This window comes from Streptomyces sp. NBC_01669 (genome assembly GCF_026339735.1).
GTDB classification, from domain to species: Bacteria; Actinomycetota; Actinomycetes; order Streptomycetales; family Streptomycetaceae; genus Streptomyces; species Streptomyces yanii.
Map to the genome: position 1 here is coordinate 2,646,301 of NZ_JAPEQG010000001.1, position 461,373 is coordinate 3,107,673.

Annotated in this window: 383 protein-coding genes, 6 tRNA genes, 3 rRNA genes, 11 pseudogenes and 2 riboswitches (1 of these 405 only partly in view); of the genes and pseudogenes, 143 read left to right on the top strand and 260 right to left on the bottom strand. The window is 69.5% G+C overall.

Annotated elements, in window-relative coordinates; all coding sequences use genetic code 11:
- The first annotated feature begins 33 nt into the window (after positions 1 to 33).
- Positions 34 to 672 carry a hypothetical protein gene (locus OG972_RS11540; protein ID WP_266980738.1) on the top strand — a complete coding sequence of 213 codons (639 nt, stop codon included), beginning with the start codon at positions 34 to 36 and terminating at the stop codon, positions 670 to 672.
- Positions 673 to 738: 66 nt separating this feature from the next.
- Here OG972_RS11540 and OG972_RS11545 read toward each other — a convergent pair whose 3' ends face one another.
- The 3 genes from OG972_RS11545 to OG972_RS11555 all read right to left on the bottom strand — a co-directional run bounded on the left by OG972_RS11545 (position 739) and on the right by OG972_RS11555 (position 2,876).
- Positions 739 to 1,359, bottom strand: a complete 621-nt coding sequence (locus tag OG972_RS11545; RefSeq protein WP_266980740.1) for a hypothetical protein — start codon at positions 1,357 to 1,359, stop codon at positions 739 to 741.
- A 60-nt stretch (positions 1,360 to 1,419) separates the two neighbouring features.
- Entirely contained in the window at positions 1,420 to 2,130 is a 711-nt protein-coding gene (locus tag OG972_RS11550) for a ribonuclease HII (RefSeq protein ID WP_266980742.1), read from the bottom strand.
- Positions 2,131 to 2,249: 119 nt separating this feature from the next.
- The gene (locus OG972_RS11555; protein ID WP_266980744.1) at positions 2,250 to 2,876 is read right to left on the bottom strand and encodes a TetR/AcrR family transcriptional regulator; all 627 of its coding nucleotides are present in this window, start codon (positions 2,874 to 2,876) and stop codon (positions 2,250 to 2,252) included.
- Positions 2,877 to 3,063: 187 nt separating this feature from the next.
- Here OG972_RS11555 and OG972_RS11560 point away from each other — a divergent pair, with 187 nt between their 5' ends.
- Positions 3,064 to 4,617 (top strand): MFS transporter, encoded by a 1,554-nt coding sequence (locus OG972_RS11560; RefSeq protein ID WP_266980745.1) that lies wholly within the window; start codon positions 3,064 to 3,066, stop codon positions 4,615 to 4,617.
- A gap of 203 nt (positions 4,618 to 4,820) precedes the next feature.
- On the opposite strand, the gene OG972_RS11565 is transcribed toward OG972_RS11560, so the two are convergent.
- From OG972_RS11565 to OG972_RS11585, 5 genes are all read right to left on the bottom strand, one after another.
- Complete coding sequence (locus OG972_RS11565; protein ID WP_266980747.1) at positions 4,821 to 6,572, bottom strand: DUF4153 domain-containing protein; 1,752 nt, start codon at positions 6,570 to 6,572, stop codon at positions 4,821 to 4,823.
- 184 nt (positions 6,573 to 6,756) lie between these two features.
- A complete protein-coding gene (locus tag OG972_RS11570) occupies positions 6,757 to 7,668 on the bottom strand; it encodes an ADP-ribosylglycohydrolase family protein (RefSeq protein WP_266980749.1) in 912 nt (303 codons plus the stop codon).
- Positions 7,669 to 7,680: 12 nt separating this feature from the next.
- Positions 7,681 to 8,340, bottom strand: coding sequence for a histidine phosphatase family protein (locus OG972_RS11575; protein WP_266980751.1), 660 nt, complete (start codon positions 8,338 to 8,340; stop codon positions 7,681 to 7,683).
- A gap of 9 nt (positions 8,341 to 8,349) precedes the next feature.
- On the bottom strand, positions 8,350 to 8,535 hold the full coding sequence (locus tag OG972_RS11580) for a hypothetical protein (RefSeq protein WP_266980753.1): 186 nt from the start codon (positions 8,533 to 8,535) through the stop codon (positions 8,350 to 8,352).
- A 227-nt stretch (positions 8,536 to 8,762) separates the two neighbouring features.
- The gene (locus tag OG972_RS11585) at positions 8,763 to 9,368 is read right to left on the bottom strand and encodes a YdbC family protein (RefSeq protein WP_266980755.1); all 606 of its coding nucleotides are present in this window, start codon (positions 9,366 to 9,368) and stop codon (positions 8,763 to 8,765) included.
- A gap of 89 nt (positions 9,369 to 9,457) precedes the next feature.
- On the opposite strand from OG972_RS11585, the gene OG972_RS11590 reads away from it, so the two are divergent.
- Positions 9,458 to 10,414: a DUF1152 domain-containing protein gene (locus tag OG972_RS11590; protein ID WP_266990420.1), complete on the top strand. Its 957-nt coding sequence runs from the start codon at positions 9,458 to 9,460 to the stop codon at positions 10,412 to 10,414.
- A gap of 127 nt (positions 10,415 to 10,541) precedes the next feature.
- Positions 10,542 to 11,078 carry a TerD family protein gene (locus OG972_RS11595; RefSeq protein WP_266980757.1) on the top strand — a complete coding sequence of 179 codons (537 nt, stop codon included), beginning with the start codon at positions 10,542 to 10,544 and terminating at the stop codon, positions 11,076 to 11,078.
- A 98-nt stretch (positions 11,079 to 11,176) separates the two neighbouring features.
- Here the strand turns inward: OG972_RS11595 and OG972_RS11600 are convergent, their stop codons facing one another.
- Both OG972_RS11600 and nrdR read right to left on the bottom strand, forming a co-directional pair.
- Complete coding sequence (locus OG972_RS11600; protein WP_266980759.1) at positions 11,177 to 14,080, bottom strand: vitamin B12-dependent ribonucleotide reductase; 2,904 nt, start codon at positions 14,078 to 14,080, stop codon at positions 11,177 to 11,179.
- Positions 14,081 to 14,241: 161 nt separating this feature from the next.
- Positions 14,242 to 14,754 (bottom strand): transcriptional regulator NrdR, encoded by a 513-nt coding sequence (nrdR, locus tag OG972_RS11605; protein ID WP_266980761.1) that lies wholly within the window; start codon positions 14,752 to 14,754, stop codon positions 14,242 to 14,244.
- Positions 14,755 to 15,307: 553 nt separating this feature from the next.
- Between nrdR and lexA the strand changes: the two genes are divergently transcribed.
- Positions 15,308 to 16,102 carry a transcriptional repressor LexA gene (gene lexA / locus OG972_RS11610; protein ID WP_266980763.1) on the top strand — a complete coding sequence of 265 codons (795 nt, stop codon included), beginning with the start codon at positions 15,308 to 15,310 and terminating at the stop codon, positions 16,100 to 16,102.
- Between the two features lie 117 nt (positions 16,103 to 16,219).
- On the opposite strand, the gene OG972_RS11615 is transcribed toward lexA, so the two are convergent.
- From OG972_RS11615 to OG972_RS11635, 5 genes are all read right to left on the bottom strand, one after another.
- On the bottom strand, positions 16,220 to 18,190 hold the full coding sequence (locus OG972_RS11615; protein ID WP_266980765.1) for an ATP-dependent DNA helicase: 1,971 nt from the start codon (positions 18,188 to 18,190) through the stop codon (positions 16,220 to 16,222).
- A gap of 50 nt (positions 18,191 to 18,240) precedes the next feature.
- Positions 18,241 to 20,100, bottom strand: a complete 1,860-nt coding sequence (locus OG972_RS11620) for an IucA/IucC family siderophore biosynthesis protein (RefSeq protein ID WP_266980767.1) — start codon at positions 20,098 to 20,100, stop codon at positions 18,241 to 18,243.
- 60 nt (positions 20,101 to 20,160) lie between these two features.
- Complete coding sequence (locus OG972_RS11625; protein ID WP_266980769.1) at positions 20,161 to 20,907, bottom strand: GNAT family N-acetyltransferase; 747 nt, start codon at positions 20,905 to 20,907, stop codon at positions 20,161 to 20,163.
- Between the two features lie 61 nt (positions 20,908 to 20,968).
- The gene (locus tag OG972_RS11630; RefSeq protein ID WP_266980771.1) at positions 20,969 to 22,864 is read right to left on the bottom strand and encodes an IucA/IucC family siderophore biosynthesis protein; all 1,896 of its coding nucleotides are present in this window, start codon (positions 22,862 to 22,864) and stop codon (positions 20,969 to 20,971) included.
- A 29-nt stretch (positions 22,865 to 22,893) separates the two neighbouring features.
- Positions 22,894 to 24,285: a diaminobutyrate--2-oxoglutarate transaminase family protein gene (locus OG972_RS11635; RefSeq protein ID WP_266980773.1), complete on the bottom strand. Its 1,392-nt coding sequence runs from the start codon at positions 24,283 to 24,285 to the stop codon at positions 22,894 to 22,896.
- A 315-nt stretch (positions 24,286 to 24,600) separates the two neighbouring features.
- Here OG972_RS11635 and OG972_RS11640 point away from each other — a divergent pair, with 315 nt between their 5' ends.
- Both OG972_RS11640 and OG972_RS11645 read left to right on the top strand, forming a co-directional pair.
- Positions 24,601 to 25,824: a serine protease gene (locus OG972_RS11640; RefSeq protein WP_266980775.1), complete on the top strand. Its 1,224-nt coding sequence runs from the start codon at positions 24,601 to 24,603 to the stop codon at positions 25,822 to 25,824.
- 256 nt (positions 25,825 to 26,080) lie between these two features.
- The gene (locus OG972_RS11645; RefSeq protein WP_266980777.1) at positions 26,081 to 27,250 is read left to right on the top strand and encodes a serine protease; all 1,170 of its coding nucleotides are present in this window, start codon (positions 26,081 to 26,083) and stop codon (positions 27,248 to 27,250) included.
- A gap of 78 nt (positions 27,251 to 27,328) precedes the next feature.
- Here OG972_RS11645 and hflX read toward each other — a convergent pair whose 3' ends face one another.
- The 6 genes from hflX to miaA form a co-directional block, all read right to left on the bottom strand.
- A complete protein-coding gene (gene hflX / locus OG972_RS11650; protein ID WP_266980779.1) occupies positions 27,329 to 28,849 on the bottom strand; it encodes a GTPase HflX in 1,521 nt (506 codons plus the stop codon).
- Between the two features lie 146 nt (positions 28,850 to 28,995).
- Positions 28,996 to 30,450 (bottom strand): M1 family metallopeptidase, encoded by a 1,455-nt coding sequence (locus tag OG972_RS11655; RefSeq protein ID WP_266980781.1) that lies wholly within the window; start codon positions 30,448 to 30,450, stop codon positions 28,996 to 28,998.
- A 99-nt stretch (positions 30,451 to 30,549) separates the two neighbouring features.
- Complete coding sequence (locus OG972_RS11660) at positions 30,550 to 32,703, bottom strand: bifunctional (p)ppGpp synthetase/guanosine-3',5'-bis(diphosphate) 3'-pyrophosphohydrolase (protein WP_266980783.1); 2,154 nt, start codon at positions 32,701 to 32,703, stop codon at positions 30,550 to 30,552.
- Between the two features lie 142 nt (positions 32,704 to 32,845).
- Positions 32,846 to 33,718: a diaminopimelate epimerase gene (gene dapF / locus OG972_RS11665; RefSeq protein ID WP_266980784.1), complete on the bottom strand. Its 873-nt coding sequence runs from the start codon at positions 33,716 to 33,718 to the stop codon at positions 32,846 to 32,848.
- 104 nt (positions 33,719 to 33,822) lie between these two features.
- Positions 33,823 to 34,260 (bottom strand): hypothetical protein, encoded by a 438-nt coding sequence (locus OG972_RS11670; RefSeq protein WP_266980786.1) that lies wholly within the window; start codon positions 34,258 to 34,260, stop codon positions 33,823 to 33,825.
- 107 nt (positions 34,261 to 34,367) lie between these two features.
- Complete coding sequence (gene miaA, locus OG972_RS11675; RefSeq protein ID WP_266980788.1) at positions 34,368 to 35,306, bottom strand: tRNA (adenosine(37)-N6)-dimethylallyltransferase MiaA; 939 nt, start codon at positions 35,304 to 35,306, stop codon at positions 34,368 to 34,370.
- 234 nt (positions 35,307 to 35,540) lie between these two features.
- Between miaA and OG972_RS11680 the strand changes: the two genes are divergently transcribed.
- Both OG972_RS11680 and OG972_RS11685 read left to right on the top strand, forming a co-directional pair.
- Complete coding sequence (locus OG972_RS11680) at positions 35,541 to 35,783, top strand: hypothetical protein (protein WP_266980790.1); 243 nt, start codon at positions 35,541 to 35,543, stop codon at positions 35,781 to 35,783.
- Positions 35,784 to 35,806: 23 nt separating this feature from the next.
- Positions 35,807 to 36,046 carry an antitoxin gene (locus OG972_RS11685; RefSeq protein ID WP_266980792.1) on the top strand — a complete coding sequence of 80 codons (240 nt, stop codon included), beginning with the start codon at positions 35,807 to 35,809 and terminating at the stop codon, positions 36,044 to 36,046.
- A 118-nt stretch (positions 36,047 to 36,164) separates the two neighbouring features.
- Here the strand turns inward: OG972_RS11685 and OG972_RS11690 are convergent, their stop codons facing one another.
- The gene (locus tag OG972_RS11690; RefSeq protein WP_266980794.1) at positions 36,165 to 36,884 is read right to left on the bottom strand and encodes a class III extradiol dioxygenase subunit B-like domain-containing protein; all 720 of its coding nucleotides are present in this window, start codon (positions 36,882 to 36,884) and stop codon (positions 36,165 to 36,167) included.
- A 111-nt stretch (positions 36,885 to 36,995) separates the two neighbouring features.
- Positions 36,996 to 38,498: a tRNA (N6-isopentenyl adenosine(37)-C2)-methylthiotransferase MiaB gene (gene miaB, locus OG972_RS11695; RefSeq protein ID WP_266990422.1), complete on the bottom strand. Its 1,503-nt coding sequence runs from the start codon at positions 38,496 to 38,498 to the stop codon at positions 36,996 to 36,998.
- A 98-nt stretch (positions 38,499 to 38,596) separates the two neighbouring features.
- Between miaB and OG972_RS11700 the strand changes: the two genes are divergently transcribed.
- Positions 38,597 to 39,595: a TAXI family TRAP transporter solute-binding subunit gene (locus tag OG972_RS11700; RefSeq protein WP_266980796.1), complete on the top strand. Its 999-nt coding sequence runs from the start codon at positions 38,597 to 38,599 to the stop codon at positions 39,593 to 39,595.
- Between the two features lie 43 nt (positions 39,596 to 39,638).
- Here the strand turns inward: OG972_RS11700 and OG972_RS11705 are convergent, their stop codons facing one another.
- On the bottom strand, positions 39,639 to 41,033 hold the full coding sequence (locus OG972_RS11705; protein ID WP_266980798.1) for a HAMP domain-containing sensor histidine kinase: 1,395 nt from the start codon (positions 41,031 to 41,033) through the stop codon (positions 39,639 to 39,641).
- Positions 41,034 to 41,048: 15 nt separating this feature from the next.
- The gene (locus tag OG972_RS11710) at positions 41,049 to 41,741 is read right to left on the bottom strand and encodes a response regulator transcription factor (protein ID WP_266980800.1); all 693 of its coding nucleotides are present in this window, start codon (positions 41,739 to 41,741) and stop codon (positions 41,049 to 41,051) included.
- Positions 41,742 to 42,081: 340 nt separating this feature from the next.
- On the opposite strand from OG972_RS11710, the gene OG972_RS11715 reads away from it, so the two are divergent.
- The 8 genes from OG972_RS11715 to OG972_RS11745 all read left to right on the top strand — a co-directional run bounded on the left by OG972_RS11715 (position 42,082) and on the right by OG972_RS11745 (position 48,340).
- A complete protein-coding gene (locus tag OG972_RS11715) occupies positions 42,082 to 42,867 on the top strand; it encodes an amino acid ABC transporter ATP-binding protein (RefSeq protein ID WP_266980802.1) in 786 nt (261 codons plus the stop codon).
- Positions 42,868 to 42,918: 51 nt separating this feature from the next.
- Positions 42,919 to 43,761 (top strand): glutamate ABC transporter substrate-binding protein, encoded by an 843-nt coding sequence (locus OG972_RS11720; RefSeq protein WP_266980804.1) that lies wholly within the window; start codon positions 42,919 to 42,921, stop codon positions 43,759 to 43,761.
- A 75-nt stretch (positions 43,762 to 43,836) separates the two neighbouring features.
- Complete coding sequence (locus tag OG972_RS11725; protein WP_266980806.1) at positions 43,837 to 44,502, top strand: amino acid ABC transporter permease; 666 nt, start codon at positions 43,837 to 43,839, stop codon at positions 44,500 to 44,502.
- Positions 44,499 to 45,398: an amino acid ABC transporter permease gene (locus OG972_RS11730; protein ID WP_266980808.1), complete on the top strand. Its 900-nt coding sequence runs from the start codon at positions 44,499 to 44,501 to the stop codon at positions 45,396 to 45,398. Before OG972_RS11725 ends, OG972_RS11730 begins: the two co-directional genes overlap by 4 nt.
- A 176-nt stretch (positions 45,399 to 45,574) precedes the next feature.
- Positions 45,575 to 47,191, top strand: a complete 1,617-nt coding sequence (locus OG972_RS11735) for an FAD-dependent monooxygenase (protein ID WP_266980810.1) — start codon at positions 45,575 to 45,577, stop codon at positions 47,189 to 47,191.
- A 72-nt stretch (positions 47,192 to 47,263) separates the two neighbouring features.
- On the top strand, positions 47,264 to 47,311 hold the full coding sequence (locus OG972_RS49235; RefSeq protein ID WP_309506048.1) for a hypothetical protein: 48 nt from the start codon (positions 47,264 to 47,266) through the stop codon (positions 47,309 to 47,311).
- A 73-nt stretch (positions 47,312 to 47,384) separates the two neighbouring features.
- Positions 47,385 to 47,936: a cysteine dioxygenase gene (locus OG972_RS11740; protein WP_266980812.1), complete on the top strand. Its 552-nt coding sequence runs from the start codon at positions 47,385 to 47,387 to the stop codon at positions 47,934 to 47,936.
- Positions 47,937 to 47,980: 44 nt separating this feature from the next.
- Positions 47,981 to 48,340 carry a rhodanese-like domain-containing protein gene (locus tag OG972_RS11745; protein WP_266990424.1) on the top strand — a complete coding sequence of 120 codons (360 nt, stop codon included), beginning with the start codon at positions 47,981 to 47,983 and terminating at the stop codon, positions 48,338 to 48,340.
- A gap of 61 nt (positions 48,341 to 48,401) precedes the next feature.
- On the opposite strand, the gene OG972_RS11750 is transcribed toward OG972_RS11745, so the two are convergent.
- Entirely contained in the window at positions 48,402 to 50,963 is a 2,562-nt protein-coding gene (locus OG972_RS11750) for an FtsX-like permease family protein (RefSeq protein ID WP_266980814.1), read from the bottom strand.
- Entirely contained in the window at positions 50,960 to 51,571 is a 612-nt protein-coding gene (locus OG972_RS11755; RefSeq protein WP_266980816.1) for a helix-turn-helix transcriptional regulator, read from the bottom strand. Before OG972_RS11755 ends, OG972_RS11750 begins: the two co-directional genes overlap by 4 nt.
- 219 nt (positions 51,572 to 51,790) lie before the next feature.
- Here OG972_RS11755 and OG972_RS11760 point away from each other — a divergent pair, with 219 nt between their 5' ends.
- Positions 51,791 to 52,429 (top strand): hypothetical protein, encoded by a 639-nt coding sequence (locus OG972_RS11760; RefSeq protein WP_266980818.1) that lies wholly within the window; start codon positions 51,791 to 51,793, stop codon positions 52,427 to 52,429.
- Between the two features lie 145 nt (positions 52,430 to 52,574).
- Here the strand turns inward: OG972_RS11760 and recX are convergent, their stop codons facing one another.
- Both recX and recA read right to left on the bottom strand, forming a co-directional pair.
- Positions 52,575 to 53,297 (bottom strand): recombination regulator RecX, encoded by a 723-nt coding sequence (gene recX, locus OG972_RS11765; protein ID WP_266980819.1) that lies wholly within the window; start codon positions 53,295 to 53,297, stop codon positions 52,575 to 52,577.
- A gap of 3 nt (positions 53,298 to 53,300) precedes the next feature.
- Complete coding sequence (gene recA, locus OG972_RS11770; protein WP_266980821.1) at positions 53,301 to 54,431, bottom strand: recombinase RecA; 1,131 nt, start codon at positions 54,429 to 54,431, stop codon at positions 53,301 to 53,303.
- A gap of 291 nt (positions 54,432 to 54,722) precedes the next feature.
- On the opposite strand from recA, the gene OG972_RS11775 reads away from it, so the two are divergent.
- Positions 54,723 to 55,607, top strand: coding sequence for an SDR family oxidoreductase (locus OG972_RS11775; protein ID WP_266990426.1), 885 nt, complete (start codon positions 54,723 to 54,725; stop codon positions 55,605 to 55,607).
- A gap of 83 nt (positions 55,608 to 55,690) precedes the next feature.
- Here OG972_RS11775 and OG972_RS11780 read toward each other — a convergent pair whose 3' ends face one another.
- Together OG972_RS11780 and OG972_RS11785 are read right to left on the bottom strand one after the other, a co-directional pair.
- Positions 55,691 to 56,860 carry an AI-2E family transporter gene (locus OG972_RS11780; protein WP_266980823.1) on the bottom strand — a complete coding sequence of 390 codons (1,170 nt, stop codon included), beginning with the start codon at positions 56,858 to 56,860 and terminating at the stop codon, positions 55,691 to 55,693.
- 186 nt (positions 56,861 to 57,046) lie between these two features.
- On the bottom strand, positions 57,047 to 57,241 hold the full coding sequence (locus tag OG972_RS11785) for a DUF3046 domain-containing protein (RefSeq protein ID WP_266980825.1): 195 nt from the start codon (positions 57,239 to 57,241) through the stop codon (positions 57,047 to 57,049).
- Between the two features lie 79 nt (positions 57,242 to 57,320).
- On the opposite strand from OG972_RS11785, the gene OG972_RS11790 reads away from it, so the two are divergent.
- Entirely contained in the window at positions 57,321 to 58,235 is a 915-nt protein-coding gene (locus OG972_RS11790; protein WP_266980827.1) for a hypothetical protein, read from the top strand.
- A 477-nt stretch (positions 58,236 to 58,712) separates the two neighbouring features.
- On the opposite strand, the gene OG972_RS11795 is transcribed toward OG972_RS11790, so the two are convergent.
- From OG972_RS11795 to OG972_RS11805, 3 genes are all read right to left on the bottom strand, one after another.
- Positions 58,713 to 59,018, bottom strand: a complete 306-nt coding sequence (locus OG972_RS11795) for an AzlD domain-containing protein (protein ID WP_266980829.1) — start codon at positions 59,016 to 59,018, stop codon at positions 58,713 to 58,715.
- Complete coding sequence (locus OG972_RS11800; RefSeq protein ID WP_266990428.1) at positions 59,015 to 59,752, bottom strand: AzlC family ABC transporter permease; 738 nt, start codon at positions 59,750 to 59,752, stop codon at positions 59,015 to 59,017. Before OG972_RS11800 ends, OG972_RS11795 begins: the two co-directional genes overlap by 4 nt.
- Positions 59,753 to 59,822: 70 nt before the next feature.
- Positions 59,823 to 60,716, bottom strand: coding sequence for an AraC family transcriptional regulator (locus OG972_RS11805; protein WP_266980831.1), 894 nt, complete (start codon positions 60,714 to 60,716; stop codon positions 59,823 to 59,825).
- Positions 60,717 to 60,865: 149 nt separating this feature from the next.
- Here OG972_RS11805 and OG972_RS11810 point away from each other — a divergent pair, with 149 nt between their 5' ends.
- The 3 genes from OG972_RS11810 to OG972_RS11820 all read left to right on the top strand — a co-directional run bounded on the left by OG972_RS11810 (position 60,866) and on the right by OG972_RS11820 (position 67,210).
- The gene (locus OG972_RS11810; RefSeq protein WP_266980833.1) at positions 60,866 to 65,521 is read left to right on the top strand and encodes a DEAD/DEAH box helicase; all 4,656 of its coding nucleotides are present in this window, start codon (positions 60,866 to 60,868) and stop codon (positions 65,519 to 65,521) included.
- A gap of 87 nt (positions 65,522 to 65,608) precedes the next feature.
- Positions 65,609 to 66,409: a DNA-formamidopyrimidine glycosylase family protein gene (locus tag OG972_RS11815; RefSeq protein WP_266980835.1), complete on the top strand. Its 801-nt coding sequence runs from the start codon at positions 65,609 to 65,611 to the stop codon at positions 66,407 to 66,409.
- 36 nt (positions 66,410 to 66,445) lie between these two features.
- The gene (locus OG972_RS11820) at positions 66,446 to 67,210 is read left to right on the top strand and encodes an SDR family NAD(P)-dependent oxidoreductase (RefSeq protein ID WP_266980837.1); all 765 of its coding nucleotides are present in this window, start codon (positions 66,446 to 66,448) and stop codon (positions 67,208 to 67,210) included.
- Here the strand turns inward: OG972_RS11820 and OG972_RS11825 are convergent.
- The 9 genes from OG972_RS11825 to OG972_RS11865 form a co-directional block, all read right to left on the bottom strand.
- On the bottom strand, positions 67,158 to 67,472 hold the full coding sequence (locus OG972_RS11825; RefSeq protein WP_266980838.1) for a hypothetical protein: 315 nt from the start codon (positions 67,470 to 67,472) through the stop codon (positions 67,158 to 67,160). The genes OG972_RS11820 and OG972_RS11825 overlap by 53 nt on opposite strands.
- 624 nt (positions 67,473 to 68,096) lie before the next feature.
- Positions 68,097 to 68,480 (bottom strand): helix-turn-helix domain-containing protein, encoded by a 384-nt coding sequence (locus OG972_RS11830; RefSeq protein WP_018105285.1) that lies wholly within the window; start codon positions 68,478 to 68,480, stop codon positions 68,097 to 68,099.
- 109 nt (positions 68,481 to 68,589) lie between these two features.
- The gene (locus OG972_RS11835) at positions 68,590 to 69,099 is read right to left on the bottom strand and encodes a CinA family protein (RefSeq protein ID WP_266980839.1); all 510 of its coding nucleotides are present in this window, start codon (positions 69,097 to 69,099) and stop codon (positions 68,590 to 68,592) included.
- On the bottom strand, positions 69,096 to 69,800 hold the full coding sequence (pgsA, locus tag OG972_RS11840; protein WP_266980840.1) for a CDP-diacylglycerol--glycerol-3-phosphate 3-phosphatidyltransferase: 705 nt from the start codon (positions 69,798 to 69,800) through the stop codon (positions 69,096 to 69,098). The genes OG972_RS11835 and pgsA overlap by 4 nt, the downstream gene beginning before the upstream one ends.
- Complete coding sequence (gene rimO, locus OG972_RS11845) at positions 69,797 to 71,275, bottom strand: 30S ribosomal protein S12 methylthiotransferase RimO (RefSeq protein ID WP_266980842.1); 1,479 nt, start codon at positions 71,273 to 71,275, stop codon at positions 69,797 to 69,799. The genes pgsA and rimO overlap by 4 nt, the downstream gene beginning before the upstream one ends.
- Before the next feature lie 123 nt (positions 71,276 to 71,398).
- On the bottom strand, positions 71,399 to 72,196 hold the full coding sequence (locus OG972_RS11850; protein WP_266980844.1) for a helix-turn-helix domain-containing protein: 798 nt from the start codon (positions 72,194 to 72,196) through the stop codon (positions 71,399 to 71,401).
- A gap of 204 nt (positions 72,197 to 72,400) precedes the next feature.
- Positions 72,401 to 75,163: a DNA translocase FtsK gene (locus OG972_RS11855; protein WP_266980846.1), complete on the bottom strand. Its 2,763-nt coding sequence runs from the start codon at positions 75,161 to 75,163 to the stop codon at positions 72,401 to 72,403.
- Between the two features lie 168 nt (positions 75,164 to 75,331).
- The gene (locus OG972_RS11860) at positions 75,332 to 76,009 is read right to left on the bottom strand and encodes a two-component system response regulator (protein ID WP_266980848.1); all 678 of its coding nucleotides are present in this window, start codon (positions 76,007 to 76,009) and stop codon (positions 75,332 to 75,334) included.
- Positions 76,010 to 76,253: 244 nt separating this feature from the next.
- Positions 76,254 to 81,683: a HAMP domain-containing protein gene (locus OG972_RS11865; protein ID WP_266980851.1), complete on the bottom strand. Its 5,430-nt coding sequence runs from the start codon at positions 81,681 to 81,683 to the stop codon at positions 76,254 to 76,256.
- Positions 81,684 to 82,096: 413 nt separating this feature from the next.
- Between OG972_RS11865 and OG972_RS11870 the strand changes: the two genes are divergently transcribed.
- Both OG972_RS11870 and OG972_RS11875 read left to right on the top strand, forming a co-directional pair.
- A complete protein-coding gene (locus OG972_RS11870; protein ID WP_266980853.1) occupies positions 82,097 to 84,712 on the top strand; it encodes a SpoIIE family protein phosphatase in 2,616 nt (871 codons plus the stop codon).
- 41 nt (positions 84,713 to 84,753) lie between these two features.
- On the top strand, positions 84,754 to 85,659 hold the full coding sequence (locus OG972_RS11875) for an oxidoreductase (protein ID WP_266980854.1): 906 nt from the start codon (positions 84,754 to 84,756) through the stop codon (positions 85,657 to 85,659).
- A gap of 44 nt (positions 85,660 to 85,703) precedes the next feature.
- Here the strand turns inward: OG972_RS11875 and OG972_RS11880 are convergent.
- The 7 genes from OG972_RS11880 to thyX form a co-directional block, all read right to left on the bottom strand.
- Positions 85,704 to 85,776: transfer RNA gene (locus OG972_RS11880), tRNA-Thr, on the bottom strand.
- Positions 85,777 to 85,958: 182 nt separating this feature from the next.
- Positions 85,959 to 86,075 (bottom strand): 5S ribosomal RNA (gene rrf, locus OG972_RS11885).
- Between the two features lie 79 nt (positions 86,076 to 86,154).
- Positions 86,155 to 89,279: ribosomal RNA gene (locus OG972_RS11890) — 23S ribosomal RNA — on the bottom strand.
- Positions 89,280 to 89,578: 299 nt separating this feature from the next.
- A 16S ribosomal RNA gene (locus OG972_RS11895) occupies positions 89,579 to 91,104 on the bottom strand.
- The 16S, 23S and 5S rRNA genes sit together here with 1 tRNA gene alongside, the layout of an rRNA operon.
- A gap of 643 nt (positions 91,105 to 91,747) precedes the next feature.
- Positions 91,748 to 93,433, bottom strand: a complete 1,686-nt coding sequence (locus OG972_RS11900; RefSeq protein ID WP_266980855.1) for a ribonuclease J — start codon at positions 93,431 to 93,433, stop codon at positions 91,748 to 91,750.
- 127 nt (positions 93,434 to 93,560) lie between these two features.
- The gene (dapA, locus tag OG972_RS11905; RefSeq protein WP_266980856.1) at positions 93,561 to 94,460 is read right to left on the bottom strand and encodes a 4-hydroxy-tetrahydrodipicolinate synthase; all 900 of its coding nucleotides are present in this window, start codon (positions 94,458 to 94,460) and stop codon (positions 93,561 to 93,563) included.
- A 152-nt stretch (positions 94,461 to 94,612) separates the two neighbouring features.
- On the bottom strand, positions 94,613 to 95,350 hold the full coding sequence (thyX, locus tag OG972_RS11910; RefSeq protein WP_266980857.1) for an FAD-dependent thymidylate synthase: 738 nt from the start codon (positions 95,348 to 95,350) through the stop codon (positions 94,613 to 94,615).
- A 186-nt stretch (positions 95,351 to 95,536) separates the two neighbouring features.
- Here thyX and OG972_RS11915 point away from each other — a divergent pair, with 186 nt between their 5' ends.
- Positions 95,537 to 95,773 (top strand): hypothetical protein, encoded by a 237-nt coding sequence (locus tag OG972_RS11915; RefSeq protein ID WP_266980859.1) that lies wholly within the window; start codon positions 95,537 to 95,539, stop codon positions 95,771 to 95,773.
- A 93-nt stretch (positions 95,774 to 95,866) separates the two neighbouring features.
- A complete protein-coding gene (locus tag OG972_RS11920; protein WP_266980861.1) occupies positions 95,867 to 96,418 on the top strand; it encodes a hypothetical protein in 552 nt (183 codons plus the stop codon).
- Here OG972_RS11920 and OG972_RS11925 read toward each other — a convergent pair.
- The 7 genes and pseudogenes from OG972_RS11925 to eccD form a co-directional block, all read right to left on the bottom strand.
- A pseudogene (locus OG972_RS11925) lies at positions 96,321 to 96,929 on the bottom strand (leucine zipper domain-containing protein); the annotation flags it as partial. The gene OG972_RS11920 and the pseudogene OG972_RS11925 sit on opposite strands and share 98 nt — an antisense overlap.
- Before the next feature lie 61 nt (positions 96,930 to 96,990).
- Positions 96,991 to 97,482 carry a tetratricopeptide repeat protein gene (locus OG972_RS11930; protein WP_266980863.1) on the bottom strand — a complete coding sequence of 164 codons (492 nt, stop codon included), beginning with the start codon at positions 97,480 to 97,482 and terminating at the stop codon, positions 96,991 to 96,993.
- 14 nt (positions 97,483 to 97,496) lie between these two features.
- Positions 97,497 to 98,249, bottom strand: coding sequence for a 4-hydroxy-tetrahydrodipicolinate reductase (gene dapB, locus OG972_RS11935; RefSeq protein WP_266980865.1), 753 nt, complete (start codon positions 98,247 to 98,249; stop codon positions 97,497 to 97,499).
- A 24-nt stretch (positions 98,250 to 98,273) separates the two neighbouring features.
- Entirely contained in the window at positions 98,274 to 99,653 is a 1,380-nt protein-coding gene (locus OG972_RS11940) for a pitrilysin family protein (protein WP_266980867.1), read from the bottom strand.
- A complete protein-coding gene (locus OG972_RS11945) occupies positions 99,650 to 101,863 on the bottom strand; it encodes a polyribonucleotide nucleotidyltransferase (protein WP_266980869.1) in 2,214 nt (737 codons plus the stop codon). Before OG972_RS11945 ends, OG972_RS11940 begins: the two co-directional genes overlap by 4 nt.
- Positions 101,864 to 102,171: 308 nt before the next feature.
- Complete coding sequence (gene rpsO, locus OG972_RS11950; protein ID WP_266980871.1) at positions 102,172 to 102,462, bottom strand: 30S ribosomal protein S15; 291 nt, start codon at positions 102,460 to 102,462, stop codon at positions 102,172 to 102,174.
- A gap of 292 nt (positions 102,463 to 102,754) precedes the next feature.
- A complete protein-coding gene (gene eccD / locus OG972_RS11955; protein ID WP_266980873.1) occupies positions 102,755 to 104,230 on the bottom strand; it encodes a type VII secretion integral membrane protein EccD in 1,476 nt (491 codons plus the stop codon).
- A gap of 187 nt (positions 104,231 to 104,417) precedes the next feature.
- Here eccD and eccCa point away from each other — a divergent pair, with 187 nt between their 5' ends.
- On the top strand, positions 104,418 to 108,377 hold the full coding sequence (gene eccCa / locus OG972_RS11960) for a type VII secretion protein EccCa (RefSeq protein ID WP_266980875.1): 3,960 nt from the start codon (positions 104,418 to 104,420) through the stop codon (positions 108,375 to 108,377).
- A gap of 191 nt (positions 108,378 to 108,568) precedes the next feature.
- Positions 108,569 to 108,802: a DUF397 domain-containing protein gene (locus OG972_RS11965; protein ID WP_266980877.1), complete on the top strand. Its 234-nt coding sequence runs from the start codon at positions 108,569 to 108,571 to the stop codon at positions 108,800 to 108,802.
- Positions 108,803 to 108,870: 68 nt separating this feature from the next.
- On the opposite strand, the gene OG972_RS11970 is transcribed toward OG972_RS11965, so the two are convergent.
- From OG972_RS11970 to eccB, 4 genes are all read right to left on the bottom strand, one after another.
- Positions 108,871 to 109,179, bottom strand: a complete 309-nt coding sequence (locus OG972_RS11970) for a WXG100 family type VII secretion target (protein WP_266980879.1) — start codon at positions 109,177 to 109,179, stop codon at positions 108,871 to 108,873.
- Positions 109,180 to 109,242: 63 nt separating this feature from the next.
- Entirely contained in the window at positions 109,243 to 109,593 is a 351-nt protein-coding gene (locus OG972_RS11975; protein ID WP_266980881.1) for a hypothetical protein, read from the bottom strand.
- Positions 109,594 to 109,861: 268 nt separating this feature from the next.
- Entirely contained in the window at positions 109,862 to 111,085 is a 1,224-nt protein-coding gene (gene mycP, locus OG972_RS11980; RefSeq protein ID WP_266980883.1) for a type VII secretion-associated serine protease mycosin, read from the bottom strand.
- Positions 111,086 to 111,131: 46 nt separating this feature from the next.
- Positions 111,132 to 112,682: a type VII secretion protein EccB gene (gene eccB / locus OG972_RS11985; RefSeq protein ID WP_266980885.1), complete on the bottom strand. Its 1,551-nt coding sequence runs from the start codon at positions 112,680 to 112,682 to the stop codon at positions 111,132 to 111,134.
- A gap of 224 nt (positions 112,683 to 112,906) precedes the next feature.
- Between eccB and eccE the strand changes: the two genes are divergently transcribed.
- The 8 genes from eccE (at position 112,907) to OG972_RS12025 (ending at position 124,103) form a co-directional block, all read left to right on the top strand.
- Positions 112,907 to 114,271: a type VII secretion protein EccE gene (gene eccE / locus OG972_RS11990; RefSeq protein WP_266980887.1), complete on the top strand. Its 1,365-nt coding sequence runs from the start codon at positions 112,907 to 112,909 to the stop codon at positions 114,269 to 114,271.
- Entirely contained in the window at positions 114,271 to 114,993 is a 723-nt protein-coding gene (locus tag OG972_RS11995; protein WP_266980889.1) for a hypothetical protein, read from the top strand. The genes eccE and OG972_RS11995 overlap by 1 nt, the downstream gene beginning before the upstream one ends.
- A gap of 296 nt (positions 114,994 to 115,289) precedes the next feature.
- Complete coding sequence (locus OG972_RS12000) at positions 115,290 to 117,902, top strand: SCO5717 family growth-regulating ATPase (protein ID WP_266980891.1); 2,613 nt, start codon at positions 115,290 to 115,292, stop codon at positions 117,900 to 117,902.
- 197 nt (positions 117,903 to 118,099) lie between these two features.
- A complete protein-coding gene (locus OG972_RS12005; protein WP_266980892.1) occupies positions 118,100 to 119,977 on the top strand; it encodes an ABC transporter substrate-binding protein in 1,878 nt (625 codons plus the stop codon).
- Positions 119,978 to 120,071: 94 nt separating this feature from the next.
- Positions 120,072 to 121,154, top strand: a complete 1,083-nt coding sequence (locus tag OG972_RS12010) for an ABC transporter permease (RefSeq protein WP_266980893.1) — start codon at positions 120,072 to 120,074, stop codon at positions 121,152 to 121,154.
- The gene (locus OG972_RS12015) at positions 121,151 to 122,086 is read left to right on the top strand and encodes an ABC transporter permease (protein ID WP_266980894.1); all 936 of its coding nucleotides are present in this window, start codon (positions 121,151 to 121,153) and stop codon (positions 122,084 to 122,086) included. The genes OG972_RS12010 and OG972_RS12015 overlap by 4 nt, the downstream gene beginning before the upstream one ends.
- A complete protein-coding gene (locus OG972_RS12020; RefSeq protein ID WP_266980896.1) occupies positions 122,083 to 123,111 on the top strand; it encodes an ABC transporter ATP-binding protein in 1,029 nt (342 codons plus the stop codon). The genes OG972_RS12015 and OG972_RS12020 overlap by 4 nt, the downstream gene beginning before the upstream one ends.
- The gene (locus OG972_RS12025; protein ID WP_266980898.1) at positions 123,108 to 124,103 is read left to right on the top strand and encodes an ABC transporter ATP-binding protein; all 996 of its coding nucleotides are present in this window, start codon (positions 123,108 to 123,110) and stop codon (positions 124,101 to 124,103) included. The genes OG972_RS12020 and OG972_RS12025 overlap by 4 nt, the downstream gene beginning before the upstream one ends.
- 73 nt (positions 124,104 to 124,176) lie before the next feature.
- Here OG972_RS12025 and OG972_RS12030 read toward each other — a convergent pair whose 3' ends face one another.
- The 9 genes from OG972_RS12030 to rimP all read right to left on the bottom strand — a co-directional run bounded on the left by OG972_RS12030 (position 124,177) and on the right by rimP (position 136,231).
- Positions 124,177 to 125,130 (bottom strand): bifunctional riboflavin kinase/FAD synthetase, encoded by a 954-nt coding sequence (locus OG972_RS12030; protein WP_266980900.1) that lies wholly within the window; start codon positions 125,128 to 125,130, stop codon positions 124,177 to 124,179.
- A gap of 43 nt (positions 125,131 to 125,173) precedes the next feature.
- Positions 125,174 to 128,863: a serine protease gene (locus OG972_RS12035; RefSeq protein WP_266980902.1), complete on the bottom strand. Its 3,690-nt coding sequence runs from the start codon at positions 128,861 to 128,863 to the stop codon at positions 125,174 to 125,176.
- 210 nt (positions 128,864 to 129,073) lie between these two features.
- Complete coding sequence (gene truB / locus OG972_RS12040; RefSeq protein ID WP_266980904.1) at positions 129,074 to 129,973, bottom strand: tRNA pseudouridine(55) synthase TruB; 900 nt, start codon at positions 129,971 to 129,973, stop codon at positions 129,074 to 129,076.
- Complete coding sequence (gene rbfA / locus OG972_RS12045) at positions 129,970 to 130,434, bottom strand: 30S ribosome-binding factor RbfA (RefSeq protein WP_266980906.1); 465 nt, start codon at positions 130,432 to 130,434, stop codon at positions 129,970 to 129,972. The genes truB and rbfA overlap by 4 nt, the downstream gene beginning before the upstream one ends.
- Positions 130,435 to 130,536: 102 nt before the next feature.
- Complete coding sequence (locus tag OG972_RS12050) at positions 130,537 to 130,830, bottom strand: DUF503 domain-containing protein (RefSeq protein ID WP_030933278.1); 294 nt, start codon at positions 130,828 to 130,830, stop codon at positions 130,537 to 130,539.
- A 137-nt stretch (positions 130,831 to 130,967) separates the two neighbouring features.
- Positions 130,968 to 134,069: a translation initiation factor IF-2 gene (gene infB, locus OG972_RS12055; RefSeq protein WP_266980908.1), complete on the bottom strand. Its 3,102-nt coding sequence runs from the start codon at positions 134,067 to 134,069 to the stop codon at positions 130,968 to 130,970.
- Positions 134,070 to 134,218: 149 nt separating this feature from the next.
- Positions 134,219 to 134,497 carry a YlxR family protein gene (locus tag OG972_RS12060; protein WP_266980910.1) on the bottom strand — a complete coding sequence of 93 codons (279 nt, stop codon included), beginning with the start codon at positions 134,495 to 134,497 and terminating at the stop codon, positions 134,219 to 134,221.
- Between the two features lie 193 nt (positions 134,498 to 134,690).
- A complete protein-coding gene (nusA, locus tag OG972_RS12065; RefSeq protein WP_266980912.1) occupies positions 134,691 to 135,731 on the bottom strand; it encodes a transcription termination factor NusA in 1,041 nt (346 codons plus the stop codon).
- A gap of 2 nt (positions 135,732 to 135,733) precedes the next feature.
- On the bottom strand, positions 135,734 to 136,231 hold the full coding sequence (gene rimP, locus OG972_RS12070; RefSeq protein WP_266980914.1) for a ribosome maturation factor RimP: 498 nt from the start codon (positions 136,229 to 136,231) through the stop codon (positions 135,734 to 135,736).
- A 177-nt stretch (positions 136,232 to 136,408) separates the two neighbouring features.
- Between rimP and OG972_RS12075 the strand changes: the two genes are divergently transcribed.
- The 3 genes from OG972_RS12075 to OG972_RS12085 all read left to right on the top strand — a co-directional run bounded on the left by OG972_RS12075 (position 136,409) and on the right by OG972_RS12085 (position 138,481).
- The gene (locus tag OG972_RS12075; protein ID WP_266980916.1) at positions 136,409 to 137,023 is read left to right on the top strand and encodes a hypothetical protein; all 615 of its coding nucleotides are present in this window, start codon (positions 136,409 to 136,411) and stop codon (positions 137,021 to 137,023) included.
- The gene (locus OG972_RS12080; protein ID WP_266980917.1) at positions 137,020 to 137,457 is read left to right on the top strand and encodes a ferritin-like domain-containing protein; all 438 of its coding nucleotides are present in this window, start codon (positions 137,020 to 137,022) and stop codon (positions 137,455 to 137,457) included. The genes OG972_RS12075 and OG972_RS12080 overlap by 4 nt, the downstream gene beginning before the upstream one ends.
- 118 nt (positions 137,458 to 137,575) lie before the next feature.
- Entirely contained in the window at positions 137,576 to 138,481 is a 906-nt protein-coding gene (locus tag OG972_RS12085; RefSeq protein ID WP_266980919.1) for an aminoglycoside phosphotransferase family protein, read from the top strand.
- Positions 138,482 to 138,560: 79 nt separating this feature from the next.
- Here OG972_RS12085 and OG972_RS12090 read toward each other — a convergent pair whose 3' ends face one another.
- The 9 genes from OG972_RS12090 to OG972_RS12130 form a co-directional block, all read right to left on the bottom strand.
- The gene (locus OG972_RS12090; protein ID WP_266980921.1) at positions 138,561 to 140,261 is read right to left on the bottom strand and encodes a proline--tRNA ligase; all 1,701 of its coding nucleotides are present in this window, start codon (positions 140,259 to 140,261) and stop codon (positions 138,561 to 138,563) included.
- A gap of 73 nt (positions 140,262 to 140,334) precedes the next feature.
- Positions 140,335 to 140,910 (bottom strand): GNAT family N-acetyltransferase, encoded by a 576-nt coding sequence (locus OG972_RS12095; RefSeq protein WP_266980923.1) that lies wholly within the window; start codon positions 140,908 to 140,910, stop codon positions 140,335 to 140,337.
- A 137-nt stretch (positions 140,911 to 141,047) separates the two neighbouring features.
- On the bottom strand, positions 141,048 to 141,893 hold the full coding sequence (locus tag OG972_RS12100; RefSeq protein WP_266980925.1) for a GNAT family N-acetyltransferase: 846 nt from the start codon (positions 141,891 to 141,893) through the stop codon (positions 141,048 to 141,050).
- Between the two features lie 189 nt (positions 141,894 to 142,082).
- Positions 142,083 to 143,237 (bottom strand): flavodoxin-dependent (E)-4-hydroxy-3-methylbut-2-enyl-diphosphate synthase, encoded by a 1,155-nt coding sequence (gene ispG, locus OG972_RS12105; RefSeq protein WP_266990429.1) that lies wholly within the window; start codon positions 143,235 to 143,237, stop codon positions 142,083 to 142,085.
- A 320-nt stretch (positions 143,238 to 143,557) separates the two neighbouring features.
- Positions 143,558 to 144,868: an RIP metalloprotease gene (locus OG972_RS12110; protein ID WP_266980927.1), complete on the bottom strand. Its 1,311-nt coding sequence runs from the start codon at positions 144,866 to 144,868 to the stop codon at positions 143,558 to 143,560.
- Positions 144,865 to 146,127 carry a 1-deoxy-D-xylulose-5-phosphate reductoisomerase gene (gene dxr, locus OG972_RS12115; protein ID WP_266990431.1) on the bottom strand — a complete coding sequence of 421 codons (1,263 nt, stop codon included), beginning with the start codon at positions 146,125 to 146,127 and terminating at the stop codon, positions 144,865 to 144,867. The genes OG972_RS12110 and dxr overlap by 4 nt, the downstream gene beginning before the upstream one ends.
- Before the next feature lie 1,169 nt (positions 146,128 to 147,296).
- The gene (locus tag OG972_RS12120) at positions 147,297 to 148,034 is read right to left on the bottom strand and encodes a hypothetical protein (RefSeq protein ID WP_266980929.1); all 738 of its coding nucleotides are present in this window, start codon (positions 148,032 to 148,034) and stop codon (positions 147,297 to 147,299) included.
- 575 nt (positions 148,035 to 148,609) lie between these two features.
- Positions 148,610 to 149,857 carry a 3-phosphoshikimate 1-carboxyvinyltransferase gene (gene aroA, locus OG972_RS12125; protein WP_266980931.1) on the bottom strand — a complete coding sequence of 416 codons (1,248 nt, stop codon included), beginning with the start codon at positions 149,855 to 149,857 and terminating at the stop codon, positions 148,610 to 148,612.
- A 99-nt stretch (positions 149,858 to 149,956) separates the two neighbouring features.
- Positions 149,957 to 151,903, bottom strand: a complete 1,947-nt coding sequence (locus tag OG972_RS12130; RefSeq protein ID WP_266980933.1) for an acyl-CoA dehydrogenase family protein — start codon at positions 151,901 to 151,903, stop codon at positions 149,957 to 149,959.
- A gap of 394 nt (positions 151,904 to 152,297) precedes the next feature.
- On the opposite strand from OG972_RS12130, the gene OG972_RS12135 reads away from it, so the two are divergent.
- The gene (locus OG972_RS12135; RefSeq protein ID WP_266980935.1) at positions 152,298 to 152,498 is read left to right on the top strand and encodes a hypothetical protein; all 201 of its coding nucleotides are present in this window, start codon (positions 152,298 to 152,300) and stop codon (positions 152,496 to 152,498) included.
- Positions 152,499 to 152,513: 15 nt separating this feature from the next.
- Here the strand turns inward: OG972_RS12135 and OG972_RS12140 are convergent.
- From OG972_RS12140 to OG972_RS12150, 3 genes and pseudogenes are all read right to left on the bottom strand, one after another.
- Positions 152,514 to 152,838, bottom strand: a pseudogene (locus OG972_RS12140) (IS5/IS1182 family transposase); the annotation flags it as partial.
- A 13-nt stretch (positions 152,839 to 152,851) separates the two neighbouring features.
- Positions 152,852 to 153,766, bottom strand: coding sequence for a class I SAM-dependent methyltransferase (locus tag OG972_RS12145; protein WP_266980937.1), 915 nt, complete (start codon positions 153,764 to 153,766; stop codon positions 152,852 to 152,854).
- A gap of 486 nt (positions 153,767 to 154,252) precedes the next feature.
- The gene (locus OG972_RS12150; RefSeq protein WP_266980939.1) at positions 154,253 to 154,576 is read right to left on the bottom strand and encodes a hypothetical protein; all 324 of its coding nucleotides are present in this window, start codon (positions 154,574 to 154,576) and stop codon (positions 154,253 to 154,255) included.
- 259 nt (positions 154,577 to 154,835) lie between these two features.
- On the opposite strand from OG972_RS12150, the pseudogene OG972_RS12155 reads away from it, so the two are divergent.
- A pseudogene (locus OG972_RS12155) lies at positions 154,836 to 155,150 on the top strand (glycosyltransferase); the annotation flags it as partial.
- Between the two features lie 33 nt (positions 155,151 to 155,183).
- Here OG972_RS12155 and OG972_RS12160 read toward each other — a convergent pair.
- The gene (locus OG972_RS12160) at positions 155,184 to 155,474 is read right to left on the bottom strand and encodes a hypothetical protein (RefSeq protein ID WP_266980940.1); all 291 of its coding nucleotides are present in this window, start codon (positions 155,472 to 155,474) and stop codon (positions 155,184 to 155,186) included.
- 407 nt (positions 155,475 to 155,881) lie between these two features.
- On the opposite strand from OG972_RS12160, the gene OG972_RS12165 reads away from it, so the two are divergent.
- A complete protein-coding gene (locus OG972_RS12165) occupies positions 155,882 to 156,106 on the top strand; it encodes a hypothetical protein (RefSeq protein WP_266980942.1) in 225 nt (74 codons plus the stop codon).
- Positions 156,107 to 156,152: 46 nt separating this feature from the next.
- Positions 156,153 to 156,362 carry a hypothetical protein gene (locus OG972_RS12170; protein WP_266990433.1) on the top strand — a complete coding sequence of 70 codons (210 nt, stop codon included), beginning with the start codon at positions 156,153 to 156,155 and terminating at the stop codon, positions 156,360 to 156,362.
- A 168-nt stretch (positions 156,363 to 156,530) separates the two neighbouring features.
- On the opposite strand, the gene OG972_RS12175 is transcribed toward OG972_RS12170, so the two are convergent.
- The 3 genes from OG972_RS12175 to OG972_RS12185 form a co-directional block, all read right to left on the bottom strand.
- The gene (locus OG972_RS12175) at positions 156,531 to 157,976 is read right to left on the bottom strand and encodes an aldehyde dehydrogenase family protein (protein WP_266980944.1); all 1,446 of its coding nucleotides are present in this window, start codon (positions 157,974 to 157,976) and stop codon (positions 156,531 to 156,533) included.
- A gap of 194 nt (positions 157,977 to 158,170) precedes the next feature.
- The gene (locus tag OG972_RS12180; RefSeq protein ID WP_266980946.1) at positions 158,171 to 159,742 is read right to left on the bottom strand and encodes a PucR family transcriptional regulator; all 1,572 of its coding nucleotides are present in this window, start codon (positions 159,740 to 159,742) and stop codon (positions 158,171 to 158,173) included.
- Between the two features lie 174 nt (positions 159,743 to 159,916).
- On the bottom strand, positions 159,917 to 162,346 hold the full coding sequence (locus OG972_RS12185; RefSeq protein ID WP_266980948.1) for an ATP/GTP-binding protein: 2,430 nt from the start codon (positions 162,344 to 162,346) through the stop codon (positions 159,917 to 159,919).
- Positions 162,347 to 162,617: 271 nt separating this feature from the next.
- Between OG972_RS12185 and gabT the strand changes: the two genes are divergently transcribed.
- Both gabT and OG972_RS12195 read left to right on the top strand, forming a co-directional pair.
- Positions 162,618 to 163,958, top strand: coding sequence for a 4-aminobutyrate--2-oxoglutarate transaminase (gene gabT, locus OG972_RS12190; protein ID WP_266980950.1), 1,341 nt, complete (start codon positions 162,618 to 162,620; stop codon positions 163,956 to 163,958).
- A gap of 358 nt (positions 163,959 to 164,316) precedes the next feature.
- Entirely contained in the window at positions 164,317 to 164,907 is a 591-nt protein-coding gene (locus OG972_RS12195; protein WP_266980952.1) for a phosphatase PAP2 family protein, read from the top strand.
- Here OG972_RS12195 and OG972_RS12200 read toward each other — a convergent pair.
- The 8 genes and pseudogenes from OG972_RS12200 to OG972_RS12235 all read right to left on the bottom strand — a co-directional run bounded on the left by OG972_RS12200 (position 164,892) and on the right by OG972_RS12235 (position 174,611).
- Complete coding sequence (locus OG972_RS12200) at positions 164,892 to 166,721, bottom strand: chitinase (RefSeq protein WP_266980954.1); 1,830 nt, start codon at positions 166,719 to 166,721, stop codon at positions 164,892 to 164,894. The two genes, OG972_RS12195 and OG972_RS12200, sit on opposite strands and share 16 nt — an antisense overlap.
- Before the next feature lie 105 nt (positions 166,722 to 166,826).
- Positions 166,827 to 167,326, bottom strand: a pseudogene (locus OG972_RS12205) (hypothetical protein).
- Positions 167,327 to 167,425: 99 nt separating this feature from the next.
- Positions 167,426 to 168,841, bottom strand: a complete 1,416-nt coding sequence (locus OG972_RS12210) for an FAD-binding oxidoreductase (protein ID WP_266980956.1) — start codon at positions 168,839 to 168,841, stop codon at positions 167,426 to 167,428.
- 22 nt (positions 168,842 to 168,863) lie between these two features.
- Positions 168,864 to 169,667 (bottom strand): ABC transporter permease, encoded by an 804-nt coding sequence (locus OG972_RS12215; protein ID WP_266980958.1) that lies wholly within the window; start codon positions 169,665 to 169,667, stop codon positions 168,864 to 168,866.
- Positions 169,667 to 170,599 (bottom strand): ABC transporter permease, encoded by a 933-nt coding sequence (locus tag OG972_RS12220; protein ID WP_266980959.1) that lies wholly within the window; start codon positions 170,597 to 170,599, stop codon positions 169,667 to 169,669. The genes OG972_RS12215 and OG972_RS12220 overlap by 1 nt, the downstream gene beginning before the upstream one ends.
- Positions 170,596 to 171,747: an ABC transporter ATP-binding protein gene (locus OG972_RS12225; protein ID WP_266980961.1), complete on the bottom strand. Its 1,152-nt coding sequence runs from the start codon at positions 171,745 to 171,747 to the stop codon at positions 170,596 to 170,598. Before OG972_RS12225 ends, OG972_RS12220 begins: the two co-directional genes overlap by 4 nt.
- A 55-nt stretch (positions 171,748 to 171,802) precedes the next feature.
- Complete coding sequence (locus OG972_RS12230; RefSeq protein ID WP_266980963.1) at positions 171,803 to 173,053, bottom strand: PotD/PotF family extracellular solute-binding protein; 1,251 nt, start codon at positions 173,051 to 173,053, stop codon at positions 171,803 to 171,805.
- A 43-nt stretch (positions 173,054 to 173,096) separates the two neighbouring features.
- Positions 173,097 to 174,611: a gamma-aminobutyraldehyde dehydrogenase gene (locus tag OG972_RS12235; protein ID WP_266980965.1), complete on the bottom strand. Its 1,515-nt coding sequence runs from the start codon at positions 174,609 to 174,611 to the stop codon at positions 173,097 to 173,099.
- A 206-nt stretch (positions 174,612 to 174,817) separates the two neighbouring features.
- On the opposite strand from OG972_RS12235, the gene OG972_RS12240 reads away from it, so the two are divergent.
- Positions 174,818 to 175,378, top strand: a complete 561-nt coding sequence (locus OG972_RS12240; RefSeq protein WP_266980967.1) for an NADAR family protein — start codon at positions 174,818 to 174,820, stop codon at positions 175,376 to 175,378.
- 73 nt (positions 175,379 to 175,451) lie between these two features.
- On the opposite strand, the gene OG972_RS12245 is transcribed toward OG972_RS12240, so the two are convergent.
- Entirely contained in the window at positions 175,452 to 176,180 is a 729-nt protein-coding gene (locus tag OG972_RS12245) for a DUF4190 domain-containing protein (RefSeq protein WP_266980969.1), read from the bottom strand.
- Between the two features lie 115 nt (positions 176,181 to 176,295).
- On the opposite strand from OG972_RS12245, the gene OG972_RS12250 reads away from it, so the two are divergent.
- From OG972_RS12250 to OG972_RS12275, 6 genes are all read left to right on the top strand, one after another.
- Entirely contained in the window at positions 176,296 to 177,348 is a 1,053-nt protein-coding gene (locus tag OG972_RS12250) for an adenosine deaminase (RefSeq protein ID WP_323135865.1), read from the top strand.
- Between the two features lie 23 nt (positions 177,349 to 177,371).
- Complete coding sequence (locus tag OG972_RS12255) at positions 177,372 to 178,076, top strand: glycerophosphodiester phosphodiesterase (RefSeq protein ID WP_266980973.1); 705 nt, start codon at positions 177,372 to 177,374, stop codon at positions 178,074 to 178,076.
- A 61-nt stretch (positions 178,077 to 178,137) separates the two neighbouring features.
- Positions 178,138 to 178,944, top strand: a complete 807-nt coding sequence (locus tag OG972_RS12260; protein ID WP_266980975.1) for an SAM-dependent methyltransferase — start codon at positions 178,138 to 178,140, stop codon at positions 178,942 to 178,944.
- Between the two features lie 19 nt (positions 178,945 to 178,963).
- Positions 178,964 to 180,151, top strand: coding sequence for a sensor histidine kinase (locus OG972_RS12265; RefSeq protein ID WP_266980977.1), 1,188 nt, complete (start codon positions 178,964 to 178,966; stop codon positions 180,149 to 180,151).
- Positions 180,148 to 180,876, top strand: coding sequence for a response regulator transcription factor (locus tag OG972_RS12270; protein WP_266980979.1), 729 nt, complete (start codon positions 180,148 to 180,150; stop codon positions 180,874 to 180,876). The genes OG972_RS12265 and OG972_RS12270 overlap by 4 nt, the downstream gene beginning before the upstream one ends.
- 73 nt (positions 180,877 to 180,949) lie before the next feature.
- Positions 180,950 to 182,146 (top strand): serine hydrolase, encoded by a 1,197-nt coding sequence (locus tag OG972_RS12275; protein ID WP_266980981.1) that lies wholly within the window; start codon positions 180,950 to 180,952, stop codon positions 182,144 to 182,146.
- Between the two features lies 1 nt (position 182,147).
- Here the strand turns inward: OG972_RS12275 and OG972_RS12280 are convergent, their stop codons facing one another.
- The 3 genes from OG972_RS12280 to OG972_RS12290 all read right to left on the bottom strand — a co-directional run bounded on the left by OG972_RS12280 (position 182,148) and on the right by OG972_RS12290 (position 185,533).
- Positions 182,148 to 182,693, bottom strand: coding sequence for a hypothetical protein (locus OG972_RS12280; protein ID WP_266980983.1), 546 nt, complete (start codon positions 182,691 to 182,693; stop codon positions 182,148 to 182,150).
- 54 nt (positions 182,694 to 182,747) lie between these two features.
- Entirely contained in the window at positions 182,748 to 183,911 is a 1,164-nt protein-coding gene (locus OG972_RS12285; protein WP_266990435.1) for a PotD/PotF family extracellular solute-binding protein, read from the bottom strand.
- 182 nt (positions 183,912 to 184,093) lie between these two features.
- A complete protein-coding gene (locus OG972_RS12290) occupies positions 184,094 to 185,533 on the bottom strand; it encodes a gamma-aminobutyraldehyde dehydrogenase (protein WP_266980984.1) in 1,440 nt (479 codons plus the stop codon).
- Positions 185,534 to 185,696: 163 nt separating this feature from the next.
- Between OG972_RS12290 and OG972_RS12295 the strand changes: the two genes are divergently transcribed.
- The 4 genes from OG972_RS12295 (at position 185,697) to OG972_RS12310 (ending at position 189,750) form a co-directional block, all read left to right on the top strand.
- Positions 185,697 to 186,203 carry an Lrp/AsnC family transcriptional regulator gene (locus OG972_RS12295; RefSeq protein WP_266980985.1) on the top strand — a complete coding sequence of 169 codons (507 nt, stop codon included), beginning with the start codon at positions 185,697 to 185,699 and terminating at the stop codon, positions 186,201 to 186,203.
- Positions 186,188 to 187,567, top strand: coding sequence for an aspartate aminotransferase family protein (locus tag OG972_RS12300; RefSeq protein WP_266980987.1), 1,380 nt, complete (start codon positions 186,188 to 186,190; stop codon positions 187,565 to 187,567). Before OG972_RS12295 ends, OG972_RS12300 begins: the two co-directional genes overlap by 16 nt.
- Positions 187,568 to 187,846: 279 nt before the next feature.
- Entirely contained in the window at positions 187,847 to 188,584 is a 738-nt protein-coding gene (locus OG972_RS12305) for an ABC transporter ATP-binding protein (RefSeq protein ID WP_266980989.1), read from the top strand.
- On the top strand, positions 188,566 to 189,750 hold the full coding sequence (locus OG972_RS12310) for a hypothetical protein (RefSeq protein WP_266980990.1): 1,185 nt from the start codon (positions 188,566 to 188,568) through the stop codon (positions 189,748 to 189,750). The genes OG972_RS12305 and OG972_RS12310 overlap by 19 nt, the downstream gene beginning before the upstream one ends.
- A gap of 34 nt (positions 189,751 to 189,784) precedes the next feature.
- Here the strand turns inward: OG972_RS12310 and OG972_RS12315 are convergent, their stop codons facing one another.
- Complete coding sequence (locus OG972_RS12315; RefSeq protein ID WP_266980992.1) at positions 189,785 to 191,284, bottom strand: glycosyltransferase family 39 protein; 1,500 nt, start codon at positions 191,282 to 191,284, stop codon at positions 189,785 to 189,787.
- Positions 191,285 to 191,404: 120 nt separating this feature from the next.
- On the opposite strand from OG972_RS12315, the gene OG972_RS12320 reads away from it, so the two are divergent.
- Positions 191,405 to 192,523 (top strand): LOG family protein, encoded by a 1,119-nt coding sequence (locus OG972_RS12320; RefSeq protein ID WP_266980994.1) that lies wholly within the window; start codon positions 191,405 to 191,407, stop codon positions 192,521 to 192,523.
- 22 nt (positions 192,524 to 192,545) lie between these two features.
- On the opposite strand, the gene OG972_RS12325 is transcribed toward OG972_RS12320, so the two are convergent.
- The 6 genes from OG972_RS12325 to rlmN all read right to left on the bottom strand — a co-directional run bounded on the left by OG972_RS12325 (position 192,546) and on the right by rlmN (position 198,721).
- Positions 192,546 to 192,998 carry an SRPBCC domain-containing protein gene (locus OG972_RS12325; protein WP_266980996.1) on the bottom strand — a complete coding sequence of 151 codons (453 nt, stop codon included), beginning with the start codon at positions 192,996 to 192,998 and terminating at the stop codon, positions 192,546 to 192,548.
- Positions 192,991 to 193,353: a helix-turn-helix transcriptional regulator gene (locus OG972_RS12330; RefSeq protein WP_266980998.1), complete on the bottom strand. Its 363-nt coding sequence runs from the start codon at positions 193,351 to 193,353 to the stop codon at positions 192,991 to 192,993. Before OG972_RS12330 ends, OG972_RS12325 begins: the two co-directional genes overlap by 8 nt.
- A gap of 94 nt (positions 193,354 to 193,447) precedes the next feature.
- Positions 193,448 to 194,473 (bottom strand): ABC transporter ATP-binding protein, encoded by a 1,026-nt coding sequence (locus OG972_RS12335; protein WP_266981000.1) that lies wholly within the window; start codon positions 194,471 to 194,473, stop codon positions 193,448 to 193,450.
- A gap of 22 nt (positions 194,474 to 194,495) precedes the next feature.
- Positions 194,496 to 196,145 carry an iron ABC transporter permease gene (locus OG972_RS12340; protein WP_266990437.1) on the bottom strand — a complete coding sequence of 550 codons (1,650 nt, stop codon included), beginning with the start codon at positions 196,143 to 196,145 and terminating at the stop codon, positions 194,496 to 194,498.
- 116 nt (positions 196,146 to 196,261) lie between these two features.
- Positions 196,262 to 197,383, bottom strand: a complete 1,122-nt coding sequence (locus OG972_RS12345; protein ID WP_266981002.1) for a thiamine ABC transporter substrate binding subunit — start codon at positions 197,381 to 197,383, stop codon at positions 196,262 to 196,264.
- Positions 197,384 to 197,456: 73 nt separating this feature from the next.
- Positions 197,457 to 197,573, bottom strand: a riboswitch (TPP riboswitch).
- Between the two features lie 41 nt (positions 197,574 to 197,614).
- On the bottom strand, positions 197,615 to 198,721 hold the full coding sequence (gene rlmN / locus OG972_RS12350) for a 23S rRNA (adenine(2503)-C(2))-methyltransferase RlmN (RefSeq protein ID WP_266981004.1): 1,107 nt from the start codon (positions 198,719 to 198,721) through the stop codon (positions 197,615 to 197,617).
- A 463-nt stretch (positions 198,722 to 199,184) separates the two neighbouring features.
- Between rlmN and OG972_RS12355 the strand changes: the two genes are divergently transcribed.
- Complete coding sequence (locus OG972_RS12355; protein WP_266981006.1) at positions 199,185 to 199,427, top strand: hypothetical protein; 243 nt, start codon at positions 199,185 to 199,187, stop codon at positions 199,425 to 199,427.
- 217 nt (positions 199,428 to 199,644) lie between these two features.
- Here OG972_RS12355 and OG972_RS12360 read toward each other — a convergent pair whose 3' ends face one another.
- From OG972_RS12360 to rpsB, 6 genes are all read right to left on the bottom strand, one after another.
- Positions 199,645 to 200,922: a sodium:proton antiporter gene (locus OG972_RS12360; RefSeq protein ID WP_266981008.1), complete on the bottom strand. Its 1,278-nt coding sequence runs from the start codon at positions 200,920 to 200,922 to the stop codon at positions 199,645 to 199,647.
- Between the two features lie 520 nt (positions 200,923 to 201,442).
- Positions 201,443 to 202,528 carry a phosphatidate cytidylyltransferase gene (locus OG972_RS12365; RefSeq protein ID WP_266981010.1) on the bottom strand — a complete coding sequence of 362 codons (1,086 nt, stop codon included), beginning with the start codon at positions 202,526 to 202,528 and terminating at the stop codon, positions 201,443 to 201,445.
- Positions 202,528 to 203,085, bottom strand: a complete 558-nt coding sequence (frr, locus tag OG972_RS12370) for a ribosome recycling factor (protein WP_093899080.1) — start codon at positions 203,083 to 203,085, stop codon at positions 202,528 to 202,530. Before frr ends, OG972_RS12365 begins: the two co-directional genes overlap by 1 nt.
- A 181-nt stretch (positions 203,086 to 203,266) precedes the next feature.
- A complete protein-coding gene (gene pyrH / locus OG972_RS12375) occupies positions 203,267 to 204,043 on the bottom strand; it encodes a UMP kinase (RefSeq protein WP_266981013.1) in 777 nt (258 codons plus the stop codon).
- Between the two features lie 160 nt (positions 204,044 to 204,203).
- Complete coding sequence (tsf, locus tag OG972_RS12380; RefSeq protein ID WP_266981015.1) at positions 204,204 to 205,040, bottom strand: translation elongation factor Ts; 837 nt, start codon at positions 205,038 to 205,040, stop codon at positions 204,204 to 204,206.
- A 102-nt stretch (positions 205,041 to 205,142) separates the two neighbouring features.
- Entirely contained in the window at positions 205,143 to 206,084 is a 942-nt protein-coding gene (gene rpsB / locus OG972_RS12385) for a 30S ribosomal protein S2 (RefSeq protein ID WP_266981017.1), read from the bottom strand.
- A 404-nt stretch (positions 206,085 to 206,488) separates the two neighbouring features.
- Between rpsB and OG972_RS12390 the strand changes: the two are divergent.
- Positions 206,489 to 206,935, top strand: a pseudogene (locus tag OG972_RS12390) (murein hydrolase activator EnvC); the annotation flags it as partial.
- Positions 206,936 to 207,006: 71 nt separating this feature from the next.
- Here the strand turns inward: OG972_RS12390 and OG972_RS12395 are convergent.
- From OG972_RS12395 to proS, 18 genes are all read right to left on the bottom strand, one after another.
- Positions 207,007 to 207,564 (bottom strand): TetR/AcrR family transcriptional regulator, encoded by a 558-nt coding sequence (locus tag OG972_RS12395; RefSeq protein WP_266990439.1) that lies wholly within the window; start codon positions 207,562 to 207,564, stop codon positions 207,007 to 207,009.
- A 95-nt stretch (positions 207,565 to 207,659) separates the two neighbouring features.
- Positions 207,660 to 208,496, bottom strand: a complete 837-nt coding sequence (whiG, locus tag OG972_RS12400; RefSeq protein ID WP_266981018.1) for an RNA polymerase sigma factor WhiG — start codon at positions 208,494 to 208,496, stop codon at positions 207,660 to 207,662.
- Positions 208,497 to 208,737: 241 nt separating this feature from the next.
- Entirely contained in the window at positions 208,738 to 209,892 is a 1,155-nt protein-coding gene (dprA, locus tag OG972_RS12405) for a DNA-processing protein DprA (RefSeq protein WP_266990441.1), read from the bottom strand.
- 119 nt (positions 209,893 to 210,011) lie between these two features.
- On the bottom strand, positions 210,012 to 211,637 hold the full coding sequence (locus OG972_RS12410; protein WP_266981020.1) for a YifB family Mg chelatase-like AAA ATPase: 1,626 nt from the start codon (positions 211,635 to 211,637) through the stop codon (positions 210,012 to 210,014).
- A complete protein-coding gene (locus OG972_RS12415) occupies positions 211,637 to 211,996 on the bottom strand; it encodes a YraN family protein (protein ID WP_266981022.1) in 360 nt (119 codons plus the stop codon). The genes OG972_RS12410 and OG972_RS12415 overlap by 1 nt, the downstream gene beginning before the upstream one ends.
- A gap of 120 nt (positions 211,997 to 212,116) precedes the next feature.
- Positions 212,117 to 212,425 carry a DUF2469 domain-containing protein gene (locus OG972_RS12420; protein WP_005311352.1) on the bottom strand — a complete coding sequence of 103 codons (309 nt, stop codon included), beginning with the start codon at positions 212,423 to 212,425 and terminating at the stop codon, positions 212,117 to 212,119.
- Between the two features lie 64 nt (positions 212,426 to 212,489).
- Positions 212,490 to 212,978, bottom strand: a complete 489-nt coding sequence (locus OG972_RS12425; protein ID WP_266981024.1) for an NUDIX hydrolase — start codon at positions 212,976 to 212,978, stop codon at positions 212,490 to 212,492.
- On the bottom strand, positions 212,968 to 213,717 hold the full coding sequence (lepB, locus tag OG972_RS12430) for a signal peptidase I (protein WP_266981026.1): 750 nt from the start codon (positions 213,715 to 213,717) through the stop codon (positions 212,968 to 212,970). The genes OG972_RS12425 and lepB (OG972_RS12430) overlap by 11 nt, the downstream gene beginning before the upstream one ends.
- A gap of 51 nt (positions 213,718 to 213,768) precedes the next feature.
- Positions 213,769 to 214,662 carry a signal peptidase I gene (gene lepB, locus OG972_RS12435; RefSeq protein WP_266990443.1) on the bottom strand — a complete coding sequence of 298 codons (894 nt, stop codon included), beginning with the start codon at positions 214,660 to 214,662 and terminating at the stop codon, positions 213,769 to 213,771.
- Positions 214,568 to 215,638, bottom strand: coding sequence for a signal peptidase I (lepB, locus tag OG972_RS12440; RefSeq protein WP_266981027.1), 1,071 nt, complete (start codon positions 215,636 to 215,638; stop codon positions 214,568 to 214,570). The genes lepB (OG972_RS12435) and lepB (OG972_RS12440) overlap by 95 nt, the downstream gene beginning before the upstream one ends.
- Positions 215,631 to 216,398 carry a signal peptidase I gene (gene lepB, locus OG972_RS12445; protein WP_266981029.1) on the bottom strand — a complete coding sequence of 256 codons (768 nt, stop codon included), beginning with the start codon at positions 216,396 to 216,398 and terminating at the stop codon, positions 215,631 to 215,633. Before lepB (OG972_RS12445) ends, lepB (OG972_RS12440) begins: the two co-directional genes overlap by 8 nt.
- Before the next feature lie 45 nt (positions 216,399 to 216,443).
- Positions 216,444 to 216,794: a 50S ribosomal protein L19 gene (rplS, locus tag OG972_RS12450; RefSeq protein WP_266981031.1), complete on the bottom strand. Its 351-nt coding sequence runs from the start codon at positions 216,792 to 216,794 to the stop codon at positions 216,444 to 216,446.
- Positions 216,795 to 216,922: 128 nt separating this feature from the next.
- Positions 216,923 to 217,744 carry a tRNA (guanosine(37)-N1)-methyltransferase TrmD gene (gene trmD / locus OG972_RS12455; RefSeq protein WP_266981033.1) on the bottom strand — a complete coding sequence of 274 codons (822 nt, stop codon included), beginning with the start codon at positions 217,742 to 217,744 and terminating at the stop codon, positions 216,923 to 216,925.
- A complete protein-coding gene (gene rimM / locus OG972_RS12460) occupies positions 217,744 to 218,313 on the bottom strand; it encodes a ribosome maturation factor RimM (protein WP_266981035.1) in 570 nt (189 codons plus the stop codon). Before rimM ends, trmD begins: the two co-directional genes overlap by 1 nt.
- 79 nt (positions 218,314 to 218,392) lie before the next feature.
- Complete coding sequence (locus OG972_RS12465; RefSeq protein ID WP_005311361.1) at positions 218,393 to 218,632, bottom strand: RNA-binding protein; 240 nt, start codon at positions 218,630 to 218,632, stop codon at positions 218,393 to 218,395.
- A 2-nt stretch (positions 218,633 to 218,634) separates the two neighbouring features.
- Positions 218,635 to 219,078: a 30S ribosomal protein S16 gene (gene rpsP, locus OG972_RS12470; protein ID WP_266981037.1), complete on the bottom strand. Its 444-nt coding sequence runs from the start codon at positions 219,076 to 219,078 to the stop codon at positions 218,635 to 218,637.
- A gap of 157 nt (positions 219,079 to 219,235) precedes the next feature.
- Positions 219,236 to 219,829, bottom strand: a complete 594-nt coding sequence (locus tag OG972_RS12475) for a hypothetical protein (RefSeq protein ID WP_030928573.1) — start codon at positions 219,827 to 219,829, stop codon at positions 219,236 to 219,238.
- A 228-nt stretch (positions 219,830 to 220,057) separates the two neighbouring features.
- Positions 220,058 to 221,473 carry a proline--tRNA ligase gene (gene proS / locus OG972_RS12480; RefSeq protein WP_266981039.1) on the bottom strand — a complete coding sequence of 472 codons (1,416 nt, stop codon included), beginning with the start codon at positions 221,471 to 221,473 and terminating at the stop codon, positions 220,058 to 220,060.
- A gap of 228 nt (positions 221,474 to 221,701) precedes the next feature.
- Here proS and OG972_RS12485 point away from each other — a divergent pair, with 228 nt between their 5' ends.
- Positions 221,702 to 222,571, top strand: coding sequence for a methyltransferase domain-containing protein (locus OG972_RS12485; protein WP_266981041.1), 870 nt, complete (start codon positions 221,702 to 221,704; stop codon positions 222,569 to 222,571).
- A gap of 27 nt (positions 222,572 to 222,598) precedes the next feature.
- Here OG972_RS12485 and ftsH read toward each other — a convergent pair whose 3' ends face one another.
- From ftsH to OG972_RS12515, 6 genes are all read right to left on the bottom strand, one after another.
- On the bottom strand, positions 222,599 to 224,512 hold the full coding sequence (ftsH, locus tag OG972_RS12490; protein ID WP_266981043.1) for an ATP-dependent zinc metalloprotease FtsH: 1,914 nt from the start codon (positions 224,510 to 224,512) through the stop codon (positions 222,599 to 222,601).
- 191 nt (positions 224,513 to 224,703) lie between these two features.
- Complete coding sequence (gene ffh / locus OG972_RS12495; protein WP_266981045.1) at positions 224,704 to 226,254, bottom strand: signal recognition particle protein; 1,551 nt, start codon at positions 226,252 to 226,254, stop codon at positions 224,704 to 224,706.
- A gap of 132 nt (positions 226,255 to 226,386) precedes the next feature.
- The gene (locus tag OG972_RS12500) at positions 226,387 to 228,840 is read right to left on the bottom strand and encodes a [protein-PII] uridylyltransferase (protein WP_266981046.1); all 2,454 of its coding nucleotides are present in this window, start codon (positions 228,838 to 228,840) and stop codon (positions 226,387 to 226,389) included.
- 31 nt (positions 228,841 to 228,871) lie between these two features.
- A complete protein-coding gene (locus tag OG972_RS12505; RefSeq protein WP_069170469.1) occupies positions 228,872 to 229,210 on the bottom strand; it encodes a P-II family nitrogen regulator in 339 nt (112 codons plus the stop codon).
- The gene (locus tag OG972_RS12510; protein WP_266981048.1) at positions 229,207 to 230,562 is read right to left on the bottom strand and encodes an ammonium transporter; all 1,356 of its coding nucleotides are present in this window, start codon (positions 230,560 to 230,562) and stop codon (positions 229,207 to 229,209) included. Before OG972_RS12510 ends, OG972_RS12505 begins: the two co-directional genes overlap by 4 nt.
- Positions 230,563 to 230,918: 356 nt before the next feature.
- A complete protein-coding gene (locus tag OG972_RS12515) occupies positions 230,919 to 232,394 on the bottom strand; it encodes a hypothetical protein (RefSeq protein WP_266981050.1) in 1,476 nt (491 codons plus the stop codon).
- A gap of 413 nt (positions 232,395 to 232,807) precedes the next feature.
- On the opposite strand from OG972_RS12515, the gene OG972_RS12520 reads away from it, so the two are divergent.
- Positions 232,808 to 233,455 (top strand): bifunctional DNA primase/polymerase, encoded by a 648-nt coding sequence (locus tag OG972_RS12520; protein ID WP_266981052.1) that lies wholly within the window; start codon positions 232,808 to 232,810, stop codon positions 233,453 to 233,455.
- Positions 233,456 to 233,533: 78 nt separating this feature from the next.
- Here the strand turns inward: OG972_RS12520 and ftsY are convergent, their stop codons facing one another.
- The gene (ftsY, locus tag OG972_RS12525) at positions 233,534 to 234,745 is read right to left on the bottom strand and encodes a signal recognition particle-docking protein FtsY (RefSeq protein WP_266981054.1); all 1,212 of its coding nucleotides are present in this window, start codon (positions 234,743 to 234,745) and stop codon (positions 233,534 to 233,536) included.
- A gap of 109 nt (positions 234,746 to 234,854) precedes the next feature.
- Here ftsY and OG972_RS12530 point away from each other — a divergent pair, with 109 nt between their 5' ends.
- Together OG972_RS12530 and OG972_RS12535 are read left to right on the top strand one after the other, a co-directional pair.
- On the top strand, positions 234,855 to 236,246 hold the full coding sequence (locus tag OG972_RS12530; protein WP_266981057.1) for a cytosine permease: 1,392 nt from the start codon (positions 234,855 to 234,857) through the stop codon (positions 236,244 to 236,246).
- 58 nt (positions 236,247 to 236,304) lie between these two features.
- Positions 236,305 to 237,264, top strand: a complete 960-nt coding sequence (locus OG972_RS12535; protein WP_266981059.1) for an LLM class flavin-dependent oxidoreductase — start codon at positions 236,305 to 236,307, stop codon at positions 237,262 to 237,264.
- Between the two features lie 78 nt (positions 237,265 to 237,342).
- Here the strand turns inward: OG972_RS12535 and OG972_RS12540 are convergent, their stop codons facing one another.
- The 4 genes from OG972_RS12540 to OG972_RS12555 all read right to left on the bottom strand — a co-directional run bounded on the left by OG972_RS12540 (position 237,343) and on the right by OG972_RS12555 (position 244,064).
- Positions 237,343 to 238,761: a sugar porter family MFS transporter gene (locus OG972_RS12540; RefSeq protein ID WP_266981061.1), complete on the bottom strand. Its 1,419-nt coding sequence runs from the start codon at positions 238,759 to 238,761 to the stop codon at positions 237,343 to 237,345.
- 217 nt (positions 238,762 to 238,978) lie between these two features.
- Positions 238,979 to 242,824, bottom strand: a complete 3,846-nt coding sequence (locus OG972_RS12545; protein WP_266981063.1) for an AAA family ATPase — start codon at positions 242,822 to 242,824, stop codon at positions 238,979 to 238,981.
- A gap of 306 nt (positions 242,825 to 243,130) precedes the next feature.
- Complete coding sequence (locus OG972_RS12550) at positions 243,131 to 243,343, bottom strand: hypothetical protein (protein ID WP_018551753.1); 213 nt, start codon at positions 243,341 to 243,343, stop codon at positions 243,131 to 243,133.
- Positions 243,344 to 243,782: 439 nt separating this feature from the next.
- Positions 243,783 to 244,064, bottom strand: coding sequence for an acylphosphatase (locus tag OG972_RS12555; RefSeq protein WP_266981065.1), 282 nt, complete (start codon positions 244,062 to 244,064; stop codon positions 243,783 to 243,785).
- 148 nt (positions 244,065 to 244,212) lie between these two features.
- Here OG972_RS12555 and OG972_RS12560 point away from each other — a divergent pair, with 148 nt between their 5' ends.
- The 3 genes from OG972_RS12560 (at position 244,213) to OG972_RS12565 (ending at position 246,436) form a co-directional block, all read left to right on the top strand.
- Complete coding sequence (locus OG972_RS12560; protein WP_266981067.1) at positions 244,213 to 245,139, top strand: CAP domain-containing protein; 927 nt, start codon at positions 244,213 to 244,215, stop codon at positions 245,137 to 245,139.
- 254 nt (positions 245,140 to 245,393) lie between these two features.
- Complete coding sequence (locus OG972_RS49575) at positions 245,394 to 245,717, top strand: DUF6479 family protein (protein WP_353961643.1); 324 nt, start codon at positions 245,394 to 245,396, stop codon at positions 245,715 to 245,717.
- Positions 245,718 to 246,031: 314 nt separating this feature from the next.
- On the top strand, positions 246,032 to 246,436 hold the full coding sequence (locus tag OG972_RS12565; protein WP_266981069.1) for a helix-turn-helix domain-containing protein: 405 nt from the start codon (positions 246,032 to 246,034) through the stop codon (positions 246,434 to 246,436).
- On the opposite strand, the gene mutM is transcribed toward OG972_RS12565, so the two are convergent.
- The 8 genes from mutM to recG all read right to left on the bottom strand — a co-directional run bounded on the left by mutM (position 246,426) and on the right by recG (position 253,908).
- Positions 246,426 to 247,295: a bifunctional DNA-formamidopyrimidine glycosylase/DNA-(apurinic or apyrimidinic site) lyase gene (mutM, locus tag OG972_RS12570; RefSeq protein ID WP_266981071.1), complete on the bottom strand. Its 870-nt coding sequence runs from the start codon at positions 247,293 to 247,295 to the stop codon at positions 246,426 to 246,428. The two genes, OG972_RS12565 and mutM, sit on opposite strands and share 11 nt — an antisense overlap.
- Before the next feature lie 143 nt (positions 247,296 to 247,438).
- Entirely contained in the window at positions 247,439 to 248,263 is an 825-nt protein-coding gene (gene rnc / locus OG972_RS12575) for a ribonuclease III (protein ID WP_266981073.1), read from the bottom strand.
- Positions 248,264 to 248,282: 19 nt separating this feature from the next.
- Positions 248,283 to 248,456 carry a 50S ribosomal protein L32 gene (rpmF, locus tag OG972_RS12580; RefSeq protein ID WP_003965982.1) on the bottom strand — a complete coding sequence of 58 codons (174 nt, stop codon included), beginning with the start codon at positions 248,454 to 248,456 and terminating at the stop codon, positions 248,283 to 248,285.
- Positions 248,457 to 248,458: 2 nt separating this feature from the next.
- Positions 248,459 to 249,130 carry a DUF177 domain-containing protein gene (locus OG972_RS12585; RefSeq protein WP_266981075.1) on the bottom strand — a complete coding sequence of 224 codons (672 nt, stop codon included), beginning with the start codon at positions 249,128 to 249,130 and terminating at the stop codon, positions 248,459 to 248,461.
- A gap of 183 nt (positions 249,131 to 249,313) precedes the next feature.
- Positions 249,314 to 250,384, bottom strand: a complete 1,071-nt coding sequence (locus tag OG972_RS12590; RefSeq protein ID WP_266981077.1) for a cell division initiation protein — start codon at positions 250,382 to 250,384, stop codon at positions 249,314 to 249,316.
- Between the two features lie 98 nt (positions 250,385 to 250,482).
- Positions 250,483 to 250,962: a pantetheine-phosphate adenylyltransferase gene (gene coaD, locus OG972_RS12595; RefSeq protein ID WP_266990445.1), complete on the bottom strand. Its 480-nt coding sequence runs from the start codon at positions 250,960 to 250,962 to the stop codon at positions 250,483 to 250,485.
- A 26-nt stretch (positions 250,963 to 250,988) separates the two neighbouring features.
- Positions 250,989 to 251,573, bottom strand: a complete 585-nt coding sequence (rsmD, locus tag OG972_RS12600; protein ID WP_266981079.1) for a 16S rRNA (guanine(966)-N(2))-methyltransferase RsmD — start codon at positions 251,571 to 251,573, stop codon at positions 250,989 to 250,991.
- 115 nt (positions 251,574 to 251,688) lie between these two features.
- Complete coding sequence (gene recG / locus OG972_RS12605) at positions 251,689 to 253,908, bottom strand: ATP-dependent DNA helicase RecG (protein ID WP_266981081.1); 2,220 nt, start codon at positions 253,906 to 253,908, stop codon at positions 251,689 to 251,691.
- A gap of 146 nt (positions 253,909 to 254,054) precedes the next feature.
- Here recG and OG972_RS12610 point away from each other — a divergent pair.
- Positions 254,055 to 254,273 (top strand): annotated as a pseudogene (locus OG972_RS12610) (HSP90 family protein); the annotation flags it as partial.
- 11 nt (positions 254,274 to 254,284) lie between these two features.
- Here the strand turns inward: OG972_RS12610 and OG972_RS12615 are convergent.
- Complete coding sequence (locus OG972_RS12615) at positions 254,285 to 254,743, bottom strand: hypothetical protein (RefSeq protein ID WP_266991047.1); 459 nt, start codon at positions 254,741 to 254,743, stop codon at positions 254,285 to 254,287.
- A gap of 289 nt (positions 254,744 to 255,032) precedes the next feature.
- Between OG972_RS12615 and OG972_RS12620 the strand changes: the two genes are divergently transcribed.
- Positions 255,033 to 255,407, top strand: coding sequence for a hypothetical protein (locus OG972_RS12620; RefSeq protein ID WP_266981083.1), 375 nt, complete (start codon positions 255,033 to 255,035; stop codon positions 255,405 to 255,407).
- A gap of 38 nt (positions 255,408 to 255,445) precedes the next feature.
- Here the strand turns inward: OG972_RS12620 and OG972_RS12625 are convergent, their stop codons facing one another.
- Entirely contained in the window at positions 255,446 to 257,083 is a 1,638-nt protein-coding gene (locus tag OG972_RS12625) for a DAK2 domain-containing protein (protein WP_266981085.1), read from the bottom strand.
- Positions 257,084 to 257,341: 258 nt separating this feature from the next.
- Between OG972_RS12625 and rpmB the strand changes: the two genes are divergently transcribed.
- Positions 257,342 to 257,527: a 50S ribosomal protein L28 gene (gene rpmB / locus OG972_RS12630; RefSeq protein ID WP_030928661.1), complete on the top strand. Its 186-nt coding sequence runs from the start codon at positions 257,342 to 257,344 to the stop codon at positions 257,525 to 257,527.
- A gap of 112 nt (positions 257,528 to 257,639) precedes the next feature.
- On the opposite strand, the gene thiD is transcribed toward rpmB, so the two are convergent.
- Together thiD and OG972_RS12640 are read right to left on the bottom strand one after the other, a co-directional pair.
- A complete protein-coding gene (gene thiD, locus OG972_RS12635; protein ID WP_266981087.1) occupies positions 257,640 to 258,455 on the bottom strand; it encodes a bifunctional hydroxymethylpyrimidine kinase/phosphomethylpyrimidine kinase in 816 nt (271 codons plus the stop codon).
- A gap of 10 nt (positions 258,456 to 258,465) precedes the next feature.
- Positions 258,466 to 259,437: a thiamine-phosphate kinase gene (locus OG972_RS12640; RefSeq protein WP_266981089.1), complete on the bottom strand. Its 972-nt coding sequence runs from the start codon at positions 259,435 to 259,437 to the stop codon at positions 258,466 to 258,468.
- A 320-nt stretch (positions 259,438 to 259,757) separates the two neighbouring features.
- Between OG972_RS12640 and OG972_RS12645 the strand changes: the two genes are divergently transcribed.
- Together OG972_RS12645 and OG972_RS12650 are read left to right on the top strand one after the other, a co-directional pair.
- Positions 259,758 to 259,991, top strand: coding sequence for an Lrp/AsnC family transcriptional regulator (locus tag OG972_RS12645; RefSeq protein ID WP_064070330.1), 234 nt, complete (start codon positions 259,758 to 259,760; stop codon positions 259,989 to 259,991).
- Positions 259,992 to 260,011: 20 nt separating this feature from the next.
- Positions 260,012 to 260,500 (top strand): DUF3515 domain-containing protein, encoded by a 489-nt coding sequence (locus tag OG972_RS12650; protein ID WP_266981090.1) that lies wholly within the window; start codon positions 260,012 to 260,014, stop codon positions 260,498 to 260,500.
- Between the two features lie 7 nt (positions 260,501 to 260,507).
- Here the strand turns inward: OG972_RS12650 and OG972_RS12655 are convergent, their stop codons facing one another.
- Genes OG972_RS12655 through OG972_RS12665 form a run of 3 tightly spaced genes read right to left on the bottom strand, consistent with a single transcriptional unit; the run spans position 260,508 to position 263,485 of the window.
- The gene (locus OG972_RS12655) at positions 260,508 to 261,665 is read right to left on the bottom strand and encodes a D-alanine--D-alanine ligase family protein (protein WP_266981092.1); all 1,158 of its coding nucleotides are present in this window, start codon (positions 261,663 to 261,665) and stop codon (positions 260,508 to 260,510) included.
- A gap of 60 nt (positions 261,666 to 261,725) precedes the next feature.
- Positions 261,726 to 262,736, bottom strand: coding sequence for an NAD(P)H-dependent glycerol-3-phosphate dehydrogenase (locus OG972_RS12660; protein ID WP_266981094.1), 1,011 nt, complete (start codon positions 262,734 to 262,736; stop codon positions 261,726 to 261,728).
- Positions 262,733 to 263,485, bottom strand: a complete 753-nt coding sequence (locus tag OG972_RS12665; protein ID WP_266981095.1) for a 1-acyl-sn-glycerol-3-phosphate acyltransferase — start codon at positions 263,483 to 263,485, stop codon at positions 262,733 to 262,735. The genes OG972_RS12660 and OG972_RS12665 overlap by 4 nt, the downstream gene beginning before the upstream one ends.
- A gap of 163 nt (positions 263,486 to 263,648) precedes the next feature.
- Here OG972_RS12665 and cofC point away from each other — a divergent pair, with 163 nt between their 5' ends.
- Both cofC and OG972_RS12675 read left to right on the top strand, forming a co-directional pair.
- Positions 263,649 to 264,332, top strand: coding sequence for a 2-phospho-L-lactate guanylyltransferase (gene cofC, locus OG972_RS12670; protein ID WP_266981097.1), 684 nt, complete (start codon positions 263,649 to 263,651; stop codon positions 264,330 to 264,332).
- Positions 264,333 to 264,342: 10 nt separating this feature from the next.
- Positions 264,343 to 264,546: a hypothetical protein gene (locus tag OG972_RS12675; RefSeq protein WP_037689929.1), complete on the top strand. Its 204-nt coding sequence runs from the start codon at positions 264,343 to 264,345 to the stop codon at positions 264,544 to 264,546.
- Between the two features lie 111 nt (positions 264,547 to 264,657).
- On the opposite strand, the gene OG972_RS12680 is transcribed toward OG972_RS12675, so the two are convergent.
- From OG972_RS12680 to leuC, 4 genes are all read right to left on the bottom strand, one after another.
- The gene (locus tag OG972_RS12680; RefSeq protein ID WP_266981101.1) at positions 264,658 to 265,320 is read right to left on the bottom strand and encodes an HU family DNA-binding protein; all 663 of its coding nucleotides are present in this window, start codon (positions 265,318 to 265,320) and stop codon (positions 264,658 to 264,660) included.
- Between the two features lie 144 nt (positions 265,321 to 265,464).
- A complete protein-coding gene (locus OG972_RS12685; RefSeq protein WP_072487271.1) occupies positions 265,465 to 265,692 on the bottom strand; it encodes a hypothetical protein in 228 nt (75 codons plus the stop codon).
- Positions 265,693 to 265,796: 104 nt separating this feature from the next.
- The gene (leuD, locus tag OG972_RS12690) at positions 265,797 to 266,390 is read right to left on the bottom strand and encodes a 3-isopropylmalate dehydratase small subunit (RefSeq protein WP_266981103.1); all 594 of its coding nucleotides are present in this window, start codon (positions 266,388 to 266,390) and stop codon (positions 265,797 to 265,799) included.
- Positions 266,391 to 266,395: 5 nt separating this feature from the next.
- Entirely contained in the window at positions 266,396 to 267,820 is a 1,425-nt protein-coding gene (gene leuC / locus OG972_RS12695; RefSeq protein WP_266981105.1) for a 3-isopropylmalate dehydratase large subunit, read from the bottom strand.
- Between the two features lie 175 nt (positions 267,821 to 267,995).
- On the opposite strand from leuC, the gene ndgR reads away from it, so the two are divergent.
- Positions 267,996 to 268,712 carry an IclR family transcriptional regulator NdgR gene (gene ndgR, locus OG972_RS12700; RefSeq protein WP_030928691.1) on the top strand — a complete coding sequence of 239 codons (717 nt, stop codon included), beginning with the start codon at positions 267,996 to 267,998 and terminating at the stop codon, positions 268,710 to 268,712.
- Positions 268,713 to 268,830: 118 nt separating this feature from the next.
- Here ndgR and OG972_RS12705 read toward each other — a convergent pair whose 3' ends face one another.
- The gene (locus tag OG972_RS12705; RefSeq protein WP_266981109.1) at positions 268,831 to 269,337 is read right to left on the bottom strand and encodes a DUF4188 domain-containing protein; all 507 of its coding nucleotides are present in this window, start codon (positions 269,335 to 269,337) and stop codon (positions 268,831 to 268,833) included.
- Positions 269,338 to 269,428: 91 nt separating this feature from the next.
- On the opposite strand from OG972_RS12705, the gene OG972_RS12710 reads away from it, so the two are divergent.
- Positions 269,429 to 270,070, top strand: coding sequence for a MerR family transcriptional regulator (locus tag OG972_RS12710; RefSeq protein WP_266981111.1), 642 nt, complete (start codon positions 269,429 to 269,431; stop codon positions 270,068 to 270,070).
- An 86-nt stretch (positions 270,071 to 270,156) separates the two neighbouring features.
- On the opposite strand, the gene OG972_RS12715 is transcribed toward OG972_RS12710, so the two are convergent.
- From OG972_RS12715 to OG972_RS12740, 6 genes are all read right to left on the bottom strand, one after another.
- Positions 270,157 to 270,229: transfer RNA gene (locus OG972_RS12715), tRNA-Glu, on the bottom strand.
- 24 nt (positions 270,230 to 270,253) lie between these two features.
- Positions 270,254 to 270,325 (bottom strand) — tRNA-Gln (locus OG972_RS12720).
- Between the two features lie 12 nt (positions 270,326 to 270,337).
- A tRNA-Glu gene (locus OG972_RS12725) sits at positions 270,338 to 270,410 on the bottom strand.
- A 60-nt stretch (positions 270,411 to 270,470) separates the two neighbouring features.
- A tRNA-Glu gene (locus OG972_RS12730) sits at positions 270,471 to 270,543 on the bottom strand.
- 24 nt (positions 270,544 to 270,567) lie between these two features.
- A tRNA-Gln gene (locus OG972_RS12735) sits at positions 270,568 to 270,639 on the bottom strand.
- A gap of 87 nt (positions 270,640 to 270,726) precedes the next feature.
- Complete coding sequence (locus OG972_RS12740) at positions 270,727 to 271,446, bottom strand: HAD family hydrolase (RefSeq protein WP_266981113.1); 720 nt, start codon at positions 271,444 to 271,446, stop codon at positions 270,727 to 270,729.
- Between the two features lie 85 nt (positions 271,447 to 271,531).
- On the opposite strand from OG972_RS12740, the gene OG972_RS12745 reads away from it, so the two are divergent.
- Positions 271,532 to 272,032, top strand: a complete 501-nt coding sequence (locus OG972_RS12745; protein WP_266981115.1) for a tetratricopeptide repeat protein — start codon at positions 271,532 to 271,534, stop codon at positions 272,030 to 272,032.
- Between the two features lie 65 nt (positions 272,033 to 272,097).
- On the opposite strand, the gene gltX is transcribed toward OG972_RS12745, so the two are convergent.
- The 3 genes from gltX to OG972_RS12760 form a co-directional block, all read right to left on the bottom strand.
- Positions 272,098 to 273,609 (bottom strand): glutamate--tRNA ligase, encoded by a 1,512-nt coding sequence (gltX, locus tag OG972_RS12750; protein WP_266981117.1) that lies wholly within the window; start codon positions 273,607 to 273,609, stop codon positions 272,098 to 272,100.
- A complete protein-coding gene (locus OG972_RS12755) occupies positions 273,602 to 274,387 on the bottom strand; it encodes a fumarylacetoacetate hydrolase family protein (RefSeq protein ID WP_266981119.1) in 786 nt (261 codons plus the stop codon). Before OG972_RS12755 ends, gltX begins: the two co-directional genes overlap by 8 nt.
- Before the next feature lie 82 nt (positions 274,388 to 274,469).
- Entirely contained in the window at positions 274,470 to 274,667 is a 198-nt protein-coding gene (locus tag OG972_RS12760) for a hypothetical protein (RefSeq protein WP_266981120.1), read from the bottom strand.
- Between the two features lie 579 nt (positions 274,668 to 275,246).
- On the opposite strand from OG972_RS12760, the gene OG972_RS12765 reads away from it, so the two are divergent.
- The 8 genes from OG972_RS12765 (at position 275,247) to OG972_RS12800 (ending at position 285,793) form a co-directional block, all read left to right on the top strand.
- Positions 275,247 to 278,978 (top strand): sensor histidine kinase, encoded by a 3,732-nt coding sequence (locus tag OG972_RS12765; protein WP_266981121.1) that lies wholly within the window; start codon positions 275,247 to 275,249, stop codon positions 278,976 to 278,978.
- A 9-nt stretch (positions 278,979 to 278,987) separates the two neighbouring features.
- Positions 278,988 to 279,401 carry a roadblock/LC7 domain-containing protein gene (locus OG972_RS12770; RefSeq protein ID WP_024495006.1) on the top strand — a complete coding sequence of 138 codons (414 nt, stop codon included), beginning with the start codon at positions 278,988 to 278,990 and terminating at the stop codon, positions 279,399 to 279,401.
- Between the two features lie 133 nt (positions 279,402 to 279,534).
- Positions 279,535 to 279,942 (top strand): DUF742 domain-containing protein, encoded by a 408-nt coding sequence (locus tag OG972_RS12775; RefSeq protein ID WP_266981123.1) that lies wholly within the window; start codon positions 279,535 to 279,537, stop codon positions 279,940 to 279,942.
- A complete protein-coding gene (locus OG972_RS12780; RefSeq protein ID WP_072487286.1) occupies positions 279,923 to 280,504 on the top strand; it encodes an ATP/GTP-binding protein in 582 nt (193 codons plus the stop codon). The genes OG972_RS12775 and OG972_RS12780 overlap by 20 nt, the downstream gene beginning before the upstream one ends.
- A 359-nt stretch (positions 280,505 to 280,863) precedes the next feature.
- On the top strand, positions 280,864 to 284,070 hold the full coding sequence (locus OG972_RS12785) for a nitrate- and nitrite sensing domain-containing protein (RefSeq protein WP_266981125.1): 3,207 nt from the start codon (positions 280,864 to 280,866) through the stop codon (positions 284,068 to 284,070).
- Between the two features lie 10 nt (positions 284,071 to 284,080).
- A complete protein-coding gene (locus OG972_RS12790; protein WP_030980891.1) occupies positions 284,081 to 284,494 on the top strand; it encodes a roadblock/LC7 domain-containing protein in 414 nt (137 codons plus the stop codon).
- Positions 284,495 to 284,583: 89 nt separating this feature from the next.
- A complete protein-coding gene (locus OG972_RS12795; RefSeq protein ID WP_266981127.1) occupies positions 284,584 to 285,231 on the top strand; it encodes a DUF742 domain-containing protein in 648 nt (215 codons plus the stop codon).
- Entirely contained in the window at positions 285,212 to 285,793 is a 582-nt protein-coding gene (locus tag OG972_RS12800; RefSeq protein ID WP_014048542.1) for an ATP/GTP-binding protein, read from the top strand. Before OG972_RS12795 ends, OG972_RS12800 begins: the two co-directional genes overlap by 20 nt.
- Positions 285,794 to 285,955: 162 nt before the next feature.
- On the opposite strand, the gene OG972_RS12805 is transcribed toward OG972_RS12800, so the two are convergent.
- The 4 genes from OG972_RS12805 to OG972_RS12820 all read right to left on the bottom strand — a co-directional run bounded on the left by OG972_RS12805 (position 285,956) and on the right by OG972_RS12820 (position 294,485).
- The gene (locus tag OG972_RS12805; RefSeq protein WP_266981129.1) at positions 285,956 to 286,159 is read right to left on the bottom strand and encodes an acyl-CoA carboxylase subunit epsilon; all 204 of its coding nucleotides are present in this window, start codon (positions 286,157 to 286,159) and stop codon (positions 285,956 to 285,958) included.
- 63 nt (positions 286,160 to 286,222) lie between these two features.
- A complete protein-coding gene (locus OG972_RS12810) occupies positions 286,223 to 287,806 on the bottom strand; it encodes an acyl-CoA carboxylase subunit beta (RefSeq protein WP_266981131.1) in 1,584 nt (527 codons plus the stop codon).
- Positions 287,807 to 288,124: 318 nt separating this feature from the next.
- Positions 288,125 to 290,398: a polysaccharide lyase 8 family protein gene (locus OG972_RS12815; RefSeq protein WP_266990447.1), complete on the bottom strand. Its 2,274-nt coding sequence runs from the start codon at positions 290,396 to 290,398 to the stop codon at positions 288,125 to 288,127.
- A gap of 214 nt (positions 290,399 to 290,612) precedes the next feature.
- On the bottom strand, positions 290,613 to 294,485 hold the full coding sequence (locus OG972_RS12820; RefSeq protein ID WP_266981133.1) for an endo-alpha-N-acetylgalactosaminidase family protein: 3,873 nt from the start codon (positions 294,483 to 294,485) through the stop codon (positions 290,613 to 290,615).
- 348 nt (positions 294,486 to 294,833) lie between these two features.
- Here OG972_RS12820 and OG972_RS12825 point away from each other — a divergent pair, with 348 nt between their 5' ends.
- Positions 294,834 to 296,063: a glycoside hydrolase family 64 protein gene (locus OG972_RS12825; RefSeq protein ID WP_266981135.1), complete on the top strand. Its 1,230-nt coding sequence runs from the start codon at positions 294,834 to 294,836 to the stop codon at positions 296,061 to 296,063.
- Between the two features lie 66 nt (positions 296,064 to 296,129).
- On the opposite strand, the gene OG972_RS12830 is transcribed toward OG972_RS12825, so the two are convergent.
- Positions 296,130 to 296,654 (bottom strand): hypothetical protein, encoded by a 525-nt coding sequence (locus tag OG972_RS12830; protein WP_266981137.1) that lies wholly within the window; start codon positions 296,652 to 296,654, stop codon positions 296,130 to 296,132.
- Between the two features lie 224 nt (positions 296,655 to 296,878).
- Here OG972_RS12830 and OG972_RS12835 point away from each other — a divergent pair, with 224 nt between their 5' ends.
- The 4 genes from OG972_RS12835 (at position 296,879) to OG972_RS12850 (ending at position 300,487) form a co-directional block, all read left to right on the top strand.
- Positions 296,879 to 297,496, top strand: coding sequence for a YceI family protein (locus OG972_RS12835; protein WP_266981139.1), 618 nt, complete (start codon positions 296,879 to 296,881; stop codon positions 297,494 to 297,496).
- A 129-nt stretch (positions 297,497 to 297,625) separates the two neighbouring features.
- A complete protein-coding gene (locus OG972_RS12840) occupies positions 297,626 to 298,279 on the top strand; it encodes a class I SAM-dependent methyltransferase (protein ID WP_266981141.1) in 654 nt (217 codons plus the stop codon).
- 411 nt (positions 298,280 to 298,690) lie between these two features.
- A complete protein-coding gene (locus OG972_RS12845; RefSeq protein ID WP_266981143.1) occupies positions 298,691 to 300,052 on the top strand; it encodes an SGNH/GDSL hydrolase family protein in 1,362 nt (453 codons plus the stop codon).
- 261 nt (positions 300,053 to 300,313) lie between these two features.
- Positions 300,314 to 300,487, top strand: coding sequence for a hypothetical protein (locus tag OG972_RS12850; RefSeq protein ID WP_266981144.1), 174 nt, complete (start codon positions 300,314 to 300,316; stop codon positions 300,485 to 300,487).
- A 167-nt stretch (positions 300,488 to 300,654) separates the two neighbouring features.
- Here OG972_RS12850 and OG972_RS12855 read toward each other — a convergent pair whose 3' ends face one another.
- A complete protein-coding gene (locus OG972_RS12855) occupies positions 300,655 to 302,010 on the bottom strand; it encodes a hypothetical protein (RefSeq protein WP_266981145.1) in 1,356 nt (451 codons plus the stop codon).
- A 191-nt stretch (positions 302,011 to 302,201) separates the two neighbouring features.
- Positions 302,202 to 302,855 carry a TetR/AcrR family transcriptional regulator gene (locus OG972_RS12860; RefSeq protein ID WP_266981147.1) on the bottom strand — a complete coding sequence of 218 codons (654 nt, stop codon included), beginning with the start codon at positions 302,853 to 302,855 and terminating at the stop codon, positions 302,202 to 302,204.
- A gap of 165 nt (positions 302,856 to 303,020) precedes the next feature.
- Between OG972_RS12860 and OG972_RS12865 the strand changes: the two genes are divergently transcribed.
- Entirely contained in the window at positions 303,021 to 304,067 is a 1,047-nt protein-coding gene (locus OG972_RS12865) for a medium chain dehydrogenase/reductase family protein (RefSeq protein WP_266981149.1), read from the top strand.
- A gap of 57 nt (positions 304,068 to 304,124) precedes the next feature.
- Positions 304,125 to 304,646 (top strand): SRPBCC family protein, encoded by a 522-nt coding sequence (locus OG972_RS12870; RefSeq protein ID WP_266981150.1) that lies wholly within the window; start codon positions 304,125 to 304,127, stop codon positions 304,644 to 304,646.
- 111 nt (positions 304,647 to 304,757) lie between these two features.
- Here the strand turns inward: OG972_RS12870 and OG972_RS12875 are convergent, their stop codons facing one another.
- The 8 genes from OG972_RS12875 to OG972_RS12910 form a co-directional block, all read right to left on the bottom strand.
- Entirely contained in the window at positions 304,758 to 307,847 is a 3,090-nt protein-coding gene (locus OG972_RS12875) for a glycoside hydrolase family 3 N-terminal domain-containing protein (protein ID WP_266981151.1), read from the bottom strand.
- 48 nt (positions 307,848 to 307,895) lie between these two features.
- The gene (locus OG972_RS12880; RefSeq protein WP_266981152.1) at positions 307,896 to 309,314 is read right to left on the bottom strand and encodes a GH1 family beta-glucosidase; all 1,419 of its coding nucleotides are present in this window, start codon (positions 309,312 to 309,314) and stop codon (positions 307,896 to 307,898) included.
- 27 nt (positions 309,315 to 309,341) lie between these two features.
- Positions 309,342 to 310,355 carry an ABC transporter ATP-binding protein gene (locus OG972_RS12885; protein WP_266981153.1) on the bottom strand — a complete coding sequence of 338 codons (1,014 nt, stop codon included), beginning with the start codon at positions 310,353 to 310,355 and terminating at the stop codon, positions 309,342 to 309,344.
- Entirely contained in the window at positions 310,352 to 311,329 is a 978-nt protein-coding gene (locus tag OG972_RS12890; protein ID WP_266981155.1) for an ABC transporter permease, read from the bottom strand. Before OG972_RS12890 ends, OG972_RS12885 begins: the two co-directional genes overlap by 4 nt.
- 4 nt (positions 311,330 to 311,333) lie before the next feature.
- Positions 311,334 to 312,314, bottom strand: a complete 981-nt coding sequence (locus OG972_RS12895; RefSeq protein WP_266981156.1) for an ABC transporter permease — start codon at positions 312,312 to 312,314, stop codon at positions 311,334 to 311,336.
- Entirely contained in the window at positions 312,311 to 313,366 is a 1,056-nt protein-coding gene (locus tag OG972_RS12900; protein WP_266981158.1) for an ABC transporter ATP-binding protein, read from the bottom strand. The genes OG972_RS12895 and OG972_RS12900 overlap by 4 nt, the downstream gene beginning before the upstream one ends.
- A 20-nt stretch (positions 313,367 to 313,386) precedes the next feature.
- Complete coding sequence (locus tag OG972_RS12905) at positions 313,387 to 315,063, bottom strand: ABC transporter substrate-binding protein (RefSeq protein ID WP_266981160.1); 1,677 nt, start codon at positions 315,061 to 315,063, stop codon at positions 313,387 to 313,389.
- Between the two features lie 196 nt (positions 315,064 to 315,259).
- A complete protein-coding gene (locus tag OG972_RS12910; protein ID WP_266981162.1) occupies positions 315,260 to 316,234 on the bottom strand; it encodes a LacI family DNA-binding transcriptional regulator in 975 nt (324 codons plus the stop codon).
- Between the two features lie 552 nt (positions 316,235 to 316,786).
- Here OG972_RS12910 and OG972_RS12915 point away from each other — a divergent pair.
- The 3 genes and pseudogenes from OG972_RS12915 to OG972_RS12925 all read left to right on the top strand — a co-directional run.
- Positions 316,787 to 317,146 carry a transposase gene (locus OG972_RS12915; protein WP_266981164.1) on the top strand — a complete coding sequence of 120 codons (360 nt, stop codon included), beginning with the start codon at positions 316,787 to 316,789 and terminating at the stop codon, positions 317,144 to 317,146.
- Complete coding sequence (locus OG972_RS12920; protein ID WP_266981166.1) at positions 317,133 to 317,345, top strand: zinc ribbon domain-containing protein; 213 nt, start codon at positions 317,133 to 317,135, stop codon at positions 317,343 to 317,345. The genes OG972_RS12915 and OG972_RS12920 overlap by 14 nt, the downstream gene beginning before the upstream one ends.
- Positions 317,346 to 317,354: 9 nt before the next feature.
- Positions 317,355 to 317,492, top strand: a pseudogene (locus tag OG972_RS12925) (RICIN domain-containing protein); the annotation flags it as partial.
- A 99-nt stretch (positions 317,493 to 317,591) separates the two neighbouring features.
- On the opposite strand, the gene cimA reads toward OG972_RS12925, so the two are convergent.
- The 7 genes from cimA to ureA all read right to left on the bottom strand — a co-directional run bounded on the left by cimA (position 317,592) and on the right by ureA (position 325,603).
- Complete coding sequence (gene cimA / locus OG972_RS12930) at positions 317,592 to 319,199, bottom strand: citramalate synthase (RefSeq protein WP_266981168.1); 1,608 nt, start codon at positions 319,197 to 319,199, stop codon at positions 317,592 to 317,594.
- Between the two features lie 279 nt (positions 319,200 to 319,478).
- Complete coding sequence (locus OG972_RS12935; protein WP_266981170.1) at positions 319,479 to 320,813, bottom strand: MFS transporter; 1,335 nt, start codon at positions 320,811 to 320,813, stop codon at positions 319,479 to 319,481.
- A gap of 218 nt (positions 320,814 to 321,031) precedes the next feature.
- Entirely contained in the window at positions 321,032 to 321,631 is a 600-nt protein-coding gene (locus tag OG972_RS12940; protein WP_266981172.1) for a TetR/AcrR family transcriptional regulator, read from the bottom strand.
- Positions 321,628 to 322,170 carry a hypothetical protein gene (locus OG972_RS12945; RefSeq protein ID WP_266981174.1) on the bottom strand — a complete coding sequence of 181 codons (543 nt, stop codon included), beginning with the start codon at positions 322,168 to 322,170 and terminating at the stop codon, positions 321,628 to 321,630. Before OG972_RS12945 ends, OG972_RS12940 begins: the two co-directional genes overlap by 4 nt.
- Before the next feature lie 3 nt (positions 322,171 to 322,173).
- The gene (locus OG972_RS12950) at positions 322,174 to 323,193 is read right to left on the bottom strand and encodes an agmatine/peptidylarginine deiminase (protein WP_266981176.1); all 1,020 of its coding nucleotides are present in this window, start codon (positions 323,191 to 323,193) and stop codon (positions 322,174 to 322,176) included.
- Between the two features lie 44 nt (positions 323,194 to 323,237).
- A complete protein-coding gene (locus OG972_RS12955) occupies positions 323,238 to 324,920 on the bottom strand; it encodes an urease subunit alpha (protein ID WP_266981178.1) in 1,683 nt (560 codons plus the stop codon).
- Entirely contained in the window at positions 324,920 to 325,603 is a 684-nt protein-coding gene (gene ureA, locus OG972_RS12960; protein ID WP_266981180.1) for an urease subunit gamma, read from the bottom strand. Before ureA ends, OG972_RS12955 begins: the two co-directional genes overlap by 1 nt.
- Before the next feature lie 126 nt (positions 325,604 to 325,729).
- On the opposite strand from ureA, the gene OG972_RS12965 reads away from it, so the two are divergent.
- Complete coding sequence (locus OG972_RS12965) at positions 325,730 to 327,163, top strand: cytosine permease (protein ID WP_266981182.1); 1,434 nt, start codon at positions 325,730 to 325,732, stop codon at positions 327,161 to 327,163.
- 78 nt (positions 327,164 to 327,241) lie between these two features.
- Here the strand turns inward: OG972_RS12965 and OG972_RS12970 are convergent, their stop codons facing one another.
- A complete protein-coding gene (locus OG972_RS12970) occupies positions 327,242 to 328,330 on the bottom strand; it encodes a branched-chain amino acid aminotransferase (protein ID WP_266981184.1) in 1,089 nt (362 codons plus the stop codon).
- A 240-nt stretch (positions 328,331 to 328,570) separates the two neighbouring features.
- Positions 328,571 to 329,611: a 3-isopropylmalate dehydrogenase gene (locus OG972_RS12975; protein WP_266981186.1), complete on the bottom strand. Its 1,041-nt coding sequence runs from the start codon at positions 329,609 to 329,611 to the stop codon at positions 328,571 to 328,573.
- A 129-nt stretch (positions 329,612 to 329,740) separates the two neighbouring features.
- Here OG972_RS12975 and OG972_RS12980 point away from each other — a divergent pair, with 129 nt between their 5' ends.
- The gene (locus OG972_RS12980) at positions 329,741 to 331,303 is read left to right on the top strand and encodes a metallophosphoesterase family protein (protein ID WP_266981188.1); all 1,563 of its coding nucleotides are present in this window, start codon (positions 329,741 to 329,743) and stop codon (positions 331,301 to 331,303) included.
- A gap of 21 nt (positions 331,304 to 331,324) precedes the next feature.
- On the opposite strand, the gene OG972_RS12985 is transcribed toward OG972_RS12980, so the two are convergent.
- Together OG972_RS12985 and OG972_RS12990 are read right to left on the bottom strand one after the other, a co-directional pair.
- Complete coding sequence (locus OG972_RS12985) at positions 331,325 to 331,453, bottom strand: hypothetical protein (protein WP_093772350.1); 129 nt, start codon at positions 331,451 to 331,453, stop codon at positions 331,325 to 331,327.
- A 184-nt stretch (positions 331,454 to 331,637) separates the two neighbouring features.
- Positions 331,638 to 331,883, bottom strand: a pseudogene (locus OG972_RS12990) (hypothetical protein); the annotation flags it as partial.
- Between the two features lie 206 nt (positions 331,884 to 332,089).
- Between OG972_RS12990 and OG972_RS12995 the strand changes: the two are divergent.
- Entirely contained in the window at positions 332,090 to 332,479 is a 390-nt protein-coding gene (locus OG972_RS12995) for a phospholipase domain-containing protein (RefSeq protein WP_323135866.1), read from the top strand.
- A gap of 32 nt (positions 332,480 to 332,511) precedes the next feature.
- Here OG972_RS12995 and OG972_RS13000 read toward each other — a convergent pair whose 3' ends face one another.
- A complete protein-coding gene (locus tag OG972_RS13000; protein WP_266981192.1) occupies positions 332,512 to 333,354 on the bottom strand; it encodes a helix-turn-helix transcriptional regulator in 843 nt (280 codons plus the stop codon).
- Between the two features lie 128 nt (positions 333,355 to 333,482).
- Here OG972_RS13000 and OG972_RS13005 point away from each other — a divergent pair, with 128 nt between their 5' ends.
- A complete protein-coding gene (locus OG972_RS13005; protein WP_266990449.1) occupies positions 333,483 to 334,346 on the top strand; it encodes an NAD(P)-dependent oxidoreductase in 864 nt (287 codons plus the stop codon).
- A gap of 3 nt (positions 334,347 to 334,349) precedes the next feature.
- Here the strand turns inward: OG972_RS13005 and OG972_RS13010 are convergent, their stop codons facing one another.
- On the bottom strand, positions 334,350 to 334,895 hold the full coding sequence (locus OG972_RS13010) for a GNAT family N-acetyltransferase (protein ID WP_266981193.1): 546 nt from the start codon (positions 334,893 to 334,895) through the stop codon (positions 334,350 to 334,352).
- 207 nt (positions 334,896 to 335,102) lie between these two features.
- Between OG972_RS13010 and OG972_RS13015 the strand changes: the two genes are divergently transcribed.
- Entirely contained in the window at positions 335,103 to 336,818 is a 1,716-nt protein-coding gene (locus tag OG972_RS13015; protein WP_266981195.1) for a glycoside hydrolase family 97 protein, read from the top strand.
- A gap of 118 nt (positions 336,819 to 336,936) precedes the next feature.
- A complete protein-coding gene (locus OG972_RS13020; protein ID WP_266981196.1) occupies positions 336,937 to 337,407 on the top strand; it encodes a DUF1877 family protein in 471 nt (156 codons plus the stop codon).
- Between the two features lie 110 nt (positions 337,408 to 337,517).
- On the opposite strand, the gene pruA is transcribed toward OG972_RS13020, so the two are convergent.
- Positions 337,518 to 339,149 carry an L-glutamate gamma-semialdehyde dehydrogenase gene (pruA, locus tag OG972_RS13025; protein WP_266981198.1) on the bottom strand — a complete coding sequence of 544 codons (1,632 nt, stop codon included), beginning with the start codon at positions 339,147 to 339,149 and terminating at the stop codon, positions 337,518 to 337,520.
- Positions 339,150 to 339,200: 51 nt separating this feature from the next.
- A complete protein-coding gene (locus OG972_RS13030) occupies positions 339,201 to 340,127 on the bottom strand; it encodes a proline dehydrogenase family protein (protein ID WP_266981200.1) in 927 nt (308 codons plus the stop codon).
- Positions 340,128 to 340,310: 183 nt separating this feature from the next.
- On the opposite strand from OG972_RS13030, the gene OG972_RS13035 reads away from it, so the two are divergent.
- Positions 340,311 to 341,459, top strand: a complete 1,149-nt coding sequence (locus OG972_RS13035; RefSeq protein ID WP_266981202.1) for a CdaR family transcriptional regulator — start codon at positions 340,311 to 340,313, stop codon at positions 341,457 to 341,459.
- Positions 341,460 to 341,472: 13 nt separating this feature from the next.
- Here the strand turns inward: OG972_RS13035 and OG972_RS13040 are convergent, their stop codons facing one another.
- The gene (locus tag OG972_RS13040) at positions 341,473 to 341,955 is read right to left on the bottom strand and encodes a carboxymuconolactone decarboxylase family protein (protein WP_266981204.1); all 483 of its coding nucleotides are present in this window, start codon (positions 341,953 to 341,955) and stop codon (positions 341,473 to 341,475) included.
- Positions 341,956 to 342,002: 47 nt separating this feature from the next.
- On the opposite strand from OG972_RS13040, the gene OG972_RS13045 reads away from it, so the two are divergent.
- Positions 342,003 to 343,427, top strand: coding sequence for a PLP-dependent aminotransferase family protein (locus tag OG972_RS13045; RefSeq protein ID WP_266981206.1), 1,425 nt, complete (start codon positions 342,003 to 342,005; stop codon positions 343,425 to 343,427).
- 284 nt (positions 343,428 to 343,711) lie between these two features.
- Here the strand turns inward: OG972_RS13045 and serA are convergent, their stop codons facing one another.
- From serA to OG972_RS13075, 6 genes are all read right to left on the bottom strand, one after another.
- Positions 343,712 to 345,304, bottom strand: coding sequence for a phosphoglycerate dehydrogenase (gene serA / locus OG972_RS13050; RefSeq protein ID WP_266981208.1), 1,593 nt, complete (start codon positions 345,302 to 345,304; stop codon positions 343,712 to 343,714).
- A 270-nt stretch (positions 345,305 to 345,574) separates the two neighbouring features.
- Positions 345,575 to 346,576 carry a ketol-acid reductoisomerase gene (gene ilvC, locus OG972_RS13055; protein WP_266981210.1) on the bottom strand — a complete coding sequence of 334 codons (1,002 nt, stop codon included), beginning with the start codon at positions 346,574 to 346,576 and terminating at the stop codon, positions 345,575 to 345,577.
- A gap of 102 nt (positions 346,577 to 346,678) precedes the next feature.
- Positions 346,679 to 347,206 carry an acetolactate synthase small subunit gene (ilvN, locus tag OG972_RS13060; protein WP_266981212.1) on the bottom strand — a complete coding sequence of 176 codons (528 nt, stop codon included), beginning with the start codon at positions 347,204 to 347,206 and terminating at the stop codon, positions 346,679 to 346,681.
- Positions 347,207 to 347,228: 22 nt separating this feature from the next.
- Positions 347,229 to 349,085 (bottom strand): acetolactate synthase large subunit, encoded by a 1,857-nt coding sequence (locus tag OG972_RS13065; protein ID WP_266981214.1) that lies wholly within the window; start codon positions 349,083 to 349,085, stop codon positions 347,229 to 347,231.
- A 206-nt stretch (positions 349,086 to 349,291) separates the two neighbouring features.
- A complete protein-coding gene (locus tag OG972_RS13070; RefSeq protein ID WP_266981216.1) occupies positions 349,292 to 352,129 on the bottom strand; it encodes a bifunctional diguanylate cyclase/phosphodiesterase in 2,838 nt (945 codons plus the stop codon).
- Positions 352,130 to 352,414: 285 nt separating this feature from the next.
- Positions 352,415 to 353,365 carry a 2-hydroxyacid dehydrogenase gene (locus OG972_RS13075; protein ID WP_266981218.1) on the bottom strand — a complete coding sequence of 317 codons (951 nt, stop codon included), beginning with the start codon at positions 353,363 to 353,365 and terminating at the stop codon, positions 352,415 to 352,417.
- Positions 353,366 to 353,519: 154 nt separating this feature from the next.
- Here OG972_RS13075 and OG972_RS13080 point away from each other — a divergent pair, with 154 nt between their 5' ends.
- From OG972_RS13080 to istB, 5 genes are all read left to right on the top strand, one after another.
- Complete coding sequence (locus OG972_RS13080) at positions 353,520 to 354,476, top strand: aldo/keto reductase (RefSeq protein WP_266990451.1); 957 nt, start codon at positions 353,520 to 353,522, stop codon at positions 354,474 to 354,476.
- A 192-nt stretch (positions 354,477 to 354,668) separates the two neighbouring features.
- Positions 354,669 to 355,823, top strand: coding sequence for a sorbosone dehydrogenase family protein (locus tag OG972_RS13085; protein WP_266990453.1), 1,155 nt, complete (start codon positions 354,669 to 354,671; stop codon positions 355,821 to 355,823).
- Positions 355,824 to 355,853: 30 nt separating this feature from the next.
- Positions 355,854 to 356,105, top strand: a complete 252-nt coding sequence (locus tag OG972_RS13090) for a DUF6191 domain-containing protein (protein WP_266981219.1) — start codon at positions 355,854 to 355,856, stop codon at positions 356,103 to 356,105.
- 198 nt (positions 356,106 to 356,303) lie between these two features.
- Positions 356,304 to 357,569 (top strand): IS21 family transposase, encoded by a 1,266-nt coding sequence (gene istA, locus OG972_RS13095; RefSeq protein ID WP_266981220.1) that lies wholly within the window; start codon positions 356,304 to 356,306, stop codon positions 357,567 to 357,569.
- Positions 357,569 to 358,408, top strand: a complete 840-nt coding sequence (istB, locus tag OG972_RS13100) for an IS21-like element helper ATPase IstB (protein WP_266981221.1) — start codon at positions 357,569 to 357,571, stop codon at positions 358,406 to 358,408. The genes istA and istB overlap by 1 nt, the downstream gene beginning before the upstream one ends.
- A gap of 264 nt (positions 358,409 to 358,672) precedes the next feature.
- On the opposite strand, the gene OG972_RS13105 is transcribed toward istB, so the two are convergent.
- The 18 genes from OG972_RS13105 to OG972_RS13190 all read right to left on the bottom strand — a co-directional run bounded on the left by OG972_RS13105 (position 358,673) and on the right by OG972_RS13190 (position 381,549).
- Entirely contained in the window at positions 358,673 to 361,807 is a 3,135-nt protein-coding gene (locus tag OG972_RS13105) for a helix-turn-helix transcriptional regulator (RefSeq protein WP_266990455.1), read from the bottom strand.
- 58 nt (positions 361,808 to 361,865) lie between these two features.
- The gene (locus tag OG972_RS13110) at positions 361,866 to 362,039 is read right to left on the bottom strand and encodes a hypothetical protein (protein ID WP_266981222.1); all 174 of its coding nucleotides are present in this window, start codon (positions 362,037 to 362,039) and stop codon (positions 361,866 to 361,868) included.
- Between the two features lie 307 nt (positions 362,040 to 362,346).
- Positions 362,347 to 363,003 carry a hypothetical protein gene (locus OG972_RS13115; RefSeq protein ID WP_266981224.1) on the bottom strand — a complete coding sequence of 219 codons (657 nt, stop codon included), beginning with the start codon at positions 363,001 to 363,003 and terminating at the stop codon, positions 362,347 to 362,349.
- 99 nt (positions 363,004 to 363,102) lie between these two features.
- Positions 363,103 to 363,657 carry a GNAT family N-acetyltransferase gene (locus OG972_RS13120; RefSeq protein ID WP_266981225.1) on the bottom strand — a complete coding sequence of 185 codons (555 nt, stop codon included), beginning with the start codon at positions 363,655 to 363,657 and terminating at the stop codon, positions 363,103 to 363,105.
- A 21-nt stretch (positions 363,658 to 363,678) separates the two neighbouring features.
- Positions 363,679 to 365,898 carry an MMPL family transporter gene (locus tag OG972_RS13125; RefSeq protein ID WP_266981227.1) on the bottom strand — a complete coding sequence of 740 codons (2,220 nt, stop codon included), beginning with the start codon at positions 365,896 to 365,898 and terminating at the stop codon, positions 363,679 to 363,681.
- A 150-nt stretch (positions 365,899 to 366,048) separates the two neighbouring features.
- A complete protein-coding gene (locus OG972_RS13130) occupies positions 366,049 to 366,333 on the bottom strand; it encodes a hypothetical protein (RefSeq protein WP_266981229.1) in 285 nt (94 codons plus the stop codon).
- Between the two features lie 162 nt (positions 366,334 to 366,495).
- Positions 366,496 to 366,861 carry a hypothetical protein gene (locus OG972_RS13135; RefSeq protein ID WP_266981230.1) on the bottom strand — a complete coding sequence of 122 codons (366 nt, stop codon included), beginning with the start codon at positions 366,859 to 366,861 and terminating at the stop codon, positions 366,496 to 366,498.
- A 208-nt stretch (positions 366,862 to 367,069) separates the two neighbouring features.
- The gene (locus tag OG972_RS13140) at positions 367,070 to 369,181 is read right to left on the bottom strand and encodes a phosphocholine-specific phospholipase C (protein WP_266981232.1); all 2,112 of its coding nucleotides are present in this window, start codon (positions 369,179 to 369,181) and stop codon (positions 367,070 to 367,072) included.
- 141 nt (positions 369,182 to 369,322) lie between these two features.
- Entirely contained in the window at positions 369,323 to 370,582 is a 1,260-nt protein-coding gene (locus OG972_RS13145; protein ID WP_266990457.1) for an SLC13 family permease, read from the bottom strand.
- Positions 370,583 to 370,677: 95 nt separating this feature from the next.
- Positions 370,678 to 372,186, bottom strand: a complete 1,509-nt coding sequence (gene gatB, locus OG972_RS13150; protein WP_266981234.1) for an Asp-tRNA(Asn)/Glu-tRNA(Gln) amidotransferase subunit GatB — start codon at positions 372,184 to 372,186, stop codon at positions 370,678 to 370,680.
- A gap of 16 nt (positions 372,187 to 372,202) precedes the next feature.
- Positions 372,203 to 372,442, bottom strand: coding sequence for a hypothetical protein (locus OG972_RS13155; RefSeq protein WP_266981236.1), 240 nt, complete (start codon positions 372,440 to 372,442; stop codon positions 372,203 to 372,205).
- Positions 372,439 to 373,941: an Asp-tRNA(Asn)/Glu-tRNA(Gln) amidotransferase subunit GatA gene (gene gatA, locus OG972_RS13160; RefSeq protein ID WP_266981238.1), complete on the bottom strand. Its 1,503-nt coding sequence runs from the start codon at positions 373,939 to 373,941 to the stop codon at positions 372,439 to 372,441. The genes OG972_RS13155 and gatA overlap by 4 nt, the downstream gene beginning before the upstream one ends.
- A 5-nt stretch (positions 373,942 to 373,946) precedes the next feature.
- Entirely contained in the window at positions 373,947 to 374,243 is a 297-nt protein-coding gene (gene gatC / locus OG972_RS13165; RefSeq protein ID WP_015036350.1) for an Asp-tRNA(Asn)/Glu-tRNA(Gln) amidotransferase subunit GatC, read from the bottom strand.
- Positions 374,244 to 374,479: 236 nt separating this feature from the next.
- Entirely contained in the window at positions 374,480 to 376,561 is a 2,082-nt protein-coding gene (locus OG972_RS13170; RefSeq protein WP_266990459.1) for a bifunctional diguanylate cyclase/phosphodiesterase, read from the bottom strand.
- A 383-nt stretch (positions 376,562 to 376,944) separates the two neighbouring features.
- Entirely contained in the window at positions 376,945 to 379,140 is a 2,196-nt protein-coding gene (ligA, locus tag OG972_RS13175) for an NAD-dependent DNA ligase LigA (RefSeq protein WP_266981240.1), read from the bottom strand.
- Between the two features lie 29 nt (positions 379,141 to 379,169).
- On the bottom strand, positions 379,170 to 380,195 hold the full coding sequence (locus tag OG972_RS13180; protein ID WP_266981242.1) for a methionine synthase: 1,026 nt from the start codon (positions 380,193 to 380,195) through the stop codon (positions 379,170 to 379,172).
- A gap of 96 nt (positions 380,196 to 380,291) precedes the next feature.
- Entirely contained in the window at positions 380,292 to 380,981 is a 690-nt protein-coding gene (locus OG972_RS13185; RefSeq protein ID WP_266981243.1) for an SDR family oxidoreductase, read from the bottom strand.
- 28 nt (positions 380,982 to 381,009) lie between these two features.
- A complete protein-coding gene (locus OG972_RS13190; protein WP_266981244.1) occupies positions 381,010 to 381,549 on the bottom strand; it encodes a TIGR00730 family Rossman fold protein in 540 nt (179 codons plus the stop codon).
- Between the two features lie 77 nt (positions 381,550 to 381,626).
- Between OG972_RS13190 and OG972_RS13195 the strand changes: the two genes are divergently transcribed.
- Positions 381,627 to 381,962 carry a DUF427 domain-containing protein gene (locus OG972_RS13195; protein ID WP_266981246.1) on the top strand — a complete coding sequence of 112 codons (336 nt, stop codon included), beginning with the start codon at positions 381,627 to 381,629 and terminating at the stop codon, positions 381,960 to 381,962.
- A 94-nt stretch (positions 381,963 to 382,056) separates the two neighbouring features.
- Positions 382,057 to 382,485 carry an alpha/beta fold hydrolase gene (locus OG972_RS13200; RefSeq protein WP_266981248.1) on the top strand — a complete coding sequence of 143 codons (429 nt, stop codon included), beginning with the start codon at positions 382,057 to 382,059 and terminating at the stop codon, positions 382,483 to 382,485.
- Positions 382,486 to 382,600: 115 nt separating this feature from the next.
- On the opposite strand, the gene mnmA is transcribed toward OG972_RS13200, so the two are convergent.
- Positions 382,601 to 383,737 carry a tRNA 2-thiouridine(34) synthase MnmA gene (mnmA, locus tag OG972_RS13205; protein WP_266981250.1) on the bottom strand — a complete coding sequence of 379 codons (1,137 nt, stop codon included), beginning with the start codon at positions 383,735 to 383,737 and terminating at the stop codon, positions 382,601 to 382,603.
- Positions 383,738 to 383,798: 61 nt separating this feature from the next.
- Between mnmA and OG972_RS13210 the strand changes: the two genes are divergently transcribed.
- Complete coding sequence (locus OG972_RS13210; protein WP_266981252.1) at positions 383,799 to 384,515, top strand: N-acetylmuramoyl-L-alanine amidase; 717 nt, start codon at positions 383,799 to 383,801, stop codon at positions 384,513 to 384,515.
- Here the strand turns inward: OG972_RS13210 and OG972_RS13215 are convergent.
- From OG972_RS13215 to OG972_RS13225, 3 genes are all read right to left on the bottom strand, one after another.
- A complete protein-coding gene (locus OG972_RS13215) occupies positions 384,508 to 385,677 on the bottom strand; it encodes a cysteine desulfurase family protein (RefSeq protein ID WP_266981254.1) in 1,170 nt (389 codons plus the stop codon). The two genes, OG972_RS13210 and OG972_RS13215, sit on opposite strands and share 8 nt — an antisense overlap.
- A gap of 133 nt (positions 385,678 to 385,810) precedes the next feature.
- Positions 385,811 to 386,125, bottom strand: a complete 315-nt coding sequence (locus OG972_RS13220; protein ID WP_266981256.1) for a DUF4190 domain-containing protein — start codon at positions 386,123 to 386,125, stop codon at positions 385,811 to 385,813.
- Positions 386,126 to 386,187: 62 nt separating this feature from the next.
- The gene (locus tag OG972_RS13225; RefSeq protein ID WP_266981258.1) at positions 386,188 to 386,349 is read right to left on the bottom strand and encodes a hypothetical protein; all 162 of its coding nucleotides are present in this window, start codon (positions 386,347 to 386,349) and stop codon (positions 386,188 to 386,190) included.
- A 127-nt stretch (positions 386,350 to 386,476) separates the two neighbouring features.
- Between OG972_RS13225 and OG972_RS13230 the strand changes: the two genes are divergently transcribed.
- Positions 386,477 to 387,145 (top strand): TetR family transcriptional regulator, encoded by a 669-nt coding sequence (locus OG972_RS13230; protein WP_266981260.1) that lies wholly within the window; start codon positions 386,477 to 386,479, stop codon positions 387,143 to 387,145.
- A 49-nt stretch (positions 387,146 to 387,194) separates the two neighbouring features.
- Here OG972_RS13230 and OG972_RS13235 read toward each other — a convergent pair whose 3' ends face one another.
- The 8 genes from OG972_RS13235 to OG972_RS13270 all read right to left on the bottom strand — a co-directional run bounded on the left by OG972_RS13235 (position 387,195) and on the right by OG972_RS13270 (position 396,267).
- Positions 387,195 to 388,184: a YafY family protein gene (locus OG972_RS13235; RefSeq protein WP_266981262.1), complete on the bottom strand. Its 990-nt coding sequence runs from the start codon at positions 388,182 to 388,184 to the stop codon at positions 387,195 to 387,197.
- Between the two features lie 20 nt (positions 388,185 to 388,204).
- Positions 388,205 to 389,050 (bottom strand): thioesterase family protein, encoded by an 846-nt coding sequence (locus OG972_RS13240; RefSeq protein WP_266981264.1) that lies wholly within the window; start codon positions 389,048 to 389,050, stop codon positions 388,205 to 388,207.
- Positions 389,051 to 389,137: 87 nt separating this feature from the next.
- Positions 389,138 to 389,809 (bottom strand): trimeric intracellular cation channel family protein, encoded by a 672-nt coding sequence (locus OG972_RS13245; protein WP_266981266.1) that lies wholly within the window; start codon positions 389,807 to 389,809, stop codon positions 389,138 to 389,140.
- An 18-nt stretch (positions 389,810 to 389,827) separates the two neighbouring features.
- Positions 389,828 to 391,174: an ABC transporter ATP-binding protein gene (locus OG972_RS13250; protein WP_266981268.1), complete on the bottom strand. Its 1,347-nt coding sequence runs from the start codon at positions 391,172 to 391,174 to the stop codon at positions 389,828 to 389,830.
- The gene (locus OG972_RS13255; protein ID WP_266981270.1) at positions 391,171 to 392,280 is read right to left on the bottom strand and encodes an ABC transporter ATP-binding protein; all 1,110 of its coding nucleotides are present in this window, start codon (positions 392,278 to 392,280) and stop codon (positions 391,171 to 391,173) included. The genes OG972_RS13250 and OG972_RS13255 overlap by 4 nt, the downstream gene beginning before the upstream one ends.
- Positions 392,277 to 393,278 (bottom strand): ABC transporter permease, encoded by a 1,002-nt coding sequence (locus tag OG972_RS13260; RefSeq protein WP_266981272.1) that lies wholly within the window; start codon positions 393,276 to 393,278, stop codon positions 392,277 to 392,279. The genes OG972_RS13255 and OG972_RS13260 overlap by 4 nt, the downstream gene beginning before the upstream one ends.
- Before the next feature lie 127 nt (positions 393,279 to 393,405).
- Positions 393,406 to 395,169 carry an ABC transporter substrate-binding protein gene (locus tag OG972_RS13265; protein ID WP_266981274.1) on the bottom strand — a complete coding sequence of 588 codons (1,764 nt, stop codon included), beginning with the start codon at positions 395,167 to 395,169 and terminating at the stop codon, positions 393,406 to 393,408.
- 105 nt (positions 395,170 to 395,274) lie between these two features.
- The gene (locus OG972_RS13270) at positions 395,275 to 396,267 is read right to left on the bottom strand and encodes an ABC transporter permease (protein ID WP_266981276.1); all 993 of its coding nucleotides are present in this window, start codon (positions 396,265 to 396,267) and stop codon (positions 395,275 to 395,277) included.
- Positions 396,268 to 396,372: 105 nt separating this feature from the next.
- Between OG972_RS13270 and OG972_RS13275 the strand changes: the two genes are divergently transcribed.
- Complete coding sequence (locus OG972_RS13275) at positions 396,373 to 396,504, top strand: hypothetical protein (RefSeq protein WP_266981277.1); 132 nt, start codon at positions 396,373 to 396,375, stop codon at positions 396,502 to 396,504.
- A 155-nt stretch (positions 396,505 to 396,659) separates the two neighbouring features.
- Here OG972_RS13275 and OG972_RS13280 read toward each other — a convergent pair whose 3' ends face one another.
- From OG972_RS13280 to OG972_RS13290, 3 genes are all read right to left on the bottom strand, one after another.
- Positions 396,660 to 397,436, bottom strand: coding sequence for an enhanced serine sensitivity protein SseB C-terminal domain-containing protein (locus OG972_RS13280; RefSeq protein WP_266981279.1), 777 nt, complete (start codon positions 397,434 to 397,436; stop codon positions 396,660 to 396,662).
- A gap of 180 nt (positions 397,437 to 397,616) precedes the next feature.
- Positions 397,617 to 398,387 (bottom strand): enhanced serine sensitivity protein SseB, encoded by a 771-nt coding sequence (locus OG972_RS13285; protein WP_266981281.1) that lies wholly within the window; start codon positions 398,385 to 398,387, stop codon positions 397,617 to 397,619.
- A gap of 145 nt (positions 398,388 to 398,532) precedes the next feature.
- Positions 398,533 to 399,228: an AAA family ATPase gene (locus OG972_RS13290; protein ID WP_266981284.1), complete on the bottom strand. Its 696-nt coding sequence runs from the start codon at positions 399,226 to 399,228 to the stop codon at positions 398,533 to 398,535.
- A 158-nt stretch (positions 399,229 to 399,386) separates the two neighbouring features.
- Positions 399,387 to 399,484, top strand: a riboswitch (glycine riboswitch).
- A gap of 141 nt (positions 399,485 to 399,625) precedes the next feature.
- Between OG972_RS13290 and gcvT the strand changes: the two genes are divergently transcribed.
- The 5 genes from gcvT (at position 399,626) to OG972_RS13315 (ending at position 405,121) form a co-directional block, all read left to right on the top strand.
- Positions 399,626 to 400,741, top strand: coding sequence for a glycine cleavage system aminomethyltransferase GcvT (gcvT, locus tag OG972_RS13295; protein ID WP_266981286.1), 1,116 nt, complete (start codon positions 399,626 to 399,628; stop codon positions 400,739 to 400,741).
- Positions 400,742 to 400,810: 69 nt separating this feature from the next.
- On the top strand, positions 400,811 to 401,188 hold the full coding sequence (gene gcvH, locus OG972_RS13300; RefSeq protein ID WP_037690095.1) for a glycine cleavage system protein GcvH: 378 nt from the start codon (positions 400,811 to 400,813) through the stop codon (positions 401,186 to 401,188).
- 20 nt (positions 401,189 to 401,208) lie between these two features.
- Complete coding sequence (gene glyA, locus OG972_RS13305; protein WP_266981289.1) at positions 401,209 to 402,468, top strand: serine hydroxymethyltransferase; 1,260 nt, start codon at positions 401,209 to 401,211, stop codon at positions 402,466 to 402,468.
- 156 nt (positions 402,469 to 402,624) lie between these two features.
- Entirely contained in the window at positions 402,625 to 404,007 is a 1,383-nt protein-coding gene (locus tag OG972_RS13310; protein WP_266981291.1) for an L-serine ammonia-lyase, read from the top strand.
- An 847-nt stretch (positions 404,008 to 404,854) separates the two neighbouring features.
- Positions 404,855 to 405,121, top strand: coding sequence for a hypothetical protein (locus OG972_RS13315; RefSeq protein WP_266981293.1), 267 nt, complete (start codon positions 404,855 to 404,857; stop codon positions 405,119 to 405,121).
- 190 nt (positions 405,122 to 405,311) lie between these two features.
- Here OG972_RS13315 and OG972_RS13320 read toward each other — a convergent pair whose 3' ends face one another.
- Positions 405,312 to 405,794 carry a hypothetical protein gene (locus OG972_RS13320; RefSeq protein WP_266981295.1) on the bottom strand — a complete coding sequence of 161 codons (483 nt, stop codon included), beginning with the start codon at positions 405,792 to 405,794 and terminating at the stop codon, positions 405,312 to 405,314.
- 75 nt (positions 405,795 to 405,869) lie between these two features.
- Here OG972_RS13320 and OG972_RS13325 point away from each other — a divergent pair, with 75 nt between their 5' ends.
- The 3 genes from OG972_RS13325 (at position 405,870) to OG972_RS13335 (ending at position 408,968) form a co-directional block, all read left to right on the top strand.
- Positions 405,870 to 406,832 carry a YafY family protein gene (locus OG972_RS13325; protein ID WP_266981297.1) on the top strand — a complete coding sequence of 321 codons (963 nt, stop codon included), beginning with the start codon at positions 405,870 to 405,872 and terminating at the stop codon, positions 406,830 to 406,832.
- Between the two features lie 107 nt (positions 406,833 to 406,939).
- A complete protein-coding gene (locus OG972_RS13330) occupies positions 406,940 to 407,614 on the top strand; it encodes a DUF6445 family protein (RefSeq protein ID WP_266981299.1) in 675 nt (224 codons plus the stop codon).
- Between the two features lie 373 nt (positions 407,615 to 407,987).
- A complete protein-coding gene (locus OG972_RS13335) occupies positions 407,988 to 408,968 on the top strand; it encodes a terpene synthase family protein (protein WP_266981301.1) in 981 nt (326 codons plus the stop codon).
- 44 nt (positions 408,969 to 409,012) lie between these two features.
- Here OG972_RS13335 and OG972_RS13340 read toward each other — a convergent pair whose 3' ends face one another.
- A complete protein-coding gene (locus OG972_RS13340; protein WP_266981303.1) occupies positions 409,013 to 409,336 on the bottom strand; it encodes a CdaR family transcriptional regulator in 324 nt (107 codons plus the stop codon).
- Between OG972_RS13340 and OG972_RS13345 the strand changes: the two genes are divergently transcribed.
- Together OG972_RS13345 and OG972_RS13350 are read left to right on the top strand one after the other, a co-directional pair.
- A complete protein-coding gene (locus OG972_RS13345; protein WP_266981305.1) occupies positions 409,286 to 409,735 on the top strand; it encodes a hypothetical protein in 450 nt (149 codons plus the stop codon). The genes OG972_RS13340 and OG972_RS13345 overlap by 51 nt on opposite strands.
- Before the next feature lie 75 nt (positions 409,736 to 409,810).
- A complete protein-coding gene (locus OG972_RS13350; protein WP_266981307.1) occupies positions 409,811 to 411,298 on the top strand; it encodes a carboxylesterase/lipase family protein in 1,488 nt (495 codons plus the stop codon).
- Positions 411,299 to 411,513: 215 nt separating this feature from the next.
- Here OG972_RS13350 and OG972_RS13355 read toward each other — a convergent pair whose 3' ends face one another.
- Positions 411,514 to 411,729, bottom strand: coding sequence for an EF-hand domain-containing protein (locus OG972_RS13355; RefSeq protein WP_037690105.1), 216 nt, complete (start codon positions 411,727 to 411,729; stop codon positions 411,514 to 411,516).
- A gap of 143 nt (positions 411,730 to 411,872) precedes the next feature.
- Here OG972_RS13355 and OG972_RS13360 point away from each other — a divergent pair, with 143 nt between their 5' ends.
- Complete coding sequence (locus tag OG972_RS13360; RefSeq protein ID WP_266981309.1) at positions 411,873 to 412,511, top strand: GNAT family N-acetyltransferase; 639 nt, start codon at positions 411,873 to 411,875, stop codon at positions 412,509 to 412,511.
- Between the two features lie 20 nt (positions 412,512 to 412,531).
- Here OG972_RS13360 and OG972_RS13365 read toward each other — a convergent pair whose 3' ends face one another.
- The 5 genes from OG972_RS13365 to OG972_RS13385 all read right to left on the bottom strand — a co-directional run bounded on the left by OG972_RS13365 (position 412,532) and on the right by OG972_RS13385 (position 417,838).
- Positions 412,532 to 413,725, bottom strand: a complete 1,194-nt coding sequence (locus OG972_RS13365; protein WP_266981310.1) for a YncE family protein — start codon at positions 413,723 to 413,725, stop codon at positions 412,532 to 412,534.
- Positions 413,725 to 414,537, bottom strand: a complete 813-nt coding sequence (locus OG972_RS13370; protein ID WP_266981311.1) for a polysaccharide deacetylase family protein — start codon at positions 414,535 to 414,537, stop codon at positions 413,725 to 413,727. The genes OG972_RS13365 and OG972_RS13370 overlap by 1 nt, the downstream gene beginning before the upstream one ends.
- A gap of 425 nt (positions 414,538 to 414,962) precedes the next feature.
- Positions 414,963 to 415,478 (bottom strand): ATP-binding protein, encoded by a 516-nt coding sequence (locus tag OG972_RS13375; protein ID WP_266981312.1) that lies wholly within the window; start codon positions 415,476 to 415,478, stop codon positions 414,963 to 414,965.
- A 251-nt stretch (positions 415,479 to 415,729) separates the two neighbouring features.
- Positions 415,730 to 416,497: an enoyl-CoA hydratase/isomerase family protein gene (locus OG972_RS13380; RefSeq protein ID WP_266981313.1), complete on the bottom strand. Its 768-nt coding sequence runs from the start codon at positions 416,495 to 416,497 to the stop codon at positions 415,730 to 415,732.
- Positions 416,498 to 416,584: 87 nt separating this feature from the next.
- Positions 416,585 to 417,838 (bottom strand): Ig-like domain-containing protein, encoded by a 1,254-nt coding sequence (locus OG972_RS13385; RefSeq protein ID WP_266981314.1) that lies wholly within the window; start codon positions 417,836 to 417,838, stop codon positions 416,585 to 416,587.
- Positions 417,839 to 418,423: 585 nt separating this feature from the next.
- Between OG972_RS13385 and glgX the strand changes: the two genes are divergently transcribed.
- Positions 418,424 to 420,604 carry a glycogen debranching protein GlgX gene (gene glgX / locus OG972_RS13390; protein WP_266990461.1) on the top strand — a complete coding sequence of 727 codons (2,181 nt, stop codon included), beginning with the start codon at positions 418,424 to 418,426 and terminating at the stop codon, positions 420,602 to 420,604.
- Positions 420,605 to 420,628: 24 nt separating this feature from the next.
- Here glgX and OG972_RS13395 read toward each other — a convergent pair whose 3' ends face one another.
- The 4 genes from OG972_RS13395 to OG972_RS13410 are packed head-to-tail and all read right to left on the bottom strand — an operon-like array spanning position 420,629 to position 424,344.
- Positions 420,629 to 421,279 (bottom strand): response regulator transcription factor, encoded by a 651-nt coding sequence (locus OG972_RS13395; protein ID WP_266981315.1) that lies wholly within the window; start codon positions 421,277 to 421,279, stop codon positions 420,629 to 420,631.
- Positions 421,280 to 421,302: 23 nt separating this feature from the next.
- A complete protein-coding gene (locus OG972_RS13400) occupies positions 421,303 to 422,586 on the bottom strand; it encodes a sensor histidine kinase (RefSeq protein ID WP_266981316.1) in 1,284 nt (427 codons plus the stop codon).
- A 32-nt stretch (positions 422,587 to 422,618) separates the two neighbouring features.
- Positions 422,619 to 423,413, bottom strand: coding sequence for an ABC transporter permease (locus OG972_RS13405; RefSeq protein WP_266981317.1), 795 nt, complete (start codon positions 423,411 to 423,413; stop codon positions 422,619 to 422,621).
- Position 423,414: 1 nt separating this feature from the next.
- Positions 423,415 to 424,344, bottom strand: a complete 930-nt coding sequence (locus OG972_RS13410) for an ABC transporter ATP-binding protein (RefSeq protein ID WP_266981318.1) — start codon at positions 424,342 to 424,344, stop codon at positions 423,415 to 423,417.
- A 181-nt stretch (positions 424,345 to 424,525) separates the two neighbouring features.
- Here OG972_RS13410 and OG972_RS13415 point away from each other — a divergent pair, with 181 nt between their 5' ends.
- From OG972_RS13415 to OG972_RS13435, 5 genes are all read left to right on the top strand, one after another.
- Entirely contained in the window at positions 424,526 to 426,382 is a 1,857-nt protein-coding gene (locus OG972_RS13415) for an ABC transporter ATP-binding protein (protein ID WP_266981319.1), read from the top strand.
- Positions 426,379 to 428,382, top strand: coding sequence for an ABC transporter ATP-binding protein (locus tag OG972_RS13420; protein ID WP_266981320.1), 2,004 nt, complete (start codon positions 426,379 to 426,381; stop codon positions 428,380 to 428,382). The genes OG972_RS13415 and OG972_RS13420 overlap by 4 nt, the downstream gene beginning before the upstream one ends.
- 941 nt (positions 428,383 to 429,323) lie before the next feature.
- The gene (locus OG972_RS13425; RefSeq protein WP_266981321.1) at positions 429,324 to 431,351 is read left to right on the top strand and encodes a M4 family metallopeptidase; all 2,028 of its coding nucleotides are present in this window, start codon (positions 429,324 to 429,326) and stop codon (positions 431,349 to 431,351) included.
- A gap of 91 nt (positions 431,352 to 431,442) precedes the next feature.
- The gene (locus OG972_RS13430; RefSeq protein ID WP_266981322.1) at positions 431,443 to 432,123 is read left to right on the top strand and encodes a response regulator transcription factor; all 681 of its coding nucleotides are present in this window, start codon (positions 431,443 to 431,445) and stop codon (positions 432,121 to 432,123) included.
- 138 nt (positions 432,124 to 432,261) lie between these two features.
- Complete coding sequence (locus OG972_RS13435; protein WP_266981323.1) at positions 432,262 to 433,854, top strand: sensor histidine kinase; 1,593 nt, start codon at positions 432,262 to 432,264, stop codon at positions 433,852 to 433,854.
- Positions 433,855 to 433,864: 10 nt separating this feature from the next.
- Here OG972_RS13435 and OG972_RS13440 read toward each other — a convergent pair whose 3' ends face one another.
- Positions 433,865 to 435,097 (bottom strand): alginate lyase family protein, encoded by a 1,233-nt coding sequence (locus OG972_RS13440; RefSeq protein ID WP_266981324.1) that lies wholly within the window; start codon positions 435,095 to 435,097, stop codon positions 433,865 to 433,867.
- A gap of 198 nt (positions 435,098 to 435,295) precedes the next feature.
- Positions 435,296 to 437,899 (bottom strand): alpha-glucan family phosphorylase, encoded by a 2,604-nt coding sequence (gene glgP, locus OG972_RS13445; protein WP_266981325.1) that lies wholly within the window; start codon positions 437,897 to 437,899, stop codon positions 435,296 to 435,298.
- A gap of 925 nt (positions 437,900 to 438,824) precedes the next feature.
- Between glgP and OG972_RS13450 the strand changes: the two genes are divergently transcribed.
- The 4 genes from OG972_RS13450 to glgB all read left to right on the top strand — a co-directional run bounded on the left by OG972_RS13450 (position 438,825) and on the right by glgB (position 446,922).
- The gene (locus tag OG972_RS13450) at positions 438,825 to 440,894 is read left to right on the top strand and encodes an alpha-1,4-glucan--maltose-1-phosphate maltosyltransferase (RefSeq protein WP_266981326.1); all 2,070 of its coding nucleotides are present in this window, start codon (positions 438,825 to 438,827) and stop codon (positions 440,892 to 440,894) included.
- The gene (gene treS, locus OG972_RS13455; protein WP_266981327.1) at positions 440,891 to 442,597 is read left to right on the top strand and encodes a maltose alpha-D-glucosyltransferase; all 1,707 of its coding nucleotides are present in this window, start codon (positions 440,891 to 440,893) and stop codon (positions 442,595 to 442,597) included. The genes OG972_RS13450 and treS overlap by 4 nt, the downstream gene beginning before the upstream one ends.
- A gap of 322 nt (positions 442,598 to 442,919) precedes the next feature.
- A complete protein-coding gene (locus OG972_RS13460) occupies positions 442,920 to 444,323 on the top strand; it encodes a phosphotransferase (protein WP_266981328.1) in 1,404 nt (467 codons plus the stop codon).
- A gap of 100 nt (positions 444,324 to 444,423) precedes the next feature.
- On the top strand, positions 444,424 to 446,922 hold the full coding sequence (gene glgB, locus OG972_RS13465) for a 1,4-alpha-glucan branching enzyme (protein WP_266981330.1): 2,499 nt from the start codon (positions 444,424 to 444,426) through the stop codon (positions 446,920 to 446,922).
- On the opposite strand, the gene OG972_RS13470 is transcribed toward glgB, so the two are convergent.
- Positions 446,879 to 449,089 (bottom strand): UvrD-helicase domain-containing protein, encoded by a 2,211-nt coding sequence (locus OG972_RS13470; protein ID WP_266990463.1) that lies wholly within the window; start codon positions 449,087 to 449,089, stop codon positions 446,879 to 446,881. The genes glgB and OG972_RS13470 overlap by 44 nt on opposite strands.
- Positions 449,090 to 449,296: 207 nt before the next feature.
- Here OG972_RS13470 and OG972_RS13475 point away from each other — a divergent pair, with 207 nt between their 5' ends.
- A complete protein-coding gene (locus OG972_RS13475; RefSeq protein WP_266981332.1) occupies positions 449,297 to 450,172 on the top strand; it encodes an IS5 family transposase in 876 nt (291 codons plus the stop codon).
- An 18-nt stretch (positions 450,173 to 450,190) separates the two neighbouring features.
- Here the strand turns inward: OG972_RS13475 and OG972_RS49240 are convergent.
- From OG972_RS49240 to OG972_RS13495, 3 genes and pseudogenes are all read right to left on the bottom strand, one after another.
- A pseudogene (locus OG972_RS49240) lies at positions 450,191 to 450,669 on the bottom strand (VOC family protein).
- A gap of 52 nt (positions 450,670 to 450,721) precedes the next feature.
- Positions 450,722 to 450,901 carry a hypothetical protein gene (locus OG972_RS13490; protein ID WP_266991049.1) on the bottom strand — a complete coding sequence of 60 codons (180 nt, stop codon included), beginning with the start codon at positions 450,899 to 450,901 and terminating at the stop codon, positions 450,722 to 450,724.
- 64 nt (positions 450,902 to 450,965) lie between these two features.
- Positions 450,966 to 451,169, bottom strand: a pseudogene (locus OG972_RS13495) (NAD(P)-binding domain-containing protein); the annotation flags it as partial.
- Positions 451,170 to 451,446: 277 nt separating this feature from the next.
- Here OG972_RS13495 and OG972_RS13500 point away from each other — a divergent pair.
- The 3 genes from OG972_RS13500 to OG972_RS13510 all read left to right on the top strand — a co-directional run bounded on the left by OG972_RS13500 (position 451,447) and on the right by OG972_RS13510 (position 454,622).
- Positions 451,447 to 452,064, top strand: a complete 618-nt coding sequence (locus tag OG972_RS13500; protein WP_266981334.1) for a hypothetical protein — start codon at positions 451,447 to 451,449, stop codon at positions 452,062 to 452,064.
- Positions 452,037 to 453,596: a zinc ribbon domain-containing protein gene (locus OG972_RS13505; protein ID WP_266981336.1), complete on the top strand. Its 1,560-nt coding sequence runs from the start codon at positions 452,037 to 452,039 to the stop codon at positions 453,594 to 453,596. The genes OG972_RS13500 and OG972_RS13505 overlap by 28 nt, the downstream gene beginning before the upstream one ends.
- A 90-nt stretch (positions 453,597 to 453,686) precedes the next feature.
- Positions 453,687 to 454,622, top strand: a complete 936-nt coding sequence (locus OG972_RS13510; RefSeq protein WP_266981338.1) for a TIGR04222 domain-containing membrane protein — start codon at positions 453,687 to 453,689, stop codon at positions 454,620 to 454,622.
- Between the two features lie 10 nt (positions 454,623 to 454,632).
- Here the strand turns inward: OG972_RS13510 and OG972_RS13515 are convergent.
- The 3 genes and pseudogenes from OG972_RS13515 to OG972_RS13525 form a co-directional block, all read right to left on the bottom strand.
- Positions 454,633 to 454,848, bottom strand: a pseudogene (locus OG972_RS13515) (thioredoxin family protein); the annotation flags it as partial.
- 301 nt (positions 454,849 to 455,149) lie between these two features.
- Complete coding sequence (locus OG972_RS13520; protein ID WP_266981340.1) at positions 455,150 to 455,380, bottom strand: hypothetical protein; 231 nt, start codon at positions 455,378 to 455,380, stop codon at positions 455,150 to 455,152.
- 94 nt (positions 455,381 to 455,474) lie between these two features.
- Positions 455,475 to 456,707 carry a helix-turn-helix domain-containing protein gene (locus OG972_RS13525; RefSeq protein WP_266990467.1) on the bottom strand — a complete coding sequence of 411 codons (1,233 nt, stop codon included), beginning with the start codon at positions 456,705 to 456,707 and terminating at the stop codon, positions 455,475 to 455,477.
- 841 nt (positions 456,708 to 457,548) lie between these two features.
- On the opposite strand from OG972_RS13525, the gene OG972_RS13530 reads away from it, so the two are divergent.
- The 4 genes from OG972_RS13530 to OG972_RS13545 form a co-directional block, all read left to right on the top strand.
- The gene (locus OG972_RS13530) at positions 457,549 to 458,604 is read left to right on the top strand and encodes a MarR family transcriptional regulator (protein ID WP_266981341.1); all 1,056 of its coding nucleotides are present in this window, start codon (positions 457,549 to 457,551) and stop codon (positions 458,602 to 458,604) included.
- A gap of 187 nt (positions 458,605 to 458,791) precedes the next feature.
- Positions 458,792 to 459,145: a hypothetical protein gene (locus OG972_RS13535; RefSeq protein ID WP_266981343.1), complete on the top strand. Its 354-nt coding sequence runs from the start codon at positions 458,792 to 458,794 to the stop codon at positions 459,143 to 459,145.
- A gap of 193 nt (positions 459,146 to 459,338) precedes the next feature.
- A complete protein-coding gene (locus tag OG972_RS13540; RefSeq protein ID WP_266981345.1) occupies positions 459,339 to 461,123 on the top strand; it encodes an ABC transporter ATP-binding protein in 1,785 nt (594 codons plus the stop codon).
- Positions 461,120 to 461,373 carry the beginning of an ABC transporter ATP-binding protein gene (locus OG972_RS13545; protein WP_266981347.1) on the top strand. Its footprint extends 1,507 nt past the window's final position, so 254 of the gene's 1,761 nt are visible here — the first part of the coding sequence; the start codon lies at positions 461,120 to 461,122; its stop codon lies beyond the right edge, outside the window. Before OG972_RS13540 ends, OG972_RS13545 begins: the two co-directional genes overlap by 4 nt.

A 461,373-nucleotide genomic window follows, 5' to 3' on the forward strand; every position in this document is an offset into this window, starting at 1 on the left:
CCGCACCGTGGGCGCGTATGCGAAGGGAGGATCGTGACCTTCGGATTCGCTCCGTCCGCAGCCACTTCGATGTCGGCGTCCTCGGTGTCCGCCGACTCCGCCAACCGCCTTGCCAGAATGCTCGAACCGGCCGAGTGGGCCGCTGCGGGCATACCGTTGCTGCGCAGCCCGCGCGAGGTGGTCAGCGGCCTGCATACCCGGCACCGACCGACCCCGGAGACCGCTGTCGTCGCCGTACTCGACCATGAGGAACGCCTCACGGCCAGCGCCTCGTTCGCCCGTCGCTCCGTCTCCGCGGACGGCTGGGAGTTCCGGAACGCACTGCTGGCGCATTTGCGCCGGGTCATCCCGCACGATCTGCGCCGCCGCACACCCGTCCGCACTGCGGTACTGCTCTACTGCCGCGAGGGCGACGAGCGGTGGACGGAGGAGGACGGGGCGTGGATGTGGGGTCTGCGGGATGCCTGCACGCTGCACGGCCTGCGGTGCGGCGCGTACATCACGCTGACGCGTGGCGGGTGGCAGGTGCTGGGCGAGGGCCGGGGCGGCCGTCGGCCCAACTCCATATCGCCGCCCGCGGCTCTCGCCGACACGGTTGCCGAGCATGATCCGTTCCCGCTGCGCACCGGCGGCGGCGCGGCAGAGGCACTGCGACGCACCGCGGCCCGCTGACCCGGGTCGTGGGCCCGGCCGCCCTGTCGGGCAGCCGGGTCACCACGGCCGTGCGCGTCGTTCGGCTCAGACGCCGACGCCGAGTACGGCGTTGACCCGCTGCGGGTCACCGCAGACGACCAGTAGTGCTCCGGCACGCTCCCTCGCGAGAGGCAGCGCACGGGCGGTGGCGTCATCGACGCCACCGTTGACCGCGACGATCACCACGGGGCGGGCCTTCACCCGGTCCGCAGCCACGGCATCGGCGAAGAAGACGTCGTCGCCCGCATCGTGCTGGGCCCAGTAGGCGGCTTCTCCGAAGGAGAGTTCGTGCACCGCCCACGGGTGCTGCTCACCGGTGGTGAGCACCAGGATGTCGCCCGGTGCGCGTCCGGAGTCGAGCAGCAGATCGACAGCCTCGTCGGCGGCGTCGAGCGCACTGCCGGCCGAGGCCGGGATCAGCTGGAACTGCGGCGCGGAACGAGTCTTCGACCGGGCAGCCTGGGGCTGACCGGAGGTGGAGTGCGGGCGCTGCGCCGGGGGCGCGGGCCTCGCGGGGCCGGGACCCGGACGACCGGGGCGCGGCGTGGCCGCGGAACGCGGGCCGGGTACGGGACGGGGGGTCGGCGCGGTGCGGCCTGCGGCCGGATTGACGCGGGGACCCTGGGCGCTCTCGTGAATCTGAGGCTCCTCGGGGATGAGAGGCATGGGTGGTTGTCTATCAAACGCCGGCGCAGAGGGCGTCGGCGGGTGGGCACAAATGCGCGATCAGAAGTCGAAGCCGAGCTGGCCCCCGCTTTCCAGTGCAGCCGCCTCGGCGGAGATGCGGATCTTCTTCAGGTGCTGCCACCTGGGCAGCGCGTCGAGGTAGGACCACGAGAGGCGGTGCAGGGGCGTGGGCCCCAGCGCCTCCAGAGCGGCCCTGTGCACGGGGGACGGGTAGCCGGCGTTCGCATCAAACGCGAAGACGGCGTACTCCCCCGATTCCGCGCCCAGTTCGGCCATCATCGTGTCCCTGTGGACCTTCGCGATCACCGAGGCGGCCGCGACCGCGACGCAGGACTGGTCGCCCTTGATGACGGTTCGGACCGTCCAGGGCTTTCCCAGGTAGTCGTGTTTGCCGTCGAGGATCACCGCGTCGGGGCGCACGGGCAGCGCTTCGAGGGCGCGCACGGCGGCGAGGCGCAGCGCCGCGGTCATCCCGAGCTCGTCGATCTCCTGCGGCGAGGCGTCACCGAGGCCGTAGGCCGTGACCCAGGCCTGGAGCAGCGGCGCCAGCTCGGCGCGGCGCTTCGGGCTGATCAGCTTGGAGTCGGTGAGCCCCGCGGGGGGCTTGCGGAGGCCGGTGACAGCCGCGCACACGGTGACCGGTCCCGCCCACGCTCCGCGTCCGACCTCATCGACACCGGCGACGGTCTTGGCACCAGTGGTAGCGCGCAGTGAGCGCTCGACGGTGTGCGTGGGTGGTTCGTACGGCATGGCGCCAGTCAGCGTACGCCGACGCGGGCGCCACGAACACCCCCGGGGCGCCGGACCGTCGTCCGACCCGCGGCGTCGCTCCGACGGAACGCTCACGGTCCGGCTGCCACCGGTTGCACTCAGCTGCCGGAAGGCCGGAGCAGCGGCACCATGATCTGATCGATCAATTCGGCGATGTACGCATCCGGCCATTCGCTGCCGCACACCTTGCTGCGGTACATCATCATCGCGGGGATCACGTCCAGGGCCAGGTCGCTCGTCGCATCGGAGCGGACGTCACCCCGCTCGACACCCCGGCTCACAACCTTCCGAAAGAGCTCGGTGGAGGGCTGGATCACACCTTGGAAGATCACGGCCTGGAAGCGGCCGGAAGCGCTCGAATCGCACTCGTGAAGCACGGAAAGCAGGGCGGTTCCGGGCGTGGAGAGCATGGCGTCGCGCAGCCGTCGGCCCAACTCGTAGAGATCTTCGCGAATGCTGCCGCAGTCGGGCGCCTCACCGACCGGGGGCAGCGCCGCCCGCAGCGCCTCCGCCACCAGATCTTCCTTCGAGGGCCATCGCCGGTAGACCGCTGCTTTCCCCGTCTGGGCGCCGGCGGCGACACCCTCCATCGTCAGCCCGTTCCAGCCCACGGTGCTCAGCTGTTCCAGCGCGGCATCGAGAATCGCGCGTTCCAGTACGGGACCACGGCGGCGCAGCGACACCACCGACGGCCGAGCGGCGGCCGCCGAGTGCGAAGTATCCATCAGCTTCTCTCCATCGAGACGGGTGGGGACGTCGAAGCGGGACTGAGCAGATCCCGTCCCGGCGATGTGCGGGCGCATCCCGTCACCGGCACATTCAGTGAACGCTTGCGTTCACTGAAGGGGACTCACTACCGTTGACGAGACAGTGAACGCACTCGTTCACTAACTCACTTGTGGGGGATCCATAGTGACAACCTCTCAGTTAGAAGCACAGAGTCCGCCGGGCGCCGCCCGACAGCAGGGGCGACGGGGGATCGCCCTCACAGTCATCGCCGCATGTCAGCTGATGGTTGTGCTCGATGCCACGATCGTCAACATCGCGCTTCCACACATTCAGGACGCGCTCAGCTTCTCCACCACCGATCTGTCGTGGGTTCTCAGCGCATACACGCTCACCTTCGGCGGACTGCTCCTCCTCGGCGGCAGGGCGGGTGACATCCTCGGCCGCCGTCGGGTCTTCATCATCGGCATTCTGGTCTTCACCCTGGCCTCCCTGCTGGGCGGACTGGCACAGGAACCCTGGCAGTTGCTCGTGGCCCGGGCCCTCCAGGGTGTCGGCGGCGCCATCGCCTCGCCGACATCGCTGGCCCTGATCACCACCACGTTCCCCGAAGGACCCGAGCGGAACCGCGCCTTCGGGGTCTTTGCCGCAGTCTCGGCGGGCGGTGGCGCGATCGGCCTGCTGGCAGGTGGGATGCTCACCGAATGGCTCGACTGGCGTTGGGTCTTCTTCGTCAACGCACCGATCGGTGTGCTGATCGCGATGCTGGCACCGCTGTACATCAGCGAGTCCGAGAGGCACCCGGGCCGCTTCGACATCTCCGGGGCTCTGACGTCGACCCTTGGCATGGCCTCGCTGGTGTACGGATTCATCCGGGCCTCCGAGGAGGGCTGGCGGGACTCCTTCACCGTGGCATCCTTCGCCGCCGCGGTCGTACTGCTGGCCGCATTCGTCCTCATCGAAATGCGGGCGAAGGAACCGATCACGCCGCTGAAAATGTTCGCCGACCGCAACCGGTCGGGGACGTACCTCATCATGCTCAGCCTGGCCGCCGCCATGCTCGGCATGTTCTTCTTCATCGTGTTGTTCGTGCAGAACGTGCTGGGCTACAGCCCCGTCGAATCAGGGCTGGCCTTCCTCCCCGTGACGGTCGCGATCGCCATAGGGGCAGGGCTGTCGCAGCGGCTGTTGCCTGTCCTCGGCCCCAAGCCGTTCATGATCGCCGGATCGACGCTCACCGGGATCGGCCTGTTCTGGCAGACGCTGATCTCCCCCGACAGCTCGTACGTGAGCGGCGTATTGGGGCCGATGGTCCTGTTCGGCTTCGGCATGGGGCTGAACTTCGTCACTCTGACCCTGACCGCGGTATCCGGAGTCGCCCAGCACGAGGCGGGCGCGGCGTCCGGACTGCTCAATGCCAGCCAGCAGGTGGGCGGTTCGCTGGGCCTCTCGATTCTGGTCACCGTCTTCGGCACAGCGAGCCGCAACGAGGCGGAGAAGCAGATTCCGTCGTTCATGGCGCAGGCGACACCGGAGCAAAAGGCGACGTTCGCCAAGTCGCAGGAACTGCCTGCACCGTGGGGACATGAAGTGCTCACCCAGGGCATTTCGACTGCCTTCACGGCAGCGGTGGCGATGGCGGCCGTCGCCCTGCTGACTGCGGTGCTGGTGATCCGGGTGCGCAAGAGCGACTTGGACGCGCTGAGCGGCAAGGCCTCCGCAGGAGGACCTGGCGCATAACGCAGCACGACGCGTGTCGCCACAGGCGCCCGATCAGCAGGGCGTATCGGCGAGGAAGCGCCCGTCGGCGCAGGTGCAGGACGTACCGCGAAGGGTACGTCCTGCACCTGTCCGGATCGCCCGGTAGGACTCGGACCGGCCCCCGGCACAGTGCGTGCCACGCAATGCGGGATGAGTACGGGTCGGTCCGGGGCGGTCAGGGGTCAGTACGGGTCGTAGGAGTCGTCGCCCTCGTAACCGCTGCGCTCGCTGTCGCCCTCGCTCCCCGGCCCCCGGCAGTCCGTCACAAGGGCATTCGCGCTCCGCTTCTCCAGAATGTCGCGTGCCCGCGCCTCGCCCCAACTGGTGGCGTACCACGGTGCATCGGACGCACGGAGCGTGTGCTGGATCTCGTTGAGGGCGCAGGACCGCAGCGGTTCGGGAAGCCTGTCGAGAGCCGGTACGGCGTCGGCCGAGAGGCCCCGGAGGTAGTCGATGTCGATGGTGTGATGGCTGCGGTAACGCTGCACGTTCTGTTCCGCGATCAGCCCGTCGGGCGAGACCAGACCGAACGTGAGCACGGCGGCGGCGGCGCTCGCCGCCACGGCGCGCGGCAGCATACGGGCGCCGAACACACCCGCCGCCATGATCAGGATGAGCACCACACCCAGCCAGAGTTCCACCGCAGCCACGGATATGCGCAGCCGGGTCAGGCCGTAGGCATCGACGTACAGGTCCATGCGCCGCAGCGCAGAGGCGACCACCACGAGAGTGAGGAAGCAGAGCGCGCCGAGGACGGTCCGTACGAGCGTGCGGTCGCGCGAGTGCCCGCGCGGTGCCCAGCGCAGCGCGAGCGCGATGACCAGGAGGGTGAGCAGGGTCGCCCACAGCAGCTGCCAGAAGCCCTGGCGGGCGTATGCGGAGTAGCTGAGATCGGTCTCGGCCATCACCTTGTCGTACCCGCCGAGCAGCACGGTGAGCTGGATGGCGATGAAGACGGCGAAAAGCAGATTCAGCACGATGAGCGGCAGCGCCCACTCCAGGCGCCCGCGGGGCTTCCCGTCCCGCACGGTGATGTCGTCCCAGCGCACCGGGGCGGCGGCGGTGTATGCGGCGGTGAGCGCACCGACCAGACCAACCGCGAACAGGAAGAACCGCCACGGGGCATCGCCCAGCGATACGTCGGGAATCAGGTTGCCGAGCACATCGGCGAACGCGGCGTCCGCGCTGGCGAAGAGCGTTCCGAAGACGATGAGCAGGCCGATCGCCACCACAGTGGAACGGAACACGACACCCCACCGACCGCGGGAACCGGTCATACGGTCGCGAACACCACTCACTCCCCACCTCAGTCCCCCGGCCACGGAGGAGAAGAGGCCCACCGAACCGAGGAAAACGCCGAGCCAGCTACGGCTGCCATGCAGCGTCAGCGAGCCCAGCGCGACGGCCGACACAACGGCGAGGAAGGCGGGCCAGCCCGCGTCCCTGAGCGCCGGGACCGCGAGCAGAGCAAGGCCGCCGACCGCCCAGACTGCGGACCAGGACCGGAGCCGACGGCCCGCTGCCTGCGCGGCGAAGCAGGCCGCGAGTGCGGCGGGGACTGCCACGATCAGCAGGTTCGGGCCGAGTCCGTCACCGAGCAACAACGCGCTGAGGAGCCCGGTGGCGACAGCCGCCCAGAGCGTGGCGTTACGAATGGCGGCCGGGCGGGCCGGGCGCAGCCGCGACAGCGTACCGGCTGTCTGCCGACTGCTCTGCCATGGGTTGGGCTGCTGCGGTTGCCACCCTTGAGGCGCATACGCCGGGACCTTCGGCGCCTGCGGAACGGCGTCCCGGGACGCCGGCGCCTCGGACGGCTCCGGTCGCTCCGTCGGCTCCTCCGCCGGATCCGACTCCGCCGCGCGAGACGGTTCCGACGTACGCGGCGGCTCGGGCGCCTCCGGCTGGGCGGCTGATTCTGACGCGTGATCGGGCATGGGACCCCTCCCCACCGAGGTCCGCTCACACGACAGCTGAACAGTGTGAGCAACCCGGCATCTCATTCGGCACACGCCCGTCATGATGATCATCGCGGGCGGCGTGGCCGAAAGATTAGCCCCCTGCTACCGCTCGCAGGCGCCCGCGGCAGGGATGTGTCAGTACCGTGACAGTCGGCCCGTCTCAGCTGCGGCCAGGGTGGGGAAGCCAGTCCGGCAGCTCTTCCGCCTGCGCCGACCAGTCGGCCGGCGGTGCGCCCGCCTTGCCCGCCGCGACGACCCCACCGACGATCGCGCAGGTCGTGTCCACGTCCCCGCCCGCCTGAGCGGTCACCCAGAACGCCTTCTCGAAGTCGCCGAGGCTCCGCGCCGCAGACCAGAGAGCGAACGGCACCGTGTCATGTGCACTGGTACGGCGCCCGTTGCCCAGAACCGCGGCCACAGTCCCGGCATCGCTGTAGTCGAGCATGTCGCGGGCCCGGCGCAGCCCGGCACCCACCGCGCTGCGCGGTACGAGCGCGACCACGCCGTCAAGGAGATCCTCAGGGGTCGGTGGCCCCCCGGGCGCGGCTGCGAGCGAGGCGGCCGCCGCCACGGCCATCGCACCCACGACGGCCTCCCGGTGCTGATGCGTGGTGTACGAGGAGATCTCCGCCTGGTGCGTGGCCTGCTCGGGGTCGTCCGCGTACCAGGCGCCGAGGGGGGCGATGCGCATCGATGAACCGTTACCCCAGGAGCCCTGACCGTTGAAAAGCGCCGACGCCAACTCGCGCCAGTCGCCGCCCTCCCGGATCAGTCGGAGCATCCGGTTCACGGCGGGGCCGTATCCCCGGTCGAAGTCGTGATGGTCGGCGAAGGAGTGGGCGAGCGCGTCCTGGTCGATACGGTCGTGCCCGACAAGCACGGCCAGGACCGAACAGGCCATCTCCGTGTCATCGGTCCATTGCCAGGGTCCGGGCGGCAATGCGCGCTGTTTCAGGAGCGGATAGTTGACGGGCACAAAGAACTGGGATCCCAGGGCGTCTCCCACGGCCAGCCCGCGCAGGCTGGCCAGGGCGCGCTCGAAGCGTGTGGCGGTAGCGGAGTCAGCGGTCATCGCCCTTCCACTCTATCCGGTGATGCCGTAGGGCTCAGGGGTGCGCCACCGCTCGAACGGCCGGTCAAGTGTGTAGCGGCCGTCCTCGCCGAGTATCAGCGTCCGCTTGTCCCCGTTGCCGGGATTGGACAGTGACTCGAATTCGGCCACCGTCCAGTGGAACCAACGCATGCAGAACAACCGCATCGTCAGTCCATGGGTGACGAGCAGAACGTTGGGCGGATGGTCGGGGGCTTCGAAGCTCCGGTGCAGACTCTCCAGAAATGCTCCGACCCGGTCGTACACGTCGGCGCCGGACTCCCCCTGCGCGAAGCGGTAGAAGAAGTGCCCGTAGGCATCCCGGTAAGCCTTCTGCAGTCTTACGTCCTCGCGGTCCTGCCAGTTTCCCCAGTCCTGTTCACGCAGCCTTGGCTCCTCCCGCACCCGCACCCGCTCCAGGTCGAGGCCGAAGGACCTGAAGGTCTCGTGCGTGCGGCGGTAGGGCGAGACGTACACGCTGACCCGCTCCCGGCCGAAGAGTTCGCGCAGCTGTGCCCCGGTCTCCCTGGCCTGCCGCAAACCCGTCGCGGTGAGCCGCAATGCATGGTCGGGCTCGCGCTCGTACACCGTGTCATCGGCATTGCCCTCGGACTCGCCGTGCCGGACGAGGACAATGCGCTGCGGTCGTGCCATGTACAGACCCTAGATCGATTCCAGCTCATTTAGCTGTCCGGACCCCGTCCGATGTATGTCGCCGGTGAAACGGCGCCGCAGAGCCGGTCGGGAGACCACCAACGCCCCGGCCGGAGAGACAGGGCTCTTCTTCAGCTCCCGCACCGGCCCGAGCGCCACGTGGTTCACGGGCGCGTCGAGCAGCAGCAGATCCACGGGGGCCGGACCTGCGGACGGCCGAGCCCGAACCGCCTGCGCTGCCCACGGAGGGCGATCTGCCGGGTACCCGCAGGTCCTGGACGCGGAACAGCCCGTTGTCGGAGACATCGCCGACCGGCTCGCCGACGCAGCCCAGGCTGCCGCCCCGGCACGTCGTTCAGCACTCGCCGCACCGCGGCAGGACCCGGCTGATCACGAGCGGAACGGCCCCGGGTGCCGTCGGCTCAGACCGTCCAGGAGGGCTCGAGCTGCACGACGTCCCCCGCCAGAGCCGCCACATCGTCCTCGGTCTGCGCCCGGTGCGAAAGGCGTTCGAGGCTCCCCGGCCGGTACTTGCCCCGCTCAGCGCTCGAATTCCACATCGACAGCACGAGGAACTCGTGCCCCGGCGCTTCGCCGAACACGCCGCGCAGCATTCCGGGCGATCCGGCCATCGCCGGATTCCACACCCGCTGCTGCATCAGCGCGAAATGCTCCACACGGTCCTCGTGCACGGTGCTGTGTGCCACTCTGACCACGTCCGCATCAGTGAAATGTGGCTCGAAGCCGGTCTTCACGTCGAAGCGGCACTCGAACAGTTTGACCTGGATGTCGCTGTACGTTCCGGACTGCGCCGCAGCCAACTGGTCATGCGCACGCGCCATGAAGGAGTCGTAGAAGACCCGGTTCTCCCAGAACGCGAACACATGGGCAACCTCCGGTCGGCACCGGCTCCATCCGCCTCCCTGTCCCCTGAACCCCGGCTCACCGAGCAGCTCCGCCCACTTTCGCTGCCCACGCTCGAAGCCACGACGATCCATCACGGTGCAGCGAATCCACTTGACCAGCACCGCGCCATCGTACGGCGCCGAACGTGGCGCGGGTCACGCTCTGCCGGAGTGCACCCGAACCGGTCAACACGGACCGGAGAATGATCTCCATGACGGCCTTCCACGCCAACCCTCTGTTCGCGCGCCTCGAATCGGCCGAGCGCATCCTCGTAGCCGGGGCGGGTGGCGGCTTCGATATCTACGCGGGCCTGCCGGTGGCGCTCTCCCTGCTCCATCAGGGCAAGGACGTCCGGCTCGCCAATCTGTCGTTCAGCGCGCTCGAAGGGCTTCCCCTCGACGCCTGGCTGGCACCGGACGTCGCAGTCATCACCCCCGAAACGGCCCTCCATCAGGCGTACTTCCCGGAACGCACCCTCGCCCAGTGGCTCGATCTTCACCACTACCCGAGCACCGTGCACGCCTTCACCCGGGTGGGAGTGCAGCCACTGCGCGCCGCCTACCGGGCGCTGATCGAGCGGTACGACATCGATGCGGTCGTCCTCGTCGACGGCGGTACGGACATCCTGATGCGCGGCGACGAAACCGGGCTCGGCACCCCGGAGGAGGACCTGACCAGCGTCGCCGCACTCGCCGGAATCGACGTATCGGAGCGCCTGGTCGTCTCCGTCGGCTTCGGAATCGACGCGTACCACGGGGTGAGCCACGGACTCGTCCTGGAGAACATCGCCGCTCTCGAACGCGACGGTGCCTGTCTCGGCGCATTCTCCGTCTCCCGTACGACGCGCGAGGGCGCCCTCTTCGTCGACGCGGTGGCACACGCCCAGGAGCACACGCCCCAGCATCCGAGCATCGTCAACGGATCGATCGCCGCGGCGGTCCAGGGCGCTTTCGGGGAAGTCCAGTTCACGTCACGCACCCGTGGCAGTGAGCTGTTCATCAACCCGCTGATGACCCTCTGCTTCGCCTTCGAGCTGGAAGGGCTGGCGCGCCACTGTCTCTATCTCGGCCGCATCGAGAACACCCACCTGATGCGGCAGGTCAGCAGCGCGATCGAGCTCTTCCGCGAAGAGATCAGCCCGCGTCCACCGCGCCGCATCCCGCACTGAACGGGCCGGGAACAACAATGGCCCGATTCCGTCACCCGCGCCCAAGCCGGTTGGCTCCGGGGGCAGTTACGGACATGATCAGGTGGTACGACCGGTCCGACGGCCCAGCGGCAAGGAGGGAAGCCCGATGAGCACTCCCAACAAGGACATCGAAAAGGTCGAGGTCAGGCTCAAGTGGGACCCGAGTTCGCCGGGTGCGCCCGCTCACGACCTCGACATCATTGCGGCGACCTACCGGGCGGACGAACCGTCCGGCAGCCCCTCGTATCTCGTGCACTTCGACAGCCGCTCGCCGGACGGCACCATCACGCTGAACCGCGACAGCAGGACCGGCCAGGGTCTCGGTTTCGACGAGGTGATGACTCTGGAACTGGAACGGCTGTCGACCGCGTACACCCGGGTCGTGGTCGGAGTGGTCATTCAGCAGCGCGACGGCCGGAAGACGTTCGGCGACATAGCCAATACCGGCGTGCAGATTCGCGAGGGCTACACGAACCTGGCGGAGGACGACTTCTCCGGGGTCGCCACCGCCACCGCGGCGACCGTGGCCGAGTTCGTCCGGGACGGATCGGGCGTCTGGACGTTCCACGGAACGGTCCAGGGCTTCGACGGCGACCCCGGTTCGTACGCCGCGATCATGGGAAGCCACAAGCCGGGCATCTGACAGCTCGAGCCCCGGCAGGACGGACGCCGAGGGCGGTGGAGTCGAGAGACCGACTCCACCGCCCTGACCGGTGCTTCATGCCCCTACTGGGCTCTGGATCAGCTGCAGCCGCTGGTCGAGCCGCAGCCCTCGCAGATGTAGCAGGACCCGGCGCGCTGCATCTTCGTACCGCAGGAGAAGCAGAGCGGCGCGTCCGCGCTGATGCCCAGCTGCATCTCGACGAGTTCCGCCGAGGTGTGCGCCGTCCTCGGAGCGGGCATCTCCGCCTCCTGCGGAGCGGCCACCGCCTTCAGCGGCTCCGTCCGGAGCGGGGCGGACTGGGCAAGGCCCTCGACGTCCAGCTCGTCGTCCTCGAGAGACGGCTCGTACGAACCGGTGTCGAGGTGGCGCTGACGCTCCTCGGCCGAGTGGATGCCGAGTGCCGAGCGGGTCTCGAAGGGCAGGAAGTCCAGCGCCAGGCGGCGGAAGATGTAGTCGACGATCGACTGCGCCATCCGCACATCCGGGTCGTCCGTCATGCCGGCCGGCTCGAAGCGCATGTTGGTGAACTTCGAGACGTACGTCTCCAGCGGGACGCCGTACTGCAGACCGACCGAGACGGCGATGGAGAAGGCGTCCATCATGCCGGCGAGGGTGGAACCCTGCTTGGACATCTTCAGGAAGACCTCACCAAGACCGTCGTCCGGGTAGGAATTGGCGGTCATGTAGCCCTCGGCGCCGCCCACCGTGAAGGAGGTGGTGATGCCGGGACGGCCCTTGGGGAGACGCTTGCGGACCGGTCGGTACTCGACGACCTTCTCGACCGCGCTACGGATGGTCTCCTCGGCCTTGGCCGTGACCTCGGCCTTCTCCTTCTCCTTGGTCTTCGCGGAGAGGGGCTGGCCGACCTTGCAGTTGTCGCGGTAGATGGCGAGCGCCTTGACACCCATCTTCCACGCCTCGAAGTAGACCTCCTCGACGTCCTCGACAGTGGCCGTCTCCGGCAGGTTCACCGTCTTGGAGAGCGCGCCGGAGATCCACGGCTGGATGGCCGCCATCATGCGCACGTGACCCATCGCGGAGATGGAACGCTCGCCCATCGCGCAGTCGAAGACCTCGTAGTGCTCGGCCTTCAGACCGGGGGCGTCGATCACATTGCCGTGCTCGGCGATGTGGGCGACGATCGCCTCGATCTGCTCCTCCTGGTAGCCCAGGCGGCGCAGAGCCTGCGGAACGGTGCCGTTGACGATCTGCATCGAGCCGCCGCCGACCAGCTTCTTGAACTTGACCAGGGCCAGGTCGGGCTCGAGGCCGGTGGTGTCGCAGGACATCGCGAGACCGATGGTGCCGGTGGGCGCGATGACCGAGGCCTGCGCGTTGCGGAAACCGTTCTTCGCGCCGAGGCGGATGACGTCCTGCCAGGCCTCCGTGGCGGCGGCCCAGATCGGGTTGTCCAGGTCGTCCATGTGGACGGCCGCGGCGTTGGCGTCGGCGTGCTGCCTCATGACGCGCTGGTGCGGCTCGGCGTTGCGGGCGTAGCCGTCGTACGGGCCGACGACCGCAGCGAGCTCGGCGGAGCGCCTGTACGAGGTGCCGGTCATCAGCGAGGTGATGGCACCGGCGAGGGCGCGGCCGCCGTCGCTGTCGTACGCGTGGCCGGTCGCCATCAGCAGGGCGCCGAGGTTCGCGTAGCCGATACCCAGCTGACGGAAGGCGCGGGTGTTCTCGCCGATCTTCTGGGTCGGGAAGTCGGCGAAGCAGATGGAGATGTCCATCGCGGTGATGACGAGCTCGACGACCTTGGCGAAGCGCTCGGACTCGAAGGACTGGTGGCCCTTGCCGTCGTCCTTGAGGAACTTCATCAGGTTCAGCGAGGCCAGGTTGCACGACGTGTTGTCCAGGTGCATGTACTCGCTGCACGGGTTCGAGCCGTTGATCCGGCCGGACTCGGGGCAGGTGTGCCACTGGTTGATCGTGTCGTCGTACTGGATACCCGGGTCGGCGCAGGCCCAGGCGGCCTCAGCCATCTTGCGGAAGAGGGACTTGGCCTCGACCTCTTCGATGACGTCACCGGTCATCCGGGCGCGCAGCCCGAACTTCCCGCCGGACTCGACGGCCTTCATGAACTCGTCGTTCACGCGGACCGAGTTGTTGGCGTTCTGGTACTGGACGGACGTGATGTCGTCGCCGCCCAGGTCCATGTCGAAGCCCGCGTCGCGCAGGGCGCGGATCTTCTCCTCCTCCTTGACCTTGGTCTCGATGAAGTTTTCGATGTCGGGGTGGTCGACATCGAGAATGACCATCTTGGCCGCACGGCGGGTGGCGCCACCGGACTTGATCGTTCCGGCCGACGCGTCGGCGCCTCGCATGAAGGAGACGGGACCGGAGGCGTTGCCGCCGGAGGACAGCAGCTCCTTGGAGGAGCGGATGCGGGAGAGGTTCAGGCCGGCGCCGGAGCCGCCCTTGAAGATCATGCCCTCTTCCTTGTACCAGTCGAGGATCGACTCCATGGAGTCGTCGACGGCCAGGATGAAGCAGGCGGAGACCTGCTGCGGCTGGGGCGTGCCGACGTTGAACCAGACCGGCGAGTTGAAGCTGAAGATCTGGTGCAGGAGTGCGTACGCCAGCTCGTGCTCGAAGATCTCGGCGTCGGCCGGAGAGGCGAAGTAGTTGTAGTCCTCGCCCGCCTTCCGATACGTCTTCACGATCCGGTCGATCAGCTGTCGCAGACCGGTCTCGCGCTGCGGCGTGCCGACAGCACCGCGGAAGTACTTGCTGGTGACGATGTTGACCGCGTTCACCGACCAGAAGTCGGGGAACTCGACGCCACGCTGCTCGAAGTTGATCGAGCCGTCGCGCCAGTTGGTCATGACGACGTCACGACGCTCCCACGCCACCTCGTCGTACGGATGCACGCCGGGGGTGGTGTGGATGCGCTCGATACGCAGGCCCTGCTTCGTCGCAGTCGACTTGGATCCCTTGGCTCGGGAACCTCGTGCCGGGCCGCTCGCCGTCTCTGTCATGCCGCCTCCCATATGTGGGCAAAAACGCCCTGAAGTGCCCAGAACTTCCCGGGGCACAGTGTGTGTCTGATGCTTCGGATGCCGCGCACAGCGCCCGGAGCAGGTTCCTGCAGCCGCCCTGCCGCTGATCTCACAGCCCTGTGTCGATCAGCCGGTGTCGCTCAGTCGGCGGCGACGGCGGGAACGGGAACCTCAAGAGTCCCGCCGGTCCCGCATCCCTCCACGGGAGACCGTCGCTCGCGGAGTTCCACGATCGCGGCCTCGAAGTCTTCAAGTGTGTCGAACGCCCGGTACACGGACGCGAAGCGCAGGTACGCGACGAGGTCGAGTTCCTGCAAGGGGCCAAGAATGGCCAGACCCACGTCGTGAGTGGTCAGTTCGGCGCTTCCGGTGGCGCGCACCGCCTCCTCGACCCGCTGGCCGAGCTTGGCGAGAGCGTCCTCGGTGACCGGCCGCCCCTGGCACGCCTTGCGCACGCCGGAGATGACCTTGGTGCGGCTGAAGGGTTCGGTCACCCCGCTGCGCTTCACCACCATCAGCGAGCAGGTCTCCACCGTGGTGAAACGGCGGGAGCAGTCCGGGCACTGACGGCGCCGACGGATCGACGTACCGTCGTCGGTGGTGCGGCTGTCGACGACCCGGCTGTCGGGGTGCCTGCAGAAGGGGCAGTGCATGGCTCCGAACCCTCCTTCACGGCACGACTGAATAGCCTCTTCAGGCCCCGTTGGGGACCTTCGAAGCAGCCACAAGCATAGGCGATGGCCACGGCCGGATCGACCGGAGACCACAACTTCTGGGTAGCTGGAACAATCCAACCACTAGATCTTGGGTTTGGTTGCACATTTGGCCCTAGCGCGTGTCGCGCATCCCAGGCGGCCCGCAGGCAACGTGCGGCCGCCCACGAGGTTACGGGACACTCCCGGCCGCACGGATCGCGGGGCACCCGCCACCTGACCCGAACGGCCGCCGGAAGACCACCCCGCATGGCAGCGGCGCGGCCGCGAAGGCTACCGTCATGGTCCGAATTGCCGGTGGCGTCGGATCGCCGCAAAGCGGCCCGGGCCTGGGCCGGAACGCAGCTGGAAACCCGCCCGGACCCTGCTCATACACCCCGCGGTGAACAGGGCACAGACTTTTATTCGTTTTTCACTCGAACGTGTGTTTGGCGCAACCTTTCGAAAGCTACTACCGTTGTCCAGCTAGGGAGACCATTCGAGAGGGGCCGACGTGACCACCACCGCAGACAGTGCCACCATCACTGCCCAGGACCGCTCCCAGAGCCGACTCCAGCCGGTGCATGCCATGAATGACTCAGTCACGAACACGGAGGGGCCGGAGCCGGCACGACCGGCACGCTCGCTCCCCGGCCGACCTCCAGGCATCCGAGCGGACAGCTCGGGGCTCACGGACCGCCAACGGCGCGTGATCGAGGTCATCCGGGATTCCGTGCAACGCCGGGGATACCCGCCATCGATGCGGGAGATCGGTCAGGCGGTGGGCCTGTCCAGCACGTCCTCCGTCGCCCACCAGCTGATGGCCCTGGAGCGCAAGGGCTTCCTGCGCCGCGACCCGCACCGGCCCCGGGCGTACGAGGTCCGTGGTTCGGATCAGCCCAGTACGCAGCCGACCGATACGACCGGCAAGCCCGCGGCATCGTACGTACCGCTCGTCGGGCGGATCGCAGCCGGTGGCCCGATCCTTGCCGAGGAATCGGTCGAGGACGTCTTTCCGCTCCCCCGCCAGCTGGTCGGGGACGGCGAGCTGTTCGTTCTGAAGGTCGTCGGCGACTCGATGATCGAGGCGGCGATCTGTGACGGCGACTGGGTCACCGTCCGCCGTCAGCCCGTAGCGGAGAACGGCGACATCGTGGCGGCGATGCTGGATGGCGAGGCCACCGTCAAGCGCTTCAAGCGGGAGGATGGCCATGTCTGGCTGCTCCCGCACAACTCCGCGTACCAGCCGATCCCTGGCGACGAGGCAACCATCCTCGGCAAGGTCGTGGCGGTGCTACGGCGGGTGTGAAGAGACACCTGCACGGACAGGGCCCCGGGATCCGCTGCGCCGGTCCCGGGGCCCTGTCCGTGCAGCTGACGCCACCGACCGCTCAAGGATGAGCAGGAGCACGGGCAGGCTTACGGATCACCGCCCGTCGGCCTTGGCGGCAGCGTCGATGGCCGCGAGTGAGCGGCGGGCCTGGTTGCGGTCCGTCGTGTACCAGAAGTCGGGAAGCGAGGCCCGGAGATAGCTGCCGTACCGGGCATTGGCCAGCCTCGGGTCGAGCACCGCGACCACACCCTTGTCGCCTGTGGCTCTGACCAGACGACCGGCCCCCTGGGCCATCAGCAGTGCGGCATGGGTCGCCGCGACAGCCATGAACCCATTGCCCCCCGCCTCCTCGACGGCCTTCTGGCGCGCGCTCATCAGCGGGTCGTCGGGACGCGGGAACGGGATCCGGTCCATGATCACCAACTGGCAGCTCGCCCCCGGGACATCGACGCCCTGCCAGAGCGAGAGTGTGCCGAAGAGGCAGGTCTCGGGGTCGGCCGCGAAGTTCTTGATCAGCTCACCCAGCGTCTCCTCACCCTGCAGCAGGATCGGCTTGTCGAGCCGGCCACGCAGTTCCTCCGCGGCGGCCTGGGCTGCCCTCATGGAGGAGAAAAGCCCGAGCGTGCGCCCGCCGGCGGCCTCCACCAGTTCGGCGAGCTCGTCCAGCATGTCGGTGCGCGAACCCTCCCGGCCGGGCGTGGCCAGGTGCTTGGCGACGTACAGGATGCCCTGCTTCGGGTAGTCGAAGGGCGAGCCGACGTCGAGCCCCTTCCACTGCGGGAGGTCGTCGCCCGCGGTGCCCTCGGGGGCCAGGCCCAGGGACGCGCCCACACCGTTGAAGTCTCCGCCGAGCTTGAGCGTGGCGGAGGTGAGGACGACGGAGCGTTCCGCGAAGAGCTTCTCGCGCAGGAGGCCGGAGACGGAGAGCGGGGCAACGCGCACGGATGCGCCGAAGCGGTCATGGCGCTCATACCAGACGACGTCGTACTCGGACCCCTGGGTGATGCGCTCGGCGACGCCGTGGATCGTCTCCACGGAGGCCATTGCCTGCTTGCGGACGGCGTCCTCGTCCTGGACGGACTTGTCGCGGGTGGACCCCAGGGCCGTGATCACGGTGCGAGCAGCGTCGCGGAGCGCCATCAGCGCGTAGCCGAGGTCCTCCGGGATCTCTTCCAGACGGCCGGGGAGCGCCAGCTCCATCACCCGCTCGAAGCCCTCCGCCGCGGTCTGCAGGGCGTCGGCGGCCTTCTCGTTGACCAGCTTCGCCGCACGGCGCACGGCCCGGTTCACCTGCCCGGGGGTGAGTTCTCCGGTGGCCACTCCGGTGACGCGGGAAACCAGCTCATGGGCCTCGTCGACGATCAGCACTTCATGCTGCGGGAGCACCGGGGCCCCCTCGATCGCGTCGATGGCGAGGAGCGCATGGTTGGTGACGACGACATCGGCGAGCTTGGCGCGCTCGCGGGCCATCTCCGCGAAGCACTCCGCGCCGTACGCGCACTTGCTGGCGCCCAGGCACTCCCGGGAAGAGACGGAGACCTGCGCCCAGGCCCGGTCGGAGACACCGGGGGTGAGGTCGTCGCGGTCTCCGGTCTCGGTCTCGTCCGACCAGTCCCGCAGCCGCAGCAGATCCTGGCCGAGCTTGCTCGACGGCGCCGCGGCCTCGAACTGGTCGAAGAGTCCCTCTTCCTCCTCCTGCGGGACACCTTCGTGGAGCCGGTGCAGACAGAGATAGTTCGAGCGCCCCTTGAGCATCGCGAACTGCGGTCGACGGCGCAGCAGCGGATGCAGGGCGTCGACCGTACGCGGAAGGTCTCGCTCCACAAGCTGGCGCTGCAGCGCCAGGGTGGCCGTGGCGACCACGACGCGCTCCCCGTGCGCCAGCGCGGGCACCAGGTAACCGAGAGACTTGCCCGTGCCGGTACCGGCCTGGACCAGCAGATGGGAATTGTCGTCGACGGCCTCGGCAACGGCCTCGGCCATGGAGGCCTGACCAGGCCGCTCCGTACCGCCGACAGCGGTCACGGCGGCGTGCAGAAGCTCGGGGAGGGATGGCTTTGTCATAGCGTGACCAGCCTACGGTGCACCACTGACAACGGGGATCACTCCAGGACTCACACGGAGGGGTGGAGTGGGTTGGGAACCGTGCCGTGGACGGCGGCGTGGGGGCGCTCGGGCCGGTCGCGGTAGCCGTCGCGATACAGGCGGTTGCGGTTGAGACAGAGGCGTTCTATGCGCGGCGTCAGCATGTCGAACATCTCGAAGCGGTCCTTGAGCTCGGGAAAGCGGGCGTGGTGGCGCAGGATCTCAGCTCGGACGAGTGACCAGAATTCGTCCTCCGGAACAGCCAGCTGGTCCTCGCACAGCCTGGACAGGAATCGGAAGACACCGACGAAGAGCCCTGAGTGGATGAACTGGGTGAGGAAGCCGGGCTCCTCGGTGAGAAGGATGCTGCGTACGTCGTCCGGCATGGTCGCGTGCTCCGGCAGCGGCCGGGCGCTGATGTTCACGTCGTCGACGAAGTCCTTGATCGCCAGCCGTACGGGCACGTCCTGGCCGTCGAAGACCACGATGGCGTTCTCGCCGTGTGGGGAGAAGACCGTGCCGTACTGGTAGAGGAAGTGCAGCAGCGGCGGGAGCAGTGCGGCGAAGAGCCGGGTCAGCCAGACGGAGGGAGTCAGACCCGAGCGGGCGACGAGCTCGGCGGTGAAGGCGCGGCCGTGCGGATCCGTGTGGAGCAGCGACGCAAGGGTGCGGGCGCGCTCACCGGGCGCGAGCCGGGGGTGGAGCGGTTCTCGCCAGATCGCGCCGAGGATTTCCTTGAACTGGTACGGGGTCTCGGGGAGGTGGTCGTAGAGCGGGTGCTCGACCGTTACGGAGGCAACCTCTCCGAGCAGGATGACCCCACAGGTGTCACGCAGGAAGGGGTCGCGGTCGCGCAGGCCCTGCACCCAGGTGGTGACGGCGGGCGCAGCGAGGGTCCGCTCGGTCGGCAGACCCCGCCAGACCAGCGTGTTGAGGATCGACAGCGGCAGTTTGACGGTGTGCCGGTCGGGGTGTCCGAGGTTGGCGAAGGTACGGATGGACTGCTGTGGCAGCCGTAGGTCCTCGTCGGTGTGCAGCGGAACGATGTCGCCGTCGGCGATGGCCGGGGCGAACAGCGGAACGATCCATTCGTCCCACTGCCAGGGGTGCACGGGAAGAAAGAGGTAGGAGTCCGGGTCGAGGCCGCGGGCGCGGAGCCCGGCGGCGAATGACTCGCGGACCGGGGCGTCGAGTTCCTGCGCGTACAGCTGCTCGGGAGTGGCGAGGCGGGTCACACCTCGGTAGCCGGCGATCCGGGTGCTCACGGCGATCCACGGCAGCCTGACCGGTCTGCGGGCCTCGGGCGTGAAGCGGGAGGCGTCGGCGGCGGAGAATCCGAGGCGCCCCTTGTTGGCGACGAGCCACGGATGGCCGGTCTGGTGTCCCTCGAGCTCGGCGTAGTCGAGTTCGGCCAGCCGGACGGCGGTGAACGCGGTGTGGTCCAGCCGAGCGTCGGCGGCAAGTGTGGTGGTGATCTCGCGGATGAGGTGGCCGAGCGTGGCGCCGTCGAGTTCGAGGAGACGGTGGGCGCGGGCAAGGAACTGCAGCGGATCGCCGAACGGGATGGTCCCGGTGTTCTCGTCCTGACCGGTACCCGCGGGCGCGTTCCGGTCGGTGACGCGCATCGAGTCGGGGGCGACGTGCCAGCCGCCGTAGACGCCCCGGCCGGCACGGAAGTTCAGGGTTTCGCCGTCGTCCAGCCCAAGGGTGTAGGCGTCGCTCCCGGCGGCCCTGGGAACCGGCTCGATGACTTCCTCGTAGGCGAACTCTCCGAGCATTTTCGCGAGCAGGCGGGCGGCAGCCCGTTCCCAGACCGTCCGGTTCAGTTCTGGAGTGCTGAGCAGCGCGGGAGACTCCGCTGGTTCATGGCTCGCAGGATTGTTCGGCACGGGGACTCCTCGGGACGGAACCGATGGGCTTCGAGCGGTGTAAGTAATGCAACAGGTCGTTCACAGCTGGGCACGATGGGCTCGGTCGCGGACCATCAGGGCGGCTCGCTTGTCGGGGAGTTCGACTTCCGCGGAGAACCGGAAGCCGGCGCTCAGGAAGGCGGAGACGGAGGGGGTGTTGCGCAGGTCGGGTTCCGCCACGACGCGTGCGCAGAGAGGACGGTTGTCGAGTACGAGGTCGGAGACGGCCCGGAGCAGGGTGGTGCCGACGCCGCGCCCGCGATTGTTCACGCCGCCGATGAGGAGGTGGATTCCGGTGTCATGCGGTCGGACGGGATAGTGGCGCGCCAATGGGTCGAGGTCCGCACGATAGATCTCCCAGTAGCTCATGGGAATGCCGGAGAGCACGCCCAGACAGGGGACGCTGCGTCCGTCACCGTCGAGCTGCGGGCGTAGATGGGTGGCGGTGACGGCTTCGGCCCCTGCGAGTTCCCAGAAGGCGGCGACTGCGGGGTCGTTCATCCAACGACTGATCACGGACAGGTCGCGGTCCAGTCGCACGGGGACGAGTTGGAACACTCCAGCGGTCGTGGTGACCGGTCGCCATTCGGCCGGGTTGTCGAGCAGGTCGGAGGTGCCGGACAGGGCGGTGGCCAGTGGTGTTGCCGGTGTTGTTGCCGGTGTGTCTTCCCCGAACAGCGCGAGGAACTCGTCGGAGAGCTTCAGGTCCAGGGTGTCCTCCACGCCCGTACCCGCCCGTGAGGCGGGGCCGGTTCCTGCATCGGCGTGCGCATCGTCGGGAGGCACAGTGACGCTCTCCTCTCAGCGGTTCGGGCAGTTCAGTGGTTCAGGCGGTGGTCATGTTCCTTCAGGCATACAGGGGGTTGGCGATGGTGACATAGACGGACTGAGTGTCGACGGGGCCGACGAGTTCGTCGAGACCGTGCAGTCGGGTCAGCATGTTGGCCTTGCACCGCAGGTGCGGGTTCTGCAGCAGCTGCGCGGGAAGCGGGGAGCCGAGGCCGGTGACACCGCCGAGGAACCGGCGGAGGCCGGCGATGAGCACTCGTTCATCGGCGAGATGCTCGGCGCCGAAGGCTCCGATCAGACCGAAGATGTTGTTGATGCCCAGGTAGTAAGCGAAGCGCTCGTCGGTGACCGCATCGGAGACGAAGGTGTCGCTGACGGTTCCGATGCCGGGGAGCCTCTGCTCAAGTGCTGGGCGATGCGATTCGCGGAAATAGTAGCCCTGGTTGTCCCGATACCGGCCCCCGATGGGCCAGCCGGCGGCGTCGAGCAGCACCAGCGTGTTCTGCTGGTGGGCTTCCAGGGCGACGCCTGCTGTGGCATCGAGCCACAGCACGGGGCGCACGACCCGGTCGAGGTAGCGCAGGAACCACTCGGCGGCGACCGCTCCCTTGGTTCTGCCGGTGGAGGCAGCGAGGCGGAAGACGATGTCGGCGAGGCGCGATTGCATGCCTGGCCGGTCGGACCAGGGGCGCGGGGAAGTCAGCCCGGCGACGCACACCGCATCGTCGTGCGGGCCGAAGGGGTTGTGACGCAGCATGACATCGAGGCCGGGGACGGGTTCGCCACCCGGTGTGTCGACGGCGAGCCAGGCCGGGTCGCGAACGACGTCGAAGCCGGGGTGGACGGCATGCCACTGCGCAGCGAGTCCACTGCGGAGCAGCCGGTGGACCTCCACGCCCCGGTGAAGTTCCTTGCGGAGATTCTCACGACGAGAGTTGGTGATGCGTACGCCGAGGGAGAGCTTGAGCATGACGTCGGCGCCGGACCGATGGACGGTACGGACGGAGGAGGTGGGGTGCCAGGGCTCGCCGTGCGGTCCCAGGTCATGGAGAAGACCGGCTTCGAGCAAGGCCGCGACGTCAGGACGGCTGCCCAGTTCCCGTGCCTGCCAGGGGTGGAGCGGAATCGGTGCCGTGTTGGCGGGGACGTGCAGTCCGTCGGCGTGGGAGGCGACGAGGTCTTCGGCGGGGACGGGGCGGCCTCCGTCCGTCCAGGAGGAATCGGTGGCCAGCAAGGAGCGGTCCACAGCCATCCAGTGCAGCGGGAAGGATCCGTGCAACTCCGGTGAGTAGAGCCGGGATTCGGCCTCGGAGATGCCTTCGCGGCTCTTGGGGCTGGGGTGCAGGGGATGGCCCAGCAAAAGCGACTGCTCGGCGGTGAGGAAGAGGTCCGAGTCGGCGGGAGGCGCGGGTGCGCGGCGTCGCTCGGCGATGAAACCGGCTGTACGGCGTACGGAGTCGGCGACCCTGGCCACCATGTCGGCGCCTTCGTTGCGGTCCGCCTCGCGCCCCAGGAGGGCGGCAACGGTGACGGCATCGGCGGTCGGGGCCTCGTCGGGCGCGTGCTCCAGGTTCGGCGGGCCGAAGCGGTGCCATCCCGTGGCGGACCAATAGAGGGCGGGGACGAGCAGGGCGGTGCCGCTGGCGGGAAGCGGGATGCGGAGAGTGTTCCCGTCGGGTCGGGGCAGATCGTTCTCGCGGACCCAGCAGCGCAGCAGGTTCTCGACGCCTGATGCGTCTGCCGCCCGGAGCGGGTCCGGGTGGTCGAGAGGATCGGCCGTTCCTGCGCTGGCAGGGGGTGCCTGCGGAGTACACCGCTCGCCATGGAGGGCTGCCATCTGGCGCGGCACCGTCGTCTGCTCGACTGCCACTCGGCCGACGAGCACGGACTGGCCTCGTTGCTGGCCGACGGGGGCGCCGTCGGCCTCGGGCGCGGGCGCGGGGGTGGGGTTCACGGCGGTCTTTCTTGTGAGGGTGTCCGGGGTCAGTGGGTCGACCCGGTCGTGATTCGGCGATGCGGCGAGCGTTCAGCAGCTGCCAGGGCATCGGCGAGGCGGTCGACGACCGCCGTTGCCTGTTCGTCGGTGAGTGTGAGCGGAGGAAGTAGGCGTACAACGCTGGAGTGGCGTCCGCCGAGTTCGACGATGAGACCGCGCCGGAGGCATTCCTGCTGGACAGCGGCGGCGAGGACCGGATCGGACGGTGCCTCGGGGGCGCCTCCGGTACCGCAGGTGAGCGGGGCGGACTCGGGGTCGACGAGTTCGACCCCGATCATCAGCCCCCGTCCGCGGACGTCTCCGATGCACGGGTGGTCGGTGGCCAGCGTGCGGAGGCGGGCGAGCATACGGGCGCCGAGCGACGCGGCGTGCTCGGCGAGCCGGTTCTCGCGCACATAGGCGAGGGTGGCCGTGCCGGCGGCCATCGCTAGTTGGTTGCCGCGGAATGTGCCGGCGTGGGCGCCCGGTTGCCAGGTGTCCAGTTCGGAGCGGTAAATGATCACTGCAAGCGGGAGGGAACCACCGATGGCCTTCGAGAGCACCATCACATCAGGGGTGATCCCGCTGTGCTCAACTGCCCAGAAGGCGCCGGTCCGGCCGACGCCGGTCTGGACCTCGTCGGCGATCAGGGGGATGGATCGGGAGGCGGTGATCTCACGCATCCGGCGCATCCAGCCGTCGGGGGCGGGGTTCACGCCGCCCTCCCCCTGCACCGGTTCGAGGATCATTCCGGCCGGCGCGGGTACTCCGCCCTTGGGATCGTCCAGCAAGCTCTCGGTCCACCGGGCGGCGATGTCGGCACCGCGTTCGCCACCGATACCGAACGGGCACCGGTACTGCAGCGGGAAGGGGAGTCGGGTCACGCGGACGTCCTCGGCTCCGCCCGAGGCCGCAAGGGCTCCCGCCGTCATCCCGTGGTAGGCGCCGGTGAAGGCCAGGAGTCCGCTGCGCCCGGTCGCGGCACGGACCAGTTTGAAGGCCGCCTCGACGGCGTCCGTGCCGGCCGGTCCGCAGAACTGGATGCGGGCGTTGTCGGCGAACTGCCGTGGCAGTGTGGCGAACAGTTCCGTGGTGAAGGCGTCCTTGACCGGGGTCGCGAGGTCGAGGACATGGAGGGGCGCACCCGAGTCGATGACCTTCTTGATCGCTTCCAGAACCACAGGATGGTTGTGCCCGAGCGCCAGCGTGCCGGCTCCGGAGAGACAGTCGAGATAGCGCCGTCCGTCCGCACCTTCGATGGTCAGCCCGCGGGCCCGCACCGGCACGATCGGCAATGACCGCGCATAGGTGCGAGCGGCCGATTCGCGCAGCGACTGGCGGCGCAGGATTCCCTCGTGCACCGCGGGTGGTGCCACCGGAGCTGGTTCGGTCACGGCCACGGCTTCTGGTCCTCCCGCTGTCACAGTTGCGTTGCACGTCACTACGTTTCCGCAAGGACGGACTGCGGCGATGAACGCTGTCCGTAAGTCCCTCGTACGTACCAACGACGCCGGGCGCAGGGGATCACGGGTAATCGGAAGATCCTTGCGGAGACGGAACCGTGGACCTGCTGCGTACCGTCCCCACCGGCACCGGCATAGTGGGGGGCCGTGCCGACACTCCGGGCACCATCACCGGAGTGCATGGCGCGTTCGGAAGAGTGCCCAAATGCACTACAGAAGTGCTGAGTTACGAAGTCCCAGGGGGATCACCGCATGCGACCGATTCGACCAGTTCTCACCGCACGTCCGGGGAGGAGCGGACGTCGCACGCCCTCCTCCGTGCTCGCTGTGGCCGCGGTCACCGCCGTTCTCGCACTCACGGCCACTGCCTGCGGGCCGAGCGAGGACGGTGCGAATGCCGAGCCGAGCAACTCCGTCGGGCAGACCTCGGACGACAAGATCACTATTCCGGATGATCTGCGGGACCGGCTCAAGGAACACGGAGTCGACCTCGACAAGTGGAAGAACGGCGAGTGGAAGAACTGGGACAAGGACACGTGGCTGCGTGAGGCCAAGGACTTCATCAACCCGATCATCGAGGGGCTCTGGGACCCCGACCGTATGCGGGATGCCGACAAGGCGCCCGAGCAACCGGTCGACAACGACATCTCGGGTGACAAGGGTGTGACGGACCCGACGCCCGCGCCGGTCCAGGCCACGAATGTGCAGTCGCCGTACCACGGCAATGCCGCAGAGTCGGGGAAGCTCTTCTTCGACGGCCCCGAGGGTTCCATGGTCTGCTCCGCAACCGTGGTGAAGGACCCGGCCAATCCCGGAAAGTCCAACATGGTGTGGACCGCCGGACACTGCGTACACGCGGGCAAGAAGGGCGGCTGGTACCGCAACATCGCCTTCGTGCCGTCGTACAACAACAGCGGCCTGTCGCTCGCCGATCTGAAGAACGCACCCAAGGAGAAGATCGCTCCCTATGGCGTGTGGTGGGGGCAGTGGGCGCAGACCTCCGACCAGTGGATCGCCGACGGCGGCCCCACCGGTGGCCAGGGAGCCCCGTACGACTTCGCGGTCCTGCATGTGGCCCCGGAGAAGGGGGCGACGGGGAAGTCCCTTGAGGAGACGATCGGTTCGGCGCTGCCCGTCGAGTTCAACGCCCCGGCCGTGCCGAAGATCGACAACATGACGGCAACCGGATTCCCGGCCGCTCCGCCGTACGACGGCCAGAAGATGCTGCAGTGCAAGGACAAGCCGGGCCGCCTCTCGCTCACCGAGGCAGACCCGACGATGTACCGCATCGGGTGCTCCATGACCGGCGGCTCCTCCGGCGGTGGCTGGGTCGCGGCGGGCCAGGACGGCAAGCCCGCACTGGTGTCGAACACGTCCATCGGCCCGGTGACGGCCGGCTGGCTGGCAGGGCCGCGCCTCGGCAGGGAGGCCAAGGGCGTCTACGACGCGGTCAGCAAGAAGTATGCAGGACAGTAACGCGCACGAACTGTCACCGGCAGCCTTGCCGGTGACGGTTGTTCAGGGAACCCTCGGCGCGACAGCAGCCCGTCGGGGGCGCCTGGGGCCGGGCGGTGCCCGGCCCCAGGCGCCCCCTCATGCGCCGGTGCTCAGTGGCGGAAAGCATCCGCCGGACCGCCCATAGGGTGGGCCTGCATCTCGGGGTGGCCATCGGTCCAACCCCTAACATGACACGTTCATGGCATTTTCTGAGTGTTTCAGGGGGAAATTTTCCATGCGATCCATACGTCCACTGCTCGTCGCGACCGGCCTCGTCGCCGCTCTCGCGTTGACGGCCACTGCATGCGGGCCGAGCGAGGACAAGGCGGCCGACAAGCCCGCCGCCGAATCCCCCGGTGCCAACGGCACCGGCGGCGGCATATCCGCCGATCTGGCCAAGACGCTCAAGAAGCACGGCGTCGACCCGGAGAAGTGGAAGAACGGCGAGTGGAAGAACTGGGACAAGGACACGTGGCTGCGTGAGGCCAAGGACTTCGTCAACCCGGTGATCGACGGGCTGTGGAAGCCTGAGCGGATGAAGTCCGCCAAGGACCCGGCGAAGACGATGGCGGCCAGTGACTTCTCCGGCGACCAGGGCGTCACGGACCCGGAGCCCGCGCCGGTCAAGGCAGCGCCCGAGGACCTCCCGTACCACGAGCATGCCGCCCCGGTCGGCAAGGTGTTCTTCGACTCCCCCGAGGGGTCCATGGTCTGCTCGGGCACGGTCGTCAAGGACCCGAAGAACCCGGGCAGGTCCAACCTGGTGTGGACGGCCGGACACTGTGTTCACGCCGGTTCAAAGGGTGGCTGGTACCGCAACATCGTCTTCGTTCCCGCCTACAACGACAAGGGCAAGTCCGCCGCCGCGCTGGAGAACGCCCGGCCCGAGGAGATCGCCCCGTACGGCGCGTTCTGGGCCGACTGGGTCACGACCTCCGGTGAGTGGATCGCCAATGGCGGCCCCACAGGCGGCGAGGGCGCTCCGTACGACTACTCCGTGCTGCACGTGAAGCCGGAGAACGGCACCAAGTCGCTTGAGGAGACCGTGGGGAACGCCCTGCCGGTCAACTTCGACGCCCCCGAGATCTCGCAGATCAGCGCCATGGGTGCCTGGGGCTACCCCGCCGCCGCCCCGTACGACGGCCTGATCATGCACAAGTGCATCGACCGTCCCGGCCGGCTCTCCATCAGCCCCAGCACCCCGACGATGTATCGCATCGGCTGCACCATGACCGGCGGTTCCTCCGGTGGCGGCTGGTTCAGTGAGGGCTCCGACGGCAAGCTGGCGCTGGTCTCCAACACCTCCATCGGCCCGGCGACTGCGGGCTGGCTCGCAGGACCCCACCTGGGCCGGGGCGCGCAGGAGATCTTCACCATGATGAGCGACAAGTTCGCCGGCCGGTAGTCACGGTCCGGTGCACGCCCGAAGGCCCGCTCCCTCACGACGAGGGGGCGGGCCTTCGGTCCGTACTGTGTCGTGCTGTCAGTGCGCCACGGGCACGAACGGCGCAAGGTCCGCGGCCAGTTCCTCGTGCACCCGCGCCTTGAGGAGAGTGCCCTCCGAGGTGTGTTCCTCGGAGATCACTTCGCCGTCGGCGTGTGCCCGGGAGATGAGTCCGCCGTGCGTGTACGGGACGAGTGCCTCGATCTCGACCGACGGCCGGGGCAGTTCGGCATCGATGAGCGCGAGCAGCTCGTCGATGCCGGCCCCGGTCCGCGCCGAGACGGCGATGGCGTGCTTCTCGTTCCGCAGCAGACGCTGGAGCACCAGCGGGTCGGTCGCATCCGCCTTGTTGATCACCACGACCTCGGGCACGTCCAGCGCACCCACTTCGCGGATCACTTCGCGCACCGCGGCGAGCTGCTCCTCGGGTACCGGGTGCGAGCCGTCCACCACGTGCAGGATCAGGTCGGACTCGCCGACCTCCTCCATGGTGGAGCGGAACGCCTCGACGAGGTGGTGCGGAAGATGCCGAACGAACCCGACGGTGTCGGCCAGGGTGTAGAGCCGGCCGGTCGGCGTCTCGGCCCGGCGCACGGTCGGGTCGAGTGTGGCGAAGAGTGCGTTCTCCACCAGGACGCCCGCCCCGGTCAGCCGGTTGAGCAGCGACGACTTTCCTGCGTTGGTGTAACCGGCAATGGCGACCGAGGGCACCTTGTTGCGCTTGCGCTCCTGCCGCTTGATCTCGCGGCCGGTCTTCATCTCCGCGATCTCCCGGCGCATCTTCGCCATCTTCTCGCGGATCCGGCGCCGGTCCGTTTCGATCTTGGTCTCACCGGGACCACGGGTGGCCATGCCGCCACCGCCGCTGGAACCGCCGCCGCCCATCTGACGGGAGAGCGACTGCCCCCAACCGCGCAGGCGCGGCAGCATGTACTGCATCTGTGCCAGCGAGACCTGTGCCTTGCCCTCTCGGGACTTGGCGTGCTGGGCGAAGATGTCAAGGATCAGAGCGGTCCTGTCGACCACCTTGACCTTGACCACGTCCTCCAGATGGATCAGCTGGCCGGGGCTGAGCTCACCGTCGCAGACGACGGTGTCGGCTCCTGATTCGAGGACGATGTCACGCAGCTCCAGCGCCTTGCCCGAGCCGATGTAGGTGGCTGGGTCGGGCTTGTCGCGCCGCTGGAAGACGGCGTCCAGCACCTGAGCACCCGCCGTCTCGGCCAGCGCCGCCAGCTCCGCGAGGGAGTTCTCTGCGTCCTGCACGGTCCCCGAGGTCCAGACGCCGACGAGCACCACACGCTCCAGGCGCAGCTGCCGGTACTCGACCTCGGTGACGTCCTCAAGCTCTGTGGAGAGGCCCGCCACACGCCGTAGCGCCGCACGCTCGGAGCGGTCGAACTGCTCGCCGTCCCGCTCTCCGTCGATCTCGTGGCTCCAGGCGACGTCCTCTTCCATCAGGGCGTTGGCCCGAAGGCTTTCGGTGAGGCTCTCGGTGACGTTCTCCGTGGCACTCTGCGCATTCTGCGCGTCCTGGGGAAGGGAAGAAGAGGAGGTCATTGGATCCTTACGTCGATGGAAGTCCGTTACGTCAGTCACAACGCGTGACCTGTCCGGAAGATTCCCGCTCGGGAGAATCTCCCCGGTCCGGCTGCCGCGGCGACCCGTCGATAGTGGCACGGCCCGGACGGCCCCGTCACCCGGGTTTACCGGTGTCCGGCGGGCTGCGTGCTGTGCCAGTCCGGGTGCCCGGGCATCGGCGGGGTCTTCTCGCTGTACAACCAGCCCTCGAAGAATGCGGTCAGGTCGCGTCCCGCAGTCTCTGACGCCAGCCGGACGAAGTCCGCCGTGGTGGCGGTGGAGTCCCGGTGCTTCCTCACCCAGCGTCGTTCCAGCCGGCCGAACGCGCTCTTGCCGATCTCTTGTCGCAGCGCGTAGAGGACCAGCGCGCTGCCGTCGTACACCACGGGCCGGAAGAGGCTGATCTTCTGTCCCGGCGAGGGCGCGGAGGGACGGGCCGGCGGGCCTCCGACTGCGCGCCAGCTGTCGGACAGGGTGTAGGCGTCACGCATCCGGTCCGACAGCGACTTCTTGGCGTGCTCCTCCGCGTAGCGGGCCTCGTACCAGCTGGCATGTCCTTCGCTGAGCCAGAGATCGGACCAGGCCTGCGGGGAGACGCTGTCGCCGAACCAGTGGTGGGCCAGCTCGTGAACCATGAGCGAGTCGACGTACCACTGGGGATATGCCTTGTTGGTGAACAGGGTCCGTTCGAAGAGCGTGAGTGTCTGGGTCTCCAGCTCGAAACCGGTCTCCGTGTCGGCGACCAGCAGTCCGTACGTCTCGAAGGGGTAGCGGCCGACCTGGCGCTCCATCCACTCCAGCTGTCCGGGCGTCTTCTTGAGCCAGGGCTCCAGGCGGGCCGCGTCCGCGGCCGGCACCACATCACGAACCGGCAGCCCGTGCGGCCCCGTCCGCTTCCGGACGGTCGAGTGCCCGATGGAGACCTGGGCCAGTTCGGTGGCCATGGGGTGCTCGGTCCGATACGTCCAGGTGGTCGAGGCACCGTGCCGGACCGTGCCGGCGGGCAGACCGTTGGCCACCACCGTCAGGTCCTTGGGGGCGGTCACCCGGAAGGTGAAGTAGGCCTTGTCGGAGGGGTGGTCATTGCTGGGGAAGACCCGGTGCGCGGCGTCGGCCTGGTTGGCCATCGCCAGGCCGTCGGAGGTGCGCAGCCAGCCGCCACTGTCCTGGTCGCCGCTGGGGTCGCTGGTGTGCCGGACGGTGATCCGGAGCGGCACTCCGGCGGGCAGCGTGCCGAGGGGCTCGACGACAAGGTCCTCGCCCGTGACGGCGAAGTCGGCACGCAGGCCGTTGACCTTGACGGAACGGACGGTGCCGCGGGTGAAGTCGAGGTTGATCCGGTCCAGCGGCTCGGTGGTCCGCGCGTCGATCGTGGTGACGGCGTCCAGGGGTTTGCTGTTGTTGCCGTGGTAGGTGAATCCGATGTCGTACGAGAGGACGTCGTACCCCGGGTTGCCGAGGGTGGGGAAGAGTGAATCCCCGATGCCGAGCGGCATGGGTGAGGGCAGGGTGGCGGCAACGAGGGTGGCCGATGCGGTGGCCAGCAGGGCAGCCCGCAGGCGGCGGGGGATGAACGGCATGGACTACGGCTATCAGCGACCCGCGCGGGTACGGGCGCGGCACGCGCCGCGCCACTCGAACGAGGTCGCCGGGACAGCTGGGCGCCGCGGAGGACTGGTTCAGACGGCGGCGGCCGGGTGCTGGGCGCGGTTCACGTCGTACACCCCCGGTACGTCCCGCATCGCGCGCATCAGTGCGGGCAGTCCGGCTGCGTCCGGGAGCTGCAGGGTGTAGGTGTGCCGAACACGTTGTTCGCTGGGCGGTTCCACGGTGGCGGAGATGACCGCCGCACCCGCCGACGCGATGGCCTCGGTGAGATCGGCGAGCAGCCCTGGCCGGCCGAAGGACTCGGCGACCAGGGTGACCCGGCATTCCGCCGCGTCGCCCCAGCCCACCGTGACGGGCGTCCGGCCCCCTGCCTGCATCCGGGCCACCCCGGGACACTCTCGCCGGTGCACGGTGACGACGCCGCCGCGCACGGTGAATCCGGTGACGTCGTCGGGCGGTACGGGGGTGCAGCAGCCTGCGAGCCGTACGGTGGCGTCCGGCATGCCCACGACGACGGTCGCGGCGCGGCGTGCGGCCCGGTTGACTCCGGCGTCCGACAGGTCCGCCGGCTGCCGCTCGGGCCTGCGGCCCGCGGGCTGGCTGCCGTACGTCCCCTGGGCACCCTCCGGGTGGGCGTCGAGCCACCGGGTGATGGCGATGCGCGCGGCGGGCGTACGGGCGTGGTCGAGCCAGTCCGGTGAGGGACCGGAGGCGGCGTCCTCGGCGAGCAGCAGCTGCACGGTGTCCCCGTCGCTGAGCACGGTGGAGAGCGTGGCGAGCCGACCGTTGACCCGGGCCCCGATACAGCTGTGGGCCTCGTCGCCGTACTGCGCGTAGGCGGCGTCGACGCAACTGGCGCCGGCGGGGAGTCCGAGCGTGCCGCCATCGGTGCGGAAGACCGTGATCTCGCGGTCCTCGGCGAGGTCGGCGCGGAGGGTGGTCCAGAAGGTGTCCGGGTCGGGGGCGGACTGCTGCCAGGCGAGGAGCCGGGAGAGCCAGCCGGGCCGGGTCGGGTCGGCGCGCTCGCCGTCCGCGGGTTCGGCCTGCGGCAGCGCGGAGGTGCCGTCCGCGGTGTAGGGGTTGCCGAGGGCGATCACGCCCGCCTCGGCGACCTTGTGCATCCGATGGGTACGGATGAGGACCTCCGCGACCGCGCCCTCCGCGCCCACGACAGCCGTGTGCAGCGACTGGTACAGGTTGAATTTGGGAGCCGCGATGAAATCTTTGAACTCGGAGATCACGGGGGTGAAGCAGGTGTGGAGCTCGCCGAGGACGGCATAGCAGTCGGCGTCCTCGCCGACGAGCACGAGCAGCCGCCCGAAGTCGGTGCCGCGCAGCTCTCCGCGTTTGATCCTGACGCGGTGCACAGAGACGTAATGTCGGGGCCTGATGAGGACTTCTGCGGGGATGTCGGCGTCCCGCAGCACGGTTCTGACGTGCTCGGCGATGGCGGAGAGGGGGTCGCCGGTGGCGCCCGGAGAGCCGGATTCCGGTACCGGGGCCGCGGCGATCAGTGCCCGGGTGTGTGCGTACTCCTCGGGATGGAGGATCGCAAAGACAAGATCCTCCAGCTCGGTCTTGAGTGCCTGCACCCCGAGCCGTTCGGCGAGCGGGATCAGCACGTCGCGGGTGACCCTGGCGATCCTCGCCTGTTTCTCCGGGCGCATCACCCCGAGGGTGCGCATGTTGTGCAGCCGGTCGGCAAGCTTGATCGACATGACCCGGACGTCGTCCCCGGTGGCGACCAGCATCTTGCGGAACGTCTCGGGTTCGGCCGCCGCCCCGTAGTCGACCTTCTCCAGTTTGGTGACGCCGTCGACGAGGTAGCAGACCTCGTCGCCGAACTGTTCCCGGACCTGATCAAGGGTCACCTCGGTGTCCTCGACCGTGTCGTGGAGCAGCGAAGCGGTCAGTGTCGTGGTCTCGGCCCCGAGCTCGGCAAGGATCAGCGTGACCGCGAGCGGGTGCGTGATGTAGGGCTCGCCGCTCTTGCGCATCTGCCCCCGGTGGGAGGACTCTGCCAGGACGTAGGCCTTGTGGAGGATGCTGAGATCGGCGTCCGGGTAGTGGGCCCGGTGGGCCTCGGCGACGTGGCCGATCGCGTCGGGCAGCCGGTCACGGGAGACCGGTCCGAGCACGGCGACGCGGCCGAGTCTGCGGAGATCGATCCGGGGGCGGCCTCGTCTGCGGATGGGAGCACCTGGGTTGGTGGCCTCTGCGCTCATGGGGGCACCTCCGGCAAACGTCGACCGGCGGTGGGGAGGTGCGGACGCGCCTCCGGGCCGGTGCTTGATGCTACCGACCCCACCACGTGGCGGAGTCCGGCTCTCGCTCAGCGTGAACCGGATCACCCATTCGAGCGAAGCTCTAGCTGGTCACCGTTTCGAGCCAGGCCGGATCGATCTTGCCCTCGGCGACGATGACAGCGGCTCCCGTCATCTCGATCTCGCCGTCCGGCCGCTCGGTGATCACGAGGGTGCCGCCCGGCAGGTCGACGGTGTACGTGACCGGGGTACCGCTCTCGGCGGGGTCCGCGCCGTCCCTGCGGGCGGCGGCGACGGCCACGGCGCAGGCGCCGGTGCCACAGGAGCGGGTCTCGCCGGAACCGCGCTCGTGGACCCGCATCGCCACATGGCGCGGTCCGCGGTCCACGACGAACTCGATGTTGACACCGTCGGGGTAGACAGCGGCAGGGCTGAACGGCGGTACGGAGCGCAGCTCGCCCGCGTGTGCCAGGTCGTCGACGAAGGCCACCGCGTGCGGGTTGCCCATGTTCACGTTGCGCGCGTCCCAGCTGCGGCCGTCCACGGTGACCGTGACGCCGTCCTCGGGCAGCAGGGCGCGCCCCATGGAGACCGTGATGTCGCCGCCCTTGGCGAGGTGGACCTTCTTCACGCCGCCGCGGGTCGCGACCGCGAGGTCGCCCTCGTCGACCAGGTCGGCGCGCTGCAGATAGTGGGCGAAGACCCGCACGCCGTTGCCGCACATCTCGGCGATCGAGCCGTCGGCATTGCGGTAGTCCATGAACCACTCGGCGTCGCCCGCCATGGTCCGCGCCTCGGGGTGTGCGGCGGACCGGACGACGTGCAGCAGCCCGTCACCGCCGATACCGGCCCGCCGGTCGCAGAGCCGGGCGACGACGGATGCGGGCAGGTCGACGGCGTTGTCCGGGTCGGGAACGATCACGAAGTCGTTCTCGGTGCCATGGCCCTTGAGGAAGGCGATCTGCGAGGTGCTCACAGGGCAACTGTACGAGGCCGCGCCGACAGCGGACGAAGCCGGGCCGAACGGTGGACGGCCGCGGCGGGGGCCGGAAGACGGGCGGGCCGGGCGCGAGCCCGGACTCAGCGCAGTCGCGCCACGCGCCAGATGGCCAGCGCGACCAGTGCGCCGCACACGGCCATGTACAGGGCGATCACGCGCCAGTCGGGGCGCTCCCCCGAGCCCCGGGGCGGCAGGCCCGGCCAGGTGTGGCCGACACGGCGGGCGGCCATCATCCCCCAACCCGCCGCGCAGCAGCTGATCAGCAGACCGAGCATGGCGACGACGGCGCCCCCGTCGCCGAACTCGAAGGCGAGCGGGAAGGCGAACATCAGCGAACCGACCGCGGCAAGCATGACGATCGGAGCGAGCTGCCAGATCCTCAGACGGCGCGCGGGCCGCAGCTCGACCTCGACCTCGGGGGTCACCTGGGGCTCGTCGGGCCCGTCAGGGCTCAGGCGTCCCGCCTCGTGCTGCGCGTCCGGTGCGTCTTGTTCTGTGTCGCGAGGGCCGGCCTCCATCGCCACGCGCCCTCCCAACTCGGACTCCACTGGTCGATCGATGCTCGATGATGGCACGCTCCCGGTCGCCTTAATGACGGGCAGGGCTTCCCGATGCCATCACGTGATCAGGCTGTAACCGCTCGTTCGACCAACGCCAGCGCCTGGTGCGGGAGTTCCCCGCGGTGCTCCGCGGCGCCGCTCAGCCACTGAACGCGGGGGTCGCGGCGGAACCAGGAGTCCTGACGCCGCGCGAAGCGTTTGGTGGCGCGGACCGTCTCGGCGCGTGCCTCGCCCTCCGTGCACTCGTTGGCCAGTGCGGCAAGCACCTGCTGATAGCCGAGCGCACGGGAGGCGGTGCGCCCCTCACGCAGACCGCGGGCCTCCAGAGTCCGCACCTCGTCCACGAGCCCTGCCTCCCACATCCGGTCGACCCGGAGGGCGATGCGTTCGTCGAGTTCGGGGCGGGCCACGTCGACGCCGATCTGGACCGCGTCGTAGACCGCTTCGTGACCCGGGAGGTTGGCCGTGAAGGGCTTGCCGGTGATCTCGATGACTTCGAGGGCCCGGACGATGCGGCGGCCGTTGCTCGGCAGGATGGCGCGGCCCGCCTCGGGGTCTGCGGCGGCGAGCCTGCCGTGCAGTGCTCCTGAGCCGTGATCCGCCAGTTCCTGTTCCAGTCTGGCGCGCACGCCGGGGTCCGTGCCGGGGAATTCCAGTGCGTCGATCGCACCCTTCACGTACAGCCCGGAGCCGCCGACCAGAACCGGGGTCCGGCCCTCGGCGAGCAGCCGGTCGATCTCGGCGCGGGCCAGCCGCTGGTACTCGGCGACGCTGGCCGTCTCGGTCACGTCCCAGATGTCCAGCAGTCGGTGGGGTACGGATCCGCGCTCGGCGAGCGTCAGCTTCGCGGTGCCGATATCCATCCCCCGGTAGAGCTGCATGGAGTCGGCATTGACCACTTCGCCACCGAGCTGCTGGGCCAGAAATACCCCCAGATCGGACTTACCGGCTGCAGTGGGACCGACGACGGCGATGACCCGCGGTGCGGGAGATGGACTACTCACCGCCCCAGTCTCGCAAATCTCCAGACCTCTCCCCGAACGAGTTGCGTGACGGCACGAAGCCGGAGTCGTTTGCTGTTCCGAGGTTTCGCGCGCCGGTTCGGACCGGCCCCCGTCCGGCAGGCGGTCGGACGACCGAAGGCTCGACGAGGGCTGACGGACGAGAGCCCGAGTGGCGCAACGAGACGCTCCGGGCGGCGCGGAATTTCGATCGCACGAGTAAAATATGGAGCAAATATGGGCTTTTTTTCATGGTTCCGCCGTTCCTCCTCCGGAGCGGTCGAGGCGTCGGCCGAGGAAGTCGCCGCCCCGCCGACGGACGAGGCTTCCCAGGTCGCCGCGTCGGCCTCGTCCGGGGCGACGGTGGACGAGTCGGTGACGTCCACCGGGTCGGAGTCCTCCGAGGGCGTGGAGATCCCGAAGCAGCAGTCGGCCGACGAAGCGGCGGACAACGAGACCGGAAAGAACGCCCACACATAGTCCCCCAGCAGGGAAGGTGTCCGATGGGCTTCATGGACAGTCTGAAGGCCAAGCTGAGTCCGGCGAAGGACAAGGTCGGCGGCCTCGCGCAGCAGCACGGGGACAAGATCGACCATGGGATCGACAAGGCCGCACGGACGGTCGATCAAAAGACAAAAGGCAAGTACAGCGACAAGATCGAGTCCGGCTCGCAGAAGGCCAAGGATGCGATTGACCGTCTGTCCCACATGGGCGAGGGCGGTACGCCGCCACCGGCTTCCTGACCTCGGCACCTCGACCTGATCACGGTGGACGGCCGTGGAGCGGCATCGCTCCACGGCCGTCACGTGCGTGCGCCGCCCGAAACTCTCCGAACCGGTCCGAAACCAACAAGATCCGGTCTCAGGACCAGGTGGCGACCATGTATCCGACGCCGTACGGAGCGTCCTCGTAGAGCAGCCGCCCGCTCAGCCCGGCTCCTTCCGCCGCACCCGCCAGCACCTGCCACGGCGCCCGGCCCGCCACCTTCAGTTCATACGCCAGCGACTCGTCCAGCGCGCGCAGCACGGCGAGGTCCGCGGCGCCCAGGGCCCGTGACACCTCCGTGTCGAACGAGAGGGCGCGCTCGTCCAGATAGCCGGGGGCCTTGACTGTACGGCAGGCGCTGCCGTCGCCCATCACCAGCATGGCCACGCGGCGGGCCCTGGCCGCCAGCTCCCGTCCGGTGCTCGCGCAGAGCCCGGCTTCGAGCGTCTCCCCCACGCCGAGACCCTCGATCGGCGCGTCCGCCCACTTCGCACGGGCAAGGAGCCACGCGCCGACGGAGAGGGACGGCGGAAGCGGGCGCTCCGCCGTAGCCCCGGGGGCTCCCCCGAGCCCGAGCCGGACGTCGAGATCGACGCCGAAGCCTTTGAAGGAGCCCGGGGCCCCCTCGGGATGCGGCCCCCGGCCATCGGGATCCGCGGGCCCGATCACGATCAGCAGGTCGGGACGGGCCGCGGCGAGCACTCCAAGGGCGTCGATGCACGCGGTCCTCGCGGCTCGGAGCTCGGGCGCGGCTCCGGCGGCGACCTCGGGTACCAGCACGGGCGGACAGGGGCAGACAGCTGCGGCGACAAGCATGCTGGGCAGCGTACTGCGTCAGCCGATTCCGCCTGTTTCCCCGCCCCCTCCGGCCACGGGTCCACGACCCGGCCTACCGGCCGCGGGTCCGTGCCGCCTTCTCCTGCGAGGTCAGTCGCACCCGCAGCCGGGAGCCGCCGCGGGCGGCAGCGGCGCCGGGGCGCCGATGCCGGGCAGCCCCAGCATCACTCCGGCCGGCTTGGCGGCCTCGGCGACGGTGCGCCTCTCCCAGGCGTCCCCGGACCGGGTCCGCCTCACGCCGAGCGGCGCGCCCTCGGCGAGCAGGTGGTGCGGGGCGGCGTAGGTGATCTCGACCGTCACCACATCGCCGGGGCGCACGTCCTCCTCCGGCTTGGTGAAGTGGACCAGACGGTTGTCGGGAGCACGGCCGGAGAGACGGTGTGTGGCGCCGTCCTTACGGCCCTCGCCCTCAGCGACCATGATCTCCAGGGTGCGGCCGACCTGCTTCTTGTTCTCGTCCCAGGAGATCTCCTCCTGGAGGGCGGACAGGCGCATGTACCGCTCCTGGACGACCTCCTTCGGGATCTGCCCCTCCATGTCGGCAGCCGGAGTTCCGGGCCGCTTGGAGTACTGGAAGGTGAAGGCGTTGGCGAAGCGCGCCTGGCGGACCGCGTGCATGGTCTGCTCGAAGTCCTCCTCCGTCTCGCCGGGGAAGCCCACGATGATGTCGGTGGAGATGGCGGCGTCCGGCATCGCGGCGCGTACCTTCTCGATGATGCCGAGGAACCGCTCCTGCCGGTACGAGCGCCGCATCGCCTTCAGGATCGTGTCCGAACCCGACTGCATCGGCATGTGCAGCTGCGGCATGACGTTCGGTGTCTCGGCCATCGCCGCGATCACGTCGTCAGTGAAGTCGCGGGGGTGCGGCGAAGTGAAGCGCACCCGCTCCAGGCCCTCGATCTTCCCGCAGGCGCGCAGCAGCTTGGAGAAGGCCTCGCGGTCGCCGATGTCGGAGCCGTACGCGTTCACGTTCTGGCCGAGCAGGGTGATCTCGGAGACTCCCTCGGCGACCAGTGCCTCGATCTCGGCCAGGATGTCGCCGGTGCGACGGTCCTTCTCCTTGCCGCGCAGCGCCGGGACGATGCAGAAGGTGCAGGTGTTGTTGCAGCCGACGGAGATGGAGACCCACGCGGCGTAGGCGGACTCGCGGCGGGTCGGGAGGGTGGAGGGGAAGGCCTCCAGGGATTCGGCGATCTCGATCTGCGCCTCCTCCTGGATACGGGCGCGCTCCAGAAGCACCGGCAGCTTGCCGATGTTGTGCGTTCCGAAGACGACGTCGACCCATGGGGCCCGCTGGACAATCGTGTCGCGGTCCTTCTGCGCCAGACAGCCGCCGACCGCGATCTGCATCCCGGGCCGCTTCGTCTTCATCGGGGCAAGCCGGCCGAGATTGCCGTAGAGCTTGTTGTCCGCGTTCTCCCGCACCGCGCAGGTGTTGAAGACGACGACATCGGCGTCACCGTCGGCGCCCTCGGGCGCACGTACGTACCCCGCGCCCTCCAGCAGCCCCGACAGCCGCTCGGAGTCGTGGACGTTCATCTGGCACCCGTAGGTGCGCACCTCGTACGTTTTCAAACCCTCTACCTCGCTCATCTCGTCCACCAGGGTACGAGGTCGTACGGACACCCCGGGCCCCTCTTCCACAGGACCGGCCCTGGCCATCACGAGGAGTGAGCTGGCAGGATCGCGCCATGCTCCACGCACTGTCCCGTATCGGCCGCCGACGCACTCTTCAGGGGGGCGCCGCCGTTGCCGTCGTTCTCGGGCTGCTGCTGTGGTGGGTGCTGCCGCTCGGGGATCCGCCGCCGAGCGGATCGCTGACCTTCAGCACGGGGGTGCGCAGCGGGGTCTACCACCGCTACGGCGAGCGGCTCAGGGGAGCGCTCGCCAAAGACCTGCCCAGGGTCTCGATACGGCTGCAGACCAGCGAGGGCTCCCAGCAGAACATCGAGCGGGTGGCGACCGGGAAGGCCGACTTCACCATCGCCACGACCGATGCCCTCGCCACATATCTACGGGACGGCAAGGCAGGGGCCGACCGGCTGCGCGGCTGTGTCCGGCTGTACGACGACTACATCCAGCTGGTGGTGCCCCGGGACTCGGACGTGCAGACCGTCTCGGATCTCGCCGGCAAGCGGATCGGGGTGGGGCAGAAGGGTTCGGGCGTGCGGTTGGTCGCCGACCGGCTGATGACCGCCGCGGGTCTTGATCCGACGCACGGCATCACCCCGGTCCCGGCCGGGATCGACACGATGCCGACGCAGTTGCAGAACGGTCTTCTCGATGCCTTCTTCTGGTCCGGCGGGCTGCCGACCACCGCTGTGCAGGAGCTGTCGGACCGCTTCCCGATCAGGCTGGTGCCCCTGGAGGCATCGCTGATCAAGCGGCTGCGGGCCGGGGGCGACCCCACCCGCTACTACCGCTCGGCCGTGATGCCTGCCGACGCGTACCGCAGCGCCCAGCAGGGATCGGCCATCACGACGGTGGCCGTCGCCAACGTGCTGGTCACCACGGACCGCACGGATCCGGCGATGACCGAGGCGTTCACCCGGACGGTGATCGACAGCCGGGACCGCATCGGAAGCGAGGTACATGCGGCGCAGCTGGTGGATCTGCGGACGGCGATCTACACCGATCCGCTGGAGCTGCACGACGGGGCCAGACGCTACTACCGGTCGGTCAAGCCCTGACGCACTCCGTCGGGGTGCGCCGTCGCGGCACCCGGTACCGGAGTCAGTCGCTCGGACCGTTGCGCGGAACCGCCACCGTCACCCGCAGTCCGTGCGGCTCGTGCGGGGCGTAGGAGAGAGAGCCGCCGCCCGCGGCGAGCAGTGCGTGGGAGATGGAGAGCCCGAGACCGGACCCCTGCACGTTCTGGTGCTGGGCGCTGCGCCAGAAGCGGTCGCCGATCCGCTCCAGCTCCTCGTCGGTCAGCCCCGGGCCGCGGTCGGCGACGGCCACGGTGACGGTGTCGCGGCCGGCCGCGACGGTGACACGGACCTCTTCACCGGCGGGGGTGAACTTGCACGCGTTGTCGATGACGGCGTCGAGGGCGCTGGACAACGCGATGGGGTCCGCCCAGGCTGTCACGGCGGATGCCCCGTCGGCCGTCAGCCGTACACCGTTCTCCTCCGCGAACGGGCGCCAGGAAGCCACCCGTTCCGCGGTGAGCGCGCCGATGTCGGTGAGCTGGAGGTCGGCCGCGGCGTGCTCGGCCAGCGCAAGGTCCAGCAGGTCGTCCAGGACCTGCCCGAGGCGCTTTCCCTCCGTGCGGACGGAGGCGATCTCCTCGTTCCCCTCGGGAAGTTCGAGGGCGAGGAGCTCGATGCGCAGCAGCAGCGCGGCGAGGGGGTTGCGCAGTTGGTGCGAGGCGTCGGCGACGAAAGCGCGCTGCTGCTCCAGCACTTCCTCGACGTTGTCGGCCATCTCGTTGAACGAACGGGCCAGGCGTCTGAGTTCCGGTGGACCTCCCGATGCCACCACCCTGGACCGCATCCGACCACTGGCGATGTCGTGGGTCGCCGCGTCCAGGGTCTGGACGGGCAGGAGGACCCAGCCGGTGAGCCGGATCGCGGCGCCGACGGCCACCAGCATCGCGACCACCTCACCGGCCGCGATCAGCAGCCAGCCGCGCAGCGTGTGGGTGCGCATCTCACCGGTGGGCGAGTCGAGGACGACGACGGCGACCACATCGCCGTCCCGTACGACGGGCGAGGCGACGACGACCCGGCCGCGCTGCCAGGGCCAGACCTGCGGCGGATCATGACTGCGTCGCCCGAGGAGCGCCTCCCTGAACGCCTCGCGGCCCGCCCCCACGAAAGGGAGCCGCCAGTCGGCCGGTGCCTTCGCCATGGCGGTGTCGTCGCGGTAGAAGACGCCGGCCCGGATTCCGTACACCGAGTCGTACATCTCCAGCTCCGACTGGAGCACGCGGCGCCGTTCGTCGTTGCTGCCGATCGGTTCCGTGACGAACTGGGCCAGTGCGGCGAAGCGCGCCGTGTCGTCGATGCGATCGATCACCACGCTCTGCTGCTGGGCGGCGGCCACGCTCACGGCCAGCGGAAAGCCGAGCGCGAGCAGCACGGCCGCCATGAGGATGATGAGCAGGGGGAGGAGACGGGTACGCACCGGGGCCCTACGCCTTTACGCGGACGGGGCGACGAGCCGGTAGCCGACCCCGCGCACGGTCTCGATCAGTGCGGGCAGCCGCAGCTTGGAACGCAGGGACGCGACATGCACTTCGAGCGTGCGCCCCGTTCCCTCCCAACTCGTGCGCCACACCTCGCTGATGATCTGCTCCCGGCGGAACACCACACCGGGGCGCTGGGCGAGGAGCGCGAGCAGATCAAACTCCTTGCGGGTGAGCTGGACTTCGGCGCCGTCGACACTGACCCTGCGGGTCGGCAGCTCGATGTGGACATGACCGAGGCGCAGGGCGGCGACGGGCGTCTGCACCGTGTCCTCCCCGACCGACTTGCGCCTGCTGACGGCATGGATACGCGCGAGGAGTTCACCGGTGTCGTACGGCTTGACGACGTAGTCGTCCGCTCCGAGGTTGAGGCCGTGGATCCGCGACCGAACATCGGCCCGCGCGGTCACCATGATCACGGGGATGGAACAGCGCTTGCGGATCTTCCCGCAGACCTCGTAACCGTCCTGGTCGGGCAGTCCGAGGTCGAGGAGCACGACGCCGAAGGGCTCTGTGTCCGCCGGCAGCAGGGCCTTCAGGGCCTCCTCGCCGCTGCGTGCGTGCACAACCTGAATGCCGTGCCGGGCGAGCACCGCGGACAGGGCGGCCGCCACGTGGTTGTCGTCCTCGACGAGCAGCAGCCTCATGGCCCTCCTCTCTCTCCGCTTTCGCATCGTGGTGCAGGCTTCCCGCACTCCCCGGTGACTGTCCATCTTCCCGGTACTTCCCCGTACCGAGGTGTTTCACGTCATCACGTACCAGGGCATCCACTCCGATGACCGGTACGCCAGTCAAGAGCCCACCTATTACATCGGGGTTTCCGTTATGCACCCGGTACGCCCCCGGTACCTCTCCCGCCGTCCCGTTCACGCGGAGTGTCCGGTTGCCGCCGGATCGTTATGCTCAATTTCCGCTCAGATGTAATGACGGTGGTCGCACTGCGTCACTAAGGTCCTTCCCAACCGAGGAGGACGGAGCAAAAAGCCGATGAGCGGAGTTTCAGTGACCAAGGCCGCCGAGGATGCCGTACCCGCGGCGAACGACCTTGTCGTACTGAGCAACGTCAACAAGCACTTCGGCGCGCTGCATGTGCTCCAGGACATCGACCTGACCATCGCACGGGGCGAGGTCGTGGTTGTGATCGGACCTTCCGGGTCCGGAAAGTCCACGCTGTGCCGCACGATCAACCGCTTGGAGACGATCGACTCGGGCGCGATATCGATCGACGGCAAGCCGTTGCCCCAGGAGGGCAAGGAGCTGGCCAGGCTGCGTGCCGATGTCGGCATGGTCTTCCAGTCGTTCAATCTCTTCGCGCACAAGACGGTGCTCGAAAACGTGATGCTGGGGCAGCTCAAGGTCCGCAAAGCGGACAAGACGGCTGCCGAGGAGAAGGCGCGTTCGCTGCTCGACCGGGTGGGCGTGGCGACGCAGGCCGACAAGTACCCCTCGCAGCTCTCCGGAGGCCAGCAGCAACGTGTGGCCATCGCACGGGCGTTGGCGATGGACCCCAAGGTCATGCTCTTCGACGAGCCGACGTCCGCGCTCGACCCGGAGATGATCAATGAGGTGCTGGAAGTCATGCAGCAGCTCGCCCGGGACGGCATGACCATGGTCGTCGTCACCCACGAAATGGGCTTCGCGCGCTCGGCGGCGAACCGTGTCGTCTTCATGGCGGACGGGAAGATCGTCGAAGAGGCGGCGCCCGACCAGTTCTTCAGCAACCCGCGCAGTGACCGGGCCAAGGACTTCCTTTCGAAGATCCTGCACCACTGATTTCCGGATCAGCTGTTCACTCACATCACGTCAACTCTAGGGAAGTTCACCATGCAGCTTCGTAAGGTCACCGCCGCATCGGCCGCCGTGCTCGCGCTCGCCCTCACCGCCACCGCCTGTGGCTCCTCCGACGACAAGGGCGGCGACTCGGCCGGCGGCGGCAAGAAGATCAACATCGGCATCAAGATCGACCAGCCCGGTATCGGTCTGAAGACGCCCGACGGCAAGTACACCGGTTTCGACGTCGATGTCGCCACGTACATCGCCAAGGAACTCGGTTACGACGCCAAGGACATCACCTTCAAGGAGACGAAGAGCGCCGACCGCGAGACGGCGATCGAGCGCGGGGACGTCAAGTTCATCGCCGCCTCCTACTCGATCAACGACGAGCGTCTGCAGAAGGTCGACTTCGCCGGCCCGTACCTGCTGGCGCACCAGGACATCCTGGTCCGTGCCGACGACGACTCGTTCAAGTCCCCGGCCGACCTGAACAGCAAGAAGCTCTGCTCGGTCGCCGGCTCGACCTCGGCGCAGAACGTCCATGACAAGCTGGCTCCGAAGGCCCAGCTCCAGGAGTACGGTGGCTACTCGGAGTGCCTCACCGGTCTGGAGAGCAAGGCCGTCGACGCGCTGACCACGGACGACAGCATCCTGGCCGGCTTCGCCTCGCAGAAGGACTTCCAGGGGAAGTTCAAGCTGGCCGGCTTCCAGATGAGCAACGAGAACTACGGCATCGGCCTGAAGAAGGGCGACGCCGACCTCAAGAAGAAGATCAACGACGCGCTCACCCAGATGGTCTCGGACGGCTCCTGGGACAAGGCGGTGAAGGCCAACTTCGGTCCGGCGAACTACAAGAACGAGCCCGCCCCGAAGATCGGCAACATCGTCAAGTGAAGCAGGGCTGACGAGGCGCGCCGTCCGTGAACGGCGGCGCGCCATGCCCTCCTACACGCGGAAGCGCGGGAGATCGTGTTCGACTTTCTTGAAGGTTACGACCTGCTGGGGGCCTTCTGGGTGACGGTGCAACTCGCCGTCTACTCCGCCCTCGGCTCCCTCATATGGGGAACGCTGCTGGCCGGCATGAAGGTCAGCCCAGTCCCCCTGATGCGCGGTTTCGCCACCGCCTATGTGAACGTCATCCGGAACATCCCTCTGACCGTCATCATCGTCTTCTCGTCGCTGGGTCTCTTCCAGACGCTCAACATCCAGCTCGGGGCCAGCGACTTCACGGACATCAACTTCCGGCTCGCGGTGCTCGCGCTGGTCGTCTACACCTCCGCGTTCGTCTGTGAGGCGCTCCGGTCGGGCATCAACACCGTGCCCGTCGGCCAGGCGGAGGCGGCGCGCGCCCTCGGACTGAGCTTCACGCAGGTGCTGCGTCTGATCATCCTCCCGCAGGCCTTCCGCTCGGTCGTCAACCCGCTGGCCAATGTTCTGATCGCGCTCACGAAGAACACCACGGTCGCCGCCGCGATCGGCGTGGCCGAAGCCGCATACCTGATGAAGGGCATGATCGAGAAGGAGGCGCAGCTGATCCTGATCTCCGCCGTCTTCGCGTTCGGATTCATCTGTCTGACCCTCCCGACCGGCCTGATCCTCGGCTGGGTGAGCAAGAAGGTGGCGGTGAAGCGATGACTTCCGTCCTCTATGACGCCCAGGGGCCGCGCGCCAAGCAGCGCAACATCGTCTACACGGTCCTGTTCCTGCTCGTCGCCGCTGCCGTCGTGTGGTGGGTGTACGACGGCCTGGCTGCCAAGCACCAGCTCGACTGGATCAAGTGGAAGCCGTTCTTCACCAGCTCCCAGCCCTGGCAGACCTACATCTGGCCGGGTCTGCAGAACACCCTGAAGGCAGCGGCGTTCGCCCTGGTCATCGCGCTGCCGCTGGGTGCCCTGTTCGGTATCGGCCGGCTCTCGGACCACCGGTGGGTGCGGATGCCGGCCGGCGTGGTCGTGGAGTTCTTCCGCGCCATCCCGGTGCTGATCCTGATGATCACTGCGAACGCGGCGTACTCCGAGTACACGACCATCAGCAGCGACTCCCGCCCGATGTACGCCGTGGTCACGGGTCTGGTGCTGTACAACGCCTCGGTGCTCGCCGAGATCGTGCGGGCCGGGATCCAGTCCCTCCCCAACGGACAGACGGACGCGGCCAAGGCGATCGGTATGCGCAAGGGCCAGACCATGCTGTACGTGCTGCTGCCGCAGTCCGTGACGGCCATGCTGCCCGCGATCGTCAGCCAGATCGTCGTCATCGTGAAGGACACCGCCCTCGGCGGCGCGGTGCTGACCTTCCCCGAGCTTCTGGCATCGGTCCGTCCGATGAGCGCGAACTACGGTGCGAACACCATCGCGTGCTTCACGATCGTCGCTCTGATCTACATCGTGGTGAACTTCGCGCTCACCTCGTTCGCGGGCTGGCTGGAGGGTCGGCTGCGGCGCGGCAAGAAGAGCACGGGCGCCGCACCCGCCGGTGGTCTGGAGACCATCGGTGCGCCGGCGCTCATCATCGATGACGGACGCGCCGTCTGACGGTTCGTCGGCAATCTCTGCGCAGGGGCGCCGGTGCATGCACCGGCGCCCTTCGCCGTGCTCGGGTATCACTTGACGCAAGCACCGGCAGTGGGTTGCATACGTTCTGTGATCGCCGACCGAGCCCCCGCTTCCGCTTCCACTCCTCCGACCGCACGGGCCCAGGGAGTCGCGCCGTGGACCCGGTGATCGTCGTCGGCGCCGGGCCCGTCGGCCTGACGCTGTCGCTCGCCCTCGCCGCGCAGGGCGTTCCCTCCGTCGTCCTCGACGAGGATCCGGGGAGGGACGAGACCCGTCCCGCCCGGACGGTGGTGCTGCGCGAGGACACCGCGGCCCTGGTGGAGCGGCTCGGGTGCAAGACGCTCCGGCACGAGGGCGCCCATTGGACGGGCTGGCGCTCCATGCGCCGCAAGCAGCTGGTACGCGAACTGCGCCTCGGCGAGGACTCCCCGCACGGTGATCCGCTCCCGGCCCCGCTCCATCTGCCCCAGCACGCCCTGATGCGCGGACTGCGGGCCGCGGTCGCCGGGCAGGAGCTCGTACACATGGCGCCGCTCAGCCGGATCGACACCCTTGAGCAGGATCCGGCAGGGGTCACGGTGCACACCAGGGAACCCGATTCGACCTGGTGGCGCGGGAGTTACCTGGTCGGCTGCGACGGCGCCAGATCCACCGTCCGCAAGCTCCTGGACATCAGGTTCCCGGGGCGCACAGCGGTGGAGCGGCACGCCGTCGCCGCGCTGCGCACCGATCTGCCCTGGCCAGGCGAGGCCGTGCTGCACCGGCTGCCGCCGTGGCGCACCGGGGGCGCCGAGGTCACCGCGCGCCCGCTGCCGGACGGTGCGTGGCGGCTGGACTGGCTCCTCCCGCCACGCGGCGAGCTCGTCACCCCCGACGCCCTGATCACCCGGGTGCGGGACACTCTCGCGGGCTGGTGCGGCGGCGAGACCCCGCCGTACGAACTGCTGGACACGGGCGTGTACACGCTGCATCACCGGCTGGCCCGGCGCTGGCGGGTCCAGCGGGCGTTCCTTGCCGGGGACGCCGCCCATCTGCTCGGTGCACTCGGTACGCAGGGGCTCGACGAAGGGCTGCGGGACGCCGAGAACCTGGCCTGGAAGCTGGCGCAGGCCTGGCATCACGGAGCCTCCGACGTGCTGCTCGACAGCTACCAGGCGGAGCGCCGGGCCGCGGTCGCCTCCCGGCTGCGCGCGGCGGACCAGTCGCTGCCGATACTGCGCGGCGGCGGAGGACTGCGGACCATCGTCCCAGGGAGCGCACGGGGGCACGATTCACTGCTGGCCGACGGTCACCTGGGGTGCGGCCCACTGGGTGCGCCCCCCTCGTACTCGCACTCTCCCCTTGCGCCTGCGTACGTGGAGGCGCACACATCGGTGGCTACGCCCCCGGGCACGCCGGTCGACGATGTACGGGTGACGGCGCCCGACGGCACGACCGTACGGCTGCGCGAGCGGCTGGGGCGGGGCCGTCTGCTGGTCGTGCTGGTCGCTCCGGGGACCGGGGTGTGGGACCGGCGCCACTGGTTGACCGCGGGCGTGATGCCCCGGCTCGTCGAGACGGTCGACGCCCTGCCGATGAGGGGGGAGCTGCTGGTGACCGAGGCCTACCCGGGTGCCCCGGCCCATACCGTGCTGCTGATCAGGCCGGACGGGAATCTGGTGGCATCGTTCGGCGGGGTCCGGCCCGCGGAAATTTTCGAGGCGGCGGACGCGGTGCGCGGCGGTGCGCCACGTGCCTCCGTACGCTCCGACCGGACCGCGGACATCAATTGACCCCCACGGGCAGCACATGGTGTACTCCGAAATGTGACCGACACCGATGTGCACCTGTGGCGGAGGGTCCATATGGACCTCGTCCGCTATGCGGGCTGCGTGTGTCGCCCGTCCTGCTGAATCGCCTCTCCCTGCCGCGGCGCGCGCTCTGTCGCACGCCGGGCATCACTCGCGAACTCTCAGGACGGTCCCTGTGTCTGCCTCTCCCCCACCTTCTGTACGCACACCTTCTGCCGGCCCGGACTCCGCTGCCGGTCCCACGGCTGCGGAACTGCTCGACTTCGTCCGTCGTACGGCGGCGGACGCCGGTCTGATCGCCTCGCTCCCCCTCGATCCCGAGGGCCGTACCTGGATCCGGCTCGACGGACCCGGCGGCAGCGAGGCCTGGCTGATCGGCTGGCCGCCGCGCACCGGCACCGGCTGGCACGACCACGCCGACTCGATCGGCGCCTTCACCACCGCGGCCGGCACGCTCAGGGAGCATTCACTCGCGGCCAGGCTGCCCGCCACCGGCTGGAAAACCCTCGAACTGGCCGAGGGTGTCGACCGGCCCCGGCGGTTGACGGCCGGCCGGGGCAGGGCGTTCGGCCGGCACCATGTGCACGAGGTGCTGAACGAATCCGGCACCGAGCACGCGGTCTCGGTGCATGCGTACTATCCGCCGCTGCCGCAGATCAGGCGCTACAGCCGTACCGGTGCGCTACTCCGTCTCGAGCACATCGAACGCCCGGAGGACTGGCAGTGAGCGACGGGCGCAACAACGGTGCGGCGCGGGTGGGGATCGACGAAATGCTGGAGCGGGTCCGGGCCGGGTACGACCGCATCGGCCCGCACGAGGCGATCGCCGCCGCAGCGGACGGCGCCCTGCTGGTGGACATCCGCTACGCGGCGCTGCGCGAGCGGGACGGGCTGATTCCGGGGGCGCTGGTCGTCGAGCGCAATGAGCTGGAGTGGCGGCTCGACCCGCAGGGCAGCCATCGCGCGCCGGAGGCGGTCAGCCACGATCTGCAGGTGGTGGTGGTCTGCAACGAGGGGTACGCGTCGAGTCTCGCGGTCGCGTCCCTGAGGCAGCTGGGGCTGCACCGGGCGACGGATCTGATCGGCGGGTTCCAGGCCTGGCGGGCGGCGGGCCTACCGGTCGGCGCCTGACCGGTGGCGGGCCCGGCCGCGCTGCGCCCTGCGCTGTTCCGCCCGCCACCGGCCGGCGGTGTCACTGCCTGGACGTCGCCACCTCCACCGGGCTGACCTTGAGTGCCAGCCGGCCGGGCAGCGTCGAGGCGACGAGTGCCAGCAGTGCGGCTGCGCCCACCACCGTCGCGTACACCGACGGCAGGACGGTGGGCGCCGCACTGCCGGTCATGCCGATGCTGAAGGCGGTCAGCACGGCGAGGGCGATGCCGGTGCCGACGACGGCGGCGATCAGCAGAACCGACAGGGCTTCGATACGGAGCATCCGCAGAACCTGGCGTCGAGTGGCACCGGCCAGCCGGAGCATGGCGAACTCCCGGATCCGCTCGGACACCGACATGGCGAGCGTGTTGACGACCGCGATCGCGGTGAAGGCGAGGACCAGGCCCATGGCCAGATAGTTGACCTCTGCGTTCTGCTGCTGCCGGTCCGCCTGGAGCCGGTCGGCGGTGGCAGGGGCGAGCACGGCGATGCCTGGGAACTTCTGCAGTGCGGCGGCGAGCCGACTGCGGTCGCTGTCTCCGGCGACCAGGACCGTGGCGGCGAGGGGGTTGTCCATGTGACGGGCGACCAGATCGTGGGGCAGGGTCAGATCGCCGAAACCGAGGCCGCGGGTGTAGACCGCGGCGACGGTGAGGGTGGTGGGTGTGCCGTCGCCGAGGTGCACTTTCAGCTCGCTGCCGGCGTGCAGCCCCAGCTGTTCGGCGGCGAGTTCACTGATCGCGGCGGTGCCGGGACGGGCGGCGAAACCGGCGAGCGAGCCGCTGGTCACCTCGGGGTCCCAGGTGTGGGCGAGGCCGGCCTGGGTGACGCCCTGAGCCGTGAACTTCTCGAGGCCGACCCTGACCGTGGTCCGTACGACCTCGGTGACGGCCGTCACGCCCTGCGTCCTGCGCACGGTCTCGGCGGCGGCGGACGGGACTCCGGGCCCCTGGGAGGAGAGGACCCAAGTGGCACGGGTTCCTTCGCGGGCCTGGGCGCGGGCGGCGTCACCGAGGGTCGGCTGGACGAAGAGAACCGTGCAGGTCATCGCGATGAGAAGAGTGAGCGGGGTGACGACGGCGGCCATCCGGGTGGAGTTTCCACGGATGTTCGCGGTGGCCAGCGTGCCCCCGGAACCGGCAGGCCGGAGCGGACCCGCGAGCAGTGCCGCCGCCACCTTGACAAGAATCGGTCCGAGCAGCGAAACGGCCGTGGCCAGTACCACGACGGCCAGGAAGGTGACGGGGGTCGAGGCCGCCTCGGTGCGCAGGCTGCCGAGTACGGCGACGAGCGCTCCGCCGCCCGCGAGCAGCACCAGACCTGCGGCGATCCGGACCGCGGCCGGCCGCTCGCGCTCAACGGTGGACTCGGCCATGGCCTCGGCAGGGCGGATACGGGCGATCCTGCGACCGGAGATCCTGGCGGCTGCCCAGGCGCCGAGGAGGGTGACGGCGAGGGCGGCGAAGACCGGGAAGATGCCCGCGGTGCGTTCGAGCGACGGTGGGATCGCACCCATGTCGATGAATCGACTGTGGAGCCAGCCGGCGAGCGGCAGTCCGGCGAGCGAGCCCAGCACGCCGGCCACGGCCCCGACGACCAGCGCCTCACGCCCGAGAAGACGGCGGACCTGGCGCGGTGTGGCGGCGATGGCGCGCAGCAGGGCCAGTTCTCGGTGGCGCTGCTGGATGGAGAGCGCAAAGGTGCCGACGACCACGAGGATCGCGACGAGGAGTGAGGTACCACCCATCGCACCGCCCATGGAAACGAGCTTGATCCTGGCGCCCGCGGCATCCAGGAACTCGACGGGGCCGCGGTCGTCTCCTGTGGAGACCTGCGCGGTGGTGCCCCCGAGCGCCTGCTCCACCTGCCGCTTCAGCCGGTCGAGGTCCGTGCCCGGCGCGGGCACCACACCGAGGGCGGTGACCTGGCCGGGACGGGCGGAGAGGCGGGCGGCCTCGGCACCGGAGAAGAAGAGGGAGGTCTGCTGCCGGAGGTCGCCGCGGTGGGCCGGGGCCGCGACACCGCTGATGCGGTACGGGCGGGGAGCGCCGGTGGACTGCACGGTGAGCCGGTCTCCGGGCTTCAGGCCGGTCCGCTCGGCGAGACTCCGGTCGATCACCACGTCTTCTGCGGAGACGGGGGGACGGCCTGCGGTGAGAGCGAAGGGAGTGAGGGAGGCGGAGGCCCAGGAGTGTCCGTACGAGGGCGTGGAGGATGTGGCGGGCTTGCCGGTGGACCGGGCAACGGGCACGGCGAGGAAGGTGAGTTCGGGGACCACCTCGCGTACACCGTCCACGTTCCGGATCCGGTCCGCAGTGGCTGCGGGGAGCCAGGCGCGCTCAGCGACGGGTTTCGCCTTGTGCTTGACCTTCGTCTTCCCGTTGCCCTTGTGCTTGACGGTGGTCCGGTGGACATTCTGGTCGGCGGAGACGATGAGCGGAGCCGCGGCATAGCGCTCGGTCTCGATCCGTCCGCGCAGGCCGGTCTCCAGGAGCGTGCCGCAGGCGGTGACAAGGGCAGCGGCGCACATCAGAGCCAGCAGGGCGCCGAGGAACCCGCCCTTTCGGTCTCGGATCGTCTGCAGGGCGTAGCGCAGCATCATGATGCGTCCGTCTCTCTCGTGTGGTTGTCGGCCGCAAAGGGCGGGGCCGGGAAGGCGAGCAGCCGGGTGTGGACCGTGCGGGCGCCTGACGGAGTGTCGGCGTCGGACCGCTTGTAGCGGTTCATGAGCGCGATGTACTCCTCGAAGAACGCGCGGAGTTCGGGGAGCGTGAGCCGGATGGCGCCGCGCGAGTACGGGAACGCGTCGGCCCACTCGCCCCGTTCGCCGCTGTCGCGCTGAAGCTGCTCGAAGAGAGCGAGGTCGGCGGCGTATGCGTGGCGGTTCAGTTCGTCCATGGCGAGCCGCACCTCGGGGCTCTGGCGGGACCGGGGCGGGAAGCGTCGGTCGCCGGGAACGGCCCGCCACCACCTCGCCCGACGCCCGTCCGGCTCTTCGGCCGGGATGTCCTCCACGAAGCCGTACCTGGCCAGTTCACGCAGGTGGTAGCTGGTGGCCCCGGTGTTCAGCCCGAGGGCGCGGGCAAGGATCGCGGACGTCGCGGGGCCGTGCAGGGTGAGGTGCTGAAGGATCTGCTGCCGCCTCGGCTGTGCGAGCGCTCCGAGAGCGGCCAGCTCTGTGATGTCGGTGCCACCGGACTTCTCTGCCATGCGTCACACACTGCTCTGTGCACAGATACCTGGGCACTGGAGCGCGTCGGCGTCTTCGTACGGGGGTTTTCCCCCGGCAGTTGCTGTCCTGACTCCCCTCGGAACCGACCGGGATCCGACCCGACACGCACCCGAATGGCCCACCCCGGTGGAGCGCATTCACCACAAGGCAGACATTCAACTCATACAAGGGACCGATATGACGGAGATGCCACGCAGATGCCGACCGCCACTCTCACCCCCGACCAGCTCGACCATCAGGCCGCCCGCCTCCATGACACGGACGCCTGGCAGCAGATCGTCACGGGCTGGGACATCACCATCCCCGAACCGGTACGTTCCGCCTCAGCCGGCTCCATGCCGCACCCGGCGGACCGGCATCCGGCCGACTGGCGCGATCTGCTGTCCGTGCCCGTCGATCAGCTGATCGCCGACTCGGTCCGCTCCGTGCCCCCGGCCGCCCCGCGTGAGCGCCCCCTCCCCGGGCGCCTCGGCGCAATCCTCCCCGATCGGTTCCACAGCTGGCGCCGCATCGGGCAGCCCGAACTGCGGCCCTCCACCCATCTCGCCTACGCGCGGCAGATCCTGACCGAGTGGGGCTGGCAGAACACCCCGTACCGGCTGCGGAACGCCCGCGGCGCCCGGTGCGTCTGCGGCGCCCTTCTCACCGCACACCGCCTGGGCTACGGCTCCCTCGACACCGTGGACCGGGCCGGCGCCTGGATCGTCGCCGAGCTTCGCTCGCAGGGCTGGACCGACCTGATCGGCCCCTGGAACCGACACCCAGGCCGCACCGCGGCGGATGCTGTGGCCCTGCTCGACGCCACCATTCGCCGCGCCTCACATGCCGGACAGTGACCTCCGCGCCTCCCCCGACCCGCAACAACCTCAGCGTGCACACCGTCACCGTGCGTGCCCCCCGCGCGCAACGCCCGCGCCGTGTACATCCGTTGCGTGCACACCCCCTGTGCACACATCCCCGCACATACCGACAGGGACGCCGTCAGAACGGCTCGTCCAGGCCTTCCGTGTCCTCGCCCTCTGCTTCGAGTGCCTGGCGCACCACTCGCAGGGCCATCCCCTCCCCGTACCCCTTGCGCGCGAGCATGCCCGCAAGGCGGCGCAGCCGCTTGTCGCGGTCCAGTCCGCGAGTGGAGCGGAGTTTGCGCGCGACAAGCTCGCGGGCCGTCTCCTCCTCCTGCTCGGAGTCGAGCTGCCCGACGGCCTCGTCGATCACCGTCGAGTCCACCCCCTTGGTGCGCAGCTCCCGGACGAGAGCGCGGCGGGCCAGCCCCCGGCCGTGGTGCCGGGACTCCACCCAGGCGTCCGCGAACGCCGCGTCGTCGATCAGTCCGACGTCCTCGAAACGCGACAGCACCTCTTCGGCTGCCTCGTCCGGGATCTCCCGCTTACGCAACGCATCCGCAAGCTGCTTGCGGGTGCGCGGAGTCCCGGTGAGCAGCCGCAGACAGATGTTGCGCGCCTGCTCGACCGGGTCTCGCGGCTCCCCCTTCTCGGCCCTCGACGAGGAAGGGGAGCCGCTGATCCTGGAGCGGGAGCGGGCACGACGGCCCGCACCCTCGCCGAATCCGCCGCCCGAGCCGGTGCCGTAACCGGCCTCCGGTCCGTATGCGGACTCGGACGCGGAATCGTCCGTGCGCCCGGCGGCTCCTGGGCCGGGACCGGCGCCGACGGCGCTGTCCGGCCACTCCGTACGACGCGTCACGGTCTAGCTCTTGGCCGCCGCAGCCTTGGCCGGCTTGGCCTTGCCGGCCGGAGCGGGCACCGACTTCGCGCCGTCGGCCGGAGCCGCAGCGCCGCCCGCCGCGTCCGCACCGGGCTCGGCACTCAGAGCCGCTTCCGGCCTGATGCCGATGCCCAGCTTTTCGAGAATCTTCTTCTCGATCTCATTGGCGAGGTCGGGGTTGTCCTTGAGGAAGTTACGGGCGTTCTCCTTGCCCTGGCCGAGCTGGTCGCCCTCGTACGTGTACCAGGCGCCCGCCTTGCGCACGAAGCCGTGCTCCACGCCCATGTCGATCAGACCGCCCTCGCGGCTGATGCCCTGGCCGTAGAGGATGTCGAACTCGGCCTGCTTGAACGGCGGCGCGACCTTGTTCTTGACGACCTTGACGCGGGTGCGGTTACCGACCGCGTCGGTGCCGTCCTTCAGCGTCTCGATGCGGCGGATGTCGAGGCGCACCGATGCGTAGAACTTCAGCGCCCGGCCACCGGTCGTGGTCTCCGGGGAGCCGAACATCACACCGATCTTCTCGCGGAGCTGGTTGATGAAGATCGCGGTGGTCTTGGACTGGTTGAGCGCGCTGGTGATCTTGCGGAGCGCCTGGCTCATCAGACGGGCCTGCAGACCCACGTGCGAGTCACCCATCTCACCCTCGATCTCCGCGCGCGGCACGAGCGCCGCGACGGAGTCGATGACGATCAGGTCGAGAGCGCCCGAGCGGACCAGCATGTCCACGATCTCGAGCGCCTGCTCACCGTTGTCCGGCTGGGACAGGATGAGGTTGTCGATGTCGACGCCGAGCTTCTTCGCGTACTCGGGGTCGAGGGCGTGCTCCGCGTCGATGAAGGCCACCGAGCCGCCGAGCCGCTGCGCATTCGCCACCGCGTGCAGCGTCAGCGTCGTCTTGCCGGAGGACTCCGGCCCGTAGACCTCCACCACACGGCCGCGCGGCAGTCCGCCGACGCCGAGGGCGACGTCGAGTGCGGTCGACCCGGTGGGGATCACCTCGATGGGCTCGTTCGGCCGCTCACCGAGGCGCATCACCGCGCCCTTGCCGAATTGCCGTTCAATCTGTGCGAGTGCGGCGTCCAGCGCCTTCTCGCGGTCGGTTCCTGCCATGGGTTCCACCCGATTTGCTTGAGTCGATCGCTTCACGTCAAAGACGCTAACCCCTGCCACTGACAATGGGCCTCGACGTCCTCCCGGCCTGTGGACAACTCCACGGTCGGGCCCGGGAAAACCCGGCCGGAATCCCATGAGAATGGATGTTCGATTTCAGTGTCAAGCGCACCGCGCCGGACCGGCCCGCCCCCAGAGTAGCGCCTTAGCATCACGCATTTGGGGAGTCAAGGAGACGTGGTCGACCTCATGCTAGATTCCGGCCACATGGGGACATCACCGGCAGAAAGTGTGGCCCTGGTCGCCGGCGCCACGCGCGGTGCGGGCCGAGGCATCGCCGTTCAGCTGGGAGCGGTCGGAGCGACTGTCTACATGACGGGGCGGACGACCGGGACCCAACGGTCGGAGATGAACCGTCCGGAGACCGTCGAGGAGACCGCGGCTCTCGTGGACGAGGCGGGCGGCCACGGGATCCCGGTGCGGGTGGACCATCTCGTGCCCTCGGAGGTCTGCGCACTCGTGGCGCGCATCCGGCGGGACCACGGCTGCCTGCACGTTCTCGTGAACGACATCTGGGGAGCGGAGATCGAGTGGGGCAAATCGGTCTGGGAGTCCTCCCTGGACACCGGCCTGCACACCCTGCGCCTTGCCGTCGACACCCACGCCATCACCAGCCACTACGCGCTTCCGCTCCTCATCGAGCAACCAGGGGGTCTGGTCGTCGAGGTGACCGACGGAACCGGCGAGTACAACGCCGCCACCTACCGGGTCTCCTTCTTCTACGACCTGGCCAAGGCATCGGTGAACCGGATGGCGTTCGCCCTGGCGCACGAACTGAAGCCGCACGGTGCGACCGCCGTGTCACTCACGCCCGGCTGGCTGCGCTCCGAGGCCATGCTCGATGCCTACGGCGTCACCGAGGCGAACTGGCGCGACGCGATCGCCCGCGCGCCGCATTTCGCCATCTCCGAGAGTCCCGCATTCGTCGGCAGGGCCGTGGCCGCGCTCGCGCAGGACCCGGAGGTCGCACGCTGGAACGGACAGTCGTTGTCCAGCGGGCAGTTGGCGCAGGTCTACGGCTTCACCGACCTCGACGGCAGCCGCCCCGACGCCTGGAGGTACGTCCCCGAGGTCCAGGACGCGGGCCTGCCGGCCGACGTGACGGGCTATCGCTGAGCCCACCCGCGGACCGCACCCGAACGCCCCCGCACCGCACGCGCCACACAACCTGCCGGACCGCCTGCCGTCCGGTTGCCGATTCAGACCCGCGGACCCGGGACGTTCGGCCGCTCGGCATCCGCGTCACCGTCGTTCCCCGGAGCCTTGGTCGTCACGCGCCGCAGCCGTGAGAGCACCGACTCCCCGCGCCGCCACAGATGCCGGCCGTGCACCCGTGGGTCGTCCGTCACGTCGTAGCGCCTCACATAGGCACCGAGGAACGCCTGCAGCGTGGCGACGGCCGGGATCGCGATGAGCGCGCCCACGGCGCCCATCAGAGCCGTACCGGCGATGACCGAGCCGAAGGCGACCGCCGGATGGATGTCCACGGTCTTCGAGGTGAGCTTGGGCTGCAGCACATAGTTCTCGAACTGCTGGTAGATCACGACGAATCCGAGCACCCACAGGGCGTACCAGGGGTCGACGGTGAACGCGATCAGCATCGGCAGGGCGCCTGCCAGATACGTACCGATCGTGGGAATGAACTGCGAGACGAGACCGACCCAGACCGCGAGCGCCGGGGCGTACGGCACACCGAGGATCACCAGCAGGATGTAGTGCGCGATCCCGGAGATGAGCGCCATCAGTCCGCGCGAGTAGAGATAACCGCCGGTCTTGTCGACCGCGATCTCCCAGGCCCTCAGCACTTCGGCCTGCCGGGTGGGCGGCAGCACGGAGCACAGGGCGCGGCGCAGCCGGGGACCGTCGGCCGCGAAGTAGAACGAGAACAGGAAGATCGTCAGCAGCCGGAAGAGCCCGCCGAGCACGGTGGTCGAGACATCGAGCACACCGGTCGCGCTGTTCTGGACGTACTTCTGCAGCCAGTCGGAGTGCAGCAGGCTGTCCTGAACCTCGACCCGGGAGAGATCGGTGCGGAAATTCTGGTTGATCCAGTTGATCACCGAGTCGAGGTATTTGGGGAACTCATCGACCATGTCGACGATCTGGCCCGCGAGCATCGAGCCGAGCAGCACGACGAACCCGGCGCCGGCGACCAGCACCACGAGGAAGACCAGGAAGGTGGCCAGACCGCGGCGCATGCCGCGCGCCGACATCCGGCTCACCGCAGGCTCTATCGCGAGCGCCAGGAAGAAGGCGATCAGGATATTGATCAACAGCCCGATGAGCTGGTCGAACGCCCAACTGCCGAGCCGGAAGCAGGCGTAGAGCGCCAGGGCGAGAACCATGGCTCGCGGCAGCCACGCGGGCATTCGGGCCGACCCACTGCCGGAAGGCGGGGCCGTCGGTGGCGCGGCCGGCGGGACGGGCGGGGTCCGGGGCGGCTGGGTCTGGGCTGTCTCGTCTGTCGGTGCCACGCATCCAGTCTCGCCTACGGCTGTGGCAGCCGGCCGCCCACCCCGGGAACAGCCGAGGTCCGGCGATGGGCGGGCACGGCGTCAGCGTTTGTCGGCGGGAATGCCGACCGCCGTGCAGACACCGCGCCAGACGTCCTTCGCTTCCCAGCCGTCGGCCAGCGCCTGGTGCACCGTACGCCCGCCGAGCTCGGCCATCACATGATCGCGCGCAAAGGAGTCGGCGTACCCCGCACCGAAGTGGTCCGCCATCCGTTCCCAGAAAATCGTCAACCGCATGACTTCAGTATCCCGCCCCTGAGAGTGCAGCCGGGCCGCTACGCCTCGTCGAGAGCGCTTACCGGCCTACGGTCGGTCCATGGCCGGAACAGGAGCAAGCCCCCTCAAGCGTGCCGAGCAGTTCATCTGGCTCACGGCCCGCGTCCTCGAACAGCGGCGGTTCGCCCATCACTTCCTGGGCGGGAGCGCGGACTCGGTGGAGACCGCGCTCGCCGCATATCTCAATGAGGACGGCGGATACGGTCACGCACTCGAACCGGATCTGCGGGGCCCCGTCAGCCAGCCGCTGCACACGGCCCATGCGCTCAGTGTCCTGGACTCCATCGGGCGCTGCAGCGGCCTGCGGGTGGAGCGGATCTGCCGCTTCCTGACCGATGTGTCGGCCAAGGAGGGGGCGCTGCCCGCGCTCCTCCCCTCGCAGCGCGGCTATCCGGCCGCCCCGTTCATCCCGATCGTCGACGACCCTGCGGCCCAGTTGCTGGCCACCGGCCCCGTCGTCGGACTGCTGCACCGCAACGCGGTGTGGCACGCCTGGCTGTTCCGGGCCACGGACTTCTGCTGGGCAGCGGTCGACGCGCTGGAGAAGTCGCATCCGTACGAGATCGAAGCCGCGGTCGCCTTCCTCGACGGTGCTCCGGACCGGGCACGGGCGGAGGCCGCGGCGGACCGCCTCGGGCGGCTGGTACGGGAACAGCGGCTGGCCGTACTGGATCCGGAGCGGCGTGCGGAGTACCCGGTGGCGGCCGGCTACGCACCGGGCGAGCAGCATTTCCCGTACGACTACGCCCGCACTCCCGAATCGCTCGCCCGCAGCTGGTTCACCGACGAAGAGCTGGAACGCTCGCTCGACCATCTGGCGGCGGAGCAGCAGGCGGACGGCGGCTGGCCGGTGAACTGGCGGCAGTGGGCACCGGGCACCGCCCTGGAAGGCCGCCCCCTGGTGACGCTGAAGGCGCTGCTGACGCTGCGGGCCCACGGCCGCAGCGTCGGCTGAGACCGGGCGGCGCGGTCTCTTCCGACGCCGTCGTCATGCGGCGGACGCGCCGTCGGGCCCCGGGAGGTGGAGCCGTGCGACAGCAGGGCAGCGCCACAGTGGCTGCGGGGACCGGGGCGCGACGGACGGAATTCGAGGAGTACGTCGTCCGGGCAGCTCAGTCCGGACGGCAGCCCGCGCACCCGCGCCGCCCGCAGGATCTCCAGGGCCGTGCGGGACGCCTCCGGGGCCGCTGCCATGGCACGGCGGCACCCCTCGCCTCGACACCACAGGCCCGGGTCGGCCGAGCCCGGAGTGCTGCGGGGCGCCCCGGCCTTCGCCCATGTGGCGGCCGGCGTCCCCGCCGCTGGTCACGACCGGGTGGTCGATCGTGCACCGAGGCAGCGCCGACGACGGACGGAGCCAGGGGCTCGGCTCGGTGGGCCGAGCCCCTGGCACGTTGCCTGTCCGAGCACACTGTCTGCCCGGCCAGGTTGTCTATCCGAGCGCGCGCACCCCGGCCGTGACGACGACGGCAGCTCCCACGACCACCAGGAAGGGTGCGCGCAGTACCAGGGCGAGTGCGGCGGCAGCGAGCCCCGCACCCCGGGCGTCGAGCACCAGCTGCTGTCCGTTCCCGAAGGTCTGCTGCGCCGTGAGGGCCGCCAGGAGCGCCACCGGCAGGAGCGCGGCAAGACGCTGCACGAGCGGGCGTTCCAGTGCCCCTGCGGGGACCAGCAGTCCCAGCAGCTTCGCGAGGTAGCAGCCGACGGCGGTGAGAGCGATCGCTATCCATACGTTCATCGGGCGTCCTCCGCCGTGGTCGCGTCCTTGGCCGGTCTCTCACTGGCCGGTGCCTTCCTGCGTCCCATCAGGAAGAGGACGGCAGGTGCGGCGAGCGCGGCGAGCAGCACGGGTACACCCGCGGGCAGCATGGGCAGCGCCCCCAGGACAAGCAGGACGGCGAGAGCGGCCGTGATGCGTTCCGTGGTGCTCTTCAGCATCGGAGCGAGCAGGGCGAGGAAGACGGCGGGGCTTGCCGCGTCCAGCCCCCAGGCGTCGGTGTCGCCGAGCGCCTCGGCGCCCAGCGCCCCCAGCAGTGTGGTCAGGTTCCACAGCACGTACAGGGTGAGTCCGGTGACGGTGAAGCCGATCCGTGCGGCCCGCCGGGTGGGCTGCGGCAGCGTCACCGCGGTCGTCTCGTCGATGACCCAGTGGGCGGCGAGCGGTCGCACGGCGCGCGGGAGGGCGAGCAGCTGTGACAGCCGCAGACCGTAGAAGGCGTTGCGTACGCCGAGGAAGAAAGCACCGGCGGCGGCGGTGTACGGGTTTCCGCCTGCGGCAAGGGCGCCCACCAGCGCGAACTGCGAGGCGCCGGTGAACACGAGGAGGCTGAGCGCGCAGGTCTGGAGCAGGCTCAGGCCGGAGCCCGCCGAGGTGACACCGAAGGCGAAGCCGGAGAGGCCCACCGCGATACCGACGCCGAGCGCGTCGCGGATGACGGCCGCGTCCGGCTTCGCCTCGCCGACGGCGGGAATGCCGTCGGCGGTCTCGGATGTCTCGCCGAGTCTCTCTGAGGATGCTGTCTGTTCTGGCACGTCCGGAACGCTACGCGGACGAATCAGGACCGGTCTTGTACGTTTTTGCGCGTTCGCGCTGGTAGGCGCCGGGCGGCACCCCCACGATCCGGGTGAAATGACGGTTGAGGTGCGGCTGATCGGTGAAGCCGACCTCTGCCGCCGCGTCCGCCGGCGCGATGCCCGCATCGAGCATCCGCCGCGCACGCCGCACCCGGGCATCGGTGAGCCAGGTGTGCGGCGGCATCCCGTACTGCTTCTTGAACGCACGCAGCAGGGCGAAGGGGCTGGTGCCGAGCTCGGCGGCCAACGTCTCCAGTGTCGGCGGCCCGGCCATACGGCTCTCCAGCACCGCGCGCGCCCGCTCCGCGTCCCGGGCGCCCGCCGACCGGGGAGCACGGGCGGGCAGCACGCTGCCGTGGCGGCTGAGCAGCCGCGCGACCATGATCCGCAGCATGCTGTCGGCGGCGAGAGCATTGCCCTCCTCGGCCGCCCGGTGCACCTCGCCGATGAGCCGGGCCGCCTCCGGGTCCAGGACGCTGGTCTCGGCGAAGCCGACCGTGCCGCGCAGCCGCGTCGTATCGGCCGCGATGTCGTTGATCACCTGCGCGGACGGGTACAGCGTGGCGTACACCCAGCCTTCGGGGGCCCCGGCCCGGGCGGTGTGCGGCACCTCCGGATTGATCATGACGACGGTGCCGGGACCCGCGTGCACGGTGCCGCCGGGCAGCCCGACGTCCTCGATGCCCCGGGTGATGGTGCCGAAGACATAGCCCTCGTGGCTGTGGCGCGGGAAGGTGTGGCGGACGTACCGGGCGCGCAGAAGATCGAGGTCGGGCAGTTCCGCGTACTGCCAGTACCTCGCCCACTCCCCCGCAGCCGAAGCCGAATCCGGGGCCGTCCCCGCGACCGATGGTGCCGCCATACCCGGAATTCTCGCAGGTACCGGCCGTGGTCAGCGTCCGGTACCTGCCGTCCTCACCCTCCGGTACCGACCCTCGTCACCCTTTGGAACCGACCCTTGTCACCTCCGGCCTCAGTCCGTTGTCAGTGGTCGGGTGCACGATGGGGGACATGGTCGGCTCTGCTCTGGATGCGTTCTCCCCCGCCACCCGCAGCTGGTTCGCGGGTGCCTTCAGCGCGCCGACGTCCGCGCAGGAGGGCGCCTGGCGGGCGATCGGCGAGGGCTCGGACGTGCTGGTCGTCGCGCCCACCGGGTCGGGCAAGACGCTCGCCGCGTTTCTCGCCGCGCTGGACCGGCTGGCAGCCGTTCCGCCGCCCGCCGAGGCGATGAAGCGCTGCCGCGTGCTGTACGTGTCGCCGCTCAAGGCCCTCGCGGTCGATGTGGAGCGCAACCTCCGCTCGCCGCTGACCGGCATCCGCCAGGAATCGGTGCGCCTCGGCCTGCCCGAGCCCGACGTGCGGGTGGGCATCCGGTCGGGCGACACCCCGCCCGCCGAGCGCCGTTCCATGGCGACCCGCCCGCCGGACATCCTGATCACCACCCCCGAGTCGCTGTTCCTGATGCAGACGTCGTCGGCGCGCGAGGCCCTGTCGGGGATCGAGACGGTGATTCTGGACGAGGTGCACGCCGTCGCCGGTACGAAGCGGGGCGCCCATCTCGCTGTATCGCTGGAGCGTCTCGACGAGCTGCTGCCGCGTCCCGCGCGGCGGATCGGTCTGTCGGCGACGGTCCGTCCGGTCGACGAGGTGGCGCGGTTCCTCTCCCCGCAGCGCAAGGTGGAGATCGTCCAGCCGCCGTCCACCAAACAGTTCGATCTGTCGGTGGTCGTGCCGGTGGAGGATCTGGGCGAGCTCGGCGGTTCCCCCGCCACGGACCCGGACCAGGCGGGCCAGGCGGACAAGCCGTCGATCTGGCCGCATGTCGAGGAGCGGATCGCCGATCTCGTCCAGGCGCACCGCTCCACCATCGTCTTCGCCAACTCCCGCCGTCTCGCGGAGCGGTTGTGCAACCGGCTCAACGAGATCGCGTACGAGCGGGTCACCGGCGAGACGATGCCGGAGGCCCACTCCCCCGCCGAGATCATGGCCGAGTCCGGTGCGGCGAAAGGCGCCCCCGCGCTGCTCGCCCGTGCCCACCACGGTTCGGTCTCCAAGGAGCAGCGCGCCCAGGTCGAGGAGGACCTCAAGGCGGGCCGGCTGCCCGCCGTGGTCGCCACCTCCAGCCTGGAGCTGGGCATCGACATGGGCGCGGTCGATCTGGTGATCCAGGTGGAGTCGCCGCCTTCGGTCGCCTCCGGGCTGCAGCGGGTCGGCCGTGCCGGCCACCAGGTCGGAGCGGTCTCCACCGGAGTGGTGTTCCCGAAGTACCGGGGGGATCTGGTGCAGGCGGCGGTGGTCACCGAGCGGATGCGCACCGGCTCGATCGAGGCGCTCCGGATCCCGTCGAACCCGCTGGACGTGCTGGCCCAGCAGCTGGTCGCCATGGTCGCCCTGGACACCTGGCAGGTGGACGACCTGCTGGCCGTGACCCGCCGCGCGGCCCCCTTCGCCTCGCTCCCGGAGTCGGCTTTCACGGCCGTGCTGGACATGCTGGCGGGCCGATATCCGTCCGATGCCTTCGCCGAGCTGCGTCCGCGTGTGGTGTGGGACCGCGTCGCCGGTACGGTCACGGGCCGCCCCGGCGCCCAGCGGCTCGCCGTCACCTCCGGCGGCACGATCCCCGACCGCGGACTCTTCGGGGTCTTCCTCGCCGGGGCCGACCCCAAGAAGGGCGGCGGCCGGGTCGGCGAGCTGGACGAGGAGATGGTGTACGAGTCGCGGGTCGGCGATGTCTTCACCCTGGGCACCACGTCCTGGCGGATCGAGGACATCACCCGCGACCGGGTACTGGTGTCGCCCGCCCCGGGCGTTCCGGGACGGCTGCCGTTCTGGAAGGGCGACCAGCTGGGCCGCCCACTGGAGCTCGGCCGCGCACTGGGCGCTTTCCTCCGCGAGATCGGCGGGCTGTCGCCCGAGGACGCCAGGTCGCGGCTGCTCGCCGCCGGTCTCGACACCTGGGCCGCCGACAACGTCCTGTCGTACATCGACGAGCAGCGCGCCGCCTGCGGCCATGTCCCCGACGACCGGACCATCCTCGTCGAGCGCTTCCGCGACGAGCTGGGCGACTGGCGGGTCGTCGTGCACTCCCCCTTCGGCGCGCAGGTCCACGCCCCCTGGGCGCTGGCTCTGAGTGCGCGTCTCGCCGAGCGGTACGGCATGGATGCCCAGGTGATGCATGCCGACGACGGCATCGTGCTGCGGCTCCCCGACGCCGACATGATGGGCCTGGACCTCCTGGATTTCGATCCGTCCGAGGACCCGGTCCGGGAACCGGCTGCCCCGTTGGCCGTGGCATACGACAGCGACCAGCCGCCGGTCGGCGCCGCCGATGTCGCCTTCGACCAGGGCGAGATCAATCAGATCGTCACCGACCAGGTCGGCGGATCGGCCCTGTTCGCCTCCCGCTTCCGCGAGTGCGCGGCGCGCGCCCTGCTGCTGCCCCGTCGCAGCCCCGGCAAGCGCACCCCGCTCTGGCAGCAGCGCCAGCGTGCCGCCCAGCTCCTCCAGGTGGCCTCCGAGTTCGGCTCCTTCCCGATCGTTCTCGAAGCGGTCCGCGAATGCCTTCAGGACGTCTTCGACGTCCCCGGACTCGTGGAACTGATGGGCGACCTCGAAGCACGCCGCGTCCGCCTGGTCGAGGTGACCACCCAGGAGCCCTCGCCCTTCGCCCGCTCGCTCCTCTTCGGCTACGTCGCACAGTTCCTGTACGAGGGCGACTCGCCGCTGGCCGAGCGGCGGGCGGCCGCGCTCTCGCTGGACTCCCATCTCCTCGCCGAGCTTCTCGGCCAGGCGGAACTGCGCGAGCTGCTCGACGCCGACGTGCTGGGCGAGCTGCAGCAGGAGCTCCAGTGGCTCACCGAGGATCGCCGGATCAAGGACATCGAAGGCGTCGCCGATCTGCTGCGCGTCCTCGGCCCGCTCACCGAGGCCGAGTTGGCCGAGCGCGGCGCCGAGCAGCCCTGGGCCGCGGAGCTCGCCTCGGCCCGCCGGGCCATCCGGGTCCGGATCGGCGGAGCCGACCACTGGGCGGCGATCGAGGACGCCGGCCGACTGCGGGACGCGCTGGGCACAGCCCTCCCGGTCGGCGTCCCGGAGGCGTTCACCGAGCCGGTGAAGGACCCGCTCGGCGATCTCCTCGCCCGCTACGCCCGCACGCACGGCCCGTTCACCTCCACCCAGGCGGCTGCCCGCTTCGGTCTCGGCACCGCCGTCACGGACGGCGCGCTGCAGCGGCTTTCCGCCTCCGGCCGGATTGTGCAGGGCGAGTTCCACCCCGCCGGCATCGGCCAGGAGTGGTGTGACGCCACGGTGCTGCGCCGGCTCCGCCGCCGCTCGCTCGCCGCCCTGCGCCAGGAGCTGGAGCCGGTCCCGCCCGCCGCGCTCGCCGGCTTCCTTCCGCAGTGGCAGCATCTCGGGAACAACAGCCTGCGAGGAATCGACGGACTGGCCCGCGCCATCGAGCAGTTGCAGGGCGCTCCTGTCCCCGCGTCGGCGCTGGAGAAGCTGATCCTGCCGGGACGCATCACGGGATACACCCCCGCCCTGCTCGACGAACTCACCACCACCGGCGAGGTGATCTGGGCCGGTGCGGGTGCCCTACCCGGCAAGGACGGCTGGCTGTCCCTCTATCTCGCCGACAGCGCACCCCTGCTCCTCCCACCCTCGCACCCTCTCGAACTCAGCGCGCTGCACGAATCCGTCCTCACCGCACTGACCGGCGGATACGGGCTGTTCTTCCGGCAGATCGCCGATCAGGTACGCGCCACCACGCACCCGGACTGCACCGATCCGCAACTCGCCGACGCTCTCTGGGACCTGACCTGGTCCGGCCGGCTGACCAACGACACGCTGGCCCCGCTGCGCTCGCTCCTCGGCTCCGGACGCACGGCGGGATCGACGGCCCACCGCGCCAAGCGCAGCGTCCCGCGCGGCCGTTACGGCTCGCTCACCGCCACGGCCCGCCCCGCATCGCGCACCGGTCCGCCCACCGTCTCGGGCCGCTGGTCCCTGCTCCCCGGAACCGAGCCCGATCCCACGCACCGCGCCCACGCCCTGGCCCGCACCCTCCTCGACCGGCACGGTGTGGTGACCCGAGGCGCGGTCCAGGCCGAAGGCGTCGAGGGCGGCTTTGCCGCGACGTATCGCATCCTTGCCGCCTTCGAGGACAACGGGCAGGCCCGCCGCGGTTATGTCGTCGAGGGTCTGGGGGCGGCCCAGTTCGCGATGGACGGTGCGGTCGACCGGCTCCGTGCGGTCTCCACCGCCCGCGACCGTACGGAACCGGGCTCGGCGCCCCGCGCCCTGGTTCTCGCGGCCGCCGACCCGGCCAATGCGTACGGCGCGGCCCTGTCCTGGCCGGAACCGCCGGACGGCGCCGGACACAGACCGGGGCGCAAGGCAGGTGCCCTGGTCGTCCTGGTCGACGGCGAACTGACGCTGTACATGGAGCGCGGCGGCAAGACGCTGCTCGCTTGGCCGACCGACCCGGAGGCCCCCGCGCTCCGGGCGGCCGCCGAGGCGCTGGCCGGTGCGGCGCGCGCGGGGGCACTCGGCACGGTCACGGTGGAGCGCACCAACGGCGCCTCGTCCCTGACCTCGCCTCTGGGCCGCACGCTGGAGACGGCCGGATTCCACGCCACTCCAAGAGGCCTCCGACTGCGCGCGTGACCCCGCAGCACACCTCGGCCCGCACAGCCCCGCACGCACCCCCGATTCCCGCCCGCATGCCCACCCCGCACCGCGCATCATGGAGGTATGCCCGAAGGAGATACCGTCCTGCAGACCGCCGAGCGTCTGCACAGCGCGCTGGCCGGTCAGGCCCTGACCCACTCCGACCTGCGCGTCCCCCGCTTCGCCACCGCGGACCTCACGGGCCGGGCCGTCCTCGACGTCACCCCGCGCGGCAAGCATCTCCTCACCCGGATCGAGGGTGGCCTCACCCTGCACAGCCATCTGGGAATGGACGGCGCCTGGCGCCTCTACGCTCCGCGCGAGCGCTGGCGCGGCGGCCCGGGCCACCAGATCCGCGCGGTCCTCTCCACCGCCCACCACACCGCGGTCGGCTACCGGCTCCCCGTTCTCGAACTCCTCCGTACGGCCGACGAGGAGAAGGCGGTCGGCCACCTCGGGCCCGATCTGCTGGGACCCGGCTGGGACCCCGACACTGCCCTGCGCAACCTGCTGGCCGACCCCGGGCGCCCCCTCGGCGAAGCCCTCCTCGACCAGCGCAACCTGGCCGGCATCGGCAACATCTACAAGGCCGAGCTCTGCTTCCTCGCGCGTGCCACCCCCTGGCTCCCCGTCGGTGAGCTGCCCGCCTCCACCGCCGCCCGTCTGGTCACCACGGCCAAGCAGCTCCTCGAAGCCAACCGCAACCGCACGGTCCGCACGACCACCCGAGCACAGCCCAACGGCTACGGCCCCCGTGAGCGTCTCTGGGTCTACGGCAGGACACACCGCCCGTGTCTGCGCTGCGGCACCCCCATTCGCGCGACGGAACAGGACAACCGCCCCGCCTACTGGTGTCCCCGCTGCCAGTCAGGCCCCACACCCTAGTTGACGCATCGTCAGATCCAGTCGTACGGTCCGGACATGCCTGTCACCGCGTACGACCTCACCGGCCGATCCGCGTTCGTCACCGGAGCGGCCGGTGGCATCGGCCGAGCCTGCGCCGTCCTGCTCGCGGAGGCGGGAGCCACCGTCCACTGCGCGGACCTCGACGAGAAGGGCCTCCTGGAGACCCGGGAGATGATCACTGCCGCAGGTGGCGAAGCCCACACCCATCCCCTCGATGTCACCGACCGCAGTCGACTCAGGAGCGCGGTCGCCGCAGCGGGTGAGGTCGACATCCTGGCCGCCGTCGCCGGAATCATGCATACGAGCAGCGTTCTGGAGACGGCTGACGAGGACCTCGACCGCGTCATGGCCGTCAATTTCAAGGGGGTTCTGTACGCCTGCCAGGAGGTCGCCCGCAGCATGATCGGGCGCGGCGCACCCGGCTCGCTGATCACCATGGCCTCGGGCGCGGTCGACGCCTCAGGTCCGGGACTTCTCTGCTACAGCGCGGCCAAGGCAGCAGTCGTCCAGCTGACCAGGACCCTGGCGACCGAGCTGGGTCCTCAGGGCATCCGCGTCAATGCCGTCGCTCCCGGCTGGATCCGTACGCCGATGACCGCCCGCCACGACGCAGAGCAGCAGCACCGGGCCGAGGGCGCGATGGTACGGATATCCCCGCTCGGCCGGGTGGGTGAGCCCGAGGACGTCGCCCACACGGTCCTGCATCTCGCATCCGATGCTTCGGCCTTCATGACGGGTCAGATTCTCCGTCCGAACGGCGGCGTCGCCATGCCCTGGTAGTACGCCATGCCGTCTCGACACCGCGCACCCCGGCCACGCACCACGCGCCCGCGGCGGCACCGATCGTCTCCGCACGGGCCCTGATCGTTCCCGTGGACCGGGCGCTCGCGGCCACATGGACGGGCAGGAGGCTGAGCCCCCATCCGCCCGCCGTCACCGCGCCCTCGACCAGCCCGGCATGCTCCGGCTGAAGGACCAGCCGGAGCACGGCCCACCACCACACCCCGCCGAGAACGAGCGCGGGCACCCATCTCCGTACCATGGCTGCCTCCTCCGGCCGAACCTAGTCCGGCCCGATCGCCCAGCGGGAGGGCGCACCGGCGCAGTACCGGCGCGCATGTCCGGGGCGGACACCGTTACGCGCTCTCCGTCTGGCTCGTCCAGTCGTGTTGCCGCAGGTTCACGGCCCGAGCTGCGCATGGAACAGCACCCCGGAACCGATACCGCTGAGGCACTGCGCGATCTCGGTGACCGTGGTGTTCCTCTCTGCAGTCTCGCCCGGGACCACCGTAGCCGCATCCAGAACCTCCGGTACGGCCTCCGGGTCCCCAGGGTGAACGATCGGCCGGCCGCTCCGACTGCCCCGATGCACGCCGCACGTCATGCTGCGATCACGCACCGTCCACCTCTGTCGGCCGTACCGCGACTGCATCGGCCACGAAGCAGACCGCGTTCAAGCGAGGCTGCGCCCCGGTGCCGAAGAGCAGCTACTTCTACGAAGTGGATGAGCTGAAGCGGTGCTTCGGACGAAGGGCGTCCTGAGAACACACGCTTCGTTGACCGGCGCGCGAGCGAGTCCCTGGCGGCGGCGTCCGCACACACCAGAGCCCCGGCCACCCCCGTGAAGGGGCCGACCGGGGCTCTGGTTCACACCGGACCGCGCGGGTCAGGCGGCGACGACATCCACCGCTTCCGCGGGTGCCTTGATCGTCACCCTTCCCGTCGGCACACCTGCCACCGACGTCACGGAGACGGAATTGAGCATCGGGCGTACCGGCACTGGCACCGGATCGCTGGCTGCTGCCGACTCGGCCAGCTCAGCCAGCGACAGCTCATCGCTCACTTCACGCATGAGCTCGGACATCCGTACGTCAAGCGCGTCGCAAATGGCGGAGAGCAGCTCGGAGGATGCCTCCTTCTGCCCCCGCTCCACCTCGGAGAGATAGCCGAGCGAGACTCGGGCGGACGAGGAGACTTCGCGCAGAGTACGGCCTTGGCGCTGGCGCTGCCGACGCAGCACGTCACCAAGCAGGCGACGGAGCAGAATCATCGGTGGCTCCCTCCTCGGACCGCGTAGCCGCATCCTTCACGCCCCACCGTACCGCCTCGCGCTGCGGCCGTGCGGGGAGCGATGTCGTGTTCACTCAGGGCTGCAAACATCAATTCCCCCCGTTCTGTTCCGTATCCTGTGCGCTCGCATTGTCGTCGAGTTCTCCGGAGAGCAGTTCAAGCAGGCTCCGTACGCTCTCTCTACGGATGTCCGCCCGCTCACCGTTCAACCGCAGCGCGGCCACTTTCTCCGCGCCGCCCGGCCCCGCCACGGCGAGATAGACGGTTCCGACCGGCTTTCCGTCCTGCGCATCGGGTCCCGCGACGCCGGTGGTCGCCACTCCCCAGTCTGCACCGAGAATCCGTCGGACACCGATCGCCATCTGCCGGGCGACCTCGGGATCCACGGCACCGCGCGCTGCCAGCAGGGCCCCGTCCACGGCAAGCACATCCCGCTTCAGGGGCGTCGCGTACGCCGTCACGGACCCGCGGAAGGAGCGCGAGGCACCGGGTACGGAGGTGAGCTCCGCCGCAACCAGGCCGCCGGTCAGCGACTCGGCGACGGCGAGGGTCTCCCCTCGCCGCACGAGCTGCTGCAGCACCCGGGCCGCGGCAGTCACCGCTCGGCCTCCGCCGGGCCACGGACCCCGGACGCCTCGGCAGCCGCCGCTGCGGCCCGTTCGGCCGCCAGACCCTGGCGCCGCAGCACGACGGCCTGACGCACGTAGTCGAGTCCGGTGACGACCGTCAGCACGACGGCCACCGCCATCACCCAGAAGCGCAGTGTGGCGAGCGGGCCGGTCAGCGCCAGGACGTACATCCCGACGGCTGTCCCCTGTGCCAGCGTCTTCATCTTCCCGCCGCGACTGGCCGGGATCACCGCATGCCGGATCACCCAGAACCGCATCAGCGTGATGCCGATCTCGCGGAAGAGGATCACTCCGGTGACCCACCACGGCAGATCACCGAGGTACGACAGGCAGATCAGCGCGGCCCCCATGATCGCCTTGTCGGCGATCGGGTCGGCGATCTTCCCGAAGTCGGTGACCAGGTTGTACGTACGCGCCAGATGACCGTCGAAGAGGTCGGTGATCATGGCGATGGCGAACGCCGCCCAGGCGAAGGACCGCCAGGCGGGGTCGTAGCCGCCGTTGTGAAGCAGCAGCACGACGAAACCCGGTACCAGCAGCAGCCGCGCCATGGTGAGGAAATTGGCGATGTTCCACAGGCTGGCCTGGTTGACGGCCGCAGCGCCCAGCTTGCCGCCACGGACCGGCTTCGCGCCGGAACCGCCTGGCGCGGATGCCGGGACTCCCGTCATCTGGCTGCCTCCGAAAGCTCGGAACACTCAGCCACCAGGTCCACTCCTTCGGTGCCCACCACCTTTGCCTCGACCATACGGCCCGGCACCAGACCCTCGCGTGCGGTGAAGAGCACCTGGCCGTCCGTTTCGGGTGCCTGGTGCGCAGCACGCCCCACCGCGCGCGGCTCGTCCTCGGTGGGGTCGACGGACTCGACCAGCACCTGCAGGGACTCCCCGAGCCGCTCCTCGGCGCGCTGCGAGGTCAGCTCCTCGGCCAGCTGTGAGATGTGCGCGAGCCGCTCCGCGATGACGTCGGGGTCCAGCTTGTTGTCGTAACCGACGGCCTCGGTGCCCTCCTCGTCGGAATAACCGAAGACGCCGATCGCGTCGAGCCGCGCGCCTGTGAGGAAGCGTTCCAGCTCGGCGAGGTCCGCCTCGGTCTCCCCGGGGAAGCCCACGATGAAGTTCGACCGCGCACCGGCCTGCGGCGCCTTGCTCCGGATGGTCTCCAGGAGCTCCAGGAAGCGGTCGGTGTCACCGAAGCGGCGCATCGCCCGCAGCACACCGGGGGCGGAGTGCTGGAAGGAGAGGTCGAAGTACGGGGCGACCTTCGGCGTCGAGGTCAGTACGTCGATCAGACCGGGCCGCATTTCGGCGGGCTGCAGGTAGCTGACCCGGATCCGCTCGATCCCGTCGACGTCGGCGAGCTCAGGCAGCAGTGTCTCCAGCAGCCGGATGTCGCCGAGGTCCTTGCCGTACGAGGTGTTGTTCTCGGAGACCAGCATGACCTCCTTGACGCCCTGCTCGGCCAGCCAGCGGGTCTCCTGCAGCACGTCCGAGGGGCGCCGCGAGATGAAGGAACCGCGGAAGGACGGAATGGCGCAGAACGAGCAGCGGCGGTCGCAGCCGGAGGCGAGCTTCACCGAGGCGACCGGGCTGGTGCCCAGCCGGCGGCGCAGCGGGGCGCGCGGCCCGGAGACCGGAGCGACCCCGTCGGGGAGGTCCGCGGGGGCCGGGGCGGCTTCCTGCGCGTGTCCGGGCAGCGCGACGGCGGCGTCCTGCCGCTCGGCCGGGCTGATCGGCAGCAGCTTGCGCCGGTCACGCGGGGTGTGGGAAGCGTGGATGCCCCCGTTGAGGATGGTCTGGAGGCGGTCGGAGATATCGGCGTAGTCGTCGAATCCGAGGACTCCGTCGGCTTCCGGCAGGGCTTCGGCAAGGTCCTTGCCGTAGCGCTCGGCCATGCAGCCGACGGCGACCACGGCCTGGGTCCGGCCGTGGTCCTTCAGATCGTTGGCTTCGAGGAGTGCGTCGACGGAGTCCTTCTTGGCGGCCTCGACGAACCCACAGGTGTTGACGACGGCGACATCCGCGTCGGAGGCATCCTCGACGAGCTCCCAGCCGTCCGCTGCCAAGCGGCCTGCGAGCTCCTCCGAGTCCACCTCGTTACGGGCGCAGCCAAGAGTGACAAGGGCGACGGTACGGCGTTCGGGCATGGGCTCAAGACTACTTTGTCCTGGCACTGGCCCCGCCGAGCAGGGTTCCCCTGTGACAGCGAGTAACAACGGGTCGAGCGCCCGGCTGGACGGCCGGGCGCTCGTGTCACAACGTGCTGTCGGTCAGCCGACCTCGGGGTCGCCCTTCGTGTACGTGAGCCGTTCGACCTGACCCGGCTTGAACTTGTCCTCGACCTTCTTGCCGTTGACGAAGAGCTCGATCGAACCGGCGTCCCCGAGGACGAGGTCGACGCGCTCCTTGTCCTGGAAGGTCTTGGACTCGCCCTTCTGCAGCAGACCGTCGAAGAGCATCCGCCCGTTGTGGTCCTTGGCGGAGATCCAGCTCTTGCCCGCGGTGGCGCTGAGCTTGACCGTCACCTTGTCCCGCGGGGCCGCCGCGATGGCGCTGTCGGAGGGTACGGGCTTGGGGTCGGTGGTCTTCTTGGTGGGCTTGGGACTGGTCGTGTTGGGTGTCGAGCCCTCCGCGACCCGGGTGGTCGTACCGCCGTCGTCGCCACCCTTGAAGAAGGTGAAGCCGACGAAGCCGATGACGACGACGATCGCCGCGACCATGGCCGCGGTCCAGTTCGGCCGACGGGGATCGGAACGGATCCGTTCGGCTTCGAACAGCGGCGCCGCCGGTGTGGGCGCGGGACGGCCGCCGTGCTCGCCGTCGTACTGCGAAACCAGCGGTTCCGGATCGATGCCGACGGCACGCGCCAACGTACCGATATGGCCGCGGGCGTACACGTCGCCGCCGCAGCGGGTGAAGTCGTCCTCTTCGATCGCGTGCACGATGGGGATGCGCACCCGGGTGGACGAGCTGACCTCTTCGACCGTGAGACCTGCGGCGATTCGAGCCTGCTGGAGCACTCGACCGATCGAAGGCCGGTCGTCTTCGGGGGAGTTGCCGATGGACACGGGGGCGCCTTTCGAGCGTGAGCCACCTGCTGGGTGTTCAGTCTAGGGGTGGTACGAAAGGGTGGGGCAACCGGGAGGGAGGACTTTGTACGCCATCAGATTCGAACACTGTCCTATTCACCGGACCGCCCCGTGGAAGTACATTCTGCTGTCCCTCCAGTCAAATTGACGTACGACCCGACGAAACGGTTGCTCTTCCCACCCTTACGAAGCGGTTTCCCCGCGGATCTGGGCCAACACCCCGTCCAGCTCGTCCGGTTTCACCATGACGTCACGCGCTTTGGACCCCTCGCTCGGTCCGACGATGTTGCGCGACTCCATCAGGTCCATCAGCCGGCCTGCCTTGGCGAAGCCGACCCGCAGCTTGCGCTGGAGCATCGAGGTGGACCCGAACTGGGTGGAGACGACCAGTTCGGCTGCCTGACAGAGCAGATCGAGGTCGTCGCCGATGTCCTCGTCGATCTCCTTCTTCTTGGCGGAGCCGACCACCACGTCCTCGCGGAAGACCGGCGCCATCTGATCCTTGCAGTGCTGGACGATGGCCGCGACCTCGCCCTCGGTGACGAAGGCGCCCTGCATGCGGGTGGGCTTGTTGGCACCCATCGGTAGGAACAGTCCGTCACCCTTTCCGATGAGCTTCTCGGCGCCGGGTTGGTCCAGGATCACGCGGCTGTCCGCGAGCGACGAGGTCGCGAAGGCGAGCCGGGAGGGCACGTTCGCCTTGATCAGACCGGTGACGACGTCGACCGAGGGCCGCTGGGTCGCGAGCACCAGGTGGATACCGGCGGCGCGCGCCAGCTGGGTGATGCGGACGATGGCGTCCTCGACGTCACGTGGAGCGACCATCATCAGGTCGGCGAGCTCGTCGACGATCACCAGGAGATACGGGTACGGCGAGAGCTCGCGCTCGCTGCCTTCCGGCGGCTTGACCTTGCCGTTGCGCACGGCCTGGTTGAAGTCGTCGATGTGCCGGTAACCGAACGCGGCGAGGTCGTCGTACCGGAGGTCCATCTCCCGTACGACCCATTGCAGAGCCTCGGCGGCTCGCTTCGGGTTGGTGATGATCGGCGTGATCAGGTGCGGGATGCCCTCGTAGGCGGTCAGTTCGACGCGCTTGGGGTCGACCAGCACCATCCGCACGTCGTCCGGGGTCGCCCGCACCATGACCGACGTGATCAGGCAGTTGATGCAGGACGACTTGCCGGAACCGGTCGCACCGGCCACCAGCACGTGCGGCATCTTCGCGAGGTTGGCCATCACATAGCCGCCCTCGACGTCCTTGCCGAGCGCGACCAGCATCGGGTGGTCGTCCTCGGCCGCGTCCGCGAGGCGCAGCACATCGCCGAGGTTGACCATCTCCCGGTCGGTGTTGGGGATCTCGATGCCGACGGCGGACTTCCCCGGGATCGGCGAGATGATCCGGACGTCGGGGCTGGCGACGGCGTACGCGATGTTCTTGGCCAGCGCGGTGATCCGCTCGACCTTCACGGCCGGGCCGAGCTCCACCTCGTACCGCGTCACCGTCGGTCCGCGGGTGAAGCCGGTGACGGCGGCGTCGACCTTGAACTCGGTGAAGACGTTGGTCAGGGAGGCGACGATCGCGTCGTTGGCAGCACTCCGGGTCTTGCCCGGACCGCCGCGTTCCAGCAGATCGAGCGAGGGCAGCGCGTACGTGATGTCTCCGGAGAGCTGCAACTGCTCGGCGCGGGCCGGCAGAGGCTGGGACTGCGACGGATCGGGGGCGGGCTTCGTCAGATCGGGTACGCCGCCGGAGGTCACCGCGCCCTTCCCCGCCCCGGTGCCCGACTCGGCCTCACGGGCACCGGGCACCGGGGTTCCCGAGCGCTCGCGGTCACGCTCGACGGAGACGCCCTGGGTGAGGTCGGCGACGACCGCCGAGGGCGGCATGCCGTTGAGCACCGCGCCGTCGAGCGCCGCGGCCGCGGCCGCGGCGACATCCACCGCGTCCATGGTGCGGTTCATCGCGGGTTGCACGGACGGCCTGCGCGGCCTGCGGCGCTTGGAGAGTGCCTCGGCCTCCGCCTCCTCGGGGGCGTACACCTCGGGCGCCTCGGAACGGCGTACGGACGAGCGCCGCGAGCGGGCGGGAAGCGCCTCGCGCCACTGCTCGTCGTACCGCTCGTCGTCGCTCTCGCCCTCCGCCTCGGGGTCGTACACCGGGTCGACGATCCCCAGCTTGGAGCCGAGCAGCCGCAGCCGCTGCGGAATCGCGTTCACCGGGGTCGCGGTGACGACGAGCAGACCGAAGACAGTGAGAAGAAGGAGCAGCGGCACGGCGAGGACCTCGCCCATGGTGAAGACCAGCGGCTTGGAGGCGGCCCAGCCGATGAGTCCCCCGGCGTCCTGCATCGCCTCGGTGCCGTCCCCGCGGCCGGGCGAACCGCACGCGATGTGGACCTGCCCGAGCACGCCGATGACCAGGGCGGAGAGCCCGATGACGATGCGGCCGTTGGCCTCGGGCTTCTCGGGGTAGAGGATCAGCCGTACGGCGATGGCGCCGAGCAGTATGGGTACGAGCAGATCGAGGCGCCCGAAGGCACCGGTGACGAGCATCTCGACGAGGTCGCCGACGGGACCCCGCAGATTCGACCAGGTGCCCGCGGCCACGACCAGCGCGAGACCGAGCAGCAGCAGCGCGACGCCGTCCTTGCGATGTGCGGGATCGAGTCCCTTGGCACCGCGCCCTATACCGCGGAACATGGCACCGACGGCGTGGGCCGCACCGAGCCAGACGGCGCGCACCAGCCGGTACACACCCCCGGTGGGAGACGGTGCGGGCCTGGGCGCAGCCGCCTTCTTCGCCACCGCCTTCTTGGCCGGAGCCTTCTTCGCGGGTGCGGTCTTCTTCGCGGGCGCGGCTTTCTTCGCCGGGCCCCCGGTACGGCCGGAACGCTTCGCGGTGCCCGCCGTGCCCTGGGAACCCTTGCCGGACGTACGTGAGGCCATGGTGCCGAGGTTACCGGTGTTGGCCGCCGCGAACACGTGCCCCTCTTGGTTCACCCAACCGTGTCGCCCTGCAGAGGCCGGAAACTGACGTGCCCTCACCAGGGGCGGATCGAGCGGCCGTCCCCGAACCCGGTTCCCGGCCGGGGGCGGGTTCGGTGAGCGGCGGCGTTACGAGGGAAGCGCGGCCGTGCCGCTTCCGGTGCCGGGCTCCAGCGCATCGAGCGCGCGCCGCAGTCCGGTCAGTTTCCGTTCGAGATGGGCCGCGGTGGCCACCGCGGCGGCGTCCGCCGACTCGTCGTCGAGCTGCTTGGAGAGCGCCTCCGCCTGCTCCTCGACGGCCGCGAGGCGCGCCGAGAGCTCGGCCAGCAGTCCGGCGGGCTCCTTCTCCTGGTCGGCGCCGGGGTGGCCGCCACCCTCCAGCTGCAGTCGCAACAGCGCCGCCTGCTCACGCAACTGGCAGTTCTTCATGTACAGCTCGACGAAGACCGAGACCTTGGCGCGCAGCACCCAGGGATCGAACGGCTTCGAGATGTAGTCCACCGCGCCGGCCGCGTAACCCCGGAAGGTGTGATGCGGACCATGGTTGATCGCGGTGAGGAAGATGATCGGGATGTCCCGGGTCCGCTCCCGCCGCTTGATGTGCGCGGCGGTCTCGAAACCGTCCATGCCCGGCATCTGGACGTCCAGCAGAATGACCGCGAAATCGTCCGTGAGCAGCGCTTTGAGCGCTTCCTCCCCTGACGATGCCCGTACCAGCGTCTGATCGAGCGCAGAGAGGATGGCCTCCAGCGCCAGCAGATTCTCCGGCCGGTCATCGACCAGGAGGATCTTGGCCTTCTGCACCATGGCCCGTCCTCCTCGCCCCGGAATTGCACCGGGCGCCGCCCCAGGGGACGACTCCCTTGCGCCGTCCGTCCTTGTGCCGGTCATGGTAGCCGCACCCCGCCCGTCACCACACCCTGTCACCGCGATGTCACTGTGCACGTACCGGAAACGCGGTGGGAGACCAGAAGGTTCCCCGCCCACCGCGTTCTCACACCCCTTCGAGCACAGTCGATCAGGAACTTATCGGGATTCGCTCCAGAGGTGATCACTCTCCGCGCATCCACTGCTCCATAACGGAGAGCAGATGATCAGGATCGGCAGGCTTGGTGACATAGTCGGAAGCACCGGAGTCGATCGCCTTCTCCCGGTCGCCCTTCATGGCCTTAGCGGTCAGCGCGATGATGGGCAGCCCGGCGAACTGCGGCATCCTGCGGATCGCCGTCGTCGTCGCGTAGCCGTCCATCTCCGGCATCATGATGTCCATCAGCACGACCGTCACATCGTCGTGCTGTTCCAGGACTTCGATGCCCTCGCGCCCGTTCTCCGCATACAGCACCGAGAGCCCGTGCTGCTCCAGCACGCTGGTGAGCGCGAAGACGTTACGGATGTCGTCGTCGACGATGAGGACCTTCTCGCCGTTGAACCGGAAGACCCTGCGGACCTCGGGCTCCTCCTGGCCGGACTGGGTCAACAACTCCTGAGCCGGTGCGGCCGGCTCGGTGTGCCCGGCGCTCCTGGGCGGCAGCACGGTCCGCCGCTCCGCTCCGCCGAGCGCCTTGCGACGCCGCCGGAACAGCCCCGCGGAACCGGCCGCGTCGTGCAGCGCCGTCCCCGAACCCGCCTCCGGGACCAGGCCGTTCCCGGCCGCCGCACCGTGCGCCTCGATGGAACCGGGGCCGATCTGCGGGTAGCCCTGCGCCGGCAGCTCGCTGAGGTGCAGCGGCAGATACAGCGTGAAGGTCGAGCCGCGGCCCGGCTCGCTCGACGCATGGATCTCGCCACCCAGCAGCCGCGCGATCTCCCGGCTGATGGACAGCCCGAGCCCCGTACCGCCGTACTTGCGACTGGTCGTACCGTCCGCCTGCTTGAACGCCTCGAAGATCACCAACATCTTGCTGGACGCGATCCCGATCCCGGTGTCGGTGACCGAGAACGCGATCAGATCGGCGTCGGCGTCGCGCAGCGAACCCGCTTCCAGGAGCTGCTCGCGAATGGCGTTCGGCACATCCGCGCCGGCAGGCCGGATCACCAGCTCGACGGCGCCGCTGTCGGTGAACTTCACCGCGTTGGAAAGGAGGTTCCGCAGCACCTGGAGGAGCCGCTGCTCGTCCGTGTGCAGAGTGGCGGGAAGCTCCGGCGACACCCGTACGGAGAAGTCGAGCCCCTTCTCGGCGGTGAGCGGCCGGAAGGTCGCCTCCACGTAGTCGACCAGCTGGACCAGTGCGATCCGGGTCGGACTGACATCCATCTTGCCCGCCTCGACCTTCGACAGATCGAGGATGTCGTTGATCAGCTGCAGCAGGTCGGAACCTGCGCCGTGGATCGTCTCGGCGAACTCCACCTGCTTCGGGGAGAGATTTCCCTCGGCGTTGTCCGCGAGCAGCTTGGCGAGGATGAGCAGCGAGTTGAGCGGCGTGCGCAGCTCGTGCGACATGTTCGCCAGGAACTCGGACTTGTAGCGCATCGAGACCGCGAGCTGCTCGGCCCGCTCCTCCAGGACCTGCCGCGCCTCCTCGATCTCGGTGTTCTTCACCTCGATGTCGCGGTTCTGCTGGGCCAGCAGTTCGGCCTTCTCCTCCAGTTCGGCGTTGGATGCCTGGAGCGCCTTCTGCCGGTTCTCCAGCTCCTCCGAGCGGTCGCGCAGCTGCTCGGTCAGCTCCTGCGACTGCTCCAGGAGCTTCTCCGTCTTGGTGTTGACGCTGATCGTGTTGACGCTGGTCGCGATCATCTCGGCGAGCTGGTTGAGGAAGTCCCGCTGGATGTGGGTGAACGGCTGGAACGAGGCCAGTTCGATCACGCCGAGGACCTGCCCCTCGAAGAGCACCGGCAGCACGATCACATGCGCCGGCGGTGCCTCGCCCAGGCCCGAGGAGATCTTCAGATAGCCCGGCGGCACGTTGTCCACCTGGATCGTCCGCTTCTCCTCCGCCGCCGTGCCGATCAGCGTTTCGCCGGGCCGGAAGGACGTCGGCATCGAGCCGGCGGAGTAGCCGTAGCTGCCCCGCATGCGGAGTACGTACGTACCCTCCCGGTCCGCGTCCGCCACCACCGCATCGGTGTCACCGGTGGGCATGGCCAGGAAGAACGCCCCGTGCTGCGCCGAGACGACCGGGGTCAGCTCGCTCATGATCAGCGAGGCGACGTCGTCGAGATCACGGCGTCCCTGCATCAGACCGGAGATCCGGGCGAGGTTGCCCTTGAGCCAGTCCTGCTCCTTGTTGGTGGCCGTGGTGTCGCGCAGGTTGGCGATCATCGTGTTGATGTTGTCCTGCAGGGCCTGGATCTCACCGGCCGCGTCCACATCGATCTTGAGGTTGAGATCGCCACGGGTCACCGCGGTGGCGACAGCCGCGATGGCCCGCACCTGACGGGTCAGGTTCCCGGCCATCTCGTTGACGGACTCGGTGAGATCGCGCCAGGTTCCGTCGACGTCCCGGACCCGCGCCTGGCCGCCCAACTGACCCTCGGTGCCCACCTCACGGGCCACCCGGGTCACCTGCTCGGCGAAGGACGACAGCTGGTCCACCATCGTGTTGATGGTGTTCTTCAGCTCCTGGATCTCACCGCGCGCGTCGATGTCGATCTTCTTGGTCAGATCGCCCTTGGCGATGGCGGTGGTGACCGTGGCGATCTGGCGCACCTGACCGGTCAGGTTGGACGCCATCGAGTTCACCGACTCGGTGAGGTCCTTCCACGTGCCGGAGACGCCCGGCACCCGCGCCTGACCGCCCAGCTCGCCCTCGGTACCCACCTCGCGGGCGACTCGCGTCACCTCGTCGGCGAACGAGGACAGCGTCGTCACCATCGTGTTGACGGTGTCGGCGAGCTCGGCGACCTCGCCGCGCGCCTCGACGGTGACCTTCTTGGTCAGATCGCCGTTGGCGACCGCGGACGAGACCCGGGAGATGTTCCGCACCTGGCTGGTCAGGTTGTTGGCCATCAGGTTGACGTTGTCGCTGAGGTCCTTCCAGATGCCGGTCGCCCCGCGCACACGCGCCTGACCGCCCAGGATGCCCTCGGTACCCACCTCACGGGCGACTCGCGTCACCTCGTCGGCGAAGTTGAGCAGCTGGTCGACCATCGTGTTGACGGTCGTCACCAGTTCGAGGATCTCGCCCTTGGCGTCGACGGTGATCTTCTTGGAGAGATCGCCCTTGGCGACCGCGGTGGTGACCTCGGCGATGTTGCGGACCTGCAAGGTCAGGTTGTTCGCCATGCCGTTGACGGACTGGGTGAGGTCCTTCCACGTACCGGACACGCCCTGCACCTCGGCCTGGCCGCCCAGGATGCCTTCCGTACCCACCTCACGGGCGACCCGGGTCACCTGCTCGGCGAAGTTCGAGAGCTGGTCCACCATCGTGTTGAGGGTGTTCTTCAGCTCCAGGATCTCGCCGCGCGCGTCGACGTCGATCTTCTGCGACAGGTCACCGCGCGCCACCGCGGTGGCGACCTGTGCGATGTTACGGACCTGAGCGGTGAGGTTCCCCGCCATGCCGTTCACCGAGTCGGTCAGATCGCGCCACACCCCGGCCACGCCGGGGACCTGCGCCTGGCCGCCGAGCCGCCCGTCGGTGCCCACCTCGCGGGCCACCCGGGTCACCTGCTCGGCGAAGGCGGAGAGCTGGTCCACCATCGTGTTGATGGTGTTCTTCAGTTCGAGGATCTCGCCGCGGGCGTCCACGTCGATCTTCTGCGACAGATCGCCCCGGGCGACCGCCGTGGTCACCTGCGCGATCTGACGCACCTGGGAGGTCAGGTTCCCGGCCATGAAGTTGACGGAGTCGGTGAGCTCCTTCCAGGTACCGGAGACGCCGTCGACCCGCGCCTGACCGCCGAGGCGGCCCTCCGTGCCCACGTCCCGCGCCATCCGGGTCACCTGGTCGGCGAAGGACGACAGCTGCGCCACCATCGTGTTGACGGTGTTCTTCAGCTCCAGCATCTCGCCGGCCACATCCACGGTGACCTTCTGCGACAGATCACCGTTCGCGACCGCGGTCGTCACCTGCGCGATGTCCCGCACCTGACCCGTCAGGTTCCGGAACGCCGTGTTCACCGAGTCCGTGAGGTCCTTCCACGTACCCGCCGCACCCGGCACCTCGGCCTGACCGCCCAGCCGGCCCTCGACACCGACCTCCCGCGCGACCCGGGTTACTTCCGAACCGAAGGACTGGAGCTGGTCCACCATCGTGTTGACGGTGTTCTTCAGCTCCAGCATCTCGCCGGCCACATCCACGGTGACCTTCTGCGTCATGTCACCGCTGGCCACCGCCGTGGTCACCTGTGCGATGTCCCGCACCTGCGTCGTCAGGTTCCGGAAGACGGTGTTCACCGAGTCGGTGAGGTCCTTCCAGGTGCCCGCCGCACCCGGCACCTGCGCCTGACCGCCGAGCAGACCCTCGCCACCGACCTCGCTGGCCACCCGCGTCACTTCGTCCGCGAAGGTCCGCAGCGTCTCGGTCATCTGGTTGATCGTCTCGGCGAGCTGCGCCACCTCGCCGCGGGCGCTCACGGTGACCTTCTGCGACAGGTCGCCACTGGCGACCGCCGTCGTCACCTCGGCGATCCCACGCACCTGGGAGGTGAGGTTCCCGGCCATCGTGTTGACGGAGTCGGTGAGGTCCTTCCACACGCCGGCCACACCGGGCACCGTCGCCTGCCCGCCGAGCTCACCCTCCGTGCCCACCTCACGGGCGACCCGGGTCACCTCGGAGGAGAACGAGGACAGCTGGTCGACCATCGTGTTGACGGTGTTCTTCAGCTGCAGCATCTCGCCGGCCACATGGACGGTGACCTTCCGCGACAGATCGCCCTTGGCGACCGCCGTCGTCACCAGGGCGATGTCCCGCACCTGCGCGGTCAGCCGATACGCCATGGTGTTGACGGAGTCCGTGAGGTCCTTCCAGGAACCGGACATTCCTCGCACCTGGGCCTGTCCGCCCAGCTTGCCCTCGGTACCCACCTCGACCGCGACCCGCGTCACCTGCTCGGTGAATGCCGACAGCTGGTCGACCAGGTTGTTGACCGTACGGGCCACCTTCAGGAACTCGCCGCGCAGCGGTCGCACGGTCTCGTCGGCCGTGTGCGACCGGAGCTCCATCCGCTGTTCCAGATCACCGTCGGCCACCGCCGACAGCACCCGCCCGACCTCCGAGACCGGCCGCGCCAGGTCGTCGACCAGCTCGTTCGAGGCATCGATGGCCGCGGCCCAGGAGCCCTCGCAGGCCCCGGTCTCCAAGCGCTCGGTGAGTTTCCCCTCGCGCCCGACCACGCGACGTACCCGGGCCAGCTCGCCGGTGAGGTGGAGATTGCGGTCGGCGACCTCGTTGAAGACCGCCGAGATCTCCGCCATCGGCCCCTCGCCCGAGACGGTCAGACGCCTGCGGAAATTCCCGTCGCGCATCGCCACCAGGCCGGCCAGCAGTCTGTTGAGCGCCGCGGCGTCCACTTCGATGGTTCCATTGCGCTGTTTCTTCACGGACTGTCCGCCTTTTGTGCGCGTTTCTGATCCCCGCGCCGCCACGCCAGACTCCACCGTGTCCCTCCCGCAGGGGTTGACCGTATCGCTCGGGCCTTGCCTGGGATCTTGCCCAGTTCCACATTGGCTCACCGCCACAGTCCACCGTCGACGGGTGACCATGCGGACGTCAAATCGTTGAAAGCTACCAGGCCGGAACTGATCGAGGTGGAACCTCCAACGGTTGTCCCACATCCCTCCGTTGGGAAGACCACACTTGTCCGACCGGACATCGTTTCCTGGTCGCGCTTGCCCGAAGTCGGCCCTCGTGTACCCGATACCGAGAGCGAGCGTCTAGCCTGGCAAGCGAATCGAAGCGGCGAGAAACGGGCACAGGACTCGGGGAAGCGGCGAGACACCATATGGGGAGTGCTGTGATCACCGCGCGCGCGGCTGCCACCTTCGACCCGGTCGGGCGCTCCGTCGCGACCGCCCGCGCCTTTGTCCGTGACACCCTGCAGGGGTGGGGGTACACCGACATCGTCGACGACGCGGTCGTGCTCACCAGCGAGCTCGTGACCAATGCCGTGGTGCATGCGGGCACCGCCGCCGACGTGCTGTGCCTGCGTACGGAACTCGGTGTCCGGGTCGAGGTCTCCGATCACTACCCGGAGCGGGAGATCCCGCTCCAGAGCACCCGACTCGACTTCGGCAGCCCCGATCGTGAGGGTGGCCGCGGTCTGCTGCTCTGCGCGGCACTCGCTTCCCGGTGGGGTGTCGAGTACACCCCGGCGCACAAACAGGTCTGGTTCCAGCTCGACCTTCCCGAGCGCCCGGTGGGCATCCGTTCCGCGGGCCCCCTGCTCCCCATCGACCTCCTCCCGGTCGCGGACGAGCGCGTCCGGGTCGCCGTCGTACAGATCGATCACTCCGGTTCCATCGCCGGGTGGAACGACGACGCCGCGTTCCTCTTCGGGCACACCGCGGAACAGGTCACCGGCAAACAACTCACCGACTTCACCGCCTGGCCGCAGACCCCCGGCACCAGCACCGGAATCGCCGACGCGCTCCAGCTCTCCCGCTGGGAAGGCAGTTACGGCATCCGGGGCGCCGACGGCCGCACCATCCCCGTGTACGCCTCCCACCTCAGAGTCCGCGACACCCAGGGCGAACCGTCCACGGTCTGTCTTCTGGTCCGCGACCACGAACGTGCCGTGCTCCAGTCACCGGTGCGCGCCCCGGTCACCGACGCAGGCTCCGAGAGTCGTAAGACGGACCCCTTCGAGGTGTTCATCGGCTCCCCCGCCCCCGACGACCTCGACGGGCTGCTCCAGCGCACCGTCGAACGGGCCCGCGACATGCTCGACGCGGATTCGGCCTTCCTGCTGCTGGCCACCGATGACGAGACCGAGCTGGAGGTCCGGGCCACGACCGGCCTCCCGTCCGCCCGTCAGCGCTTCGCCCGCGTCCCCGTGGAAGCAGGCACGGGTCGGTACGGCTCCGCCCGGATGCCGGCCGTGCACGAAGACCTCACGGTCGTCCCCGGCGCCGTGCCGCTGCTCAGCGACACCGGTATGCGCTCCGTCGTGACCGTCCCGCTGAAGGTCGAAGGACGCCTCACGGGGTCGCTGGGCGTCGCGGCGGAATCGCCCGGCCGGTATACCAACGAGGAGGCCCTGCGCCTCCAGTTCGCCGCGGACCGTATCGCTCTCGCCGTCGAATCGGCCCGCCTCGGCGAACTGGAACGACTCCGCCGCGGTTCGCTGTCCTTCCTCGTCGAGGCGTCCGACCTCCTCGCCGGCACCCTCGACCGGGACCAGACCCTTGCCCTGATGGCCCAGATGACGGTCCCCACCCTGGCCACCTGGTGCGCCGTCTACACGATCGCCGACCAGTCCTCGGAGCCGTACCTCTCGTACGTGCTCCACGAGGACGAGGAGCTCATCGACGGTCTCAAGGCCCTGCTCTCCAAGATCTCCCCGCCGGACCCCGTGCCGACCCCTGGCGCCCGCGTCTGGGCCGCCCCCTCCGCGGCGGCCCACGAGGCGGCCCTGCGCGCCTCCATGCGCAGTCTCGGCCGCGACCAACCCGACGGCCTCGGCTCCGGCATGCGTACGACTCTGGCCACCGCGGCTGCGGTGGGTGGCGAGACAGTGGTCCTCCCCCTCGTCGCCCGCAACCGTGTCATCGGCATGCTCACGCTCGGCAAGCCGTCCGACGACCACTTTCGTCAAGAGATCCTCGAACTCGCCGAGGACCTGTCCCGCCGCGCCGCGCTCGCACTCGACAACGCCCGCCTCTACTCGGAACGCATGGCGATCAGCCAGTCCCTCCAGCGCAGCCTGCTGCCCCCGGGCCTGCCCGACGTGCCCAATGTCGAGATCGAGGTCATCTACCGGGCGGCGGGCGAGGGCAACGAGGTCGGTGGCGACTTCTACGACGTCTTCCCGATCCGCGACGGCGCCTACGGTTTCGCCATCGGCGACGTCTGCGGTACGGGCCCGGAGGCCGCGGCCGTCACAGGACTGGCGCGCCACGCCCTGCGCCTGCTCGCCCGCGAGGGCTTCGGCGGTCCCGCCGTCCTGGAGCGCCTCAACGCCGCGATCCTCGACGAGGGCTCCCGCAGCCGTTTCCTCACCCTGCTTTACGGGGAGTTGTGGCCGCAGGAGGACGGCAGCGCCCTGTTGAAAGTGGTGTGCGCCGGGCATCCCCTTCCCCTGCGCCTGCGCCAGGACGGCACGGTCGAGGCCGCGGCCGAACCGCAGCCGCTGCTGGGCGTCATCGAGGACCTCGAACTGTACGAACAGACCGTCACACTCGACCCGGGCGACGTCCTGCTGTGCGTGACAGATGGCGTCACGGAACGCCGCGAGGGCACCCGCATGCTCGGCGACGACGGTCTGGCCGATGTGCTCACAGGATGTACGGGCCTGACGGCCGGGGCGGTGGCGGGCCGTGTCCTGCGGGCCGTGGAACGCTTCGCCGCGGATCCCGCCTCCGACGACATGGCCATCCTGGCCATGCGTGTCCCTGAACCGCCTGCCGTCTGACTGCGCTTCATCTGTGAGTCGCCTCTGACAGACTCCGGATCATGACCTCAGAGACAATCACCGCGGATACCGCAGGCACGTGGCAGCTCGGCGACCTGACCGTCAACCGTCTCGGTTTCGGCGCAATGCGCCTGACCGGCAGCGCCGCCTTCGACCTCGGTACGCCGAGCAACCGTGAGCAGTCGATCGGGGTGCTCCGGCACGCGATGAAGCTCGGTGTGAACCACATCGACACCGCAGCCTTCTATTTCTCGTCGCTGCGCTCAGCCAACGAGCTGATCAACCGGGCACTTGCGCCGTATCCCAAGGACCTGGTCATCACCACCAAGGTCGGCCCGGTCCGGGACCCGTCGGGCGCATGGCGGCCCCACGCCCGGCCGGAGGAGTTGCGCGGTCAGGTGGAGGAGAACCTGCGCCAACTGGGCCGCGACCACCTCGATGTGGTCAACCTCCGTCTCATGGGCCAGGATTCGGTCTCCGAGCACTTCGGCGCCCTGGCCGAGCTCCGCGAGGCCGGCCTCATCCGCCACCTCGGTATCTCCAACATCAACAGCGAACACCTCGCCGAGGCACAGTCCGTGGCCCCGGTGGTCTGCGTGCAGAACCGCTACGGCCTCCAGTCCAGGTCCGCGGACGCCGACGCCATCCTGCGGCTGTGCGGAGAGCAGGGCATCGCGTTCGTGCCCTTCTTCGCCATCGCAGGCGAAGGCCGCGAGCAGGGGGCCAGTGCCGCCGACTGGAACGGCGACGAGGTGTTGCGCACCATTGCCCGCGCGCACAGCGCGACGGTCGCGCAGGTCCGCCTGGCCTGGACCCTGCAACAGGGCCCGCACGTACTGGCCATACCTGGGACCGGCAATCCGGACCATCTCGTGGAGAACGTGGCCGCGGCCGCACTGCGCCTTTCAGCAGACGAACTGGCTCGCCTCGATTCGCTCCATGGGTAAAGCGAAAGGCCCCCACCATCGGTGGGGGCCTTTCGCTTTGACTGAGCCCCAATACGGAATCGAACCGTAGACCTTCTCCTTACCATGGAGACGCTCTACCGACTGAGCTATTGGGGCCTGCTGCCCTGCGGCAACGAGATAAAGCATACCCCGAACTCCGGGAAATACATAACCACGCGCGGCAACGTCCGAGATACCAGCCACGCGAAGCATCGGGCACTACAGGGACGCCACGACGGCCGGCCCCGTGAACGCAGAAAAGCCCCGCACCAGAGGTGCGGGGCTTTCCCGGAATAATTGTTCGGCGGCGTCCTACTCTCCCACAGGGTCCCCCCTGCAGTACCATCGGCGCTGAAAGGCTTAGCTTCCGGGTTCGGAATGTAACCGGGCGTTTCCCTAACGCAATGACCACCGAAACACTATGAAATTAACCAACACCGGGCAACAACACGGCCGTTCGTTATTTCAGAACTAACACAGTGGACGCGAGCAACTGAGGACAAGCCCTCGGCCTATTAGTACCAGTCAGCTCCACCCGTTGCCGGGCTTCCACATCTGGCCTATCAACCCAGTCGTCTACTGGGAGCCTTAACCCCTCAAAGGGGTGGGAATACTCATCTCGAAGCAGGCTTCCCGCTTAGATGCTTTCAGCGGTTATCCTTTCCGAACGTAGCCAACCAGCCATGCCCTTGGCAGGACAACTGGCACACCAGAGGTTCGTCCGTCCCGGTCCTCTCGTACTAGGGACAGCCCTTCTCAATATTCCTACGCGCGCAGCGGATAGGGACCGAACTGTCTCACGACGTTCTAAACCCAGCTCGCGTACCGCTTTAATGGGCGAACAGCCCAACCCTTGGGACCGACTCCAGCCCCAGGATGCGACGAGCCGACATCGAGGTGCCAAACCATCCCGTCGATATGGACTCTTGGGGAAGATCAGCCTGTTATCCCCGGGGTACCTTTTATCCGTTGAGCGACAGCGCTTCCACAAGCCACTGCCGGATCACTAGTCCCGACTTTCGTCCCTGCTCGACCCGTCGGTCTCACAGTCAAGCTCCCTTGTGCACTTACACTCAACACCTGATTGCCAACCAGGCTGAGGGAACCTTTGGGCGCCTCCGTTACTCTTTAGGAGGCAACCGCCCCAGTTAAACTACCCATCAGACACTGTCCCTGATCCGGATCACGGACCCAGGTTAGACATCCAGCACGACCAGAGTGGTATTTCAACGGCGACTCCACAACCACTGGCGTGGCTGCTTCAAAGTCTCCCACCTATCCTACACAAGCCGAACCGAACACCAATATCAAACTGTAGTAAAGGTCCCGGGGTCTTTCCGTCCTGCTGCGCGAAACGAGCATCTTTACTCGTAGTGCAATTTCACCGGGCCTATGGTTGAGACAGTCGAGAAGTCGTTACGCCATTCGTGCAGGTCGGAACTTACCCGACAAGGAATTTCGCTACCTTAGGATGGTTATAGTTACCACCGCCGTTTACTGGCGCTTAAGTTCTCAGCTTCGCCGACCCGAAAGTCAGCTAACCGGTCCCCTTAACGTTCCAGCACCGGGCAGGCGTCAGTCCGTATACATCGCCTTACGGCTTCGCACGGACCTGTGTTTTTAGTAAACAGTCGCTTCTCGCTGGTCTCTGCGGCCACCCCCAGCTCACCGAGTAAATCGGATCACCAGTGATGGCCCCCCTTCTCCCGAAGTTACGGGGGCATTTTGCCGAGTTCCTTAACCATAGTTCACCCGAACGCCTCGGTATTCTCTACCTGACCACCTGAGTCGGTTTAGGGTACGGGCCGCCATGAAACTCGCTAGAGGCTTTTCTCGACAGCATAGGATCATCCACTTCACCACAATCGGCTCGGCATCAGGTCTCAGGCTCAATGTGTGACGGATTTGCCTATCACACGCCCTACACCCTTACCCCGGGACTACCACCGCCCGGGCTGGACTACCTTCCTGCGTCACCCCATCGCTTACCTAGTACAAGTCTGGTTCGTCGGCTCCACCACTACCCTCAACTCCGAAGAGATCGGGCCGGCTTCACGGACTTAGCATCGCCTGATTCAGTATTGGGCGTTTCAAAGCGGGTACCGGAATATCAACCGGTTGTCCATCGACTACGCCTGTCGGCCTCGCCTTAGGTCCCGACTTACCCTGGGCAGATCAGCTTGACCCAGGAACCCTTAGTCAATCGGCGCACACGTTTCTCACGTGTGTATCGCTACTCATGCCTGCATTCTCACTCGTGAACCGTCCACAACTCGCTTCCGCGGCTGCTTCACCCGGCACACGACGCTCCCCTACCCATCCCAGCAGGCGTTGGCCCTATATGCTGGAATGACACGACTTCGGCGGTACGCTTGAGCCCCGCTACATTGTCGGCGCGGAATCACTTGACCAGTGAGCTATTACGCACTCTTTCAAGGGTGGCTGCTTCTAAGCCAACCTCCTGGTTGTCTCTGCGACTCCACATCCTTTCCCACTTAGCGTACGCTTAGGGGCCTTAGTCGATGCTCTGGGCTGTTTCCCTCTCGACCATGGAGCTTATCCCCCACAGTCTCACTGCCGTGCTCTCACTTACCGGCATTCGGAGTTTGGCTAAGGTCAGTAACCCGGTAGGGCCCATCGCCTATCCAGTGCTCTACCTCCGGCAAGAAACACACGACGCTGCACCTAAATGCATTTCGGGGAGAACCAGCTATCACGGAGTTTGATTGGCCTTTCACCCCTAACCACAGGTCATCCCCCAGGTTTTCAACCCTGGTGGGTTCGGTCCTCCACGAAGTCTTACCTCCGCTTCAACCTGCCCATGGCTAGATCACTCCGCTTCGGGTCTTGAGCGTGCTACTGAATCGCCCTATTCGGACTCGCTTTCGCTACGGCTTCCCCACACGGGTTAACCTCGCAACACACCGCAAACTCGCAGGCTCATTCTTCAAAAGGCACGCAGTCACGACTGTTGCTCCGAAGAACAACAGCGACGCTCCCACGGCTTGTAGGCACACGGTTTCAGGTACTATTTCACTCCGCTCCCGCGGTACTTTTCACCATTCCCTCACGGTACTATCCGCTATCGGTCACCAGGGAATATTTAGGCTTAGCGGGTGGTCCCGCCAGATTCACACGGGATTTCTCGGGCCCCGTGCTACTTGGGTGTCTCTTAAACGAGCCGTCAATGTTTCAGCTACGGGGGTCTTACCCTCTACGCCGGACCTTTCGCATGTCCTTCGCCTACATCAACGGTTTCTGACTCGTCTCACAGCCGGCAGACCGTGAAAAAGAGATCCCACAACCCCGCATGCGCAACCCCTGCCGGGTATCACACGCATACGGTTTGGCCTCATCCAGTTTCGCTCGCCACTACTCCCGGAATCACGGTTGTTTTCTCTTCCTGAGGGTACTGAGATGTTTCACTTCCCCTCGTTCCCTCCACACTGCCTATGTGTTCAGCAGCGGGTGACAGCCCATGACGACTGCCGGGTTTCCCCATTCGGACACCCCCGGATCAAAGCTCGGTTGACAGCTCCCCGGGGCCTATCGTGGCCTCCCACGTCCTTCATCGGTTCCTGGTGCCAAGGCATCCACCGTGCGCCCTTAAAAACTTGGCCACAGATGCTCGCGTCCACTGTGCAGTTCTCAAACAACGACCAGCCACCCATCACCCCACCCGAAAAGGGCGAGTTCACTGGGGCCGGCAACTGAAGGCGACCACACGGCCGTACCCTCAGATACCCAACAACGTGCCCGACACAACCGATCCCTTCCCACGTTCCACGCCGAAGCAGTACTAGTGAAAAACAACCTGTCGTGCCGAATAGTCAACGTTCCACCCATGAGCTACCACCGTCGAACATTTGCCGACGTAGTGGCCTCTGACCAAGCAGGCTTGGTAAGAAGTGCTCCTTAGAAAGGAGGTGATCCAGCCGCACCTTCCGGTACGGCTACCTTGTTACGACTTCGTCCCAATCGCCAGTCCCACCTTCGACAGCTCCCTCCCACAAGGGGTTGGGCCACCGGCTTCGGGTGTTACCGACTTTCGTGACGTGACGGGCGGTGTGTACAAGGCCCGGGAACGTATTCACCGCAGCAATGCTGATCTGCGATTACTAGCAACTCCGACTTCATGGGGTCGAGTTGCAGACCCCAATCCGAACTGAGACCGGCTTTTTGAGATTCGCTCCGCCTCGCGGCATCGCAGCTCATTGTACCGGCCATTGTAGCACGTGTGCAGCCCAAGACATAAGGGGCATGATGACTTGACGTCGTCCCCACCTTCCTCCGAGTTGACCCCGGCAGTCTCCTGTGAGTCCCCATCACCCCGAAGGGCATGCTGGCAACACAGAACAAGGGTTGCGCTCGTTGCGGGACTTAACCCAACATCTCACGACACGAGCTGACGACAGCCATGCACCACCTGTATACCGACCACAAGGGGGGCACCATCTCTGATGCTTTCCGGTATATGTCAAGCCTTGGTAAGGTTCTTCGCGTTGCGTCGAATTAAGCCACATGCTCCGCTGCTTGTGCGGGCCCCCGTCAATTCCTTTGAGTTTTAGCCTTGCGGCCGTACTCCCCAGGCGGGGAACTTAATGCGTTAGCTGCGGCACCGACGACGTGGAATGTCGCCAACACCTAGTTCCCAACGTTTACGGCGTGGACTACCAGGGTATCTAATCCTGTTCGCTCCCCACGCTTTCGCTCCTCAGCGTCAGTAATGGCCCAGAGATCCGCCTTCGCCACCGGTGTTCCTCCTGATATCTGCGCATTTCACCGCTACACCAGGAATTCCGATCTCCCCTACCACACTCTAGCCTGCCCGTATCGACTGCAGACCCGGGGTTAAGCCCCGGGCTTTCACAACCGACGCAACAAGCCGCCTACGAGCTCTTTACGCCCAATAATTCCGGACAACGCTTGCGCCCTACGTATTACCGCGGCTGCTGGCACGTAGTTAGCCGGCGCTTCTTCTGCAGGTACCGTCACTTTCGCTTCTTCCCTGCTGAAAGAGGTTTACAACCCGAAGGCCGTCATCCCTCACGCGGCGTCGCTGCATCAGGCTTTCGCCCATTGTGCAATATTCCCCACTGCTGCCTCCCGTAGGAGTCTGGGCCGTGTCTCAGTCCCAGTGTGGCCGGTCGCCCTCTCAGGCCGGCTACCCGTCGTCGCCTTGGTAGGCCATCACCCCACCAACAAGCTGATAGGCCGCGGGCTCATCCTTCACCGCCGGAGCTTTTAACCCCGTCCCATGCGGGACAGAGTGTTATCCGGTATTAGACCCCGTTTCCAGGGCTTGTCCCAGAGTGAAGGGCAGATTGCCCACGTGTTACTCACCCGTTCGCCACTAATCCACCCCGAAGGGCTTCATCGTTCGACTTGCATGTGTTAAGCACGCCGCCAGCGTTCGTCCTGAGCCAGGATCAAACTCTCCGTGAATGTTCTCCCGTGATCGGGATGACACACGAGAGCGGAACGACCGGTCGGAATAGGACCGATCGTTCACAGCGTCCTCGCTGTGTAATTGCCTACCGGAACCGTGAGGCCCGGCAGGACTTTCAAAGGAACCTCGAACCTGCCGAAGCAGGCCGGGGTATCAACATATCTGGCGTTGACTTTTGGCACGCTGTTGAGTTCTCAAGGAACGGACGCTTCCTTTGTACTCACCCTCTCGGGCTTTCCTCCGGGCTTTCCCTTCGGCCTTGCGTTTCCGACTCTATCAGACTCTTTCGTGTCCGATTCCCGGTCGAAGCGGGCCCTCTGCGGAGCAGAAGATTTGTCACTGCGCTTTCCAGTTCTTCGCTTTCGCGTTTCCCTTTCCGGCGGTTCCAACCTTACCAGACTCTTTTTCGTTTCCGTTTCCGGTCCGAATTTGATTCCGGTGGCCTTTGGAGTGGCCTTTGCCTTTCGGCGGATCCGACTTTATCAGAAGTTCTGAGTCGGAAATTCCGACCCGCTCGGGGCGGCCTCTGCGCACCAGTGCGCGAGCTGCTTCCCGGTCAGGCGGAGCCGTAAACGTACTGGAGCGGGGCGCCCGATGCAAATCGGGGGCCCCGCTCCGGAGTTCGCGCCTGTCGGAGGGTCAGACCTCGACGACCACGGGGAGGATCATCGGGCGCCGACGGTAAGTGTCGGAGACCCACTTGCCGACCGTGCGGCGGACGAGCTGCTGCAGCTGGTGCGGCTCCATCACTCCGTCCTGGGCGGACTTGTTGATCGCTTCCTCGATCTTCGGTACGACGGCGCTGAACGCCGCGTCGTCGATACCGGAACCCCTGGCGTGGATGTCGGGGCCGCCCGTGATCTTGCCGGAAGAGCTGTCGACCACGATGAAGACCGAAATGATGCCTTCGTCGCCGAGGATGCGACGGTCCTTGAGGGAGGTCTCGGTGACGTCTCCGACCGAGAGGCCGTCGACGTACACGTAACCCGCCTGAACCTTGCCGACGATCTTGGCCTTGCCGTCGACGAGGTCGACCACGACACCGTCCTCGGCGATGACGATGTGGTCCTTGGGAACACCGGTAAGGGCGCCCAGTTCGGCGTTGGCCCGCAGGTGGCGCCATTCGCCGTGCACCGGCATCAGGTTCTTCGGCTTGCAGATGTTGTAGAAGTACAGCAGCTCGCCGGCCGAGGCGTGGCCCGAGACATGGACCTTGGCGTTGCCCTTGTGGACGACGTGGGCGCCCCAGCGGGTCAGGCCGTTGATCACGCGGTAGACCGCGTTCTCATTGCCCGGGATCAGGGACGACGCCAGGATCACCGTGTCGCCCTGGACGATCCGGATCTGGTGGTCGCGGTTGGCCATCCGGGACAGTGCGGCCATCGGCTCGCCCTGCGAGCCCGTGCAGACCAGCACGACCTCGTCGTCCGGCAGGTCGTCGAGGGTCTTGACGTCGACGACCAGGCCCGCGGGAACCTTCAGATAACCGAGGTCGCGGGCGATGCCCATGTTGCGGACCATCGAACGGCCGACGAAGGCGACCCGGCGGCCGTACTCGTGTGCCGCGTCCAGGATCTGCTGAATGCGGTGCACGTGGCTGGCGAAGCTCGCCACGATGATGCGCTTCTGGGCGTTCGCGAAGACCGTGCGCAGGACGTTGGAGATGTCCCGCTCGGGCGGTACGAAGCCGGGCACCTCTGCATTCGTCGAGTCGGAGAGGAGGAGGTCGATGCCTTCCTCGCTCAGCCGGGCGAAGGCGTGCAGGTCGGTGAGCCGGCCGTCCAGCGGGAGCTGGTCCATCTTGAAGTCACCGGTCGCGACGGCCATGCCCGCGGGGGTGCGGATGGCGACCGCGAGGGCATCCGGGATGGAGTGGTTGACCGCGATGAACTCGCAGTCGAAGACGCCGATGCGCTCGCGCTGGCCTTCTGCCACCTCAAGGGTGTACGGACGGATCCGGTGCTCCTGAAGTTTCGCCTCGATCAGTGCGAGGGTCAGCTTGGAACCGATGAGCGGGATGTCCGGCTTCAGGCGCAGCAGATACGGGACGCCACCGATGTGGTCCTCGTGGCCGTGCGTGAGGACGATGCCCTCGACGTCGTCGAGGCGGTCCCGGATCGTGGAGAAGTCGGGCAGGATCAGGTCGATTCCGGGCTGCTCCTCCTCGGGGAAGAGCACTCCGCAGTCGACGATGAGCAGGCGGCCGCCGTACTCGAATACCGTCATGTTGCGGCCGATTTCGCCGAGGCCGCCGAGCGGGGTGACGCGGAGGCCACCCTTCGGGAGCTTCGGCGGGGTGCCGAGTTCGGGATGCGGATGACTCAAAAGACTCTCCTTACCACGCACGCCACGTACCGCTGAGGCACGTGGCGTGCATGTCATTCGTGCACTTGCTGTTCTCTGACGTCGCTCTTGTGAGTGTTCTTCGCTTATTCAGTTGTGAAGTCTGTGGTTACAGCTGTACCCCACCGGCGGCGAGGTCGATCTTGAGCTGGGCCGCTTCCTGTGCGGTGAGTTCCACCAGAGGGAGGCGCAGCGGTCCTGCGGGCAGGCCCTGGAGCGCCAGAGCGGCCTTGGTGGTGATCACGCCCTGGGTGCGGAACATGCCGGTGAAGACCGGCAGGAGCTTCTGGTGGATCTCGGTGGCCTTCTGGACGTCGCCGCCGAGGTACGCCTCGATGAGGGCGCGCAGGTCGGGGGTGACGACATGGCCGACGACGGAGACGAAGCCGACTGCGCCGACCGAGAGCAGCGGGAGGTTCAGCATGTCGTCGCCTGAGTACCAGGCGAGGCCGGACCGGGCGATGGCCCAGCTTGCGCGGCCGAGGTCACCCTTGGCGTCCTTGTTGGCGACGATTCGCGGGTGCTCGGCGAGCCGTACCAGTGTCTCTGTGTCGATCGGCACACCGCTGCGACCGGGAATGTCGTAAAGCATCACCGGGAGACCGGTGGAGTCCGTGATCGCCGTGAAGTGGCGGAAGATGCCTTCCTGCGGCGGCTTGTTGTAGTACGGCGTGACCGCGAGAAGACCGTGCGCGCCGGAGCGCTCGGCCGTGCGGGCGAGCTCGATGCTGTGGCGGGTGTCGTTGGTACCGATGCCGGCGACGACATGGGCCCGGTCCCCTACAGCTTCCAGGACCGCCCGTACGAGCTGGTCTTTCTCCGCGTCACTGGTGGTCGGGGACTCGCCGGTGGTGCCGTTGATGATCAGGCCGTCATTGCCTGCGTCCACCAGGTGGGCGGCGAGCCGCTGGGCGCCGTCGAGGTCGAGTGCGCCGTCCGCCGTGAAGGGCGTGACCATGGCGGTGAGGACCCGCCCGAAGGGAGTCTGCGGAGTGGAGATCGGAGCCATGGGTAACACGCTACTCGCTGCTCAGCGCCCGGTGGTCCCTCGGGGGGACAAGGGAGAGGAGCCCGGCACTGCCTGCTCGGGGGTTCAAGCAGTGCCGGGTCCGTTTGATCAGCCTAGATGAACTTCACGAAACGTCGCAATATGGACACCGCCTACGGGGCTACGCGTCCATTCTTGTTGAAGGCTGCATGGGTGAGCGGCATGAGCCGAGCCCAGTGCTCCTCCATCTGTTCGCCGACCATTTCGATCTCACGCTGCGGGAAGGACGGGACCTTCGCCAGCTCGTGCTGGGTGCGCAGACCGAGGAAGTGCATCAGCGAGCGCGCGTTGCACGTGGCATACATCGACGAGAACAGGCCGACCGGGAGCACGGCCCGGGCGACCTCGCGCGCGACGCCGGCGGCGAGCATCTCCTGGTACGCCTCGTACGCCTGGCGGTACGAGTCCTCCATCACGCGGCCGGTGAGCTCCTGCTGGGCCGCGGTGCCCTCGACGAACTCGTACTTGCCGGGGCGGCCCTGCTGGACGAGCTTGCGGGCCTCACCGGGAACGTAGAAGACCGGCTCCAGCTCCCTGTAGCGGCCCGATTCCTCGTTGTACGACCAGCCGACGCGGTGGCGCATGAACTCGCGGAACACGAAGATCGGTGCGCTGATGAAGAACGTCATCGAGTTGTGCTCGAACGGGGATCCGTGACGGTCCCGCATCAGGAAGTTGATGAGCCCTTTCGAGCGCTCCGGGTCCTTCGTGACCTCTTCGAGGGACTGCTCTCCGGCCGTGGAGACACGGGCCGCGAACAGGACGTCGGAGTCGGCCGCGGAGTGCTTCACCAGCTCGACGGTCACATCGCTGCGGAAGCTGGGCTTTGCGGGCTCGGGGGTCTCGGTCACCGGCGGGGTCCTTCCAATTGCGTCGCTCGGGCGGCGCCCACTCTACGGGCCGCCACTGACAACGAGCCTCACAAGGTCCGTCCGAGGATTTCTTCGGCGAATTCGGCGATTCGGGGCACCGAACGGGCCCGCCGTGCGTCTGACTCAATAGCACCACCTGTATCAGAGTTCAAGGAGAGCTTCCTCATGTTCCGCCGGCGTGAAGCCGTCCCGTTCGCTTTCGTGGCCAAGGCCGACCGATTCCGCAGCAATGTCGCCCCGCCGCCCCGGGAGCGGGCCACCGTCTCCCAGCTGGCGGCCCGCTCCCTCGTGGGGCTGACCGTGATCGCCGGTCTTGCCGGATCGCTGCTCCTCGGCCTTCCGGCCCTCGCCCCGCAGCAGACTCCGTCGCACAGCCAGCAGACCGAGGCCGCCCACCGCTGACTCGTACGGACCCCTGGGGTGGTAGGGGCGGGGGCCTGCTCGGTAGCCTCACCGGGCACAGCAATCGAGCGTGCTTGTGAGTGAGGATCAGTCGTGCCCCTGCCCTTTCTGACGGCCGACCGCGCGTTTGACGCGAGCGCTGAGGACATTGCGCTGCCGTTCGACGACCACGACAGCTGGCGGCGCCCCTACCGCCCCGGGCCGTGGCGGGTCGCGGCGGCGGCCACCCTGTTGTTGCTCGCCTCGTTCGTGCTCATCGCGGGCATGATCATCGCGTTTGCCGGGGCGTTGCCCGGGGCTTCCCTATGTGTCGGGCTCGCCCTTGTGATGATCTTCTGCGCCCTGCGACTGCTGCGGGTGGGTGCCTGGGTGAGCCGGCACGGGGTTCGGCGGGTGGGCTTCTTCGTGACGACGACCGTGCCGTGGGACCGGGCCGCCACGGTCCGTACGGTGCAGCAGCCGGTGAGGTGGCTCGGCTTCCCCCGCACCGTGCAGGGTCAGGCCCTGATCGTCGTACGGAAGGGTGGCGAGGCCGTGCCGCCGCTGCTCACCGACTGCAATGCGGACTTCCTCGGGCGTCGCGAGGCGTTCGACCGGGCCGCCGACACGATCGAGGCATGGGCGGACGAGTACCGGCGCGGCTAACGACCTGGTGCACGACCGCCCGGAGCCCGCTCGCTATCGTGCACCAGGTCGTAAGGGCTGTCCCGTCATCCCTGACGGGCGCACGACGACAGCTACGGCACCTCGCCGCGTTGTCGGAACGTCCGCATACATCCCGTGCGCGGACGCCCCTCCGCCCTGCGATGCACCGCATCCATCGCCGCGCGCCGTTCCGCCAGGGACCACGGGACAACCCTGAGGGCCTTCGTTTGAAGTAGCGGCAGATCACGGTGCCGGTGCGCCGGTCCGTGCAGGCGAGCCGGTGCGGTCCGTGCCGACGAGGACGCGGTGTGCACCGGCCTGCCGATGCGGACCGGGCCGATCTTGCGGCCGGCCCGCAGTTCGCACACGCGTGCCTCGACCGCGGCGGGAGTGCGGTGCGGGCCGAACGAGGCCGGCTGGACCGGTCGGCCGGACCCGCTCCGCCCTCGGCGACGAACCTGCGTACCCACATGTGAGCCGTCGTGCACGAGACACCCGCCTCGGCCGCGACATCGACTTGGTGTACGGCGTCCGGTTCTGTCCTCGGACGCCGTACGGGCTCGAACGTCTCCTCAGTCGCCGGGCGGGACCGAGGTGGCGGACGAGCCCGGTGCGCCCGTCGGCGTCAGGCTCATGTGCAGGGCGATGGCGCGCTGCATGGCCTTGCGGGCGCGCGGGGTGTCCCGGGCGTCCTGGTAGGCGACGGCGAGGCGGAACCAGCACCGCCAGTCGTCCGGGGAGTCCTCGGTCTCCTCACGGCGCCGTGCGAACACCGCGTCGGCCGAGTCGCGGTCGATACGGCCTCCCGGGGTGCGGACCAGTTCGTCGACCGGCAGGCCGCCCTCGGATTCGAGTTCGGCGGCGAGGGCGTTGGCCCTGCGGACGAACTGGGTGTTCTTCCAGAGGAACCAGATACCGATCACCGGCAGGATCAGCACCGCGACCCCGAAGGTGACCGTGATCAGCGTGCCGTGCTCGATGAGCAGCAGGCCACGGCTGCCGACCAGGACGAAGTAGAAGACCAGGACGGCAGCGGTGACGAGATAAGTGATCTTTGCGCGCATGGCGGTGGGCTCAGTCAGTTCAGGTCGAGGAAGTGTTCCAGGCCGAAGGTAAGGCCCGGAGTGGTCGCCACGCGGCGCGCGCCGAGCAGGATGCCCGGCATGAAGCTGCTGTGGTGCAGGGAGTCGTGGCGGATGGTGAGGGTCTCCCCCTCGCCGCCGAGCAGCACTTCCTGGTGAGCCAGGAGTCCGCGGAGCCGGATCGCGTGGACCGGGACCCCGTCCACGTCCGCGCCGCGGGCGCCGTCGAGCGCCGTGGCAGTGGCGTCCGGCTGCGGGGCGCAACCGGCCTTCCGCCGGGCCTCGGCGATCAGCTGGGCGGTGCGGGTGGCGGTGCCGGACGGAGCGTCGACCTTGTTGGGGTGATGCAGTTCGATGACCTCGACGGACTCGAAGTAGCGGGCTGCCTGCTCGGCGAACTTCATGGTGAGGACCGCGCCGATGGAGAAGTTCGGCGCGATGAGCACACCGGTCTCCGGGGAGGTGGAGAGCCAGGTGTTCAGCTGCGCGAGCCGCTCGTCGGTCCAGCCGGTGGTGCCGACGACCGCGTGGATGCCGTGCCGGATACAGAAGTCGAGGTTCTCCATCACCGACCCGGGTGTGGTGAGTTCAACCACGACCTGGGCGTCGTTCTCGGTGAGGGTCTCCAGCTTGTCGCCTCGGCCGAGAGCGGCCACCAGTTCCATGTCGTCGGCGGCCTCGACGGCTCGTACGGCTGCCGATCCGATGCGGCCCTTGGCGCCGAGAACGGCCACGCGCAGCTTGCTCATTACTCTGCTTCCTTACGGGTGGGGTTAGGAGACCGCTTCGTCGAGGCGGCCGGCCTGCTTGTCCTTCAGCGGACCGATGACGGAGAGCGACGGTCGTTGTCCGAGGACTTCGCCGGCCACCGCCCGGACGTCATCGGGGGTGACCTGCGCCATCCGGGACAGCAGGTCGTCGACCGACAGTTGCTCGCCCCAGCACAGCTCGCTCTTGCCGATACGGTTCATCAGCGCACCGGTGTCCTCCAGGCCGAGGACGGTGGATCCGGAGAGCTGGCCGATGGCGCGGCCGATCTCCTCGTCGCTCAGTCCGTCGGACGCTACCCGGTCGAGCTCGTCACGGCAGATCTTCAGGACATCGTGGACCTGGCTGGGCCGGCAGCCCGCGTACACGCCGAAGAGTCCGCAGTCGGCGAAGCCCGAGGTGTACGAATACACGCTGTAGGCGAGGCCGCGCTTCTCCCGTACCTCCTGGAAGAGGCGGGAGCTCATGCCGCCGCCGAGTGCGGTGTTGAGTACCCCTAGTGCCCAGCGGCGCTCGTCGGTGCGGGCCAGACCGGGCATGCCGAGGACGACGTGGGCCTGCTCGGTCTTCCGGTTCAGCACCTCGACCCGGCCTGCGGTACGCAGGGTGCGGGAGCCCTCGCGCGGTGCGACCGGGACGGCGTCGGTGCGGGTCAGCGCGCCGGCCCGCTCGAAGGCCCGGCGGACCTGGCGGACGACCGTGGCGTGGTCGACATTGCCCGCCGCGGCGACGACCAGGTGGGTCGGGTCGTAGTGCTTCTTGTAGAAGCGGGCGATCTGGCCGCGGCTGAGCGCGTTGATCGTGTCGACGGTGCCAAGGACCGGGCGGCCGAGGGGGGTGTCGCCGAGCATCGTGTGCGCGAACAGGTCGTGCACGCAGTCGCCCGGGTCGTCCTCGGTCATCGCGATCTCTTCGAGGATGACGCCGCGCTCGGCGTCGACATCCTCGGGGGCGATCAGCGAGCCGGTGAGCATGTCGCAGACGACATCGATGGCCAACGGCAGGTCGGTGTCGAGGACCCGCGCGTAATAGCAGGTGTACTCCTTCGCCGTGAAGGCGTTCATCTCGCCGCCGACCGCGTCGATCGCGGACGATATGTCGAGGGCACTGCGCCGGTCCGTGCCCTTGAACAGAAGGTGCTCGAGGTAGTGCGTCGCGCCGTTCAGCGTGGGTGTCTCGTCGCGTGATCCGACGTTGGCCCAGATCCCGAAGGTGGCGGAGCGTACGGAGGGCAGGGTCTCGGTGACGATCCGCAGACCGCCGGGGAGGACCGTGCGGCGGACGGTGCCGACGCCGTTGCTGCCCTTGAGAAGCGTTTGGGTACGGGCGACGGCCCGCGCCTCGAAGGAGGCGCGGGCCGTCGTCACGGAACTACGGGACGTCACTTGGCGGCGTCGTCCTTCTTCTCGTCCTCTTCGCCCTCGATCACGGGGATGAGGGAGAGCTTGCCGCGGGAGTCGATCTCGGCGATCTCGACCTGGACCTTGGCTCCGACCGCGACCACGTCCTCGACGTTCTCCACACGCTTGCCACCGGCGAGCTTGCGGATCTGCGAGATGTGCAGCAGGCCGTCCTTGCCCGGCATGAGGGAGACGAAGGCACCGAAGGTGGTGGTCTTGACGACCGTACCCAGGTAACGCTCGCCGACCTCCGGCATGGTCGGGTTGGCGATCGCGTTGATCGTGGCGCGGGCGGCCTCGGCCTGCGAGCCCTGCTGGGCACCGATGTAGATGGTGCCGTCGTCCTCGATCGTGATATCGGCGCCGGTGTCCTCCTGGATCTGGTTGATCATCTTGCCCTTGGGGCCGATGACCTCACCGATCTTGTCCACCGGGATCTTGACCGTGATGATCCGCGGGGCGTTCGGGGACATCTCGTCCGGGACGTCGATGGCCTCGTTCATCACATCGAGGATGTGGAGGCGGGCGTCACGGGCCTGCTTCAGCGCGGCGGCCAGGACCGAGGCGGGGATGCCGTCGAGCTTGGTGTCGAGCTGGAGCGCGGTGACGAACTGCTTCGTACCGGCGACCTTGAAGTCCATGTCACCGAACGCGTCCTCGGCACCGAGGATGTCGGTCAGGGCGACGTAGTGGGTCTTGCCGTCGATCTCCTGGGAGATCAGCCCCATGGCGATACCGGCGACGGCGGCCTTGAGCGGCACACCTGCGTTCAGCAGCGACATGGTGGAGGCGCAGACCGAGCCCATGGACGTCGAGCCGTTGGAGCCCAGCGCCTCGGAGACCTGACGGATCGCGTAGGGGAACTCCTCGCGCGACGGCAGCACCGGCACGATGGCGCGCTCGGCGAGCGCACCGTGGCCGATCTCGCGGCGCTTGGGCGAGCCCACGCGGCCGGTCTCACCGACGGAGTACGGCGGGAAGTTGTAGTTGTGCATGTAGCGCTTGCGGGTCACCGGGGAGAGGGTGTCCAGCTGCTGCTCCATGCGGAGCATGTTGAGGGTGGTGACGCCCAGGATCTGGGTCTCGCCACGCTCGAACAGCGCCGAGCCGTGCACGCGCGGGATGGCCTCGACCTCGGCGGCGAGCGTACGGATGTCCGTGACGCCACGGCCGTCGATGCGGACCTTGTCCTTGATGACGCGCTCGCGGACCAGCTTCTTGGTCAGCGCGCGGTAGGCACCGGAGATCTCCTTCTCGCGGCCCTCGAACTGCGGGAGCAGCTTCTCGCCGGCGATCTCCTTGATGCGGTCCAGCTCCGCCTCGCGCTCCTGCTTGCCGGCGATGGTGAGCGCCTTGGCGAGCTCGGTGCTGACGGCGGCGGTGAGCGCCTCCAGGACGTCGTCCTGGTAGTCGAGGAAGACCGGGAAGTCGCCGGTGGGCTTGGCAGCCTTGGCGGCGAGGTCCGACTGGGCCTTGCACAGGACCTTGATGAACGGCTTCGCGGCCTCGAGACCGGCGGCGACGATCTCTTCGGTCGGGGCCTCGGCGCCGTCCTTGACGAGCTGGATGGTCTTCTCGGTGGCCTCGGCCTCGACCATCATGATCGCGACGTCGCCGTCCTCGAGGACGCGACCGGCGACGACCATGTCGAAGACGGCGTCCTCGAGCTCGGTGTGCGTCGGGAAGGCGACCCACTGGCCCTTGATCAGGGCGACGCGGGTGCCACCGATCGGGCCGGAGAAGGGCAGGCCCGCCAGCTGCGTGGAGCAGGAGGCGGCGTTGATCGCGACCACGTCGTACAGGTGGTCGGGGTTGAGCGCCATGATCGTCTCGACGATCTGGATCTCGTTGCGCAGGCCCTTCTTGAAGGAGGGGCGCAGCGGCCGGTCGATCAGGCGGCAGGTGAGGATGGCGTCCTCGGAGGGGCGGCCCTCGCGGCGGAAGAAGGAGCCGGGGATCTTGCCGGCGGCGTACTGCCGCTCCTCGACATCGACCGTGAGGGGGAAGAAGTCCAGCTGGTCCTTGGGCTTCTTGGACGCGGTGGTGGCCGACAGCACCATGGTGTCGTCGTCCAGGTACGCAACGGCGGAGCCGGCGGCCTGCTTGGCCAGGCGGCCCGTCTCGAAGCGGATGGTGCGGGTGCCGAAGGTTCCGTTGTCGATAACGGCCTCGGCGTAGTGGGTCTCGTTCTCCACTAGCGTTTTCTCCGATACATATCGTCTTCTCGCCCCCACGCCCGTGTGGCGGGGGACGGTGCGGAGAAGCCCTCCATCGGCGGGCCGGTCTTCGATCGAAGCACCCGGGTTGCAGTGTCCGGGGGCCACTACCGAGGACCGGCGGCGGGGAGGCCGCTTCTCACTCGTCTTTAGGACGTTCTGGGACCAGGTTACTGAGAATCGGCTCAGCTTGGCATTCCGGTCGTCCGGGCGAGCCGGACACGTCCCGTGCATACAGCAAAGGGAGCGGCTCCCTCAGTCGTGGGAACCGCTCCCTTCACGGCGTCTTACTTGGCGCCGCCGGCCGCACCGCGGCGGATGCCGAGGCGGTCGACCAGGGCACGGAAGCGCTGAATGTCCTTCTTGGCCAGGTACTGCAGGAGGCGGCGACGCTGACCGACCAGGATCAGCAGACCACGACGGGAGTGGTGGTCGTGCTTGTGGACCTTGAGGTGCTCCGTCAGGTCCGAGATCCGGCGGGAGAGCATGGCCACCTGGACCTCGGGGGAACCGGTGTCACCCTCCTTGGTGGCGAACTCGGACATGATCTGCTTCTTCGTAGCGGCGTCGAGCGACACGCGGTACTCCTCTTTGATGTTCGATGCGCCCGCGAGTGCCCCTGGTCTTGATCTCAGGGGGTCTTCCGTTACTCGGGGGCGAAGGTCCGATGAGCGCAGCCCTCAGGATGATCCGGGGGCGCGTACACAAACGGCCGTCACACAGCGTACCAGGTCGGCGGAGCCGGGTTGCCCGGGGGTTCGGTGCCCCTGGAGGCGCCCCGGCGCACGGTGTCCTCGGTCTCGGGACGGGCATGATCCAGTGCCCCTCCTGGCAAGCCTTGCCCCCGGGCAAACATGGCCGGTCACGGCACTAGCTGGTCAGGGCCCTGGCTCTGGCGAAGATGTCCAGTACGGCCAGGCAGAGCGGGACCAGGGAGAGGAGAAGGGCGCCCTCCGTGAGGTCGAGGAGGCGGCCCCAGAACGGGGAGAGTCCCTTGCGCGGAATGATCAGGCCGATCGCGGTGAGCAAGGTGGCGCCTGCGGCCACAGCGGCGGAGAGCCAGATCGTACGGATGTCCAGGGAGCCGCGGTCGCCGTAGCGGGCCAGCTCGTACAGCAGGTCGGCCGACGGGTTCAGGCAGAGGCCGAGGACCAGCAGGGCGATCGCGCCGATGCCCGCCACCAGAACGCAGGCCACCTGTGACGTGTAGCGGAAGAGGCGGGCACGCAGCAGCATCGCGAGGCCGGTGGCGAGAGCGAGGAACTGCCCCCAGATGTTGTCGGAGAAGCCGAGGACGGCAGCGGACCCGACGACGACCGCGGCGCAGCCGCCGACCAGGCCGAGCAGCATCTCGTGACCCCGGCGGGCCTGGGCCGCGATGCGGTCGGCGTCGACGGGGGCGCCCTCGGGGACGGTGTTCGGGTCGGCGAAGGTGTCGTCGTATCCGGCGGGAGCGGTGCGCGGCGACGCATAGCCGATGGGCAGCCGGGCGAAGCGGGCGGAGAGACCGGGCAGGAAGGCGACGAGTCCGAGGGCGACCGGGGCGCAGACCGCGGCGGTCCCGGTGGCGGAGGACTCGGTGAGGATCGCGACGAAGGTGGCGAGGGTGCCGACGGCGGCGAGGAAGGTCGTCGCGACGAACGGGGCATCGCCGCTGGGAGTGAGGGCGACGAGGACGACCGAGGCGATGAGCACGGCGACGCAGCCGAGCAGGAACTGGAGACGGCCGGGGCCCTGGCCGGCGTCCGGGCCGATGATGCCGGAGCCCGCGATGAGCACGAGGGGCAGGGCACCGAGACCGAGGGCGACTGCGGTGGCGCGGTCCGCGTAGACCCGGGCGCGTACACCCGCGTACGCGGTCAGCAGCAGTCCGGCACAGCCCGCGATGATGCCGGGCAGGCTGTGCATGTCGTGCCGGAGGGGGTCGGCGAACCAGAGGACGAAACCCATCAGCACGAGGAGCAGGACGCCGCCCACCAGACCGGCACCGCGCAGCAGTTCGTCGCTCCACAGGTGCCGGTCGCGGGTGACGGCCGAGGCGACGGCGTCCGAGACGTCGTCGAAGACGGCGGGGGGCAACGACTGTGCGAACGGGCGAAGGCTGAGGAGTTCGCCGTCGAGCACCTGCTGGGCGGCGAGGGTGCGCGCGCCGTCGAGGACGGTCCCGTCGCGGCGTACGAGGTGGTAGCCGGCCGGGGTACCGACCGGCTGGGTCTGACCGGTGAGCCGGAGGATCTCCGGGTAGACGTCGGCGACGGCGATGTCCACCGGAAGAGCGACATCGATACGGCTGTCGGGCGCCACGACAGTGACGCGGCAGAAGCCCGTCGCTGCAGTCGTACTCACGTGTCTGGTCCCCCCTGATTCGCGGTTGCGCACAGTGCGCGCGCCACCCTACCGGGAGGGAGGAAGGTCATCGGCAAGTAGGATCGCCGTCGCGCGGAGGGACGTCCGCGCGCAGAGCCAGCCACGGGGGGTCCGGAGCCGGTCCGATCGGCCTTCCGCCCGTCCGTTCCGAGGGATTGGTGTTCCGGTGAGCCAGATCGTCGTGAAGCGAGCTCCGCGGTCACTGCCGCCGGAACTACCCATGGACGAATTGACGTTGGAGGCCCCTCCCGAGCTGCCGCGCGGTCAGCAGGAGGGCATGCTGATGCAGATCCTGCCGGTGCTCGGCATGGGGTCGTCGGTGGTCTTCTTCTTCTCTCCGCAGGCCCCTCCGTTCATGCGGATCATGGGCGTTCTGATGCTTGTCTCGACCGTCGCAATGGTGGTCGCGCAGCTGGTCCGGTACCGCCGCGGTACGCAGGGGCAAATGGCAGATGTGCGGCGCGACTACCTCAAATACCTGGCGCAGACGCGGCGTACAGTACGTCGGACCGCGCGCGCCCAGCGTGACGTACAGCTGTATCTGCAGCCCGCCCCCGAGCAGTTGTGGTCGGTGGTCGCCGAGGGCAGCCGGGTGTGGGAACGACGGGTCGGGGACAAGGACTTCGGGCAGGTGCGGGTCGGCCTCGGGGCGCAGCAGCTGTCGACTCCGCTGGTCGCTCCGGACACGGCTCCAGTGGATGAGCTGGAACCGATGTGCGCCGGGGCGATGCAGCAGTTCCTCGCGGTGCACGGGTCGTTGGACGGGCTGCCGATGGCCGTGTCGATGCGGGCGTTTTACCACGTGACAGTCTCCGGTCAACCCGAGGCGGCGCAGTCGGCGGCGCGCGCGATGGTCGCGCAGCTGGTGACGCTGCACTCCCCCGAGGACCTGCTGGTCGCCGTGGTGGCGGCGCCGGGTGCGGTGGCGCGCTGGGACTGGACGAAGTGGCTTCCGCATGTCCAGGTGCCGGGGCAGATCGACGGGGCCGGCACGAAGCGGCTGTTCAGCGATGATCTGAACGAGTTGGAACAGCTGTTGGCAAGCAGGCTGGAGGGGCGGCCGCGGTTCGGCCGGGAGAGCCAGCCGCTGCTGGACCAGCCGCACGTCGTGGTGGTGCTCGACGGTGGAATGGTGCCACCGGACTCGCTGTTCGCTGCGGCCGAGGGGCTGCAGGGCGTGACGATCGTCGAGCTGGTGTCCGCCGAGCTCGACGAGCCGCGCGGCGGTCTTTCCGTGGTGGTGCGGCCCGGGCTGCTGCGCCTGGAGTCGGGGGCGGGTCTGGCGTACGAGGGTGTGCCGGACGGGATGTCGCTCCCGGCGGCGGAGGCGCTGGCCCGGCAGCTGGCACCCCTGTGGATGGGCGGGGGCGACGACGACGAACCGCTGCTCGCCAACCTGGACTTCACGGATCTGCTGAACCTCGGCGACGCGGGGTCGGTCGATGTGGCACGCACCTGGCGGCCTCGGTCGGTCTCGGAGCGGCTGCGGGTACCGATCGGGGTCGGCGAGGACGGTCAGCCGGTGATGCTGGACCTGAAGGAGGCCGCACAGGAGGGCATGGGTCCGCACGGGCTGTGTGTCGGGGCGACGGGGTCCGGCAAGTCGGAGCTGCTGCGGACACTGGTGCTGGGGCTCGCGGTCACGCACTCCTCGGAGACACTCAACTTCGTGCTGGCGGACTTCAAGGGCGGTGCGACGTTCGCCGGGATGTCGCACATGCCGCACGTGGCGGCGGTCATCACCAACCTGGCGGACGATCTGACACTCGTGGACCGCATGGGTGACGCGATCCGCGGTGAGCTGCAGCGCCGGCAGGAACTGCTGCGCTCGGCCGGCAACTACGCCAACATCCATGACTACGAGAAGGCGCGCGCGGCGGGAGCGGCTCTGGAGCCGCTGGCCTCTCTGGTCCTGGTCATCGACGAGTTCAGCGAACTGCTGACCGCCAAGCCGGACTTCATCGACATGTTCATCCAGATCGGCCGCATCGGCCGGTCGCTGGGTGTGCATCTGCTGCTCGCCTCGCAGCGTCTGGAGGAGGGCAAGCTGCGCGGGCTCGACACCTACCTCTCCTACCGGGTCGGTCTGCGAACCTTCTCGGCCGCCGAGTCCCGTACGGCGCTGGGGGTACCTGACGCGTATCACCTGCCGTCGGTGCCGGGCTCCGGCTATCTCAAGTTCGGTACGGACGAGATGACCCGGTTCAAGGCGGCGTATGTGTCGGGGACGTACCGCACAGGTGGTCCCGACCTGTCGGTGGGGACGCTGCCGATCGAGCGGCGGCCCGCGGTGTTCAGCGCGCTGCCGGTGCCGGTCGTGTACGCGGCGCCGGATCCGGCGCATGTGGTGGCCGCGCGGACGAGGGCGGAGGACGACGCGCTCGCGGACACGGTGCTCGATGTGATCGTGCGGCGTCTTGAGGGTCAGGGGGTGCCCGCCCATCAGGTGTGGCTGCCGCCGCTGGACCGGGCGCCGACGCTGGATCAGCTGCTGCCGGGGCTCGCGCCGACCGCGGAGCGAGGATTCACCTCGACGGAGTACACGCGTCCTGGCGGGCTGACCGTTCCGCTCGGGCTGATCGACAAGCCCTTCGAGCAGCGGCGCGAGGTGCTGTACCGGGACTTCTCGGGAGCGGCGGGCCACATGATGGTCGTCGGCGGTCCGCAGTCCGGCAAGTCGACGCTGGTGCGCACGCTGATCTCGTCGTTCGCGCTCACCCACACCCCGCAGGAAGTGCAGTTCTACGGGCTCGACTTCGGTGGCGGCGGCCTGGTGTCGCTGGCGGAGCTGCCACATGTCGGCGGGATGGCCTCGCGGCTGGACCCGGAGCGGGTACGGCGTACGGTCGCGGAGGTCGCCGGCGTACTGAACAGGCGCGAGGAGTTCTTCCGTGCGCACTCCATCGACTCCATCGCCACCTACCGGCGTAAACGGGCCCTCGGCGAACTCCCCGGTGAGGCCTGGGGCGACGTCTTCCTGGTCGTCGACGGCTGGGGCGGCTTCCGGGCCGAGTACGAGATGCTGGAGCAGGTCGTCACGGACATCGCCGCGCGCGGTCTCGGGTACGGCATCCACGTCGTCATCACGGCCGCCCGATACATGGAGGTGCGGGCCGCGCTGAAGGACCAGATCCTCGGGCGGCTCGAACTGCGGCTCGGCGATGTCATGGACTCCGAGTTCGACCGCAAGGTCGCGGTGAACGTGCCGCAGGGTGTCCCGGGGCGTGGTCAGGTGCCGGAGAAACTGCACTTCATGGGGGCGCTGCCACGTATCGACTCCAGCAGCAGCGCTGCCGATCTCGCCGACGGCGCGGCGGCGTTCGTCGAGGCGGTGAAGACGAACTGGGCGGGGTCGGCGGCCCCGGCCGTGCGCCTGCTGCCGCGCAAGCTGCCTGCCGACCAGCTGCCGAAGGGCTTCGAGTTCCCGCAGCGGGGCATCGCGATCGGAATCGACGAGACCGATCTGGAGCCGGTGTTCGTCGATTTCGAGACGGATCCGTTCTTCCTGGTTTTCGGCGAGAGCGAGTCAGGGAAGACGAACCTGCTGCGGCTGATCGCCAAGCAGATCTCGGAGCGCTACTCCCCGGACGAGGCGAAGCTCGTCGTCGGCGACTACCGGCGGGCCCTGCTGGGTGCGCTGCCGGAGAGTCATCTGCTGGAGTACGCGCCGATGGCGAGCTCGATGCAGATGCATATGGAGGCGCTGGCCGGCGTGTTCGCGCGGCGGCAGCCGCCGACGGATGTCACGCCGCAGCAGTTGCGCGACCGCAGCTGGTGGACCGGGCCGCAGATCTTCATCATCGTCGACGACTACGACCTGGTGGCGACGAACGCGGGCAATCCACTGGCCCCGCTGGCGGAGTATCTGCCGTTCGCACGGGACACGGGTGTCCGGTTCATCATCGCGCGCAACTCGGCCGGGGCGTCGCGGGCGATGTACGAGTCGTTCATGCAGCGCATCAAGGAGCTGGGGGCACAGGGCGTGGTGCTGTCCGGCGATCCGTCCGAGGGCGATCTGATCGGTTCGGTGCGTGGGCATGCGATGCCACCGGGACGCGGTTACTTCGCCTCGCGGCGGCGGGGGAACCCGCTGGTGCAGATCGGGCGGCTACCGGAGCTGCGCTGAAGCGACGGGGGCCACGCCGCGGGCAACCGCACCCGGATCGCACGCATGCTCCGGTGAGGCTGCCTGCGGGCCGGGCGGTCTCTACCACTGCGGTGCGGAGGCTGTCCATACCGGGCCGGTGGGGCGTGGGAGCGGCGATAGTCTGCACGCGGGCGACGCAACGTACCGCCGTGGGAGAGGAAAGACACCTGATGGGCACACAAGCGGAGAAGGACGAGCTGTACGCACTCGACATCTCGGGGGTGGAGTGGCTGAGTGCCCCCGGTACGGAAGACGCCGAGGAGCGCGTCGAGATCGCCCATCTGCCGGGCGGGGCAGTGGCGATGCGGTCCTCGCTGGATCCGGAGACGGTGCTGCGGTACACGGAGGCCGAGTGGCGGGCCTTCGTCCTGGGCGCGCGGGACGGCGAGTTCGACCTGACCTAGGACTCCGTACGGACAGGGGAAGGGGCATGCTTCGGTGAGTGTGCCCCTTCTCCGTGTGCGGTCCGCGGTCAGTACGCCTCGGTGAACGCGCGCGAGGACTTGAGGTCCGTCGCGCGGTAGTGGTCCTTGCCGTTCTCGATGATCTTCGCGACCTCCTCCAGCCGGTCCTTCATGTCATCGGCCCTGCCCCTGTACTTGTGCTGGAGTGCCACATACTCCCGGTGGGCCTCACCGTCCCAGGTGTCGGTGACGACCTTCAGCGCGGCGTTCATCTCCTGCAGGTCCTTGATGATGTTCTTCGAGACCGCACGGATGCGGTTCGCCATCTCCTGGACGCTCTCGTACCTGACCTTGGTGTTCGGGTCCTGTCCGGTCATCTGTCTGCTCCTCGGTGCTCGGCTGGTGTGCGGAAGGCGGGCTGCGGCGTGGTTCGGCCGCGTTCAGACGCCGTTCAGCCCGGAGGTGTTGACGGGCGACGCCTGCCCCTTGACCGCGCCGAAGGCCGCGCGGACCTCTTCGTCGTTGGCGTTGCTGAGGTTCTTGGTCTCGCTTACCGCGTTCAGAAGGACGTTGAGCATCCGGCGGATCTGGTCGTGGTCCTCGTTGATCATGACCTGTGCGGAAGTGAATCCCGAGGCCCCGACACCGGTCCATCCGGCGGCAGCCGTCTCAAGGATGTTGGCCAGCTCCCTGGACTGCCTGGACACCGCTCCCGCGGTTTCGATGATCTTGTTCTTCGCCTGGGTGATCGGATCGTCGGCGAGTCCGAAACCACCTGAAGGGTTGGTCATCCGGAGGTCCTATCTCTCAGTTCCCGGTCCCGACCGCATCGTGCGGCCAGGCTTTCTTCCAGCCCCGAGTACTCCTGGTGCGGAGTCGGGGAAGTACGGGGACGGGGAGGGGTGCGGCGGTGTCCCCGCGCCCCTGGACCGGATGCGACCACGTCTCGTTCCCCCCGTCACATTCGTGAAGTCGGCTCCTACCCTAGCCACTTCGCCACCTCTCCCCAACTGCACTTCATGAGGGAGGAGTTACTTCACCCGGGCGTGTGCTCACCGCTCACTGCACACCCCGGCGTCGCCGGAGATCCCGGACGACGGTCGCGGTACCGGCGACCACGGAGATCAGCACGGCCGCCAGGACCAGTGCGTACGTCGCATACTGCTCGCTGCGCTCCTGCGAGGTCTCGGACATCGACAGCCGTGCCGGGTCGGGGGCCTGGGCCTTCGGCGGTCCCGCGTCCGGGTGCGCGGCGTCCTGCGGGGTGTCGTCGCCGGAGAGTGCGCGGACCGGGTCGACGACGCCCCAGCCGACGAAGTCGTCATGGCCGTTGACGGAGCGTTCAGCGGTCTGTTCGATCCGGGCGACGATCTGGGCGGCCGTCCATTTCGGGTACTTGGCGCGCATCAGGGCGGCGACCCCGGCCACGTACGGAGCGGAGAAGCTGGTGCCGTTGTCGGTGCACTGGCCGTAGCCGGGGACGGTGGAGACGATGTCGACACCCGGTGCGGCGACGCCGACGAACGCACCGGCCTGGGAGAAGGGGGCGCGTTCGTTGTTGCGGTCGGACGAGGCGACGGCGAGGACACCCTCGAAGGCCGCCGGATACGTGCTCCGCAGCTTGCCGTCCATGCCGTCGTTGCCCGCGGAAGCGACCACGACGATGTTCTTGTGGAGCGCCCTGGCCACCGCCCTGCCCAGCGCGGATGTGGGTGTCAGCGGCTTCGTGGTGTCCTGGGAGATGTTGATGACCTGGACCCCCTCGGCGATCGCATGGTCGATCGCGGTGGCCATCGTGGTGTCCTTGCCATTGTTCTTCTCGTCGTTCTGGCGGATCGGGACGATCGTGGCCTCGGGGGCGAGTCCGACGAAGCCGGTGCCCTTGCTGGGGCGGGCGGCGATGATGCCGGCGACCTTCGTGCCGTGGCCGACCTCGTCGACCGTGCCGTCGCTCTTGCCGCCCTGCAGGTAGTCGGCGCCCGCGGAGGCGTCGACGGCGTCCTGGAGCTGGGGGTTGGTGTTGTCGACGCCGGTGTCGATGACGGCGACGCGGACGCCCTTGCCTTTGGTGTCCTGCCACAGTTCGTCGAGGAGGACCCGCTGCAACGACCAGGGGCGGCCGGCGAACTGCTTCTTCATCGGGAACGTGCATTCGCCGCTGCCGTCCAGGGCCGGCCGGCCGGTTCCCCGGGCTTCTTCGGCGGCGTATGCGGCGTGCGGCGCCGCGAGTGCGGCCAGTGCGGCGCCGGCCGCCGTCAGGAGGGCCGTCTTCCGGTACAACATTCGTTCCTCTCCCCCGAGTTCCACGAGCTCCGAGCGGGTGCCCCGGTCACGAGCCCTGGGGCTGACGGGCGCTGTTGGTGTCGAGCCGGGGCCCCTTGGACAGGAACTCGGACCAGGCGATCGGTACGAGGGCGGGCGCCACCTTTTCGTATCCGAGCCTGATCTGCGCCCGGCTGGGCTCGGGGCGGCCGTCCGTCCGGTTCTGCTGGTCGCCGGCTCCGATGTCGGAGCGTGCGGCGTCGCTGTCGCCGTTCGCCTGTACCGCGTACCGCAATCCGGTGTCGGTCACCAGGAAGAGTGATCCGTCGGGGCGCGTCTGCGTCCCCCGGACCTGGGTATAGAGGAGACCGCTGCCGGGGGTGACGTACGTGCTGGTGCCACCGGTGCCGACAGTGGCGGGGTACGAGGTGCCCGCCCAGGTGCTCAGGGTCGTACGGCCCGTGTCGTCCACCGCGCGCAGCACGCTGCAGATGGTGTCCCGGCCGCCGCTGCCGCCCTCCACGGAGTTCACCTGGTCGGTCTTGCGGGCCGGCCAGTGCGCGGCCTGGCCGGCGAAGGTCGCACGGTCGGGGACGAACTTCTGCAGACCGACGGCGCGTGCCTCGCTGTCCAGGTTCAGCCCCGCGGTCTGCGGGGAGTTGATCAGCAGCCAGGCGGTGAACGCGGAGATCGGCTGAATCCTGCCGTCGAGCACGACGTAATGGCTGATGCCTTCGCCGTTCCTGGTTCTGAGGACCATGCCGACCCGGTTCTCCTCGGCGGAGAGCCGGCCCTGGACGTGTGCGGGCGCGCCGACCGTGCCGGGGATCCGCGGGAAGACGATCGAGCTTCCGTCGTGCAGCGTGGCCAGCCAGTCGTCGGTGACGGACTGCGGAAGCCGGCTGCCGACCAGGGCGCTGGTCAGATGGCCGTTGTCGGCGGCGGTCTCGTCGATGCGGTACTTGGTGCCACTCGCGTCGACGAGGTAGCGGGCGCCGGTCTGGCCCTTGACGTAGAGCACCTGGCCGCCACTGAGCTGCTTTCGGCCCTCGGTCAGCTTGTTGTCGCGTTCGGCGAAGACGAAGGCGGCCTTCTGCACGGTGTTGCCCTTGCCGCCGGGCTGAACGCAGACCGCCCACCGCTTCGCCGTGCCCGCGTCCTTCGCCTCGGGCAGCCGGTCGGGGGCGTACGGGATACCGAGGATCGGTCCGCGCGGCGGTTTGCCCGCGTCGAGGATGTCGTCGGGGACCTGGATGACCTCGTACTGCTGCGGGGTGAGGAGCAGCCGGGCCGAGGCGAGGTTCAGTACGGGATGCAGCAGGGTCTTTTTCTTCTTGCCCTTGCCGGTGGTGAGCACCACGTAACGGGTGGTGGACTTCTTGCCGACGATCACCTTGGCGAAGGGCTTGTCCCAGTCCTTGGGTGCCGTGGGCTTGAACATGCCGTAGGCGCCGAAGCCCGCGAGGATCAACGCCCCGACCACCATGCTCGGCAGGACGGCGCGCAGCGGGCGCGGGGCGCCCTCTTCGGTGCCGGTGGGCGAGGGTTGGAGGAATGCCGCCACCGTGCGTTTCTTCGCAAAGGTGTACGCGTTGAGCTCATCCCGCCGTGATGCCATGAGTTCGTCTGTCTCCCGTGTCTCCCCGCGCGGCTCCAGGAGTTCGTGTCCCCCGACCCCTGTGCCGGACCCCGGTTGCCGGACCTCGCTGCCGGACCGGCCCCTACTATGCCTGCCGATGGCGGGCGGCCGCGGGGCGGGTAGGCTGATCCAGCCGCCAAAGCCCCCGGCGGGACAGGGGTGATCGGGTCGAATGGGGGCCTTATGAACGGGGGAATACCGGAATGATGGGTTCCGCGACGCGGACACGTCCGGCCGGTAACACACGGCTCTCCGGTCCTCCCCGGACCACCGGAGCAGCAGCCTCCGGCGTCCCGGACGGGGGCGCCCACGGCCCCGGCGGACAGGCCGCGCCGCGGCTGAACGGACGCCCCGGGCGCATTGGTTCGTTCCGATTGCAACAACTCGTGTTGATCGAGATCGCGGCCGCGCTGCTCTTCGCCGCGTGGGTGGTCGAACCCCTGCTGCTGGTCCCGGCCACAGTGTTCGCCGCGCTGCTGGTGATGCTCGCCGTCGTCCGCAGGCACCGCCGTTCGCTGCCGGAGTGGCTGGCCACCGCGCTCGCCCTGCGCGCACGCACCCGCAGGGCCGCCTCGCTGGTGCTGCCCGCGGGTACCGAGCCGGGGATCGCGCCCGTCGTCGAGTGCGACCCGGCGCTGCGTACCTACGCGTTCAGCGACCGCGATCGGCGGCCGGTCGGCATGATCGGCGACGGTACGTTCGTCACAGCCGTCCTGCAGATCGAGTCGGACGCCACGGCGCTGCGGCCCGACCGGTCCGCGCGGCCGCTGCCCCTGGCGCTCGTGAGGGATGTGCTCCACGTCGACGGCATCCGTCTGGAGTCGGCGCAGATCGTGCAGCACACCCAGCCCGCACCCGCCCCGCATCTGCCCGCACAGTCCATCGCGGCGCGCAACTACGCGCCGCTGCAGGCGCAGACGGGGTCGCCCGCGCTCCGGATCACTTGGATCGCACTCAAGCTCGACCCCGAGCTCTGCCCGGAGGCCGTGCAGGCGCGCGGCGGCGGCATCGTAGGGGCGCAGAAGTGCGTGGTGCGCGCCGGCGACCAGCTGGCCAGCCGGCTGGCCGGGGCGGGATTCCGCGCGAAAGTACTGACCGAGCAGGAGTTGACGTCGGCGATCGCGACCTCGGCCTGCGTCAGCCAGATGGCGATGGCGCAGGCGGGCCGGACCGGGTCGCCGGTACGGCGCACCGAGGAGACCTCCCGGACCTGGCGCTGCGACGACCGGCGTCACACCACCTACTGGGTGGGCCGCTGGCCGCAGTTCGGCACCGGCGGCGGCAGCGGTGCGGGGAACGGCGGGGCGTCTATGCCGCAGCTGGTCGCCCTGCTCACCTCGATCCCGGCGCTGGCCACGACCTTCAGTTTGACGATGAGTCACACCGCACGGCAGGAGATCTCGATCGCGGGGCACGTCCGGATCACCGGGCGCAGCGACGAGGAACTGCTGGCCGCGCGACACGAGTTGGAGCGCACGGCGCGTGGCGTGAAGACGTCACTGGTTCGGCTCGACCGCGAGCAACTGCCCGGCATGCTCGCCACACTGCCGCTCGGGGGTACCCGCTGATGTCATCCTCCACCCGTGCTCGCACCCGGCTGGGCTTCGGACTGATCGGACCGCGACGGGAGCGCCACACGGTCTCCGTCGACCAACTGGCAGCACTGGCCCTTCCGGTGGGTGACGACGGCACCGTGATCGGTGTGGACGCCGAAGGGCGGCCCGCCGTGCTGGGCCTCAACCGGCCGACCCCGTACGACGTCACGCTGATCGGCGGGCTGTGGACGGCACAGGTGCTGGCGCTGCGGGCGGCGGCGACCGGTGCCCGGATCGTGGTGGAGACCGGCCGCGCCCACGCCTGGGCGACTCTCGCGCAGGCGGCCGGCGGCGGCCAGCCGTGCATCTCGCTGCACGACGTGGGGCGGGTGCCGCCGCAGGGCGCCTCGGCCGGCAGCCCGGTGGTCGTGGTGCGGGACTGCGGCATGCGGCCGCCGCGCGGGCGCGTGGTGTCCGGTCCCTGGCAGTCGGTGCTGACGCTGCTTCCGTATCTGAGTCCCGTGGCGCCCCGGCTGATCGAGAAGTCGTCCCTGGTGGGGATTCAGCGAGTGTCTCCCGATGAAGCGGCGCAGATCGGGCGAATCGTGCACCTGTCGGCGACCGAGACGCAGGCACTGTCGACTCTGGCGGACGGGGTCACCCTCTGGTGCGGGAAGGGGGACCGGCAGTTCGTGATGACTCAGGCAACCGATGCCGAGAGCGGCCTGCTGGGCAGTGCGCGCCGGATGGACTGAGCGTACGGGGCGTTTGGAATTCCGTACGTAGATGTACAAGTTTGACCGCTTCGCCGTTCACAATCCGCCGCACTCGGTTCACTTGAGGGCAGTGAGTGATGCACGGGACAGCTCTTACGGTGCCCTACGGCCTGCCGGAGCGGGCCCGATGACGATTAGGGTGGGTCCGGGCGCGGCAGAAGACCTGCGGGCAGGCAATGCGCGCCCCGAGGGGGAGAGCCGGGCGGTTCGGAATACGGGAACGGCCGCCCCCACCCACCACGGCACAAGGGTGCTCGACCACACCAGGAGGCAAAGTGAACGGCGATCGGGACGAAATCCGAGGGGGCTGGAACAGGCCCGTCGACGAGTCGTCCGACGCGGAGCCCGCCGAGATGACGGGTGAGTTCACCATCGACTACACCCCGCCCGCCTGGTACACGCAGAACGCGTCGGGGGACTCGTCGGGCGGGGCCGGAACACACCTGGCGCCGCCTCCGCCGCCCCATGGTGCGCCTGTGTCCGCGCCCGGGCTGCCGGCCGGGGGCGGCTTCGAACCCGACTGGACCCCGGCGCCGCCCGCGCCTGCGCCCGCTCCGCCTGTGGCGCCTATGGGTCAGACGCCTCCTGTCGCTTCCGCCGCAGCTTCTTCGCCCACCCCTGCGGAGGGCGCGGGGAACGGCGCGCCGGATCCCTTCGGGGGTGGTGATGTGGAGAGCGGCGCGACCATGCGGTTCTCACCTGCCGCGCTGAAGCGCGAGATCGCGGAGCGGGAGGCGGCTGCGCTGGCGGCCGCGGACGGGGTGCGGGTCGGTTCCGGTGCCGGTTCCGAAGCCCCTGACGACGGCCCGGTCGGTACGGACACGGGTGTGACGGCCGGAGCCGATTCCGTACCGTCGGATTCCGTCCGGTCCGAGCAGCCCGAGCAGCCCAGCCGGGCCGATGCCGCGCAGCCTTCGGACGCGGAGGCCGACAACGGTACGGACTCCGTTGCCGAGGACGCTCCGGATGACGGCGCCGACGCTCCGTCCGACGCACCCGCCGACTCCGTGCCCGCGGCTGCCGCTCCGGCTCCGGCACCTCAGGACGCCACGCCGCCCGCCGCCCCGACGCCGTGGGCCCCGGCGCCGCCCGCGCAAGGCGGCCTGCCGCCGCTGCCGCCCTCCTTCCAGCCCGCCACTCCGCAGCCCAACGCGCCCCAGCCGGCGCCGCAGTGGCCCGCGACGGCTCCGGCTCCCGCTCCGGCGAGCGAGGCGCCCGGTGGTTACGGATTCCCGAACGCTGCACAGACACCCCAGGCGCCCCAGGCGCCGCAGGCGCCGCAGGCGCCGCAGCCCGCCCAGCTGCCCGCACCGCAGCCGCCCGCTCAGGGAACACCTGTGCAGCAGGTCAGTTACGGATTCCCCCAGCCGCCCCAGACACCGCAGGCACCGCAGTGGCCCGCACAGCAGGAAGCAGCACAGGGTGGTTACGGATTCCCGCAGCCGCCCCAGGCGCTCCAGCCCCACCAAGCGCTCCAGCCGCCCCAGGCACCCCAGCCGCCGGTTCAGGGCGCTCCGCACCTGCCCGCGCCGGTCGCCCCGCAGCCCCCTTCCCACCACCAGCAGCTGCCGCCGCAGCAACAGACGCCGCAGGGACCGCCCGTGGATCCGCGGACCGGGGCGGCCTGGCCGACGGCGGTCACGCATGACCAGCGCGAGCGGTCCGTACCGGGTGCTCCGCTCGGCTACACGGCGGCCGTTGAGCTCTCCTCCGACCGTCTGGTCCGGGGCAAGCAGAAGGCGAAGAGCAGCCGCGCACCGTCCGCTGCGTCCCGCTTCAAGCTGGGCAGCAAGAAGGAAGAGATCGAGCGGCAGCGCAAGCTCGACCTGATCCGTACACCCGTGCTGTCCTGCTACCGGATCGCGGTCATCAGCCTCAAGGGCGGTGTCGGGAAGACCACGACGACCACCGCGCTCGGCGCGACGCTGGCCACCGAGCGGCAGGACAAGATCCTCGCCATCGACGCCAACCCGGATGCCGGTACGCTCGGCCGCCGAGTGCGCCGCGAGACCGGGGCGACCATCCGTGACCTGGTCCAGGCGATCCCGTACCTCAACTCGTACATGGACATCCGCCGCTTCACCTCTCAGGCGCCGTCCGGCCTGGAGATCATCGCCAACGACGTGGACCCGGCGGTCTCGACGACCTTCAACGACGAGGACTACCGGCGCGCGATCGACGTCCTCGGCCGGCAGTACCCGATCATCCTCACCGACTCGGGCACCGGTCTGCTCTACAGCGCGATGCGTGGGGTGTTGGACCTCGCCGATCAGTTGATCATCATCTCGACCCCGTCGGTCGACGGTGCGTCCAGCGCCTCCACCACACTGGACTGGCTCTCGGCGCACGGGTACGCGGATCTGGTGCAGCGGTCCATCACCGTCATCTCCGGGGTCCGCGAGACCGGCAAGATGATCAAGGTCGATGACATCGTGCAACACTTCGAGACGCGCTGCCGGGGCGTGGTCGTCGTCCCGTTCGACGAGCATCTGTCGGCCGGTGCCGAGGTCGATCTCGACATGATGCGTCCGAAGACGCGTGAGGCGTACTTCAACCTCTCCGCGATGGTGGCCGAGGACTTCGCGCGCGCCCAGCAGCAGCAGGGGCTGTGGACCTCGGACGGCAGCAACCCGCCGCCGCAGTACGCCCCGCCGATGCCCGGACACCAGATGCCCGGTCAGCAGCAGTACGCGCCGCAGCAACCGGGGCAGCCGTATCCGCCCCAGCAGCCTCAACAGCCCCAGGGTCCGGGACAGCCGTATCCGCCCCAGCAGCCTTACGACGGCCGGCAGACCCAGCAGCCCTACCCGCCGCAACCGGGTCCCGGCGGGCAGCAGAACGGCTGGCAGCAGCAGCCTCCGCAGCTGCCGCCAGCGCCTCAGCAGTAAGGCATCAGAGGTCTGAACCAATGAGGGCCCGCACCGTTCCCACGGTGCGGGCCCTCTGCGCATTCCTGCAGCCCACACGCCATTTGGCACACCGTTGACGCGGCTCGACCACCGCTGATAAACCTTCGCTTCACCAGCTGGCGAACCAGAGATCAACCCGCCTTCTCCGTGCGAGTCATGACGCGAGGTCCCCGTCCATGGTCACAAGAGTCCCACCACCCTCCGCTCAGCCACGCTCACGTCTGCGTACCCTCCTGGCTACCGGTGCCGCGGCCCTTGCCCTGGCCGCGGGGTCGATCGTCCCGGGGATGCCCCTCGGCGCCGCGCCCCAGCAGGCACAGGCCGCCGACAACGGCAAGACGACGCTGACTGTCGCGGTGGCGCAGAGCGTCGACTCGCTGAGCCCGTTCCTCGCTCAGCGGCTCATGAGCACCAGCGTCCACCGGCTCATGTACGACTTCCTCACCAACTACGACGCCAAGGACAACCACACGATCCCCGGTCTCGCCACCAAGTGGGAGCCGTCCGCGGACAAGTTGACCTGGACGTACACCATTCGGTCCAACTCCAAGTGGTCGGACGGACAGCAGGCCACAGCCGAGGACGCGGCGTGGACCTTCAACAAGATGATGACCGACGAGGGCGCCGCCACGGCGAACGGCAGCTTCGTCGCCAACTTCAAGAAGGTGACGGCACCCAGCCCGGACAAGCTGGTCATCGAGCTCAAGGAACCGCAGGCCACCATGGCCGCGCTCGATGTACCGATCGTTCCCAAGCACGTCTGGGAGAAGGTCGGGGACTTCTCGAAGTTCAACAACGACACGAAGTTCCCCATCGTGGGGAACGGGCCGTTCATCCTGACCGACTACAAGGTCGACCAGTATGTGAAGCTCAAGGCCAACAAGAACTTCTGGCGCGGTGCGCCCAAGTTCGACGAGCTGGTCTTCAAGACGTACAAGGACCAGGACGCCGCGGTCGCCGCGCTGCGCAAGGGTGAGGTGTCCTTCGTCGCGGGCGCCCCCGCGCTGACGCCCGCCCAGGCCGCGTCCCTCAAGGGCGACAAGAACATCAAGGTCAACGAGGGGCCGGGCCGCCGCTTCTTCGCACTGGCGACCAACCCGGGCGCGCAGACCAAGGACGGCAAGAAGTTCGGCAACGGCAACAAGGCCCTGCTCGACCAGAAGGTGCGCCAGGCGCTCTTCCTCTCGGTCGACCGCAAGACCATCATCGACAAGGTCTTCCAGGGGCACGCCGTCGAGGGCCAGGGGTACATCCCGCCGCGCTACGGGGACTACTTCTGGCAGCCGTCCGACAGCCAGACGCTGGCGTACGACCCGGCCCGGGCGGCCAAGCTGCTCGACCAGGCGGGCTACAAGCTCAAGGGCGACCAGCGTGTCGGCAAGGACGGCAAGCCGCTCGACCTGCGCATCCTGTGCCATGCCACGGACCCCAACGACAAGGCGATCGGCAAGTACCTCAAGGAGTGGTGGGGCAAGCTCGGCATCGGGCTGAAGGTGGACTGTCTCGACGACGTCTCCGTGCCCTGGTATGCCGGTGAGTACGACCTCGCGTTCGACGGCTGGTCCGTCAACCCGGACCCGGACTTCGTCCTCGGCATCCACACCTGCTCCGCCCTGCCCGCCAAGGCCAAGGAGAGCGCCGCCACGGACAACTTCATCTGCGACAAGACGTATGACGAGCTGTACAAGAAGCAGCTCGCCGAGTACGACCCGGCCAAGCGGGCGGACACCGTCAAGCAGATGGAGTCGTGGTTGTACGACTCCGGGTACATGAACATCATCGCGTACCCGAACGCGGTCGAGGCGTACCGGACGGACCAGATCAAGTCCATCACCACCATGCCCGAGGCGGCCGGCAACATCTACGGCCAGGATGGGTACTGGAGTTGGTGGTCGGCCGTTCCGACGGCCGACGGCAAGAGCGGTTCGGGCAGCGACAACGGTGGCAACTCCACCGGTGTCGTCATCGGCATCGTCGTCGCCGTGGTGGTGCTCGCCGGTGGCGGGTTCCTCATCACGCGTCGCCGCCGCACCACGGCGGAGGACCGCGAATAATCACGCGAACGGGATGAGAGGGACCGGCAGCACGGGGTCGCGACACCCTCCCTGCCGGTCCCTCCAAGTGCAGCACGAGTAACGAGAGTTCCCCATGACAGCTGACAGCACTCCGGCGCTCGTGCAGAACGCGGATGCGGACACCGACGGCCCGGCTCCGGCCGGGCCGTCGGCCGCCCGCGGCCCACGGGCGCGCAACACCAAGGCCTATCTCCAGTACGTGGCAGCCAAGATCGCGGGAGCGGTTGTCTCACTGTTCGCCGTTCTGGTCACCAGTTTCTTCCTCTTCCGGCTCATCCCCAGCGACCCTGTGAAGCAGATGACCGGCGGCCGCCGCGTCTCCGCGGAGCAGCTGGAGTCGCTCAGACACCAGTTCGGCCTCGACCAGCCGCTCTGGAAGCAGTTCACGAGTTATGTGGGTGACGCGCTGACCGGGGACTTCGGTACCTCGTTCCAGTTCCACGCCCCCGTCATCGACAAGATCACCGAGGCGCTCCCGGCAACGGTGCTGCTCACCGGCACGGCGTACGTCCTCTACACCGCGCTCGGTATCTGGCTGGGCACCCGTACGGCCTGGCGCAACGGCTCCCGCAGCGATCGCTTCAACACCGCGTTCGCGCTCACGCTCTACTCGGTGCCGTCGTTCTGGCTCGGTCTGCTGCTCATCATCGTCTTCTCGGTGGGCATCGGCCCGATCCCCGGCATGTTCCCGACGGGGGGCCTGGAGTCGGGCGGGGAGACCGGCTTCGCGTACGTCATCGATGTCGCCCATCACCTGGTGCTTCCGGTGATCACACTGGTCGCGGTCGGCTATGCGCAGACGCTCCTCGTGATGCGTTCCTCGCTCCTGGACGAGATGGGCAGCGACTATCTGACGACGGCTCGCGCAAAGGGGCTCCGTGACGATGTCGTACGGCGCAAGCACGCCGTTCCGAACGCGATGCTGCCGACATTCACACTGATGTTCGTGAACCTGGGGCATGTCGTGGCGGGCCAGATCCTGGTCGAGACGGTGTTCTCCTGGCCTGGTCTCGGCGGTCTCTTCTACCAGGGGCTCAGCGTTCCCGACCTCCCCCTCGTCCAAGGGCTGTTCTTCGTCTTCGCCACTGCGGTGATCCTGGCGAACACCCTCGCCGACGTGCTGTATCCGCTGCTCGATCCCCGGGTGGGCCGATGACGACCGAACCATTGCCCGTGCAGAACGAAGCGGGCGTGACCACGAACCCGCGCGCCCTGGCCCGGGCCCGTAAGCGCCAGTCCCTGGCCCGCTTCTGGCGGGAGTACCGCACGCACCGGGGAGGCCTGTGGGGGCTGGCCGGGCTCATCCTCATCGCGCTGATCGCCGTGTTCGCGCCCACGCTGGCCGGCGCCGACTCGCAGAGCGTCACCGCCGCACCGGGCGGCGCCCTCGAATCGCCCAGCGGAGAATTCCCGCTCGGTACCGACCAGTTCGGACGCAGCGTCCTGGCACTCCTGGTGTGGGGTGCGCGCGTCTCGCTCACCGTGGGACTGCTCGCCGCGTTCCTGTGCGTGGCGATCGGCACGGTCGTCGGTATCGTCGCGGGCCACTTCCACGGCTGGTACTCGACCGTGCTGATGCGGGTCACCGACTGGTTCCTGGTGATGCCGACCCTGGTTCTCGCGATCGCGCTCGCCACCGTGATGGACCGCTCCATCTGGACGATCATCATCGCGATCGGCGTCACCACCTGGCCGACCACGGCCCGGCTCGTCCGTGCCCAGACGCTCGCCGTGGAGTCACGCCCGTACATCGAGCGCGCCCGCGCGCTGGGCGGCGGGCACGGGCACATCATGACCCGGCATGTGCTGCCGAACGTGATGCCGCTGGTGCTCGCGCAGACCACGCTCGTGATCTCGAGCGCAATCCTCACCGAGGCCACGCTCGCCTTCCTCGGCCTCGGCGACCCGACCATCACCTCCTGGGGCGGCATGCTCCAGGACGCACGTGAGGCGGGCGCGGTGAGCGCGGGCGACTGGTGGTACCTGGCACCGCCCGGTGTCGCCATCGCCCTGGTGGCCCTGTCGTTCACTCTGTGCGGCCGCGCGATCGAGTCCGTCCTCAACCCCAGACTGGGGGTGGCCCGTTGAATACACCGAGTACACAGAAAGCGCCCCTGCTGGACGTCCGCGACCTCTCGGTCACGTACGCCGGCGGTGCCCGCGCGGTCCGCGGCGTGAACCTCAGCGTCGACGCGGGCCAGAAGCTCGGCATCGCCGGGGAGTCGGGCTGCGGCAAGTCCACCCTGGCGCTGGCACTGCTGCGGCTGCTGCCCGCCGGGACGAAGGTCTCCGGCCGGATCCTGCTGAACGGCGAGGACGTCCTCACCATGAAGTGGGGCCAGGTCAGGGCGGTGCGCTGGGCAGGTGCCTCGATCGTGTTCCAGGGCGCGATGCATTCGCTGAACGCCGTGCACCGCATCGGGGACCAGATCGCCGAGCCGATCCTGCTGCACAGGAAGGCCACCCCGTCCGGGGCGAAGAAGAAGGTCGGCGAACTCCTGGAGCAGGTGGGACTGCCGGCCTCCCGCGCCGACTCCTATCCGCACGAGCTCTCCGGGGGGCAGCGACAGCGCGTGATGATCGCGATGGCGCTCGCCTGCGATCCGGGCCTGATCATCGCCGACGAGCCGACGACCGCCCTCGATGTGATGATCCAGGCCCAGATCCTGCGCCTGATCGAGCAGCTGGTGTCCGAACAGGACCTGGGTCTGATCATGATCAGCCATGACCTGGCCGTGCTCTCGGACACCTGTGACCGGCTCGCGGTGATGTACGCGGGCCGGGTCGTGGAGGAGGGCCCGGCGTCCCAGGTCTACGAGGACGCGCACCATCCGTACAGCAAGGCACTGTCGGGCGCGTTCCCGCGCATCGGGGACCCGGCGTCCCGGTTCGCGCCCCGAGGGCTGCCCGGCGATCCGCCTGACCCGTCGGCCCTGCCCGCCGGCTGCACGTTCCATCCGCGCTGTCCGGTGGCGCTGGACTCCTGCACCACGCAGGACCAGGAGCTGCGGGAGTCGGATGCCCTGCGGCGGGCCGCCTGTGTGCTGGTGGAGCCGGGGGCGGCCGGCGCCGCGCCCCGCCAGGGTGCCGAGGAAGCAAGGAGCACAACATGACCACCCCCACTCCCCTGCTGAGCGCGGAGGAACTGAAGGTCGCCTTCCCCGGCCGGCGCGGAGCAGCGACGGCGCGCGCGGTGGACGGTGTCGACCTGGACATCCGGCCGGGCGAGATCGTCGCGCTGGTCGGCGAGTCCGGGTGTGGCAAGACGACGCTGGCGCGTTCCCTGCTGGGGCTCGTCCCTCCGACGTCCGGCCGGGTCACGTTCGGCGGCAAGCCGCTCGCCTACTCGGGCCGTGCCCTGAAGGCGTACCGCAAGCGCGTCCAGCTCGTACTGCAGGACCCCAGCGGCTCGCTCAACCCGCGGCACACGGTGTACGACGCGGTCGCGGAGGGGCTGCGGATCCACGGGTACGCGGGTGATGAGCGGGCGGCGGTCGCGGAGGCGCTGTCACGGGCGGGGCTGCGGCCTCCCGAGCGGTTCTTCCTGCGCTATCCGCACGAGCTGTCGGGCGGTCAGCGCCAGCGCGTCGTGATCGCGGGCGCCCTCGTCCTGGAACCGGAACTCATCGTTGCCGACGAACCCGTGGCCTCGCTCGACGCCTCGGTGCGCGGTGAGATCCTGGCCCTGCTGCTGCGGCTGAGGGACGAACTGGGACTGTCCGCACTGGTGGTCACGCACGACCTGGGGCTGGCGTGGAACATCGCCGACCGGGTCGCGGTGATGTATCTCGGCCGGATCGTGGAGACGGGCGAGGTCGAGCAGATCCTCACAGCTCCGCAGCATCCGTACACCCGGGCACTGCTGTCCGTGCTGCCGGAGGCCGAGGGCGATCCGGTGATCCTCACGGGCGAGCCGCCGGACCCGACCAAGGTGCCGTCCGGCTGCCGGTTCCATGCCCGCTGCCAGGTCCTCGCTTCCGGCGAGGCCGAGCGGGCGGGGGTGGCGGATGCCTGCCGCACGAAGGATCTTCCGGTGCTCGCGGGCAGCGGGGAGACGCAGGTGGCATGCCACTGGGCGCACGCGATGGCGGGCGTGGAAGTTTAACGCCGCCCCGCCCTGGACGGCTCCGGCCGGGACCGCTGCCCGCGGTCCCGGCCGGAGGCGTACGCGAGGAAGGTCAGCCGCGGTCGTACGCCGCGATCAGTTCGCCGGCCCGCTTCACATCGGCGGCCATCGCCACCAGCAGGTCGTCTATCGAGTCGAACTTCTGCATCCCGCGGACGTAGGCGAGGAAGTCGACGGACACATGGAGCCCGTACAGATCAAGGCCGACGCGGTCGATCGCGTACGCCTCGACCGTCCGCTCCGTACCGTCGAACTGCGGGTTGGTGCCGACCGAGATCGCGGCGGGCATCGCCTCGTCGTCCACGTTCAGCCAGCCCGCGTACACGCCGTCGGCAGGGATCGCGGTGTGCGGCAGGGTCTCCACGTTCGCCGTCGGGAAGCCCAGTGCGCGGCCACGCTGCGCGCCGCGGACGACGATGCCCTCGACCCGGTGCGGGCGGCCCAGGACCTCGGCTGCGCCCGCCACATCGCCCTCGGCAACGAGCCTGCGGGTGAGGGTGGAGGAGAACGGATCGCCGCCGCCCGCCTCGCCGCTCAGAACCAGATCGATGACCTCGACGCCGTAGTCGTACGTCGCACCGAACTCGGTGAGCAGCTGCACGTTCCCCGCGGCCCTGTGACCGAACCGGAAGTTGGGGCCCTCGATCACGAGCTGCGCATGCAACTTGTCGACCAGCACCTTCACGATGAAGTCGGCGGGCGCCAGCTTCGAGAACTCGGTGGTGAACGGCAGGATCAGCTGCGCGTCCACGCCCAGCTCGGCCATCAGCTCCGCGCGCCGGTGGTGCGGGGCGAGCAGCGGCGGGTGGCTGCCGGGCCGTACGACCTCGCTGGGGTGCGGGTCGAAGGTCACGACGACCGACGGCACGCCGAGCTCGCGCGCCCGGTCGACGGCTCTGCCGATGATCAGCTGGTGCCCGCGGTGCACCCCGTCGTAGGAGCCGATGGTGACGACGCTGCGTCCCCAGTCCTGGGGGATGTCCTCCAAGCCACGCCAGCGCTGCACTCTGACCGCTCCTCGCCCGAACCTGTGTACGTGGGTGTATCTCTTATGCAGGTCTAAGACTGCCATGCCCACGACCCGCGGCCTGCATCGGCATCGGCATCGCGGTGGACACCGCCTCCACGGTCCGCCGCGCACCGGGGCCGATGACCGCCGCCCACTCCTGCGGGGCATCGGCCAGCCACCCGGTGACCAGTTCCGCAAATCCGGGCACGTCCCGGGCCAATTCGACCAACCGGCGGTCGAAACGGGCGGCGCCCTCAGGGGTGCGAACCAGCAGCATCCCGGTGCGGTGGACGAGCGCCCGGGTACGGACCGGCGCACGCCGGTCGGATCCGTGGGCCGCCGCGCAGAGCAGCGCGTCGAGGACGACCGGGTCCCGGTGGGCGCCCTGCTCGAACTCCAGCAGGACTTCCAGCAGCTCGGCCCGCACTGCCCCGGAGGCGGGCGTCCCCGGTACGGCGAGCACCCGGGCGAGCGCACCGCGCACGGGCGCGGAAGCGGGCCGGTCCCGCAGCAGGCCGGTCACCAAGGGCAGCAGCAGCGCACGGGCGGCGGGCCCGTGCTCCAGCCTGCGGTCGAGGTACGCGGCCACGTGCGCGCCGCCGTCCGGATGGTTGTCGGCGTACGCCCGCACCAGCCCTGCCGCGTGCAGGGCCAGCGCCGGGGCGTCGATCCCGGCGAGGGAGCGCAGCGCCTCACCCGCACCGTCCCCGGGCCGGGTGAGCCGGTCCCGGAACGCGCCGATCACCGGCTCGGGATGCGTCGGCAGGGCGACGGCGAGCGCTGCCGCGGACAGATAGGGATCGCCCCGCACGAAGACCCGCAGGGCCTGGGGCAGATAGCGGTTCCTGGTGTGCGGATCACGGACCAGGAGGACGAGCGCGGCCCCGTGCAGATCGCCGTCGCCGGGGCGGGCCAGCAGGGAGAGCGCGGAGCGGCGCAGGAGCTCACGGTCGGTGTCGCGGGTGGCGTGCGGTGCGGTGACGAGTCCGTACGAGGCGGCAGCGACGCGCCGGGCCCGCCGGACGTCGTCGCGCGCCCAGCGATCGACGGCCCGGCAGAGCACGGCCGGCTCGTCCTCGGCGAGCGTGGCGAGCAACTCGTCGGCGCGGGGATGCACGGTCGCGACGAGCGCGTCGGTCAGATCGTCGACGGCGAGGTCACGGCGGGCGTACAGCAACGCCTGCGCGGCGGCGGCCACGGTCGGCCGCGTCGCCGCACCGTCCTCGGCGGACAGCGGGCGCTCATCGGTGAACCAGAGACAGAGCAGCGGCTGCACGGTCCGGGGCCGGGCGACGAGCCGCCGGGCCACCACGTCCAGAAACCGCTCCTCCCCGTTGCCGCCGCCGTCACGGGCGTCGTCGTCACCGTCGCGGCCCCCGTCCCCGCGCGGCGTACCGTCCGCGGGCACGAGCCGCCTCAGCAGATCGATCCGGTCCGCCTCGGGCAGCCGCAGCCGCCGCCAGAACCACGGGCTGAACTCGCCGTACGCCCCGAGCGCACCGGCGCGTCGGACGATGCGCCCCGTGAGCAGCCGGGCCACCCCGAGGTACGGCCTGGCGTCGGGCACCCGGAGCAGCGTCTCCGCGAGCAGGTGGGCGGCCCACCAGGAGGCATCGCGCAGCGGCCCGGTCCTCTCGGCGCCGTCGGCCGGTGCCCGGTCCCCGGCTCCCCCGTCCGTCCGTGTCGACAGCCGGTCCATCGCCTCGATCAGATCGGCCAGCGGGTGGGCGAGCACGGCGGAGCCCTGACGGCGGCCCAGGAGCAGGAGCGCCTGGATCACCGGGCCGATCCGATGGCGCGGTACAGGGAGGGTGCGGGGCTCTCGCGACTGGGCCGGCGCTGTCGGCTCCGCGCCGGGCAGTGCCCGTCGACTGCCCGGCTGCGGGCTCCGGGGTGCCGGGACACGCTCCTGCGCCGCCCTCACCTGCTGACCCGGCTCGTCCGCGTGCCAACGGTGGACCAGGGCCCGGAGTGCCGCGTCCAGGTCCAGATGCGTGCCCTGCACCCAGTCCCCCAGCTCCTCGTGGGCGAAGCGGTAGCCCGCACCCGCCGGGACGAGCAGCCCCTCGGCGAGGACCGCCGGGGCCCAGCCCGTGCGCCAGGGGAAGACCTCCTCGAACGCCGCCCGGTCCAGTTCCCCCTGTCCCGGTCCCAGACAGCGCCGTGCGGCCTCGTGGACCTGTCCGGCAACCTGCGCGGCCAGCCGGCGCACCGCCGTGCCCCTGAGGGCCGGGCGGGACGCCGCGGCGATGCGGACCGCGATGCGCAGGCACATCAGGTCCAGATGGGCGCCGAAGACGTCCTCCGAGTCCGGCTGCCCGGGCACGTCCGCGGGGAGCGCCTTGCGTACCTCGGCGAGCAGCCGCAGGGTGAGCGGGTGCCGGTCGTGCCCGAGGGCGAGGGCATCGGACGGGAGGGCGTAACGCCCCCTGGCCTGTTCGGCCTGGCTCGCGGTGAGATCGCCCAGGCGCACGGCGGACGGAAGTCCGCGGGCCGGGCCGGCGGGGCGGTGCAGCGCGTCGGGCGGGCAGAACGCACCGGCGGTCTCCCAGTGCTCGGGCCGGCAGGCGACCACGAGGCGCACCTCGTTGTCCCGCAGCCATCCGACCGTTCCGGCGGTCCACCGGTCCAGCCGGTGGGCGAGGAGGGGCGGCATTTCCTCGGGGCCGTCCAGCAGGACGAGCAGCGGGGTTCCCGAGTCCGCGGCGAGCCGTGCCACCCGCTCGGGAGTGGCCGTCGCCATGTCGCCCCCGGCCCCGGCTGCGGTGACGATCCGACCGGCCTGGCCGAGCGTACGGGTGATCGCGTCGGCCACCGAGGTGTCGTCGGCCAGCAGGTCCGCGCCACGCAGCCAGACGGTGAGGGCGGGGTCGGAGCCGGGGGCGCGGCGGGCGGCGAGCGCGGCGAGTTCGGTGGTGCGGCCGGTACCCGGCACTCCCACGAGGCCGAGGACGACCTCGGAACGTTCCCCGGCGGCCATGAACGCCGTCAACTCCGCAGTGGTGTCCGGGCGTTCGACGGGGTCGGGCCAGGCGCTGGGGCCTCCTGCCGAACCGATCGACATCGCGGTGAGCTGCAGGGCTCCCGCAAGGTTGAGGTCACGCCCGTACCCGGGGACGCTTGTCGCGTTGCGCCGCAGCAGCGCGCCCAGCGGCCCTTCGGCTTCCCCGCCCGTGAGCGGCACCGCGAACCCGGCGGCAGCGTGTGCGGCGCGCAGGGCGGTGCCGAGCACCGCGATGACAGCGCCGGTCTGCGGATCGAGCACGGGCCCGCCGATCGCCGCGCCGCGCAGCCGCAGGGCGTCGCTGCCGTCCGTGCCGAGCGCCAGCTCCAGGGCGGCGCCGGCCCGGTGGGAACGGCCGACCGCGCCGTACGTCACGGGCACCGCGCCCAGCACCCGCGCCTCCCGCCACCCATGGGCGGCGATGCGTACGTACGTACCCGGCTCGATCCGGTCCCGCTGGACGATCGGCAGCGGCTCCACGCCGAGCACGTCGAGCCCCCCGGTGCGCACGAGCGCGAGGTCCAGCTCCGGGAGCGCGGTGATCGCCTCGGCCCCGACGGAGCGGCTCCGGTCACCTGTTCCGTACAGGACAAGCCGGGCAAGTCCGTCGACCGCTTCATGACTGGTCACGACCGTGCCGCGGTCGTCCGCGACGAACCCTGTGCCCCGCAGTCGGCCGGCCGGATCGCAGATACGTACCAGCGTCGACCGGTCCCCGCTTCCCATGGTCCGACGTTAGGTCGGCGATGATCGGCGCGGGAAGCGCTCGGAGCAAAAGCGCCCCCGAGTGCACCCTGAATCACTCCGAGCGCCTGCCCATTCAGGTGAATCAGTGGGTTCCGGTGGACAGACACCAGAGGGGGGATCGTGGAGCGGGCGGGGGGCTGCCCGCTCCACGATGGGGATCCGGATCAGCGACCGGCAGAACCCGTCCCGTCAGGCGAAGACGGCAAGGCTCCTGGCCTTGCCCTTCTGTTCCTCGACGAGCACCAGGAAGGTCCCGTCGGGCCCGAAGACCGCGACCGGCCCCGGCGGGTACGAGGGCATGTCCAGCCGCACGCCGTTCAGCAGCAGCTTGGCCCGCTTCTCGTCCACGTCCCAGCGCGGGAACGCCGCGGCGGCGGCCTCCGCGACCGGCATCACGGTCAGCTTCTCCTGATGCTGATCGAGCGTCCGCGCCGCATCGAGACCGTACGGACCGACGCGGGTGCGCCGCAGCGCGGTCAGATGCCCGCCGACGCCGAGCCCGGCGCCGAGATCGCGGGCGAGGGCACGGATGTACGTACCGGAGGAGCAGACGACGGAGACGACCAGGTCGACGACCGGGGTCCCGTCCTCCGCGACCGCCTCACGGACGTCGTAGACGTTGAAGGACGAGATGGTCACCGGCCGGGCCGGGATCTCGAACTCCTCGCCACCGCGCACCCGGGCGTACGACCGCTTTCCGTCGATCTTGATGGCGCTGACCTTGGACGGCACCTGCATGATCGCGCCGGTCAGTGCGGCGACACCCGCGTCGATGCCCTCCCGCGTGACGCCCGACGCGTCGGTGGACGACGTGATCTCGCCCTCCGCGTCGTCCGTGACGGTGTCCTGGCCGAGGCGGATCGTGCCGAGGTACTCCTTCTCGGTCAGCGCGAGGTGACCGAGCAGCTTGGTGGCCTTCTCGACGCCGAGCACGAGAACGCCCGTTGCCATCGGGTCCAGCGTGCCGGCGTGGCCGACGCGGCGGGTGCGGGCGATGCCGCGCATCTTGGCGACGACGTCGTGCGAAGTGAAGCCGGACGGCTTGTCGACGATGACAAGGCCGTCCGGCGTCTTGTTCTGCTGTGTCATTCGGAGGCTGAGCCCTCGTTCTCGTCGGACTCGTCGGCGGCGTCCTCCGGCTTGCGGTACGGGTCCGCGTCGCCCGCGTACTTCGCACCGGTCGACACCTCGCGCACCTGCGCGTCCTTGGCCCGCGCCTTGTCGAGGAGGTCCTCGATGGTGCGTGCGTTGTCCGGCAGTGCGTCGGGGACGAAGGCCAGGGTCGGCGTGAACCGGACCCCGGTCTGCCGGCCGACCTCGGACCGGAGCACGCCCTTGGCGCTCTCCAGCGCCGCGGCGGAGGCCGCCCGCTCCTCGTCGTCGCCGTAGACCGTGTAGAAGACCGTGGCCTCCCGCAGGTCGCCGGTGACCCGGGCGTCCGTGATCGTCACGAATCCGAGCCGCGGATCCTTGATACGCCGGTCCAGGGTCTCCGCGACCACGACCTGGATGCGATCGGCCAGCTTTCGGGCCCGCGCGTTGTCGCTCACCGGTCCGTCACTCTTCCTTCTGGGGGTTGCTTACGGTCCGACGCTTCCGGCGTCCTGCGCTTCCGCGTCGGACGATTTCACGTCTGACAGTTCTGACGTTGTTCAGTCTTCGTCGCTGTGCAGCCGCCGTCGAACCGACAGCAGCTCCACCTCGGGCCGGGCGGCCACCAGCCGCTCGCACCGGTCCAGTACGTCCGTGAGGTGTCCGGTGTCCCCGGAGACCACGGCAAGACCGATCTCGGCCCTGCGATGGAGATCCTGTCCGCCCGTCTCCGCCGCACTCACCGCGTACTTGCGCTGGAGCTCGGCGACGATGGGACGGACGATGGAGCGTTTCTCCTTCAACGACCGTACGTCGCCGAGGAGCAGATCGAAGGACAGTGTCCCCACATACATGGATGTCCGGATGTCCCGCCGGTTCGGGTTCGCGCCCTGCCAGCGCTTGGCAGGGACACAAGAACCGTACACGGAACGGCCGGGGCCGATCGACGGAAATACGACCCGTCGACCGGCCCCGACTGTTGAGGTACGGGTCAGCCTCGCGGCTTCTCGCGCATCTCGTACGTCGCGATGACGTCGTCGATCTTGATGTCGTTGAAGTTTCCGAGGTTGATACCGCCCTCGAAGCCTTCGCGGATCTCGGTGACGTCGTCCTTGAAGCGGCGCAGACCGGAGATGTTGAGGTTCTCCGCGATGACCTTGCCATCGCGCAGCAGGCGCGCCTTGGTGTTGCGCTTGACCTCGCCGGACCGGACCAGCACACCGGCGATGTTGCCCAGCTTGGACGAGCGGAAGATCTCGCGGATCTCCGCCGTACCGAGCTCGACCTCTTCGTACTCCGGCTTGAGCATGCCCTTGAGGGCCGCTTCGATCTCTTCGATCGCCTGGTAGATGACCGAGTAGTACCGGACGTCCACACCTTCGCGCTCGGCCATCTGCTGCGCACGCCCTGCGGCGCGCACGTTGAAGCCGATCACGATGGCGTCGGAGCCGGTCGCCAGGTCGATGTCCGACTCGGTGACCGCACCCACACCGCGGTGCAGGACCCGGATGTCGACCTCGTCACCGACGTCGAGCTGGAGCAGCGAGGACTCGAGAGCCTCCACCGAACCGGACGCGTCGCCCTTGATGATGAGGTTGAGTTCCTGGACCAGACCGGCCTTGAGCGCCTCGTCGAGGTTCTCCAGGGAGAACCGGACACCCTTGCGGGCGAAGTTGGCGTTGCGCTCACGGGCGGCACGCTTCTCGGCGATCTGACGGGCCGTACGGTCCTCGTCGACGACCAGGAAGTTGTCGCCGGCGCCCGGGACATTGGTGAGACCGAGGACGAGGACGGGGGTCGACGGACCCGCTTCCTCGACGTTCTCGCCCTTGTCGTCGAGCATCGCGCGGACTCGGCCGTACGCGTCGCCGACCACCATCGTGTCGCCGACCCGCAGCGTGCCTCGCTGGACCAGGACGGTCGCAACGGCACCACGGCCGCGGTCGAGGTGGGACTCGATCGCAATACCCTGCGCGTCCTGCTCCGGGTTGGCCCGCAGGTCGAGCGAGGCATCGGCGGTGAGGACGACGGCCTCCAGAAGAGCCTCGATGTTCAGGCCCTGCTTGGCGGAGATGTCGACGAACATCGTGTCGCCGCCGTACTCCTCGGCCACCAGCCCGAACTCGGTGAGCTGACCGCGCACCTTGGTCGGGTCGGCACCCTCGACGTCGATCTTGTTGACCGCGACCACGATCGGCACGTCGGCCGCCTTGGCGTGGTTCAGCGCCTCGATCGTCTGGGGCATCACACCGTCGTTCGCCGCCACCACGAGGATCGCGATGTCGGTGGACTTCGCACCACGGGCACGCATGGCGGTGAACGCCTCGTGACCCGGGGTGTCGATGAAGGTGATCCTGCGGTCCTCACCGTTGACCTCGGAGGAGACCTGGTACGCACCGATGTGCTGCGTGATGCCGCCGGCCTCGCCCGCAACGACGTTCGTCTTGCGGATCGCGTCCAGCAGTCGGGTCTTACCGTGGTCGACGTGGCCCATGACGGTCACGACCGGCGGACGCGAGACCAGAGCCTCTTCGCCACCCTCGTCCTCGCCGAACTCGATGTCGAAGGACTCGAGCAGCTCGCGGTCCTCCTCCTCGGGGCTGACGATCTCGAGGACGTAGTTCATCTCCTCGGCCAGCAGCTTCAGCGTCTCGTCCGAGACCGACTGCGTGGCGGTGACCATCTCGCCGAGGTTCATCATCACGGCGACGAGCGACGCCGGGTTGGCGTTGATCTTCTCCGCGAAGTCGGTGAGGGAGGCACCGCGCGACAGACGGACAGCCTGCCCGTTGCCGCGGGGCAGCATGACGCCGCCCACCGACGGGGCCTGCATGGCCTCGTATTCCTGGCGCCTCTGCCGCTTCGACTTGCGACCACGACGCGCCGGACCGCCGGGACGGCCGAACGCACCCTGTGTGCCACCACGGCCACCGGGGCCGCCGGGACGTCCACCGAAGCCGGGACGACCGCCGAAGCCGCCGCCACCACCACCGGGACGGCCTGCGCCGCCACCGCCACCACCGCCACCGGGACGACCGGCGAAACCGCCGCCACCGCCACCGGGACCGGCCGGACGACCGGCGAAGCCGCCGCCGGGACGACCTGCACCGCCGCCGGGACGGCCTGCGCCGCCACCGGGACCACGGCCACCGCCGGGGCCACCACCGGGACGCGGGCCGGCAGCGGGACGCTGCGGCATCATGCCCGGGTTCGGACGGTTACCACCGGGCGCACCGCCCGGACGCGGAGCCTGCGGACGAGGCATGCCGCCCGGAGTCGGACGGGCACCGCCCTGACCCTGCGGGCGCGGGGCGCCACCGGGGCCGCCCTGCGGACGCGGGGCGCCGGGACGCTCCTGGCCGCCACCGGGACGCGGGGCGCCACCGGGACGGGGTGCCTGCGGACGGGCCATGCCCGTCGAGCCACCGGAGGTGAAGGGGTTGTTGCCCGGACGGGGACCGGCCGGACGGGCGCCGCCGGGACGCGGGGCGCCCTGGCCTGCGGGACGGGCCGGACGGTCGCCACCACGGCCACCGTCGCGCTCGCCACCACGGCCGCCGTCACGCTGACCGCCGGCCGGGGCCGGACGGGCGGGGCGAGGACCGGGGTGGCACCCGCGGGACGCGGGGCCTGCTGCGGCGCGGCTAAGCTGGGCCGGGGCCGGAGCGGAGAACTCTGCCGCGGGCACCGGGGTGACCGGAGCGGGCTTCGGCGCGGGCTTGGGACCCGGACGCGGGCCCGCCGACGGCGCGGAAGGCGCGGCAGCGGAAGGGGCGCTGCCGGGGGCCTCGGCTGCGGCCGGCTTGGGGGCCGGGGCACCGGGCTTCGGGGCAGCGGGACGTGCCGCAGCGGCCGGGGAGGGCGCTGCGGGCTTTACGGGCGCGGCCTTGCGGGGCGCGCCAGGCTTGGCAGCGGACTTGCCGGCGTTGCCGCCGGGCCCCTGCAGTGCGTCAGTCAACTTGCGTACAACCGGCGCCTCGATCGTCGAGGACGCCGAACGGACGAATTCACCGAGTTCTTGGAGCTTGGCCATGACGACCTTGCTCTCGACGCCGAACTCCTTGGCGAGTTCGTATACCCGGACCTTAGCCACTTCGCTCCTTTTAGGTCCGGGTTACCGCCGGACCGTCGCTACTTCATGGGCGTACTCATCGCGTACTCATCGAGTGCTCATCGCAATCTCGACCTACTTCCAACTCGCGAGGTACCTGACCGCACGGGGTCCCGTGCCGTTCTAGTTTCTTACGGTGTCACCCGCTCGACATACCGCTGCAGTGCCGCGGAATCGAACGGCCCCTTGGCCTTGAAGGCCCGGGGGAATGCCCGACGACGAACCGCCAGATCGAGACAGACAGTGACGGGGTGCACATATGCACCCCGGCCGGGCAGCGTACCGCGAGGATCGGGGACGCATGCGTCCTCATCCACCACGATGCGCAACAGCTCGCTCTTGGCCGCTCGCTCCCGGCATCCCACACAGGTTCGCTCAGGGCAAGCGCGGGCGTGCGTCCGGCCAGACACGATTAAGTCTACCTCCCCGCACCGACCTCACCCCTTTGGGGCAAAAATCGAACGGATGTTGTCGTGATCTCAGCGGCATGCCGCGTGGATTTATTCCCCGGGACCGCATCGGTCCCGTACTCCGGACCCGGGCCCGACCGGTCTCCGGACCGTTTCGGTCCATCGTCCGGACGGGCGCCGGTCCCGTACCGGTTCAGCCCCGCTCGGACCGGTCCCGGGCCCGCTCGGCCCGCTCACGGTCGGCGATGTCCCGCTCGGCGTCGGTCTCGGTGTCCGGGCGGATGTCGATGCGCCAGCCGGTGAGGCGGGCGGCGAGGCGGGCGTTCTGCCCCTCCTTGCCGATGGCGAGCGAGAGCTGGTAGTCGGGGACCGTGACCCGGGCGGACCGCGCTCCGAGGTCCACGACCTCGACCTTGCTCACCCGGGCGGGCGACAGCGCGTTGGCAACCATCTCGGCCGGGTCGTCCGACCAGTCCACGATGTCGATCTTCTCGCCGTGCAGCTCGGCCATGACGTTACGTACGCGTCCGCCCATCGGGCCGATGCAGGCACCCTTGGCGTTCAGACCCGAGCGGGTCGAACGGACCGCGATCTTGGTGCGGTGGCCGGCTTCGCGAGCGATCGCGCAGATCTCGACGGAACCGTCGGCGATCTCCGGGACCTCCAGCGCGAAGAGCTTCTTGACCAGATTGGGGTGCGTCCGGGAGAGGGTCACGGACGGACCGCGGACGCCCTTGGCGACGCGCACGACATACGTACGCAGCCGCAGCCCGTGGGTGTAGTCCTCGCCCGGCACCTGCTCCTGCACCGGCAGGATCGCTTCGAGCTTGCCGATGTCGACCAGGACGTTCTTCGGGTCCTTGCCCTGCTGGACGACACCGGTGACGACATCGCCCTCGTGGCCCGCGTACTCGCCGAACGTCCTGTCGTCCTCGGCGTCGCGCAGCCTCTGCAGGATGACCTGCTTGGCGGTGGTCGCGGCGATCCGGCCGAAGCCGGACGGGGTGTCGTCGAACTCCTTCGGCTCCTGGCCCTCTTCGAGGTCGGCCGGGTCCTCCTTCGCCCACACCGTCACATGGCCGCGCTCGTTGAGCTCCACGCGCGCACGGCGGTAGCTCCCGTCGGTGCGGTGGTAGGCGATGAGGAGGGCCGACTCGATCGCCTCGACGAGCACGTCGAAGGGGATCTCCTTGTCCTGTGCCAAGCCCCTCAAGAGCTTCACATCGATGTCCACGGCTACGCCTCCTCTTCCTTCTTGTCCTTGCGGTTGAATTCGATCTCCACGCGCGCCTTGGCGATCCCGTCGAAGGAGACCCGGCGGGACGTGGGCTTGCGACCCTTGACGCCCGGCACTTCGAGGTCGAGCCCCTCGTCGTCGACGGCGATGATGCGGGCGACCAGCTCGCCGCCCTCATGCAGCTGCAGCTTGGCCAGGCGGCCGGTGGCGCGTACGTAGTGGCGGTGCTCCGTCAGCGGACGGTCGGCACCGGGAGAGCTCACTTCGAGGACGTACTCGTCCTCGCCCATCGCGTCGGTCTCGTCGAGCTTCTCGGAGATCGCGCGGCTCAGCTCCGCACAGGCGTCGAGCTCCACGCCCTCGTCGGAATCCACGACGATGCGCAGCACACGTCGGCGGCCGGCCCGGGACACCTCGATCTCTTCAAGATCCAGCTGCTTGGCGCTGACGAGCGGTTCGAGCAGCCCGCGCAGCCTCTCGCTCTGGGTGGTGCTCATCCGGGTGACTCCTCGGCCGCGTGTGCTGTTGTGTGGTTCGTCGCGTGTCAGGTCAAAGGGTATCCGGTCCCGAGGGGTGTTGCCGTCCGCCGACCGGTCGGCCGCGGGTACGCTCGCCTGCGGTGATCACTTCAGGACAGATCCAGTCAGGACAGATCAACGCCCGAAGGAGAACAGGTGCGGCGCACGGGGACGACGCGCAGGGGTGCGCTCACCGTAACGGGGGCGATCGCCCTGGGGGCGGCGCTGGCCGGCTGCGGTGACGGCGACAGCGGCGAGGGCCGAAAGGGTTCTGCGCCGGCCGGTGCGCGGGAAGCGGCGGCGAAGGCGGAGAGCGCGCTGCGATTGAGGGCCGCGCGTACGAGCGGCACCCTGCTCGCCCAGTACGAGCAGGTCGTCACGGCCCATCCGGCGACCGCGGCCGGGCTCGTACCGCTGCGTGATGCCGTGCGGGCCCATACGGAGGCACTGTCGCCCGGGGCGGACGGGACGGCGCGGCCGGGTGCCGGCGAAACCGCGGGCACTACTGCGATGCGCGGCGCGGACCGGGCACCGGCCGTTTCGGGTTCACCCGCCCCCTCGGGTTCGCCCACCGTTTCGGGTTCTCCCGCCGCCGACGCCAGGACCGCCGTCAAGGAACTGGCCGCGGCGGAACGCCGCACCGCTGACACCCACACGGCGATGCTCCTCACAGCGCCACCCGAGCTGGCCCGGCTGCTCGCGTCGATCGCGGCCGCCGGCGCAGCCCACGCCTATCTGTTGACCGAACTGGCCAAGGAGACCTCGTCATGAGTGCGCAGACGCTGCAGGCGGCGCAAGCATCGCTCGCCGCCGAGCATGCGGCGGTGTACGGGTACGGGGTCGTCGGCGGCCGGGTCGCCGACGGCCGCCGGGCGGAGGCGACGGCCGCCTACCACCAACACCGGGCCCGGCGCGACGCACTGCTGCGGACCGTGCGTGACCTGGGCGGTGAGCCGGTGGCGGCGGAGTCCGCGTACGCTCTGCCGTTCGCAGTGCCGGATTCGGCAGCAGCGGTGAAGCTCGCCGCCGTGCTGGAGGACCGGATCGCGGGCGTCTACTCCGACCTCGTACGGGCTGCCGGGGGGCCGCTCAGGCGAGAGGCCGCAGACGCACTGCGGGAGGCCGCGGTGCGTGCGGTCCGCTGGCGGGGCAGCGGCGTAACCTTTCCCGGACTCACCGAGCGGTCCGCCGACGGCACCGCCTGAGCGGGCGGGCCTGCAGGGCTGACACGAAGCCCGCGACCGGTCCGACGGACGTGACCGATGCGAAGACCGGGACCGGTCCGACGCACTCATGAAGGCTCTGAAAGGGAACACAGCACGTATGGGTTTCGAACCGCCGCAGCGTCTGGTGCGAGCGCTCGGCGAAGTGCACGGGGAGAGGGCCGCCGCCGACTGGCTGGCGCGGCTCCCCGAGCTGATCAACGAGTCGCTGTCCGCCAACGGGCCGGAGCTGGCTCTCGAGCGTGTGGCTGCCCCCGGTGGGCGCAGCAGCCTCGTTCTGCTGGTGCGCCGCGCCGACGGCACCCCGGCCGTGCTCAAGATCGCTCCGGCCGGGGCGGCGCCCGACCTGGAGCAGGCGGCGCTGGCGCACTGGAACGGCTGGGGAGCGGTCCGGCTTCTCGGCTCCGGCGGCGACGCACTGCTGCTGGAACGGCTGCATCCCGAGGTGTCGCTGCGCTCGTTGCCGGAGGCGAAGGCACTCCTGGAGGCGGCGGGTACGGTACGACGACTGTGGGTCGAGCCGCCCAACGGGCACTCCTTCGAGACGGTCGCCGAGCGGACCGGCCGGTGCACGGACCCGATGCGGGCCGCCGCCGCGGCCGACCCGGCGCTCGAACCTCTGGTCTCCGCGGCCCTGGCCGCGCGGGAGGAGCTCGTCGCCCACTCCCCCGAAGTCCTGCTGCTGCACGGCAATTTCCGCCAGAGCAAGGTGCTGGCGGGGGAACGGGCGCCCTGGCTGACGGTCGGCCCCGAGCCGCTGGTCGGCGAGCGTGCCTACGACCTGGCGCGGCTGGTACGGGACCGGGTGGAGGACCTCATCGCCTCCCCGGGCGGCCCCGTGACGGCCCGTCGCCGGATCAACAAGCTCGCGGATTCACTGGACGTGGACCGGGAACGGCTCCACGGCTGGACGTTGTTCCGTGCGGTGGAGTCGGGCACCCGCGCGCTGACCGTCGGCCGTCATCAGGAAGGCGAACTGTCGCTGGAGTTCGCGGGCTGGCTGTAGGCGCCGGCCCCGCCCTCGCAGAATTGCCGAAGGCCCCCGTGCTGTCGGACAGCACGGGGGCCTTCGGCAATTCCGGGTGTCAGCCCTGGGCGACGAGACGAGCGATCGCCTCGTCGACCGTGAGTTCCTCGCGCTCGCCCGTACGGCGGTCCTTGAGCTCCAGGACGCCCTCGGCCGAGCGGCGGCCCGCGACCAGGATCTTCGGGACACCGATCAGCTCGGCGTCGGTGAACTTCACACCGGGCGAGACGCCCGCACGGTCGTCGACCAGGACCCGCACGCCCGCGGCGCCGAGCTTCTCGGCGACGTCGAGGGCCAGCTCGGTCTGGAGCGCCTTGCCCGCGGCGACGAGATGGACATCGGCCGGGGCGATCTCGCGGGGCCAGCAGAGACCCTGCTCGTCGGCGGTCTGCTCGGCGAGAGCGGCAACGGCGCGGGAGACGCCGATGCCGTACGAGCCCATGGTGACCCGCACCGGCTTGCCGTTCTGGCCGAGCACATCGAGCTGGAACGCGTCCGCGAACTTGCGACCCAGCTGGAAGATGTGGCCGATCTCGATGGCACGGTCCAGCTTGAGGCCGGTGCCGCACCTGGGGCACGGGTCGCCCGCCTCGACCACGACGACGTCGAGGTAGTCGTCGACCTCGAAGTCGCGGCCGCAGACGACGTTCTTCGCGTGGGTGCCGGGCTTGTTGGCGCCGGTGATCCAGGCGGTGCCGGGGGCGATGCGCGGGTCGGCGATGTAGCGGACCTTCTCCAGACCCTGCGGGCCGACGTAGCCACGTACCAGGTCGGGACGGCCTTCGAAGTCCTCTGCGGTGACCAGCTCGACCACGGCGGGGGCGAGGTGCTCGCCGAGCTTGCCGAGGTCGACCTCACGGTCGCCGGGCACGCCCACGGCGACGATCTCGCCGTCGACCTTGACCAGGAGGTTCTTCAGGGTCGCGGAGGCCGGGACACCGAGGTGCGCCGCGAGCGTCTCGATGGTCGGGGTGTCGGGGGTGTCCAGCTCCTCGACGGGGCCGTGTGCCGAGCCGTCCGCGGGGGTGGCCTTGAAGGTCACGGCCTCCGTGTTGGCCGCGTAGTCGCAGGCGGGGCAGTCGACGAAGGTGTCCTCACCGGCCGGGGCGGGTGCCAGGAACTCCTCGGACGCCGAGCCGCCCATCGCACCGGAGACCGCGGAGACGATGCGGTGGTCGAGACCGAGCCGCTCGAAGATGCGGATGTAGGCGGCGCGGTGCAGCTGGTAGGCCTCGATGAGACCCTCGTCGGTGGTGTCGAAGGAGTAGGAGTCCTTCATCTGGAACTCGCGGCCACGCAGCACACCGGCGCGGGGGCGGGCCTCGTCGCGGTACTTGGTCTGGATCTGGTACAGGATCACGGGCAGGTCCTTGTAGGACGTGATCTGATCCTTGACGACCTGGGTGAAGATCTCTTCGTGGGTGGGGCCGAGGAGGTACTCGGCGCCCTTGCGGTCCTTGAGCCGGAACAGCAGGTCGCCGTACTCGTCGTAGCGGCCGCTCGCGTCGTACGACTCCTTGGGCAGCAGCGCGGGCAGCAGGACTTCCTGGCCGCCGATGGCGTCCATCTCCTCCCGCACGACGCGGGTGATGTTCTCCAGGACCTTCTTGCCCAGGGGCAGCCAGGTCCAGATGCCTGCCGCGGTGCGGCGTACGTAACCGGCCCGGACGAGCAGCTTGTGGTTGAGCGTCTCGGCGTCCGCCGGGTCGTCGCGCAGTGTCTTGATCATCAATCGGGACATGCGCTGGACCTGGGCCATGATGAACTCCTGCTCGGAAGGGTGATGTGCAGGAGGTTAGCCGGGTGGCGGGGGCGGGCGGAAATCGATTGGTTCAGCCCCGGTCCCGGCGGCGCAGCGGAAGAGGCGCTCCCATCACCGCGTACGGCTTGGGAGCGCTGGGAAACAGCACCTGCCGGGCCAGGTCCCGGTAGCCGAGGGTGCGATACAGACCACGTGCCGGGCTCTCCGTGTCGATGGCGGAGAGGATGGAGCGCGGCTGATCGACGGCGTCCGTGATGGTGGTGATCAAGGTGCGGCCGATGCCCCGGTTCTGGAACTCCGGATGGACATGCAGTTCGGTGATCACGAAGGAGTCGTCGAGCCAGTCCTCGGAGCCGGTGGCCCGCAGATAGGGTTCGACGACGGTGGACCACCAGTGGCCGCGTTCGTTGGGCATGCCGTAGACGAACCCGACGAGGCGGCCGGTCGCGGTGGTGGCGCCGAGGGCGCGGGCGCAGGGGTGCTCGAGGTGTCTGAGGACGATATGGCGACGTACCTGGACCTCGTCGTGACCGAGACCGAAGGCGACGGCCTGCACGGCAAGCGCCTCGTCCACCCGCGCGGCAAGATCGATCGGCCCGACCAGAACACTGGGAGTGCGGGCGCCGCCCCCTGAATCAGCTGCCATGCGCCGAACCCTACTGTCCGCGCCGGGCTGGGGATACGTGTCAGGAGTGCTTGCGGCTGCGGGGAGGAGCGCTGCCGACGGCGGCGTCGGGCGCGCACGCCGACGAGGCCGTGCCGCTCCCGGCCATTTCGTCTCGGTCAGAAGAGCACGCTCATGAACGCGCCGACCTCACGGAAGCCGACCCGGGTGTATGCCCTGCGGGCCGCGGTGTTGTAGTCGTTCACGTACAGGCTGACGACCGGTGCGACATCGGCCAGTGCATAGCGCAGGACCGCTGCCATCCCGGTCTCGGAGAGGCCGCGGCCGCGGTGTTCGGGGGCGACCCAGACGCCCTGGATCTGGCAGGCCTGCGGGGTGGCAGCGCCGATCTCCGCCTTGAAGACGACCTTGCCGTCCTCGATCCGGGCGAAGGAGCGGCCGGTGCCGATGAGTTCGGCGACGCGTGCCTGGTAGAGAAGTCCGCCGTCACCGGCCAGCGGCGAAATGCCCACCTCCTCGGTGAACATCGCCACGCAGGCCGGCATCAGGATCTCTATCTCGTCCTTGCGGATGCGGCGTACCAGTGGGTCGGGCGTCACACCGGCGGCAGGGCGCTCGGTGACCATGAGCGGCTGGTTGGCCCTGACCTCGCGGGCGGGACCCCAGCCCGGCTCGAGCAGCCGCCAGAGCTGGGCGGTGGGCTCGGCAGGGCCCACGATCGAGGAACAGCGGCGGCCGGCCCGACGGGCCCGGTCGGCGAACGCCCTGATGGCCTCGGGGGTGGCACAGATGGGTACGAGATTGGCACCGGAGTAGCAGAGCGAACGCAGTCTGCCGTCCGCGTACCAGCCCCACATCTCGCCGCCGAGGCGCCAGGGATCGAGCCCTGCGATCTGGACCCGGGACGTCACGAAGGCATTGGCGACGGGGTCGCTCTCGAGGATGGCGAGCGCGGCGCCGAGGTCGCTGGGTTCGAGGACCCGGGTGGTGGTCTGCGTCAACACAAGGGGGCCTCACCATGCGGTCTGCTGATTTCCGCACTGTACCGAAAGAGGCTGGCAGGCGCCGCCCCATGCCCGTCAACAGCATCCACGGCCACCGTGAGGTCTCTCACGACCGTGCCCCGCCCGACGGCTTGTTCGTCGGACGGGGCACGGTCACAGGACAAGAATTCGGCCTCAGCCACTTCGGCCTCAGCTGATGGAGACCTCGGGCTCGCCGGAGGCGATGCCGTCCTTCTCCATCTGCTCGGCGATCTTCAGGGCTTCCTCGATGAGCGTCTCGACGATCTTCGACTCGGGAACCGTCTTGATGACCTCGCCCTTGACGAAGATCTGCCCCTTGCCGTTCCCGGACGCCACACCCAGATCCGCCTCACGGGCCTCACCCGGACCATTGACGACACAGCCCATCACGGCAACCCGCAACGGCACCTCCATGCCCTCAAGACCCGCCGACACCTGATCCGCCAGCTTGTACACATCCACCTGCGCCCGACCGCACGACGGACACGACACGATCTCCAGCCGCCGCTGCCGCAGATTCAACGACTCCAGGATCTGGATACCGACCTTGACCTCCTCGGCCGGCGGCGCCGACAACGACACCCGGATCGTGTCCCCGATCCCCTCACTCAGCAACGCACCGAACGCCACCGCCGACTTGATCGTCCCCTGGAACGCCGGCCCCGCCTCCGTCACCCCCAAGTGCAACGGGTAATCACACTGAGCCGCCAACTGACGGTACGCATTGACCATCACCACCGGATCGTTGTGCTTCACCGAGATCTTGATGTCCCGGAAACCGTGCTCCTCGAAGAGCGACGCCTCCCACAACGCCGACTCCACCAACGCCTCAGGAGTCGCCTTCCCGTACTTCTTCAGCAGCCGCGCATCCAGCGAACCCGCATTCACACCGATCCGGATCGGCGTCCCCGCATCACTCGCGGCCCGCGCGATCTCCTTGACCTTGTCGTCGAACTGCTTGATGTTCCCCGGATTCACCCGCACCGCCGCACAGCCCGCATCAATCGCCGCGAACACATACTTCGGCTGAAAATGAATATCCGCAATCACCGGAATCTGCGACTTCCTGGCAATCGTCGCCAACGCATCCGCATCATCCTGCGTCGGACACGCCACCCGCACGATCTGACAGCCCGACGCCGTCAACTCCGCGATCTGCTGCAACGTCGCACCGACGTCCGACGTACGGGTCGTGGTCATCGACTGCACCGACACCGGCGCATCCCCACCGACCGCCACCGACCCGACCTGGATCTTGCGGCTGACCCTCCGGTCGGCGAGCTTGGTCGGAACGGACGGCATTCCGAGAGAAATCGCAGTCATGCGCTGAGCATCCCCAAGGTGTGGATCAAGGTCCCGAGATCGGCGGGCTCCGACCTTCGAGGTTACGGCACCGGGGGGAACCCGGAGCACACCGCATCCCGAAGTCCGTACAAACAGAGGCGCCCGGACATCAGATGTATGCCTGGTCACCGCCTGTGGTTCGCCGGGCTCGATCTGCCCGATTGTCGCGCCAGGATCGTCCGGCGCGAGCGTGGCAGGCCGACGCGCCAGGCCGGGCAGACGCCAGGCCCATGGGCGCGCCGGACCGGTCGACGCTCCAGGCCGGCCCATGTGCTCGGGCCGGCCTCACCTCGGGCCCGTCAGGAGATCTTGACCGGATTGACGATGTCGGCCACCAGGACGAGCAGGGTGAAGCAGATGAAGACACCGGCGACGACATAGGCGACCGGCATCAGCTTGGCCACGTCGAAGGGGCCGGGGTCGGGGCGCTTGAAGACCCGCGCCACATTGCGGCGCAGGGACTCCCAGAGCGCTCCCGCAATGTGCCCGCCGTCGAGCGGCAGCAGGGGCAGCATGTTGAAGAGGAACAGCGAGAGGTTGAAGCCTGCCAGCAGGAACAGCATCATCGCGATCTGGTTCGTCGCCGGGACGTCCAGCGTCATCACCTCGCCGCCGATCCTGGCCGCGCCCACGACGCCGACCGGGGAGTCGGCCGCTCGCTCGCCGTCACCGAAGGCTGCGCTCCACAGGTCCGGGATCTTGGAGGGGAGGGCGATGATCGAGTCGACGCCGTTCTCGATCATGTCGCCCATGCGGACGACCGAGTCGTTGAAGGAGAGCGGAACGATCTCGGTCTGGGCTGCGAAGCCGAGATACCCGGCCGGGACGTACTTGCCGGGGATCACCTCACCCTTGGAGTCCTTCTTGGCCACCGAGTTCTTCTGCAGCACAGCGTGGAGGGTCTTCTCCTGGCCATCGCGCTGGACTGTGAGGGTGGCGGGGCCGATGGTTTCGCGGATGCGGTCGGAGAGCGTGGCCCAGTCGTCCACCTTCTGACCATCGAAGGCGACGATCTTGTCGCCCTTCTTCAGTCCGGCGGCCTGCGCGGGCGAGACCGGGTCGCTCTTCTTGCAGCTGTCCCGCTTCTCGCTCTGCGCGATCACGCATTTCTGGACGCCCGCGACCTCGGTGGTCTGCGTCTGGAAGCCGAAGGTCATCGCCACACCGAGGAAGATCGCGACGGCCAGGACCAGGTTCATGAACGGTCCGGCGAACATGACGATCACGCGCTTCCATGGCTTGCGCGTGTAGAAGAGGCGCTTCTCGTCACCCGGTTCGAGTTCCTCGAAAGCAGCTTCTCGGGCGTCCTCGATCATTCCTCGCCACGGCGAGGTGGAGCGCGCCTCGATCCGTCCGTCCGGACCGGGCGGGAACATGCCGATCATGCGGATGTAGCCACCGGCCGGGATCGCTTTGATCCCGTACTCCGTGTCGCCCTTCTTCCGCGACCAGATGGTCGGACCGAAGCCGACCATGTACTGCGGGACGCGGATCCCGAAGAGCTTCGCGGTCGACAGGTGTCCCAGCTCGTGCCAGGCGATCGAGAACAGCAGGCCGATGGCGAAGACGACGATGCCCAGAATCGTCAACAGGACCGTCGTAATACTCATGCGCGCGCCTCCGCTGTCGCTTTCGCCGAGAGTTCCCGAGCCCGGGCCCGTGCCCAGCTCTCCGCTTCCAGGACGTCTGCGACCGTGAGTGAAGTTCCCGTGGGAGGGGTGCCGTGTTCGGCCACCACCGCCGTGACCGTATCCATGATTCCGTTGAACGGCAGCTGTCCTGACAGGAAAGCGTCCACGCACTCCTCGTTCGCGGCGTTGAACACCGCCGGCGCCGTGCCGCCGAGCGCTCCTACGTGTCGGGCCAGGCCCACGGACGGGAAGGCGTCGTTGTCGAGCGGGAAGAACTCCCAGCTGGATGCCTTCGACCAGTCGAAAGCGGGTGCCGCGTCCGGGATGCGCTCCGGCCAGCCCAGGCCGATGGCGATCGGTCCGCGCATGTCCGGCGGGGTGGCCTGGGCGAGGGTGGAGCCGTCGGTGAACTCCACCATGGAGTGAACGTACGACTGGGGGTGGACGACGACCTCGATCCGGTCGAACGGGATGTCGTAGAGGAGATGCGCCTCGATGACCTCCAGTCCCTTGTTGACCAGCGTGGCGGAGTTGATCGTGATCACCGGGCCCATGGCCCAGGTGGGGTGCGCGAGCGCCTGCTCACGCGTGACGCTCGCCAGCTCGCTCTTCGTCCGTCCCCGGAACGGGCCGCCGGATGCGGTGACGACAAGCTTCCGGACATCGGCCCGGGTGCCGGCGGCGAGCGCCTGGAAGAGCGCGGCGTGCTCGGAGTCGACCGGGATGATCTGGCCCGGCTTGGCCAGGGCCTTCACCAGCGGCCCGCCCACGATCAGCGATTCCTTATTCGCGAGGGCGAGCGTGCGGCCCGCCTCCAGCGCGGCGAGCGTGGGGGCCAGACCGATCGAGCCGGTGATTCCGTTGAGCACGGTGTGGCAGTCGCTCCCGGCGAGCTGCGTGGCGGCGTCGGGCCCCGCCAGGATCTCGGGCAGCGGCTCCCCGGCCCCGTACTGCTCACGCAGCGCCTCGCGCAGGGCCGGCACCGCGTCCGGTGCGGCAACGGCCACGGTGCGCACCCTCAGCTGCCGGGCCTGCTCGGCCAGGAGGGCAACCCGGCCGCCCGCGGCGGAGAGCGCGGTGACGCGGAAGCGATCGGGGTTACGCAACACCAGGTCGATGGCCTGGGTGCCGATGGACCCGGTGGAGCCGAGGATGACGAGATCCCGGCGTCCTTCCACTGCGTCGAAGACGAGGTGCGGGTCGGCGAGGGGGGCTGGGCTGTCGCTCATGCCCCCCATTGTTGCCGCATCGGCCCGGCAGGCGGACAGCGCGTCCCCGGAGACCTCCGGGAGGAGCAGCTCAGGAAGTGTTCCTGTGAATTCCGGCAGCCTCTGGGCGGCGGCCCACCAGGCGTCGGCGTCCTCGCCGAGGGCGGCGCGGGTGAGCGCCGTGGCGCGAGCATGGGCGGCTGTGACGGCTCCGGGCAGGTCGAAGCGTTCCTGGTGACCGAGCCACCAGCTCTCGTCCAGGGCCCGGAGCGCGGGGGCGCCGTGGAGGATCACGTCGGCGCCGGTGAGCAGGCCGGCGACCAGAGCCTGCTTGCGCCGGGCCGTTTGCGACCACCCCTCGATGTGCGCGAGGTCCGCGACTGCGGCGCCCCTGACCTGGTGGGCTTGGCCTCCAAGGCGTGCCAGGTCGCGACCACGGGTCCGGGCGGCGCCTCGGCGTCCCCTGTCGGGCACGGACAGGACGCGGTCGATCTCGCGTTGCACCGCAGCCCGCTCGGCGTCGTTCCACCGCAGCCCTCCTCGTACCTCGACGGCGGGCAGCAGCAGGGTGCGGTCGAGCGGGGCATGGTGTCGGACCAGTTCGGCGGGGGTGATCGCGCCGCTCCTGACCGCTCGCACGGCCGGGCGGTACCACCAGCGGCTGTACGAGCGAGTCCCCCGGGTGTCGAGAAGCGCGAGCACCACCTCGCGCGGGCACTCATCGCTCAGGATCAGCGCTTCGACGGCGCCCGGGGGCAGTGGCTCACGCCGGTGCTCGGCCACCAGCAGACCGAGGTCGAGGCGGTGCGGAGCGTCCAGGATCCGCAGGGCATGGCGAACGCGCTGATGGCCTCTCAAGAGCGAGATGAGCTCCCGGGTGCCCAGCTCGGGTACATGCGCGGCGGGAGCGATGGCGCGACGCATGATGCCGGTGGTGCGCCGGTGGGCATACACCGCTCGGTCCACCTCGTACTCCTGGTGTTCCAACAGCCTGAGCAGTACACCTCGTTCGGTCTGTTTGTTGCGCGCCAGAGCGACTCGGTCGCCGGTGCTTCCGCCGTCGAGTACGTACTCGACGACGGCCGGTGTCGTGGTGTGGCCGGCGAGGAGCTCCTCGCGCTGCTGTGTTTCGAGACGGTCCAGCAGTGCCGGGACGACGACAGTGGGGGCGTGCCGGATCAACTGGGCGAGTGCGGGGATCATGATGCGCGGAACTTCGCCCACTGGGCGGCCATGACGTCCTGCGGGATGCCGCCTATGTCCTTGGTGCTGGTGGTCTCGCCGCGGAAGGCGAGGGTGGTGGAGCCGGAACGGACGACGGTGAGGTACTCGTACAGTTCCGATTTCTCCTTCACATCGCGGACGGTGAAGCGGTACGCCTTCACGCCGTCGGCTTCGGCTTCGGCTTCGGCTTCGGCTTCGGCTTCGGCTGCGAAGTCGGGAGCCTTGGCGGGCTCGACCTTCAGATACTTCGCGCGTGCAATGGCCCGCTCTTCGGTGAATCCTCCGGCGCAGTCCTTGCCCGCCCTGCCGAGCGCCTTCATGACGTCGGCCGCGTCGCCGTTCGTGTACGACCGGAGGGTGACGTCGATGGTGATGCCGAGCATTTCGTCGGGGATGTCGACTCTGCGCTGGACCTGTGCGGCCGGGTCGTAGTCACTGACCTCACCCGCAAGGCTGACGAGCGGCTGACACCTGGCTGGATCTGCGGTGTACGCATCGCTGAGCGGACCGTCGAGTGTGTAGGGGGAAGCTGTGTACTCACCGACGGCCTGGCCTTCGGTGAACGCGACCGCCTTCAGCTGCGCCTCGGTGAGCGTCTTCGGCGCGTGCGCTGCCGCAGAGGACGTGCCCTTCTTCTTCGAGTCGTCGGACCCACCCGACGCCTCCTCGTCACTGCACGCGCCCGCACCCAGGGCCATAACGACCGCAATCATCACGGCCACCGCCCGACGCCGCCCGCGTTGATCCCGCACACCGAACATCGCTGCCCCCATTTCGCTGCCGGTCCTCATGTCCCTTTGGTTCTGCAGTTCTGGATCAGTTCTCGCTCGACGCCCGATTGTGCTGCATGCCCGTGGTCCGGGCTCACTCCGTCGACCACAGAAGCATCACGGACCTTTGCGGCCACCGACAGTGATCTTTCGTCAGGGCCTTTCCTTACTTTCGTCAGGGGCGTCGGCGGCCGGTGATCGATGACGCTGTGGTCATGCGAATCACTCACGTACGCACGCAATCGCGCTCCGCTCGCCGGGTCGAAGTCGGTAGTTCAGGCAATCCGGGTGGCGGCGCCCCCATGCACAGGCGTCGAGGACTCCCGGCGCGGCTATGTCGTCATGGGGTGAGCACACAGGCGCTTCTGCTCAGCCCTGCTTCAGGTGAGGCAGCCGCTCCATGCGTCGGCATCCTTGCCCGTCCGGACTCCGGCATTCGGCTTCGGGTGAGCTGGCGGCAGAGGGTGGTGGGCGGCGTGCACATGAAATCTCCCACGGGCGGCCTGGGCCCAGGAACCCTAACGGTTCGTGAGATCCGTGAAATCCGCGAACGCCTCATGAAACTGCGGGAACGTCTTCCGTACACAGCCCGGGTCGTCGTAGGTGATGCCGGGAACGCGCAGACCGGCAACGGCGAACGACATGACGATGCGGTGGTCGCCGTGGGTGGCGATCTCGGTGGGGCGGGGTGTGCCGGGGTGGATCTCGATCCAGTCGAGTCCCGTCTCGACGGTGATGCCCATGCGCCGGAGGTTCTCCGCGCAGGCTTCCAGACGGTCGCACTCCTTCACCCGGGTATTGCCGACATCCTCGATGCGCACGGGCCCCGAGGCGAAGGGGGCGAGCGCCGCCAGCGTCGGCATGGTGTCGGAGATGTCGCGCATATTTACCGTGAGGCCGGAGAGCTCGCCTCCGGATCGGACGGTGGTGGAATCGGCAGTGGTGCGCACATCGACGCCCATGCGGCCCAGCACGTCGACGAACCGCAGGTCGCCCTGGAGTGCGTCCGTCCCGAGGCCGCGGACGGTGACCTCGTGCCCGGTAAGGGCTGCGGCGGCGAAGAAGTAGCTGGCCGTGGAGGCGTCGGGTTCGACGGCGTACGTAGTGGCCCGGTAACCGCCGGGCGGCACGGTGAAGACATGGTTGTCGTGGCCGCTGCGGGCCACCTCGACGCCGAAGCTGCGCATCATCGCAAGGGTGATCTCGATGTACGGGGCAGAGACCAGGTCGGTGACGGTGATCCGGAGTCCTTCCGCAGTCAGCGGCCCGAGCATCAGGAGTGCGGTGAGGTACTGGGAGGACTGCCCCGCGTCCAGGGTGAGTGCGCCTCCCTTGATCCCGGCGGCGACGATCCGCAGCGGATGGTGGCCTTCGGCAGCCTCATGATGCAGCTCGACACCGAGCGTGCGCAGGGCTTCGGTGAGCGGGGCAAGTGGGCGGCGGCGCATCTGCGCAGAGGCGTCGAAGCGGTACGTGCCGGAGGCTGCGGCTGCGGCAAGGGTCGGCAGGAAGCGGGCCGTGGTGGCGCCGTCGCGACAGTAGATGTCGGCCTCGGTGGTGGCGGGTCCGGCCGGGCAGCCCCCGATGTGCCAGCGGTCCGCTTCCTGCGCGACCTCGTAACCGAGGGACGAAAGGCCCTCGGCAAAGCCCTCGGTGTCATCCGAGCGCAGTGGGCGCACGAGGGTGGTGATGCCGTCCGCGGCAGCAGCCAGGAACAGGGCGCGTGCGGTGACGGACTTGGAACCGGGGATGTCGATGACGGCCACGGGACCCCATCCTGCCGTGCGGCACACGGCCGGGCAGGGGGCGTCCAGCGAGTGGACGCCCCCTGCCCGCCCCGACCGGTCGGCTCGATGGACCGGCGGTCAGCGGATGGGACGGTGGACGTTGTCCTTGGTTGCCGGGCCGGGGGCGGCGTCGGCGATCCAGGGGCCCTCACCGCTCGGGTCGACGACACCCTGTTCCAACCAGAGGTACGCCCCGGACAGGACGCCGTCGACCACGCGCCGGTCGAGCTGATCGGTGTTGGACCACAGACGGGTGAAGAGTTCCTCGACGCGAATGCGGGACTGGTGGCAGAAGGCGTCGGCGAGTTGGTAGGCCTCCCGGCCGTGCTCGTCGGTGGTGCGCAGAAGTTCGGCACGGACGCAGGCGGCGCTCATCGCGAAGAGTTCGGCACCGATGTCGACGATCCTGCCGAGAAAGCCCTGCTTGGTCTCCATGCGCCCCTGCCAGCGCGACATCGCGTAGAAGGTGGAGCGGGCCAGTTTGCGGGCAGAGCGTTCGACGTAGCGCAGATGGGTGGACAGGTCCGGGTGCCCGGGCGGATGGAACTCGTTGTAGGTGCGCGGCAGTTGCCCTGGTCCGGTGACAAGCTTGGGCAACCAGCGGGCGTAGAAGCCGGCGGCGTTCGCTCCCGCCTTCGCCTTGGCCGAGAGGGGCTTGTCGGGGTCGATAAGATCTCCGGCGACCTTCAGGTGGGCGTCGACGGCCTCGCGGGCGATCAGCAGATGCATGATCTCTGTCGAACCCTCGAAGATCCGATTGATCCGCAGGTCGCGAAGGAGCTGTTCTGCGGGGACGGCCCGTTCGCCCCTGGCGGCGAGGGAGTCGGCGGTCTCGAAGCCCCGGCCGCCCCGGATCTGGACCAGTTCGTCGGCCATGAGACAGCCCATCTCGGAGCCGTACAGCTTGGCCAGGGCTGCCTCGATCCGGATGTCGTTGCGATCCTCGTCCGCCATCTGCGAGGCGAGGTCGACAACTGCTTCCAGGGCGAACGTGGTGGCCGCGATGAAAGAGATCTTGGCACCGACGGCTTCGTGCCGGGCAACCGGCCTGCCCCATTGTTCGCGGACCGCCGACCATTCGCGGGCGATCTTCAGGCACCACTTTCCCGCGCCGACGCACATGGCGGGGAGCGACAGCCTGCCCGTGTTGAGTGTGGTGAGGGCGATCTTGAGACCGGCTCCCTCGGGGCCGATGCGGTTGGCGGCCGGGACCCGGACGCGGTGGAAGCGGGTCACACCGTTCTCGAGCCCGCGCAGTCCCATGAAGGCATTGCGGTTCTCCACGGTGATGCCCGGGGCGTCCGCCTCGACGACGAACGCGGTGATGCCGCCCTTGTGGCCGACCGACTTCGGGACGCGGGCCATGACGACCAGCAGGTCGGCGACGACACCATTGGTCGTCCACAGCTTCACACCGTCGAGGATGTAGTCGGAACCGTCCGGCACGGCCGAGGTGGCGAGCCGGGCAGGGTCGGAGCCGACATCCGGTTCGGTGAGAAGAAACGCCGAGATGTCGGTGCGGGCGAGCCGGGGAAGGAACGTGTCCTTCTGCTCCTGACTGCCGAAGAGCTTCAGCGGCTGCGGTACGCCGATGGACTGGTGGGCGGAGAGAAGCGCGCCGATCGCCGGGTTGGCGGAGCCGACCAGGGCGAGCGCCCTGTTGTAGTAGACCTGGGTCAGTCCCAGGCCACCGTACTTCGGGTCGATCTTCATCCCGAGGGCGCCGAGCTCCTTGAGGCCGTTGATGACCTCGTCGGGGATCTTCGCCTCACGCTCGATCAGAGCGCCGTCGATCTTGGTTTCGCAGAAGTCGCGCAACCGGGCGAGGAACGCCTCGCCGCGCCGGACGTCGTCGCCCGGCGGCAGTGGATGCGGATGGATCAGGTCCAGCCGGAAGCGGCCGAGGAAGAGTTCCTTGGCGAAACTGGGCTTGCGCCAGTCCTGCTCGCGTGCGGCTTCGGCCACTTGACGCGCTTCACGCTCTGTGACCTTGGGCGTGTTCTTCGGAGCGGATGGTGCGGACATGAGGAGCTCACCTCGCCGCGTTGTCGGGTGGGCGGACCCGGCCGGTCCGCGCGGAGCGCGCATGCGCGCCTGCCGAGGCATACCAACCGGTGCTACTCGTCCGTATGTACCCGATTCCTGCCTGCCTCACCAGCCCCCGGACGCCGATCAGGTGGAGAGCCACTCCAGTGGCACGTTCAGCGGGCGAACTGCGATCGGCCCGGGTCGAGGGAGAAGCAGGAACGGCCGGAGCCTCCGCACAGAGGGGAACAGCTTCTGCGGGGGTATGAACCAGGCCGCCCCGGAGATCGAGTACAAGGCCCCGTCCACGGGACAGCCGACGAAAATCCTCGACAAAGTTGCCGCCTACTGCCGAAGAATCTCCGACCTGGGCCATTAACTAGGATCCCCGCCCATGGGCACCATGGGCGGGGATTTCTCGCATCAGGACACAGACCACGGCACGGCCGTAAAGTTCGTCTACCGGCCGACGGCCGCGGACTTCAAGGAGGCGTTCCGTGCGCGAGCCCGCCGGACACCGGCGGGCCGGGCCCAGGACCCCGCGGACGTCGACCGGCTCCGGGCGATCCTGGACCGGAACCTCAAGCGGCTCTAGGTTATTTGCGGCGAGTTACTGTCCGCGCCATAGTCGGATCGCCGCTGTGGTGACGGTGCCGTGGAATACGTAGGCGCGTTTGTCGTGGCGAGCGGCGACGGCCCGGTGGTTCTTGAGCCGGTTGATCGTCCGCTCCACTTCGCTGCGGCGCTTGTAGATCTCACTGTCGAAGCCAGTGGGCCGGCCGCCCTTGCTGCCGCAGCGTTTGCGGTTGGCCCGCTGGTCCTTCGGCTCGAGGATTGTGTGTCTTGTCGCCACCGACGTGGGCCGACCTGGTACGGAGGCGGCCGCCGCCGGGTCGGGTGACTCGGATCCGATTCAGGACGTCGATCGCCTCCGGGACCACCCGGCGGCTACGCCCTGCGCGTCACCTTCTTGACCAGCCGGGCCAGACCGGAGGATCCGCCGCTGGACTCGGCCCCGTTCAGTGCCTTCTCCAGCTGGGCGAAGTGGTCCTTGCGGGTCCGGGCCAGGTATTCGTTCGAGGTCAGCGGCTTGGCTATCTTCCAGGCGCGACGGTGGTCACCCTCGTAGTGGGCGACATAGGCCTTGGCGAGTTCGACCACGGCCTTGAACGGAATCCCGTCGGTGTAGTCCCGGTCGACGACATCCTGGACGGCCGACATCAGCTTCAGCTTCTCGTCGGTGTCGAAGGCGTCCTCGGCGATGGCCCTCAGCACGTCCTGCGGGATCGGCTTGATCACCTCGAAGGCCAGTGTGGAGCGGATGGGCGGCCCGGCAATCTCGATGTACGGCAGCAGCAGACCGGTGCTGTAGTGCAGCCACGGCAGGCGGGGGCTGGCGAAGTCCTGGTGCAGCACAACGGAGCCTGGCTCCAGGCGGGGCAGGAAGCGCTCGGCCACACAGCGGAAGACCCGCGCCGTCTTGGCGATGTCGACATGCAGGAACTCGATGGGGCTGTGGTCTTCGGGATCGGAGGTCTGCCAGATGTCGCCGGGGTGCAGCTCGATGAAGTCGATGAACGGTTTCAGCTTGTCCTTGAAGTCGTCGAGAAAGGAGTTGGTGTCCTCGGGCGCGGCCCCGGCCGAGAAGAATTTCTCGGAGGCGAAGGTGCCCTTTCCGACCCGGAAGAAGTCGTACGCGTGCAGCTTGTTGGTCTTCTTGTCGAAGTCCGGGTTCTCCTTGAGACCGAGTGCGAGCGCGTATGTCGATCCACCGCCGCCCGACCCGAGCTCGATCACCTTGCCCTCTCCAGTCAGCCGATGGCGTCCCAACAGGTAGAGAAAGCGCAATTCCCATGCGCTCACCTGGGAGTAAGGGATTGCGTCCGGGAGTTCAACGTCGTCGAGCTGAAGGCAGAGCTTGCTGAGGGGCGCCACGGGTACCTCGCGGTCTCAGTCGGATGGACGATGCGCGATAGTAACGTCGCGCGCCGGAGATCCGTCGGCGAAAACCGGCGATGGATTCGAGGATTTCCCCGGCCGTCATACTCCGGATGAACAGTGTTGGGCCGACGTTCCTCTTCTGAATCGGAGCGCGGCTGATCTCGGCTTCGAGTGGCCGCGTGGCGAACGCCGTACTCGCGTAGCACGGCAGCCCTGCACAACCAGCTCACCGCAAGTGCCACACCCGTCACACAGGCGCCTCGACACGGTCGTCAAGGCTCTCCCAAGAGTCAAACCGTTCCGGCAGGTCGCGTCACTGCACATCTGTCCGCGATCGGTGGAGAATCCCGTCGATCAGCTGCCGGTGGTCCCGCCACCTGCCACAACGTCCATTGCTTCCAACTCCCCTTAGACGCCTGACGGATCAGTACGGTCCGGGCTTCGGCGGGGCGACAGCAGCTGGCTGGCGGCAATGAGGAGGAGACCAGTGAGTAAAAGGGCGTTTCCGCCGAAGAAGCGGATTTCCCAGGAGGCGCTCGGCAGGATTCGGAAGTAGAAGAGGCCCTGTATAAGTGGGCATGCGCCCGTTGCCAGGGCGCCGAGGCCGTGGAGCTGGGGCCTGGTGGCGTGGCGGCGCGCCATGGGCAGGATCCACCCGGTCCGGAGCGTCACGATCCCCGATGCGATCGCCAGCAGCCCCATGAGCATGCCCGCTCCCACCACCCATGCCATGAGTCCGCTCCGCTTTCCGATCAGGTGAGGTCCGGAACACGCGTGACGCCCGTTCCGGGGTTGCCCACATGGTCGTCGGACCTGGCGGGGCCTGGCAATGCCAGGTCCCGGCAACCTGGGACGCGTTTCCACTGCCGTTGCGACCGCTGGATGCCAGAGGGGCGCAGAGGTGCCGTTCGACGTGGTGTTCGTCGTGTCGCCGACCATGCCGTCCGAGCCGCCGACGGCGGTGACGGGGCCGCCGAAGGACGAGGCACCGCCGGCGAGCGTGGCAGACATGGGCCGCGTCCCCATCGGTGTCCTCCAGTCGCACAGGGCGATCAACGCCTTCCGTCCCGACGTGGTCCTGGCCACGGGAGGCTACGTCGCGGTCCCGGTGGGTGTGGCTGCGACGAGGCTGTGCCGAATCCCTTTGGTTGTGCACGAGCAGACTGTGCGGCTGAGCCTGGCCAATAAGACCTTGGCCGGCGCGGCGACTCGAGTCGCAGTCTCTTCCGAATCGACTGTGCCGCTCGTGCCGGAAGCGGTACGCGCTTCAACGGTGGTCACCGGAAACCCGGTCCGGCCCGAGGTCAGCCGGGGCATAGGGCTCCGGCTACGGGCGGCCTCATGGAAGGTGCTGCCGAGCTGCTGCTTCGATGATGTCGGCACACGCGGCGAACGCGACCTCGTCACCTCCATACGGATCAGGCACGTCCCGGTCGCCGAGGTAGAGGGCGAACCTGGGGGGTACATCGGCGGCCATCTGGCCGCGCAGTTCGGTCAGGACCGCCCGGTCCATCGCCAGGATGACGTTCGCCCGCTCCAGCAGGTCCGGGCCCACCTGGACGGCGCGGTGGCCGGTGAGGTCGTATCCACGGGCAGTAGCGAGTCCGAGCATCCGTTCGTGCGCAGACATGCCGGCTCACTTGTTGCGCAGGCCCGCCGGGCGAACCTCCACAGACTCGCCGCCGTGGTGCGAGAGCACGCTGGCGGTGTACGGGGAGCGGCAGATGTTGCGCAGGCACACGGTCAGGATGCGCATGTGCCCTCCAGAGCGCGTGCGAGGGCGGCAACAACGTAGCTGACGTCGTCCTCGCTCATGGCCAGGCCACACGAGATCGCACCGGGGGCAGAGGGTGGCGGGCATGCGTACCTCCCAGGACCCCCAGGCTGTCGGTGGCGGTCCAACCGCCAGCCGGGGAGTATCGGCAGGGCCGGGGCAGCCGGGCCATCGCCCGTACCTCGACCCTGACCCCGGACGAGGACCTTCGCACCTGGGCCGGCCGGATGCGCCCGCCGCCGCCCCGGGCCACCCTGGGAGTTATGGCAACACCACCGATCACCATCCAGCCACCCACCCCGTCCGGTGCCCGCCCCGTGATCGTGCACATCAACAATCGTGACGAACGGCTCGGACTCGCTCACAGCGATCACGACCTCATCGTGTTCCTCGCCGACGCCGGACTGAAAGACCCGAAACGGATCCTCGACAACCCAGCCGTGGTCCGATGGCAGGGAGCCGCAGCGCACAGATACGAAACTGCGTGATGCGCGGCGCGCACGAGCAGCCGCGCGGGCACACCCTGGATGCATGATGAGCGCCCCGATAGTCGTGCATCGCTCCGCACCGTCCGGCGGCCGGGCGGTCACCATCAACGGAGAGATCGCCGGACTCGCCCACGACGACCGCGACCTCGTCGAATTCCTCCGGCGGGCCGGGATCTATGACGCCGAGCATTGCCTCGACGACCCGCACTGGATCGAATGGCGCGGCGGCCCGGCCCATCGGTACGAAGCGGCATAGGAACCAGCCAAGATCCGGCGGTCTTCGCAGGTCAGGGGGTGCAGATTCGCAGGAACGGCCGGAGCCCCCGCACAGTGGGCTCCGGCCGTTCGTCTGCCGCCTGCTGTCGTGCTGTCCAGGCGGATTACAGGCGGCTCTGTCGGATCGGTTCGATCCGGTCTCTGCGGACTAGAGGGCGAGGCCGGTGAGGACCAGCACGCGCTCGTAGGTGTAGTCGTCCATCGCGTAGCGGACACCCTCACGGCCGACGCCGGACTGCTTGGCTCCGCCGTACGGCATCTGGTCCGCGCGGTAGGAGGGGACGTCGCCGATGATCACGCCGCCGACCTCAAGGGCCCGGTGCGCACGGAACGCGGTCTGCAGATCGTGGGTGAACACACCTGCCTGCAGGCCGTACTTCGAGGAGTTGACGGACGCGAAGGCCTCGGCCTCGCCGTCCACCTTCTGTACGGACAGGACCGGTCCGAAGACCTCCTCGCAGGAGAGCTTGACGCCGTCCGGCAGTTCCGTGAGGACGGTCGGCGCGTAGGTGGCACCGTCCCGCTTGCCGCCGGTGAGCAGCTGGGCGCCTGCCTGCACAGCCTCGTCCACCCAGGACTCGACGCGCTTGGCGGCGTCCTCGCTGACGAGCGGGCCGACGTCGGTGGCAGCGTCGGACGGGTCGCCGGTGACCTGGGCCTCGACGGCCGCGACGATCTTCGGGACGAGCCGGTCGTAGACCGAGGCGTCCGCGATGACGCGCTGCACCGAGATGCAGGACTGGCCGCCCTGGTAGTTGGAGAAGGTCGCGATCCGGCTCGCGGCCCAGTCCAGGTCCTCGTCGGAGGCGTAGTCGCCGAGGACGACCGCCGCACCGTTGCCGCCCAGCTCCAGGGTGCAGTGCTTGCGCGGCACCGACTCCAGGATGGAGTAGCCGACCGGGCCGGAACCCGTGAAGGAGATCACGGGCAGGCGCTCGTCCTGGACGAGGGCGGGCATCCGGTCGTTGGGCACCGTGAGCACGGACCATGAACCGGCCGGGAGGTCGGTCTCGGCCAGCAGCTCGCCGAGGATCAGCGACGAGATCGGGGTGGCCGGGGCGGGCTTCAGGATGATCGGGGCTCCGACGGCAATGGCCGGGGCGACCTTGTGCGCGCTCAGGTTCAGCGGGAAGTTGAAGGGCGCGATACCGAGGACCGTGCCGCGCGGGAAGCGCCGGGTCAGCCCGAGACGGCCGGTGCCACCGGCGTCGGTGTCGAGGCGCTGGGCGTCGCCGCCGTTGAAGCGACGGGCCTCCTCGGAGGCGAACCGGAACACGGAGACGGCGCGGCCGACCTCGCCGCGCGCCCACTTGATGGGCTTGCCGTTCTCGGCGGAGATCAGCTGGGCGATCTCCTCGGTGCGCTCCACGAGACGCCGTACGACGTGGTCGAGGGCGGCGGCGCGGACGTGGGCGGGCGTCGCGGCGAACTCCTCGCGCACGGCGTGCGCGGCGGCGACGGCCTCCTCGATCTGCGCGTCGGTCGGCACGCTGACCGTACCGACGAGGCGGCCGTCCCAGGGGTTGGTGACGTCGAAGCTGTCCTCGCCGGTGGCCTGGCGGCCGGCGAGCCAGAAGGCGTGGGTGGAAGTCATGGAGGTTCCGGCCCTTCGGAGTCGTGGGGTGTCTTGCCCCCACCGTAGGGCCGGGCCGTCGACCTGACGCTTGTCCGCCATGGAGCGAAGGGCGGCAGGCATGCGCCGGATTGTCGGATGACCGCGCCCGTCAGAACGGTTTGCCGCAACCGTCCGGCGCGCAGGGCCTCCTCAGGCGGCGGCCGGGCTCCGTGTCACGGCGTCGACGGGGAGCCGGTGGCCTTCAGCGCCAGCCACAGTTCCATCCGGACATCCGGATCGTCCAGGGAGCGGCCGAGGATCTCCTCCACGCGCCGCATTCGGTAGCGCAGGGTGTGGCGGTGCACGCCCAGGTCGGCTGCGGCCGCGTCCCACTGTCCGTGGTGGGAGAGCCAGGCCCGCAGCGAGGCGACCAGGTCTCCGCGCCCCTTCGCGTCGTGCTCGTACAGGGCGCGGAGCATGCCGTCCGCGAAGGCCCGTACCGCGTCGTCCGCGAGCAGTGGCAGAACCGAGCCGGCCGCCAGCTCTTCGTGCTCGACGAGGGCCCTGCCCCGGCGACGGGCGACCGAGAGTGCCTGTTCGGCCTGCTTGTATGCGGCGGAGACGGCGATCGGACCCGCCGGTGCGGACAGCCCGACCACCACTTCCCCCTCCTCGGACGTCTTCTGGTCGCGTGGGGTCCGCTCGTCCTGTGCCTCCGCATATGCCGTGCACGCGGCGACAGCCGCACCACCGTCCGCGGCGAGGACGACGAGCCGCTCGCCCTCGGGAACCGTCAACAGCGTCTCGCCGGCCCGGGAGGCCGCCGCCTCCATCGCCTCACCGAGCAGCGCCGGTGTCGACGGCTCGGTCGCCTCCGCGATCAGCAGCCGGAAAGGAGCATCGAGCAGCCCTCCGTACAGGTCCCCGGCAACGGCTCGCGCGTGATCCGGCTGGCCGGCCAGGAGCATCCGCAGCACCGCCGCGCCGAGCCGCTGCTCAGCGCCCTGGAGGGAGCGCGAGCGGGCGGTGGTGAGGGTCAGCAGGGCGACGGCCGAGTGCACGGCGTACCGCTCGGCGGTACCGAGAGCCGAACCGGTGCCCACGGCCAGGGCGCCCCGGGCCCTGCGGCCGGTGCCCAAGGTCTGGAGCTCGACCCGGTCGTCGGTGCCGCCGACGACCACGCTCGCCGGAGCAGGGCGCTCTCGCAGGCGCTCCACGTCGGGAGTGAGCCGGGCGGCACGCCGGGCGGCCCAGTCGGGGGCGACGGCCACGACAGCACCGGAGGCGTCGTACAGCGCGGCCCAGCCGTCGACCTGCGCGGCGAGCCGGGTGAGGAGTTCGGCGGGTCCGTCCCCTGCGAGTGCGGCCCTGGTCAGATCCCGCTGGGCCTCGAACCCCGCTGTCACCGCCCGGTACTGGTCGGCGGCGATCTCCGACGAAACGGCCTTGGCGATGGCGAGGAACGGGGTGCGGCGCGGCACTTCCAGGATCGGCAGCCCGGCCTCCTCCCCGGCGTCGATGAGCGGCTGGGGTACGTCGTCGTAGTTGACACCCACGGCGAAGCCCAGCCCGACGACTCCGGCGTCGGCCAGCCGTCGCACGTACCGCCGCATCGCTTCGGGGTTCTCCGCGTCGAGGTTGGTGGCGGTGACGAGAAGGAGTTCTCCACCCTCCATGTAAGGGACGGGGTCGGCGAGCTCGCTGGCATGCGCCCAGCGCACGGGCTGGTCGAGCCGGTCCGCCCCCGCACGCACCGTGAGTTTGAGCGCCGAGTGCTGGACGAGCGAGGCGAGTGTGGGGGGCATGGAGACCGCGGGACCTTCAGGAGTCGATTTCGCCGTCCCGTACGAACGGCTCCTCCCGATTCTGCCAGGGCGGCAGGGTCCGCCGTCACTGTTCCCAGAGATGAAGCACCGCTCTCGACCGTCGGATCCGCCAGGGAGGACCCGGTCCGCACGTCCAAGCCGCACGGACACGGTTCAGCCGTTCAGGTTCACCAGCAGGGGTGGCGCATGGTCCCCCCGTACGGTCGTCAGGGACAGCACCGCGTGTCCGGCCGGAACGCGATGGGCCAGTTCGGAGGCGGACCAGCGTTCGCGTTCGACCTGGCGTACGGTCACCGCGTCCGTGGTCACGGCCTTCCCGGTGACCAGTTTGCGGAAGGCGTGGATGGCCCGGGTCATCGGCTGGTCGGCGAAGACCGTGCGCTGGGTGACGTCCCTCGTCTCGACCCATTCCGTGCCCCATGCCTCGGCGAACTTCTTGCCGTCCCAGGTGGTGATCCCGGAGAACGCCATCCGGCAGCCCACGGCGCCGAGCAGCGCCGTGTGGAGGTTCTCCGGGACGTCGTCGAGGGTGCGCAGCGTGACCACGGCTCCGGCGTGCGCGGAGCGCAGCCGCTGGATTCCGCGGACGGTGTCGGGGGTCAGGGCACGGGTCGCGTCGTCGAGGACGAGGCAGGCGAAGAGCGAGCGGTCCGTGCGGGTGGCGGCGCTCGCGGTGAACTGGGCGAGGACAAGGCGGGCCAGCATCCGCGACGCCTCGGCGTGGCCGCGTTCGGGCAGATCGATGCGGACCCTCAGCGGGTGTTCCAGGGCCCGCAGGGAAAAGGGGCGGGCCTTGCCGGTCGTGTCGAAGAAGTCGGCGAACGCGGGCCGGTCGAGGAGAGCGACCCGGTCGGCGAGCGTAGGTCCGGCGTCGCCCGGGGCGCCGGACTGGCGGGCGCGCGCGTCCAGTTCACGGTGCATGTCCTGCCTGCCCGTCGCGTCGAGGGCCGCGCGCAGGGTGGAGAGCGTCTCCGGTACGCCGTCGAGCAGTTCCCGCAGCTCCGGGACGGAGGGGAAGCGACCGTGGGCGGCGCGGTAGGGACCGAGGAGCTGGGCGAGGGCGGTGGCGGCGCGTCGGCTGTCCACCTCCTGGAGATCACCGACGAGCCCCTCGGCCAGGACGGCAGCGGCTTCGTCGGGGTCGGTGGTGCCTCCGTACAGGTCGAGATCGTGGACGGAGGACGGGTCGCCGAGCTTGACCACGACGTCGAAGCCCTCGTCGGCGCCGAGCTGGGTTCCGGCGGCGCACACCGCGACGACGGCTGCGCGCCCGGCGAGCGCCTGGAGGGCGAGGGATTCGACGACCGGCCGGATCAATGCGCGGCTCTTGCCCGCTCCCGGCGGCCCGACCGCCAGCAGGGAGGTGCCGAGCAGCCCGGGGTCGAGGGCGATGCCGCTGCCGCGGCGCGCGTAGGGGTTGCGTTCGCTGTCGTCGACGGTGCCGAGTCTGACCTGGTCGACCAGCAGGTCGTGCCGGGCGGCACGGACCGGGAGATCACGTGCGCCGGAGGGGTGGGTGCAGGCGGCGGCGCCGTTGCGCAGCACGGTGTCGGTGAAGGCGGGGAGCCGGCTGCTGTCGGCGCGTACGGACGTCCAGGCACGTCGGATACGGGCGTAGTCGACGTCGTTCATCCGGCCCGTCCGCGCCTCCTGGGAAAGCTTGGCAGCGACCTGGTTCTGTCCGGCGGCGCGTACGTCGGGCCACTCGGCCGGATCGTCCGCGCCGTCGTCCGTGCGGTCTTCGGTGCCGCGGCCTGCGTCCCGGGCCGCGCCGCCGTGCACGTTGCCGCTCGCGCGTTCGGTCGTGGCGGCGCGGTCCGTCGACGGGTGCTGCGGTCCGTTGCCGCCGGAGGTCCGGCGCAGCAGTTCCGTCCACCGCCCCAGCTTCGCGAACGGCCACACGATCACCAGGGTGATCAGTGCGTACAGCGTGTACGTGACCGCGGTGGTCACCGTGCGGTCGGTGCCCAGCCACGGTGCGGCGAAGCTGAAGGTCAGCTCCATGCCCGGCACGGTCCCGTTCCATACGAGGATCCAGACCAGCAGGGCGCCGACTGCGGCGCCGCCGGCTCGCGCGGCGGGTCCCCGGCCCCCGACCCATCGTTCGAACGCGGCGGGCCAGTTACCCAAGCGGCCGAACCCGTAGAAGATGGCTGCGGTGATCAGGAGGCGGTATATGTCGAGCGCCCGTACCGCCCCGTGGGTCAGCGGCTGATCTCCGAACGGTCCCCACCAGCCGTCGGGGGTGAAGAGTTTCAGCGGAACCCGCCAGTACGGGATGTATCCGTTGCGCCAGAGCGACCAGATGAGGATCGAGGCCAGCAGCGAGATCACGGCTCCGCTGAGCAGGGTGCGGTCGGGCGTGCGCTCCTCTTCCCGGGCGGGCCGGGAGGTGTGACCGAGCCGCCAGACGCCCGGTTCCGCGATGGGCCTGGGGATGCGCAGCCAGTCGCCGAGGGAGGGCCCGGAGGCCGGTGCGTGGCCCGGCATGGGCGGCATCACGGGCGGTGGTGGGCCGGCCGGGCGCGGCACCGAATGACCGGAGCGGGTGCCGCGTGAGTCGTACGTGCCCTCGGTGTCCATGTGCTGTCCCTCGTCCCCTGACCAGCGCCGACCGGCTGACTCCGGGCGCGGACGCCCGATCCCCTCAATCTAGTGCCCCGTACCACCCCGTCAGACGCTGTCGAGCGGGATGTCGTCCCGCACCTGTTGCCGGGCCGGGGCCATGCCGGTCGCTATGTCCGTGACGGACAACCGCGACCCGCCACTTCTCCCGAACGGAACATGCCGGACCCCCGGCCTCGCCCCTAGCCTGCAGAGAGAGAAGCGTCCGAAACACCCCCAGGAGCCCCGCATGACCGCAATTCCGCAGGAGCGCCGCGTCGTCACTGCCATTCCCGGCCCGAAGTCGGTGGAGCTGCAGGCCCGCCGTCTCGCGACGGTCGCCGCAGGTGTGGGCTCCACCCTGCCGGTGTTCACCGCCCGTGCCGGTGGCGGGATCATCGAGGACGTGGACGGCAACCGCCTGATCGACTTCGGCTCCGGCATCGCCGTGACCTCGGTCGGCGCCTCCGCCGAGGCCGTCGTGCGCCGCGCGTCCGCGCAGCTGGCCGACTTCACCCACACCTGTTTCATGGTCACGCCGTACGAGGGGTACGTCGAGGTCTGTGAGCAGCTCGCCGAGCTGACGCCGGGCGACCACGCCAAGAAGTCCGCGCTGTTCAACTCGGGCGCCGAGGCCGTTGAGAACGCCGTGAAGATCGCCCGTGCCTACACCAAGCGCACCGCCGTCGTCGTCTTCGACCACGGCTACCACGGCCGGACGAACCTCACGATGGCGCTGACCGCCAAGAACATGCCGTACAAGCAGGGCTTCGGTCCGTTCGCGCCCGAGGTCTACCGCGTCCCGGTGGCGTACGGCTACCGCTGGCCGACCGGTGCGGAGAATGCCGGTGCCGAGGCGTCCGCCCAGGCCATCGACCAGATCACCAAGCAGATCGGTGCCGACAACGTCGCCGCGATCATCATCGAGCCGGTGCTCGGCGAGGGCGGCTTCATCGAGCCGGCGAAGGGCTTCCTCCCCGCCATCGCGCAGTTCGCCAAGGACAACGGCATCGTCTTTGTCGCGGACGAGATCCAGTCCGGCTTCTGCCGTACCGGCCAGTGGTTCGCCTGCGAGGACGAGGGCATCGTCCCCGACCTGATCACCACCGCCAAGGGCATCGCGGGCGGTCTGCCGCTCTCCGCAGTGACCGGCCGCGCCGAGATCATGGACGCCGCGCACGCGGGCGGCCTCGGCGGTACGTACGGCGGTAACCCGGTGGCCTGCGCGGGTGCGCTCGGTGCCATCGAGACCATGCGTGAGCTGGACCTGAACGGGAAGGCGAAGCGCATCGAGGAGGTCATGAAGGGCCGCCTCGCCGAGATGCAGGCGAAGCTGCCGAACGGCGACGTCATCGGTGACATCCGCGGCCGCGGCGCGATGATCGCGATCGAGCTGGTGAAGTCCGGCACGAAGGACCCGAACCCGGAGGCCGCCGCGAAGCTCGCGAAGGCCTGTCACGCCGAGGGCGTGCTCGTCCTCACCTGTGGCACGTACGGCAATGTGCTGCGCTTCCTGCCGCCGCTGGTGATCGGAGAGGACCTGCTGAACGAGGGCCTCGACGTCATCGAGCAGGCTTTCAGCCAGATCTGATCCGGTCCTGGCGCCGGATCCTGACCGGGCCCACGTGAGGGTCTGTGAAGAAGGTGTGGGGGGCCGATGGCGGGATCCGATTCCGGCTGTCGGTCCCCCATCGGCTGCCGTACGGTTTCTGTAGATGAGAGAAACACCCCGCTCGCAGGGCACTGCGAGCGAGACCGGGTCGGAGCTTCCCCGGCGCCGTCCTGGTCGTGCCTTCGCGCACACCACTGGAGCCTCTGGCTCCGGAACTCCTCACCGATCGGATGGCCGCTCGCCCCAAACCCCCCGGGGCGCGCGGCAAACCGATCCAGGCGGCCGCCCCGGAACCACCCCCCCTGTTCCGGGGCGGTCGGCTTTTCCTCTTTCGCTGGTGTTGTCACTGCTCGCGGTCTTTGCGCTCCTCACCTGGCAGGTCGCGGCCGACGGACCGCTGCGCGGGCTGGACGAGCGGATCGGCCGGGCCGCCGTCGGACACGGTCCCGCCCGGCTCACCGAATTCCTCGCCGATCTCGGCAATATGCAGGTCGCGCTCCCGGTCCTGGGCTGCGCGATCGTATACGCGCTGCTGCGCGGCGCACGCCGTGAACCGCTGTCCGCGGCGTCGGCCATGGCGGTGGTACCCGCGGTGATCGTCCCGCTCAAGGACTGGATCGCCCGCCCGGGACCGCTGACCGAGGCGACGGGCTACTACCCGTCGGGCCATGCGGCGACGGCCGCGGTGGCGTACGGGGCCGCGGCGCTGTTGCTCGCACCGCGCACAGGTCCGGCAGGGCGGTCGAAGCGGTCATGGATGATGCCCGTCGCCGCTGTCCTGCTGACAGTGGCGACGGGCATCGGTCTGGTGCTGCGCGGCTATCACTGGCCGCTGGATGTGTTCGGCAGCTGGTGCCTGAGCGGGCTGCTGCTCCTGACGCTCAGCCGGCCGAGCTGTTCCTCTCGGCGGCGTCAGCCGCCGAAGTAGGCGTCGAAATTCTTCGAGAACTCACTGTTGTTGAAGCGGTCCCAGTTGATCGACCACGTCATCAGTCCGCGCAGTCCGGGCCAGGTCCCGTGCGTGGCGTACGAACCGCAGTCGGTCTTCTTCGTCAGGCAGTTCAGCGCCTTGGTGACCTCGGTGGGCGAGGTGTATCCGTTGCCCGCCTGGGTGGAGGCCGGCAGGCCGATGGACACCTGGTCGGGGCGGAGCGCGGGGAAGACCTTGGTGGTGTCGCCGGCCACCGGGAAGCCGGTGAGCAGCATGTCGGTCATGGCGATGTGGAAGTCGGCGCCGCCCATCGAGTGGTACTGGTTGTCCAGACCCATGATGGAACCCGAGTTGTAGTCCTGGACGTGCAGCAGGGTGAGGTCGTCACGCAGGGCGTGGATGACCGGGAGGTAGGCACCGGCGCGCGGGTCCTGGCCGCCCCAGGGGCCGGAGCCGTAGTACTGGTAGCCGAGTTGCACGAAGAAGGTCTCGGGCGCCATGGTCAGGACGAACGTGTCGCCGTACTTGGCCTTGAGGGTCTTCACCGCGGAGATCAGGTTGACGATGACCGGCGTGGTCGGATTGCGGAAGTCGGTGTCGCCGGTGTTCAGCGAGAGCGAGTGGCCCTCGAAGTCGATGTCCAGGCCGTCCAGACCGTACTCGTCGATGATCTTGCTGACGGAGGAGACGAAGGTGTCACGGGCGGCGGTGGTCGAGAGCTGCACCTGGCCGTTCTGACCGCCGATGGAGATCAGCACCTTCTTGCCCGCGGCCTGCTTGGCCTTGATGGCTGCCTTGAACTCGGCCGCGGACTCGACGTTCGGGCACTCGGTGACGGGGCAGAGCGAGAACCGGATGTCGCCGGAGGTGACGGAGGTCGGCTCGCCGAAAGCCAGGTCGATGACGTCCCAGGAGTCGGGTACGTCCGCCATCCGCGTGTATCCGGAGCCGTTGGCGAAGCTGGAGTGCAGATAGCCGACGAGGGCGTGGGCGGGGAGTCCCGCGCCGCCGCCACCGCCTCCGCCGCCCGCCGTGGTGGTGGCGGTGACGGCAGCGGTCTTGGCGGAGTCACCTGCGGAGTTGGTCGCGGCGACCTGGAAGCTGTACGCGGTCGAGGCGGCCAGGCCCGACACGGTGGCGGAGGTTCCGGTGACGGAGAGGACCTTCGTGCCGCCCTGGTAGACGTTGTAGCCGGTCGCTCCCGTGGAGCCGGTCCAGGAGAGGGCGACGGACGAGGAAGTGGTGGCTGTGGCCTTCAGTCCGGTGGGGGCGGCCGGGAGCGCGACCGGGTCGCCGCCGGGTCCGGTGAGGGACAGGTCGTCGGCGTAGTAGGCGGGAGTCCCGTACCACCCGTGGGTGTAGATCGTCACCGAGGTCGTGGCGGCGCCGGTCCTGAACGTGGTGGTGAGCTGCTGCCAGCCGGTCGCGGACGGTGTCCACGTCGACACGTCGGTGGTGCCGGTCCCGGACGCACCGAGGTACACGTAGCTGCCCTGCACCCAGGCACTGAGGGTGTACGTGGAGTCCGGCTTGACCGTCACGGTCTGGGAGCACTGGGCGTTGTCGCTGCCGGCCGGGGTCGCCTTCAGCGCGGAAGTTCCGCCGTGGACGGGCGTGCTGACGACGGCTCCGCTGCCGCCCGTACAGCTCCAGCCGTCCAGGCCGGCCTCGAAGCCGCCGTTGCGCGCCACATCGGCGTCGGCCGCGGCGGCGGCCGGAGCCGAGGCCGCGAGGCCACCGGCGACGAGAAGGGCCGCCGAGAAGGCGGCCAGAAGTCCGGAAAATCGGGCGGGGGGTCCCGTGCGTTCCACAACGGCCTCCGTGCAGGGGGAAATTGAGTGTGGCGCGCACAACATGGTCCAGACCAATCAGGTTGTCAAGACCTCTGGCACCACCCCGCCCCCGCCGCTCCGCATTCATCCACGGCCGGCGTCCACCCCTCCCCCGCTTCCACCCCCGCCGCTCCGAGCCGCTCCCGCCGCAGCCTCACGCCTCGCCGGCTCCAGCGGTGTCGCGTCGGTGAGCGTCAACGATCCGTCCGGCGGAATCAGCCGGTGGCCCACCCCGGTACGGCACGACGATCCAGGTCCCGAGCCCCGCCCCCCATACCTCCGTTCCGATCCAGCGGGCAACCGCGCCCGGCGGCACGATGAAGCCCGTCCGGGCGTCGCCGAAAATCGGAGAGGACCGGCCCCGACCGGTCGATGAGGCGGGTGAGCAGGTCGAGCGTCGGGCAGCCGAGCTCCCCGGAAGACTCAGTACGTCCCAGCGCCCGCAAGCAGGAAGGAGCGCAATCCCGTCGGGATTGCGCTCCTTCCCACCGGCAGGCGTCCGGATCCGGTGCCACCGATGCAAGCCACTCGACTGCCACCTCTGCCCCGGGCCAGTCATGGCCGACCTCCCTTTCCGCGTGCACCGACAGAGCGTTCACACGGCGACAGAGGGGGCGCCCGGATCATGACGCAGGCCGGACCACCGCTTAGCAGTGACCTGGGTCACACCGCGGGCGTCCCGGTCAGCTGTCGAAGCCGAGCCCCAGGCGGTCCATCGTCCGCAGCCACAGATTGCGGTGCCCGCCATTGCTGTCCGCCCTGGCCAGGGACCTCTTCGTGAGTTCGATCCCGGCCCAGGCGAACGGCTCCGGGGGGAACGGCATCGGCTTGGTGCGCACCATTTCCAGACCGGTCCGCTCGGTCCTTTCGCCGGACAGCAGGTCGAGCATCACATCGGCGCCGAACCGGGTTGCTCCGACACCGAGCCCGGTGAATCCGGCGGCGTAGGCGACGCGCCCCTGATGGGCCGTACCGAAGAAGGCGGAGAAGCGGGAACAGGTGTCGATCGCACCGCCCCAGGCGTGGCTGAAACGCACCCCGGCCAACTGCGGGAAGCAGTCGAAGAACTGGCCCGCGAGCTTGAGGAACGTCTCCGGCCGCTGGTCGAGATCGGCGCTCAGCCGGCCACCGTACGGATAGATCGCGTCATAGCCGCCCCACAGGATCCGGTTGTCCGCGGAGAGCCGGAAGTAGTGGAACTGGTTGGCGCTGTCGCCCAGCCCCTGCCGGTTCTTCCAGCCGATGGAGGCGAGCTGTTCGGCGCTGAGCGGTTCGGTCATCAACGCGTAGTCGTAGACCGGGACGGTGTACGGACGGACCCGCTTCACCAGTGACGGGAAGATGTTCGTGCCCAGCGCGACCCGCCGGGCGAGGACCTTCCCGTACGGAGTGCGAACCGCCATCCCGGTGGCGGTCCTGACCAGTTCGAGGCCCCGAGTGTGCTCGTACACCCGTACGCCCAGATCGAGGCAGGCCCGCTTCAGCCCCCAGGCGAGCTTGGCGGGGTGCAGCATGGCGACCCCGCGCCGGTCCCAGAGACCACCCAGGAATGTCGGTGAGTCGACCTCCGCGCGCAGTGCGTCCTGATCGAGGAATTCCACTCCGGTGAAGCCGAGTTCCTCCGCTTCCCGGTGCCATTCCCTGAGTTCTTCGAGCTGGTGGGGTTCCGTGGCGACATCGATTTCGCCGGTGCGCTCGAAATCGCAGTCGATGGAGTAGCGGGCGACAGCCACCTCGATGGCGTCGAGGTTCTGTTCGCCCAGTTCCTCCAGCTTCTTGATCTCGTCGGGCCAGCGTTCCAGGCCGTTGGGGAGGCCATGGGTGAGGGAGGCGGCGCAGAATCCGCCGTTGCGGCCCGAGGCGGCCCAGCCCACCTCGTGCCCCTCGATCAGCACGACGTCCCTTTCCGGGTCGCGTTCCTTGGCGATCAGCGCGGTCCACAGTCCGCTGTATCCGCCGCCGATGACGAGCAGATCGCAGTGTTCGTCGCCGGTGAGCGCGGGAAGCGCGTCGGGCCTGCCGGGGTCGTCCAGCCAGAACGAGACCGGCCGGGCGTCGGAGAGTGATTGTGCAGCAGTACGCATGGCAGCTGGGGCCATGGTTTCCAACTCCTTCAGGACTTCAGGGTCGTGCGCTGTTCTTTCGCCGGTTCGCGATCAGCTGGCCGGCGACAACCACCAGAACGGCAATGATGAACATCGCCGTGCCGATGACGTTGATCTGCACGGGTGTACCGCGCTGTGCCGAACCCCAGACGAACATGGGGAAGGTCACGGTCGAGCCCGCGTTGAAATTGGTGATGATGAAATCGTCGAAGGAGAGCGCGAAGGCGAGCAGCGCTCCCGCCGCGATTCCGGGGGCGGCGATCGGCAGGGTCACCCGCAGGAACGTCTGCACGGGTCCCGCGTACAGATCGCGGGCCGCCTCCTCCAGCCTCGGGTCCATCGACATCACGCGCGCCTTGACCGCTGTCACGACGAAGCTCAGGCAGAACATGATGTGGGCGATGAGGACCGTCCAGAAGCCGAGCTGCGCACCCATGTTGAGGAAGAGCGTGAGCAGCGAGGCAGCCATGACGACCTCGGGCATCGCCATCGGCAGGAAGATCAGCGAGTTGATCGCGCCGCGCGCCCGGAAGCGGTAGCGGACCAGCGCGAAGGCGATCATCGTGCCGAGCGCGGTCGCGCCGATCGTCGCCCAGGTGGCGATCTGGAGGGAGAGCGAGAGCGAGCCGCACATGTCGGCGACGCCGCAGGGGTCCGTCCAGGCGTCCAGCGAGAAGCGCTGCCAGGCGTAGTTGAAGCGCCCGTTCGGCTTGTTGAAGGAGAACACCATCACGACGATGTTCGGAAGGATCATGTAGGCGAGGGTCAGCAGACCCGCGATGACGATCAGATGGCGGCGGAGCCAGCGCAGTACGGGCATCAGACCAGGTCCTCCGTCCCGGAGCGGCGGATGTAGACGGTCACCATCAGCAGGACGACCGCCATGAGGATGAAGGAGAGCGCGGCCGCCATCGGGTAGTCGAGGACGCGCAGGAACTGGGTCTGGATGACGCTGCCGACCATCTTGGTGTCGGTGGAGCCCAGCAGTTCGGCGTTGACGTAGTCACCGCTGGCCGGGATGAAGGTCAGCAGCGTGCCCGAGACGACACCCGGCATGGAGAGCGGGAACGTCACCTTGAGGAAGGTGGTGGCGGGGGTGGCGTACAGATCGCCGGCCGCCTCGTGCAGCCTGCCGTCGATCCGCTCCAGCGAGGTGTAGAGCGGCAGGATCATGAACGGCAGGAAGTTGTACGTCAGACCGCAGACCACCGCCATCGGCGTGGCCAGCACCCGGTTGCTCTCGGTCCAGCCGAGCCAGCTGGTGACGTCCAGGACGTGCAGGGTGTTCAGCACGTCGACGACCGCACCGCCGTCGGCAAGGATCGTCTTCCAGGCGAGCGTACGGATCAGGAAGCTGGTGAAGAACGGTGCGATGACCAGCACCAGCACCACGTTGCGCCAGCGACCCGCCTTGAACGCGATGAGATACGCGAGCGGGTAGCCGAGCAGCAGGCACAGGATCGTCGCGGTGCCCGCGTACAGCAGGGACCGGATGAACTGCGGGTAGTACTCGGACAGCGCGTCCCAGTAGGTCTGGAAGTGCCAGGTGACCTCGAACCCCTTCTCCAGGGATCCGGTCTGCACGGAGGTCGACGCCTGGTAGACCATCGGCAGCGCAAAGAAGACGACGAGCCACAGGATGCCGGGGAGCAGCAGCCAGTACGGGACGAGCCGCTTGCGGGTGGAGGCCTTGCGTACGGGGAGTTCGGCGGGGTCGGTGGGCGGCGCGGGCGGCGCTTCGGTGACGGTCATGTCGCGTCCTCCACCGTCTCCACGCCGGCGTCGATGTCCTGGGCCGCGTCGAGGCCGAAGGTGTGCGCGGGGTTCCAGTGCAGGACGACCTCGGCTCCCGGGGTGAGCCGGGTGTCGCGCTCGATGTTCTGCTCGTACACCTGAAGCGCCTTGCCGGCCGGGCTCTCCACCACGTACTGCGTGGAGACACCGATGAAGCTGGAGTCGATGATCCGGCCGGTGACCCGGTTGCGTCCGGCGGCTATGGAGTCCGCGTCGTCGGCGTGGGCGAGGGAGATCTTCTCCGGACGGACTCCGAGCAGCAGCTTGCCGCCACGGGCTGCGGGGGCCTGACACCGCCCGGCGGGCAGCCGCAGCGTCATGCCGCCCGCACCGACCAGGATGTCCTCGCCGGCCTCGGCGATCTCGCCCTCGATGAGGTTGGAGGTGCCGAGGAAGTTGGCGACGAACGTCGTCTTCGGATTCTCGTACAGATCGGCGGGAGCACCGAGCTGTTCCACGCGGCCCGCATTCATCACCGCGACGGTGTCGGCCATGGTCATGGCCTCCTCCTGGTCGTGGGTGACATGGATGAACGTGATGCCGACCTCGGTCTGGATGCGCTTGAGCTCAAGCTGCATCTGGCGGCGCAGCTTGAGGTCGAGGGCACCGAGCGGCTCGTCGAGCAGGAGCACCTGCGGGTGGTTGATCAGGGCGCGGGCGACAGCGACGCGCTGTTGCTGGCCGCCGGAGAGCTGGTGCGGCTTGCGCTTCGCGAAGTCGCCGAGCTGGACGAGGTCCAGCATGTCGTCGACCTGCTTCTTGACCGACTTGATGCCGCGCCGGCGCAGACCGAAGGCGACGTTCTCGGTGATGTCGAGATGCGGGAAGAGCGCGTAGCTCTGGAAGACGGTGTTGACGGGCCGCTTGTACGGAGGGAGGTCGGTGATGTCCCGGCCGCCCAGCGAGATGGTGCCGGTCGTGGCCTCCTCCAGCCCGGCGATCATCCGCAGGGTGGTGGTCTTGCCGCAGCCGGACGCCCCGAGCAGGGCGAAGAAGGAGCCCTGCGGAACGGTCAGATCGAGCGGCTGGACGGCTTTGAAGGAACCGTACGTCTTGCTGATCCCGGTGAGGCGGACGTCGCCGCCTTCTGTCTGCTGCTGTGTCATGGGTCGCAGTCCCAGTGGTGTCAGGGGGAGATCGGAGGAAGGAAAGGCGGGCCGGTCAGGCGCCGATGAGCTTGGCGAACTTCTCTTCGTACGCCGTCTCTTCCTTGGAGGTCAGCGAGCGGAAGGCGTGCGATCTGGCCGCCATCTGCTTGTCGGGAAGGATCAGGACGTTGTCGGCCATCGCCTGGTCGATCTTCGCCAGCTCGTCGCGGACTCCGTCGACCGGACAGACGAAGTTGATGTACGCGGCGAGCTGGGCGGCGACCGACGGTTCGTAGTAGTAGTCGATGAGCTTCTCGGCGTTGGTCTTGTGCCGGGCCTTCACCGGGACGAGCAGGTTGTCGCTGGATATGATGTAACCGGCGGCCGGAATGGCGTACTTGATGTCCGGGTTTCCGGCCTGGAGCTGGATGATGTCGCCCGCCCAGGCGACGCAGGCGGCGATGTCGCCCTTGTCGAGGTCGGCCGTGTAGTCGTTGCCGGTGAAGCGCCGGATCTGGTTCTTGTCGACGCCCTTCTGGAGCCGGCCGATCGCGGCGTCGTAGTCGGCGTCGGTGAAGGTACCGGGGTCCTTGCCCATGTCAAGCAGAGTCATGCCGATGGAGTCGCGCATCTCCGAGAGGAAGCTGACCCGTCCCTTGAGCTTCGGGTCGTCGAGCAGCTGGCTGACGGAATCGACCTTGCGGCCTCCGGTCGCCTTGGAGTTGTAGGCGATGACGGTGGGAATGCCCGCCCACGGGTACGAGTAGGCGCGGCCGGGGTCCCAGTCCGGGGCGCGGAACTGGGCCGAGAGGTTGGCGTAGGCGTGCGGCAGGTGCGAAGCGTCGAGCTTCTGCGCCCAGCCGAGGCGGACGACGCGGGCGGCCAGCCAGTCGGTGACGCAGATGATGTCGCGGCCGGTGTCCTGGCCGGCCGCGAGCTGCGGCTTGATCTTGCCGAAGAACTCGACGTTGTCGTTGATGTCCTCGGTGTACTTGACCTTGATCCCGGTGCGTTTCGTGAACGCCTCCAGGGTGGGCCGGTGCTTGCCGTCGTCGGTGACGTCCATGTACTCGGTCCAGTTGGAGAAGTTGACCTGCTTCTCCTTGGCCGAATGGTCGTCGGAGGCCGCCGCTGCGTCCCCTTCCCGCTTCGCGGGCGGGATGCCGCACGCGCTCAGCGTGCCCAGTCCGCCGATTGCGAGCGCCCCCATGCCGGAGGCGCGCAGCAACGAACGGCGGGTGAGAGCGCCCCTGCCACTGGTGAGACTGCGCCGCATCGCGGCCAGTTGGACCGCGGAGAGGTGCTCCGGCTCGTACTGCTCCATGCGCGTTGCCCTTTCGGGTGGGTGTGGCCGTTGCCCGGCCTGGCTATCGGTCCCCGAAGATCGTGCGGTGCCAATCCTTCCGGGCGACCGCGGTGTTGTCGTACATCACGTGCTTGACCTGCGTGTACTCCTCGAATGAGTACACCGACATGTCCTTGCCGAAGCCGCTGGCCTTGTATCCGCCGTGTGGCATCTCGCTGATGATCGGGATGTGGTCGTTGACCCAGACGCAGCCCGCCTTGATCTCGCGGGTGGCACGGCCCGCCCGGTACAGGTCGCGGCTCCAGGCCGAGGCGGCGAGTCCGTACGGGGTGTCGTTGGCGAGGGCGATGCCCTCGTCGTCGGTGTCGAAGGGCAGCACGACCAGGACCGGGCCGAAGATCTCCGACTGGACGATCTCGCTGTCCTGGGCGGCGCCCGCGACGAGCGTCGGCCGGTAGTAGGCACCGTCCGCGAGGTCCCCGCCGGGGGCCTCACCGCCGGTGACGACGGTGGCGTACGCACGGGCGCGCTCGACGAAACCGGCGACCCGGTCCCGCTGGGCGTGGCTGATCAGCGGGCCGAGGTCGGTCGACGGGTCGAAGGGGTCGCCGAGCCGGACGGTCTCCATGAGCGAGGCGACGCCCTGGACGAAGGCGTCGTAGAGCGGCCGCTGGACGTAGGCGCGGGTGGCGGCGGTGCAGTCCTGGCCGGTGTTGATGAGCGCTCCGGCGACGGCGCCGTTGACCGCGGCCTCCAGGTCGGCGTCGTCGAAGACCAGGAAGGGGGCCTTGCCGCCGAGTTCGAGGTGGAGGCGCTTGACGGTGGCGGTGGCGATCTCCGCGACCCGCTTGCCGACGGCGGTGGAGCCGGTGAAGGAGGTCATCACGACGTCCGGGTGGCCGACGAGATGTTCGCCCGCGTCCTTGCCCGCGCCGGTGACGATGTTGATCACACCGTCCGGGATGCCTGCCTCGGTGGCCGCCTGGGCGAACATCAGCGAGGTCAACGGGGTGATCTCGGCGGGCTTCAGCACGATCGTGTTGCCCGCCGCGACCGCCGGGAGGATCTTCCAGGCGGCCATCTGGAGCGGGTAGTTCCAGGGGGCGATCGAGCCGACGACGCCGATGGCCTCGCGGCGTACGTACGAGGTGTGGTCGCCGTCGTACTCCCCGGCGGCCTTGCCCTCCAGGTGGCGGGCGGCGCCGGCGAAGAAAGCGGTGTTGTCGACGGTGCCGGGCACGTCGAACTCGGTGGAGAGCTTGATGGGCTTGCCGCACTGGAGCGACTCCGCGTACGCAAAGTCGTCGGCCTGCTCCGCGAGGACGGCGGCGAACCGGTGCATCGCCTCGGACCGCTCGGCCGGAGTGGCACCCGACCAGCCGGGGAAGGCCTCGCGGGCAGCCGCGACGGCCGCGTCGACATCGGCGGGGCCCGCCAGTTCGTAGGTGTGGACGGTCTCGCCCGTAGCCGGATTCACGATGTCGTGGCTGCGTCCCGATGTGCCGGAGCGCAGCTTTCCGCCGATGTACTGCGCGCCGGCCGCGAAGCGGTCCCGCACGTGGAAGCCCTTGCCCATGACGCTCTCCTCCGCCGCTGTCTCCGTGAACCGGGGCGGCGTAGCTTCTGCTCGATTTGAGTGCCGATCCTGACAGAGGAGACTGAGCCCAACAAGTGATTCCGTTGTTGCCTTTTGGTTACGCAACGGAATCTGTCGACCATGTGTCGCGTCGCCACGGAAATCCACGTACGGAGTGTCAGTGGCGGATGCCACACTCGCATGTCATGGAACACCTGAACGAGCTGGTGGCGCGGACCTGTCGCGGGGAGAAAGTGAAGTACCTGTCGTTCTGGGGACACCGCCCTCGACCGGACGGGCGGATCGGCGCGAGCTGCCTCAGCCAGTGGTGGCCTTCTCCGTTCACGGTCGACGGGGTGACGTACGCGTCGGCCGAGCACTGGATGATGGCCGGCAAGGCGCGGCTCTTCGGCGATGTGGAGGCGGAGCGCCGTGCGCTGTCCGCGAGCAGCCCCGCGGCGGCGAAGAAGGCGGGCCGGCTGGTCCGCGCCTTCGACGACACGGTGTGGGAGCGGGAGCGGTTCGCCCTGGTGGTGGCGGGCAGTGTCCACAAGTTCGGCCAGGACGCCGGGCTGCGCGCGTTCCTGCTGAACACCGGGGACCGGGTGCTGGTCGAGGCGAGCCCCCTGGACAGGATCTGGGGCATCGGAATGGCGGCGGACGACCCGCGAGCGGAGGATCCGGCGCGCTGGCGGGGGCTGAATCTGCTGGGGTTCGCCCTCATGGAGGCGCGAACACGGCTGCGCGCCGTGCCCGACTCGATATGAAAAGGCCCGCGGGGCGGTCGGGGTTCTCCCCACCGCCCCGCGGGCCGTGCTCTGTGCAGCGGCTTTCCCGCCTCTATCGCGTGCCGTCCACGACCAGGGACGTTCCGTACGTGTCGTCGTACGGGTAGCTGTCCTCGTTGTTGAAGTCGTGGGTCACGCCCCAGATCAGGAAGCCCAGGAACGCTCCGCTGATCACAATGCCGAGCGAGCCCAGGATGATTCCGGCCAGCGCGACGCCGCCGTTGTTCGCCTCACCCCGGTTGACCCGGCCACGGCCTATGAGACCGAAGATCAGCGCGAGGACGCCCAGGATGACCCCGAGCCCCCACATGCAGAAGCCGACCACGGCGACGATGCCGAGCACCATCGACGCGATACCCAGCCCGTTCGCGGGCGCCGGTCCGCCCCAGGGCGCCTGGCCGTAGCCGGGGTATCCCGGATAACCGCCGTACTGCGGAACGGGTGCGGCCGGGTATCCGTACTGTCCTGCGGGAGGGATCTGCTGCCCGGGACCGTTCGGCGCGATCGGCGGCGGCGGTACGTCCCCGGGCGCCTGTCCCGCTCCGGGCAGGGGGCCGGACCCCGGTGCGGCAAAGGGGCCGGTCCCCGGTGCGGCGCCGAACCCCGCCGTGGGCACCGGTCCCGTTCCGGCGGCCGGCATCGAGGTGACCGTCTGCTGATCGTGCACAGCGGGCGGGCGCAGGTCACCGGTCTGCTTCTCCAGCGGCACCCTGTTGTCCGGCGGAGCCCACGGATCGCGTGGCGCAGCCCCGTCCGCGGGCTGCTCTGTGTTCTCTGACATGGGCCTCCCCCATCGTGGTCCCGTCATGCTACGGCCCGCCCCGGCAGCTGCCGCTCCGGCCTACGATGATCCCCGTCCCACACCGGGCCGTCCCGTGCCCGGACCGCTCCACGTCATGTCCCCGGAGGATCCGATGACCGATCTGCACCCCTTCATCGCGGGGCTGCCCAAGGCCGAACTGCATGTCCACCATGTCGGATCCGCCTCGCCCCGCATCGTCGCCGAACTGGCCGCCCACCACCCGGACTCCAAGGTCCCCACCGACCCGGAGGCGCTGGCCGACTACTTCTCCTTCACCGACTTCGGCCACTTCATCGACGTCTATCTCTCCGTCGTGGACCTGGTCCGCACCCCGGAGGACGTCCGGCTGCTGACCTTCGAGATCGCCCGGGACATGGCCCGCCAGAACATCCGGTACGCGGAACTGACCGTCACCCCGTTCAGCTCGACCCGGCGCGGCATCCCGGAGCAGGGCTTCATGGAGGCCATAGAGGACGCCCGCAAGGCCGCCGAGGCCGAGCTCGGCGTCGTCCTGCGCTGGACCTTCGACATTCCCGGCGAGGCCGGTCTTGAAGCCGCCGCGGAGACCACCCGGCTCGCGGTGGACCTGCGGCCGGAGGGCCTCGTCGGGTTCGGGCTCGGCGGTCCGGAGATCGGCGTGCCCCGCCCGCAGTTCAAGCCCTACTTCGACCGGGCGATCGCCGAGGGGCTGCACTCCGTCCCGCACGCCGGGGAGACCACGGGCCCGCAGACGATCTGGGACGCCCTCACCGAACTGCGCGCCGAGCGCATCGGCCACGGCACCAGCGCCACCCGGGACCGCAGGCTTCTCGACCACCTCGCCGAGCACCGGATCGCGCTGGAGGTCTGCCCGACCTCGAACATCGCAACCCGCGCCGTGACCGATCTCGACCTGCACCCGGTCAAGGAGATGGTGGACGCCGGAGTCCTGGTCACCATCAACAGCGACGACCCGCCGATGTTCGGCACCGACCTCAACAACGAGTACGCGGTGGCGGCCCGCCTCCTCGGTCTGGACGAGCAAGGTCTTGCCGCGCTCGCGAAGAACGCGGTGGAGGCCTCCTACCTCGACCCGGCCGGCAAGCGGACGCTGGCCGCCGAGATCGACACGTACACGACGGACTGGCTGCAGCGCACCGGCCGGTGACCGCCGGTGGTGACAATGGCCCCATGGCCACCCCTGTCACCGCCGTAGCTCACCGCGGCGATCCGTACCGTGTCCGCGAGAACACCCTCCCCTCGATCCGCTCCGCCATCGAACGAGGGGCGGACGTGGTCGAGCTCGACGTCCGGGTCACCCGCGACGGGGTGCCGGTCCTGCTGCACGACGCCACGCTGGAGCGGCTGTGGGGTCACGAGCGCAGACTGGACCGGCTCACCCACCAGGAGCTCACCGAACTGACCGCGGGCGGTGTGCCCACCCTGCGCGAGGCGCTGCTCGCCGCCGGGGCGCACCGCCTCATGCTCGATCTGCCCGGCTCCACCGACGAGTCGGTACGGAAGACCATCGGCCTGGTCCGCGAGTGCGGGGCCGGGGAGCGTACGTACTACTGCGCGGGCCCCGAGGCCATGCTGCGGGTGCGCGCCGCGGATCCATCCGCCGAGATCGCCCTCACCTGGACGACACTCGCCCCGCCGCGCTCCGCCCTGTTGGCCGCGGTGAGACCGCGCTGGCTGAACTACCGGTTCGGGCTGGTGAGCCGGGAACTGACGGACCGTATCCACGGGGACGGGCTGCTGGTCTCCGCCTGGACGGCCGACACCAAGCGCACAATGCGCCGTCTGATCGGACAGGGCGTCGACTCGATCACCACCAACCGGGTCGACGCCCTGCACGGCCTGCTCGCCAACTCCCGGTCCGCTGAGCTTTCTTGAACTATCCGGCATCATGGGCGATGCCTCACCGTCGGTGAGCGAAACTGCCCGAGGAGCAGATGTGACCGATCCGCACAGCAGCCCCCGTCCCGCCCGAGTCCGTTCCGACGTCGCGCACAACGCCCGGGTCTGGAACCACTGGCTGGGCGGCAAGGACAATTACCCCGTCGACCGCGCGGTCGGCGACCATGTCACCTCCATGTATCCGAGCATCGGTGAAGTGGCCCGCGCCGACCGGGCATTCCTGGGGCGGGTGGTCCGGTATCTGGCGGGTGACGTGGGGATCGGGCAGTTCCTGGACATAGGCACCGGTCTGCCGACGGCCGACAACACCCATGAGGTCGCTCAGCACACCGCACCCGCCGCCCGCATCGTCTATGTCGACAACGACCCGATCGTGCTGGCGCACGCCCGCGCGCTGCTCGTCGGCTCACCGGAAGGTGCGACCGAGTACATCGATGCGGACGCCCGCCACCCGGAACAGATCCTGCGGGGCGTCGAACCGACACTCGATCTGAAGAAGCCGGTCGCGGTCATGATGCTCGGCATCCTGAACTTCGTCCTCGACACGGACGAGGCACGGAAGATCGTCCGGACGCTGATGGACGCGATGCCGTCCGGCAGCTATCTGGTACTCACCCACCCCACCCTGGAGCTGGGCGGCGAGGGCAACGAGGCAGCGATGCGGTTCTGGAACGAGAACGCCACCCCGCCGATCACCGCCCGCAGCCGCGCCGAGTTCGCCACGTTCCTGGAGGGCCTGGAGCTTGTCGAGCCGGGCATCGTGTCGTGTGCGCGGTGGCGGACCGACCCGGGCACCACGGCGCCGGTGGTCGCCCAGTTCGGCGCCGTCGCCCGGAAGCCCTGACAGCACCGACAGCATGCACATGAGAGACCTGGCCCCGAGGGTGCTCGGGGCCGGCCCCCGGACCGTGGACCTCACCGTCGCGCTGCTGGTGCAGGCAGCGGTGACCATGCCGTTCGTCGTCCCGCGTGCCCCGGAGCTGCCGGAGGCGACATGGACGGCGTACGGGCTGACCACCTTGACCGTGCTGCCGCTGGTAGCCCGTCGGCGGGCACCGGTCGCGGCCCTGATCGTCGTGCTCCTGGCCGGTGGCCTGTACAAGTTCGCCGTCGACGGTCCGGGCCAGCCGCTCCCGTACGCCGGCCTCGTGGCGTTCTACACAGTGGCCGAACTCTCCTCGCCGCTGAAACGGCTCGCGATTACGGTGCTCACGGCCGTGGCGGTGCTGTTCTCGGTCGGCCTCGACAGCAGCGAGATCAGGGAGCTGCTCTTCTCCCTCTTCGTGTTCGCCGCGGCCTACGCGTTCGGCCGGTTCACCGTGACTCGCAAGGCCTATCTGAATGCGGTGGAGGGCCGGGCCCGGCAGCTGGAGCTGACGCACCGGATCGAGACCGAGCAGGCGGCGGTGCGCGAACGGAACCGGATCGCACGGGAGATGCACGACATCCTGTCGCACGCGGTGAGCCTGATGATCGTGCAGGCGGAGGCCGGACCGGTCGCGGTCCGTACGGCGCCGGAACGTGCCGAGGCGGCGTTCGACGCGATCTCGGAGACGGGCCGGGACGCCATGGTGCAGCTGCGCCGGATGCTCGGCGTGCTGCGCGAGAACGAGAGCGCACCGGACGCGCCCCGGGAGCCTCAGCCCTCACTGGCCGAACTGCCGGCACTGATCGCGCGGGCACGCGGCAGCGGCCTGGAAATCCCGTACGAGGTCACTGGCCCGGTCCGGACGCTCGGCCTGGCCGTCGAGGCCACGGTCCACCGGATCGTGCAGGAGGCCCTCACGAACGTCGTCAAACACGCCGCCGCCGACATGGTGTCCGTGCAACTGGCATATGGAACAGAAGCGTTGACCCTCACCATTACCGATGACGGCCGTGGTTCCGGGACCGGCGCCGGGACCGGCGCCGGCATGGGCCTGATCGGTATCCGGGAGCGCGCGGCGGCACACGGCGGCACCGCCGTCACCGGCCCGGGTCCGGGTGGCCGGGGGTTCCGGGTCCGGGTGACGATTCCGCAGGCAGATACGCGTACAGGGGTGGGAAGTTGACGATCCGCGTGGTAGTGGCCGACGACCAGGAGCTCGTGCGCAGCGGCTTCGCGATGATCCTGGCCGCACAGCCGGATATCGAAGTGGTGGCCGAGGCAGGCGACGGCGCCGCGGCAGTCGACGCGGTGCGCCGGCTGGCGCCCGACGTGGCGCTGCTCGACATTCGGATGCCCGGCACGGACGGCATCGAGGCGTGCCGCGCCATCAGCGCGGAGACCGGCTGCCGGACAGTCATGCTCACCACCTTCGACTCGGACGATTACGTCTATGAGGCACTGCACGCGGGGGCGAGCGGGTTCCTGCTCAAGGACGTGCGCCGCGACGATCTGGTGCACGCGGTAAGGGTGGTGGCGGCCGGGGACTCGCTGCTGGCGCCCTCGGTGGCCCGCCGGCTGATCGCCGACTACACCTCACGGCCGGCGGCCTCGGCCGTGTCGTCCTCGGCGCGCCTCGACGTGCTGACCGCCCGCGAGCGCGAGACGCTGCTGCACCTGGCCCGCGGTCTGTCGAACGCGGAGATAGCGGCCGCGCTGGTCGTCAGCGAACATACGGTGAAAACCCATGTGGGCCATGTGCTGTCCAAGCTGGGACTGCGCGATCGGATCCAGGCGGTCATCTGCGCGTACGAGTGCGGAGTCGTCACTCCCTCTCCGGAGGGACAGCCGTCACCCGCCTCCCCCGCACAGGTGAGAAAAGCGCCCGTCGAGGACCGCTCGGCCGGGTGATCCGCCGGGGCCCGCCGATCAACAGGATGGAGTCCACCAGCAGTTACGGATTCCACGCCAGGAGGCACCGGACATGAACGCCCGCACTTCCCGTACCGCCGTCGCAGCCGCCCTGCTCCTCGGCATCGCCGCCGGCCCCGCCGGGCCGGCGCTCGCGGCAGACCGCACCCCGGCGACCGCCGCCGCGGCCACCGGGCAGGCCGCCCCGGACGCCAAGGCCCTGCGGGCCGCGATCGCCGGGCTCCCGAGGACCGACGCCACGGCCGCACTCGTTCGGGTCGCAGGCACCGCGGGAATCTGGCGGGGCAGCTCCGGTGTGCACGACCTGGAGTCGGGGCTCCCGGCGGACCCGGGGGGCCGCTTCCGGGCCGGCTCGGTCACCAAGGTGTTCACGGCGGCCGTCGTGCTGCAGCTGGCCGGGGAGGGGAAGCTCGACCTGAACCTTCCGGTCCGGCACTATCTGCCGGAGCTGATCCCGGCGGCGTACAAGAAGGTCACCGTGCGCCAGCTGCTGAACCACACCAGCGGCATCCCGTCCGTCGGCTCCGGCGGCGGCACGCTCGACGAGTGGTACGCGCACCGCTTCGATCTGCACGACGCGGCGGACACCGTGCGCGAAGCCACCTCCCAGCGGCCGGACTTCGCGCCCGGTACGCAGCAGCACTACGACAACATCGGCTACACCGTGGCGGGCCTGCTGATCGAGGAGGTCACGGACTGCACGTACGAGTCGGAGGTGTCCCGCCGCATCCTGGATCCCCTGGGACTGAAGGACACCGGCTTCCCGGGCGCCGACCCGACGATCCGCGGCCCGCACAACCACGGCTACCAGGTCTTCGCCGGGGCCGACGGAACCACCGAACTGCGCGATGTGACGGTGTGGGGGGCGACGGACGCCTGGGCGGCGGGTGATCTGATCTCCACCACCGCCGATCTGGAGCACTTCATCCGGGCCCTGTTCCGCGGGCAGGTGGTGCGCGGGCCGCTGCTGGAGGAGATGTTCACACTGCCCAGGGCATCGGTACGCGAGTACAGCACGGGCGACCCGGCCGCTTACAGCGCGGGTCTGTCGGTGATGCGGCTGGGCGGGCGTGAGGTGTGGGGCAAGACGGGTGGCCGCTGGGGTTACAACGCCGCCGTCGCGGCCACCCGCGATCTCTCGCGGACCCTGGTCTACAGCGTCAATGCGACGGATGCGAAGGGGGAGGGCATGAATGCCACGGCGATGAACATCGTGGTGGCCGCCTTCGGTGCCCCGTCGGCCCAGTGACTCAGACCGTTGCCGCGGCCGCCGGCCCGGCCACCGGGTCCGGCGTCCGACCCAGCGCTTCCAGCCGCTTGATCATCCGGCGGACGACGAGCAGCGGGATCACCCCGATGACACCGAACGACATGTCGATGACCGACCACCAGAACGGAATGCCCCGGATCGGTCCGCAGATCAGCGCGAGCGGGATGATTCCGGCGCAGGCGATCATGCCGAACTCGACGACCCAGATGTTGCGGACCGGGTCGCGGTACGGACCGTAGAACGCGACCGCGATGACGAGATGCGCGAAAGCCAGCCAGTCGGTGCCGTACAGCACGAAGGGGTACCTCGCGTCGGCCTCGTCGAGGCCGGTCCTGACCCTGGTGATCCACTCCATGAGGGCCGGGAAGTGTTCGGGCACGGGAGAGGCCGAGGACCTCAGCAGATCCTCGGCCCAGTGGAGTTCATGGACGAGCGGGAAGGCGGTCAGCCCGCTCAACACCAGACAGACGATAAAGACGACCAACCACACGCGTATGCGCCTCAGCAGGGCTCTTCGCTCGCTCATGTCCGCAGCGTACGCGCGTGTTTACGCGCCATTTACGCCACCCCGGGGCCGGTTTCACAACCCGACGATGGAGTTCCACTTCTTCGCGAACTCGGTGCGCTCCTCGGACGTGATGTCGCGGGCGATCGCCAGCCGCTTACGCATCGCCTCGTCGGGGAAGATCAGCGGTTCCTCGGCGAGCGCGGCGGTCTCCTCGTCCTTGGAGGAGGCCAGCACCTCGCGGGCGGCGGGGACGGGGCAGACGTAGTTGACCCAGGTCGCCAGCTCCGCGGCGACCTCGGGCTCGTAGTAGTAGTCGATCAGCTTCTCGGCGTTGCGCTTGTGGCGGGCGAGGTTGGGGATCATGAGGGACTCCGCCCAGAGTTCGGCACCCTCTTCGGGCACCACGAACTCGATCTCCGGGTTGTCGGCCTGGAGCTGGATGACATCGCCGGAGTAGGCCTGGCAGGCGAGTACATCGCCGGTCGACAGGTCCTTGATGTAGTCGTTGCCGGTGAAGCGGCGGATGTGCTTCTTCTTCACCAGCTTCTCCACCTGGTCGCACACCTCGTAGAAGTCGTCGCGCTTCCAGCGGGTGACGTCGACGCCGTTGCCCTGCATCAGAAGGGCCAAGGACTCGTCGAGCCCGGACAGCAGTGTCACCTTGCCGCTCAGGTCGTCCGCCCACAGATCGCTCAGGCTCCTGATCTCGCGGCCGAGCTTCTTGCGGTTGTACGCGATGCCGGTGATCCCGGACTGCCAGGGGACGCTGTGCGTCCGGCCCTTGTCGAAGGCGGGTGAACGCAGCTGCGGATCGAGGTACTTGGCTACGTTGGGCTGCTTGGCCCGGTCCATCTCCTGTACCCAGCCGAGCCGTACGAACCGGGCGGCCATCCAGTCGCTGACGACGATCAGGTCCCGGCCGGTCTCCTGGTGGTTCATCAGCGCCGGACTGATCTTCCCGAAGAACTCGTCGTTGTCGTTGATCTCCTCGGTGTACGTGACGGAGATCCCCGTCCGCTTGCTGAACGCGTCGAGGGTGGGCCGCTTCGACGCGTTCTTGTCGTCGGCGTCGATGTAGAGGGGCCAGTTGGCGAAGTGCAGCGTGTGATCGCTGCCGGAGTAGTCGCGTCCGGCGCGGTCGCCGGGCTGCACGTAGGCGGCGGGCACTCCGCAGCCGGCCAGCGTGACACCGGCCGCTCCCGCCCCGAAGGCGCGCAGCAGGGACCGGCGGGACATGGGGTTGTTCGGGATCGCTCGCACCTGCGCAGGATGCCCGGCCGGGAACGCGGCGGACAATGGACCAACCGTCCAGCGGAGCGGGCCCCTCCCGCACACCCTGTCGATGCCCCGTCAGAGGCGGACACGGGAACGGCCCCTCGAAGCGATGCATTCGAGGGGCCGTCACCACTGCGAGGGTGTCAGTCGTCGAGCGAGGTCATGACGTGCTTGATGCGCGTGTAGTCCTCGAATCCGTACGCGGAGAGGTCCTTGCCATAGCCGGACTTCTTGAATCCGCCGTGCGGCATCTCGGCGACGAGCGGGATGTGGGTGTTGATCCACACGCAGCCGAAGTCGAGGTTCTTGGACATCCGCATCGCGCGGGCGTGGTCCTTGGTCCACACCGAGGAGGCGAGGGCGTACTCGACGCCGTTCGCGTACTCCACGGCCTGGGCCTCGTCGGTGAACGACTGGACCGTGATCACCGGTCCGAAGACCTCGTTCTGGATGATCTCGTCGTCCTGCCGCAGACCGGAGACGACGGTCGGGGCGTAGAAGTAGCCCTTCTCGCCGACGCGGTGGCCGCCCGCCTCGACCTTGGCGTGCGTGGGCAGCCGGTCGATGAACCCGCTGACCTGCTTCAGCTGGTTGGCGTTGTTGAGCGGGCCGTAGAGCACGTCCTCGTCGTCCGGCTGCCCGGTCTTCGTGTCGGCGGCGGCCTTGGCGAGCGCGGTGACGAACTCGTCGTGGATCGACTCGTGGACGAGCACGCGGGTCGCGGCCGTACAGTCCTGACCCGCGTTGAAGAAGCCCGCGACGGAGATGCCCTCGACGGCCTTGGCGATGTCGGAGTCCTCGAAGACGACGACGGGCGCCTTGCCGCCGAGCTCCAGGTGGACGCGCTTGACATCCTTGGCGGCGGACTCGGCGACCTGCATGCCGGCCCGTACCGAACCGGTGATGGAGGCCATCGCCGGGGTCCGGTGCTCGACCATCGCGCGGCCGGTGTCCCGGTCGCCGCAGATAACGTTGAAGACGCCCTTGGGCAGGATGTCGCCGATGATCTCGGCGATCAGCACGGTCGACGCCGGGGTGGTGTCGGACGGCTTGATGACGACGGTGTTGCCCGCGGCGAGCGCCGGGGCGAACTTCCACACGGCCATCATCATCGGGTAGTTCCACGGCGCGACCTGGGCACAGACGCCCACCGGCTCGCGGCGGACGATGGAGGTCAGTCCCTCCATGTACTCGCCGGCCGAGCGGCCTTCGAGCATCCGTGCCGCGCCCGCGAAGAAGCGGATCTGGTCCACCATCGGCGGGATCTCTTCGGTGCGGGTGAGCTCGATCGGCTTGCCGGTGTTCTCGGACTCGGCGGCGATCAGCTCCTCCGCCCGCGCCTCGAAGGCGTCCGCGATCTTCAGCAGGGCCTTCTGACGCTCGGCGGGCGTGGTGTCGCGCCAGGCGGGAAAGGCCGCCGCAGCGGCGTCCATGGCGGCATCGACATCGGCCTGGCCGGAGAGCGGGGAGGTCGCGTAGACCTCTTCCGTCGCCGGGTTGACCACATCGATGGTCCGCCCGTCCGCGGCGTCCCGGAACTCCCCGTTGATGTAGTTGCGCAGACGGCGCACCTCGGTGGTCACAACCACCCCTCCTGTCGACACGTCCAATGGGTGAGACATCCAGCCTAGTCGTAGAGGTGACGCTTTCGACATACCCACCCGCCGGGAACTTCGGATTCAGTGAGATCTGGACCCTCAGACAACGAATTTCATCGATTGAGGGTTGCGAGACAGACGAGTCCCGGTGCACAGTGGAGACGTGGCCAGTCGCAGCGCAGACTCCAGGACCGGGAACGGATCGTCACCAGCGGTCGATGCCGTCTCCCTCGCAATCATCGAGCAGCTCCAGGAGGACGGGCGTCGTCCGTACGCCGCGATCGGAAAGGCCGTCGGCCTCTCCGAGGCGGCCGTGCGGCAGCGCGTCCAGAAGCTGCTCGATCAGGGCGTGATGCAGATCGTCGCCGTCACGGACCCGCTCACCGTGGGGTTCCGGCGGCAGGCGATGGTCGGCATCAATGTCGAAGGCGACCTCGATTCCGTCGCGGAGGCGCTGTCGGCTATGGCCGAGTGCGAGTACGTGGTGATGACCGCGGGCTCCTTCGACCTGATGGTGGAGATCGTCTGCGAGGACGACGACCACCTGCTGGAAACGATCAACAAACGCATCCGGGCCATCCCCGGCGTGCGCTCCACCGAGAGTTTCGTCTACCTGAAGCTCAAGAAGCAGACCTATATGTGGGGAACCCGATAGCCGTGAGCAAGGACCTCAGCCGAACCGCGTACGACCACCTGTGGATGCACTTCACCCGCATGTCGGACTACGAGAACGCGCCCGTTCCCACCATCGTGCGTGGCGAGGGCACCTACATCTACGACGACCAGGGCAAGCGCTACCTCGACGGCCTGTCCGGCCTGTTCGTGGTCAACGCCGGTCACGGCCGTCACGAGCTCGCCGAAGCGGCCTACAAGCAGGGCCAGGAGCTGGCCTTCTTCCCGGTGTGGTCCTACGCCCACCCGAAGGCCGTCGAGCTGGCCGAGCGGCTCGCCGACTACGCGCCGGGCGACCTCAACAAGGTCTTCTTCACCACCGGCGGCGGCGAGGCCGTCGAGACCGCCTGGAAGCTTGCCAAGCAGTACTTCAAGCTCAAGGGCAAGCCGACCAAGTACAAGGTCATCTCGCGTGCGGTCGCCTACCACGGCACCCCGCAGGGCGCCCTGTCCATCACCGGCCTGCCGGCCCTGAAGGCCCCCTTCGAGCCGCTGGTCCCCGGCGCGCACAAGGTGCCGAACACCAACATCTACCGCGCCCCGATCCACGGCGACGACCCGGAGGCCTTCGGCCGCTGGGCCGCCGACCAGATCGAGCAGGAGATCCTCTTCGAGGGACCGGAGACGGTCGCCGCGGTCTTCCTGGAGCCGGTGCAGAACGCCGGTGGCTGCTTCCCGCCGCCGCCCGGGTACTTCCAGCGGGTCCGCGAGATCTGCGACAAGTACGACGTACTGCTCGTCTCCGACGAGGTCATCTGCGCCTTCGGCCGCCTCGGCACGATGTTCGCCTGCGACAAGTTCGGCTACGTGCCGGACATGATCACCTGCGCCAAGGGCATGACGTCGGGCTACTCCCCGATCGGCGCCTGCATCGTCTCGGACCGCATCGCCGAGCCGTTCTACGAGGGCGGCAACACCTTCCTGCACGGCTACACCTTCGGCGGCCACCCGGTCTCCGCGGCGGTCGGCCTCGCCAACCTCGACATCTTCGAGCGCGAGGGTCTCAACCAGCACGTCCTGGACAACGAGAACGCGTTCTTCACGACGCTGCAGAAGCTGCACGACCTGCCGATCGTCGGCGACGTCCGCGGCAACGGCTTCTTCTACGGCATCGAGCTGGTGAAGGACAAGGCCACCAAGGAGACGTTCACCGACGAGGAGACCGAGCGCGTTCTCTACGGCTTCCTCTCCAAGGCGCTGTACGACAACGGTCTGTACTGCCGGGCCGACGACCGCGGCGACCCGGTCGTCCAGCTCGCGCCGCCGCTGATCTCCGACCAGTCGACGTTCGACGAGATCGAGGGCATCCTCCGGAGCGTCCTGACGGAGGCCTGGACGAAGCTCTGAGAGGGACGGTGATCCGGGCCGCGGTTCGATCAACTGATCGACCACGGATCGATTGACCGATTGACCCCGGCCCGATCACCAGCCGACCGCATTCCAGCGGTCATTTCATACGGTCCACACGGCCCGGATGCGCCCATTCGAGTGGGAAGAAGCGCACCCGGGCCGCGTGCTGTGCGCACACCGCGGTCCGAATCCTTACGGTGCCGAGTGACCGATCGGCCCCCTCTTCGTTCCCCCGTACGGGGGACGGGAAATCTGATCTGAACCGAGGTGTACGCCATGGTGGCCCCGCCGGACAACGACGTGATCTGGGCGCGTTCCCTGCACCACTCCCACAACGGCTCACCCGCGCTCGGCGGGATCTCTCTGGAGGTCCGCGACGGCGAGATCCTCGCCGTGACCGGCCCGCGAGGCAGTGGCAAGACGACTCTGCTGCACTGCCTCTCCGGCCAACTGGTGCCCCAGCAGGGCGAGGTGTGGTTCAACAGCGTCCCGGTCCACACCATGGGTCCGCGGCTGCGCGAGCGGCTGCGACGTGACCGGTTCGGCTGGATCGCACCCGATCCCCAGCTCGTACCGGAGCTGAACACTTGGGAGAACGCAGCGCTTCCCCTGCTGCTGCGCGGCACCTCGCACCGGGTCGCGAAGAAGGTCGCCATGGAGTGGCTGGAGCGGCTCGACATCGGCATGTGTGCCAAGAAGCGGCCGCACACGCTGCTCCAGGGGCAGCGTCAGCGGATCGCCGTCGCCCGCGCGCTGGCCGGCTCACCCACGGTGATCTTCGCCGACGAGCCGACCGCGACGCTGCAGCGCACGGACCGCAATCACGTGCTGCGGACACTGACGAGCGCGGCCCGCTCGCACGGCATCACGGTCGTGCTCGCCACCCATGACGTGGAGGTCGCCTCGCTGGCAGACCGTACGGTCCCGCTGCTGGACGGCCGCCGGGTCGCCACCGTCGCCCTGCCCGCCGTGTCCGATACGGAAGGCCGCGCGGCGTGCTCGCTCTCCGTCTAGCCCGCGGTACCCATCCGCTGGTCCTGGTGCGGCGGCTGCTGGTCGCGGCCGCCTCAGCCGGGGTCGGCTTCCTGCTCCTGTGCACCCTGGCGTACGCGTCGACGCATCCGGCGTACTCGACCGCCTCGGTACTGCGGCTGCTGTGGTGCTTCGTGCCGCTGGCCGCCACCGTGCAGTTCGCGGTCGCGGTGGCCCGTACGGACCCGAGCACCCGCCCGCGTCCGGGGCTGTCCGCCGTCGGTCTGGGGCCGATCCGGCTCGGCGTGCTGGCCGCGGTCTCCACCGCCGTGTCCTGCACCCTCGGGTCGATGGTGGCGCTGCTCGTCTTCCTGTATCTGCGCGGCGATCTGACCGGGCTGCCGTTCGACGGTGCGGCGGCCGGACTGCTGGGCGCGGGGGCCCCGTTGCCGATGGCCGCAACCCTTGTTCTGCTGACGGTGGTGCCGGTGGCCGCGGCGGCGGCGAGCGCGATGGCGCTGCGCACCCGGCCGCTGCAGGCGGCGGTGCCGGAGGACGGCACGCAGGACATCGTGCCGGACGAGCAGATTCCGGCTCCGGCGGTTCCGCCGACCGGGCTGCCGTGGGGCGTAGCGCTGACGGCAGCCGGTCTCGCGGTCGAGGCGTACGCGAGCCGTGATGGCGCGGGCAGAGCGTTCCCCCTGCCGGGAATTCCCGACGCCACCCCGACGTGGGTGCTGGCCGGGTGGTCGCTGACGGCGATCGGTCTGGCCATGGCGGGTCCCGGACTGACGCACCTCTGCGGACAGCTGCTGCAGGCGGTGCGTCCCGGAGCCGTACGCCTGCTGGCCGGAAGGGTGCTGATGGACGAGGCGCGCCGGATCGGCCGGCCGCTGGGTGTGGTCTGCGCGGTGCTCTCCGCGGCAATCGCGGCGATCGCGCTGTACGGGACGGGTCCGCGTCACTTCGGCCCGCTCACCGCGCTCGGCGCCGTACTCGTACTGGGCTGCACGACGGCGACGCTGCTGACCTCCGCCCTGGAGGCGAAGCAGGCCCGCGCCCACCTGGTTCAGACGCTGCTGCGGCTCGGTGCGCCGGCCTCGGCGCTGCGGGCAGCGACGGCCCTGCGGGTCGGCGTTCTGCTGGTCGTGTTCGCCCCGATCACCTGGGCGATCGCCGAATTGGCCGCGCTGCCGCTGACCGGCTGAAGGGCCGCCCGCCGGCCGTGGAGCCGACCGGCGGTCAGCCGAGGTGCCGGAAGGCCGGCCAGATCTCCGGCCAGGGCTCGCGCAGCCCCCGGCAGATCCAGACCCCCGCGCCCTGCTCCTCGTTGTCGACGCCGTACCCGTTGTCGATCCGGGCAGCCGGTTCCACCTCGCGCCAGTAGCGGCGCAGTTCGCCCGCGCTCCGGGCCCCGACGTAGAGCGTCACGGCACTGCGGTCCGGGGGCGGCGGCCCCCACCGGTGGTAGGCGTTGTGGCCGCTGTAGGCGGTCGGCAGCCCGTACGCGTCGCCGTACCGCGCGAGTGCCCCCGCCTCACCGTAGTTGCGGGTCACGATCGTCGTGGCGGCACGCTCCGCAGGCGGCAGCGTCCGGTACACCCGGCCCACGGTCGCGGCGAGTTGTGGCCAGCCGACCGTCTCGGCGCTGTCGCCGTTGACGGCCGGCTGCGCGCTGTCGGCGAACGCGGCGAGCGGCACGATGGGCAGTCCGATGAGCACGGTGACGGCACCACTGACTGTCACGATTCCGGTACGCACCCGGCGCCAGGCTCCGCGGCCCGCGCGTGCGAGCCACTCCTCGACGGTGAGCGCGCCCGCGGCCAACAGCACCGGATAGGCGCCTCCCTGGTAGTAGGCCTTGCCGCCGGTGACCAGGAACACGAGGGCGAGAGCCCCGTACGACCAGACGAACAGCCGGTACGGGCGCAGCCGTTCCGCCCGGCCCAGCTGCCACAGCCCGACCGCCCACAGGGGCGCCATCAGCGGCCCGGTCAGCAGGAGCTGGAACGGCAGGAAGCCGGCCCTGCCGCCCTGGTCGCCGTCCTCCGCGATCGCGTGGGCCAGCTCGAACTGCGGCCAGCCGTGCGCCGCCTGCCACAGCAGAACGGGCAGAGAGATCAGAAGCGCGAGCGCGGCGCCGGCCGCCAGCCAGGGGGTGCGCAGGACCGTGCGCGGACCTGCCGACAGCAACCCGGCAAGCAGGGCGACGACGAGGAAGGCCACCAGGTACTTGTTGAGCAGACCGACCCCGGTGACCAGCCCGATCACCAGCCACAGCCGGTGCGCCCGGGTGCGCACCAGGCGGACCACAAGCCAGCTGATGAGCGCCCAGGCCAGCAGGTCGAGGGTGGTCGTGGACAGAAGGTGCCCGGAGATGACGGTGAGCGGGGCGACCGCCCAGGCGAGGGCGGCGAGCACCTGTGCGCGGGCGCCGCCGCCCAACTCCCGGGCGATCAGCCCGACGAGCAGCACGGTCACGGCGACCGCGGCGGCGGAGGCGGTACGCAGCGCGGTCGGCGAGTCCCCGAAGAGTGCGGTCTCGGCGCGGGCCAGAAGGACGACGAGCGGCGGCTGGTCGTCGTACCCCCAGGCCAGGTGCTCGCCTGCGGCCCGGTAGTAGAGCTCGTCGCGGTGGTAGCCGTAGCGGGCGCCGAAGGCGAGAAGGAGGGCTCCGGTCCCGGCGCCGACGGCGGCGATGCCACGCAGTGCGACCGGAGGCTGGCTCGACGGTACGGGCATTCGCGCCACTCCGTCCCGCTCCGCCCCAGACGCAACGTCCGTCACGGTGCCACCTCCCGCTCCGGGCATATGACCGTACGGATGGAGCGGTACGCCCCGGCCGGTACGTAGCATGACAGCGTGGAGAACCCGGACGACAGCATTCCCGCACCCGGCATCGAGATCGAGTCGCTCGCCGAATTCGACGCGGTGATCGCCGGTGGGTCACTGGCCGGACATCGCGTCCAGTCCGTCGATCTGACGGATCGCAGCGCCGCGCTGTTCGCCGCGGACACGTCCGGCGCGGTCTTCCTCGGCTGCCGGATGGAGCCGGACGCGGCGGCGAAGGTGCGGGCCGACGGGGCGTTCGTCTTCCCGCCCGTGCCGGGGCTGCCCTTCGATCCGTACCGCGGCCTGCTCTACTCCCCCGACGCACTCTACGAAGGGCTGGCGGAGGGGGGTTACGAGGCGACGCCCGACGCCCGCGCGTACCGCTGGTTCCAGCGGACCCGCGCGAACGGCGACACCTTCGCCTCGATGCTGCGCGCGCTCCATGACGACGCGGTCTCCGACGCGTTGGACGAAGTCCTCACCGGGGCGCGGGTGGTCGGGGTGATGGGCGGCCACACGACCGCGCGTGGCAGCGCGGCGTACGCGGCCGCGGCCCGGCTGGGCCGGACCCTGGCGCGCGGCGGGCTGACGGTGGCCACCGGCGGCGGCCCGGGCGCGATGGAGGCGGCGAATCTCGGTGCGTACGCGGCGCCGCATCCCGATCCGATGCTGGACAAGGCATGCGAACTCCTTGCCGCCGCCCCGTCGTTCACCCCCTCGGTCACCGACTGGGCGCTGGCCGCCTTCGCCGTGCGGGAACGCTGGCCGGACGGCGGAGGCTCGGTCTCGATCCCCACCTGGTTCTACGGTCATGAGCCGCCGAACCCGTTCGCCGACCACATCGCCAAGTACTTCGCCAACGCGCTGCGCGAGGACGGGCTGCTCGCCCGCTCCACGGCGGGCGTCGTCTTCCTGCCGGGCGCCGCCGGAACCGTGCAGGAGGTCTTCGACAACACGACGCCGAACTACTACGGCTCACGCGGCACACCGACCCCGATGGTGCTGGTCGGCCGCGCCCACTGGACGGAGGAACTGCCCGCCTGGCCACTGCTGCGGACGCTGGCCGCGGGCCGGCCGATGGAGTCCCGTATCGCCCTGGTCGACACCGTGGACGAGGCTTCCGAGGCACTCGCCCGGCTGTCCGGCTGACCGTCCCGTCCGGCCGAGCGGTTCAGATCGTCGCGAGCCGGTTGACCAGCGCGTCGAAGAACGCCTCCCAGCCGTCCTCCGCCGCCGCGTACTGCTCGGCCGTGAGGTTGCCGCCGCGCTGCTGGAAGACCATCTCGGTGGTCTTGTCGCCGCGATCGGTGAACGTGACGGTGACGATCTCGCCCTCGATGTCGTCGGGCGCGGTCGCGTCCTTCAGTGTGAAGACGAGCCGCTCGGGTGCGACCACCTCCCGGTAGACACCGTGGAACGGCATCTCGGTGCCCGGCACCACGATGACCAGGCTCCACGTGCCGCCCGGCCGGACGTCCATCGACACCCGGTCGAGCGGCACCTCGGCGTCCCCGCCGTACCAGGCGGCGAAGTGCTCGGGGGTCGTCCAGGCCTCGAAGACGAGTTCCCGCGGGGCGTCGAAAATACGGGTGATGTCGATGCCCTCACGTGCCGATTCAGTCATGGTCCCTGTCCTTTTCGGAGTCGTTCCGGATCTTCTGAAGCTGCTTGAGGTGTTCCCCGAGACGGTCGAAACCGCTCTCCCAGAACGCCCTGTAATGGTCCAGCCACTCTGTGGCGTCGGCCAGCGGCGCCGCCTCCAGCCTGCACGGCCGCCACTGCGCCGACCGGCCGCGCGTGATCAGCCCGGCGCGCTCCAGCACCTTCAGATGCCGGGAAACCGCGGGGAGGCTCATGTCGAACGGCTCTGCAAGTTCCGTGACCGTGGCCTCGCCCACGGCCAGCCGCGCGAGGATCGCGCGACGGGTCGGGTCGGCCAGAGCCGCAAAGACGGTGCTGAGCCGGTCCGCTTCGGCCATGCTCCTTAACCACCTCGTTAATTAACTGATGTGTTTAATATAGCGCGTGGAACTGCCCCGTCAACCGCGGCGCGCCGCGTCTACGGAACAGCCCTTAGAACACCGCGGGCAGTACCACTGTCTCCGACGCGTCGAAGGTCACGCCCACATGCGCGCCCTCCTGAGGGGTGTCCCGCAGCGGGCACTCCGCCTCCAGGACCGGTCCGCTCTCGGGGTGGAGGGTCACTGCGACATGGTTGCCCCGGAAGGTACGCGCGCCGACCGTGCAGCGCAGCCCGGCCTCCGGGGATCCGAGCCGTACGCCCGCCGGACGCACCAGCAGAGCGCACGGGCCCTGCGGCGAGCCGTCCGGCACCGGCACCTTCCCCCACGCCGTACCGGCCGCCGCGCCGGTCACCGTCGCGTCCACCACGTTGTCGAAGCCGAGGAACCGGGCGACGAACGCGGAAGCGGGGCGCTGCCAGACCTCCAACGGAGTGCCCGCCTGGGCGATCCGCCCGTCGCGCATCACGACGACCCGGTCGGCGAGGGCGAAGGCCTCGCCCTGGTCGTGGGTGACGGCGAGCACCGTCGTCCCCAACCGGGCGAACAGGGTGCGCAGTTCGACGACGAGGCGTTCGCGCAGACTGCGGTCCAACTGGCCGAGCGGCTCGTCCAGCATCAGCAGTTTCGGCCGCGGGGCAAGCGCCCGCGCGAGGGCGACGCGCTGCTGTTCTCCGCCGGACAGTGCGGCGACAGCCCGCCGTTCGGCGCCGGGCAGGCCCACCAGTTCGAGAAGTTCGGCGACCCTGCGGTCCTGGTCGCCGCGTGTGACGCCGTGCATGCGCAGCCCGAAGGCGACGTTGGCGCCGACGTCCCGGTGAGGGAAGAGCTGATGATCCTGGAACATCAGGCCGAGACCGCGCCGATGCACCGGCACCCCGGTCTGGTCGGCGCCGTCGAGGAGCACCCGGCCGCCGTCCGGCGGGTGCAGTCCGGCGACCACGCGCAGCAGGGTCGACTTGCCGCTGCCGCTGGGCCCCAGGACACAGACGATCTCGTGGTCCGCAACCTTCAGATCCACCGCGTCGAGCGCCGACCGCTTCCCGAAGAGGACCGTGGCGGATTCCAGTGTCAGCATGTCCAGAACACCCCGAGCATCGTCAGAACTCCCCGGACCGGTCCGGGCGGATACGTTCGAGCAGCAGCAGGGACACCGCGCAGACCAGCATCAGAATCGTGCTGAGCGCCATCGCCTGCCCGTAGTTGAGCTCCCCGGACCGTCCCAGCAGCCGCGCCACGGCCACCGGCAGGGTCGGGTTGTCGGGCCGCGCGATGAACACCGTCGCGCCGAACTCGCCGAGCGACACGGCGAAAGCGAAGCCCGCCGCGACCAGCACCGCTCTTCGCACCAGCGGCAGATCGACCTCGCGCCAGGCCCGCAGCGGCGACGCCCCGAGCACCGCCGCCGCCTCACGGAGCCGCCCGTCCACCGCCCGCAGGACCGGCAGCATCGTCCGTACGACAAAGGGAACGCCGACCAGCGCCTGGGCGAGCGGCACCAGGATCCACGACGTCCTCAGATCCAGCGGTGGCTTGTCCAGGGTGATCAGAAAGCCGAAGCCGACGGTGACGGCGGACACCCCGAGAGGCAGCATCAGCAGCGCGTCGAAACCGCGGACCAGCCGCTCGGCCAGGGGGGTCCCCCCGGCCGAGTCCGTTCGAGGCTGGGGGAGCGTCAGCGCGGCCGCCGCGAGCCCGCCGACGAGCAGCGCGATCGCAGTCGCGACCAGCGCGTACTGCAGTGAGTTCCCGATCGCTTCGAGAGGTGCGACCAGGAACGTGCTGCCGCTCGCCTCCACGGACTGCAGGGCGCGGTAGTAACCGAAGCCGTAGCCGCCGGGGGCGTCCAGCGAACGCTCCACGAGCACACCGAGCGGCAGCAGGATCAGCACCAGCACCGTCAGCAGGACCCCGCCGAGCAGCGTCCACTGCCCGGTGCCGCGCGGCCTGCGGGAGGTCTGCGCCGGATCGACCAGCTTCAGCGCCGTTTCCCTGCGCCGCACGGTCCACGCGTGCACGGCCAGGATCGCGCCGACCGCGGCGAACTGAACCAGCGTCAGCACGGCGGCCGTCGGAAGGTCGAGGAGCTGGGCGGTCTGCCGGTAGATCTCGACCTCCAGCGTGGAGTAGGCCGGACCGCCGAGGATCTGTACGACCCCGAAGGAGGTGAACGTGAAGAGGAAGACCATCAGCCCGGCGGCGGCCACTGCGGGCGCGAGGGCCGGCAGAGTCACCCGCCGCCACGCCGCGAACCGCCCGGCACCCAGCACCCGGGCGGCCTCCTCCTGCCGCGGGTCGAGCTGCGACCACAGCCCGCCGACGGTCCGCACGACGACCGCGTAGTTGAAGAAGACATGGGCGAGCAGGATCGCCCACACCGTGGTGTCGAGACGCAGGCCCGCCAGTTCGTCCAGGAAGCCGCCGCGCCCCAGCAACGCCAGAAAGGCCGTCCCCACGACGACGGTCGGCAGGACGAACGGCACGGTGACGACCGCCCTCAGCACCTGCTTGCCGGGGAAGTCGAAGCGGGCGAAGACATACGCGCCGGGCAGCGCGATCACCAGGGTCAGCGCGGTCGACGCGAGGGCCTGCCAGGTGGTGAACCAGAGGACGTCGAGGATGTCCGGCCGGGTCAGCACCTCGCCGATCCGGCCGAACTGCCAGGCGCCGTCGGCCTTCAGGCCGCGGCCGACGATCGCGACGACGGGGTGGGCGAAGAACACCGCGAAGAACGCGACGGGCACGGCCATCAGACCGAGCCGCACCACGCTCCCCCGCCGCGCCCCTGCGCGCCGGGGGTCCGCGAGCCCGGTCCGGGTCCGCGAGCCATTCCCGCCCGCGCCCGGACCGCGTACGGGAGTCTTCGCTACTTCACTACGAGCGAGGACCACGACTGGACCCACTGCTCACGGTTCTTGGCGATGGCGCCCGGGGCCACGGTGGCGGGCCTGTCGACCGTAGCGCCGAACTCCGTGAAGAGCTCCGGAAGCTTCGCGTCCTTGGTGACGGGGTTCACGAACATGTTGAGCGGCATGTCCTCCTGGAACTTCTTGCTGATCAGGAAGTCCAGCAGCGCCTTGCCGCCCGCCGCGTTCTTCGCGCCGTCCAGCAGACCGGCGAACTCGATCTGACGGAAGCACGTCCCGGTCGCGACGCCGGTCGGAGCCTCGCTCGGCTGCGGCTTCGCATAGAGCACCTCGACCGGCGGGCTGGAGGCGTACGAGACGACGAGCGGCCGGTCCGCCTTGGCCTTCTTGCCGCCCGCGGACCCGGAGAACTCCTCGTTGTACGCCTGCTCCCAGCCGTCGACCACCTTCACGCCGTTGTTCTTCAGCTTCTTCCAGTAGTCCTGGTATCCGCTCTCGCCGTAGGTGGCCACGGTGCCGAGGAGGAATCCGAGACCGGGCGACGAGGTCGCGGCGTTCTCCGTGACAAGAAGGTTCTTGTACGCGGGCTTCGCCAGGTCGTCGAAGGTCTTCGGCGGCGCGAGCTTCTTGTCGGCGAAGTATTTCTTGTCGTAGTTGATGCAGATGTCGCCGGTGTCGATCGGGGTGACCCGGTGTTTGGCCGCGTCCAGCTGGGAGTCGGCCGCGACCCGGTCGATGCCCTTCGCCTCGTACGGAGTGAACAGTCCGTTGTCGAGGGCGCGGGAGAGCAGCGTGTTGTCGACGCCGAAGAACACATCACCGCGCGGGGAGCCCTTGGTCAGGATCTCCTGGTTGAGGGCGGCGCCTGCGTCACCGCTCTTCAGCACCTTGACCGTGTAGCCGGTCTCCTGCGTGAACGCCTTCAGCACGTCCTTGGAGGCGTTGAACGAGTCGTGGCTGACAAGGGTCACGGTCTTCGAACCGGAGCCCTTGGTGTCGCCGGACCCCGAGGCCGAGTCGTCGGAACTGCCGCAGCCGGCAAGTGCCGTGACGCCGAGCGCGGCGGCGACGGCCGTCGCCGCGAGCTGCTTGGTCCCACGCGTGGTGCGGGTGGTGCTCACTATGAATTCCTCCTGGGTTTGACCAGGAAGAGACGCGGCCCTGCCCTTGGAGAAGCGGGCAGGGCGCAACAGCATGAGTTGATGACCGAACTTCCTACCCGGAATGACCCGGGCGAGGTTCAGAGGGTCTGCGGCCAACCTGTCCTCGGTGCCGCACTCTCAGCGCTGTGGCGCTCCCCTGTCGGAATATGAAGTTGATTTCGGGCCCAGGTTACACGGGCCCTTTCGGCCTCAGCGCTCGGATGCCGCCAGCTGCCCGCAGGCCCCGTCGATCTCCTGGCCGCGGGTGTCCCGCACGGTCACGGGCACTCCGTGGGACGCGATCGCGTCGACGAACGCCTTCTCGTCCTCGGGCCGGGAAGCGGTCCACTTCGAGCCGGGCGTCGGGTTGAGCGGGATCAGATTGACATGGACCCGCTTGCCCTTGAGGAGCCGGCCGAGCAGGTCACCGCGCCAGGCCTGGTCGTTGATGTCGCGGATCAGCGCGTACTCGATGGAGATCCGGCGGCCGGACTTCTCCGCGTACTCCCACGCCGCGTCCAGCACCTCGCGTACCTTCCAGCGCGTGTTCACCGGCACGAGCGTGTCCCGCAACTCGTCGTCCGGCGCGTGCAGCGAGACGGCGAGACGGCACTTGAAGCCCTCGTCGGCAAAGCGCAGCATGGCCGGCACCAGGCCCACCGTGGAGACGGTGATGCCGCGCTGCGAGAGACCGAGACCGTCCGGCTCCGGGTCGGTCAGCCGGCGAATCGCGCCGACCACCCTCTTGTAGTTGGCGAGCGGCTCGCCCATGCCCATGAAGACGATGTTGGAGAGCCGCGCGGGCCCGCCCGGAACCTCCCCGTCACGCAACGCCCGCATGCCGTCCACGATCTGGTGGACGATCTCGGCGGTCGACAGGTTGCGGTCCAGACCGGCCTGCCCCGTCGCGCAGAACGGGCAGTTCATCCCGCATCCGGCCTGCGACGAGATGCACATCGTCACCCGCTCCGGGTAGCGCATCAGGACGGACTCGACCAGCGTCCCGTCGTGCAGCTTCCACAGCGTCTTACGGGTGGTGTCGTCGTCGCAGCTGATGTGCCGGACCACGGACATCAGGTCGGGGAACATCGCCTCGGCGAGCTTGTCCCGCGAACCGGCCGGGATGTTGGTCCACTCGGCCGGGTCGTGCGCGTACCGCGCGAAGTAGTGCTGCGACAGCTGCTGCGCGCGGAACGGCTTCTCGCCGATCGCGGCGACGGCTTCCTTGCGCTCGGCGGGCGTGAGGTCGGCGAGGTGCCGCGGCGGCTTCTTGGCTCCGCGGGGCGCGACGAAAGTGAGTTCTCCGGGCTTAGGCATGGTCCGTCCAGTGTCGCAGACACGCCGTGGCAGTAGAGGCCTTCACCAGCTCAGGAGGGGTGAGGGGCACACGAGCCCGGTCGACGTCGGCCGTCATCAGTCGACGTCGGCGGTCCTTTGACGGCCCAGGGACGGCCCGGCCGCGCGCAGGGACAGTGACCGATCGCACGACAGGCAGGTGGTGCGCACAACGGCCCACCGCGCCCTAGAATCGAATATGTGTCCGAAAACTGCTCTCGCCCGAATCGCCCGCGCATCGTTGGCGAGTGCCAGGCGTACCAGCTGGGCGAACCGGTCGCGCCCTCGCCGAGCCGGAGAAACGCGAGGCTGAGGCACACAGGGGTACCCGCCCTGCCTCCATCGGCGCCCGCCCGGAGGAGCAGGCCCTACGCGCACTTACGGAGGACGGCATCGCGAGTGCCCGTACTGCCGACCCGACAGAGCCAAGAGAGCGAGGAGAGCTTTGAGCCGCGAGCTGCCGGACCCCGAGGACACGCGTGACGCACCGATCGTCGTGCACCGAGCAGCAGGAGCGGATGGCCGTCGAGTGACGATCCGCGCTCAGACCGCGGGCCTCGCCCGCAGCGACGCCGACGTGGTCGAGTTCCTCCGCCGCGCCGGCCTGCCGGACGCCGATGACGTGCTGGACGACCCCCGGTGGGTGGAGTGGCAGGGCGGCCGACCACACGAGTACGGCGCGGCCTGAGGGCTGTCGGGACAGGTTGGTGGCACGACTGTGCTCGCCGGGGAGCTGAACGGCTGCGGCCGCGAATGAGACTGTGAGCCGGTGGGGTCGGGGCCGCGCGAGGTGCTCAGGCGGCGCCTGCTGCTTCTTGCGGAACCGGCGCTTGTTCGCCCTGGCTCGGAACAGAGCCCGAGCCTGACCGGCCGCGCCGCTCGTCATGCAGATGGTGCCGACGGAATCAGGCCGAGGATTCGGCGGACCCTTCCCGCAGTTCCGGGCTCCGGCGGCGAGCTCGGGCGTACCACGTGCCGTAGCGGGAGCCCAGAAATGCCGCTGATGCGCCGTGCAGGTAGACGCTGAGAGCCACGGTTACGGCGACGACACCGGTGAGCAGATCCGTCCCCGGCAGATGCTCTTCGAAAGCGATCAGTCCGAGCACCACGGATGCCAGCCCGCGTGGGCCGAACCAGCCGGTGTATGCGATCGAGGGAAGACGCAGTCCGGTGCCGATCAGTGAGACGGCCACGGGAAGCATGCGGATGATGCTGAGGCTGAGCACGGCATACACCGGCATCCGCCAGGTCACGTGCTCGAGGGAGGGGCCCAGGATGGCCCCGCCGAAGATCAGGAAACTCAGCGCGGCCAGCAGCTCGCCGAGACGCTCAAGAAACCCGACGTCCCCACCGCCGCCTTCGTCAGCGGCACCCGAACACCCGGCGACCGGTCCCGTACGCAGCACCGCGCCAAAGGCCAGGCCGGCGGTCCAGGCCCCGATGAAGCCACTCCCGTCGACAACGATGCACAACGCGTAGGCAATCACCAGCACCGCGAGAACCAGGATGGGCCGCCAGTCGGGCGCACTCCACCCCCGGGCTGACGACCATCGCAGCACCTGCGCGCCCAGCCACCCGACCACCAGTCCGATGGCGCTGCTGGCCACGAGGGCGAGGAAGAAGACCGCCGTCGGCCCCTGGTGTCCATTGTGACCACCGCCGGCCGCCGCGAGAGCCAGCAAGAAGAAAGGCACCGCCATACCGTCGTTCAGTCCCGACTCGACGCTCAAGCCGTGCCGCACGAGAGCCGGGATACTGCGGTCCGAGACCGCCTGCTGTCCTAGCGCCGCGTCGGTGGGAGCCAGGATGACGGCAACGAGCGCGAGTTCCCACACGGTGAGGCCAGGCAGGAGGATCCATGCCACGAGCCACCCAAAAGCCATGGTCAACGGCAGCCCGACGGCCAGTAGCCGTACCGGCAGGAAGTATTCCCGGCGCAGTTGCCGCGTTCGGATCGAGGCGGCTCCCGTGAACAGTACGAGCGCCAACGCGCTTTCCAACAGCACCCGGGTGAGCTCGGCGTTCGTACGGCGATCGAACAGATCCAGGCCCAGCGGCCCAAGGACCAGGCCGAAGGAAACGAACATCATTGGCCCGGACAGGATCGTCGTGGACAATCGACGCGACACCACCGCATACGAGGAGATCACTGCGGACGCCGCGATCGCGGCCCATGGATTCACCCGGTTCTCCTCAGAGGTGCAGAGCGCGACGCTGCTTCGTCCACTTCACCGATCCGTTGCACGACAAGCGTGGGACAGCCACTCCGGCTGAGTCGACGCGGCACTCCGCGGCCCCGCCCAAGCACCGCCGGATGGTCCCTTCTCGGACATGCCCCGGCCCGTGGCGGGCCTCGGGCTCACCCGGGCGGCCTGGACACCGGCGCGGTTACTCGGGCTGTGTGACCGTGGAGTCGCCGTCACGGGGTGGCCACAGGGACGGTTCGACGGTTCGACTGCGGAGTTCATCCACCGCCTGCTCACCGACCCGCTGCACACGGGAGCCTGAACCGGAAAGGCGATCAGTGATGTTGTCGCCTGAGATGCAGGTCGAACGGCGCCTGTGTCCCGTTCCTGGCTGAGCTCTCCGGGCTGGGGCACGGTTCGTCCCGTGCCCCAGACAGACGAGTGAGGGCCCGCCGTCCTGTGGACAACGGACCCTCACATGCAGAAACGCAGGTCGGGATGGTGACGGCCCGACTTCTCAGCTGGAGCCGACGAAAAGCACCAGCAGGAGCCAGACCACCGGAGCGGTCGGCAGCAGCGAGTCCAGTCGGTCCATGATCCCGCCGTGACCGGGCAGCAGCGTGCCCATGTCCTTGATCCCGAGATCCCGCTTGATCATGGACTCGCCCAGGTCGCCGAGGGTGGCACTGGCAGCGACGGCCAGGCCGAGCAGCAGCCCCTGCCACCAGGTGCCGTCGTCGATCAGGAACTGCATGCACAAAGCGCCGGCGACCATCGCGAAGGCGACGGCTCCGAACAGTCCCTCGCGGGTCTTCCCGGGGCTGATCCGCGGCGCGAGCTTGTGCTTGCCGAAGCGCCAGCCGACGGCGTACGCGCCCGTGTCGCTGACCACGGTCAGCAGGAGGAAGGTGAGGACCCGCTGCGGCCCGTCGTCCGCGCTCAGCAGCATCGCGACGAACGTGGCCAGGAAGGGTACGTAGAACGCGGCGAAAACACCGGCCGTGACGTCCCTGAGGTATCCCTCGGGCGGCTCGGTCATCCGCCAGACCAGCACCGCCAGGGCGGTCAGCGCCATGGCGACCCAGGCGCCCTCGGCTCCGCGCACGTAGCCGGCCACGATCATCGCCGCGCCGCCGATCGCGAGCGGCACGAGCGGTGCCTTGATGCCCTTGCGCTCCTGCAGCCGGGAGGTGAGCTCCCAGAGGCCGACGACGACGGCGATCGCTATCACGCCGATGAAGACGGCCTTCACAATGAAGAGCGAGGCGACGATGACGGCCCCGAGCCCCACACCGACCCCTATGGCGGCTCGCAGGTCACGACCCGCACGTTTCTTCTGCGGGGGCGTCGGCGCGGTGGACATGGGCTCCTGCGGCTTCTCGTCACGGTACGGGGGAACGCCGCGCCGGCCGGAGGCTCCCCCGTTCCGGTCGTCACGGTCGTCAGCGTCTCTACCTGCGTCCGGAACGTCCGGCACGATGGGCATGGGCCGAGTGTGCTGGGCGTCATGCACATCGTATGCAGGACCCGCGGGGGCAGCCCTCATCTCGGGCGTACCCCCGTAGCCGGCTCCCTGCGGGGCGCCCCAGGAAGAGTCGTTCATCAGACTTCGAGCAGCTCGGCTTCCTTGTGCTTGAGCAGCTCGTCGACCTGCGCGACGTACTTCGCAGTGGTGTCGTCGAGCTCCTTCTCGGCGCGGCGCACCTCGTCCTCGCCGGACTCCTTGTCCTTGACCAGCTTGTCCAGGGTCTCCTTCGCCTTGCGGCGGACGGCCCGGATCGAGATCTTGGAGTCCTCGGCCTTCGTCTTCGCGACCTTGATGTAGTCGCGACGACGCTCCTCGGTGAGGTCGGGGAAGGTCACTCGGATGATATTGCCGTCGTTGCTCGGGTTGACGCCGAGGTCGGAGTCGCGGATGGCCTGCTCGATGTTGCGCAGCGCGCTCTTGTCGAACGGCGTCACGACGGCCATGCGCGGCTCGGGAACCGAGAAAGAGGCCAGCTGGTTGATCGGGGTCAGGGCGCCGTAGTAGTCGGCGACGATCTTGTTGAACATCGCCGGGTGCGCACGGCCGGTGCGGATCGCGGCGAAGTCCTCCTTCGCGACCACGACGGCCTTCTCCATCTTCTCCTCGGCCTCGAGGAGGGTTTCTTCGATCACCACGTGCTCCTGCGTGTTTTGAGTGGGCCCGGCGTGCTCGGGCCCGGCGGGTCCTGCGTCGCGTCCTCACCTGCACGGTGTCCGACCGGCAGGCCGTTGTCCATCCTTCGGGACCGTCCCCCGGGTGTCCCCGGCCGGCCCCGGGGCCGTCGGGGGATTCCCCCGGGCGGCCCCCCGGTTGTCAGGCCCGGGTGCCCTGGTCGCTCACGAGCGTGCCGATCTTCTCACCCTTGACGGCGCGGGCGATATTGCCGGCCGCGGTCAGCTCGAAGACGAGGATCGGCAGCTGGTTGTCGCGGCAGAGCGTGATGGCGGTGGCGTCGGCAATCTTGAGATCGCGGGCGAGCACCTCGCTGTACTCCAGCGCGTCGAACTTCACCGCGTCCGGGTTGGTCTTCGGGTCGGAGTCGTAGACCCCGTCCACCCCGTTCTTACCCATGAGCAGGCCCTCGGCGTCGATCTCCAGGGCGCGCTGGGCGGCAGTGGTGTCGGTGGAGAAGTACGGCATGCCCATACCGGCGCCGAAGATGACGACGCGTCCCTTCTCCAGGTGGCGCACCGCGCGCAGCGGGATGTACGGCTCCGCGACCTGCCCCATGGTGATGGCGGTCTGGACGCGGGAGTCGATGCCCTCCTTCTCCAGGAAGTCCTGGAGCGCCAGGCAGTTCATGACGGTGCCGAGCATGCCCATGTAGTCGGACCGGGCCCGGTCCATGCCGCGCTGCTGGAGCTCGGCGCCGCGGAAGAAGTTGCCGCCGCCGATGACAACCGCGATTTCCGCACCGCCCCGGACGACAGCCGCGATTTCCCGGGCGATGGCGTGTACGACGTCGGGGTCGACGCCGAGGCCCCCACCGCCGGCGAATGCCTCTCCGGACAGCTTCAGCATGAAGCGTCCGGCCACCTTGCCGTCCTCGCGCTTGTGGTCACCTTTGGCGGCGTCCGCGCCCTTGTTCATGGAGATTCTCCTCGTGCACATACGAAGAAGGCCATTGCCGGTGGGTCTGGTGTCCCTCAGCGGCAATGGCCTCCTCGTCAGATCTGCGGTCGTACGGCGGGTGTGCGGCCGTACGACTGCACCAGACCCTATCGGGGTCCACCGTTTTTCGCGGACGGACTCAGATGCCGACCTTGATGCGCGAGAAGCGCTTCAGGGTGACACCGGCCTCGTCCAGGACCTTCTGGACGGACTTCTTGTTGTCCTTGGCGAAAGCCTGCTCCAGGACGACGACGTCCTTGAAGAAGCCGTTGACGCGACCCTCGACGATCTTCGGAAGGGCGGCCTCGGGCTTGCCCTCCTCGCGAGAGGTGGCCTCGGCGACACGACGCTCGTTCTCGACCGTCTCGGCCGGAACCTCGTCGCGGTTGAGGTACTTCGGGGCGAAGGCGGCGATGTGCTGCGCGACGTCCTTGGCGACCTCGGCGTTCTCCTTGTCCAGCTCGACCAGGACGCCGACCTGCGGCGGGAGGTCGGGCATGGTGCGGTGCATGTACGCAGCCACGTAACCGCCGGTGAACTGCGCGAAGCGGTCCAGGACGATCTTCTCGCCGAGGTTGGCGTTGGCCTCGTCGACGTAGGCCTGAACAGTCTTGCCGGCCTCGATCTCGGAGGCGAGCAGCGTGGCCAGGTCGGCCGGCGAGGTCGCGGCGACGTGGGCGGCCAGAGCGTTGGCGACGGCCAGGAACTTCTCGCCCTTGGCGACGAAGTCCGTCTCGCACTTCAGCTCGAGCAGGACGCCGGAGGTCTTGTCCTCGGAGATGAGGGAGACGACGGCACCGTTCTCGGCAGAACGGCCCTCGCGCTTGGCGACGCCCTTCTGACCCTTGATACGGAGCGCCTCGACGGCCTTGTCGACGATGCCGTCGGCCTCGTCGAGCGCCTTCTTGCAGTCCATCATGCCGGCGCCGGTGAGCTCGCGGAGCTTCTTGACGTCAGCGGCGGTGTAGTTCGCCATGAGTCTGTGTTTCTCTCTCGAAGTCTGAAAGATCTACGGGTGAACGGCGGGGGCGGTGCCTGTTGCACCGGCCCCCGCCGTCATTCAGCCGTGACGGAGTCGTCAGGCCTGCTCGGCGTCCGCGGCCGGAGCCTCGGCAGCGGCCTCGGCCGGAGCCTCGGCAGCGGCCTCGGCCGGCGCCTCGGCAGCGGCCTCGGCCGGCGCCTCGGCGGCGTCCGCGGCCTTCTCGGTCTCGGCGGAGGTCTGCACCTCGGCGTCCGCCTTCTTGTCGCCCTCGAGCAGGTCGCGCTCCCACTCGGCGAGCGGCTCACCGGCGGCCTTGTCGCCCGGCTTCGAGTCGCCGGTCGCAGCGCCGGAACGGGCGATGAGGCCCTCGGCGACGGCGTCGGCGATCACGCGGGTGAGCAGGGTGACGGAGCGGATCGCGTCGTCGTTGCCCGGGATCTTGTAGTCGACCTCGTCGGGGTCGCAGTTGGTGTCGAGGATCGCGACGACCGGGATGTGGAGCTTGCGCGCCTCACCGACGGCGATGTGCTCCTTCTTGGTGTCGACGATCCAGACGGCGCTGGGCACCTTCTGCATCTCGCGGATACCACCGAGGGTCTTCTCCAGCTTGGCCTTCTCGCGGGAGAGGACCAGGAGCTCCTTCTTGGTGAGGCCGGAGGCGGCCACGTCCTCGAAGTCGATCTGCTCAAGCTCCTTCAGACGCTGAAGGCGCTTGTAGACGGTGGAGAAGTTGGTGAGCATGCCACCGAGCCAACGCTGGTTGACGTACGGCATGCCGACGCGCGTCGCCTGCTCGGCGATGGCCTCCTGGGCCTGCTTCTTCGTACCCACGAACATGATGGAGCCGCCGTGCGCGACGGTCTCCTTGACGAACTCGTAGGCGCGGTCGATGTACGACAGCGACTGGAGCAGGTCGATGATGTAGATGCCGTTGCGCTCGGTGAAGATGAAGCGCTTCATCTTCGGGTTCCAGCGACGGGTCTGGTGACCGAAGTGGACGCCGCTCTCCAGCAGCTCCCGCATCGTGACGACGGCCATGGCCGTACTCCTTGAGGTACTCGGTTGTCGCAACCGCAGGATTGCGGTCGCGCCTGACGCCCCGACGCGCCATGCCACAAGGGACCGAGGAGCGCGGCCACCGTCCGCAGAGAGGGAGGTGGCGGGGCGTGCGAAGTCGACCCGGTGACCCGGATCGCCACAAGAAGTGTACGGGACCCGTCGAGTGCCGGGTGACGGCGCTGTCCACAACCGGCGAGTAGTCCACAGATCCGGTCCATGATCCTCGCGGATCCGCCGGGTGCGGAACGGTTCGGGTCATGCGATACACACCTGAACCGACGGCTCGCCAGACCCGGGCGACGCTCGTGGCGGCGTTCATGGCGGTGCTCACGATGCTGTGCGGTGCGGGCCGCGCCGCCGCCGCGGACAACCCCACCCAGGGCGGCGGGCGTGCGTGGCCGCTCGCGGGGCGGCCCGTGGTCGTACGGGGGTGGGAGCCGCCGGCCGACGCCTACGGGCGGGGGCACCGTGGCGTCGACCTCGCCGCCGCTCCGGGTGCCCAGGTGCTGGCCGCCGCCGGCGGCCGGGTCTCGTTCGCGGGGCGCGTCGCGGGGCGGGGGGTGCTGTCGATCGAGGTGGCGGGGACCGGTGATCCGCCGCTGCGCACGACGTACGAGCCGGTGCGGGCGCTGGTCTCGGAAGGTGACGAGGTCCGCGCCGGCCAGCCGGTCGCGGTCATGGAGGCCGGGCCGTTCCACTGCGAGTCCGGGTGTCTGCACTGGGGGCTGCGGCGTGGTGACGCATATCTGGATCCGCTGTCGCTGCTGCCTCCGGCGCTGCTGCGGCGGGGTCCTTCGCGGCTGCTGCCGGTGTTCGGCGTACCGGAGCCATGGGCGCCGGGCGCCGTCGGGTACGCAGACCCTGCCGTGCTCCTCGTCGCGGCGGCGACCGGGTGCGGGCGTCAGCCCCGCACGCCCCGCAGGACCATGGCGACGGCGGTGTCAGCGATCACCCCGGGCGCCTCCGCCACGCCCAGTTCGATACGGCGCACGGCGGCGTCCACCGAGCCCTGCAGCAGCATCGCCGCCAGCCTCGGCTGTTCATGGCCGAGGTCACCGAGCGCCTCGACAATCATGGCGATCAGCCCGCCGTGGGCCGCCCGGATCTTCTCCCGTGCGCCTGCGTCCAGCTCGCTCGCCGAGATGGCGACGACAGCCCGGTGCCGCCGGTCCCCGACCAGATCGAGCTGGCGGCGTACATATGCCTCGATCTTCCCCTCGGGCGTCTGCGCCCGCTCCATCGCGTTCTCGACCTCGGCCGCCCAGACGGGGAAGTCGACGGCGCACAGCTCCTCGACGACGGCCGCGCGGGAACGGAAGTACTCGTAGACGGAGGACCGCGCAAGGCTCGTGCGCTCGGCGAGAGCGGGGAAGGTCAACGCCTCCGTACCGCCCTCGGACAGCAGGGAGCGGGCAGCGTCCAGGAGGGCGCCGCGCTGCATGGTCCGGTGCTCGGCCACGGAGGCCGCTCGAATCCTGGGCACGGATCCACTCTACGGCGGCAGGTGTTCGAAAGGGGGCGCGGGCAGCCAACATCGCCCGGCCGGACGCCTGCTCAACGTCCCGCGTCGGCCAGTTTCGCGCGGAGCTGCAGCACCGATTTGGTGTGGATCTGGCTGACCCGGCTTTCGGTCACCCCGAGCACGTTGCCGATCTCGGCGAGGGTGAGCCCCTCGTAGTAGTAGAGGGTGACGACAGTCTTCTCGCGGTCCGGGAGCGTGTTGATCGCCCGGGCGAGCAGCCGTCGGAGCTCGCGGTCCTCGGCTACCTCCACCGGATTGTCGGCGGCGGTGTCCTCAAGGGTGTCCATCAGGCTCAGCCGGTCGCCACCCTCGCCGCCGACATGCAGCAGCTCCTCCAGCGCGACCACGTTCGCCAGCGACAACTGGCTGAAAACCGCATGCAGTTCTTCCAGGGCGATGCCCATCTCCGCCGCGACCTCCGCCTCGGACGGGGTACGCCGCAACTGCGCCTCCAGTGTCGCGTAGGCGCGCTCCACGGCCCGCGCCTTCTGTCGTACGGAGCGCGGGATCCAGTCGAGCGCCCGGAGCTCGTCGATCATCGCGCCGCGGATGCGCGTGATCGCGTACGTCTCGAACTTGATGGCCCGTTCGATGTCGAACTTCTCGATCGCGTCGATCAGTCCGAAGACTCCCGAGGAGACGAAGTCCGCCTGCTCGACATTGGACGGCAGTCCCACGCTCACCCGGCCCGCGACGTACTTCACCAGCGGCGAGTAGTGAAGGATCAGCTGCTCCCGCAGCCGGCCGTCGCCCGTGGACTTGTACGAACGCCACAACTCGTCGAGCGAGGAGGGGGCAGGGGGGCGCACAGTGCCACGCGCAGCGGGTGGCACTGCTGCGCGGTCAGACCCGGAGGTGTGCTGGGGCATGTGGTGCCTTGAGCCGTTCTGCTGTGAAGTGCTGGGGGACTTGTGTCTGAGTCGGATTCCTTGTGAGCGTAGCGTGACTGAAGCGTCGCGGTGCGCGCAGGATAGAGCATCGGCGCCCGGTACTTCTGGGGGAACAGACACGACTACGCTCCGGGCCCGTCGCCTGTGCAGCGGTCCCGGAGGGGTCGCCGAAGGATCCGCCGAGGTCACCGGCATCACCTTTTCACCCGAATGCTCCAGGTCAAGGACCGCCTCGCCGCGCGTCCCCATTGCATGCCGACTGCCGCGTCAACTGCCACCCATCGCCATCACGTTCGACGAACCCCAGTGAGTGGAGTTCGTACAACCTGCCGAGCGCTTCGTCGGTGCCGGTGCCCGCGGTGCGGGCGATGTCCCTCGCGTTGACGGAACCGCGGGAGGGCAGGGCGTCGAGGATCCGGGCGCAGACGGCGTCCAGCAGGTCCCTGGGAAGCAGAGGACCGCGTCGGGCGGGAGCGAGATCACCGATGTCCCCCACCAGTTCGGCCACCTCCGAGGCGTCCGTGACCAGGACGCCCTCGCCCCGGAGCAGTTCATGGACACCGGCCGACAGCCCGCTGGTGGCGGGTCCCGGAACCCCCATGGTGAAGCGGCCGAGCTGCTGAGCCCTGCGTGCCGTAACCAGCGAACCGCTGCGGTATTGCGCCTCCACCACGACCGTTCCCCGCGTCAGCGCGGCAATCACCCTGTTCCGAAGGACAAATCTGCTGCGTGTCGGATGATCGGACGGCGGCAGCTCTCCGATGACCAGACCCTGTTCCGCCACGCGTCCGATCAGCTCGGCATGGCCTCGGGGATAGGCGACGTCGACGCCGCAGGCCAGGACCGCCATCGTCGCCCCACCGGCCGCGAGTGCGCCACGGTGTGCCGCCCCGTCCACTCCGTACGCGGCGCCCGACACGACCACCCATCCCAGCTCCGCCAGCCCGGAAGCGAGGCTCGCCGCCATATGCGCCCCATAGGGAGTGCAGGCGCGTGCGCCGACCACGGCAACGGAACGCAGCGCCCAGAGCCGCAGATCGGCCCGGCCCCGCACCCAGAGCGCGGTCGGCCTGGAGTCGCCCAGGTCGTCGAGCTGGCTGGGCCACTCCCGGTCACCGGGACAGACCAGGCGGCCGCCCACCGCGGCGACCGCCGCGAGGTCCCGCTCGGGCTCGGCCGACCCGACCCGCAACCGGTATCCGGCGAGCCGCTTCGGTGTCATGCCGCTCAGCTCTTCCGCGGTCCCGTCGCGGGACGTGAGCCGCCGCATCAGCTCGACGGCGCCGACTTGGCGCAGCCAGCGGCCACCGTGCTCGTCCCCCGGCTCCAGCACGCGGGTCAGCGCAGCCCGTGCCAGCCGCTCCCGCTCCCCCATCGTCCCCGGCGCGCTTACTGGTTGGCGGCCGCCCACCGCCTCCTGCCCACGCCCTGGTGCGTGGTCTCCCACCGACTCCGGCGTCATCATGCCCCGCCCCTCGCCGTAGCCCCCCGGCGTCATGACGTCCCGCCCCGGGCCAAGGCTCCCCGGGCGATGCCGGTCCGTAGTTCCAGGGCCACCGCGATATCGGACGCCTCCGGGCGATCCGCGCCGCGCAGATCGGCGACGGTCCACGCCACCCGCAGCACCCGGTCGAGTCCCCGCGCGGTGAGCAGCCCCCGCTCCATGTCCCGTTCGGCCTCCATGAGCGCCCCCGGCGCCGCGAGCAGCCGGGTTCGCAGCTCATGGCCGGGTACCTCGCTGTTGGTGGTCCATCCCGTGCCCGCAAGCCGTTCTGCCGCCCGGGCCCTGGCTTCCCGTACCCGCGCCGCGACGACGGCCGTGGACTCGCCCCGGCCTCTCCGGCCCATGAGGTCCTCGCGCGTGACCGGTGCGACGACCACCCGCAGATCCACCCGGTCGAGCAGCGGCCCGGAGAGTCTCGCCTGGTAGCGGCGGACCGAAGAGGGCGGGCATTCGCAACCGGCGCCGGTGAGGGTGTGGCGCCCGCAGGGGCAGGGATTGGCCGCCAGCACCATCAGGAATCTGGCGGGCAGCCGCACCACTCCGGCGCTGCGCGCCACCACCACATGCCCCGACTCCAGCGGCTGGCGCAGCGCGTCGAGCGCCCGGACGGAGAACTCCGGCGCCTCGTCCAGGAACAGCACACCCCTGTGGGCCAGCGAGACCGCCCCGGGCCTCGGCAGCCCGTTCCCCCCGCCGACCAGCGACTGCATCGTCGCCGAGTGGTGCGGCGCACAGTAGGGCGCCCGGGTGACCAGTGGCTCACCCGGCGGCAGGATGCCCGCCACCGAGTGCACCGCGGTCACCTCCAGGGATTCCTGCCGGCTCAGCGTCGGCAGAATCGCGGACAGCCGCTCGGCCAGCATGGTCTTGCCCGCGCCCGGCGGTCCGGAGAGCAGCAGATGGTGCCCGCCCGCCGCTGCGACCGCAAGGGCCAGACGCGGCGTCTCCTGGCCGGCGACGTCCGCCAGGTCCGGGGGACGTCCCTCGCCCTGCGCGGAGACCCGTGCCAGTCCCCTGCTGATGCCCGCGCCCGGCACCATCAGCCCCGCCAGCAACGTGGAGGGGCGTCCTTCCTCGTCGCCCTCCCGCTCGTCGGGTACCGGCTCGTCACTGAGCACGGCGATCAGCTGCCGCAGGCTCCGCACCCCGAGGACCGAGACGCCGGGCACCAGCGCCGCCTCGCCCGCGGTCTGTTCGGGCACGACGACCTTCCGGTACCCCGCCTCCGCAGCGGCAAGGACGGCAGGCAGCACACCGCGGACCGGCCGCACCCGGCCGTCGAGGCCGAGCTCCCCGATCATCACCACATCGGAGATGGCCGAGGGATCGATCCGCTCGGCCGCGCCGAGTACGGCACACGCGACAGCGAGATCGAAGCCGCTGCCTCCTTTGGGCACGGAAGCCGGGGAGAGCCCGACCGTGAGTTTCTTCTGCGGCCACTCCGCCCCGGAGTTGACCACGGCGGCCCTGACCCGGTCCCGGCTCTCCACCAGGCTCTTGTCCGGCAGACCGACCAGGGTGAACGCCGCCACCCCCGGCTCCAGGTCCGCCTGGACCTCCACCACCACGCCTTCGACGCCGACCAGCGCCACCGAGCACGCCCTCGCGAACCCCATCAGGCCACCCCGCGCGCGTGCTCGACGACCGGCGCGCCCCGTCCGGGCAGCATCACGCCGATCAGATCGATCCGCACCCCGCCCGGCGGCGGGCCGCCGTTCCGGTCGAGCCAGATCTCGGCGAGCCGCCGCAACCGGTCCGCCTTCACCGGGCTGACGGCCGCCATCGGATGCTGGAACGCCCCCGCCCTGCGGGTCTTGACCTCGCAGACGACCAGCGCGTCCCCGTCCATCGCCACGATGTCGATCTCACCGGCGCGACAGCGCCAGTTCCGTTCCAGTACGGCCATGCCGGCGTCGGTCAGCAGCCGCGCCGCCAGATCCTCGCCGTACCGCCCGAGTGCCCCCCGTGCGTTCATTCGGCACCACCTCCGGCACCGACGATGACGCGTCCGAGCCCCGCTGGTGGATCTTGGTGGACAACTCAGCGGTTGTGGACAACCCGGCCACCCGAACGGACCGGCGACCGCCGCAGCGGCTCAGCTCCCCGGGAGTTCGAGGTCGCTCTTGTTGAGTTCTTCGATGTTGACGTCCTTGAAGGTCAGGACGCGTACCTGCTTGACGAACCGGGCGGGCCGGTACATGTCCCAGACCCACGCGTCCGCCATGGACACCTCGAAGAAGACCTCACCCTGAACCGAGTGCACCTGCATCTCGTAGTCGTTGGTGAGGTAGAAGCGCCGTTCGGTCTCGATCACATATTTGAACAGACCGACGACATCTCGGTACTCCCGGTAGAGCTTCAGCTCCATCTCGGTCTCGTACTTTTCGAGGTCCTCGGCGCTCATTGGCATGTTCCCCTTCAGCCGTGCGTCCACCTATTGTGCGCCAGGCTCCCGCGCCCCCGACGGCTTAGGCGATTTCGGGGGCCAGGACCACTGGCGTACGCGGCGGACCCTCGTCGAGCAGCGTGCGCAGCAGCCCGGCGAGCCTGGTCGGGTACACCGTCTCACGCGCCACCGACAGTTCGCTGTAGGTCCACCACCTCAGGCCCGAGACACTGCGCTGTTCCAGCCCGGTGAGCCCGCTCAGATCCGTGTCGGTCTGCGGGGTACGTGCCAGGTAGTACCACTCGTCCTGGTCCCAGCGCCGCCCGTCGAACGGGAAGGAGCAGATGCGCTGCCAGAGCACGGGGCCGAGCTCGACGTCCGTGATCCCCGTCTCCTCGGCGAGCTCGCGCAACGCGGCCTCCTCGCGGGTCTCGTCGCCCTCCAGGCCGCCTCCGGGCGTGAACCACCAGGTGATGTCGGGGTTGTCCGGTTCGTAGCCGTGCATCAGCAGAATGCGGTCGTCGGGGTCGAGCAGGATCACCCGGGCGACCTTCCGGATCTCAGCGGGCACCCGCAGGCACCTTCCCGCCCTGTTCGCGCCTGTTCCGTGCGGACCGCGCCGCGATCGGCCCGTACGCCGCGCCGCCGACGATGAGCACCACGCCCGCCACCACGGCCCCGACCTGCAGCTCCAGCGGTCCGGGCTTCGACACCCCGCCGGGAAGAACCGCGAACGCCTGCGGTCGCTCGATCATCCCGTTCATCGGCCAGGCGATGGCGTCCACCCGAGCCCGCACGGCGCTGCGCGGTATCGAGCCCTGCCCCGGGTCGTCGAGGTGGACCCGGGAGTCCAGGGAGCCGCTGCGCTCGTCGCCGAGGACAAAGAGCTGCCCCTTGGGCACCTCCGCCGAGAAGTTATTCACCGAGGCGAGGCCCTTCGTCTGCAGATACGGTTCCTCAATGGGCTTGCCGTTGACGGTGAGCCGGCCGTTCTTCTCGCAGCAGGCGATCAGGTCGCCGCCGATGCCCACGACCCGCTTCACCATGGGCATGTCGCCCCACGCGGGGTCCTTGAAGACCACCACGTCACCGCGGCGCACCTCGGCGCCGTCCACCCGCTCCGCGAGCACCCGGTCACCCGCGTTCACCGTCGGCGTCATCGACTCGGTCGGCACGGTGTACGGCTTGTACACCACCGCCGCCCAGGCGAACCCGCCGAGGAAGAGCACACAGCCGACGGCCACGGCCAGCCCCGACAGCATGCTGCCGAGCCGACCGTGGCCGTCACTCGTACGTCCTGTTCCACTCATCCCAGCGTCCCCCACCTCGGAGATCGACAATCGCTGATCCGAGTCGGCACCCTACCCGGCAGTACGCCCGGCGGTCAGCCTCTTGCGACGCCACAACACGAGCGGCAGCGCTCCGGCTACACCGAGTGCTCCCGGCGCCAGCCCCATCGCGGCGTTCAGCCCCGGCTGGTCGAAGGTGCTCGGAACCGGCAGGGTCGCCCAGCGGTTGATCGGCCATGCCACCACGATGGCCCGGCCGACCACCTCGTCCGTGGAGACCGTGCCCTGACCCGGCAGCTCCTGGTGATAGCGGGAGTCCAGGGAGTTCTGGCGGTGGTCGCCCATCACCCAGATACGGCCCTCGGGCACCGTGATCGGACCGAACGGCTCGTCGTTGCACGGGGTGTTCCCCGGGTAGATGAACGACTGCTCGTCCAGCGCCTTGCCGTTGACAACGACCGGCCCGTTCTTCCTGCACTCCACCGTGTCGCCGCCGACCGCGATGACCCGCTTGATCAGGTCCTTCTCCTCGGCGGACGGCATCAGTCCGATGAAGCTGAGGAACTTCTGCGCAAGGTTCGGTTGGGGCGTCGACTCGCCGTCCACCAGCCAGCCGCCCGGGTCGTGGAAGACCACGACCTCGCCGCGCTGCGGCTCGGAGCCGAACCAGGGGGTCAGCTTGTCGACCAGCACCCTGTCGCCCCGCTGGAGCGTGTTCTGCATCGAGTCCGAGGGAATCGAGAACGCCTGCACCAGAAACGTCTTGATCAGCAACGCCAGAATCAGCGCGATGCCGATGAGCAGGGGCAGCTCCTTCCAGAAGGAGCGTGGCTTCCCCGGAGCCCTACCACCACCGTCCGGGGAGTCGCCGTCACTCTCCGCCCGGTCCGGCGTCGCCTCGGCAGACCTTTCGCTCTCGGGCCGGTCCTCGGGTTCGTCGTGTCCGGATCGTGCGCCGACCGCCAAATCCCCCACATCCACTCCTCACTCCGTGCCACCGCCTGCCCCCTAGCCGGTGCAGGCCCACCACTCCCATAACGAGCGGGAGTTCCGCAGGGGTCGGGAGCCGGACCATTCCATTGAGGTCCTGGGACGACACACTATTCGACGGTGCGTACGCCACCGACGTCCCGGCGCGCGCGTCCGGGACCGAAGCGAACGTCTCGGGCTCTTCCAGCCTCCGCCAGTGCCCGAAGGGCCAGGCGATGACGACAGCCCGTCCCACGACCGCGTCCTCGGGGACCGTGCCGTGATCCGGCTCGTCCAGATGGAAGCGCGAGTCGGCGGAATTGGAGCGGTGGTCGCCCATGACGAAGATTCGGCCGGCCGGAACCTTTACCTCGAATTTGAGCGTGGAGGGCGGATTGCCCGGATGCAGATAGGGCTCGTCGAGCGGTACGCCGTTGACGGTGACCCTGCCGTCCTTGTCGCAGCACTTCACGGTGTCACCGCCGACGGCGATCACCCGCTTGATCAGATCCTGTTCGTCGTCGGACGGCAGCAGCCCGATGAAGGTCAGCACTTCCTTCACCTGTTTGACGACGACGGGCGGATCCTGCTTCGCGACGTTCTCCTGCCGCAGCCAGTTTCCCGGATCCTTGAAGACGACCACGTCGCCGCGGTGGGGCTGGGAGCCGAACCAGGGCGTCAGCTTGTCCACCAGCACCCGGTCGCCGATCCGGATCGTCTGCTCCATCGACCCGGACGGGATCACGAAGGCCTGCACCAGGAACGTCTTGAGGACGAGCGCGATGAGCAGCGCCACGGTGATGAGGAGGGGTATCTCCTTCACGGCGGACCTGCGCCGCCGCCGTTTGACCCGGCGCGCCAGCTTGCGCCGCTCCGCCCGGGTCGGCAGCGAGCGCGCGGCCGTCGGCCTGGTGCCGGTCGGCAGCGGGACGTCGGCGTCCGACCCGCCGTTCGCCCGTCCGCGGTTACCCATGCGTCCCGCCCGGTATCCGTACGGAGTCGAAGGCGCCGGTCCTCGGGATCGAGCCCAGCCGGCCCAGGGGCCAGCCGATCCAGTCCACCCGGCCGATGACCATATCGACCGGCACCATGCCGCCGCCGGGCTCTCCGAGATGGTCACGGGAGTCGCGGGAGTTGCTCCGGTGATCGCCCATCATCCACAGCGTGCCGTCGGGGACGACGATGTCGAAGGCCACCCGGGACGGGTCGTCGCCGGAATGGAGATACTCCTCGTCCACCGACTGCCCGTTCACCTTGATCCTGCCCTGCTTGTCGCAGCAGACCACCCGGTCGCCCCCCACGCCCACCACCCGCTTCACGAAATCGGTCTCGGCAGGTTCCGCCAGCCCCAGGGACGCTGCCGCGCCGTGCAGCAGCCCGGTGACGGGGTTCTCGGCGGGTGCCACCTGGACGAAGGAGCCGGTGCCGTCGAAGACCACCACGTCGCCGCGGTGCGGTACGGAGCCGAAACGGTACGCCAGTTTGTTGACGAGCACCCGGTCCCCCACCCGCAGGGTGGACTCCATCGAGCCACTGGGGATCAGGAACGGCTGCAGCACGTAGCTACTGAAGAGCAGCAGGAAGACCGAGCAGACAGCGCCGAGGAGGGCCGCACGCCGCCACGACAACGAGGCGAACCGGTCCGGGATACGCGAAGAGCGCGACCTCTCCTCCGCCCCTGCTTCGGGTGCGGAGGAGCGGTCGCGCTCCGTGTGCTTTGCTTCCGTGTCCATCGGAGCCAGAGCTTATCCGGCCGAGCCGCGGAGCTGGGAGTTAGCTCAGTTGTCGCGCTTCTCCTTGATCTTCGCGGCCTTGCCGCGCAGCTCACGGAGGTAGTACAGCTTGGCGCGACGGACGTCACCGCGGGTGACGAGCTCGATCTTCTCGAAGATCGGGCTGTGCACCGGGAAGGTGCGCTCGACGCCGACGCTGAAGGAGACCTTGCGGACCGTGAAGGTCTCGCTGACGCCAGAGCCCTGGCGGCGGATGACTACGCCCTTGAACTGCTGGATACGGGAGCGGTTGCCCTCGATCACTCGCACGTGGACGTTGACGGTGTCACCGGGACGGAACGCCGGAAGGTCCGTACGCAGGGAAGCGGCGTTGACGCCATCGAGCAGGGAAGCCATGTTGTCTGCTTTCTTCGCCGATGCCACAGGTCATCGACGGGAGATCGTAAGGAGATGGGGTGCTGATCGCGTCGGGCGGGCGTCGTTCCCCCTGTGGCAGGGGCGCACACCGGACGTACAGCAGCGGCTTATTCTTCCACGGCTTCGGGCCTGCGCCAAAATCGGCCACCGGGCTCCGGGGACCAGCCGAGGATGGAGAGGATCTCACGGTCCTTCTTGTCGAAGGCGCTCGCCTCGCAGCGCTCGATCAGATCGGGCCGGTTGAGCGCGGTGCGGCGGAACGCCTCGTCCCGCCGCCAGCGCGCGATCTTCCCGTGATGACCGCTGAGCAGGACGTCCGGAATGCCCCGGCCGCGCCACTCGGGGGGCTTGGTGAAGACCGGCCCCTCCAGCAGATCGGCCATGGCGCCGGGCGCGAAGGAGTCGTCGCGGTGCGACTCGGCGTTGCCGAGCACGCCGGGCAGCAGCCGGGCCACCGCCTCCGTGATCACCAGTACGGCGGCTTCCCCGCCGGCCAGCACGTAGTCGCCGATGGAGACCTCGACGACCGGCATCCGGGTGGCGTACTCGTCCATCACCCGGCGGTCGATGCCCTCGTAGCGGGCCGGGGTGAAGATCAGCCACGGTCGCTCGGAGAGCTCCACGGCGAGCTTCTGGGTGAACGGGCGGCCGCTGGGCGTCGGCACCACGAGCACCGGGGAGTGCGCCCCCGCCTCGTACCCGTCCGCCAGCGCCTCGTCCAGGGCGTCGCCCCACGGCCCGGTCTTCATGACCATGCCGGGACCGCCGCCGTACGGGGTGTCGTCGACCGTGTTGTGCCGGTCGTACGTCCAGTCCCGCAGATCGCGCACGTGCACATCGAGGCGTCCCCGGGCGCGGGCCTTGCCGACGAGCGAGACGTTCAGCGGTTCCAGGTACTCGGGAAAGATCGTGACGACGTCGAGCCGCATCAGGCTTCGTTCTCCTGCTCGGCGGCCTCGTCGTCCCGCGCGGAGGCGACCACGGCCTGGCTGTCGTCGATCAGGCCGGGCGGCGGGGTGATGACCGCGCGCTGCTCCTCCAGATCGATCTCGGTGACGATCTCCTCGACGAACGGAATCATCACCTCGCTGCCGTCCGGGCGCTCGACGATGAAGAGGTCCTGGGACGGCAGGTGCGAGATCTCGGTGATCCGGCCGATCCCGGTGCCGTCGGCGAGGACCACATCGAGGTCGATGAGCTGGTGGTCGTAGAACTCCTCGGGGTCCTCCGGAAGTTCCGCCGGGTCGACGTCGGCGATCAGCAGGGTGTTCCGGAGGGCCTCGGCCGCCGTACGGTCCCGCACGCCCTCGAACCGCAGCAGCAGCCTGCCACTGTGCACCCGGCCGGCCTCGATCGTCAGCGGTCCGTTCGCGGCCGGGTCGGTGGTGAGTACGGCCCCGGGGCCGAGCCTGAGCTCCGGCTCGTCCGTGCGTACCTCGACGGTGACCTCGCCCTTGATGCCGTGGGCGCGGCCGATCCGCGCAACTACCAGCTGCACCTTGTGTCTCTCCTGTCATACGACGACGGGCCGGGGCGGGCGCATGGCCCTCCCCGGCCCGTGCCGGTGTTCAACTCTGTCAGCGAACCTGGTCCACGTCGACGAGGTCGACGCGGATGCCACGGCCGCCGATGGCGCCCACGACGGTTCGCAGCGCGCGTGCGGTGCGGCCGTTGCGGCCGATCACCTTGCCGAGGTCATCGGGGTGAACCCGGACCTCCAGCACACGACCACGGCGCAGGTTGCGCGAGGCGACCTGCACATCGTCGGGGTTGTCGACGATGCCCTTCACGAGGTGCTCGAGAGCCTCCTCGAGCATGCTCAGGCCTCGGTCGACTCGGCGGGCGCGGCAGCGTCAGCAGCCTCGTCAGCCTTCTTGTCGGACTTCTTTGCCTTCTGCGTGATGGCCTCGCCCTTGGTCTCCTCGCCGGTGTCCTTGGCCAGGGCCTCGAACAGGGCGCGCTTGTCAGCCTTGGGCTCCGGCTGCAGCAGCGGCGCGGGGGCCGGGAGACCCTTGTGGGCCTGCCAGTCACCGGTGAGCTTCAGGATCGCGAGAACCGGCTCGGTCGGCTGGGCGCCGACAGACAGCCAGTACTGCGCACGCTCCGAGTTGACCTCGATGCGCGAGGGGTTCTGCACCGGGTGGTACAGGCCGATCTCCTCGATGGCCCGGCCGTCACGGCGGGTACGGGAGTCGGCGACGACGATGCGGTAGTGAGGCGAACGGATCTTGCCCAGACGCTTCAGCTTGATCTTGACTGCCACGGAAGTGGTGTCTCCTGGTCTATGACGTGGTTGGGCACAACGAAGATGCCACGTGGGGTTGCGGTACTCGGGTGCCCGATGGACGCGTCAGCCGGAGGAGAGAGGGGTCCTGTGCGACTGTCGAGTACAGCTTGCCATTGTGCCACACCACGTCGGGTCACCCCACCGCGACCGCTGCTTCCGGGATACGGAACGGCTTCCCGCAGCCACCGCAGACGATCGGCGCCTGGGCGAGGACGGAGGGAACGACCCGGACGTTGCGTCCGCAGTCGCAGACGGCCTTGACCCGCACGCCTCCACCGGAGGAGCCGTGCCGGGCGGCGGGTCCACGGAAGGAGCGCTTGGTGTCGGCGGCGGTGGCGACCGTGTGCGCCTTGAGGGCGCGCTGCAGCCGCTCGATCGTCGGGCGGTACCTTCGCTTCGCCTCGGGATTGAGCGTGACCAGCGAGAAGCCACTGCTGGGGTGGGGTTCCTCGGCATGATCGAGGCCCAGCTCCTCGGCGATCGCGAGGAATCTACGGTTGTGGTAGCGGCCGGCGCGGGAGGTGTCGCGGACACCTCGTGCGGCGGCGATTCCATGGACTGCCTCATGCAGCAGTCGCTCGAAGGAGAGCTCGGCGCCACAGGCGGACGAGGACTCTCCGATCAGGGACTCTGGCGCGGCAAGATCGGGCAGCTCGGGGTGGTACCGCTGAATGTCGGCCCACGCCTGTGCCAGCTCTGCGGCAAGTACAGGTGGTGTCGTGCTCACGTCGTGACAACGAGCGCGAGTGCCCCGGTGTTCCTATTCCGGGGCATCCCAAATAATTTGCACGTACCAGTCAGTTGCCATTGATGCGCCCTGACGAGGGCGGGTGCGCCGATCTGTGGAGAACTCTCACAGCTCACACCAAGGTGGTACGTAGTGCCGGGTACGCCCCGGTGCGTAGACAACGCCTCCGCGCCGGGGTGTCCGACGGCTCCGGGAGCGCCCGGGGCCTCAGTAGGCGCGGGCCACGACGGCGACAGTACCCGGGGCGTCGTCCGACTCCGGCACCGACCCGTCCTCGGCCACCAGACACCGCACCGACGCCCCGTGCTCCGCGAGCCGGGCCTCCCCCGCCGGCCCGAGGACGTCCCACGCAATACGCGCCCAGCCGCCCGCTGCCGCCGCCTCCGCGGCCTCGTCGACGGTGGACACCTCGCTGGTACGGGACTCGCGGCGGGCCCGGGACTCGCGCAGCAGCGTCGCCTGGTCCTCCTCCAGGACCGCCGGGAGCAGCGCCGGCAATGCCTCGATCCCGACCGGCTCCTTCCCGCCCGGGATGCGGCGGGCCAGCATCGCGGTGCCGTTCTCCAGGTCGCGCGGACCGATCTCGATCCGTACCGGCACGCCCTTCAGTTCCCAGTCGACCGCGCGGCGGCCGAACGGTGTGTCGGTGCGGTCGTCGATCCGGACCCTGATCCCGGCCTCGCGCAGCCGGTCGCCGATCTCACGGACCGCGGTCAGCACCGCCTCGTCCCCCTTGATCGCGAGGACGACCGCCTGCACGGCGGCGAGCCGCGGCGGGACGCGGAGCCCCTGGTCGTCACCGTGGGACATGATCAGGCCGCCGACCATCCGGGTCGAGGAGCCCCAGGAGGTCTGCCAGACCAGCTCCTGCCTGCCCTCGCGGGACAGGTACTCGGTGTGGAACGCCTTGGCGAAATTGGTGCCGAGCTCATGGCTCGTACCCATCTGCAGGGCCTTGCCGTCGCCCATCATCGATTCGAGCGTGAGGGTGTTGATGGCGCCCGCGAACCGTTCGCTCGGGGTCTTGCGGCCGAGCACCACATCGATGCCCAGGACCTGGGTCATGAAGTCCGCGTAGACGTCCCGGTGGATGTACGCGGCGTAGTCGCGGGCGTCCTCGTAGGTCGCGTGGGCCGTGTGCCCCTCCTGCCAGAGGAATTCGGTCGTACGGAGAAAGACCCGCGGGCGCATCTCCCAGCGGACGACGTTCGCCCACTGGTTGATCAGCAGGGGCAGATCCCGGTAGCTCTGCACCCATTTCGAGAAGTACTCATTGATGATCGTTTCGGACGTCGGCCGCACCACCACGGGCTCTTCGAGGTCCTTCCCGCCGCCGTGGGTGACGATGGCCAGCTCGGGTGCGAAGCCCTCGACGTGCTGGGCCTCGCGTGTCAGGTAAGACTGGGGGATGAAGAGCGGGAAGTAGGCGTTCTGGGCGCCCGCGTTCTTGATGCGGGTATCCATCTCCTGCTGCATCCGCTCCCACAGGCTGTATCCGTACGGTCGGATGACCATGGTGCCGCGCACCGGGCCGTTGTCCGCAAGTTCGGCCTTGTTGATCAGATCCTGGTACCAGCGGGGAAAGTCCTCGGCCTGGGGTGTGAGAACGGGTGCCTTTGCCATGGCGCGCATCGTACGGCGACATCGCCTTTCCCACAGAGTGACGGGACCGGTCACGGCCGACTGTCTGCGGGGGCGCACGACCGAGGCGCACAACCATTGCCCTCCGCCCTCTGGACGCGGCCGCGGATGCGCAGTTCTCTGACATACGGGGGGAGTGCGGGCACGCACACACGGGGGCCGTCCATCACTCGGGAACGACCTACCTCTCGGCGGATTGGGGCGCTTTCCATGACACCAACGCTCGTCCGGCACCACGGGCAGACGGATCCGTCAGCCCCGATGGACCCCGGAACCCGTGCTCGTGACTGGGCCGAGATCCAGGAGCGGATGCTCGCGCCGCTGTACGAAGCGGTGTACGACCGGCTCGAAGTCGGAGCCGGTACTCGGATGCTCTCCCTCGGCTGCGGCTCCGGGCTCGCGCTGCTGATCGCGGCCGCCCGCGGGGCGCGCGTCACCGGCGTCGACACCGACCGTGAACGCCTTGATCTGGCCCGCGAACGGCTGCTGCCGGAAGCGGCGTGGGACGGCGGCCCCGATCCGGCCCCTGCCGGGCCGCCCCAACTCTTCGCCGGTGATCCGTCCGCCGTCGCGCCGGGCGACGGTGTCCCGTACAACCTGCTCACCGTGTTCTCCCCGATCGGATGTTCGGCGGGCGACTCCGAAGGGCTGCTGCCCGCCCTGGAGTCCGCCCTGCCGCTGCTCGCCCGGGGCAGCTCGGTGGTGCTGACCGGCTGGGGTCCCCCCGAGCGGTGCGCGACCGCGGCGGTGTTCCGGGTGGCGGCCCGGCTCACCGACGGGGCCCGGGCGCCCCGCGCGGGCGGGTGGCGCCCGGCGCGCAGGGACGATCTGGAGGACGTGGCGTTCCGGGCCGGACTGAATCCGAACGGCTCGGGGCGGGTGGCGTGCCCGTTCGGCTACGCGGACCTGGACAGTGCGGTACGCGGGCTGCTGTCGACGCGGCTGTTCGATGCGGCGGTGCGGGCGACGGACCGCTCCCAGGTGGAGAAGGAGGTCGCGGAGGCTCTGCACCCGCACCGGCGCCAGGACGGCACGGTGTGGATGCCGAATGTCTTCCGCTATCTCGTCTGCACCTCCTGAAGCCGGTGCGAACGCGGTGGGGCGGTCCTACTTGGCCAGGCGCGGGATGCCGGCCGCACGGTAGGCCGCCTCCTCGTCCAGCGTCTCGTTCTGCAGCAGCGCCGACGCCAGCGCGTCCAGCTTCTCCCGGTGCTCGCGCAGCAGCCGCTGCGCCTCGATGTAGCACTCGTCGACGATGCGCCGCATCTCGTCGTCCACGGCGTCCAGCGTGGCCGGCGCCGCCGAGAGCCCGTACGCCTGCTGGATGTCGCCCGGGATCGCCGTCAGCCTGCCGATCCTGCTGCTCATGCCCCAGCGTCCGACCATTCCGCGCGCCAGATTGGTGACCTGTTCCAGGTCACTCTCCGAGCCCGTGGTGACCACGTCGTAGACCAGCTGTTCCGCGGCCATGCCGCCGAGGGCGCCGATGATGCGGCCGCGCAGATACTGCTCGGTGTACGCGTACTTGTCGGCGTCCGGCGTCGAGAGAGTGACGCCGAGGGCCCGGCCGCGCGGCACGATGGTCACCTTGCGCACGGGGTCGGCGCCCGGCTGGACCATGCCGAGCAGGGCGTGGCCGCTCTCGTGGTACGCGGTCCTGCGCCGCTCCTCCTCCGGCATGACGAGCGGTCGTTCGGCTCCGAGCTGCACCTTCTCCAGGGCGTCCGACAGGTCGGTCTGGCTGACCTCGGACTGCTTGCGCTTGACGGCGAGAAGCGCGGCTTCGTTGGCGAGGTTGGCGAGGTCGGCACCGGTCATGCCGGGGGTCGTCCGCGCCACCTGGCCGAGACTCACGTCGTCGGAGAGCGGGATCTGCCGGGTGTGGATCTTCAGGATGGCCTCCCGGCCGGTCCGGTCGGGAGGGCTCACCTGGACGATCCGGTCGAAGCGGCCGGGCCGGGTAAGAGCGGGGTCGAGCACGTCGGCGCGGTTGGTCGCGGCGAGGACGACGACGCCTTCCGATCCGGAGAAGCCGTCCATCTCGGTGAGAATCTGGTTCAGCGTCTGTTCGCGCTCGTCATGGCCGCCCATGCCGGAGCCGCCGCCGCGGGCCCGGCCGATGGTGTCGATCTCGTCGATGAAGACGATGGCGGGGGCGACCTTTCGAGCCTCCGCGAACAGTTCCCGTACCCGGCCGGCGCCGACGCCGACGATCATCTCGATGAACTCGGAGGCGGAGGCGGAGAAGAACGGCACGCCCGCCTCGCCGGCGACGGCCCGCGCCAGGAGTGTCTTGCCGGTGCCGGGCGGACCCGCGAGCAGCACTCCCCCGGGCATCCGGGCGCCCATTCTCCGGTACTGCTGCGGGTTCTTCAGGAAGTCGACGACGTCGTTGAGTTCGCCCTCGACCTCGTCGATGCCGGCCACATCCTCGAAGGTGGTGCGCTTGCCCGCCTCCAGTTCGACCGGTTTGGGCGGGGCCTTGCGGCCGAAGCCGCCCATCCCGCCGCCCATGCCCCGGGACATCCGCCGGGCGATGAACACCCAGAGCAGGACGAGCAGCAGCATCGGCGCCAGCGAGATCAGCAGGTTGGCGAGGAAACTGCGTTCCTTGACGACCGGCTCGGCGGTGACGGTGACGTCTTCCCTGACCAGCTCGGCCCAGAGGTTGTCGTCGGCGAACGCGGGCCGCTGGGTGACGAACTTCGTGTACGTGTTGTCGGTACCCGGGATCTTCGCCTCCTTCTTGAGCTGTCCCTGGATGGAATCGCCCTTGGAGTAGATCTTGGAGACGTTGCCCGCCGTGACCTGCTTGCTGAACTCCGTGTACGCGATGGTCGGCTCGTTCCTGCCGTTGAAGAAGGACAGCACCAGGTTGGCGATCAGATAGACGGCCAGCGCGGTCAGCAGCAGTCGGCCCCAGCCGCCCGGCATCTTGCGGCCCTGCGGCTTGGGCGGTGGGGCACCTTCGGAGCGCCACGGCTGGTCGGTCCGATCGCGTGGCGGTACGGAATTGGTCACACGCGCTCCTCTGCCGACAGCCGTTGAGCCGACATTAAAGGAGAAATACGATCAAAGCCCTCGGAGAAGCTGTCCGCTGGGCCCGTGGAGGGACACCGACCCGATACGGGCGCGCAACCGAGTGGCACGGGTAAGGGGCACCCGCCCATGGCGAATGCCCCTTGCCTGTGTGCCCCCGCGGGCGTCGGGTGTCAGCCCGTGAACTTCTTGAACGCGTCGGGAAGCTCGAAGTTCTGGTCCTCCTGCGCCGGAAGACCGAACGCGCCACCCTGCGCCGCCGCCTGCTCGCGACGGGCGGCTGCGGCCTGCTCCTCGGCCTTCCGCTTCATCGGGTTGCCGCTCTTGCGCTTGCCCTTGGCCTGCTTGACCTGCTTCTTCTGCCGGCCCGCGCCGCCACCCATGCCGGGCATCCCCGGCATGCCCGGCATGCCGCCGCCCTGCGCCATCTTCGACATCATCTTGCGCGCCTCGAAGAACCGCTCCACCAGGTTCTTCACGGCGGACACCTCGACACCGGAGCCCTTGGCGATACGGGCCCGGCGCGAGCCGTTGATGATCGTCGGTTCCTGGCGCTCGTACGGCGTCATCGACTTGATGATCGCGGCGGTACGGTCCACGTCGCGCTCGTCGATGTTGTTGATCTGGTCCTTGATCTGCCCCATGCCGGGCAGCATGCCGAGCAGCTTGGAGATGGAGCCCATCTTCCTGACCTGCTCCATCTGGGCCAGGAAGTCGTCGAGGGTGAAGTCCTTGCCCTTGCTGGACGCCAGCTTGGAGGCCATTTTGGCGGCCTCTTCCTGGCTGAAGGTCTTCTCCGCCTGCTCGATCAGGGTGAGCAGGTCACCCATGTCGAGGATGCGGGACGCCATGCGGTCGGGGTGGAAGGCGTCGAAGTCCTCGAGCTTCTCACCGTTCGACGCGAACATGATCTGCTTGCCCGTGACGTGGGCGATCGACAGGGCCGCACCACCGCGGGCGTCACCGTCGAGCTTGGAGAGCACCACACCGTCGAAGCCGACGCCGTCGCGGAAGGCCTCGGCGGTGTTGACCGCGTCCTGGCCGATCATCGCGTCGACGACGAAGAGGATCTCGTCGGGGCTGACGGCGTCGCGGATGTCCGCGGCCTGCTGCATCAGCTCCTCGTCGATACCGAGGCGGCCGGCGGTGTCGACGATGACCACGTCGTACTGCTTGGCGCGGGCGTGCTCGATGGAGTCCTTGGCGACCTGGACCGGGTCACCGACGCCGTTGCCCGGCTGCGGGGCGTAGACCGCCACACCGGCGCGGTCGGCGACGACGCTCAGCTGGTTGACGGCGTTGGGGCGCTGGAGGTCACAGGCGACGAGCAGCGGGGAGTGGCCCTGGCCCTTGAGCCAGAGGCCGAGCTTTCCGGCGAGGGTGGTCTTACCGGCACCCTGCAGACCCGCGAGCATGATCACGGAGGGCGGGTTCTTGGCGAACCGCAGCCGCCGGGTCTCGCCACCGAGGATGCCGACAAGCTCGTCGTTGACGATCTTGACGACCTGCTGGGCGGGGTTCAGCGCCTGGGAGACCTCGACGCCGCGCGCCCGCTCCTTGACGTTGGCGATGAAAGCACGCACGACGGGAAGCGCGACATCGGCCTCGAGCAGGGCGATACGGATCTCGCGGGCCGTGGCGTCGATGTCCGCCTCGGACAAGCGGCCCTTGCCCCTGAGGTTCTTGAAAGTCGCGCTAAGGCGGTCGGAGAGAGTATCGAACACGGCGCTCGTCGGTCCTCAGGGTCGGGGTCGGGTGCAGGTCAGTCGTCCCCAAGGGTATCCGGACGCCGCGAAACGCAAAGCCCTCGCCCGTTTCTCGTGACGGACGAGGGCCCTTCCGTGTGGTCGCGGGAGTCAGCCCAGAGCCCGCTCGACCTCTCGGGCCAGCTCTGTTGCGCGTGCGTCGGACAGCGGCTCCCCGTCCGCCCCTGTGACATAAAAGGCATCCACCGCGTTGGCGCCGAGCGTCGACACGTGTGCGCTGCGCACCCGTACCGCGCTCTGTTCCAGAGCCCGCCCGATCCGGTGCAGCAGCCCTGGGGCGTCCTGGGCGCGCACCTCGATCACGGTCGCGAGCCGCGAGCCCGCCGCCGCGACAGTCACCCGAGGTGGTGGCGCCTTCACCCCGCGGCGCCGCGGGTAGGCGGCTTCGCGTTCGGCGAGACGGGCCGGGATGTCGAGGGAACCGTCCAGGGCGCGGACGAGATCGGCGCGGAGCCGGGCTGCCTGCGGCAGGGAGCCGTACTCCACCGCCACCCGCCAGCTGAGCAGCAGCACGTCGACGCACTCGCCGAGCTCGGTGGGGAGTTCGACGGCGCGCAGGTCGGCCGCGCGGACGGTCAGACGGTGCAGGGCGAGGACTCCGGCGGCGGCGGGCAGGACGCCCGGGCGGTCGGGGAGGGCGATGAGGAGTTCGACACCGATGGGTTCCGGTTCGCCGTCCTCGTTCGGGGTCTCGGCCTGGGCGTGCAGGGCGAGGACGGGTTCGCCGGTGCGCAGCGCCTCGATGGCCAGCCGTTCCTGTTCGGCACTGGGTTCGACGGGTTCCGGATCGGCGGTTGCCTCGCCGGCGAGGACCGCGGCGACACGTGTGACGAGGTCGGCGACGAGGGAGGCGCGCCAGGTGGACCAGGCGGCGGGCCCGGTGGCGAGTGCGTCGGCCTCGGTGAGGGCGTGCAGGAGCTCCAGCGTGGACGCGCTGCCGACGGCGGTGGCGACGGAGCGGACGGTGGCCGGGTCGTCGAGGTCACGACGGGTGGCGGTCTCGACGAGCAGCAGATGGTGGCGCACGAGGGTGGCGATGACGCCCACGTCGTGCTGGTCGAAGCCGATCCGGGCGGCGACGTCGCGGGCGATGACCTCGCCGGCGACGGAGTGGTCGCCGGGCCAGCCCTTGCCGATGTCGTGGAGCAGGGCAGCGACGAGCAGGAGGTCGGGGCGGCCGACGCGGCGGGTGAGCGAGGAGGCGCGGACGGCCGCTTCGACGAGGTGACGGTCGACGGTCCAGGTGTGAACGGGGTTGCGCTGCGGGCGGCAGTGGACGCGTTCCCAGTCGGGCAGCAACCGGGTGATCAGCCCTTCCGCTTCGAGGGCCTCCCAGACGGGGATGGTGGCCTCGCCCGCGCCGAGGAGGGTGACGAGTTCCTCACGGGCCTCGGCGGGCCAGGGCACGGGCAGCGGGCGGGCAGCGGCGGCGAGGTGGCGCACGACGTGGCGGGAGATCGGCAGTTCGGACTGGGCGGCTGCGGCGGCGGCGCGCAGGACGAGCACGGCGTCGCGTTCGGGGCGGGCCGTGCGGGCGAGGACGACCTCGCCGTCGGCCTCGACGACGCCTTCGGCGAGTGGGGTGCGTTCGGTGGCGGCGGTCTTGCCGCCGCCCAGCATGGCGCGCAGCCGGGGGCGTACGGACCGGGCGCGCAGGACGCGGTGGACCTCGCGCCAGGTGACGTCGGTGGCGTACGAGACGGTGCGCGCGGCCTCGTACACCTGGCGCAGCAGTGCGTCGGCGTCGAGGAGGCCGAGGGCAGTGGCGACCTGATCCTGCTCCTGGAGAGCGAGGCGGTCGGTGGCGCGGCCCGTGGTCAGGTGCAGGGCGTCGCGGGCGTCGAGGAGGACGCGGCGGGCCTCGGCGAGGCCTTCACGGGGGGCGTCGGCGACCCAGGAGGCGGCGACGGCGCGCAGGGCGGTGGCATCGCGCAGGCCGCCGCGGGCCTCTTTCAGGTCGGGTTCGAGGAGGAACTGGAGCTCGCCCTGGCGCTCGGCGCGTTCGCGGCAGAGTTCGTCGAGGGCGGGAAGCCGTTTGGGAGCCTGGTTCCGCCAGTCGGCGAGGATCGTGGTGCGCATCGCGGCGACCAGGCCGCGGTCTCCCGCGACGGGCCGGGCGTCGAGCAGTCCGAGCTGCACCTTGAGGTCCTCGGCGGCCGTCTTCCGGGCCTCGCCGGGGGTCCGTACGGAGTGGTCGAGGGCAAGGCCGAGGTCCCAGACGGGGTACCAGATGCGGTCGGCGAGGGAGGCGATGGCTCCGGCGTCGGCGCTGCCGTCGTGCAGGAGCACGAGGTCGAGGTCGCTGCGCGGGGAGAGTTCGCCGCGGCCGTAGCCGCCGACGGCGACGAGGGCGGCGCCGCGGACGCCGGTCTGTTCGGTGGCGGTGGCGAACAGGGCGGTCAGCCAGTCGTCGGTGAGTGAGGCGAGGGCCGCACGGCGCGGCGGCCCGGGCTGCGCCTTCTCCTGGAGGAGGCGCAGCCGGGCCGCCGCGTAGCCGCTGGGTCCCGAGTCTTCGGATTCGGTGGTCACTTCGGTGCTCGTCACCCAGCTGCCTTTCAGTTTGCGAGGCCGTCGGTCAGAGTGCGTCCGGGCCGCGTTCGCCGGTGCGGACCCGTACGGCTGTCTCGACGGGAACGCTCCAGACCTTGCCGTCTCCGATCTTGCCGGTTCGGGCGGCCTTGACCACGACATCGATGAGCTGTTCGGCGTCCTCGTCCTCGACGAGGACCTCGATACGGATCTTGGGGACGAGGTCGACGGTGTACTCGGCTCCCCGGTAGACCTCGGTGTGGCCGCGCTGGCGCCCGTATCCGCTGGCCTCCGTGACCGTGAGGCCCTGGACGCCGAAGGCCTGGAGGGCCTCCTTGATCTCGTCGAGCCGGTGCGGCTTCACGACTGCCGTGATGAGCTTCATGCGTCCACCTTCTTGGTCTGCGCTGCTGCCGTGGTCTCCGATGCCGGTGCGGAGGCCGTACGCGGGGCCGCACCGCCGCCGGCGCCGCTGAAGTCGTACGCGGTCTCGGCGTGTTCGACCTGGTCGATACCGGAGATCTCGTCGTCCTCGTCGACCCGCATGCCGATCGTCCTGTCGAGGAGGAAGGCGAGCACCGCGGAGACGACCAGAGAGTACGCGAGGACCGCGAAGACTCCGACGGCCTGCTTGCCGAGCTGGTCGAGGCCACCGCCGTAGAAGAGGCCCTTGGCGTCGGACTGGACACCGCCGGTGGCGAAGAAGCCGATGAGGAGCGAGCCCGCGACACCACCGACGAGGTGGACGCCGACGACGTCCAGGGAGTCGTCGTAGCCGAACTTGTACTTGAGGCCGACCGCCATGGCGCAGAGCACACCGGCGATGGCACCGACCGCGATGGCGCCGAGCGGGCTGATCGCGCCGCCGGACGGGGTGATGGCGACGAGGCCGGCGACCGCGCCGGAAGCGGCGCCGAGAGTGGTGAAGGAGCCGTGGCGGAGCTTCTCGTAGCCGAGCCAGGCGAGCATTGCGGCGGCGGTGGCGACCTGCGTGTTGACGAACATGACCGCGCCGACGCCGTCGTCGTTGCCGAGCCACGAGCCGGCGTTGAAGCCGAACCAGCCGAACCACAGGAGACCGGCGCCGAGCATGACGAGCGGCAGGCTGTGCGGCCGCATCGGGTCCTTCTTGAAGCCGACCCGCTTGCCGATGACGAGGATCACGCCGAGGGCTGCCGCACCGGCGTTGATGTGGACCGCCGTACCACCGGCGAAGTCGATGACACCGAGCTCGAAGAGCCAGCCGCCGGCGCCCCAGACCCAGTGTGCGACCGGGAAGTAGACGACGGTCACCCACAGGACGACGAACAGCGCCCAGGAGGTGAACTTGACGCGGTCGGCGAGGGCGCCGCTGATCAGCGCCGGAGTGATGATCGCGAACATCAGCTGGAAGACGGCGAAGACGTAGATCGGGATCGTGTAGCCGTCCCAGAGCTGGGTGATGCCGATCCCGCTCAGGCCTGCGAAGTCCGAGCTCCAGCCGATGAGAGAGCCGATGTCGGTGCCGAAGGCGAGACTGAATCCGTACAGCACCCACAGGATCGTGACGATCCCGAGGCTGATGAAGCTCATCATCAGCATGTTGAGGGTGCTCTTGACGCGGACCATGCCTCCGTAGAAGAAGGCCAGACCCGGGGTCATGATCATCACCAGGGCCGAGCAGATGAGCATGAACCCGGTGTTGGCGGCAGACAGCGTCGGGGCGTCTGCGGCAAGCGTCGTGATGCCTGGGGGCATCGGCGTCTCCTCGTCGTCGGTGCGGCCGCGTGGGGCGAAACGTGCGGGACCACTGTGGAAAAGGTGCGGGCCGGTTATGCGCCATGAGATTCGCCCAGCGCGGTTTCCGCCGATGCCGCACGGTGTTTCGCCGCAGTGACGAAGAGGCGTGGCGTGTTACGTCCCCATGAACCGCGAGTGGCGTATCCGCGGCCGGGCCTACCCTGCGGCCGTGGCCGCATACGGTGCGGTTACAACTCTGGAGTACGGGAACGGGAACGCGAACCGGCCACGCCGATCACCCGCTGACCTGGCAAGGGGGAGCCGAAGTCGGTCTGTGCGGGGTGATCGTCGTGGCCGGAGTGAGGGGTGCCCGGTCAGACCGCTTCGGCGGTCTCGGGCAGCTGCTCGGTGAGGAGATCGGTGAGTTCTGCAACCGCGGGAATGTTGCCGAAGTCCCTGGCAGCGGTGTCGACGGTCTTGCGCAGCCGGGTGTTGACGCGCTCGGAGCGGACCTTCTTGGCGACCCGCAGGGCCCGCTCTGCGAGCACCGTGGACTGTTCGGGTTCGCGCTTGAGGAGATGGACGGTGGCGAGGCCGACCAGGTTCAGCGCGTACGACCGCTGGTGCTCGTCGTCGTCACCGAAGAGCTCGACGGCCTTCTCCATGATCGGCTCGGCGAGCGAGGCGTACGTGGGGCTGCGGCCGGCCACATAGGCGAGGTCACGGTACGAGTGGGAGTTCTCGCCGTTGAGTTCGGCCTCGGAGAAGAAGCGGATCCAGTCGGGCTCCGGCTCGCCGTCGATCCTGGCGTCGAGGAAGGTGTCCTCGGCCATGCGGACGGCTCGCTTGCACTTGCTCGGCTGGCCCATGTTGGCGTACGCGCGGGCCTCCATCGCATACAGCATGGCCTGGGTGCGCGGGGTGGCGCAGTCCCGGCTGCCGTACTGGGCGAGATGGATGAGTTCGAGGGCGTCGTCGGGCCGTCCGAGGTGGATCATCTGGCGGCTCATGCTCGACAGGACGTAACTGCCCAGCGGTTTGTCGCCGGCCTCCTTCGCGGCGTGCAGCGCGAGGACGAAGTACTTCTGGGCCGTGGGCTGGAGACCGACGTCGTAACTCATCCAGCCCGCCAGTTCGGCGAGTTCGGCCGCACACCGGAAGAGCCGCTTGGCGGTGGCCGCGGGCTGCGGTTCCTGCAACAGGTCGGTGACCTCGTGAAGCTGGCCCACGACGGCCTTGCGTCGCAGTCCGCCGCCGCACTGCGCGTCCCACTGGCGGAACATCACAGTGGTGGATTCCAGCAGGTCGAGCTCGGGGCCGGAGAGCCGGGAGGGACGCCGGGCGGCGGCCGCCGGCTCGGGCTCCGCGGGTGCCGCGACGGGGACCGGCACCAGCCAGCGCTGCATGGGTTCGATGAGGGCCGGACCCGCGGCGAGGGCGAGCGAGGTGCCGAGGAAGCCGCGGCGGGCGAGCATCAGGTCACTGCGGGAGAACTCGCTGAGCAGGGCGACGGTCTGCGGGCCCGCCCAGGGCAGGTCGACGCCGGACACCGACGGTGACTGATGGGCGGAGCGCAGCCCGATGTCCTCGACGGCGACGACGGTGCCGAAGCGCTCGGAGAAGAGCTCGGAGAGGATGCGCGGGATCGGTTCGCGCGGCTGCTCGCCGTCGAGCCAGCGCCGCACCCGGGAGGTGTCGGTGCTGATGTGGTGGGCGCCCATCTGGCGCGCCCTGCGGTTCACCTGCCGCGCCAGCTCGCCCTTCGACCAGCCGCTGCGCACGAACCATGATCCCAATTGCCCGTTGGAGCGCTTACCGGCATTCGTATCGCCTGCGCCGCTGCCACTCACTGGAACGCCCCCATCCCTCTGAATACTGTCGCGCGAACCACTATCAGATTGCCGTGAGCCAAAGCCGTCCCTATGGGGGTGGGGCGCCATCGAACAGGAAATCGGATTGCCTCCGGCATACCCGCAGGCGCACATACTTCCATGGTTCGTGTACCGACGGTAATCCCACGATCACCGCCTCGGCGAGGGCGTTGACAGAAACGCCACCATTCGCCACCCCTTTGGGGGAACGCGCCTGCCGTCCGGCGCGATTCACTTGACAGACGACGATCAGCAGTGGAAGCAGTGGTGCGCACAGGGGCGCGTGGTTCGTGTCGCACGACCCCCGGCGCTGCCGGATCGTCGGGGCGACGGAGTGTCACAACAGAACCCCGCGTCGTAACCACCGGCGAGCCGGACCCGTTGGAGGGGGCATGGGCTTCACGATCGGCGGCATCCGGGAGATGCGATCCGGCTCACGGCGTCGAGGCCGTGCGGCCGAGTGCACCGCGGTGGCCGAGTACACAGGACTGTGGGGCTGGGCCGTCGCGCCAGGGGCGCGGGCCGCGGCCGGGAGGTGCTCCTGCGGGGACACCGCCTGCCTCTCCCCCGGCGCTCATCCGCTGGAGTTCGCCGACGAGGTGCCGGCGGGCGCCACGCTGGACACGGCGGCACGCGCATGGGCGGAGGTGCCAGGCGCTTCGATGCTGCTGCCGGTGGGGCGGACGTTCGACGTGCTCGACGTCGCCGAGCAGGCCGGGCGGCGGGCGCTGGTGCGGCTGGAGCGGATGGGGCTGCCACTGGGCCCGGTGGCCGTGACGCCGTCCGGAAGGGCGCAGTTCTTCGTCGCACCGGGCGCCGCCGCCGAACTTCCGCAGCTGCTGTACCGGATGGGCTGGGACGACGCGGATCTGGATCTGCGGGCGCTGGGGCACGGCTGCCACATCACCGCACCCCCGTCGGACGAGGGCGGTCTCGGGCCGGTCCGCTGGCTGCGTCCGCCGGTCCTGGACACGGCCGCCACGCCACCGCAGGCGCGGCTGCTGCTGGGCACCCTGGCGTACATCTGCCACCGCTCGTAGCAGCGGGAACGGCGGCGCCGGGCGGGCTCGCTGTCGAGCCGCCCGGCGTTCGGGGGCGAAGGAGCCGCGGTCGGCCCGTCAGTCGCCGATCAATGCGTCGACGAACGCCTCCGGCTCGAACGGAGCCAGGTCGTCCGGTCCCTCGCCGAGACCCACTAGCTTCACCGGTACGCCCAGTTCGCGCTGGACGGCGATGACGATGCCGCCCTTGGCGGTGCCGTCCAGCTTGGTGAGGACGATGCCGGTGATGTCGACGACCTCGGCGAACACCCGTGCCTGAACCAGGCCGTTCTGCCCGGTCGTGGCGTCGAGGACGAGCAGGATCTCGTCGAGCGGGCCGTGCTTCTCGACGACGCGCTTGACCTTGCCGAGTTCGTCCATGAGCCCGGTCTTGGTGTGCAGCCGGCCGGCGGTGTCGATGAGGACGACATCGGCGCCTTCGGCGATGCCTTCCTTCACCGCCTCGAAGGCGACCGACGCCGGGTCGCCGCCCTCGGGCCCGCGCACGGTGCGGGCGCCGACGCGCTCGCCCCAGGTCTGGAGCTGTTCGGTGGCGGCGGCACGGAAGGTGTCGGCCGCGCCGAGCACGACGCTGCGGCCGTCGGCGACGAGGACCCGGGCCAGCTTGCCCGTGGTCGTGGTCTTACCGGTGCCGTTGACGCCGACGACCATCACGACGCCGGGCGTGTCGACGCCGCTCTCCGTCTTGACCGCACGGTCGAAGTCGGTGCCGAGCAGGGTGAGGAGCTCCTCGCGCAGCAGGGTCCGCAGCCCCTCGGGGGTACGGGTACCGAGGACACGGACGCGCTCGCGGAGCCGCTCCACCAGCTCCTGGGTGGGGGCGACGCCGACATCGGCGGTGAGGAGGGTGTCCTCGATCTCCTCCCAGGTGTCCTCGTCGAGGTTGTCGCGGGACAGGAGCGTGAGCAGTCCCTTGCCGAGGGTGCTCTGCGAGCGGGCGAGCCGGGCGCGCAGCCGTACGAGACGGCCGGCGGTGGGCTCCGGGATCTCCAGCGCGGGGACTGCGGGCGCCGCCGGTTCGGCAACTGCCGGGGCTTCCTCGGCGGGAGCCTCGGCGCCGGGAAGACCGGCCTCCTCGATGGTGCGGCGCGGTTCCTCGCGCGGTGGCTCGGCTTCCTCGCCGACATGGGGTTCGGCGGGAGTGATGGTCGGCGTGCTCGACGGTGCCGGGGGCAGCTGCCTCTTCTTGCGGCCGCTGACCACGAGCCCGCTGATCAGGCCGGCCACGACCAGGGCGGCGATGACTACAGCAAGGATGACGAATTCCATAACCCACCCAGTATCAGTCACATGCGCGCCAGGTGGCGGCCCCGGAGGACCGCTCCGGGATCCGACAGGTCGTTATGGCCCTTTTGGCGGTAAAGGTACGATCCCGCTCGTGGAGACCCGCGGCCTGGAACCCGTCCCCGACAGTGAGCGCACCGGCCGGGTCCGCACCCTCTTCCCCACTTGGGCCGCCGCCGATATGACCGTGCTGCTGCTCATCATGGGCGCAGGACTGATCGTCTTCGGCGGCCTCAATCTCTGGCAGGTGGCGTTCGTCGCGGTCACGGCGCCCGTCATCGGGTACGGACTGGTCGGCGCGATCTCGATCGCGGGGACGCGCGGCGGGGCACCCGGCCTGGCGCTCTCCCGGGCCGTCTTCGGACAACGCGGCAATCTGCTGCCCGGTGCGCTGATCCGGGTCGCCCGCTGGGGCTGGGAGACGGTGAACGCGGTCACCGGCGCGTACGGCCTGCTGGCCGTGTGCGATCTGCTCTTCTCCGTCAGGGCCGACACCGCGCTGATCATGACGGCGCTCGTGGCCTTCGTCGCGAGCAGCTTCCTGGTGTCCGGACTCGGCGTGGGCGCGCTACGGCCGTGCTGCACCTGGTCGGCGTACCTCTTCGGCGGATTCAGCGTCCTCGTACTGATCCATCTGGGTATCGGAACGCAGTGGCGGGCCCTCCTGGACCGGCCCGCAGGTCCGACGGCACTGATGGTCGCCGGCGTCGGCACGCTGGCGGCCGGGGGCATCAGCTGGGCGCCGACCGGTCCGGATTTCACGCGCTATCTGCCGCGGGCCGCGTCCGGCCGGTCGGTGGTCGGGGCGACGGTGGGTGGTGCGGTGCTCGTCGTTCTGCCGTTGGTGGTGATGGGTGCGGTGATGGCGGTCGCCACCCCGGACCTGGCGGTCAGCAATGATCCGGTCACCTTCATCGGCGCCTTGCTGCCGGTCTGGATCTCGGTGCCGTATCTGCTGACTGCCGTGGTCGGAATGGTGCTGATCAATGCGATGTCGATGTATTCGGCCGGTTTTGCCGCACAGACACTGGGATTCGTGCTCCCTCGCACCTGGGCGGTCGGCGTGAATGCCGCGATCAGTCTCCTTCTGGGGAGTCTGCTGATGATGGTGGCGACGAGTTTCCTGGATTCGTTCATCTCCTTTCTGACCTTGCTCGCCGTGACGTTCTCGGCGTGGATCGGCGTATTCGGAGTGGATCAGCTGCGGGGACGTACGTACGACGCGGCGGCGCTGCTGGACACCAGTCCCGCAGGCGCCTACTGGTACACCGGCGGCTTCGCCGTGCCCGCCGTCGCGGCGTGGGGTGCGGGGCTGACAGTGGGGCTGCTGTTCACGGGCGTGAAGTGGTTCTCCGGCCCGCTCGCCGCCACCTGGGTCGGACGGGGCGGTCCGGGCTGGGCGGCCACGATCGCCGTCTCCGGGGGGCTGTACGCACTGCTGCCGCGGCCCGCCGGGCACAAGGACGACACGCCCCTACACTTCTGACGCCACGTCAGCTACTGTCCCGCCTCGCCAAGCCCGCCCGGCGAAGGGGACACGCGTCATGGCCTTCACAGTGGTCCGGTTCAATCTCGTCGATCCCGATGCCACCCCCGCGTCCCTGTCGGACCGCTACCGTGCGGCGCTCGAGATGGCCGCGTACGCAGACGCGCACGGCGTGGACACCGTGCAGACCGAGGAGCACCACGGCACCGCCAATTCCTGGCTGCCCTCCCCCTTCGTCTTCGCCGGGTCGGTCTTCGGCGCCACCCGCCGGATCGCGGTCACGGTCTCGGCGATCATCGGACCGTTGCACGATCCGCTGCGGCTGGCCGAGGACATCGCGGTCCTCGACCTGCTGAGCGCGGGCCGGCTGGTCACGGTCGCGGGCATCGGCTACCGGCCCGAGGAGTACGAGCAGGCGGGCGTCGAGTGGGGCAGGCGCGGCCGGCTCCAGGACGAGCTGCTGGAGACCCTGCTGCAGGCGTGGACCGGTGAGCCGTTCCCGTACCGCGGCCGTACCGTCAGGGTCACCCCGCGGCCGTACACCCGGCCGCATCCGCTGCTGCTGGTCGGTGGCAGCTCGCGGGCGGCTGCGCGGCGGGCGGCCCGGCTGGGGCTGCCGTTCTTCCCGAGCGCGCATCTGCCGGAACTCGAGGCGTACTACCACGAGCGGCGCGCGGAGCACGGGACGGAGGGCTTCTGCATGATGCCGGCGGCGAAGACGCCGTTGCTGCATGTGTCGGAGGATCCGGAGTGGACGTGGGACCGGTACGGCGAGCACTTCCTGCACGAGGCGCGGACCTACGCCTCCTGGCAGTCGAAGGACATCCGGTCGGCCGTGCGCTCGGCGGCCACGACGGTGACGGAGCTGCGGCACGAAGGGGTCTACCGGATCGTCACCCCGGAGCAGCTGGCCGCGCTGGACGCCGACAGCCTGGTGCTGCATCCGCTGTGCGGCGGGATGCCGGTCGAGGAGGGGTGGCGCAGCCTGCGACTGTTCTGCGAGGCGATCGCCGGCTGACGTACGCAGGGACGGCGCGCGTCCCCGGCCCGCGGGCGCGGGCCGGGGACGCGTGGTCGAGGAGAGGGGCAGCGGGGATTAGCCCATCTCCTCCAACGCCTTGCCCTTGGTCTCCTTCACGAACTTGAGCACGAAGGGGATCGAGAGCACGGCGAAGCATGTGTAGATGATGTAGGTGCCGGACAGGTTCCAGTCGGCCAGGCTCGGGAAGCTCGCGGTGATCGCCCAGTTGGCGATCCACTGAGCGGACGCGGCGACACCGAGCGCGGCGGCGCGGATCTTGTTCGGGAACATCTCGCCGAGGAAGACCCAGACCACCACACCCCATGACAGGGCGAAGAAGAGCACGAAGACGTGGGCCGCGACGAGGGCGACGACACCGTGAGTGGTCGGGAGTCTGCCGTTGACCAGATCGGCGGAGAAGGCCCAGGCCTCGCAGGCCAGTGCGATCGCCATACCGGTGGAGCCGGCGAGCGCGAGCGGTTTGCGTCCCACTCGGTCGACCAGGACCATCGCGATCACCGTACCGATGATGTTGACGATCGATGTGGTGAACGACCAGAAGAACGAGGCGGTCGGGTCGATACCGACCGACTGCCACAGCGTCGCCGAGTAGTAGAACGCCACGTTGATGCCGACGAGTTGCTGGAACACCGAGAGGCCGATACCGACCCAGACGATCGGCAGGAAGCCGAAGCGGCTGCCGAGCAGGTCCTTGAAGGTGGACTTGTGCTCGCGGTGCATGGCTGTCTGGATCTCGGCCACGCGGGCGTCGAGGTCGACTTCCTTGCCCTCGACCTCGGCGAGGATCTCCTTGGCCCGCTCGTTCTTGCCGACGGAGATCAGGTAGCGCGGCGACTCGGGGATCGCGAACGACAGCAGGCCGTAGAGGAGCGCCGGGACGACCATGACGCCGAGCATCCACTGCCAGGCCTCGAGGCCGCCGATCGTTCCGCGCTGCTTGCCGTCGGCGAGCTGGAGGATGCCGAAGTTCACCAGCTGCGAGATGGCGATGCCGATGACGATCGCGGCCTGCTGGAAGGAGCCGAGCCGGCCGCGGTAGGCGGCGGGCGAGACCTCGGCGATATAGGCCGGGCCGATGACCGAGGCCATGCCGATGGCGAAGCCGCCGATGATCCGCCAGAAGGCCAGGTCCCAGAGGGCGAACGGGAGTGCGGAGCCGATGGCGCTGATCGTGAAGAGCACCGAGGCGATCCGCATGCAGCGGATGCGGCCGATCCGGTCGGCGATGCGGCCCGCCGTGGCGGCGCCGATGGCGCAGCCGATCAGGGCGATGGCGATCACCTGGGCCAGCGTTCCGGAGCCGATGCCGTAGCGGTCCCGGATCGCCTCGACGGCGCCGTTGATCACGGCGCTGTCGTAGCCGAAGAGGAAGCCGCCCATCGCAGCGGCTGCCGTGATGAAGATGACGTGGCCGAGGTGTTCCGGATGGGCCGCGCGGGCTCCGGATCCCGGTGTCTGCGATGTGCTGGTCACATGAACTCCTGGTGCCTGGCCGCGTCGTCAGGCGTGGGGGGAACTCTTCCAAGTGGCGCATAGCTTCACAGGCGCCACCACTTGAAGTTAAAAACGACGTCTCAGAGAGTATGCGTTCAAGTTTCGAAGTCAACTTCCCAGTGCGAGCCGACATAGGCAGACATCTACCCAGGACCACTCAAAAGGTGTGTTGAAGACTTGAAGATTTAGCAAAGCCTCAGCGGAGCCGCTGGCTGATGACCTTGGAGACCCCGTCACCCTGCATCGAGACGCCGTACAGCGCGTCCGCGACCTCCATCGTCCGCTTCTGATGCGTGATCACGATGAGCTGCGAGCTCTCCTGGAGCTCCTCCATGATCCGGATCAGCCGCTGCAGATTGGTGTCGTCGAGCGCCGCCTCGACCTCGTCCATCACATAGAACGGACTCGGCCGGGCCTTGAAGATCGAGACCAGCAACGCCACAGCTGTCAGGGACCTCTCGCCGCCCGAAAGCAAGGAGAGCCGCTTGACCTTCTTGCCCGGCGGGCGCGCCTCGACATCGACCCCGGTCGCCAGCATGTTGTCGGGGTCGGTCAGGATGAGCCGCCCCTCACCGCCCGGGAAGAGCCGTGAGAAGACGCCCTCGAACTCACGGGCCGTGTCCCGGTACGCCTCCGTGAACACCTGCTCGACCCGCTCGTCGACCTCCTTGATGACCTGCATCAGATCGGCCCGGGTCTTCTTCAGGTCTTCGAGCTGCTCGGAGAGGAACTTGTGCCGCTCCTCCAGCGCCGAGAACTCCTCAAGGGCGAGCGGATTCACCTTCCCGAGTTGCTGATACGCCCGTTCGGCGGACTTCAGCCGCTTCTCCTGCTCCGCCCTGACGAACGGCTTCGGCTGGTTGCGCGGGTGCTCCGGGTCCTCCGGCAGCTCCTCGCCCTCCGCGGCGGGCGACGGCGGCACCAGCTGGTCGGGGCCGTACTCGGCGGCCAGCCCGGCCGGCTCCACACCCAGTTCCTCAAGGGCCTTCGCCTCCAGCTGCTCTATCCGCAGCCGCTTCTCGGCGCCGAGCACCTCACCGCGGTGGACGGAGTCGGTCAGCTTGTCCAGCTCGCCCTTGAGCTCGCGTCCATGGCCGCGCTCGACGATCAGTTCCTGCTCGCGCTCCGCCTTCGCCGCCTCGGCGGCGACCCGCTCCTGCCCGGCCCGTTCGACGGACACCTCGACGTGGGCGAGGAGCTGACGGGCACCGGAGGCGACGGCCGAGGCCACTGCGGCCTCGTGGCGCAGCCGGGCGCGGCGCTGCTCGGCACGGGCACGGGCCTCGCGTTCGGCGCGGGCACCGCGGTCGAGGGAGTCCGCACGCCCGGCGAGTCCCTTGACCCGTTCCTCGTGGGTACGGACCTGGAGCCGGGCCTCCATCTCGGTCTGGCGGGCATTGGCACCGTCCGCGGCGAGCCGGTCGCGTACGGAGTTGTCGGGCTCCTCCTCGACCGGCATCTCCTCTGCGACGAGCAGCCGTTCGGCCAGCTCCTCGGCCTCCTCGGTCGCCCGCTCCAGGGCGTCCTGGGCCCGGGCGGCGGAGGCGGCCGACCGCTCGGCCTCGCCCGCGGCGCCGCGGGCCTGCCCCGCGAGCCGGCCGAGCTGCTGGGCCACTCCTGACTTCTCCCGTTCGGCGGCCCTGCGCCGCTCCCCCAGCTCCTCGACGAGCACGGCGCAGGCGCTGCGCCGCTCCCCCGCGAGCCGCTGGGCCTCGGCCAGCTCGATGCACCGGACAGCGAGGTCCGCCAGTTCGGCGGCTGCCTCGTCGACGGAGGCCTGCACTTCGAGCAGGCTGGGCGCCCCGGCGGAACCGCCGTGCGCGAAGTGCGCCCCGAGGACGTCTCCTTCACCGGTCACGGCGGTCAGCTCGGGATGCGCGGCAACAAGATCCTCGGCGTCCTCCAGGGTGGGAACGACGACCATTCCACGCACGAGCCGGCGCACGGCAGCCATCAGTTCAGCGGGCCCCCGGACGAGATCGGCGACTGCGGGCGGGGCATCCGGGGCAGCGGCGCGGAGCACGTGACCGGCTGCCTCGGGGTAACCGGCGGGGCCGTGGGACGGGACGTCGGGGGCGGGGGCCGGACCCGGCACGGGTACGTGGCCGGCGTGGTGGCCGGGCGCATGCGCCGCGCCGGTGTGGACCGCCCGGTCGTGCCCGGCAGCCTGCCCCGGTACGTGCCGCACACCGGACTCGGCGGTCCGGCCCGGCACGTCCCCGGCCCCGGCGGGCGCCGAACCCTGCCCGGGTACGTCCGTCGTCGCGGCCCCGCCCTGGACGGGCACCTGCCCCGTATCGGCCTCGGGCGCACCCGCACCCCCCAACAACAACGCCGCCCGACCCGCGTCCTGCTTGCGCAGCAGCCGGATGGCGTTCGCTGCCGTAGCCGGGTCCGTCACCGCCACCGCGTCCGCCGCCGCGCCCAGTGCCGCCGCGACCGCGACCTCGTGGCCCGGGGCCACCGTCAGCAGTTCCGCGGCCGGGCCGAGCAGGCCCGACAGGCTGTCGCGCGAGGCGAGCAGCGCGCCCGTGCCGTCCTTGCGGCGCAGGCCCAGGGCCAGGGCGTCGTGCCGGGCCGAGACCGCCGCCCGCTTCCGTTCCGCGCCGGTGGCGGCCTCCCGGGCGGCGGAGAGGGCCGACTCCGCCTCGACGAGCTCCCGCTTGGCGGCGTCGTGGCGCTCGCCCAGCTCCGCGTCACCGGCGTCCAGCCCCTCCACCTCGGCCTTGAGCTGCTCGTACTCCTCCTGCGCCCTGACCGCCCGCTCCTGCGCCTCGTCACGGGAGGCGGCCAGCCGGTCGATCTCCGCCTGCGCCGAACCGGCCCGGCTGCGCGCCGCGTTGACCTGCCCGGTCAGCCGCGCGAGCCCTTCGCGCCGGTCGGCGATGGCGCGGGCCGCGTCCTTGAGTCGGCGCTCCTCGGCCGCCAACTCCCGTTCCAGCTCGGCCCGGTGGGCAGCGGTGTCCTCCAGGGCGTGTTCCGCCGCCTCCAGCGCGGCCTCCAGTTCCGCCTCCTGCTCCCGGATCCGGGCGGCCTCGCGCTCCATGCTTTCCGGGTCCCTGAATCCCGTACCGCGTCGCTCCTCCTCGGGTGCGGCGGTGGCGCTCTTCACCCGGGCGTCGGCCAACGAGATCGTGCCGCGTACCCGCTCGGCGAGCTGCGACAGCTCGTACCAGGTCTGCTGGGCCCGCTGCAGGCGCGGCGCCAGCCGTCGTACCTCGTCCTCCAGCTCCGCCTCACGCGTCAGGGCCGCCTTCAGCTCCGCCTCCGCCGCCTCCCGACGCTGCTTCAGCGCCGCTTCGTCGGCGATCTCGCTGCGCAGCGCGTCGTGCAGTCGCACCAGGTCGTCGGCGAGCAGCCGCAGCCTCGCGTCGCGCAGATCGGCCTGGATGACGGCGGCCCGCCGGGCGACGGCCGCCTGCCGGCCCAAGGGCTTCAACTGCCGCCGCAGTTCGTCCGTGAGGTCCTGGACACGGGCCAGATTGGCTCCCATCGCGTCCAGCTTCCGCAGCGCCTTCTCTTTCCGCTTGCGGTGCTTGAGCACACCGGCGGCTTCCTCGATGAAGGCGCGGCGCCCCATCGGATCGGCATGGAGTACGGAGTCCAGCTGGCCCTGTCCGACGATGACGTGCATCTCCCGGCCGATACCGGAGTCGGAGAGAAGTTCCTGGATGTCGAGGAGCCGGCAGGTGTCGCCATTGATCTGGTATTCGCTGCCGCCGTTGCGGAACATGATCCGCGTGATCGTCACTTCGGCGTACTCGATGGGCAGCGCACCGTCGGAATTGTCAATGGTCAGCGACACCTCGGCGCGTCCGAGCGGTGGCCGCCCGGTGGTGCCGGCGAAGATCACGTCCTCCATCTTGCCGCCGCGCAGGGATTTGGCTCCCTGCTCACCCATGACCCAGGAGAGCGCATCCACCACATTGGATTTGCCGGAACCGTTGGGACCGACGACGCAGGTGATCCCCGGTTCGAACCGCAGGGTCGTGGCGGAGGCGAACGACTTGAAACCACGCAGGGTCAGGGCCTTGAGATGCACGCCGCCGGACTCTACCTTTCGCTCTCGGTTTCGCTGATGAAGGTGCAGGGCACATCAGACGGTAAGGGAAGGGGTGTACGTCCGGGGCGGGTCTGTCGCGGTCGGGGGAAAAGAAAGAAGGGACGCCGAAGCGCCCCTTGCAAATCTTGTGCAGTGCTGCGTGACGGATCAAAGAACGCGGCGGATCAAGAAGGCGACAGATCACAGTGATGATCTTCAATGATCCGGTGACGATTCCGGTGACGATCCGGTGATGAACTCAGACGGCTGACGCGAGCAGCCCGACCGGCCCCTGTGGGCCCTCGGTCAGGTCAGCGCCGGCTCCGCCTGGGGTACGTCGATGTCGATGCTGTCGAGCAGCGACTCTTGGTGCTGGGCGGCGGCGTTGAGCGCGTCGTTCTCGTCCTGGATCCGTACGAGCTCGGATTCCAGGTCCTGGACGCGCTGCTGGAGCCGTCGCATCTCGGCGAGGAGTCGCGGGTCGGAACCGCCGACGTAACCGAGAAGCGCCTTTGCCATGATGGATGGTCCTCCACACTGAGTGACCGACCGATGCGGTGTGGGTCGTGAGGGAATCGCACCCGCGGTGCTCGGCAGCGCTCTGTCATCACTGCGGTTCTGCTGCCAAAGAGCTCTGCCAAACAGCTGAGGTGCGCGGGGATTTCAGCGTCTCACCAAAAAGTTTGACGGTCAACACGATCACACCCCGTAGACGTGGGTGACCCGGGGGCGCGCGGCTTGACGATCACGCGGCGCGACTCTCCTGCGGGGCCCTGGGGGGCGTGGAGATCATCCTTACTGCCGCAGCCTGGCACGGCAACCGAATCTTGGCAACTATCCGGTCCTTCCGCAGGTCATTTCATGTGTACGCAGATGAGCGGCCCATATCGTCACCCCTCGCCGCCTGTCGAACACGGTCCGAACACGACCCCGAATTGGGACCTCATTCAGAACGGGATCAGCGGATCGCAAACCCCTCGTAACCGCCGCGCGGGGTGTCCCAGATATCAGTGACTCCATCCACGCGTCCGGGTGTGTCGTCGGAGCGCAGCCACTCCAGCAGGCGGTGGCAATTCTCACGTTGCCCCTCGGCGACAATCTGCACTCGACCGTCGTCGAGATTGAGGGCGAATCCGGTGAGGCCACCGATCTCCAAAGCATTTGCCCTGGTGAACCAGCGGAACCCTACTTGCTGTACTCGGCCGCGTACCCAGGCGGTGAGTCGTACATCTTCGTTCATGGCCGAACGCTATCCGGCCAATTGCTCAAGGGGCACTTCCCCCCGATGAGCCATGGCGTACAGTCCCGTCGAAACCAGAGCCTCACTCGATCAGGTGAGGCGTATTGACGCCGATCCTGGCGTCCAGACCGTCAGAAGGGGACAGCAGATGGGACGCCATCGACGCTCCGCCGCAGGTCCCGTGGCAGGTTCGGCCGCTGAGACGTCCGCGGCCGCGAAGGCCCGCGCGCGCCGCAGGAAGCGGTCGGGCATGCCCGTGCGTACGGGACTGATCGGCGTCTCCGCTGCGATGGCCGTCGGAGCCGTGGCCGTGGCTTCGGGCCTGCTGCCCGGCGGCGGCACGTACCACGTGACCGGTGGTGCGGCCACCGACCAGATCCGCTCCCAGGGAGCGCCGGACCTGCTGACGCAGGGCGGCTCCACCACCGCTCCGGCCGACCGAGGTATCGCGTCGGCCGAGGCCGGCCGCAGCACCGAGCGATCCCCGGGGCCCCGGAAGTCCGAGCGGTCTGGCTCCCCCGGCACCTCGGCCACGCCGTCCGCCTCCCCTTCGAAGACGGCCGAGCGGACGGAGAAGGCGAAGGCGCCGGCGGCGGCGGCGGCCGAGACGACCGGTTCCGCGCCCTCCGCCACGGCCTCGGCGGCGCCGACGACATCGGCGGCAGTTCCGGCGCTCAGGGCCACGACCCCGGCCGGCGACACCTCCGCCCGGGCTGCCGTGCTCGCGCTGGTCAACCAGGAGCGCGCGAAGGTCGGCTGCAGCCCGGTCACGGCCAGTGCCCCGCTCACCTCGCTCGCCCAGAACTTCAGTGACGACATGGCGGCCCGCGGCTTCTTCGACCACACCGACCCCGACGGCCGGACCCCCTGGGACCGCGCGTCGAAGGCCGGTGTGAAGGGGCTCGGCGGCGAGAACATCGCCCGCGGCCAGGCGGACGCACAGGCGGTGATGGACTCCTGGATGAAGAGCGAAGGCCACCGCGCAAACATTCTCAACTGTGACTACAAGACCCTCGGCGTGGGAGTGCACTTCGGCTCCGGCGGCCCCTGGTGGACCCAGGACTTCGGCTTCTGAGGGGCGTGTGTCACCGTGAGGCTCCGTCCGAGCGGGCGCCGAGCGGCCCCCGTACGGCTCCGCGCCGTAGACTTGTCAGGGAGCTTGAGCCTTGCCAGACGTCCAATTCAGGCGGGCCTTGCGCGATTGATCCCGCCAAGGGCGGCGGGATTGGGGTTTCGCACGGCTCCGGCCGTCGCGGGCTCTCTCCAGTGAGCGGAAGGCTCTGCCTCGCTTTGTGAGCGTGGAATCCCGTCAGGGAGGACGTGGGCCAGATGAGCCACCTTGTGAGCCAGGTGCCCATCAGTGACATCACAGTGGCCGCTTCGGCTGTGCGCTGGATTTTCCCCCTCGGTATAGCAGTGGTCGTAGTCGCTGTTCTGCTCGGCCTCGTCTGGTGGGACGCGCGCCGTCGGTCTCGGGCACGACAGCAGGTACCACGGGCCGAACGTTCCTCCCGAAGCAGCGAAAACTTGAGGGCTGCAGATGATTTCGGGGAAGGCCTCAGCCCATACGAGATCAACCGGCCCTCTTCGCCAAGGAACGTACGCAAGGAGGACAACGGTGGGGCTTTTGGCAGTGGAGGACCCGGCGGCTGACGGGTCGGCGACATCGGCGGCACTTGCCGAGATCATCGCGCGGTCAAGATCTACTTTCGATACACGTCCTAGCCTGACGTTCGCCCTGTTGTGATGAGGTGCCGTCCGGGTGCTATGCCGGACAGCACGTGGCCGACAGGCTGTGTGGGTGGCAGCTCACCGGCGGAAGCGGCAACGAGAACCAAGCCCGCGGCTTCAAGACATGCCTCCGGCGGTTCGGGGGCCCTCCGGGATTCCTTCCCCGCACTACTGCCTGGTTACGCCCGCACAGCGCACTCCAAAAGAGAGCACTGTGCGGGCGTAAGCTTTTTTTCATGGACGAGACCACCCCGCGGGACGGCGCCGACAGCCTGCCCTTCGACGTGTTCTCCCGGCAGTGCCCCTCGCGCGGCACGCTGGAGCACGTCACCGGGCGCTGGGGCAGCCTGACGCTGACCGCGCTGTACGAGACGGGCGCCCGCTTCAACGAGCTGCGCCGCAGGGTCGACGGGGTGAGCGAGAAGATGCTCTCCCAGACGCTTCACGCACTGGAGCGGGACGGCCTCGTCCTCCGGGAGGCGCAGCCCACCAATCCGCCGCGCGTCGACTACGAGCTGACCCCGCTGGGACGCGAGGTCGCCGGCCGGCTGCTCGGGCTGATCCAGCTCGTCGAGGGCCGGATGCCCGAGGTCCTCGACGCCCGCAGCCGTTACGACGAGGCGCGCGAGGTCACGCTCTAGGCGTGTTGGCGCGCGGCGGCCGCTGACAGCTCGGGCAGTAGTAGCTGGAGCGGTTCATCCACGGGCGACGGCGCATCGCCGTGCCGCACCGGTGGCAGGGCTCGTCCTCACGCCCGTACGCGTCGAGCGACCGGTCGAAGTAGCCCGACTCGCCGTTCACATTGACGTAGAGGCTGTCGAAGCTGGTGCCGCCCTGGGCGAGCGCCGCGTTCATCACGTCGCGGACATGGCCGAGCAGCTCCGCCGACTTGGGCCGGGTCAGGGTCGCGGTGGGCCGGTCGTAGTGCAGCCTGGTGCGCCAGAGCGCCTCGTCCGCGTAGATGTTGCCGACGCCGCTGATCAGCGACTGGTCGAGCAGGGCGCGCTTGACCGTCGTACGGCGCAGACGCAGAGCGCTGTGGAACGCAGCGTCGTCGAAGGCGGGGTCCAGAGGGTCGCGGGCGATGTGCGCGATGGTGTCGGGCAGCCCGTCCGGGGTGTTCTCGTGGACGGAGAGCCCGCCGAAGGTCCGCTGGTCGACGAAGCGCAGCTCGGTGCCGAGCGCGTCGTCGAAGCGGATCCGTATCCGGAGATGCTTCTCGTCGGGGGTGTCCTGCGGCTGTACGAGCAGCTGACCGCTCATGCCGAGGTGGCCGAGGAGCGAGGAGGAGTCGTCGTCCAGCGGAACCCACAGGTACTTGCCGCGGCGCATGGCCGTACCGAAGCGGCTGCCCCTGAGCCGGGCCACGAAGTCCGTGGAACCCGCGAGATGGCGGCGGACCGCGCGCGGGTGCATGACCTCGACCTCACCGACCGTGCGGCCGGTGACCCAGCGATCGAGACCGCGCCGTACGACTTCGACCTCAGGCAGCTCGGGCACGGAGTGGCTCCTCAAGAGACTGAACAGTTTAGGGGGTGTACGGCCCTGATCCGCCGGACACCCCGGGGCGTGACTGTGCGGTCACGCCCCGGGTCCGGACAGGAAGAACCCCCCGGTGCACGAAGCACCGAGGGGTTCCCGGGTCAGGCCGGAGTGACGTCCGTGGACGGCACCGGGTCGGCAGGGGTGTCAGCGGCCCCTCCGTCGGCTGCAGCCTTCGCCGCGGCCTCCCGCTGCTCCGCAGCGGCGCTGATCTCGCGCCAGGCGGACTCCGCCGCCTGCTGCTCCGCTTCCTTCTTGCTACGGCCGGTGCCGGTGCCGTACGAGACACCACCGACGCGAGCAGCAGCAGTAAAGGTCTTCTCGTGGTCCGGGCCGGTCTCCGTGACGAGGTACTCGGGGACTCCGAGGCTCTCGCTCGCGGTGAGCTCCTGGAGGCTGGTCTTCCAGTCCAGGCCGGCGCCGAGATTGGAGGACCTGTCGATCAGCGGGTCGAAGAGCCGGTGGACCAGCTCCGAGGCCGCACTGAGGCCCTGATCGAGATAGACCGCGCCGATCACCGCTTCCAGCGTGTCGGCGAGGATGGATGCCTTGTCCCTGCCGCCCGTGCCCTCTTCGCCCCGGCCGAGCCGGATGAAGGAGCCGAGGTCGAGGCCGCGGCCCACCTCCGCAAGTGCGCGCGAGTTGACCACCGCGGCCCGCAGCTTGGCCAGCTGGCCTTCGGGCAGGTCGGGGTGGGTGCGGTACAGCGTGTCCGTGACCACCAGGCCGAGTACCGAATCCCCGAGGAATTCGAGCCGCTCGTTGGTGGGCAGGCCGCCGTTCTCGTATGCGTACGAACGGTGGGTCAGCGCACGCACCAGAAGGGCGGACTCAAGGTGATACCCGAGCCGCCCTTCCAGAAGCGTGTGGGACGAGGCTGTGTTGACGTTGTCTGCCTGCTTCTTGGCGTGGGACAACTCAGACATCGGGCCTCTCACCAGCCGCTCAGACTTCGAGGACCTGGCGCTTGTTGTACGTGCCGCAGCTGGGGCACGCGATGTGCTGCAGCTTCGGCTCCTGGCAACGCTCGCACGAAACCAGGGTGGGGACCGCAGCCTTCCACTGCGACCGGCGGTGGCGCGTGTTGCTGCGCGACATCTTCCGCTTCGGAACAGCCACGGCTACTTCTCCTGCTTCTCGTCGACGCCCGCTTCGGCGCCGCCCATGTTGTCCTTCTCGCCGTCCTGAACGGTCTCGGCGAGTCCTTGCAATGCCGCCCAACGGATGTCGACGGCATCGTGGTGGTGACCGGGGTTCTCGTCCAGCCTGATCCCGCATTCGGAACACAGGCCGGCACAGGTCTCCCGGCACACCGGCTGCATCGGCAGTGCGAGCACCACCGCATCACGCAGCACTGGTTCGAGGTCGAACAAACCGTCCTCGATGAAGAGCCTGTCCTCGTCGTCCTCGGCGTCGTCGGCCGGGTCCGCCGCCTTGCTGCGGCCCCGGTCATCGGCGTCAGGGTACGAGAACATCTCCTGGAAGTCCGCCGCAACCTCTTGGCGCAGCGGCTCCAGACACCTTACGCACTCCCCCTCGGCCGACGCACGGGCGGTGCCTGTGACAAGCACCCCTTCCATGACCGATTCGAGGCGGAGCTCCAGCTCCACGGGTGCGCCTTCCGGCACACCGATGACCCCGTCGATACCGAGGTCATGGGGCGCGTCCACCGAGCGGGTCAGCCGCAGGAGGGCACCGGGACGCCGACCCAGCTCGTGCGTATCGAACACGAGAGGGTTTCGGTGGTCGAGGTGGCCGTTCAGGGCTTTTCCTGCTTTCGAAATCGTATGCATGGCGCAAAGCGCACCGTGGGGAGGGGCCGACCGGATCGGAGTCGAAGCGGGCAGCCGGGATCGCAGACGTACGCGCGACCGAAGAACCAGGATACTGGACGCGTTACCCTGCTCCCAACCGGGGCCGATTCCGGTCCCGAATCGGCCGGAACCGGTCGCGTTCGGTCTGTGTCCGCGCCCCGGTCAGCGCTCCTGCTCGTACCGGCGGAGCTGATCGATGTCGATCATGCTGGTGTCGAAGAGGCTGGTCTCGTCGAGTGCGCTCTCACCCTGCGGCTGAAGGGGCTGGTGCGTCGACATCGGCTGCTGCCACCCGTCGTACCCCTGCGGCTGCAGCTGCGCCTGGCCCTCGTCGTAGCCCTGCTGCTGATAGGCGGCGTACGGGTCCGGCTGCTGCTGGTACCCGTACATGTCCTGCTGCGGCTGCTCCTGGTACGCGTACGTCTCCGCGTAGCCCGGCTGCGCCTGTGCCGGGAAGTGCGGCTGGACCTGCTGGGGCACCGGCTGCGGCTCCGGGGTGGCGAGCTCGGCGAGACCGGCCCAGTGGTCCTCGTCGCTGGTGTGGCCCTGGCTGCCCGCGGCGTCCTGGGCGGCCATGTGCGCGCCGAGCTCGTCGGTGGCGACCCGGCCGTGCAGCTTCTGCCGGCCGCGGCCGACCGCTTCCAGGGTCTTGGCGAGCACGGCCTCGAACGCGCCGAGCTTGGTGTCCACATACTCGTCGGCGCGGCGCCGGAGCGTCTCCGGGTCGGCGCTGCGCTCGGGGGCCTCGGCGAAGTCGGGGTCCTCGTACCCCTGCTCGTCGAAGCCCTGGCCACGGCCGAGGAGCTTCTCGCGGCCCCGGTCGACGGAGCCGATGGTCTTGGTGAGGACGACCTCGAAGTTGGCGAGCTTGCTGTCGACGTACTCGTCGGCCTCGGCGCGTACCTCGTCGGCCTCCCGGCGGGCCTCTTCGAGGATCCGGTCGGCCTCGGCCTGGGACTGCCGGGCGATCTCGGTGTCGGAGACCAGTGAGCCGCGCTGGGCGTGGGCGGTCTCGATGATCCGCTCGGCCTCCTGTCGGGCCTGCTCGACCATCTGCTCCCGGCCGCCGATGAGCTCCTGGGCATGGGCGAGTGAGCCGGGGAGGGCTTCACGCACCTCTTCGAGCATGGCGAGCAGATCGGCGCGGTTGACCACGCACGACGCCGACATGGGCATGGACCGGGCGTTCCCGACCGCTTCGACGATCTCGTCGAGCTTTTTCTGCACGTCCACCGTGTGCTCGCCACTCTCTACTGCTGATTGGAGACGGACGGGACGACTGTACGGCCAGTCGGCGCCCGTCCGACACCGGGTGACGGACTGTCAGTGCATCACTGCTGGGCGAGACGTTCGACGAGTGCGTCGTGGACCAGCGGCGGCAGCAGGTGCGAGACGTCGCCACCCCAGGTCGCGACCTCCTTGACCAGGGAGGACGACAGGAAGCTGTACGTGGGATTGGTCGGCACGAAGAGCGTCTCGACCCCGGAGAGGCCGTTGTTCATCTGGGCCATCTGCAGCTCGTAGTCGAAGTCGCTGACGGCCCGCAGGCCCTTCACGATCGCCGGGATGTCGCGCTGCTTGCAGAAGTCGACCAGGAGGCCGTGGAAGGACTCGACCTCGACGTTGCCGAAGTCCGCGGTGACCTGACGGATCAGCTCGATCCGCTCGTCGATCGTGAACAGGCCCTTCTTGGACTGGTTGATCATCACCGCGACATGTACGACGTCGTACAGCTTCGAGGCGCGGCCAATGATGTCGAGGTGTCCATTGGTGATGGGGTCGAACGACCCCGGACAGACGGCGCGGCGCAACTTGAGTCCCTCGCTCTCCGGTGCGGTCATCGTGCGTCTTCGCACGTAGAGGCGGCGCGACCGTACCAAAGCGTTCCCTCACCGTAGCGACGGGCCCGCAGTGGCTCGAATCCCTTGGGCCAGTTGAATTCTCCGCCTCTGGTGCTCCGTTCCACGGTGACGAGGGCATCGTCCGTGAGCCAGCCCTGAGCACGGAGTGTGAGCAGTATCTCGCCAAGATCGCCATCGGTGACCACGTACGGCGGATCCAGGAAGACCACGTCGTACGGGTCCGCGGGCGCCGGTCCTGTCACGATCTGTTCGGCTTTTCCGGTACGGACTTCGGCGCCGGGCAGACCGAGCGTACGGACGTTGTCCCGGACCGTGCGGGCGGCCTTGGTGTCGGCCTCGACGAGCAGGGCGTGGACCGCGCCGCGGGAGAGCGCTTCGAGGCCGACGGCGCCGGAGCCCGCGTACAGATCCGCGATTCGGATGCCCTCCAGGGTGCCCAGGAGCGCTTCCCAGGTGGAGAACAGGCCCTCGCGTGCGCGGTCCGAGGTGGGGCGGGTGCCGGTGCCGGGCGGGACGGCCAGGCGGCGTCCGCCGGCCGAGCCGGCGATCACGCGGGTCATGGGTGTCTGATCCTCGGGTCGGGGGGTGGCCCGCCGGGGTGGGGCGGGCGCCGTGCGTTCCACGATATGGCGTCGGGCCCGCCGAGGCCCGGGGGCCCCGTGCGTGCCCCCGTCCTCAGCCCTTGTCGAGGTACTCCTCGCGCTCCTTGTCGAGCAGGGCGGCCAGCGCGGTGCGCAGCTCCGGCAGGCGGGCCAGGTCCGGGTCCGCGGCGACGATCGTCGCGGCCTCCTCGCGGGCTGCGGCGATGACCTCCTCGTCGTCGATGACGGAGAGCATCCTCAGGGAAGTGCGGACCCCGGACTGGGCCTGGCCGAGGACATCGCCCTCGCGGCGCTGTTCGAGGTCGATCCGGGACAGTTCGAAGCCGTCGAGGGTGGCGGCGACGGCGGAGAGCCGGGCGCGGGCGGGGCTCGCCTCGTGCGCCTCGCTGACGAGCAGGCAGAGGCCGGCGGCGGAGCCGCGGCCGACCCGGCCGCGGAGCTGGTGGAGCTGGGAGACGCCGAACCGGTCGGCGTCCATGATCACCATCGCGGTGGCGTTGGGGACGTTGACCCCGACCTCGATGACGGTCGTCGCGACCAGGACGTCGACCTGGCCCGCGGCGAAGCGCCGCATCACGTCGTCCTTGTCGTCGGGGTTCATCCTGCCGTGCAGCACCTCGATGCGCAGACCGGCGAGGGCACCCTTGGCGAGCTGTTCGGCGATCTCCAGGACCGCGAGCGGCGGACGCTTCTCCCCGTCCTCCTCGGCCGCCTTCTCCGCAGCCTTCTTCCTGTTCTTCTTCTCGGCCTCGTCGTCGGCGTCGTCACCGATCCGGGGGCAGACGACGTATGCCTGATGCCCGTTCCCGACCTCCTCGCGGACCCGCTCCCAGGCGCGGCTGAGGAAGTGCGGCTTGTCCTTGGCGGGCACGACATGGCTGGCGATCGGCGAGCGGCCCGCCGGCAGCTGGTCCAGGACGGACGTCTCCAGGTCGCCGAAGACCGTCATCGCGACCGTACGGGGAATGGGGGTGGCGGTCATCACCAGCAGGTGCGGCGGCTGCTTCCCCTTGGACCGCAGCGCGTCGCGCTGTTCCACTCCGAAGCGGTGCTGCTCGTCGACGACGACCAGCCCCAGGTCGTGGAACTGCACCTTGTCCTCGATCAGCGCATGCGTGCCGATCACGATCCCCGCCTCGCCGGTGACCAGGTCCAGCAGCGCCTGACGGCGGGCCGCCATCCCCATGGATCCGGTCAGCAGCACCACCTTCGTACCGAGGTCGGAGCCGCCCAGCATGCCGCCCTCGGCGAGTTCGCCCATCATTTCGGTGATGGAGCGGTGGTGCTGCTGGGCGAGCACCTCGGTGGGGGCGAGCATCGCGGCCTGTCCGCCCGCGTCGACGACGGCGAGCATGGCGCGCAGCGCGACCATGGTCTTCCCGGACCCGACTTCGCCCTGCAGCAGCCGGTGCATCGGGTGCTCGGTCGCCAGGTCGTCGAAGATCTCCTTGGAGACCTTCTCCTGGCCCTCGGTGAGGGTGAACGGCAGTTTGGCGTCGAAGGCGTCGAGCAGCCCGCCGTGCCTGGGTCTGCGTGCCACCGCCGGGAGCTGCGTGTCCGCGTACCGGCGGCGGGCGAGCGCGACCTGCAGGACGAACGCCTCGTCCCACTTCAGCCGGTCCCTGGCGTCGGCGATGTCCGCCTTGGTCTGCGGGCGGTGAATCTTGAGCAGCGCCTCGGGCAGCGGGGTGAAGCCGCGCCCCTCGCGCAGCGGGAGCGGCAGCGGGTCGACGGCGTCCCGGGCGCTGGGCAGCACGGTGTCGACGGCCTTGGCGATCCGCCAGGAGTCGAGCTGCTTGCAAGCGGGATAGATGGGCAGCAGCCGCCCGGCGAAGGCATCCACCGCCTCCGTGGCCTCGTCGGCGTCCGCGGTGTCGAGCAGCTGGTACGTAGGGTGCGCGAGCTGCATCTTCCGGTTGAAGACGGAGACCTTGCCCGCGAACATCGCCCGGCGGCCCGGCAGCAGCTCCTTGTGCGGCTTGTGCACGCCGTGGCCGAAGAAGACCAGCTGCAGCCGGCCGCTGCCGTCGGTGAGGGTCACCTCCAGGCGCTTGCCCCTGCCGTTGTTGAACATCATGATCCGCACGTCGGCGACCTGGGCGACGACGGTCACGTGCTCGTCCAGCGGGAGGTCGGCCAGCGCGGTGAGCTGGCCACGCTCCTCGTACCGCCGCGGGTAGTGGTGCAGCAGATCACCGACCGTGTGCAGGCCGAGGTGCTCGGCCATCACCTTCGCGGTGGCACCGCCGAGCAGTTTCTTCAGGGGTTCATCGAACGCGGACACGCGATCCATTGCACACCACGCCACTGACAGAAGTCGCCCGCACCACCGGAATCCCCTGGTCGGAAACGTCTGCGCGCCCTGGGACCGGTCCCCGGCTTCTCGCTCGCGATCGCACCTCGCGGGATCGTCCGACCCGCCCCGTCGCCCGTCCCCCACCGGCGCTGCGACGACGGTACGCCGCCGAGGGGTGGCTCCGGGTCGAGGACAGCGGGATCGGTCGGACCGAGACCGATGTGCACAGCCTGTCGGCGACGATCGGCCGCAGCTCCCGACGTGACGGGGCGGAGGGGCTGGCCTCGGCGCGCGCCGACTTCCTCGGCCGGTTCGGCATCGGGCCGCCGGCGTGCTTCGTCGTCGCGGCCGAGATGCGGGTGCGGATCCTCGGTCAGCGGATGGTCGGCGCCCCGGACGAGCCGTCGACGGAATCCGTGGTCGCCTCTCTCGAAGGGGGCGTACGGGAACTGCTCGCCTGCACCGAACCGCTGTGCGCGGAGGGCGAGGTGGCCACGCGGATCGCGCAGGCATCGGGTCTCCTCGGACGACATCGCCGCATACCGGAGGCGACGGTCCGGAAGCCGTCGGGCTGTAGGCGCGGGCGACCCCCGGGACCGACGCCGCCGGACTCCCCTGCTACGCCGCCGAGTACGAGACGAAGGCCGCCCGGATCGCCGCGCAGGTGCAGGACCACGCCACGGCGGAACGCACCGCGCGCGCCGCCCCGGAGCACGGTGCGGCGTTCGTCCCGGCGCCCGGCCGTGCCCGGCGCCCTCTTCAGTTCGCCGAAATCCTCGGTGGCGCCGGGCAGTTCGCCGAGGCCGCCGAGCATGCGCTGGACGCCTCGCACGGGGCGGACGAGGCGGGCGAGAGGCGAGAGCGGGAGTCTGAGGGGGCCCGAGCAGCACGACCACGCGATGCCCGCCGACCTCGCCGGGCAGCCGCTGTACCGGGCTCCTCCAAGGGTTGTCCCGTAGTGCCTGGCGAAACAGCGCGCGGCGTCGGATGCGACGCATCGCAAGGCGGAGGAGCGTCCTCGCACTGCGCGTATTCGGGCGTTCCGACAACGCAGCGAGGTGCCGTAGCTGCCGTCGTGTGTCCGCCAGGGATGACGGGACAGCCCTTGGCTCAACTCCCGGGTGGAGAAGGCGCATACGCGGGCCGGGAAGCTGTGGCGGGAGCTGGGTGACGTGCACGCCCTGCTACGGACGCTGCGGGTGCGGGCCTGGATCGCGGTCCGGGAGGGGCAGCCGGGACCGGCGGCGGCGCGGGAGTTCATGTCCGCGGAGCCGGAACGGATGCCCACGCTGAGAGCCTGTCGGGTGACCTTCGATCGGATAGCGGACGTGGTCTGGTGCGTGCGATTCCAAGGTCGGGATGTCCAGGGCGCGCCGGACGAGGACGGCGGTGCGCGTACGGCGTACGAGGAGGCGCTGGTCCACGTCGCCGCGCCGCCACCGGCTTCACCGCCGCCGGCCCGGTCTTCCTCGGCAGGCGGACGGCGGCGGACCTGATGGCTGCCTGGCCGGAGGCGGACCCGGGGCGCGTTGTCCTACTCCACCCCGATCAGCAGCAGAGCGCACTGGCGGCCGCCCCGGTACACCACCGTGTCCACCGCCAGGTACCCCTCGCGCACATGCTCCTGCAGTGCCTCCGCCAGGCTGTCCGGCACGTCCTCGCCCAGGACCAGCGTCACGAGTTCACCGCCCGCCGACAGCATCCGGTCGAGGACGGCCCGGGCCGTGCCGGGCACGTCCTCGCCGATGACCGCCACATCGCCGTCGATCAGCCCCAGGATGTCGCCGGCCTGGCAGATGCCCGCCATGGTCCACGACTGCCGCTCGGCGACGGCCAGTTCGGCGTACCGGGTGGCGCCGGCCGCGGCGGTCATCGCCACCACGTCCTCGTCGAAGCTGCGGTCAGGTTCGTGGACGGCGAGCGCCGCGATGCCCTGGACGGCGGCGCGGGTCGGGATCAGCGCGACCCGGATGCCTTCCGTACGGGCCTGCTCAGCGGCCGCCGCGGCCGTGTGGCGCAGCTCCGCGTCGTTGGGCAGCAGGACCACCTCGCGGGCGTGGGCGCGACGGATCGCATCGACCAGTTCACCGCTGGCGGGTGGCTCCCCGGGGCGGGCGAGCACCGTGGTCGCGCCGGCCTCCGTGCACAGCCCCGAGAGCCCGTCGCCCGGGACCACCACGACGACACCGCGCTGCGCGGGCTCGCTCTGGTGGGGGTGGACCCGATCGGCGCCGAAGTGGGTGATCCGGATCCGGTACGGCCTGCCGGCCTCGACCCCGGCCTCCACCGCCGCACCGGCGTCGTCGACATGGACGTGGACGTTCCACAGCCCGTCGCCGCCGACCACGACGAGCGAGTCGCCGAGCCCGTCGAGCCGGGCCCGCAGCCGGTCGACGGCGTCGTCCCGGGCCTCCAGGAGATAGATCACCTCGAAGGCGGGTCCGTCCGCCGGTCCGCCTGCCGCACAGTCGTCGGCGGCGGCAACGGTCACGGGTGCGATGTCGGGCGTCACCCAGGTCCCACGTGCGGGCGGCTCACCGGAGACCGCCTCGACAAGCGCCCCCAGGACGGTCACCAGGCCACGGCCTCCGGCGTCGACAACTCCCGCCCGCCCGAGGACGTCGAGCTGCCCGGGAGTCGCGTCCAGTGCCGTACGCGCCCCTTCGTACGCCGCCTGCGTGACCGCTTCCGGTCTCGGGTCGCCCGCCGTGCGCCCGGCGGCCTCGGCGGCCGCGGTGGCCACGGTCAGCACCGTGCCCTCGACAGGGTGCGCGACGGCCTGCCGGGCGGCCTCGGCGGCCCGGGTCAGGGCGCGGCGCAGATGGTCCGCGTCGTGCCCGTCGGCCAGCACCCCCGCCATGCCGCGCAACAGCTGCGCAAGGATCGTGCCGGAGTTGCCGCGGGCGCCGATCAGCGCCCCGTGTGCCATGGCCCGTACGACATCGGCGAGAGCGGGCACGGACGTACCGGTCTCGTGGGCGGCGAAGACCGCCTCGACGGCGGCCGCCGCCGACTCCACCGTCAGATAGAGGTTGGTGCCGGTGTCCCCGTCCGCGACGGGGTAGACGTTGATCGCGTCGATCGCCTCACGCTCCCGGCCCAACGCCTCCAACGCCAGTGAGCACCAGGCACGCACCGCGACGGCGTCCATGTCGTCGGCGGTCTGCGGCACCTGGTGTTCCTCCTGGAGAGCGGCCGTACGGGCTGACTGAAACCGCAGACTAGTCCCGCCCGGTGCGTCCGGCGGGGACAGGGGCGGGGCAGACTGCGGGGAAACCCATGGTAGTTTCGTTCTACCGACGCGGCCGTTGTATGCTGCTTCGGTTGCCCGATGAGAGTCGGGCCTTTCCTCCGGTACCGCCACTTCAGTCAAATGATTCCGGCGCGCCGGAATTCACTGTAAGTGCACCTGAAGTCTTTGGAGTGACCCGTGGCTGCCAACTGCGACGTCTGCGGCAAGGGGCCGGGCTTCGGCAACAACATTTCGCACTCGCACCGCCGTACGTCCCGTCGCTGGAATCCCAACATCCAGCGCGTGCGTGCCGTGGTCGGTCGGACGCCGAAGCGGCTCAACGTCTGCACCTCGTGCATCAAGGCCGGCAAGGTCGCGCGCTGACGTTCCCGTCGTAGCGCAGCCTTCCGGTTGCCCAAAAAGCCGGTCCACCTCGGTGGACCGGCTTTTTGCTGTGCTCCCCCACTCCCCGTCTCCCCGTTGTGGGGGGGGGCCGTCAGAGCTGCCAGCCGTGCCGGACCGGGCCGATCCCGGTGCCCAGCGGGAAGCCCGCCGCGATCGCCCCGGTGACGTATGCCTTCGCGGCCCGTACGGCCGTCGGTACGTCGTCGCCCGCGGCCAGCGCGCAGGCGATCGCGGAGGCGAGGGTGCAGCCCGTGCCGTGCGTGTGCCGGTTGTCGTGGCGGGGGGCGCGCAGCCAGTGCTCCTCGGTGCCGTCCGTGAGGAGGTCGACCGGTTCGCCTGGCAGGTGCCCACCCTTGATGACGACCCAGCGCGGCCCGTATCCCAGGATCTCCGCCGCGGCCTGCCGCATTCCGGTCTCGTCCGTGACCGTCACGCCGGTGAGCTGCGCCACCTCGTCCAGGTTGGGGGTCGCCACCGTGGCGACCGGCAGCAGCTTCGTCCGTACGGAATCGAGGGCTTCGGCAGCGAGCAGTGGATCACCGTGCTTGGAGACCCCCACCGGGTCGACGACCACCGGGGCGTCCGATCCCGCGAGAAGTGCGGCGACGGTCTCGACGAGGGCGGCCGACGCGAGCATGCCGGTCTTCACCGCCTGGACGCCGATGTCGTCGACGACGCTGCGGTACTGGGCGCGTACCGCCTCCACGGGCAGCTCCCATGCGCCCTGGACGCCCAGCGAGTTCTGCGCGGTCACCGCGGTGATCACGCTCATGCCGTGCACGCCGAGCGCCAACATCGTCTTGAGGTCGGCCTGGATGCCCGCACCGCCGCCGGAATCGGATCCGGCGACGGTGAGCACACGGGGTGGAACGAGCGGTACCTGCGGTGCGGCAGAAGATATGGGCATACGCCTCAATCTACTGGGCGTCCTCGATGCCGCCGAAGTGGTCCCAGCCACCCTTGCTGGTCCAAGGGGCCCCGTCGACCGTCACCTGGGGCAGCGCCGACGGGTTGAGGACCTCGCCGATCACCTTCCAGCGGGCGGGCAGCTTCACGTCCTGGGGGAAGGTCGCGACGATCGCGTGGTCCTCTCCCCCGGTGAGCACCCACTGGAGCGGGTCCACGCCGACCGCCTGGCCGATGTCGGACATCTGCGAGGGGATGTCGATCAGCCCGGACCGCAGATCGATCCGGACCTTGCTGGCCTCGGCGATGTGGCCGAGGTCGGCGACGAGTCCGTCACTGACGTCGGTCATGGCGGTGGCGCCGAGTCCGGCGGCCGCAGGGCCGGCGTGGTACGGCGGTTCGGGGCGCCGGTGGGCCTCGACGAAGGCGCGCGGCGAGCGGAAGCCGCGGGAGAGGACCGCGTACCCGGCGGCGGACCAGCCGAGCCAGCCGGTGACGGCGACGACATCGCCGGGTCGGGCGCCGGCCCGGGTGACGGGTTCGTGGTTGCGCAGATCGCCGAGTGCGGTGATCGCGACGGTGATGGTCTCCCCGCCGACGACGTCACCGCCGACCACGGCCGCCCCCGCGACCTGGCACTCGTCACGGATGCCATCCATCAACTCGCCCGCCCACGTGACCGGGAGTTCGGCCGGGACGACCAGGCCGAGCAGCAGCGCGGTGGGGACGGCGCCCATGGCCGCGATGTCGGCGAGGTTCTGTGCGGCGGCCTTGCGTCCGACGTCGTACGCCGTCGACCAGTCGCGGCGGAAGTGCCGTCCCTCCAACAGGATGTCCGTACTGGCCACGACCCTGCGGTCGGGAGCGGCCACGACCGCGGCGTCGTCGCCAGGTCCGAGCCGTACCGCCGGAGTGCTGGTGAGCCGGGACGTGAGCTCCTTGATGAGCCCGAACTCCCCCAACTCGCCCACGGTTCCCTTCACCGAGTCTCACCTCTCATCTGTCGCACCGGACGGATGTCCGGTCTGGGTCGGCGGCCGGTGGTCCGGGCCGTGGCCCGGCCGCCACCGGGAGCAGTCTGCCCCCGTTGTCACTGGAATGCCTGTCGCCCGTCCGCACCGCTGCGCTTGCGGTCGCGGGCCTTCAGTGCTGTCGGTACTGTCAAGGCATACGTCAACTGATGGCATCCGTGCGCCACGCTGTGGACGTCATCCGTTCCACAGGTCTCCCCGCCGCCCTCGGCAACGCGATACCGTGGCGTCTCTTTCCCCCACATGATCCTCGTGGCCGCCCTGGAGGTTCCGTGGTACAGGCGTACATCCTTATTCAGACCGAGGTGGGCAAGGCGTCGACCGTCGCCGAGACCATCGCGAAAATCCCGGGAGTGATCCAGGCAGAGGACGTCACCGGCCCCTACGACGTGATCGTGCGCGCGCAGGCCGACACAGTCGATGAACTCGGCCGCATGGTGGTCGCCAAGGTCCAGCAGGTGGACGGCATCACCAGAACCCTGACCTGCCCGGTCGTCCACCTGTAGCCCCCGTCTACGCTGGGCCGGTGACGTCCTTCCGCCGCCGGCTCCGCCGCCCCGTGTTTCTCGGTCCGTCCGCTGCCGTTCTGGTGCTGGCCGCGGCGGGCTGCTCCACAACGGGCTCCCCGGCGTCGATCACGGTCCCCACCCCGGTGCCGGAAGTCGCAGCCTACTGCGGTGCCCTGCACAAGGAGCTGCCGGAGACCGTTGCCGGACAGAACCGTGACGACTCCGGACCGAGGTCCGTACTGACCGCCTCCTGGGGGGACGGGGCGATCGTACTGCGCTGCGGTGTCGACCGGCCCGCGAAGATGGACGATCCCATGGCCAAGGGGACCGACGCGGACGGCGTCAACTGGCTGCTGGAGCAGCCGGAGGACGCCGGTCCGCGCTTCACCACGACCTATCGCAAGGCATATGTCGAGGTGACGCTCTCGACCGCGTACGCCCATGACGCCAGCCCGCTGGCGGCGTTCGCCCCGGCCGTCAGGAAGACGGTCCCCAGCAGCGTGTAGCGCCGGGTCAGCGCAGGCCGGTGGACCGGGTCAACGCCGCCTGGATCAGCCGGTCGACCAGCTCCTGGTAGCTCACACCGCTCTCCTGCCACATCCGCGGGTACATGGAGATCGGGGTGAAGCCCGGCAGCGTGTTGATCTCGTTGATGACGAACGTGCCGTCCTCGGTGAGGAAGAAGTCGGCGCGCACCAGGCCTTCGCAGGAAGCGGCCTCGAACGCGTCGATCGCGAGCCGCTGGACCTCGGCGGTCTGCTCCTCGGTGAGCGGGGCGGGCACGATCCCGGACGCCGAGTCGATGTACTTGGCCTCGAAGTCGTAGAAGTCGTGCGAGGTGACCGGCGGGATCTCGGCGGGCACGCTGGCACGCGGTCCGTCCTCGAACTCCAGCACCCCGCACTCGATCTCGCGGCCGCGCAGCAGCGACTCGACGAGGAACTTGGGGTCGTGGCGGCGGGCTTCCTCGATCGCCTCGTCGAGTCCGGAGAGGTCGTCGACCTTGGTGATGCCGATGGACGAGCCGGCCCGCGCGGGCTTCACGAAGAGCGGCCAGCCGTGTTCCCCGGCGAAGTCCACGATGCGCTTGCGGGCGGCGGGGCGGTCGTTGTCCCATTCGCGGGGGCGGACGACGACGTACGGGCCGACGGGCAGCCCGAACGAGGTGAAAACCCGCTTCATGTATTCCTTGTCCTGGCCGACCGCCGAGGCGAGCACACCGGCACCCACGTACGGCACGCCGGACAGCTCCAGGAGCCCCTGAAGGGTGCCGTCCTCGCCGTACGGGCCGTGCAGGACGGGGAAGACGACATCGACCTCGCCGAGCGCCTTGGGCACCGAGCCGGGCTCGCTGTAGACCACTTCGCGGCTGCCGGGGTCGACGGAGAGCACCACGCCGCCCTCGGAGGACTCGGCCAGTTGGGCCACGTCCGGCATCTTCCGGTCCGTGATGGCCATGCGTTCGGGCTCGTCGGCGGTGAGCGCCCAGCGGCCGTCCGTCGTGATGCCGATCGGCAGGACGTCGTACTTCGTCCGGTCGATGGCGTTCAGGACGGCACCTGCCGTGACGACCGAAATACCGTGTTCGGAGCTGCGGCCGCCGAACACGACGGCCACACGCGGCTTGCGGAGCTGCTGCTTCGGGCTCTGGGGGAGGTTCTCGCTGCTCATATCGCGATGAGCGTACCTGCTGGTACGGGTCGCGTCAGCGTCACCGGGGCCGGTCGGGCGTCAGTGCCGCTCGGCCTTCGCGCTGCGCGACATCAGCTCGCCCAGAGCGACCATCGGCGGCTTGCCCTCGTGGACGATGGAGACGACCGTCTCCGTGATGGGCATGTCGACGCCGTGCCGGCGCGCCAGATCGAGCACCGATTCACAGGACTTGACGCCCTCGGCGGTCTGCTTGGTGACGGCGATGGTCTCTTCCAGCGTCATGCCACGGCCGAGGTTGGTGCCGAAGGTGTGGTTGCGCGACAGCGGCGAGGAGCACGTCGCCACGAGGTCGCCGAGGCCCGCGAGTCCGGAGAACGTCAGCGGGTCGGCGCCCATGGCGAGACCGAGCCGGGTGGTCTCGGCGAGGCCGCGGGTGATGAGCGAGCCCTTGGCGTTGTCACCGAGGCCCATCCCGTCGGCGATGCCGACGGCGAGACCGATGACGTTCTTCACCGCGCCGCCGAGTTCGCAGCCGACCACATCGGTGATGGTGTACGGGCGGAAGTACGGCGTGTGGCAGGCGGCCTGGAGGCGGCGGGCCACCGACTCGTCCTGGCAGGCGACGACGGCCGCGGCGGGGCGGCGTTCGGCGATCTCCTTGGCCAGATTGGGGCCGCTGATGACGGCGATGCGGTCCGCGGGGACCTTGGTGACGTCCTCGATGACCTCACTCATCCGCTTCGCGGTGCCGAGTTCGACGCCCTTCATCAGCGAGACGAGGACGGTGTCCGGTTCGAGGTGCGGGGCCCAGTCGGCGAGGTTGGCGCGCAGCGTCTGCGACGGCACGACGAGCACGGCGAAGTCGGCGCCGCGCAGCGCCTCGGCGGCGTCGGTGGTTGCCCTGATGGATTCGGGGAGCTCAATTCCCGGCAGGTAGTCGGGGTTGGTACGGGTCGTGTTGACCGCCTCGGCGAGCTCGGCGCGACGGCCCCAGAGGGTGACCTCGCAGCCGGCGTCGGCGAGGATCATGCCGAAGGCCGTACCCCATGAGCCGGTTCCGAAGACGGCTGCTTTTACGGGGTGCGTCACTTGGGTCCCTCTCCTTCGGCCTTGCGCCGCTGTTCGGCACGCGCCTTGCGGTGGTCGTAGAGCTCGGCGGGGGCCTTCTCGCCGCGTACGACTTCGAGCTGGGCGGTGACCGCGGCCATGATGACCTCGGTCGCCTCGCGCAGGACGTCGGGCGTCGGCTCCATGTCGTAGAACCGGGAGAGGTCGACGGGCGGACCGGCCTGCACCTGGAGGGTCTTGCGCGGGAAGAGTTGGAGCTTGTTCTCCTTGGCGTACGGCGGCATCACCAGGTTCGCGCCCCACTGGGCAACGGGGATGACCGGGGCCTTCGTCATCAACGCGACGCGGGCGGCGCCGGTCTTGCCGGCCATCGGCCACATGTCGGGGTCGCGGGTGAGGGTGCCCTCCGGGTAGAAGGCGACGCATTCGCCGCGCTCGATGGCGTCGACGGCGGCCCGGAAGGCGTCCAGCGCGTTGGTCGTCTCGCGGTACACGGGGATCTGTCCGGTGCCACGCAGCATCATTCCGACAAAGGGAGTCTTGAAGAGCCCCGCCTTGGCGAGGAGCCGCGGCACCCGGCCGGTGTTGTACTGGAAATGACCGTAGGAGAGCGGGTCCAGATACGAGTTGTGATTGACCGCAGTGATGAATCCGCCTTCGGCCGGAATGTGCTCCATTCCCCGCCAGTCACGCTTGAACAGAACCACCAGCGGCGGTTTTGCGATGACCGCCGCCAGGCGGTACCAGAAGCCGATTCTGCGGCCGGACACTCGGACACCTTCCTCTACGGACCTGACGTGTTTGCCTGCCTGTGGCGGTCAAGTCTCGCCCCAGGCCCCTGCTCTGTCGAGAACACCGTACGCCCCACCCCCGGGGCCGCCCCTCCGGGTTGTCGCACCGGGTTGTCGTACCGGCAGGCGAGAATAAGCGGCGATGCGCACCGAGGGGGAGATCGCCACGAACACCGACCGGACCGGGGTGTGGTCCCTGGTCGTCCCGTTGAAGCCGCTGGCGCGGGCCAAGAGCAGGCTGACGCAGGCAACGGGCCCGCTGCTGCGCCCCCGGCTCGCTCTGGCCTTCGCCCAGGACACCGTGGCCGCCGCGCTGGCCTGCCGGGCCGTACGGGATGTGGTGGTCGTCACGGACGACCCGATGGCCGGGGCCGCGCTCTCGGCGCTCGGCGCGCGCATCGTTCCCGACCGACCGGCCGCCGGACTCAACGCCGCGCTGGCCCATGGCGAGCGGGCGATGCGCGACCGAAGGCCCGCCGCCGCAGTCGCCGCGCTCAACGCGGATCTGCCCGCGCTGCGTCCCGCGGAATTGTCCCGGGTGCTCGAATTCGCCGCTGAATTTCCGCGCGCATTTGTTACGGATGCGGCGGGAATCGGCACGACTTTTCTGTCGGCTTCGGTGGGGGTGGAATTGCGTCCGGCTTTCGGAGGTCCGTCCCGGGCCCGGCATCTTGCCTCCGGCGCGGTGGAAATAGTCCCGTCCGGCATCGACTCGGTCCGCCAGGACGTGGACACCGGCGCCGATCTGCGGGCCGCGCTGGCCCTCGGGGTGGGTCCGCACACGGCGGGCAGCTTGGCCGCGGAAGTGCCCGCGAGGGACCGATAGGCTGCCGTTCATGCAGGCGACCTCGTACACGTACGACCCCGAGACCCGCACCGGCAGTGTGCTGCTCGACGACGGCACCCCGGTGGAATTCGACGCCCCGGCCTTCGACGCGGGCGGCCTGCGGCTGTTGCGCCCGGGGCAGCGGGTGCGGATCGAGGTGGAGGGCGAGGGAGCGACGCTGCGGATCACCCTGGTGACGCTGCAGACGTTCTGAAGGGCGCGTCCGGCCCGCTGGGCCGCTGAACGCACCCCGGACAGCCCGCGGGCCGGGCTCCCCGAGGGGAGCCCGGCCCGGCGCGTGTGAGGAGCCCTGCGCTGCTCGGTCTCACTTCTTCCGTGCGACGGCCTTCTTGGCCGTGGTCTTGCGCGCCGTGGCCTTCTTCGCGGGCGCCTTCTTCGCCGTGGCCTTCTTGGCGGGCGCGGTCTTGGCGGCGACGGCCTTCTTGGCAGCCGTCGTCTTCTTCGCCGCTGCGGTGGTCTTCGCGGCTGCCGTGGTCTTCTTGGCCGCCACGGTGGTCTTCTTCGCGGCGGTCTTCTTGGCCGCGGCGGTCTTCGCCGCCGTCACGGTCTTCTTGGCGGTGACCTTCTTCGCCGCGGCCTTCTTGGCGGTGGCCTTCTTGGCGGCGGCCTTGGTGATCGCACGGGCGGAAACACCGCCCGTGAGGCTGCCCTTGGGCGCCTTCTTCACGGCCACATCGTGCTTGGGAAGCTTCTTCGAGCCGCTGACCAGGTCCTTGAAGCCCTGTCCCGCACGGAAACGGGGCACCGAGGTCTTCTTGACCCGCACGCGCTCACCCGTCTGCGGGTTGCGGGCGTAGCGGGCCGGGCGGTCGACCTTCTCGAACGAGCCGAAACCGGTGACCGAGACCCGGTCCCCCGCGACAACTGCACGGACGATCGCGTCGAGTACCGCGTCGACAGCGTCCGCGGCCTGCTGACGGCCGCCGACCTTGTCGGCAATCGCTTCTACGAGCTGTGCCTTGTTCACGTCTTCCCCTTCGGAGACATTGCCAGAACGTAAGTGTTCAAGCGTTTTCGCACGTTAGGCAGATATATACCGCAAATCAAACACGAAACGGGCTAATCACCCTAGTGCCGCAACGAAGTCGACCGCTGCGCAGTTCCGCAGAGGTCAGTCACCTTCGGGGAATCGGCCCTCATCGAGGTCCTTCATCAACCGGTCCAGACGCCTTGCCGCATCCGGGAGATCGTGCTTCGCCGCAGCCGTGATGACCAACAGCTTCCGGGACAGCGCCATCCGTACGCCCTCCGGGACTTGCAGTGCGCGCACTCTTGTGTGCGCTTCCTTCAATCGGTCGGCGACTTGGCCATAAAGCTTGAGTTGGCTGTCGCGTTCCATGCACCGATTGTGCCATCTGGGGCGAGTTGTCGCCCGACGGGGTCTCAACAAGCGACTGCGCCCCCTACCAGAAGGCAGGGGGCGCAGTACTGGAAACGCGCTGCTCAGGCGTTAATTGTACGCGGCTTGAAGGTCGGCCTTGCCGCCTCATAAGTCGCGATGTCCGCTTCGTTCTGAAGGGTGAGGCTGATGTCGTCCAGCCCGTTCAGCAGTCGCCAGCGGGCGTTCTCGTCGAGCTCGAAGTCGGCGGTGATGCCCTCGGCCCGGACCTGGCGCGCCTCCAGGTCGACGGTGACCTCGGCGGCCGGGTCGGCCTCGGTCAGGTCCCACAGTGCGTCGACGACCTCCTGGTCGAGGACCACGGTCAGCAGCCCGTTCTTCAGCGAGTTGCCGCGGAAGATGTCGGCGAACCGGGAGGAGATGACGGCCTTGAAGCCGTAGTTCTGCAGGGCCCAGACGGCGTGTTCACGGGAGGACCCGGTACCGAAGTCGGGACCGGCCACCAGGACCGTTGCGCCGTCCCGCTCGGGCCGGTTGAGGACGAACTCGGGGTCCTTGCGCCATGCCTCGAAGAGCCCGTCCTCGAAGCCGTCGCGGGTGACCTTCTTCAGCCAGTGGGCGGGGATGATCTGGTCGGTGTCGACGTTGCTGCGGCGCAGCGGGACGGCCCGGCCGGTGTGTGCGGTGAAAGCTTCCATGGTTCTCAGACTCCGGCGGAGGTAAGGGCGTCGGACAGGTCGGCCGGCGAGGCCAGGTGGCCCAGCACGGCCGTGGCGGCGGCGACCTGCGGGGAGACCAGGTGGGTACGGCCGCCCTTGCCCTGCCGGCCCTCGAAGTTTCGGTTCGAGGTCGACGCGGAGCGCTCGCCGGGGGCCAGCTGGTCGGGGTTCATGCCGAGACACATCGAGCAGCCCGCGTGCCGCCATTCCGCGCCGGCCGCGGTGAAGACCTTGTCCAGGCCCTCCTCGACGGCCTGCAGGGCGACCCGGACCGAGCCCGGGACAACCAGCATCCGTACGCCGTCGGCGACTTTGCGGCCGTCCAGGATCGCGGCCGCGTTGCGCAGGTCCTCGATCCGGCCGTTGGTGCAGGAGCCTACGAATACGGTGTCGACGTTGATCTCGCGCAGCGGCTGTCCGGCGGTCAACCCCATGTATTCCAGGGCCTTTTCGGCGGCGTTCCGCTCCGAGGCGTCCTCGTACGAAGCCGGGTCGGGGACGTTGGCCGACAGCGGCGCGCCCTGGCCGGGGTTGGTGCCCCAAGTGACGAACGGCGCCAGTTCGGCGGCGTCGATGACGACCTCGGCGTCGAAGACCGCGTCGTCGTCCGTGCGCAGCGTCTTCCAGTACGCGACGGCGGCGTCCCAGTCCTCGCCCTGCGGGGCGTGGTCGCGGCCCTTCAGGTAGTCGAACGTGGTCTCGTCCGGGGCGATCATGCCGGCCCGGGCGCCCGCCTCGATCGACATGTTGCAGATGGTCATCCGGGCTTCCATCGAGAGCTTCTCGATGGCGGAGCCGCGGTATTCGAGGATGTAGCCCTGGCCGCCGCCGGTGCCGATCCGGGCGATGATCGCGAGGATCAGGTCCTTGGCCGTGACACCGTCGGGCAGTTCACCGTCGATGGTGATCGCCATGGTCTTCGGGCGGGCCAGCGGCAGCGTCTGCGTGGCCAGGACGTGCTCGACCTGGCTGGTGCCGATACCGAACGCCAGCGCGCCGAAAGCGCCGTGCGTGGAGGTGTGGGAGTCGCCGCAGACGACGGTGGTGCCGGGCTGGGTCAGACCCAGCTGCGGGCCGACCACGTGCACGACGCCCTGCTCGACGTCGCCCAGCGGGTGCAGCCGTACGCCGAACTCCGCGCAGTTCTTGCGCAGGGTCTCCAACTGGGCTCGGGAGACCGGGTCGGCGATCGGCTTGTCGATGTCGAGGGTCGGGGTGTTGTGATCCTCGGTGGCGATGGTGAGGTCGAGGCGCCGCACCCGGCGTCCGGCCTGCCGGAGGCCGTCGAAGGCCTGGGGGCTGGTCACCTCGTGCAGCAGGTGCAGATCGATGAAGAGAAGATCGGGCTCGCCGTCCGCGCGCCGGACGACGTGGTCGTCCCAGACCTTCTCCGCGAGTGTCCTACCCATCGCTTTCCCTCCGGCCGGCGTCTTCGCCGGCCCAACTAGAGATTTCGGTGCGCCGCCGTCCGGACCCCCGTGCGGGGCGGTGGCTACGGGCCGTTGTGCGGCCGCCCCTACAGGTTCGCAACTTCTGCCGGAAATTGAACTTGCGTTTCACAGAGTGAGACGCGAGTATCGTCGTATGGACAACTCTAGCGGCGTCGGCGTTCTCGACAAGGCGGCTCTGGTATTGAGCGCCCTGGAGTCCGGTCCGGCCACCCTCGCCGGACTGGTCGCGGCGACCGGGCTTGCACGACCCACGGCTCATCGACTGGCTGTGGCACTGGAACACCACCGGATGGTGGCGAGGGACATGCAGGGCCGATTCATCCTCGGCCCCCGACTGGCGGAGCTCGCGGCCGCGGCAGGCGAGGACCGCCTGCTGGCGACGGCGGGCCCGGTGCTCACGCATCTGCGGGACATCACCGGCGAGAGCGCGCAGCTCTACCGCCGGCAGGGCGACATGCGGATCTGCGTGGCTGCGGCGGAGCGGCTGTCCGGACTGCGGGACACCGTGCCGGTGGGCTCCACCCTGACCATGAAGGCGGGCTCATCGGCCCAGATCCTGATGGCCTGGGAGGAGCCGGAGCGCCTGCACCGCGGCCTCCAGGGCGCCCGCTTCACGGCGACGGCGCTCTCGGGCGTGCGCCGCCGGGGCTGGGCCCAGTCGATCGGCGAGCGGGAGCCGGGCGTCGCCTCGGTCTCGGCGCCGGTACGCGGGCCGTCGAACCGGGTGGTCGCCGCGGTCTCGGTCTCCGGACCGATCGAGCGGCTGACCCGCCACCCAGGACGGATGCATGCCCAGGCGGTCATCGACTCGGCGGCCCGGCTGAGCGAGGCCCTGCGCCGCAACGGCTGACGTACGGATCACGTACACAGGCGCAGCCTCGGACCCGCCTGCCGCACAAGCCCGGCACGCAGGCCCGGCAGAGCAAGAAATCGTTCCCCGGCCGTCCCAGCGTCGTGACGGCCCCCTCTCAGCCCTTCCGTTCCGTGGACGAGCGGTGCGCGAAACGGTCCGCCGCCCTCCGTCCCCGCTCCTCGATCGGCAGCACGCCCGTCGCCGCAGCCAGTCCGTACGGCGGCATGTCGGCGTAGATCGATTCGTACGACCCCTCGGGCGCGACGTATGTCTCGTGCCACAGCCCCACGTGCTGCCGGGACTTCTTCTCCTTGCGGTTCATCATCGCCCAGGCCTTGCGGTGGAACATGTCGGGCGCGGCGGCGTACGCGTAGAGCTTCTCCTTGGACTCCCAGTACTGGACGACGTAGTACGTCCTCGGCGATCCGGACAGCAGGGTGTAGCCGAGCAGCCCGCGGCTCCTGTCCCGGCTCAACTCCCGCAGCATGCGCGGCATTGCCACGAAGACCGGCAGCCAGTGGTGCACGCCCCAGAAGTGATTGATGCGCATCCCGATGAGCAGGACGACCACGTCCCCCTCGGCTGCCGCGGTCGTCCGCCCCGGTATCGGCTTCGCACGCATGCCTTGCCCCCTGATCATGTTGGAGAGTGCGGCTATCCAATGATTGGATAGTGACACTGCCCAAGGGGTGGCGCAAGGGAAGGCACAGAACATGCGACTCGCGGAACTGAGCAAGCAGAGCGGCGTCTCGACGGCGACGATCAAGTACTACCTGCGTGAGGGGCTGTTGGCGCCCGGTGAACGCATCAGCGCGACCCAGGCCGAGTACGACGAGAGCCATCTGCGCCGGCTGCGTCTGGTGCGGGCACTGATTCAGGTGGGCCGCCTCCCGGTGGCAACGGCCCGCGAGGTACTGGCCCATGTCGACGACGAATCCCTCGGCCGCACGATCCGGCTGGGCGCCGCCCTCTGGTCGCTGCCGCACGGCCCCGAGCCGGACGAGGACGCCCCGGAGACGGAATCAGCGCGCCACGAGGTCGACCGGCTTCTCGACCGGCTCGGCTGGGCGTTCGTGCAGGAACTCGGTTCCCTGGACCCCACATATCGCTCGTTGGTCGCCTCGATGGCCACACTCATCCGGCTCGGCTACGCCTGCGACATCGAGTACTTGACCGAGCAGGCCCGCCTCATGGAGCAAGTCGCGGTCCGCGACCTGGACATGATGGAGTCCTATCCGGCAGGAGCGGAGCAGGTGGAGATGGCGGTGGCCTCGGTCGTGCTCCACGAACCGCTGTTGCTGTCGCTGCGCCGGCTGGCCCAGGAGGAGGAGTCGAATCGGCGGTACGGACTCTGAGTGCGACGGGCCCGTGCGCAACGGGTCCCGGGCACAATCAAGGGCCCCTCACCGAAGTGAAGGACCCTTGATTGTTTGCTCTGTTGTACCCCCGACCGGATTCGAACCGGCGCTACTGCCGTGAGAGGGCAGCGTGCTAGGCCGCTACACAACGGGGGCGTGTTGTACAGATGAAGATCTGCGCTGGGCTACCAGGACTCGAACCTAGAATGACGGTACCAGAAACCGTAGTGTTGCCAATTACACCATAGCCCATGGTGAAAACCGTACCCCCGACCGGATTCGAACCGGCGCTACTGCCGTGAGAGGGCAGCGTGCTAGGCCGCTACACAACGGGGGCCCTAGCGATCCTGCATCGAAATCGTGGGTGCGACCCAGATGATCTCGCGGGAAGGATCTGTACCCCCGACCGGATTCGAACCGGCGCTACTGCCGTGAGAGGGCAGCGTGCTAGGCCGCTACACAACGGGGGCGTGTTGTACAGATGAAGATCTGCGCTGGGCTACCAGGACTCGAACCTAGAATGACGGTACCAGAAACCGTAGTGTTGCCAATTACACCATAGCCCACCAAAACTCAACCCCCAGAGGGGTTCTTGTTTGGCTTGCGCTTCCCGACCGGATCTTCCGGCCCGCTCGGGCGGCGCAGAAAGAACATTACCCGAAGGTGTCCGGCGCTCCAAAACGGGTATCACCCGCCAGCAGTCCGGGGAGCTGATCGAGACCGGTGATGCGCTCCAGTTCGGGCCGTCCGCCGCACCCGCCCCGGTCCAGCCAGACCCCCTTCAGCCCCGCCGCAACCGCCCCGGCTGCGTCGATGTCCGGGTGATCTCCGACGTACACGACGTCCTGCGGCTCCAGCCCGAGCGCTTCGCAGGCGGCATGGAACGCGGCGGCCTCGGGCTTGGAGATGCCGAGCTCCACGGCACACACCACAGCCTCGAAACGGTCCCGCACCCCGAGGGTGCGCAGCTTGCGGTCCTGATTGACGATGCTGGAGTTCGACAGGACGGCCTGCCGGTAGCGGCCGGCCAGCACGTCCAGGACCGGCAGGGCGTCAGGGAAGAGCGACCAGGCGGCCTCGTAGTGGGCGAGGTGCCGAGCAAACCAGTCGTCGGCCTCCATGTCCGTGAGCGGCCGTCCGAGGAACGAACGGACCCGGTCCCGGCGCTGCCCCTGGAAGTCGGTCTCCCCGGCGGCGAAACGCGCCCAGTGGACGTCGGTGATCGCCCGCCAGGCATCGAGGGCCTGCGTGGCGGAACCGTAGCCGCCGGGCACACCCTCGCTCTCCAGGTGTTTCTGCAGGCCGACGCGGTCGGCGCCCGTGTAGTCGAAGATCGTGTCGTCGATGTCCCAGAGCACGGCTCGGATCAGCATACGGCCACGCTACCGCCCGCCCGGTGAGAGGGCCGGGAAATGCCCTGAACCCCGCCCGCGACGCCTAACCTGTGACAATGCGTGCATGAGTGAGCATGACAGGGACAGTCTGCTGGCCGAGGCCGTCGGGCTGCGCGAGCAGGGGCGGGCGGAAGAGGCCAGAGAGCGGCTGCTGATGCTTGCCGCCGGGCATCCGGAGGACGCGGAGGTGGCCTACCAGACCGCCTGGGTCCACGACGCGCTGGGCCTGGAGGCCGAAGCCGTCCCCTTCTACGAACGCAGCTTGCGGGGCACCGGGCTGTCGGAGGAGGACCGCCACGGTGCGCTGCTCGGGCTCGGCAGCACCTATCGGGTACTGGGGCAGTACGCAAAGGCCGTCGAGACGCTGCGACTTGGCGTCGCGGAGTTCCCCGGGGACGGCGCCCTGCAGTCCTTCCTCGCGATGGCCCTGTTCAACACCGAGCAGCATCACGAGGCCATGCAGATCCTGCTGAGCCTGCTGGCCACGACCAGCCAGGACGCGTATGTACAGCGGTACCGGCGGGCCATCGAGCACTACGCGCAGGACCTCGACGAGACCGTCTGAGGCATGCAGAAGGGGCGGTCACCGGTACGGACCGGTGACCGCCCCTTCGGGTGTACGGGAGCCGCTTACGCGGCCAGCTTCGCCCTTGCCGCGTCGATCCGGGCCAGGGTCTTCTCGCGGCCCAGGATCTCCAGGGACTCGAAGAGCGGCAGACCGATCGTGCGGCCGGTGACGGCGACGCGGACCGGGGCCTGGGCCTTGCCGAGCTTCAGGCCGTGCTCCTCGCCCGCGGCGAGAATCGCGTTCTTCAGGGCCTCGGCGTTCCACTCGGCGTCGGCCAGCTTGGCGCGGGCCGTGGTGAGGAGGGCGTCGGAGCCCTCCTTCATCGCCTTGTTCCAGGACGCCTCGTCCTCGACCGGCTCGTCGAGGAAGAGGAAGTCGACGTTGGCCGTGATGTCCGAGAGGACGGTGACGCGGGTCTGGGCATACGGGGCGATGGCCTCGAACTGCGCGGCGTCGAAGGCCTCCGGGGCCCACGGGGCGAACGGCGCCTTCAGCCAGGGGCCGCACGCCTCGGTGAAGGTCTTCACGTCGAGCATGCGGATGTGCTCGGCGTTGATGTGCTCGCACTTCTTCAGGTCGAAGCGCGCCGGGTTGGCGTTCACGTCCTTGATGTCGAACGCGGCCACCATCTCCTCGATGGAGAAGATGTCGCGGTCCTCGGCGATCGACCAGCCGAGCAGCGAGAGGTAGTTGAGCAGCCCCTCGGGGAGGAAGCCGCGCTCACGGTAGAGGTTGAGCGAGGCCTGCGGGTCACGCTTGGAGAGCTTCTTGTTGCCCTCGCCCATGACGTACGGGAGGTGGCCGAACGCGGGGGTGCCCTTGGCGATGCCGAGCTCGATCAGCGCCTTGTAGAGCGCGAGCTGGCGCGGTGTGGAGGAGAGCAGGTCCTCGCCGCGCAGGACGTGGGTGATCTCCATCAGCGCGTCGTCGACCGGGTTGACGAGCGTGTAGAGCGGCGCGCCGTTGGCCCGGACGATGCCGTAGTCCGGCACGTTCTCCGGCTGGAAGGTCAGCTCGCCGCGGACCAGGTCCGTGAAGGTGAGCGCCTCGTCGGGCATCCGGAAGCGGACGATGGACGTCCGGCCCTCGGCCTCGTACGCGGCGATCTGCTCGGCGCTCAGGTCGCGGCAGTGACCGTCGTAGCCGGACGGCTTGCCGGCGGCGCGGGCGGCGTCGCGGCGGGCGTCGAGCTCCTCGGTGGTGCAGTAGCAGTGGTACGCGTAACCGCCGGCCAGGAGCTTCTGGGCGACATCCTTGTAGATGTCCATGCGCTGCGACTGCCGGTACGGGGCGTGCGGGCCGCCGACCTCGGGACCCTCGTCCCAGTCGAAGCCGAGCCAGCGCATCGAGTCGAGCAGCTGGTTGTACGACTCCTCGGAGTCGCGCGCCGCATCCGTGTCCTCGATGCGGAAGACCAGGGTGCCGCCGTGGTGCCGGGCGAACGCCCAGTTGAACAGGGCGGTGCGGACCAGGCCCACGTGGGGGTTACCGGTCGGGGAGGGACAGAAACGTACGCGGGGGGGTACCCCCTGCTCGAGCGAAGCCGAGAGCTTGGGGGAGTTCGTGTTAGCCACGCTTGATCACCTTGTTGGTGAGAGTGCCGATGCCTTCGATGGTGACGGCGACCTCGTCGCCGACGTGCAGGGGCCCGACCCCTGCCGGGGTGCCGGTGAGGATCACGTCGCCCGGGAGCAGCGTCATCGCCTCCGTGATGTGGACGACCAGGTCCTCGATGGAGCGGATCATTTCGCTCGTACGGCCCAGTTGGCGTTGCTCGCCGTTGACCGTGGTCTGGATGGCGAGGTCGCTGGGGTCGAGGTCGGTCTCCACCCAGGGGCCGAGCGGGCAGGACGTGTCGAAGCCCTTGGCCCGGGCCCACTGCTTCTCACGCTTCTGGGCATCGCGGGCGGTGACGTCGTTGGCGCAGGTGTAGCCGAAGATGACGTCCTTGACCCGCTCACGCGGCACTTCGCGGCACATACGGCCGATGACGACGGCCAGCTCGGCCTCGTAGTGCACTTCGTTGGAGAAGGAGGGGTACTCGATGGCGTCCCCGGAGCCGATCACCGAGGTGGTGGGCTTGAAGAAGGCGACCGGTACGTCCGGGACCTCGTTGCCGAGTTCGGCGGCGTGCTCCGCGTAGTTGCGGCCGATGGCCACGACCTTGTTGGGGAGCACGGGCGGCAGCAGCCGGACCTTGCTCAGCGGGACCTTGGTGCCGGAGAGCTCGAAGTCGGCGTACGGAATGCCCTTGATGATGTCGAGGACGAGGTCACCGGAGCCGACGGTGCCGTCGCCCTCGACCGCGCCGAAGGCGACATTGCCGTCGATGGAGAACCTGGCGATGCGCACGGGATGCTGTCGCCCCTCACTTGCTGGCTGGCTGAAGACTGACGCTCCAGGCTAACGCGGGTGAGGGGGACAACCGCGCCCATTACCCGGCGGTCGAGGCGGCTGCTGCTGCCGCCGGGGCCACCATGAGGACGGTGCGACGCGGGTTGGCCGTCTGTGTCGGCAGGTCGACGGCGTGCTCCGGCTGCTCCGGCGTCTGCAGCGCTTCGGCGTCCTTGAGGTGCGCCAGCGTGGTGCGCCGGGGGTTGGCAATGTTGCGGAACATCATCGTCGTCTTCATCTGCCGTTCGGACCCTGTCGGTACGGGCGCCGCCCGGAGGGGCGCCGGTTGTCGGATTTGCCATCCCTGTAAAGCGCCAGGCTAAACATCCAATTCCCTCCGGACCCGCGGAAGAGACGGCGATCATCATGTGAGTTTGCTCACGAACGCGTTGACAATTACGTCATTTCGGGCGGTCGCTCGAGGTCGGGGAAACGGACATTGCATCACTGAATGAATCATTCCGCTCCCGATCATCTCGACTGGGACACTCCACACTCCCACCTGTTTCGCCCTCTAACGCCCGCTTTGACCATGAACACTCTCCACGGCTTGTGACGCATCCATCACAACGCGTCACCCAGGTCACAGCCCGGTACGCGGGCCTTGTTGGAGATCCGGCACTGTGCTGGAATTCCACGCACCGCCGCGGGTTTCAGGCCGGCGCGCAGGGGGCGCAACGCAGCGCCGAGTGGCGGCGGGAAGGGGAAGAGCGCCGGTCACTCACGACCACCATGGGGCGGGTACAACGCCCCACGACGCCGACACCGTCCCACCCGTCTACGCGGAGGGACGCCTGGTCCAGAGGTTGCGACGCTAGTGCAGGGACGTTTCAAGAGGGATGGCAGCGCTGCGGCGGAACAGGAGCCGCGCGGCGGGACCGACCGCGGTTCCTCGCCCCAGCACGCCCAGAACCCCGGACCGGCCGCGGCCGGCGACAACGGCGACCGCGCTCCGCGCTCAGGTGCCACGGCGAACAGCGGAACCGACCCGGTCGCCCCGCTCAAGCCCCGGGGGCCCGTCAGCACGGGTTCGCGCGTGGCTCTGCGCAACTGGCGCATCAGTACGCGCCTGGTCTCCCTGCTCGCTCTTCCGGTAGTCGCCGCGACCACCCTGGGTGGTCTGCGCATCAACGACTCCATGAACGATATTCAGCAGCTGGACCACATGCAGCTGCTCACCCAGATGACCAAGCAGGCGACCAACCTCGCCCAGAAGCTCCAGGAGGAGCGCGACAAGTCGGCAGGTCCGCTGTCCAACGGCGTGAAGGCCGACGACTTCAAGGTCACCGAGCCGCGCAAGAATACCGACCGGGCGAAGACCGCCTTCCTGCAGGCGACGAACGCGATCGGCGACACCGAGGGCGACGACGCCCTGGCGTCGATCCAGGCGAGCGTCGACCAGATCGCCAATCAGCTCGGTCAGATCCGCGACATCCGCAAGACGGCGTACGAGGACGGCAGCCCGAGCCTCCAGACCGTCGACCAGTACAGCCAGCTGATCACCTCGCTGCTGAGCCTCTCGCAGGACATGGCGCAGGCGACCAGCAACCCCGAGATGATCAAGCGGACCCGTGCCCTGGCGGCCTTCTCCTCCGCCAAGGAGTACGCGTCGGTCCAGCGGGCGATCATCGCCGCGGCGCTGCCGGGCGGTGGCGGCAGCCTGAAGGGGTCGCATCTCGACGAGAACGACCAGCAGTTCGGCCGTACCGCCCTCCGCAAGGAGGCGTCCGCCATGAATTCGTTCGAGTCGACCTACGCAACCACCGGTCAGAACGCCGCCCAGCTGACGGCGACGCTGGAGAACGGCAACCCGGAGATCAAGGCCGCCAGCACCTACGCCAAGAAGGTGCTCGACACCCCCCAAGGCATGGCGGGGGCGCAACGGCGTTCGTACCTCGACTGGTACGAACAGAGCTCCACCAAGATCCAGGCGATGAAGACCATCGAGGAGACCCTCCTCAGCGACATGGAGGGCAAGGCCCGCGAGCTCCGCGACCAGTCGAAGCGCGAAGCCATCATCAGCGGTGCGCTCATCCTGCTCGTGCTCGGTGTCTCCCTGGTCGGCGCCTTCGTCGTCGCCCGGTCCATGATCCGCTCGCTGCGGCGACTGCAGGACACCGCGACCCGGGTCGCCCAGGACCGGCTGCCGGAACTCGTCAAGCAGCTCTCCGAGTCGGACCCGCAGGACGTCGACACCTCCGTCGAGTCGGTCGGTGTGCACTCCCGGGACGAGATCGGCCAGGTGGCCTCGGCCTTCGACGACGTGCACCGCGAGGCCGTCCGCCTCGCCGCCGAGCAGGCCCTCCTGCGGGGCAACGTCAACGCGATGTTCACCAACCTCTCGCGGCGTTCGCAGGGTCTCATCCAGCGTCAGCTCTCGCTCATCTCCGAGTTGGAGTCGCGCGAGGCCGACCCGGACCAGCTGTCCTCGCTCTTCAAGCTCGACCACCTCGCGACGCGTATGCGCCGTAACGGCGAGAACCTCCTCGTCCTCGCGGGCGAGGAGCCGGGCCGTCGGTGGACCCGCCCCGTCCCGCTGGTCGACGTGCTCCGTGCCGCCGCCTCCGAGGTGGAGCAGTACGAGCGCATCGAACTGGCCGCGGTGCCCGCCACCGAGGTGGCCGGCCGCGTGGTCAACGACCTCGTGCACCTGCTCGCCGAGCTGCTGGAGAACGCCACGTCGTTCTCCTCGCCGCAGACGAAGGTCCGGGTCACCGGTCACGCACTGCCCGACGGCCGGGTGCTGGTGGAGATCCACGACACCGGCATCGGCCTCTCCCCCGAGGACCTCGCGGCGATCAACGAGCGGCTCGCGTCGCCGCCCACCGTCGACGTCTCGGTCTCCCGCCGCATGGGTCTGTTCGTGGTCGGCCGGCTGTCCCTGCGTCACGGCATCCGGATCCAGCTGCGGCCGTCCGACTCCGGTGGTACGACCGCACTGGTCATGCTCCCCGTCGATGTCGCGCACGGCGGCAAGCAGCCGGCCGCGAAGCAGGCGCCGGGTCAGCAGCAGTCCGCCCCGGGCGGTCTGCTCGCCGGCGGCAACGGTGCGGGCAACGGCAACCGTCCGGGCCTCGGCGGCGCTCCCGCCGCCCCGGCGCGCGGTCTCGGCGCGACTCCCGGTGGACAGCGCGGGCAGGTCGGTGCGGGCTCCGGTCCGCGGGCGGCGCTGCCGGCGCGCGACAACGGTCCCCGCCAGCAGCCGAACCAGCAGCCTCAGCATGGCCAGCCGAACCAACAGGACCAGCAGAACGCCGGTTTCCAGAGCGCCGGGCTGTCGCACACCGGCCCTCAGGACACCTCGCGGCAGGAGCCGCCGCGTCAGGGCGGCGGGCTCTCCGGCGCCTTCGGCGGCGGTGCCCGGCCCGGCGCCCGCGGCGACCAGGGCGATTCCGGTCGTACGGAGTCGGGTCAGGCCAACCTGTTCGGTCAGAACCGGCCGGGGCCGCCCGGTCAGCCCGGTCAGCCCGGTCAGCAGAACGGTCCGGGTGCCCGGCAGGCCCCGCAGCAGCCGCGGTACAACGCTCCCGACGGCGAGGACGGCTTCCAGCGGCCCGGCGGTCCGGGTAACCCCGGCCGTCAGCTGCCGCCCGTCGGCGGTCCGCGTGCCGAGCTGCCCGGTGGCAACCCGCAGCAGCAGCGCCCGCAGACCACCAGCTGGGGCACCGAGGACCCGTCGGTCCCGCGGCGTACTCCGCTCGACGCCCCGCGCGGTCACGAGGAGCCCGAGTCCACCGGCCAGTTCCAGCGGCCGATGAATCCGTCCATGGACCGGCGCCCGCCGATGGACGACCGGCAGGGGCCCGGCTCCACCGCCGAGTTCGCCCGGCCGGACTTCTCGGCCCCGGCTCCGCAGTACCAGGACCCCGCGAGCACCGCGCAGTTCGACCGCCCGGACTTCGGTGTCCCGCAGTCCTCCCAGAACCAGGGGATGCCCGGGCCGCGTCAGCGCGGCCGGGACGCCGAGCACTTCGGCGCGCCGCGTCCGGCCGCCGCTCCCGCCCCCGAGGCGCAGTACCGCCCGGTGCTGCCGCCCCAGCCCCAGCCCGAGGCACTGCCTCCGGCTGGTCCCGGGGACGGTCGTACGCCGCTGTACGACACGCTGGAGACGAACTGGTTCCACGGCCCGCAGCAGGGCGGCCAGCAGCCGCCCGCCGAGCCGCAGGCGCCGGGCGCCCCTCAGCAGTCCGCCCCTGAGCGTTCCGCTCCCCCCATGCCGCGCCGCGGCGCGGGCGACACCGGCACCACCAGCTCCTGGCGTGCCTCGCCGAACGACGAACTCGTACGGCAGGCGGAGCGGGCCAAGAAGCCCGCAGCAGGCGGAATCACCACTTCCGGACTGCCTCGCCGGGTGCCGCGTGCCAATCTGGTGCCGGGCACTGCCCAGCAGCAGAACCACCAGTCCGGTCCTCAGGTTTCGCGTGCGCCCGATGACGTGCGCGGGCGCCTGACCAATCTCCGCCGGGGTATCCAGCAGGGTCGGCAGGCCAACAACGGCCAGTCGACCGGCAGTTTCCCACTCGGCCCCACTCACCAGCAGGAGCGTTAGTTGAGCCCGATGAGTCAGGCCGCGCAGAATCTGAACTGGTTGATCACCAACTTCGTGGACAACACCCCTGGGGTGTCCCACACGGTGGTGGTCTCCGCAGACGGCCTGCTGCTGGCGATGTCCGAAGGATTCCCGCGCGACCGCGCCGACCAGTTGGCGGCGGTCGCCTCCGGGCTCACCTCGCTGACCGCGGGCGCCTCCCGGATCTTCGAGGGCGGCGCTGTCAGCCAGACCGTGGTCGAGATGGAACGCGGGTTCCTCTTCCTGATGTCCGTCTCGGACGGCTCCTCACTGGCCGTGCTCGCCCACCCGGACGCCGACATCGGTCTGGTCGGGTACGAGATGGCCCTCCTGGTCGACCGCGCGGGAACGGTCCTCACCCCGGACCTCCGCGCCGAACTCCAGGGCAGCCTGCTCCACTAGGCGGCGATGAACCGGTGACCGACACGATTGACCCAGGTACCGCACTCCAACCCTCGCCCGTCCGGCCGTTTCAACCCCCCACCGGCCCCTTCAGACGGCAAGCCGACCCCTTGCTGTCACGCCCGGAGGATTCATGACCCCGCCACCCGCCTCACCCGATCCGTACGGCGCACTGCACCACGCGTCGTACGAAGGTGAAGGCGACCAGCCGCTGGTCCGTCCGTACGCCATGACCGGCGGCCGGACCCGGCCGCGCTACCAGCTCGCCATTGAGGCGTTGGTCTCCACCACGGCCGACCCGGCGCATCTGGCGACGCTGCTCCCGGAGCACCAGCGGATCTGCCACCTCTGCCGTGAGGTCAAGTCGGTGGCCGAGGTGTCGGCGCTGCTGTCGATGCCGCTCGGTGTGGCCCGGATTCTCGTCGCGGACCTGGCGGAAGCCGGCATGGTGGCCATCCACCAGCCGGGCAACGGAGAGGCCGGCGGCGCGCCGGATGTGACACTGCTCGAAAGGGTGCTCAGTGGACTTCGCAAGCTCTAGCGGCGGTGCGGCCCGGGCCACCACCTCGGCGAAGATCGTGGTGGCGGGCGGTTTCGGCGTGGGTAAGACCACGTTCGTCGGTGCCGTTTCGGAGATCAACCCGCTGCGTACGGAAGCCGTGATGACGTCCGCGTCCGCGGGCATCGACGATCTGACACACACCGGCGGCAAGACCACCACGACGGTGGCCATGGACTTCGGCCGTATCACCCTGGACCAGGACCTGATCCTGTACCTCTTCGGTACCCCCGGTCAGGACCGGTTCTGGTTCATGTGGGACGACCTGGTCCGCGGCGCGATCGGCGCCGTCGTCCTGGTGGACACCCGGCGTCTCGCCGACTGCTTCCCGGCCGTCGACTACTTCGAGAACAGCGGCCTGCCCTTCGTCATCGCCCTCAACGGCTTCGACGGACACCAGCCGTACACACCGGACGAGGTGCGCGAGGCCCTGCAGATCGGCCCCGACACCCCGATCATCACGACGGACGCCCGCCACCGCGCGGATGCCAAGAGCGGTCTGATCACGCTCGTGGAGCATGCGCTGATGGCCCGGCTGAAGTAGCCGAAAGCTCTCCGCAAGTCGGTATGGGCATACGGCAGTTGCCGTAGTCACACGGGGGTGGACTGTGTCCTTTGACACGATCCACCCCCGTGTTCATAACGTTTCGACAGAGAATTGACCCGGCTTCGACACCCGATGCGTTCGGCCGGTATCACTGTGCTCACATGAGCCCCGCCTTTTGACGGGGCTCGCTCTTTATGCCCGTTTTATCTGCGGCTTGGACCACTCGGAATGGCTTATTCCGAGTGTTTGGAACGCGGCCGGTCCCCGTGCTGCAATTCGACGAAACTCCCGAGTAGTACGGCCCTGAACGAAAAACGGCACAGCGTAGGTGCCGACGCCGAGAGGTTGTTGGTCGAGTGAGGCGTAGCAACAAGGGCTCCGCAGTTCAGCCGGAGCGGGGCAATTTCACCCCGCCGCCGCGCACCGCGGCGTCACCCGCCGATGTGTCCGAACAGGCACCGGCCGGTGGCAGCACCAGCCGGCTGTCCCCCCGCAACTGGCGGGTGCCCACCCGGCTGAACGCGATCCTTCTGATCCCTGTACTGGTCGGCCTCGTCATGGGCGGCTTCCAGGTGAAGGGGTCGATCGACACGTGGAAAGAGGCCCAGGACGCCGAGAAGACCGCGCTGATCGTCCGCGCGGCCTCGGAGTACGGGCAGGCACTGCTCAACGAGCGTGACCTCTCCGCGCAGTCCCTGTTGTCGAACAAGCGTGACGCCGCGGTCGTCTCCCAGGTGCGTGCCACCACCGACGCCGCCGCGGCCAAGTTCGACGACGCCGTGAAGGACATGCCGAAGAAGCAGGGCCTGGACCGCCGTCTCCAGCTGTTCAAGCAGGAGGAGCCCAAGCTCCCCGATCTGCGCAAGGCCGCCTACGCCGAGGCCATGGACCCGGTGAAGACGGAAGAGGGCTACGTCAAGGTTCAGCACTCCCTCATGGAGTTCTGCAACGAGCTCGGCCTCGGCACCGGCAACATCACCAGCTACGGCCGTACGGTCTACGCGATCGAGCTGGCCAAGGCGGCAGAATCGCTTCAGCGCTCCATCGGTATGCACCTGCTGGTGCGCCCGAGCCAGGAGGGCCCCAAGTTCGACGCCCAGGTCAAGGCGTTCGGCTCGTACAACTACCTGGAGCAGATCGCCCTCGGCGAGTTCGTCTCCGGTGGCACGGAGGCCGACTCCGCGCGGCTGAAGCAGGTCATGGCCGCCAAGGCGGCCGAGGGTGCGAAGAGGCTGAAGACCGCCAAGGAGCAGGCCGACGCGGCCGGTGTGCCGTTCGTCGCGCCGCCCAGCATCGACGGCTCGGTCTTCGACGGGATGGCCCAGCAGATCGGCCAGGGCAAGTCGCCCGAGAAGCTGGCTGCCAAGGGCATCACGCCCGAGACCTGGATGGCCGCCGCGACCGCCAAGTTCGACGGCTACACCACGGTCGAGGAGGAGCTCGTCGACAAGGCGGTGACCGAGGCCGCGGACATCTCGTCCAGCGCCAAGACCGACGCCATCGTCAACGCCGCGATCGTGCTGGTCGCGCTGCTGGCCGCGTTCGTCCTGGCCGGGCTCATGGCCCGCCAGATGAGCCGCTCGATGCGCCAGCTGCGTACCGCCGCCTTCGGGATCGCCGAGCAGCGGCTGCCGATGCTGGTCGACCAGCTGTCGCGGACCGAGCCGGGCCGGGTCGACACCCGGGTCCAGCCGATTCCGATCACCAGCCAGGACGAGATCGGCGAGGTCGCCCGCGCCTTCGACCAGGTGCACCGCGAGGCGGTGCGGCTCGCGGCCGAGCAGGCCATGCTGCGGGGCAACGTCAACGCGATCTTCACCAACCTGTCGCGCCGCAACCAGTCGCTGATCGAGGGCCAGTTGACCCTCATCACCGACCTGGAGAACAACGAGGCCGACCCGGACCAGCTGGAGAGCCTCTTCCGGCTCGACCACCTGGCCACCCGTATGCGCCGCAACGGCGAGAACCTCCTCGTTCTCGCCGGCGAGGAGCCGGGCCGCCGCTGGAACCAGCCGGTTCCGCTGGTCGACGTCCTGCGGGCCGCCTCCTCCGAGGTGGAGTCGTACGAGCGCATCGAGCTCTCCGGTGTCCCGGAGACCGAGATCCACGGTCAGGCCGTCACCGACCTCGTGCACCTGCTTGCCGAGCTGCTGGAGAACGCCACCACGTTCTCCTCGCCGCAGACCAAGGTCCGCGTCACCGCGACCCGGCTGCCGGACAGCCGCGTGATGGTCGAGATCCACGACAAGGGCATCGGCCTCACCGCCGAGGACTTCGCGGACATCAACCACAAGCTGGCCAACCCGCCGACCGTGGACGCCGCGGTCTCCCAGCGGATGGGGCTCTTCGTGGTCGGCCGGCTCGCCGACCGGCACGGCATCCGGGTCCAGCTGCGCCCCTCGGGCGAACAGGCCGGAACCACCTCGCTGGTCATGCTGCCCGACGCGATCACCCACGGCGGCGGGGGCGAGGGCCTCGGCTCCGTCGGCCCTCAGGACGACTTCACCGTCTCCTCGATCATCCCGCAGCAGACGTCGTTCGAGCCGGAGCCGCAGCAGCCCCGGCTGCGCACGGCGGCCGAGCTCGGCTTCGACGACTCCCGGTACGAGCAGCCGGCCGACGCCGCGCAGCTGGACCCGGTGGGCCGCTCGCTCATGCGTGAGGAGCGCCGGGCGGCGCTGGAGGCCCAGACGGGCGGTGAGCGCCCGCAGTTCGCGGACGACCCGTTCGCGGACGCCTCCTTCTCGGACACCGCGTACACCGAGGACGCGTACGCGCAGGACCCGTACGCACAGGAGTCGCAGCAGGGCCAGGAGCAGTACGCGCAGGCCGGGTACGACAGTTCCTACGACCCGTACCGCGGCGGCACCGGCTATCCGGAGCACTCCGACTACGCACCGCAGAACGGCTATCCGGAGGCGACATATGCCACCCCGGAGAGCGCTCAGCAGGGTTACGACGAACAGTTCGCAGCCCAGCCCCACCAGGAAGAGTGGGCAGATCAGGGCACGTACCAGGATGCGTACGAGCCCACACCGCAGGCTGAACCGGAATCTGTCCCCAGCGCTCCCGCGGAGCCGCAGGAGCGCGTAGGCTTCGACCGTCCGGGTCCCACCCCGAACGCCGGCCACGAGCTGACCGATGCCGGTCTGCCGCGCCGGGGCGGTCAGCAGCACTGGCAGCCCACCGGCCGCGGAAACGAGCAGCCCGTCCCAGCCGAGCAGCAGCCGCCGCAGCAGCAGGAGTTGCCGCAGCGGCCGTCGCCCGCGCAGCAGGACGGGAACGGCTCCGACGACTGGCGCTCGAAGAACGACGAGCGCTGGGAGCGGGCCGAGAAGCTCCGGGAGCCGAAGGCGGGCGGGGTCACCCCGTCCGGACTTCCCCGGCGGGTGCCCAAGGCCAATCTGGTCGAGGGCACGGCGGAGCAGACCCAGCAGGGTGGCCCTCAGGTCTCCCGCGCCCCTGAGGACGTCCGGGGCAGGTTGAGCAACCTGCGCCGGGGCATTCAGCGGGGACGTAACGCTGGTTCGGACGCAAGTAATACCTACAACCAGGAGCGTTAGTGTGAGCCCGATGAGCCAGGCGGCGCAGAATCTCAACTGGTTGATCACCAACTTCGTGGACAACACCCCCGGGGTGTCGCACACGGTGGTGGTCTCCGCCGACGGACTCCTGCTGGCCATGTCCGAGGGATTCCCGCGCGACCGTGCCGACCAGCTGGCGGCCGTTGCTTCCGGTCTGACCTCGCTGACCGCGGGCGCCTCGCGGATCTTCGAGGGCGGCGCCGTGAACCAGACCGTTGTGGAGATGGAGCGCGGATTCCTCTTCATCATGTCCATCTCTGACGGATCTTCGCTGGCAGTTCTTGCACATCCGGACGCCGATATCGGTCTGGTTGGGTACGAAATGGCACTTCTCGTCGACCGTGCGGGCACTGTCCTCACACCCGACCTCCGTGCCGAACTGCAGGGAAGTCTTCTTAACTAATAGACAGACGGTGCGTTTCGCGCCACCGCGCCATAGGGTGCGTTGGCGCGGCCCCACTGGGACCGGGACCGGCAGTCGGAGGAGGAAACGTGGCAACACCCCCAAGCGGACACCAGTACGACGGTGGTCAGCAGGTACCGGGTGAGCACGGGGACAATCGTTTCAACTTCCCCTCCACGCCCAGCAGACAGGGCTCGCAGCAGCCCTATCAGCCGCCTCAGCAGCCGTATCCGCCCCGGCAGGCACAGGGCGGCGGGTGGCCGCAGGCCCAGGACGGTGGGTGGCCCCAGCAGCCGCAGCACCCTCAGCGGCCGCACCGGTTGGGCGCGCCCCAGCAGCCCCGGATTCAGCCGGTGCAGCCGCGGCGGGCCGCCGAGCCCGCCGCGCCGGAGGCGCACAACCCGCTGGTCCGTCCGTACGCCATGACCGGCGGCCGGACCCGACCGCGCTACCAGCTCGCCATTGAGGCGTTGGTCAGTACCACGGCCGATCCGTCCCGGCTGCAAGGGCAGTTGCCCGAGCACCAGCGGATCTGCCGGCTGTGCTTCGAGATCAAGTCGGTCGCCGAGATCTCGGCGCTTCTCTCGATCCCCCTCGGCGTTGCCCGGATCCTCGTAGCCGACCTGGCCGAGGCCGGACTCGTCGCCATCCATCAGCCCGGCGGCGACGAGTCCGCCGGCGGCCAGCCAGATGTGACACTGCTCGAAAGGGTGCTCAGTGGACTTCGCAAGCTCTAGCGGCGGAGCAGCCCGCTCCACTACCTCCGCGAAGATCGTGGTGGCAGGGGGCTTCGGCGTGGGTAAGACCACGTTCGTCGGTGCCGTTTCGGAGATCAACCCGCTGCGCACCGAAGCCGTGATGACGTCCGCGTCCGCGGGCATCGACGATCTGACACACACCGGGGACAAGACCACCACGACGGTGGCCATGGACTTCGGCCGTATCACCCTGGACCAGGACCTGATCCTGTACCTCTTCGGTACCCCCGGTCAGGACCGGTTCTGGTTCATGTGGGACGACCTGGTCCGCGGCGCGATCGGCGCCGTCGTCCTGGTGGACACCCGGCGTCTCGCCGACTGCTTCCCGGCCGTCGACTACTTCGAGAACAGCGGCCTGCCCTTCGTCATCGCCCTCAACGGCTTCGACGGACACCAGCCGTACACACCGGACGAGGTGCGCGAGGCCCTGCAGATCGGCCCCGACACCCCGATCCTGACCACGGACGCCCGCCACCGCGCGGATGCCAAGAGCGCGCTCATCACCCTGGTCGAGCATGCGCTGATGGCCCGCCTGCGGTAGTCTCCGCCAGCCATGCGGAAGGCCCCGCACTCCTCCGGGAGTGCGGGGCCTTCCGCGTTGCGGGGCTTCGGCCACGCCGTGTCCTCGATCGCCGGACGGGCTGAAACGAATCGCCGGACGGGCTTGGAATCAAGCCCGTCCGGCGATCGAGGACAGGGGGTCTCAGCCCTGCCAGGAGTGCGGGGCGCGGAAGCCCGGGGTGCGCTCCAGACGGCGCCAGCCCGCGGAGGTACGGCCCCTGTGGGCCGGGGCGGCGGACGTGGCTGCGGCGCGGGCGAGCAGGACCGCGGTTATGGCGGCCAGCTCCTCGGGGTCGGCAAGACCCTTCTCAACGCGCAGCACGGACTCGGCAGGAACAGCGCTCATGGATGTGTCTCCGTCTTTTCGGCAGTATGTGGCGGACTGTGCGGGGCGGTGCGGCAGCCGCGGTTACTGCGGGGGGTTCCCGTGCTTGCGGGACGGCAGATCGGCGTGCTTGGACCGGAGCATCGCGAGCGAGGCGATCAGCACCTCGCGGGTCTCGGCAGGGTCGATGACGTCGTCGACCAGGCCGCGCTCTGCGGCGTAGTACGGATGCATCAGTTCGGCCTTGTATTCCTTGACCATGCGGATCCGCATGGCCTCCGGGTCCTCGGCGTCGGCGATCTGCCGACGGAAGATGACGTTGGCGGCACCTTCGGCGCCCATCACGGCGATCTCGTTGGTGGGCCACGCGTAGGTCAGGTCCGCCCCGATGGACTGGCTGTCCATCACGATGTACGCACCGCCGTAGGCCTTGCGCAGGATCAGCGAGATCCTCGGCACCGTGGCGTTGCAGTACGCGTAGAGCAGCTTCGCACCGTGCCGAATGATTCCACCGTGCTCCTGATCGACGCCGGGCAGGAAGCCGGGTACGTCCAAAAGAGTGATGATGGGAATGTTGAATGCATCACACATCTGAACGAAGCGGGCCGCCTTCTCCGACGCCTCGATGTCCAGGACACCGGCGAGGGACTGCGGCTGGTTGGCCACGATGCCGACGGCCTGACCGTCGAGCCGGGCCAGGGCGCAGATGATGTTGCGGGCCCAGCGCTCGTGGATCTCCAGGTAGTCGCCGTCGTCGACGAGCTCCTCGATGACCTTGTGCATGTCGTACGGGCGGTTGCCGTCGGCCGGCACGAGGTCGAGCAGGACGTCGCCGCGCCGGTCGGCCGGGTCGTCGCTCGCCACGGTGGGCGGGTTCTCCCGGTTGTTGGACGGGAGCATCGACAGCAGGTACCGCACCTCGGCGATGCAGGTCTCCTCGTCGTCGTACGCGAAGTGCGCGACGCCCGAGGTCTCGGCGTGCACATCGGCGCCGCCGAGGCCGTTCTGCGAGATCTCCTCACCGGTGACCGCCTTCACGACGTCCGGTCCGGTGATGAACATCTGGGAGGTCTCGCGGACCATGAAGACGAAGTCGGTGAGGGCGGGGCTGTAGGCCGCGCCGCCCGCGCACGGGCCGAGCATCACGGAGATCTGCGGGATGACGCCGGAGGCTCGCGTGTTGCGCTGGAAGATGCCGCCGTATCCGGCGAGCGCGCTGACGCCCTCCTGGATGCGGGCGCCGGCGCCGTCGTTCAGCGAGACCAGCGGGGCGCCCGCCGAGATCGCCATGTCCATGATCTTGTGGATCTTGGTGGCGTGGGCCTCGCCCAGTGCGCCGCCGAAGATCCGGAAGTCGTGTGCGTAGACAAAGACCGTGCGGCCCTCGACCGTGCCCCAGCCGGTGATGACACCGTCGGTGTACGGCTTCTTCTCCTCCAGGCCGAACCCGGTCGCCCGGTGCCGGCGCAGCTGCTCGACCTCCTTGAACGAATCCGGGTCCAGGAGCAGCTCGATGCGCTCACGCGCCGTCAGCTTGCCCTTGGCGTGCTGGGCCTCGGTCGCCCGGTCGCTCGGTCCGCGCCGGGCCTGCTCGCGCAGCGCCAGCAGTTCGGCCACCCGGCCACGGGTGTCACTCGGCTCGCCCGGGGTTTCGTCCACAACGGTCATGTATCGACCCTACGAACCCGACCAAGAAAATCCTGCCGTCGACTCCGTACAGTCTCCTGACCCGTTTCCTGGTGGAGCCGGACAGAACCCCTGCCCCATGCAGGCAAACCACCAGGGGAATGCGGTCCCGCTTTGTGAGAGCTCCACAAAGCGGGACTGTGGTGTACGGCACAAGCCCGTCACCCCGGGCGTGTGGGCCGTTTGTGCGTACCGCACGCAGGAGCGGCGGTCCGGACCCGTCGACCCAGGGCCTTTCGGGCCATTCCTCTTTCGAGTCGCGCCGGATCAGGGAGCCCGGCGGGATCCGGAGGAAAGGCCCTAGCGGACCTCACAGCGCAGGCTGGCGCCTGCCGTACCCGGTGTGACCCGCAGAACCAGGCGGCGGCCGGTGGCACGCACCTCGATCCCCGGATCGGCGGAGACGACCTCGCGCACCGGACGCTCCCACACCACGTCCACGGGCGTCCCACTCCGGTCGGGTCCGCTCACGCACACCGTCGTCGAGTGACGCCCCTCCCGTACGAGCACGCTTGCCGGGGCCGTGACGGAGAGCGGGCCCGCGGTGCCCGGCTGCCAGAAGTTGGCGGCGGTGAGCCCCAGCGACCGGACGGCGACACCCTGCCGGTCCGCGGTGTTGGCCAGGACGGTCAGCCACTGCCGGTCCGCCGCGCGGGCGGCGAGCGTGCGGCGGGAGGCGCCCGGCATCAGCAGGTAGAGGTACGTGGCGTCGGTCGGGTCGGTGCCGTGGTCGAGCCAGAGGGTCTGCCAGTGGCGGGTGCGCTGCTCGGTGGAACTGGTGGTGTTGATGTCGGACCAGGCTCCGGTCCTGGCCTCCCGCAGCGTCCGCAGGGCAGCGCCGCCGGGCAGCACCCATCCGCCGTGGCCGTCGAGGTGCGCCCAGCGCGGACGGTCCCCGCCGTCGAGGGTGAACGCGGCGGAGGGTTCCGGACCGAGGTTGCGGTTGTCGACGATCGTCTCGACCGGGACCCCGTCGGCGGCGCTGATGCCCGCGCCGAGACAGATGACCGTATCGGCGGCGCAGAACCAGGACTTTCGGGCCTGCAACGTGGATCCCAGGCCCTTGACGTGCTGTCCGACGGCGGCGAACTCACCGTCGTGCGTGCCGCCGACCCACTGGACCGCGGGCCGGGGTTCGCCCCATTCGCCACCCGCGCGGTCGGCGAGGCGCTTGGTCGAGACGGTGGTGCCGGGCAGGCGGTACCAGTCGACGGTCGGCCAGAACCAGTCGGTGTACTGGTCGCCTCCCGAACGCCCCTGCCACCAGTAGAGCATCCCGGCCCCGGTGTGCCAGCCGCGCGGGTTCTCCCCGTTGCCGCATTCGTACGAGCTGATCCGCTCCGACGCCATGGAGAGGTTGGCGACCCAGCCCGGGCGGCGGTGCACGGCCCGGTCCATGGCGGTGAAGAGCGTGTGCCCGACGGGCTCGGGGGCGGCGGGGACGGTGTCGGCGGCGACGGCTGCCAGCCGGGACAGATCGGCGACGCCGAACTGCGGCGCGGTGAGGATCGGGGTGACGGTGTCCCGTTCGATCCACCCCTTCACCATGGCGTTCCACCGGTCGCGCTCGGCGGCCGAGGCGCCACCGGCGAGGAGCGCGATGGCGGCGATCAGCCCCTGCCCGTGGAAATGGTCGCTCCGCGTGACCTTGCGCTCGTCGCTCTTGAGCAGCCCCCGGCTGATGGCCCGGCCGTTGACGCTGTCCATCATCAGACCGTCGTGGATGAGCGGCGCGTAGGCGTGCTCGACACTGTCGAGGATGATCTGCCGGTTGGGGTCGGTGACGGCCCAGCTGGACCCGGCGAGCAGCGCGAAGAGCCGGCCGAGGCCGTCGAGCATGACCTGCCCGTACGTTCCCGAGTAGGCGACCCAGGTGTGCTGGACGAACGACCCGTCGGCGTAGAGGCCGTCCCCCTTCGTCACGTACGGGAAGACGGGCGAGAGGGCGTCGCGGGCCAGGGCGGTCTTCACGGGGTCGCGGCCGAGGATGCCGCGCAGGGCGACGGAACGGCAGAGGTCGACGCGGTTGGCGCCGGTGGACGTGCCGCTGTAGTCGCCGAGCATGGCGTCGGGGATGAAGTGGTCCACCGCGGCGCAGGCGGCATGCCGCTGTTCCTCGGTGAGGTGGTCGTGGAGGACGGCGACGATGTCCATGAGGAGGCGTGGGCTGCCGATCTGCCATTCCCACCAGTTGCCGTACCGGGTGGTGGCGGGGTTGTAGATCGTCGCGGCGAGGTGGTCGAGGCCTCGGACGATGTCGGCGAGGAGCGCGGTGTCACCGGTGTGGCCGGTGCCCGGTTGGGCGTACGCCTGGGTCATGGTCCACAGGCGGCTGTAGCTCGCGGTGATGCCGGACGGCGGGTCGAAGGGACGGTCGGCCCAGAGGGAGGCCGCGGCGGGGGCCATGGTGGCGCGGAACCCCGCGGCGAGTCCACCGGTCTCGGCGAGCCGAGAGGCGTAGGGCTCGGCGGCGGCGTCGTATCCGGTGCCGAGCGCGAGGTCGACCCAGCGCAGCCGGAGGGTGTCGAACTCGCCGGCGGGTGCGGCGGCGTGGGCCTGTCCGGGGAGGGCCAGGCCGAGTGCGGTGGCGGTACTGGTGGCCAGAAAGACACGGCGGGACCAGGCGGGCAGGAGTGACACGACAAGACCTCCGGAACCTCAGTGGTGCGGACCGGGCGCCCGCCGGTTCAGCACGCGCCCGTGGGAACGGGAAGGGGGCGGGGCCGAGACCGGCCCCGCCTCCTTTCACCGCTCATTGCTCATTACTCATTGCTCACCGATCGCTCGGTCAGCTCCCGCAGTGGAACCGCGCGTTGCCCCAGTCCGCGTGGTCGTTGCCGTTGCCGTCGCCGCCGTCCCCGACGACCAGCTCGACGTACTTCGCGCCGGTGACGTCCGCCGTGAGCGACCAGGCGGTGTCGGCCGCCCTCAGCACCGGTGACTTCACCTTCTCCGCGCCGTCGGCCGTGACGCCGAACTGCACGCTGCCCGCACTCCTCTGGACATCGTCCACGCCGACCTCGGCGGTGAACGAGGTGCACTTGCCGCCCAGGTAGTAGCGGATCTTCGCGGGGGCGTGGCTACCCAGGCCCTTGGCGTAGACGGTGCCGCCGATCGTCAGCGGGGAGCCGTCGCCGGCGCCCGTCTCACCGTTGGAGAGGTCACGCTCGACCGGTCCCCAGCCGTTGCTGACGGCGGTCCAGTCCAGGTCGCTGGCCCAGCTGTCCGTGGTGGGCGGCGGCGGCAGCGTCCGCACGGACGTCTGCGCGCCGAGAGTCCGCTTCGCACCGCCGACCGTGTACGACACCTCGGAACTCAGCTGGTACGTCTGGTACGTGGCGTCCACCGGCGGGGTGACCCGCCAGCCGGCAGTGACCTTGGCGCCCGCCGCGACCGAGTCGAAGGCGACCGCGCCCACGGGCTCCGCCTTCCAGCCGTCCGGGACGGTGAGGCTCACCGAGACGCCGGTGACCGGCGTCGCCTCGTAGTTGGTGAAGCTCGCCTCGACGACACCTGCGACGCCCGGCTCCAGGGTCTCCGCGGCCGGGTCGACGCTGAGCGTCCCGCAGGCGGCCATCTCACCGGCCGGGGCGGCGCCGAGGTCGGTCACGGTGAACCCGTCGAGGACGAAGTCGGCACCGTCGGGTGCGTCGTCACGCTTGCGCAGTCCGATCCAGGTGTCACCACAACCCGCCGTGACGGTCTCGGAGAAGTGTCCCGTGGTGCGCTGCTGACCGATCGCCGTGGTGCGGGTCTCGACCGAGTCGGGGGTGCCGTCGGCCGTGATCCGGTCGTATCCGTCGACCCACTCGTAGGCACCGGCGTGGCTGGACTGGTAGTCGTACTCCACCTTGTAGCGGTGGCCGTCGGCCATCGGTACGGTCCAGGGCGCGGTCCGGTAGACGAGCCCGCCGTTCTCCTCGTGGGCCTTGAGGGACTCCTTGCCGCCGATCACGTCGTCGACGAGCTTCCCGTTCCAGCCGGCCTGGGTGTACGGGGCGTGCAGTTGGGAGATGACGGTACGGGGGTCGGTGGAACCGCCCGCGTCGCCCTTGAGGAAGGGGCCCCAGCCCTGGTCGACGTCCTCGAAGTCCTCGTACACGACGGTGTTCTTCTTCGTCGCCGGGGCGTCCGCGACGATGCGTACGTCATCGGCCCGGACGGTGGCGGCGCTTCCCCCGGCCGCTCCTATGCGGAAGGTGGTGCGGCCGCTCGCGGGGGCGGTGAAATTCACCTTGGCCCGCTGGAAGTACGTGCCGTGCCAGTCCGACGCGGCGACGTTGTCCTTGATGGTCGAGCGGTCCACGGCGACGGACTTCCCGCCGGCCGTGAGCGTCGTGTGCCGGGTCTTGCCGGGCTCGACCTCGATCAGTGCGGAGGCGGTGTAGCGCTTGCCGGGCTCGAGGCCGGTGATGCTCTGCGAGAGAGCCGCCGTGCCGGTGCCGGAGAGCCTGGCGCTGTTGCGTCCCCGGCCGTCGGTGTCGCGGGCGGCCATGCCGGTCTTCGACCAGGCGTCGAGCCCGTTGTCGTTGAAGCCGGGGTCGTCGACCGGGGTGCCCTCGCCCCACTTCGGATCGGCGGCGGCGGGTGCGTGGTCCGGGTAGAGGACGTACGGCTGTCCGGCGGTGGCCGTCAGCGTGATCGTCCCGTCGACGGGCGTGACCGTTCCGGTCCTGACCCGGCCGTTGTCGGTGAGCTTGTAGACGGTGTACTTCCCTGCGGACGGCACGGTCCAGCTGCTCGTACCACCGGACTTGCTGTAGTGGTAGAGCTTCTTCCCGCCGTCCCACGGCAGCAGGTAGTCGGTGCCGCTCAGCACCTTGCGGCCGTGGTCGTAGAAGGTCCGCTTGCCGTCCTCGACGGTGCCACGGACACCGCCGGTGAAGGTGATGTCGTTGCCGTCCCAGCGGGTGATCTTCTGGTGCTGGAGGTACTTGGCGGGCAGGTTGCGCTGCCAGATGTTGTCGTAGAAGGCGTTCCAGTCGGTCTCGCCGGTCCAGCCCTCGAATTCGTCGATGGCGGTCTGACCGAGGACCGGGTTGTTGTTCCAGACGTCCTTCTCGCTGTTCCGGATGAACCGGATGATCTGCGAGTTGAGGCCCTTGTTGGTGGCGCCGCCGTAGTCGAGGTCATTGGCCCAGTGCGACCAGAGCGAGCCGCGCTCGAACTTGTCGGCCCACTCGGTGGCGACGTTCCAGCCCTGCTTCTGCACGGACTGGAGGGTCTTGTCGGCGACCCAGCCGTGCGAGTAGTAGACGTCGATGTAGAGCATGCTGAGGTTGGGATCGGTCTCGTTGCGCAGTTGCTGGAAGCGGCGGGCCAGGTTGCCGCTGTTGATGTCGCCCCGCTGGTCGATGTAGTAGCTCTGGCCGAGCCAGTTCCAGCCGGGCCTCGTCTTGTCGACGAGCTTCTCGTCGAAGGCGTTGGCCTCCGCGTACGCCTCGGTGGCGTTGACGTGGACGCCGAATGCGGCGCCCCACTTCTTGCCGTCCTTCAGCAGGGTGTTGAGGTCCTTCAGCCCGCCGGCGCGCTTGTTGTAGTTGCCGCCGTAGTCGGGGTGGGCGGAGTCGTGCCCCTCGGAGGCGTACCCCTTGAGGATCGCCATCTGCCCGAGGCCGTCCGTGGACAGCGAGACCCGCTTGACGTCGTCGAGGGTCCGCAGGAAGGGGTGGGTGGCCTGGCTGGCGAAGTTGAACGGGATGTGGGTGACGACCCGGTCCGCGGTGTCTCCGCTGCCGGGTGCGATCACGCCGATGGTGCGGAACGCGACGGCGCCGTCCTGCCAGTCGACGGTCTTGTCGCCGTTGGCGTCGGGTGTGACGACGACCTTCGCCCAGGGCAGGTCCGCGCCGCTCTCCGGCTCCGGTGCTCCGGCGCCGCGGTAGGTCCACTGCCCGGACCAGACGCCGACCCGGACGCTGCCGTCGTCGGCCTTGCGCGCCTGGTGCCAGAACCGGGCGTCGTCGCCGCCGGTGGCGCCGGACGGCTTGTCGTACGAAGAGTTGGACTCGATGGCCGCCGCGAGCGAGCCGGTGTTGACGATCGCATACGAGGCACCGACCGGCGCCTTGTCCGCGGCGCTGTCCGCGGTGACCTTGGCGAAGACGTCGGCGGTCCGCGTGGAGTCCGGGTCGAGCCGGGTGAACGCGGTGGCGGCGCCGGCGTCGGTGGAGCCGACGGAGACCAGGTCGTGGCCGGGGATGTCGATGGTACCGACCCGGAACGCCTCGGTGTCGCGGACGGCCATCACCTTGAAGGTGGTGGCGCGCCCGGAGACCGAGAGCGAGGCGTCGATCTCGATGCCGGGCAGATCGGGGAAGGTCAGCGTGTACCGGGCGGTCGTGTCGGTGACCTCGGGTGCGGCCTTGAGCTTCACGGCGTGCGCGGTGCCGTTGAGGGTGACCTCGGTGACCGGCTTCGTGGAGCCGGACAGCTGGTTGCCGCTGGCCCGGTCGGTGTACGACAGGACGCGCGGGAAGTCGTCGGCGACAGCGACCGAGAGCTGCGGCGATCCGATGACGGCGGCGTCCGCGGGGACGGCCGTGCCGACTGCGGCGGGTGACAGGGTGGCGGCTGCGGCGGGGAGTGCGGTCCCCACGAGCGCCAGGACGGCGGCTGAGGCGGCGGCTGCAGCGCCCGCCGAAGTGAATCTTCGCGACATGTGCTCTGAGTAGTCCCCGTGTCGGCGCACCGTCAACGACGTACGGCCCCGCGGGGCCCTCCAGTCCAACAACCGCGATGCGTAAGTCCAAGTGGACCGTGCGCAGGCGGGGCGGGTGCGGCGTTCACTTCCTGACCGCCGCACCGACATCTGCGCCGGAGTGACCCGGCAACCACCGTTCTCTCACGCCGAGTTGTGAAGACTTCTCCTTTCTGAGAGCGCTCTCAGTCACAAGTCTTGACGCTTGTCGCAGCCGTCGCAAGAGTGGTGCGCACCGCGGACGCCCCCGGCACCACCTGACCGCACGATCGCCCCGTCCGCGGCCCCCCACACCTCAGGAGTCCCCCCGTGATCTCGCGCAGACTGTTCCTGACGGGCGCCGCCGCCACCGCGACCGCGCTCACCTACCCCACCTGGGGAAGCACCCTCGGCCCCCACGCGTCGGCCGCGGCCGCGACCTGCGAACTGGCCCTGGAGAACCGGTCGTTGCCGGGCACGGTCCATGCCTATGTCACCGGGCACGAGCAGGGCACCGACCGCTGGATACTGCTGCGGGCCGACGGCAGCGTCTACCGCCCCGACTCCCCCGCCTCCCCGCAGACGCCGCTCCCGGTCGATTGCGCCATCCCGCTGAAGGCGGCGGGCGCCGGACCCGTCGTACTGACGCTTCCTCAGATGTACGGTGCCCGCGTCTATTTCGTACGCGACGACACGCTGGATTTCTTCCTGAACCCCGGTCCCGCCCTGGTCGAGCCGGCGTTCGCGACATCCACCGACGCGAACTACGGGCGCACCTGGTCGTTCTGCGAGTTCACCTTCAATCCGCAGCAGCTGTACGCGAACATCAGCTATGTCGACCTGGTCACCGCGCTCCCGATCGGCCTGACGCTGGAGGGCGACTCGACGCACACGGTCGCACCGCTGCCGAACGGCGCCGTGCAGCGGATCGCCGACGGCCTGACCCTGCAGGCGGCGGCCGACGGGCAGCCGTGGGACAGGCTGGTGACACGCGGCGCGGACGGAAGCGTGCTGCGGGTGATCTCGCCGCAGAACCTGATGGCGCCGTACTTCGACCGGCCGGACCAGATGCCCTTCCGGGACCTGTTCACCGCGCAGATCGACCAGGTCTGGGAGAAGTACCGGAGTACGGATCTGCGGATCGATCTCCAGGGCGGGCGGGGCGTACGGACCGGCCGGGTCAGCGGCGACACCCTCCTGACCTTCGACGGCGGCCACACATTCACCAAGCCGGTGTCGAAGGACATCTTCACCTGCAACCACGGACCGTTCACCAACAACCCGGGCGACTCGGACGACAAGAAGGCGCTGCTGGCGCGGCTGGCCGCGGGCTTCAACCGGTCGATCATGCTCTCCCACCCGGACCAGCCGAACGGCACGACGGTGGCGGACTACTACCGGGGTTCGGTGACGAACCACTGGTCGCGCGTGGTGCACGCGAACACCCCGATCGGGTACGCCTTCCCGTACGACGATGTCCGTCCCGATGGGCAGCCGGACGTCTCGGGCGCGGCGAACGACGGCAACCCGCGGCGGTTCACGGTGAGCGTGGGGTCCTGAGGTCCCGGCGGAGAACTGCGGGTGCCCCCGTCCGGTCGCCGGACAGGGGCACCCGCGCGTACGGGCTCAGCAGCCGCCGCAGTTGTAGTACGTCACGTCCCAGTGGTTGCCCTCGTCCGCGTAGATGTTCCCGGAGGCGGACTTGTACTGGGGGGCGCCGTCACCGCGGAGCCCTATGTAGCTGAAGGCGTTGTGGACGTAGTTGGTGAGACAGGTGGACTTGCCGAAGTCGAGCTTGTAGCCGTTCCAGTGCGAATACGTACCGCTGGCGTGCCCGGTCTCGGTGCCGCCGGTGATGTTGAGGGCGCAGCCCGTGGCGCTCTTGAGGGTCTGGGCGCCCTGGGCGGTGGCCAGGTTCAGTTGGTCGAACGAGGTGCAGGTGGAGTTGTTCCGGTCGGAGCAGCCGCCCGAGGACGACCAGGTGATGCCCGACGCTCGGAACATCGACGTCGCCTGTGCGTGCGTGAGCTTGGTGACAGCGTGCGCCTCGGTGGCGCCGCTGCCGAGGGCGCCGACTCCGGGGGCGAAGAGGGCGCCGAGGACGAGGGCGAGGGCGGTCAGGACGGGGCGCAGGGTCATACGGGACACCATGGGGGAACTCCTCCTGCTCATGACAACTGGGCAGGGAGATAGTGCCCGAGTTCTACGCGCGTCCGCCAGAGGGCCTCGCGTGACCGCGAGGTGAACGTCGCCCTTCCGGAAACGAATCGGATCCTTGATGTTGAACTTTGAACAAGATGCGTCTACAGTCAATCTCGTTGAAGGTTAAACATCCACTTCGACTGCCGCTCGATCACGTCCCCCGAGGAGGAGCCATGGCTCTGTTCAACCGCAAGTCCACCGCCACCCCGTCCGCCCCCGCCACCGTCGCCGTGGACCCGGCCCTGACTGCCCTGACCGGCGAGTACGCCATCGACCCGGCTCACAGCAGCATCGGCTTCACCGTGCGTCACGCCATGGTCACCAACGTGCGTGGCTCCTTCGGGGAGCACGAGGGCAGCCTGACGCTGGACGGCGCGGACCCGAAGAACTCGGCCGCCTCCATCGACGTCAAGATCGCCAGCGTCGACACCGGCATCACCGACCGTGACGGCCACCTGGTCAGCGGCGACTTCTTCGACGCCGAGAAGTTCCCCCTCATGACGTTCCGCTCCACGCAGGCCGAGCAGCTCGGCGGCGACAAGTACCGGATCACCGGCGACCTCACCATCAAGGACGTCACGCGTCCGCTCGCCATCGACCTGGAGTTCAACGGCTCCGCCACCGATGTCTACGGCAACGAGCGCGTCGGCTTCGAGGGCAGCGCGGACATCCTCCGCTCCGACTGGGGCCTGACCTGGAACGCGGCGCTGGAGACCGGTGGCGTGATGGTCAGCGACAAGGTCAAGCTGAACTTCGACATCTCCGCGATCAAGGCCGCTCCGCAGGCCTGATCCCCGGAAGTCCTCCGAACCCGAGCGCGCCCGCCCTCCACCCCCCGCCGGCGAGGAAGGCGGGCGCTCGGCATTTCCTTCCTCCGCGGCTCTGACGCCGTCCGGGCCGGGAGCAATAGGCTCTGCGGCGTGACCGAGCCGTCCCACCTGCACGAAACCCGGGCGTCGTACGACACCGTTGCTGTCGACTATGCCGAGCTCGTACGCCCCGCATTCGAGGGCGATCTGCTCGGGCGCGCGATGCTGGGCGCATTCGCCGAACTCGTGCGGGCCGCCGGCGGCGGCCCGGTCGCCGATGTGGGATGCGGACCCGGCCACGTGACAGCACATCTTCACTCCCTCGGCCTGCCGGCATTCGGCGTGGAGCTGTCGCCGGGGATGGTCGAAGTGGCCCGGCGGGACCACCCGGGCCTGCGCTTCGACGTCGGGACGATGACGGCCCTGGAGCTGGCGGACGGCGAACTCGACGGCGTCGTCGCCTGGTACTCGATCATCCACACGCCACCGGAGGTGCTGCCGACGGTGTTCGAGGAGTTCCACCGGGTACTGGCCCCCGGAGGCCACCTGCTGCTCGGCTTCCATGTCGGCGACGAACGACGGCGCAAGGAGGAGGGGTACGGCGGCCACGCCATGACCCTCGACGTCTACCTGTTGCCGCCCGACCGCATCGCCGAGTTGGCGATCCGCGCCGGGCTCGTGGTGCACGCCACACTGGTACGTGGGCTGGAAAGCGGGCGGGCTCCTGGGGCCTGCCTCCTGGTGCGCAAGCCGAGGAATTCGTAACCGTCGAACGGCAGCGGCATCGGATTTTCCGGGCCTGCGGCACATCGGCTGTGACAGTTCATAAAAACCGGACGAGTCGCGCGTCACGGCATCCATTCCGTGGTGTTCCAGCATTGTTCTGAGACACCCCGGGGAGCCATGGGAAATGTGCGGCCATCGCCGCGCCGCTCGCCGTGCGGACAGCCCCGGCACTGCACACCCAAAACGCACCCGTCGCAGGCCCCCTGATGGCCGCTCAGTTCGAGGTGCAGTCACCTTGTGCCCTATCACCCCCTTTCCCACTGTTCGAAAGTTTCGCCTCTCCACCGACTCAAGTCGGATCATGCATGGCTTCTTGACACCCAATAATCAGCCCGCTTGCCGTCACCGCCACAGCGCGCGTAGATCATTTCGATGGAGGGAACAGAGTCCATGGATCGAAAGTTTTCGATCGTCGGCCTGGCCGTGACAGTGGCTCTCGCGGCCACCGTGGCGACGGCCTCTGCGGTGGGAGCCGTGGACACGGAGGGCGTCCGCAAGGCGCCCGCATCGACCGTCGACGCACATGCGCGGCAGCTGAAAAAGCATTGGGTGAATACCTGGACGTCGATGCCGCAGTTGACCGAGCCCAGCAATATGCCGCCTGCACCGTTCACACAGGACAATCTGGTCCTCGCCGACAGCACTCTGCGGCAGACCGTTCATATGTCGGTCGGCGGAAGGCAGATGCGACTACGCTTTTCCAACGCCTTCGGAGGTGCGGCACTGCCCATCACCGCGGTCTCGGTTGCGCTTCCGGCCGGCGGGCGAGCGGGCGACAGTGCCATCCAGCCGGGGACCTCCCGGACGGTGACCTTCCACGGCCGGCCGTCAGCGGTCGTTCCGGTCGGGTCGGAGATCGTCTCCGACCCGTTGGACTTCGAGCTGGAGCCCGGTTCCAACCTTTCCGTGACGATGTACCTGGCCGAGGGCCAGGCGTCCGACAACATCACCTCGCACCCCGGTTCGCGGACCACGTCGTACCTGCGGACCGGTAACCATGTCGGGGACGAGGACCTGGCCGGGGCGGCCTCGACCGCCCACTGGTACTTCCTGAGCGGCGTCGAAGTGTGGTCCGGGACCACCACTGCGGCGGCTGTCATGCTGGGCGACTCGCTGACCGACGGCCGGGGCTCCACCACCAACATGAACAACCGCTGGCCCGACCTGCTGCAGGAGAGACTGCGCTCGCACCCGGATACCGCCGGCACCGCGGTCCTCAATCAGGCGGCCGGCGGCAACCGGGTACTGAACGACGGTCTGGGCCCCAACGCCCTGTCACGGGTGGACCGTGACGTGCTGGCGCAGAGCGGCGTCGAGTGGCTGCTCGTCTTCGAGGGCGTCAACGACATCGGCACGGCCGATGCCTCGGAAGCCGCCCAGAAGCAGGTGGCGGACGATCTGATCGCGGCCTACGACCAGATCGTCGTCCGGGCGCACACCCAGGGCATCCGGGTGTACGGGGCGACGCTGACCCCCTTCGGCGGCAACACCGCGTACGACGATCCGGCGGGATACCGCGAAAAGGCCCGGCAGACGGTCAACGAGTGGATCCGCACCAGCGGCCGGTTCGACAGCGTGATCGACTTCGACCGGGTGGCGCGTGACCCGCAGAAGCCGGGACAGATTTTGGCGGCCTACGACGACGGCGACCATCTGCACCTGAACCCGTCCGGTTACCGGGCACTGGCGGACGCCGTCCCGTCCTGGCTGTTCCGGCAGGAGCCGCTGCCGCGGGACTTCGGCTTCAACTGAAGGCGAGGTCCCCTCGAAGCCGCCACCCGAGTCACCACCGCCCGCCGAACCGTCTGCCGCCCCTCTCGCAAGGGGACACGGGGGACGACACAGGATTCGCCCGGAAGATGACCCCATTGGGCTCTCTGGAGTCGCTGGCTGCCCGCACTCGGTGTGATCTGGCATAGCGCACCGCAACGTGAAGCGGGCGCCGGACGGGCAAGCCCTGGGCTGAAAAGCCGGGCGGCCCTTGCCGATCGACACCGAGAAGTGGAGAAGTCAATGCAGCACAACGAGGGTCAGCGCGTGGAGTACCGGGACGAGAACAACAAGAAGTGCCAGGGCGAGATCACCAAGGTCAGCGGCACCGGCCCGGCGACGACGTACACCATCAAGAATGACAAGACGCACAGTGACGACAGGGTCCGGGAGATGCAGATCGACCAGAACCTGTAGCAACGGCTCCCCCGCTGACGCGCTGCCCCTGAGCCCCGAAGGCCCGGCTCGGGCAGGACGCTGACTCCAGCGAATGCAAGGGCGCCCGCAACCGCGGCACAGCGGCAGTGCGGGCGCCCTCTGCTGCGCGGTGGCCGACGGAGCCGGCCGGTGCGCGGCAGTGACTCTCAGAAGCCGCCGCCACCGAAATCGCCGCCACCGCCGAAATCACCACCCCCACCGAACCCTCCGTCGTCTCCCCCACCGCCGAAATCGGACGCGTCGAAGTCGGAGCCGGAGTAGTCGCCGCCCGCATAGTCGCCGCCGCCGTAGTCCGCCGCGTAGGCCGGGGACGAGAGCATCGAGCCGAGCAGGGTGCCGACCAGCAGGCCGGGAAGGATGCCGCCGCCGAAGTAGCCGCCTGCCCAGGGGCCGTATGCCGGGCCCGCCTCCCAGTACGGGCGGCGGCGGCCGTCGCCGGTGTCGACCGTGCGGCTCAGCGGGTCCTCACCGTCGCGCAGCCGGATCTCGTCCGCGCCGCAGACCGGGACCTCACGGGGCGTGCCGCCGGACGGGGTCCACATCGCGTCGGCCACCGAAGGGCCGTGGCGCGGGTCGAAGAAGCACGGGGGGCGTCGGTCCGGGAGAGGGCGGCCGGTGCGCCGGGCCTCCAGGACGGCCAGGGAGAAGCGGCCGTCCTCCAGAGCCCGGGTGACCCCGCGCACGTCGGAGGGGTGCTGGGCCTTCTCCATGGCCGACTTGGCGCTCTCGTACGAGTCGAGTGCCCGCTCGTAGTCCGCGCGCATCGCGTCGTCGGCGCCCGCCTCCGCCGGGTGGAAGTCGAGGCGGTCGAGGGTCTCGCCGTATGCGGTGATGTCCTCGTCCACGACGACCCGGAGCTTGTCGAGCGCCGCCCGCTCCTCCTCAGCCTTGCGGCGGCGGTTGCGGCGGACGATCGTGTACGCGGCCCCGCCGCCGATCACGGCGATCGCGCCGACGGCGATCAGTGCCGTCACGCCGGAGCCCGTCCCGGTCGAACCACCGCTCCAGGAGGCGGGGGCGTGGCCGCGCGCCTGGGCGACGGCCTGGTCGACGAAGGCGGTGAGCTGGGTCGCGGCGTCGGCATTCGTGCCGGGGGCCTGCAGCGCCGCGGAGAGATTCTGGCGGGCCGCGACGGACATGACCGACCGGTCCGCGCCCAGCTTGAACGTGTCGCCGAGGCGGATTCCGTAGACGCCGGTGATCCCGGTGTCGTTGCGCAGCGTCCGCAACACCGTGGCCTCGGGGAACGCGGAGGTTCGCGGCAGCACCGCCACGAAGACCGGCTTGTCGGCGTCCTTGATCTTCTTGGCCAGGGCGTCGGCCTGGCCGGCGGACAGCTGGTCCGCCGCTGCCGGATCGACGTACACCGGTCCCTGACGGAGGGCCTGGGCCACGTCGTTGATCGTCGTGGCGTTCTGCGCGGTCAGGGCCATGGCCGGCACGGCTGCCGACAGAATCAGCAGCAGGCCGGCCAGCAGGGTGAGGAACAGCCTGTTCCGCATATATCGAAGCTAACCCAGGTGGGCGACAATTGCTCCGCCCGCCCGGATGGGCCTGGTTTCCGCTGAACTCCCAAAGGGCACACGGGCAAAGGGCACACGGGCGCGAGCGTCGGCCGCGGCCCTCGCGAATCCCCCCGCCGCAACGATCGTGCGGTCGTCCGCCACCTCGTATCGACAGGGCCCAGGACCGTTCAGCGGGGGAACAGAGTGCCCGCCTCGGCCTCGAAGAGCAACTCCGGGTCCAGGTCCATTCCGGCGAAGTGGCCGGCCAGCTCCAGGGAGAGCAGGCCATGGAGGCGACTCCAGAAGGCCAGGGCGCGGCGCAGGGTCGCGGGTCGAGCGGTCGGGTGGCCGGCGGCCCAGGCGCGGTGGCCCTCCAAATACGCGTCCAGGGCGGCTTGCTCGCCTGTCGGGGGTTCCTCCGGGCCGGCAGCGATACAGGCGTCGAGCAGCGTCGACATGATCTCCGACGCGATCGCGGTGACGTCCTGCGGTGCCTCGTAACCGGGCACCGGGGTGCCGTAGATGAGGAAGTAGCGGTGTGGGTCCTCCAGGGCCCAGCGGCGCAGTACCTGTGCCAGGCCGGAGAGGTCGAGGTCGGCGGCACCTCGGAACGTGTCGGCGAGGCTGCGGTACGCGTCCTTGATGAGTTCGGTGATCAGCTCGTCCCGGCCGGCGAAGTACCGGTACAGAGCCGGTCCGCTCATGCCCATCTGCTTGGCGATCGCGTTCAGGGAGAGCGCTGACGCGCCCACGCCGGCGATCTGCTCCCAGGCCCGCTCCTTGACCTCCGCGCGCACCTGCAGCCGATACCGCTCTCGGGGGGTCGCCGTACTCCCGGTCATGGGCGCCACCTCTCACTTCCTTCTCGTCACCGCATCACTCGCCTGGTTAGAAGCTATCACTTGCGGCACACCTCATCACGATCGAACGAACCACACGCTTGACACAGATAGGAGAAGTACTCACTCTAGTTACAGCCCCTAACAGTAGCGAGAACTTAAAGCGCAATGGAGGTCGTGATGAGCACTGTCGAGCGCGTCGAGGTCGTCCTGCCCGGCAAGGTCGAGCCGGAGGGGCTGGAGATCCGCTACGGGCAGCCGGTACCCACCCCGGCCGCGGGACAGGTCCTGATCGGCATGGAGGCGACCGGAGTGTCCTTCGCCGAGCAGCAGATGCGCCGCGGCCGGTACTACGACCAGCCGCCGTTCCCCTTCGTCCCCGGATACGACCTGGTCGGCAGCGTGCTCGCCGTCGGCGAAAGCGTCGGCCCGGACCTGCTCGGCAAGCAGGTGGCCGCCCTGACCAAGACCGGCAGCTGGGCCAGCCACGTGGTGCTCGACGCCGCCGACGTGGTCGAGGTGCCTGCCGGTCTGGGCGCTGCGGAGGCCGAGACCGCGGTCGTCAACGGCATCACCGCCTGGCAGATGCTGCACCGCAAGGCGCGCGTACGCGCCGGCCAGACCGTCCTCGTCCACGGGGCCAACGGCGGAGTCGGATCGATACTCATCCAGCTGGCGCTCGGCGCCGGCGTCCGGGTCATCGGCACCGCCTCCGCCCGCCACCACGCCGCGCTGCGCGCTCTCGGCGTGTCCCCCGTCGACTACCGGGGCGGCAATGTCCCTGCTCGTGTCCGGGAACTCACCCCCGAAGGAGTGGACACCGTGTTCGACCACGTCGGCGGCCGCAGCGTCATCGACTCCTGGCAACTGCTCGCCCCCGGCGGCACCCTCGTCTCCTACGGCAGCGCCGCCACCCGCGACGACGAGGGATCGGGGCAGTGGCCCGTACTCAAGCTCCTGGGCCAGGTGTGGCTGTGGAACTGGCTGCCCAACGGCCGCCGCGCATATTTCTTCAACGTCTGGGCCGGCCGCGCCTTCTCCAAGAACCGCTTCCGGTCCCGGCTGCGCACCGACCTCACCCAGGTGTTCACGGCTCTGCAGCGCGGCGAGATCACCGCCCGGGTCGCCGCCGAACTCCCCCTGGCCCGCGCCGGCGAAGCGCTGCGCCTGGCCGAGTCGGGCACGGTCGCCGGGAAGGTCGTCCTCGTCCCGTAACCCCTGTCCGCCACCACCCGACCACCCGCCTCCTCACCGCGCACAAGGAGTACCACCATGCTCGTCTCCCTTCTCGCCAAGGCCGTTGCCCTGCCCGTCGCATTCACGATCGGCATGTCGGGCGGCTCCCACCTCCCCGTGGAGATCGACCACCGGGCCCCGGTCATCACCCGTGACGACATCGTCATCCACGCGCCGCTGAACACGATCTGGAAGATCCAGACCGACGTCGAGGCCTGGCCGACCTGGCAGCCCGATGTCACCGAGGCGGTCAAGCTGACCCCCGGTCCGCTGCGGGCCGGCTCCGTCTTCCGCTGGTCGGTGCACGGCCTGAGCGACATCAACTCCACCGTCAAGCAGGTCTCGCCGCAACGCCGTATCGCGTGGGGCGGGCCGGCACAGGGCATCACCGCGGTCCACGTGTGGACCTTCACCCCGCGCCGGGACGGCGTGCACGTCCACACCGAGGAGTCCTGGGCCGGAGCGCCTGTCGAGGCCGATGTCCCCGCACTCCAGGCCGCGTTGGATGCCTCACTGGACGCCTGGCTCCACAACCTGAAGGCAGAGGCCGAGAACTGACCGTGCGGGGCGGAGTCCTGACCCCCGGGCACCGGCGTGAGTCCACGGGCATGGGCGGGCCTTTCAGAGTCTCTGTGACCCTGAAAGGCCCGCCCACAACTCCTGTGCGCCTCAGGCGGCCCGGTACGCCGCCTTCAGCTTGGCCAGCGCCCCGGTCAGATCGCCGGTGAGCAGCAGGTGGTCCGCGTCGGCGAACGGCTTGGACACCGCCGCGGTCGGCTTCCCGCCGGTCCTCTGCTGCACCAGCAGCCTGGCCTGGTCGACGATCGCCTTCCCCGCCGCGGTCCTGTCCAGCCCGGCCTTCTCCGCGACCTGCGCGGCGACCGTGAGCGCGGTGAGAGTCGGTTCGCCGCCGGTCGGAGCCTTCTTCAGCGTGGTCAGTCCCCAGCCGTACGGGAACTGCGGGTCGTACGTCGCGTCGCCGACGTTGATCGGCAGCTGCGACTCGGACTTCGGCCAGGTGACGGGCAGCTGTCCGGTGAAGGCGCGCTTCCCGTACAGCACGTCCGCCACCCCGTCGCCCTCGGTGCCGGGCAGCCACGACGCGACGAGTGCGTCGATGTCGCCGAGCCGGTCGCCGATGAGCTGCGGGCGGCCGGACACGACCAGGACCGCGCACTTCATCGCGGCGCAGACCTTGTCGATCGCGGCCTTGTCGGCGGCGGTGAGCTCCAGGTCGTTGCCGTTGCCGACGTCGCCGATGCCTTCGGCGTACGGGGTCTCGCCGACGACCACGACACCGACGTCGTAGCCGTCCGTGGAGGCGGAGGCGTCCTTGGAGTACGTGGCCGAGGCTGCGTCCTTCTTGATGCCGTCCAGGATCGTCGTACCCGTGGTGATCTTTCCGGACGAACCCTGCCAGCTGACGGTCCAGCCGCCGGCCTGGTTGCCGATGTCGTCGGCGTTGGATCCGGCGACGTACACCTTCTGGGAGGCCTTGAGCGGCAGCACCGCACCGTCGTTCTTCAGCAGGACCTGCGACTTGGCCACCGCCTCACGGGCCACCGCACGATGGGCCGCCGAGCCGACCTGGCCGATGTTCGTGGTGTCCGCGTACGGCTTCTCGAAGAGACCGAGCTGGAACTTCTGGGTCAGGATGCGGGTCACCGCGTCGTCGATCCGGGCCCGGCTGATCCGGCCCGCGGTGACCTCGTCCTGAAGCGTCTTGGTGAAGTCCTGGTACGCCGTCGGAACCATGATCATGTCGAGTCCGGCGTTGATCGACGTACGGACGTCGCTCGCGTAGTCGCCGGGGATCTGGTCGATGGCCTGCCAGTCGCTGATGACGAAGCCCTTGAAGCCCATCCGGTCCTTGAGCACGCCGTTGATCATCTCGGCGTTGGCGTGCATCTTCACCGGGCCCTCGTCGTCGCCGAGGATGTCCAGCGAGGAGTACGACGGCATGACCGTGCCGACACCGCGCTTGACCGCCTCGTCGAACGGGGCGAGGTGGACCGCTTCGAGCTCCTGCCGGGTGACCTTCGTGACGCCCTGGTCGATGGTGTACGAACCGGTGGTGGACGACCCGAATTCCGTACCGCCGTCGCCGACGTAGTGCTTGGCGGTGGCCAGGACCTTGTCGTTGCGGTTCAGGTCCTTGCCGGACGCGCTGCCCTGCATGCCCTGGATGACCGTCTCCATGGACTCGACGAGTGCCGGGTCCTCACCGTACGACTCGTAGGAACGGCCCCAGCGCTCGTCGCGGGTCACGCAGAGGCAGGGCGCGAAGTCCCACGGGATGCCGGTCGCGCGGACCTCGCTCGCGGTGACCGCGCCGGTCGCCTCGGCGAGCTTCGGGTCGCGGCCGGCGCCGATGCCGATGTTGTGCGGCATGATCGTCGAGCCGATGACGTTGTTGTGCCCGTGCACCGCGTCCACGCCGTAGATCAGCGGGATCTGGAAACGGGTCGCCTGCGCCCGGAGTTGGTAGGAGTCGACCATCTTCGCCCAGGCCCCGGGCGTGTTCGGCGTGGGGACGGAGCCGCCGCCGGAGAGCAGCGAGCCGAGGTCGTACGTGGCGATGTCCCCCTGCGACTTCAGCGCGTTGCGCTCGGCCTGGGTCATCTGGCCGGCCTTCTCGGCGGGCGACATCCGGGCGAGGAGGTCGGCGACGCGCTTCTTCACCGGAAGCTTCGGGTCGAGGTACGGGAGGCCGTGGGCGTCGATGACGACCTGCGGGTTCTCCTTCGGCGGCTTGGCGCCGGTCACGGTGAGTTCGAGCGGGATCGTTTCAGCGGACTCCGCGGCGCCGTCCTTCCTGGTGGCGACCGAGATCCGGTGCGAGGTCCCGGACGCGGTGCCGGCCGGGAGGGTGTACGTGCCGCTGACCGGCGTGTAGTCGGTGCCGGCCTCGGCGCTGCCGCCCTTCGTCTCGTACGCGACGGTGACGGGTTCCTCGATCGGTACGGAGCCGGTGGTGGCTACCGAGACATCGATGTCAGCAGTGCCGCCCTCCTTCACCGTGTGGACCGCCGCGTCCGTGATCACGCTCACCTTCAGTGCGGCGTCGGCCTTCCCGTACAGCTCCACCTCGTCCATGGCGAACGAGCCGGGGGCGCCGGTCGGCAGTGTGACGGCGTAGCCCCACATCCGGTCCAGGCCGAGGACCTGGTCGATGCCGCCGACGGGCTGGTAGTCGGTGCGGTACACGAAGTCGGTGAACGGGATCTCGACCTGGTGCCAGCCCTCCCAGTCGTCGGTGAACGACGTGGTCCACAGCTCGGACGCCTCGCCGTTGGCGCCGCCGTCCTTGATCTCGAAGTTGATCCTCTTGCCCGAACCGGGCGGCAGCGGCGCGGTGTTCTGCCCGTACCACCAGAAGCGGATGCCCTTGTGGGCCGACCAGTCGTGGGCGGGCTGGTCGGCGGCGAAGTCGTGGCTGAGTCCGCCGTAACCGCTGATGTTGTACGTGCCTTCGAGGACCTTGGCGCCCTCGGGGGCGTCGGCGCGGTCCTTGAGGGCCAGGGTGGGCGGGTCGTCGGAGTCGCCGCCCCAGGTGAAGATGCCGTCGGCGGGCTGGTTGGCGAACGGGACCTCGCCCTCGAAGCGGTCGACGAGGACAGGTGCCGGGTCGTCCGCGGTCGCCGCGGTGGCGCTCGGGACGGCTCCGGCGAGCAGGCCGGCCAGGACGGTGACGGCGGCGAGCGCCGCTGTCGTCGGTCTGGCCCGGTACCGGCTGTGCCGGCGGGTGCGTGATGGCATTGCGGCTCCTTCGGACACGAATCTTCTGTCGCAGCGGTGCGGTGGGGCTTATGCGTCCCGGGTGAGACGGATGGTGTCGCGGTACCACTCGGCGCTGTCCTTGAGCGTCCGCTCCTGCGTGTCGTAGTCGACGCGGACGATGCCGAACCGCTTGTCGTAGCCGTAGGACCACTCGAAGTTGTCCATCAGCGACCAGGCGAAGTAGCCCCGGACATCGGCTCCTTCGGCGCGGGCGGCGGCCACGGCGGCGATGTGGTCGGCGAGGTAGGTGGTGCGGTCGGCGTCGTGGATCCGGCCGTCCTCGGAGACGGTGTCGTCGAAGGCGGCGCCGTTCTCGGTGATGACGGTCGGGATGCCGTAGTCCTTCTCCAGCCCCACCAGCAGGTCGGTGAGGGCAGTCGGGGTGATCTCCCAGTCCATGGCCGTACGCGGCAGATCGCGCTCCACGCCGCGGGTGACGGGCAGGCCGTCGGCGTCCAGCGGGGAGCCGTCCTCCATGACGCCGGAGAAGAGTGTGCCGCGGTAGAAGTTGACGCCGAGGATGTCGATCGGGGTGGAGATGATCTCCAGGTCGCCTTCCTGGACAGGGAGTCCGACGCCGCGCAGAGCGAGGTCGGCGACGACGTCCTCGGGGTAGGCGCCCTTGACCAGCGGGTCCAGGTAAAGGCGACGACCGAGCCCGTCTGCGCGGCGGCAGGCCTCGGCGTCCTCGTGGCTGTCGGTCTCGGGTGTGGCGGTGCCGAGGTTGAGCGTGATGCCCAGTTCGAGCTCGTTGCCCCGGGCGGCGGCGGTCTCGCGGATGTACTGGGAGGCGAGCCCGTGGCCGAGGAGGAGGTGGTGGACGGCGTGGATCGCCTCGCCGAAGTTCGTACGGCCGGGGGCCTGGCTTCCGTACGCGTATCCGAGCATCGCGGAGCACCAGGGCTCGTTCAGCGTGGTCCAGTGCCTGACCCGGTCGCCGAGCGCGTCGTAGGCGAGGGCGGAATACTCGGCGAAGCGGTAGGCGGTGTCCCGGGCCGGCCAGCCGCCCGCGTCCTCCAGCTCCTGGGGCAGGTCCCAGTGATAGAGCGTGATCCAGGGAGTGATGCCCTTCGATTCCAGCTCGTCGACCAGGCGCTTGTAGAAGTCGAGTCCCTTTGCGTTGGCCGGACCGCGGCCGCCGGGCTGGATGCGCGGCCAGGCGAGCGAGAAGCGGTACGTGTCGACGCCCAGGTCCGCGATCAGCTGCACGTCCTCGGGCATCCGGTGGTAGTGGTCGCAGGCCACATCGCCGTTCTCACCGCGGACGACCATGCCCGGCACCCTGCAGTACGTGTCCCAGATCGACGGGGTTCTGCCGTCCTCGGCGGCCGCTCCCTCGATCTGGTAGGCGGCGGTGGCAACGCCCCAGCGGAAGTCGGCGGGCAGACCGTGGACGGGCTCGGCGGCAATCTCGCGAGCGTATCCCCGGGGGATGACGAGGTTCATGGTTCTCCTGTGGTGTGCGTGGGGTCGCTACGAGCGGGGGGCGGCGGTGGCCGGCGTGGGCTGATGGAGCCAGCAGGCCACCGTGCGGGAGCCGTCCCCGTCCGGTCGGGCCAGGACCGGCACCTGGGTGGCGCACGGGTCGAGCGCCTTGCCGCAGCGGGGGTGGAAGGCGCAGCCGTCCGGCATCGCGGACAGATGCGGGGGCGAGCCGGGGATGCCGGTGAGTTCGCGGCGGGGGCCGTGCAGCGCCGGGAAGGAGTGCAGCAGTCCGTCGCTGTAGGGGTGGCAGGGGTCGCGGTAGATGTCGGAGGCACCGGCCTCCTCGACGATCCGGCCGCCGTACATGATCGCGATCCGGTCCGAGAACTCGATCAGCAGCGAGATGTCGTGGGTGATGAAGACGACGGAGAAGCCCAGCTCCTCGCGGAGCTTGACCAGTTGGCGCAGGATCTGGCGCTGCATGACGACGTCCAGGGCCGTCGTGGGCTCGTCCATGATGACGATCTCGGGCTCCAGCGCGAGCGCCATCGCGATCATCACGCGTTGCCGCATGCCGCCGGAGAGCTGGTGCGGGTAGGCGGAGAGCCGGTCCGCCGAGATGCCGACCAGGGACAGGAGCTCCACCGCGCGTGCGGTGCGTTCGGCCCGCTTCATCTCCGGGCGGTGCGCCTTGAGCACGTCGGTGAGCTGGCTGTGGACCGTGTGCACCGGGTTCAGGGAGTTCATCGCGCCCTGGAAGACGATCGACAGCTCCTGCCAGCGGAAGGCACGCAGCTCGGGGGCGGTCAGGGTCAGCAGGTCGAGCGCTTCGCCGTCGCGCTGGTGGTAGTGGACCTCGCCGCCGGTGATCACTCCGGGCGGGGACAGAAGCCGGGTGACGGCGTACGCCAGGGTGGACTTGCCGGAGCCCGACTCGCCCGCCAGGCCGAGGACTTCGCCGCGGTGCAGGGTGAGGTCGATGTCGCGCAGCGCGTGCACGGCGGCGTCCCCGGTCCCGTAGTCCACGTTCAGGCCGCTGATGGTGAGGACGGGCTCGCTCATGAGCGGGTCTCCTTCTCCGTGGTGCCGGTGCGTGCCACGGGGGTGAAGCCGACCCGCATCCGGACCTTCCGAGACGCCCCCGTCTCCGTACGCAGCCGTGGGTTGACGAACTCGTCGATGCCGAAGTTGATCAGGGCGAGGGACATGCCGAGCAGGGCGATGCAGAGCCCGGCCGGGACGAACCACCACCATGCGCCCTGGGCCAGCGCCTGGTTGGACTGCGCCCAGAACAGGACGGTCCCCCAGTTCCAGTTGGAGATGTCGGCGACGCCGATGAAGGCGAGGGTGATCTCGGAGAGGATCGCGAAGATCACCGTGCCCACGAAGCCGGAGGCGATGACGGCCGTCAGGTTCGGCAGGACCTCGAAGAGGATGATCCGCCAGGTGGACTCGCCGGTGGCGCGGGCCGCTTCGACGTAGTCCCGGCGGCGCAGCGACAGCGTCTGCGCGCGCAGGACGCGCGCCCCCCAGGCCCACGAGGTAAAGGCGATGACGGTGGCGATCAGGAGGTCGCCCGTGTCGGAGACGAAGCTGGCGATGATGATGATCAGCGGCAGTCCCGGGATGACCAGGAAGACGTTGGACAGCACCGAGAGCAGTTCGTCGGCCGTGCCCCCGAGGAAGCCGGCACTGACTCCGATCAGTACGGACAGGATGGTCGCGAAGATCCCGGCGACGAAGCCGACGACCAGAACGCCGCGGGTGCCGACGAGGATCTGCGAGAGGACGTCCTGACCGGTCTGCGTGGTGCCGAACCAGTGTGCTCCGGAAGGCGGTTGGAGCAGTTCGTTGCTCATGGCGTCGGGGTCGTACGGGGCGATCCACGGCCCGACGACGGCGATCAGGACGAAGAAGAGCAGGATGCCGAGCCCGACGACGGTCTTGCGGCCGCGCAGGAACCGGAATCTGCGCTTACTCGGTGCCGGGGTCTCGGTCGTGTCGAGTACGGCGACCTCGGCGGCGGTGACAGCCATGTTCCTAGGCCTCCCTTCGGGTACGGGGGTCGAGGACCATGTAGATCACGTCGGCGAGGAGGTTCGCCGCGAGGACGGAGAGCGTGATGATCAGGAAGACGCCCTGCATCAGCGGGTAGTCCTTGGCGCCCACGCCCTGGAAGAGCTGGTAGCCGATGCCCGGGTAGGAGAAGACCATCTCCACCAGCAGCGTGCCGCCGACGATGAAGCCGAGGGAGAGCGCGAAGCCGGAGATGTTGGGCAGGATCGCGTTGCGTGCCGCGTATCCGAACATCACCCGGCGCTCGGAGAGCCCCTTGGCCTGGGCCACCATGACGTAGTCCTCGCTGGACACCGTCACCATCATGTTCCGCATGCCGAGGATCCAGCCGGCCACCGCGCTGAGCACGATCGTGAGCCCCGGCAGCGCCGCGTGATACAGCGCGCTGGAGATGAACGGCCAGTCGAAGGCGGGCACCAGGGCGCTGTCGTAACCGCCCGCGGCCGGGAACAGCGGCCACTTCACGGCGAACAGCGCGATGGCGATCAGCCCCAGCCAGAAGTACGGGATGGCGGAGATGAAGGTGGTGACGGGCAGCAGGCTGTCCATCCAGGAGCCGCGCCGCCAGCCGGTGAAGACGCCTATGCCGGTACCGAGCACGAAGCTGATCAGGGTGGTGACACCGACGAGCGCGAGCGTCCACGGCAGCGACTGGGCGATCACCTCGCTGACCGGCGTCGGGAAGAAGGTGAAGGACAGCCCGAGGTCGCCGTCGAGCAGATGCGACCAGTAGTCGGTGTACTGCTGCCAGAGCGACTGCTGCTTGTCGAGTCCGAAGAGCGCCTTGAGCGAGGCGATGGCGCTGGTGTCCAACTGGCCCTGGAAGCGGGCCATGAGCGCCTGGACCGGGTCACCCGGCATCATGCGCGGAATCAGGAAGTTGATGGTGATCGCGGCCCACGCGGTGACCAGGTAGAAGGCGAGCCGTTGCAGCAGGTACTTCACTTCGCAGCCTCCTTCTCGTGGTCGCCGACGGTGTCCGTGGTGTCCGCGCCGTCCGCGTACAGCCAGCAGGCGGCCCACTGGCCGTCCGCCAGGTCGAAGCGCGGCGGCAGTTCGGTGCGGCAGCGCTCCATCGCCTTGGGGCAGCGCGGGTGGAAGCGGCAGCCGGCGGGCGGCGCGATGAGCGACGGGGGTTCGCCGCTTCCGGTCTCCTCCTGCTCCTCCTCGGCGACCACCCGGTCCGGGTCGGGTGCCGAAGCGATGAGCAGCTGCGTATAGGGGTGGGCGGGGCGTTGGGTGACGGTCTCGCTGTCGCCGCCCTCGACGATCCGGCCCGCGTACATCACGAGCGTGGTGTCCGCGAAGTACCGGGCGGACGCGATGTCGTGGGTGATGTAGAGGATCGCCAGATGGAGGCGTTCCTTGAGGTCGCGCAGGAGGTTGAGGACGCCGAGCCGGATGGAGACGTCGAGCATCGAGACGGGCTCGTCGGCGAGGAGGACCTTCGGGTCGGCGCCGAGCGCGCGGGCGATGGCGACGCGCTGCCGCTGGCCGCCGGAGAGCTCGTGCGGGAACTTGTCCAGGTACTGCGCGGCGGGTGTCAGCTGCACCCGCTCCAACAGCGCGGCGAGTTCGGCCCCGGTCGCCTCCCGCCCGTGGATCCTCAGCGACCGGGTGAGGTGGTAGCGCACGGTGTGCACCGGGTTGAGCGAGGCGAACGGGTCCTGGAAGATCAGCTGGACCTGTCGGACGTAACTGCGGAAGGACCGGCCACGGCCTGCCTTCACCGCCTTGCCCTCCAGCTGGATCTCACCGTCGGTGAGCGGATACAGCTGGGAGAGCAGCCGGGCGACGGTGGATTTCCCGGAGCCCGACTCCCCCACCAGGGCCGTGACGGTGGAGCGCCGCAGTTGCAGCGAGACATCGTCGACGGCGTGAACGGTGCGGCGATGGCGTGCGACGAGATCGCGGCCGGTGCGGCGGACGGGGAAGTGCTTGGTGACTCCGCGTGCTTCGAGCACGATGTCGTCGGTCTGATCGGTGGTGGTGGTCATGGCCGGTCCGTTTCCCCGTACTACTTGGAGGGCTTGAGCTTCAGCACGATCTGCAGCGCGGAGGGCTGGGTGTGCTGCGGCGGGGCGTACGGGTCGGCCTCGGTGGGCCAGCCCACCCAGTTCTTCGTGGAGTACTCGGCTCCGATGGGCGCGGCGGCCGTCGGGATCATCGGCGCCTGTTCGACCATGATCTTCTGGAGCTTGTTCATGGCCTCGGTACGGGTGGCCTCATCGGTCGCGTTGGCGAAGTCCTTGAGCGCCTGGGTCGCCTCGGGGCTCTTGAAGCGGCCGAAGTTGCCCGTCTGAGAGGCCTTGCCGATGGGCTGGAGGATCGCGCCGTCCATGATGTTCTGGTACATGTCGTACGGGGTGGCACCGCTGTTGGTCCAGTGCAGGGTGGCGTCGAAGTTGCCGTTGGCGACGTCCGCGCCCCAGGCCTCGGCGGTCTGCGTCTTGACCTTCGCCTCGATACCGAGCTGCTTGATGTTGTCCTTGATGATCGAGAGCCCGGTGATGTAGTCGTTCCAGCCGGCCGGGTCGGTGAAGGTGAGCTTGACCGGCTTGCCGCTCGGGTCCTTCAGCACCCCGCCGGAAAGCTTGAACCCGGCGTCGTCGAGGACCTTCTTGGCACCGGCCACATCGGGTGCGGTCGTGGCGCTCTTGTACTCGGGCGCCAGGAACGAGTCACCGGCGGGCAGCGGGATGCCGGTGGGGTTGGTGATCTCCGGGTAGAGCGTCGCCTCGGCCTGGGTGTAGATCGCCTTGCGGTCGACGACCATCGCCATGGCCTTGCGCAGCGCCGGGTTGTCGAACGGCTTGCGGGCGGTGTTGAACCACAGTCCGTGGATGCCGAGGCCCGACGGGAACCACAGCTTGTGGTTCTTGGGGTCCTTGGCGACGTACAGCTGCTTGTAGTTCGGCATGAAGACGAACGACCACTCGACCTTGCCGCTCGCCAGCGCCGTGGTCGCCGCGCTGTTGTCGTTGTACGCGGTGTACCGCAGCTCCTTGACCTTCGTCGCGCCCTTCCAGTACGTGGGCGTCGCGGTCAGCGTGGTGGTCTGCGGGGTGAACGTCTTGAGCTTGTACGGGCCGGAGCCGATCGGGTTCCGGTTGGGCCAGGTCTCCGGGTCCTTGACGCCTTCCCAGATGTGCTTGGGAACGATGAAGGTCTGGATGATCTTGTTCTGGTTGACGTACTGGGAGTTCTTGAAGGTCAGGACGACCTTCTTGCCCTCGACAGCCACCCCGTCGAAGGGGATGCCGTTCCAGTTGAGCGCCGAGTGCGTCTTCAGCAGGTTGAACGTGTACGCGACGTCATCGGCGGTCAGCGGCTTGCCGTCGGCCCACTTCGCCTTGGGGTCGATACTGAAGGTGACCTTGGTGAAATTGGACTCCCACTTCCAGTCGGTCGCCAGCCACGGCTCCGCCTTGTCCGCGGGCTTGATCTGGTTCGTCATCGCCAGCGGCTCGTAGATCATGTAGCGGTAGCCGAGCGTGGCACCCGCCGAGGTGTTCAGGAACGGGTTGCTGTTGTTGGTCTGCGGCCCATCCGGCTTACCCAGGGTCAGCACGCCGGAGGCGGCGCCACCCCCTTTGTTGGCACCCGAGTTGGCGGACGAGCAACCGGCGGCGAGAGCGACCGCGACGGTGGCGAGTGAGAGCGCTCTCAGCGTGTGACGACGGCGTACGGACATGGCGACTCCAGAAGGGACTGCGGGTCTGGGAGATCCGGGAAACGGCGGGTGGGCAGCGCTCGGCACGCCGCGGGTACGGGCGGTGCGGAGTGATGCGGTGCGCGGAGGTGCCGTGGCGCTGGGTGATGCGGTGCGCGGGGAGGCGCGGAGGCGGGAGGGGGGTGCGGGCGGCCGGAAAGGGATCCCGGCCGGACCGCTACGGCGCCGAGTGGCGCACGACCAGTTCGGTGGGGAGCACGACCGGTTCGTCCGGAACGGCCGTGCCACCCAGATGGGAGAGCAGCAACCGCGCCGCCGCCTCACCCATCTGCCGAGTGGGCTGGCGCACGGTGGTCAGTGGCGGTTCGGTGTGCTCGGCCATCGGGATGTCGTCGAAGCCGACCACCGCGATGTCGTCGGGCACGGACCGTCCGGCCGCGCGCAACGCCCGCAGCACGCCTGCCGCACTGATGTCGTTGTGCGCGAAGACCGAGTCGAACTCCACGCCGTCGGCCAGGAGTTGCTCCACGACCTGGCGGCCGCACCGTTCGGTGAAGTCCCCCTGGACGACGAGATCGGTGGGCAGAACCGTACGGAATCCGTCCAGCCGGTCGCGTACACAGCCGAATTGCTGGGGGCCCGTGAGGACCAGGGGCCTGGTGCGTCCTGCGGCCAGCAGATGGCGGGCAGCGGACGCGCCTCCTTCACGATTGGTGGTCACGACGGAGGGGAACTCGGGGTGGTGGCCGCGGTCGTCGATCAGCACGATCGGCAGACCACCGCGGTGCAGTGCGGTGAGGTGATCGAGGGTGTTCTCGGGTTCGACGACGACGAGTCCGTCGAAGGCGCGCGCCGACACCTGACTGGTGAAGCGCTCCACCGATTCCGCACCCCGGTTGCAGGTGAAAAGCAGCAGCCCGTAGTCGGCCGCTTCGACGGTGTCGACCACACCCTGGAGCACTTCGCCCATCCACGGCCAGGTGAGCGAGGGCACCAGCATGCCGACTGTACGGCTGCTGCCGCGGGCCAGTCCGACGGCGCCCGAGCTGGGTACGTAACCCAGCTGTGCGATCACTTCACGAACGCGGGCGGCCGTGGAACCGTCCACTTCGCCCTTGGTGTTGATGACCCGGGACACGGTCGTCTTGCTGACGCCGGCCTCGCGGGCGACATCGGCGATGGTGACTCGCATCGGGGACCTCCAGGGCAAGGCATGACAGGGAGCTGAAACCGGTACCGCAACCGGTTCCGGAACCGGTACCGGCGTTGCGGCGTGAGTTAACCGCGCTGGAACAGTGCCGTCAATACTTCACACCGAGATTGGTCCGGACCCATCTCCCAAGCAGGCGCGACGTGTTGTGTCTTCAAGTTTTGAACACGCGCCCCCTTGACGTGTGCCCGTGGCAGCAGTTACCCCTGATTCTTGCGAGGAGACGCAGCCGTTCACACCCGGAAGGAATCGCATCACGTGGTGGTGCGCAGCGTCACGGCGGCTTCCCGCCGGGTGCGGAGCTCCCGTGGCGCCCCGGCAGAGCAGGGAAAACGAACGGGTGTGCGTCGGCGTCGCGGGTGGGAGTGAAGGTGTGCGAAGTCCGCCTACATCGGGGCAGCGGATCAGCTCAAGACGCTGGCTCAGTACCGCAGGGGCGAGTCCGATCTCGTACAGCGGGGCGGGAAGTGGTTCCTGATCGCCACCTGCGACCTCCCTGAGCCCGAAGAGTTCGAACCGGTCGACTGGATCGGTGTGGACCGGGGCATTGTCAACCTCGCCACCACGTCAGACGGCACCAACTACCAGGGCCGCCGTCTGACCCGCTACCGCCGGTGGCAGGCCCGCAAACGCACCGAACTCCAGGTCAAGCAGACCCGGTCGGCCATCCGCCGCCTCGCCCGGCGGAGCAAGAAGGAACACCGTCATGCCACCCATCTGAACCACAGGATCAGCAAGGAGATCGTGTCCGTCGCGCAACGCACCGGTCGCGGGATCCCGCGACCGGGTACGGCTTCGCCGCGACCAGCGGGGCACGCTCTCCTCGTGGCCGTTCCACCAGCTCGGGCAGCACCTTGCCTACAAAGCTCGACGGGCCGGGGTGCCGTTCCTTGAGGTGGATGCGACGTACACATCGCAGCGCTGCCCGCGCTGCGGGCACACCGAGCGGGCCAACCGGCCCACCCGGGACCGTTTCAGTTGTCGTCGGTGCGGCCTCGCTGGACCCGCCGATGTCGTCGCCGGGGTCAACGTGCGCAACCGCGCACGCTCGGCGTGGGTGTTTGTCACCGCACCCGTCCCCGTACCAGCCTGACCAGGCCGGTACAACGCCTCGACGGGTGACGTCGTCAACACAGCGGCGGACACGTGTCTGGACATCACCGACCAGTCGACGGCGAACGGGGCGCGCGCCCAGATCTGGACGTGCACCGGAGCGGCCGATCAGAAGTGGCATCTCCAGTATGTGAACGAACCGGTCCGGGGCGGGCCCACGGCGACCATGCCGTGGGCCCGCCCCGGACCGCCGTGCAGCCCTGTGGGACCGCCCCGGACCCGGGAACTACTCCGTGGGCTCGACCCCGGCCCGCAGCAGACCGTAGGTGTACGCGTCCTCCAGCGCCTGCCAGGACGCGGCGATGACGTTCTCCGCGACGCCGACGGTCGCCCAGTCACCGGTGCCGTCGCCCGTGGTGATCAGCACGCGGGTGGTGGACTCGGTGCCGGTGCGGCCCTCCAGGATGCGGACCTTGTAGTCGACCAGCTCCAGCTTGGCGAGCTGCGGGTAGATCCGCTCCAGGCCGACGCGCAGCGCCCGGTCGAGGGCGTTGACCGGGCCGTTGCCCTCGGCGGTGGCGACGATCCGCTCGCCCTTCGCCCAGAGCTTCACGGTCGCCTCGTTGGCGTGCGTGCCGTCGGGTCGGTCCTCGACGATCGCTCGCCAGGACTCCGTACGGAAGTAGCGGCGTACCCGGCCCTCGGCCTCGGCGCGCAGCAGCAGCTCGAAGGAGGCGTCCGCGGCTTCGTACGTGTAGCCCTTGAGCTCGCGCTCCTTGACCCGCTCCACGACCCGGCCGACGAGCTCGCGGTTGCCCCCGAGGTCGATGCCGAGCTCCTTGCCCTTGAGCTCGATGGAGGCGCGGCCCGCCATGTCGGAGACGAGCATCCGCATGGTGTTGCCGACGAGCGCCGGATCGATGTGCTGGTAGAGGTCGGGGTCGACCTTGATGGCGGAGGCGTGCAGTCCGGCCTTGTGGGCGAAGGCGGAAACACCCACATAGGGCTGGTGGGTGGAGGGTGTGAGGTTGACGACTTCGGCGATGGCGTGCGAGATACGGGTCATCTCGGCGAGTGCGCCCTCGGGGAGGACGCTCTTGCCGTACTTGAGTTCCAGGGCGGCGACGACGGGGAAGAGGTTGGCGTTGCCGACCCGCTCGCCGTACCCGTTGGCGGTGCACTGGACGTGCGTGGCGCCGGCGTCGACGGCGGCCAGGGTGTTGGCGACGGCGCAGCCGGTGTCGTCCTGGGCGTGGATGCCGAGCCGGGCGCCGGTGTCCGCGAGGACGGTGGAGACGACGGCCTGGACCTGGGCGGGGAGCATCCCGCCGTTGGTGTCGCAGAGGATGACGACGTCGGCGCCGGCCCCGTGGGCGGCCCGGACGACGTCCTTGGCGTACTCGGGGTTGGCACGGTAGCCGTCGAAGAAGTGCTCGCAGTCGACGAAGACCCGGCGGCCCTGTTCGCGCAGGTAGGAGACGGTGTCGCGGACCATCTCCAGGTTCTCTTCGAGGGTGGTGCGCAGGGCGAGTTCCACATGCCGGTCGTGCGACTTGGCGACCAGTGTGATCACCGAGGCTCCGGACTCCAGCAGCGCCTTGACCTGGGGGTCCTCCGACGCCTTGGCTCCGGCCCTGCGGGTCGCGCCGAAGGCGACCAGCTCGGCGTTCTTGAACTCGATCTCCTGCTGGGCCCGGGCGAAGAACTCCGTGTCGCGGGGGTTGGCGCCGGGCCAGCCGCCCTCGATGAAGCCCACGCCGAAGTCGTCCAGGTGCCGGGCAATGGTCAGCTTGTCGGCGACCGTCAGGTTGATGCCTTCACGCTGTGCACCGTCGCGCAGTGTGGTGTCGAAGACATGGAAGCTGTCGTCGGTGGGCTTGGCCTTGGTGGTCATGCTGGTCTGACTCCTGTCGGATGAGTGGATCCGGAACCTTGGGCTCCACTTGCCCCCATCATCCCGCGCGCGCATCGCCCCGGCCGAGGTGAGGGCCGGAAAACGAAAAAACCCCTCGCGGGTGCGAGAGGTCTGCGCGCGGGTCTGGGGCACGGTGCCGCTCCGTACGTGGTGGTACGAAACGGTCACTGCGGACCGGCGCGCCTGTTGCCAATAATCATGACGAACGAGGACACGGAGGCAGTCTCGCACAGCGCTGCCCCCGTGCCGTCGGCCGTCTCAGGATGCGGGCGTGACGCTCGTCGCTCCGGCCGGCTCCGTCCGCCCGTCCTGGGGAGCCACCGTGCCGACCCGGCCCAGGTCGATGTCGCGGGTCTCGCGCATCGTCAGGTAGACGACCAGGGAGACCGCGGCGCAGCCCGCCACGTACCAGTAGAACCCGGACTCCATGCCGGCCTTCTTGAACCAGAGCGCCACGTATTCGGCGGTGCCGCCGAAGAGGGCGTTGGCGAGGGCGTACGGGAGGGCGACGCCCAGCGCGCGGATGCCGGTCGGGAAGAGCTCGGCCTTCACGCAGGCGTTGATCGAGGTGTAGCCCGTGACCACGACCAGGGCGAGCAGCGCCAGCCCGAACGCGGGCCAGAAGGTGCCCGCACGCTTCAGCATGGTCATGATCGGCACGGTCAGGAAGGTCGAGCCGACCGCGAACGTGATCAGCAGCGGGCGGCGGCCGATCCGGTCGGACAGCATGCCCGCGAGCGGCTGGATGCACATGAAGACGAACAGGGCGCAGAAGCTGACGAGCGAGGCCGTGGACTTCTCCATGCCCGCGCTCTTCGAGAGGAACTTGGTGAGGTAGGTCGTGTACGTGTAGTACGCGACGGTCCCGCCCATGGTCAGCGCCATCACCAGGAACGCCTCGCGCTTGTGCTGCCACAGCGCCCTGAGCGTGCCGCGGTCCTCCTGGTCGGCGGCGCCCGACTCCGCGTACACCTCGGTCTCCAGCATGGAGCGGCGCAGATAGAAGACGACGGCCGCGCCGAGCGCCCCGACGATGAACGGGATGCGCCAGCCCCAACTGTGCAGGGCCGCATCGGACATGGTGCGCTGCAGGACGATCTGGAGACCGAGGCCGACGAGCTGCCCGGCGGTCATGGACACGTACTGGAAGCTGGAGGCGAAGCCGCGTCGGCGGGGTGCGGACGCCTCGGTGAGGTACGTGGCGCTGGCGGCGTACTCGCCGCCGACGGAGAGGCCCTGGAGAAGCCGGGCCACGAGCAGGACGGCGACGCCGCCGTAGCCCGCCACGGCGTACGTCGGCGCGACGGCGATGAGGATCGCCGAGGCCGACATGAGGGTGACGGTGAGCGTCAGCGCGGCCTTGCGCCCTCTGCGGTCACCGATCCGGCCGAGCATCCAGCCGCCGACCGGCCGCATGAAGAAGCCGACGGCGAAGATGCCCATGGTGTTCATGAGATTGGCGGTCTCATTGCCTTCGGGGAAGAACAAGTCCGCGAAATAGACCGCGAAGGTCGCGTACACGAACCAGTCGAACCATTCGACCATGTTGCCGGCGGAGCCGACCCAGATCTTCTTCCATTGCTCTCGTCCCATGGTCCGTCACCGTGCCGCACCGGCCGGGAACGTAACAACCGTGCAGGGGGCAACGATCGCGCGTACATACGTGCGTTTCGTTCACGGCCGGGGGAACGGAGGCTTCGGCACGGGCAGTCCGCCGCACCCGATCGGCGTCGGCGTGCGGCCGGCCGGGCTCGCGCCGATGCGGAACCGGCTGTCGCCGGGGTGGCGATCAGAGGTCACCCGACAGGCTCTCAGCCGAGCGCCTCGTCCAGGAACTCCCGTACGTGAGCGAGGATCCCGCCCCGGTCGGTGCCCGGCAGGCCGATCGCCACATGGATGCTGAACCCGTCGAGCAGGGCGCGCAGCCGGGTCGCGAACCGATCCGCGTCCACGGCCCGGAACTCCCCGCGCGATACACCTTCCGCCAGCAGCGCCACGAGGTCCCGGTGCCAGGCCCCCTCGATCGCGACCTGCCGGGCGCGCGCGTCGGCGTCGGCGTTCTGCGAGCGGTTCCAGACCTCCAGCCAGAGCGTCCAGTGCGGGTCGCGGTGGCCGTCGGGGATGTACAGATCGACGTACGCGTCGAGCCGCTCGCGGACGGGTGTCTGCCGGGCCAGCAACTCCCGCCGCTCGGCGCCGAGCCGTCCCTCGCTCCACTCCAGGGTCTGCAGGAGCAGCTCGTCCTTGGTGCGGAAGTAGTAGAGGAGATGACCGCTGCTCATGGAGACGTCACGGCCGAGCCCGGCCATGGTGAGCCCGTCGAGCCCACGCTCGGCGATGGTGGCCATGGCGGCGGCCAGCACCTCCTCGCGGGGCGGGGCGGTGTTGCGGCGGCGCGGGGCGGGGGTCATCGGGCGGCTCCCCGGGTCCATCCGTCCGACGCGAGCAGCGCCCGCAACTCGGCGACGGCGCCCGGCGGAGGTGTGCGGATCGCGGCCACGTCGCTCCGGACCGTCCGCGGGTCCATGTCGTAGGCCGCGGACAGCACCGTGCCGAGATCGTCGTCGGTAAGCAGCTCCGCGAGGATCGCCAGCAGCGGGAGATACTGCTCGTCCTCGACCGTCAGACCAGGCAGGAGCAGACGCAACTGCCTGGTCATGCCCAGAAGTTCGGGCACGGTCTCCATCCAGCCCCGGCTGCTGCGCACCTCTTCGGCCGTCTCTTCCATGAACCAGGTCATGACAGCGTACGGAATGTCCCGGTGCCCGGTCTGCTCGTCGAAGCAGACCGTGGGCGTGCGGTCCGGGTCCTCGTCCGGGACGATCGCGGTGAGGAAGGTGCGGCCGGGAGGGTCCGTCTCGGCGAGCTCCAGGTACCACGCGTCGTCCGGCACCGAGTAGAAGCGCTCGATCGCATAACCCTGTCCGGCGTGCTGGTAGGTGCTCGGCATGGATCAGACCTCAGGTTGCTGCTGTGTGATGCAGTGGATGCCTCCACCACCGGCAAAGATCGTACGTGCGTCGACCAGGGTCACGGTCCGTTCGGGGTGGAGACGGCGGAAAATGCCTGCCGCGATCTCGTCACGGGGGTCGTCGAAGCCACACAGCACCACGCCACCGTTGCAGACATAGTGGTTGATGTACGAGTAGTCGACCCAGTGACCGTCCTCGCCCTGCACCACGGTCGGGGCAGGGACCTCGACGACCTCCAGGGGACGCCCCTGAGCGTCGGTCTGGGCCCTGAGCATGGCCACGTTCTCCTTGCAGAGCTCGTGGTCGGGGTGGGACGGGTCCGGCTGGGTGTGGACGACGACGACTCCGGGGCCGGCGAACGCGGCGACGATGTCGACATGGCCGAGCGTGCCGAAGCCGTGGGGCGGGTAGTCACCGGTCAGGCCGCGCTTCAGCCAGATCGCCTTCGTGGTGCCGAGCTTGGCGTGGATCTCGGCCTCGACCTCCTCCTTGGTCCAGCCCGGGTTGCGCTCGGAACCGAGCTGGACGGTCTCGGTGAGGAGGACGGTGCCTTCGCCGTCCACGTGGATGCCGCCGCCCTCGTTGACGAGAGACGAGCTGTGCACGGGGACCCCCGCGAGATCCGCGACATGGCGGGCGATCTTCGCGTCGTGTTCCCAGGTCGCCCAGTCCTGTGCGCCCCAGCCGTTGAACACCCAGTCCACGGCGGCCAGTTGGGTGCCGTCCGTGACGAAGGTCGGACCGATGTCGCGCATCCAGGCGTCGTCCAGCTCGCGCTCGACCAGGTCGATGTCCGGGCCGAGGAGGGCGCGGGCGCCCTCCGACTGGCCCGGCCCGACGACCATGGTCACCGGCTCGAAACGGCGTACGGCCCGGGCCACCGAGGCCCACGCCTCGCGGGACTCGGCAAGGTCGTCACCGGTGAACGTGACGTTGGGGCCCGGCCACGCCATCCAGGTGCGCTCGTGCGGGGCCCACTCGGGCGGCATACGGAAGGTCATGTCGTTGGACTCCTCAAGGCTGTGTGCTGAAAGGCTGTGTGTTCTTACAGGAAATAGAGGCGGCTGAGGGACACCGATTCGGCGGGTTCCGAGCGCATCGGGGCACCGTCCAGCGTGACCAGCCCACTGCGCCCGTCCACCGCCACATCCCCGATGCGGGAGTTGAGCCGGAGATCCGCCGGGCCGATCCCGCGGGTGCCGCGCACGGCCACCCTGCGCCGTCGCGTCGGCATCAGGTCGGAGCCCAGCTCGGCCGCGGCCTTCGCCACGAAGGCCACCGAGATATCGGCGGGGGTCGCGCCGTGCCCCCCGAACAGCGGTCCCAGGACCAGCGGTTCACAGGTGTCGGTCGCTGCGTTGGGGTCGCCCGTCACGCCCCACGCCGGGAAGCCCGCCTTCAGTACCATCTGCGGCTTCGCCCCGAAGTACTGCGGCTTCCACAGCACGATGTCGGCGAGCTTGCCCACCTCGATCGAACCGATCTCGTGCGCGAGACCGTGCGCGATGGCCGGGTTGATCGTCAGCTTCGCCATATAGCGCAGCACCCGGGCGTTGTCGTCGTGCGCGCCGTCGCCCTCCATCGGGCCCAGCTCGGCCTTCATCTTCCCGGCCATGGCGAAGGTGCGGCGTACGGTCTCGCCCGCGCGCCCCATCCCCTGCGCGTCCGACGAGGTGATGCCGATCGCGCCGAGGTCGTGCAGCACGTCCTCGGCGCCCATCGTCCCGGCCCTGATCCGGTCCCGCGCCATGGCGGCGTCCCCGGGCAGGTCGGTCTTGAGGTCGTGCACGGAGACGATCATCCCGTAGTGCTCGGCCACCGCGTCCCGGCCGAACGGCAGGGTCGGATTGGTCGACGAGCCGATGACGTTCGGCACACCCGCCATCTTCAGGACGTTCGGTACGTGTCCACCGCCGCAGCCCTCGATGTGGAAGGCGTGGATCGTCCGGCCGTCCAGGACACGCAGGGTGTCCTCGACGGACAGACACTCGTTCAGCCCGTCGCTGTGCAGCGCGACCTGCACGTCGTGTTCCTCGGCGACGCGCAGGGCGGTGTCGAGCGCACGGGTGTGCGCGCCCATGTCCTCGTGCACCTTGAAGCCGGATGCACCGCCCTCGGCGAGCGCCTCCACCAGGGGCGCGTCGTCGGAGGACGAGCCGCGGGCCAGGAAGCCGATGTTGACCGGCCAGGCGTCGAAGGCGTTGAAGGCGTGGCGCAACGCCCACGGCGAGTTGACGCCGACGCCCCACACCGGGCCGAACTCCTGGCCGATGACGGTGGTGACGCCGGAGGCGAGCGAGGCCTCCATGATGCGCGGCGAGAGCAGATGGACGTGGGTGTCCACGGCACCGGCCGTCGCGATCAAGCCCTCGCCGGACACGATCGTGGTGCCCGTACCGACGACGACGTCCACGCCGTCGAGTGTGTCCGGGTTACCGGCCCGCCCGATGGAGTGGATCCTGCCTTCACGGATGCCGATGGAGACCTTGCGGATGCCTTGAACAGCGTCGATGACCAGCACGTTGCTGATGACGACGTCGCAGGTGTCGCGTACGGCCGCGGCCTTGAGGTGCAGCCCGTCGCGCGCGGTCTTGCCGAAGCCGGCCAGGAACTCGTCGCCGTGCGCCTGCGCATCGGACTCGACGCGCACCACCAGGCCGGAGTCGCCGAGAACGACCCGGTCTCCGGCGCGCGGTCCGTGGACCGATGCGTATTCGTTGGGGTCCATCAGGCGTCCTCCGCTCCCAGATAGCCGCAGGCCGCCGCGCGCCGCAGGGCCTCTTCCTTCGCTCCGGGCGCGTCCAGCGGTCCGTCGACCAGGCCGGCGAAGCCGATCGCGATCCGGGCGCCGCCGATCGGCATCAGGCCGACCTCGGTCTCGCCGCCCGGGTCGAAGCGGACCGACGATCCGGCGGGGACGCACAGCCGCATTCCGTACGCCGCGGCCCGGTCGAAGTCGAGGCGCGGATTGGCCTCGAAGAAGTGGAAGTGCGAGGTGACGCTGACCGGGACGGTCGCGGTGTTGTGCACGGTCAGCCGCAGCGCGGGCTCGGGCTCGGCGTGCGGCGGTGCGGGCAGTACGGCGCCGGGTGCGGCGTCGCCGAGCCCTCCCCCGATGGGCTTCGAGACGACCGCGAGCCGGGATCCGTCGTCGAAGACGGCCTCCACATGCACCTCGGTGACCACATCCGCCACACCGGGCAGGACGTCGTCGGGCCCCAGCACGCCGCGCGCGGCCTCGATCGCCTCGGCAAGCCGCTTTCCGTCCCGGGCCGCCTCGCAGACGGTGTCCGCTATGAGCGCGGTCGCCTCGGGAACATTGAGCCTCAGTCCACGCGCCCGGCGCGCCCGTGCCAGTTCGGCGGCACCGAAGAGCAGGAGCCGATCTCGCTCGGTAGGGGTAAGTCGCACGTCAGTACACCTCCAATTTGAACATCACTCTAAACAAGATTTTCCCATCTGGGAACCATTGACGGAGGCCCTTACTTAGGCTCATATAGAGCGGCACTCAAACTGTCGAACATCAGGGGCGTCCTCATGCCGGTAGAACAGCGCGGAGTCGACACCATCCCGGAGGCGGAACGCACCAGCGCCCCGCGCGACCTCGTCTCGATCCTGCTGGGGTCCAATCTGTGCCTGGGCGTGATCATCTTCGGCTGGCTCCCGGTCTCCTTCGGCCTGGACTGGTGGGCCTCGGTGAGCTCGATCGTCGCGGGCACCCTGCTCGGCACCCTGCTGACGGCACCGCTCGCCCTGGTCTCGCTGCGCACCGGAACCAACCTCTCCACGTCCTCCGGTGCCCAGTTCGGTGTGCGCGGCCGCCTGGTCGGCTCGATCGTCGGCCTGCTGCTCGCCCTCGGCTACACAGCGCTGACCGTCTGGATCGGCGGCGACGCGATGGTGGGCGCCATGCATCGCCTCTTCGGGCTGTCGACCGGGGGTCTCTCGTACGCGGCCGTGTATGCCCTGCTCGCCGCCGCCACCGTGATCGGCGCGGTCTACGGGTACCGGATGCTGCTGCGTCTCTCCCGCATCCTCGCCGTCGCGATGAGCGCGCTGCTGATCCTGGGCATCGTCGCGTACGCCCCGCACTTCACCACCGCCGCATTGCCCGGCACCGGCGGCTATCTGCTCGGATCCTTCTGGCCGACCTGGCTGTTGTCCGTGGTCGCAGCAGGGCTGAGCGGCCCGATCGCGTTCATCACCCTGCTCGGCGACTACACGCGGTACATCTCCCCGGCCCGTCACTCCTCCCGGAGCGTGCTGCACGCAAGCTGGATCGGCCTGCTGATCGGTCTGCTCGTTCCGCAGCTCTTCGGTACGTTCACGGCGTACGCCTCCCGGGCGGCCCTCGACTATGCGGGCCCGCTCGTCGAGGCCTCCCCCACCTGGTACCTGATCCCGCTGCTGCTCGCCGCCTCCGCCGGTTCGGTCGGCAACGCCGGCCTGATGCTGTACTCCATGGGCCTCGATCTGGATGCGATCCTGCCGCGCGCCTCGCGCCCCCAGGCCACTTTCGCGGTCGCGGGCGTCGCCACGGCGTGCGTCTTCGTCGGGCACTACGCCTGGGACGCCGAATCCGCGATGACGTCGTTCGTCCTGCTGCTGACCGCCATCGGCACCCCGTGGGCGGTGATCACCCTGATCGGCTCCGTCCGATGTCGCGGTGTCTACGACTCGGAGGCCCTCCAAGTCTTCAACCGGCGCTCGCGCGGCGGCGCCTACTGGTACACGGCCGGCTGGAACCTGCCCGCCACGGCCTCCTGGGCCCTGGGCGCAGCAGTGGGCCTCTCCGCCGTCTCGCTGCCCTCGTACGAGGGTCCGCTGCTCTCCCTGACTGGCGGGGTGGACTGCAGCTTCCTGCTGTCGGGCCTGGTGGGCGGTGTCGCGTACACGGCGCTGACGCGCGGCAGGCGCACGGAGCCCGCGGTGTCGGCCGACACGGAGGCACAGCCATCCGCCATATTCTGAGCGGGAACGACGACGCCCGCCCCGGCTGCTGCCGGGGCGGGCGTCGCGGTACGGGACGTCGCCGTAGGGGACCGTGGCTCAGCCGAGCGGGTGCATCCAGCCGTGCGTGTCCTGCGCGACGCCGCGCTGGATGTCCAGCAGGCGCTCGCGCAGCTTGAGCGTGACCTCGCCGGGCCGGCCCTCGCTCTGGGTCCACTCGCCGCCCGCGGACTTGACGATGCCGACGGGGGTGATGACGGCGGCGGTGCCGCAGGCGAAGACCTCGGTGAGGGTGCCGTTCGCGGTGTCGGCGCGCCACTGGTCGATGGAGACGCGGCCCTCCTCGGACTCGTAGCCGAGGTCGCGGGCGACCTGGAGCAGCGAGTCACGGGTGACGCCGGCGAGCAGGGAGCCGGTCAGGGACGGGGTGATGATCTTGTCCCCGTACACGAAGTACAGGTTCATGCCGCCGAGTTCCTCGACCCACTTGTGCTCCACGGCGTCGAGATAGGCGACCTGGTCGCAGCCCTTCGCGGACGCCTCGGCCTGGGCGAGGAGGGACGCCGCGTAGTTGCCGCCGGTCTTGGCGTCGCCCATGCCACCGGGGACGGCGCGGACGCGGTCCTCGGAGAGCCAGATCGAGACCGGCTTGACGCCACCGGCGAAGTACGCGCCGGCGGGCGAGGCGATGACGATGAAGAGGTACTCGTTGGCGGGCTTCACACCGAGGCCGACCTCGGACGCGATCATGAACGGGCGCAGGTAGAGCGACTCCTCGCCGCCGTGGGCCGGAACCCATGCCTTGTCCTGCTGGACCAGCGCGTCGCACGCCTCGATGAACGTCTCGACCGGGAGCTCCGGCATGGCGAGCCGGTGTGCGGAACGCTGGAAGCGCTTGGCGTTGGCCTCGGGGCGGAAGCTGGCCACCGACCCGTCGGGCTGGCGGTAGGCCTTGAGCCCCTCGAAGATCTCCTGCGCGTAGTGCAGGACGTTGGTGGCGGGATCGATCGAGAGCGGGCCGTAGGGAACGAGCTGGCCGTCGTGCCAGCCGCGGCCTTCGGTCCACTTGATGATCACCATGTGATCGGTGAAGTAGCGGCCGAATCCGGGGTTGGCCAGGATCGCCTCGCGCTCCGCGTCGGACAGCGGGGTCGAAGAGGGCTTGAGCTCGATCGTGGGCGTCGTCATGAGTGCGTGTCCTTCACCGGTTTTGTGTGTGAGGGACCGCGCTCACGCCACTCCTGTCAGACAGGTGCTAGGACGTCCGAGCTTTATCGCAAGCCACGGCCCGTTCGATTATCTCTCGCGGGGACCCGTGCACGAAATGACGTGATTGCGGTCCAGGGTTCGATGGTGGCACCCGGGACCACGCAGGAGAAGCCGCCGGGTGCGGTAGCGACCCGGCGGCTTCGAAGTGGAGTCGTCGGGTCAGCTCGCTACGCGTACCGCGAGCGCGTCGCCGATTTCCGAGGTCGTACGAGGGGTGTCGCCGCGCTGCGCGAGGTCGACGGAGACGGCGTCCTCGATGCGCACGGCCTCGGCCTCGTAGCCCAGGTGGCGCAGCAGGAGGGCGACGGAGAGGACCGTGGCCGTGGGGTCGGCCTTGCCCTGGCCCGCGATGTCCGGCGCGGAGCCGTGGACCGGCTCGAACATCGAGGGGAACTCGCCGCTCGGGTTGATGTTGCCCGAGGCCGCGATGCCGATGCCGCCGGAGACGGCCGCGGCGAGGTCGGTGATGATGTCGCCGAAGAGGTTGTCGGTGACGATCACGTCGAAACGCTCGGGCTGCGTGACGAGGAAGATCGTCGCCGCATCCACGTGCAGGTAGTCGGTGGTGACGTCCGGGAACTCGGCCGCGACCTTGTTGAAGATGTTGGTCCACAGGTGCCCGGCGTAGGCCAGCACGTTGTTCTTGTGGACCAGCGTCAGCTTCTTGCGCGGGCGGGCCTGGGCGCGGGCGAAGGCGTCACGGACCACACGCTCGACGCCGAAGGCGGTGTTGACCGAGACCTCGGTGGCGACCTCGTGCGGGGTGCCGGTGCGGATCGAGCCACCGTTGCCGGTGTACGGACCCTCGGTGCCCTCACGGACCACGACGAAGTCGATCTCCGGCTGCCCCTTGAGCGGGGTCGCGACACCCGGGAGGAGCTTCGACGGCCGCAGGTTCACATGGTGGTCGAAGAGGAAACGGAGCTTCAGCAGGAAGCCGCGCTCCAGGACGCCCGACGGGACCGAGGGGTCACCGATCGCGCCGAGCAGGATCGCGTCGTGCTGCTTGAGCGCCTGGACATCCGCGTCGGTGAGGGTCTCACCGGTCGCGTGGTAGCGCTTGGCCCCGAAGTCGAATTCCTTGGTCTCCAGCTTCACATCCTGCGGGAGAACAGCATTGAGGACCTTGAGGCCCTGAGCCACGACCTCCTGGCCGATACCGTCACCAGGGATCACTGCGAGATTGATGCTGCGAGACATGTCGGCACCTTACTGCTCGTCCCATCCCATGACATTTTACGTCCACCATACGGACACATGGGGAGCTGTATGTGTACCGTTCACGCACTCGATGGGACCGCGTCAGCCGGCGGGTGGATGTTGCTGGCCATGGACATCCCTCGCTTCGGTATTCCCGAGAAGCTCGCCGACCGCATGAGCATGGCTGAGCAGCACGACTATCTGCGCACCCGGCTCACCCGGCGTGGCGCGCTCCGCGCCGGTGCGGCGACCGCGGCCGTCGTCGGCGCCGGGGTCGCCGCCTCGCCCGCCTACGCCGCGCCTGCCGTGCTCTCCTCGCGCGGCTCCTCCACCCAGGTGGACGGCTCGCTGGTCGCACCGTTCGGCCGGCATCTCGCGTACGGCGCCGACCCCAAGACGCAGATGCGGGTCTCCTGGCAGGTCCCGTTCGCTGTCCGGCGCCCGTACATCCGCATCGGCCTCCAGCCGTGGGCGCTGAGCCGCAAGATCGACGCCGAGGTGCGGCACCTGACCACCCCGCTGCTGAACGACGGCAGGATCGCGGCCGCCGAGCAGTTCTACGTACACGCGGGCCTCGACCGGCTGCAGCCCGGCACGACGTACTACTACGGCGTCGGCCACGACGGCTTCGACCCGGCGGACACCCGCAATCTGGGCACGCTCGGCACCTTCACCACCGCACCTTCGCGCGCCGAGTCCTTCACCTTCACCGCCTTCGGTGACCAGGGCGTCAGCTACCACGCCCTCGGCAACGACCAGCTGATCCTCGGTCAGAACCCGGCCTTCCACCTGCACGCGGGCGACATCTGCTACGCCGACCCGTCCGGCTCCGGCCAGGCGACCGACACGTACGACGCCCGCACCTGGGACCAGTTCCTGGCACAGACGGAGACCGTCTCGAAGACCGTGCCGTGGATGGTGACCACCGGCAACCACGACATGGAGGCGTGGTACTCGCCCGACGGCTACGGCGGCCAGAACGCCCGCTGGTCGCTGCCGGACAACGGCCCCGACCCGGTGGGCCAGCCCGGCGCCTACTCGTTCGTGCACGGCAACGTGGGCGTGGTCGCCCTCGACGCCAACGACGTCTCGTACGAGATCCCCGCCAACTTCGGGATCAGCGACGGCAAGCAGACCCGCTGGCTGGACCGGCGTCTCGGCGAGCTGAGAGCCCGCCACGACATCGACTTCATCGTGGTCTTCTTCCATCACTGCGCCTTCTCGACGACCAACGCGCACGCGTCCGACGGCGGTGTGCGGGACGCCTGGGTGCCCCTCTTCGAGAAGCACCAGGTGGACCTGGTCATCAACGGCCACAACCACGTGTACGAGCGCACCGACGCGATACTGAACAACGCGGTCGCACGGAAGGTGCCGATCGGTGAGCACACCGACCCGACGCGGGACGGCATCGTGTACGTCACGGCGGGCGGCGCGGGCAAGGCGCTGTACAACTTCCCGGCGCCCGACACGTACGAGGGGCACATCAAGGACCAGGAGAGCGTGGACACGTACCACGTGGTCAAGGGCGGCGGCAGGGCGACCGAGACCGTGGAGTGGTCGCGGGTGCGCTACACCGGCTTCTCGTTCCTCGCGGTGGAGGTCCAGCCCGGGCCGCATGCCCGGATGAAGGTCACCGCGCTCGCCGAGTCGGGCGAGCGCATCGACCACTTCGAGATCAGCCGCGGCTGAGCACTGCCGGACGGACCGGCCTCAGTGGCCGGTGGAGCCGCCGTTGTCCCTGCGGTCGAGGGCTCGCTGCAGGGCGGCGGCGGCATTCTGGCGCTCCGACTCGGTCGGGCGGTGGGTGTGTCGGACGCGGCGGACAGTCGTCTCGGCCATGGTGGATCGACTCCTTGAGATCGCGAGGATTTCGAGATCGAAAAAACGTGAGCGTGATTTCGAGATCGGGATTTCGAGGCGCCGGAAGGGGCGGGGAGCGGATGCCGCAGGGGTTGCCTGCACGGGGGCACGCGCTCACGACCGCCAGTCGCTGGATCTAGCGAGACGTTCGGCTTCTACCAAGCTAGGACAGCTCGGCCGGTCTGTCTCCACAATTACTCGGACTTCCTACTATCTGAGACGGGGGTTTACGGCCTGCCGCCCGCAGTTCCCGGATCAGAGCCCGGACGGCGAGGGATTGTGCCTGCTCAGGGGTGATGGCACAGCCGAGGGAGCGGGTCGGCCGCTCCGGTCCGAGAGCAGTGATCTCGACGTTGCCGGGTACTCCTTCGAGGGCGAGCTGCGGCATGATCGCCGTTCCGGGCCCGCTGGGCCTCTGGGAGGTTCGCGGCGCTGCCCGCAGGTTTGTGCGCAAATCCGTTCCACTCCTCCGGTGCGGCTCTGCCATCCGCCACGTGAGTGATCAGCCGGTCAGTCCAGGTAGACGTCGACAAGCAGGGCCGCAGGGGTGAAGCTGTAGCGGCCCAGGACGTTGAGGTTGCGGTGCTTGAGCGGGGACAGCCGGGCCACGTCCTCGTGTCCCTGATCCCGTGGCCCTGCTCGCGCAGCTGGGCCCCCAACCGCTTCCTGCGCCGCTTCACCGGGGACGCCACCCGCGCCGGGAAGAACCTGGAAGTCGCCGCCCGGTACGCCGCCGCGCCGGACACCGGAAAGACCGCCGTGCGGTTCCGGCTGTCCGACGCCTCCACGGCGCCGGTGACGTTCACGATCACATCGAACAACTACCGCTCCGACGACCCGTGGACCTGCACCGTCGCGGCGGTCGGTTCGGCGGAGGACCGGTTCGACGCGGTCACCGGGCCGAACGGCTGGTACGACTTCACGGTCACCGCCGACGCGGACGCCACCTGGTCGCGCAGGTACACAGGCCACATCGAGACGGGCGCGGCGAGCATCAGCGGCTGACGGATCCGGTCCTGACATCAGGTCCTGACCGGTCACGGCCCGACGGTCAGGTCCTGGAGGCCCACCACACGCAGCAGCTGCAGCCGTTCGTACGCGTCCGTGCCGGGCCGGGCCGTGTGGATGACCAGCACCTGTCCGTGGTCGGCGCTGAGCAGCGCCTCGCATTCCAGGTCCAGTTCCCCGACGACCGGGTGCACGAACCGCTTGCGCTCGGCACGCCGCACGGCGACGACATGCTCGGCCCACAGCAGGTCGAACTCCTCGCTCGCCGCACGCAGTTCATCGACGAGCGCGATCAGCGCGACATCATCGGGGCGGGCGGCGAACACCGCGCGGAGCTGGCCGACATGGCTGCGGGAGTGCGCTTCGTGGTCCTCTGCCGGGAAGAGCGCCCGCCCCTCGGGGGCGGTGAACCAGGACCGGATGATGTTGTACCCCGGCTGGTGCTCACCGGTCAGCGCCACGGCCATGGCGTTCTGGGCGAGGACCTCGCCGCGGTCGCTCAGGACCTGGGCGGGTGCGTCGTGCAGTCGGTCGAGGACCATCAACAGCCCGGGGCGCACATGCTGGGTGGGGCCGTGGCGGTCGCTCGGCGGCTCCTCCCCGGCCAGCCGGAAGAGATGGTCGCGCTCGTCCTCGCTCAGCCGCAACGCCCTGGCCACTGCGGAGAGCATCTGACGCGAGGGGCGTGAGCCGCGGCCCTGCTCCAGGCGCGTGTAGTGGTCCACGGACGCACCGGTGAGATGGGCGACCTCCTCCCGCCGCAGCCCCGGGGTGCGCCGCCGGGAGCCGGCGGTCAGCCCCACGTCGGCCGGTTCGAGGCGGGCGCGGCAGCGGCGCAGAAAGTCGGCGAGTTCCGATCGGTCGAGGTCCACGTCCCCAGCATGGCTCGTGCGCGGATCCGTATCCAGGGAGTGCCGGTCCTCGGATAGCCGCGTCTCTCCCGCCGGCCGGCGACCCGTCGCAGGGTGATGGATATCGCAGGCAACGAGAGGAACCGATGATGCTGATTCTGGTGACGGGTGCCACGGGTGAGGTCGGCCGGCGTTTCGTACCGCGGCTGCTGCGGCGGGCCGCTCACGGTGACACGGTGCGGGTGATCGTGCGGGACGAGGAGCGGGGTGCGCCCCTCGCCGCGCTGGGGGCCGAGGTCGTCGTCGGTGACCTGCGGGACCCGGAGGACGTACGGAAGGCGCTGGGCGGAACGGACGCGGTGGTGAACATCGCGGCGGCGTTCCGCGGGGTGCCGGACGAGGAGGCATGGGCGGTCAACCATGCCGCCGCGCTGACGCTGGGCCGGGCGGCCGTGGAGGCGGGCACGCACCGGTTCGTGCAGGTCGGCACGAACCTCGCGTACGGCGCGGGGCGCGGCAGGCCGCTGACGGAGGACGACGCCCCGGTGCCGGGCGGGCAACTGTGGGGTGCGTACACCGAGTCCAAGGTGGCGGCCGAGGAGGGCCTGCTCGCGCTCCACCGCGACCACGGGCTCGATGTCCGGATCGCCGTCCTGGCCTTTGTGTACGGCGAGGGCGACCCGCACCTCGCCCAGTCGATGGCCTGGGCCGGGCAGTGGGCGGCCACGCAGCGGCTCGGGATGGTGCACCACGCGGATGTCGCGCAGGGACTGCTGCGGCTGCTGTACGCACCGGGCCTGGCGGGTCGCCGCTACAACTTCTCGGACGACGCGCCGGTGACGGCGGTGGAGCTGCACCAGCTCAACGGGGTCGCGCTGCGGGCCGAGTCGGCGGACCGGGTCGATCCAGACCCGTGGTACGGAATCATGTCGACTCTGCGGGCCAGGGACGAGCTGGGCTTCCGGCCGCTGTACCCGTCGGTGTGGACGGCGCGGGACGCGGGGGCCCTGTAGGGATCAGAGCACGTCGCCGTCGCGCCAGTCGAAGATCAGCTTCCGGGACGGGGAGGGCAGTGGGCGGCTGCCCGCCGCCCTGACGTACGTGCTGCCCTCCTCGTCCGGCAGCAGCTCCACCCGGCTCAGCCCCTGCACGCCGATCCGCCCCTGCCACACCTGCCAGCCACGCGCCGCGTACAGGCCGGCCCCGGTGGCGGAGGCGGACAGCGCGCCGAACGTGTACGCCCCGTCGATGACGCGTTCCAGCGCAGCCATCACCCGGCCGCCGAGCCCCTCGCGGCGCCGGTCGGCGCGGACGGCCACGCCCTCGACATAGCCGATGCGGTACGAGCGGTGGGCGTGGATCACCCGGCGCTGGACGACGCTGCCGTGGGCGAGGAGACCGCTGTTGTCGTGTGAGTAGGCGTGGATGCCGCCCAGGGTGTGGTCCCAGTCGTCGTCGCTGAAGTCGCCCTCGAAAGCGGTGTCGAGGAAGGTGCGGATCCCGTCGCGGGCGGTCGTGGTCAGCTCGTAGGTGTGCGCGATGTGCCACAGCGGCTCAGTCATGTCCCCCAGCCTCTCAGGCACCTGCGCCACCAGGTACTCAGGACGCATGTGAGTAGCTGCCACGTGTCGAAGAGTTCCGCGCCGAAAGAGAGTTGGCCCTATGAACGGCCTCCACGCTCTCAAGCCCTGGTACGCGGACCGGCTCTCCGGTGTCCGCGCCACGCTCGTCCGCCGTGAGGTGTCGCCCGACACCTCACGGCGGCCGGTGTGGTCTCGGAGGCCGGCGCCACCGTGCTGACCCCCTCGCCCGTCGGCATCGTCACCGAGCGGGCCGACTTCTCCGCCGGACTGTCGTTCCTCGGCCGCAGTGACCGCCCGGTCGACGAGCACTACCGAACTGCAGCAGGCAAGGCGCGCAAGCGCACCGTACACATGCGTGAGGCACGCTTCCGCTTCCGCACCGGGGCGGGCGACCGGCTCGACGTGGTCGTGCGGGCGTCGGCCGACGGGGTCGCGTACCGGTACGACCTGCCGGGCGACACCGGAAACGTTCTGGACGAGACCTCGGCGTTCACCCTGCCCGAGGGTTCCTCCGCCTGGCTCGGCGCCTACCGCAAGGACAACGAGAACCTCTTCAACGCCTACACCGCGTCCGGCGCACCGGTCGGCGAGTACATGATGCAGGCACTCTTCCGTACCGGAAACAGCTATGGCCTGGTCGCCGAGTCCGATCTCACCGGCAGCTACTCCGGGGCCCGGCTGACCCATGACGCGGGCTCCTCCACGTACCGCGTCAAGCTCTGGGACACGCAGGTGCAGACGGCCGGTGCGCTCACCACCCCGTGGCGCGCCGTGGTCAGCGGTGACCTGGCGACCATCACCGGATCGACGTTCACCGACGACCTCGCCCCGGCGTCCAAAATCCGTAACACCTCGTGGATCAAGCCCGGCCGGGCCCTGTGGACCTGGCTCGCGGGCGGGCGTCCGGCGGGGCAGAGCCTGGAGATGCAGAAGGGATACGTCGACTACGCGGCCGCCCGCCACTGGCCGTACACCGTCGTCGACGCGGGCTGGTACTTCGACCCGGCGCAGTGGGACGTCACCGACCCCGACTGGCAGACCCACAGCTGGATCCCGGAGCTGGTGCGCTACGGCAGGGAGCGCGGCGTCGGAATCCAGGTCTGGATCCACCACCGCGACCTGGACACCGCCGAGGAGCGGGCCCAGTGGCTGCCCACGCTCGAGAAGTGGGGCGTCAAGGGGGTGAAGATCGACTTCATGGACTCGGAGGCGCAGGAGACATTCCAGTGGTACGACAAGATCCTGCCCGAGACCGCGTCCCATCATCTCCTGGTCAACTTCCACGGCTCCACGATCCCCAAGGGCATCCAGCGCACCTGGCCGCACGTCATGTCGCTGGAGGGCGTCAACGGTAAAGAAAAGAAGACCAACACGGCCCAGCACCTGACCACGCTCCCCTTCACCCGGAACGTGATCGGTTCCATGGACTTCACACCCGGCGCCTTCCACCGTCCGAACCGGCCCAACGCCGCCTCCGACGCAAGCGAGTTGGGCCTGTCGGTGCTCTACGAGTCCGGCGTCCAGAACCTGGCCGGCACCCCCGAGTCCTACGAATCCCGTCCGGAGGCCCGGCACTTCCTGGAGCAGCTGCCGGATGCCTGGGACGACACCCGGCTGCTGGCCGGTGAGCCCGGGAGCAGCGCGGTCCTGGCCCGCCGCAGCGGCAGCCGCTGGTTCATCGGCGGTACGTACGCGGGCACCGCGCACACCGCCGAGGTGCCGCTGCGGATCGGATCCGGCCGGTGGCTGGTCGAGACGGTGACGGACGGGCCGACGGGGCTGGTCCGCACGGCCCGCACGGTGCGGGGCGGCGACACTCTGTCGGTGGGGATCATTTCCGACGGCGGCTTCGCCGCGGTCGCCTGCCGCTGGTCCCCGGGCCGTACCTCCTGCGACCGGTAGCGGGGGCCGGATCACCCGCCGGGCTCGCCCACTGACAACCGCGCGCCGTTGTCAGTGGGCACCCCTACTGTTCATGGACAGGGGGCCGCGTGCGGCGGCCCGGCGGGAGGGGACAGCGATGAGCTTCAGCATGCAGGCACGGGCCGTTCCGGCAACCGGGCTGCCGCAGCACTTCGCCGGGGTGGCGGCGGTCTTCGCCGACACGGACGACGAGCTCGACCGCCTGGAGACGGATCTGAACATCTCCAAGGATTTCTCCGAGGTGCACAAGCTGTGCCTCACCGCACCGCCCGGCCACGGCAGTTGCGAGCTCCCGGTCTTCGGCGGGGCCATTCATGAGGACCCGGCAGGGATCGAGGCACCGTCGGTGACTCTGGAGGCCGGGGAAGTGCGGGAGGCGGCGGAATTCCTCCGCACCCATCCGTTCGACGAGCTGTGGCGCGCGGCCGCCGGTGGCGTTGCCGCGCACTGGGGTCTGCCGGAGCCCGAGGTCCGCGATATCTTCGCCCACCACTACCGGCGGGTGCTGGACTTCTACGAGCGGGCCGCGGAATCGGGCGACGCGGTGGTGAAGCGGTTCCTGTACTGAGCGGCCGTGTGCCGAAGGGGCCGAAATGGAAACCGCCTCCCGGCCGGCAGGGGAACCGGGCGGGAGGCGGGAATCATGGCGGGGCGCCGGGGTGCGGCGCCCCGGGGGCGTCAGCCCTGGTGGGGGTAGGTGTAGTCGGTCGGCGGGACCAGCGTCTCCTTGATGGCGCGGGTCAGCGTCCAGCGCTGCAGGTTCTGCGGGGCGCCCGCCTTGTCGTTCGTACCCGAGGCACGGCCGCCACCGAAGGGCTGCTGGCCGACGACGGCACCGGTCGACTTGTCGTTGATGTAGAAGTTGCCCGCGGCGTACCGCAGCTTCTCCATCGTGTGCGCGGCCGCAGCGCGGTCGTTCGCGATGACGGAACCGGTCAGCGCGTAGTCGGAGACCGACTCCATCTGCTCCAGCATCTCGTCGTACGTGTTGTCCTCGTAGACGTGCACGGCGAGGATCGGGCCGAAGTACTCGGTCGTGAAGACCTCGTTCTCCGGGTCGCTGCACTCGATGACGGTCGGGCGGACGAAGTAGCCCACGGAGTCGTCGTACGTGCCGCCCGCGATGATCGTGCAGGACGGGTCGGACTTGGCACGGTCGATCGCGGCCTTGTTCTTGGCGAACGAGCGCTCGTCGATGACGGCACCGATGAAGTTCGACAGATCGGTGACGTCACCCATGGTGATGGAGTCGACCTCGGCCGCGAACTTCTCCTTGAAACCGGAGTTCCAGATGGAGGCCGGGACGTACGCGCGGGACGAGGCCGAGCACTTCTGGCCCTGGAACTCGAAGGAGCCACGGGTCAGCGCGGTCTTCAGGACGGCGTGGTCGGCCGACGGGTGGGCGACGACGAAGTCCTTGCCGCCGGTCTCGCCGACGAGCCGCGGGTAGGTGCGGTAGTTGGCGATGTTGTTGCCGACCGTCTTCCACAGGTGCTGGAAGGTCGGGGTCGAGCCGGTGAAGTGGATACCGGCCAGGTCGCGGTGGTTCAGGGCAACCTCGGAGACGGCGATTCCGTCGCCGGTCACCAGGTTGATGACGCCCTTGGGCAGACCGGCCTCCTCCAGGAGCTGCATCAGCAGCACCGCGGAGTGGGTCTGCGTCGGGGACGGCTTCCACACGACGACGTTGCCCATGAGGGCGGGGGCGGTGGGCAGGTTGCCCGCGATGGCCGTGAAGTTGAACGGCGTGATCGCGTAGACGAAGCCCTCCAGCGGGCGGTGGTCCATGCGGTTCCACACGCCCGGCGAGTTGGCCGGGGGCTGCTCGGCGAGGATCTGGCGCGCGTAGTGGACGTTGAAGCGCCAGAAGTCGACGAGCTCACAGGGGGTGTCGATCTCGGCCTGCTGGGCGGTCTTCGACTGGCCGAGCATCGTGGACGCGGCCAGCGTCTCGCGCCAGGGGCCGGACAGCAGCTCGGCGGCGCGCAGGATGATCGCGGCGCGGTCGTCGAAGGACATCGCACGCCACGCGGGGGCGGCGGCGAGGGCGGCGTCGATCGCGTCCTGGGCGTCCTGCTCGGTGGCGCTGGCGAAGGTACCGATGACGGCCTTGTGGTTGTGCGGCTGCACGACGCCGAAGCGCTCGCCGCCGCCCATCCGCTTCTCGCCGCCGATGGTCATCGGCAGGTCGATCGGGTTCTCGGCGAGCTCCTTGAGCTTCACCTCCAGGCGGGCACGCTCCGGGGAGCCCGGGGCGTAGGAGTGGACCGGCTCGTTGACCGGCGCGGGGACCTGGGTCACAGCGTCCATGAGTGCCTTGTCTCCTTGCTTCAGCGGGGTGGGGGCAGCGGGGCGGGCGGGTCAGCCCTTGGTGAGGATGGAGCGGGCGAAGAACAGCAGGTTGGCCGGCTTCTCCGCGAGGCGGCGCATGAAGTAGCCGTACCAGTCGGTGCCGTACGCGGTGTAGACGCGCATCCGGTGTCCCTCGGCCGCGAGCCGGACGTGCTCGTCGCTGCGGATCCCGTACAGCATCTGGAACTCGTACTCATCCAGTTTGCGCCCGGCCTTGCGTGCCAGCTCCTGGCTGATGGCAATCAGCCGCGGGTCGTGGGACCCGATCATCGGGTAGCCCTCGCCGTCCATCAGGATCTTCAGGATGCGGACGTACGCCTTGTCGATCTCGGCCTTGTCCTGGTACGCGACGGAGGCGGGCTCCTTGTAGGCGCCCTTCACGATGCGGACGCGGCTGCCTGCGGCGGCGAGGCGGCGGGCGTCCTTCTCGGTGCGGAACAGGTAAGCCTGGATGACACAGCCGGTCTGCGGGTAGTCCTTCCGCAGCTCCTCGTGGATGGCGAACATCGAGTCGAGGGTGGTGTGGTCCTCTGCGTCCAGAGTGACCGTGGTGCCGATCGCCGCGGCAGCCTCGACGACGGGGCGCACATTGGCGAGCGCCATCTCGTGGCCGCCCTCCAGTGCTTGGCCGAACATCGACAGCTTGACGGACATCTCGGCCCTGGTGCCCAGGCCGAGGTCCTTGAGGCGGTCGATCAGCTCCAGGTAGGCGTCGCGCGCGGCGGTGGCCTGCTCCGGCGTGGTGATGTCCTCGCCCACGACGTCGAGGGTGACCTCCAGGCCCTTCCCGGTGGCGTCCTTGATGATCGGGACGACCTGCTCGACCGTCTCGCCGGCGATGAACCGGTCGACGACCTGCTTGGTCCCCGGGGCGGCCGAAATGAATCGGCGCATCTTGTCACTGCGCGACGCAGCGAGAATCACGGGAGCCAGCACGGGGCACCTCCAACGGAAAGGTATGTACGAGGGCCGTATCGGCAGGAACTGAATCAGACCGGTACAGCACGGAGAACCACCGTGAAATCTAAGGATCTCCCCGATCCTGTGCCATCGACAGCTGTCACGCATCCGTGCACTGGATCTCAGACATATGTCTGAGGGGGGTGCGAGAATGGCCGGGTGAAGGGCGATTACCAGGAGCTGGTCGACGAGATCTCCGCACTGCTCGGCGTCCCCGCCACGCTGGAGAACCGGGACTTCGGTCTGGTCGCCTTCGGGGCGCACGACAGCGACGACGACACGGCGATGGATCCGGTCCGCACCCGGTCGATCCTGACCCGCCGCTCCACCCCGGCGGTCCGCGCGTGGTTCGAGGGCTTCGGCATCGCCCGCGCCACCGGCCCGGTCCGGATCCCGGCCGCCCCGGAGGCCGGTGTGTTCCGGGACCGGATCTGTCTGCCGGTACGCCATCGAGGTGTCGTGCTCGGTTACGTATGGCTGCTCGACGCGGACCCCGGGCCGACCGACGAACAGCTGACCGCGGCGATGGACGCGGCGGCCCGGATCGGGGCGCTGCTCTCCGAGGAGGCACGGGCCGGCACGGACCTGTCACGTGAGTTCGGCGCGGTGCTCACCGCCGGGCGGGGCTGGCAGCGCGACATGGCGGTCGCCGCGCTCCGGGAGGCGCTGGGCCCGGACGCGGACGGCCTGCACACGGTGGTCTGTGTGACGCCGTGGCCGGACGAGTTGCCATCGGCTCGTACGGTGCCGTCGGCTGCGGCGCTGTCCACCGTCCCGTCACCGGCGCGGGCGGGCACCCTGTCGCTGGCAGCGCTGGTCCGGCTGCGCTCATCCGACGTGCTCGACCCGGCTGTCACCGCGGCGGACCGGCTGCGGACCGCCGCGGGCCGCACGGCGACCGCCGGAATCGGAGTCCCCCGCCGAGGCCTGCCGGAGCTGGCCGCGGCCTGGCACGAGGCCGTGGCCGCAGCCCGCGCGGCGGCCGCGGAGTCCCGCCTCGGCCCGGTCGCCGAATGGTCCGCCATCGGTCCGTACCGTCTGCTGACCGCCCTCCCGCCGACCACGGACACCGCCCCGGACCTCACCGTCCGGACGCTGCTCACCCCGCCCCACGCGGAGCTGGCCCGCACCGCCGAGGTGTTCCTCGACTGCGCGGGCCAGGCGAGCCGGACGGCGGCCGAGCTGGGCATCCACCGTCAGACGCTCTACTACCGGCTGTCCCGGGTCGAGCAGCTCACCGGCCTGGACCTCAACGACGGCGAGGACCGGCTGCTGCTGCACATGGCGCTGAAGGGTGCCCGGCTCTGAGCTCCGGCCGCGCTCAGTGCGCCACCCGCTCGTCCGTACCGGCCACCTTTGCAGTGCTCAGCGCGATGCGGTTCCACGTGTTGATCGTGAAGATCAGGGCGAGCAGCCCGGCCAGTTCGGCCTCCTCGAAGTGGGCGGCCGCGCGGGCGTAGACGTCGTCCGGGACGCCACCCCTGGAAACCAGGGTGACGGCCTCGGTGAGGGCGAGCGCCGCCTGCTCCTTCTCCGTGAAGAAGTGCGCGGCCTCCGGCCAGACGGCGACCATGTGCAGCCGTTCCTCGCTCTCACCGGCCTTGCGGGCGTCCGTGGTGTGCATATGGAGGCAGTACGCGCACCCGTTGAGCTGGGAGGACCTGATCTGGACCAGCTCGACGAGTGCCGGGTCCACGTCCTGGCGGGCGGCGGCGTCGAAGCCGATGAGGGCCTTGAACGCTTTCGGCGCGGCCTTGGCGAAGTTGATCCGAGGGGTGCGGGTGACTGCGTCGTTGTTCGTCATGACCACTACGCTACGGAGTCGGGCGACCTCACGTAGGGTGCATTTTCATGGCGGAATCATGGGTCAATTCGGCGGAGCGGATCGGCAGCGACCTGCTGTTGGAGCTGACCGGTCCCGGCAGTCGCCGGACCGTTCTCATCCGTGCGCTGCGGGACGCCGTACGGGAGGGCAGGCTGGCCCCGGGCACCCGGCTGCCGCCCTACCGCTCGCTCGCCGCCGACCTCGGCCTGGCCCGCAACACCGTTGCCGACGCCTATGCCGAGCTGGTCGCCGAGGGCTGGCTGACCGCCCGGCAGGGCTCCGGCACCCGGGTCGCGCACCGCGCTGCCCCGGTCGCCCCGGCCCGGGTGCCGAAGAGGGCGCCGACCCGCCCGGCCCCTCCCGTGCACAACCTCCGGCAGGGCCAGCCTGACGCGGGTTCCTTCCCCCGTACACCCTGGCTTGCCGCCTCCCGCCGCGCCGTGAACGCGGCACCGAACGACGCCTTCGGGCCCGGTGATCCGCAGGGCCGGATCGAGCTGCGCCGGGCGCTGGCCGACTATCTGGCGCGCGCACGAGGGGTGCGCTGTGTGCCCGAACGGATCGTGATCTGCTCCGGTTTCGCGCACGCGCTGCGGCTGCTGTTCGGCGGCGGGGTGCTTCGCGGACCGCTGGCGGTGGAGTCGTACGGGCTCGGATTCCACCGCTCCTTGCTGGCTGCCGCCTCGGTGCGTACGGTCCCGCTGGCTCTCGACGAACACGGGGCACGCACCGGCGAGTTGACCGGACTGCCGGGCGTGCGGAGTGTGCTGCTCACCCCGGCCCATCAGTTCCCGACGGGTGGGCCACTGCACCCGAAGCGGCGCACGGCCACCGTCGACTGGGCGCGCACCCGCGGCGGACTGGTCCTGGAGGACGACTACGACGGGGAGTTCCGCTACGACCGCGAACCGGTCGGCGCCCTCCAGGGACTCGACCCGGACCGGGTCGTCCACCTCGGCTCCGTCAGCAAGAGCCTCTCCCCCGCGGTCCGGCTGGGCTGGATGGTGCTTCCCGGGCAGCTCGTCGACGCCGTACTGGCCGCCAAGGGCGAACGCGAGGGCTGGGCGAGCGTCCTGGACCAGCTCGCGCTCGCCGAGTTCATCGAGTCCGGCCACTACGACCGGCACATCCGCCGCATGCGGCAGCGCTACCGGCGCCGCCGCGACCAGCTGGTCGCCGCCCTCTCCGAACACGCCCCGCACATCACGCCCACCGGCATCGCGGCAGGTCTGCACGCCGTTCTGCGGCTGCCTCCCGGCACCGAGCGCTCCACCGTCAAGGCCGCGGCCTGGCAGGGGCTCGCTCTGGAGCCGCTCGCCGACTTCCGGCATCCGGCCGCCACGATGCCCGCCGAGGACGGCCTGGTCGTGGGCTATGCGACGCCGCCGGACCATGCGTACGGCGCGGCTCTGGAGGCGTTGTGCCGGGCCCTTCCGCCGCCCTCCGTCTGACCGGGCCCGCGCATGACCGGGCCGGGCCCGTGGGACCCGGCCCGGCATTCAGTGGTGCCCAGGCGGCTTCCGGTGATCGTCCTGAGGCCGTCCGTCAGATCCTGCGGCGACGGCGCGGTCTCCTCGACGGCGCGGGCCGTCATCCGCCCGGACCCCTTATGCAGCAGGCAGCGCTCGGCGCCTTCGGGCAGACTCTCACGGCGCCCCACGACAGCAGCGCACCCGGCATACAGACGTCCGTTCAGGACGCCCGTATGCCGGGTGCGGCTGGGAAAGCGGCGGAATCAGTCGGTGAGGTTCACCGAACGGGCCGAGGTCGCGCCGATCTCCTCGGCGATCTCGCTGAGGACCGTCTGCGGGACGTTGTCGTCGACGGTGAGCACGACCAGCGCCTCGCCGCCCGCGGCCGCGCGCGAGACCTGCATGCCCGCGATGTTCAGCCCGGCCTCGCCGAGGATCTTGCCGACCGTGCCGACGACGCCGGGACGGTCCTCGTAGCTCAGGACGACCATGTGGTCGGCGAGCGCCAGGTCCACATCGTGCTCACCGATCGCGACGATCTTCTGGAGGTGCTTGGGTCCGGCCAGCGTGCCGGAGACCGCGACCTCCTCGCCGTCGGCGAGCGTGCCGCGGACGGTCACCACATTGCGGTGGTCCGGCGACTCGGAGCTGGTGGTGAGGCGGACCTCGACACCGCGCTCCTGGGCGAAGAGCGGGGCGTTGACGTACGACACGGTCTCGTCGACGACGTCCTCGAAGACACCCTTGAGCGCGGAGAGCTCGAGCACCTTCACGTCGTGCTGGGTGATCTCGCCGTACACCTCGACGTCGAGGCGGGCCGCGACCTCTCCCGCGAGCGCGGTGAAGATACGGCCGAGCTTCTCGGCGAGGGGCAGCCCGGGACGTACGTCCTCGGCGATGACGCCGCCCTGGACGTTGACCGCGTCCGGCACGAGCTCACCGGCCAGCGCGAGGCGCACGGACTTGGCGACCGCGATGCCCGCCTTCTCCTGGGCCTCGTCGGTGGAGGCGCCGAGGTGCGGGGTGCAGACGACCTGGTCGAACTCGAACAGCGGGGAGTCCGTGCAGGGCTCCTTCGTGTACACGTCCAGACCGGCGCCGGCGACGCGGCCCTCCTTGAGGGCGGAGGCGAGCGCCTCCTCGTCGACGATGCCACCGCGCGCGGCGTTGACGATCCGCACCGAGGGCTTCACCTTGTGCAGCGCCTCGTCGCCGATCAGGCCGAGCGTCTCGGGGGTCTTGGGAAGGTGCACGGTGATGAAGTCGGAGACTTCGAGCAGTTCGTCCAGCGCGAGGAGCTTGACGCCCATCTGCGCGGCGCGGGCCGGCTGCACGTAGGGGTCGTACGCGACGATCTTCATGCCGAAGGCCGACATGCGCTGCGCGACCAGGACACCGATGCGGCCGAGGCCGACGACACCGAGGGTCTTCTCGCTCAGCTCGACGCCGGTGTACTTGGAGCGCTTCCACTCGCCGTTCTTGAGGGCGGTGTTGGCCTGGGGGATGTTGCGCGCGGTGGCGACCAGCAGACCGCAGGCCAGCTCGGCGGCGGTGACGATGTTGGAGGTCGGGGCGTTGACGACCATCACGCCGGCCTTGGTGGCGGCGGACACGTCGACATTGTCCAGACCGACGCCCGCGCGGGCGACGACCTTCAGCTTCTTCGCGGCGGCGATGGCCTCGGCGTCGACCTTGGTGGCGGAACGCACCAGGATGGCGTCGACATCGGCGATCGCGGGGAGGAGCTCGGCGCGGTCCGCGCCGTTGCAGTGCCGGATGTCGAAGTCCGGGCCCAGGGCGTCAACCGTGGCAGGCGACAGCTCTTCAGCGATGAGTACGACAGGTTTCGAGCTCACGTGAGTCCTCACAGGTCCAGTGCGGACGGCCGTCCCGACGGCCGCAGGCGGTGGAGGTGCTTGCCGCGTGGAAGACGCACGACACTGTGGGCCTGACGCGTGTATGTGGAGAAGTGTAGTCATGCGCGAGGGCGCATTCTGCGCCCCGTTGGAAGGATCACCCACACGGGGCTGGACGACTTGTACACACGTACGACGCCGCTTCTTCCAGCGGTGTTGCGATGGATACGCCGCGGGGCGGGTCCGAAGACCCGCCCCGCGGCGAAGGACTTACGCGTCCTCGTCGTTGACCCAGCTCATGAGCTTGCGCAGCTCACGGCCGGTGGTCTCCAGCAGGTGGTCGCTGTCGGCCTTCTTGTACTCGTTGTACTTGGGCAGACCGTTGTGGTACTCGGCCATCCAGTTCTTGGCGAAGGTGCCGTCCTGGATCTCGCCGAGGACCTTCTTCATCTCGGCCTTGGTGGCGTCCGTGATGATCCGCGGGCCGGTGACGTAGTCGCCCCACTCGGCGGTCTCCGAGATGGACCAGCGCATCTTCTCCAGGCCGCCCTCGTACATGAGGTCGACGATGAGCTTCAGCTCGTGGAGGCACTCGAAGTACGCGATCTCCGGCTGGTAGCCGGCCTCGGTCAGGGTCTCGAAACCGGCCTTGACCAGAGCGGCGGTGCCACCGCAGAGGACGGCCTGCTCACCGAACAGGTCGGTCTCGGTCTCCTCGGTGAAGGTCGTCTTGATGACGCCGGCGCGGGTACCGCCGATGCCCTTCGCGTACGAGAGGGCGAGCGCCAGGCCGTTGCCCGAGGCGTCCTGCTCGACGGCCACGATGCAGGGAACGCCGCGGCCCTCCTCGTACTGACGGCGGACCAGGTGACCCGGGCCCTTCGGGGCGACCATGCAGACGTCGACGTTGGCCGGCGGCTTGATGAAGTCGAACCGGATGTTCAGACCGTGGCCGAAGAACAGCGCGTCGCCGTCCTTGAGGTTGTCCTTGATGGACTCCTCGTAGACCTGGGCCTGGATCGGGTCCGGGACGAGGATCATGATGACGTCGGCCTCGGCGGCGGCCTCCGACGGGGTCACCACGCGCAGGCCCTGCTCCTCGGCCTTGGCCTTGGACTTGGAGCCCTCGTGCAGACCCACACGGACGTCGACACCCGAGTCACGCAGCGACAGCGCGTGGGCGTGGCCCTGGCTGCCGTAGCCGATGACCGCGACCTTGCGGCCCTGGATGATGGACAGGTCGGCATCGTCGTCGTAGAACAGCTCGGCCACTGGGTCTTCTCCTTGGTGTGCAGGTGTTGCGTCCCACCGTACGGCGGGGTGCGTCAGAAACGTTTTCGGGTCTCGCCATACGAGCGGCGAGGGGGGTGGCGGCTAGGCCGTACGGTCGAGTGCGCGCAGGGAACGGTCGGTGATCGAGCGCGCGCCGCGCCCTATGGCGATGGTGCCGGACTGGACGAGCTCCTTGATGCCGTACTGCTCCAGCATCTTGAGCATGGCCTCCAGCTTGTCGGCGCCGCCGGTCGCCTCGATCGTGACGGCCTCCGGAGAGACGTCCACGGTCTTGGCGCGGAACAGCTGAACGATCTCGACGATCTGGGAGCGGGTCTCGTTGTCGGCGCGGACCTTCACCAGGACGAGCTCACGCTGGATCGCAGCGGAGGGCTCGAGTTCGACGATCTTCAGTACGTTGACCAGCTTGTTGAGCTGCTTGGTCACCTGCTCGAGCGGCAGGTCCTCGACATTCACGACGATGGTGATGCGGGAGATGTCGGGATGCTCGGTGGTACCGACCGCGAGTGAGTCGATATTGAAGCCGCGGCGGGAGAACAGGGCCGTGATCCGGGCGAGGACACCGGGCTTGTTCTCGACCAGGACGGAGAGCGTGTGCTTGCTGGACATGGAGTCGGTCTCTCTCTGTCTCTCAGTCGTCTTCGTTGTCGCCGAAGTCGGGGCGGACACCGCGGGCGGCCATGACCTCGTCGTTGGAGGTGCCGGCGGCGACCATCGGCCAGACCATGGCGTCCTCGTGAACGATGAAGTCGATCACGACGGGGCGGTCGTTGACGGAGTTGGCCTCGGCGATGACCTTGTCCAGGTCGGCCGGGTCCTCGCAGCGGATCGCGTAGCAGCCCATGGCCTCGGACAGCTTGACGAAGTCCGGGACCCGGGTGCCCTTCGCCGGGGTGCCCTCGGTGTCGGCGCCGGAGTGCAGCACGGTGTTGGAGTACCGCTGGTTGTAGAACAGGGTCTGCCACTGGCGGACCATCCCCAGCGCGCCATTGTTGATGATCGCGACCTTGATCGGGATGTTGTTGAGCGCGCAGGTGGTCAGTTCCTGATTGGTCATCTGGAAGCAGCCGTCGCCGTCGATCGCCCAGACCGTACGGTCCGGCATGCCGGCCTTCGCGCCCATCGCGGCCGGGACCGCGTAGCCCATCGTTCCGGCGCCGCCGGAGTTCAGCCAGGTGGCGGGCTTCTCGTACTGGATGAAGTGCGAGGCCCACATCTGGTGCTGACCGACGCCCGCCGCGAAGATCGTGTCCTCGGGGGCGAGCTCACCGATGCGCTGGATGACCTGCTGCGGCGAGAGGCTGCCGTCCTCCGGCAGGTCGTAGCCGACGGGGTAGGTCTCGCGCCAGCGGTTGAGGTCCTTCCACCAGGCGGAGTAGTCGCCGACGTGACCGTCGGTGTGCTCGGCCTGGACCGCCTGGACGAGGTCGGCGATGACCTCGCGGGCGTCACCGACGATCGGCACGTCGGCGGCGCGGTTCTTGCCGATCTCCGCAGGGTCGATGTCGGCGTGGACGATCTTTGCGTACGGGGCGAAGCTGTCCAGCTTGCCGGTGACGCGGTCGTCGAAACGGGCTCCGAGGGCGACGATCAGGTCGGCCTTCTGCAGCGCGGTGACGGCGGTGACCGCACCGTGCATGCCCGGCATTCCCACGTGCAGCGGGTGGCTGTCAGGGAACGAACCGAGCGCCATCAGGGTGGTGGTGACGGGCGCTCCGGTGAGCTCGGCGAGCACCTTCAGTTCGGCGGTGGCGCCGGCCTTCATGACGCCGCCGCCGACGTACAGCACAGGACGCTTGGCCTGGGTGATGAGCCGGGCGGCCTCGCGGATCTGCTTGGCGTGCGGCTTGGTGACCGGGCGGTAGCCGGGCAGGTCCTGGGTCGGCGGCCAGCTGAACGTGGTCTGTGCCTGCAGGGCGTCCTTGGCGATGTCGACGAGGACGGGGCCCGGACGGCCGGTGGAGGCGATGTGGAAGGCCTCGGCGATCGTGTGCGGGATGTCCTCGGCGCGGGTGACCAGGAAGTTGTGCTTGGTGACCGGCATCGTGATGCCGCAGATGTCGGCCTCCTGGAAGGCGTCCGTACCGATCGCCTTCGAGGCGACCTGGCCGGTGATCGCGACCAGCGGGACGGAGTCCATGTGCGCGTCGGCGATCGGGGTGACCAGGTTGGTGGCGCCGGGGCCCGAGGTGGCCATGCAGACACCGACCTTGCCGGTGGCCTGCGCGTAGCCGGTGGCGGCGTGGCCCGCACCCTGCTCATGGCGGACCAGCACATGACGGACCCGGCTGGAGTCCATCATCGGGTCGTACGCCGGAAGGATGGCGCCGCCGGGAATGCCGAATACCGTGTCGGCCCCCACCTCCTCAAGAGACCGGATGAGGGACTGCGCACCCGTGACGTGCTCAACGATGGCGGGGGACGATCCGCCGCTACGGGCCCGCGGCTGGGGATGGTGGGCCCCGGTGGCCTGCTCGGTCATCGGCATTCTCTTCTCGAAGCTGAGGGTTTTTGCGGGGTTTTGGGGTGTGCCGGTGCAACAAAAAACCCCTCGTGCCGTGAGGCAAGCGAGGGGAGCGCGCCGGTGCGGTCTGCAGAGTGTCAACGAGGGACTCTGCTTCAGCCGACGCGCTTTCCAAGTACGAGAATTCGGGTGCGCATGGCATTGACCCTCTCTCCGACGCGCCCAACGTGTCAAGTGGGTGGGATGGGCGTCTCACCATGTGAGCCACTGAGGAGCGGGATCGAGCCGCCTGCCAGGACGGGCTGAGCGACCGGACCACCGGGCACCGGGAACTCGCCGCGAGCCAGTGCTCGGCGCAGACGGTACTCGTCCAGCGGCCCCGAGAAGGCCATTCCCTGCCCGTGCGTACAGCCCATGGCGCGCAGCGCGAGGACCTGCTCCGGTACGTCGACACCGTCGGCGACGGACTGCAGACCGAGGTCGCAGGCGATCCTCAGCAGCCCGCTGGTGATCTTGTGCAGCCGGGCTGATTCCACGACGCCCTCGACGAGGCCGCGGTCCAGTTTCAGGACGTCGATGGGGAGCCGGCGCAGCGCGTTGATCGCGGCGTAACCGCTGCCGAAGCCGTCGAGCGCGATCCGTACGCCGAGCCGCCGGAGCGCGACGAGGCGCTGTTCGAGCTCGTCGAAGGAGACGCGGGGGTCACTGTCGGAGACTTCGATCATCAGCGCCCCTGAAGGCAGGCTGTAGCGGGTGAGGAGGGCCTCGACGGAGCCGAACGGCATCGCCTTGTCCAGCAGTCTGCGGGCGGAGAGCCGGACGGCCACGGAGACGTGGTGCCCGGCCCTGGCCCGGTCCGCGGCCTGCTCGACGGCCTCTTCCAGGAGCCAGCGTGCGAGCTCGGCGCTGCGGTCGCTGTCCTCGGCGACACGGAGGAACTCGGCGGGGGTGAACAGGATGCCCTGGGCGGAGCGCCAGCGGGCCTGCGCGGCGACGGCGGCGACATTACCGGTGGCGAGATGGATCACGGGCTGGTGGAGCAGGGCGAACTCGCCGTCCCGCAGCGCGGTGCGCAGCCGGGCCGCGAGCTCCGAGCGGCGTGCCACGTCGGCCTGCATCTGCGGAGCGTACAGCTCGACGCGGTCCTTGCCGCCCGCCTTGGCCCGGTACATGGCGAGATCGGCGTTGCGCATGAGGTCGGTGGGGGTGATGGCGGGCTCGGCGAAGGCGACGCCGATGGAGGCGGCGACCCGGACCTCGCCGCCGCCGATCCGGTAGGGCTGGGAGAGCGTGAGGCGCAGCCGGTCGGCGATCTCGTGGACCTGGTACTCACGCGCCGACTGATCACGGGTGCCGTCACCGAGGATCAGCGCCGCGAACTCGTCTCCGCCGAGGCGGGCGGCGGTGTCCCCCACCCGTACGGACTCCTGGAGGCGGCGGGCGGCCTGGATGAGCAGCTCGTCGCCCGCCTGATGGCCCAGCCGGTCGTTGACCGCCTTGAAGCCGTCGAGGTCGATGAAGAGCACCGCGGTGCCGGGGTCGCCGGAGCGGCGGCCACCGAGTGCCTGCCGGACCCGGTCGGTGAACAGGGCGCGGTTGGGCAGGTCGGTGAGCGGGTCGTGCTCGGCGTTGTGCTGCAGCTGGGCCTGGAGCCGGACCCGTTCGGTCACGTCCCGGCTGTTGAGGATCAGCCCGCCCTGGTGGCGGTTGACGGTGGACTCGACGTTGAGCCAGTCACCGGTGCCGGACCTGAACCGGCACTCGATCCGGGTGGTGGGTTCCTCGCTGGGCGGTGCGGCCAGGAACCGCCGCACCTCGTGGACCACGCGCCCCAGATCCTCGGGATGAATGATCGAGGCGAGCTCGGCACCGATCAGGTCGTCGGCCTCGCGCCCGTACACCCCGGAGGCGGCGGGGCTGACGTACCGGAGTATGCCGGTGGGTGCGGCGATCATGATGACATCGCTGGAGCCCTGGACCAGGGAGCGGAAGTGGTTCTCCTTCTGCGCCAGCTCCTGGGTGAGGGCGATGTTGTCGACGAGCATGATGCCCTGCCGGACGACCAGGGCGAGCACCACCGTGCAGCCGGTGAACACCACGACGCGGTCCACCCTGCGGCCCTCGATGACGTTGTAGAGGATGCCGAGGGTGCAGACGGCTGCGGCGAGATACGGCGTCAGGGCGGCCAGCGAACCGGCGATCGGGCGGCTGGTGGCACGCGCGGCGGGGCGCTGCTGGACAGCGTTGTCCGAGGTCCGGTTCGCACTCCACGGGGCGTACGCGAGGAGCAGCGACCCGGCGAACCAGCCGGCGTCCAGCAACTGGCCGGAGTGGTAGGTCTGGCGGAGCAGCGGCGAGGTGAACAGCGCGTCCGACAGGACGGTCAGGGCAAGCGCGGCGACGGCGGTGTTCACCGCGGAGCGGTTCACGTTGGACCGCCGGAAGTGCAGGGCGAGGACCATCGAGACCAGCACGATGTCGAGCAGCGGATAGGCCAGCGAGAGCGCCACGCGGGCCACGCTCGTCCCCCCGACGTCCGCGAGGTGCGCGGCGTGGGCGAGGGCGAGGCTCCAGGACAGGGTCAGGAGCGATCCGCCGATCAGCCAGGAGTCCAGTACGAGACAGACCCAGCCGGCCCGGGTGGCGGGGCGTTTGGCGAGGACGAGCAGTCCGACGATCGCGGGCGGGGCGAAGCAGAGGTAGAAGACGTCGGCGAGGGACAGGCTGGGCACCGGGAGCCCGAGCACGACCTCGTACCACCCCCAGACGGCGTTTCCCCCGGCGGCCATCAGCGAGGACAGCGAGAACAGCAGCCAGGCGGGCCGGAAGCGGTTCTCCGCGGCGCGCGCGTAGAGGAAGCAGGAGACAGCCGCGATGAGGGCGGCACCGCTGAGGCCGAAGTCACCCATGACGAGTGCCAGTTCGGGCGAACCCCAGCCCAGCGCCGCCCCCACGGCGTAACCACCGCAGACCAGGCCGAGGAGGAGCTGTGAGACCAGACCCGAGGCCCCGCCGGCGGCCGGCTGCCGGGAGAGGAGCGCCCCGAGTGCGCTTGCCGGGGCGCTCACCGGGGTGCCCCCGATGTCATCGGATGGACGCGGGCCCGGCGGGGTGGCCGGCCCGGCGGTCGCCGGCGACCGCCCTGTCGCGTCGGATCGTTCGTCCATCGGCCATACATCGCCCGTCGCCCCCCTCGCGTTCCGCTGCCACCCCGGTACCGCCCCTTCCACAACACAGCCCCCCATCCGGGACGATACACCAGACTCGTCACACAGTGACATACCACCTCTACTCTCCGTGACGAACTGGGGAGTTGTCGACACGGTGTGCTATGGAACGGATCCGAAGCGTGGTCAGCCGGTGGTGAGTACGACGTTCTGCACCGGCTCCCCCGCTGCGAACCGGGTGAGCTGGCCGGCCAGCAGGCGCTTGGCACGCGGCAGGAATGCCGAGGTGCTGCCTCCCACATGAGGTGTGATCAGGACGTTCGGAGCATGCCAGAGGGGATGGCCGGCGGGCAGGGGTTCGGGGTCGGTGACATCGAGGGCGGCGCGCAGCCGGCCGGACTCGAGTTCGGACAGGAGGGCCTTGGTGTCCACGACGCCACCGCGCGCGACGTTCACGAGCAGCGCGCCGTCCGCCATCGCGGCCAGGAAGTCGGCGCCCACCAGCCCTTGCGTGGAGGCGTTCAGCGGGGTGGACAGAACGACGATGTCGGCCTCGGGCAGCAGCGCGGGCAGGTCGTCGAGCGCGCGTACGGGGCCGCGCGCAGTTGTCCGTGCGGAGCGCGCGACGCGCGCCACCCGCGCACACTCGAAGGGCACGAGCCGGTCCTCGATGGCGGCGCCGATCGATCCGTACCCCACGATCAGTACGGACTTGTCCGCGAGCGCCGGGTAGAAGCCGGAACGCCACTCCTCCTTGTCCTGTCCGTGGACGAATCCGGGGAAGCCGCGCAGCGAGGCGAGGATCAGGGCGAGGGTGAGCTCCGCCGTCGAGGCCTCGTGGACGCCCTTGGCGTTGCACAGCCGCACCCCGGCGGGCAACTGGCCGAGCCCCGGCTGGACATGGTCGATGCCCGCGGAGAGCGTCTGCACGACCTGCACGGCCCCCATCCCGGCGAGCGGGCGGACCGCGATCTCCAGGCCCTTCATGTAGGGAACGACGTAGAAGGCGCAGTCCGCGGGGTCGGCGGGGAAGTCCTGCGCGCCGTCCCAGAACCGGTAGTTGAGACCCTGGGGGAGTCCTTCGATCTCGTCGGCCGGAATCGGCAGCCATACGTCGGGAGTCTTTGTAGAAGTCATGGTCAGGAGGCTATGCGAAGCCCGCCGGGCGGCAGAGGTTACTTTTGGGTGCGGTGCGGCCCCCTGACGGCGGGGCCGAGTGCCTCGCCGGGCGGGGCACCAAGGAGGGGTCGGGGAGTTGGAGCGCAGGAGTCTCGGGGTGGCGGCGCTCGCCGTGGGTGCGGTCGGACTCGGCTGCATGCCTATGAGCTGGGCGTACAGCGCGTCGCAGCAGCGTGGTGACCGTGCGTTGCGGGCGGTGCACGCCGCGCTCGACGCGGGTGTCGACCTGCTCGACACGGCCGACATGTACGGCCCCTTCACCAATGAGCTCCTGATCGGCAGGGCGCTGAAGGGGCGTCGGGACGAGGCGTTCGTCTCCACCAAGTGCGGGCTGCTGGTGGGCGATCAGCACATCGTGGCCAATGGCCGTCCCGGCTATGTGCGCCGGGCCTGTGACGCGTCGCTGCGCCGGCTGCAGACCGATGTGATCGATCTGTACCACCTGCACCGGGCCGACCCCGAGGTGCCGGTGGAGGAGACCTGGGGGGCGATGGCGGAGCTGGTCACGGCGGGGAAGGTGCGAGCGCTCGGGCTGAGTGCGGTCGGGGCACGGGCCTCGCGCCGGCCGGGGGCGCGGATGCATGACGGAACGATTCGGCAGCTGGAGCGGGTGCAGCAGGTCTTTCCGGTGAGCGCGGTCCAGGCGGAACTCTCGGTGTGGTCGCCGGAGGCGCTGGACGCGCTGCTGCCGTGGTGCGAGGCACGGGGTGTGGGCCTGCTGGCTGCGATGCCGCTGGGGAACGGCTATCTGACGGGCACGCTGACGCCGGGCCAGGGCTTCGAGCCGGACGACCTGCGGGCCAGACATCCGCGGTTCACCGCCGAGATGATGGCGGCGAACCAGCCGCTGGTGGTGGGACTGCGCCGGATCGCCGAGCGGCACGGGGCGACTCCGGCCCAGGTGGCGCTGGCCTGGGTGCTGCGGCAGGGCCCGCATGTGGTGCCGGTGCCGGGCACGAAGCGGGAGCAGTGGGCGGTGGAGAACGCGGGGTCGGCCGGACTGGAGCTGACGGCGCGGGACCTGGCCGAGATCGCGCGGCTGCCGCGGGCGCGGGGGTCGTGGGACTGAGGGCGGGCGTGCGCGGGTCCGGCACCTGCCGGAAAAGTGCGTGGCCTTGCGGAACCCGGGGCCGGGCTGCGGTGTAGGAACAGTAGTCAGGCAGCCGTCGAAGGGACCGGTGCTGTGCGCATTGCTGTATTCGGATCGCCGAGAACCCCTGCGGGACACCCGCGCATCCTCCCGGGCGCGCGCCGCGCTGCAGTGGCCGCGCTGGCTGCGGGCTCGCTGCTGCTGTCCGCGGGATGCTCGTCGAACGACGACTCGGAAAACACGCAGGCCCGCCCCACGGGCGCACCCGCCACGGTGCCCTCAGCGTCCTCCTCGCCGCCCTCCTCGCCACCGTCGGCGAAGGGCTCGGTGAAGGTGGTGTCGACGCTGACGGAGGGGCTCGCGTCTCCGTGGGGGCTGGCGGAGCTGCCGGGCGGCGATCTGCTGGTGTCCTCGCGCGACGGGAGAACGATCACCCGGATCGACGGCAGCACGGGAAAGCAGACACTGCTGGGCACGGTGCCCGGCGTATCGCCCGCCGGGGAGGGCGGGTTGCTGGGGATCGCGATCTCCCCGGCGTTCGACACGGACCATCTGCTGTACGCGTACTTCACGACCGCGTCCGACAACCGCATCGCTCGCATGCGGTACGACGGGACCGGCAAGGCCCCCGGCCGGCAGCTCGGTGCACCGCACACGATCCTGCGGGGCATCCCGAAGGGCTACATCCACAACGGCGGCCGGATCGCCTTCGGCCCGGACGGCATGCTGTACGCGGGCACGGGCGAGACGGGGCAGACCAGGGAACTCTCACAGGACAAGAAGTCCCTGGCGGGCAAGATCCTGCGGATGACCCCGGACGGCAGACCGGCACCGGGCAACCCCGTGCCCGGCTCGCTGATGTATTCGTACGGGCACCGCAATGTGCAGGGTCTGGCCTGGGACGGGCAGAAACGGCTGTGGGCGTCCGAATTCGGGCAGGACACCTGGGACGAGCTGAATCAGATCGTGCCCGGCGGGAATTACGGCTGGCCGAAGTACGAGGGCAAGGTGGGCAAGGCGGGTTTTGTCGACCCCGTGGCCCAGTGGAGACCGTCCGAGGCATCCCCGAGCGGGATCGCCTTCGCCCGGGGCTCGATCTGGATGGCGGGCCTGCGCGGTGAGCGGCTCTGGAGGATTCCGCTGTCCGGCAGCCCGGGCAGGGAACCTCTGGCAGCCCCGCAGTCGTTCCTGCAAGGGAAGTACGGCCGTCTGCGCACGGTGCTCGCCGCGGGCGGCAGCAGACTCTGGCTGGTCACGAGCAACACGGACACCCGCGGCACCCCGAAACCGGGAGACGACAGAGTCCTGGTGCTCCAGGTGCGGTAGCGGCGACAGCAGGTGAAAGGGTGCGATCCGGTGTTCAACTTCTTCGAGGAACTCTTCGCCCCGGGCCGCAAGCACGCCGCGGAGGAACAGAAGCGGCTGGAGCTGACCCGGGTGGATCTGGGCACGGGCGACCCCGCCCGCGGTCCGATAGACCTGAGCTCGGGAAAGGTGACGGTGCGCGTCCCCGGTCCGGAAGGCACCCCGTCACCCCCGCCGACCCCGCTGCAGGACCCGGAAGACACCGAGGCCCCCTCAAGCCGCTCAGGCCCGTCCGGCGATTGAGGACGGAACGGTCACCGGACAGCCCGGGTACCCGTTCCCCGCACCGGCCCCGCCGAACTCCTTTGTGAGCTCCTCCAAGAGCCTGTCGGGTGACTCTCGGCGTCGCTTGAATTCTGACCCTCTGACGGCGGATCAAAAGTGACCCACTTGGTGATCTTCGCCTGAACCTGATCTTGATGGAAGGTCAGGAGGGAGAGGGTGATCCTCGTGGAGGACTGGGCAGAGATCCGTAGGCTGCACCGGGCTGAGCAGATGCCGATCCGGGCAATCGCGCGGCATCTGGGCATCTCGAAGAACACGGTCAAACGAGCCCTGGCCACGGACCGGCCGCCGAAGTACGAGCGCCCGTCTCAGGGGTCGGTCGTGGACGCGGTCGAGGTCCAGATCCGTGAGCTTTTGCGGGAGACTCCGACGATGCCGGCCGCCGTGATTGCCGAGCGGATCGGGTGGGAACGCGGGATGACGGTCCTCAAGGACCGGGTGCGGGACCTGCGGCCTGCCTATGTGCCAGTCGATCCGGTCTCGCGCACGACGTATCGGCCCGGCGAGCTGGCCCAGTGCGACCTGTGGTTTCCCGAGGCGGACATCCCGCTCGGCTACGGCCAGAGCGGACGGCCGCCGGTGCTGGTGATGGTGTCCGGGTATTCGCGGGTGATCGCCGCGCGGATGCTGCCCTCGCGCACGACCGGCGATCTGATCGATGGGCACTGGCGGCTGCTGTCCGCCTGGGGCGCGGTGCCCAAGACGCTCGTCTGGGACAACGAATCCGGGGTCGGTCGCGGAAAGCTCACTGCCGAGTTCGCCGCGTTCGCGGGCCTGCTCGCCACGAAGATCCATCTGTGCCGGCCCCGTGATCCAGAAGCGAAAGGGCTGGTCGAGCGGGCCAACGGCTATCTGGAGACGAGTTTCCTCCCCGGCCGCACCTTCAGTGGCCCCGGCGACTTCAACACCCAGCTGACCGCCTGGCTGACCATCGCCAACCGGCGTGTCCACCGCACTCTGCAGACCCGCCCCGTCGAGCGGTGGGAGGCCGACCGGGCCGGAATGCTCGCCCTGCCGCCCGTCGACCCGCCCGCCTGGTGGCGGCTGCAGACACGGATCGGCCGCGACCACTACGTCCGCGTCGACACGTGCGACTACTCCGTGCACCCCGCCGCGATCGGACGCACCGTCACCGTGCTGTGTGACAACGACGAGATCACCGTCCTCGCCCCCAGCGGCGAGATCGTCGCCCAGCACCCGCGCTGCTGGGCCCGCCACCAGACCATCACCGACCCCGACCACGCTGCCGCGGGCAAGGTGATGCGAGGTGAGGTGCACCACCAGCAGGCCGCCCGCGCCAAAGCCGCCCGAACAGCCCAGACCGACCCAGGCCCGCTTATCGAGGTCGAGCAACGCGAACTGGGCACCTATGACCGGCTGTTCACGGTCATCGAAGGCGGCAAGGGCAGGGAGGCCGGCTGATGCCCCGCACCACCGCCGTCCTCGACGACGCCACCGCCACCACATCGGCCACCGGCCGCAGGACCGGCTCCCAGACCGCAGCGGACCTCGCCTTCCTTGCGCGGGCGATGAAGGCTCCGGCCTTGCTGGATGCCGCTGACCGTCTCGCCGAGCGGGCCCGCAAGGAGTCCTGGACCCATGCCGAGTACCTCGTCGCCTGCCTGCAGCGCGAAGTGTCCGCCCGTGAGTCACACGGCGGTGAAGCACGGGTGCGGTCTGCCCGCTTCCCCGCGATCAAGACCATCGAGGAGCTGGACGTCACCCACCTGCGCGGGATGACGCGCCAACAGCTCGCACATCTGGGAACGTTGGACTTCATCGCCGGGAAAGAGAACGCCGTTTTCCTGGGACCGCCGGGCACCGGGAAGACACACCTGGCGATCGGGCTCGCGGTCCGCGCCTGCCAGGCCGGACACCGCGTCGCGTTCGCCACCGCCGCCGAATGGGTTGACCGCCTGGCCGCCGCCCACCACACCGGCCGCCTCCAGGCCGAGCTCACCAAGCTCAGCCGCTACCCGCTGATCGTGGTGGACGAGGTCGGCTACATCCCCTTCGAAGCCGAGGCAGCGAACCTGTTCTTCCAGCTGATCTCGAACAGATACGAACGCGCGTCCGTGATCGTCACCAGCAACAAACCCTTCGGACGCTGGGGAGAAGTCTTCGGAGACGAGACCGTGGCCGCCGCCATGATCGACCGCCTCGTCCACCACGCCGAGGTCCACTCCCTCAAGGGCGACTCGTTCCGCATGCGAGGACGTGAACTGGGACGGGTCCCCAGCGCCACCACCGACAACGACTGAACCAACCAAACCGAAGACACCTGGGTCAGATTTCAACCGGCCAGAGTGGGTCCAAGTTCAGCCGCCGCCGACAGTGACCTTCGATCGGATAGCGGACGCGGTCTGGTGCGTGCGATTCCAAGGCGGCGGGATGTCCTCGGATGGGGTCTCCCCTGCCCGAACGAAGCTGAGAGCTTGGGGAAAGGAGCTACGAGGACATCCTGGCAACGCAGGAAGCGTGCGTGCCAGGGCGTGGCCGCCCGGTCAGAGGTCACCCGACAGGCTCTAGGACACCCCGTTGCCCCGGTACAGGCGGAGGCGGTGCGCCAGAGCCGCAGCCTCGCCGCGGCTGGAGACGCCGAGCTTGGCAAGGATGTTCGAGACATGCACGCTCGCGGTCTTGGGCGAGATGTACAGCTCCTCGGCAATCCGCCGGTTCGTATGCCCCGCAGCGACAAGCCGGTGCACGTCCTGCTCGCGCCTCGTCAGCCCGAACGACTCCACTGCCGCGACGGCCGCGTCCTGGAGCTGGTCCTCGGAGTGCTCCCGCTCCGCGGCCCTGCCCGTGGAGCCCGCCTCGGCCGGGACGGTGACCGCGACCGGAATCTCGTCGGGGGAGGGGGCGAGCGTGATGCGCGCGCGGCCGGCCAGCAGCTCGATGGTCTCGGTCAGCGGGCGCGCACCGAGCCGCTCGGCGATGTTGTGTGCGTCGCGCAGGAGACCGGCCGCCGTGGCACGGTCACCGGAGGCGACGAGGATGGCCTCCGCCCAGCGGTGGTGGACCTGGGCCTGTTCGTACGGGCGGGAGAGGGGGGCGAAGGCGGCGGCCGCGCGGGACCAGTGGTCAGGGGTGTCGGCGCCCTCCGCCCGGGCCAGCTCGGCGTTGATCAGCAGGCCGTACGCGGCCCAGACCGGGACGAACATGGGCAACTGACCCAGGTGCTTGCGGATGAGGGCGAGAACCGCAGGCCGGCCGGGCTCCGTGGCGGGCAGCCCGCGGGCGTCCGCCTCCGCCGCGGCGGCGGTATGGAGGAGCGGCAGCGCGTACCGCTGGGTGCCGGGCGGGAAGCCCTGCTCCGCCTGCGCCTCGAAGGCGGCCCGCGCCTCCAGGAGGCGCCCCTGCTGCACGGCCAGAGTCATGGCATGGCGAACTGGGTCGATGAGGAGCTGGGGCTGCGGGTCGCGTGAACCGAAGTGCCGCTGAGTGAGCGCGAGCTGGACCTCGGCCTCGGCGAAGTCGCCACGGGCGAGGGCCAGCTCGGTACGGCGCGAGGCCACGAGGCCCTGCGCCTTGCGGGACTGTGCGATGCGGGCCGCCGCATCCGTGGTCGCCCGGCTCTCGTCCCAGTGGCCGAGGGAGAAGTACGACGTCGCCTGGTTGGTGCGGACCCACGCCTCCATGTCGGCGACACCGTGACTGTGGCAGACCTCGATGCCGTGGTCCGCGGCGGCGACCGCTTCCAGGGAGCGGCCCATGGCTTCGAGCGTCGAGGGGAGATTGATGCTGGCGCGGCCCATGATGCCCACGAGGTGGAGTTCATCGGCCCGGTCGCGGACGGCGTACATTTCGGCGATGCCCTCGTCGATACCGCCCGCATCGGCAGTGAGCCAGCCGCGGGTGAGCCGGGCGTGAAGCTCGATGTATTCGTCGCCGACGAGCTGCGCGTACTCCACGGCCCGGTCGACTGCGGCGAGCGTCTCCGCGCCGGGGCGGTGCAGGGCACCCCATCCGGCCACACTCATGAGGACGTCGGCATGGACGGCGGACGGGGGCAGGCCACGGACCAGGTCCTGGGCGATGGCCAGTTCCTGCCAGCCGTCGCCCCGGGTGAGGTCCTGCATCAGCCGGGAGCGCTGCACCCAGAACCAGGCGGCCCGGAGCGGGTCGGGGTCGTCGTCCAGGACCCGTATGGCCTTCTTGGAGATGGCGAGGGCGCGTTCGCGTTCGCCGCCGAAGCGGGCGGCAACCGTGGCTTCGGCCATCAGATCGAGATAGCGGAGCGGGGTGGTCTCGGGGTCGCAGCCACAGGCCGGGTAGACCTCTGCGTAGTCGATGGGGCGCAGGGTGCGGCGTATCGCGTCGGGGATGTCGTCCCACAGTTCCATCGCGCGTTCCAGCAGCCGGAGTTGCTCGGTGAAGGCGTAGCGGCGGCGGGCCTCGACGGAGGCCTTCAGAACGGCGGGGAGTGCCTTGGCCGGATCGTGGGCGCCGTACCAGTAGCTGGCCAGGCGCGTCGCGCGTTCGCCCGCGCGGACGAGCGTGGGGTCGGCCTCAAGGGCCTCGGCGTAGCGGCGGTTGAGGCGCGAGCGTTCGCCGGGCAGCAGGTCGTCGCTGACGGCTTCGCGGACCAGTGAGTGCCGGAAGCGGTAGCCGTTGCCCTCCCCGGTGGTGAGAAGCAGGTTGGCGCCGACGGCTCCGCGCAGCGCCTCGATGAGTTCGTCCTCGGTCAGTCCGCAGACCGCGGCCAGCAGTTCGTACTCAACAGTGGAGCCGCCCTCGGCGATGACCCGGGCGATCTTCTGGGCATCCTCGGAGAGCGCTTCGACGCGGACGAGGAGAAGGTCGCGGAGCGAGTCGGAGAGTCCGGCGCTGTCGCCGCACTCCAGGCTGCAGGCGAGCTCTTCGACGAAGAAGGCGTTGCCGTCGGAGCGTTCGAAGATCTCGTCCACGAGGGCGGGCTCGGGGGTGGCCGCGAGGATGCCGGTGAGCTGACGACGGACCTCGGCGCGGTTGAACCGGGCGAGTTCGATCCGGCGGACGGTGCGGAGGCGGTCCAGTTCGGCAAGGAGGGGGCGCAGGGGGTGGCGGCGGTGGATGTCGTCGGCCCGGTAGGTGCCGATGACGACGAGGCGGCCGCTGCGCAGCGTGCGGAAGAGATAGGCGAGGAGGTGGCGGGTGGAGGCGTCGGCCCAGTGCAGGTCCTCCAGGACGAGAACGACGGGCCGGTCCGCGGAGATGCGTTCCAGCAGCCGGGCGGTGAGCTCGAAGAGCCGTGCGGTGCCGTGCTCGTCGGTGGCGTCCCGGTCGGCCTCGCCGAGTTCGGGGAGGAGCCGGGCCAGTTCGCCTTCCTGCCCGGCGCAGGCTGCGGCCATCTCGTCGGGCAGGGTGCGGCGCAGGGCGCGCAGGGCCGTGGAAAACGGGGCGTACGGCAGCCCGTCGGCGCCGATCTCCACGCAGCCGCCGACGGCGACGGCTGCGTCGCGGCGGCCGGCCTCGATCAGGAATTCCTCGACCAGCCGCGTCTTGCCGACGCCGGCCTCGCCACCGATGAGCAGCGCCTGCGGTTCTCCGCCGGGCGCCCCGGCGCTGTCGGGGTGTCCGGCGGTGGCGCGGACGAGCGCATCGGTGAGCAAGGTGAGTTCGCCTGCGCGACCGACGAACACGGGACTGACAGACCTGGTCTCCACGTCGCCGAGCATCGCACATGGCTGCGACACCATGACGGCGAGAGGGAAATCGGTGCTCATCGCACGCCCGTTACGCGGCGTGGACGAACCGGTTCCGTAGCGAACTCACCGCCCCCTCGTCCTCCTTGCGTCGGGACCGGCGAGCGGCGCGGCGGTCCCGGCGGACCTGCCGGAGGACGCGCTCGCGCTCGGCCCGGTGCAGGAGTTCGGCTTCCCTGATCTTGTGGAGGTCGTACGCGTACATGTGGTTCTCCTGGATGTCGACGGCCCGGTGGGCCCGGTGGAGGGGCAGTTGGTGCGACGGGCCCGGTTCTGCCGGGCTCGTCCTCTGCCGTGCCTCTACTTTCGTCTTCCAGGGGGTGTCGCCACATCGGGCGACTTCCGCATCTCTGCGGGGCGGGGGGCCTTAGTCGCAGGCGGCAGGTGCCGCATCCGGACCAAGGCCCCCGGAGTGGATGCCTTAGAGGAGCGCCGGTTGGTACGTACTGGCCGATCGGCCATCCCTCGCGGCGACCCGATCACCCGCCCCAGCTGCGGCCCGACCGCCTGTCTCAGCCGGCAGCGCTCGCGGTCGGCAGGGCGACGATGAGGTCGAAGTACATGCCGACGGAGATCAGTACGCCGAGGACACCGAGTGCGATTCCGGCGGTCGCCACGGCGCGGACCCAGCCGGGCTGCGGGTCCTTGGTGGGTGCGCCGAACGCCGGGCGGACCAGGGCGAAGACGCCGACCAGCAGGGCGAGGAGCGCGAAGAGGCCGTTGACGAGGGCGGTGGAGTGCCAGGCGTCGCCGTAGATCTCGGAGATCTGTTGGGCCACGGAGCCACCGGAGGCGGTCTTCATCTGGCCCAGCAGGGTCTCCCGCTCGGCGGCGACCCGGCCCGACCATGCCCCGGTGAGGCCGACGACGCCGAGGCCGGCGGCGACGACGGCCGCGGCGGCCGCGCCGAGCCCCGACGGCGCCCCGTCGACGTCGTCGTCCTTCGGATCGAAGTCGAGGTCCGGATCGGAGTCGGTATCGGTGCTGCTGTCGTGCCCGGGACCGTCGCCGTCGCCCGGCGCCCGCCTGCCCTCGGCTTCGCCCCCCGCCTCGTCGGACACATCGGAGGCGTCCGACGCGCCCTTCGCAAGGGTCGCGGATGTCGCGTCCGTGGCTTCGGGCGCCTCGGTGGTAGGGGCTTCGGTGGTCTTGGACGTCGTGGGGTTCATGCGCCGCACGCTAGGCGGCCCGGATGAGAACCCTCTGAGAGAAGCTCGCAACATGGGCGCCCGGCCCGGAGCGGACCCGCACCGGGCAGCAGTCCCGTCTCAGCCCCGCTGAGCGCGCCACTCGGGTGCCAGCACGGACCAGATCTCCGAGTCGTGCCGCGTCCCCCGGTACGGGTAGCTCTCGCGGAGCACCCCGTCGCGCGTCATGCCGAGCCGCTTCGCGACCGCGACACTGCGGGTGTTGGCGGAGGACGCGACCCACTCCACGCGGTGCATCCCGCGCTCCTCGACCGCCCAGTCGATCAGCTTCCGCGCCGCCCGGGTCACCAGACCGCGCCCCTCTCCCGCGGACTCCAGCCAGCAGCCGACCTCACAGTTCCCCGACTCGGTGTCGAAGATCCGGAAGAGGACGCCGCCGACGAGCGTGCCGTCCAGCCAGATGCCGTACAGCCGGCCCGTGTCGGCCGCCTGCTTGTCGGCGTACCGCTGCAGCAGGGCGCGTGCCGATCCGAGATCGGTGGCGAAGGCCGCGAATGGGATCCACGGGTCGACGAGCTCGCGGGCCCGGTCGATGTGCGCGAGGAACTCCTCCGCCTGCCAGACTTCCAGCGGGCGCAGTTCCGCACCGTCGTCACCCAGGGATACCGCGAACATCGTGCTCCTCCAACTGCCTTGTCAGTGGACGCGCTGCGCGGCCGGTTCGTCGTCCTCGCTGCTGCGCGCCGAAAGAATTTTCGCATGCGGGGCCCGACAGTCGGGCGGCTCGATGCTGATACGCGGAAGCCATCGGTCCAGCCGGCGCGGCAGCCACCAGTTGGCGCCGCCCAGCATGTGCATCAGGGCGGGAACCAGCAGGGTGCGCAGGACGAAGGCGTCCAGGGCGACCGCGGCGGCGAGTGCGATGCCGAACATCGCGATGACTCGGTCTCCGCTGAGGACGAAGGCGAGGAAGACGGAGATCATGATCACCGCGGCGGAGTTGATCACCCGGCCGGTCTCGGCGAGGCCGACCCGGACCGCCCGCCGGTTGTCGCCGGTCTCCAGCCACTCCTCGTACATCCGGCCGACGAGGAACACCTGGTAGTCCATGGAGAGGCCGAAGAGCACGGAGACCATGATGACCGGGAGGAAGGGTTCGATGGGCCCGGCGCTGCCCAGCCCCAGCAGTTCGCTCCCCCACCCCCACTGGAAGATCGCGACGACGACGCCGAAGGAGGAGGCGACGGCGGCCACGTTCATCGCGGCTGCCTTCAGCGGGATGCCGATCGACCGGAACGCCAGCAGCAGGAGCAGGCAGCCGAGCCCGATGACGGCGCCGACGAAGAGCGGGAGTTTGCCGATGATGATCCGGGCGAAGTCGTCGTAGCCGGCCGTCGCACCACCCACGTACGCGTGCAGTGAGGTGTTCTCCTCGGTGTGCGGCAGGACGTCCGTGCGCAGCCGGTCGACGAGTGCGCTGGTCTCCCGTGACTGCGGCGACGAGGCCGGGACGACGGTGACGAACGCCGCGTCGCCGCTGTTGTTGTACGTGACAGGGCTGACCGAAGCGACACCGTCGGTGGCCCGGAGGGTGGCGGGCAGACCGTCCATCGCGAGCCGGTCGTCGGCCCCGTCGAGCTGCGCGGCGATGGTCAGCGGGCCGTTGACGCCGGGCCCGAATCCATCGGCCAGCAGGTCGTACGCCTGCCGGGTGGTGGACGATGCGGCGTTGTTGCCCTGGTCGGAGCTGCCGAGGTGGAGCGCGAACGTGGGCAGTGCGAGGACGAGCATCACCACGGCGGCAACCGCGCCGAGCAGTTTGGGGTGGCGTTCGACAAACGCCGACCAGCGCGCGGCGAAACCGGTGGGCAGCTCGGGCTGCGGTCCGTGCTCGGCGAGTTGCTTGCGCTCGCGCCGGTTCAGCGCCCGCATCCCGATGAAGGAGAGCAGCGCGGGCAGCAGGGTCACCGAGGCGGCCACGGTCAGCACCACGGTGAGCGAGGCGGCGATCGCGACGCCGTTGAGGAACCCGAGCCGCAGGATGAGCATGCCGAGCAGTGCGATGCAGACGGTGGCTCCGGCGAAGACGACGGCGCGCCCGGTCGTCGCGACGGCGTTCTGCGCCGCCTCGGCCACCGACATGCCGCGCCGCAGTCCTCCGCGGTGCCGGGTCACGATGAACAGCGCGTAGTCGATGCCGACGCCAAGGCCTATCAGCATGCCGAGCATGGGAGCGAAGTCGGCGACGGTCATCAGGTGCCCGAGCAGCACGATGCCCGCGTACGCCGTTCCGACCGAGACGAGGGCGGTGGCGATGGGCAGCAGGCTGGCGGCGAGCGAGCCGAAGGCGAGGAAGAGGACGACCGCGGCGACGACCACTCCGATGGCCTCGCTGAGATGGGCGGACGGTGCCTCGGTGAGGGCGACGGCGGAGCCGCCCAGCTCCACCTGGAGTCCGTCGCCGGCGGCCGCCTTCGCGGTGTCGATGACGGCCTGGGCCTGCTGCACCGGGATGTCGTCGGCCTGCTGGTCGAAGGTGATCGTGGCGTAGGCGGTGTGTCCGTCCGCGCTGATCTGCCCCGCGCCGGAGCCCCCGTAGGGCCCGGTGACGCCGCCGACGCCGGGCAGTTGCTCGATCGCGTGGAGGGTCCGGGTCATCGTCTGCCGGACGTCGGCGGCCCGGACGGTGGAGTCGGCGGTGTGCCAGACGACGGTGTCGGTGTCACCGCCGAGGTCCGTGAATCCGCTCTTGAGCAGTTCGGTCGCCCGCCCGGACTCGGTGCCGGGCACCTCGTAGTTGTTGGAGTAGGCGGACCCCGCGAACCCTGCCGCGGTGGCCGCGCCGCCGAGGGCGAGCAGCCAGATGAGGACGGCGAGGAGACGGTGCCTGATGCACCAGCGGGCGATGGCAGCCAACGGACGTGCTCCCTGGTGGTTCGTGGATCTTTTTCGGGAGATCTGATGAACGGCCCGCAAAGAACACATGACCTGAGAATCGTCACTCTGGCAGCCGCCAGTGATCCTTTGCCCGTTTCGTGGCGATGCTCACAGGGACTGATATTTCCCCTACACGCACCGCCGGACACCGACCGCGCGTCGCCCTCCGGCGTCTCGCCCCACCACAAACTCCTCCTGCGGCTCCTCCCCCGCTTCCTCCTCCGCCTGCAGTTCGTCCTCGTACTGCTCCTCGATCTCGGCAATGCCCTTCGCCACGGCCTCCGCGAGATGGACGGGACAGGTGCGCGGCTCGCTGCCGAGGCCCCCGTCGTTCTCGGGTGCGGGGCAGATGCCGGGGGCGTAGAGGTGGGCCAGGTGAGCGGCGCGGTCGGCGCTGCGCTCACTGCCGGGCACATGGCCGCCGGGGTGCGGGCACTCGACGCCTGCTGCGTGGGCGGGAAGTGCGGCGGCAGCGTCACGGAGGATCCCGAGGATCTCCCGCGCGACGCCGTACGGCAGCTCGCGCGGGTGAGGACGCGCGGCGGGGCGGCGTGGGGCTCCAGGTCCCAGAACGGATCACCGTACGGGTAAGTCGTTGAGCACACCGTCCAGGCTGCCGATGGCTTGCTGGTGGCTCTCCGGGACGATCTGCGGGATCTCCGCGGTGCTGCCCGGCCGGATCACGTCGGCGGCGATCCTGGCCCATCCGGCGGCGTTGCGGGGGCAGGCCTCCGCCTCCTTCCAGGTGTCGAGGGGCACCTGGACGTCCGGTGCGCCGAGCAGCCCGTCCGCGTCGGTGTCCCACTCCTCCAGGTCCGTGAGGTACGGATGCGTCTCGTGCTCGCACGGCCGCGTCTCCAGGGCCTGCGCCGCGGCGCCGAGCGCGTCGACGGCGGCCCGCCCGACCGTGGCGCCCCGCCGCCCGACGATGTACGGCGCCATGCCCACCAGGGCGAAGGTCAGCGGGACGGTCTGCTCGCCGCCCGGTTCGGCGGCGAGCAGGCGGGCGCACTCCAGGACGACGGGGTCCGCCTCGTCCGGTGTGGACCCCGTCGTGACGCCGGACCAGTTCTCGATCGGTTCAGTCGTGATCGTGAATGCGTCCGTCGCGCGGGGCGCGGTTCCGCGTGTCCGCGGTGGTGTCCGGCGGTCAGCCCGAGACGCTCGCCCGGCCGTTCTCGATGTGCCCCATCAGCCGGCGGCGGAACACGTCGTCCCCGTCGACGGTGACGGACAGGTCGTACCAGCCGTGCGCGTCGGCGGCCGAGTGGACGACCGTACGGCTCCGGCCGGGCTTGACCTTGATGGTCCGGGTCCAGTCGCGCAGGTCCGCCTCGTCGACGTACCCCAGCGGGCGGACGGTGAAGGTGAGCGTCCGCTGCCCCGTGTTGCGGAGGGTGACGTGCAGATCTCGCTCGTGGGCGTCGATCCAGGTGGCGACCTCGGGTCCGCCGGTGGCGGGTCCTGCGAACTCGCGCCGGAAGCCGTTCGGCCCGGTCACCGTGAACCGGTACGCGTCTCCGGTCAGGGGGACCGCCCATTGCGCCGTGCCCCGTACGTCCTGGTGCTGCGGTACGGAAAACTCGCCCGCGTACGGGTACAGCGCGAAGTGTGCCGACGAACGGCCCGTGTTGCTGAGGGCCACCCGCACTGCCCCGTTCGCCACGGTCGACTGGGCGTCCGGCTGGTACGGCAGCGGGCGGGCGGGCCGGACGCCGGGCTCCTGTACGGGCATCTGCTGGACGGCCGGCGGCTTCGGCTGCCAGCGTCCGCTGAACGCCGGAATGGCGCCGGGCTGCTCGACCTCGGGCCTGCGCAGCCCGCGCGTGAAGTCGAACGCAGAGGTCAGATCGCCGGTGACGGTGCGCCGCCAGTCACTGATGTTCGGCTCCTCCACACCCGTCCACCGCTCCAGGAAGCGGATCACCGAGGTGTGGTCGAAGACCTCGGAGCAGACGTAGCCGCCCACGGTCCACGGCGACACGACGAGCAGCGGCACCCGCACGCCGAGGCCGGTGGGCTTGGAGTCCCACTGTTCCTCGGTCACCTCGGGCGGTGCCACGGGCGGCGGGACGTGGTCGAAGAAGCCGTCGTTCTCGTCGTAGTTGATGATGACGGCGGTGTGCCGCCACACATCGGGGTGCTTGCCCAGCGCGTCCAGGACCTTGTAGACGATCGTCGCGCTGTGGATCGGGGAGGAGACGCTCGGGTGCTCCGAGTCGACCGCCGACGGCACCAGGTAGGAGACCTCGGGCAGTGTGCCCGCCGCCACGTCCGCGGCGAACGCGTCGGCCAGCGTGCCGGTCTCGACCCGGCGCAGCGCCCGCTCGAACAGGCTGCGTTCCGTGTCCGTCAGCGTGGCGACACCGTCCTCCAGCAGACCGAGCAGCCTGGCCCGCTCCGCCGCGTCGTCCGTGTCGCGGACGGCCGCGTAGAAGGACTCCATGTAGGTGTGGCCACCGGTCTTCGCCAGCGCCTTGCGGGCGATCGCCTTGAAGGTGGCGAAGAACTCGATCTGGTTGTCGGTGAAGTTCTCCCACTCGGTGTACGTCTTCCAGCTGTGCCCGGCCTTCTCCAGCCGCTCCGCGTACGTGGACCAGCCGTACCCCGGATGGGTTCCCTCGCTGTACGCGTCGTTGCCGACCGCCCGCTTGCCGTTCGCCTCGAAGCCCGTCTTCCCGCTCCACAGGTGGTTGCGGTTGGGGCTGGTGGAGGTGTGGATGGACGAGTGGTAGGCGTCGCAGACGGTGAAGGTGTCGGCCAGTTCGTAGTGCAGCGGGATGTCGCGGCGGTCGTAGTACGCCATGGTGGCGGCCGTCTTCGCGGTCACCCAGCCATTCATCCAGCCGCCGGCCCATGCCTTGCCGCCGCCACTCCAGGAGTGGTCTAGGGCGCCGATGTACTGGAGGTCCTTCTTCTGCGTCGCGGCGGCGTCCCGGACCGGGAAGGGCAGCACGGAGGTGCCGGCCGCGCCCGGCTGCTCGAAGACCGGCTTTCCGGAGGGCAGCTCGATCGCATTGCGGTCGCCGAACCCGCGTACGCCGCGCAGGGTCCCGAAGTAGTGGTCGAAGGAACGATTCTCCTGCATCAGGATCACCACGTGCCTGATGTCCCCGAGCCCGCCGCCGGACCCCGCCGCAGGCGAAGGCTGTGCGGCCATCGCGGCCTGCAGCGACGGCGGCAGCAGCGAACCGGCCGCCGCGACGCCGAGCGCGCCGCCACCCAGCGCGAAGAGCCGTCGCCGTGAAATGTCCGTGGTCAAGTTGAGCCTCCCGAGTCCGGTCGTACAGCCGGGAAGCTAATGAAGTCAGGTGGCTGCGGAAAGGCCGCCGCACGGCCCGGCGGTGAACGTCCAAGAGGTCGCCCGGGAAAGTCCAACCCGTTTACCCGGTGGGAATGCCGGTCACACCCCGATCGTGTGCAGCGCTCCCCACAGAGCGAGCGTCGACGCGGCCAGGGTCCCCGGTACGGTCAGCAGCCCGAGCCGGGTGAAGTGGCCGAGTTCGGGCGCGGCGCCGTGGGTGTGCAGGATGCGACGCCAGAGCAGGGTCGCGAGCGAGCCGACGTAGGTGAGGTTCGGGCCGAGGTTGACCCCGATCAGGGCGGCGAGCAGCGGTCCCGGTCCGGCCGCCGCGACAACCGGGAGCAGGGCCAGGATCGCGGGCAGGTTGTTGATCAGGTTGGCGAGCACCGCCGCCACCGTGGCCACCGCCAGCAGCGCCGGCAGTGACGAACCGTCGGGCAGGAGTGCGCCGATCCCGGTGCCGAGGCCGTGGTCGACGACCGCCTTGACGACGACGCCCAGGGCGAGCACGAACAGACAGAACAGCGGGTGAGCGGCGTGCACCAGCCCCTTGACCGTGGTCTTCCGCTGTCCCAGCGCACGGACCGCGAGAACAGTCGCCCCGGCCAGCGCCGCCCACAGCGGTTCCGCTCCCGCGAACGAGGTGACGACGAAGCCCGCCAGCGTCGCGGCGAGGACGACGAGGGTGAACACCGGGACACCGGGCCCGCCCTCGTCCGGCTCCGGCGGGTGCGCGCCCGCTGCCAGGTCGGCGGCGAAGACGCGGCGGAAGACGACGTACTCGACGGCGATCGCCGCCAGCCACGGCAGGGTCATCAGCGCGGCGAAGCGGGTGAAGGAGAGGCCGCTCGCGGTGAACGCCAGAAGATTGGTGAGGTTGGAGACGGGAAGCAGCAGGGACGCCGAGTTGGCGAGATGGGCGCAGGCGTAGACGTAAGGGCGGGGACGGGCGCCGACGCGGGCGGCCGTGGCGAGGACGACGGGTGTCAGCAGGACCACGGTCGCGTCCAGGCTGAGCACGGCCGTGATCAGCGCGGCGACGACGAAGACCCCGCCGAGCAGCGGCCCGGTCCGGCCTCGGCAGAGCCGGGCGACCAGATGGCCGGCGGCCACGAACAGTCCTTCGTCGGCACAGAGCTGGGCCAACACGAGAATCGCGGCGAGGAAGCCGACCACCGGCAGCAGGCCGCCGATCTGAGCCCGGGCCTCGGCGAACGGCACGGCGCCAATGACGACGACCAGCAGGGCCGCGGGTACGGCAACGGTCGCCTCGGGCAGCCCTCCGGGGCGTACGACGGCGAACGCCAGCACCGCGAGGAGCAGCGCGACGGAGACGATTTCGGCGGTGACGGTGTTCAGCGGACTTTCTCCAGGCGCGGGAGGAACAGGAAGGGGCGGTGCACCCGGTCAACGGGTGCACCGCCCCTTCATCTGCGTGCAGCGGCAGGAAGGGCTCAGCCTTCGACGCCGAGCTTCTCCAGGATCAGCTCGCGGACGCGGGCCGCGTCCGCCTGGCCGCGGGTGGCCTTCATGACCGCGCCGACGAGCGCGCCCGCCGCCGCGACCTTGCCGCCGCGGATCTTGTCCGCGATGGCCGCGTTGGCGGCAATGGCCTCGTCGACGGCCGTGCCCAGCGCACCCTCGTCCGAGACGACCTTCAGGCCGCGCTTCTCGACGACGGTGTCCGGGTCGCCCTCGCCCGCGAGGACACCCTCGATGACCTGGCGCGCCAGCTTGTCGTTGAGGTCACCCGAGGCGACGAGCTCGGTCACCCGGGCGACCTGCGCCGGGGTGATCGCCAGCTCCTCCAGGGCGGTGCCTGTCTCGTTGGACTGCCGGGCCAGCTCGCCCATCCACCACTTGCGGGCCTGGTCCGACGGGGCGCCCGCCGCGGTCGTGGCGACGATCAGGTCGACCGCGCCCGCGTTGAGGATCGACTGCATGTCGAACTCGGAGACGCCCCACTCCTCGCGCAGCCGGTTGCGGCGCACGCGCGGCAGCTCGGGAAGCCCCTTGCGCAGCTCCTCGACCCAGTCGCGGGCCGGGGCGACGGGCACCAGGTCCGGCTCCGGGAAGTAGCGGTAGTCCTCGGCGTTGTCCTTGATTCGGCCGGCCGTGGTGGAGCCGTCCTCCTCGTGGAAGTGCCGGGTCTCCTGCACCACCGCGGCGCCGGAGTTCAGCACCGCGGCGTGGCGCTGGATCTCGTAGCGGGCGGCACGCTCGACGGAACGCAGCGAGTTCACGTTCTTCGTCTCGGAGCGCGTACCGAACGTCTCGGTGCCGTTCGGACGCAGCGACAGGTTCACGTCGCAGCGCATCTGGCCCTGCTCCATGCGGGCCTCGGAGACGCCCAGCGCCTTGATGAGCTCGCGCAGCTCGGCTACGTACGCCTTCGCGACCTCGGGGGCACGCGCGCCCGCTCCCTCGATCGGCTTGGTGACGATCTCGATGAGCGGGATGCCCGCGCGGTTGTAGTCGAGCAGCGAGTGGGACGCGCCCTGGATACGGCCGGTGGCGCCGCCGACGTGCAGCGACTTGCCGGTGTCCTCCTCCATGTGGGCGCGCTCGATCTGCACCCGGAAGATCTCCCCGTCCTCCAGCTGGACGTCCAGATAGCCGTTGTAGGCGATCGGCTCGTCGTACTGCGAGGTCTGGAAGTTCTTCGGCATGTCCGGATAGAAGTAGTTCTTCCGGGCGAAGCGGCACCACTCGGCGATCTCGCAGTTGAGCGCGAGGCCGATCTTGATGGCGGACTCGACGCCGATCGCGTTGACGACCGGGAGCGAACCGGGCATGCCGAGGCAGGTCGGGCAGGTCTGCGCGTTCGGCTCCGCGCCCAGCTCGGTCGAGCAGCCGCAGAACATCTTGGTCTTGGTGCCGAGCTCGACATGGACCTCAAGGCCCATGACGGGGTCGTACGTCGCGAGGGCGTCCTCGTACGGCACCAGGTCAGTGACAGTCACGGTGAAACTTTCCCTCTCAACCCAGCAGTACGTCGTCGTCGCCCAGGCGCTTCAGCTCTCGGTAGAGCAGAGCGATGCCGGTGGCGATGGCGGCAGCGGAGACGACGGCGTCGACCAGCCGGAGCGTGTCGTGCTCGAAGCGTGCCTTCTTGGCCTGCTTGAGCACGCCGATCGCGCCGAAGGCGGTGGTGCCGATGGACAGGTACGTACCGGTCTTGGACTTCTTGAAGCCCTTGGCCTTGGTCAGTGCGCTCACAGTGACGGAGCCTCCTCCAGCAGCGGGTGCCCCCACTTTTCCACGAAGGCGGCCTCGACTGCGGCCCCGACCTTGTACAGCCGGTCGTCCTTCATGGCGGGGGCGATGATCTGCAGACCGACCGGCAGGCCGTCCTCCGGTGCCAGACCGCAGGGCAACGACATGGCGGAGTTGCCGGCCAGGTTGGTCGGGATGGTGCACAGGTCGGCCAGGTACATCGCCATCGGGTCGTCGGCACGCTCGCCGATCGGGAAGGCGGTGGTCGGGGTCGTCGGGGAGACGATGACATCCACCTGCTCGAAGGCCTTCTCGAAGTCCCGCGTGATGAGCGTGCGAACCTTCTGCGCCGAGCCGTAGTACGCGTCGTAGTAGCCGGAGCTCAGTGCGTACGTCCCGAGGATGATGCGGCGCTTGACCTCGTCGCCGAAGCCGGCCTCGCGGGTGAGCGCGGTGACCTCCTCGGCGGACTTCGTGCCGTCGTCGCCGATCCGCAGGCCGTAGCGCATGGCATCGAAGCGGGCCAGGTTGGACGAGCACTCGGACGGCGCGATCAGGTAGTACGCCGACAGACCCAGGTCGAAGGACGGGCAGTCCAGCTCGACGATCGTGGCGCCGAGCGACTTCAGCAGCTCGACCGACTCGTTGAAGCGCTGGACGACACCGGCCTGGTAGCCCTCGCCGGAGAACTGCTTGACGACACCGATGCGCATGCCGTCGACGCTGCCGTTGCGGGCGGCCTCGACGACGGGCGGGACCGGGGCGTCGATGGACGTCGAGTCCAGCGGGTCGTGTCCGGCGATCACCTCGTGCAGGAGGGCCGCGTCCAGGACCGTGCGGGCGCAGGGGCCGCCCTGGTCGAGAGAGGACGAGAAGGCGACCATGCCGTAGCGGGAGACGCCGCCGTAGGTGGGCTTGACGCCGACGGTCCCGGTGACGGCGGCGGGCTGGCGGATGGAACCGCCGGTGTCCGTACCGATGGCGAGGGGGGCCTCGTACGACGCGAGAGCGGCCGAGGAGCCACCGCCGGAGCCGCCCGGGATGCGGGTGAGGTCCCACGGGTTGCCGGTCGGGCCGAAGGCGCTGTTCTCGGTGGAGGACCCCATGGCGAACTCGTCCATGTTGGTCTTGCCGAGGATGACGACGTCGGCCGCCTTCAGCTTCTTGGTCAGGGTCGCGTCGTACGGCGGGACCCAGCCCTCGAGGATCTTCGAGCCGACGGTGGTCGGCATGTCCTTCGTGGTGAAGATGTCCTTGAGCGCGAGCGGGACGCCGGCCAGCGGGCCGAGCTTCTCGCCCGCCGCCTTCTTCGCGTCGACGGCGCGGGCCTGCGCGAGCGCGCCCTCACGGTCGATGTGCAGGAAGGCGTGGACCTTCTCGTCGACCGCGTCGATCCGGGCCAGGTGCGCCTCGGTGACCTCGACTGCCGTGAGCTCACCGGAGGCGATCTTCGCGGCGATCTCGGCAGCGGTGAGCTTGATGATGGAGCTGTTGTCCGTCATGACTTTTAGTCCTCCCCCAGGATCTGCGGCACCTTGAAACGCTGCTGCTCCTGGGCCGGGGCGCCGGAAAGCGCCTGCTCGGGGGTGAGCGACGGACGGACCTCGTCCGCGCGCATGACATTGGTCAGCGGCAGCGGGTGGGAGGTCGGCGGTACGTCTTGGTCGGCGACCTCGGAGACGCGGGCGACCGCGCCGATGATGTCGTCGAGCTGACCGGCGAAGTGATCGAGCTCTTCGCCCTTCAGCTCCAGACGCGCCAGCCGGGCGAGGTGGGCGACCTCCTCGCGCGTGATGCCAGGCATGCAGCGATCCTCAGGGGTGAGTGTTGTGGTTTTGGCCCCAATCCTATGGGGTCCGCCATGGGAGGGGCCGCCACCCGGGGAACACCCGGCTCTGTTCTGCGCGTATCGGGGCCGGTCGGGCCCGTCGAGAAGGTCCCCCGTGCGTGTGAGGCGTCCTCGATGCCGTGGGGGAGAACGAGGGCAGGACGCCACCCGCGCGTTCCGGGCTCTTCCCTCCTACCGGCCGGCCCACCCGCTCACGTCGTCGCCGGACGCGAGGGGACCCCTCGCCCGGGGGACCGCGGCTCAAGCTCGGCCACCCCCGTCGCCGCAGCCGCGGCTGCGGCCGCAGCCGCGGCTTCCAGCTCGGCCGGCCGACGCCACCCGTGCTCGCCGCGCGCCCTCAGCCAGGCCGTCGTCTCCTGGGGCGGCATCGCGGCAGCCACCAGCCACCCCTGCACCGCGTCGCAGCGCAGGTCCCGCAGCCGCTCCCACGTCTCGTCGTCCTCGACCCCCTCGGCGACGACCAGCAGGCCCAGCGAGTGGGCCAGGTCGATCGTGCAGCGGACGATCTCCGCGTCCTCCTGGTCGACAGCCAGCCGGGCCACGAACGACCGGTCGATCTTCAGCTCGCTGACCGGCAGTCGGCGCAGGTGGACCAGCGAGGAGTAACCCGTACCGAAGTCGTCGAGCGACATCTTCACGCCGTGCCCGGTCAGCCCGGCCAGCGTGTCCGCGGCGCGCTGCGGGTCCTCGAGCAGCACGTGTTCCGTGATTTCCAGCTGCAGGGAGCCGGGAGGAACGCCGTGCCGGGCGAGCTGGGCCGCCACGCCGCCCGCGAAGCCGGGGGTGTGGACGTCGCGCGGGGAGACGTTGACCGCGACGGGGACGAGCAGCCCCTGGGCCCGCCACCGGGCGACCTGCGCCAGCGCCGTCTCCAGCACGTACTCGGTGAGGTGCGGCATCAGGCCCGACGACTCGGCGATGGCGATGAACTCGTCCGGAGGGACCCGCCCGCGCTCCGGATGCACCCAGCGCACCAGCGCCTCGAGTCCGGCCACCTGCCCGTCGAAGCGCACCTTCGGCTGGTAGTGGAGCTCCACCTCACCGGCGTCCAGGGCGCGCCGCAGATCACCGAGGAGACCGAGCCTGTCCGGGGTGTTGCTGTCCCGCTTCGACTCGTACACCTCGACGCCCGTGCGGTCCCGCTTGGCCTGGTACATCGCCACGTCGGCGCGCCTGAGCAGCCCTTCGGCGTCCAGTGCGTGCTCGGGGTAGACGGCGACACCGGCACTGGCCTCCAGCACCAGGGTGAGTCCGTCGAGGTCCAGCGGTGAGGAGAGCTCGGCGACGAGATGGCGGGCGACGCGCTGGGCGCTGGTGGTGGAGTCCGCGGTCGGGAGCAGTACGGCGAACTCGTCGCCGCCGAGCCGCGCGGCCTCCGCTCCGCGCGGCAGGGCCAGCCGGAGCCGTTCCGCTATCTGCAGCAGCAGCCGGTCCCCCGCCAGATGACCGAGGGTGTCGTTGACGGCCCGGAACCGGTCGAGGTCGATCAGGACGAGGGCGGATCTGGCACCGATGGTCTCGGCGTCCTCCAGGGCCGTCCAGGTGCGTTCCAGCATCCACTGCCGGTTGGGCAGTCCGGTCAGCGGGTCCCGCAGCTGCTCCTCGGCTCTGGCCCGGGCGATCCAGAGGGTGGAGTCCAGGGCGATCAGCGGAACCGCGAAGAGCGGCAGCAGGACGGGGGCGGCCATCGCGACGACACAGATCAGCGGGGCGATGCCGAGCAGGGCGACCGCGACGAGCCCCTGCCGCAGCAGGGCCGTGCGTGCGACGGTCGGCAGTCCGCCGCCCTGGTGTGCCCGCGCATACCACAGGAGGACCCGGGTGACGAGGAGGTAGGTGGCGGCGGCGAGGAGGACTTCCGGGGCTGCGTCGATACCCCAGTCGAGTGGCTGCCAGGGCGACTCGACGGTCTGCACCTCACCGAACGCAGCGAGGACCAGCGCCGCCGCCCCTATCCCCAGAATGTCCACCGCCCCGTGCAGCAGCCCCTGCGACCAGCGGTGTCTTCGTGCCACGCCGACGAGGACGACGACGACCATGCTGACGAGCCCGGCGGCCACCCAGCCGTAGAGCAGCAGGACGGCCAGCGTGAGGGCGGCGCCGGATCCGGTCCCGCCCCACCAGCGGTCGCGCCCGAGGGCCACCAGATGGCCGACGATGATTCCGGTGAGGACGGCGAGTGACCAGCCGGCCGCGCCGTCCGGGAAGAGCGCGTGCCCGTCGCTCACAGTCCGGTAGGAGCCGGTCACGAGCTGAACAGTGGCGATCGCCATGACGACGGCACCCACTTTGGGGGTGAGGCCGACGAAACCTTGCAGCCGCGACACCGGTGCGGCGCTCTCGGTCGGTTTCATTCCGTCCCTCTCACAGCCGGCGGTGCCGATGTCACCTGTTGTCCCGCTCCCATGCCACCACGGCCCCACGGCGGTCGTGCAGCCGGGGCTCGGCAGGCGCACGACTCAACAGTAGGCCGCGAAACCCCCTACGGGCAGCGCTCTACAGCTCTTGCTCGAATGCAATCCGACTATCCGTCAGCGTCTGTTATGCGCCGAACGGGTGAACTCGGACGTCCCGACCGGGCCCCCTTGCCCGGACGGACCCGTTCCATATCGCCTCCCGCCCCGTCCCGAACCCCGTCCGGTGCCACCGCGGCCCGCTACTCCTCAACCGGTCCGGCAACAGGCACAGCCGCCGCGCGCGCCGCTTCCGGCCCCTCTTCGAGCAGCACGGCGAAGCCCGCCCCGTCCAGAACCGGAACCTTCAGCTGCATGGCCTTGTCGTATTTCGAGCCCGGGTTGTCGCCGACCACGACGAAGGAGGTCTTCTTCGAAACGGAACCGGTGACCTTGGCCCCCCGGCTCTGCAGAGCCTCTTTCGCACCGTCCCTGGTGTGGTCGGCCAGCGTGCCGGTGACGACGACGGTGAGGCCTTCGAGCGGCCGCGGCCCCTCGTCCTCGCCCGCGGCCTCGTCCGCCATCCGGACCCCTGCCTCCCGCCACTTGCGCAGGATCTCCCGGTGCCAGTCCTCCGCGAACCACTGGGTGACCGAGGCGGCAATGATGGGTCCGACCCCGTCGGCGTCGGCCAGCTCCTGCTCCGTGGCCGCCTCGATGCGGTCCATCGAACGGAACTGACGGGCCAGCTCCGCGGCCGCGACCGGACCCACATGACGGATCGACAGCCCGGTGAGAATCCGGGCCAGGGGAGCCTCCTTGGCGGCGGCGACGGATTCCAGCATCGCCACGGCGTTCTTCTTCGGCTCGCCGTGCTGATTGGCGAAGACCAGGACGGTCTTCTCCTCGCCGGTCCTCGGGTCGCGCTTGGGCAGCCCGCTGTCCATGTCGAGCACATAGGCCCGGATCGGCAGCAGCTGCTCGATGGTCAGTCCGAAGAGATCACCCTCGTCGCTCATGGGTGGTTCCACGGGTTCCAGCGGCCTGGTCAGAGCGGCCGCGGCAACGTAGCCGAAGTGGTCGATGTCCAGACACTTACGGCTCGCAAGGTAGGCGACGCGCTCCCGCAACTGGGCCGGGCAGGAGCGCGCGTTGGGACAACGGACGTCGATGTCGGCCTCCTTCATGGGCCGCAGCTCCGTGCCGCACTCGGGGCAGTGGGTCGGCATCACGAACGCCCGCTCGGTGCCGTCCCGCAGATCGACGACCGGGCCGAGGATCTCCGGGATCACATCGCCCGCCTTGCGGAGCACCACCGTGTCGCCGATGAGGACACCCTTCTCCTTCACCACGTTCTGGTTGTGCAGAGTGGCGAACTCGACCTCGGAGCCCGCCACCTCGACCGGCACGACCTGCGCGTACGGAGTGACCCTGCCGGTGCGTCCGACGCCGACCCGGATGTTCACCAGCTTGGTGTTCACCTCCTCCGGCGGGTACTTCCAGGCGATCGCCCAGCGCGGGGCGCGCGAGGTGGAGCCCAGCCGGCCCTGGAGCGCGATCTCGTCGACCTTGACGACGACGCCGTCGATCTCGTGCTCCACGGAGTGCCGGTTCTCGCCGAAGTGCGCGATGAACTCCCGTACACCGTCGAGTGAGTCGACGACCTGGTTGTGTCCGGCAGTGGGCAGGCCCCACTCGTGCAACAGCTCGTAGGCGTGCGAGAGACGGTCGATCCCGAAGCCCTCACGGGCACCGATGCCGTGCACCACCATGTGCAGCGGACGGCCCGCGGTGACCTTCGGGTCCTTCTGGCGCAGCGAACCCGCCGCCGCGTTGCGCGGGTTGGCGAACGGCTTGTCGTCGGCCGCCACCAGCCGGGCGTTCAGCGCCTCGAAGGCCTCCATCGGGAAGAACACCTCGCCGCGGATCTCGACCAGCTCCGGGATCCGGTCGCCCTTCAGCCGGTGCGGGATCTCGGAGATCGTCCGGATATTGGGGGTGATGTCCTCGCCGGTGCGGCCGTCGCCGCGGGTCGCCGCGCGGGTCAGCACCCCCCGCTCATAGGTGAGGTTGACCGCGAGGCCGTCCACCTTGAGCTCGCACAGGAAGTGGTAGTCGGTCGTGCCGACGTCCTTGGCGACACGCTCGGCCCAGACCGCCAACCCGTTGTCGTCGAAGGCGTTGTCCAGGGAGAGCATCCGCTCGCGGTGCTCGACCGAGGTGAACTCCGTCCGGTACGGCCCCGCGACCTTCTGGGTCGGCGACTCGGGCGTACGCAGCTGCGGGTACTCGTCCTCCAGCTCCTGCAGCGAGTGCATCAGCCGGTCGAACTCGGCGTCGCTGACGACCGGCTGGTCGTTCACGTAGTAGCGGAAGCGGTGCTCCTCGATCTGCTCGGCGAGGAGCGCATGCCGCTCCCGGACCTCCACGGGCACTTCCGACTGCTGTCCGCCGGCCATCGTCTCGTCCTCCCGTTACCCGATACCCGTCACTCAGGGTTGTCTGCGAGCGATCTCGCGGCCCGGGCGCAATGCGCGAGCGCGGCGCGCGCGTACGCGGGCGACGCGCCCGCGAGGCCGCACGACGGGGTGATCACCGACGACTCGGCGAGAGTCCCCGGATTCAGCCCCAGCCTGCGCCACAGCGTCCTGACACCCATGACGCTACCGCCCGGGTCCGACAATGCGTCCGAAGCCGGGTCGGTGCCGGGCACCACACCCAGGAAGAGCTGGGTCCCGCCCTCGACCGCTTCCCCGATCGCCTCCTCCTCACGCTCGGTGAGCAAGGAGAAGTCGAACGAAATACCGTCGGCCCCGGCGCGACGGAGAAGCGCGAACGGCACGTCGGGCGCGCAGGTGTGGACGACCGTGGCGCCGTCCCCGTTCGCCGCCAGCACATCGCGGAGCGTGCCCTCCACCACCTGCCGGTCCACGGCCCGGTAGGTGCGGTATCCGCTCGCCGTCCGGATCTGTCCGCGGAGCACACCGGTCAGGGACGGCTCGTCGATCTGCAGGATCACCTGCGCGCCGGGCACCCTGCGCCGTACGTCGGCGAGGTGGTTCCGCAGCCCCTCCGTCAGGGAGCCCGCCAGATCGCGGCAGGCGCCCGAGTCGCCGAGCGCTGCCTCGCCGCCCCGGCGCTCCAGCGCGGCGGCCAGCGTCCAGGGGCCGACGGCCTGGACCTTGAGCGGTCCCTCGTACCCCTGGGTGAACTCCTCCAGTGCGTCGAGGTCCTCGCCGAGCCAGGAGCGGGCCCGGCGGGTGTCGCGGCCCGGCCGGTCACTGATCCGCCAGCCACTCGGCTCGACATGGCCGTACATGTCGACGAGCAGCCCGATGGTCCGCCCGATCATGTCCGCGCCGGGCCCGCGTGCGGGCAGTTCCGGCAGATGGGGCAGGCCCTCACCGTCCGCGAAGGACCCGGTGACGGTCTTCGCCGCCTCCCGCGCGTCTCCCCCGGGCATCGACCCGATCCCGGTGGCCCGACACCCGCTGAACTTGCTCTTCTCGCTCACGGAGGAAGCCTACGGTCCGGGTCGCCGGGCCCGTCGCGGGGCGGGCCCGGCACAGCGCTTGCGCCCGGCCCTGTCCGGCCGCGATCCGGGTCCCGGTCAGTGCCCCGGGCGGACTGTCAGGTCGTTGACCTCGGCGTCCCGCGGCAGATCGAGCGCCATCACCAGCGTGGTGGCCACGGACTCCGGGTCGATGAACCGCGAGGCGTCGTACTCCTTGCCCTCCTGCCGGTGGACCTTGGCCTGCATGGGGCTGGCGGTGCGCCCGGGGTAGACGGAGGTCACCCGTACTCCGTTCTCGTGCTCCTCGTGGCGCAGCGAGTCGGCGAGCGCCTTCAGGCCGTGCTTGCTCGCGGCGTACGCACTCCACTCCGCGTGCGCGCTGAGCCCTGCGCCCGAGTTCACGAAGACGACATGCCCCTGGGCGACCCGCAGCTGCGGCAGGAAGAGCCGGGTCAGCTCGGCGGGGGCGACCAGGTTGGCGTTGAGCTGGAAGTGCCATGCCTTGGGCGTGAGCTCGCCGACCCGGCCGAGCTCCACGACGCCCGCGATGTGCAGCAGCGAGTCGAGCCGCTCAGGCAGCGACTGCTGGGCGAAGGCCCAGGAGAGCCGGTCCGGGTTGCCGAGGTCGCCGACCAGCGTGCGGGCGCCGGGGTGGAGCGCGGCGAGCTCCTTGGCGCGGCCCGCGTCACGGGCCAGCAGCACGAGCTCGTCGCCCCGCTCCAGAAGACGGCGTGCGACAGCTGCGCCGATGCCGGAGCCGGCGCCGGTGATGAGATGAGTGGACATGGCCCCATGGTCGCATCCGCCCGCCCGCCTACTGCAGCCCGGACCATTCCTCGAGGTAGGCCAGGGCGCCGACCCCGTCCTTCGCGAAGAACACCAGCTCGGCGAGCGGAAGCGGCAGGAAGCCCTCGTCCTCCATGCGCTGGAACTGCTGCCGGAGCCCGTCGTAGAAACCCGCCGTGTTCAGCAGGACGACCGGCTTGTTGTGCCTGCCGTGCTTCTTCAGCTCCAGGATCTCGGTGGCCTCGTCGAGCGTCCCCGCGCCGCCGACCATGATCACGACGGCGTCGGCCTTCTCGAGGAGCAGCGCCTTGCGCTCGGCGAGATCGCGCGCGATCACCATCTCGTCGGCGTCGGCCCGCGCCTTCGCGGCGAGGAAGTCCACCGACACCCCGACGAGCCTGCCGCCCGACTCCTGCACCCCGTCGGCGACGACCTTCATCAGCCCGCTCTCCGAACCACCCCAGACCAGGGTGTGCCCGCCGCGGCCGAGCAGTTCGGCGAACTCACGGGCGGGCACGGTGTAGCGGTCGTCGAGGTCGGCGGCGGAGAGGAAGACGCAGATGTTCATGGATCCACCGTATGCGGCGCCACTGACACTCCACGGAGCCGGGGAAGAAAACGGCGTACGGAGCGGCTGCACCTGACATGACTTCCACCCAAGGACACCGCATCACCGTCGAACCCGGCACCGAGCACGTGCGCGTGGTGCGCGACGGACAGCTGCTCGCCGAGAGCCGCCGGCCGCTCGTACTGCGCGAGACGGGCTGTCCGGTGCGCTACTACCTGCCGCCGGCCGACGTCCGTACGGAACTGCTGACGGCGTCGGACACCCACACCCACTGTCCGTTCAAGGGAGATGCCTCCTACTGGTCGCTGCCGGACGCGGCCGATCTCGTCTGGGCCTATCCGGACCCGAAGCCCGAAGTCGCCGTGATCAAGGACCACTTCTGCTTCTACGACACCGAGACCGTATCCGACTGACCGTCAGGCTCCGTTCACCCGTGCCGAATCGAAAACTCCCAGAAGTTCTCGGCGGGGTCGATGAGTTCGGCGATGCTGCGGAGTCCACCCTCGCATGGACAAGACTCTCTCCCGTGACGGCACCCTGATCGCCCACCGGCGTCAGGGTGACGGACCGCCCGTGATCCTGGTCGGTGGAGCGCTGGGCACCGCGGCGACCGAGGCGCCTCTGGCGGCGCTCCTGCCAGCGCGCTTCAGCGTCGTCACGTACGACCGGCGCGGCCGTGGCTCCAGCGGTGACGGCAAGCCGTACGCGGTGGAGCGCGAGGTCGAGGATCTGGCGGCGCTGATCGAGCGGGTCGGCAGCCGGGTGTCGGTGTTCGGTATGCCCTCCGGCGGCGCCCTGGCTCTGGAGGCCGCGGCGTCGGGGCTGCCCGTCGACCTGCTCGCGGTCTACGAGCCGCCGTACACCCCCGGCGGCTTCAGCACCACCCCGGCCCGGCTGGCAACCCGCGCTTGGGGAAGGAGCTACCAGGGCTTTTGACCGACGCGGCAAGCGGGCGTGCTGGACGACGCGAGGGGGCAAAGCTTGCCGGGAGGGGCATGAGGGAGTGTCCGGCGCTGACCCGCCGGACACTCCCGCGCATGTTCGCCAGGGGTCAGCCCTGGCCGACCGCTGCTTCGGTGCGCCGCACCGTCGTCGCGATCGTCGCCGAGCCGACCACCCGTGTCCCGTCGTACAGCACGACTGCCTGGCCTGGGGCCACGCCCCGTACCGCCTCGGTGAAGGTGACGTTCAGTGTGCCGTCCACGAGCTCGGCGGTCACCTCGGTCTCGCCTCCGTGGGCGCGGAGCTGGGCGGTGTAGGTGCCGGAGCCGACCGGGGCGGTGCCGCACCAGCGGGGCTTGATGGCGGTCAGCGCGGTGACGTCGAGGGCCTCGACCGGGCCGACCGTCACCGTGTTGTTCACCGGCGAGATGTCCAGGACGTAGCGCGGCTTGCCGTCGGGGGCCGGGTGACCGATGCGCAGGCCCTTGCGCTGGCCGATGGTGAAGCCGAAGGCGCCCTCGTGGGTGCCGAGCCTGTTGCCGGACTCGTCGAGGATGTCGCCCTCGGCCTTGCCGCCGAGGCGGTCGGCCAGGAAGCCCTGGGTGTCGCCGTCGGCGATGAAGCAGATGTCGTGGCTGTCGGGCTTCTTCGCGACGGCCAGGCCGCGGGCCTCCGCCTCGGCGCGGATCTCTTCCTTGGTGGTGAGGGTGTCGCCGAGCGGGAACATCGCGTGGGCGAGCTGCTTCTCGTCCAGGACGCCGAGGACGTACGACTGGTCCTTGGCCATGTCCGAGGCGCGGTGGAGCTCACGGCTGCCGTCCTCGTTCAGCACGACCGTGGCGTAGTGGCCGGTGCAGACGGCGTCGAAGCCGAGGGCGAGCGCCTTGTCGAGCAGCGCCGCGAACTTGATCTTCTCGTTGCAGCGCAGGCACGGGTTGGGGGTGCGGCCCGCCTCGTACTCGGCGATGAAGTCCTCGACAACGTCCTCGCGGAAGCGTTCCGCCAGGTCCCAGACGTAGAACGGGATGCCGATGACGTCCGCGGCGCGGCGGGCGTCGCGGGAGTCCTCGATGGTGCAACAGCCGCGCGCTCCGGTACGGAACGACTGCGGGTTCGCGGAGAGGGCGAGGTGCACACCGGTCACGTCGTGGCCCGCCTCGGCGGCGCGGGCCGCTGCGACGGCGGAGTCGACACCGCCCGACATGGCGGCGAGCACCCGGAGGGGGCGCGGGGAAGTCTGGTTCATAGCTCCACCAGGGTACGGGTCGCCGGGAACCGAACGCTCGCCGATATGCGTTGTCGATCACATGGGGACCAAGGGGACGGCGGGCGCCAAGGGCTCCGCGGGGGCGAAGTCGGAGCACGGCATCAGCCGGCGCGGGCTGCTGATCGGCGCTGCCGTGACGGCCGTGGGCACGGCCGCGCTGGCGCGGACGAAGCTGGAGCATGCCTGGTGGCGGCTGCCGGGAGTCGACAAGCCCCGGAAGCCGGGCGAGCTGGATTATGCCCGGGCGGAGTGGATAGCGGCCTCCCCGGCGAACTGGCGGCGGGCGGACCGCCCCGCCGACTACGACATCGACCGGATCGTCATCCACGTCACTCAAGGCAGCTACCGCGGCGCGGTCAAGGTCTTCCAGAGCCCGGACCACGGGGCGGCGGCGCACTACGTGGTGCGCCGGGACGGCCATGTGGCCCAGATGATCCGTGAGCTGGATGTGGCGTTCCACGCCGGGAACAGGTCGTACAACGAGCGCAGCGTCGGCATCGAGCACGAGGGGTTCGTGGACCGGCCGCAGGACTTCACGGCGGCGATGTACGCGTCGTCGGCGCGGCTGACGGCCGCGATATGCGGGCGGTACGGGATTCCGGTGGACCGCGAGCACATCATCGGGCATGTGGAGGTGCCGGGCACTGACCACACCGATCCCGGTCCGCACTGGGACTGGGACCGGTATCTCAAGCTGGTACGGACGGCGGCTGCCGGCCCGACGAAGGGCCCCGGGGGCCCGACACCCCCTAGCTGAGCCCCGCCGTCCTGGCGCGCTCGACCGCCGGCCCGATCGCCCGTGCCACGTCCTCGACGTCCTGCTTGGTCGACGTGTGGCCGAGCGAGAACCGCAGCGTGCCGCGGGCCAGGTCCGGATCGGTGCCGGTGGCCAGCAGGACATGGCTGGGCTGGGCGATGCCCGCTGTGCAGGCGGAGCCGGTGGAGCATTCGATGCCCTGGGCGTCCAGCAGCAGCAGGAGGGAGTCGCCCTCGCAGCCGGGGAAGGTGAAGTGGGCGTTGGCCGGGAGCCGGCCGCCGGGGGCCGGGTCGCCGCCGAGGATGGCGTCGGGGACCGCGGCCAGCACGGCCGCGACCAGCTCGTCGCGGAGCCCGCCGATCTCGTGGGCGAACTCCTCGCGCCGTTCGGCGGCAAGGCGTCCGGCCACCGCGAAGGCGGCGACGGCGGGCACGTCGAGGGTCCCTGAGCGCACATGCCGCTCCTGGCCGCCGCCGTGCAGCACGGGTACGGGGGTGTGTTCGCGGCCGAGCAGCAGCGCGCCGATGCCGAACGGGCCGCCGATCTTGTGCGCGCTGACGGTCATCGCGGCCAGCCCCGAGCCGGCGAAGTCGACGTCCAGCTGACCGAAGGCCTGGACCGCGTCGGCATGCATCGGCACGCCGAACTCGTTCGCCACGGCGGCCAGTTCACGTACCGGCATGATGGTGCCGATCTCGTTGTTGGCCCACATCACGGTGACCAGCGCGACGTCGTCGGGGTTGCGCACGATCGCCTCGCGCAGTGCGTCCGGGTGGACGCGCCCGTACGTGTCGACGGGGAGGTATTCGACGGTCGCGCCCTCGTGTTCGGCGAGCCAGTCGACGGCGTCCAGCACCGCGTGGTGCTCGACGGGACCGGCGAGAACACGGGTGCGCCGCGGGTCGGCGTCGCGGCGGGCCCAGTAGAGGCCCTTCACGGCGAGGTTGTCGGCCTCGGTGCCGCCGGAGGTGAAGACCACCTCGCTGGGGCGTGCTCCGAGGGCGTCGGCGAGGGTCTCTCTCGACTCCTCGACGGTACGGCGGGCCCGGCGCCCGGCGGCGTGCAGTGAGGACGCGTTGCCGGTGACGGCGAGCTGGGCGGTCATCGCCGCGATCGCCTCCGGAAGCATCGGCGTGGTCGCGGCGTGGTCGAGGTAAGCCATGGTGGGCTCGATTCTACGAGCCTGTGGCGGGGCACATGCCGGGCGCATCGCGGTCCGGTACCCGTGCACGGTGGACGGGCACTGTGCCACCTGCCCCGATCCGGTCGGGAGGGGTCCCGGGGCGCACTGTCGGTCAGCTGCCGAAGTTCCAGGAGACGGTGCCGTTTCCGGTGACCAGGAAGGCCAGGACGACGAGATCGGCGATACCGAGGGCGAGCCCGAGGAGGGCGCGGCCGCGGCGGGCGGTGGAACGGGCGAGGGCGATGACCGCCATCACGATGGCGACCGGGCCGAGCAGGATGTTCATCACCAGGAGACCGATCAACCCGAGCACGAAGGAGGCGACGGCCAGACCGTCGGCGTCCCGGGTGGAGCGGGCGGCGTCGCCCTCCCCGGTGGCCGCTTCCGTACCGGTCGTGGTGCGGCGGGCGAATGCGGTGAGGGTCATGGTGCGGGCTCCTTCGTCTCTGTCGTGGGTGCGGATCGGCCGCGGGTACGAACGTGTCGGGGTCAGCGGGACCGGCGCTGCGTGCTCAGCCGTTCGCGCATCGCGAAGACCAGCAGCCAGCAGCCGATCGCCGCGGCGAGGACGAGGGTCAGCGGGAGCGGGATCTGGACCACCGCTCCGAGGACGACCCCCAGCAGAAGCAGGGCGGCAACGAGGACGATCATGTCCGGCCTTTCCGTGAGCTCTCTCCGGCTCACGACGAGCAATTGAGAGTACGAATGTTCACTGACTTGTCAGTCTAGACCCGCCCGACGCTTCCCCGCCCCGGAGAACAGTTGTTTACTGAATGGCATGAGTCACACCGTCGGCATCCGCCGGACCCAGAAGCTGAAAACCCGTCAGGCCCTGCTGGGCGCCGCGCTCCAGCTGCTGGAGCACCAGAGCCTGAGCAGCCTGGGCCTGCGTGAGGTGACCCGGGCAGTGGGCGTCGCACCGACCGCCTTCTACCGGCACTTCGAGGACACCGCCGCGCTCGGGGTGGCGCTCGTCGAAGAGGCGCTGGGCAGCCTGCACGGGATGATCGGCGAGATCCTCGCAGCGACGGGCGACAGCGAGGTCCGGCTGGACCGCAGCGTGGACCTGATCATTCATCATGTCCGCGAGCAGCCCGCGCACTTCCGCTTCATCGCCCGCGAACAGCACGGCGGCGTCGGCCCGGTCCGCGAGGCCATAGCGGCTCAACTGCTGAGCTTCGCCGAGGAGGTGGCCGCGACACTCGCCGAGGATCCGGATTCGCGGGGCTGGAGCGACGAGGATCTGCTGATGCTGGGCGGCCTCTATGTCGACCATATGGTGCTCACGGCCTCGGCGATGCTGGAGGCGGGTCCGGCGGGCGAGCACCGGGTCGCCGAGGTCGCCCGCCGGCGACTGCGACTGGTCACCCTCGGCAGACTCCACTGGCTGGACGGCACGAATCCCGCGGACGCGCCCGGGGTTCCGTGCACGAGTGACGACGACTGAGCACTGGACCGCACCTGCAGCGGTCCCTACGAAGAGCCGACCGCCGCGCTCACCGGCTGTCTGCGGGCGGACCGGACGGATCCCCGTACAGCCGGGTGACGGCCGCCGCATGACGGGCGACCACGGTCCGGGCCTCGGGCGGTGAGAGCACTTCGAGGTTCGGGCCGAACGCGAGCAGGGAACGGGCCCATTCGACGGAGGGCACGGCCAGCTCGGCGAACAGCCACTCCCCCTCGTCCGAATCGGGGTGCGGCTCGCCCGTCAGCACCCCCGCGTGGAGACGTACGAACAGGTCGAGCCGGGACCGGTGCACCCGTATCCGCAGGCGTACGCCCCCGGGCCGCTCCTCGACCTGTCTGCGCAGCCCCTCCCATACGTCGGTCAACTCCACCCCCGGGCGGCGCACGACCGGGTCGTCGGTCGCAGTGGCCTGCCGGATCCGGTCGGCACGGAAAAGCTGCGGCGTCCCGTCGCGGTCCGCGACCAGGTACCACACACCCGCCTTCACGACGAGGCCGTACGGATCGACGACGTAGGTGCGGGCGGTGTCCGTGCCGCTGTGCCGGTAGCGAAGCCGCAATCGGCGGTCGGCGAACACGGCGTCGTGCAGCTCGGCGACATCGACGGTGGCCTGCGGTCCGCTCATCCAGCGGACCGGGTCGACGAGGATCCGCCGGCTGGTCAACTCGGCCGCGGGCCGGTGCGGCGCGGGCAGGGCCGCCATCACCTTGCGCAGCGCGGAGTCGAGCGCCGCGTCCAGACCGAGCGCGGCATGGGCGCCCCGCGCGGCCAGAACGAACAGGGCGCGCGCCTCGTCGGTGGTCAGGCCGGTGACATCCGTCCGGAAGCCGGGCAGCAGGGCGATACCGCCGTGCCTGCCGCGTTCCGCGTAGACCGGGACGCCCGAGGCCGACAACGCCTCGATGTCCCGGTAGATGGTGCGTACGGAGACGTCGAGGCGCTCGGCGAGCTCGGTGGCGGGGATCAGACCGCGCGTCTGGAGCAGCAGCAGGATCGAGAGCAGCCGGTCGGATTTCACGCCGCCCAGCGAACCATGGGTCAGCTGCGCGGGGCGCGGGCCAGCTGGCGGGACTGGGCGACCAGCCGGTCGGCACTGTCCCAGACGTCCGCGTCCTCCTCCAGGAAGCCGCCCGCGAGGTTGCGGGTGGTGATGGAGACACGCAGCGGGCCAGGGGCCGGACGGCAGCGGATATGGGCGGTGAGCTCGATGGTCGGCGTCCAGCCCTTGAGCCCCAGCTCGAACGAGGTCGGCGGCAGCGCGTCGACGGTGAGCAGCAGGGAGTACGGGTCGGCGTCGCGGCCGTCCGCAAGGCCGAACCAGCCGCGCATCTCGCCCTTGCCGGACGGGGCGCCGACGGCCCAGCCCACGGTCGACGGGTCGAGCTTGATGCTGAGCCGCTCGGTGATCGCGGAGCTTCCGGGGATGGGCGCGGGGCCGTCGTCCGGGCCGAAGCACTGCTCGATCGGCGCGATGGCCGGCGGCTTCGCCGACGTACGGATGTCGTCGGTGAGGGAGTCCAGGTCGCCGTAGGTGCCGAGGACCCGGATGCGCTCGACCTCGGTGCCGTCCTCCGCGTACTGGAAGAGGGACGCCTGGCCGGTGGAGAGGGTCCGGCCGGTGCGGACAACCTCCGTACGGATCACCGCGGGGCCGGGGACGGACGCGGTGAGGTAGTGCGCGGAGACCGAGAAGGGATCGGAGTGGGGCAGGGCCTCGCCGAGCGCGCGGCCGAGCATGGCCAGCAGATACCCGCCGTTGACGGCGTGGATGATTGTCCAGCCCGCGGAGAGCTCGGCGTCGTAGACGCCTTCTTCGCGAAGGGTGACAACGGTGTCCCTGTCGAACTCGCTGTCACCGATGAGTGCCTGAGCTGCCTGCGCCATGAGATGCACCGTACACCGATTGCGTTACTGAGCGGTAGCTTTTTTGAGTCGTCGAGGTGTCGGCGTATCGCGGCCAGGGGGTGCCGGTCAGGTGGCCGCGGAGCTCTCCTCCGCCGTGGCCGAGGAACGGTTGTAGGCGCGGGGCGCCCGCCAGTGGAAGCGCATCGCCAGCAGCCGCAGAACAAAAGCGGTGATCACAGCGGTGCCGCTGGTGAAGGCGTTCAGCGCGTCGAAGCGGATGCACAGCACGATCATGGCGGCGCCGACGATCGCGGGCACGGCGTACAGATCGCGGTCCCAGCGCAGCAGCGACGGTGTCTCGTTGGCGAGTACGTCACGCAGCACACCGCCGCCGACCGCGGTGGCCAGGCCCAGGGCAGCCGATGCGGTGAGACCGAGGCCGTAGTCGTACGCCTTGACGGTGCCGGCGACACAGAACAGCCCGAGGCCCGCCGCGTCGAAAACGTTGACAGCGACCTGGATCCGCTCGACGTGCGGATGCAGGAAGAAGACCAGGCCAGCGGCGAGCAGTGGGGTGAGGAAGTAGCCGAGATCGGTGAAGGCGGCGGGCGGGACCGCTCCGATGATCAGGTCACGGAACAGCCCCCCGCCCAGCGCTGTCACCTCGGCGAGTACCGCGATACCGAAGACATCGAAGTTCTTGCGTACGGCGAGCAGTGCGCCGGAGATCGCGAAGACAAAGATTCCGACGATGTCGAGCGCATGCTGGACGGAGGGCGTGAACAGTTCGTTGAGCACCGGGCAATTGTGCCGGTACTACTCCTTGGGACTGTCCTCCGAGGTCCCGGAGGGCGTCGCGGCGTCGTCCGAGGACGGTGCAGCGATGTCGTCGTCGGCCGTTCCGCTGGACACCGGAGCCTCGGCGGACTCGACGACCTCAGCCACCTCGGTGGCCTGCGAAGACTCGGTGACCTCAGCAGGCTCCGCGACCTCGGCCGACGCAACGTCCTCCGAGGACTCCGCGGCCTCGGCCGGCACCGCCTTCGTCACCGAAACCAGCTCGACCGCCTCCCGCGCCGCGGCCAGCACCTCCTCGCCCGGCACCTGGTCCGGCGCGTTCTCCGGGTGGTGGCAGGCCACCTGGTGACCGGTCTTCAGCGCGATCAGCGGGGGTTCCTGCGTCTTGCAGACCTGTGTCGCCTTCCAGCACCTCGTGTGGAAGCGGCAGCCGCTCGGCGGCGAGATCGGCGACGGCACATCGCCCTTGAGCAGGATCCGTCCGCTCTTGACGCCGCGCCGCCGCGGATCCGGCACCGGCACCGCGGACATCAGGGCCTTCGTGTACGGATGCATGGGCGACTCGTACAGCGACTTGCGGTCCGTGAGCTCGACGATCTTGCCCAGGTACATGACGGCGATGCGGTCCGAGACATGGCGGATGACCGAGAGGTCGTGCGCGATGATCACGTACGTGAGCCCGAGCTCGTCCTGGAGGTCGTCGAGCAGGTTGACGACCTGCGCCTGGATCGACACGTCCAGCGCCGAGACCGGCTCGTCCGCCACCACCAGCTTCGGCTTGAGCGCGAGCGCGCGGGCGATGCCGATGCGCTGGCGCTGCCCGCCGGAGAACTCGTGCGGATACCGGTTGTAGTGCTCGGGGTTGAGGCCCACCAGCGAGAGCAGGTCCTGGACCGCTTTCTTGACCCCGCCCTGGGGCGTGACGCCCTGGAGCTTGAAGGGCGCACTGACGATCGTGCCGACCGTGTGCCGCGGGTTCAGCGAGGAGTACGGGTCCTGGAAGATCATCTGCACGTCGCGGCGCATCGGCCGCATCGCCGAGACGCCCAGGTGCGTGATGTCCTTGCCCTCGAACTCGAGCGTGCCACCGGTCGGTTCGAGCAGCCGGGTGATCAGTCGGCCCATCGTCGACTTGCCGCAGCCGGACTCACCCACGACACCCAGGGTCTCCCCCGCACGCACGTCGAAGGAGATGCCGTCGACGGCCTTCACCGCGGCGACCTGACGCTGCAGCAGCCCCTTCTTGATGGGGAAGTGCTTGACCAGGTTGTCGACCTTGAGCAGCGGCTCGGGCGAGCTCGTCGGCTGCGTCGGGATCGCCGTCGCGGCGGCGCTCTTCTCGGTCTTCTCGCTCTTGTCGCTCACAGCTTCGGCGCAATCTCTTGGGTCCAGATCCGGGTCCGATCCTCCGGCGACATGTGGCAGGCCGCGAAGTGGTCGCCCTCGACCTGCTGCAGCTCCGGGCGCGTGGTCCGGGTGATGCCGCCCTTGGGCACATCCGCGTACGGGCAGCGCGGGTTGAAGGCGCAGCCGGACGGGATGTTGATGAGGCTGGGTGGGGAACCCTTGACCGGGACGAGCCGGTCGGTCTCCTCCTTGTCGATGCGCGGCATCGACGTGAGCAGACCCCAGGTGTACGGGTGCCGGGGCTCGTAGAAGACCTGCTCGGCGGTGCCGCGCTCGACGCAGCGACCGCCGTACATGACCAGGATGTCGTCGGCCATCTCGGCGACGACGCCCAGGTCGTGAGTGATCATGATGACCGCGGAGCCGAATTCCTTCTGCAGATCGCGGATCAGGTCGAGGATCTGTGCCTGGACGGTCACGTCCAGGGCGGTCGTCGGCTCGTCCGCGATGAGCAGTTCGGGGTTGTTGACCAGCGACATCGCGATCATCGCGCGCTGGCGCATACCGCCGGAGAACTCGTGCGGATAGGCGTCGACGCGCTTGGCGGGCTCCGGGATACCGACCCGGTCGAGCATCTCGACCGCGCGCGCACGGGCCGCCTTCTTGCTGACGTCGTGGTGGTTGCGGTACGCCTCGACGATCTGCGCACCCACCGTGTAGTACGGGTGCATCGCCGACAGCGGGTCCTGGAAGATCATGGACATCTGCCGACCGCGCAGCTTGCGCACGTGGTCGTCGCCGGCGCCGATCAGCTCTTCGCCGTCCAGCCAGATCTCACCACTGATGTCGGGGCGGCTGCGCGCCTGACCGGATCGGTGCAGGCCCATGACGGCCAGCGAGGTGACCGACTTACCGGAGCCGGACTCGCCCACGATGCCGAGGGTCTTGCCCTTCTCCAGCTGGAAGGAGAGCCCGTCGACGGACTTGACGATGCCGTCGTCGGTCGGGAAGTGCACCTTCAGGTTGCGTACGGAGAGGAAGGCCTCGGGCCGTGCGCCGCCCTGCTCGGGAACACCGACCGGACCGGCCGGCTGCTTGTCCTGGGTGGGGGTGTTGTCGGTCACGTCAGCCTCACACGCGGGTCGACGACCGCGTACAGCAGGTCGACAATCAAGTTGGCCATGACGACGAAGAACGCCGCGATGATGGTGACGCCCATGATGACCGGCAGGTCACCGGAGTTGATCGCGTCGACTGCGGCCTTCCCCATGCCGGGCAGACTGAAGGTCGACTCGGTCAGCACCGCGCCGCCGAGCAGGGCGCCCAGGTCCAGACCGAAGACCGTGATGATCGGAGTCAGGGTGGACCGCAGGGCGTGCTTGCGGATGACCACCTGCTCCTTGAGGCCCTTGGCGCGGGCCGTACGGATGTAGTCCTCGCCCAGGATCTCCAGCATGGTGGCGCGGGTGAGCCGGGCGTAGGTGGCGGCGAAGAGGAAGGCCAGGGTGATCCAGGGGAGGATCATGCTGTTCAGCCAGGCCGCCGGATCATCCGTGAGCGGCGCGTAGTTGATCGTCTCCATCCATTCCAGGCTGTAGATGAAGACGGCCGAACAGACCAGTCCGGTGAAGTAGATCGGTAGTGAGACCCCCGCCAGCGCGGTGATCATCGTGACCCGGTCGAGCACAGTACGTCTGCGCAGTGCGGAGATCACGCCGGTGGCGACACCACCGATCAGCCAGAGCACCGAAGCTCCCGCGGCCAGCGACATGGTGACCGGGATGCGCTGCTTCAGGTCCGGCCACACGGGCTGCTCGTTCTTGAACGAGTAGCCGAAGCAAGGCGCCGGGCAGTGGGTGATCTGGGAGCCCTGGTCGTAGTCCCGGCCGGCCACGATGCCCTTGAGGAAGAGGCCGTACTGCGTGGTGATGGGCTTGTCGAGGCCCATCTTCTTACGGATGCCCTCGATGGCCGTCTTGTTGGTCTCGCGGCCGGCATAGAGGAGTGCGGGATCGCTTCCGGTGATCTTCGGCACCATGAAGAAGATGCCGAAGGTGACCATGGAGACGATCACCAGCATGACGACGACATTGACGAGTCGTCGGAGGAGGTAGACGAGCACTGCAGTCGGCCGGATCAGCGGGCGGCTGCCGTCCCTTGTGGGGACGACAGCCGCCCGCCCGCGGCCTTCACCTGCCCTTCGAACTAGCGCATGCGAGGTGAAGGACCCGCATGTCCGACTGCCACTGCTACTTGACGACGCCCATGACCGCGAGGTCGAGACGGCCCATGGACTCCTGGTAGAAGACGTTGGTCAGCCGCGGGTTGCGGTAGACGAGCGCCTTGTCGAAGTTGATCGGGAGATAGAGAGCCTTCTCCATGATCGCCTTGTTGATCTGGGTGTAGAACGGCGCGGCGGCCTCGGGCGACGCTGCGGCGGCGGCCTGGTCGAAGAGACCATTGACCGTCTTGTCGTTCAGCATCGTGTAGTTGTTGTTGCCGTTCTTCAGGATGAAGGAGCCGTCAACCAGCGGCTGCAGGAAGCCCGCACCCGAGTTGTAGTCGGCGCCCCAGCCCATCACGATGATGCCGTAGCCCTTCTTCTTCACGTTGTCGGGAGCACCGATCACGGAGGAAGAGTTCTTGCCGTCGTACTGGTCGATGGAGGCGTCGATACCGACGGCCTTCAGCGAAGCCTGCAGCGACTCGGCGGTGGCAATCTCGGGCTTGCGGTTGTTGCGGACCGCGATGGTGGTCTTGAAGCCGTTCGGCTTGCCACAGGCCTTCAGGGCCGCCTTGGCCTTGTCGAGCTGCGGCTTGCCCTGGGTCAGGCCCCACGGGTCGTAGGACTTGTCCGAGCCCGGGATGCCCGGGGGCAGCATGTTGGCGCCGAGGTCACCGCTGGTCGGGCCGCCACGGGCGGTCTGCAGCGACTTCGGGTCGGCGGCGTAGATGACCGCCTTGCGGCACTCGATGTTGTCGAACGGCGCGACCGTCTGCGGGAACGCGAAGTACCGGATGTAGCCGCTGAACGGGTCGTCGGCGTTGGCCTTGTACTTCGGCGTCTGCAGGATCTTGATCTTGGCGGCCTGCTGGACACCGGTGCCGTCGACCGCGTAGTCCACGTCGCCCGAGAGCAGACGCGCGTCCATGTCGTCCGGGTTCGAGGTCACGGTGAAGGTGACCTTGTCCGGCAGACCCTTGCGGATCGGGTCGGTCTTCGAGTCCCAGTTGGGGTTCCGGACGAAGACCGTCTCCTTACCGGCGACGAAGGACTGGACCTTGTACGGGCCGGTTGCGACGGGGTGGTTCGTGTACTTCGCGCCGTCGTCCTTGGCCGCCGGCACCGGCGAGGAGTCGGCCATGGCCATCAGGTACGAGAAGTCCGAGTTCGGCTTCGCCAGGTTGAAGACGATCGTCTGGTCGTCCGGCGTCTGGACCGACTTCAGACCCAGCTTGTTGGGGTCCTTGTCCTTGTAGGGGCCGGGGTACTTCTGGCCCTGGTCGAGGAGGTCGATCAGGTAGGTCGGACCGCCGGAGAGGACGTCCTGCGCGAAGACGCGCTCGATGCCGTACTTGATGTCCTTCGAGGTGATCGGCGTGCCGTCCTCGAACTTGACACCGGCCTTCAGCTTGAAGGTGTACGTCTTGCCGCCGTTGCTCAGCGTCGGCAGCGACTCGGCGAGGTCGGGGACCAGCTTGGTGCCGGCCTCACCGGGCTTCGAGTCGTACGCGAGCAGCTGGCGGATGTACAGCCGCTGCATGTTCCAGACGAAGCCGTAGTAGGCACGGGCCGGGTCAAGGAAGTCGACGTCCTGAGGGGACATCAGCTTCAGCGTGCCGCCCTTCTTGTCGGACGCGTTGATGACCTTGCCCTTGGTGGCCGCGTCGTAACCGGCACCCTGGTTCGAGGAGGACTTGTTGTTGCTGCCCCCTCCGCCACAAGCGGTTGCGGTCAGCGCAACCGCGGCCGCGAGGGCCGTGAGGGCAACTGCCTTCCGTGAGCGATTCACTGTCGTGCAACCTCCGTGATGTGGTGTGGCCCGTGGGTACGCAGTCCGCGCCCGACGGTCGATCGAGTGCCAACCGGCTCGCGCCGGAGACCTTGTGGGGTCGGCTCAGCTGCCCTTCGGGTCGAGGGCGTCACGCAGCCCGTCGCCGAAGAGATTGAATGCCAGGACGGTGATGAAGATCGCGAGTCCGGGGACCACCATGTATGTCGGGTCCGCCTGGTAGGTGTTGATCGCGTCGGAGAGCATCTTGCCCCACGAGGCGGTCGGCGGCTTCACACCCGCACCCAGGAAGCTGAGCGCGGCCTCGCTGAGGATGTTGGTCGGAATGATCAGCGTCGAGTAGACGAGGATCGGCGCCACCAGGTTGGGCAGCAGCTCCTTGAAGAGGATGTAAGCCCGGCCGGCGCCCAGGCTGCGTGCCGCCTCGACGTACTCCCGCTCGCGCAGGGACATCGTCTGCCCCCGGACGATACGGCCGATATAGGGCCAGCCGAAGAAGCCGATCACCACGATCAGCACGCCCATCCTGACGCCCGTACCGGTGAGCCCCCAGAGGGAGTCGGGCACGACGGAGACGAGGGCGATGGTGAACAGCAGCTGCGGGAAGGCGAGCAGCAGGTCCATCAGCCGGCTGATGAGTGCGTCGACCCAGCCGCCGAAGAAGCCGGCCACCGAGCCGAGGATGCTGCCGATGACCACGGAGACCACCGCGGCAAGGAAAGCCACCAGGAGCGAGATGCGCGCGCCGTAGACGATGCGGCTGAACACATCGCGACCGTTGGTGGGTTCGACACCCAGCAGGTAGTCCGAATTCATCCCGCCGAAGGAGCCCTTGGGGATGCCGAGGTCCGGGTCGAGCAGATCCTCGTGGAAGTCGTTCGGCGGGTGGCCGAGGAGATTCACGATCAGGGGTGCGAACACCGCGATCAGAATCAGCAGGAGCACGACCACACCGCCGGCGAGCGCCACCTTGTCGCGCTTCAGCCGTGTCCAGGCGATACGTCCTGGCGAGCGGCCTTCGATGTCCTTGGCCGGGACATCGGCCGTGACATCGACGGTCGCTGTCTCGGCCGCGCTGTCATGCAGTGGTGCCGTCATCGTTGTGGGGACCCCTCTCGGCTCGACCGACTGTGGCCGGCCCGTGCCCGCCGCTGTAGCGGCTTGTTCACATCACAGGTGCAAGTCGCACGTTTGGTGCGGGTGGTGCGGAAGAAGCAGGTGGTGCGAGTGGAGCAGTTCAACTGGTCCAACCAGAAGCCGCAGGTCGCGCAGGGCGCCGAACGCTTCTTGTTCCGGGGAGTCTTCAACGCGTCGCGGATCACCCGCCAGCCCTGATGGGGAATGGATGCGCAACCGTGATGTGACCAGTCAGCTTCCGTTATCCGGACGCCGTGATCGTCCCAGCGAACCAAGTCGGCACTCTTCGCCCAGATCGGACAGGTACCCCAACAGGGTTCATCCTGACGTTAATTGACAGGCGTCCGGGCCGGTCAGCCGTGAACCGGGGGGTAGCCGTAACCCACGGCGGGAGCGGGCGCGACGTGCGCCTCGCGGTCGTAGAACGGGCGGGCGTTGGCGCGGAGCCACATCGCGACCGGGTCGTACTCGTCGGACATCGCGACGGTGGAGACGGGCAGCCCGTCCGGGACCGCGCCGATCGACTGCTGCATCATCGCGCGTACCGCGTCGACGGAGGTCTGGCTCGTGTCGTAGAGATCGAGACCGATGGCGAGGTACGGCACCCCGAGTGCGGGCTGCACCCAGGCCCGGCGCAGGGAGCGGATCGCGGGGGTGTGATGGGCGTTCTGCGAGAGCAGGGCGTAGAACTGCGGGATCTCGATGGCCGGCTCGGCGAGCCGGAGCGGTCCCGCGGGCATCCGGTCGAGGCCGGTGGCGATACGGCGCAGATCCAGCCACGGGATGCCGACGCCGCCACCGGGGGCGTGCGGGTTGAGCCAGATGCCCCAGCGGTCCGGGAAGAGAGCGCGGGCGATGTCGAGTCCGGTGACTACTTCATGGGCCCGGTTCCAGCCGCTGGCCGAGAGTTCCTGGGCGGAAGTCACACAGGGCGCGTAGCCCAGCCCGTCGACCTCCATGTTCCCGTACTGGGCGTCGGGCGAGCCCTCCCGGCCGTGCCAGAGCAGCATCCAGACCCGGTCGCCGGCGAGCGCCCGGAGCAGTGCCTCGTACGCGTCGTAGCGCCCGGGCGTCACTTGGCGCAGCATGTGCTCGACCTGCCCGGCCGCCGCGGTGCCTGACGCACTCACCCTGGGTCCCGCCCCTCTTCGATCCACTGTGTCGGCCTGCCGCTCCCGGGGCACGCGGGTGCGGCTCGGTGGCCGAGGCACTAGCCATCAAACCAGCTTATGCGGCACCCCTGACACCGACTTGACGCCACAGGTTCACGGTGTCGCGCCCGCCCTCCCCGGAGTCGGGGACTCCGCGCTCTAGTGCCCCTCGCGCTGGTAAAAAGGCCGGATCCTGGCCCGCATCCAGTCGGCGACCGGATCCTGCGCCACATCGAGCAGGACCAGATTGACCGGCCAGGGCACCTCGACACGGCCCAGTGCGCGGCCCAGGGCGTCCATCGGGGCGTTGCGCCCCGCGCCGTCCCAGGTGGAGAACTCGACGCCTATGAAGAGAACGGGATCGCCGCCCTCGATGCTGGCCAGTGTCCGGCGGGCGGTGCGCACGACGCCGCTCTCCTCGAATTCCCCGGCCGCGGCCGCGAGGAAGTCGACGGGCTCCTCCTGCCAGTCCGGCTCGTACAGCCGGACCCGGCCGCCGGTGGCCGGCCCGTCCAGCGAGGTGCGTCCGGCGCGGCAGAGCTCGGCGACGGCGGGCGGCGGCAGCGGCATGCCGACAGCGCCGCCCGGGTTGACCGCGAGGCCGAGCTGCGGGGGCAGCCCGCGGGCGAATTCGACGGCGGGCGCCACGGTGAAGGACATATGGGTACCGACGCACTGCAGGAACTGCTGTTCGGAGCTGAAGACGGGGACGTACGGAGCGCCCTCGATCTCCACCGTCGGCAGGTCGAGCGACGGGGCATCGGGGCCCCCGCCGTTGGGAAGCGGCACCCAGAGGTGACTGCGGCCGAGCACTTCGACGAGCCTGCCGCCCGCCTCCGGGCTGCCCAGCGAGGCAGCCAGCACCTCTTCGAGCTCATTGGCCGGCCATCCGCTCTGCGGATGGTTCTGGACCGGTGCCGGAATGTCCACTGCGCTGCTTCCCCTTCTCACCCATGCCTTGCCGCAGAACAGTAACTCCGGCGCGCCCCTCCGCGCTGACGGACGACCGGGGGCGCCAGGGCCCCCCTTGCGGATCATGCCGGGCGCGCGGGGCCTGATCCGAAGAGAAGGACCCTCAGGGCTGTCCCGTCATCCCCTGGGCGTCGGCGAACGTGATCCGCGCCAGCAACCCGGCCGCCTCCCGGTCCAGCAGGACCGCCGAGGAGCAGCCGAGCGGCAGGGCGCCCGCCTCGGTGTCCCGCAGCAGCCGGCCGACGGCCCTGCGGTGCCGGGCGAAGGCGTATCCGGAGACTCCGCGCCCACGCTCGCGCTGGCCCTCCCTGGCCTCCTGCGGGGTGACGTCGAGCAGCACGAGATGCAGCGTGCGGGCGCGACGCCGTGCGTGCCGGGCCAGCCAGCCCCGCACCCATGTCTGGGTCCCGCAGTCGTGGACGACGACGGACTCACCGGAGCGCAGCGCCCGCCACAGCCCCCAGTAGTGGGCGACGCGGACCAGCGGGCGGTAGAGGGCGTACGGGAGTAAGCGGGGCACCCGCCGCGCCCAGCGGTCCCGGGTGTCCTGGGAGTCGATGGCCCGTGCGGCCACCGCCCGCCGGATCAGTGTCGACTTTCCGCCTCCCGGCAGCCCGGAGACCACCACCACATCGCCTGCCTCGAAATGGAGCCCGCGCGGGCTGCGCCCGGCGCGCTCGCGCAGGTCCCGCACGACGGGCGCGTGCGTGCCCGGCAATTCCCGGGCGGGTGCGCCCGGCTGCGCGGGCATCGCGCCGTGCGCGACCCCCGCGGTCATCGCGTACCGCTGCAACGTCATCGCCCTCCCCTGTCGGGTCACCCACACCTGCCCAAGAAGTGTAAAGAAAAGGTAATGCGAGACAACCGTCCCACTACTCGTCCCGTGCATGGGGTACCGACGCCCCACTCTTCCCCAATGCGTGCGATGATGACCCGGCCAACTGCATAAAGGCCGCTTGAATCCGCGCGGGAGAGCTCCGGCCACAGTGTGTGCCGGGCGCCGAAGGAGCAAGATCCTCCCTTGAATCTCTCAGGCCCCGTACCGCGTGGATGAGGCAGATCTGAAAAGCGAGTCGCCCGGCGGCTCCACCCAAGGTGCAAGCCGAACCCCCCGGGGGTCTCTCGGCGAACCTCTCAGGTTCCGATGACAGATGGGGAGGGATCGTCATCGTCGTCATGCCCTGGGAGCCACACCTATGAGCAACGCCCCCCGTCTCACCGCCCTCGACGCCCTGCATCGCTCGCTGGGCGCGACCATGACCGACTTCGCCGGCTGGGACATGCCGCTGCGGTACGCCAGTGAGCGCGACGAGCACAACGCGGTGCGCACGAAGGCGGGCCTCTTCGACCTGTCGCACATGGGTGAGATCACCGTCACCGGTCCGCAGGCCGCGTCGTTCCTGAACTTCGCGCTGGTGGGCAACATCGGCACCGTCGCCGTCGGCCGCGCCCGCTACACGATGATCTGCGCCGAGGACGGCGGCATCCTGGACGACCTGATCGTCTACCGGCTGGGCGAGACCGAGTACATGGTCGTCGCCAACGCCGGGAACGCCCAGATCGTGCTGGACGTGCTGACCGCCCGCGTCGACGGGTTCGACGCCGAGGTGCGCGACGACCGCGACGCGTACGCGCTGCTCGCCGTCCAGGGCCCCGAGTCCCCCGCCATCCTGGCCTCGGTCACCGACGCCGACCTGGACGGTCTGAAGTACTACGCGGGTCTGCCCGGCACCGTCGCCGGTGTGCCCGCGCTGATCGCCCGTACCGGTTACACCGGCGAGGACGGCTTCGAGCTGTTCGTCGCCCCTGAGCACGCCGAGCAGCTCTGGCAGGCCCTCACGGCGGCAGGCGCCTCCCGTGGCCTGATCCCGTGCGGTCTGTCCTGCCGCGACACCCTGCGCCTGGAGGCGGGCATGCCGCTGTACGGGCACGAACTGACGACCGAGCTGACCCCGTTCGACGCCGGTCTCGGCCGGGTCGTGAAGTTCGAGAAGGAGGGCGACTTCGTCGGCCGCAAGGCCCTGGAGGCCGCCGCCGCGCACGCCGAGACCGCCCCGCCGCGCAAGCTCGTCGGTCTGATCGCCGAGGGCCGCCGGGTGCCGCGCGCCGGCTACCCCGTTGTCGCCGAGGGCCAGGTCATCGGCGAGGTCACCTCCGGCGCCCCGTCGCCGACGCTCGGCAAGCCGATCGCCATCGCGTACGTGGACGCCGCGCACGCCGCGCCCGGGACCACGGGCGTCGGAGTGGATATCCGGGGCAGCCACGAACCGTACGAGGTCGTCGCCCTGCCGTTCTACAAGCGCCAGAAGTGACGCAGTCGCGTCTCACACCGTAAGACCACCGTTCATCAGCACTCCCCCGCGTACAGGAGAATTCAGGTCATGAGCAACCCCCAGCAGCTGCGTTACAGCAAGGAGCACGAGTGGCTGTCGGCCCTCGAGGACGGTGTGGCCACGGTCGGCATCACCGAGTTCGCGGCCAACGCGCTCGGTGACGTCGTCTACGCCCAGCTCCCGGAGGTCGGTGACACGGTGACCGCGGGCGAGACCTGCGGCGAGCTCGAGTCGACCAAGTCCGTCAGCGACCTGTACTCGCCGGTGACCGGCGAGGTCACCGCCTCCAACCAGGACGTCGTGGACGACCCGTCGCTGGTGAACTCCGCTCCCTTCGAGGGCGGCTGGCTGTTCAAGGTACGCGTCGCGGAGGAGCCGAAGGACCTGCTCTCCGCCGACGAGTACACCGAGTTCTCCGGCAACTAAAGACTCCAAGGGACCACCTGATGTCGCTTCTCAACTCCTCCCTCCACGAGCTGGACCCGGACGTCGCCGCCGCCGTCGACGCCGAGCTCCACCGTCAGCAGTCCACCCTCGAAATGATCGCCTCGGAGAACTTCGCTCCGGTCGCGGTCATGGAGGCCCAGGGCTCCGTCCTCACCAACAAGTACGCCGAGGGCTACCCGGGCCGCCGCTACTACGGCGGCTGCGAGCACGTCGACGTGGTCGAGCAGATCGCCATCGACCGGATCAAGGCGCTGTTCGGCGCCGAGGCCGCCAACGTCCAGCCCCACTCGGGTGCGCAGGCCAACGCCGCCGCGATGTTCGCGCTGCTGAAGCCGGGCGACACGATCATGGGTCTGAACCTGGCCCACGGCGGTCACCTGACCCACGGCATGAAGATCAACTTCTCCGGCAAGCTCTACCACGTGGTCCCGTACCACGTCGACGACACCGGCGTCGTGGACATGGCCGAGGTCGAGCGCCTGGCCAAGGAGTCCAAGCCGAAGCTGATCGTCGCCGGCTGGTCCGCGTACCCCCGTCAGCTGGACTTCGCCGCCTTCCGCCGCATCGCGGACGAGGTCGGCGCGTACCTGATGGTCGACATGGCGCACTTCGCGGGCCTGGTGGCCGCGGGTCTGCACCCGAACCCGGTACCGCACGCCCACGTCGTCACGACGACCACGCACAAGACCCTCGGCGGTCCGCGCGGTGGCGTCATCCTGTCGACGCAGGAGCTCGCCAAGAAGATCAACTCTGCCGTCTTCCCCGGTCAGCAGGGTGGTCCGCTGGAGCACGTGATCGCGGCCAAGGCGGTCTCGTTCAAGGTCGCGGCGACCGACGAGTTCAAGGAGCGCCAGCAGCGCACCCTGGACGGCGCCCGCATCCTCGCCGAGCGTCTGGTCCAGCCGGACGTCACCGAGGTCGGCGTCTCCGTCCTCTCCGGCGGTACGGACGTGCACCTGGTCCTCGTCGACCTGCGCAACTCGGAGCTGGACGGCCAGCAGGCCGAGGATCGGCTCCACGAGCTCGGCATCACGGTCAACCGGAACGCCATCCCGAACGACCCGCGGCCGCCGATGGTCACCTCGGGTCTGCGGATCGGCACGCCGGCCCTGGCCACCCGCGGCTTCCAGGCCGAGGACTTCACCGAGGTCGCCGAGATCATCGCGTCGGCCCTCAAGCCGTCGTACGACGCCGACGACCTCAAGGCCCGCGTGATCGCGCTGGCCGAGAAGTTCCCGCTGTACCCCGGCCTGAAGTAGTCCGGGTCACTTTTCGCACGTTTGGGGCGGGGCACCGCGCACACTGGACAGTGAGCGCGGTGCCCCAACCCTTGTCCCGCTGCTCTTCGGACCGACCGGTCCGTACCGCACCACCCGGCAGACAACGGCGTCTACCAACCCCTTAGGAGTCACACCGTGGCCATCTCGGTCTTCGACCTGTTCTCGATCGGCATCGGCCCGTCCAGCTCCCATACGGTCGGCCCGATGCGCGCGGCCCGTATGTTCGCGCGCCGCCTGAAGAACGAGGGCCTGCTCGCCCACACCGCTTCCATACGCGCCGAGCTGTTCGGCTCGCTCGGCGCCACGGGCCACGGCCACGGCACACCCAAGGCCGTCCTGCTCGGTCTGGAGGGCGAGTCCCCCCGTACCGTCGACGTGGAGTCCGCCGACGACCGGGTGGCCGCGATCCGCTCCTCGGGCCGGCTCAACCTGCTGGGCATGCACGAGATCGACTTCGACGCCGACGAGCAGCTGGTCCTGCACCGCCGCAAGGCGCTCCCGTACCACGCCAACGGCATGACGATCTTCGCGTTCGACCACGACGGCGCCCCGCTGCTGGAGAAGACCTACTACTCCGTCGGCGGCGGCTTCGTCGTCGACGAGGACGCGGTGGGCGAGGACCGGATCGTTCTCGACGACACCGTCCTGAAGCACCCCTTCCGCACCGGCGACGAACTGCTGCGGCTCTCCCGCGACACCGGCCTGTCGATCTCCTCCCTCATGCTGGAGAACGAGCGTGCCTGGCGGACGGAGGAGGAGATCCGCTCCGGCCTGCTGGACATCTGGCGGGTCATGCAGGCATGCGTATCGCGCGGCATGGCCCGCGAGGGCATCCTCCCCGGTGGCCTGAAGGTCCGCCGCCGCGCCGCGAACACCGCACGCCAGCTGCGCGCCGAGGGCGACCCGCAGGCCCACTCGATGGAGTGGATCACCCTCTACGCGATGGCGGTCAACGAGGAGAACGCCGCGGGTGGCCGCGTCGTCACCGCCCCCACCAACGGCGCAGCCGGCATCATCCCGGCCGTGCTGCACTACTACATGAACTTCGCCGCGGGCGGCGCCACCGAGGCCGAGAAGGAGGACAGCATCGTCCGCTTCCTCCTCGCGGCCGGTGCCATCGGCATGCTGTTCAAGGAGAACGCCTCGATCTCCGGCGCCGAGGTCGGCTGCCAGGGCGAGGTCGGCTCCGCCTGCTCGATGGCCGCGGGAGCACTCGCCGAGGTCCTCGGCGGCTCCGCCGAACAGGTCGAGAACGCCGCCGAGATCGGCATGGAGCACAACCTGGGCCTGACCTGCGACCCGGTCGGCGGTCTCGTCCAGATCCCCTGCATCGAGCGCAACGGCATGGCGGCGGTCAAGGCGGTCACCGCAGCGAAGATGGCGCTGCGCGGCGACGGCAGCCACAAGGTCTCCCTCGACAAGGTCATCAAGACCATGAAGGAGACGGGCGCGGACATGAGCGTGAAGTACAAGGAGACCGCGCGCGGCGGGCTCGCGGTGAACATCATCGAGTGCTGATCGTATAGGTCCTGATCAGCGCCTTCGAATCTATCGGCGCTGATCAGGACCTTCCATGCTTGCACGGCGGAAGGTCCCTGAAACGCCCCCGGGACCTTCCGTACCTGATCAGGGGCGGTCCAGCCGGCTCTCAGCCACCCGATGAAGCTCGGTCCGGCCGCTGCTTCCCTGTCGTCTCACGCCTCGCTCACGCACGGGCTGTCTCTCCTGCCTTCGCAAGCACGACCGTGCGGGGACGCCCCCCGGGGGTGCAGCAGCCACCAGCGCTGTCATGCCCCCGCCCCGGATCACCGTGGGAAAATCAACGGGGGATGGAAACGCCCTCACTGATCGGCCGACCCAGGCTGCCGGAAGGGCCGTCCACGGCCCGCCGGCCCTGTGGTGGCGTATCAGCGCCGGTGTCGGCGACGAAGTCCACATCCCGTCCCGCACCGCCGGCGCCGCGAATCGCGAGGGTGCAGCCTGACGCCGTGCCCGAGCCTCGCATCACCGGGCTCGCTGCGTGAGAGATACGGGCGGCCGCGGGGGCCTCGGCGGTCTCGGGAAACTCACGGGATGGAATTCCGTCTTTCGATGGTGCGCATTCATCTTGCGCATGCATTCGGTGCAGATCCGCGGGTCATACACAAAGCGATTCACTTTGGTCGAGCGAGCGGAATTAATGGACGAACCGCCACCTGAAGGAAGGTCAACTGTCCCAGCGACGGCTACGTTTGCCTGTTCAAGGCGCCGCAGCCGGGCCTGGGCCGGCACCAGAAGGACAACGGCTACCTGGCGGCGGACTTGAAGTGCCGATCCCGACCACAGCGTTCGGTCAGCTGAACACATACGAAAGGCTGTGGCATCGATGACAAGTGAAGAGTGGGATGCCGTCAAGCGAAAGTACCCTTACGGGTCCACGGTTGACGGCACCGTCGACGAGGTCGCTCCCTTCGGAATCTTCATTTCGGTCGCGGGTGCGCAAGGGAGTTGTGCTTTCGCGGATGTAGCGGGAATGCGCCACGGCGGTGCCGGTGGCTCCACGGTGATCTGGCCCGAGTTGGGTGAGGTGGTCACCGGAGTCGTGGTCGAGCACACAGAGCACAACCATCAGCTCAAGCTCCACCTGAGATGACCTGATCGGACCTGATCCGGTCGGGTCCCGGACCGAGAACACAGGTGGGTGAGCCCCCAGGGGGCTCAGCCACCTGTTGCCGGTCCTGATCGGGGCGCTTCACCGCTCGCCGCGGACACGTGTGGTCGAGGTGGGCGTCGGAGTGCCGGTGCGGCGGCCCGGGTTGCGGGCAGCGACGGCGTCGCTCGTCTCAGCGCCGGGTGAGATCCATGTGCCAGTTGGTGACCCAGGTGCCGCCGTCGTCCACGGAGAACGCCTGCTCCCAGTGGGCCGAATCCGCTGTGATGCCGGACCAGATGAAGCGGACACGTACGGGCTTGCCCTCGTGTGTGTCGTCACCGTAGAACTCGCCCCGACCATCCTCGAAGCCGCCGACCACCGGTGGAAACAGACGCCCCGTGCGGCGGTCGGCCCAGTGGAGCGCCCAGAGCCGTGTCTCCGGGTCGAAGAGACGCAGGGTGAGACCCGCGAAGCCCTTCGTCGGGAACTCGATCTCGTCGAAGTTGGCACCCCCGTCGAAGTGCCGTGTGCCGTGGCTGACGGCCGGGAATTCTTCCCACTCGCTCGCCTCGTCCAGGAAGTCGGTCCGCCGGCGGTTGGTGACGTCCCATTCGCCGACCAGGAAGTCGAAGTCCGTCGATACGGGGGTGGCGGTGCGGGTGGAGCTGGTCATGAGTGGGGCCTTCCGTGTCCGGTGCGTGTGCCGACCCGGGGGAAACTAGGCGCATTTCACTGACATCCTGTGTCAGTGAAGTCCAGCCGCCTGCTCGCGATCCTCCTCCTGCTCCAGACCAGGGGCCGTGTCACCGCCGACGAGCTCGCGCGGGAATTCGAGGTCTCCGTACGGACCGTGTACCGGGACATCGAGGCTCTCCACGCCGCAGGTGTCCCGCTCTACGGCGACGCCGGGCATCACGGCGGTTACCGACTCCTCGGCGGGTACCGCACGAGGCTCACCGGGCTGAGCGAGGACGAGGCGCAGAGCCTGTTCCTCGGCGGGCTGCCCGGGCCGGCCGCCGCGCTGGGGCTCGGGTCCGCGCTCGCCTCCTCCCAGCTCAAGCTGCGTGCCGCGCTGCCGCCCGACCTGCGCGCCGAGGCCGACCGGATGCGGGCCCGTTTCCATCTGGACGCTCCCGGCTGGTACGCGGAGGTGGACGACCTGCGCCATCTTCCCGAGGTCGCGGAGGCCGTGTGGACCGGGCGGAGACTGATGGTCCGCTACCGGCGGTGGAAGGCCCCGACCGAGGTCGACCGCACACTGGACCCGTACGGCCTGGTACTCAAGGCCGGGCGCTGGTACCTGGTCGCCGGGCCCGGCCCGCGCACCTTCCGGGTCGACCAGATCCTGGAACTGCGCGTCTCGGACGACACGGTCGAGATACCGGACGGATTCGATCTGGCCGAGCACTGGCGCCTGGCGCAGGAGGACTTCCACGCCCGGCTGCACCAGGGCGAGGCAGTCGTTCGGGTGGCTCCCGGCGCGTCCTCCCGGTTCACCGGGGCCGCCGCGCAGGCCTTTGCCGAGACAGCCGTGCCCGAGCGGGACGGCTGGTCGCGGGCGGTGCTGCCCACGGAGTCGCTCGAGCACGCGATCGGGATGTTCCTCGTCCTCGGCCCGGACGTCGAGGTACTGGAGCCCCCACAACTGCGGGACGGGTTGTACGAAGCGGCCCGCACCCTGGCCGACGTGTACCGGCCCCGGAGTTCCTGAGGAGCCGCGGACCGCCCTCGCGGGGTCCTGCGCATGGAACATTCTTGGCAGAAGGTTGACCCCTTCCGTGGCGAGCGGCCGGACGAGGCGCCGCTACGTTCCCTCCCATGCCCTCAACTCCTTTTTCTCTACCGGTGCTTCCCTACCGCAAGCCGACGCGCGGACGCGACTACTGGGTGCTGGACGACGTGCTGCCGGACCCGGAGGCCGTGCGGGAGCGCTGCCTGGACCGGGACGACTGGGCGGAGGGCTATCCGGCGAAGCCGGAGAGCTGGCCGGGGCTGCGCGCCATGCCCGCGCTGGAACCGGATGAACTGGCGCGGGTGGAAGGGCTGGTGAAGAGGGAAACCGGCGCCGGGAAGATCTGGGTCGAACGTCCCGCCAGCGGCGGCACGTTCAATCACAACTGCGTCCAGATCGTCGGAGAGGGCGAGTGCGAGTCGCGCCCCCACACCGATTCGCGCACGCTCTGCCGTTACGCCGCGGTGCTCTATCTCAACCCGAAGGTGCCCAAGGACTGCGGGACCAGCTTCTACCGCCAGAGCCTGCCCGGCGGCTCGCTGGGCGGGAATCAGGTAATCGCGCCGCACAACAACCTCGTCGACGCGCTGGGCACTCGTTTCGTGGCGCCGGACGCCTTCACCGAGGACATCAGGGTCCCGCACCGCGCCAACCGGTTGCTGCTCTACTCCGCCAACATGATCCACAGCGCCACCGGCTACTGGGGCCGGACACTCGCAGAGAAGCGGATGACGGCCGTCTTCTTCTGGATGGCCGGCTGACCCCGCCGGCACGCCTGCCCCCGCCCCGCGCCGTCGGACCTCCCCTCTCGCAGTCGTCCTACTCGTAAGCGAACAGGTGTTCATTGCGATCATGCCCTTTCGGTCACAAACAGCTTCCCTCGGCCGTGCTCTGGGGGTTCACTGGACGTGACGAGTGGTGACGCGATCGCCATCACGGCGCCGTCCGCTGCCGAGGGCCCAAGGCCCGGCTCGGACGCCCGGCCCCGGCGGAGGAAAGAGGACAGCGAGGAACTCCCCGAGAATCGACCACCCGCCGCCTGCATTGATTCGCGAATTCGACTCATTCCCATTCCCTGTTCGTAACGTTCAGACGAGGGGCACCATGAGCAAACTTGCGCTTCCAGATTTTCATATGCCGTTCGAGAGCACGGGCTGCAACCCCGGAATTCAGAAGACCAAACAGGCCGCCTGGGACTGGGCGGACGACAATGACCTGGTCCTGTCTCCGGCGGCTCAGAAGAAAATGGTCCGTACGCGTCCCGAGCTCTGGATATCACTCATATTCCCGGCCGCGTCGCAGGAACACCTCGACCTCTTCTGCCAGTGGCTTTTCTGGGCGTTCCTGGTCGACGACGAGTTCGACGACGGGCCCGCCGGCCGCGACCCGCACCTGTGCGAGGAGGCGATCGCCCGACTGGTGGACGTGCTCGACGGCGCCGGCGCGCCGAACGGTCCCATGGAGCACGCGCTCGACGGCCTCACGCGGCGGACCTGCGAGGGGCGGTCGCCGCGCTGGGTCCGGCAGTTCCGCCGGGACACCGTCGCCTGGCTGTGGACGTACTACGCGGAGGCCGTCGACCGGGCCGCGGGTCATGTGCCGAGCATGGCCGACTTCGTGAAGCACCGCCGCGATTCGGTGGCCATGCAGCCGTTCCTCGATCTGCACGAGATCACTGCCGGAATAGATCTCCCGGAATCCGCCCGATCCCTTCCCGCGTATATCACGCTACGCAATTCGGTGACCGATCACTCGGGGCTCTGCAACGACATCTGCTCGTTCGAGAAGGAAGCCGTGCTCGGATACGAGCACAATATGGTCCGGCTCATCCAGCGGGACCGCCGCTGCTCGGTCCAGGAGGCCGTCGACGAGGCCGGGACATGGCTGGCGGGGATCGCCGACCGGGTGCAGCGATCGGAGAAGGAACTCGTCGAGGAGATGGAGGCGGCTCATATCGACGGCCCTGCGCGCGCCGCGCTGGAGCGCTGTATCCAGGACTACCGGGGGCTCGTTCGCGGGGACTTCGACTACCACGCACGGGCGGAGCGGTACACCCGCCCCGACCTGATGGAAATCGACGAACAGCACGCGCTGTCCCGGAACTTCGCCGCCTGACCCGCACAGGTCCGGAGGGCCGGATCCAGCCAATCGTGCACCGTTCAACCGAAGTAGCCGTCCAGGGGCGCCGGCTCGCCACCGGCGCCCATCAGCGGCAGGGCGCGCAGGGCCGGCGCCCAGCCGAGCCGGACCTCGCCCGACTCGGCGGAACGACCGGTGAGTTCGGCGATGCGGCCGATCCGGTTGAGGACCGTGTTGCGGTGGCAGTACAGCAGCTCGGCGGCGCGCGCCGCCGAACACCCGTTGTCGAGCCAGACCCGCAGCGTGGAGAGCAGCGCCTCGCGTTCGGCCGCCGTGTCCAGGACGGCGTCGAGATGGGCGGTGACGATGCGTTCGGCGATCTCGGGCCGGCCGACGAGGAGCACCTCGGCGAGCCGGTCGTCGAACGCCGCCGCCCCACCGCTCTTGATCTCGGAGTGCGGGACGCGGACGGCTTCCTGTCGATCGTCGACCGGAAGAAGGAACTGGTCATCCGGGGCGGGGTCAACATCTATCCGCGCGAGGTCGAAGAGGTGCTCGTCCGGCATCCGGCGGTCTCCGAGGTGGCGGTGATCGGGGTACCGGACGAGAAGCGCGGCGAGGAGATCTGCGCGGTCGTCGTGGCGCGCACGGACGCCGACCCGGTGACGGCGGACGAACTCATCGCCTGGTCCCGGGAGCGGCTCGGCCGGCACACGTACCCGCGGATCGTCCGGTTCACCGAGGCGCTGCCGCTCGGCCCCACCGGCAAGGTCCTCAAGCGGGCCCTGACCGCCTCGTCCTGATCGCGTCCCGCCCGCCCGGAGGCAGAATCCGCCATGACCGCCCCCGCCGCGCCACAGAAGGGCTGAAGCCACCTCATGACTGCCGCACCTCCCCCGATGGCCGAGACATCTCCGCTGGTCAGTACGGTCCACGGCGTGGTGCGCGGTGCGCTCGAACAGGGCGTCGCCGTCTTCCGCGGCATCCCGTACGCGGCCGCGCCGGTCGGCCCCCGTCGCTTCCGGGCGCCGGAGCCACCGGAGCGCTGGGACGGCGTGCGGGAGGCGGTGGCGTTCGGGCCCACCGCACCCAAGCGGCCCTACTCCCCTCCGCTGGACGAACTGCTGCCCGACCCCGAAGTGCCGGGCGACGACTGCCTCAACCTCAATGTGTGGACTCCCTCCCCCGCCCGGGCCGGGCTGCCCGTCATCGTCTGGATCCACGGCGGTTCGCTGCTGCACGGTTCGTCGGCCGTGGAGCTGTACGACGGGGCGGCGTTCGCCCGTGACGGCGTGGTGCTCGTGTCGGTCAACTACCGTCTCGGTATCGAAGGGTTCGGCGTCTTCCCCGACGCCCCCGCCAATCGCGGTCTGCTCGACCAACTGGCGGCCCTGGAGTGGGTGCGGCAGAACATCGCGGCCTTCGGCGGCGATCCGCGGCAGGTCACGGTGTGCGGCGAGTCGGCAGGCGCGATCTCCATCGGGGCGCTGCTCGCCGCGCCGCGCTCACAAGGACTGTTCCGGCGGGCGGTGCTGCAGAGCGGTGCGCCGGCGGCGCTCTCCCCGGAGGCCGGCCGGGGTACCACGGAGCTGATCGCGAAGCGGCTGGGCGTCGCGGCGACGGCCGAGGCTCTGGCCGCGGTCGACCCGGCCGGACTGCTGGCCGCGCAGACCGAGGTGACGGGCGGCGGCACCCCGCTGACCGGTGGGAACTCCTTCCAGATCGTGGTGGACGGTGATCTGCTGCCCCACGACCCTGCCGAGGCCCTGCGCGAGGGTGCTGCCGACGGGATCGATCTGCTGATGGGGACGAACACCGAGGAGTACCGGCTCTGGTTCGTCCCCAGCGGGCTGACCGAACGGTTGAGCCGCTTCACACTCCGTCTGGCGCTGCTGAAGTTCAAGGTGCCGGGCGCCACAGCGCGTACGTACCACGCGAACCGGCCCGGAGCCACTCCGGGGGAACTGCTCGGTGCGCTCGCCACCGATCTTCTGCTGCGCGTCCCGCTGAACCGGCTGGCCGACGCCCGCAGCGGCAGTTCCGGCCGCACCTTCCTGTACGAGTTCGGCTGGCGGACGCCGGTACGACGGCTCGGTGCCTGTCACGCACTGGAGATCGGCTTCGTCTTCGACACCCTGGACCGGCCCGACGCCATGGCCCTGACCGGCGAGAACGCCCCGCAGGAGCTGGCCGACGCGATGCATGCGGCCTGGGTGCGGTTCGCCGCGACCGGCGACCCCGGCTGGCCGTCCTGGGACGCGTCCCGTCCGGTGATGGTCTTCGGCCCCGGTGCGCCCGCGGTGGTGCACGCCCCGCGCAACGACGAACTGCGCGGCTGGACACCGTACCGGGAAGAGAGGCCGTAGGGTCCCCACGGGCCCGGTGGCGCGCGCACGGGGCGGATCCGGCTGATCCGCGGCTGCCCGCGAATGCTGCGCTGCCGCGGGCCGGACAGGTGCGTGAACGGTTCCGCCCCGTCGCCGCCCTGTCGCCGCTCCGGCGGAAGCCGTCCGCCCGCAGGGTTGAGCGGCCGGTGGTCCGGCGGACCCCGGCCGGGCAGGGCCGGGGGTCCTTCCGGCGATCAGCCCTTGTTCTGGGCAGCCCAGAACTCGTCGAAGGTGAGGAGACCGTCACCGTTCGTGTCGTGGGAGTTGATGACGGCCTGGGCCACCGGCTCGGTGACGTAGGGGTCACCCAGCTGAGCCATCACGCTCTTGTACTCGGCGGCCGAAATCAGACCGTCGCCGTTCAGGTCGTACCGCTCGAACGCCTTGCGCGCCGACTCGATGTCCGCCACTGTTCCGCCCCTTCGTAATGCCTAACTGACGGGGGTCAGATTAACGGGCGCGAGAGGGACCGATTGCGGCGGCCGGTCGTCGATCATGGGTGGGGTGTCCGCGGACGGCGGACAGGACCGGGAACCCGGGAGGGGAACACTTCATGACCGACGCACTGGCCCAGATCCTGACGGCTGCCGCACACGGGCGGTTCCCGCCGCCGGACGGTTCCACGACCGTGGTGGCACAGCCGAACGCACGGGACGCCGGGGTGCTGGCCTTCACCGCGCACTCGGTGGTGTTCACCGACGAGGATCCGGACTGGGTACGGGCCACGCTGGCCGGCACCCCGGGCGACGCGCTCGCCGCGACGATGAATCCGCACTTCCTGGGCGCGCTGCTGGCCCGTACCGGACGGCACATGAACACCATCGATCTGCTGACCGTCGCGGGCGCGCTGCCGGGCGAGCCGGGGATCGGGCTCCGCGAGATCGAGGACCCGGAACACCCGCGGGTGGCGCGGGCGATGAAGTTCCGCGACGAGGTCCGGGTCTGGGCCGCCGACGGCGGGGTGCTGATCCTCGGCCGTGGGGTCGCCGGGCGATGGGAGACGGCGATCGAGGTGGCGGAGGAGGCGCGCGGCCGCCGCCTCGGGGAGCGCCTGGCGCGGGCGGCCCGGCACCTGGTGCCGGACGAGGTGGTATGGGCGCAGCAGTCGCCGGGGAACGCCCGCAGTGTGCGGACGTTCCAGGCGGCGGGCTACCGTCCGGTGGGCTCGGAGGCGCTGCTGGTCGCGGGCTGAGTCACGGACTCTGCGGCGGGTCAGCGGAAGACGCCGGTGTGGCCGAGCGAGTAGCGGCCCGGCTGCGGATAGACGGCGAGTCCGTGCGGTCCGCTGCCCACCGGGATCCGGGCGAGCTGCTTTCCGGTGGCCGTGTCGATCGCGTACACCTCGGCGTTGTAACGCCCCGACAGCCAGAGGACCTTGCCGTCCGGTGAGACACCGCCCATGTCCGGGCTGCCGCCGTTCGGCAGGCGCCACTTCTTCGTCAGCTTGTTCCGTGCGAAGTCGAAGATGGAGATGGTTCCTTCGCCGCGGTTGGAGATGTACATCACCTTGGAGTCCCGGCTGACGTACAGCCCGTGGGCCCCCTTGCCGGTGGGCAGCAGCTTCGGGGTGGTGAACTTCTTCCCGTCCAGCACCCACATGCCGTTCGCGATCATGTCCGCAATGTAGAACGTACTGCCGTCCGGCGACAGCTTCACGTCCTGTGGCATGGCCCCCTTGAACGGCAGCTTCTGCTGGCCGACGATCTTCATCTTCGCCGTGTCGACCTTGAGGAGTTCGCCGGAGAACTCGCAGGAGACGATGAAGTACCGGCCGTCCATGGAGAAGTCGGCGTGGTTGACGCCCGAGCAGTCGACTGGAACGGTCTTGGCCGTCTTCATGGTGTGGGCATCGCGGAAGACCAGCTCACGGTCCATCGAGGCCATCACGATGGCGTACTTGCCGTCCGGCGTGAAGTACAGGTTGTACGGGTCGGAGACGGGGACCGTCTTTCCGGGCTTCCCGGTGGCGGGGTCGATGGGCGTGAGACTGTCGCCGAGGTCGTTGTTCACCCAGAGCGTCTTCAGGTCCCAGGACGGGACGACGTGCTGCGGCTGGTGTCCGACCGGGATGGTCTTGATGACCTTGTACGTCTTCGGGTCGATCACCGACACCGTGTTGGAGTTGGTGTTGGGTACGTAGATCCGTGCCGGGAAGCCCTTGACGGCCGGCGACATATTTCCTGGCCGGTCGGCCGCGTACACGTCCTTGGGATCGAGCACCGGCGGCATCCCGGCGAGTCCGGGCGACGTGACGCGTCCGGGGGCGGCTTGCTCCGGGGTGGCGTTCCCCTGGACGGGGGTGTCGGCGGCCTCGGGCGTCCCCTTCTCGGCTGGGGTGCCACAGCCCGCGAGGACGGCGATGAGGATGCCGCCGAGCAGGGCCGCGGTGCGCGTGGTGGTGAGCATCAGGTCAGCAGCTCCGTGGTCGTCACCGCGCGCAGTCCGCGGCGGTCGATTTCGGCGAGGAGGACCGGCAGTGCGGCGACCGTGTCCGCGTAGCCGAAATGCAGGCTCACCACCGATCCGTTGCGGATCTCCCCGGCGACCTTGCGGGTGACGGCCGCGGCGCCGGGAGAGGTGAAGTCGAGGGAGTCCACGTCGTACGAGAGGACGTGTGGGTAGCCCGCCCGGTGGGCGAGGCGCTGGACGAGCGGGGTGGCGTGCTGGGTACGCGAGGGCCGGAACCAGGTGCCGATGGAGCCGGTGAGCCGGCGCAGCCGTTGGGCGCAGCCGGTGATCTCCGCGTATGCCTCGGACTCGCCCATCGCCGAGATGTCGGCATGGTGCTGGGTGTGATTGCCGAGGTCATGGCCGCCGTCGAGGATCCGGCGGGCCATGTCGGGGTGCTCGTCGAGCCAGCTGCCGACGGCGAGGACGGTGATCCGGGCGTGGGCCCGTTCCGCCTCGGCGAGCACGGTCCGGGCGATGGCGGGGTCGCCCTGGCCGTGGAAGGTGAGGGCGACGCGGGCGCGGTGACGGGGACCGTGGTCGATCTGGACCGGCTGCCCGGGGAAGCGGTGCGGGGCGGGCGCGGGGTGCGGGGCCTGGGGCTTCGCGCCCCCGGGGGTCGTCGCGGGAGTGGTGGCCGGGGTCTTCGCCGAGGTGTTGACGGCGCCGCGTTCGTCCGTACATCCCGCCGCAAGGACGCCGGCCAGGGCTGCCCCTGCACCCGCACGCAGTGTGCTGCGGCGGTGGACCGGCGTCTCGGAGGCCTTCATGGGCAGAACAGTAGGTGCGAAATGTCAGAAAAATAACAATCACCCACATTCACACTCCTTCCCGGGTCGCGAAGGAAGTGCCGCCAATGGCCCGATTACTCGATGATTCACCCGGCGAACCACATAATCATTCATGCATTGCCAGGCCAGTGACCCATCACACCTACGATTCAGTATCAAAGAGTCACGTTGTGACCAGATTTATCCGATTAGTTCCTTTGGATCCCGGGTCGCCCATCTGCCATAGTCGGTTCCACGACCTCCATTGACCCGGGCCAGGTCGTCCAGAGCGGCCGTGAACACACCCCCCATTTCACGGTCCCCACACAGAAGCCCCCGCAGCGCCGCACCACGGCCGACCGGGGGCTTCTGTGCGTCGTGCCGGGCGTCGTCACAGAGGGCGCAGGGGCGGGGGCCGGATCGGCTCAGCGGTCGGAGATCCGCATCTCGAACCAGATGGTCTTGCCGCGCGGCAGCAGATCCACCCCCCAGCGGTCGGAGAGCTTGTCGACGAGAAAGAGCCCGCGGCCGCTGATGTCCATCTCCTGGACCGGCATGAGGCACGGCAGCCCGCGCGAGGGATCGCGCACCTCGATCCGGATCCAGCCGCGGCGGCGCAGCATCCGCAGTCCGAAAATGCGCGCGCCCGTGTGCCGTACCGCATTGCCGACGAGTTCCGAGACGAGCAGAACGGCATGCTCGGCGGTCTGCGGGGAAAGCGCCCACTGGCGCAGCACCACGCAGGAGGTGAGCCGCCGGGCGGTGGCCGCGGACTCCGGACGGGAGGGCAGCCTGACTTCGTCCTCCGCCGGATTTCCGAACAACTCCAGCGCCTTGAACGCCTGTTCGTCCTCGACAGCCGGCATCCAGCGTGCCGCAGTCGCGCCGCTGCGTTGTCGCGGCTGTTCCACACCATCCAGGCCCGCCATGTCCACCATCATGGCCGCACGGCGGGCACTCCGGGGCCGTTCCGAGGGAATCTCTACCCCGGAATGGGACATTCCGTAGTGGTCGATAGGCATATGCCAGCGGCAGAATGCGACGCTCGATATAGCCACTGACCTGCGCGTATGCCCCGTCCGCGCGGGGTTGCCGGGGTCATCCGAGCGCTGAGCCTTAAGGTTCCCTTAAGGCTCAGCCAATCCGCTCGCACGGATGAATCTGCGGCAGTCTGTACCCAACTGGCGTTCGGTCAGAGGAACTTGGCCTTGCCCGGTCCCTCTTCGACAAAGCTGCGCATACCGCGCTCACGGTCCTCGGTGGCGAACAGGCCGGCGAACCAATTCCGCTCGATCGTGAGACCGGTGTCGATGTCCGTCTCCAGCCCCGCGTCGACCGACTCCTTCGCCGCGCGCAGCGCGAGAGCCGGCCCCTTGGCCAGCCGGGCCGCCCAGGCGTGCGCCTGCTCGTACACCTCGGCCGCGGGCACCACCCGGTCCACCAGGCCGATCGCCAGCGCCTCTTCGGCCTTCACGTGACGGCCGGTGAAGATCAGGTCCTTGGCCTTGGACGGGCCGACCAGCCGGGCCAGCCGCTGGGTGCCGCCCGCGCCGGGAATCAGGCCGAGCAGGATCTCGGGCTGGCCCAACTTGGCGTTGTCGGCGGCGATCCGGAAGTCGGCGCAGAGCGCCAGCTCGCAGCCGCCACCGAGCGCATAACCGGTGACGGCGGCGACGACAGGCTTGGGGATGCGGGCCACCGCGGTGAAGGAGTCCTGCAGCGCCTTGGACCGTACGACCATCGCCGTGTGGTCCATCGCCTGCATCTCCTTGATGTCCGCGCCCGCCGCGAACACCTTCTCACCGCCGTAGAGGACGACGGCGCGCACATCGTCGCGCCGCGTCGCCTCCTCGGCGAGTTCACGCAGCCGGTCCTGGGTGGCGACGTCCAGGGCGTTCATGGGCGGACGGTCCAGCCGGATCGTGCCGACGCCGTCGCTTGCTTCGAGGGTTACGGTCATGAGAGGCAGGTTAACCGTCGCTAACGACGGCGGGCCCGGTGCTGTTGGTCACAGCACCGGGCCCGCCGTCATGTCGTGCTTCGCGAACTACTTGGTCCACTCCGCCCAGGTCATGTTCCAGCCGTTGAGGCCGTTGTCCGGCTGGATGGTCTTGTCGTGGGAGTTCTTCACGATCACGACGTCGCCGATGAGCGAGTTGTCGAAGAACCAGGCAGCCGGGGTCTTCTTGCTCCACGCGCCGCGCACGTCCTGCAGACCGACGCAGCCGTGGCTGGTGTTGGTCGAACCGAAGACATAGGGAGCGCCCCAGTAGTTCCCGTGGATGAACGTGCCCGACGTGGACAGACGCATCGCGTGCGGCACGTCCTTGATGTCGTACTCGCCGCCGAAGCCGACGGTGTCGCCGTTCATCCGGGTCACCTTGAGCTTCTCGCTGATGACCATCTGGCCGTTGTACGTGGTGGTCGCAGGGGCGCCCGCGGAGATCGGGATGTTCTTGATCTGCTTGCCGTCACGGACGACCTTCATCCGGTGCGTGCTCGCGTCGACATGGCTGACCTGGCTGCGGCCGATGGTGAACGAGACCGTCTTGGCCTGCTTGCCGTAGACCCCGGGGCGTCCCTCGACGCCGTCGAGGTTCAGCTTCACGGTCACCTTGGTGCCCGCGACCCAGTACTTCTCCGGGCGGAAGTCCAAGCGGTCGTTGCCGAACCAGTGGCCCTCGACCTGTACCGCCGGCTCCGCCGTCACTTCGATGGCCTTCTCGACCGCTTCGGGGTCGGTGATACCGCGGGTGAAGTGGATCGAGACCGGCATGCCGACGCCGACCGTGGAACCGTCCTCCGGCGTGTACTGCCCGATGAAGGTGTTCTTCGGGACCAGCGTGGTGAACGTGGTGTCCTTGGCCGACTCGCGGCCCTTGGCGTCCTTGGCGATCGCGTGGACCGTGTACTTCGTCGCCGCGGCCAGGTGCTGCTCGGGCTCCCAGCTCGCGCCGTCCGCCGCGATCTTGCCCTCGACCTCGACGCCCTTGGGGTCCGCGACCTCGACCGTGGTCAGCTTGCCCTGCTCGGCGGAGATCTTCAGCGCCCCGCTGGTGGCGACCGAGTCGGCACCGTCCTTGGGCGCGACGGTCACCACCGCCTGCGAGGCGGTCGTGTCCGCGCTCCTGCCGCCGCCGCTCTTCCCGCCCTTGTCCCCGGCGTCGGTGTCTCCCCCGCCGCACGCCGTCACCAGCAACAGCAGCGCACCCAGTACCAGAGCCAGCAGTCCGGTGGTCCCCCGACCACGCCGTCCGCTGTCCGCCCCGACCGATGTCCCCGATATCGGCTGCCCGTTCAATGTGGTCGTCTCCCCTCACACGGCCTGGCCCCGCCATGGCCCCGGGAGCCTGCAGGCTCCTACCCCCGCGCGCTGCACATGCGCGCTAGCGAAAGGAAATCACACGGACCTTTGAGAGATCCCCCCAAGGATGTCACCGTTCAGTCCCAAGTTGTCCCAGGACTCCACCATGTGACGCCTGGTAGGGGCGCGAGGGTGCCCGGCCGGCCCGTCAAAGGATTCCGCATGGGCGCAGCCGGTCGGTACGGACGGCGCGGCCAGTGCGGCGAGCGGTCCTGCCCATGTCAGCGCGGTGACCGTGCTCACCCCTGCCTTCCTCGCGTTGTGGTTCACGCCCCCGCAACGACCAGGGCCTGCCGGGGGAAACGTGAGTGCGGGCCCCGCTGTGGGCAGAACAGAGGGGAGGACCACATTCGGGGAGCCGCGGCCGGGACGCCGTGCGCTCCTCTTCGGCGCCGGGTCCGATGAGCCGCGGGAGGCTGAGAGGTGTCGAGCGCAGCCGAGCAGGAGGCAGTGCGGGAGTCGGTCAGGAAGGTTCTGGAGCGGACGTCGAAGGAGGCGGGGACCGAGGCGGGGACCGGCCCGGTGGAAAAGCGGGTGCTCCACGGCGGACAGCGGCCTCCGGCCGTGTGGCCCGGTGCGCCGATGCCGCTCGGAGCCCGTTTCCGGGTGGGCCCGGACGGGGTGGCGGGCACCAACTTCGCGCTCTGGGCGGGCGGGGCCGAGGCGGTCGAGCTCTGTCTCTTCGACGAGGAGGGGGACGAGACCCGCCTCCCGCTGACCGAGCTGACCCATGAGATCTGGCACGGTTTCGTGCCGGGTGTACAGCCGGGTCAGCGGTACGGCTACCGGGTGCACGGCCGCTGGGACCCTTGGACGGGTGCCCGCTGGAACCCGGCGAAACTGCTGCTCGATCCGTACGCACGTGCGGTGGACGGCTCGTTCACCCTGCCGGCCGAGGTCTACGGCCATGTGCGGGACTGGCCGCAGCAACAGGTCGCCGACACCGTCCGGGACGAACGGGACTCCGCTCCGTACGTACCGAAGGGTGTCGTCGTCCACGATGACGACGACTGGGCGGAGGACCGGCGCCCCAAGACCCCGTGGGCCGACTCCGTCATCTACGAACTGCATGTGCGTGGCTTCACCAAGCGGCACCCGGAGATCCCGGAGGAGCTCCGGGGCACGTACGCCGGACTCGCCCACCCGGCGGCCATCGGCCATCTGACGCGGCTCGGCGTGACGGCGGTGGAACTGCTGCCGGTGCATCAGTTCGCCCACGAGGACCACCTGCTGCGGCGCGGCCTGCACAACTACTGGGGATACAACTCCATCGGCTATTTCGCCCCGCACGCGGACTACTCGGCGAGCGGTACGGGAGGCCAGCAGGTCGGCGAGTTCAAGCGGATGGTGCGGGCGCTGCACGACGCCGGGATCGAGGTCATCCTCGACGTGGTCTACAACCACACGGCGGAAGCGAGTGAGCTGGGTCCGATGCTGTCGCTGCGCGGCATCGACAATCGCGGCTACTACCGGCTTCAGTCCGACGCCCGGAGATACACCGACTACACCGGCTGCGGAAACACCCTGCATGTGGTGCAGCCGCATGTGCTGCGGCTGATCACGGACTCGCTGCGGTACTGGGTCACCGAGATGGGCGTCGACGGCTTCCGCTTCGATCTGGCGGCGGCGCTGGCCCGCTCGATGCACGACGTCGACATGCTGTCCCCGTTCCTCGCGGTGATCGCCCAGGACCCGGTGCTGCGGCGGGTGAAGCTCATCGCGGAGCCATGGGACATCGGCAACGGCGGCTACCAGGTCGGAGCCTTTCCTCCGCTGTGGACGGAGTGGAACGACCGCTACCGGGATGCCGTACGGGACTTCTGGCGCGGCGCCCTGCCCGACGTACGGGACCTCGGCTACCGGCTGACCGGATCCAGCGATCTGTACGCGTGGGGTGGCCGCCGCCCGTACGCATCGGTCAACTTCATCACCGCGCACGACGGCTTCACGCTGCGTGATCTGGTCAGTTACGAGCAGAAGCACAACGAGGCCAACGGCGAGGGCAACCGGGACGGCACGTCGGACAACCGGGCCTGGAACTGCGGCACCGAGGGCGAGACCGACGACCCCGGGATCAACGCGCTGCGCCGCCGCCAGCTGCGCAATCTGCTCACCACCCTGCTGCTGTCGACCGGGGTGCCGATGCTGGTCGCGGGCGACGAGATGGGCCGGACGCAGGGCGGCAACAACAACGCCTACTGCCAGGACAACGAGATCGGCTGGCTGGACTGGTCGCTGCTCGACCAGCCGCAGTGGCGGGAACTGACCGAACTGACGGCGCGGCTGCTCGCGCTGCGCCACACCCATCCGGTGCTGCGCCGCCGCGCCTTCTTCTCCGGCCGGCCGCAGGCCGCGGACGGGCTGCGGGACCTCGCGTGGTTCACCCGGCAGGGGACGGAGATGACGGAGGAGGACTGGTACGCACCGGCCGCGACCGTCGGGCTCTATCTCTCCGGGCGTGACATCCCGGGCCGGGACGCGCGCGGCGAACAGGTCACGGACGACAGCTTCCTGGCGATCCTGCACGCCGCCGACCGCCCGAGCAGCTTCCGGCTTCCCGGTCCGCCGTGGGCGCAGGCGTACGAACTGGTGCTGGACACCTCGCGGGAGGACCAGTCCACCGCTCCGGGGACCGTGCACCGCGGCTCCGAGATGCTGACGGTGCCGGCGAGGGCTGTGGTGCTGCTGCGCGTCAGGGAGTGATGCGGAACAGGGCGGACGGCCGGCTCAGCCGAGGATGCCGCGCTCGTAGGCGGTCGCGACGGCCGCGGCGCGGTCCTTGGCGCCCAGTTTCGCGAAGATGTGCGTGAGATGGCTCTTCACCGTCGCCTCGCTGATGAACAGTTCGGCGGCGATCTCCCGGTTCGAGGTTCCCTTGGCGACCAGTTCGAGCACCTCGCGCTCCCGTGCGGACAGCGCCTCGTGGCCCGCGGCGCCGGGGCTGCGTACCCGCGCGAGGAGCCGGGAGGCGACCGCGGGCGACAGCACGGTGCGTCCATCGGCGGCGGCGCGCACGGCGGTGAAGAGCTCTTCGCGGGGCGCGTCCTTGAGCAGATAGCCGGTCGCGCCCGCCTCGATCGCGGGCAGGGTGTCGGAGTCGGTGTCGTACGTGGTGAGGACGAGCACCTTGGAACGTGCGCCGCGCCGAGTGAGCTCGGCGATCGCGGCGACCCCGCCGCCGCCGGGCATCCGCAGGTCCATCAGGACGACGTCGGGGTCGAGCCGGGTGGCCAGATCGACTCCCTCGACGCCGTCGGCCGCCTCGCCGAGCACCTCGAAGCCGGGGGCCGATGCGAACATGCCGCGCAGACCGTCCCGTACGACGGGGTGGTCGTCGACGACGATGAGGGTGATGGTGCGTGCGGTCTCGTCAGCCATGGCGGTCCCACCGTACGCCCTGGTCATTGGTGAGGCACGAGGGGGACGCGGGCGGAAACGGCTGCTCCGTTGCCCGGTTCCGACTCCACCACGACGGCGCCCGCGATCCGTTCGGCGCGGGCGCGCATGCCGCTGAGACCGAAACCGTCCGTTCCCCGGTACGGCGGCAGGGCCACCGGATCGAAGCCGCAGCCGTCGTCCCGTACGTCCAGGGTGACTTCGTCGCCCATGAAGGAGAGCGTGACGCCGACCCGGGAGGCCCCGGAGTGGCGTCCCGCGTTGGCGAGGGCCTCCTCCGCGATCCGCAGCAGCGTGGCCCCGACCTCGTCGTGCAGCGGTTCGGCGGTGCCGGTCACCGTGAACTCCGCTCGTACGCCGACCCGTTCCGCCCAGCTCGCGACGGTCTTCTCGAGCGCTTCGGGAAGGTCGTCGTGGGCCAGTGCGGCGGGGACCAGATTGCGCACGGACCGGCGTGCCTCGCCGAGGCTGTGGCGGGCGAGCGCGGCAGCGCGGTCGAGGTGCTTGCGGGCCAGCGCCGGGTCGGAATCGGCGGTGGAGGTGACCGCCTGGAGCTGGGCGATGATGCCGGTCAGCCCCTGGGCGATGGTGTCGTGGATCTCCGCGGCCAGCCGGCTCCGCTCGTCGGCGACGCCCGCCTCGCGGGCCTGGACGAGGAGTTGGGCGTGCAGGCCCGCGTTCTCCGCCAGGGCCTGTTCGAGACGGGCGTTGGCGGACTCCAGTTCGGCGATGGTGTCGATCTGGGTGCGGGCGTGCTCGGCCTGCCGGGTGTCGATCTGTGCGAAGACGAGGACGAGGGTGCTGTGCAGGGCGAGGAGGATGCCGAAGGCCGTCCAGTTCGTCAACGTGTCCGGCGGGAAACCGCTGCCGCACTGGGAGCCCGCCATGGTGACGGCGGTGGCCAGCATCCCGACGCGTGCGGCCCGCTTGGGGAGGAGGCGCGCCGCGTCGAAGTAGCCGAGGAGCGCGAACATGGAGAAGAACGGGTTGCACCAGGTCAGTACGAAGGCGAGGACCGTGCGTACGGCGAAGTAGAGCTGCGCGGCCCGCGACCGCCCAGCAGGCCGGTGGCGGCTCCAGCTCCACCAGAGCTGGAGCGCCAGCGCCACCGGGACCAGCACCCCGGCCACGTACATCCCGGTACGGCTCATGATGAGGTCGGCGGACATCGCCGAGACGATGGTGGCCAGCCCGAGCAGACCGTACGGCCCGAACCGGTAGAACTGTTCCCACCCCTGCTCGGCCGTGGTGACCGCTGCGGCATCCCCGCCGGTGTGCCCCGTTCCCATGGGGGCAGTCTGCCCCGGACCGGCCGGATGCGTTACTCCCACTTGAACCAGCGGCCGGCCGCGGCAGCCGGCAGGACCGTCCACAGGGCCATCACCCCCAGATGCATCCAGCCCGGCCAGCCGCCTGAGGCCGCCCGGTCCAGCGCCTGGGAGGCCGCGCCGAAGGGAGTGCACTCGACGATCCGGCGGAGGACTTCGGGCATCGCCTGGACCGGTAGCCAGACCCCCGCGGTGAACATCATCACGAGGTAGACGACCGAGCTGACGGCGGCGGAGACCTTGGTGGTCCGGGAGAGCGCGCTGACCATGGCGCCGAGGGCGAGGACGCTCGCGGTCGCCAGAAGCAGGGCGAGCAGGTAGCCGGCGGGCTGACCGGGCAGCCGCACGTCGAAGGCGATCCGGCCGACGGCCAGGGCCAGCACGGCCGAGCCCAGGGCGGCGGCGCCGTGCAAGGCGATCTGTGCGGTGAGCAGGGCGGACGGACGTACCGGAGTGGTCGACATACGGCGCAGGATGCCCCGTTCGCGATAGCCGGCAAGGACGGGTGGCATGGCCTGGAGCCCGGACATGATCATGGCGAGCAGTACGGCCACCGGCACATACAGGTCGATGACGCGGCGGCCGCCGAGGCCGTCGTCGGCTTCCCGGTAGGACGGGACCAGACCGAGGATCGTCAGGAGGACGGTCGGGAAGACGAGGATCCAGAAGAGGCTGCCGGGTTCGCGGAGGAAGAGCCGGGCCTCGCAGGTGAGGACGGCGAGGGAGGGGGCCGAAGCAGAAGAGGGGGCGGTGGGGGCCGGAGGGTTCGATGCGAGAGGTGTGGTCATCTCAGGCCGCCTGTTCCGTGTCTGCTGCTTCTGTCCGTGTCTCGGTGAGGTCGAGGAAGGCGTCGTCCAAGGTCGCTTCGGAGACGCGCAGTTGATGTGCGGTGATGCGGTGCCGGGCCAGCAGCGAGATCACCGCGTTGACGGTCTCGTCGGTGCCGTTGATGACGATCCGGCCGCCCTTCTGCTCGACCGATGCCGCTGCGGGGAGCGCCGCCAGATCGTCGGGGGCGAGCGGTTGCGAGGGGGTGAAGGAGATGACGGTGGAACTGCCGGCCTTGCGGATCAGGCCGGACGGGGTGTCGAGGGCGACGACCCGCCCCTTGTCGATCACGGCGATCCGGTCGCAGAGCCGCTGGGCCTCCTCCATGAAGTGGGTGACGAGGAGGACGGTCACGCCGCTGTCGCGCACCTCTTCGATCAGTTGCCAGGTGTCACGGCGGGCCCGCGGATCGAGTCCGGTGGTCAGCTCGTCGAGCACCACGGCCCGCGGGTTGCCGATCAGCGCAAGGGCAATGGACAGCCGCTGCTTCTGACCGCCCGACAGCTTGGCGAACCGGGTGGTGAGCCTGGTGTGCAGACCGAGCCGTTCGGCCAGGGACCGCCAGTCGGCGGGGTCCGGATGGAATGCGCTGTACAGCTCCAGTGCCTCGCGGACCGTGAGCTTGGCCTGCAGTTCGCTCTCCTGGAGCTGGGCGCCGAGCAGGCGCGTCACCCGGTCGTGGTCGGCGACAGGGTCGAGTCCGGCGACCCGGACCGTACCGGCGTCGGGGATCCGCAGACCCTCGACGCATTCGACGGTCGTGGTCTTGCCCGCGCCGTTGGGGCCGAGAATCCCGAAGATCTCCCCCTCGTCGACGGCGAACGTCACGCCGTCCACCGCGGTGCGCCCGGCGTAGGCCTTGTGCACCGCGTTCACTTCGATGATTGCCATGGGTACGAGGGTCCCGTCGGGCGGGCCCGCGCGGCATCGGCCATCACGCTCGGAACGGCATCGGCCGATCGGTTGACTCCGGGGTACGACCGGACGGTCTCGGGCCATTGGGGGCGAGATGTCGACAGAGCGACGAAAACCAGATGAGTGATGTCAGTGGTGAACCGTAGGCTCGCCCCTGATGCCCGAAACACATGTAGAGCCCAAGGACCGGTCCGCCGCGCGCTCCCTCCTGCGGCTGTGGCCTTACGTGAAGCCTGTACGTATCCGCCTGTTCGGAGCGGCAGCCGTGGCGATCGTCGCCTCCTGCCTCGGCCTGGTGATACCCCTCGTACTGAAGTGGATCGTGGACGGCCCGGTCGCGCACCGTGATCCGGGCGGAGTCTGGCTCGGTGCGCTGTACCTGTTGGTGCTGGGCATCGCCGAGGCACTGCTCTTCGGGCTGCGGCGATGGCTGGTGGCGCGGCCGCTGGCGGGCGTCGAGGCATCGATGCGGGCCGACCTGTACCGGCATCTGCAACGGCTGCCGGTGGCCTTCCACGACCGCTGGCCGTCCGGGCAGCTACTGTCGCGCGGAACCACGGACCTGATGCTGCTGCGCATGTTCCTGGCATTCCCGCTGACGTTTCTCCTGGTCAACGCCACCACCATCCTGGCGGGTTTCATCATTTTGCTGGTGCAGCAGTGGACGCTGGGCCTGGTGCTGCTCGTACCGGTCGTGCCACTGGTGATCCTCTGCTCCGTCTTCGAGACGAAGTTCGCGGTGGTGGCGCGCAAGGCCCAGGACCAGGTCGGCGATCTGACGACGGTCGTCGAGGAGAGCGTCCTCGGCATCCGGATCATCAAGGGCTTCGGGAGGCACCGGAGCCAGGCCCTGGCCTTCCGCGGCCTCTCGCAGCGACTGCGCGGCACCGAACTCGACAAGGCCCGGCTGCTGGCCGGCATCTGGGCCTTCATCACCACGATCCCGGAGCTGGCGATCGGCGCGGCGCTGGTTCTCGGCACGATCCAGGTCGCCGACGGAGATCTCTCGGCAGGCACGCTGGTGGCGTTCCTGTCGACCGCTCTCGCGCTGCGGTGGCCGGTCGAGTCGATCGGTTTCCTTCTGGCGATGAGCCAGGAGTCGGCGACGGCGACCGAGCGGTTCTTCGAGGTGATGGATGTGGAGGAGGAGCGCGAGACCACCGGGGAGTCTTCCTCGCAGTCCTCCCCGCCGCCCTCGCAGCAGCACGCGGACGGCGGAATGGTCTTCGAAGGCGTCGAGTTCCGCTACCCCGACGCGGAGTCGGGCTCCGCACCCGTGCTGAGCCGGATCGATCTGCGGATCCGCCCCGGCGAGACCATGGCCCTGGTCGGGGCCACCGGATCGGGGAAGACGACGCTCACCGCCCTCGTACCGAGGCTGCACGACGCCACCGCCGGGCGGATCACGCTGGACGGCACCGACATCACCACCATGCGGCGCGAACAGCTGCGTGAGCTGGTGTCCGTGGCGTTCGAGGAGCCGACGCTCTTCTCGGCGAGCGTCGGGGAGAACGTCCTCATGGGCGCCGACGGCGCCGGCGAGGACGAGCTGCGGCGGGCGCTCTCGATCGCCCAGGCCGACTTCGTGTACGACCTGCCGGAAGGCATCCACACCCAGGTCGGCGAGCAGGGGCTCAGTCTCTCCGGAGGCCAGCGGCAGCGCCTCGCACTGGCCCGCGCCGTCGTCGGGCAGCCGCGCTTCCTGGTGCTCGACGACCCGCTCTCCGCCCTGGACGTACATACGGAGACGCTGGTGGAGGCCGCCCTGCGGCGCGTGCTCGAGTCGACCACCGCCATCGTGGTCGCCCACCGGCCGTCCACCGTGATGCTCGCGGACCGGGTGGCGCTGCTGTCCGAGGGCCGGATCAGCGCCGTGGGCACCCACCAGGAACTGCTGCGCAGCAACGCCGAGTACGCCTGGCTGATGTCCGGCGCCGGGGACGCACCCGAATTCCTGTCCACCGACGGCATGCCTGCCATGGTCGTCCCTGCCGAGAAGGACAGCACCCGATGACCAACGCAACGACCGGACGCCCCGCGGGAGCGGGCGGCAGCGACGAGAGCGAGCCCCTGAGCGGCACCGACGCAACCACCGGCGCTGCAGACGTGGCCAGGGGTACGGATACGGACACCCTGACCCGTGACCGGCCGGCAACAAGACCGGACGACACCACACGGAAGCCGCCGGAGGCCGCGTCCGAGCCCGGCTCCGCCTCCGGCGCCCAGGACCCCTTCGACCAGGACGACCTGCCCACTCCGCGCGGCGCGACCCGCGCCCTGTTGCTGTCCCTGCTCGGCCCGCTCAGGGGCAGGGTGGTGGTGGCCACGCTGTTCCTGCTGATCCAGCAGGCCGCGGTCCAGGTGGGTCCGCTGCTCGTCGCCTACGCCATCGACAGCGGCGTACCCGCGTTCCGCGACAAGGACTACGGACCGCTGATCGCCGTGGCCATCGGGTACGCGCTCTGTTCGGCCGGCGCGGGGAGCATGCAGTACGCGTTCATCCAGGCCTCCGCCCGGATCAACCAGGACGTGCTGCTCGATCTCCGGGGGCGGATCTTCCGTCATGCGCAGGCACTGAGCGTGGACTTCCATGAGCGCTACACCTCAGGTCGGCTGATCTCCCGGTCCACCACGGATGTGGAGTCGCTGCGGGAGCTGCTCAGCGAGGGGCTGCAGGAACTGATCGGCGTCGTGCTCTCCTTCATCTCCATCTCGTTGTTGCTGCTGTGGCTGGACGTCGGTCTCGGATCGGTCGCCGTCCTCTCGTTCGTACCGCTGTATCTGCTGGTGCGGCTCTACCAGCGACGCGCCGGGGTGATCTATGCCGCCCGGTCGACAGCGATCGCATCGGTCATCGTGAAGTTCGCGGAGACGATCAACGGGATCCGTCCCGTCCAGGCGTTCCGTCGCGAGCGCATCAACGACACAGAATTCGAGCGGCTCAACCAGCGGCACTGCCGGACGAACGGCGACGCGCTGCTGGAGATGGCGCGCTACGTGGTCGGCTCCCGGCTGGTCGCCAACACGGCGGTCGCCGGGATCGTGCTGTGGGGTGCGTACCGAGTCGCCTCAGGGACGCTCGCGCTCGGCGTGCTCGCCGCGGCCGTGCTCTACCTGCGGCGGCTGTACGACCCGATAGACCGGCTCGGCATGTTCCTCAACTCCTACCAGTCGGCCGCGGCTTCGCTGGAGAAGATCGCGGGGCTGCTGGCCCAGACGCCCACCGTCCCCGAGGCGGCGAATCCGCGGGAGCTGCCTGCCCGCACGGGTGAGCACCCGGGGCGGGACGTCTCCTTCGACTCGGTGAGATTCGCCTACCGCACGGGCGGCGAAGTGCTGCCCCGCTTCGATCTGACGATCCCGGCGGGGCAGACCGTGGCTGTGGTCGGCTCGACAGGAGCCGGGAAGTCGACGCTCGCCAAGCTGCTGGCCCGGTTCTACGACCCGACCGACGGCCGGGTGCTGCTGGACGGGACGGATCTGCGCGATCTGGCCACGCCCGAACTGCGGCGCGGTGTCGTGATGGTGACCCAGGAGGCGTTTCTCTTCTCGGGGACGGTCGCCGAGAACATTGCCATCGGCCGTCCGGAAGCCCCTCGCGAGGAGATCGAGCGGGCCGCGAAGGCGATCGGCGCGCACGACTTCATCAGCGGACTGCCCGACGGGTACGACACGGATGTCCGCAAGAGGGGCGGGCGGATCTCGGCGGGCCAGCGCCAGCTGGTCGCCTTCGCCCGCGCCCTGCTCGCGGATCCAGCGGTCCTGATCCTCGACGAAGCGACGAGCTCCCTCGACATCCCCGGCGAACGCGCCGTGCAACGGGCCATGGACACGGTGTTGCACGGCCGCACCGCGGTCGTGATCGCCCACCGGCTGTCGACCGTGGAGATCGCGGACCGGGTACTGGTCATGGAGCACGGCCAGATCGTGGAGGACGGCTCCCCGTCCGAACTCATCGGCGGCACCGGCCGGTTCGCGGGGCTCCACCGCGCCTGGCGGGAAAGCCTGGCCTGACCCGCTTCCCCGCAACAACCACCGGCGTCGGCACAACCACGCCGGGCGGACGACCGGCCGGTGCGGCGGTGCCGCGCACCGGCTCGGGAGCGGTCGGGCAGGTGCCGTTGCCGGCCTGACCCCGCTCCGTCGCGCTGCCAGGTCGTCACCGCGGCCCAGGAACAGCACGTGTTCCCGGGGCCGTCCGCGCCCTTGGCCAGGAGCTCCCTGCGTTGCCGGGCGTGGTCCGGATCACCGTGCGGATCACCGCATGCTCTGCCACCGATCAAGGGCTGCGCACGGCGCTCGCCGCTGTCGGTGTGGAGACGTGCCGCTGAAGACGCGGACGGCCGGGGCATTCGCCCGACAGGCTCTCAGGCCCGAGCGGACCGCCCGGCGATCTCGGCAAGCTCAGCAACTCGCCCCGGCCCGCGCGGTGCCGGCCGGCCCCCACGCGCCGGTCCTCAAGGAAGCCAACTCCCTTCTGAGCCCGGGGCCCGCACGGCACACAGAGCGAGCCAACCGCGAGCTGCCTCCTTCCTCCTCCTTGCGAACCGAGCGGAAGCCGCCACGGCGGGCCGCATCGCCCGGCGCTTTACCTGGCCTTTGCTGCACGACAAGGACTGACCCGTTCAGAACGAGCCACAATTCAAGACACTTTCGGCCGGTGGCCACGACCCCGCGCCGAACGCGCCGTTCGAACACGATGTGTTCGAGGTCGACCCGGACCCGCTCTTCGAAATCGGCCGCTCCGGACCGTGAACGCCCTCGCGGTAACGATCGGCGAAACGTCCGCTTAACGAACATGACCTTTCTGGCAACGGACGAATTCCGGCCAACTTGTTGACGCGGTCCTGACAGGAACGTCCATCTGCTGACACTCTTCCCCCGTTCCGCGCACCGCCTGCCCTGCCCGGTCGGCTCACCCAGCCGCCGGTACCCCCCTCGCAGAAGGAGTCCGCGTGAGATCCACGCCCAGCCGTCGCGCCACCGCGACCGGCGCTCTGATAGCCGTAGCAGCCCTCCTCGCCGTAGGAGTCCAGACGGGCACGGCAACTGCCACAGCCGGCGGTTCCGCCGCTGCTGCCCCGGTCGCCACCAACGCCAAGCATGGCGCACTGGCCAAGCAGCTCTCCCCCTCCGCGCGTGCCGAGCTGATCCGCGAGGCCAACGCGAGCAAGGCGGCCACCGCCAAGGAGCTCGGTCTCGGCTCTCAGGAGAAGCTCGTCGTCCGGGATGTCATCCAGGACAACGACGGCACCACGCACACGCGTTACGAGCGCACCTTCAGCGGACTCCCGGTCCTCGGTGGCGACTTGATCGTCCAGGAGTCCAAGGCCGGTGAGACCGAGGGCGTCACCAAGGCGTCCAAAGTCACCTCTGCACAGCTGAAGGCCGTCGACACCGCCGCCGACGTCGCCCCGGCCAAGGCCGAGACGCAGGCTCTCGGTGCGGCCAAGGCTGCCGGTTCCAAGAAGACCGTCGCCGACCGGGCACCGCGCAAGGTGGTCTGGATGGCCCAGGGCAAGCCGCAGCTCGCCTACGAGACCGTCGTCGGCGGCCTCCAGGACGACGGCACCCCCAATGAACTGCACGTCGTCACGGACGCGTCCACCGGTGCGAAGCTCTACGAGTGGCAGGCCATCGAGACCGGCACCGGCAACACCCAGTACAGCGGCCAGGTCACGCTCGGCACCGCACCGTCGTACACGCTGACCGACACGACACGCGGCAACCACAAGACGTACAACCTGAACCACGGCACGTCCGGCACCGGGACGCTCTTCTCCGGCTCCGACGACATCTGGGGCAACGGAAGTCCGACGAACGTCGAGACAGCTGCGGCGGACGCGCACTACGGCGCGGCCGAGACCTGGGACTACTACAAGAACGTGCAGGGCCGCACCGGTATCCGGGGCGACGGCGTCGGTGCGTACTCCCGCGTCCACTACGGCAACAACTACGTCAACGCCTTCTGGGACGACAGCTGCTTCTGCATGACCTACGGAGACGGCAGCGGCAACGCCGCACCGCTGACCTCCCTGGACGTGGCCGCGCACGAGATGACGCACGGTGTCACCTCCGCCACCGCCGGCCTGGTCTACAGCGGCGAGTCCGGCGGTCTCAACGAGGCGACCAGCGACATCATGGCCGCCGCGGTCGAGTTCTACTCCAACAACGCCACCGACCTGGGCGACTACCTGGTCGGCGAGAAGATCGACATCAACGGCGACGGCACCCCGCTGCGTTACATGGACAAGCCGAGCAAGGACGGCGCGTCCAAGGACGCCTGGTACTCCGGCATCGGCGGAGTGGACGTCCACTACTCCTCGGGTCCCGCGAACCACTTCTTCTACCTCCTCTCCGAGGGCAGCGGCGCCAAGACCATCAACGGTGTCTCGTACAACTCCCCGACCTCCGACGGTCTGCCGGTCACCGGCATCGGCCGCGACAAGGCGGCGCTGATCTGGTTCAAGGCACTCAGCACCAAGTTCAGTTCCACGACGAACTACGCGGCCGCTCGCACCGGTACCCTCGCCGCGGCCGGTGAGCTGTACGGCACGACGAGCGCCGAGTACAAGGCGGTCGCCGATGCCTGGGCCGGCGTCAACGTCGGCTCGCGCTCCGGTGGCGGCACCGGCGGCACGGTCTTCCAGAACACCACCCGCGTCGCCATCCCGGACGCAGGCGCGGCCGTCACCAGCTCGGTCAACGTCACCGGAATCACGGGCAATGCGCCCAGCACCCTGCAGGTCGGCGTGGACATCACCCACACCTGGCGCGGTGACCTCGTCATCGACCTCGTCGCTCCGGACGGCACGGCCTACCGGCTGAAGAACTCCTCGATCTCCGATTCGGCGGACAACGTCCAGACGACGTACACCGTCAACGCGTCGTCCGAGGTCGCCAACGGCACCTGGAAGCTGAAGGTCCAGGACGTCTACTCGGGTGACACCGGCGCCATCAACAGCTTCAAGCTGACCTTCTGAACCCAGCACCGCATTCCGCGCACGTGATGCGGTGGTCCCGCCCGGGAGGAGCTCTCATTCCTCCCGGGCGGTTCGCCGTAGGGTGAGCCGCATGATCAGGGTGCTGCTTGCCGACGACGAAAGCATGATCCGCGCGGGTGTCCGGGCGATCCTCGCCACCGACCCCGCCATCGAGGTCGTCGCAGAAGCCGGGGACGGGCACGAAGCTGTCGAACTCGCCCGGAAGCACAGGCCCGATGTGGCCCTCCTCGACATCCGGATGCCCCGCCTCGACGGCCTGCAGGCAGCAGCCGAGCTGCGCGGGACGCTGCCCGAGACGGCGCTCATCATGCTCACCACCTTCTCCGAGGACGAATACATCGCACGGGCACTGGGATCGGGAGTGAGCGGCTTCGTCCTCAAGTCCGGTAACCCGCGCGAACTGATCGCGGGGGTGCAGGCCGTGGCAGAGGGAGCGGCATTCCTCTCCCCCGAAGTGGCTCAACGGGTGATCGCACATCTCGGTACGGGCCGGCTGTCGCGGGCCGCCGATGCCAGAGCCGCGCTGGAGCCGTTGACGGCGCGCGAGCGGGACGTCGTTGCGCTCGTCGGCGCAGGCCTCTCCAATGCGGAGATCGCCGCAAAGCTGTATGTCGTCGAGGGCACCGTCAAGGCCCATGTCAGCGCGGTCCTGAGCCGTCTCGGGCTCAAGAACCGGGTGCAGCTCGCAATCCTTGCGTACGAGGCGGGAATCGTCGGCGACACCGACGAGGGGGCCGGACCCGCACACTGATCCGTTCAGTCCGGTCGACTTGGTCATGCCGACGAAACTACGGAGCCGGACCCGCCCGGCTCATCGGACGAAAGGCAGGATCCACCCTTCACTTTCGTCAGGGGACTCGGTGCCAGGCGCTCGGGCAAGGTAAAGACCATGCTGAGGGAACGAAAGCGGGACTACGTCACCGACCTGGCCGTCTGGGCAATTCTGTCCGGGCCCGTGCTGTTGTGGAACGGCCCGGCCGACGGCGGGTCATGGCTGTCCGTGGGCGTGGGCGCGCTCGGCACAGCCATACTGGTCCACCGCGCATGGCCGCTGGCAGCGCTCGGCATCGCAGTCGCTCTCAGCCTCGCCAACTCGCGCGAGCTGTACACCGTCTCGTACTCCACGGCGCTGATCGCTCTCGGTTTCTTCGCCGGTCGCCGGTTGGCGGGGGCCCGGCCGGCGCTGTTCAGCTTCGCGGGTATCGCCGCGGTGGGCCTGGTGCTCACTCTCACCGCGGGCGCCGAGCTCTGGGAGTGGTTCACCTTGGTGATCACACTGCTGTTCGCAGTCGTGGTGCCCTGGTTGATCGGACGGTACGCGCGTCACTACGCCCAGCTGATCCGGACGGGCTGGCAGCTGGCCGACCGGATGGAGCGCGAGAAGCACACGGCAGCGGATCGGGAGCGGATACGGGAGCGGTCCCGCATCGCCGGAGACATGCACGATTCTCTCGGGCACGAGTTGTCGCTCATCGCGGTCCGGGCGGCAGCGCTGGAAGTCGACCCGTCGCTGAATCGGAGGCAGCAGGCTTCGGCCGGGGAACTGCGCCAGGCGGCGGCGGATGCCACCGCAAGGCTGCGCGACATCATCGGCATACTGCGGACCGACGACGAAGCGGCGCCCACGGTGCCGTCCGACGAGTCGGTCGCCGAGCTCGTCGAGCGGGCGCGGTCGTCCGGGATGACAGTGGTTCTTCATGCGCCCGGACCCCTCTCGGTGCTGCCGCGAATGATAGAGCGTGCCGTGCACCGGATCGTGCAGGAGGCACTCACCAACGCTGCCAAGCACGCCCCGGGCGCACAGGTCGGCATCCGTATCTCGATGGACGAGGAGCCGACTCTGACGGTCGTGATCACCAATGCGGCGCGTGCAGAGGGCCGCCGCCTACCGGGGATCGCGTCGGGCGGCACCGGGCTGGTGGGTCTCGACGAGCGGGTCCGGCTCGTCGGCGGGTCCCTCGCTCACGGCCCACTCGACGACGGGGGGTTCGAATTGGTTGCGCGGTTGCCGGTGATCGCACGGCTCTCGCCGGCCTTGGAGGCCCCCGAGATACCCGGCGCTACCGGGCCCGCCCCGTCCACTTCGGCGCGTGAACTGAGCAGGGCCCGGCAGCGTGTGCGGCGCGGCCTGGTGCAGGTGATCGTCGCCCCGGTCAGTGTGCTGGCCGTTCTCGGGGTGCTGATGTTCGCCTTCCAGTTCTACGTCCAGTCCCGCTCGGTCCTGGATCGCACCCAGTTCGATCTGATCAAGGTCGGTGACTCCCGGGCGGACGTCGAGACGCGCCTGCCCAGCCACTCGCTGGACGGCGCGCCCGACGGCCTGCGTCCCGAGCCGGCCGGGGTGGACGACTGTGTCTACTACCGGACCAAGAAGTACGACGCGACGCCGGTCTACCGACTGTGCTTCAAGGAGGGACGACTGGTGGACAAGTCGATCGGAGTCGACGTCCCGGACGAGAACCGTCGCCGCGACGACCAGTAGACCGGACAGGTCAGTTGGGGTTGTTCGCGTGGGTCAGGGTCTCCCAGGCGACGAACAGGTTGTTGGATCCGGCGGGCCTCTGCTGTTCGGTGAGGGTCTGGGTGTTGGTCATGGCGATGCCCATACGGTTGTGCAGGGCGTTGAAGCCGACCTCTGTGATCGGGCCGAGGCTGTCCGTGAGGCTCCCTCCGCAGAGCGATGACGGGACTGCCGCGCCCAGCAGGTACTTGGCATGCAGCCCCAGTGCATGGCAGAGGCGGTCGGCGATCTCGGGGTAGAGATCCTGTCCCTGGATCCGGCCGGTTTCGGCGATGTGGGAGATGGCGGAGAGTCCGTAGCCGGCGTGGGTGAGGTCGCGGCAGGTCTCCTGGGAGAGTCCGTCCATGAAGGTCGACTGGCCCTGCCAGTACGTGATGATCTCGTCGCGGGTGTCGAGGCCGCTGCCCGGTGCGGTCTTCGGCAGGGCGCCGTCCGAGACGAGGTAGATGTACGCGGGGACACGTCCACGGAACGTGCTGACGGCCTTGTCGTAGGCGGTGCGGTCCTCGAGGAAGACCGCGATGCCGATCGCGGCCTCGGTCATGCTCAGTTCCCAGTTCCCGTTGCTGTTGGAGCCGTTGATGACCTTGGGGAGGTACACGTTGCGCAGCATGGTGCCGAAGCGGGCGGAGTTCGGCCAGCTGCTGTACGTGTACTTGATGATCTCGGCGGCCCGCGGCCAGGAGGAGCCGGCCCAGCCGGTCTGAAGCGGGGCGTTGCTGTTGGTGTGGTCCTGGATGACGGCCGACCAGGCGTCCATGATCTCGATGGACTTCTGGGCGTAGCGACTGTCCTGGGTGATGTACCAGGCGAGCGCCAGGGTGTAGGCGGCTATCGCGTCTTCGCGTTCGTCGGTGCAGCCGTAGTTGGGGTGGGAGTACGAGCCGCACTCCACGATGGCGCGTGGTTTGGCGGTGCGCGTGAGCGAGGCGTACTTGCTGGCCAGCATCTGGTCGTACGCGCTCTTCCAGGGCTGCGCGCCGGCCTGGACCTTGGCGCGTACGAAGTCGAGTTGGGGGCGGCTGACCAGGACGCCGGGGTGGGTGAAGGAGGCGGGGGCGGCGGCTGTGGCGGCTTTCACCTCTCGGGCGTTCGCGGCGGGGGCGGATCTGTCTGCCGATGCCGGGGCCGTGAAGACCGCGGTGAGCAGTGCGGCAAGGGCGGTGGCGAGGCCGAGGCCGCGCCCGATGGATCCGGTACGCATGTGGGGTGCCTTCCGGTGCGGGGCCAGCAACTCCGATCAAGACCAATCCAGTTCACAGACATGAACTTTGAGTCGAGTTGTGAACTCTGCAATGAGTGAGGAACCTCAATGCATCTCATGAACACGTCAAGGTGTTGCGTTCAGAAGACGAAGGGGCCCGGCACCTCACAGGTGCCGGGCCCCGGGGAGGACGGGTGGTCAGCGCATCAGCAGGCCCGCACCGTCACCCGTCGCCTCCGTCGGCAGTGCGACCAGGCCGAGTTCCGCGCTGGTTGCCAGCAGCGGGTGAGCGGGAAGCACTCGAACCGTGTAGCCGTAGGGGCCCGTGCGGTCGAGGGCGAGCGGGCCCTCGTACAGCCAGCGGCCCTCCAGGTCCTGGCCTCCGCTCGGCTTCAGCGGGAAGAACTGCGCGTCCGAGATCGAGTCGGCGGCGTCGACCCGCCCGGCCACTGCCTGCACCTCCACGTCGTCCGGCTCCAGCGCTCCGAGAGCGATCCGGACACGCAGCCCCAGCATCGCCCCCAGCTCGGCCGAACCGCCGACCGTGCTGGGCGCCACGGCCTCCACATGGTCGACGGCGACCCGCGGCCAGGCAGCACGGACCCGCGCCTTCCAGTCCGCGAGCTCCCGCGCCGTGGCGGCGTCCAAGGAGCGGTGGGCGAGCGCGGCGGGGGCGTACAGCCGCTCGACGTACTCGCGCACCATGCGTCCGGCAAGGACCTTGGGGCCGAGCGTGCCCACGGTGCGGCGGACCATCTCGACCCAGCGCCCGGGAAGCCCGTCGTCGCCCCGGTCGTAGAAGCGCGGTGCCACCCGCTCCTCGATCAGCTCGTAGAGGGCATTCGCCTCCAGCTCGTCACGCCGGTCCTCGTCCATCGCGGACCCGTCGGCGGTCGGGATCGCCCAGCCGAAGTCGGGTTCGAACCACTCGTCCCACCAGCCGTCGAGCACGGACAGGTTGAGACAGCCGTTGAGCGCGGCCTTCATGCCGCTCGTGCCACAGGCCTCCAGGGGCCGCAGCGGGTTGTTGAGCCAGACGTCGCAGCCGGGGTAGAGCTTCTGCGCCATGGCCATCCCGTAGTCGGGCAGGAAGACGATGCGGTGGCGGACCCTGGGGTCGTCGGAGAACCGGACCAATTCCTGGACCAGCCGTTTCCCACTGTCGTCGGCGGGGTGTGCCTTGCCTGCGACAACAATCTGAATCGGCCGCGTCGGGTGGAGGAGCAGCTCCATCAGCCGGTCGCGGTCACGAAGCATCAGGGTCAGCCGCTTGTACGAGGGCACGCGGCGCGCGAAGCCGATCGTCAGCACATCCGGGTCCAGCACGCCGTCGATCCACCCGAGTTCGGCCGGCTCCGCACCGCGCGTGCGCCAGGAGGCGGCAAGCCTCGTGCGGACCTCGGTCACCAGCTGTTCGCGCAGCGTCCGCCGCAGGTCCCAGATTTCACGGTCCGGGATTCCGGCCGCCGCATCCCAGCGTCCCGGCGTGCCGCCGTACCGGGCTCGCAGCCCGAAGATCTCGGGGGCGACCCAGGTGGGCGCGTGAACGCCGTTGGTCACCGAGGTGATCGGCACCTCTGCGGCGTCGAAGCCCGGCCACAGCCCGGCGAACATCTTCCGGCTGACCGCGCCGTGCAGGGTGGAGACGCCATTGGCCCGCTGGGCAAGCCGCAGGCCCATGACCGCCATGTTGAAGAGGGTGGGATCGCCACCCGGGTACGTCTCCATACCGAGCTGCAGGATCCGCTCGACCCCGACACCCGGCAGTTCGCCGTCGTCGCCGAAGTGACGGGCGATGAGCTCCCGGTCGAAGCGATCGATTCCGGCAGGCACCGGGGTGTGGGTGGTGAACACCGTGCCGGCCCGCACCGCCTCGACCGAGGAGTCGAAATCCAGCCCGGTTCCGGAGAGTTCACGGATGCGTTCAAGACCCAGGAACCCTGCGTGCCCCTCGTTGGTGTGGAAGACCTCCGGGGCCGCGTGCCCGGTGAGCCGGCAGTAGGTCCGCACGGCTCGTACGCCTCCGATGCCGAGCAGCATCTCCTGCAGCAGCCGGTGTTCGCTGCCACCGCCGTACAGCCGGTCAGTGACATCGCGTTCGCCTGGCGCGTTCTCCTCCACGTCGGAGTCGAGCAGGAGCAGAGGAACGCGGCCGACCTGGGCCTGCCAAATGTAGGCGTGGAGCGAGCGGCCACCCGGAAGGGCCAGTACCACGCGGCTCGGTGTTCCGTCGGCCTCGCGCACCAGGGTGAGCGGCAGTTCGTTCGGGTCGAGGAGGGGATAGTGCTCCTGCTGCCAGCCGTCGCGCGACAGGCTCTGCCGGAAGTAGCCGTGCCGGTAGAGCAGGCCGACCCCGACGAGGGGCACGCCCAGGTCGCTGGCGGCCTTCAGATGGTCCCCGGCAAGGATGCCGAGTCCGCCAGAGTACTGCGGAAGGGCTGCGGTCACACCGAATTCGGGCGAGAAGTACGCCACGGCGGCGGGCAGTTCCGCACCCTGCGCCAGCTGCTCCTGGTACCACCGCGGACCGTCGAGATACTCCTGGAGCGCGGCGGACACCTCGGCCAGCCGGTGCAGAAACTGCTGGTCCTGGGCCAGCTCGGCAAGGCGCCCGGCGGAGACGGCGCCGAGCAGACGCACGGGGTCGGAGTCCGCCGCCCGCCTGCCCCCCGGGTCGACGGCCTGGAAGAGCTCACGTGTCTCGGTGTGCCAGGACCAGCGCAGGTTGCGGGCGAGTCCGCTGAGCGGTTGAAGGGGATCGGGGAGGACAGGACGCACGGTGAATCGACGAATGGCCTTCACGTATTCCACCTTTACAGGGGACGTACGAATCCGAGGGGACGCACCACGGTGTGCGCCGCTCCGTCACCCTCGACGGTAACGGTGTGCCGTACTCCGCAACCACGGCGCGCGACCGGCTCACAACGAACGGACCCCGGCGAACCGCCCGCCCCCGGATCCGCCCCCGGCCCCGTCGCCACCGCAGTCCCGGCGTCGGATCAGCGGCCCCTGCGTCTCGTCCGCCCCACCGTCCCCTTCCGTAGATCGGTGCTCATCCGCCACGGGCGTTATGGCCGATTCCACCCCCTCGGGCGGCCTTGTGGCCCTTCACAGCACAGGGAAGGCTGCCCAGTGGCGTGTACGGGGGTCGAGGCGGACCGGCCGGCCTTCGACGCGACTCCGTGCGGCGCGCACCACGTCGAGGAGGAGGTTTCGGTTCATGGGACTGACACGGCGACGCCCACGACCGGCCCAGGACGATGCGGACAGGCGTGTTCGAGGCCACCGGCGCTGCCTCGGCGACGGTTGAGGGCAGTCTTCCGCGAGCCTCCGCGCACGGGGCGGAGCCCGGCGTATTCAGACCTTCACCGCTACGCCCGAGTAGTTAACAAACCACCGGATTGGCCCCCCGACAACCGTGGGAAGGCTTCTGCGGTACACAGCCCGAATACAGCCCGAATGCGGATCAACTGCGATCCGGCAGCGGTTCGTATGCAGTCCGTACGCGTCCGGTGCGTTGCGGTACTCACCCGCGCACCACACCCGCGCCCCAGCCATTCGAGTGCCATTCGAGTGAATGCGGACAGGAGCGGCCATGCTCACACCCCATCAGCCGTCAACGGAGCAGCTAGAAAGGACGGACCCCCACAGTCGCGGCGTACGCACACCTCTCTCCACGCCCGCACCGCGTTCCGTGCAGCCCGAGTTCCAGTCCCCAGGTGATTCCATGATCGGTCGCATTCCCGTCCTCGACGTCCGTCCTCTCGTCGATTGCGGCAGAAGGCCCGCCAAGGCCGTTGCCGGTGAGACCTTCCAGGTCACGGCCACCGTCTTCCGTGAGGGACATGAGGCGGTCGCCGCCAATGCCGTTCTGCGGGATCCGAGCGGCCGCCCGGGCCCGTGGACGCCGATGCGTGAGCTCGCTCCCGGCACCGACCGCTGGGGCGCCGATGTCACGCCGGACTCCGAGGGGCACTGGACGTACACGGTCGAGGCCTGGAGCGATCCGGTGACCACCTGGCGCCGGCACGCACAGATCAAGATCCCGGCGGGGATCGACACCGCGCTCGTGCTGGCGGAGGGCGCCGAGCTGTACGAGCGGGCGGCCGGGGGCGTACCGAAACGGGATGGGCGTGAGGCGGTGCTGGCCGCGGTCGATGCGTTGCGCGACGAGTCACGTCCGGCCGCCGCGCGGCTCGCCGCCGCGCTCGCCCCCGAGGCCACCGCCGCGCTCACCCGCCATCCTCTTCGCGAACTGGTGACCGCGGCCCGCCCGCTCCCCCTCGTCGTCGAGCGCCGACGGGCCCTGTTCGGTTCCTGGTACGAACTCTTCCCGCGGTCGGAGGGCGCCAGGTTCGAGCCGGCCGAGCCGACGACGGCGACAAAGGCCACGAGAAGGGGCAGTGCGGGGAAGGCGGCGGACCATCTGCAGGGGCAGGGGCACCGGGGAAGGGTTGTCAGCGGCACCTTCCGTACTGCCGCCGAGCGGCTTCCCGCGGTTGCCTCCATGGGGTTCGACGTCGTCTATCTGCCGCCCGTCCACCCCATCGGGACCACCCATCGCAAGGGCCCGAACAACTCGTTGTCCCCGGGCGCGAACGACGTGGGGGTGCCGTGGGCGATCGGTTCGGCCGAGGGCGGTCACGATGCCGTCCACCCCGAACTCGGCACGCTCGACGACTTCGACCACTTCGTCGAGACCGCCCGCACCCTCCGTATGGAGATCGCGCTGGACTTCGCGCTCCAGTGCTCTCCCGACCATCCGTGGGTGGAGAAACATCCCGAGTGGTTCCACCACCGCTCGGACGGCACGATCGCGTACGCGGAGAACCCGCCCAAGAAGTACCAGGACATCTATCCGATCGCCTTCGACAAGGATCTGCGGGGGCTGGTCGCAGAGACCGTCCGCATCCTGCGGTTCTGGATGGACCACGGCGTACGGATCTTCCGCGTCGACAATCCGCACACCAAGCCGGTGATCTTCTGGGAGAAGGTGATCGCCGACATCAACCGCACCGACCCCGATGTGATTTTCCTGGCCGAGGCGTTCACCCGCCCCGCGATGATGCATGCGCTCGCGACGGTCGGTTTCCAGCAGTCGTACACGTACTTCACCTGGCGCAATACCAGGCAGGAGCTCACGGAGTACGTCACCGAGCTGGCCGGTGAAGCGGCCTCCTACATGCGGCCCAACTTCTTCGTGAACACCCCGGACATCCTGCCGGGCTATCTCCAGGACGGCGGACGCCCGGCCTTCGAGGCGCGGGCCGTGCTCGCCGCCACGCTCTCGCCGTCCTGGGGCGTGTACGCGGGGTACGAGCTGTGCGAGAACACCCCGGTGCGGGCCGGCAGCGAGGAGTACCTGAACTCGGAGAAGTACGAAATCCGGCCCAGGGACTGGGAGTCGGCGGAGCGCGAGGGCCGTTCCCTCGCTCCGCTCATCACCTCGCTCAACCGGATCAGGCGCCGCCATCCCGCACTGCAGCAGCTGCGCGACGTGCACTTCCACGCCGCCGACAACGACGCGCTGATCGTTTACAGCAAGCGCTCGGGTTCGAACATCGTTCTGGTGGTCGTCAACCTCGACCCTCACCACACCCAGGAGGCCACGGTCTCGTTGGACATGCCGCAACTCGGCCTCGACTGGCACGAGACCGTGCCGGTGCGCGACGAGCTCACCGGCCACACCTATCACTGGGGCAGGAACTTCTATGTGCGCCTAGAGCCGGGCGTCACGCCCGCGCACATCGTCGTCCTGCGACCGTCCCCGCCGACCGGAGGGTCACCCACACCATGATTGTCAATGAGCCCGTCCACGACACGTTCGAGGACACCCCTGCCAAGGACCGGGATCCCGACTGGTTCAAGCGCGCCGTCTTCTACGAGGTCCTCGTCCGGTCCTTCCACGACTCCAACGGCGACGGCATCGGCGATCTCAAAGGCCTCACTGCCAAGTTGGACTACCTGCAGTGGCTGGGCGTCGACTGCCTCTGGCTGCCGCCGTTCTTCAAGTCGCCCCTGCGCGACGGCGGATACGACGTCTCCGACTACACCGCCGTACTGCCGGAGTTCGGCGATCTCGCCGACTTCGTGGAGTTCGTCGATGCCGCGCACCATCGCGGGATGCGCGTGATCATCGACTTCGTCATGAACCACACGAGCGATCAGCACGACTGGTTCCAGCAGTCGCGCAGCGATCCCGACGGGCCGTACGGCGACTACTACGTCTGGGCCGACGACGACAAGCAGTTCCCTGACGCGCGGATCATCTTCGTCGACACGGAGACGTCCAACTGGACCTTCGACCCGGTGCGCAAGCAGTACTACTGGCACCGGTTCTTCTCCCACCAGCCGGATCTCAACTACGAGAACCCGGCGGTGCAGGAGGAGATCATCTCCGCCCTCCGGTTCTGGCTGGATCTCGGTATCGATGGCTTCCGCGTCGACGCCGTGCCGTACCTGTACCAGCGGGAGGGCACCAACTGCGAGAACCTGCCGGAGACCCACCAGTTCCTCAAGCGGGTGCGCAAGGAGATCGACGCGCACTACCCGGACACCGTGCTGCTCGCCGAGGCCAATCAGTGGCCGGAAGACGTCGTCGACTACTTCGGTGACTTCCCGGCCGGCGGCGACGAGTGCCACATGGCGTTCCATTTCCCCGTGATGCCGCGCATCTTCATGGCCGTACGCCGCGAGAGCCGCTATCCGGTCTCGGAAATCCTGGCGAAGACCCCGGCGATTCCGTCCGGTTGCCAGTGGGGCATCTTCCTGCGCAACCACGACGAGCTCACGCTCGAGATGGTCACGGACGAAGAGCGCGACTACATGTACGCGGAGTACGCCAAGGATCCGCGGATGCGTGCCAACATCGGCATCCGGCGGCGCCTCGCGTCCCTCCTGGACAACGACCGCAACCAGATCGAGCTGTTCACGGCTCTGCTCCTGTCGCTGCCGGGCTCCCCGATTCTGTACTACGGGGACGAGATCGGGATGGGCGACAACATCTGGCTGGGCGACCGGGATGCCGTACGCACCCCGATGCAGTGGACGCCCGACCGGAACGCGGGATTCTCCTCCAGCGATCCGGGGCGGCTCTACCTCCCCACGATCATGGACCCGGTCTACGGCTACCAGGTGACCAACGTCGAGGCGGCGATGGCCTCGCCGTCGTCGCTGCTGCACTGGACGCGACGGATGATCGAGATCCGTAAGCAGAATCGGGCCTTCGGCCTCGGTTCGTACAACGAACTGCCGTCCTCGAACCCCGCGGTGCTCGCCTTCACCCGTGAGTACAAGGACGATCTCGTGCTGTGCGTGCACAACTTCTCGCGGTTCGCACAGCCGACGGAGCTCGATCTGCGGACATTCAACGGGCGTCATCCGGTGGAGCTGATCGGCGGGGTGCGCTTCCCGGCCATCGGCCAGTGGCCCTACCTGCTGACTCTCGCCGGGCACGGGTTCTACTGGTTCAGGTTGCGGAAGGACGCGCCGCCGATCTGATGCGGCGCCACTTCCGCACATACCCAGCGGGGCGGTTTCCGCCGCCCCGCACGGGGCAATCTCCCCCACATCGAGCTCTTCAGGGCTTCTCTCCCCGAATTCACCAAAGTGCTCCGGAGTTCGGCGGAGTCCGCCGGAGTTCTTCGGAGTTCTTCGGAGTCCGGCGGGGGCCCCAGGGAGCTTCCGGGGTTCTTGGAGCCCCGCATGTCGAGTCCGTACGGACCATCCTGACCCGACACGTCCCGCACAGCCGGACAGCTATTGCCGCAATCCGGGACACTCTTCGCATCCTGTGGTGTGCCCGGGGAAAGGACGCGATGCCATGTCGAAGGCTGCATCCACTCGGGTCGCCCTCGCCAACAGCACAGCACTACTCCCGTCACTCGCCCCACTGCTGCATGAGTGGCTGCCCCGGCAGCGGTGGTTCGCAGGCAAGGGGCAGCCGGTCACGGCTTTCTCCCTTGTCTCGGCGACCGAAATACTGCCGGTGGATACCGAATCCGCAGGGAGCAGCGCCGACAACGGGCCCGGGCTGCTCCATCTGCTGGTCCGGGTCCATCAGCCGTCCATGCCGGCCTCGCCCGACGACTGCTACCAGATGCTGCTCGGAGTCCGGGCCACACTGCCACCATGGCTCGCCCCCGCCCTCATCGGCCATGTGAAGGGAGGTCCACTCGCCGGTCTGGCGGTCTACGAGGGGCTGCACGATCCGCGGCTCGCCGAACTTCTGCTGGAACGGTTGCGCACCCCCGGCACCCTCGGCCCCCTCCGTTTCGACCGGGGCGCCGCCGCCATCCCCGCCGGGCTCACCCCGCGGGTGCTCGACACGGAGCAGTCCAACTCCTCGCTCGTCTACGGCAACGCCTACATCCTGAAGATCTTCCGCAGGGTCTTCCCGGGGACCAATCCCGATCTGGAACTGCCGCGCGCCCTCTCCCGGGAGGGCTGCGGTCGGGTTCCGGAACCCGTCGCCTGGTTCGAGGCGACAGCATCGGAGCCGCTCACCCTCGGCGTTCTCCAGCCCTTCCTGCGGGGCGCGGAGGACGGCTGGCAGCTCGCGCTACGGGCACTGGCCACGGGCCATGACTTCACCCGTGAGGCCCGCGCACTCGGACGCGCCACCGCCGAAGTGCACACGGCACTCGCCACCGCGCTGCCGACGCCCGTGCTGCGACGCTCCCAGACCGAGCATCTCGCCGCCGGGATGATGGAGCGGCTGGAGGCGGCTGCCCACGCGGTACCGGCGCTGGTGCCGTATGTTCCCGGGCTGCGTACGGCGTTCGACGCCGTTGCCGCACTGGGCCACAAGGGCCGCAGCTGGGCCGCACAGCGCGTGCACGGCGATCTCCATCTCGGCCAGACCCTGCGCGCGGCCGACGGCTTCTGGTCACTGATCGACTTCGAGGGCGAACCGGCGCGGCCCCTGAGGGAACGCCGCCGTCCGCAGCCTCCGGTGCGCGACATCGCGGGCATGCTCCGTTCCTTCGACTACGCGGCCCGCTCCCACCGGCCCTGGAACGCCGACTGGGCGGCACACTGCCGGACTGCCTACTGCGACGGGTACGCGGAGGCCGCGGGCGTCGATCCGCGCAGCGAACCGGAGTTGTTGCGGGCCCACGAGACGGACAAGGCGGTGTACGAGGTGGTGTACGAGGCCCGGCACCGGCCCGACTGGCTGCCGGTGCCGATGGCCGCCATCCAACGTCTGGCCGCCGCCGTCGACTGATGCGCCGCACACCGCCCGGTTTCGGCCACGGCTGCGCTCCCCCGCCCGTCACGCCCCGCCCCGCCCCGATTCACCCACACCCCCCGAGGAGGCAGTCCCTGTGACCGCCCGCAAGCCGTCCCGCACCGCGCCCGATCCCACCGTGGCCGCGTCGCCCCCACCGACGCCCGTCGAGCCAGCGCCCCCGGGGCCGGTCCCGACACCCACAACCGACGTGACTCCAGTCACCGCCGCGGCCGCCGCGACCCCGGCAACGCCAGAAGCGACTCCGGCCCCCGCGGCACCGTCAGCACCCGCGAGCCCCTCGGCCTCAACGCCATCCCCCGCCAAGCGGAAGAAGGGGGCGGAGAAACGGTCCACTGCCGCACCGCCCCGTCCCCGGCGCACGGGCGGCGGTGGCCGCGGGGTCCGGACGGTGCGCGCCCTCGACGACGGCGACCGCGGGCGGCTGCTCGCCGGTGAGCACCACGCACCGCACGATCTGCTCGGCGCGCACATGGTCCGCGGCGGTGTGGTGCTCCGGGTGCTGCGTCCGTACGCACGTTCCGTGACCGTGCTCGCCAAGGGGCTGCGGGCGGAGCTTCACGACGACGGCGACGGGCTGTTCTCCGGGCTGTTGCCGATGCCCACCGTCCCCGAGTACCAGCTCCTGGTCGGCTACGAGGACAACGAGATCGAGGTCCAGGATCCGTACCGATTCCTGCCGGCGCTCGGCGATCTCGATCTGCATCTGATCGGCGAGGGGCGGCACGAGGAACTGTGGACGGCCCTCGGTGCGCAGCCCATGGAGCACCAGGGCGTCACCGGTACTCGGTTCACCGTCTGGGCGCCCAATGCCCGCGGGGTCCGGGTCGTCGGGGACTTCAACTACTGGGACGGTACGGGCTTCCCGATGCGCTCGCTCGGTTCGACCGGGGTCTGGGAATTGTTCCTTCCCGCGATCGGGGAGGGCACGCTCTACAAGTTCGACATCTGCCGTCCGGACGGTTCCCACACGGTGCGCGCCGACCCGATGGCCCGCCATGCCGAGGTCCCGCCCGCCACTGCCTCGATCGTGACGGCCTCGCACCATGAGTGGCAGGATCAGGAGTGGATGGCGCACCGCGGGGACGTACCCGTGCACGAGGCACCGTTCTCGGTCTACGAGGTGCATCTGCCGTCCTGGCGACCCGGTCTCACGTACCGCAGGCTCGCCGAGCAACTCCCTGCCTACGTACGTGATCTGGGGTTCACGCATGTGGAGCTGATGCCGGTCTCCGAGCATCCGTTCGGCGGCTCCTGGGGCTATCAGGTCACCGGCTTCTTCGCCCCGACCTCGCGGATGGGATCACCGGACGACTTCCGGTACCTCATCGACGCACTGCACCGGGCCGGCATCGGCGTCATCGTCGACTGGGTGCCCGCGCACTTCCCGCGTGACGACTGGGCACTTGCCGAATTCGACGGCCGTCCGCTGTACGAGCACTCGGACCCGTCACGAGCCGCGCACCCCGACTGGGGCACGCTCGAATTCGACTTCGGCCGCACCGAGGTGCGCAACTTCCTGGTCGCCAATGCCACGTACTGGTGCGAGGAGTTCCACATCGACGGGCTGCGAGTCGATGCCGTCGCCTCGATGCTCTACCTGGACTACTCGCGCGAGAACGGGGATTGGGCTCCGAACGAGCACGGCGGCCGGGAGAATCTGGATGCCGTCGCCTTCCTCCAGGAGATGAACGCCACGGTCTACCGGCGCAATCCGGGTGTCGTCACCATCGCCGAGGAGTCCACGGCCTGGGACGGCGTCACGCGCGCCACGCATCATGTCGGCCCCGGCGGATTCGGCGGTCTCGGCTTCGGGCTGAAGTGGAACATGGGCTGGATGCACGACTCCCTGGAGTACGTGTCGAAGGAACCGGTGCACCGCAAGTACCACCACAACGAGATGACGTTCTCGATGGTGTACGCGTACAGCGAGAACTACGTGCTGCCGATCTCGCACGACGAGGTCGTGCACGGCAAGCAGTCGCTGGTCAGCAAGATGCCCGGCGACTGGTGGCAGCAGCGCGCCAATCACCGGGCCTACCTCGGCTTCATGTGGGCCCACCCGGGCAAGCAACTCCTCTTCATGGGGCAGGAGTTCGCCCAGGGCGCGGAATGGTCCGAGGGGCACGGTCCCGACTGGTGGCTGCTCGACCCGTCGTACGAGGCGGAGAGCGACCACCGGGGCGTACGGGACCTGGTGCGTGAGCTGAACGCGGTGTACGCGGCGACACCGGCGCTGTGGCAGCGGGACACCGTCCCCGAGGGCTTCGCCTGGGTCGACGGCGGAGCCGCCGAGGACAATGTCTTCGCCTTCCTGCGTTTCGACGCGGACGGTGCGCCGCTGCTCGCGGTGTCGAACTTCTCGCCGGTGGTCCGCCACGAGTACCGGCTGGGCGTGCCGCCGTCCGTGTCCGCCTGGGCGGAGGTGCTCAACACGGACGCTGCACGGTACGGCGGCGGTGACGTCCTCAACCCGGATCCGCTGAAGCCGGAGTCCGTCGCCGCCCACGGTCACCGCACGAGCGTCCAGCTCACTCTGCCGCCGCTGGCGACGGTGTGGCTGAAGCCGGTGTGATGATCCCGAGCCGCTGGGTGGCCCGGGTCAGGGCCACATAGAGATCGTTGGCGGTCATCAGCGAGGGCGCGACGACGAGAACCGTGTCGAACTCCAGGCCCTTGGCCTGACGCGAGTCGAGCAGGACGACGGGCCGGTGCAGATCCAGCGGCCCGACGTCGAGTCCTGTGAGTTCCGCGTGGAGCTCGCGCGGGGCGATGACGGCGAGCCTGCCCTCCGCCGGGGTCTCGGCCTCGGCGAGCCCGGCCACATCGGCGAGCGGCAGGGTGCGCTCCCAGGGCCGTGCACCGGTGGAGCGGATGGAGCGCGGAGGTTCGAAGGCGGGATCGGTGGCCCGGCGCCGCTCGGCCGCGTACTCCATGATCTCGGCGGGCGTACGGTAGTTGACCCCGAGCCGGGCCAGCTGCCAGCGGTCCTGGACGTACGGCGCGAGGATCTCCTGCCAGGAGTCGCAGCCTGCCAGGTCGCCGGTCTGGGCCGGGTCACCGACCAGGGTCATCGAGCGGGTCGGGCTGCGGCGCATCAGCAGCCGCCAGGCCATGGCCGACAGCTCCTGCGCCTCGTCGACGATGATGTGCCCGAACGCCCAGGTCCGGTCGGCGGCGGCGCGCTCGGCGGCACTGCGGTGGTCGGCCTCCTCCTGACGCTCGGCGAACCGTTCGGCGTCGATGATGTCGTGCGCCGCGAGGACCTCGGAGGCGTCCTCGTCGATGTCCTCCTTGTCCTCGAACTCGTAGGTACGGGAGGCGTACGAGACGTCGAGGACGCCCTGCGCGTAGGCGATCTGGCGGGCCCGCTCGGCCTCGGCGGCGGCCCGGGCGGCGGAGTCGTCCGCACCGAGGAGCTCGGCGGCCTCGTCGAGGAGCGGCACGTCGGCAGGTGTCCAGGCGGCCTTCTTCGCGCGCCGGAGCAGCTCGGCATCGTCCTCGGCCAGATGCGTGGGCTCCTCCAGATAGCCGGCGAGGAACTCCTGTGGGGTGAGCGGGGGCCACAGGGAGGTGATGGCGGCGTGCACCTCCGCGCTGGCGGCGATGCCCTTGCCGAGCTGGGCGATGTCGTCGGGGCCGAGGAAGTTCGGGCCGCCGTAGGGGTCGGCGCCGATGCGGTCGGCGAGCTGCGTGGTGAGATCGTCGATGATCCGGAAGGCGAAGGTGGGCAGGGCGAGATTGTGCGGCAGCCCGGTCTCGCGGGCCTTGTGCCGCGCTTCGACCGCCATGCCCCAGTCGAGGATCAGCTCCCCGTCGTCGTGCGCGATGACAATCGGCTCGCCCTTCTCGGGCACCTGCTGCCGGTCCCGTACGGCCTCGGCCAGTACGCCGGCCATGTCCGCCCGGCCCTTCACGGCGGCGGCCGCGGGGCTGTCGGTGCCGGTGGCGTGCACGCCGGGGAACAGTTCGCCGACCGTCGACAGCAGCACGCCGGTCTCACCGAGCGAGGGCAGCACGTCGCCGATGTAGCCGAGGAAGGCCGGGTTGGGCCCGACGATCAGCACGGCCCGCTTGGCGAGCTGCTCCCGGTGCGCGTACAGCAGATACGCGGCCCGGTGCAGCGCGACCGCGGTCTTCCCGGTGCCCGGCCCTCCCTCGACGACGAGCACCCCGCGCTGCGGGGCGCGGATGATGTGGTCCTGCTCGGCCTGGATGGTCGAGACGATGTCGCCCATCCGGCCCGTGCGGGCGCTGTTCAGCGCGGCGAGCAGCACCTCGTCGGCGTCGTGCGACTCGTATCCGGTGCGGGTGGTGTCGGCGAGATCCATGATCTCGTCGTGCAACCCGGTGACCGTGCGCCCCTGCGTGGTGATATGCCTCCTGCGGCGCAGCCCCATCGGTTCATACCCGGTCGCGAGATAGAACGGCCGCGCGACGGGAGCCCGCCAGTCGATCAGCAACGGGGTCCGCTCGGCGTCGTCCCGCCGGATTCCGGTGCGCCCGATGTGGTAGGTGACTCCGTCGCGCCTGTCGATCCGTCCGAAACAGAGTCCCGTGCCGGCTGCATTCAGCGCGGCGAGCGAGGCGGAGTGCTCGGCGACGCCGATATCGCGCTCCACCCGCGCCTGTCGACCGGTACTGAGCTGCGCAATCGTGGCGCGCATGGCGGCTTCGGCCGCTACCCGGAGCTGGTCGAGCCGCTCGTGGGCGAGGGAGACGAATTGCTGTTCCTGCCGCATTTCCTCGATTGACAATTCAGCCCCTGAGGCGATAGAGTATGGTTATTGAGGTTTTCCGCATATTGCGCACTATGCGCACAGGGAACTATTCAATATAGGCGAAGAAATACCCCGGCCGTCAATTCGGACCGGGGTTTTTGTTTGCCTCCAGGAGAGGCTTAGGGCGTGTATCGAAAGTGGATCTTGAGTGATGAATGATCGTGGTTCATGGCGCGGGGAGATCTCACGGATGCACAGTGGGCGATGTTGGAGCCGTTGTTGCCCAAGGGAGCGAAGGTGGGACGACCGCCCATCTGGCCCCGGCGGCAGCTGATCGACGGCATACGCTTCCGGGTTCGGACAGGAGTTCCTTGGCGGGATGTGCCCGTCGAGTACGGTCCGTGGGGCCGGATCTACGATCTGTTCCGCCGATGGCAACGAGACGGCACCTGGCACCGGGTCCTCACTCGACTCCAGTCCCAGGCCGACGCGAAGGGCGGGATCACGTGGGACCTGAGCGTCGATTCCACAGTGTGTCGCGCCCATCGGCATGCGGCAGGGGCCAGGAAGCAGGGGGACCTACAGAAGGAACCACCGGGCGGAGTGCTGGCCGAGCCCTGTGATCACGGGCTGGGACGCTCACGTGGCGGGTTCACCACCAAGTTGCACGTGGCGGTCGAGCAGGGCCAAAAGCCCATGTCGATCGTGGTGACGGCCGGGCAGCGCGGCGACTCGCCGCAGTTCGAGCCCGTGCTGGAGAATGTCCGCGTACCCCGCATCGGATCGGGCCGGCCACGCGTCCGCCCCGATCGAGTACGCGCCGATCGGGCGTACTCTTCCCGCAAGAACCGCGCCTACCTGCGCCGCCGTGGAATCCGCTGCACCATCCCCTACAAGGCTGACCAGGCCCGCAACCGCAGGAAGCTCGGCTCCCGTGGCGGCCGACCGCCGCGTTTCGACGCGGTGGATTACCGCGAGCGCCATGCGGTCGAGTGCGAGATCAACCGCCTCAAAAGGCACAGAGCAGTGGCCACGAGGTACGACAAGCTCTCCGTCCGCTACGAGGCGACGGTGCTGGTCGCAGCCGTGAACGAGTGGCTGTGACCAGCGTCGCAACGGCCCTCAGACGACGTCGAATTCGTTGCCCTCGGGGTCCTGCATAGCGGCGGCGTAGAGCCCCATGTCCGGCTCATCCTTAATCCGCAGCATGGTGGCACCAGAATCCGCAGCATGGTGGCACCAGCTTTGACCAGCCGTTCCACCGTAGCCTTGACCCGCTGTGTGCGGACGTCCAGTGGGACGTCACGGCCCCCACCGACCTTCAGGTCGAAGTGCCACCGGTTCTTGGCGACCTTCGGCTCCGGAACCTGCTGGAACCACACCCTCGGTCCTCGTCCCGCAGGATCGATGATCGACTCCGGAATGTCCCCGGCACCGGCCGGCAACTCTGCCTCGGGCACCCCCATCGACGCCCAGTAAGCACGCCACGTGGCGTGCCCGCCCGGCGGAGGCTCAGGCACGTAGCCCAGGGCCTCGGCCCAGAAGGTCACCATTTTCTGCGGATCGGAGCAGTCGATCGTCAGTTGTAGCGTCATCTCCATGCTCGGAGCATCCCAGACAGGTCTGACAGACGATCCACTTTCGCAACAGGCCCTAGCAGAGGGTCGGCGCGCCCGTCGCATCGAGCACGGCGCGCCGCCGTACGAGAACGCCCCGCCACAAGTCGGCGTCGCCGGAGTCGACCCGGAGGGCCGCGAGCTCGGAGTCGGGCGCAAGGATGCGATCGATGGCCCGGACCGCGAGCACGTGGAAGTCCGACGGCAGCGCCGGCACGGGCTCCTACGGTCCGCAGACGGGATCGACGGGATCGCCGCCCGGCAACCCGGCCACGGCGGTGCGAGGCCTCGTGGTCGACGACGCACACGATCGCCAACTCGCTCGCCCGGACTGCCTCTTCGGCCGAGTCCGCGCGGATCGCGCCACGGGCGACGAGCTCTTCGCCCTTACCCGAGGAACGGTTCCAGTTGATGGTGGGATGGCCGGCGTCCAGGAAGGCCACAGCGAGGGCCCGACCCATCGCACCCAGTCCGATCACGGTCACCGTCGCAGCAGAAGTCGACCACCCGTTTCCTCCTACCTGGTAATGGTTTCCGCTGCTTTTGTGAGTGGGGGCGTTCCTCCTTCTCTGCGTCGCGGGATGGCGACGGTCGTGGTTTCCCGTGCGCTGCGGTGCCCCTCGGGGTGCGGGGGCTCGGGCGGATCGACGGGACCTGGTGAGGCCGTGTCCTTGTGTGATGGTCGTTCGTTAGACCGATCGGAGTGCCGGGGGCGGCCGCTCCGGGGAACGACCGGGATCGTGCGGAAAAGGAAGGGGGGTGGTGGGTGTGGCCAGGTTGATGGCGACGGCCACCTGTACCGCCTTCCGTGGTGTCCTGGAGGGCAGCGGTGAGCGGGTCGGGCAGGGCTTGCTGTGGGAACGGGTGGGGTTTTGGGCCCGGTTGAGCCGGGAGCTGACCGGTGCTCTGGTGGCTTCCCGGTGGGACGAGGACTGTCTGGACGTGCTGGCCGCCGGGGTGGATGAGCGGGGCGAGGCGCTGCCGTCCAAGGGCTGGATGGCGCTGCGTCGCCTCAACTGGCCGCAGGGCGTCACACCCCCGGCCGGGGTGTATGTGTCGGACCGGGTGCGGCGGGGTGCCGAGGAGTACGCGGCCAGGACGCTGCGCCTGGCCGCGTACCGCCGCAGTATCGTGACCGCGGTCCTGGCCACGTGGCCCGCCGATCCGTGTCGGCGTACCGAGGCGGAGTGGGCGGCGTTGCGGAAGCTGCTGCCCGCCGGGTGGCGGGTGCCGAAATCCGTAACCGTATCCGCCAAATCCGTGCGTACGTGGCCGAGCACGGGTGCCTGCCCGCCGGATTGTGCGTACTGGAGGGGCCGCCGCAGGTCGCACCGCAGGTGCTCCTTGCGGCGATGGACCGCCAGCAGGTCACCCTGGTGAGGGTGGATGAGACCACCGCCCGGCTGCGGGTCAAGCTCCCGCTGAACGCTATCCCCGCCTCGGGCCGTGACTGGGCCTGGCACGTGATCGACCTCCGGCTGCCCGGCACCGTCGGGGTGGACTCGGTGCTGCACACCCCGACCCTGCGCCCCACTCGGGCCGGGAGGATCGCGGTGGATCTGCCGCACTCCCGGCCCGCCCCGGCCGTCAAGGCGAGCGGGCATACCGTGGCGGTCGGCTTCGACTGGGGTGTCAACACCCTGCTCACCGGCACGCTCGGCCGCCTGACCGGCAAGGGCCGGTCCAAGCGGGTGGTCACCGACGGGCGGCCGCTGATCTTCGACGCCACCACGGTCAGTGCCACCCTGCACCGGCTGCGCGGCGTCCGCGAGCACCTCGCCGCCAAGCGCGATCACTACCGGGCCCTCGCCGACGGGCTCGGTTCCCCGCACCTGGCCTGGGGCGAACACCTCGACCGGGCCCTGGTGCTGGAGGTCGAGCACTGGCGGGTGTGTGCCCGGATCCGGCACGTGAATGCGGCGCTGGCCTGGGCGGCGGCCCGCTGGGCCGTCGACCAGGCGGTAGCGCTCGGCGCGAGCGTCATCTACCTCGAAGACCTGGCCACCCTGGAAGCCCGCGGCCACCGGCGCGGCAACGCCCGCCTGTCCGGGCAGGTGCGTGGCACCGTGGCCGAGGCGATCCGGCACCTGGGTGCGAAGGCGGGCATCGCGGTGGTCACCGTCCCGGCCCGCGGCACCTCCAAACTGTGCCCCGGCTGCCTGGCCACCCTGACCCACCACCCCGCCCCCGACCGGCTGGCCGAACGCGGCTGGAAATGGGCGTACTGCACCAGGTGCGGGCTGTCCATGGACCGCGACCATGCCGCCGCCCGCCGGATCGTCTCCCGCGGCCTGCTCGGCCAGACCCACACCACCACCGACCGCACCACCAACACCCGCACCATCCGCACCACCATCGACGGCACCGTGACCCTGGTCCGCCGCCCGAAGAAGACCACCCGCCGTCTGCGCCGCCAACGCCAAGCGGAGCAGGCCCCGCACCGCCCGGACGGGCCGAAGACCACCCCGGGCAAGGGGCGCCCCACCCCCAGCAGACCCACCGGTCCCCAGCACCGAGGCGCCCCGCACGCCGCCCAGAGGCGGGTCCCGGGCCCGAAGACTTCCCGCCGTATGCCCGAAGTGCGTACGGTCCCCGCCACCACCCCCACCGGGGTGGTCCAGCGTCCGGCGGGGCATGACACACAGGCACCCACCTCCTTCGGGCCGGTGCCAGGTCATGGAGTACCCGCCCATGACCGGGTGGAAGAAGACCTTCTTCCACCCGGACGCAGGCGGCTCTCACGCAGAACCTGTCGACGGCGCACCCGCGCCGCCGAGCGGACCGGCTTCCACCACCTGCACGCCACCCAGGCCCACCCCCTCACCCCGAGGATCGGACCACCGGACGGCAACCGCACACGGCCACGCCGCGCCCGAAAAGCCCGGAAACCACAGGCACACACAGAGTTCTAGAGACGCTTGTTCGGATTGGCCGTGCTTCCACACGGAGATACCCCTCGCATACGCACATTCATCCGGAGCACGTCCGGATCGGGGGCTGCCATGTGGACCACGCTCACGCTCATCGACGCCGCGACCGCACTGGTCACTGCCACCGCCTGCCTGGCCCTCTCCGGTCGGCGACTGCTGCCGTGGCGGCGCCGGGAGCGCGCGCCCGAACTGGGTCCGTACGATGCGGCGTTTCTGGCGGGCGGACCGGAGCGGGTGGTGGAGGCGGCGCTCCACACCCTGTGGGGCAGCGACAACAACGTCGTGATCGGCTCGGGTGGGCGGCTGCGGTTGCCCGAGCCCTGGACGGAACCCGAGCATCCGGTGGAGCAAGCCGTGGTGGAGAAGTGGCGGACCTCCGGTTCCACGACCCCGACGCTGCTGCGGGTACGGGCGGTGCGGTCCGGGGCCGTACGCGAGATCGGCGACCGGCTCGTCCCGCACGGTCTGCTGATGGCCCCGCCACGCGCCCTGGCCCGTCTGTACGCCGCACGTGGCCTGGTCGTCGTGGTGTGCAGCACAGCGGTCCTGGCCGCCTTCGCCGTCCCGCAGGGGCTGCGGCAGGCGGCACCGTTCATCGCGGTGGGCGCCTGCTGTCTGGCCGTGCGGGTGCTGTGCCCGGCGCGGGGTCCGCTGACCCCGGCGGGCCGTCGCCGCCTCGCAGCGATGCGCACCGGCGAGCTGTGGGCATCGGCCGCGCTGGGGGCCGTGGTGTTCGACGGGCGCAGCGCGCTGCCGGGTGAGCGCCGGCGCTCTCGGCGGTGGGACGGGGGCGGGGGCCGTCTGCCGTCGGTGGGCCGGATGCTGATCAAGTACGGGAAGGCACTGGATTCGGACGACGACCGGAGCCCGGACAGCAGCGGCACCGGCAGCGACCACAGCTCCTATGGATCCGGCAGCTCCCACGGCTCGCACGGCTCCTCGTACGACGGAGGAGGTCACCACCACAGCTGCGGCGGTGGCAGCAGCTGTGGCGGCGGAAACTACTGAGCGTTGTGGCTCACACCTTTTCGAGCACGTCCTCCAGCTCCTGGAGGAGCCTGCGCTTGGGCCGGGCGCCCACCATCGACTGCACCGGCTCGCCGGACCGGAACACCATCAGCGTCGGCATCGACAGCACTCCGTACCGGCTCGCGATCCCGGGGTTGTGGTCGACATCGAGCTGGACGATCTTGATGCGCCCGGCCTCCTCGGCGGCGATCGCGCTGAGCACGGGGCGAGCTGGCGGCACAAGAAGTAGCCGAGCCCGGTCCCGGCAGCCGGAGAGTGATCAAGGCCAAGCGCACGATCCCGCGAGAGGACGCCGGTGGTAATGGGCAGCTCTCGGTACGCGTGATGGGAGGAGGTACGCCCCGAGTGCGAAAGAGCCCAGCTCTGCAGGGCGTCCCAGCCCTCCGCCGCAGAGGAGGACTCTCCGCAGACGACACACAGCATGGCGTACGTCTGAGGCTCGGCATCCCGCTCCTGGTTCGGCGCGAGGGTCCAGTGGACGTGCCTCACGATGGCCCGGGGTTCGCTCATACTCCGCGCCTGGAATCGGCGTTGAGTGCAGCAAGTCGTACAGTCAACTCCTTGCGCAAGGAGAGCGCCTCGATGTCGTCCGGCTCGGCCTCCCACGACAGTCCGCCGCTGATCGGGCGGAGCTGGATGCACCCGCCGATGGTGCCCATCACGACGCCGAAGCAGTCGGTCTTCGTGTCCCTGACTACCGCCCCGAAACGGGGGCCGGTCTGCTGGTTGTTCGCCATAATGAAGACGCTATGCGGGCGCAGTGTGCCGAACCATGCACGGTGCGTGGCACTCTCCCGGCTACCGGGTAGGAGGCACCACGCCCCGTAGTTGCTACCCGGCGATGCCCAGGTGAACTGCCATGTCACGCATGTCCGCGGTAAGGGTACGCTTCCGGCCGGCCAGGATGTCGCTCATGATGTAGCGGGCCATCTGCTGGTGCCTCAGCCACTCGGGAGAGGCCCGCCTGATCGTGTTCAGCTCGTCCATTGCGTCCTGGTGGGAGCCGAGCATCGCGTGGGCCCTGGCGACGTCGAGACGGTGCCGGTCCCAGTTGTTCGCGCTCGGTCGACCGAACTTCTTCAGCGCCTTGCGGCTCAGAGTTCCCTCATCGGCCCGACTGAGCACTCCGCGAGCGTCGCCGATGAGAGAGAGGTCCTCGATCGCCTTCATCTCGGCCGTGACAGGCCCGAAGGTGGTCCAGTGCTCCCGGAAGTCGATGTGTTCGACGTCCAGGGCCGAAGCTGCGGTCGTAGCCATGCGCCGGGCCTCCTTGGCGGCCTCGAGGCGGTTGTTCCGCATGGCCGCTGCGGCTACGCGCTGGCAAAGCTCTCCCCAGACGGCGAGCTGGCCCGGCAAGGCATTGGACATACGCGGCTCTACCTCAGCGGCCGTAACGGTGGCCAGGCGTTCAGCTTCGTCAAACCTGTCCTGCCGCAGAAGGAGCCAGCCCATACCGACGACCCCGGTGGCGGCAAGGAGGGTCTGCCCGGTCTCCCTGGCGTCCCTGATGCCTCGTGAGAGGGCGTGGTAGGCCATGTCGTAGCGCCGGACCTGGGTCAGGTACTTGCCCGTCAGGAGGAAGGCACTGGCCCTGACAATGGTGGCTCTCTGCCGCGGTTCCCCCGCGTCGCTGAGTACGACGGCGGCCTCGGCGGCGTGAAGGATACCTGGCAGGCGCTTCGCGACGGAGTCGTAGCGGTCGGCTTGGTAAAGGGCGTGCGAGTCGTCGATGTCCCGCTGAATGGAAGCGCGGCTGACTGCCCCTTCAGGTTCTACGAGGACCTCGGAGAGACCGACCGGCGGCATGAGCGCGCGGCGAAGTTCCATGAGGCGGACGCTGTCACCTTCGTCCCCACGGACAGGCTCAGGAGCTGCGGTCTCGAAGAGGCTGGATGTGGTGGTGCCAAGTGCCCTGGCGAGTATGTGGAGTGTCTCGACCCGCACACTTCCGCCCTGCTCGGCTTTTCGAACGACACCCAGAGACAGGTCCGCCAGCTCGGCGAGTTGTTCCTGACTCAGGCCGGCGCGGCGTCGGAGGCTGCGAATGTTCCCGGACAGCGGCATGGAATCACCTCCCTTTGAGCGTACGCCCGTTGGGCTTGAAGAGGGAGCGCTGTCCGTTTCCGTTCGAAACACCTCCATAAGGGACCGAGAAGAAGACGGCAAGCCTGGTGAGACGGTCCCGGCCGGTTGCTGAATTCTGACCAACCGCGCTTGACCCCGGGCCCCATCAGCCGTAGACGCGACGCCCCGACCCTGACTCCATGTCCCTGCAGCGCCAACACGGCCTGCCGCTGGGAGACCTGGGAGGAGGCGAACAATGAGTCTGCGGTGAGAGGGGAGCCGTACGTCAGGCGGATGGCGACGACGACGATCGGCAGGCCATGCCGACAGGACGATATTCGATGGACGTCCCAGCAATTCAGTGACGTCGAGTTTCCAGCAGCAACACAACGCGGACTATCGGCCGAGAGCTTACGAAGTGCCACGACGGGCGGTGGCTGCTCCCGGCTCCGTCGGTCGAACAATTAGCCCGGAGCCGCCCCTGCGGCTCGAGACCCGAGTCCCGGGCTTCGAGGGTCGGGGTTCGAGCTTCGGGACCGGTTGGTTCACTCTTTCGTGGGTACGAGGAGCGGGCTGGGCCCGACGCTTGAGCTTCGGGATCCGGGCATCGGGATCCGCGCTCCGGGATTCGAGCGCTCTTGGTTGACCGGTAGGTGAAAGAAGGGGGTTGGGAAATCCTCTTCGCCCTCCCTGACCCGTCACGGCCAGCAAGTACGACTAATCCTGACCAGCTTGCAGCGCGCCACCGCGGCTGCTTACGGTGCCCACAACGAAACGACCCCGACGCGGTGTTAGCGCACCGGGCCGGGGTCTCACCCCAAGATCGACGGAGACCGATCCTGTGGCTACCGAGAACTTTAGCCCTGCCCTGCGTGCGCCCGCATCCTCGCGCCCGTACGCGAAAGCCAGCCGCGGCTACGGCAAGCGATCCGCACCGGACCAACACCCGGCGTGCGCCAACGACTTCATGCTGTTGCCCGAGCGGGAGCGCTACATCGCCGGATACGTCGACCACCTGCCCGACGGTGCGGCCATGGACATCAAGTCGCTGACCAAGAGCGTCCCCCTGTACGGGCAGATGGCCGTCGGCACCGCCCTCAGGGCCCTGGGGGTGGCCGGTCACCTGCGGTACGCCCAGTGCCGGGTCGAGGAGCGCGGCCAGGTCCGCTGGGTCACCCGAACCTTCTGGTCCCGCACCGCCCGCGACAACGAATGGTGGGGCGCCTTCCTGGACGCCGAGAACAACCGAGCCACCCAGGAAGCAGCCGCAACAACCGCTCCCCAGCCGCCGCCCCGGGCACCCACGGAAACACCCGCTCCCCAGACCGACGCAGAATCACCGGCCCCCGTGACACCGGCCGAGCCCGCAACGCAGCCCGCCTCGCCCGCTCCCGTACCCGTCGTACCGCCGCAACGGGCCCCCGAACCGACCCCGGGGGACCCCTCACCCGCGTACCTCGCCCTGGCCCAACTGGGCCGAATCGAACCTCGCCTGCCCCTCTCCGCCGCCGACTGCGCCGCCCTGGAACCACTGGCCGCCCAGTGGTTCGCCCGTGGCGTGGACGCCGACTACCTCACCCACGCCCTCACTTCCGGCCTCCCCGCCCGGGTCGACTCCCCCATCGGCTTCGTACGCCGCCGCCTCAACGACAAGATCCCACCCGACCTGCCCACCACCCGGGCACCGGCCACGCCAGGTACTCCCGTCCGCCACCTGATGGTGGAATGCACCGAATGCGGCACACCCGGCCACCCCGAAGCACTCCCCGACGGCCTATGCCGCACCTGCCGCACGTCCGACCCGGGCGCCGCAAGCGAGCAGGCCACCGGAGCCAACGCCGAAGACGGCGTCCGCGGCCTCGTCGCCGAACTCCGAGGCATGCTCAAGCGCCCCTGACACTCCCACACGCTGGCAAACGGCCATTGACGGCCGCCATGAGGCCGGGGCCGCCGCCTGGCCGGTCAGCGTCGCCAGGTGTCAGCTGACGGAGTCCATGAAGCTCAGCATCCGGCGGTTGATCTCCTCCGCGTGGTCGATCTGCACTGTCGTTGAAAGTGAATGAAGCCAAGGCATCATGGGCGGCATGCCGAAGAACCCGCCGGAGTCGATGCAGCACCACTTGCGCCGGCGCCTGAACGAGCACGCTCGCTCGCGCTGGCCGCAGCCGGCCGGTGCCGACGTGCACTTTCGCGCCGGATTCGCTTACGTCGCAGGGACGTTGCCCGGCGGTCAGGCCCTGCCACTGTGCCGTCTGCGCTTCGGCGGGGTCCTGCACACCTGGGGCTTCGCCATCCACCTCGCCGGCCCCGACGGCTACCAGGACAACGTTCTGCCCAGCGGCTATCCCTCCGGATCACCGGAAGAAGCTCTCGACTGCGCGTGCGGCCTCTACCTCAACGACCCGACCGTCTGGACAAACGCACCCTCAACGATCTGACACGGCGCAGCACTAGACGGACCCGCACCGTCCGTCTGTCTCCCGCTCTCCCGACGGCCCCGCGGCGGACATCCTGCGCGGCCGCCCCGACTCCGACACGGAGCACCGGAACGGCCAGGCCGGCCAGCCGCCCCCAGACCGCGCCGCTCCGGTCAGTCGAATCTGTCCCTCAATCCACGCAAGGACGACCGAGATGATTCATGGACCAGACCTGCCCGCAGGTGCGCGCCGGGTCCCCTACAAGGACCCGGGCCTCCCGGATCACCGGAGTCCCCTGCGGTTCCTGTGGTGGCTGACGAAGAGTCAACGCAGGCGGGTGCTCCTCGGCGCCACATGGGGCAGCACGTGGATGTGCGCGCTCATGCTTCCGCCGTACCTGATGTCGAAGACGATCGACGACGGGCTCAGGGCCCGGGACACTGGGGCCCTGCTTCTCTGGATCGGTGCCGTGGTCGTCACGGGGGCCGGGATCGCGATCGTCGGCATCCTGCGGCACCGCACCATGACGCGCATTCGCGTGGACGCGGCCTACCGGACGGTCCAGGTCGTCACGCGCCACGTCACCCGGCTGGGATCGACGCTGCCCCGGCAGGTGTCCGCGGGTGAGCTCGCGCACCTCCAAGCCGGTGACATCAGCAGGATCGCCCAGACACTGACCGTCACGGGTCCCGGCGTGGGGGCGGTCCTCGCCTACGTCGCGACCGCCGTCCTACTGTTTCGGATCTCCGCCGTCCTCGCCCTCGTGATCCTTCTCGGTGTCCCGGCCCTGGCCCTGACGGTGGGCCCCTTGCTGGGGAAGTTGCACGGCGCCGAAAGCCGCTACCGGGAGGACCAGGGAACCCTGACCTCGCTCGCCGGCGACATGGTGGCCGGTCTGAGCGTCCTCAACGGGATCGGCGGCAAGCGCATGTTCGCCGGACGGTACCGGGAACGCTCCCAGGCCCTCGTCCCGCTCGGATATCGCGTTGCCGCCATCACCAGCTGGGTCCAGGCACTCACCGCCTGCCTTCCCATGGTCTTTCTCGCCGTCGTGACGTGGATCAGTGCGCGGATGGCGGCCAGCGGGGCCATCACCGTCGGCGAACTGGTGGCGGTCTACGGATACGTCGCCGCCCTGCTGGTGCCCGTCTCGTTCTTCATCGAAGGGGCGGACGATCTGCCGCGCGGGCTCGTCTCCGCACGGAGGGTGGTCGACATCCTGGCGCTCGCCCCGGCCCCCGAGGAGCACCGGACCCGGCTCGACCCGCCGGACGCCCCCAGCACGTTGCACGACCCCACGTCGGGCCTGGTGATCGACCCAGGCAAGGTTACGGCCCTGGTCGGTGCCCGCAGCGACGAGCCACGCGCAGTGGTGGACCGGTTGGCCGGCTACACGGACTCCGACGTCTCCTGGGGCGGGACCATGCTGTCCGACTGGGACCGCACCGCTCTGCGACGCCACATCCTCCTCGCCGACAACGACGCCTACATGTTCGCGGGGCCCCTGCGGACTGTCGCATCCGGCCGCACCGAACACTCCGACGATGAAGTCCGGCGAGTGCTGCGCGCCGCCGCCGCGGAGGACATCGTCGAGGCACTGCCCGACGGGCTCGACAGCCGCCTGGAGAACCAGGCCCGCAACGTCTCGGGCGGGCAACGTCAGCGGTTGCGGCTGTCCCGGGCCCTGCTCGCGGATCCGGCGGTGCTCCTGCTGGTGGAGCCGACGTCCGCACTGGACGCGCACACGGAGGCGACCGTCGCCGCCCGCGTGGCAAGGCATCGCCGTGGGCGTACGACCCTCGTCGTCAGCACCTCACCCCTGGTGCTCGGTCAGGCCGACGAAGTCGCCTACCTCGTGGACGGGAAGGTACGGGCGACCGGCACACACGGTGAACTCCTCGCCAGTCAGCCCGAATACGCGGCGCTGGTCTTCCGAGGCAGCACCGAGATACACGGCGAAGCCGCCGTGGCGCAGCACGTGGAAGGAGAGTCCCGATGAGCCAGCGCGACGAGACGCCACGCCTGCCGGTCGCCGATGCCAGGACCGTGCGCAGGGCCGGCTGGCAGATGTTGAAGGACGACCCGGGCGCCGTCTGCGGGACTCTGCTGCTGACCTGTCTCGCCGCGCTTGCCGGCGCGGCCGGTCCCTGGCTCCTTGGCCGCATCGTCACCAAGGTCGAGGCCGGCGGCCTGTCCGCCTCCGAGGTCGACACACAGGCCGCCGCCGTTCTGGGCTTCGCGGCAGCCCA

Bases quoted from the DNA above. Each gene is read 5' to 3' on its own strand.
- OG972_RS11640 (WP_266980775.1), top strand. From the start codon at position 24,601: ATGCGACCGATTCGACCAGTTCTCACCGCACGTCCGGGGAGGAGCGGA.
- OG972_RS12365 (WP_266981010.1), bottom strand. From the start codon at position 202,528: ATGAACGACTCTTCCTGGGGCGCCCCGCAGGGAGCCGGCTACGGGGGT.
- recG (WP_266981081.1), bottom strand. From the start codon at position 253,908: ATGGATCGCGTGTCCGCGTTCGATGAACCCCTGAAGAAACTGCTCGGC.
- whiG (WP_266981018.1), bottom strand. From the start codon at position 208,496: ATGCCCCAGCACACCTCCGGGTCTGACCGCGCAGCAGTGCCACCCGCT.
- OG972_RS12900 (WP_266981158.1), bottom strand. From the start codon at position 313,366: ATGACCACCACCACCGATCAGACCGACGACATCGTGCTCGAAGCACGC.
- OG972_RS12420 (WP_005311352.1), bottom strand. From the start codon at position 212,425: ATGAGCGCCGAGGACCTCGAAAAGTACGAGACCGAGATGGAGCTGAAG.
- OG972_RS12165 (WP_266980942.1), top strand. From the start codon at position 155,882: ATGGCAACACCACCGATCACCATCCAGCCACCCACCCCGTCCGGTGCC.
- leuD (WP_266981103.1), bottom strand. From the start codon at position 266,390: ATGGAAGCTTTCACCGCACACACCGGCCGGGCCGTCCCGCTGCGCCGC.
- OG972_RS12035 (WP_266980902.1), bottom strand. From the start codon at position 128,863: ATGGGAAGCGGGGACCGGTCGACGCTGGTACGTATCTGCGATCCGGCC.
- OG972_RS12790 (WP_030980891.1), top strand. From the start codon at position 284,081: ATGAGCCAGGCGGCGCAGAATCTCAACTGGTTGATCACCAACTTCGTG.
- OG972_RS13020 (WP_266981196.1), top strand. From the start codon at position 336,937: ATGAGCTTCAGCATGCAGGCACGGGCCGTTCCGGCAACCGGGCTGCCG.
- OG972_RS12095 (WP_266980923.1), bottom strand. From the start codon at position 140,910: ATGGCAGCTGATTCAGGGGGCGGCGCCCGCACTCCCAGTGTTCTGGTC.
- OG972_RS12010 (WP_266980893.1), top strand. From the start codon at position 120,072: ATGACAGCTGACAGCACTCCGGCGCTCGTGCAGAACGCGGATGCGGAC.
- OG972_RS12220 (WP_266980959.1), bottom strand. From the start codon at position 170,599: ATGACCGTCACCGAAGCGCCGCCCGCGCCGCCCACCGACCCCGCCGAA.
- eccB (WP_266980885.1), bottom strand. From the start codon at position 112,682: ATGGCATCACGGCGGGATGAGCTCAACGCGTACACCTTTGCGAAGAAA.
- OG972_RS12885 (WP_266981153.1), bottom strand. From the start codon at position 310,355: ATGAGCGAGCCCGTCCTCACCATCAGCGGCCTGAACGTGGACTACGGG.
- OG972_RS13520 (WP_266981340.1), bottom strand. From the start codon at position 455,380: ATGGCGAACAACCAGCAGACCGGCCCCCGTTTCGGGGCGGTAGTCAGG.
- OG972_RS12090 (WP_266980921.1), bottom strand. From the start codon at position 140,261: ATGGCCCAGGTCCAGCGCATGTCCCGATTGATGATCAAGACACTGCGC.
- OG972_RS11545 (WP_266980740.1), bottom strand. From the start codon at position 1,359: ATGCCTCTCATCCCCGAGGAGCCTCAGATTCACGAGAGCGCCCAGGGT.
- OG972_RS12965 (WP_266981182.1), top strand. From the start codon at position 325,730: ATGCCGGTAGAACAGCGCGGAGTCGACACCATCCCGGAGGCGGAACGC.
- OG972_RS11810 (WP_266980833.1), top strand. From the start codon at position 60,866: ATGGTCGGCTCTGCTCTGGATGCGTTCTCCCCCGCCACCCGCAGCTGG.
- OG972_RS12230 (WP_266980963.1), bottom strand. From the start codon at position 173,053: ATGGAGCAGTACGAGCCGGAGCACCTCTCCGCGGTCCAACTGGCCGCG.
- OG972_RS12945 (WP_266981174.1), bottom strand. From the start codon at position 322,170: ATGCCGAGCACCTACCAGCACGCCGGACAGGGTTATGCGATCGAGCGC.
- OG972_RS13370 (WP_266981311.1), bottom strand. From the start codon at position 414,537: ATGAAGGCCTCCGAGACGCCGGTCCACCGCCGCAGCACACTGCGTGCG.
- OG972_RS13105 (WP_266990455.1), bottom strand. From the start codon at position 361,807: ATGCTCGGCGACGTGGAGACCAGGTCTGTCAGTCCCGTGTTCGTCGGT.
- OG972_RS11995 (WP_266980889.1), top strand. From the start codon at position 114,271: ATGTCATCCTCCACCCGTGCTCGCACCCGGCTGGGCTTCGGACTGATC.
- OG972_RS12855 (WP_266981145.1), bottom strand. From the start codon at position 302,010: ATGCGGAACAGGCTGTTCCTCACCCTGCTGGCCGGCCTGCTGCTGATT.
- OG972_RS12940 (WP_266981172.1), bottom strand. From the start codon at position 321,631: ATGACCCCCGCCCCGCGCCGCCGCAACACCGCCCCGCCCCGCGAGGAG.
- ftsY (WP_266981054.1), bottom strand. From the start codon at position 234,745: ATGGAATTCGTCATCCTTGCTGTAGTCATCGCCGCCCTGGTCGTGGCC.
- OG972_RS11815 (WP_266980835.1), top strand. From the start codon at position 65,609: ATGCCCGAAGGAGATACCGTCCTGCAGACCGCCGAGCGTCTGCACAGC.
- OG972_RS12215 (WP_266980958.1), bottom strand. From the start codon at position 169,667: ATGCCCGTACTGCGCTGGCTCCGCCGCCATCTGATCGTCATCGCGGGT.
- OG972_RS12335 (WP_266981000.1), bottom strand. From the start codon at position 194,473: ATGCTGACACTGGAATCCGCCACGGTCCTCTTCGGGAAGCGGTCGGCG.
- OG972_RS12315 (WP_266980992.1), bottom strand. From the start codon at position 191,284: ATGCCCGTACCGTCGAGCCAGCCTCCGGTCGCACTGCGTGGCATCGCC.
- OG972_RS11715 (WP_266980802.1), top strand. From the start codon at position 42,082: ATGAGCGGAGTTTCAGTGACCAAGGCCGCCGAGGATGCCGTACCCGCG.
- OG972_RS13225 (WP_266981258.1), bottom strand. From the start codon at position 386,349: ATGATCGTCCTCGTTGCCGCCCTGCTTCTGCTGGGGGTCGTCCTCGGA.
- OG972_RS13190 (WP_266981244.1), bottom strand. From the start codon at position 381,549: ATGAACATCTGCGTCTTCCTCTCCGCCGCCGACCTCGACGACCGCTAC.
- OG972_RS12180 (WP_266980946.1), bottom strand. From the start codon at position 159,742: ATGCCCCCCACACTCGCCTCGCTCGTCCAGCACTCGGCGCTCAAACTC.
- miaB (WP_266990422.1), bottom strand. From the start codon at position 38,498: ATGAGCGAGGTAGAGGGTTTGAAAACGTACGAGGTGCGCACCTACGGG.
- OG972_RS13540 (WP_266981345.1), top strand. From the start codon at position 459,339: ATGATTCATGGACCAGACCTGCCCGCAGGTGCGCGCCGGGTCCCCTAC.
- OG972_RS12955 (WP_266981178.1), bottom strand. From the start codon at position 324,920: ATGGACCCCAACGAATACGCATCGGTCCACGGACCGCGCGCCGGAGAC.
- OG972_RS11550 (WP_266980742.1), bottom strand. From the start codon at position 2,130: ATGCCGTACGAACCACCCACGCACACCGTCGAGCGCTCACTGCGCGCT.
- OG972_RS12870 (WP_266981150.1), top strand. From the start codon at position 304,125: ATGCTCGTCTCCCTTCTCGCCAAGGCCGTTGCCCTGCCCGTCGCATTC.
- OG972_RS13200 (WP_266981248.1), top strand. From the start codon at position 382,057: ATGGACAAGACTCTCTCCCGTGACGGCACCCTGATCGCCCACCGGCGT.
- OG972_RS11690 (WP_266980794.1), bottom strand. From the start codon at position 36,884: ATGCTTGTCGCCGCAGCTGTCTGCCCCTGTCCGCCCGTGCTGGTACCC.
- OG972_RS12865 (WP_266981149.1), top strand. From the start codon at position 303,021: ATGGAGGTCGTGATGAGCACTGTCGAGCGCGTCGAGGTCGTCCTGCCC.
- OG972_RS12185 (WP_266980948.1), bottom strand. From the start codon at position 162,346: ATGGACACCGAGGGCACGTACGACTCACGCGGCACCCGCTCCGGTCAT.
- tsf (WP_266981015.1), bottom strand. From the start codon at position 205,040: ATGGCGAACTACACCGCCGCTGACGTCAAGAAGCTCCGCGAGCTCACC.
- OG972_RS13420 (WP_266981320.1), top strand. From the start codon at position 426,379: ATGACCAACGCAACGACCGGACGCCCCGCGGGAGCGGGCGGCAGCGAC.
- rplS (WP_266981031.1), bottom strand. From the start codon at position 216,794: ATGGCTTCCCTGCTCGATGGCGTCAACGCCGCTTCCCTGCGTACGGAC.
- OG972_RS13320 (WP_266981295.1), bottom strand. From the start codon at position 405,794: ATGACCAGCTCCACCCGCACCGCCACCCCCGTATCGACGGACTTCGAC.
- eccE (WP_266980887.1), top strand. From the start codon at position 112,907: ATGATGGGTTCCGCGACGCGGACACGTCCGGCCGGTAACACACGGCTC.
- OG972_RS12890 (WP_266981155.1), bottom strand. From the start codon at position 311,329: ATGGCTGTCACCGCCGCCGAGGTCGCCGTACTCGACACGACCGAGACC.
- OG972_RS11660 (WP_266980783.1), bottom strand. From the start codon at position 32,703: ATGAGCGCAGAGGCCACCAACCCAGGTGCTCCCATCCGCAGACGAGGC.
- rimO (WP_266980842.1), bottom strand. From the start codon at position 71,275: ATGCCCGAACGCCGTACCGTCGCCCTTGTCACTCTTGGCTGCGCCCGT.
- OG972_RS12560 (WP_266981067.1), top strand. From the start codon at position 244,213: ATGGGACGCCATCGACGCTCCGCCGCAGGTCCCGTGGCAGGTTCGGCC.
- cofC (WP_266981097.1), top strand. From the start codon at position 263,649: ATGCGCACCGAGGGGGAGATCGCCACGAACACCGACCGGACCGGGGTG.
- truB (WP_266980904.1), bottom strand. From the start codon at position 129,973: ATGACACAGCAGAACAAGACGCCGGACGGCCTTGTCATCGTCGACAAG.
- OG972_RS12410 (WP_266981020.1), bottom strand. From the start codon at position 211,637: ATGGGGTTCGCGAGGGCGTGCTCGGTGGCGCTGGTCGGCGTCGAAGGC.
- OG972_RS12240 (WP_266980967.1), top strand. From the start codon at position 174,818: ATGGAACACCTGAACGAGCTGGTGGCGCGGACCTGTCGCGGGGAGAAA.
- OG972_RS11565 (WP_266980747.1), bottom strand. From the start codon at position 6,572: ATGCCCGATCACGCGTCAGAATCAGCCGCCCAGCCGGAGGCGCCCGAG.
- OG972_RS11855 (WP_266980846.1), bottom strand. From the start codon at position 75,163: ATGGCCTCACGTACGTCCGGCAAGGGTTCCCAGGGCACGGCGGGCACC.
- OG972_RS12710 (WP_266981111.1), top strand. From the start codon at position 269,429: ATGCGACTCGCGGAACTGAGCAAGCAGAGCGGCGTCTCGACGGCGACG.
- OG972_RS12210 (WP_266980956.1), bottom strand. From the start codon at position 168,841: ATGGCCCCAGCTGCCATGCGTACTGCTGCACAATCACTCTCCGACGCC.
- gcvH (WP_037690095.1), top strand. From the start codon at position 400,811: ATGAGCAACCCCCAGCAGCTGCGTTACAGCAAGGAGCACGAGTGGCTG.
- OG972_RS12245 (WP_266980969.1), bottom strand. From the start codon at position 176,180: ATGTCAGAGAACACAGAGCAGCCCGCGGACGGGGCTGCGCCACGCGAT.
- OG972_RS12150 (WP_266980939.1), bottom strand. From the start codon at position 154,576: ATGGCATGGGTGGTGGGAGCGGGCATGCTCATGGGGCTGCTGGCGATC.
- OG972_RS13010 (WP_266981193.1), bottom strand. From the start codon at position 334,895: ATGACTGAGCCGCTGTGGCACATCGCGCACACCTACGAGCTGACCACG.
- OG972_RS13330 (WP_266981299.1), top strand. From the start codon at position 406,940: ATGCCCTCAACTCCTTTTTCTCTACCGGTGCTTCCCTACCGCAAGCCG.
- trmD (WP_266981033.1), bottom strand. From the start codon at position 217,744: ATGCGGCTCGACGTCGTCACGATCTTTCCCGAGTACCTGGAACCGCTG.
- OG972_RS12875 (WP_266981151.1), bottom strand. From the start codon at position 307,847: ATGCCATCACGCACCCGCCGGCACAGCCGGTACCGGGCCAGACCGACG.
- OG972_RS11590 (WP_266990420.1), top strand. From the start codon at position 9,458: ATGACGGCCTTCCACGCCAACCCTCTGTTCGCGCGCCTCGAATCGGCC.
- OG972_RS13110 (WP_266981222.1), bottom strand. From the start codon at position 362,039: ATGTACGCGTACGACCTCCACAAGATCAGGGAAGCCGAACTCCTGCAC.
- OG972_RS13460 (WP_266981328.1), top strand. From the start codon at position 442,920: ATGTCGAAGGCTGCATCCACTCGGGTCGCCCTCGCCAACAGCACAGCA.
- OG972_RS11685 (WP_266980792.1), top strand. From the start codon at position 35,807: ATGGGCTTCATGGACAGTCTGAAGGCCAAGCTGAGTCCGGCGAAGGAC.
- dprA (WP_266990441.1), bottom strand. From the start codon at position 209,892: ATGGGGGAGCGGGAGCGGCTGGCACGGGCTGCGCTGACCCGCGTGCTG.
- OG972_RS13440 (WP_266981324.1), bottom strand. From the start codon at position 435,097: ATGCGTACCGGATCCATCGGGCGCGGCCTCGGCCTCGCCACCGCCCTT.
- lepB (WP_266981026.1), bottom strand. From the start codon at position 213,717: ATGAGTGGAACAGGACGTACGAGTGACGGCCACGGTCGGCTCGGCAGC.
- ligA (WP_266981240.1), bottom strand. From the start codon at position 379,140: ATGGCCGGCGGACAGCAGTCGGAAGTGCCCGTGGAGGTCCGGGAGCGG.
- OG972_RS12255 (WP_266980973.1), top strand. From the start codon at position 177,372: ATGGCCACCCCTGTCACCGCCGTAGCTCACCGCGGCGATCCGTACCGT.
- OG972_RS13430 (WP_266981322.1), top strand. From the start codon at position 431,443: ATGATCAGGGTGCTGCTTGCCGACGACGAAAGCATGATCCGCGCGGGT.
- OG972_RS12265 (WP_266980977.1), top strand. From the start codon at position 178,964: ATGAGAGACCTGGCCCCGAGGGTGCTCGGGGCCGGCCCCCGGACCGTG.
- OG972_RS12905 (WP_266981160.1), bottom strand. From the start codon at position 315,063: ATGTCCGTACGCCGTCGTCACACGCTGAGAGCGCTCTCACTCGCCACC.
- OG972_RS49575 (WP_353961643.1), top strand. From the start codon at position 245,394: ATGAGCCACCTTGTGAGCCAGGTGCCCATCAGTGACATCACAGTGGCC.
- OG972_RS12160 (WP_266980940.1), bottom strand. From the start codon at position 155,474: ATGTCTGCGCACGAACGGATGCTCGGACTCGCTACTGCCCGTGGATAC.
- OG972_RS12465 (WP_005311361.1), bottom strand. From the start codon at position 218,632: ATGCTCGAGGAGGCTCTCGAGCACCTCGTGAAGGGCATCGTCGACAAC.
- OG972_RS12275 (WP_266980981.1), top strand. From the start codon at position 180,950: ATGAACGCCCGCACTTCCCGTACCGCCGTCGCAGCCGCCCTGCTCCTC.
- OG972_RS11965 (WP_266980877.1), top strand. From the start codon at position 108,569: ATGGGCACACAAGCGGAGAAGGACGAGCTGTACGCACTCGACATCTCG.
- OG972_RS12225 (WP_266980961.1), bottom strand. From the start codon at position 171,747: ATGACACAGCAGCAGACAGAAGGCGGCGACGTCCGCCTCACCGGGATC.
- OG972_RS11700 (WP_266980796.1), top strand. From the start codon at position 38,597: ATGCTCCACGCACTGTCCCGTATCGGCCGCCGACGCACTCTTCAGGGG.
- OG972_RS13335 (WP_266981301.1), top strand. From the start codon at position 407,988: ATGCCGTTCGAGAGCACGGGCTGCAACCCCGGAATTCAGAAGACCAAA.
- OG972_RS11785 (WP_266980825.1), bottom strand. From the start codon at position 57,241: ATGCGGTTGACGATTTTCTGGGAACGGATGGCGGACCACTTCGGTGCG.
- OG972_RS11975 (WP_266980881.1), bottom strand. From the start codon at position 109,593: ATGACCAACCCTTCAGGTGGTTTCGGACTCGCCGACGATCCGATCACC.
- mycP (WP_266980883.1), bottom strand. From the start codon at position 111,085: ATGTTGTACCGGAAGACGGCCCTCCTGACGGCGGCCGGCGCCGCACTG.
- OG972_RS12975 (WP_266981186.1), bottom strand. From the start codon at position 329,611: ATGTCTCGCAGCATCAATCTCGCAGTGATCCCTGGTGACGGTATCGGC.
- OG972_RS11760 (WP_266980818.1), top strand. From the start codon at position 51,791: ATGCCGACCGCCACTCTCACCCCCGACCAGCTCGACCATCAGGCCGCC.
- OG972_RS13120 (WP_266981225.1), bottom strand. From the start codon at position 363,657: ATGTTCGCGGTATCCCTGGGTGACGACGGTGCGGAACTGCGCCCGCTG.
- ilvN (WP_266981212.1), bottom strand. From the start codon at position 347,206: ATGTCCAGCAAGCACACGCTCTCCGTCCTGGTCGAGAACAAGCCCGGT.
- OG972_RS12830 (WP_266981137.1), bottom strand. From the start codon at position 296,654: ATGGTGTCCCGTATGACCCTGCGCCCCGTCCTGACCGCCCTCGCCCTC.
- OG972_RS11710 (WP_266980800.1), bottom strand. From the start codon at position 41,741: ATGAGGCTGCTGCTCGTCGAGGACGACAACCACGTGGCGGCCGCCCTG.
- proS (WP_266981039.1), bottom strand. From the start codon at position 221,473: ATGGCAAAGGCACCCGTTCTCACACCCCAGGCCGAGGACTTTCCCCGC.
- OG972_RS11730 (WP_266980808.1), top strand. From the start codon at position 44,499: ATGACTTCCGTCCTCTATGACGCCCAGGGGCCGCGCGCCAAGCAGCGC.
- OG972_RS13075 (WP_266981218.1), bottom strand. From the start codon at position 353,365: ATGACTTCTACAAAGACTCCCGACGTATGGCTGCCGATTCCGGCCGAC.
- OG972_RS11780 (WP_266980823.1), bottom strand. From the start codon at position 56,860: ATGCCCGCGTGGCTGCCGCGAGCCATGGTTCTCGCCCTGGCGCTCTAC.
- OG972_RS13220 (WP_266981256.1), bottom strand. From the start codon at position 386,125: ATGACCCTCACCGCATTCGCCCGCCGCACCACGACCGGTACGGAAGCG.
- OG972_RS12120 (WP_266980929.1), bottom strand. From the start codon at position 148,034: ATGATTGCGGTCGTTATGGCCCTGGGTGCGGGCGCGTGCAGTGACGAG.
- OG972_RS13395 (WP_266981315.1), bottom strand. From the start codon at position 421,279: ATGGCTGACGAGACCGCACGCACCATCACCCTCATCGTCGTCGACGAC.
- OG972_RS12910 (WP_266981162.1), bottom strand. From the start codon at position 316,234: ATGCGAGTCACCATCGCCGATGTCGCCCGCGAGGCCGGCGTCAGCAAG.
- OG972_RS11745 (WP_266990424.1), top strand. From the start codon at position 47,981: ATGCTGGAGCGGGTCCGGGCCGGGTACGACCGCATCGGCCCGCACGAG.
- OG972_RS13435 (WP_266981323.1), top strand. From the start codon at position 432,262: ATGCTGAGGGAACGAAAGCGGGACTACGTCACCGACCTGGCCGTCTGG.
- OG972_RS12550 (WP_018551753.1), bottom strand. From the start codon at position 243,343: ATGGCAAAGGCGCTTCTCGGTTACGTCGGCGGTTCCGACCCGCGACTC.
- gabT (WP_266980950.1), top strand. From the start codon at position 162,618: ATGACCGCAATTCCGCAGGAGCGCCGCGTCGTCACTGCCATTCCCGGC.
- OG972_RS12250 (WP_323135865.1), top strand. From the start codon at position 176,296: ATGTCCCCGGAGGATCCGATGACCGATCTGCACCCCTTCATCGCGGGG.
- OG972_RS11805 (WP_266980831.1), bottom strand. From the start codon at position 60,716: ATGGCGGCACCATCGGTCGCGGGGACGGCCCCGGATTCGGCTTCGGCT.
- OG972_RS11595 (WP_266980757.1), top strand. From the start codon at position 10,542: ATGAGCACTCCCAACAAGGACATCGAAAAGGTCGAGGTCAGGCTCAAG.
- OG972_RS13040 (WP_266981204.1), bottom strand. From the start codon at position 341,955: ATGACGAACAACGACGCAGTCACCCGCACCCCTCGGATCAACTTCGCC.
- lepB (WP_266981027.1), bottom strand. From the start codon at position 215,638: ATGGGTAACCGCGGACGGGCGAACGGCGGGTCGGACGCCGACGTCCCG.
- OG972_RS12770 (WP_024495006.1), top strand. From the start codon at position 278,988: ATGAGTCAGGCCGCGCAGAATCTGAACTGGTTGATCACCAACTTCGTG.
- OG972_RS13210 (WP_266981252.1), top strand. From the start codon at position 383,799: ATGGGGACCAAGGGGACGGCGGGCGCCAAGGGCTCCGCGGGGGCGAAG.
- OG972_RS11645 (WP_266980777.1), top strand. From the start codon at position 26,081: ATGCGATCCATACGTCCACTGCTCGTCGCGACCGGCCTCGTCGCCGCT.
- OG972_RS13410 (WP_266981318.1), bottom strand. From the start codon at position 424,344: ATGGCAATCATCGAAGTGAACGCGGTGCACAAGGCCTACGCCGGGCGC.
- gatA (WP_266981238.1), bottom strand. From the start codon at position 373,941: ATGACGGACAACAGCTCCATCATCAAGCTCACCGCTGCCGAGATCGCC.
- OG972_RS11795 (WP_266980829.1), bottom strand. From the start codon at position 59,018: ATGAACGTATGGATAGCGATCGCTCTCACCGCCGTCGGCTGCTACCTC.
- glyA (WP_266981289.1), top strand. From the start codon at position 401,209: ATGTCGCTTCTCAACTCCTCCCTCCACGAGCTGGACCCGGACGTCGCC.
- OG972_RS13315 (WP_266981293.1), top strand. From the start codon at position 404,855: ATGACAAGTGAAGAGTGGGATGCCGTCAAGCGAAAGTACCCTTACGGG.
- OG972_RS11555 (WP_266980744.1), bottom strand. From the start codon at position 2,876: ATGGATACTTCGCACTCGGCGGCCGCCGCTCGGCCGTCGGTGGTGTCG.
- OG972_RS12820 (WP_266981133.1), bottom strand. From the start codon at position 294,485: ATGTCGCGAAGATTCACTTCGGCGGGCGCTGCAGCCGCCGCCTCAGCC.
- OG972_RS12285 (WP_266990435.1), bottom strand. From the start codon at position 183,911: ATGTCCCGCCGGTCCCTGCTGCGCGCCTTCGGGGCGGGAGCGGCCGGT.
- OG972_RS13400 (WP_266981316.1), bottom strand. From the start codon at position 422,586: ATGGGAACGGGGCACACCGGCGGGGATGCCGCAGCGGTCACCACGGCC.
- OG972_RS12835 (WP_266981139.1), top strand. From the start codon at position 296,879: ATGGCTCTGTTCAACCGCAAGTCCACCGCCACCCCGTCCGCCCCCGCC.
- OG972_RS12935 (WP_266981170.1), bottom strand. From the start codon at position 320,813: ATGGGACGAGAGCAATGGAAGAAGATCTGGGTCGGCTCCGCCGGCAAC.
- OG972_RS12415 (WP_266981022.1), bottom strand. From the start codon at position 211,996: ATGAACGCACGGGGGGCACTCGGGCGGTACGGCGAGGATCTGGCGGCG.
- rimP (WP_266980914.1), bottom strand. From the start codon at position 136,231: ATGAGCACCACCCAGAGCGAGAGGCTGCGCGGGCTGCTCGAACCGCTC.
- rpsB (WP_266981017.1), bottom strand. From the start codon at position 206,084: ATGGCCGTCGTCACGATGCGGGAGCTGCTGGAGAGCGGCGTCCACTTC.
- OG972_RS13270 (WP_266981276.1), bottom strand. From the start codon at position 396,267: ATGACGGCACCACTGCATGACAGCGCGGCCGAGACAGCGACCGTCGAT.
- thiD (WP_266981087.1), bottom strand. From the start codon at position 258,455: ATGCCCATATCTTCTGCCGCACCGCAGGTACCGCTCGTTCCACCCCGT.
- OG972_RS12175 (WP_266980944.1), bottom strand. From the start codon at position 157,976: ATGACTTCCACCCACGCCTTCTGGCTCGCCGGCCGCCAGGCCACCGGC.
- OG972_RS13475 (WP_266981332.1), top strand. From the start codon at position 449,297: ATGGCGCGGGGAGATCTCACGGATGCACAGTGGGCGATGTTGGAGCCG.
- OG972_RS11670 (WP_266980786.1), bottom strand. From the start codon at position 34,260: ATGGAGGCCGGCCCTCGCGACACAGAACAAGACGCACCGGACGCGCAG.
- OG972_RS13450 (WP_266981326.1), top strand. From the start codon at position 438,825: ATGATCGGTCGCATTCCCGTCCTCGACGTCCGTCCTCTCGTCGATTGC.
- hflX (WP_266980779.1), bottom strand. From the start codon at position 28,849: ATGACCTCCTCTTCTTCCCTTCCCCAGGACGCGCAGAATGCGCAGAGT.
- OG972_RS12050 (WP_030933278.1), bottom strand. From the start codon at position 130,830: ATGTATGTGGGGACACTGTCCTTCGATCTGCTCCTCGGCGACGTACGG.
- OG972_RS12305 (WP_266980989.1), top strand. From the start codon at position 187,847: ATGGTGGCCCCGCCGGACAACGACGTGATCTGGGCGCGTTCCCTGCAC.
- dapB (WP_266980865.1), bottom strand. From the start codon at position 98,249: ATGAGCAAGCTGCGCGTGGCCGTTCTCGGCGCCAAGGGCCGCATCGGA.
- treS (WP_266981327.1), top strand. From the start codon at position 440,891: ATGATTGTCAATGAGCCCGTCCACGACACGTTCGAGGACACCCCTGCC.
- OG972_RS12135 (WP_266980935.1), top strand. From the start codon at position 152,298: ATGGGCACCATGGGCGGGGATTTCTCGCATCAGGACACAGACCACGGC.
- OG972_RS12705 (WP_266981109.1), bottom strand. From the start codon at position 269,337: ATGCGTGCGAAGCCGATACCGGGGCGGACGACCGCGGCAGCCGAGGGG.
- OG972_RS12950 (WP_266981176.1), bottom strand. From the start codon at position 323,193: ATGACCTTCCGTATGCCGCCCGAGTGGGCCCCGCACGAGCGCACCTGG.
- OG972_RS13135 (WP_266981230.1), bottom strand. From the start codon at position 366,861: ATGGCGCCGTACATCGTCGGGCGGCGGGGCGCCACGGTCGGGCGGGCC.
- gcvT (WP_266981286.1), top strand. From the start codon at position 399,626: ATGAGCAACGCCCCCCGTCTCACCGCCCTCGACGCCCTGCATCGCTCG.
- istB (WP_266981221.1), top strand. From the start codon at position 357,569: ATGCCCCGCACCACCGCCGTCCTCGACGACGCCACCGCCACCACATCG.
- OG972_RS12015 (WP_266980894.1), top strand. From the start codon at position 121,151: ATGACGACCGAACCATTGCCCGTGCAGAACGAAGCGGGCGTGACCACG.
- OG972_RS13195 (WP_266981246.1), top strand. From the start codon at position 381,627: ATGACTTCCACCCAAGGACACCGCATCACCGTCGAACCCGGCACCGAG.
- pyrH (WP_266981013.1), bottom strand. From the start codon at position 204,043: ATGAACAAGGGCGCGGACGCCGCCAAAGGTGACCACAAGCGCGAGGAC.
- OG972_RS13065 (WP_266981214.1), bottom strand. From the start codon at position 349,085: ATGCCGATGACCGAGCAGGCCACCGGGGCCCACCATCCCCAGCCGCGG.
- pruA (WP_266981198.1), bottom strand. From the start codon at position 339,149: ATGGACGCTGTGACCCAGGTCCCCGCGCCGGTCAACGAGCCGGTCCAC.
- OG972_RS13230 (WP_266981260.1), top strand. From the start codon at position 386,477: ATGAGTCACACCGTCGGCATCCGCCGGACCCAGAAGCTGAAAACCCGT.
- OG972_RS13505 (WP_266981336.1), top strand. From the start codon at position 452,037: ATGGACCGCCAGCAGGTCACCCTGGTGAGGGTGGATGAGACCACCGCC.
- OG972_RS12775 (WP_266981123.1), top strand. From the start codon at position 279,535: ATGACCCCGCCACCCGCCTCACCCGATCCGTACGGCGCACTGCACCAC.
- OG972_RS11655 (WP_266980781.1), bottom strand. From the start codon at position 30,450: ATGCCGTTCATCCCCCGCCGCCTGCGGGCTGCCCTGCTGGCCACCGCA.
- ndgR (WP_030928691.1), top strand. From the start codon at position 267,996: ATGGACAACTCTAGCGGCGTCGGCGTTCTCGACAAGGCGGCTCTGGTA.
- OG972_RS12130 (WP_266980933.1), bottom strand. From the start codon at position 151,903: ATGTCCGCACCATCCGCTCCGAAGAACACGCCCAAGGTCACAGAGCGT.
- OG972_RS11600 (WP_266980759.1), bottom strand. From the start codon at position 14,080: ATGACAGAGACGGCGAGCGGCCCGGCACGAGGTTCCCGAGCCAAGGGA.
- OG972_RS13535 (WP_266981343.1), top strand. From the start codon at position 458,792: ATGCCGAAGAACCCGCCGGAGTCGATGCAGCACCACTTGCGCCGGCGC.
- OG972_RS13005 (WP_266990449.1), top strand. From the start codon at position 333,483: ATGCTGATTCTGGTGACGGGTGCCACGGGTGAGGTCGGCCGGCGTTTC.
- nrdR (WP_266980761.1), bottom strand. From the start codon at position 14,754: ATGCACTGCCCCTTCTGCAGGCACCCCGACAGCCGGGTCGTCGACAGC.
- leuC (WP_266981105.1), bottom strand. From the start codon at position 267,820: ATGGGTAGGACACTCGCGGAGAAGGTCTGGGACGACCACGTCGTCCGG.
- OG972_RS13405 (WP_266981317.1), bottom strand. From the start codon at position 423,413: ATGACCACACCTCTCGCATCGAACCCTCCGGCCCCCACCGCCCCCTCT.
- mnmA (WP_266981250.1), bottom strand. From the start codon at position 383,737: ATGAACCAGACTTCCCCGCGCCCCCTCCGGGTGCTCGCCGCCATGTCG.
- OG972_RS13380 (WP_266981313.1), bottom strand. From the start codon at position 416,497: ATGACCGTAACCCTCGAAGCAAGCGACGGCGTCGGCACGATCCGGCTG.
- OG972_RS13470 (WP_266990463.1), bottom strand. From the start codon at position 449,089: ATGCGGCAGGAACAGCAATTCGTCTCCCTCGCCCACGAGCGGCTCGAC.
- cimA (WP_266981168.1), bottom strand. From the start codon at position 319,199: ATGACCACCAAGGCCAAGCCCACCGACGACAGCTTCCATGTCTTCGAC.
- OG972_RS12280 (WP_266980983.1), bottom strand. From the start codon at position 182,693: ATGAGCGAGCGAAGAGCCCTGCTGAGGCGCATACGCGTGTGGTTGGTC.
- OG972_RS12085 (WP_266980919.1), top strand. From the start codon at position 137,576: ATGGGTTTCGAACCGCCGCAGCGTCTGGTGCGAGCGCTCGGCGAAGTG.
- OG972_RS13510 (WP_266981338.1), top strand. From the start codon at position 453,687: ATGTGGACCACGCTCACGCTCATCGACGCCGCGACCGCACTGGTCACT.
- OG972_RS12235 (WP_266980965.1), bottom strand. From the start codon at position 174,611: ATGGGCAAGGGCTTCCACGTGCGGGACCGCTTCGCGGCCGGCGCGCAG.
- OG972_RS12340 (WP_266990437.1), bottom strand. From the start codon at position 196,145: ATGGCCGTGCCCGTCGCGTTCTTCGCGGTGTTCTTCGCCCACCCCGTC.
- OG972_RS11575 (WP_266980751.1), bottom strand. From the start codon at position 8,340: ATGGCACGACCGCAGCGCATTGTCCTCGTCCGGCACGGCGAGTCCGAG.
- OG972_RS12170 (WP_266990433.1), top strand. From the start codon at position 156,153: ATGAGCGCCCCGATAGTCGTGCATCGCTCCGCACCGTCCGGCGGCCGG.
- OG972_RS12505 (WP_069170469.1), bottom strand. From the start codon at position 229,210: ATGAAGCTCATCACGGCAGTCGTGAAGCCGCACCGGCTCGACGAGATC.
- OG972_RS12745 (WP_266981115.1), top strand. From the start codon at position 271,532: ATGAGTGAGCATGACAGGGACAGTCTGCTGGCCGAGGCCGTCGGGCTG.
- OG972_RS11830 (WP_018105285.1), bottom strand. From the start codon at position 68,480: ATGATTCTGCTCCGTCGCCTGCTTGGTGACGTGCTGCGTCGGCAGCGC.
- OG972_RS12810 (WP_266981131.1), bottom strand. From the start codon at position 287,806: ATGACCGTTGTGGACGAAACCCCGGGCGAGCCGAGTGACACCCGTGGC.
- OG972_RS13350 (WP_266981307.1), top strand. From the start codon at position 409,811: ATGACTGCCGCACCTCCCCCGATGGCCGAGACATCTCCGCTGGTCAGT.
- OG972_RS12760 (WP_266981120.1), bottom strand. From the start codon at position 274,667: ATGAAGACGACGATGATGTTCCGCAACATTGCCAACCCCCGGCGCACC.
- OG972_RS12880 (WP_266981152.1), bottom strand. From the start codon at position 309,314: ATGAACCTCGTCATCCCCCGGGGATACGCTCGCGAGATTGCCGCCGAG.
- OG972_RS12565 (WP_266981069.1), top strand. From the start codon at position 246,032: ATGGACGAGACCACCCCGCGGGACGGCGCCGACAGCCTGCCCTTCGAC.
- rsmD (WP_266981079.1), bottom strand. From the start codon at position 251,573: ATGACCCGCGTGATCGCCGGCTCGGCCGGCGGACGCCGCCTGGCCGTC.
- OG972_RS11750 (WP_266980814.1), bottom strand. From the start codon at position 50,963: ATGATGCTGCGCTACGCCCTGCAGACGATCCGAGACCGAAAGGGCGGG.
- OG972_RS13115 (WP_266981224.1), bottom strand. From the start codon at position 363,003: ATGAACCCCACGACGTCCAAGACCACCGAAGCCCCTACCACCGAGGCG.
- OG972_RS12985 (WP_093772350.1), bottom strand. From the start codon at position 331,453: ATGGCCGAGACGACTGTCCGCCGCGTCCGACACACCCACCGCCCGACC.
- OG972_RS12520 (WP_266981052.1), top strand. From the start codon at position 232,808: ATGGGCTTCACGATCGGCGGCATCCGGGAGATGCGATCCGGCTCACGG.
- OG972_RS12025 (WP_266980898.1), top strand. From the start codon at position 123,108: ATGACCACCCCCACTCCCCTGCTGAGCGCGGAGGAACTGAAGGTCGCC.
- OG972_RS12970 (WP_266981184.1), bottom strand. From the start codon at position 328,330: ATGACGACGCCCACGATCGAGCTCAAGCCCTCTTCGACCCCGCTGTCC.
- OG972_RS11755 (WP_266980816.1), bottom strand. From the start codon at position 51,571: ATGGCAGAGAAGTCCGGTGGCACCGACATCACAGAGCTGGCCGCTCTC.
- OG972_RS12740 (WP_266981113.1), bottom strand. From the start codon at position 271,446: ATGCTGATCCGAGCCGTGCTCTGGGACATCGACGACACGATCTTCGAC.
- OG972_RS12110 (WP_266980927.1), bottom strand. From the start codon at position 144,868: ATGAGTATTACGACGGTCCTGTTGACGATTCTGGGCATCGTCGTCTTC.
- OG972_RS13360 (WP_266981309.1), top strand. From the start codon at position 411,873: ATGACCGACGCACTGGCCCAGATCCTGACGGCTGCCGCACACGGGCGG.
- dapA (WP_266980856.1), bottom strand. From the start codon at position 94,460: ATGGCTCCGATCTCCACTCCGCAGACTCCCTTCGGGCGGGTCCTCACC.
- OG972_RS13415 (WP_266981319.1), top strand. From the start codon at position 424,526: ATGCCCGAAACACATGTAGAGCCCAAGGACCGGTCCGCCGCGCGCTCC.
- OG972_RS11915 (WP_266980859.1), top strand. From the start codon at position 95,537: ATGTTCCGCCGGCGTGAAGCCGTCCCGTTCGCTTTCGTGGCCAAGGCC.
- OG972_RS12510 (WP_266981048.1), bottom strand. From the start codon at position 230,562: ATGCCCCCAGGCATCACGACGCTTGCCGCAGACGCCCCGACGCTGTCT.
- OG972_RS12675 (WP_037689929.1), top strand. From the start codon at position 264,343: ATGCAGGCGACCTCGTACACGTACGACCCCGAGACCCGCACCGGCAGT.
- OG972_RS12845 (WP_266981143.1), top strand. From the start codon at position 298,691: ATGGATCGAAAGTTTTCGATCGTCGGCCTGGCCGTGACAGTGGCTCTC.
- OG972_RS12860 (WP_266981147.1), bottom strand. From the start codon at position 302,855: ATGACCGGGAGTACGGCGACCCCCCGAGAGCGGTATCGGCTGCAGGTG.
- OG972_RS12555 (WP_266981065.1), bottom strand. From the start codon at position 244,064: ATGAACGAAGATGTACGACTCACCGCCTGGGTACGCGGCCGAGTACAG.
- pgsA (WP_266980840.1), bottom strand. From the start codon at position 69,800: ATGACGGGAGTCCCGGCATCCGCGCCAGGCGGTTCCGGCGCGAAGCCG.
- OG972_RS11615 (WP_266980765.1), bottom strand. From the start codon at position 18,190: ATGACAAAGCCATCCCTCCCCGAGCTTCTGCACGCCGCCGTGACCGCT.
- rlmN (WP_266981004.1), bottom strand. From the start codon at position 198,721: ATGCCTAAGCCCGGAGAACTCACTTTCGTCGCGCCCCGCGGAGCCAAG.
- OG972_RS13240 (WP_266981264.1), bottom strand. From the start codon at position 389,050: ATGGCGCAGGCAGCTCAGGCACTCATCGGTGACAGCGAGTTCGACAGG.
- OG972_RS11820 (WP_266980837.1), top strand. From the start codon at position 66,446: ATGCCTGTCACCGCGTACGACCTCACCGGCCGATCCGCGTTCGTCACC.
- OG972_RS12080 (WP_266980917.1), top strand. From the start codon at position 137,020: ATGAGTGCGCAGACGCTGCAGGCGGCGCAAGCATCGCTCGCCGCCGAG.
- gatC (WP_015036350.1), bottom strand. From the start codon at position 374,243: ATGCCTGGCATCACGCGCGAGGAGGTCGCCCACCTCGCCCGGCTGGCG.
- OG972_RS13345 (WP_266981305.1), top strand. From the start codon at position 409,286: ATGGGCGGTGACGATGCGTTCGGCGATCTCGGGCCGGCCGACGAGGAG.
- OG972_RS12655 (WP_266981092.1), bottom strand. From the start codon at position 261,665: ATGAGCAGCGAGAACCTCCCCCAGAGCCCGAAGCAGCAGCTCCGCAAG.
- OG972_RS13525 (WP_266990467.1), bottom strand. From the start codon at position 456,707: ATGCCGCTGTCCGGGAACATTCGCAGCCTCCGACGCCGCGCCGGCCTG.
- OG972_RS11570 (WP_266980749.1), bottom strand. From the start codon at position 7,668: ATGACCGCTGACTCCGCTACCGCCACACGCTTCGAGCGCGCCCTGGCC.
- OG972_RS11825 (WP_266980838.1), bottom strand. From the start codon at position 67,472: ATGGTACGGAGATGGGTGCCCGCGCTCGTTCTCGGCGGGGTGTGGTGG.
- OG972_RS11680 (WP_266980790.1), top strand. From the start codon at position 35,541: ATGGGCTTTTTTTCATGGTTCCGCCGTTCCTCCTCCGGAGCGGTCGAG.
- OG972_RS12850 (WP_266981144.1), top strand. From the start codon at position 300,314: ATGCAGCACAACGAGGGTCAGCGCGTGGAGTACCGGGACGAGAACAAC.
- OG972_RS11930 (WP_266980863.1), bottom strand. From the start codon at position 97,482: ATGCGCGCAAAGATCACTTATCTCGTCACCGCTGCCGTCCTGGTCTTC.
- OG972_RS13290 (WP_266981284.1), bottom strand. From the start codon at position 399,228: ATGACGTTGCAGCGGTACGCGATGACCGCGGGGGTCGCGCACGGCGCG.
- OG972_RS13215 (WP_266981254.1), bottom strand. From the start codon at position 385,677: ATGGCTTACCTCGACCACGCCGCGACCACGCCGATGCTTCCGGAGGCG.
- OG972_RS11875 (WP_266980854.1), top strand. From the start codon at position 84,754: ATGACCTCAGAGACAATCACCGCGGATACCGCAGGCACGTGGCAGCTC.
- dxr (WP_266990431.1), bottom strand. From the start codon at position 146,127: ATGGGGGGCATGAGCGACAGCCCAGCCCCCCTCGCCGACCCGCACCTC.
- OG972_RS12585 (WP_266981075.1), bottom strand. From the start codon at position 249,130: ATGCATACGATTTCGAAAGCAGGAAAAGCCCTGAACGGCCACCTCGAC.
- OG972_RS13185 (WP_266981243.1), bottom strand. From the start codon at position 380,981: ATGTCCACTCATCTCATCACCGGCGCCGGCTCCGGCATCGGCGCAGCT.
- OG972_RS11860 (WP_266980848.1), bottom strand. From the start codon at position 76,009: ATGGTGCAGAAGGCCAAGATCCTCCTGGTCGATGACCGGCCGGAGAAT.
- OG972_RS12535 (WP_266981059.1), top strand. From the start codon at position 236,305: ATGGCCTTCACAGTGGTCCGGTTCAATCTCGTCGATCCCGATGCCACC.
- OG972_RS11790 (WP_266980827.1), top strand. From the start codon at position 57,321: ATGGCCGGAACAGGAGCAAGCCCCCTCAAGCGTGCCGAGCAGTTCATC.
- OG972_RS12485 (WP_266981041.1), top strand. From the start codon at position 221,702: ATGACACCAACGCTCGTCCGGCACCACGGGCAGACGGATCCGTCAGCC.
- OG972_RS11970 (WP_266980879.1), bottom strand. From the start codon at position 109,179: ATGACCGGACAGGACCCGAACACCAAGGTCAGGTACGAGAGCGTCCAG.
- OG972_RS12325 (WP_266980996.1), bottom strand. From the start codon at position 192,998: ATGACTGAATCGGCACGTGAGGGCATCGACATCACCCGTATTTTCGAC.
- OG972_RS12980 (WP_266981188.1), top strand. From the start codon at position 329,741: ATGGACATCCCTCGCTTCGGTATTCCCGAGAAGCTCGCCGACCGCATG.
- OG972_RS13170 (WP_266990459.1), bottom strand. From the start codon at position 376,561: ATGGCGATCGCCACTGTTCAGCTCGTGACCGGCTCCTACCGGACTGTG.
- OG972_RS12805 (WP_266981129.1), bottom strand. From the start codon at position 286,159: ATGAGCGCTGTTCCTGCCGAGTCCGTGCTGCGCGTTGAGAAGGGTCTT.
- OG972_RS11720 (WP_266980804.1), top strand. From the start codon at position 42,919: ATGCAGCTTCGTAAGGTCACCGCCGCATCGGCCGCCGTGCTCGCGCTC.
- OG972_RS12005 (WP_266980892.1), top strand. From the start codon at position 118,100: ATGGTCACAAGAGTCCCACCACCCTCCGCTCAGCCACGCTCACGTCTG.
- rnc (WP_266981073.1), bottom strand. From the start codon at position 248,263: ATGTCTGAGTTGTCCCACGCCAAGAAGCAGGCAGACAACGTCAACACA.
- OG972_RS12685 (WP_072487271.1), bottom strand. From the start codon at position 265,692: ATGGAACGCGACAGCCAACTCAAGCTTTATGGCCAAGTCGCCGACCGA.
- OG972_RS12330 (WP_266980998.1), bottom strand. From the start codon at position 193,353: ATGGCCGAAGCGGACCGGCTCAGCACCGTCTTTGCGGCTCTGGCCGAC.
- ispG (WP_266990429.1), bottom strand. From the start codon at position 143,237: ATGACTGCGATTTCTCTCGGAATGCCGTCCGTTCCGACCAAGCTCGCC.
- OG972_RS13045 (WP_266981206.1), top strand. From the start codon at position 342,003: ATGGCGGAATCATGGGTCAATTCGGCGGAGCGGATCGGCAGCGACCTG.
- OG972_RS13375 (WP_266981312.1), bottom strand. From the start codon at position 415,478: ATGATGGTGGACATGGCGGGCCTGGATGGTGTGGAACAGCCGCGACAA.
- OG972_RS13365 (WP_266981310.1), bottom strand. From the start codon at position 413,725: ATGCTCACCACCACGCGCACCGCGGCCCTGCTCGGCGGCATCCTCATC.
- recA (WP_266980821.1), bottom strand. From the start codon at position 54,431: ATGGCAGGAACCGACCGCGAGAAGGCGCTGGACGCCGCACTCGCACAG.
- lepB (WP_266981029.1), bottom strand. From the start codon at position 216,398: ATGGACACGGAAGCAAAGCACACGGAGCGCGACCGCTCCTCCGCACCC.